Annotated in this window: 364 protein-coding genes, 4 tRNA genes, 1 other RNA gene, 3 pseudogenes and 2 riboswitches (1 of these 374 only partly in view); of the genes and pseudogenes, 141 read left to right on the forward strand and 231 right to left on the reverse strand. The window is 62.7% G+C overall.

What is annotated here, in order from left to right; genetic code table 11:
• The 4 genes in view from ATN37_RS04500 to ATN37_RS04515 are tightly spaced (at most 5 nt apart) and all read left to right on the forward strand, a layout consistent with a single transcriptional unit that may run on beyond the window.
• Positions 1-1194 carry the 3' portion of a branched-chain amino acid ABC transporter permease gene (locus tag ATN37_RS04500; RefSeq protein ID WP_037126618.1) on the forward strand. The gene continues 117 nt to the left of window position 1, outside the view, so the window shows 1194 of its 1311 coding nt (coding positions 118-1311); its start codon lies off the left edge, out of view; its stop codon occupies positions 1192-1194.
• A 5-nt stretch (positions 1195-1199) separates the two neighbouring features.
• Positions 1200-2189, forward strand: a complete 990-nt coding sequence (locus tag ATN37_RS04505) for a branched-chain amino acid ABC transporter permease (RefSeq protein WP_003944088.1) — start codon at positions 1200-1202, stop codon at positions 2187-2189.
• Positions 2182-3210 (forward strand): ABC transporter ATP-binding protein, encoded by a 1029-nt coding sequence (locus tag ATN37_RS04510; RefSeq protein ID WP_029255470.1) that lies wholly within the window; start codon positions 2182-2184, stop codon positions 3208-3210. The genes ATN37_RS04505 and ATN37_RS04510 overlap by 8 nt, the downstream gene beginning before the upstream one ends.
• On the forward strand, positions 3207-4013 hold the full coding sequence (locus ATN37_RS04515; protein WP_007728720.1) for an ABC transporter ATP-binding protein: 807 nt from the start codon (positions 3207-3209) through the stop codon (positions 4011-4013). Before ATN37_RS04510 ends, ATN37_RS04515 begins: the two co-directional genes overlap by 4 nt.
• 71 nt (positions 4014-4084) lie before the next feature.
• Here the strand turns inward: ATN37_RS04515 and ATN37_RS04520 are convergent, their stop codons facing one another.
• Entirely contained in the window at positions 4085-5416 is a 1332-nt protein-coding gene (locus ATN37_RS04520) for an ABC transporter substrate-binding protein (protein ID WP_003944031.1), read from the reverse strand.
• Between the two features lie 208 nt (positions 5417-5624).
• Positions 5625-6242 carry an ANTAR domain-containing response regulator gene (locus ATN37_RS04525; RefSeq protein WP_003944029.1) on the reverse strand — a complete coding sequence of 206 codons (618 nt, stop codon included), beginning with the start codon at positions 6240-6242 and terminating at the stop codon, positions 5625-5627.
• Between the two features lie 107 nt (positions 6243-6349).
• Between ATN37_RS04525 and ATN37_RS04530 the strand changes: the two genes are divergently transcribed.
• Positions 6350-6426, forward strand: a tRNA-Leu gene (locus ATN37_RS04530).
• A 75-nt stretch (positions 6427-6501) separates the two neighbouring features.
• Positions 6502-7134, forward strand: coding sequence for a hypothetical protein (locus ATN37_RS04535; RefSeq protein ID WP_007728715.1), 633 nt, complete (start codon positions 6502-6504; stop codon positions 7132-7134).
• A 111-nt stretch (positions 7135-7245) separates the two neighbouring features.
• Here ATN37_RS04535 and ATN37_RS04540 read toward each other — a convergent pair whose 3' ends face one another.
• On the reverse strand, positions 7246-8217 hold the full coding sequence (locus ATN37_RS04540; RefSeq protein WP_058037523.1) for a bifunctional 5,10-methylenetetrahydrofolate dehydrogenase/5,10-methenyltetrahydrofolate cyclohydrolase: 972 nt from the start codon (positions 8215-8217) through the stop codon (positions 7246-7248).
• Between the two features lie 277 nt (positions 8218-8494).
• Here ATN37_RS04540 and ATN37_RS04545 point away from each other — a divergent pair, with 277 nt between their 5' ends.
• Positions 8495-8998, forward strand: coding sequence for an SRPBCC domain-containing protein (locus ATN37_RS04545; RefSeq protein ID WP_042923025.1), 504 nt, complete (start codon positions 8495-8497; stop codon positions 8996-8998).
• A gap of 33 nt (positions 8999-9031) precedes the next feature.
• Here the strand turns inward: ATN37_RS04545 and ATN37_RS04550 are convergent, their stop codons facing one another.
• From ATN37_RS04550 to ATN37_RS04605, 12 genes are all read right to left on the reverse strand, one after another.
• The gene (locus ATN37_RS04550; protein ID WP_003944096.1) at positions 9032-9913 is read right to left on the reverse strand and encodes an acyl-CoA thioesterase II; all 882 of its coding nucleotides are present in this window, start codon (positions 9911-9913) and stop codon (positions 9032-9034) included.
• Positions 9914-11332 carry a pyruvate kinase gene (gene pyk / locus ATN37_RS04555; protein ID WP_003944038.1) on the reverse strand — a complete coding sequence of 473 codons (1419 nt, stop codon included), beginning with the start codon at positions 11330-11332 and terminating at the stop codon, positions 9914-9916. It lies immediately after the preceding gene.
• An 82-nt stretch (positions 11333-11414) separates the two neighbouring features.
• Positions 11415-12917 carry a glutamate synthase subunit beta gene (locus tag ATN37_RS04560; RefSeq protein ID WP_058037524.1) on the reverse strand — a complete coding sequence of 501 codons (1503 nt, stop codon included), beginning with the start codon at positions 12915-12917 and terminating at the stop codon, positions 11415-11417.
• Positions 12910-17409, reverse strand: a complete 4500-nt coding sequence (gltB, locus tag ATN37_RS04565) for a glutamate synthase large subunit (RefSeq protein WP_218694816.1) — start codon at positions 17407-17409, stop codon at positions 12910-12912. Before gltB ends, ATN37_RS04560 begins: the two co-directional genes overlap by 8 nt.
• Positions 17410-17542: 133 nt before the next feature.
• Positions 17543-18370, reverse strand: a complete 828-nt coding sequence (locus ATN37_RS04570) for a TM2 domain-containing protein (protein WP_007728705.1) — start codon at positions 18368-18370, stop codon at positions 17543-17545.
• Positions 18371-18496: 126 nt separating this feature from the next.
• The gene (locus ATN37_RS04575; protein ID WP_030536756.1) at positions 18497-18922 is read right to left on the reverse strand and encodes a TM2 domain-containing protein; all 426 of its coding nucleotides are present in this window, start codon (positions 18920-18922) and stop codon (positions 18497-18499) included.
• The gene (lgt, locus tag ATN37_RS04580; RefSeq protein WP_218694818.1) at positions 18919-19992 is read right to left on the reverse strand and encodes a prolipoprotein diacylglyceryl transferase; all 1074 of its coding nucleotides are present in this window, start codon (positions 19990-19992) and stop codon (positions 18919-18921) included. The genes ATN37_RS04575 and lgt overlap by 4 nt, the downstream gene beginning before the upstream one ends.
• The gene (gene trpA / locus ATN37_RS04585) at positions 19989-20792 is read right to left on the reverse strand and encodes a tryptophan synthase subunit alpha (RefSeq protein WP_003944010.1); all 804 of its coding nucleotides are present in this window, start codon (positions 20790-20792) and stop codon (positions 19989-19991) included. Before trpA ends, lgt begins: the two co-directional genes overlap by 4 nt.
• Positions 20789-22138 (reverse strand): tryptophan synthase subunit beta, encoded by a 1350-nt coding sequence (gene trpB / locus ATN37_RS04590; RefSeq protein ID WP_007728699.1) that lies wholly within the window; start codon positions 22136-22138, stop codon positions 20789-20791. Before trpB ends, trpA begins: the two co-directional genes overlap by 4 nt.
• 74 nt (positions 22139-22212) lie before the next feature.
• Positions 22213-23022: an indole-3-glycerol phosphate synthase TrpC gene (trpC, locus tag ATN37_RS04595; RefSeq protein ID WP_003944016.1), complete on the reverse strand. Its 810-nt coding sequence runs from the start codon at positions 23020-23022 to the stop codon at positions 22213-22215.
• A gap of 125 nt (positions 23023-23147) precedes the next feature.
• Complete coding sequence (locus tag ATN37_RS04600) at positions 23148-23852, reverse strand: TIGR02234 family membrane protein (protein WP_030536757.1); 705 nt, start codon at positions 23850-23852, stop codon at positions 23148-23150.
• A complete protein-coding gene (locus ATN37_RS04605) occupies positions 23849-25435 on the reverse strand; it encodes an anthranilate synthase component I (RefSeq protein ID WP_007728697.1) in 1587 nt (528 codons plus the stop codon). Before ATN37_RS04605 ends, ATN37_RS04600 begins: the two co-directional genes overlap by 4 nt.
• A gap of 57 nt (positions 25436-25492) precedes the next feature.
• Between ATN37_RS04605 and ATN37_RS04610 the strand changes: the two genes are divergently transcribed.
• Positions 25493-25951: a peroxiredoxin gene (locus ATN37_RS04610; protein ID WP_007728696.1), complete on the forward strand. Its 459-nt coding sequence runs from the start codon at positions 25493-25495 to the stop codon at positions 25949-25951.
• A 40-nt stretch (positions 25952-25991) separates the two neighbouring features.
• Here the strand turns inward: ATN37_RS04610 and ATN37_RS04615 are convergent, their stop codons facing one another.
• The gene (locus ATN37_RS04615) at positions 25992-26774 is read right to left on the reverse strand and encodes a dioxygenase (RefSeq protein WP_003944012.1); all 783 of its coding nucleotides are present in this window, start codon (positions 26772-26774) and stop codon (positions 25992-25994) included.
• A gap of 174 nt (positions 26775-26948) precedes the next feature.
• Here ATN37_RS04615 and ATN37_RS04620 point away from each other — a divergent pair, with 174 nt between their 5' ends.
• On the forward strand, positions 26949-27458 hold the full coding sequence (locus tag ATN37_RS04620) for a MarR family winged helix-turn-helix transcriptional regulator (RefSeq protein WP_030536759.1): 510 nt from the start codon (positions 26949-26951) through the stop codon (positions 27456-27458).
• A 28-nt stretch (positions 27459-27486) separates the two neighbouring features.
• Here ATN37_RS04620 and ATN37_RS04625 read toward each other — a convergent pair whose 3' ends face one another.
• Complete coding sequence (locus ATN37_RS04625; protein ID WP_162114711.1) at positions 27487-29025, reverse strand: FAD-binding protein; 1539 nt, start codon at positions 29023-29025, stop codon at positions 27487-27489.
• 197 nt (positions 29026-29222) lie between these two features.
• Here ATN37_RS04625 and ATN37_RS04630 point away from each other — a divergent pair, with 197 nt between their 5' ends.
• The gene (locus ATN37_RS04630) at positions 29223-29813 is read left to right on the forward strand and encodes a TetR/AcrR family transcriptional regulator (protein WP_003943994.1); all 591 of its coding nucleotides are present in this window, start codon (positions 29223-29225) and stop codon (positions 29811-29813) included.
• Here the strand turns inward: ATN37_RS04630 and ATN37_RS04635 are convergent.
• From ATN37_RS04635 to ATN37_RS04730, 20 genes are all read right to left on the reverse strand, one after another.
• Complete coding sequence (locus tag ATN37_RS04635) at positions 29810-30268, reverse strand: hypothetical protein (protein ID WP_232330054.1); 459 nt, start codon at positions 30266-30268, stop codon at positions 29810-29812. The genes ATN37_RS04630 and ATN37_RS04635 overlap by 4 nt on opposite strands.
• A 5-nt stretch (positions 30269-30273) precedes the next feature.
• Positions 30274-30810, reverse strand: coding sequence for a hypothetical protein (locus ATN37_RS04640; protein WP_231915200.1), 537 nt, complete (start codon positions 30808-30810; stop codon positions 30274-30276).
• Positions 30777-32096, reverse strand: a complete 1320-nt coding sequence (locus ATN37_RS04645) for an MCE family protein (RefSeq protein ID WP_081557936.1) — start codon at positions 32094-32096, stop codon at positions 30777-30779. The genes ATN37_RS04640 and ATN37_RS04645 overlap by 34 nt, the downstream gene beginning before the upstream one ends.
• Entirely contained in the window at positions 32093-33226 is a 1134-nt protein-coding gene (locus ATN37_RS04650; RefSeq protein ID WP_198035648.1) for an MCE family protein, read from the reverse strand. Before ATN37_RS04650 ends, ATN37_RS04645 begins: the two co-directional genes overlap by 4 nt.
• The gene (locus tag ATN37_RS04655; RefSeq protein ID WP_030536765.1) at positions 33223-34485 is read right to left on the reverse strand and encodes an MCE family protein; all 1263 of its coding nucleotides are present in this window, start codon (positions 34483-34485) and stop codon (positions 33223-33225) included. The genes ATN37_RS04650 and ATN37_RS04655 overlap by 4 nt, the downstream gene beginning before the upstream one ends.
• The gene (locus ATN37_RS04660; protein WP_030536766.1) at positions 34485-35507 is read right to left on the reverse strand and encodes an MCE family protein; all 1023 of its coding nucleotides are present in this window, start codon (positions 35505-35507) and stop codon (positions 34485-34487) included. The genes ATN37_RS04655 and ATN37_RS04660 overlap by 1 nt, the downstream gene beginning before the upstream one ends.
• Positions 35504-36526 carry an MCE family protein gene (locus tag ATN37_RS04665; RefSeq protein ID WP_081557938.1) on the reverse strand — a complete coding sequence of 341 codons (1023 nt, stop codon included), beginning with the start codon at positions 36524-36526 and terminating at the stop codon, positions 35504-35506. Before ATN37_RS04665 ends, ATN37_RS04660 begins: the two co-directional genes overlap by 4 nt.
• The gene (locus tag ATN37_RS04670; RefSeq protein ID WP_064689619.1) at positions 36523-37692 is read right to left on the reverse strand and encodes an MCE family protein; all 1170 of its coding nucleotides are present in this window, start codon (positions 37690-37692) and stop codon (positions 36523-36525) included. Before ATN37_RS04670 ends, ATN37_RS04665 begins: the two co-directional genes overlap by 4 nt.
• A gap of 9 nt (positions 37693-37701) precedes the next feature.
• The gene (locus tag ATN37_RS04675) at positions 37702-38574 is read right to left on the reverse strand and encodes an ABC transporter permease (protein ID WP_003944051.1); all 873 of its coding nucleotides are present in this window, start codon (positions 38572-38574) and stop codon (positions 37702-37704) included.
• Positions 38571-39311 carry an ABC transporter permease gene (locus ATN37_RS04680; protein ID WP_030536769.1) on the reverse strand — a complete coding sequence of 247 codons (741 nt, stop codon included), beginning with the start codon at positions 39309-39311 and terminating at the stop codon, positions 38571-38573. Before ATN37_RS04680 ends, ATN37_RS04675 begins: the two co-directional genes overlap by 4 nt.
• 34 nt (positions 39312-39345) lie before the next feature.
• Positions 39346-40599 carry a cytochrome P450 gene (locus ATN37_RS04685; RefSeq protein ID WP_030536770.1) on the reverse strand — a complete coding sequence of 418 codons (1254 nt, stop codon included), beginning with the start codon at positions 40597-40599 and terminating at the stop codon, positions 39346-39348.
• Positions 40600-40652: 53 nt separating this feature from the next.
• Complete coding sequence (locus ATN37_RS04690) at positions 40653-42290, reverse strand: acyl-CoA synthetase (protein ID WP_218694819.1); 1638 nt, start codon at positions 42288-42290, stop codon at positions 40653-40655.
• 26 nt (positions 42291-42316) lie between these two features.
• Positions 42317-43564, reverse strand: a complete 1248-nt coding sequence (locus ATN37_RS04695; RefSeq protein ID WP_081557939.1) for a hypothetical protein — start codon at positions 43562-43564, stop codon at positions 42317-42319.
• 5 nt (positions 43565-43569) lie between these two features.
• Positions 43570-44121: a hypothetical protein gene (locus tag ATN37_RS04700; RefSeq protein ID WP_007728648.1), complete on the reverse strand. Its 552-nt coding sequence runs from the start codon at positions 44119-44121 to the stop codon at positions 43570-43572.
• Between the two features lie 37 nt (positions 44122-44158).
• Positions 44159-44350, reverse strand: a complete 192-nt coding sequence (locus ATN37_RS04705; RefSeq protein WP_020907945.1) for a ferredoxin — start codon at positions 44348-44350, stop codon at positions 44159-44161.
• A 2-nt stretch (positions 44351-44352) separates the two neighbouring features.
• Positions 44353-45747, reverse strand: a complete 1395-nt coding sequence (locus tag ATN37_RS04710) for a cytochrome P450 (RefSeq protein ID WP_007728646.1) — start codon at positions 45745-45747, stop codon at positions 44353-44355.
• Positions 45744-46550 (reverse strand): SDR family oxidoreductase, encoded by an 807-nt coding sequence (locus ATN37_RS04715; protein ID WP_003944110.1) that lies wholly within the window; start codon positions 46548-46550, stop codon positions 45744-45746. Before ATN37_RS04715 ends, ATN37_RS04710 begins: the two co-directional genes overlap by 4 nt.
• Positions 46550-47755 (reverse strand): cytochrome P450, encoded by a 1206-nt coding sequence (locus tag ATN37_RS04720; RefSeq protein WP_218694820.1) that lies wholly within the window; start codon positions 47753-47755, stop codon positions 46550-46552. The genes ATN37_RS04715 and ATN37_RS04720 overlap by 1 nt, the downstream gene beginning before the upstream one ends.
• Entirely contained in the window at positions 47752-48318 is a 567-nt protein-coding gene (locus ATN37_RS04725) for a TetR/AcrR family transcriptional regulator (RefSeq protein WP_024487471.1), read from the reverse strand. Before ATN37_RS04725 ends, ATN37_RS04720 begins: the two co-directional genes overlap by 4 nt.
• A gap of 136 nt (positions 48319-48454) precedes the next feature.
• On the reverse strand, positions 48455-49312 hold the full coding sequence (locus ATN37_RS04730; protein ID WP_007728643.1) for a mycofactocin-coupled SDR family oxidoreductase: 858 nt from the start codon (positions 49310-49312) through the stop codon (positions 48455-48457).
• Positions 49313-49529: 217 nt separating this feature from the next.
• Between ATN37_RS04730 and ATN37_RS04735 the strand changes: the two genes are divergently transcribed.
• The 5 genes from ATN37_RS04735 to ATN37_RS04755 all read left to right on the forward strand — a co-directional run bounded on the left by ATN37_RS04735 (position 49530) and on the right by ATN37_RS04755 (position 54750).
• A complete protein-coding gene (locus tag ATN37_RS04735) occupies positions 49530-50996 on the forward strand; it encodes an aldehyde dehydrogenase (protein ID WP_218694821.1) in 1467 nt (488 codons plus the stop codon).
• Between the two features lie 60 nt (positions 50997-51056).
• Positions 51057-51806 (forward strand): SDR family oxidoreductase, encoded by a 750-nt coding sequence (locus tag ATN37_RS04740; RefSeq protein WP_030536773.1) that lies wholly within the window; start codon positions 51057-51059, stop codon positions 51804-51806.
• Positions 51803-52738 carry an NAD(P)-dependent oxidoreductase gene (locus ATN37_RS04745; protein ID WP_064689614.1) on the forward strand — a complete coding sequence of 312 codons (936 nt, stop codon included), beginning with the start codon at positions 51803-51805 and terminating at the stop codon, positions 52736-52738. The genes ATN37_RS04740 and ATN37_RS04745 overlap by 4 nt, the downstream gene beginning before the upstream one ends.
• Complete coding sequence (locus ATN37_RS04750; RefSeq protein ID WP_082654858.1) at positions 52735-53196, forward strand: carboxymuconolactone decarboxylase family protein; 462 nt, start codon at positions 52735-52737, stop codon at positions 53194-53196. Before ATN37_RS04745 ends, ATN37_RS04750 begins: the two co-directional genes overlap by 4 nt.
• An 87-nt stretch (positions 53197-53283) precedes the next feature.
• Positions 53284-54750 carry an FAD-dependent oxidoreductase gene (locus tag ATN37_RS04755; protein WP_058037534.1) on the forward strand — a complete coding sequence of 489 codons (1467 nt, stop codon included), beginning with the start codon at positions 53284-53286 and terminating at the stop codon, positions 54748-54750.
• Between the two features lie 10 nt (positions 54751-54760).
• Here the strand turns inward: ATN37_RS04755 and ATN37_RS04760 are convergent, their stop codons facing one another.
• The 4 genes and pseudogenes from ATN37_RS04760 to ATN37_RS33110 all read right to left on the reverse strand — a co-directional run.
• The gene (locus tag ATN37_RS04760) at positions 54761-55582 is read right to left on the reverse strand and encodes a GNAT family N-acetyltransferase (protein WP_218694822.1); all 822 of its coding nucleotides are present in this window, start codon (positions 55580-55582) and stop codon (positions 54761-54763) included.
• Positions 55583-55684: 102 nt separating this feature from the next.
• A complete protein-coding gene (locus ATN37_RS04765) occupies positions 55685-56707 on the reverse strand; it encodes an alpha/beta hydrolase family protein (protein WP_218694823.1) in 1023 nt (340 codons plus the stop codon).
• An 86-nt stretch (positions 56708-56793) separates the two neighbouring features.
• Complete coding sequence (locus tag ATN37_RS04770) at positions 56794-71928, reverse strand: amino acid adenylation domain-containing protein (protein WP_374103509.1); 15135 nt, start codon at positions 71926-71928, stop codon at positions 56794-56796.
• Between the two features lie 9 nt (positions 71929-71937).
• Positions 71938-75750: pseudogene (locus ATN37_RS33110) on the reverse strand (amino acid adenylation domain-containing protein); the annotation flags it as partial.
• 260 nt (positions 75751-76010) lie between these two features.
• On the opposite strand from ATN37_RS33110, the gene ATN37_RS04775 reads away from it, so the two are divergent.
• Genes ATN37_RS04775 through ATN37_RS04785 form a run of 3 tightly spaced genes read left to right on the forward strand, consistent with a single transcriptional unit; the run spans position 76011 to position 80493 of the window.
• On the forward strand, positions 76011-76835 hold the full coding sequence (locus ATN37_RS04775; protein ID WP_218694825.1) for a xanthine dehydrogenase family protein subunit M: 825 nt from the start codon (positions 76011-76013) through the stop codon (positions 76833-76835).
• Positions 76832-79525, forward strand: coding sequence for a molybdopterin-dependent oxidoreductase (locus ATN37_RS04780; RefSeq protein WP_218694826.1), 2694 nt, complete (start codon positions 76832-76834; stop codon positions 79523-79525). Before ATN37_RS04775 ends, ATN37_RS04780 begins: the two co-directional genes overlap by 4 nt.
• Positions 79522-80493, forward strand: coding sequence for an antibiotic biosynthesis monooxygenase (locus ATN37_RS04785; RefSeq protein WP_064689198.1), 972 nt, complete (start codon positions 79522-79524; stop codon positions 80491-80493). Before ATN37_RS04780 ends, ATN37_RS04785 begins: the two co-directional genes overlap by 4 nt.
• Positions 80494-80578: 85 nt before the next feature.
• Here ATN37_RS04785 and ATN37_RS04790 read toward each other — a convergent pair whose 3' ends face one another.
• Both ATN37_RS04790 and ATN37_RS04795 read right to left on the reverse strand, forming a co-directional pair.
• Positions 80579-81817, reverse strand: coding sequence for an HNH endonuclease signature motif containing protein (locus ATN37_RS04790; protein ID WP_218694827.1), 1239 nt, complete (start codon positions 81815-81817; stop codon positions 80579-80581).
• A 117-nt stretch (positions 81818-81934) separates the two neighbouring features.
• Entirely contained in the window at positions 81935-85039 is a 3105-nt protein-coding gene (locus ATN37_RS04795; RefSeq protein ID WP_256933157.1) for a multicopper oxidase family protein, read from the reverse strand.
• A 317-nt stretch (positions 85040-85356) separates the two neighbouring features.
• Here ATN37_RS04795 and ATN37_RS04800 point away from each other — a divergent pair, with 317 nt between their 5' ends.
• Positions 85357-85968: a hypothetical protein gene (locus ATN37_RS04800; RefSeq protein ID WP_064689195.1), complete on the forward strand. Its 612-nt coding sequence runs from the start codon at positions 85357-85359 to the stop codon at positions 85966-85968.
• 34 nt (positions 85969-86002) lie between these two features.
• On the opposite strand, the gene ATN37_RS04805 is transcribed toward ATN37_RS04800, so the two are convergent.
• Together ATN37_RS04805 and ATN37_RS04810 are read right to left on the reverse strand one after the other, a co-directional pair.
• The gene (locus ATN37_RS04805; protein ID WP_031331634.1) at positions 86003-87022 is read right to left on the reverse strand and encodes a cation diffusion facilitator family transporter; all 1020 of its coding nucleotides are present in this window, start codon (positions 87020-87022) and stop codon (positions 86003-86005) included.
• Positions 87019-87441, reverse strand: a complete 423-nt coding sequence (locus tag ATN37_RS04810) for a metalloregulator ArsR/SmtB family transcription factor (RefSeq protein WP_003942406.1) — start codon at positions 87439-87441, stop codon at positions 87019-87021. The genes ATN37_RS04805 and ATN37_RS04810 overlap by 4 nt, the downstream gene beginning before the upstream one ends.
• Positions 87442-87550: 109 nt before the next feature.
• On the opposite strand from ATN37_RS04810, the gene ATN37_RS04815 reads away from it, so the two are divergent.
• Positions 87551-87976, forward strand: coding sequence for a nitroreductase/quinone reductase family protein (locus tag ATN37_RS04815; RefSeq protein ID WP_029255500.1), 426 nt, complete (start codon positions 87551-87553; stop codon positions 87974-87976).
• 60 nt (positions 87977-88036) lie between these two features.
• Here the strand turns inward: ATN37_RS04815 and ATN37_RS04820 are convergent, their stop codons facing one another.
• From ATN37_RS04820 to hisI, 4 genes are read right to left on the reverse strand one after another with little or no spacing between them, the layout of a single operon-like run.
• Complete coding sequence (locus ATN37_RS04820; protein WP_030537060.1) at positions 88037-88423, reverse strand: DUF2784 domain-containing protein; 387 nt, start codon at positions 88421-88423, stop codon at positions 88037-88039.
• A gap of 42 nt (positions 88424-88465) precedes the next feature.
• Positions 88466-89122 (reverse strand): SRPBCC family protein, encoded by a 657-nt coding sequence (locus tag ATN37_RS04825; protein ID WP_063316107.1) that lies wholly within the window; start codon positions 89120-89122, stop codon positions 88466-88468.
• A 26-nt stretch (positions 89123-89148) separates the two neighbouring features.
• Positions 89149-89442, reverse strand: coding sequence for a DUF1905 domain-containing protein (locus ATN37_RS04830; protein ID WP_042952044.1), 294 nt, complete (start codon positions 89440-89442; stop codon positions 89149-89151).
• Positions 89443-89448: 6 nt separating this feature from the next.
• The gene (gene hisI, locus ATN37_RS04835) at positions 89449-89796 is read right to left on the reverse strand and encodes a phosphoribosyl-AMP cyclohydrolase (protein ID WP_003942390.1); all 348 of its coding nucleotides are present in this window, start codon (positions 89794-89796) and stop codon (positions 89449-89451) included.
• A gap of 101 nt (positions 89797-89897) precedes the next feature.
• Between hisI and ATN37_RS04840 the strand changes: the two genes are divergently transcribed.
• Positions 89898-90419, forward strand: a complete 522-nt coding sequence (locus ATN37_RS04840; RefSeq protein ID WP_218694831.1) for a universal stress protein — start codon at positions 89898-89900, stop codon at positions 90417-90419.
• A 21-nt stretch (positions 90420-90440) separates the two neighbouring features.
• Here the strand turns inward: ATN37_RS04840 and ATN37_RS04845 are convergent, their stop codons facing one another.
• A complete protein-coding gene (locus tag ATN37_RS04845; protein ID WP_030537063.1) occupies positions 90441-91922 on the reverse strand; it encodes an NAD(P)/FAD-dependent oxidoreductase in 1482 nt (493 codons plus the stop codon).
• Between the two features lie 104 nt (positions 91923-92026).
• Between ATN37_RS04845 and ATN37_RS04850 the strand changes: the two genes are divergently transcribed.
• Entirely contained in the window at positions 92027-92644 is a 618-nt protein-coding gene (locus ATN37_RS04850; protein WP_030537064.1) for a TetR/AcrR family transcriptional regulator, read from the forward strand.
• Here ATN37_RS04850 and hisF read toward each other — a convergent pair.
• The 11 genes from hisF to ATN37_RS04905 all read right to left on the reverse strand — a co-directional run bounded on the left by hisF (position 92641) and on the right by ATN37_RS04905 (position 100969).
• Positions 92641-93414, reverse strand: coding sequence for an imidazole glycerol phosphate synthase subunit HisF (gene hisF / locus ATN37_RS04855; protein ID WP_003942380.1), 774 nt, complete (start codon positions 93412-93414; stop codon positions 92641-92643). The two genes, ATN37_RS04850 and hisF, sit on opposite strands and share 4 nt — an antisense overlap.
• On the reverse strand, positions 93411-94244 hold the full coding sequence (locus ATN37_RS04860; RefSeq protein ID WP_003942414.1) for an inositol monophosphatase family protein: 834 nt from the start codon (positions 94242-94244) through the stop codon (positions 93411-93413). Before ATN37_RS04860 ends, hisF begins: the two co-directional genes overlap by 4 nt.
• 9 nt (positions 94245-94253) lie before the next feature.
• Entirely contained in the window at positions 94254-94988 is a 735-nt protein-coding gene (priA, locus tag ATN37_RS04865) for a bifunctional 1-(5-phosphoribosyl)-5-((5-phosphoribosylamino)methylideneamino)imidazole-4-carboxamide isomerase/phosphoribosylanthranilate isomerase PriA (protein ID WP_003942371.1), read from the reverse strand.
• 19 nt (positions 94989-95007) lie between these two features.
• Entirely contained in the window at positions 95008-95259 is a 252-nt protein-coding gene (locus tag ATN37_RS04870) for a hypothetical protein (protein WP_042449550.1), read from the reverse strand.
• A complete protein-coding gene (hisH, locus tag ATN37_RS04875) occupies positions 95256-95891 on the reverse strand; it encodes an imidazole glycerol phosphate synthase subunit HisH (RefSeq protein ID WP_003942389.1) in 636 nt (211 codons plus the stop codon). The genes ATN37_RS04870 and hisH overlap by 4 nt, the downstream gene beginning before the upstream one ends.
• 9 nt (positions 95892-95900) lie before the next feature.
• Entirely contained in the window at positions 95901-97022 is a 1122-nt protein-coding gene (locus ATN37_RS04880; protein WP_042923080.1) for an MFS transporter, read from the reverse strand.
• A 92-nt stretch (positions 97023-97114) separates the two neighbouring features.
• Entirely contained in the window at positions 97115-97264 is a 150-nt protein-coding gene (locus tag ATN37_RS04885) for a hypothetical protein (RefSeq protein WP_007732248.1), read from the reverse strand.
• The gene (gene hisB, locus ATN37_RS04890; RefSeq protein WP_003942383.1) at positions 97261-97875 is read right to left on the reverse strand and encodes an imidazoleglycerol-phosphate dehydratase HisB; all 615 of its coding nucleotides are present in this window, start codon (positions 97873-97875) and stop codon (positions 97261-97263) included. Before hisB ends, ATN37_RS04885 begins: the two co-directional genes overlap by 4 nt.
• Entirely contained in the window at positions 97872-99014 is a 1143-nt protein-coding gene (locus ATN37_RS04895; protein ID WP_030537067.1) for a histidinol-phosphate transaminase, read from the reverse strand. Before ATN37_RS04895 ends, hisB begins: the two co-directional genes overlap by 4 nt.
• The gene (gene hisD, locus ATN37_RS04900) at positions 99011-100333 is read right to left on the reverse strand and encodes a histidinol dehydrogenase (RefSeq protein ID WP_007732254.1); all 1323 of its coding nucleotides are present in this window, start codon (positions 100331-100333) and stop codon (positions 99011-99013) included. The genes ATN37_RS04895 and hisD overlap by 4 nt, the downstream gene beginning before the upstream one ends.
• A 153-nt stretch (positions 100334-100486) precedes the next feature.
• The gene (locus ATN37_RS04905; protein WP_231915243.1) at positions 100487-100969 is read right to left on the reverse strand and encodes a hypothetical protein; all 483 of its coding nucleotides are present in this window, start codon (positions 100967-100969) and stop codon (positions 100487-100489) included.
• A gap of 117 nt (positions 100970-101086) precedes the next feature.
• Between ATN37_RS04905 and ATN37_RS04910 the strand changes: the two genes are divergently transcribed.
• The 3 genes from ATN37_RS04910 (at position 101087) to ATN37_RS04920 (ending at position 106246) form a co-directional block, all read left to right on the forward strand.
• Positions 101087-104356, forward strand: a complete 3270-nt coding sequence (locus ATN37_RS04910; protein ID WP_371736612.1) for an arabinosyltransferase domain-containing protein — start codon at positions 101087-101089, stop codon at positions 104354-104356.
• Positions 104357-104496: 140 nt separating this feature from the next.
• Positions 104497-105750 carry a glycoside hydrolase family 1 protein gene (locus ATN37_RS04915; protein WP_082920640.1) on the forward strand — a complete coding sequence of 418 codons (1254 nt, stop codon included), beginning with the start codon at positions 104497-104499 and terminating at the stop codon, positions 105748-105750.
• Positions 105751-105796: 46 nt separating this feature from the next.
• Positions 105797-106246 carry a hypothetical protein gene (locus ATN37_RS04920; RefSeq protein WP_007732260.1) on the forward strand — a complete coding sequence of 150 codons (450 nt, stop codon included), beginning with the start codon at positions 105797-105799 and terminating at the stop codon, positions 106244-106246.
• Here ATN37_RS04920 and ATN37_RS32905 read toward each other — a convergent pair.
• Positions 106224-107027, reverse strand: coding sequence for a helix-turn-helix domain-containing protein (locus tag ATN37_RS32905; RefSeq protein WP_064444174.1), 804 nt, complete (start codon positions 107025-107027; stop codon positions 106224-106226). The two genes, ATN37_RS04920 and ATN37_RS32905, sit on opposite strands and share 23 nt — an antisense overlap.
• 92 nt (positions 107028-107119) lie before the next feature.
• On the opposite strand from ATN37_RS32905, the gene ATN37_RS04930 reads away from it, so the two are divergent.
• Entirely contained in the window at positions 107120-107923 is an 804-nt protein-coding gene (locus ATN37_RS04930) for a sulfite exporter TauE/SafE family protein (RefSeq protein ID WP_197492815.1), read from the forward strand.
• Here ATN37_RS04930 and ATN37_RS04935 read toward each other — a convergent pair.
• Together ATN37_RS04935 and ATN37_RS04940 are read right to left on the reverse strand one after the other, a co-directional pair.
• On the reverse strand, positions 107920-108525 hold the full coding sequence (locus ATN37_RS04935; protein WP_030537073.1) for a dihydrofolate reductase family protein: 606 nt from the start codon (positions 108523-108525) through the stop codon (positions 107920-107922). The two genes, ATN37_RS04930 and ATN37_RS04935, sit on opposite strands and share 4 nt — an antisense overlap.
• Positions 108519-109175 carry a nitroreductase family protein gene (locus tag ATN37_RS04940; protein ID WP_003942413.1) on the reverse strand — a complete coding sequence of 219 codons (657 nt, stop codon included), beginning with the start codon at positions 109173-109175 and terminating at the stop codon, positions 108519-108521. Before ATN37_RS04940 ends, ATN37_RS04935 begins: the two co-directional genes overlap by 7 nt.
• 110 nt (positions 109176-109285) lie before the next feature.
• On the opposite strand from ATN37_RS04940, the gene ATN37_RS04945 reads away from it, so the two are divergent.
• Positions 109286-109915 (forward strand): LysE family transporter, encoded by a 630-nt coding sequence (locus ATN37_RS04945; protein ID WP_037130153.1) that lies wholly within the window; start codon positions 109286-109288, stop codon positions 109913-109915.
• A gap of 21 nt (positions 109916-109936) precedes the next feature.
• Here the strand turns inward: ATN37_RS04945 and ATN37_RS04950 are convergent, their stop codons facing one another.
• From ATN37_RS04950 to ATN37_RS04970, 5 genes are all read right to left on the reverse strand, one after another.
• Positions 109937-110608 (reverse strand): DUF1345 domain-containing protein, encoded by a 672-nt coding sequence (locus tag ATN37_RS04950; protein WP_030537075.1) that lies wholly within the window; start codon positions 110606-110608, stop codon positions 109937-109939.
• A 53-nt stretch (positions 110609-110661) separates the two neighbouring features.
• Positions 110662-111981: an alpha/beta fold hydrolase gene (locus tag ATN37_RS04955; RefSeq protein WP_218694833.1), complete on the reverse strand. Its 1320-nt coding sequence runs from the start codon at positions 111979-111981 to the stop codon at positions 110662-110664.
• 20 nt (positions 111982-112001) lie between these two features.
• Positions 112002-113333, reverse strand: a complete 1332-nt coding sequence (locus tag ATN37_RS04960; protein WP_007732273.1) for a cyclopropane-fatty-acyl-phospholipid synthase family protein — start codon at positions 113331-113333, stop codon at positions 112002-112004.
• Between the two features lie 127 nt (positions 113334-113460).
• Positions 113461-115017, reverse strand: a complete 1557-nt coding sequence (locus tag ATN37_RS04965; RefSeq protein ID WP_007732275.1) for an aminotransferase class V-fold PLP-dependent enzyme — start codon at positions 115015-115017, stop codon at positions 113461-113463.
• A 3-nt stretch (positions 115018-115020) separates the two neighbouring features.
• Positions 115021-116412: an MFS transporter gene (locus ATN37_RS04970; protein ID WP_174519496.1), complete on the reverse strand. Its 1392-nt coding sequence runs from the start codon at positions 116410-116412 to the stop codon at positions 115021-115023.
• Between the two features lie 124 nt (positions 116413-116536).
• On the opposite strand from ATN37_RS04970, the gene ATN37_RS04975 reads away from it, so the two are divergent.
• Both ATN37_RS04975 and ATN37_RS04980 read left to right on the forward strand, forming a co-directional pair.
• Positions 116537-117190, forward strand: coding sequence for a GNAT family N-acetyltransferase (locus tag ATN37_RS04975; RefSeq protein ID WP_180279627.1), 654 nt, complete (start codon positions 116537-116539; stop codon positions 117188-117190).
• A gap of 95 nt (positions 117191-117285) precedes the next feature.
• Positions 117286-117855, forward strand: coding sequence for a DUF5655 domain-containing protein (locus ATN37_RS04980; RefSeq protein WP_218694835.1), 570 nt, complete (start codon positions 117286-117288; stop codon positions 117853-117855).
• A gap of 348 nt (positions 117856-118203) precedes the next feature.
• On the opposite strand, the gene ATN37_RS04985 is transcribed toward ATN37_RS04980, so the two are convergent.
• Positions 118204-134430, reverse strand: a complete 16227-nt coding sequence (locus tag ATN37_RS04985) for a non-ribosomal peptide synthetase (RefSeq protein ID WP_218694837.1) — start codon at positions 134428-134430, stop codon at positions 118204-118206.
• A 192-nt stretch (positions 134431-134622) separates the two neighbouring features.
• On the opposite strand from ATN37_RS04985, the gene ATN37_RS04990 reads away from it, so the two are divergent.
• Together ATN37_RS04990 and ATN37_RS04995 are read left to right on the forward strand one after the other, a co-directional pair.
• Entirely contained in the window at positions 134623-136482 is a 1860-nt protein-coding gene (locus ATN37_RS04990) for a DUF4012 domain-containing protein (RefSeq protein ID WP_218694839.1), read from the forward strand.
• A gap of 182 nt (positions 136483-136664) precedes the next feature.
• Complete coding sequence (locus ATN37_RS04995) at positions 136665-137696, forward strand: iron-siderophore ABC transporter substrate-binding protein (protein WP_007732282.1); 1032 nt, start codon at positions 136665-136667, stop codon at positions 137694-137696.
• 36 nt (positions 137697-137732) lie between these two features.
• Here ATN37_RS04995 and ATN37_RS05000 read toward each other — a convergent pair whose 3' ends face one another.
• The 6 genes from ATN37_RS05000 to ATN37_RS05025 form a co-directional block, all read right to left on the reverse strand.
• Positions 137733-138236, reverse strand: coding sequence for a GbsR/MarR family transcriptional regulator (locus tag ATN37_RS05000; protein WP_003942377.1), 504 nt, complete (start codon positions 138234-138236; stop codon positions 137733-137735).
• 61 nt (positions 138237-138297) lie between these two features.
• Positions 138298-139554 (reverse strand): hypothetical protein, encoded by a 1257-nt coding sequence (locus ATN37_RS05005; protein WP_218694841.1) that lies wholly within the window; start codon positions 139552-139554, stop codon positions 138298-138300.
• Between the two features lie 34 nt (positions 139555-139588).
• Positions 139589-141580, reverse strand: coding sequence for a glycosyltransferase family 39 protein (locus ATN37_RS05010; protein ID WP_218694843.1), 1992 nt, complete (start codon positions 141578-141580; stop codon positions 139589-139591).
• Between the two features lie 93 nt (positions 141581-141673).
• On the reverse strand, positions 141674-142186 hold the full coding sequence (locus ATN37_RS05015) for a GNAT family N-acetyltransferase (RefSeq protein WP_047272184.1): 513 nt from the start codon (positions 142184-142186) through the stop codon (positions 141674-141676).
• A gap of 123 nt (positions 142187-142309) precedes the next feature.
• Positions 142310-143614 carry an HNH endonuclease signature motif containing protein gene (locus ATN37_RS05020; RefSeq protein WP_218694845.1) on the reverse strand — a complete coding sequence of 435 codons (1305 nt, stop codon included), beginning with the start codon at positions 143612-143614 and terminating at the stop codon, positions 142310-142312.
• Between the two features lie 48 nt (positions 143615-143662).
• Complete coding sequence (locus ATN37_RS05025) at positions 143663-144556, reverse strand: dihydrodipicolinate synthase family protein (protein ID WP_218694847.1); 894 nt, start codon at positions 144554-144556, stop codon at positions 143663-143665.
• Positions 144557-144627: 71 nt separating this feature from the next.
• On the opposite strand from ATN37_RS05025, the gene ATN37_RS05030 reads away from it, so the two are divergent.
• Positions 144628-145536: a LysR substrate-binding domain-containing protein gene (locus ATN37_RS05030; protein WP_058226964.1), complete on the forward strand. Its 909-nt coding sequence runs from the start codon at positions 144628-144630 to the stop codon at positions 145534-145536.
• A gap of 6 nt (positions 145537-145542) precedes the next feature.
• Here ATN37_RS05030 and nadC read toward each other — a convergent pair whose 3' ends face one another.
• From nadC to nadA, 3 genes are read right to left on the reverse strand one after another with little or no spacing between them, the layout of a single operon-like run.
• A complete protein-coding gene (gene nadC, locus ATN37_RS05035; RefSeq protein WP_003941805.1) occupies positions 145543-146415 on the reverse strand; it encodes a carboxylating nicotinate-nucleotide diphosphorylase in 873 nt (290 codons plus the stop codon).
• A complete protein-coding gene (locus tag ATN37_RS05040) occupies positions 146415-147986 on the reverse strand; it encodes an L-aspartate oxidase (RefSeq protein WP_218694849.1) in 1572 nt (523 codons plus the stop codon). The genes nadC and ATN37_RS05040 overlap by 1 nt, the downstream gene beginning before the upstream one ends.
• Complete coding sequence (nadA, locus tag ATN37_RS05045) at positions 147983-149020, reverse strand: quinolinate synthase NadA (RefSeq protein WP_003941702.1); 1038 nt, start codon at positions 149018-149020, stop codon at positions 147983-147985. Before nadA ends, ATN37_RS05040 begins: the two co-directional genes overlap by 4 nt.
• A gap of 102 nt (positions 149021-149122) precedes the next feature.
• Here nadA and ATN37_RS05050 point away from each other — a divergent pair, with 102 nt between their 5' ends.
• Positions 149123-149851, forward strand: coding sequence for an NUDIX domain-containing protein (locus ATN37_RS05050; protein WP_007733069.1), 729 nt, complete (start codon positions 149123-149125; stop codon positions 149849-149851).
• 14 nt (positions 149852-149865) lie between these two features.
• Here the strand turns inward: ATN37_RS05050 and ATN37_RS05055 are convergent, their stop codons facing one another.
• Both ATN37_RS05055 and ATN37_RS05060 read right to left on the reverse strand, forming a co-directional pair.
• Positions 149866-150198, reverse strand: coding sequence for a short-chain dehydrogenase (locus ATN37_RS05055; RefSeq protein ID WP_030537093.1), 333 nt, complete (start codon positions 150196-150198; stop codon positions 149866-149868).
• Positions 150199-150307: 109 nt separating this feature from the next.
• Positions 150308-150910: a TetR/AcrR family transcriptional regulator gene (locus ATN37_RS05060; RefSeq protein WP_007733070.1), complete on the reverse strand. Its 603-nt coding sequence runs from the start codon at positions 150908-150910 to the stop codon at positions 150308-150310.
• A gap of 83 nt (positions 150911-150993) precedes the next feature.
• Here ATN37_RS05060 and ATN37_RS05065 point away from each other — a divergent pair, with 83 nt between their 5' ends.
• On the forward strand, positions 150994-151824 hold the full coding sequence (locus tag ATN37_RS05065) for an SDR family oxidoreductase (protein ID WP_042925098.1): 831 nt from the start codon (positions 150994-150996) through the stop codon (positions 151822-151824).
• An 11-nt stretch (positions 151825-151835) separates the two neighbouring features.
• Here ATN37_RS05065 and ATN37_RS05070 read toward each other — a convergent pair whose 3' ends face one another.
• The 3 genes from ATN37_RS05070 to bioB are packed head-to-tail and all read right to left on the reverse strand — an operon-like array spanning position 151836 to position 153672.
• Positions 151836-152426 (reverse strand): DUF2567 domain-containing protein, encoded by a 591-nt coding sequence (locus ATN37_RS05070; RefSeq protein WP_218694851.1) that lies wholly within the window; start codon positions 152424-152426, stop codon positions 151836-151838.
• Between the two features lie 11 nt (positions 152427-152437).
• Positions 152438-152662: a hypothetical protein gene (locus ATN37_RS05075; protein ID WP_003941741.1), complete on the reverse strand. Its 225-nt coding sequence runs from the start codon at positions 152660-152662 to the stop codon at positions 152438-152440.
• Positions 152659-153672 (reverse strand): biotin synthase BioB, encoded by a 1014-nt coding sequence (gene bioB / locus ATN37_RS05080; RefSeq protein ID WP_218694920.1) that lies wholly within the window; start codon positions 153670-153672, stop codon positions 152659-152661. The genes ATN37_RS05075 and bioB overlap by 4 nt, the downstream gene beginning before the upstream one ends.
• A 164-nt stretch (positions 153673-153836) precedes the next feature.
• Between bioB and ATN37_RS05085 the strand changes: the two genes are divergently transcribed.
• Positions 153837-154493 carry a TetR/AcrR family transcriptional regulator C-terminal domain-containing protein gene (locus ATN37_RS05085; protein WP_007733086.1) on the forward strand — a complete coding sequence of 219 codons (657 nt, stop codon included), beginning with the start codon at positions 153837-153839 and terminating at the stop codon, positions 154491-154493.
• Here the strand turns inward: ATN37_RS05085 and ATN37_RS05090 are convergent.
• Positions 154479-154799 (reverse strand): AzlD domain-containing protein, encoded by a 321-nt coding sequence (locus ATN37_RS05090; RefSeq protein WP_007733089.1) that lies wholly within the window; start codon positions 154797-154799, stop codon positions 154479-154481. The two genes, ATN37_RS05085 and ATN37_RS05090, sit on opposite strands and share 15 nt — an antisense overlap.
• Positions 154796-155509 carry an AzlC family ABC transporter permease gene (locus ATN37_RS05095; RefSeq protein ID WP_054827946.1) on the reverse strand — a complete coding sequence of 238 codons (714 nt, stop codon included), beginning with the start codon at positions 155507-155509 and terminating at the stop codon, positions 154796-154798. Before ATN37_RS05095 ends, ATN37_RS05090 begins: the two co-directional genes overlap by 4 nt.
• A gap of 64 nt (positions 155510-155573) precedes the next feature.
• On the opposite strand from ATN37_RS05095, the gene ATN37_RS05100 reads away from it, so the two are divergent.
• From ATN37_RS05100 to ATN37_RS05110, 3 genes are all read left to right on the forward strand, one after another.
• Entirely contained in the window at positions 155574-156146 is a 573-nt protein-coding gene (locus ATN37_RS05100; protein WP_030537098.1) for a helix-turn-helix domain-containing protein, read from the forward strand.
• Between the two features lie 101 nt (positions 156147-156247).
• On the forward strand, positions 156248-156661 hold the full coding sequence (locus ATN37_RS05105) for a VOC family protein (RefSeq protein ID WP_030537099.1): 414 nt from the start codon (positions 156248-156250) through the stop codon (positions 156659-156661).
• A gap of 29 nt (positions 156662-156690) precedes the next feature.
• Positions 156691-157065, forward strand: coding sequence for a VOC family protein (locus ATN37_RS05110; protein ID WP_218694853.1), 375 nt, complete (start codon positions 156691-156693; stop codon positions 157063-157065).
• A 5-nt stretch (positions 157066-157070) separates the two neighbouring features.
• Here the strand turns inward: ATN37_RS05110 and ATN37_RS05115 are convergent, their stop codons facing one another.
• Positions 157071-157235: a hypothetical protein gene (locus tag ATN37_RS05115; protein WP_003941708.1), complete on the reverse strand. Its 165-nt coding sequence runs from the start codon at positions 157233-157235 to the stop codon at positions 157071-157073.
• A 288-nt stretch (positions 157236-157523) separates the two neighbouring features.
• On the opposite strand from ATN37_RS05115, the gene ATN37_RS32380 reads away from it, so the two are divergent.
• The 7 genes from ATN37_RS32380 (at position 157524) to ATN37_RS05145 (ending at position 164452) form a co-directional block, all read left to right on the forward strand.
• Positions 157524-157652 (forward strand): hypothetical protein, encoded by a 129-nt coding sequence (locus ATN37_RS32380; RefSeq protein WP_003941742.1) that lies wholly within the window; start codon positions 157524-157526, stop codon positions 157650-157652.
• Entirely contained in the window at positions 157636-158151 is a 516-nt protein-coding gene (locus ATN37_RS05120) for a tail fiber domain-containing protein (RefSeq protein ID WP_030537101.1), read from the forward strand. The genes ATN37_RS32380 and ATN37_RS05120 overlap by 17 nt, the downstream gene beginning before the upstream one ends.
• A 10-nt stretch (positions 158152-158161) precedes the next feature.
• Complete coding sequence (locus tag ATN37_RS05125; RefSeq protein WP_308125194.1) at positions 158162-160135, forward strand: GAF domain-containing protein; 1974 nt, start codon at positions 158162-158164, stop codon at positions 160133-160135.
• A 112-nt stretch (positions 160136-160247) separates the two neighbouring features.
• A complete protein-coding gene (locus tag ATN37_RS05130; RefSeq protein ID WP_064444162.1) occupies positions 160248-161531 on the forward strand; it encodes a hydroxymethylglutaryl-CoA reductase, degradative in 1284 nt (427 codons plus the stop codon).
• 5 nt (positions 161532-161536) lie between these two features.
• Complete coding sequence (locus tag ATN37_RS05135) at positions 161537-162505, forward strand: hydroxymethylglutaryl-CoA lyase (protein ID WP_218694857.1); 969 nt, start codon at positions 161537-161539, stop codon at positions 162503-162505.
• Positions 162506-162581: 76 nt separating this feature from the next.
• A complete protein-coding gene (locus tag ATN37_RS05140; protein ID WP_003941716.1) occupies positions 162582-163073 on the forward strand; it encodes a hypothetical protein in 492 nt (163 codons plus the stop codon).
• The gene (locus ATN37_RS05145; protein WP_003941745.1) at positions 163070-164452 is read left to right on the forward strand and encodes a tripartite tricarboxylate transporter permease; all 1383 of its coding nucleotides are present in this window, start codon (positions 163070-163072) and stop codon (positions 164450-164452) included. The genes ATN37_RS05140 and ATN37_RS05145 overlap by 4 nt, the downstream gene beginning before the upstream one ends.
• Before the next feature lie 61 nt (positions 164453-164513).
• On the opposite strand, the gene ATN37_RS05150 is transcribed toward ATN37_RS05145, so the two are convergent.
• The 3 genes from ATN37_RS05150 to ATN37_RS05160 all read right to left on the reverse strand — a co-directional run bounded on the left by ATN37_RS05150 (position 164514) and on the right by ATN37_RS05160 (position 167939).
• The gene (locus ATN37_RS05150; protein WP_308125195.1) at positions 164514-165926 is read right to left on the reverse strand and encodes a diguanylate cyclase; all 1413 of its coding nucleotides are present in this window, start codon (positions 165924-165926) and stop codon (positions 164514-164516) included.
• Between the two features lie 187 nt (positions 165927-166113).
• The gene (bioD, locus tag ATN37_RS05155; RefSeq protein WP_064113305.1) at positions 166114-166797 is read right to left on the reverse strand and encodes a dethiobiotin synthase; all 684 of its coding nucleotides are present in this window, start codon (positions 166795-166797) and stop codon (positions 166114-166116) included.
• Positions 166794-167939: an 8-amino-7-oxononanoate synthase gene (locus ATN37_RS05160; protein ID WP_054186688.1), complete on the reverse strand. Its 1146-nt coding sequence runs from the start codon at positions 167937-167939 to the stop codon at positions 166794-166796. Before ATN37_RS05160 ends, bioD begins: the two co-directional genes overlap by 4 nt.
• A gap of 38 nt (positions 167940-167977) precedes the next feature.
• On the opposite strand from ATN37_RS05160, the gene ATN37_RS05165 reads away from it, so the two are divergent.
• The 5 genes from ATN37_RS05165 to ATN37_RS05185 all read left to right on the forward strand — a co-directional run bounded on the left by ATN37_RS05165 (position 167978) and on the right by ATN37_RS05185 (position 175950).
• A complete protein-coding gene (locus ATN37_RS05165; RefSeq protein ID WP_218694861.1) occupies positions 167978-169270 on the forward strand; it encodes an adenosylmethionine--8-amino-7-oxononanoate transaminase in 1293 nt (430 codons plus the stop codon).
• Positions 169271-169327: 57 nt separating this feature from the next.
• Entirely contained in the window at positions 169328-171667 is a 2340-nt protein-coding gene (gene glgX, locus ATN37_RS05170; RefSeq protein ID WP_218694863.1) for a glycogen debranching protein GlgX, read from the forward strand.
• A 13-nt stretch (positions 171668-171680) separates the two neighbouring features.
• Positions 171681-174047, forward strand: coding sequence for a malto-oligosyltrehalose synthase (gene treY, locus ATN37_RS05175; RefSeq protein WP_064075428.1), 2367 nt, complete (start codon positions 171681-171683; stop codon positions 174045-174047).
• A 94-nt stretch (positions 174048-174141) separates the two neighbouring features.
• Positions 174142-174954: a mycofactocin-coupled SDR family oxidoreductase gene (locus ATN37_RS05180; RefSeq protein ID WP_047270120.1), complete on the forward strand. Its 813-nt coding sequence runs from the start codon at positions 174142-174144 to the stop codon at positions 174952-174954.
• A 66-nt stretch (positions 174955-175020) separates the two neighbouring features.
• A complete protein-coding gene (locus ATN37_RS05185) occupies positions 175021-175950 on the forward strand; it encodes an NADP-dependent oxidoreductase (RefSeq protein WP_050655323.1) in 930 nt (309 codons plus the stop codon).
• 18 nt (positions 175951-175968) lie between these two features.
• Here ATN37_RS05185 and ATN37_RS05190 read toward each other — a convergent pair whose 3' ends face one another.
• On the reverse strand, positions 175969-176388 hold the full coding sequence (locus ATN37_RS05190; protein ID WP_230587613.1) for a PaaI family thioesterase: 420 nt from the start codon (positions 176386-176388) through the stop codon (positions 175969-175971).
• Positions 176389-176443: 55 nt separating this feature from the next.
• Here ATN37_RS05190 and ATN37_RS05195 point away from each other — a divergent pair, with 55 nt between their 5' ends.
• Positions 176444-177037, forward strand: coding sequence for a TetR/AcrR family transcriptional regulator (locus ATN37_RS05195; RefSeq protein ID WP_003941729.1), 594 nt, complete (start codon positions 176444-176446; stop codon positions 177035-177037).
• A 34-nt stretch (positions 177038-177071) separates the two neighbouring features.
• On the opposite strand, the gene ATN37_RS05200 is transcribed toward ATN37_RS05195, so the two are convergent.
• A complete protein-coding gene (locus tag ATN37_RS05200) occupies positions 177072-177980 on the reverse strand; it encodes a DMT family transporter (RefSeq protein ID WP_047270118.1) in 909 nt (302 codons plus the stop codon).
• A gap of 83 nt (positions 177981-178063) precedes the next feature.
• Between ATN37_RS05200 and ATN37_RS05205 the strand changes: the two genes are divergently transcribed.
• Positions 178064-178954 (forward strand): LysR family transcriptional regulator, encoded by an 891-nt coding sequence (locus ATN37_RS05205; RefSeq protein WP_042921818.1) that lies wholly within the window; start codon positions 178064-178066, stop codon positions 178952-178954.
• A 1-nt stretch (position 178955) separates the two neighbouring features.
• Here ATN37_RS05205 and ATN37_RS05210 read toward each other — a convergent pair whose 3' ends face one another.
• Genes ATN37_RS05210 through ATN37_RS05220 form a run of 3 tightly spaced genes read right to left on the reverse strand, consistent with a single transcriptional unit; the run spans position 178956 to position 180245 of the window.
• Positions 178956-179312, reverse strand: a complete 357-nt coding sequence (locus ATN37_RS05210; protein ID WP_003941757.1) for a PLD nuclease N-terminal domain-containing protein — start codon at positions 179310-179312, stop codon at positions 178956-178958.
• Between the two features lie 57 nt (positions 179313-179369).
• Entirely contained in the window at positions 179370-179993 is a 624-nt protein-coding gene (locus tag ATN37_RS05215; RefSeq protein ID WP_218694864.1) for a TetR/AcrR family transcriptional regulator, read from the reverse strand.
• A gap of 57 nt (positions 179994-180050) precedes the next feature.
• Positions 180051-180245, reverse strand: coding sequence for a DUF1918 domain-containing protein (locus ATN37_RS05220; protein ID WP_003941743.1), 195 nt, complete (start codon positions 180243-180245; stop codon positions 180051-180053).
• Positions 180246-180424: 179 nt separating this feature from the next.
• Between ATN37_RS05220 and ATN37_RS05225 the strand changes: the two genes are divergently transcribed.
• Genes ATN37_RS05225 through ATN37_RS32385 form a run of 3 tightly spaced genes read left to right on the forward strand, consistent with a single transcriptional unit; the run spans position 180425 to position 183214 of the window.
• Complete coding sequence (locus ATN37_RS05225) at positions 180425-182437, forward strand: MFS transporter (protein ID WP_218694866.1); 2013 nt, start codon at positions 180425-180427, stop codon at positions 182435-182437.
• 58 nt (positions 182438-182495) lie between these two features.
• Positions 182496-183086, forward strand: coding sequence for a TetR/AcrR family transcriptional regulator (locus ATN37_RS05230; RefSeq protein WP_003941800.1), 591 nt, complete (start codon positions 182496-182498; stop codon positions 183084-183086).
• Positions 183083-183214 carry a hypothetical protein gene (locus ATN37_RS32385; protein WP_256933145.1) on the forward strand — a complete coding sequence of 44 codons (132 nt, stop codon included), beginning with the start codon at positions 183083-183085 and terminating at the stop codon, positions 183212-183214. The genes ATN37_RS05230 and ATN37_RS32385 overlap by 4 nt, the downstream gene beginning before the upstream one ends.
• Before the next feature lie 21 nt (positions 183215-183235).
• Here the strand turns inward: ATN37_RS32385 and ATN37_RS05235 are convergent, their stop codons facing one another.
• From ATN37_RS05235 to ATN37_RS05250, 4 genes are all read right to left on the reverse strand, one after another.
• Positions 183236-183649, reverse strand: coding sequence for an arsenate reductase ArsC (locus tag ATN37_RS05235; protein ID WP_054781566.1), 414 nt, complete (start codon positions 183647-183649; stop codon positions 183236-183238).
• On the reverse strand, positions 183646-184749 hold the full coding sequence (gene arsB, locus ATN37_RS05240) for an ACR3 family arsenite efflux transporter (RefSeq protein ID WP_003941673.1): 1104 nt from the start codon (positions 184747-184749) through the stop codon (positions 183646-183648). The genes ATN37_RS05235 and arsB overlap by 4 nt, the downstream gene beginning before the upstream one ends.
• Positions 184746-185132 carry a helix-turn-helix transcriptional regulator gene (locus ATN37_RS05245; RefSeq protein ID WP_099697657.1) on the reverse strand — a complete coding sequence of 129 codons (387 nt, stop codon included), beginning with the start codon at positions 185130-185132 and terminating at the stop codon, positions 184746-184748. Before ATN37_RS05245 ends, arsB begins: the two co-directional genes overlap by 4 nt.
• A 64-nt stretch (positions 185133-185196) precedes the next feature.
• Positions 185197-186081 carry a metalloregulator ArsR/SmtB family transcription factor gene (locus ATN37_RS05250; protein WP_218694868.1) on the reverse strand — a complete coding sequence of 295 codons (885 nt, stop codon included), beginning with the start codon at positions 186079-186081 and terminating at the stop codon, positions 185197-185199.
• Between the two features lie 95 nt (positions 186082-186176).
• Here ATN37_RS05250 and ATN37_RS05255 point away from each other — a divergent pair, with 95 nt between their 5' ends.
• Together ATN37_RS05255 and treZ are read left to right on the forward strand one after the other, a co-directional pair.
• On the forward strand, positions 186177-187538 hold the full coding sequence (locus ATN37_RS05255; protein WP_218694870.1) for an NAD(P)-binding domain-containing protein: 1362 nt from the start codon (positions 186177-186179) through the stop codon (positions 187536-187538).
• A 69-nt stretch (positions 187539-187607) separates the two neighbouring features.
• Complete coding sequence (treZ, locus tag ATN37_RS05260) at positions 187608-189329, forward strand: malto-oligosyltrehalose trehalohydrolase (RefSeq protein WP_218694872.1); 1722 nt, start codon at positions 187608-187610, stop codon at positions 189327-189329.
• 21 nt (positions 189330-189350) lie between these two features.
• On the opposite strand, the gene ATN37_RS05265 is transcribed toward treZ, so the two are convergent.
• Complete coding sequence (locus ATN37_RS05265; RefSeq protein ID WP_218694874.1) at positions 189351-190892, reverse strand: MFS transporter; 1542 nt, start codon at positions 190890-190892, stop codon at positions 189351-189353.
• A 128-nt stretch (positions 190893-191020) separates the two neighbouring features.
• Between ATN37_RS05265 and ATN37_RS05270 the strand changes: the two genes are divergently transcribed.
• Positions 191021-191542 (forward strand): TetR/AcrR family transcriptional regulator, encoded by a 522-nt coding sequence (locus tag ATN37_RS05270; protein ID WP_007733148.1) that lies wholly within the window; start codon positions 191021-191023, stop codon positions 191540-191542.
• 14 nt (positions 191543-191556) lie between these two features.
• Here ATN37_RS05270 and ilvA read toward each other — a convergent pair whose 3' ends face one another.
• The 3 genes from ilvA to ATN37_RS05285 form a co-directional block, all read right to left on the reverse strand.
• Positions 191557-192912 (reverse strand): threonine ammonia-lyase IlvA, encoded by a 1356-nt coding sequence (ilvA, locus tag ATN37_RS05275; protein WP_007733150.1) that lies wholly within the window; start codon positions 192910-192912, stop codon positions 191557-191559.
• A gap of 78 nt (positions 192913-192990) precedes the next feature.
• Complete coding sequence (locus tag ATN37_RS05280) at positions 192991-194766, reverse strand: pyruvate dehydrogenase (protein WP_218694876.1); 1776 nt, start codon at positions 194764-194766, stop codon at positions 192991-192993.
• Positions 194767-194863: 97 nt separating this feature from the next.
• On the reverse strand, positions 194864-195298 hold the full coding sequence (locus ATN37_RS05285) for a nitroreductase family deazaflavin-dependent oxidoreductase (protein WP_003941666.1): 435 nt from the start codon (positions 195296-195298) through the stop codon (positions 194864-194866).
• A gap of 186 nt (positions 195299-195484) precedes the next feature.
• On the opposite strand from ATN37_RS05285, the gene ATN37_RS05290 reads away from it, so the two are divergent.
• The gene (locus ATN37_RS05290) at positions 195485-195718 is read left to right on the forward strand and encodes a hypothetical protein (protein WP_003941759.1); all 234 of its coding nucleotides are present in this window, start codon (positions 195485-195487) and stop codon (positions 195716-195718) included.
• A gap of 92 nt (positions 195719-195810) precedes the next feature.
• Here ATN37_RS05290 and dnaE read toward each other — a convergent pair whose 3' ends face one another.
• The 5 genes from dnaE to lspA form a co-directional block, all read right to left on the reverse strand.
• On the reverse strand, positions 195811-199347 hold the full coding sequence (dnaE, locus tag ATN37_RS05295) for a DNA polymerase III subunit alpha (RefSeq protein ID WP_003941755.1): 3537 nt from the start codon (positions 199345-199347) through the stop codon (positions 195811-195813).
• Between the two features lie 99 nt (positions 199348-199446).
• Positions 199447-200400, reverse strand: a complete 954-nt coding sequence (gene rarD / locus ATN37_RS05300) for an EamA family transporter RarD (protein WP_374103508.1) — start codon at positions 200398-200400, stop codon at positions 199447-199449.
• Entirely contained in the window at positions 200397-201080 is a 684-nt protein-coding gene (locus ATN37_RS05305) for a hypothetical protein (RefSeq protein WP_007733159.1), read from the reverse strand. The genes rarD and ATN37_RS05305 overlap by 4 nt, the downstream gene beginning before the upstream one ends.
• Positions 201077-202003: an RluA family pseudouridine synthase gene (locus ATN37_RS05310; RefSeq protein WP_007733161.1), complete on the reverse strand. Its 927-nt coding sequence runs from the start codon at positions 202001-202003 to the stop codon at positions 201077-201079. The genes ATN37_RS05305 and ATN37_RS05310 overlap by 4 nt, the downstream gene beginning before the upstream one ends.
• The gene (gene lspA, locus ATN37_RS05315; RefSeq protein WP_054187270.1) at positions 202000-202686 is read right to left on the reverse strand and encodes a signal peptidase II; all 687 of its coding nucleotides are present in this window, start codon (positions 202684-202686) and stop codon (positions 202000-202002) included. The genes ATN37_RS05310 and lspA overlap by 4 nt, the downstream gene beginning before the upstream one ends.
• 68 nt (positions 202687-202754) lie before the next feature.
• On the opposite strand from lspA, the gene ATN37_RS05320 reads away from it, so the two are divergent.
• Entirely contained in the window at positions 202755-203681 is a 927-nt protein-coding gene (locus tag ATN37_RS05320) for a hypothetical protein (RefSeq protein WP_063316140.1), read from the forward strand.
• A complete protein-coding gene (locus ATN37_RS05325; RefSeq protein ID WP_256082668.1) occupies positions 203678-204445 on the forward strand; it encodes a sensor domain-containing protein in 768 nt (255 codons plus the stop codon). The genes ATN37_RS05320 and ATN37_RS05325 overlap by 4 nt, the downstream gene beginning before the upstream one ends.
• Before the next feature lie 364 nt (positions 204446-204809).
• Here ATN37_RS05325 and ATN37_RS05330 read toward each other — a convergent pair whose 3' ends face one another.
• The 3 genes from ATN37_RS05330 to ATN37_RS05340 all read right to left on the reverse strand — a co-directional run bounded on the left by ATN37_RS05330 (position 204810) and on the right by ATN37_RS05340 (position 208331).
• A complete protein-coding gene (locus ATN37_RS05330; RefSeq protein ID WP_218694877.1) occupies positions 204810-205460 on the reverse strand; it encodes an NAD(P)-binding protein in 651 nt (216 codons plus the stop codon).
• A 228-nt stretch (positions 205461-205688) separates the two neighbouring features.
• Complete coding sequence (locus ATN37_RS05335; protein ID WP_165638805.1) at positions 205689-207104, reverse strand: DUF1254 domain-containing protein; 1416 nt, start codon at positions 207102-207104, stop codon at positions 205689-205691.
• Between the two features lie 285 nt (positions 207105-207389).
• Positions 207390-208331, reverse strand: a complete 942-nt coding sequence (locus ATN37_RS05340) for a helix-turn-helix domain-containing protein (protein ID WP_081557978.1) — start codon at positions 208329-208331, stop codon at positions 207390-207392.
• A gap of 155 nt (positions 208332-208486) precedes the next feature.
• Between ATN37_RS05340 and ATN37_RS05345 the strand changes: the two genes are divergently transcribed.
• From ATN37_RS05345 to ATN37_RS05365, 5 genes are all read left to right on the forward strand, one after another.
• Positions 208487-210085, forward strand: a complete 1599-nt coding sequence (locus ATN37_RS05345; RefSeq protein ID WP_256933147.1) for an MFS transporter — start codon at positions 208487-208489, stop codon at positions 210083-210085.
• Complete coding sequence (locus ATN37_RS05350; RefSeq protein WP_218694881.1) at positions 210069-210902, forward strand: SDR family NAD(P)-dependent oxidoreductase; 834 nt, start codon at positions 210069-210071, stop codon at positions 210900-210902. The genes ATN37_RS05345 and ATN37_RS05350 overlap by 17 nt, the downstream gene beginning before the upstream one ends.
• Entirely contained in the window at positions 210899-211261 is a 363-nt protein-coding gene (locus ATN37_RS05355; RefSeq protein ID WP_054781930.1) for a YidH family protein, read from the forward strand. Before ATN37_RS05350 ends, ATN37_RS05355 begins: the two co-directional genes overlap by 4 nt.
• Positions 211258-211590 carry a DUF202 domain-containing protein gene (locus tag ATN37_RS05360; protein WP_218694883.1) on the forward strand — a complete coding sequence of 111 codons (333 nt, stop codon included), beginning with the start codon at positions 211258-211260 and terminating at the stop codon, positions 211588-211590. The genes ATN37_RS05355 and ATN37_RS05360 overlap by 4 nt, the downstream gene beginning before the upstream one ends.
• A gap of 711 nt (positions 211591-212301) precedes the next feature.
• Positions 212302-213693 carry a glutamate decarboxylase gene (locus ATN37_RS05365; protein ID WP_042921836.1) on the forward strand — a complete coding sequence of 464 codons (1392 nt, stop codon included), beginning with the start codon at positions 212302-212304 and terminating at the stop codon, positions 213691-213693.
• Between the two features lie 83 nt (positions 213694-213776).
• On the opposite strand, the gene ATN37_RS05370 is transcribed toward ATN37_RS05365, so the two are convergent.
• The 26 genes from ATN37_RS05370 to ATN37_RS05495 all read right to left on the reverse strand — a co-directional run bounded on the left by ATN37_RS05370 (position 213777) and on the right by ATN37_RS05495 (position 242120).
• Positions 213777-214271: a hypothetical protein gene (locus ATN37_RS05370; protein WP_223304502.1), complete on the reverse strand. Its 495-nt coding sequence runs from the start codon at positions 214269-214271 to the stop codon at positions 213777-213779.
• A gap of 131 nt (positions 214272-214402) precedes the next feature.
• Positions 214403-215767, reverse strand: coding sequence for a DNA polymerase IV (locus tag ATN37_RS05375; protein WP_042452844.1), 1365 nt, complete (start codon positions 215765-215767; stop codon positions 214403-214405).
• 36 nt (positions 215768-215803) lie between these two features.
• The gene (locus ATN37_RS05380; protein ID WP_003941748.1) at positions 215804-216142 is read right to left on the reverse strand and encodes a TfoX/Sxy family protein; all 339 of its coding nucleotides are present in this window, start codon (positions 216140-216142) and stop codon (positions 215804-215806) included.
• Between the two features lie 68 nt (positions 216143-216210).
• Positions 216211-219324, reverse strand: coding sequence for an isoleucine--tRNA ligase (ileS, locus tag ATN37_RS05385; RefSeq protein WP_218694885.1), 3114 nt, complete (start codon positions 219322-219324; stop codon positions 216211-216213).
• 281 nt (positions 219325-219605) lie between these two features.
• Positions 219606-219920 (reverse strand): hypothetical protein, encoded by a 315-nt coding sequence (locus tag ATN37_RS05390; protein ID WP_075833426.1) that lies wholly within the window; start codon positions 219918-219920, stop codon positions 219606-219608.
• 49 nt (positions 219921-219969) lie between these two features.
• Positions 219970-220797 carry a DivIVA domain-containing protein gene (locus tag ATN37_RS05395; RefSeq protein WP_003941722.1) on the reverse strand — a complete coding sequence of 276 codons (828 nt, stop codon included), beginning with the start codon at positions 220795-220797 and terminating at the stop codon, positions 219970-219972.
• 141 nt (positions 220798-220938) lie between these two features.
• On the reverse strand, positions 220939-221217 hold the full coding sequence (locus ATN37_RS05400; protein ID WP_003941780.1) for a YggT family protein: 279 nt from the start codon (positions 221215-221217) through the stop codon (positions 220939-220941).
• A gap of 189 nt (positions 221218-221406) precedes the next feature.
• A complete protein-coding gene (locus ATN37_RS05405; RefSeq protein ID WP_003941752.1) occupies positions 221407-222057 on the reverse strand; it encodes a cell division protein SepF in 651 nt (216 codons plus the stop codon).
• 85 nt (positions 222058-222142) lie between these two features.
• A complete protein-coding gene (locus ATN37_RS05410) occupies positions 222143-222892 on the reverse strand; it encodes a YggS family pyridoxal phosphate-dependent enzyme (RefSeq protein ID WP_081557980.1) in 750 nt (249 codons plus the stop codon).
• 6 nt (positions 222893-222898) lie between these two features.
• Complete coding sequence (gene pgeF, locus ATN37_RS05415) at positions 222899-223666, reverse strand: peptidoglycan editing factor PgeF (protein ID WP_051649556.1); 768 nt, start codon at positions 223664-223666, stop codon at positions 222899-222901.
• Between the two features lie 108 nt (positions 223667-223774).
• Positions 223775-224962: a cell division protein FtsZ gene (ftsZ, locus tag ATN37_RS05420; RefSeq protein WP_003941788.1), complete on the reverse strand. Its 1188-nt coding sequence runs from the start codon at positions 224960-224962 to the stop codon at positions 223775-223777.
• 239 nt (positions 224963-225201) lie between these two features.
• Positions 225202-225840, reverse strand: a complete 639-nt coding sequence (locus ATN37_RS05425) for a cell division protein FtsQ/DivIB (protein WP_063316280.1) — start codon at positions 225838-225840, stop codon at positions 225202-225204.
• A 164-nt stretch (positions 225841-226004) separates the two neighbouring features.
• Positions 226005-227513, reverse strand: a complete 1509-nt coding sequence (gene murC / locus ATN37_RS05430) for a UDP-N-acetylmuramate--L-alanine ligase (protein WP_218694887.1) — start codon at positions 227511-227513, stop codon at positions 226005-226007.
• Positions 227510-228679, reverse strand: a complete 1170-nt coding sequence (murG, locus tag ATN37_RS05435) for an undecaprenyldiphospho-muramoylpentapeptide beta-N-acetylglucosaminyltransferase (RefSeq protein ID WP_003941767.1) — start codon at positions 228677-228679, stop codon at positions 227510-227512. The genes murC and murG overlap by 4 nt, the downstream gene beginning before the upstream one ends.
• Entirely contained in the window at positions 228676-230154 is a 1479-nt protein-coding gene (gene ftsW / locus ATN37_RS05440; protein ID WP_003941724.1) for a putative lipid II flippase FtsW, read from the reverse strand. Before ftsW ends, murG begins: the two co-directional genes overlap by 4 nt.
• Positions 230151-231674, reverse strand: a complete 1524-nt coding sequence (murD, locus tag ATN37_RS05445; protein ID WP_081557981.1) for a UDP-N-acetylmuramoyl-L-alanine--D-glutamate ligase — start codon at positions 231672-231674, stop codon at positions 230151-230153. Before murD ends, ftsW begins: the two co-directional genes overlap by 4 nt.
• A 5-nt stretch (positions 231675-231679) precedes the next feature.
• The gene (gene mraY / locus ATN37_RS05450) at positions 231680-232762 is read right to left on the reverse strand and encodes a phospho-N-acetylmuramoyl-pentapeptide-transferase (protein WP_003941699.1); all 1083 of its coding nucleotides are present in this window, start codon (positions 232760-232762) and stop codon (positions 231680-231682) included.
• A complete protein-coding gene (murF, locus tag ATN37_RS05455) occupies positions 232759-234327 on the reverse strand; it encodes a UDP-N-acetylmuramoyl-tripeptide--D-alanyl-D-alanine ligase (protein ID WP_218694888.1) in 1569 nt (522 codons plus the stop codon). Before murF ends, mraY begins: the two co-directional genes overlap by 4 nt.
• Positions 234324-235958 carry a UDP-N-acetylmuramoyl-L-alanyl-D-glutamate--2,6-diaminopimelate ligase gene (locus ATN37_RS05460; protein ID WP_042921840.1) on the reverse strand — a complete coding sequence of 545 codons (1635 nt, stop codon included), beginning with the start codon at positions 235956-235958 and terminating at the stop codon, positions 234324-234326. Before ATN37_RS05460 ends, murF begins: the two co-directional genes overlap by 4 nt.
• Before the next feature lie 183 nt (positions 235959-236141).
• Complete coding sequence (locus ATN37_RS05465; protein ID WP_003941764.1) at positions 236142-238016, reverse strand: penicillin-binding protein 2; 1875 nt, start codon at positions 238014-238016, stop codon at positions 236142-236144.
• Positions 238013-238657, reverse strand: coding sequence for a hypothetical protein (locus ATN37_RS05470; protein ID WP_218694889.1), 645 nt, complete (start codon positions 238655-238657; stop codon positions 238013-238015). Before ATN37_RS05470 ends, ATN37_RS05465 begins: the two co-directional genes overlap by 4 nt.
• Positions 238654-239667, reverse strand: coding sequence for a 16S rRNA (cytosine(1402)-N(4))-methyltransferase RsmH (gene rsmH / locus ATN37_RS05475; RefSeq protein WP_007730079.1), 1014 nt, complete (start codon positions 239665-239667; stop codon positions 238654-238656). The genes ATN37_RS05470 and rsmH overlap by 4 nt, the downstream gene beginning before the upstream one ends.
• Positions 239668-239857: 190 nt before the next feature.
• On the reverse strand, positions 239858-240289 hold the full coding sequence (mraZ, locus tag ATN37_RS05480) for a division/cell wall cluster transcriptional repressor MraZ (protein ID WP_003941779.1): 432 nt from the start codon (positions 240287-240289) through the stop codon (positions 239858-239860).
• Positions 240290-240509: 220 nt separating this feature from the next.
• On the reverse strand, positions 240510-240836 hold the full coding sequence (locus tag ATN37_RS05485; protein WP_190287606.1) for a hypothetical protein: 327 nt from the start codon (positions 240834-240836) through the stop codon (positions 240510-240512).
• A gap of 48 nt (positions 240837-240884) precedes the next feature.
• On the reverse strand, positions 240885-241331 hold the full coding sequence (locus ATN37_RS05490) for a DUF3040 domain-containing protein (protein ID WP_003941660.1): 447 nt from the start codon (positions 241329-241331) through the stop codon (positions 240885-240887).
• Positions 241332-241568: 237 nt separating this feature from the next.
• The gene (locus ATN37_RS05495; RefSeq protein ID WP_232329871.1) at positions 241569-242120 is read right to left on the reverse strand and encodes an SAV_6107 family HEPN domain-containing protein; all 552 of its coding nucleotides are present in this window, start codon (positions 242118-242120) and stop codon (positions 241569-241571) included.
• A 147-nt stretch (positions 242121-242267) separates the two neighbouring features.
• Between ATN37_RS05495 and ATN37_RS05500 the strand changes: the two genes are divergently transcribed.
• From ATN37_RS05500 to ATN37_RS05510, 3 genes are all read left to right on the forward strand, one after another.
• The gene (locus ATN37_RS05500) at positions 242268-242873 is read left to right on the forward strand and encodes an N-acetyltransferase (protein WP_003941672.1); all 606 of its coding nucleotides are present in this window, start codon (positions 242268-242270) and stop codon (positions 242871-242873) included.
• Positions 242870-244468, forward strand: coding sequence for an NAD(P)/FAD-dependent oxidoreductase (locus tag ATN37_RS05505; RefSeq protein ID WP_042452826.1), 1599 nt, complete (start codon positions 242870-242872; stop codon positions 244466-244468). Before ATN37_RS05500 ends, ATN37_RS05505 begins: the two co-directional genes overlap by 4 nt.
• A 70-nt stretch (positions 244469-244538) precedes the next feature.
• Positions 244539-245333 carry a hypothetical protein gene (locus ATN37_RS05510; protein WP_064444269.1) on the forward strand — a complete coding sequence of 265 codons (795 nt, stop codon included), beginning with the start codon at positions 244539-244541 and terminating at the stop codon, positions 245331-245333.
• A gap of 48 nt (positions 245334-245381) precedes the next feature.
• Here the strand turns inward: ATN37_RS05510 and ATN37_RS05515 are convergent, their stop codons facing one another.
• Positions 245382-246371 (reverse strand): methylenetetrahydrofolate reductase, encoded by a 990-nt coding sequence (locus ATN37_RS05515; RefSeq protein WP_003941803.1) that lies wholly within the window; start codon positions 246369-246371, stop codon positions 245382-245384.
• A gap of 170 nt (positions 246372-246541) precedes the next feature.
• Here ATN37_RS05515 and ATN37_RS05520 point away from each other — a divergent pair, with 170 nt between their 5' ends.
• From ATN37_RS05520 to ATN37_RS05535, 4 genes are all read left to right on the forward strand, one after another.
• Positions 246542-247681: a polyprenyl synthetase family protein gene (locus ATN37_RS05520; RefSeq protein WP_218694890.1), complete on the forward strand. Its 1140-nt coding sequence runs from the start codon at positions 246542-246544 to the stop codon at positions 247679-247681.
• 2 nt (positions 247682-247683) lie between these two features.
• Positions 247684-249276, forward strand: a complete 1593-nt coding sequence (gene crtI, locus ATN37_RS05525; protein WP_162113842.1) for a phytoene desaturase family protein — start codon at positions 247684-247686, stop codon at positions 249274-249276.
• 98 nt (positions 249277-249374) lie between these two features.
• A complete protein-coding gene (locus ATN37_RS05530) occupies positions 249375-250952 on the forward strand; it encodes an alpha-(1->6)-mannopyranosyltransferase A (protein WP_003941737.1) in 1578 nt (525 codons plus the stop codon).
• A 10-nt stretch (positions 250953-250962) separates the two neighbouring features.
• On the forward strand, positions 250963-251907 hold the full coding sequence (locus ATN37_RS05535) for a phytoene/squalene synthase family protein (protein WP_218694891.1): 945 nt from the start codon (positions 250963-250965) through the stop codon (positions 251905-251907).
• Between the two features lie 20 nt (positions 251908-251927).
• Here the strand turns inward: ATN37_RS05535 and ATN37_RS05540 are convergent, their stop codons facing one another.
• Positions 251928-252296 (reverse strand): Rv2175c family DNA-binding protein, encoded by a 369-nt coding sequence (locus tag ATN37_RS05540; RefSeq protein WP_003941747.1) that lies wholly within the window; start codon positions 252294-252296, stop codon positions 251928-251930.
• A 318-nt stretch (positions 252297-252614) separates the two neighbouring features.
• On the opposite strand from ATN37_RS05540, the gene pknB reads away from it, so the two are divergent.
• Complete coding sequence (gene pknB / locus ATN37_RS05545; RefSeq protein ID WP_003941667.1) at positions 252615-254678, forward strand: Stk1 family PASTA domain-containing Ser/Thr kinase; 2064 nt, start codon at positions 252615-252617, stop codon at positions 254676-254678.
• A gap of 27 nt (positions 254679-254705) precedes the next feature.
• Entirely contained in the window at positions 254706-255134 is a 429-nt protein-coding gene (locus tag ATN37_RS05550; RefSeq protein WP_003941706.1) for a protein-tyrosine phosphatase family protein, read from the forward strand.
• Between the two features lie 84 nt (positions 255135-255218).
• On the opposite strand, the gene ATN37_RS05555 is transcribed toward ATN37_RS05550, so the two are convergent.
• The 8 genes from ATN37_RS05555 to ATN37_RS05590 form a co-directional block, all read right to left on the reverse strand.
• Complete coding sequence (locus ATN37_RS05555; RefSeq protein ID WP_007730070.1) at positions 255219-256604, reverse strand: class II 3-deoxy-7-phosphoheptulonate synthase; 1386 nt, start codon at positions 256602-256604, stop codon at positions 255219-255221.
• A 90-nt stretch (positions 256605-256694) separates the two neighbouring features.
• Positions 256695-257186, reverse strand: a complete 492-nt coding sequence (locus tag ATN37_RS05560) for a polyadenylate-specific 3'-exoribonuclease AS (RefSeq protein ID WP_003941683.1) — start codon at positions 257184-257186, stop codon at positions 256695-256697.
• A 66-nt stretch (positions 257187-257252) separates the two neighbouring features.
• Positions 257253-258059 carry a 1-acyl-sn-glycerol-3-phosphate acyltransferase gene (locus tag ATN37_RS05565; protein WP_218694892.1) on the reverse strand — a complete coding sequence of 269 codons (807 nt, stop codon included), beginning with the start codon at positions 258057-258059 and terminating at the stop codon, positions 257253-257255.
• Positions 258060-258153: 94 nt separating this feature from the next.
• Positions 258154-259194: an ROK family protein gene (locus ATN37_RS05570; protein ID WP_020969875.1), complete on the reverse strand. Its 1041-nt coding sequence runs from the start codon at positions 259192-259194 to the stop codon at positions 258154-258156.
• Positions 259195-259318: 124 nt separating this feature from the next.
• Complete coding sequence (locus ATN37_RS05575) at positions 259319-259714, reverse strand: hypothetical protein (RefSeq protein ID WP_007730069.1); 396 nt, start codon at positions 259712-259714, stop codon at positions 259319-259321.
• A complete protein-coding gene (locus ATN37_RS05580; RefSeq protein WP_218694893.1) occupies positions 259711-260961 on the reverse strand; it encodes an ArsA family ATPase in 1251 nt (416 codons plus the stop codon). Before ATN37_RS05580 ends, ATN37_RS05575 begins: the two co-directional genes overlap by 4 nt.
• A complete protein-coding gene (locus ATN37_RS05585; protein WP_003941701.1) occupies positions 260962-261399 on the reverse strand; it encodes an SRPBCC family protein in 438 nt (145 codons plus the stop codon).
• A 63-nt stretch (positions 261400-261462) separates the two neighbouring features.
• Entirely contained in the window at positions 261463-261849 is a 387-nt protein-coding gene (locus ATN37_RS05590; RefSeq protein ID WP_003941776.1) for a hypothetical protein, read from the reverse strand.
• Between the two features lie 159 nt (positions 261850-262008).
• On the opposite strand from ATN37_RS05590, the gene ATN37_RS05595 reads away from it, so the two are divergent.
• On the forward strand, positions 262009-263820 hold the full coding sequence (locus ATN37_RS05595; protein ID WP_007730067.1) for a long-chain fatty acid--CoA ligase: 1812 nt from the start codon (positions 262009-262011) through the stop codon (positions 263818-263820).
• Between the two features lie 82 nt (positions 263821-263902).
• Here the strand turns inward: ATN37_RS05595 and ATN37_RS05600 are convergent, their stop codons facing one another.
• The 4 genes from ATN37_RS05600 to ATN37_RS05615 form a co-directional block, all read right to left on the reverse strand.
• Positions 263903-265030, reverse strand: a complete 1128-nt coding sequence (locus tag ATN37_RS05600) for a glycosyltransferase family 4 protein (protein ID WP_218694894.1) — start codon at positions 265028-265030, stop codon at positions 263903-263905.
• 78 nt (positions 265031-265108) lie between these two features.
• Entirely contained in the window at positions 265109-266467 is a 1359-nt protein-coding gene (locus ATN37_RS05605) for a peptidase MA family metallohydrolase (protein ID WP_308125196.1), read from the reverse strand.
• A gap of 74 nt (positions 266468-266541) precedes the next feature.
• Positions 266542-267594, reverse strand: a complete 1053-nt coding sequence (locus ATN37_RS05610) for a C40 family peptidase (protein WP_003941704.1) — start codon at positions 267592-267594, stop codon at positions 266542-266544.
• Positions 267595-267918: 324 nt separating this feature from the next.
• Positions 267919-268476, reverse strand: coding sequence for a C40 family peptidase (locus ATN37_RS05615; protein ID WP_003941754.1), 558 nt, complete (start codon positions 268474-268476; stop codon positions 267919-267921).
• A 14-nt stretch (positions 268477-268490) separates the two neighbouring features.
• A riboswitch (cyclic di-AMP (ydaO/yuaA leader) is annotated at positions 268491-268669 on the reverse strand.
• A 521-nt stretch (positions 268670-269190) separates the two neighbouring features.
• On the opposite strand from ATN37_RS05615, the gene ATN37_RS05620 reads away from it, so the two are divergent.
• Positions 269191-270951 (forward strand): DEDD exonuclease domain-containing protein, encoded by a 1761-nt coding sequence (locus ATN37_RS05620; protein WP_176741994.1) that lies wholly within the window; start codon positions 269191-269193, stop codon positions 270949-270951.
• Positions 270952-271029: 78 nt separating this feature from the next.
• Positions 271030-271305: an Lrp/AsnC family transcriptional regulator gene (locus tag ATN37_RS05625; RefSeq protein ID WP_003941677.1), complete on the forward strand. Its 276-nt coding sequence runs from the start codon at positions 271030-271032 to the stop codon at positions 271303-271305.
• Between the two features lie 8 nt (positions 271306-271313).
• Here ATN37_RS05625 and trpD read toward each other — a convergent pair whose 3' ends face one another.
• Positions 271314-272405 (reverse strand): anthranilate phosphoribosyltransferase, encoded by a 1092-nt coding sequence (trpD, locus tag ATN37_RS05630; RefSeq protein WP_003941751.1) that lies wholly within the window; start codon positions 272403-272405, stop codon positions 271314-271316.
• A gap of 101 nt (positions 272406-272506) precedes the next feature.
• Positions 272507-273034 (reverse strand): hypothetical protein, encoded by a 528-nt coding sequence (locus ATN37_RS05635; protein ID WP_218694895.1) that lies wholly within the window; start codon positions 273032-273034, stop codon positions 272507-272509.
• 127 nt (positions 273035-273161) lie between these two features.
• Here ATN37_RS05635 and ATN37_RS05640 point away from each other — a divergent pair, with 127 nt between their 5' ends.
• The 4 genes from ATN37_RS05640 (at position 273162) to ATN37_RS05655 (ending at position 277492) form a co-directional block, all read left to right on the forward strand.
• Positions 273162-273773 (forward strand): heme-copper oxidase subunit III, encoded by a 612-nt coding sequence (locus ATN37_RS05640; protein WP_007730060.1) that lies wholly within the window; start codon positions 273162-273164, stop codon positions 273771-273773.
• A gap of 64 nt (positions 273774-273837) precedes the next feature.
• The gene (locus tag ATN37_RS05645; RefSeq protein WP_003941682.1) at positions 273838-274689 is read left to right on the forward strand and encodes a cytochrome c; all 852 of its coding nucleotides are present in this window, start codon (positions 273838-273840) and stop codon (positions 274687-274689) included.
• Complete coding sequence (locus ATN37_RS05650) at positions 274686-275828, forward strand: ubiquinol-cytochrome c reductase iron-sulfur subunit (RefSeq protein ID WP_007730058.1); 1143 nt, start codon at positions 274686-274688, stop codon at positions 275826-275828. The genes ATN37_RS05645 and ATN37_RS05650 overlap by 4 nt, the downstream gene beginning before the upstream one ends.
• Positions 275829-275887: 59 nt before the next feature.
• The gene (locus ATN37_RS05655; protein WP_007730057.1) at positions 275888-277492 is read left to right on the forward strand and encodes a cytochrome bc complex cytochrome b subunit; all 1605 of its coding nucleotides are present in this window, start codon (positions 275888-275890) and stop codon (positions 277490-277492) included.
• Positions 277493-277641: 149 nt separating this feature from the next.
• Here ATN37_RS05655 and ATN37_RS05660 read toward each other — a convergent pair whose 3' ends face one another.
• Positions 277642-277938 (reverse strand): antibiotic biosynthesis monooxygenase, encoded by a 297-nt coding sequence (locus ATN37_RS05660; RefSeq protein WP_075833449.1) that lies wholly within the window; start codon positions 277936-277938, stop codon positions 277642-277644.
• A 66-nt stretch (positions 277939-278004) separates the two neighbouring features.
• Here ATN37_RS05660 and ATN37_RS05665 point away from each other — a divergent pair, with 66 nt between their 5' ends.
• The gene (locus ATN37_RS05665; RefSeq protein WP_030537047.1) at positions 278005-278394 is read left to right on the forward strand and encodes a DUF3224 domain-containing protein; all 390 of its coding nucleotides are present in this window, start codon (positions 278005-278007) and stop codon (positions 278392-278394) included.
• 109 nt (positions 278395-278503) lie between these two features.
• On the opposite strand, the gene ATN37_RS05670 is transcribed toward ATN37_RS05665, so the two are convergent.
• Positions 278504-278920, reverse strand: a complete 417-nt coding sequence (locus tag ATN37_RS05670; protein WP_003941723.1) for a cytochrome c oxidase subunit 4 — start codon at positions 278918-278920, stop codon at positions 278504-278506.
• A gap of 39 nt (positions 278921-278959) precedes the next feature.
• Entirely contained in the window at positions 278960-280024 is a 1065-nt protein-coding gene (locus ATN37_RS05675) for a cytochrome c oxidase subunit II (protein ID WP_030537048.1), read from the reverse strand.
• Between the two features lie 319 nt (positions 280025-280343).
• Here ATN37_RS05675 and asnB point away from each other — a divergent pair, with 319 nt between their 5' ends.
• Entirely contained in the window at positions 280344-282269 is a 1926-nt protein-coding gene (asnB, locus tag ATN37_RS05680; RefSeq protein ID WP_218694896.1) for an asparagine synthase (glutamine-hydrolyzing), read from the forward strand.
• Between the two features lie 63 nt (positions 282270-282332).
• Here asnB and ATN37_RS05685 read toward each other — a convergent pair whose 3' ends face one another.
• The 3 genes from ATN37_RS05685 to ATN37_RS05695 form a co-directional block, all read right to left on the reverse strand.
• Positions 282333-283310, reverse strand: a complete 978-nt coding sequence (locus tag ATN37_RS05685; RefSeq protein WP_003941700.1) for a carbohydrate kinase family protein — start codon at positions 283308-283310, stop codon at positions 282333-282335.
• A gap of 196 nt (positions 283311-283506) precedes the next feature.
• The gene (locus ATN37_RS05690; protein WP_007730053.1) at positions 283507-283857 is read right to left on the reverse strand and encodes an iron-sulfur cluster assembly accessory protein; all 351 of its coding nucleotides are present in this window, start codon (positions 283855-283857) and stop codon (positions 283507-283509) included.
• 150 nt (positions 283858-284007) lie between these two features.
• A complete protein-coding gene (locus ATN37_RS05695) occupies positions 284008-285075 on the reverse strand; it encodes a glycerate kinase (protein WP_218694897.1) in 1068 nt (355 codons plus the stop codon).
• A 134-nt stretch (positions 285076-285209) separates the two neighbouring features.
• Between ATN37_RS05695 and ATN37_RS05700 the strand changes: the two genes are divergently transcribed.
• The 7 genes and pseudogenes from ATN37_RS05700 (at position 285210) to ATN37_RS05725 (ending at position 290323) form a co-directional block, all read left to right on the forward strand.
• Positions 285210-285866 (forward strand): DUF3043 domain-containing protein, encoded by a 657-nt coding sequence (locus ATN37_RS05700; protein ID WP_007730051.1) that lies wholly within the window; start codon positions 285210-285212, stop codon positions 285864-285866.
• Between the two features lie 2 nt (positions 285867-285868).
• The gene (gene cobU, locus ATN37_RS05705) at positions 285869-286456 is read left to right on the forward strand and encodes a bifunctional adenosylcobinamide kinase/adenosylcobinamide-phosphate guanylyltransferase (protein ID WP_019748913.1); all 588 of its coding nucleotides are present in this window, start codon (positions 285869-285871) and stop codon (positions 286454-286456) included.
• Between the two features lie 23 nt (positions 286457-286479).
• On the forward strand, positions 286480-287625 hold the full coding sequence (cobT, locus tag ATN37_RS05710) for a nicotinate-nucleotide--dimethylbenzimidazole phosphoribosyltransferase (protein ID WP_050793993.1): 1146 nt from the start codon (positions 286480-286482) through the stop codon (positions 287623-287625).
• Between the two features lie 2 nt (positions 287626-287627).
• Positions 287628-288395, forward strand: a complete 768-nt coding sequence (locus ATN37_RS05715) for an adenosylcobinamide-GDP ribazoletransferase (protein WP_080572302.1) — start codon at positions 287628-287630, stop codon at positions 288393-288395.
• A 9-nt stretch (positions 288396-288404) separates the two neighbouring features.
• A pseudogene (locus tag ATN37_RS32390) lies at positions 288405-288875 on the forward strand (DJ-1/PfpI family protein); the annotation flags it as partial.
• Positions 288876-289147: 272 nt separating this feature from the next.
• Complete coding sequence (locus ATN37_RS32395; RefSeq protein WP_256933168.1) at positions 289148-289378, forward strand: helix-turn-helix domain-containing protein; 231 nt, start codon at positions 289148-289150, stop codon at positions 289376-289378.
• A 123-nt stretch (positions 289379-289501) separates the two neighbouring features.
• A complete protein-coding gene (locus ATN37_RS05725; protein ID WP_218694899.1) occupies positions 289502-290323 on the forward strand; it encodes a dienelactone hydrolase family protein in 822 nt (273 codons plus the stop codon).
• Here the strand turns inward: ATN37_RS05725 and ATN37_RS05730 are convergent.
• Together ATN37_RS05730 and gcvT are read right to left on the reverse strand one after the other, a co-directional pair.
• Positions 290317-291420 carry a branched-chain amino acid aminotransferase gene (locus tag ATN37_RS05730; protein ID WP_003941766.1) on the reverse strand — a complete coding sequence of 368 codons (1104 nt, stop codon included), beginning with the start codon at positions 291418-291420 and terminating at the stop codon, positions 290317-290319. The two genes, ATN37_RS05725 and ATN37_RS05730, sit on opposite strands and share 7 nt — an antisense overlap.
• A gap of 32 nt (positions 291421-291452) precedes the next feature.
• Positions 291453-292553: a glycine cleavage system aminomethyltransferase GcvT gene (gene gcvT / locus ATN37_RS05735; RefSeq protein WP_047270091.1), complete on the reverse strand. Its 1101-nt coding sequence runs from the start codon at positions 292551-292553 to the stop codon at positions 291453-291455.
• A 158-nt stretch (positions 292554-292711) separates the two neighbouring features.
• Here gcvT and ATN37_RS05740 point away from each other — a divergent pair, with 158 nt between their 5' ends.
• Positions 292712-294229 carry a leucyl aminopeptidase gene (locus ATN37_RS05740; protein ID WP_019748919.1) on the forward strand — a complete coding sequence of 506 codons (1518 nt, stop codon included), beginning with the start codon at positions 292712-292714 and terminating at the stop codon, positions 294227-294229.
• Positions 294230-294284: 55 nt separating this feature from the next.
• Here the strand turns inward: ATN37_RS05740 and ATN37_RS05745 are convergent, their stop codons facing one another.
• Positions 294285-294635, reverse strand: a complete 351-nt coding sequence (locus tag ATN37_RS05745; RefSeq protein ID WP_003941713.1) for a hypothetical protein — start codon at positions 294633-294635, stop codon at positions 294285-294287.
• Positions 294636-294999: 364 nt separating this feature from the next.
• Here ATN37_RS05745 and sucB point away from each other — a divergent pair, with 364 nt between their 5' ends.
• The 5 genes from sucB (at position 295000) to ATN37_RS05770 (ending at position 300441) form a co-directional block, all read left to right on the forward strand.
• Positions 295000-296748, forward strand: coding sequence for a 2-oxoglutarate dehydrogenase, E2 component, dihydrolipoamide succinyltransferase (sucB, locus tag ATN37_RS05750; RefSeq protein WP_218694901.1), 1749 nt, complete (start codon positions 295000-295002; stop codon positions 296746-296748).
• Between the two features lie 120 nt (positions 296749-296868).
• Positions 296869-297756, forward strand: coding sequence for a TIGR01777 family oxidoreductase (locus tag ATN37_RS05755; RefSeq protein ID WP_218694903.1), 888 nt, complete (start codon positions 296869-296871; stop codon positions 297754-297756).
• A gap of 29 nt (positions 297757-297785) precedes the next feature.
• A complete protein-coding gene (gene lipB / locus ATN37_RS05760; RefSeq protein WP_218694905.1) occupies positions 297786-298547 on the forward strand; it encodes a lipoyl(octanoyl) transferase LipB in 762 nt (253 codons plus the stop codon).
• Between the two features lie 51 nt (positions 298548-298598).
• Complete coding sequence (lipA, locus tag ATN37_RS05765) at positions 298599-299609, forward strand: lipoyl synthase (protein ID WP_003941610.1); 1011 nt, start codon at positions 298599-298601, stop codon at positions 299607-299609.
• 76 nt (positions 299610-299685) lie between these two features.
• Positions 299686-300441: a DUF4191 domain-containing protein gene (locus ATN37_RS05770; protein WP_003941625.1), complete on the forward strand. Its 756-nt coding sequence runs from the start codon at positions 299686-299688 to the stop codon at positions 300439-300441.
• Positions 300442-300512: 71 nt separating this feature from the next.
• Here the strand turns inward: ATN37_RS05770 and ATN37_RS05775 are convergent, their stop codons facing one another.
• On the reverse strand, positions 300513-300986 hold the full coding sequence (locus ATN37_RS05775) for an RDD family protein (RefSeq protein WP_003941579.1): 474 nt from the start codon (positions 300984-300986) through the stop codon (positions 300513-300515).
• Positions 300987-301199: 213 nt separating this feature from the next.
• Here ATN37_RS05775 and glnA point away from each other — a divergent pair, with 213 nt between their 5' ends.
• On the forward strand, positions 301200-302636 hold the full coding sequence (gene glnA, locus ATN37_RS05780) for a type I glutamate--ammonia ligase (protein WP_003941609.1): 1437 nt from the start codon (positions 301200-301202) through the stop codon (positions 302634-302636).
• 144 nt (positions 302637-302780) lie between these two features.
• On the opposite strand, the gene ATN37_RS32985 is transcribed toward glnA, so the two are convergent.
• Both ATN37_RS32985 and ATN37_RS05790 read right to left on the reverse strand, forming a co-directional pair.
• Complete coding sequence (locus tag ATN37_RS32985) at positions 302781-303401, reverse strand: YdeI family protein (protein ID WP_208690514.1); 621 nt, start codon at positions 303399-303401, stop codon at positions 302781-302783.
• 122 nt (positions 303402-303523) lie between these two features.
• Positions 303524-304489: a YafY family protein gene (locus ATN37_RS05790; protein ID WP_209447546.1), complete on the reverse strand. Its 966-nt coding sequence runs from the start codon at positions 304487-304489 to the stop codon at positions 303524-303526.
• A gap of 110 nt (positions 304490-304599) precedes the next feature.
• On the opposite strand from ATN37_RS05790, the gene ATN37_RS05795 reads away from it, so the two are divergent.
• Complete coding sequence (locus ATN37_RS05795) at positions 304600-305541, forward strand: alpha/beta fold hydrolase (protein WP_234551556.1); 942 nt, start codon at positions 304600-304602, stop codon at positions 305539-305541.
• Between the two features lie 42 nt (positions 305542-305583).
• Here the strand turns inward: ATN37_RS05795 and ATN37_RS05800 are convergent, their stop codons facing one another.
• The 3 genes from ATN37_RS05800 to ATN37_RS05810 all read right to left on the reverse strand — a co-directional run bounded on the left by ATN37_RS05800 (position 305584) and on the right by ATN37_RS05810 (position 307172).
• Complete coding sequence (locus ATN37_RS05800) at positions 305584-305901, reverse strand: hypothetical protein (RefSeq protein WP_234551555.1); 318 nt, start codon at positions 305899-305901, stop codon at positions 305584-305586.
• Positions 305902-306221: 320 nt separating this feature from the next.
• The gene (locus ATN37_RS05805; protein WP_042921868.1) at positions 306222-306680 is read right to left on the reverse strand and encodes a DUF5994 family protein; all 459 of its coding nucleotides are present in this window, start codon (positions 306678-306680) and stop codon (positions 306222-306224) included.
• 96 nt (positions 306681-306776) lie between these two features.
• On the reverse strand, positions 306777-307172 hold the full coding sequence (locus ATN37_RS05810) for a PPOX class F420-dependent oxidoreductase (RefSeq protein WP_042445944.1): 396 nt from the start codon (positions 307170-307172) through the stop codon (positions 306777-306779).
• 187 nt (positions 307173-307359) lie between these two features.
• Between ATN37_RS05810 and ATN37_RS05815 the strand changes: the two genes are divergently transcribed.
• From ATN37_RS05815 to ATN37_RS05835, 5 genes are all read left to right on the forward strand, one after another.
• Positions 307360-308547 carry an inorganic phosphate transporter gene (locus tag ATN37_RS05815; protein ID WP_047270833.1) on the forward strand — a complete coding sequence of 396 codons (1188 nt, stop codon included), beginning with the start codon at positions 307360-307362 and terminating at the stop codon, positions 308545-308547.
• A 14-nt stretch (positions 308548-308561) separates the two neighbouring features.
• Positions 308562-308843: a hypothetical protein gene (locus ATN37_RS05820; RefSeq protein ID WP_003941641.1), complete on the forward strand. Its 282-nt coding sequence runs from the start codon at positions 308562-308564 to the stop codon at positions 308841-308843.
• 34 nt (positions 308844-308877) lie between these two features.
• Positions 308878-309204, forward strand: coding sequence for a DUF3349 domain-containing protein (locus ATN37_RS05825; RefSeq protein WP_003941653.1), 327 nt, complete (start codon positions 308878-308880; stop codon positions 309202-309204).
• An 11-nt stretch (positions 309205-309215) separates the two neighbouring features.
• Positions 309216-309554 carry a DUF3349 domain-containing protein gene (locus ATN37_RS05830; protein WP_218694907.1) on the forward strand — a complete coding sequence of 113 codons (339 nt, stop codon included), beginning with the start codon at positions 309216-309218 and terminating at the stop codon, positions 309552-309554.
• A gap of 151 nt (positions 309555-309705) precedes the next feature.
• Entirely contained in the window at positions 309706-310749 is a 1044-nt protein-coding gene (locus tag ATN37_RS05835; RefSeq protein ID WP_218694909.1) for an alpha/beta hydrolase family protein, read from the forward strand.
• Positions 310750-310821: 72 nt separating this feature from the next.
• On the opposite strand, the gene ATN37_RS05840 is transcribed toward ATN37_RS05835, so the two are convergent.
• Complete coding sequence (locus tag ATN37_RS05840; protein ID WP_209447548.1) at positions 310822-311214, reverse strand: VOC family protein; 393 nt, start codon at positions 311212-311214, stop codon at positions 310822-310824.
• Positions 311215-311270: 56 nt separating this feature from the next.
• Here ATN37_RS05840 and ATN37_RS05845 point away from each other — a divergent pair, with 56 nt between their 5' ends.
• Together ATN37_RS05845 and ATN37_RS05850 are read left to right on the forward strand one after the other, a co-directional pair.
• Positions 311271-312050 carry an AraC family transcriptional regulator gene (locus tag ATN37_RS05845; protein ID WP_234551554.1) on the forward strand — a complete coding sequence of 260 codons (780 nt, stop codon included), beginning with the start codon at positions 311271-311273 and terminating at the stop codon, positions 312048-312050.
• A gap of 2 nt (positions 312051-312052) precedes the next feature.
• Positions 312053-312403 (forward strand): inorganic pyrophosphatase, encoded by a 351-nt coding sequence (locus tag ATN37_RS05850; protein ID WP_042921879.1) that lies wholly within the window; start codon positions 312053-312055, stop codon positions 312401-312403.
• Here the strand turns inward: ATN37_RS05850 and ATN37_RS05855 are convergent.
• The 3 genes from ATN37_RS05855 to ATN37_RS05865 are packed head-to-tail and all read right to left on the reverse strand — an operon-like array spanning position 312396 to position 315314.
• Entirely contained in the window at positions 312396-313505 is a 1110-nt protein-coding gene (locus ATN37_RS05855; RefSeq protein ID WP_007735443.1) for an LLM class flavin-dependent oxidoreductase, read from the reverse strand. The genes ATN37_RS05850 and ATN37_RS05855 overlap by 8 nt on opposite strands.
• Positions 313505-314350, reverse strand: a complete 846-nt coding sequence (gene thiM / locus ATN37_RS05860) for a hydroxyethylthiazole kinase (RefSeq protein ID WP_054186673.1) — start codon at positions 314348-314350, stop codon at positions 313505-313507. The genes ATN37_RS05855 and thiM overlap by 1 nt, the downstream gene beginning before the upstream one ends.
• A gap of 43 nt (positions 314351-314393) precedes the next feature.
• Positions 314394-315314, reverse strand: coding sequence for a sulfurtransferase (locus tag ATN37_RS05865; protein WP_083059119.1), 921 nt, complete (start codon positions 315312-315314; stop codon positions 314394-314396).
• A gap of 128 nt (positions 315315-315442) precedes the next feature.
• Here ATN37_RS05865 and ATN37_RS05870 point away from each other — a divergent pair, with 128 nt between their 5' ends.
• Entirely contained in the window at positions 315443-316129 is a 687-nt protein-coding gene (locus ATN37_RS05870) for a GntR family transcriptional regulator (RefSeq protein WP_058039441.1), read from the forward strand.
• 48 nt (positions 316130-316177) lie between these two features.
• Here the strand turns inward: ATN37_RS05870 and ATN37_RS05875 are convergent, their stop codons facing one another.
• The 4 genes from ATN37_RS05875 to ATN37_RS05890 all read right to left on the reverse strand — a co-directional run bounded on the left by ATN37_RS05875 (position 316178) and on the right by ATN37_RS05890 (position 319946).
• Positions 316178-316699 (reverse strand): hypothetical protein, encoded by a 522-nt coding sequence (locus ATN37_RS05875; RefSeq protein ID WP_054186672.1) that lies wholly within the window; start codon positions 316697-316699, stop codon positions 316178-316180.
• Between the two features lie 18 nt (positions 316700-316717).
• Positions 316718-317749 carry a cupin domain-containing protein gene (locus tag ATN37_RS05880; RefSeq protein ID WP_217017211.1) on the reverse strand — a complete coding sequence of 344 codons (1032 nt, stop codon included), beginning with the start codon at positions 317747-317749 and terminating at the stop codon, positions 316718-316720.
• A gap of 59 nt (positions 317750-317808) precedes the next feature.
• The gene (locus ATN37_RS05885; protein ID WP_003941629.1) at positions 317809-318630 is read right to left on the reverse strand and encodes an alpha/beta fold hydrolase; all 822 of its coding nucleotides are present in this window, start codon (positions 318628-318630) and stop codon (positions 317809-317811) included.
• 188 nt (positions 318631-318818) lie between these two features.
• Positions 318819-319946 (reverse strand): NDMA-dependent alcohol dehydrogenase, encoded by a 1128-nt coding sequence (locus ATN37_RS05890; protein ID WP_003941634.1) that lies wholly within the window; start codon positions 319944-319946, stop codon positions 318819-318821.
• Between the two features lie 166 nt (positions 319947-320112).
• On the opposite strand from ATN37_RS05890, the gene ATN37_RS05895 reads away from it, so the two are divergent.
• Complete coding sequence (locus ATN37_RS05895; protein WP_083059123.1) at positions 320113-320973, forward strand: spermidine synthase; 861 nt, start codon at positions 320113-320115, stop codon at positions 320971-320973.
• 9 nt (positions 320974-320982) lie between these two features.
• On the opposite strand, the gene ATN37_RS05900 is transcribed toward ATN37_RS05895, so the two are convergent.
• From ATN37_RS05900 to ATN37_RS05910, 3 genes are all read right to left on the reverse strand, one after another.
• On the reverse strand, positions 320983-323997 hold the full coding sequence (locus ATN37_RS05900; RefSeq protein WP_007735451.1) for a bifunctional [glutamine synthetase] adenylyltransferase/[glutamine synthetase]-adenylyl-L-tyrosine phosphorylase: 3015 nt from the start codon (positions 323995-323997) through the stop codon (positions 320983-320985).
• Positions 323994-325334 carry a glutamine synthetase family protein gene (locus ATN37_RS05905; protein WP_003941637.1) on the reverse strand — a complete coding sequence of 447 codons (1341 nt, stop codon included), beginning with the start codon at positions 325332-325334 and terminating at the stop codon, positions 323994-323996. Before ATN37_RS05905 ends, ATN37_RS05900 begins: the two co-directional genes overlap by 4 nt.
• 107 nt (positions 325335-325441) lie before the next feature.
• Entirely contained in the window at positions 325442-327013 is a 1572-nt protein-coding gene (locus ATN37_RS05910) for an alpha/beta hydrolase (protein WP_007735453.1), read from the reverse strand.
• A 207-nt stretch (positions 327014-327220) separates the two neighbouring features.
• Here ATN37_RS05910 and panB point away from each other — a divergent pair, with 207 nt between their 5' ends.
• Genes panB through pip form a run of 3 tightly spaced genes read left to right on the forward strand, consistent with a single transcriptional unit; the run spans position 327221 to position 329571 of the window.
• Complete coding sequence (gene panB, locus ATN37_RS05915; protein ID WP_007735454.1) at positions 327221-328090, forward strand: 3-methyl-2-oxobutanoate hydroxymethyltransferase; 870 nt, start codon at positions 327221-327223, stop codon at positions 328088-328090.
• Between the two features lie 51 nt (positions 328091-328141).
• The gene (locus ATN37_RS05920; protein WP_007735455.1) at positions 328142-328579 is read left to right on the forward strand and encodes a hypothetical protein; all 438 of its coding nucleotides are present in this window, start codon (positions 328142-328144) and stop codon (positions 328577-328579) included.
• A complete protein-coding gene (pip, locus tag ATN37_RS05925; RefSeq protein ID WP_058039439.1) occupies positions 328579-329571 on the forward strand; it encodes a prolyl aminopeptidase in 993 nt (330 codons plus the stop codon). Before ATN37_RS05920 ends, pip begins: the two co-directional genes overlap by 1 nt.
• A gap of 4 nt (positions 329572-329575) precedes the next feature.
• Here pip and ATN37_RS05930 read toward each other — a convergent pair whose 3' ends face one another.
• The 3 genes from ATN37_RS05930 to rnpB form a co-directional block, all read right to left on the reverse strand.
• Positions 329576-330985, reverse strand: a complete 1410-nt coding sequence (locus tag ATN37_RS05930) for an RNB domain-containing ribonuclease (protein ID WP_058039438.1) — start codon at positions 330983-330985, stop codon at positions 329576-329578.
• Between the two features lie 108 nt (positions 330986-331093).
• Positions 331094-331279 carry a hypothetical protein gene (locus ATN37_RS05935; protein WP_007735457.1) on the reverse strand — a complete coding sequence of 62 codons (186 nt, stop codon included), beginning with the start codon at positions 331277-331279 and terminating at the stop codon, positions 331094-331096.
• Between the two features lie 320 nt (positions 331280-331599).
• Positions 331600-332014: RNase P RNA component class A (gene rnpB, locus ATN37_RS05940), an RNA gene on the reverse strand.
• 54 nt (positions 332015-332068) lie between these two features.
• Between rnpB and ATN37_RS05945 the strand changes: the two genes are divergently transcribed.
• Together ATN37_RS05945 and ATN37_RS05950 are read left to right on the forward strand one after the other, a co-directional pair.
• Positions 332069-332596 (forward strand): DUF1697 domain-containing protein, encoded by a 528-nt coding sequence (locus ATN37_RS05945; RefSeq protein ID WP_058039437.1) that lies wholly within the window; start codon positions 332069-332071, stop codon positions 332594-332596.
• A gap of 28 nt (positions 332597-332624) precedes the next feature.
• Entirely contained in the window at positions 332625-333860 is a 1236-nt protein-coding gene (locus ATN37_RS05950; RefSeq protein ID WP_064444132.1) for an SLC13 family permease, read from the forward strand.
• A 29-nt stretch (positions 333861-333889) separates the two neighbouring features.
• On the opposite strand, the gene ATN37_RS05955 is transcribed toward ATN37_RS05950, so the two are convergent.
• From ATN37_RS05955 to cobC, 4 genes are all read right to left on the reverse strand, one after another.
• Positions 333890-335029, reverse strand: a complete 1140-nt coding sequence (locus ATN37_RS05955) for a bifunctional RNase H/acid phosphatase (RefSeq protein WP_030537561.1) — start codon at positions 335027-335029, stop codon at positions 333890-333892.
• Positions 335026-335763, reverse strand: coding sequence for a zinc ribbon domain-containing protein (locus ATN37_RS05960; RefSeq protein ID WP_003941604.1), 738 nt, complete (start codon positions 335761-335763; stop codon positions 335026-335028). Before ATN37_RS05960 ends, ATN37_RS05955 begins: the two co-directional genes overlap by 4 nt.
• Before the next feature lie 108 nt (positions 335764-335871).
• The gene (locus tag ATN37_RS05965; protein WP_217017216.1) at positions 335872-337005 is read right to left on the reverse strand and encodes a Nif3-like dinuclear metal center hexameric protein; all 1134 of its coding nucleotides are present in this window, start codon (positions 337003-337005) and stop codon (positions 335872-335874) included.
• Complete coding sequence (gene cobC / locus ATN37_RS05970) at positions 337002-338036, reverse strand: Rv2231c family pyridoxal phosphate-dependent protein CobC (protein WP_218694911.1); 1035 nt, start codon at positions 338034-338036, stop codon at positions 337002-337004. Before cobC ends, ATN37_RS05965 begins: the two co-directional genes overlap by 4 nt.
• Positions 338037-338092: 56 nt before the next feature.
• On the opposite strand from cobC, the gene ATN37_RS05975 reads away from it, so the two are divergent.
• The 3 genes from ATN37_RS05975 to ATN37_RS05985 are packed head-to-tail and all read left to right on the forward strand — an operon-like array spanning position 338093 to position 340253.
• A complete protein-coding gene (locus ATN37_RS05975; protein WP_042445748.1) occupies positions 338093-338788 on the forward strand; it encodes an HAD hydrolase-like protein in 696 nt (231 codons plus the stop codon).
• Positions 338775-339266 carry a low molecular weight protein-tyrosine-phosphatase gene (locus ATN37_RS05980; protein WP_007735468.1) on the forward strand — a complete coding sequence of 164 codons (492 nt, stop codon included), beginning with the start codon at positions 338775-338777 and terminating at the stop codon, positions 339264-339266. Before ATN37_RS05975 ends, ATN37_RS05980 begins: the two co-directional genes overlap by 14 nt.
• A gap of 48 nt (positions 339267-339314) precedes the next feature.
• Positions 339315-340253 carry an SURF1 family protein gene (locus ATN37_RS05985; RefSeq protein ID WP_218694912.1) on the forward strand — a complete coding sequence of 313 codons (939 nt, stop codon included), beginning with the start codon at positions 339315-339317 and terminating at the stop codon, positions 340251-340253.
• On the opposite strand, the gene ATN37_RS05990 is transcribed toward ATN37_RS05985, so the two are convergent.
• The 6 genes from ATN37_RS05990 to ATN37_RS06015 all read right to left on the reverse strand — a co-directional run bounded on the left by ATN37_RS05990 (position 340194) and on the right by ATN37_RS06015 (position 343215).
• Positions 340194-341213, reverse strand: a complete 1020-nt coding sequence (locus tag ATN37_RS05990; RefSeq protein ID WP_218694913.1) for a cobalamin biosynthesis protein — start codon at positions 341211-341213, stop codon at positions 340194-340196. The two genes, ATN37_RS05985 and ATN37_RS05990, sit on opposite strands and share 60 nt — an antisense overlap.
• Positions 341214-341278: 65 nt before the next feature.
• Positions 341279-341503, reverse strand: coding sequence for a hypothetical protein (locus tag ATN37_RS05995; RefSeq protein WP_003941648.1), 225 nt, complete (start codon positions 341501-341503; stop codon positions 341279-341281).
• A gap of 91 nt (positions 341504-341594) precedes the next feature.
• Positions 341595-341666: transfer RNA gene (locus tag ATN37_RS06000), tRNA-Val, on the reverse strand.
• A 32-nt stretch (positions 341667-341698) separates the two neighbouring features.
• Positions 341699-342163 carry a peroxiredoxin gene (locus ATN37_RS06005; RefSeq protein ID WP_003941619.1) on the reverse strand — a complete coding sequence of 155 codons (465 nt, stop codon included), beginning with the start codon at positions 342161-342163 and terminating at the stop codon, positions 341699-341701.
• A 35-nt stretch (positions 342164-342198) separates the two neighbouring features.
• Positions 342199-342624, reverse strand: coding sequence for a DUF3052 domain-containing protein (locus ATN37_RS06010; protein ID WP_003941575.1), 426 nt, complete (start codon positions 342622-342624; stop codon positions 342199-342201).
• Between the two features lie 177 nt (positions 342625-342801).
• Complete coding sequence (locus tag ATN37_RS06015) at positions 342802-343215, reverse strand: hypothetical protein (RefSeq protein WP_225320068.1); 414 nt, start codon at positions 343213-343215, stop codon at positions 342802-342804.
• Positions 343216-343595: 380 nt separating this feature from the next.
• On the opposite strand from ATN37_RS06015, the gene aceE reads away from it, so the two are divergent.
• From aceE to ATN37_RS06045, 6 genes are all read left to right on the forward strand, one after another.
• Positions 343596-346451: a pyruvate dehydrogenase (acetyl-transferring), homodimeric type gene (gene aceE, locus ATN37_RS06020; RefSeq protein ID WP_042445740.1), complete on the forward strand. Its 2856-nt coding sequence runs from the start codon at positions 343596-343598 to the stop codon at positions 346449-346451.
• Positions 346452-346550: 99 nt separating this feature from the next.
• Complete coding sequence (locus ATN37_RS06025; RefSeq protein WP_003941635.1) at positions 346551-347879, forward strand: CdaR family transcriptional regulator; 1329 nt, start codon at positions 346551-346553, stop codon at positions 347877-347879.
• Between the two features lie 127 nt (positions 347880-348006).
• Positions 348007-348915: an ACP S-malonyltransferase gene (locus ATN37_RS06030; protein ID WP_064689135.1), complete on the forward strand. Its 909-nt coding sequence runs from the start codon at positions 348007-348009 to the stop codon at positions 348913-348915.
• Positions 348916-348999: 84 nt separating this feature from the next.
• Positions 349000-349275, forward strand: a complete 276-nt coding sequence (acpM, locus tag ATN37_RS06035; RefSeq protein WP_003941649.1) for a meromycolate extension acyl carrier protein AcpM — start codon at positions 349000-349002, stop codon at positions 349273-349275.
• 7 nt (positions 349276-349282) lie between these two features.
• On the forward strand, positions 349283-350533 hold the full coding sequence (locus ATN37_RS06040; RefSeq protein ID WP_003941591.1) for a KasA/KasB family beta-ketoacyl-ACP synthase: 1251 nt from the start codon (positions 349283-349285) through the stop codon (positions 350531-350533).
• 108 nt (positions 350534-350641) lie between these two features.
• Positions 350642-352075, forward strand: a complete 1434-nt coding sequence (locus ATN37_RS06045) for an acyl-CoA carboxylase subunit beta (RefSeq protein WP_003941597.1) — start codon at positions 350642-350644, stop codon at positions 352073-352075.
• Positions 352076-352185: 110 nt separating this feature from the next.
• Here the strand turns inward: ATN37_RS06045 and ATN37_RS06050 are convergent, their stop codons facing one another.
• The 13 genes and pseudogenes from ATN37_RS06050 to ATN37_RS06110 form a co-directional block, all read right to left on the reverse strand.
• Positions 352186-352695: a DUF3145 domain-containing protein gene (locus ATN37_RS06050; RefSeq protein WP_042445731.1), complete on the reverse strand. Its 510-nt coding sequence runs from the start codon at positions 352693-352695 to the stop codon at positions 352186-352188.
• A 128-nt stretch (positions 352696-352823) separates the two neighbouring features.
• Complete coding sequence (locus ATN37_RS06055) at positions 352824-353663, reverse strand: serine hydrolase (protein WP_065352613.1); 840 nt, start codon at positions 353661-353663, stop codon at positions 352824-352826.
• A 36-nt stretch (positions 353664-353699) separates the two neighbouring features.
• A complete protein-coding gene (locus tag ATN37_RS06060) occupies positions 353700-354827 on the reverse strand; it encodes an NDMA-dependent alcohol dehydrogenase (RefSeq protein ID WP_003941638.1) in 1128 nt (375 codons plus the stop codon).
• Positions 354828-355135: 308 nt separating this feature from the next.
• Positions 355136-356433 (reverse strand): annotated as a pseudogene (locus ATN37_RS06065) (DUF222 domain-containing protein).
• A gap of 25 nt (positions 356434-356458) precedes the next feature.
• Positions 356459-357172, reverse strand: a complete 714-nt coding sequence (locus ATN37_RS06070) for a response regulator transcription factor (RefSeq protein WP_217017324.1) — start codon at positions 357170-357172, stop codon at positions 356459-356461.
• Positions 357169-358371, reverse strand: a complete 1203-nt coding sequence (locus ATN37_RS06075) for a sensor histidine kinase (RefSeq protein WP_217017325.1) — start codon at positions 358369-358371, stop codon at positions 357169-357171. The genes ATN37_RS06070 and ATN37_RS06075 overlap by 4 nt, the downstream gene beginning before the upstream one ends.
• Before the next feature lie 18 nt (positions 358372-358389).
• Positions 358390-360606: an MMPL family transporter gene (locus tag ATN37_RS06080; RefSeq protein WP_218694914.1), complete on the reverse strand. Its 2217-nt coding sequence runs from the start codon at positions 360604-360606 to the stop codon at positions 358390-358392.
• Between the two features lie 95 nt (positions 360607-360701).
• Positions 360702-361619, reverse strand: coding sequence for a carbohydrate kinase (locus ATN37_RS06085; protein ID WP_042921922.1), 918 nt, complete (start codon positions 361617-361619; stop codon positions 360702-360704).
• Positions 361620-361714: 95 nt separating this feature from the next.
• Positions 361715-362809, reverse strand: a complete 1095-nt coding sequence (locus ATN37_RS06090; protein ID WP_030536580.1) for an ABC transporter ATP-binding protein — start codon at positions 362807-362809, stop codon at positions 361715-361717.
• A 27-nt stretch (positions 362810-362836) separates the two neighbouring features.
• Positions 362837-363703, reverse strand: coding sequence for a carbohydrate ABC transporter permease (locus tag ATN37_RS06095; protein WP_007731137.1), 867 nt, complete (start codon positions 363701-363703; stop codon positions 362837-362839).
• Positions 363703-364653, reverse strand: coding sequence for a carbohydrate ABC transporter permease (locus ATN37_RS06100; RefSeq protein ID WP_019748978.1), 951 nt, complete (start codon positions 364651-364653; stop codon positions 363703-363705). Before ATN37_RS06100 ends, ATN37_RS06095 begins: the two co-directional genes overlap by 1 nt.
• Positions 364650-366002: a sugar ABC transporter substrate-binding protein gene (locus tag ATN37_RS06105; RefSeq protein WP_003941577.1), complete on the reverse strand. Its 1353-nt coding sequence runs from the start codon at positions 366000-366002 to the stop codon at positions 364650-364652. The genes ATN37_RS06100 and ATN37_RS06105 overlap by 4 nt, the downstream gene beginning before the upstream one ends.
• A gap of 63 nt (positions 366003-366065) precedes the next feature.
• Entirely contained in the window at positions 366066-367064 is a 999-nt protein-coding gene (locus tag ATN37_RS06110; RefSeq protein WP_042921924.1) for a sugar-binding transcriptional regulator, read from the reverse strand.
• Positions 367065-367203: 139 nt separating this feature from the next.
• On the opposite strand from ATN37_RS06110, the gene ATN37_RS06115 reads away from it, so the two are divergent.
• Together ATN37_RS06115 and ATN37_RS06120 are read left to right on the forward strand one after the other, a co-directional pair.
• The gene (locus ATN37_RS06115; RefSeq protein ID WP_217018907.1) at positions 367204-368214 is read left to right on the forward strand and encodes an NAD(P)-dependent alcohol dehydrogenase; all 1011 of its coding nucleotides are present in this window, start codon (positions 367204-367206) and stop codon (positions 368212-368214) included.
• A gap of 7 nt (positions 368215-368221) precedes the next feature.
• Positions 368222-369694: a mannitol dehydrogenase family protein gene (locus ATN37_RS06120; protein WP_217017331.1), complete on the forward strand. Its 1473-nt coding sequence runs from the start codon at positions 368222-368224 to the stop codon at positions 369692-369694.
• On the opposite strand, the gene ATN37_RS06125 is transcribed toward ATN37_RS06120, so the two are convergent.
• Both ATN37_RS06125 and ATN37_RS06130 read right to left on the reverse strand, forming a co-directional pair.
• Positions 369695-370213: a DinB family protein gene (locus ATN37_RS06125; protein ID WP_217017333.1), complete on the reverse strand. Its 519-nt coding sequence runs from the start codon at positions 370211-370213 to the stop codon at positions 369695-369697.
• A 2038-nt stretch (positions 370214-372251) separates the two neighbouring features.
• Positions 372252-372325 (reverse strand) — tRNA-Ile (locus tag ATN37_RS06130).
• A 177-nt stretch (positions 372326-372502) separates the two neighbouring features.
• Between ATN37_RS06130 and ATN37_RS32405 the strand changes: the two genes are divergently transcribed.
• Positions 372503-372700, forward strand: coding sequence for a hypothetical protein (locus ATN37_RS32405; RefSeq protein ID WP_223304512.1), 198 nt, complete (start codon positions 372503-372505; stop codon positions 372698-372700).
• Positions 372701-372832: 132 nt separating this feature from the next.
• Complete coding sequence (locus ATN37_RS06140) at positions 372833-373456, forward strand: HAD-IA family hydrolase (RefSeq protein WP_256933149.1); 624 nt, start codon at positions 372833-372835, stop codon at positions 373454-373456.
• A gap of 72 nt (positions 373457-373528) precedes the next feature.
• On the opposite strand, the gene ATN37_RS06145 is transcribed toward ATN37_RS06140, so the two are convergent.
• Positions 373529-373601: transfer RNA gene (locus ATN37_RS06145), tRNA-Asn, on the reverse strand.
• Positions 373602-373737: 136 nt separating this feature from the next.
• Here ATN37_RS06145 and ATN37_RS06150 point away from each other — a divergent pair.
• Complete coding sequence (locus ATN37_RS06150; protein WP_003941570.1) at positions 373738-373989, forward strand: hypothetical protein; 252 nt, start codon at positions 373738-373740, stop codon at positions 373987-373989.
• Between the two features lies 1 nt (position 373990).
• On the opposite strand, the gene dnaG is transcribed toward ATN37_RS06150, so the two are convergent.
• On the reverse strand, positions 373991-375910 hold the full coding sequence (dnaG, locus tag ATN37_RS06155) for a DNA primase (RefSeq protein WP_030536590.1): 1920 nt from the start codon (positions 375908-375910) through the stop codon (positions 373991-373993).
• A 72-nt stretch (positions 375911-375982) separates the two neighbouring features.
• Here dnaG and ATN37_RS06160 point away from each other — a divergent pair, with 72 nt between their 5' ends.
• Positions 375983-377533, forward strand: a complete 1551-nt coding sequence (locus ATN37_RS06160) for a serine/threonine-protein kinase (RefSeq protein ID WP_217017337.1) — start codon at positions 375983-375985, stop codon at positions 377531-377533.
• Between the two features lie 13 nt (positions 377534-377546).
• Here the strand turns inward: ATN37_RS06160 and ATN37_RS06165 are convergent, their stop codons facing one another.
• A complete protein-coding gene (locus ATN37_RS06165) occupies positions 377547-378845 on the reverse strand; it encodes a deoxyguanosinetriphosphate triphosphohydrolase (protein ID WP_217017339.1) in 1299 nt (432 codons plus the stop codon).
• A gap of 5 nt (positions 378846-378850) precedes the next feature.
• The gene (locus tag ATN37_RS06170) at positions 378851-379429 is read right to left on the reverse strand and encodes a YdcF family protein (protein ID WP_128638009.1); all 579 of its coding nucleotides are present in this window, start codon (positions 379427-379429) and stop codon (positions 378851-378853) included.
• 180 nt (positions 379430-379609) lie between these two features.
• Here ATN37_RS06170 and ATN37_RS06175 point away from each other — a divergent pair, with 180 nt between their 5' ends.
• Together ATN37_RS06175 and ATN37_RS06180 are read left to right on the forward strand one after the other, a co-directional pair.
• Positions 379610-381676, forward strand: a complete 2067-nt coding sequence (locus tag ATN37_RS06175; protein ID WP_064113212.1) for a TPM domain-containing protein — start codon at positions 379610-379612, stop codon at positions 381674-381676.
• Positions 381677-381775: 99 nt separating this feature from the next.
• Positions 381776-382513, forward strand: a complete 738-nt coding sequence (locus tag ATN37_RS06180; protein ID WP_003944487.1) for a polyprenol monophosphomannose synthase — start codon at positions 381776-381778, stop codon at positions 382511-382513.
• Here the strand turns inward: ATN37_RS06180 and ATN37_RS06185 are convergent.
• Positions 382488-383294: a helix-turn-helix domain-containing protein gene (locus ATN37_RS06185; RefSeq protein ID WP_054827649.1), complete on the reverse strand. Its 807-nt coding sequence runs from the start codon at positions 383292-383294 to the stop codon at positions 382488-382490. The genes ATN37_RS06180 and ATN37_RS06185 overlap by 26 nt on opposite strands.
• A gap of 138 nt (positions 383295-383432) precedes the next feature.
• Here ATN37_RS06185 and ATN37_RS06190 point away from each other — a divergent pair, with 138 nt between their 5' ends.
• A complete protein-coding gene (locus ATN37_RS06190) occupies positions 383433-383795 on the forward strand; it encodes a nuclear transport factor 2 family protein (RefSeq protein WP_217017341.1) in 363 nt (120 codons plus the stop codon).
• Between the two features lie 48 nt (positions 383796-383843).
• Positions 383844-384335, forward strand: coding sequence for a MepB family protein (locus ATN37_RS06195; protein ID WP_054781578.1), 492 nt, complete (start codon positions 383844-383846; stop codon positions 384333-384335).
• On the opposite strand, the gene ATN37_RS06200 is transcribed toward ATN37_RS06195, so the two are convergent.
• Positions 384310-384891, reverse strand: a complete 582-nt coding sequence (locus ATN37_RS06200; RefSeq protein ID WP_217017343.1) for a dihydrofolate reductase family protein — start codon at positions 384889-384891, stop codon at positions 384310-384312. The two genes, ATN37_RS06195 and ATN37_RS06200, sit on opposite strands and share 26 nt — an antisense overlap.
• Before the next feature lie 94 nt (positions 384892-384985).
• Positions 384986-386377: a glycine--tRNA ligase gene (locus ATN37_RS06205; RefSeq protein WP_003944491.1), complete on the reverse strand. Its 1392-nt coding sequence runs from the start codon at positions 386375-386377 to the stop codon at positions 384986-384988.
• 198 nt (positions 386378-386575) lie between these two features.
• Between ATN37_RS06205 and ATN37_RS06210 the strand changes: the two genes are divergently transcribed.
• Entirely contained in the window at positions 386576-386959 is a 384-nt protein-coding gene (locus ATN37_RS06210; RefSeq protein WP_003944457.1) for a metalloregulator ArsR/SmtB family transcription factor, read from the forward strand.
• Positions 386960-386970: 11 nt separating this feature from the next.
• Positions 386971-387402, forward strand: a complete 432-nt coding sequence (locus ATN37_RS06215) for a Fur family transcriptional regulator (protein ID WP_003944514.1) — start codon at positions 386971-386973, stop codon at positions 387400-387402.
• A gap of 5 nt (positions 387403-387407) precedes the next feature.
• Here the strand turns inward: ATN37_RS06215 and ATN37_RS06220 are convergent, their stop codons facing one another.
• Genes ATN37_RS06220 through recO form a run of 3 tightly spaced genes read right to left on the reverse strand, consistent with a single transcriptional unit; the run spans position 387408 to position 389417 of the window.
• Complete coding sequence (locus tag ATN37_RS06220) at positions 387408-387830, reverse strand: YbjN domain-containing protein (RefSeq protein ID WP_019749000.1); 423 nt, start codon at positions 387828-387830, stop codon at positions 387408-387410.
• The gene (locus tag ATN37_RS06225) at positions 387827-388645 is read right to left on the reverse strand and encodes an isoprenyl transferase (RefSeq protein ID WP_003944543.1); all 819 of its coding nucleotides are present in this window, start codon (positions 388643-388645) and stop codon (positions 387827-387829) included. Before ATN37_RS06225 ends, ATN37_RS06220 begins: the two co-directional genes overlap by 4 nt.
• Positions 388602-389417: a DNA repair protein RecO gene (gene recO / locus ATN37_RS06230; protein WP_029255636.1), complete on the reverse strand. Its 816-nt coding sequence runs from the start codon at positions 389415-389417 to the stop codon at positions 388602-388604. The genes ATN37_RS06225 and recO overlap by 44 nt, the downstream gene beginning before the upstream one ends.
• A 96-nt stretch (positions 389418-389513) precedes the next feature.
• Here recO and ATN37_RS06235 point away from each other — a divergent pair, with 96 nt between their 5' ends.
• Positions 389514-390263, forward strand: a complete 750-nt coding sequence (locus tag ATN37_RS06235; protein WP_003944575.1) for a TetR/AcrR family transcriptional regulator — start codon at positions 389514-389516, stop codon at positions 390261-390263.
• On the opposite strand, the gene ATN37_RS06240 is transcribed toward ATN37_RS06235, so the two are convergent.
• Both ATN37_RS06240 and ATN37_RS06245 read right to left on the reverse strand, forming a co-directional pair.
• Entirely contained in the window at positions 390260-391249 is a 990-nt protein-coding gene (locus ATN37_RS06240) for a diiron oxygenase (RefSeq protein WP_003944493.1), read from the reverse strand. The genes ATN37_RS06235 and ATN37_RS06240 overlap by 4 nt on opposite strands.
• 103 nt (positions 391250-391352) lie before the next feature.
• Positions 391353-391793: a DoxX family protein gene (locus ATN37_RS06245; RefSeq protein WP_003944516.1), complete on the reverse strand. Its 441-nt coding sequence runs from the start codon at positions 391791-391793 to the stop codon at positions 391353-391355.
• A 138-nt stretch (positions 391794-391931) separates the two neighbouring features.
• A riboswitch (TPP riboswitch) is annotated at positions 391932-392025 on the forward strand.
• Between the two features lie 17 nt (positions 392026-392042).
• On the opposite strand from ATN37_RS06245, the gene ATN37_RS06250 reads away from it, so the two are divergent.
• Complete coding sequence (locus tag ATN37_RS06250) at positions 392043-392807, forward strand: 3-oxoacyl-ACP reductase (protein WP_007731086.1); 765 nt, start codon at positions 392043-392045, stop codon at positions 392805-392807.
• Positions 392807-394087 (forward strand): LLM class flavin-dependent oxidoreductase, encoded by a 1281-nt coding sequence (locus ATN37_RS06255; RefSeq protein WP_007731085.1) that lies wholly within the window; start codon positions 392807-392809, stop codon positions 394085-394087. The genes ATN37_RS06250 and ATN37_RS06255 overlap by 1 nt, the downstream gene beginning before the upstream one ends.
• Here the strand turns inward: ATN37_RS06255 and dinB are convergent.
• Positions 394084-395382 carry a DNA polymerase IV gene (dinB, locus tag ATN37_RS06260; RefSeq protein ID WP_081558025.1) on the reverse strand — a complete coding sequence of 433 codons (1299 nt, stop codon included), beginning with the start codon at positions 395380-395382 and terminating at the stop codon, positions 394084-394086. The genes ATN37_RS06255 and dinB overlap by 4 nt on opposite strands.
• Before the next feature lie 122 nt (positions 395383-395504).
• On the opposite strand from dinB, the gene ATN37_RS06265 reads away from it, so the two are divergent.
• Both ATN37_RS06265 and ATN37_RS06270 read left to right on the forward strand, forming a co-directional pair.
• Positions 395505-395966, forward strand: coding sequence for a MarR family winged helix-turn-helix transcriptional regulator (locus ATN37_RS06265; RefSeq protein ID WP_081558026.1), 462 nt, complete (start codon positions 395505-395507; stop codon positions 395964-395966).
• Positions 395963-396943 (forward strand): zinc-binding alcohol dehydrogenase family protein, encoded by a 981-nt coding sequence (locus ATN37_RS06270; RefSeq protein ID WP_218694915.1) that lies wholly within the window; start codon positions 395963-395965, stop codon positions 396941-396943. The genes ATN37_RS06265 and ATN37_RS06270 overlap by 4 nt, the downstream gene beginning before the upstream one ends.
• Before the next feature lie 9 nt (positions 396944-396952).
• Here ATN37_RS06270 and ATN37_RS06275 read toward each other — a convergent pair whose 3' ends face one another.
• Genes ATN37_RS06275 through kdpF form a run of 6 tightly spaced genes read right to left on the reverse strand, consistent with a single transcriptional unit; the run spans position 396953 to position 404720 of the window.
• On the reverse strand, positions 396953-397633 hold the full coding sequence (locus ATN37_RS06275; RefSeq protein ID WP_003944545.1) for a response regulator: 681 nt from the start codon (positions 397631-397633) through the stop codon (positions 396953-396955).
• Positions 397630-400170 (reverse strand): sensor histidine kinase KdpD, encoded by a 2541-nt coding sequence (locus ATN37_RS06280; protein ID WP_218694916.1) that lies wholly within the window; start codon positions 400168-400170, stop codon positions 397630-397632. The genes ATN37_RS06275 and ATN37_RS06280 overlap by 4 nt, the downstream gene beginning before the upstream one ends.
• 7 nt (positions 400171-400177) lie before the next feature.
• Complete coding sequence (locus tag ATN37_RS06285; protein WP_007731080.1) at positions 400178-400828, reverse strand: potassium-transporting ATPase subunit C; 651 nt, start codon at positions 400826-400828, stop codon at positions 400178-400180.
• Between the two features lie 6 nt (positions 400829-400834).
• A complete protein-coding gene (gene kdpB, locus ATN37_RS06290) occupies positions 400835-402940 on the reverse strand; it encodes a potassium-transporting ATPase subunit KdpB (RefSeq protein ID WP_042450171.1) in 2106 nt (701 codons plus the stop codon).
• Entirely contained in the window at positions 402937-404622 is a 1686-nt protein-coding gene (kdpA, locus tag ATN37_RS06295; RefSeq protein WP_054831424.1) for a potassium-transporting ATPase subunit KdpA, read from the reverse strand. Before kdpA ends, kdpB begins: the two co-directional genes overlap by 4 nt.
• Entirely contained in the window at positions 404622-404720 is a 99-nt protein-coding gene (gene kdpF, locus ATN37_RS06300; protein WP_007731078.1) for a K(+)-transporting ATPase subunit F, read from the reverse strand. Before kdpF ends, kdpA begins: the two co-directional genes overlap by 1 nt.
• A 329-nt stretch (positions 404721-405049) precedes the next feature.
• On the opposite strand from kdpF, the gene ATN37_RS06305 reads away from it, so the two are divergent.
• The gene (locus ATN37_RS06305; RefSeq protein ID WP_218694917.1) at positions 405050-406468 is read left to right on the forward strand and encodes an amidase; all 1419 of its coding nucleotides are present in this window, start codon (positions 405050-405052) and stop codon (positions 406466-406468) included.
• 4 nt (positions 406469-406472) lie between these two features.
• Positions 406473-407024, forward strand: a complete 552-nt coding sequence (locus tag ATN37_RS06310) for a TetR/AcrR family transcriptional regulator (protein WP_003944561.1) — start codon at positions 406473-406475, stop codon at positions 407022-407024.
• Here ATN37_RS06310 and era read toward each other — a convergent pair.
• The 5 genes from era to ATN37_RS06335 form a co-directional block, all read right to left on the reverse strand.
• Positions 407021-407938, reverse strand: a complete 918-nt coding sequence (gene era / locus ATN37_RS06315; protein WP_003944451.1) for a GTPase Era — start codon at positions 407936-407938, stop codon at positions 407021-407023. The genes ATN37_RS06310 and era overlap by 4 nt on opposite strands.
• A gap of 24 nt (positions 407939-407962) precedes the next feature.
• On the reverse strand, positions 407963-409267 hold the full coding sequence (locus ATN37_RS06320; RefSeq protein WP_218694918.1) for a hemolysin family protein: 1305 nt from the start codon (positions 409265-409267) through the stop codon (positions 407963-407965).
• A 21-nt stretch (positions 409268-409288) separates the two neighbouring features.
• Positions 409289-409831: an rRNA maturation RNase YbeY gene (gene ybeY, locus ATN37_RS06325; RefSeq protein WP_165638850.1), complete on the reverse strand. Its 543-nt coding sequence runs from the start codon at positions 409829-409831 to the stop codon at positions 409289-409291.
• Positions 409832-409879: 48 nt separating this feature from the next.
• Positions 409880-410968, reverse strand: a complete 1089-nt coding sequence (locus ATN37_RS06330) for a PhoH family protein (RefSeq protein ID WP_003944580.1) — start codon at positions 410966-410968, stop codon at positions 409880-409882.
• Positions 410969-411394: 426 nt separating this feature from the next.
• Positions 411395-413584 (reverse strand): RNA-binding domain-containing protein, encoded by a 2190-nt coding sequence (locus ATN37_RS06335; RefSeq protein WP_165638851.1) that lies wholly within the window; start codon positions 413582-413584, stop codon positions 411395-411397.
• Between the last annotated feature and the right edge of the window lie 379 nt (positions 413585-413963).

Raw genomic sequence — 413963 nt, forward strand, 5'->3', positions numbered from 1 at the left:
GCACCGGTTCCCGACAACGCTGTCCCCGTCAGCGGCAATCTCAACAACGGCGGCACACGCCTCGAGGGCGTCACCGTCCGTGCACTCGATTCTTCCGGCACGGAAGTCGCCACCGGAGAATCGGCATCGAACGGCCGTTGGGAACTGGCCGTGGCACCGGGCACCTACACCTTCGAGATCGTTGCCGACACACTTCCCGACGGGGTCAGTGTGCAAGCCGCTGTCGAACGCGAGGTGGTGGCCGGCCGCGCGAACACCGTGATCTTCTCGTTCGGCGAGGTACGTACCGCCTCGAATGTCAGCTTCGGCGAGAAGCTGATCCGCACGACGGTCGACGGTCTGCGGTTCGGCCTCGTGATCGCGATCGCCGGTGTGGGTTTGAGCCTGATCTACGGCACCACTGGCCTGACCAACTTCGCTCACGGCGAGATGGTGACGTTGGGAGCCGTTGCTGCCTGGGTGATCAACACGTCCTTCGGCGTTCCGCTGATTCCCGCCACGATCCTCGCGATCTTCGTCGGCATCGGCATCGGCCTGCTGACCAACGGAATCGTCTGGAAACCACTGCGTAAGCGCAAGACCGGGTTGATCGCGCAATTGGTGGTCTCGATCGGTCTCGCGATTTCATTGCGCTACTTGATCCTGATCTTCTTCTCCGACCGCGCCGAACCGTTCGACGACTACCAGGGCCAGGTCGAGAAGAACTGGGGCCCGATCGCACTGACCGACGCCAACGCGATAGTCATGATCGTCAGTCTGGTCGTCCTGGTCGGCGTCGCACTGCTTCTGCAGAAGACTCGCATCGGAAAGGCCATGCGTGCCGTCTCCGACAATCGTGACCTCGCCGCTTCGTCCGGTATCAACGTCGAGCGCGTGATCATGTTCGTCTGGGGTCTCGGCGGCGGATTGGCCGCCCTCGGCGGTGTGCTGTTCGGTATCTCCGAGCTCGGCGGACGCGTCCAGTGGGAAATGGGCTTCAAACTGTTGCTGCTCATGTTCGCCGGAATCACCCTCGGTGGTCTGGGAACCGCGTACGGGGCGCTACTCGGCTGCGTCATCGTCGGACTTCTGGTCCAACTCTCGACGCTCATCATCAACCCAGACCTCAAATACATCGGCGGACTTCTCGTCTTGATCGTGATCCTCGTGGTTCGCCCCCAGGGCATCCTCGGATCCAGACAAAGGATCGGGTGACGAACATGGACATCATGGGAGCTTTCCAGGTTTCCTTCGCCCAGCTGATCGGGCCGTCGGCAATCTTCTACGCACTGTTGGCAATCGGGTTGAACCTGCACTTCGGCTACGCCGGACTGCTCAATTTCGGTCAGATCGGTTTTGCCCTTCTCGGCGGCTACGGCGTCGGCATCATGACCGTGACCTACGACCAGCCGCTCTGGCTCGGCATCCTCGTCGGACTCACCGCAGCCGGGCTCCTCGCGCTCGTGCTCGGTATCCCGACGCTGCGTCTGCGCGCCGACTATCTCGCCATCGTGACCATCGCCGCTTCGGAGATCTTGCGTCTGATCTTCCGCTCGACCGCGTCGGATTCGGTGACCGGTTCCACTAATGGCCTGTTCGGTTTCGCAGACCCGTTCACCGCACTGAGCCCCTTCGACTCGGCCAAGCAGTACTCATTTCTCGGCGTGAAGTTCTACGGAGACGACCTCTGGTCGATGGTCGTGGGGTGGACGCTGGTCTTGATCTTGTGCGGATTTGTCTACCTGTTGACGCATAGTCCGTGGGGGCGCGTCCTCAAGGCGGTTCGCGAAGACGAGGACGCAGCGCGATCGTTGGGCAAGAACGTGTTCGTGTACAAGATGCAGGCGCTGGTTCTCGGCGGCGTGATCGGTGGTCTGGCCGGGGTGTTCAACGCTTTGCAGACCAAGTCCATCAACCCGGACTTCTACTCGACCGCGCAGACGTTCTTCGCGTTCGGCGCACTGATTCTGGGCGGGGCGGCAACGGTATTCGGCCCGGTGGTCGGCGCAATGTTGTTCTGGTTCCTCCTCGCCATCCCTGATGCCTTGCTGCGTCAGGCGATCTCCGGCGAGAATCCGCTGCTCTCGCTGACCGAACAACAGGTCGGGGCCACCAGGTACGTCCTGCTCGGATTGATGATTGCTCTCCTGATGGTCTTCAGACCGCAGGGAATACTGGGTAACAAGCGGGAGGTGCAACTCAATGCTTGACGCCGATACCAGAGCACAGATCTTTGCCGACGTTCCTCACCTTCCCGGATCGGCGAAACCCGACCCGGTGTTGGTCGCTGACAACGTCTCGCGGACGTTCGGCGGTCTCAAGGCCGTCGACGTCGATCACCTCGAGATTCAACGAGGGTGCATCACGGGTCTGATCGGTCCAAACGGTGCCGGAAAAACGACGCTCTTCAACCTCCTTACCGGATTCGACCGGCCGGACACCGGTACGTGGTCGATGGACGGTCAATCGCTGGGCCGCATGTATCCCCACCAGGTAGCCAGGAAAGGAGTGGTACGGACGTTCCAGTTGACCAAGGCGCTCTCCAAACTCACCGTGCTGGACAACGTACGTCTCGGTGCCACCGGCCAACGTGGTGAACGCATTTTTGCATCTCTCGTCCCGTGGATCTGGAAAGGCCAGGAACGCGAGATCACCGAACGCGCCAACGAACTCCTCGCACGATTCAAACTCGACACCAAGGCCGACGACCTCGCCGGTTCACTCTCCGGTGGGCAGCGCAAACTGCTCGAAATGGCTCGCGCACTCATGACCTCGCCCTCGGTGGTGATGCTGGACGAACCGATGGCGGGGGTCAATCCTGCTCTGACGCAAAGCCTGCTCGGACACATCAAGTCATTGCGCGACGACGGAATGACCGTCGTGTTCGTCGAGCACGACATGGACGTGATCCGAGACATCAGCGATTGGGTGGTGGTCATGGCGCAGGGCAGCGTCATCGCCGAATCCACCCCGGACGAACTCTCGTCCAACACAGCCGTCGTCGACGCATATCTGGGCAGCCACCATGACCAGGCCCTCGAGTTCGACGACAACGGAAATCCGGTGGGCGAGACGGCCGTTCTGGCCGCCGCCCTGGCTGAAGCCGAGGTCGAAACCCTCGAGTCGGGCGGGGACCTGTCGGAACCCGACGTCGACAACCTTCCGGCCGATCTCGCCGCGACGCTGGAATCGAGTCCCGAGGAACCGCGCGGAAGGCACGAGAAGCCATGAGCGAGAACCACGCACGTTCACTCACGCCTGCAGAGTTCGCCGCGACGGCCGAGGAGCATCAGCGACTGTCGGCAGGTGCCCTGCTCCGCGCCGACAGCCTCGTCGCGGGCTACATTCCCGGCGTCAACATCCTGCGTGAATGCAACTTCTTCCTGAAGGAAGGGGAAATCGTCGGGATCATCGGACCCAACGGCGCAGGCAAATCGACACTCCTGAAATCACTGTTCGGACTGATACCGGTACGCGAAGGGTCGGTCACCCTACGCGAGGACAACATCACGTCTGCGCCCGCTCACGTCCTCGTTCAGAAGGGAGTCGGGTACGTCCCTCAAACGCAGAACGTCTTTCAGACTCTGACCATCGAAGAAAACCTCGAAATGGGCATTTATCTGCGTCCCAAGGCATTCGCGGAACGATTCGCCTTCGTGAGTGAACTATTCCCTCTTCTGAGTGAACGACGAAAGGTGAAGGCCGGCGCACTCTCGGGTGGCGAACGCCAGATGGTCGCGATGGGCCGGGCCCTGATGATGGATCCGTCGGTGCTGCTGCTCGACGAACCGTCCGCGGGCCTGTCCCCCATGTTCCAGGACGAGGTGTTCATCCGCTGCAAGAAGATCAATGCTGCCGGTGTCTCGGTCATCATGGTCGAGCAGAACGCGCGCCGCTGCCTTCAGATCTGCGACCGCGGTTACGTACTCGATCAGGGTAAGAACGCGTACACCGACACCGGCGCCAATCTGATGAACGACCCCAAGGTGATCGAGTTGTACTTGGGAACGCTCGCTGGAAGCAAAGAGAAGTAGGACAGACACGAGAATGGGCCAGGGTCGCGAGACCCTGGCCCATTCTCGTTGGCTGCTTACCTGCCCACGACTTACTTCCCCACCACCACGAATCCTTCTGTGGTCAGGGTGTTCTCAGGGCCGAACTTGAGCTTTCCGTACGAACCGATGGACGGCTCCCCCGAATCGTTGAAGTCCAACTCACCGGTGATGCCGTCGTAGTCGATGTCGGTTCCCGCCTTCACCAACGGCAGGCACTCGACGTAGGACGTGCACTTGGTGCCGCCTTCGGTGACGCTGTTGATGTTGGCCGCGATGTCGGTACCGGCCGTCGACTTCGCCTGCTCGGCAGCGAGCGCTGAGATCACCACCGCGTCGTATGACTCTCCGGCGTAGTTGAAGTCGATCAGAGAGGGGTTCACAGCCTTCAGACGATCCTGGAAGGCAGCTCCGACGTCCGTCAGGGGCGTCGTTCCCTGCATGGTGTCGAGCAACGGCTTCGCCACGGATTCGCCGAGAGCGTTACCCATGTTGCCGTCGACGCCGTACATCGCCATTCCGTCCGACGGGCCGATGCCCACTTCGTGCATGCGCGTGATGATCTTCGCCGACTCTTCGAAGCCCACCAGTGCCACTGCATCCGGATTGAAGTTCTTGACTTGATCGACTTCGGAGTTGAACGACTGCGCGTTCGGGTCGTAGATGATCTTCTCGATCTGATCGGAGGGGACACCCGAATCGATCAGATTCTTTTCGATGTTGTCCGCCAGACCCGTCCCGTACGGGTCGTTGAGGGCCATGATCGCTACGCGCTGACCACCGTCGTCCGAAATGAGCTGTGCGACGGCCTGAGCCTGCAGTACGTCCGTCGGAGCGGTGCGGAAGTACATGCCCTTGTCTGGGTAGCAGACGAATTGGTCCGAGGTGTTGGCAGGCGAGAACATCACGACGCCTGCGCTGGCGATCTTGTCGATCACCTTGAGCGAGACCGAAGACGACGCGGCGCCGACGATGACCTGAGTGCCTGCAGCCAATTCGCGGTCGACGGTGGTATTGGCGGTGTCCGTTGTGGTGTCACCCGAATCGCCGGGAATCAGCTGGACCGGTTGGCCGAGAACGCCTCCGGCTGCATTGACGTCGTTGACTCCCAGCTGGGTGCCCGCGACCATCGGCGGCCCGAGGAACGACAAGCTGCCTGTATCGGGAAGAAGCGTGCCGATGCGCAGCGCTTCCGTGGACGGGGTGGCGCCGGCCTTGGCCTGCTCCGGGGTGCAATCAGTCGTGACGGATGTCGTCGCGGCAGAAGCGCCGGACGTAGAGCCACTCGAAGACGAGTCATCCGACTTGTCCGAGCTACAGCCTGCAAGTGCCAGTGATGCCGCGCCGAGAACTGCAGCAGTACGCACAAGTGTTCGTCTAGCCATCCCACGCTCCTAAGATCAGCCGGTGCTCGCGCCACCCGAACTGGCGCTCGCTGTGGGATCAGACGCTAGACCTTGGAACCGTTTCGCGATCCTTCAAGAAAGCCCTGTGACCTGACTGTTATCTGAAGGTGCACAGTGTTTACACGGCTGTAGCGCTGCGCGACGTTTCGACGGTCGACGCAGCAACCGGGTAACCCGGACACTTTGCTCAAGCGTCCGGTTCACCGCCCAGAGTTTCCAGTACGACCTGTGCGACCGCCTTCATCGTGGAGCGCCGATCCATCGCGGCGCGCTGAATCCACTTGAACGCCTCAGGTTCGGTGAGCGCTTGGCGAACCATCAGAACACTCTTGGCTCGCTCGATCAGCTTGCGTGCTTCGAGCCGGTCCGAAAGATCAGCGACCTCACGCTCGAGCGCCGTCACCTCGCGGAAACGACTGACCGCCAATTCGACAGCGGGAACGAGGTCACTGATCGAGAACGGCTTGACCAAGTAAGCCATGGCGCCGGCATCGCGTGCGCGCTCGACCAACTCGCGCTGACTGAACGCTGTGAGAATGACAACAGGAGCGATGCGTTTGGCGGCAATCTCCGAAGCGGCGTCGATGCCGTCTCTCCTGGGCATTTTCACGTCCATGATGACCAGATCAGGCTTGAGCGACTCGGCCAACTCCACCGCGACCTGCCCGTCACCCGCCTCACCGACGACGTCGTAGCCCTCTTCGCGGAGCATCTCGACCAGATCCATGCGGATCAACGCCTCGTCTTCAGCGACGACAACACGACGGGGTGCGAGCTGATTGCCTTGCGGCTGCGGCGAATTCATGGCCACCATCCTCCTCCATCGAACCGCCCCGACACGAGACGCGAACGATTAGAGGGTACCGGTGTTTGACATTGAAATCGCATCTTCTAATGTAGTCATCGCAACAAGCCCTCGTATCCCAATTGGCAGAGGAAACGGATTCAAAACCCGTCCAGTGTGAGTTCGAGTCTCACCGAGGGCACCACCTGCCGCAGCTGGCCGCACCGCAAGGTTTCGGCATTCGGCTGTACCCCAGATCGACCGCCGTTAGATTCGATCCATGAACGGTCACCGGCTGATTGCTCTGCTCGGAGCCATATCGATTCTCGCGCTGCTCACCGGGTGTCAAACAGACGGCCAATCCAATACTGCCGGCGAATCCAGCACTGCCGGCGAATCTTCCACCCAGGCCGCGCTCGATGCTGCAACACAGACCGGCACCCTTCAGGTCGGCTCTCCCCCTGTCGATGCCCCATCCACCGAGATCTCCATGCCTCCCCCGTTCCCGAACGACACGGAGGTCCCTTCACCGACTCCGCGCGTCGATGTGACCGAGATCGACGTGATCGATCACGATGGTTTCACCCGCATCACCTATCGCTTCGACGGAAGCGGATCTGTGTTTTGGAAAACCGAATACGTCAGTGAAGCAATCCGAGCGGGTGACAGCACAGTCGTGGACGTCGGAAGTCGATCGATACTTCAAGTCGACCTGATGGGAGTCCAATCGGATTCGTCGCTCAACTCCGTATCTCACGAGGGCGAAAACATCACGCGCATAGACAGTGCAGCCAGGAACAGTGCGATCCTGCAGTCGTTTGTCGGCACGGTCGACATCCGTCCGGCATACACCGTATCGACATCCGATTCACCGTCCCAGTTGACGATCGACATCCCCAAGGCAGACAGCTGACTGTCGAATACCCAATTGCGCGCTCAGCTCAGCCATTCCAGCGCAGCGGTGCTCGACGCGGTAATTCGGTTATCGCGGGGCGGATGAATACTCCGTCTCGAAACCGAGGTCTCACAATCGATCCGAGGCGATTGCGGGGTCCGGTTCAACACGACTGTCATGATTCTCACTGCATGCCCGAACGTCCGCTGCTCGAACTGCTGCTGCCAGTGTTTGTTCCAGCAGGACTGCCACCGTCATGGGGCCGACGCCACCCGGCACCGGTGTGATCGCACCGGCATGTGGGAGCGCAGCGGCGTACTCCACATCTCCGACGTTGCCCTCGTTGTACCCCGCATCGATCACCACTGCCCCAGGCTTGATCCACGTCCCTTTGATCAGTTCCGGAACACCGACGGCCGCGATGACGACGTCTGCCGAGGCGACGTGTGCGGCCAGGTCGACGGTGCGCGAATGGCAGTATGTCACCGTTGCGCCTCGACGCAGGAGGAGCATTCCCATCGGCAATCCGAGTATCGGGCTTCGGCCGACCACGACGGCATGCTTTCCGGAGAGTTCGACGCCTGTGGCGTCGAGGAGGCGCAGGATGCCACTCGGTGTACATGATTCGAATCCCCCACCGGTCAACGCCATTGCCGCGAACGCTGCCGAGGTAACGCCGTCAACGTCTTTGTCGGCCGAGATGGCATCGAACGCGGCCCGTTCGTCGATGTGGCCTGGCACCGGGTGTTGCAGCAGTATGCCGTCGATCGAAGGGTCCGCCGACAACGCTCTCAGCACGTCGACCAGTTCTTCGGTGGTTGTACTCACCGGGAGTTCGACCGTCCGCGACGTCATTCCGACGGCGACAGATCGTTTGGCCTTCATCTGTACATACGCCTTCGAGGCCGGGTCCGCTCCCACGATGACGGCGGCCAGGCAAGGAACGTGCCCCGCCTCATCACGAAACTGCCTGGTGCGCACCGACAGGTCCGCGAGCGCAGCATCGGCAATTGCGCGTCCGTCGATTATTCGAGCGGCCACGTTCTGGCTGGGCAGATTTTCGGTAGACAGATTTTCGGTGGGCCGATTCTCGATAGACATGGATCCCCTTCACACAAGATGTGTGAAGCACCCAGGCGGTCGATGCCTCGCGATGTGCACTCCCCGGTGGTAATTCCCACCCGCGCCAGTCGTGCGTGGTCAGCGTACCGCGCGGTTGCTTCACCGCCACGAAACGCGTCGAGAACGCCACTCACAAAACGAGACAAATCGACATAACCTATCAATAGGTAACGATCTGACCTGCAGTTATTCCATCCTGTGCAATTAGATGGCACGATGGGGGCAACCGCACGGGCACCAAGCATTGGAGGCACCGATGGACAACGGCAAGATAAACCTGACCTATGACGGTCGGGTGTCACTGAGCTTCCAACTGGCGATTCCGCACGCACCGGACAAGGTCTGGAAAGTGATAACGGAACGCGAGTACCTCGACGCCTGGTTTCCGGCGGACGTCGATTTCGATCTCACTCCCGGCGCGGATCTACTGTTCAAGGTGACACCGGAACAAGTCGAGCGTTTCGGACTGCCCGCAGATCACGTGACGCGCGGGACGGTCATCAGCGTCCACCCGCACCGAATTCTCGAATTCCTCTGGGACGCAGACACTCTTCATTGGGAACTGGCACCGGACGGCACCGGCGGCTGTTGGCTGACTCTCACCCACACGATGGAGGACGAGGAGTCCGCGTACGCGCACGCCGCCGGTTGGCACGCGGGCTTGGAAGTTGTTGCGGCCCAACTCGATGGACGCGAAGTCGACTGGTCTCCGTGGGACCGCGCCGACGAACTCTCACCGCAATATCGCAAGTCTGCTTGATTCTGGGCCCGAGTTCGGTCTCGGGCCCGCATCTCATTCCCCTTTACGCGGGAAATGCCTGATCATTCCTTCTTGGACCACCGTCGCCAACAGCAGTCCTTCCACCGAGAAGTACCGTCCGGTTGCCAGACCGCGCGAACCTGCGGCGACCGGCGATTCGGTGGCGTACAGGACCCAGTCGGTGAACCGGAACGGGCGATGGAACCAGATCGAATGATTGACCGTCGCCGCGACGATACGATCATGACCCCAGGACAAACCATGAGTGGTCAGAATCGAATCGAGCACGGTGGTGTCGGACGAATATGCCAGCGTCGCAGCGTGAATGAGCGAATCGTCCGGCAGATCACCGTCGGGGCGCATCCACACCCGATTGTGGTTGAGTTTCTCGCCGGTGCCCTTGAGGATCCACGCCGGATCGTTGGCGTACCGCATGTCGATCGGCTTGAGCGCTGCACTGAAATGCGGCAGTTTTTCCTCGTACCCCACCAGATGATCGCCGATGGGAGGCAACGACTCCGGAAGTGGAACATCCGGGATCTCGACAGCATGGTCGAGCCCCTTGCCGGAGTCCTGGAACGCCGCGAGCATCACGAACAATTCGTTCTCACCCTGATAGGCAGTCACCTGACGGTTGGCGAACGCCCGCCCGTCGCGATGACGATCCACCCGATACTCGATGGGCGCCTTGACATCTCCGCCGCGAATGAAATGGGCATTCACCGCATGGATGGGGCGATCACCGTCGACGGTCCGCCCGGCGGCCATCAGTGCCTGAGACACCAACTGACCGCCGAACGTCCGCGAACCTACCTGTTTCGGGTGGTATCCACGGAACGCGTCTTCACCGATCTGCTCCAGATCCAACAAACCGAGGAGAGTACCGAGGTCGGTGGACGCGTTCGCGTGGGTCACTCAGTGGTCCTCTTCACCGATGCGGTGGACGTGAATGAGGTTGGTGGAACCGACAGTTCCCGGAGGGGACCCGGCAACGATGACCACGAGGTCGCCCTTGACGTACCGCCCGAGGGAGAGCAACGCACTGTCCACCTGACGCACCATCTCGTCGGTGGTGGCCACCGCATCGACCAGGAACGTCTCGGTTCCCCACGTCAGCGTCAGCTGACTGCGCACCGCGGGCAGCGGTGTGAAGGCGAGCAACGGCAGCGGCGTGTGCAGACGAGCCAGTCGACGCACCGTGTCACCGGACTGAGTGAACGCAACCAAGGCCTTGGCGTCGAGACGTTCGCCGATGTCGCGTGCTGCGTACGAGATGACACCGCGCTTGGTGCGCGGGACGTGGGTCAACGGTGGGACACGGGTCGATTCGTTCTCGACGGCCTCGACGATGCGGGCCATGGTGCGAACGGTTTCCATGACGTACTTGCCCACCGAAGTCTCGCCCGAGAGCATGACTGCGTCGGCGCCGTCGAGAACGGCGTTGGCGACATCGGATGCCTCTGCGCGAGTGGGACGTGAGTTCTCGATCATCGACTCGAGCATCTGCGTCGCGACGATGACCGGCTTCGCGTTCTCACGAGCAATCTGGATTGCGCGCTTCTGAACGAGCGGGACCTGCTCGAGCGGCAACTCGACACCGAGGTCACCGCGGGCGACCATGACGGCGTCGAACGCGAGCACGATGGCTTCGAGATTGTCGATGGCCTCGGGCTTCTCGAGCTTCGCGATGACGGGAACGCGGCGCCCGACTCGATCCATGATGGCGTGAACCAATTCGACGTCCGCCGGTGAGCGAACGAAGGAGAGTGCAATGAAGTCGACACCCAGCTTGAGAGCGAACTCGAGGTCGGCGATGTCCTTGCCCGACAGGGCTGGAACGGAGACGTTCATACCGGGCAGTGAGAGGCCCTTGTTGTTGCTGACCGGACCGCCTTCGGTGACCCGACAGACGACGTCGTTGCCGTCGATGGACGTGACGACCAGGCCGACCTTTCCGTCGTCGACCAGCAGTCGATCGCCGGCCTTGGCGTCGCGCGCCAATTCCTTGTACGTGGTCCCGACGCGATCGTGCGTTCCCTCGACGTCGTCGACGGTGATACGAACCTCTTCACCGTTGGCCCAGGTGGTCCGCTCGTCCTTGAATCGGCCGAGGCGAATCTTGGGCCCCTGAAGGTCGGCGAGAACACCGACGGCCTTTCCGGTGGCGTCCGACGCGGCGCGGACGCGAATGTAGTTTTCTTCGTGATCGGCATGCTCGCCGTGGCTGAAGTTGAGGCGCGCCACGTCCATGCCGCTCTCCACGAGCTCACGGATGCGGTCGCCAGAAGCTGTCGCAGGTCCAAGTGTGCATACAATTTTTGTCCGTCGGTTCACGGCTCGAGCCTAGTCGCTACCCCACCGCACTTCTATCCGGCATTTGCGACCTGCACTTTCTGTACTTACTCGATTCAGTTGGTCAGCTCACGAACAGCGGAAATGCCTTTGGATGAACCGGAGCCGGAAGCGCCGACTCGCCTGTGAGAAACATGTCGACGGCACGTGCGGCCGACCGTCCCTCGGCAATCGCCCACACGACCAGCGACGCCCCGCGATGCGCGTCGCCGCAGACGAATACGCCGGGTGTCCGGGTCTGCCACCCGACATCACACTCGATTCTGCCGAGTGGATCGGTGCCGACATCAAGGTCGGTGAGCAGCGGGGCGGTTTCGACGCCGTCGAAACCCAGAGCGAGCAGGACCATCTCGCACACGAGATCGATCGTGTCTCCAGTCTCCACCAAGGTTCGTTGTCCGTTCTTCGCTCGTGACACGGCTACCGGAACCATCCGGATTGCACGGACCGCACCCTTACCGTCGTCGAGAAATTCCTGCGCAGCCCATCGGAACCGTTTGTCACTGCCCTCCTCATCCGCCGGCGAGCTGCGTAGGACCCGCGGCCACAACGGCCATGGGTCGCGATCTCGATCGCGGTGTGCCGGAGGTGGGACGTGGTAATCCAACTCCGTCACTGCGTGCGCACCCTGGCGATGCACCGTGCCGAGGCAGTCGGCGGCCGTGTCGCCGCCACCGATGATCACGACGTTCTTACCTCGCGCCGAGATGCTCGACGCACCATCACCCTCGCATTCGTGGTTGGCCGCACGCAGGTACGTCATCGCACGATGGATTCCGCGAAGACTACGACCCGGTACGTCGGTGTCTCTGGCACGATCAGCCCCGACCGCCAGGACTACCGCCTCGAAATCCGTCGAGAGGTCGTGCGCGCTCACGTTCACTCCGACGGCGCAGTCAGTGACGAATCTGGTCCCCTCGGCGGTCAGTTGGTCCAGCCGCCGGTTGATGAGGGCCTTGGGCAACTTGAATTCCGGAATTCCGTAGCGAAGCAGTCCCCCGATCCGATCGCTCCGCTCGAACACCGTGACACTGTGTCCGGCTCGTGTCAGTTGTTGAGCCGCGGCCAGCCCCGCCGGTCCCGAACCGACAACCGCAACACGGTTTCCGCTGTGAACTACCGGTGCCTGCGGCCCCAACCAACCCGATTCCCAGGCGTTGTCGACGATCGCCTGTTCGATGCGCTTGATGGTGACACCCCCCGACGTGTGCTCGTCGTCGAGTGCGAGAACGCAGGCCGTTTCGCACGGTGCGGGGCACAGATGTCCGGTGAACTCGGGGAAATTGTTGGTGGAATGCAAATTCTCCGAGGCTTCGGACCACCGTCCACGCCGAACCAGGTCGTTCCATTCCGGAATGAGATTGCCGAGCGGACACCCCACGTCGGCCGAATGGCAGTACGGCACAGCGCAGTCCATGCAACGCGAGGCCTGTGCAGATACGTCTCGATTTCGCACGACGGGATCCAGCGACTCGTATACCGACGCCCAGTCGCCGACACGCACATCGGTCGATCTGGTCGGTGAGCCGGATCGTTTCACGTTGAGGAACCCGCGTGCGTCAGGCATGAGCCGGCTCCACCAGTTCGTTCTCTTCCACGACCTTCCGGTAGTCGACAGGCAAAACTTTGGTGAATCTCGGACTCTGGCCAACCCAGTCGTCGAGAAGTTTTGCCGCCACCGGCGAGCCGGTCGCAGCCAAATGCTCGCCGAGAATTTCGACCAGCTGACTGCAGTCTTCCGCCGAAGGCCGCTCCAGAACGACCATGTCGCCGTTGACCTTCTCTGCCTTCACGTCGAGTACGAAGGCAATTCCGCCCGACATTCCCGCAGCAAGGTTCCTACCAGTTGGGCCGATGATGACGACGCGACCCCCGGTCATGTACTCGCACGCATGGTCGCCGACGCCTTCCACCACAGCGACCGCGCCCGAGTTGCGCACCGCGAATCGTTCCCCGACACGCCCCCTGGCATAGAGCGCACCGCTCGTAGCGCCGTACAGCAGCGTATTGCCGGCAATCACCTGATCCTCCGCCACGAAGGGCGCGTCCTCACTCGGCCGAAGCACAATTCGTCCACCGGAGAGCCCCTTCCCCACGTAATCGTTTGCATCGCCGACGACGACCAGCGAGATGCCGGGCGGCAGGAACGCACCGAGTGACTGGCCTGCCGTTCCACGGAGCACGACGTCGATGGTGCCTTGAGGTAGCCCGACGGCGCCGTAGCGTCTGGTCACCTCTGCGCCCAGCCTCGTCCCCACCGCCCGATCCGTATTGTGTACTGGCAGTTCGATATGCACGGGTCGAGCGTCCTCGAGTGAGTTCGCGGCGCACTCGATCAGGGTGCGTTCGAGTTCGCTCGAAACAGGTACACACGGCGGGTAGGCCGCGCCGGTCGGCGCGGCCGGAACGTCGAAGAGTGGTGAGAGGTCCAACGTGCGGCTCTTCCAATGCGCCACCGCCGGAGACATTTCCAATACGTCTGCGTGCCCCAGCGCATCGTCGATACTTCGAAACCCCAGTTCTGCCAACAACCGTCGTACGTCGGCGGCGATGAAGCGAAAGAAGTTCTCGACGTACTCGGGCCGGCCGGTGAATCGCTCGCGCAGTTCGGGATTCTGCGTCGCTACTCCGACGGGGCAGGTGTCGAGGTGACATACCCGCATCATGACGCACCCGGCCGCGATGAGTGGCGCCGTGGAAAACCCGTACTCCTGCGCCCCCAGCAACGCGGCGACGACGACGTCCCGCGCCGTGCGCACACCCCCGTCACACTGGACGACGATCCGATCGCGTAACCCGTTGAGCACCAGGGTCTGCTGAGTTTCGGCCAGCCCGATCTCCCACGGCGTACCCGCGTGGTGGATGGACGAGAGTGCCGCAGCACCCGTCCCGCCGTCGTGACCGGAGATCAGCACCACGTCGGCGTGCGCTTTGGCCACACCTGCCGCAACAGTCCCGACTCCGGCTGCGCTGACCAACTTCACGTGTATCCGCGCGCGATTGTTCGCGCATCTGAGGTCGTAGATCAATTGGGCGAGATCCTCGATCGAATAGATGTCGTGGTGCGGGGGCGGAGAAATGAGCCCGACCCCAGGCGTCGAGTACCGGGTTTCCGCGATCCACGGGTACACCTTGGACCCCGGAAGCTGCCCTCCTTCACCCGGCTTGGCACCTTGGGCCATCTTGATCTGAATGTCGGTGGCATTGACCAGGTAATCGCTGGTCACCCCGAAGCGACCACTCGCGACCTGCTTGACAGCGCTTCGACGCCTGTCGTCACGCAACCGCTCCGGCGACTCTCCGCCCTCACCGGTGTTGGAACGCCCGCCGAGAGCATTCATCGCAACCGCCATCGTCTCGTGCGCCTCCGCAGAGAGGGAACCGTAGCTCATCGCACCGGTGTTGAATCGAGCGAGAATCAACTCGACGGGTTCGACCTGATCGAGCGGAATCGGCGGACGAACCTCACACCGAAATCGAAACAATCCCCGCGGTGTTCCGCCCTGCGCGCTCAGTCGATCGACTTCATCGCTGTAGCGACGAAACATCTCACTTCGCCCGGTCCGGGTCGCATGCTGAAGGAAGAACACGGATTCGGGTGTGAACACATGCAATTCACCATCGCGGCGATACCGGTACTGTCCGCTGTCGGTCAACTGACGATTGTCGAACTGACGATGCTGCACTGCGGACGACGAGAACGCAGCCGTGTGGCGCATCAGAACTTCGCGCGCGACTTCGGTGATACCGATCCCGCCGATCCGGCTCCGTGTGTTGCAGAAGTATTCGTCGACCAACTCTCGACCCAAGCCCACGGCCTCGAATACCTGTGCGCCCGTGTAGGAGTGAACCGTAGCGATTCCCATCTTCGACATCACTTTGAGCACGCCGAAATTTGTTGCTCTCAGGTAGTTGTCCGACGCAGTCTTCGGATCTATCCCGGGAAGTTCGTCCTGCTCGCTGAGGGCTTGGACAGATTCGAGAGCAAGATACGGGTGGACAGCCGCCGCACCGTAGCCGATCAGCAGCGCGATGTGATGAACTTCGCGCGCGTCACCCGAGTCGACGACGAGGGAAACCTTGGTCCGCAGGCCATGACGAACCAGATCGTGGTGCACGGCTGATACTGCGAGCAATGACGGAATGGGAGCCTGCTCAGGGCCTGATCCACGGTCGGAGATCACCAGAATCTCGATTCCGGCTGCGGCGGCTGTTCGGGCGGACTCACGAAGCCTCTCGACGCCTTCGGTGAGACTGCCCCTCGGATCGAAACCTGCGCGAAGGACAGCGCTTCTCGGAGTTCTTGCGCCGCATAGTTCGGCGACCTTCGCCATCTTCCCCGGTCCGATCACCGGTTTGTCGAGAACAATCCTTCGGCACGACAGCGCCGACGCTTCGAACAAGTTCTGCTCAGCGCCGAGGGTGACACCAAGCGTAGTGACGACTTCCTCGCGAATCGCGTCCAAAGGCGGGTTGGTCACCTGAGCAAAGAGCTGAATAAAGTAGTCGTACAACAGCTTCGGCCGATCCGAAAGAACGGCGAGAGGCGTGTCGACACCCATCGATCCCAACGGCTCCGATCCTGAGCTTGCCATCGGGACAAGAATGTCCCGCAGGTCCTCGGCGTGGTATCCGAACAGCAACTGCCGTTGCAACAGCGGAGCCGGATCGCCTCGGGCAGGCGCAGTCTCGGGGATGTCCTCGAGGTCGACCAATCCCCCGTCGACCCAGTCCCGGTAGGGGGCTGTGCTCGCGAGTTCGGACTTGATCTCCGCATCGGAAACGATCCGATGGCGAGCGGTGTCCACGAGAAACATGCGTCCCGGTTCGAGGCGCCCCTTCTCCAACACCTCGGACGTGGGAGCGTCGAACACACCGCTCTCACTGGCCAACACGATACGGTCGTTCTTCATCCGCCACCATCGCCCTGGGCGAAGACCGTTGCGATCCAACACGGCCCCGACAACAATGCCGTCGCTGAACGTCACGGACGCCGGGCCGTCCCACGGTTCCATCAGACAACCGTGAAATTGGTAGAAGGCCTTTATCTCGTCGGGCATCGAAGAATCGTTCTCCCAGGCTCCGGGAATCATCATCGCGATGGCGTGTTGCACACTGCGGCCCCCGAGCGTCAAAAACTCCAGTACTTCGTCGAACGACGAAGAGTCGGATCCTCCCGGGGTGCAGATCGGAAACAGGCGATCGATGTCCCCACCTAAAAGTGTGCTCCGCAGCATCGGCTCGCGAGCGCGCATCCAATTCCTGTTTCCCACAATCGTATTGATCTCGCCGTTGTGGGCGATGCAGCGATACGGCTGAGCGAGTGGCCACGACGGAAATGTGTTCGTGGAGTATCGACTGTGCACGACTGCCAACGCAGTTCGCATTCGGTCGTCGCGTAGGTCGGTGAAGTAACCGGATAACTGCGTCGGCGTCAGCATGCCCTTGTACACGATGGTTCGGGCGGACAACGAGGGAAAATACACTGCAGTGTCGGCCGAGTGAATCCGCTCGGCTTGTCTCCTGAGGGCAAAGACTCGTCGGTCCAAGGCAATTCCGCCCACACTACGATCTCGCGACTCGGCGCACGTCACAAAACACTGACTGATGTACGGAGCGCACTGCGCGGCAACGGTTCCGACGCAGTCGCGGTCGACCGGCACCTCTCGCCACCCGATAATCCGCAGTCCTTCTGCCGCTGCGTACCGGTGTATCCGAACTACCGCGCGCCAACGTGCTTCCTGATCCACCGGGAGAAAGCAGTTTCCGGCCGCGTAGGTGTTCTCACCCATCGCGTTGGGTGGTGGAAGCTCGAACTCGGTCACCGCGTCGAAGAACTCCGTCGGCAGCTGAATCAGAATGCCCGCGCCGTCTCCGCTGTTGGATTCGCGCCCAACTGCGCCGCGATGGGAGAGATTGCCCAGGACCGCGAGCGCATCGTCGACAATGGAATGCAGGTGGCGTCCAGAGGTGTCTGCTACCACGGCTACACCACACGAATCGGTTTCCTGATCGGGGTCGTACAGGCCCCGAGGTTCAGGTATTCGAGAAAACAGCACTCGGCGACCTCCACGCGGACATGCAGCCGACGTGCGCTAGTTTATCAGCCCATAACCGCAGGTCGCGAGAGCAAAACGGTGACCCCCTGATACGGAGGCATCAGGGGGTCACACTTGCCGAGGGTCGTTTCGATCAGCTACGCAAAGGGCGGTTGTACTGATCGCGCACACTGCCGGTCAACATCATGATTCCGTCGATGAGCGGCCAGATGCCACCGATTCCACACGTCAACCAAGTGACCGCGATCTGTGCGACAGCCATGCCGGGCTGGTTGAGATAAAAACGTCCTGCACCGAATCCGCCGAGCAGAATGCCCAGCAATCCGGCAGTCGTCTTCGACTTGTCCGAGTACGGTTCACCGGTCATCGGGTCACGTCCGTATGGTGCGGACGGGTCGACCAGGCCGTAGCCAGGCTGAGGATAACCCTGAGCTTGTGGGTACCCCTGAGGCTGACCGTAACCCGGCTGTGAGTATCCCGGCTGGGGGTAGCCCTGCGGTGGAGCCGCGTAGGGATTCGGAGTCTGATCTGCCGGTGCACCGTAGACGGGACCGTCCGTCGGGGTTTGGGTCGGCCTCGAGTAGTCCGGCGCCGGATAGTCGGTCGCCGGATAGTTCTGAGCGGCGTAGCTTTCCTGCGACGTGTACGGCGCTGTCGGCTGATTCGGGGTGGAATCAGAATCGGCAGCGGGAAACGCTGTGGTCGATTCGGTTCCGGTCGGCGGCGGGTAGATGGGGTGGTTTCCCCACCCCGGACCGTTTCCGACTCCCGAATACGTGTCCCAGCCTGGACCGGTGCCGGTGGTCTCCGTCGACGGCGTCTTTTCGGTGGGTGCCGAGGTTTCCGTCAACGACGCATCCGCCGTCGCGTCGTAGTCGAACGGCGACCCGAACTGCGGTGGAACCGGCGGCTGTGATCCAGACGAGTCCCCCGACTCGGAAGGTTCCGGATTCTTGTTCAAGTTAGGCAACGTACTTTCCTTCGATTCGACGACGGTACGTAATAGCTTTTGTTATCGGACTTCGAGAAGGTTCGACCTTCTCGAGGCCAGTCCCCCACACATGTTTCCTCGGTTCGCGCTCGCGACTCATCCTCGCAATGGCCGGCGAGCACCGTCCCGCGCATTGCCCGAAAGTATCACGATGCCGTCGACGAACGCCCAGATCCAGATTCCGATCGCAAATGGAATTCCGATGAGGAACGCCGACATGAACAGCGCGAAGAACATGCCGAGCAGTTGGCACAATCCGATGCCGACACTTCCGATATAGAGGCGCCCGACTCCACAGATTCCGAAGAAGCCCAGCAAGATCTGCAACAGTCCAGCGGTGGCCTTCGACTTGTCGGAATACGGTTCCCCGGTTACCGGGTGCCGACCGTACGGGGCGTAGGGATCTCCGAACCCGTACATCGATGGAGGCGGCAATGGCTGCTGATATCCGTACGGATTGGGCGCGCCGTAGACCGGTCCCTGATCCTCGGGGAATCCCCCCTGCGAATAGGGACCTGTCACGGCTTGTCTTTCTTCGACAGCTTCACCGCGTCCGACGACTCATCCGACGCTGCCGTGGAGTCGCTTGCCTCACTGGAAGCGGATTCAGCAGCATCGGATTCAGAATCTTCAGCGTCGGCGCCTTTCGCGTCGGCCTTCGCCGAGTCAGTTTCGGTAACTGGCGCCGCGACCCCTGCTTCGCCGACGGCTACCGCAGCGACGTAGTCCTTCGACTTCAAATCAGCCGGATCCTCACGCCCCTTCTTCGCCAGGAAGAAGTAGGCCAGTGCGGCGAAGAACACGATCCCCGAAGTGAATGTGTTGACGCGAATGCCGGCGATCTCGTAGGCGAAATCGTCGCGCATCAGTTCGACGACGAACCGGCCCAGACAATAGCCCGCGACGTACAGAGCAAACAGGCGTCCGTGGCCGATCTTGAATCGGCGGTCGACGAGGACCAGCAGGATCACGATCAGGACGTTCCACACAGCTTCGTAGAGGAACGTCGGGTGAACGACCCGAATGACTTCTCCGTTGGAGACACCTGCCAGTTGATCGAGCTGGCCGGAAGAGTTCACACGCTCGAAGATCTCGAGGCCCCACGGGACGGTGGTCTCGCGACCGTACAACTCCTGGTTGAAGTAGTTGCCGATACGACCGATGGCCTGCGCGAGCAAGATTCCGGGCGCAATCGCATCACCGAGCGCGGACACCGGAATGCCGCGTCGACGGCAGCCGATCCACGCACCGATGCCGCCGAGGAACACTGCTCCCCAGATTCCGAGGCCTCCCTGCCACACCTTGAGTGCGTCGAGTGGCTGACCGTTCTCGCCGAAATAGGCGGGCCAGTCGGTCAAAACGTGGTAGAGCCTGCCACCGATCAGACCGAAGGGAACGGCCCAGATCGCGATGTCGAGAACGGTCCCCTTCTCGCCGCCGCGGGCGACCCAACGACGATCTCCCCACACGATCGCGACGATGATGCCGAGGATGATGAAGAGCGCGTAGGCGCGAAGCGCCACCGGTCCGACGTACCAGACGCCTTGGGGCGGGCTGGGGATATAGGCCAGCAGGTCCACAGTTGAGGTCACGACGCCACGGTAGCCGAGCGGACGCCCTCGGCGAGTTCTTCGGTGAGCGAGCGAACCGCTCCCAGGCCGTTCTCGACCGCGGAGACCAGAGCCGAGCCGACGATGACGGCATCGGCGTATGCCGCGATTTCGGCAGCCTGTGCGCCGGAGCGAACTCCCAATCCGACGCCGACGGGAATGTCGGAATGCGCGCGGATCCGTGCGGTCAGTTCCGGAGCCATCGAAGACACGGCGTCGCGAGCGCCGGTGACACCCATCGTCGAGGCCGCGTAGATGAATCCACTACTCGCATCGAGTGTCATCGCGAGCCGTTCTTCCGTCGAGGACGGGGCGACAAGGAAGATCCGGTCGAGGTGGTGCTCCTCGGATGCTTCCATCCAGGCGCCGGCTTCTTCCGGAATGAGGTTGGGGGTGATCAATCCGAGCCCGCCGGCGGAAGCGAGGTCTCGTGCGAACTTGTCGACGCCGTACTGCAGTACCGGGTTCCAGTAGGTCATCACGACGGCCTTGCCGCCGACCGAACTGATCTGCTCGATCACGGTGAAGATGTCGCGAAGGCGAACGCCGTTGGTGAGTGCGGTTTCGGCTGCACGCTGGATGGTCGGACCGTCCATGACCGGATCGGAATACGCGACACCGACTTCGATGATGTCGCAGCCACCGTCGACCATCGCCTTGAACACGTCGATCGATTCGGGAACGGTCGGGTAACCGGCAGGCAGGTAACCGACGAGGGCGGCACGCTTGTCAGCCTTGCACGCGGCAAAGGTGGGTGCGAGGCGTGATGGTCGTTCGCTCACTTGTCCGAGCCTTCCGTGTTGTCGTTCTCGTCTGCTGCATCATCCGGAGCGGCTGCCTGACCTGAGGCGCCGTCGAAGAGACCGAACCAGCTTGCGGCGGTGTCCATGTCCTTGTCACCGCGACCGGAGAGATTGACGACGATGATCGCGCCCTCGCCGAGTTCCTTGCCCAGTCGGAGCGCGCCGGCAACGGCGTGGGCGGATTCGATGGCCGGGATGATGCCTTCGCGGCGCGAGAGCAGCAGTAGAGCATCCATCGCTTCGCTGTCGGTGACGGGTTCGTAGGTGGCACGCCCGATATCGCTCAGGTAAGCGTGCTCGGGTCCGACGCCCGGGTAGTCCAGACCAGCAGAGATCGAGTGCGATTCGATGGTCTGACCGTCTTCGTCCTGGAGCAGGTAGGAGTAGGCACCCTGGAATGCGCCAGGGGTACCGCCGGCGAACGTTGCTGCATGCCTTCCGGTTTCGACACCGTCGCCGGCTGCTTCGTAGCCAACCAGCCGTACCGACAGATCGTCGATGAACGGGTGGAAGATTCCGATTGCGTTGGAGCCGCCTCCGACGCAGGCTGTGACTGCATCGGGCAGGCGGCCGGTCAGTGCCTGAACCTGGACGCGTGTTTCGAGGCCGACCACTCGCTGGAAGTCCCGAACGATGGTGGGGAACGGGTGCGGGCCTGCCGCGGTACCGAAGCAGTAATAGGTGTTGTCCGCGTGGGAAACCCAGTCGCGCAAGGCTTCGTTGATCGCGTCCTTGAGCGTGCGCGAACCGGTCTCGACCGAAACGACCTCCGCGCCGAGCAGGCGCATGCGTGCGACGTTCAGTGCTTGACGTTCGGTGTCGACAGCACCCATGTAGATGACGCACTCGAGACCGAGCAGCGCACAGGCGGTGGCCGATGCCACACCGTGCTGGCCCGCTCCGGTCTCGGCGATGATGCGGGTCTTGCCCATACGCTTTGCCAGCAGAACCTGACCGAGAACGTTGTTGATCTTGTGAGAACCGGTGTGGTTCAGATCTTCACGCTTGAGAAGGATGCGCGCACCGCCGGCGAACTCGCTCATTCGCGTTGCCTCGAAAATCGGCGACGGGCGCCCGGTGTAATCGCGCTGCAAGCGGTCGAGTTCGTTCAAGAACGTGTCGTCCGCTCGAGCCTTTTCGTACTCCGCAGTGACTTCGTCGATAACCGCCATGAGGGCTTCCGGCACATGCCGTCCGCCGTAGACGCCGAAATGGCCTCCGGCGTCGGGATCGTGGGAGCGCTCGGTGAGTCCCGCGCTGGCCGGCGGCAGATTGCCGCCCTTGAATATTGCACCGGAGCCTGGTTCCTGAGTACGTGAAGTCACCCCACCAGTCTGCCCCAACGGTGTCGCTGGTCACCGCCCGGGTGCATCAAAGCACGCCGGGCGGGTGAAGCGATTTATCGAGACGGTTTGGGGCAGGACGGGTGCGCACCTGCATTGACCAGATCTGCGACGGCCTTGCGAGGGTCGCCGCTGGTCACGAGGCCTTCACCGACGAGCACTGCGTCGGCGCCCGCCCCGGCGTACGCCAACAGATCGGCAGTTCCGCGAACACCGGACTCGGCAATCTTGATCGTCTCGGTCGGAAGACCGGGAGCGATGCGACCGAAGGTGTTCTTGTCCACCTCGAGAGTCTTGAGATTGCGGGCGTTCACACCGATCACCTTGGCGCCGGCTTCGAGCGCGCGGTTGGCTTCTTCCTCGGTGTGCACCTCGACGAGGGCAGTCATTCCCAGAGATTCGGTGCGATCGATCAACGAGGCGAGCGCCTGCTGCTCGAGTGCCGCGACGATCAGCAAGATGACGTCGGCGCCGTGAGCGCGAGCCTCGTGAATCTGGTACGGCCCCACGATGAAGTCCTTGCGGAGCACCGGAATGGTGACCGCTTTACGGACTGCGTCCAGGTCGGCCAACGAGCCGTGAAAACGGCGCTCTTCGGTGAGAACACTGATGATGCGTGCGCCACCGGCTTGGTACGCCGCGGCAAGCTCAGCGGGATCGGCAATGTCGGCCAACGCACCCTTTGACGGGCTCGCTCGCTTGACCTCGGCGATGACGCCGATGCTCGATTCCAGAAGTGCTGCTGCAGCATCGAGTGCAGGCGGTGCAGCGGCCGCAGCAGCCTTGACTGCAGCGAAGTCGAGTACGGCTTCGCGGGCGGCGACGTCAGCGCGCACCCCGTCGAGAATCGAGTCGAGTACGGTCATCGTGGCCCGAATCCTTTCTGGGCAAGAGCCCGATGTGAGATACGTCATCAGGGTGGTCTCAGCCTAGTGGGACGAAATTTTGCTACTCCGTCGGGGTACCCACGCAGGTGAAGGTTCAGTCTTACTCAGTGGGACGACCCCGGTTTCGCGCCGTTGTCTCCCCCAACTCCGTCGTCCCCGTCAGTCGCTGTCGGGTCCTCTCCGGCGTCGAGCGCATCCCACAACATCCGTTGTGTCACAGGCTCGTCCGATGCAGGTTTGTCTCCCTGACCAAGCTTGGCCGCGGCCTCGCGGCGCGCGGCAGGGTTGTCGTATTTCGACGACAACCCGCCTCGCACTGGAGGTTTGCGCATCAGAAGTACTGCCGCGCCAAGCGCCGCCACCGCTCCGACCAACGCAAGCAAGGCAGGCAGTACCGAAACAGTCGTCGAGAGATCTTCCGGGTGACCGGACAACTCGGCCAACTCCACCGCTCGGTCCGCAGAGGCTCCGGACACCAACAACTGCACTGCCGGAACCGCTACCGCGACGGCGACGAGGGCAACCAACAGTCCGACTACCCGAAGTGCCCAACCTCGCACCGCAAACGACGCCGCGATCGCCGCCAGAAGCGCGAGCGCGAGCGGAGTCATCGCCGCCGCCCAGGTGCTGCCGTCGAGATCCGTCGTCCTCTCCAGCGTCTTGCCGTCGCTCGAGGTCAGATGAACCCACGTCATTCGTGAGCTGCCCCACAGAGCTGCTGCCGACAACGCCAGCAGAAGCGTTCTCGGCACGGCGGTGCCACGAGAAACGCTTGTAGGCTCCGCTGCACTCGACTCGTTCTCACTCACTGATCGTCACCTCCGATGGTGCGCAGGGTGTGCGCCGACGCAATCGCGCTCAGCACTGCCATCGCCTTGTTGCGGGCCTCGGTGTCCTCGTAGACCGGATCCGAGTCGGCGACGACGCCGGCGCCCGCCTGGACGTATCCGATCCCGTCCTTGATCAATGCCGTTCGGATCGCGATCGCGGTGTCGGCGTCGCCGGCGAAGTCGAGGTAGCCGACGATGCCGCCGTAGATACCGCGCCTGGTCGGTTCCAGTTCTTCGATCAGCTGCATCGCTCGGACCTTGGGTGCCCCCGAGAGGGTTCCAGCGGGGAAGCATGCGGTGACGGCGTCGAGAGCGTGCTTTCCCTCGGCCAGATGTCCGGTGACCGTCGATACGAGATGCATCACGTGGCTGTACCGCTCGATGTGCCGGTAGTCGTGCACCTTCACCGTGCCCGGGCGACAGACACGACCCAGATCGTTTCGCCCCAGATCGACGAGCATGAGGTGCTCGGAGTTTTCCTTCTCGTCGGCGAGGAGATCTTTCTCGAGCAGGATGTCGTCCTCCTCTGTGGCACCGCGCCATCTGGTTCCAGCGATCGGGTGTGTTGTCGCGACGCCCTCGGCGACGGTTACCAGTGCCTCAGGGCTCGAACCGACGATCGAAAACGCCGTCTCTCCATCACCGTTCGGCACGTTGAGCAGATACATGTACGGGCTGGGGTTCGACGCTCGCAGCATCCGGTACACGTCGATCGGTGCTGCAGTGCAATCGATCTCGAATCGCTGCGAGAGAACTACCTGGAATGCCTCGCCCGCTTCGATGTCGCCGATCAACTTTTCGACATCGACACCGAAGCTCTCGGTGGTGCGCTGACGACGGTAGTTCGGAGTCGCTTTCGAAAATGTCGACACCGTCGATTTCGCCGGCGCCGCGAGAGCACGAGTCATCGCGTCCAACCTTGCGACTGCGTCGTCGTACGCCGTGTCGACGCGCTCGTCCGTGCCGTCCCAGTTGACGGCATTGGCGATGAGGGTGATCGCCCCTTCGTGGTGATCGACTGCGGCGATGTCGGCGGCAAGCAGCATGACCATCTCGGGGATCTGCAGGTCGTCGACCGCGGAGTCACCCAATCTCTCGAGGCGCCGCACCGCGTCGTAGCCGAGGAATCCGACCATTCCGCCGGTCAGCGGGGGCAGGTCGGGCAGCCGCTCCGAACGAAGCAGCTCGAGGGTGGCACCGAGCGCGTCGATCGGGTCGCCGCCGGCCGGAGCGCCGGCCGGAACGTTGCCGTACCAGGCCGCCTCTCCGTCCACGACGGTCAGTGCAGCCGGACTTCCGACGCCGATGAACGACCACCGCGACCACGAACGACCGTTCTCGGCCGACTCGAGCAAGAAGGTGCCTGGACGATTGCCGGCCAACTTCTCGTATGCCGAGAGCGGAGTTTCGGAGTCCGCCAACACTTTCCGAGTGACCGGAACGACCCGGTGCTCAGCTGCGAGGGCACGGAACTGCTCCCGGGTGGTGGTGGAATCGGACGCGTCACCGACGATCGCGGTGTCGGACGACCGTGCGGACATGGAGGTGGGCTCGCCGTGCATGCCTCCATCATCCCAGGCTCCCCCACACGGTCGTCGTGCGCGGGTAACCTCGGCCGAATGAAACCAGGCCAACTCGCTCCCGATTTCTCACTGCCCGACCAGGACGGGACTCCGCGCTCGCTGACGAGCCTGCTCGAGAACGGACCCCTGGTCCTCTTCTTCTACCCGGCAGCCTCGACGCCGGTGTGCACCGCCGAGGCGTGCCACTTCCGTGACCTCGGCAGCGAATTCGCCGCGGTGGGCGCTTCGCGAGCGGGCATCAGCACCGATACGGTCGAAGCTCAGTCCACCTTTGCCACCGCACAATCCTTCGACTACCCCCTACTCGCCGACACCGACGGCAAGGTAGCCGAACAGTTCGGCGTCAAGCGCGGACTCCTGGGCAAGTTGGCTCCGGTCAAACGCTCGACCTTCGTGATCGACACCGACCGCACCGTCCTCAAAGTCATCTCGAGTGAACTACGCGCCAACACCCACGGCGACCAGGCGCTCGAGTTCCTTCGCAATCGAAGCTGACCCACCTGGGCGACCTGATTCTCTGCGCGATTTGAAATCTCTAGGCGACCTGAATCGAGCGCTTCGCAAGCCCCATCCAGAATCCGTCGATCACCTGGGTGGGCACCTGTTCCGGATCGGATGACGCACCGAGCGTGACGAACAACGGGGCGAAGTGCTCGATGGTCGGATGCGCGTACGGCATCCCGGGAGCTTGAGCGCGGAAGTCGATCAAGGAATCGACGTCACCGGCAGCGAACCTCTCCCCTGCCCACGCGTCGAATTCCGCCGACCATCCCGGGGCCTGTGCCTCCGGTGACGGATCGCGCAGGAACGGTAGCCCGTGCGTGGTGAATCCGGATCCCACGATCAGTACACCTTGCTCACGGAGTGGCCGTAGGCGCTGTCCGAGATGGAGCAAACGCTCGGGATCGAGGGTGGGCAGCGAAATTTGCAGTACCGGGATGTCTGCGTCCGGGTACATCACCGTGAGCGGCACGTAGGCACCGTGATCCAGGCCTCGATTCGGCTGCTGAACCACGCGTTCGTTGTCCGGCATCAACGCGGCAACCTGGGCGGCGAGTTCCGGAGCGCCGGGAGAGTTGTACTTCGCGCGGTAGAACCTCTCGGGAAAACCACCGAAGTCGTAGATGAGCGGGGTGCCCGTGGTCGTCGATCCGATCGTCAGCGGTGCTGATTCCCAGTGCGCCGATACGACGAGGATTGCCGTCGGCCGCGGAAGATCGCCGGCCCACGCCCCCAACTGGTCGACCCACAACGCGCTGTCCACCAGCGGCGGAGCACCGTGGCTGAGATACAGCGCAGGCATGGTTGTGGTGGACATACGGACTCCTCGGGATAGACATTCGTCGTAAGTTGAAGGTTCAACCTAATATAGAACTCAACACTTGCGTCCCGCAACTATTCCCCGCAGGATTCTTCTGGACATGCGTCTGAGACGCTGTACACAAGCACGCTCCGTGCACGAAGAATGCTCGACCCGAAGGAGAAGTCACCGATGAGTGAACCGACCGCGCAGCCCGACGCGCAGTCTCAGACGAAGTGGCTCACAGCCGAGCAGCAAGAAGCATGGCTGACACTGATCGCTCTCGTGACACGGTTGCCTGCCGCACTCGACACTCAACTACAACGCGATTCGGCACTCACACACTTCGAATACTTCGTACTCGCGGCACTCTCGGACGCCCCCGACCACAAGCTCCAGTTGTCGGTACTGGCCCAGCGCGCGAACGCGTCCCTGTCCCGCCTCTCGCACGTGATCACGAAGATGGAGAAGGCCGGCTGGGTGAAACGGGAAGTCATTCGTGGCAGCCGCGGCTCCAACGCAGTGCTCACCGACGAGGGAATGGCAAAGGTGGTCGCGGCCGCACCGCCGCACGTCGCCTCAGTTCAAGGTCTCCTCTTCGAGGGCCTCGACGATCGCCAGGTCGCCCAGCTTTCGTCGTTGGGTACAGCAATGCTCACCCAACTGGACAAGGGAATCGCCGCCGGACTCGGCAAGGCCTGACCACATCCCCGAGACGAGCGACTGATGATCAAGACGGCAGCTTCGCGAGGTCGAGAGCAGCCAAGTGACTGAACAGCATGCTCGCTCCGATCGGGTTTCCACCGCCGGGGTACGTAGTCCCGCTGGCCGCTGCCATCGTGTTCCCCGCCGCGTACAACCCGGCAATCGCCGTACCGTCGGCTTTGAGCACCCTCCCGGTCGCGTCGGTCCGTAGACCACCTTTGGTCCCGAGGTCGGAGATGCTGAAAGCGGCAGCGTGAAACGGCCCTTGATCGATCGGTACGAGCGGCGAAGCCCCCTCAGAGAAGGCGCGGTCGTACGCAGTGTCTCCTCGACCGAAGTCCGTGTCGACGCCAGTCGCCGCAAACGCGTTGAATCGCTTCACGGTCTCCACCAGTTCCGCTGTGGGAACATCGATCTGGGCAGCGAGGTCTTCGAGTGTCTGTGCACTCTTCCACAACCCCGCAGCCACATACTGCTCCGTCTGGGCCATGGGTACGTTGGGTGCCTTCACCGGCGGCACTGCGCCTTCTCTGTTGTCGTAGATCATCCAGTACGGCGTGGTTACTTTCCCTGCCCGCATGTGTTCGATGACAGCGCGACCCAAGCGGTCGTACGGCGCTGATTCGTTGACGAATCGACGACCGTCGTCGTCCACGAAGATTCCGCCGGTGAACCACAGCGCAAACGCGGAGCGCCCATCTGGATGGGTGAGTCCCGGCGACCACCAGGCCTCGCCCATCAGGTCGGTGTCGGCACCCGCGGCGACCGCCGCCTGGTGCGCCTTCCCGAGGTTGCCGGGGCAGCCCATCGTGTCGAGAGCGGATCCGGGGACACCGAATTCGGCACGCATGGTCTCGTTCTGCTCGAATCCACCGGCGGCGAGGATCACTCCTCTGCGTGCCTGAATGGTTCGACGCCGACCATCTCGGTCGACGACGGCTCCGACCACCACCCCGTCCTCGACAACCAGTTCCTCGAGAGTGGTCTTCAGGTGCATGGTGGCGTTCGGGAGTTCCGCAAGAGCCAACAGGAATCGACCGATCAACGACTGGCCGCCGACGAGGTACTTCGGCAACTTCTCCCCCAGCCGTTCCGTCGCCAGCGGCGGACGAAGCGAATCACGAAGCGCACCCAGCATGTTCGCGTTCATCGGCTTGGGAACAATGTGCCGTCCACTCGCGCGAGCCTTGGGCTCCTCACCGAAGTAGTCGGGCCACGGCAGTATCTGGAACTCGAAGTTCGAGTCCTCTTCGAGGTAGTCGATCAACCCGGCGCCACCTCGAACGTAGGCTTCCTGAACGTCGGCGGGCGTACGATCACCCACCACTGATCGGTAGTACTCCAGCGCATCCTCGATGGTGTCGACGTCCCCGCCCCGACGAAGAACGGCGTTGCACGGGAACCACATTCCGCCGCCGCCCGAGTACGCCGTTGTTCCGCCGTACTTGTCGGTTGCTTCGATCGCAATGACGTCGAGGCCTTCGCGGGCTGCCGTGTACGCGCCGGTGAGTCCACCACCTGATCCCACAGCGAGTACGTCGCACGTCTCGTCCCACTTCGTCATCGTCAGCCTCTCTGATTCTGGGCACAGTTTCCGAACATGTTCTAGAAATCGTTCTAACACATGGACTTAGCGATCGCGGGGGTTCGAAATTCTGTCCCACCGAGCGGGAGCGAGACATGACGCCGAGCGGGAGCGAGAACGAGCAGCGATAGCGCACACTTTGCTCGCACGGGCCTGATCCCGTAGTGTCTGGACACATGTCTGGTAAGACCAAGTTCGAGTCCACTCGTCGACGGCTCACACAGCAGCAAGCCGAAACCGTCGATCGATTGACCGCGGCAGCGATCACGGTCCTGCGCGACAAAGGGTTTGCCGATCTGACTGTGCGAATGGTGGCAGCGGAAGCCGGTGTCGCCGCAGCCACGGCATACACCTACTTTTCGTCCAAGAGTCACCTTGTGGCAGAACTGTTCTGGCGCCGACTCGACGCGGTACCGCACGAGCCCTCCCCCGAGGCGGAACGAGAAGCGCAGGTCTGCTCGGTCCTTCGAAGCGTCGCACTCCTCGTTTCCGACGAACCGGAGCTGGCCGCGGCCGTGACCACGGCGATGATGGGCAATGATCCCGACGTCGAACACCTTCGGGGACGTATCGGCAAGAACATCCGCGAGCGGCTCATCGAGGCGCTGGGGCCGTCATACGATCCCGACGTACTCGAAGCACTCGAAATCTCCTGGTCCGGAGCGCTTGTTCGAGCCGGCATGGGTTACGAGTCCTATTCGCAGATCGCAGACCGGCTCGAAGTCACTGCCAGGCTGATCATGGCGGGCCGCGACAACCTTCACTAGACGGGGGTCATGGCACTCACCAGCCATGTGCCGTCGACTCGATCGAGTGTCACCTCGACTCGGCTCGACGTCGACGCTGGTGCCGGCCGCGCGGTACTCGTCGTGATCTGATCGACGAACACGAGCACTTCCGCGCGGTCCGCGGCAACGGAGAGCACACCGACATCGACGACTCGGGCTTTCGTGCTGATTCCCTGCTCCTTCGACTGTGGGGCAACTGTTTTCGATCCGAATTCGGTGAAACTGTCCTGAAACGATCCGCCGGCGCCTTCGGCCGCTCGTGCGAGATCGTCGTCGACGGTATCGCTGTTGTAGCTCAGGAGCTTCTCGACGAGCGTGGGCGCCACACCGATCACCTCGGCACGTGCGGTTTCAGCGTCCCCCGAACGGTGGTGACTCCAGATCGCAGTGCCGCCGACTCCCATCAAGACCAACGCTGCAAGCGCTATGACCATGCGCTTCACGGCACGAACTCCACACTCGACATCAGTACCCGCCCGTCGACGTCCTCGACACCGACGCGCAGACGGTAGGTGCGCGCCGAAGACTCTCCCGCTGAATTGCCGACCTGAGCAGATGCCGCGATCAGCACCACCCCCGAGTTACCGGATTCCGATGCCAAGGCTGCGGTGTCGACACGCCCGTCGGAATCGACGGCAAAATCACGGATGGACGCGACGAACGCAGATTCGCCGGACTTCAGTTCGTCGGCAAAGGTTCCCGTACTCAGCGACTGCAGTGTCTCGAGGTCCTCGTCGACTGTGGCGGAGTGAACGTCGATCAGAGCGAGGGCTCCTGCGACCGCACCGTCGACGTACTCTTGACGCTGGGACTCTCGCGCGCGGTCCGATCGAACTGCCAGAGCACCGAAGACCACAACGACGCTCAGAGCCGCGAGTGCAATCCAGACCAGGGCAGTGAGTACACCGCGCTTCCCTCCGACCGGATCCAGCACCTCACCTCTCAGCGATTCGTCGGCGTCAGCAACTGTTGCCACGGCTCACCCTCCCCCGGGCCGGAGTCAGCCGGAGCCAACTCCGTGTGTTGATAGTCGACTCCGTCAGGCCCGGTGTACAACTCGCCGGGCGCATTGGTCCCCGACGGCACGTACGCTTCGGGGCTCCGACAGATCTCCGGGCTCGGTGCTCGTTTGCCCGGTACCTCCATGCAGGGAATGTTCCGGGATCCACGAACTGCGAAGACCGAGTTCTGCGGAACTTTGCAGTACAGATCAGCCGGGGTGTCCGGCACACTCATCTGGGTCGGGTCCCGTCGCTGATCGGCCGGAAGGTAACCGGTCGAGCACGCCGCGGGGTCCTGCGCTTGGAGGTGGAAGTTGACGTTCGCGGCGCCGTCCACCTGCCCGCGTTGGACAACGGTTTCCTGTGCCGCAACCAGTGGCGGCAAGATGACGAGCACCTGCTCCAACCCGGCGTTGTACGTCAAAGCCACCTGAGCGGTGCTGGTGAAATTGGCAAGCAGCACAGGCAAAGTGGGCTTGAGGCCTTGAAACAGCAGGTCGGCTTCAGTCGCGAAGCCCGGTCCGGTCTCGAGGATATTGCGCACGGACCCGTCGGCGACCGCCAACTGTCCACTGAGTTGAGCGACACTGGACGCCCACTGGCGAATCTGATCGCCCGTCACCACCTGTGTCTGCAGGAGCGGATCCAACTGCTGTACGAGCGTCGTAGCCGGCGTTGTGGCAGCGGACATCTGATCGACGAACGAAGTGGTCGAATCCAGCAGACGAGCCAGATCCTCGCCCCTGCCTCCGAAAGCTGCCGCGGACTCGTCGATCGCCGATCGCAACTTGTCCTGCGGTACGGATGCGAGCATCGCCTGCGCCTGATCGAGGACCGGTCCGATCTCGGTCGGGATCGTGACAGCGTCGGGGCCGATCACGTCTCCGTCGGTCAGAAAGGGTCCGTCCGCGGTGCTCGGTTGCATGTCGACGTATTGCTCGCCGATTGCCGACACGCTTCGCACCGCTACTGTGAGCCCGCTGGAGGGAACGGGAACCGCACTCTCCAAAGATAATTCGGCGCGTACCACTCCCGGAGACAGACGCACCGACCTGACCTGACCGATGGTGTCGCCGCGATAGGTCACGTTCGCGTTCCGATACAGGCCGCCGGCGTCCGGCAGTTCGACTGTCACCGAGTAGCGCCCGATGCCGAGCATGGTCGGAACTCTCAGGTACGAGATAGCCGCTGCGCTCATGCCTATCACCGCCAGGATCGCGAAGATCGTCAATTGCCTTCGCACCAACTTCGTGAGAATCATCGTCCACCTCCCTGGGCGGGTTGCGCTGTGCCAGGTGGGCCGGGCTGCCCTGTGCCGAGTGGGGCGGTCAAGGGATCGACCAGTACTCCGTTCTCCACGGGGGTTTGCGGCGCCCCGAACGGAGTGCCGAAGCCGAGCCCCGACTGGAGACGATTACTCGTGAGGTCGATCAGCGCCCACAAATTGGTGTAATCGCCGCGCATTCCGTCGTCAATGGTCGTCTGGGGGAAGGGGAAGGTACTCAGGTTGCCCAAATTGTTGATCAGGTCCGGTCCTGTTTCGACCACCTTCTGCAGCGTCAATTCCAAGGCGCTCAAATTGGCTTTCAAATCGTCGCGGGTCCGGTCGACCAGATCGGTCCCGACGTCCCCGAACCTGCCGACCGCATCGAGGGCGGTGGTCAGGTCGACGCGTTGGGCGCTGAGTTCCGCCAAGGCCGGATCAAGGGTCTCCAACGCCTCACCGAGAACGTCTCGCTGAGCCGTGATCTCGCCGGCGAAGACGTCGAGATTCTCCATGGTCGTGACCATCGCATCACGTTGGCGGTCGAGTGTTTCGGTCACGGTATCCATCTGACTCAGCAGGTCGCGCGCCGCATCCGTCCGTCCGCCGAGCGCCGTGTTCAGCTCCGTGGTGATGCTGTGAATCTGAGCGAGCCCGCCGCCGTTGAGGACCAATGACAGTGCCGTCAACGCTTCCTCGGTGGTGGGATAGACGCCGGCCGACGCGAGGGGGATCACCGATCCCTCCGACAACCGCCCTTCCGGCGCAACATCGGTAGGCGGCGCAAGCGCAACGTGTTTGGACCCGAGCAGGCTGGTTTGGCCGATCTTGGCAGTCGCATTGGCGGGCAGGGACACCGAACCGTCGAGTGCAACCGTCACCCGTGCGTGCCAGTTGTCGGTCTCGATCGCACTGATGCTTCCGACCGTCACGTCGTTGACCATGACCGGAGAGTTGGGACTTATCGACGTGACGTCCGGCATCTCGATCACGACTGCGAAACTCCCCTCACCGCGCCCAGCCGCGCCTGGCAGCGAAACCGAATTCAGCCCGCTCCATTGGCAACCCGCCAGAACCAGCACGGTGCTCGCCCCCACACAGACTGTCACCCACCTCCGGGTAGTCATCGGGGTTCCGTCGACGGCATGAGCAGTCCGGCCAGGTCAGGCGCCGGGGGCATGATCGGAAAGCTCAAGGCGCCAGTCGGTTCCAGATCAGGCTCGCTGTACACCAGTTGGTCCGGAAGAGCCCCGAGCGCCCGGGTCGGATTGATGCTCAGGTCCGGGTAGTTCGCCTTGATCGTGTTGAGCAACGGGCCGAGGTATTCGATGCACAAATCCGCGCCCTTCTTCGAGGTGTCGTTGGCCAGGCCGGCGATTCCGCCGCAGATCAAGTCGATCGGGTTGCCGACGTTCTGGAATGCGGGCACACCCACCATCGCTCCTTGGGCCGGCCGGTAGACGTTGTAGTAGTTCGACAACGCTGTCGGAGCCAGATGCAGTACCTTCTCGAGACCTGCGCGCTTGTCGACCAATACCTGGGACACGTCGGCCAACTTCGCGATCTGCTCCGTCAAGCCGGTTCGGTTCTGTTCGACGAACCGCTGTACGTCGACGACGGCGGCGTCCAGATCGGCGAGAGCCGGAGCCAATTGCGTCCGGCTCTCGGCGAGCACACTCGAGACATTTGCCAGTCGTCCTTGGAACTGAACGATCTGTTCGTCGCTTGCGGCGAGTGCGGTCGTGAAGGTCTGCAGGCCGCGGATGGTGCCGAACAGATCGGCTCCGCCTTCGTCGAGTGTGCTCATAGCCTCCGAGAGTTCGGTCACCGAGCGCCCCAGCGCTTCCCCGTTGCCAGCCAGTGCGGATCCGGCACCGTCGAGGAAGTTGGCGGCGGGACCGCGATCGTCCCCGACGGGGCCCAAAGCGTCGGCAGCCCGGCCCAGCTGTTCCTTGATCTGGTCCCACTCGACCGGGACGGCCGTTCTGTCGAGTGGGATCTCCGCACCGTCATTCAGTGCGTCGGCGCCGTCCGTCACCGCCGGCGTCAACTGCACGAAGCGGGCCGAGACCAGCGACTGGGCAACGATCACCGCTTTCGCGTCCTCGGCGACGGGAACCTCGCGCGCCAATTTCAGTTCGACGCGCATTCGATCTCCCTGTGGGGCGATCGCGGTGACGCGGCCGACGTCGACTCCCACGACACGAACGTCGTCACCGACATACAGACCGGTCGTCGAGGTGAAGTAGGCCGTCACGTTGTAGTAGCGCAGATGTTGCACCGCAAGGTATCCCGACACGACGACGATCGCCGCACCGATGACGCTTCCACCAACGACGGCGATTCGGCGCCAGTTCACCGGTTTGCGAACTCGTAAGGCACCCATCATCGAACCTCCGGAATCGGTAGCGGCGCAGGTGGTAGCCCGAACATCGCGTTGATCAACGGTTGGGTGTATTGCGCCGGCACCAGGTTCTGGACGTAGGCGTAGTAGAAGGGGCCGCTGGCCACGGTGTCACCGAGCGTGCCCACGTACGTACCGAGACCGTCGATTCCCTGAGAAAGGTTGTCCTTGTTGTTCTGCAGAATTCCGACAACCGTGTCGAGTTTGCCGAGGACCGGCTGCAATTGCGCCTCGTTGTCGTGGACGAGTCCGCTCAGCTGGGTCGACAACGCCGAGATGTTCGTGATCACTTCCCCCAGCGCCGCCTGTCGCCGATCCAGTTCTCCCAACAAGGCGTTGCCGTCGACGAGTAGCGCGTTGACCTGTGGTCCACGCTCGGCCAGCGTCCCGGCGACGTCGTTTGCATCGGACAGCAAGGTGCGCAACATGTCGTCGCGTCTATTGACGCTGTCGGAGATCCGTGCGACACCGTCCAGCGCCGGCCTCAGGTTCGGCGCACTGTCGGACATCACCTGCCCCACTGCGTCGAGCGATTCGGAGAGTTGGTCGAGATCGATGTCCTCGACCGTCGTGGTGAGGTCACCGAGCACGTCGGGCAGCGAGTACGCCGATCTTGTTCGCTCGACCGGGATCTCGCCGCCGACCGCGATCCTTCCCGGACCGTCCAGATCGAGCGATACCGCTCGCTTGCCGAGCAACGACATCGTGGTGACGGCCGCCGATGTGCTTTCTCCCAAACCGATCGAGCCTTCCAGTGTGAAATCCACGCGCGCGAGTCCGTGCTCGACCTCGATCCGATCCACCGTTCCGATCTTCACTCCGGCGGCGTTGACTTCGTCTCCCGGCGCGAGACCGCTGGCGTCGGCGAACACCGCGCTGTACCCGACACCCGATTTCAGGAACTGCAGATTCTGATACTGGAGCGATGCCAATACGACGGCGGCCGTGACGACCAATCCCACGACCCCCACGCGTACGGCCTGGCTCTGTGCCATCTCTCTCATCGTGGTGCGCACCTTCCGGTCGTCTGATCCACCAGGTCGACAGTGAGCGGCGTACCGTCGGCACCGTCGACCTTCAGTGCGATTCCGCACAGATAGAAGTTGAAGAACGACCCGTACGAGCCGACTCGGATCAGCTGCTTGTAGTTCGAGGGCATGGACGCGAGAATCCGATCGAGCTCACTTTGTTGCTCGATCAGCGGATTCAGGCTTGCGTCCAGCTTCGACAGGTTTCCCGCGATGTCCGGGCGAACTCCGGCGAGGAGATCGGCGAAGGCGCCTGATGCGGTGTTCACACTCTCGACGGCAGTCCCGATCATCTCCCGGTCCGCCGCGAGCCCGCTGACCAGCTGTTGTAGGTGATCGAGAGTGTCACTGAACTGACCACCGCGGCTGCGCAATTCGCTGAGCACACCGTCGAGGTTGCCGATCACTCGACCGATCAGTTGGTCGCGGTCTGCGAGAGTGTTCGTAATCGATCCGGTGTGCGCCAGCACCGATGCCACAGTTCCGGACTGGCCTTGAAACACCTCGAGCAAGGACATCGACAACGCGTTGACCTGCTCCGGGTCCAGGGCTTGAAACAGCGGCTTGAAACCACCGAGTAGCGCATCGAGGTCGAGTGCCGGTGCGGTGCGATCGACGAGGATGCTCTCGCCCTCCGGTTGCGGTTCCGCGATCCCCGGATCGTCGAGCAGTTCGAGGTATCGATTACCCACCAGATCCTGATATCGAACAGCGGCTCTGGTCGATACGGTCACGGTGTCACCCGTATCCACACTGAAACTCACGTGGGCACGGTGATTCCCACCGAATTCGACGGAGCCGACAGAACCGACCGGCACACCGGCGATGCGCACCTTGTCGCCGGCTCTGAGCCCGGAGGCGTTGACGAACTCCGCCGAGTACGACCTCGCGTCGCCACCTCGCATCTGGCCGAACACGAGGATCAGCCCGGCGTTGACGAGGATCATCACCAGAACAAAAATTCCGAACTTGACGGTGTACCCACGAACTTTCATCGGATCTCCGTCCCGAACAGGTAGCTCATCAGATCCGGGACCGTGTTCATCGGTTGCCCACCGTTCGGCTGACGCTCGGGCGCAAACGGATTCACCCCGGTGTCGGTCACCAGGTACGGCGCATTGACGTTCGGGTCGCGCAGTGGAAGGCCCATACACTGCGGGCCACCGGTTGCCGCGACCTTCGGGAGGTCGTCGGGATATCGGTACGGTTCGGTTCCGGCGATCAGACCGATCGACATCTTGATTCCTGGTTGTCCGTTGTAGGCGCCGTCGCCGATCTTCTTGCTCTCCTGCAGTCCGTGGAACATGCAGGGAATCACCGGGGAGTATTCCTCGAGCAGTGCGGTGGTCGGCCGCAGTAACGACAGAACGGTGTCGATACCGGCGGCGTTGGCTCCCAGTACATCTTCTCCGGTGCGGGCGACCCCGATCACGTTGAGCAAGAGGAGATCAAGATTCTGCTGCTCGTCGAGAACAGTGGTTCCCGTCGTCGTGAGCGAGTCGAGGGTGTCCATCAAGTCGAGAACAGCGTCGCGGTAGGTCTGTGTGACGGCTGGTAAATCCGTCAACACATGATCGAGAGCCTCACGTGCAGTGTTGAATTCGAGCAAGGAGGAATCTGCTTGTTCGAGTGCGACCCCGAGCCGTTCGCCGCGTCCTTGCAGAGCAGTCGAGAGGGCACCCAATGTCGAATCGAGTTTGCCCGGGTCCACCGTCCGGAGCACGGTGGTGAGTTTCTCGAACACCGTGTTCAGCTCGACGGTCACCCGGGATGCGTCGATCGTCGCTCCGGCGGCAAGTCGCGCACTACTCGGCTGCTCCGGCGAGGACAGGCTGACGAACTTCGCGCCGAAGGCCGTGTTCGACGTGATCGCCACATTCACGTTTGACGGAATCGATTCGAGCGCTTCGGGATCGATCGACAACGACAGTTGTGCGGTGGCGTCGTCAGTCGGCGTGATGGACTCCACCGAGCCCACGGTCACCCCGGCCATCTTCACCCGCGCGCCCGGATCCATCACGAGCCCCGCGCGCTCCGCGATCACCGTGATCGGGACGCGAGCGACAAACACCTGGTTGAAAGACGCGACCGACAACGCGATGACCCCGACGATCGCCGCAGCCAAGCCCAGAGCAGCCAACTTGTAGCCGTATCTGTGCACGCAGTCCCCCTAACCGGACAGATTGAAGTTGCCGGAACCGCCGTAGAGCGCGAGTGAGACGAGCAGGGTCACCGCCACGACGCAGATCAGCGAGAGCCGAACCCCGCGGCCCACTGCAGTTCCCACGCCCGACGGTCCCCCGGACGCGTTGTATCCGTAGTACGTGTGGATCAGCATCACCAGTAGTGCCATCACGAGCACTTGAACGAAGGACCATGCGACGTCGACCGGATCGAGGAACGTCGTGAAGTAGTGGTCGTAAAGACCCGAGGACTGACCGAACAGCACGACCGTGGTGAATCGTCCGGCCAGAAATGATCCTACGAGCGCCAGTGAGTACAGCGGCAAGATCGCGATCATCCCTGCGGTGACGCGGGTGCTGACGACGTACGGGACCGAACTGATCGCCATCGATTCGAGGGCGTCGATTTCCTCACTGATGCGCATGGCACCGATCTGCGCGGTCGAACCTGCTCCGATCGTGGCCGACAGGCCGATTCCCGCGATGACCGGCGCAGCGATACGAACGTTGATGAAGGCGGAGAAGAATCCGGTGAGCGCTTCGACTCCGATATTTCCCAGTGAGCTGAAACCTTGGATCGCAATGGTGCCACCCGAGGCGAGAGTCAAAAATCCTACGACCGCAACCGTGCCGCCGATCACTGCCAAAGCTCCGGTGCCCATGCTGATCTCGGCTACCAGCCTCAACACTTCTTTCGGGTGTTTGCGAATTGCCCACGGGATGTGAGCGATGGCGCGCGCGAAGAAGACAGCTTGTCGCCCGACGTCGTCGATCGAGCGTGACGTTCGAGCCACCCGAGCCCGCGTGCGTCCGAACTTGCCGATTTGTGCCAGCGAATCCGAAAGCGTCACCTCGATCACCCCGCCGTCAATCGGATGCCGACCGCGGTGACGATGGTGTTGACGACGAACAACGCCATGAATGCGTACACCACCGTTTCGTTGACGGCCTCCCCCACGCCTTTCGGCCCACCCCGTACCGACAGTCCGCGATAGCAGGCCACCAATCCCGCCAGCATCCCGAACAGTGCAGCTTTGACCATCGACAACGCCACCTCGGGCAGGCCGGTCAGCAACGTGATTCCCTCGACGAAGGCTCCAGGGTTCACGCCCTGGAGAAACACCGAGAAGGCGTAACCGCCGGCGATGCCGATGACGCAGACGAGTCCGTTGAGCAGCAAAGCCACCACGGTCGACGCGACCACCCGCGGAATCACCAGCCGAGTGATCGGATCGATCCCGAGCACCTCCATGGCGTCGATCTCTTCACGAATCGTTCTCGATCCCAGATCGGCGGCGATGGCTGTCGCGCCCGCACCTGCCACGATCAGCACCGTCACCACCGGACCGACCTGAGTCACGGCACCGAGCGCGGCCCCGGCGCCGCTGAGGTCGGCGGCACCGATTTCGCGGAGAAGGATGTTGAGGGTGAAACTCACCAGGACCGTGAACGGCACGGCTACCAACACTGTCGGCACGATCGACACCCGGGCGATCATCCAACTCTGCTCGAGAAACTCCTGCACCTGAAAGCGGGTGCGGAACAAGCCCACTGCGACATCGGCGCCCATCCGGTAGAACTGGCCGAGTTCGCGCATCGGGCCCGCAAGTGCAACTCTTCCGCTGTACACGTCAATGCCCCGAAGGGCATGACGTGGAGTTGCCGTAGTCGACCTTGAATTCCTTGATCCCGTTGAGCCAACCGGACGAGAGCCTGCTCGGATCGCCGAGCTTGCTGATGTCGGGCATGTGATCGGCGATCTTGCCGAAGATCAGATCGACCTCCATTCTGGCCAGGTTGGCGCCGACGCAGTAGTGCGGCCCGGTTCCTCCGAACGCGAGGTGCGGGTTCGGGTCTCGGGTGATGTCGAAGACGTCGGGGTTCCCGAAGACGGTTTCGTCGAAGTTCGCCGAGCCGTAGAGCAGTACGACGCGCTGCCCCTTCGCAATCGCAGTGCCGGCAATCTGTGTGTCCACCACTGCTGTTCGTTGCATCGACGTCAGTGGCGAAGCCCAGCGGATGATCTCGTCCGCGGCGGTGCGCGGACGCTCACGCTTGTACAGTTCCCACTGATCCGGATGCTCGAGAAATGCCATCATGCCGAGTGTCGTTGCGTTTCGCGTCGTTTCGTTGCCCGCGACAGCCAACATGATGACGAAGAAACCGAACTGTTCCGGGGTGAGTTTCTGCCCGTCGATGTCGGCATGCACCAAGCGTGAGATGATGTCGTCGAGCGGTTCCTCCCGTCTCGCCTCAGCCAGTTGATAGGCGTAGCCCAGGATCTGCGCCGACGCCATCCGAGACTCGCCGGCGAGCGACTCGTCGTCGTATCCCGTCATCTGATTCGACCATTCGTACAGCTGACGGCGCCCGTCCTGCGGTACACCGATCAGCTCCGAGATCGCCTGCATGGGTAACTCGCTGGCGACCTGGCTGACAAAATCACCGCTACCTTCCGCCACGGCAGCCGACGCTATGTCTTCTGCCCGCGCTTCCAACCCGGCCCGCATCGCTTCCACCGACCGCGGAGTGAACAAGCGCGCCACCAACTTGCGCAGCTGTGTGTGCTCAGGGGCGTCCTTGTTGATGAGGACGTGTTTTGTCGCCTCCAACTCCTCCGCCGAGATGTTGTCTTCATGCCGCGGAATGCAGCCGTTGACGTTGCTCGAGAACTCCTCGCTGCGCAACGAGACGTCGCGGACGTCTGCGTGGCGGGAGACAACCCAACAACCACCGTCGTGAAATCCGCCGGTACCCGGTTCCTGGGCGTTCCACCAGACCGGAGCGCATCGTCGTAGTTCGGCGAACTCGGCAAGCGGGACGCGCTCGCCGTACAGATGCGGGTCGGTCACGTCGAACCCGTCGGGAAGGTCGATCTCAGGCATTGCAGATGCTCCTTTACGGATGGGTGCCGGGTGCCGGGTGTTGCGTGTGAGCGCTAGTCGATCCGGTGGACCGGGTCGCTGTTCTGTGAGAACTCCTTGGCCCAGCGGTAGTCCGGCTTGCCGCTCGGCGCTCGAACGACCTCGTCGGCGATCCAGAAGGAACGCGGAATCTTGTAGCCGGCGAGGTGACTGCGGGCGTGCTTCTCGATGGATTCGAAATCCGGTTCCACACCGTCGCGGATGCGAAGCACTGCCGCCACCCGATTGCCCCACCGCTCGTCCGGAACACCGATCACTGTCGCGTCGTAGATGTCGGGATGGGCCTTCACCACGGCTTCGACTTCTTCCACGAAGACCTTCTCGCCGCCGGTGTTGACCACCATGTTTCCCCGTCCGAGGAGGGTGACCGAGCCGTCGTCCTCGATCCGCGCCCGGTCTCCGGTCACCACTGCCCGTGCGCCGTTCACCTCGCGGAATATCTCGGCCGACTTCACCGGATCCTTGTAGTAGCCGAGTGGAACGTTTCCGAGTTTCGCCAGCCATCCTTCGGCGCCCGAGCCCGGCTCCAACACACGGTTGTCGTCGTCGACGACGACCGTGAATCTGTTGGCACCCACTTTGGGTCCGCCACGCTGCTCGAGCCCTTTGGTTGCGAATCCGATTCCGCCGAAGCCTGTTTCGGACGATCCAACCGAATCGGAGATCATCAGATTCGGAAAGACGTCGAAGAACGCATCTTTGACCGATCCGGAGAAGAGCGCAGCGCCAGAGGCGAGCACAGCCAGGCTCGACCCATCCGGTTGCAATTCGTGATGGGCTTCGACCAGTGGACGGCCCATGGCGTCGCCGGTGATGACCATGACCTGCGGCCGATACTCGGCGACGACTTTCCAGACCTGTGCCGCATCGAACTTCGGTTCGAAGATGACGGTGTTTCCGGAGAACAGAGCGTTGAACGTCGGCATCAGTGCCGAGGTGTGGATCAGCGGTGGAAGCATGCACCACCGCATCGGTTCGGCTGCCGCGGCGCCACCGCGCGACTGCTGGTACTCGTCGGCGATCGGCTCACCCGAATAGAAGTCGTAACCGCCGGCCAATACGCGCCAGATGTCTTCCTGCCGCCAGACGACGCCTTTCGGTCGTCCGGTTGTTCCGCCGGTGTAGAGAACGTAGACGTCATCGCCGGAACGCTCGGGAAATGCATGTTCACCTGTGCGAAGCGAGGATTGGTTGCCGAGCGCATCCTCGTACGCCACTGCCCCTGGAATCGACGGTTCGTTCCCGAGAGCGAGTTCGTCCGCCGCCTCGATCACGTACTTGACCCGCGGCGCGGCCACCAAGGCCTCGGCGACCCGCTCAGCGAAACCACGATGGAAAACCAACGCCGTGAGATCCGCGTTCTCGTACAGATAAACCAATTCGTCGCTCGTGTAGCGGTAGTTCACCGTGATGGGAACGCCGCGGATCTTGAAGGCCGCGAGGACAGCAACCATCGCCTCGATCGAGTTGTGCAGCTGAATACCGATGTGCGAACCGACACCCAACCCGACGGACTGGAAGTAATGCGCCAATCGGTTGGCCCGCTCGTCGAGCTCACGGTATGTCACCTCCTCGCCGGAAACGATCAGCGCGAGGCGATCGGGCATCACATCGACGGAATGCTCGAACAGGTCTGCAAACGTGTACGCCATAGGTTGAGTCCTTCGGGTTCGGCCGGTCAGACGACGAAGAGAGGCAAGGGGATTCCGCGATCTTCGAATACGAATGCCGCGCCGGTACTGACCTTCGTGATGGCGACTTCGACGCATTCCGGAGCGGGAGCTTCGGTGATGTCGACGGCCAGAAGAAGCCCCGCGGCATCTTCGGCCACCACTCTCACGGTGAAGTGCGGATTCACGCCGCGGACCAAAGCTTGGAGAGGATCGAGGTGCTCGCTGCCGAGCAAGGTCGGCCAACCGCCGTCGCGGTCGACAAGAGCTTCTCGCGAGATCCGCAGCTCCAGAGCACCGCCGTCCTGTCGAATCTCGCTCTCCACATACTGCTTCGGATTCAGCAAGGGATGCACGGACAGGACCAATGCCAACGATTCCAGCGTCGAAGGAAGCCCGAGCGCATCTCGAATACGCTGTGCCGCAACTCCCGCGATTCCGGTCAATTGCTTTCGCGTGATCTCGCGAGCCTTGTCTTCGTCGGCACGGCGGCGAACCGCTGCCAGAAAGCCCAACGCCAACAGATGATGCTGCACGCAGATCTCCTCTGCGATACGAACCAAGGCTGATCGCGAGAAGTCGGAAAACCTCAGGTCGGACAACAACGGACCCGAGTAGTCCGCCCTACCGTCCCCACCGTGATCGATCGGGCTCAGCTCGACCGTCACCGCGGCGGTGCTTCCGATCTGCTCGGTGTGCGCGGTCATCACGGGAGGCGTGTGCGACGGGTCGATGGACACGGTCCAGGCGCAGTGCGGATGTCGGTCGGCGGGCCTGCGCGGTGGTCGGTGAATCGGCCGGATCTGGGCGCGCGGGTTGGTCGCGATAGCCGTTGCATCGAAAGTCGGATCCTCGATGTCGTGACACATCGAGGTCACGAACTCATCGCCCAACGGCTCGACGTCCATGAGTGCTCCGCAATGGTCGAGCCAGAATTCACCGTGCAGCGGATCGTCGACCCGGTATCGGAAGTCCATGAACTGTGGAGGAGCGCCGATGTCGAGTTGTAATCCTTTGAAGATCGTCACGACGTCGTCGCCCTCGTATCCGAGAGCCTTCTGCATGCGGCGGGTGTACCAGGGGCTGGCCGACTCCCACTCCTCGACGGCCACCTGTGCCATACCCTCGCGTCCGAATTCGACGATCAGATGCGCCATGCCCGAGCGATCGATCAGCTGCCCGCACAGGAGCAACTCGGGCACCAGCACGGCAAGGTCGCGCTGCGAGAGTGCCTCGAAGGAATCGCGCACCGACATCGGACTCACCACAGCGAAACCGGCGCGGTGCCCACCGGATACCAGCCCGGTAGCGGGTCGCCCGAGATCGATCGCTGGATCCGGCCCTGCATCCCCTTCGAGAGAGCGTTGTTGCCGATCATCTCCATGAACAGTGCCGACACGTTCCCGAAGTCGAAGAAGTCACGCTGCCACGACCATTGGAAATCCCCGCCGTAGCGGAACCAACTACCACCGATACCGTAGACGGAGTAGTTGCTACCGTCCTCACGCTTGGCATCGGAAATCTGCTTCCACAAGCCGATCACGTTTCCGCTACGGTCGTCGATCACAAAGTCTTGATACGGATACTCCCAGCCTTCGAGGCCCTTCATCTCGAGACCGAGCGCGACTTCGCGAATCTCCTCGCGCCCCACCGCCATGAAATCCTGCTTGGGGCCGTAGTTCCACCCGTACGTGGCGTCCTCGGTATACATGTCCGCCAACGGTTTCCAATCGCCGGCGGCTTCGGCCTTTTTGTTTGCCTCGATCCAGCGTTGGACCATCTCGTCGAGCTCTGCGCGGTCGAAACCCGTCATCTGAACTTCCTCCCTCGAGCACATGAATTCGCTGCAATCAATCGACAATTCTCAGGGCGCCGGTCGGGCAGTACCTGACCGCCATCTCGGCTTCACCGCGGAGCGACTCGGGTGGGTCCGAGTCCAGAAGACTGACCTTCCCCCGCTTCGGGACGACAAAGATCTCCGGTGCCTCCAGCTCGCATGCCGCATGGCCTTGGCACAGGTCGAGGTCGACTTCGACGTGCATGATCACCCCTCACGCCCGGGACGTGTTCGGCGCCGGTACCTCACCGCGCACGGCTGCTGCAACTGGACGACCATCTTGCTGTGGTCGTTTCGGTAGGATTCCGACGGCTGCGCCATCTCGAACTCGAAGTCCCGCAGCAGGATCGAGAAGATCGCTTTGAGCTGCATCTGGGCGAACGCAGCGCCGACGCAGCGATGCCGGCCGGCTCCGAACGGAATCCACGTCCAGCGGTTGACGATGTCCTCTTGATTCGGGTCGATGTACCTCCCGGGATCGAAGGTGTCCGGCCGGGGAAAGTCCTCGGCGATTCGATTGGAGATCGCGGGTGTCGCGGCGACAAGATGGCCCTCTCGGATCTCGAAGCCGCCCACTTCGAAATCTCCACGTGCCACCCGCAAAAGGATGATCAACGGCGGATGCAGTCGAAGGGTTTCCTTGACCACAGCCTCAAGAACCGGAATCTGGCGCAGGGCATGAAAACTGATATCGGCGCCGTCGGAGTACAGATTGTCGAGTTCGTCGACGACGTCCGTCATGGTGTCGGGATGCCGCAACATCTCGATCAGCGACCACGCTGCCGTGCCGGAAGTCGTGTGGTGGCCGGCGAACATCATCGAGATGAAGATTCCGGTGATCTCGTCGGCACTGAACCGGAGGTCGCCGTTCTCGTCCTTGACCGAGACCAACACGTCCAACATGTCGCGGTCATCCTTGCCCTGCGGAGGATTCGCGATGCGCCCGTTCATGATGTCCTGTACCAGAGCGACCAACGCCAACCGGGCCTCGTCGCGGCGGCGGAAACTCTCGATCGGCGCGTACGGATCCACGAAAGCCAATGCATCCGTTCCCTGTTCGAGCTCGTGATACAGCTTGGCGAAGCTATCGTCCAGTTCGTCGCGGAACTTCTTGCCGATCAGGCACGCCGACGAGGTGTAGATGGTCAGCTCGGCGAAGAAGTCGAGCAGATCGATCTCGCCTTCGTCTCCCCACTGCGCGACCATCGCCTCGACTTCGCGGCCGATCGTGGCGGCGTGCCCGCGCATCTGTTCGCCGCGCAGAGCCGAGTTGTGCAGCATCTCTTTACGCCGCTCCGGGCTGGCGTCGAAGACGACGCCTTCACCGAATATCGGCTTCATGAAGGGGTAAGCCGCTTGTTGGTCGAGATCCTCGTCGGTGGAGCGGAAGAAGAACTCGTTTGCCTCGGCTCCGGACAGCAAGATCACTGTGCGGTCGGCAAGTTGAAAGGCGCCGACGTCACCACATTCCTCACGCACCCGGCGCATGAGCGCTATCGGGTCGGTTCGCAGTTCCTCGAGATGCCCGTGCGGGAGGTCCCCGCCGGACACCCGCGGCGGCTCGGGCAGTGTTCGCGACGTCTCTTGCACTCCGTGCGTCATGTCGTCTCCTGTGAGTTCGCAGTGGGAAGTTTGTCCAGTGGCGCCTCGGGCTGAACTTCGACGAGCACGATGTGTGCTCCTCGCGGCGCCGACACAACGGCGACGATGGCATTGGCGATGTCCGAGGCGCGCAGAAAGTAACCATGGCGGGCGAACCCCCACTTGCTCCACGATTCCCCGACCGGTCCGATGATCTCCGGCGTCGTGTCCATCCCCATGCCGGTCAGTGTCGGCCCGGGTCGCACGATCGACGCGCGAATGCCTGTTCCCTCGAGCTCCATTCGCATCTGACGCCCCATTGCCTCGAGCCCGGCCTTCGCTGCGTCGTACGCACCCATGAGTGGACGCTGGCGCTCGGCACAATCCGAGCCGATCAGTACGAAGTCACCGCGCTGTCGTTGCCTCATACCGGGGAGTACGCGATGCGCCAATCGCTGCGCACCGACGAGGTGAACTTGGATCTGCCGTAGAAACGCCTCAGGATTCATCTCGTCCGCAGCCCCGAATTCGAGGTCTCCGGCACCGGAGACGACGATTTCCGCGGGGCCGTGGACTGCCTCTGCGGCCGAGACGAACCCGTCGACCGAATCACCGTCCGTGACGTCGAGGAAGTGGGCGAACGCTTCACCACCGTTGCTGCGGATCTTCTCGGCGATGGCTTCGCATTCGGCGACTCGACGCGCACCGAGTGCAACCGGATGCCCGAGTTCGGCCAGGGCATACGCGGTGGCTGTGCCGATTCCCGACGACGCACCACTGATCAGTGCCGGCCGGCGAACGGGATTGGGTTCGAAACGAGGCATCAGCGCACCTGCACTTTCACCGGCAGGGCCGCAAAGCCCCGGACATTTGTCGAATGAACACGCTCGATTCCGGACTCGACGACTTCGTAGTCGCTGACCCGACGCCCGAACTCCGCCAGGGCGATCTTGGCTTCGAGCTTGGCAAGGTGGGCACCGAGGCAGAAGTGCACGCCACCACCGAAACTCGCGAGTTTGCCCGACGAACTCCGGCCGATCTGGAAGCTGTCGGCATCGTCGAAGACGTCGGCGTCTCGGTTGGCCGATCCGATCAGGAGCAGGACCTTCTCCCCCGCCGGAATGGTGCGCCCGTGGTATTCGAGGTCGACAACCGAAGTCCGAGCCACGATCTGACTCGACGTGTCGTAGCGAAGAGTCTCTTCCACCCATTCCGAGGCTCGTTCGGGATCGTCGAGGACCGGTGCGATCTGCTCCCGGTGGTGCGAACCCCAGTACAGAGCGTTTCCGAGAAGCTTGGTCGTGGTCTCGTTTCCGGCCACGACCATCAGAAACATGAATCCGAGGATCTCCTGGTCCGAAAGCTTGTCTCCGTCGATCTCGGCGTCGAGCAAGGCCGAGGTCAGATCGTCCGTCCGCGATCGGCGACGCTGCGCGATCATCTCCTTGTAGTAGCCCATCAAACTGATCGAAGCCTCCACCGCAGGTTGCGGCACGTCGAGAACACCCGCCTCTCGATGCACCACCAGATCCGCCTTGCGCCGCAGTTCGGCTCGGTCGGGTTCGGGGACACCCATGAGTTCGGAGATGACGTCCATCGGCAGCTTTCCCGCCACCTCCGTAATCCAGTCGAACTCCCCCGCGCCCAGCGCGGGTATCAGATGTTGCTTCGTCAGTTCGAGTATCCGGCCGTCGAGCTCCGCAACACGCCGCGGTGTGAATCCGCGAGAAACCAACTGGCGCAACCGCATATGGCGGGGATCATCCATAGCGAGAAACGACATCACATAATGCGCGTGTGGACCGTATGCAGCGGGGTCGAGTGATACTCCGTTTGCGCTCGACAGACGCTTGTTGTCCTTGAATCCGTCGACCACGTCCGCATATCGCGACAATGCCCAAAAGCCCACGCCCGGATTGTGATACAGGGGTGATTCTTCGCGCAGACGCTTGTACGTCGGATACGGATCGTCGTGAAAGTGGTAGTCGTACGGATTGAAGACCACCGGATCGATCAAAGCTTCTGTCATGATTTCTCCAGGATCAGTAGAGCTGAGGCCTCGAGGCGTCCAGCGATTTGCGCGTAGGTTCCGTAGCCGATTCCTGCGCGCAGAAGCGCCCCGGCATAAAGCATTTCGAGCGCTTCCAACACTTCGGGTTCGCCATTCGGATCCAACGCCGAGGCGAGTCGTTGATGGATCTCGAGTCCGATCCGGCCGCGAAGATGTTCCACTTCAGGATCGGATCCGAGCAGTGCATTGGTCACGGCGGCCGATACCTCCGGTTCGTCCGCGAGAAGCAGCGCGATATTTCGAAGTACAGACAGCACGTGCGCGGTGCGATCCAACCCTGAGCCATCAGGCGCCGACGAGTTCTGAAGTCTTCGCCAGAAAACCTCTGCGACGAGATGCTCCTTGGACGCGAAATACGTGTAGGCGGTCGCAGTTCCTACGCCCGCTTCGGCCGCAACCGAACGGACAGTCAGTCCGGAAAACTCTTGTTTGCGTAGAACTTTCACTGTTGCTTCGGCAAGCCTGGCCACAGTTTCCGCCTGTTTGCCCGTGAGGCGCCTGCGAGTGGATTCGTAGACAATCGATCCCCCGCCACTTGAATCGCCCCGTTTGCTGGACACGTGTCTGGACGTTACTACAGCGTCCTGTCCAGGGCAACGAAATGGGGAAACTTGGAAAATTCACCACGAACAGGCAGCAGCGACACGAAAAGTTCTACTACAGACCGATCTTCATCCCGGCACCAGCGTCCACGCGCAGTTGCTGACCGGTGACGAATCGCGACTCGTCCGAGGACAGGTACACGACTGCATGCGAGATGTCCGCGGGTTCGACCCACGGGGTCGGCATCGCCTGCATGAACGGGAACGTCACAGCCGCATCCTCGGCCGTCGGATTCTCGAGGTCGGGACGGAACGTCCGGTACATCGGCATGCTCTGCAACATGTCGGTGTTCACATTGGTCGGATGAATCGCGTTGACGCGAATGGAACTCGGCCCGAGGGTCAGCGCCAACGAACTGGTATAGGCCTGAATCAGCTTCTTGGCCAAGCCGTATCCGTCGCCACCCGGACCCTGGAGCGCCTGTTGCCCGTTGAATCCGGTCTGCGGCACCAGACCGGCAACAGATCCGATCGCGATGATCGAACCCCCTTCGCCGAGGTATTCCATCGACGCGTGCACTGTATTGACGACACCGAGAAAGTTCACATCGAAGGCGTCGACGAAACCGGCGGTCGACACGTGTTTGCCGAGCGGACAGATACCGGCGTTCGCCACGACGACATGCAATCCGCCCAACTGCCCTACCGCCTCGGCAAGTGCTGTTTCGAGTCCGGCGCGATCACGGACGTCGACACGCGCCGTCACCACCTGCTGCCCGGCCTCTTTCACCAGGCGAGCCGTTTCCTCCAGATCGGCAGGACTGGCGAGCGGGTATTCGTTGCTGGCGATGTCTGCGCACAGATCGAAGGCGATGATGTGCGCGCCCTCCTGCGCGAGACGGACGGCATGACTGCGCCCCTGACCTCGAGCAGCGCCGGTCACCAACACCACTTTTCCGTCAACTCTGTTCATTTCGACCTCTCTCCTGTGGATGTGAAGACGTGGTTGTGAATGTGCGGTGAACCGTAGCGGCGCCGCACCGGACACGAGGCGCTTTTCGTCGAAGCAGATCCGAGACCCTCTCGAGACTGCTGGGCTCTCGAAATCTCTTATGCCCCAAAAACCATTGCCTCAACCACAAGTGTGAACTAGAGTCCAGACACATGTCCAGAAAGAGAAGGTTTGCGCTATGACGCTTCGACCCGCAGACAGTTCTGCACTTCTCGTCGACGGAAAACTGGTTCCCGGATCCGGCGGGACCTTCGAAGTTTTCAACCCGGCGACCGAGGAACTGATCGGCCGTGCGGCCGAAGGCACCGCCGCGGACATGGACGCGGCCATCGCCGCTGCGCGCCGTGCGTTCGACGACACCGAATGGGCACGCGATCACGGGTTTCGCGCTCGCTGCCTGCGCCAACTGTGCGATGCACTCCAGTCCCACATCGAGGAGTTGCGTGAGATCACCGTCGCCGAGGTCGGCGCACCGGTCATGCTGACGAGCGGTCCGCAACTCGAAGGCCCGATCGAAGATCTTCGCTACTGGGCCGATCTGATCGAAACCTATTCGTGGGAACAAGATCTCGGGCACGCGTCACCCATGGGGATTCCGACCCATCGCCGACTGCTCAAGGAAGCCGTCGGCGTCGTCGGCGCAATCACACCGTGGAACTTTCCGCACCAGATCAATTTCGCCAAGCTCGGTCCCGCCCTCGCAGCCGGCAACACCATCGTTCTCAAACCCGCGCCGGACACGCCCTGGTGCGCCGCGCTGGTCGCCAAGGTGATTGCAGAAGAAACCGAGATCCCGGCCGGCGTAGTCAACGTCGTGACGTCGACGGATCACTCCCTAGGCGCGCAGCTGTGCAGCGATCCGCGCGTCGATCTCGTGTCCTTCACCGGTTCCACCGCCACCGGACGCACAGTGATGGCCACGGCCGCGCAAACCCTCAAGAAGGTCTTCCTCGAACTCGGGGGTAAGTCCGCATTCATCGTCCTCGACGATGCGGACATCAAGGGTGCATGCTCGGTTGCCGCGTTCTCCGTCTGCGTTCATGCCGGTCAGGGATGCGCGCTAAGTACCAGACTTCTGGTGCCGCGCTCTCGGTACGACGATGCTCTGGCCGCGGCATCTGCCGCGATGGCGGGTATCCGAGCCGGCGACCCCAGCGCGCGCGGAACGGTGTGTGGCCCGGTCATCTCGGCGCGCCAGCGCGCCAGGGTGGAGAGCTACCTCGCCCTCGCGGTCGAAGAGGGCGGCACGATCGTGACGGGTGGGGGCCGTCCCGACGATCGCGAGAGGGGTTTCTTCGTCGAACCCACTCTCATTGCCGGGCTGGACAACTCGTCTCGCGTAGCGCAGGAGGAGATTTTCGGGCCCGTCCTCGTGATCCTTCCGTACGACAACGACGACGACGCTATCCGGATTTCCAACGATTCCCCCTACGGCCTGTCCGGGTCGGTGTGGGGCACCGATCCCGATCGCGTCGCGCACGTCGTTGCCGGTGTCAGAACCGGAACGCTGAGCGTCAACGGCGGCGTCTGGTATTCGGCCGACGCACCGTTCGGCGGCTACAAACAATCCGGGATCGGCCGCGAAATGGGCCTCGCGGGTTTCGAGGAATACCTCGAAACCAAGCTCGTCGCTTCACCTTCCTGACATTCCACACCCTCACCCCACACCCTCACCACAGAATGATCACCACGAAAGTAGGTCGACATGGGACGTTTCGACGGTCGCACCGCGATAGTCACCGGAGCAGCGCAGGGTATCGGAGAGGCGTATGCCCGCGCTCTGGCCGCGGAGGGGGCCAACGTGGTCGTGGCGGACCTCAATCGCGAACTCGGTGAAGCAGTCGCCAAGCAGATCAACGCGGACGGCGGAAATGCCGTGTTCAAGGACGTCGACGTCGCCGACGGGGAGTCGACTGCGGCACTCGCCGACTTCACGATCGAGCAGTTCGGCAGCATCGAGCACCTGGTGAACAACGCTGCCATCTACGGCGGAATGAAGATCGATTCCCTGTTGACGGTGGACTGGGACTACTACCGAAAGTTCATGAGCGTCAACATGGACGGCGCATTGCACGTGTGCCGGGCGGTAGTACCTCACATGCGAGCGAAGGGCGGTTCGATCGTCAACCAGTCCTCCACAGCAGCCTGGCTGTACTCGAATTACTACGGACTCGCGAAGGCCGGCGTCAACAGCCTGACACAACAACTCGCGACCGAACTCGGCTGGTCGAACATCCGGATCAACGCCATCGCTCCCGGCCCTATCGACACGGAGGCGACTCGAACCGTCACCCCCGGCAACATCGTCAAGGACATGGTGAAACGAATCCCGTTGCAGCGCATGGGAACACCGGACGATCTCGTCGGCATGTGCCTGTTCCTCCTCTCCGACGACGCAGGCTGGGTGACCGGGCAGATCTTCAACGTCGACGGAGGCCAGGTGTACCGGTCATGACGCAATCGGCGCCGAAAGCCAGCGCTTCGAAAACCAGACTGGGATACATCGGCCTAGGCAACATGGGCGCGCCGATGGCGCAGCGCCTCCTGGACTGGCCGGGCGGACTGGTGGTGTGTGATGCCCGCGCAGAAGCGCTCGAACCGTTCACCGCTGCGGGCGCGAGCGCAGCATCGACGCCCGCCGACGTTGCAGCGCAGGCGAGCATCATCTCCGTCACGGTGCTCGACGACGCGCAGGTACGCGAGGTTGTGTGCGGGCCGCACGGGATTCTGTCGACCGCACAGCCAGGCACTGTCGTCGCGATTCACTCCACTATCTCGGACACCACGGCGGTGGAACTCGCTGACATCTGTCAACAGCGTGGTGTTCTGCTGGTCGACGCGCCGATCAGTGGCGGTGCCGGCGGCGCAGCGCAGGGCAGGCTGGCAGTGATGATCGGCGGCTCCGACGAGGCGTTCGAAGCCGTCCGCGAGCCCTTCGGATCCTGGGCCGAGCTGGTGGTTCACGCCGGTGACGTCGGCGCGGGAACGCGAATGAAGCTCGCACGCAACCTTCTTCACTTCGTCTCGTTCACCGCCACGACCGAGGCCGCGCGACTCGCCGAAGCAGCAGGACTCGATCTCCGCACGCTCGGAAAGGTCGTCAGGCACACCGATGCGATCACCGGTGGCGCGGGCGCGATCATGCTCCGCGACACCACCGCACCGGTCTCGGAGGACGACCCGTGGTTCTCGATACTGCGGCATGTTCGCAATCTCGGGGAGAAGGACTTGGCCTTGGCCATCGACCTCGGTGATCGGCTGAATCTCGACCTGCCGCTCGCGCACCTTGCGCTCGCCGGACTCGGTGCCGGTCTGGGCGTCGGGAATGACAGCGAAGTCAGGCCGGCCGAACCTTCAACGGCATCTACTACTCGGGAGCACGCATGACCGACATCACTCACATGACCGATGCCGGTGGAACCGACGAAAGCCGCATCTCCGAGGCCCGTGCTCGTGGCGTCGCGAAGATGAACGAGGTGTACGGCTGGGAGCTTCCCGCCGACGTTCCCGGCGACTTCTTCGCGGTCACCGCCGACCACCTCTTTGCCGACATCTGGACGCGACCGGGACTGTCGGTACGTGATCGACGACTACTCCTGATCGGTGCCATCACCGCCCAGGGGCAGAACGATGTGGCGAAGATCCAGATCAACGCTGCTCTCCACAACGAGGAGTTGACCGAGCAGCAGTTCGAAGAGGCCGCAATCTTCCTGTGCCACTACGTCGGCTGGCCGCTGGCCACCGGGCTCAACAATGCGCTGATCGCCGTGAAGGCCGACAGACGTAAAGCCGCGCGCGCCAAGGAGAAGGCCGCGGCCGATTCCGCGAAAACGGACACCGACTGACTTTCGGTCGAGATACTGCCATCAGGGCATCGATCACACCCACCGATTCCCCCACCAATCAACCAGAAGAGCGAAGGATCCGAATCCATGGCCGAGGCCAGCTCAATCCGTCCGCAGTCCTCCGCAAACATCGAGCAGTGGCACTTCGAGGCTGACGTCGTCGTCGCCGGCTACGGCATTGCCGGAGTGAGTGCTTCGATCGAGGCCGCGCGAGCGGGCGCCGACGTGTTGGTGCTCGAGCGCACGAGCGGCTGGGGCGGCGCTGCGGCGCTGGCAGGCGGATTCATCTATCTGGGCGGCGGGACCCCGTTGCAGCAGGCACTCGGGTTCGAGGACTCCCCCGCCAACATGAAATCGTTCATGATGGCCGCACTCGGTCCCGGCGCCGACGAGGAGAAGATCACCGACTACTGCGAAGGCAGCGTCGAGCACTACAACTGGCTCGTCGACAACGGTGTGCCGTTCAAGGAGAGTTTCTACGGCCAACCCGGCTGGGAAACACCCTTCGACGACGGACTCATGTATTCCGGCGGCGAGAACTCGGCACCGTTCAACACGATCGCGACACCGGCCCCTCGCGGGCACGTTCCACAGATGAGCGGCAAGCGCACCGGGGAGAAGGGCGGTGGTTTCATGTTGATGAAGCCACTGATCGAGACGGCCGAAAGCCTCGGCGTACGAGCAGAATACGACATGCGAGTCCAGCGCCTGGTCGTCGACGGAGATCGAGTGGTCGGCATCATCGCCAAGCAGTACGGCAAGGAAGTGGCAGTTCGAGCACGCACGGGTGTCGTACTGGCGACGGGAAGCTTCGCCTACAACGAAGCGATGATCCAGTCGTACGCCCCACGGCTGATCGGGCGCCCCGGTGCGGCTATCGAAGAGCACGACGGAAAGTCCATCCAGATGGCGCAGGCTCTCGGGGCCGACCTCGCGCACATGGACGCCACCGAGGTCGCATTCTTCGGCGACCCCCAGTTGATGATCCGCGGCATTCTCGTCAACGGACGCGGCCAGCGCTACGTCAACGAGGACACGTACCCGGGACGAATCGGCCAGGAGACGCTGCTGCGCAACGAGAATCAGGCCTACCTGATCATCGACGAAGCTTCCTACGAAGAGGGCTGCGCCGCCGACAGTTCCACACCGTTCTTCAGATTCCAGCCCAAGTGGGTGGCCGAGACCGTCGAGGAACTCGAATCCGACATGGGTCTGCCGGAAGGCACCCTCCAGTCGACCGTAGAGGTCTACAACCGCCACGCCGCGCGTGGTGAGGACCCGGTACTGGGAAAGAAGAAGGAGTGGGTCAAGCCGATCGGCTCACCCGTCGCCGCGCTCGATCTTCGCAATTTCACCGCCGGTTTCACGCTCGGCGGTCTGCGCACGTCGATCAACTCGGAGGTCATGCACGTCTCCGGCGAACCGATCCCGGGTCTGTTTGCCGCTGGACGATGCACCGCCGGTGTCTGCGCTGGAGGGTATGCCTCCGGAACGTCCCTCGGAGACGGCAGCTTCTACGGGCGACGCGCGGGAATCAGCGCTGCCAAGGGCTGAGCGTCTCTTCTCAGATGTCAGCGTCCTCGCTGCGACGTTCGAGGAACAACGTGTCACGCCACCGCCCACCCAGTTGAGCGATACGCGACCGAGTGCCGACGACTCGGAATCCGACGGCCTGATGCAAGGCGACGCTTGCCCGGTTCTCCGGGAAAATCGACGACTGCACTGTCCAGATCTCACTGGCGTCGGCGGCTTGCACCTGTCGGCGAAGCAGCAGCTTGCCCACGCCGCGCCCGCGAGCGCCGCTACCGATGTAGATGGAGTTCTCGGCGACCCCGCGGTAGCAGTCTCGCGAGGACACCGGGCTGAGGCTCGCCCAGCCTTCGACGCGGCCGTCGATCTCGGCCACCCATCGATGATCGGGTAACCATTGCGCGTCGAGCTTCTCGGCGGATGGCACCGAGGTGGTGAACGTCGCGGTTCCGGTGTCGATTCCTTCGCGGTAGATCGAGCGGACGGCATCCCAGTCGCCGGATTCCATGCGGCGCACCACCACGTCATCGGGAAGAACTCCCAGTGTGTCTTCGACCGGACCACGAGCAGCCACGACGGCGGCCGCTGCCATCAGATCGGAGTATGCCGTTCCGGCAACACTGACAACCGAAGTGCCTTCACGCACCGAAGCCTCGACAATACCGACCTCGATCAAGGCCTCGAGGTGGGCACTCAACGCCGACGGCTCGAGTGATGCGGCGTGTGCAATCGTGTCGACGTCGATCGGACCGCCGGCAGCAAGTCGGAGCACTCGCAGCCGCGTCGGATCACCCAGGCACGCAAACCTGCGCGCAAGTACGTCGGTGTCGAGGGGAGCGAGTGTTTCTGAACTCATGAGGCGACTATAACGCCGCTGACCTGCAGTTCGGTCGGCTAGGTTCGGCAAGAGTGTCCCGGAGTGAGAAACAACTCAGCCACCGACCCCAGGGTTCGCCGGCTAACGCGCACCGATCGACGCGGCAATCATCGACCACGAGTTGTGAAGATCGTCCTGCCAGTAACCCCAAGAGTGAGTGCCAGTTGCCCGGAAATCATAGGTGGCCGGGATGCCCAAGGAGTCGAGCCGCTCGGCCAAACGCTGGGTGCACTGGTTCGTCCCGGCCTCGATGACTCCACCCACGATCACCTGGTTCGCCAGAACGCCGAGGTCGCCGTTGACCATCGGTCCGCCCAGATTCTCGTGTGGGCCGGGCAGGCCCGATCCATTGCTGATGTAGAGGTCGACCCCCCGCAATCTCTCGGCGTTGACCACAGGATCGTTGGCTACCCAGCCCGGACCGCCGGGAGGACCCCACATGTTGTCCACGTTGCCGCCGCGGAATCCGACCACGAATCTCACGTAGTCCTGACCGGGTTGAGTACTCGTCTCGGCACACCCGCTGAAAGCACCGACGGCACGGTAAACGGATGGCGCCGCCTCGGCCAGGCTCAGAACCGAGGTACCTGCCATCGACAATCCGGCAACGGCATTCGTACCCGTAGTCCCGAGCGTGGCATCGACGATCGGTGGCAACTCCTGGGTGAGAAATGTGGTCCACTTGTTCAGTCCGAGAACAGGATCGGGCTTCTCCCAGTCGGTGTAGTAGCTGTAGGCACCGCCGATCGGGTTGACGACGTTGACGTTCTTGTCGCCGAAGAAGTCGACGACGTCTGTCCGTGTCTGCCACGTCGCCGTGTCCTCGCCTCCGCCGGCGCCATTGAGTAGATAGAGGGTCGGCCGGGGCGCACTCGTGTCTGCCGGCCGAATCACCTCGAGCGGAATCACCTTGTCCATCGCAGCCGAGTAGACGTACATAGTCAGCTGACGGGCGTTGATCTCCTCGACGTGATCGAGAGCTGAACCGTCTGGAGGGGATGTTCGCGCCTGATCAGCCGAGGCAAGCGCCGCTTCACCGAACAATCCCGTCCATGCGACGAGTGCGACGACAAGCATTGCCCGAGTACGTCCGATTCTTCTCATTGCCGCTCCTCGTGCTCGATTGCGGTGCCCGGCAACAGCTCGGTGGCGCTCGCTTCGCGGGCGTGCGGCTTGGTGGCTTGAAGTTGTCATGCCCGTTCGGAGTAGCCGGAAAACATCGAGAGCACCCGGGCGAGCTCCGGTCCGATGACCGCCATGGCCGGAGGTTCGATCATCTCGTTGTGTTCGCAGCGCACGGGCACCTCCACGATCCGGCCCGTCACGAGTGGGCTCCATTCCTGCGGCGACCTGTCGCGCGGAATCGTGTCGTCTTCTCCGGATGCCAGGAAGATCAGCAGATCTCCTTCGTAGACCTGGGGAACGAACTGGTGCGTGATTCTCTGTGAAGTCTCGTACCCTCGGGCAATCCGTTCGAGGTCCCGACCGTCGACTCCCGTATCGGGCCCGAGCCTCCGGGCCAACACGGCCGCCGCCTCGTCGAAGGTCAGATCTCGGTCGGTCTCGATCCCGAGGCCGAGTCCTCGCAGTAGGTCTCGGACGTCGAGTGCGGCTGACGCAGGGGCATCGCCGTTGTCGGGGTAGCTGTCCATCATCGCCAGTGTGGCGACGTCGCGGCCGGACGATTGCAGTTCGACGGCCATGGCGTGCGCGATGACTCCGCCGAGGGACCACCCGAGTAAGTCGTACGGCCCGTCCGGCGAAACGGCCTCCACCTCTTCGACGTAGCGATGGGCTAACTGTTCGATCGACTGATAGTCACCGTCGTCGCTGAGAGCGGGGAGCTGAAGTCCGTACACGGGTCTGTCCTCGGGCAGATACCGCACCAAGCCGGCATACCCCCAGGACAGGCCGATACCGGGGTGCACACAGAACAGCGGTCGCCCAGTCCCTTTCGTCCGCAGTGGAACAACCACGGCGAGAAGCTCTTCCATACCGGCGTCGGCTGTCGGCATGTCGAGGCGTCGAGCGATTCCAGCGGGTGTCGGGTCGAGGAACATCCACTGAAGCGGGATTCTCCGTCGGAAACGAGAGTGCAGTGCGCTGACGATTCGGGTGGCCACCAGGGAGGACCCGCCCAAGTCGAAGAAGCTGTCGGTAGTGCTCACCCGATCGACACCCAGAACCTCGACGAACGAGTCGACCACGGCACGCTCGGTGTCGGTAACCGGCTCGCGGAACTCGGCTGCAGCCGAACCGAATTCGGGTTCCGGTAAGGCCTTTCGGTCGAGCTTGCCCACCGGCGTCATCGGAATCCGCTCGAGAAGCACCACTGCCGACGGAACCATGTGCGAGGGTAGTCGGTCGGCTGCGTACGCCCGTATCTCGTCGGTGCCGGTGGCGTCAGCAGCTGACGCACGCACGTACGACACCAGGACCGTTTCACCCGACGGTCCCGTGTGGCCGACAGTCGCGGCGAAGTCCACCGACGGATGGCGTGAGAGAACTGCATCGATTTCCCCGAGTTCGATCCGAAAACCACGGACCTTGACCTGGAAGTCGCTGCGCCCGATGTATTCGAGTGTGTGATGCACTCCATCGCCGGACCCAACGATTTTGGCACTGTCACCGCCGGATTCACGCCAACGCACGACATCTCCGGTGCGGTACATCCGGCGCCCCGGCGACCCGTACGAGCAAGCGACAAATCGTTCCGACGTGAGCGACGCCCGATTATGGTACCCACGTGCCATACCTGGGCCGATGATGTACAACTCCCCCGGCACGCCCACCGGGACGGGCTGCAAACGCTCGTCCAGCACCAGGAAGCCGAAGCCCACTGCCGGCGAGCCGATGTTCACTCCCGCACCGGGTTTCATCGAATCGCTGACACTCGCCTGCACGGTGGTTTCAGTCGGGCCGTAGCCGTTGTGCAGCCTCCGACCCGGCGCCCATTGCGCGACGACCTCCGGCGGGCAGGCCTCGCCCACCAGATCGAGAACACGGAGCGCCTCGAAACCGTTGTCACCCAACGCCGCCAGCGCGGTCGGTGTAATGGTGGCATGAGTGACCTGCTCGCGCCGGAAAACATCGGCCAATTCGGCGCCACCGTACACAGCAGGCGGAACGATCACGACTTGCGCCGAGGCGCTGAATGCCATCGTCAACTCGAAGATGGAAGCGTCGAAACTCGGCGATGCCAACTGAGAGACATGAGAGTCGTGAGTGACCTCGAACCTCTCACGAGTTTCGGCCGTGAAGCTCGCCAAACCTCGATGAGTAATGTTCACTCCCTTGGGTTTCCCGGTAGATCCCGAGGTGTAGATCAGGTAGGCCGGATGATCGAGGTTCAGTTCACCGGTTCGATCGTCATCGGTGATCGGTTCCGGCGACAGCGCGGCTACCCGCCGGGCGAAGTGTGGGTCGTCGAGTTCCAGCCAGGGAACAACGTCGGGTAGGTGAGTTCGGCTGGTCTGAACAGTCAAACCGAGCGAGGCTCGGCAATCGGCGAGCATGTATTCGACGCGCTCGCGCGGATAGGCCGGATCGACAGGAACAAAAGCCGCTCCGGCTTTGGTCACCGACCAGATCGCCACCACCGATTCGATCGAGCGAGGCATTCCCAGTGCCACGAAGGTCTCCGGGCCCACACCGCGACCGCACAACTCCCGGGCAACACGATTCGACCACTCGTCCAGGTCGCGATAACTGAGCTGCCGGTTCTCGAGCGACAGGGCCACCGAGTCAGGATCGATCGCCACGGCGTCCGCCAACAACTCAGGCCACAATTTCGGAGGTACTTCGGGGAGCCCATGCGCCGGCGTCAACTCGCGACGTTCGAGATCGCCGAGTAGGTCGATGTCACCGATCGGTACCTGCGGATTCCGGGTCACGGCCTCGAGCACACGAACGAACATGTCGGCAAAACCGCCGACCGTACCGGGGTCGAAGAGATCAGTGGCAAAGTCGACGGCTCCGCTCATCCCTCCCGGTTCACCGCGATCGTCGTACTCCTCGGCCAGAAGGAATTCCAGGTCTACCTTCACTACCTCGAGTTCAGGGTCGATCCCGCGGACATCCAGTCCCGGTAGCTTCAGAATCGGTCGTTTGTTGTTCTGGAATTCCAGCGACACCGAGGAAATCGGTGCATAAGCGCTCGACCGTTTCGGCCCGACCGCGTCCACTACCCGCTCGAAGGGCACGTCGGAATAAGCGAACGCGGCGAGGTCGACTTCGCGGCAATGCTCAACCAACTCGCGGAACGATCGAGCCGGATCCACCTGTGTGCGCAGTGCGAGCGTGCCGACGAACATGCCGACCAGATCATCGAGGGCACGATCTCCCCGGCCGGCGATCGGCGTGCCGATCACGATGTCGTCGGTGCTGCCCAAACGTGCCAGCAAGAGCGCGAGCGCTGCATGCACAGTCATGAATGCAGTGGACTCGTGCTGCCGCGACACGTTCAGAATACGGCGGTGAAGATCACTGCTGATCGAGAAGTGAATCCGCGAGCCGTGAAAACTCTGTTGCGTCGGCCGGTCTCGATCGAGCGGAAGTTCCAAGAGGTCGGGAGCACCTGACAATGCACGTCGCCAGTAAGCCAACTGCTCACTGATCACCGACCCGGGGTCGTCGACTGAGCCCAGAATCTCCCGTTGCCAGAGCGCAAAGTCGGCGTACTGGACTGGAAGCGGCGTCCACTGGGGATCCCCGCCGTACGCGTGGGCCTCGTATGCAATCATCACGTCTCGGGTCAACGGAGACATCGAGAAGCCGTCAGCCGAGATGTGGTGCACCACTACGGCAAGCACGTGTTCGCGCTCATCGATGGTGAACAACGCTGCCCGCAGGGGAATTCGTGCGGCGACGTCGAAACCGGCCGAGACCATCCGAGCAAGCTCGTCACGGAGATGATGTTCGTCGGTCACCGATGTCTCGGTCAGTTGCGGCAGCTCGGCGCTCTCGGTGGGCAGGATGTGCTGGACCGGTCCGTCACCGTGGACCGGGAACATCGTTCGCAGCGATTCGTGGCGGGCGATGACATCGGACATCGCTGATCTCAAGGCCGGTTTGTCGAGTTCACCGCTCAACCGCACCACGAGCGGAATGTTGTATGCAGGAGAACTGGTGTCGAGTTGATTGACGAACCACATCCGCTGCTGAGCAAACGACAAGGGGATGTTGTCGGGTCGGGGGCGCGGTCCCAGTCGCTCCGACCCTTCGGCAACCGAGTGGCCGATCACCGTAGCCAACTCGGCCACCGTCGGCGTCTCGAACAGATCCCGCACGCCTACGGTAGCTCCGAGCACCGCCCGTAGCCTCGCCGCGACCGAAGTGGCGCTCAGAGAATTTCCACCGAGCTCGAAGAAACTGATGTCGGTACCGACTCGTTCGAGGCCGAGCACCTCGCCGAACACGTCCGACACTGCCTGTTCGACCGGGCCGACCGGGGGACGGAAATCCCCTGTGGTCGTCTCGATTTCGGGTCTTGGCAACGCCGAACGGTCGACTTTTCCGACAGCGGTCAACGGAATGTTCTCCAGCACCGTGAGAACGGCAGGCACCATGTGCGAAGGCAAGCGCCGGGCCACGGCGCGACTCAGGATCCTGGTGTCCAGTCGACCCGCCGTGGGCACGACGTACGACACGAGTCGGGTGTCTCCGGTGGGGGCGGAATCGGCAACCGTAACGGCAAAACCGACGCTAGGCTCCGACATGAGCACACTGTCGATCTCACCGAGTTCGACACGGAAGCCTCGAACCTTGACCTGGAAGTCGCTTCGCCCGACGTACTCGACACACATGTCCGCCGTCCATCTCACGATGTCGCCGGTGCGGTACATCCGCGTTCCTGGGTCAGCCGGGTTGGCAACAAAGCGTTCTGCCGTCAACCCCGCCCTTCGGTGATATCCCCGTGCCACGCCTGGTCCGGCCAGGTACAGCTCGCCGGGGACCCCGACGGGAACCGCTTGAAGTCGAGTGTCGAGCACCAGTTCGCTGACGCCCCTGACGGGTCCACCGATGGTGATTGGTTCTCCGGCGGTCATCGGCGGGCTGACGTTGGACATGATCGTTGCTTCGGTCGGTCCGTACGCGTTGTACAGGCGGCGGCCAGGTGCCCAGCGAGCGACGAGGTCGGGCGGGCACGCCTCGCCCCCGAATACGACTTCCGAAAGTTGTTCCAGCCCAGCTGGGTCCACCGATGCCAATGCCGCTGTGGTGACGAACGCGTGCGTGACGGCGTGCTCTGCCAGAAGTTGCGCCAGGTCCTCGCCCCCGTAGATCCCGGGTGGAGCGACAACCATCGTCGCCCCGGCTCCGAAAGCCTGCAGATATTCGAAGAGCGACCCGTCGAAACTCGGAGTGGAGAAGTGCAGCGTGCGTGATTGTGGAGTTGCGCCGTAGCGTTCGAGCTGGTCTCGGGCGAAGTTGTCGAGCCCTCGCTGCGTGACCACGACGCCCTTGGGCACGCCGGTCGACCCCGAGGTGTAGACCACGTAGGCAGCTGAATCCAACCCGATCGGACGGAGTCGGTCGTTGTCGGTCAACGGGCTCCCCGAGAATCCCTCGCACTTCTTAGTGAAATGCGGATCGTCGATAATCAGCCACTCCGCGATATCGGGCAATCGATCTCGGCCCGCGGTGGTGGTCAATCCGAAGCTGACCTTCGAATCGATCAGCATGTGATTGATCCGCTCGTCCGGATAGTCGGGATCGATCGGCACGAACGCAGCGCCTGTCTTGGCGACGGCAAGTATCGACACCACGGACGCGAGAGAACGTGGGACACCGACCGCTACATAGTCCTCGGTTCCCAGGCCGTGCGAGACGAGCATGCGAGCAATGCGATTGGAGAGGATGTCCAGCTCGCCGTAGGTCATGCCGCCGTCCGCCGATTCCACGGCCGGTGCGTTCGGATCACGCTGGGCTGCCTCGTCGAAGATCTCCGGGAAGACGCGCGACGACCCGCCGGCCGTGCCACGGACTGGCACCAATTCAGTATGTTCGGAGGCTGCGAGCACCGACACCACAGCCAAGGGACGATCCGGCTGGGTACACGCTTCGAGTACGCGCCGCAGTCGTCCGGCGATCTCTTCGATGTCGGCGGCACCGAAAACCTCGGGTATGTACTCGAATTTCAGGCGGAGCCTGGTGTCGACCGATGCTACGAGGCTGAGCGGGTAGTGGGCAGCGTCCTTGGCTTCGACATCGGTGATCCGGACCCCCGCAATATCGGTATCGGACGAAAGCCCCTGACGGTCAACGGGATACGATTCGAAGACAGTCAACGTGTCGAATCCGATCTCCGGCCCCGCGCCTACGTGGATCTCGAAAAGCCCGAGACAGTGGTGATCCGACAGCTCTGCTTGCTCGGCCTGGATCCGCGCGAGGAGTGTGCCGATACTTTCACTCGGGCGCAGCGTGATTCGGACCGGAATTGTGTTGATGAACAGCCCGACCATGGTTTCGATCCCGGTCAGCTCGGGAGGTCGACCCGACACCGTCGCTCCGAACACCACATCGTCTCTCCCGGTCAGTGCAGCAAGGACGATCCCCCACGATGCCTGAACAATCGTGTTGATCGTCAGCCCGAGTTCACGCGCCATTCCGCGAAGTGAGGTTGTGAATTCCTCGTCCAGATCGAACACCCACTCGGCCGCCATGGTGGAGAGTCGACGCGATCGAACCGCTGGAGCCAACAGCGTCGGTCCTTCGACTCCGCTCAGCGTCCTCGCCCACACAGCTCGGGAAGCTTGCTGATCGCGGCGGCTCATCCAGGTCAGATAGTCGCGATACGCGCGCGCGTGAGGCAAGGCCGCCACTTGACCGTCGGCGGCATAGAGCGTCGCCAATTCCCGGATCAGCAGGGGCATGGACCAGCCGTCCAGAAGGATGTGATGATTGGTGAGCACGAGCGTGAACTTCTCGGGGGCGAGAGCGATCAGGGTGAATCGGATCAACGGCGCCCGTGCCATGTCGAACGGGCGCGCTCGGTCCTCGGCCAGCGCTCGATCAATTTCCTGATCTGGTGCACCAGTGAGGTCGATTTCCTGCCACGGCGCTGCCACGTTGCTTCGGACCACCTGGACGGCACGGCCGTCGGCGCTGTGAAGGAAGGCGGTACGCAGGTTCTCATGCCGGCCGAGCAGCGCGTCGGCGGCGCGGCGCAGGCGCTCCGAATCGACTGCGCCGGCTAGATCGAGAGCCACTTGTACGAGGTATGCGTCGACCGATCGTTCGGCCAATTCGGCGTGGAACAACAACCCCGCTTGCAGTGGAGAGAGTGGCCAGACATCGCTCAGGTCGGGACACCGACTTTCGAGGTCGTCGATCGCCTCCTGTCTAAGATCGACCAGATCGAAGTCCGAGGGTGTGAATCCGCCGCCGCCCGCCGCGAACTCTCCGAGCCCGGCCAGTGCGTCGAGCCACCACTGCCCCAGTTGCCGAACGTCGTCCGCACCCAGAATGTCCGGTGGGAACGTCCAGCCGGCAACGAGCTGCGGACCGTTCTCGGTATCGCTGTCGACCGTCATCACGTTGACCTCGAGGACGCTGGCGAGTGGGAGATCGACGGCCGCAACCGTCCGCAGGTCCTCGTCACGGATCGGTACCCATCCCGCTGAAGCGTCGGCGTCGGTTCCACCGACGCGTCCGAGGTAGTTGAAGCTGATCTGAGGCACCGGAAGTTGCGAAAGAGTGTGTGCCGTTTCGCGGTTCAGATAGCGCAGCAACCCGAAGCCGATGCCGCGGTCCGGCACCGCCCGGAGTTGTTCCTTGACAGTCTTGGCAGCGACGCCGGCAGCCGGGCCGCCGGCGAAGGCGTCACCCGGATCCACTCCGCTCAGATCGATCCGCACCGGGAAGATCGTCGTGAACCATCCCACCGTGCGAGCAAGATCTGCCCCGGGAACCACCTGTTCCTCGCGTCCGTGCCCCTCGAGACTGATCAATGTCTCCGGATTGTCGATGCCGCGGTCCATGCGCCAGCGGACCATCGCAAGTGCCAAAGCCGTCAACAATCCGTCCTCGACGCTCCCGTGAATCGCCTGCGGAACTGTCGTCGACACGGCCTCGGTCAATCCCGTGGGAACTCGTACTTCGATGTCAATGGTGGCCGAGGCGGTGTCCCTCTTCGTCAGGGCGTGCACACCCAGAGTCGGATCGGGACCCTCGAGCACCTCTCGCCAATAGTCGATCTCAGCCACCCGATCGGGCTCGCACGCGGCGTCGACGAGGCCATGTGCCCATCGACGCATCGAGGTTCCGACCGGAGCAAGTGACGGGTCGACGCCTGACTGCACCTGCGCACAGGCAAGTGCAAGATCGGGGATCAGGATTCGCCAGGAAACACCGTCCGTCACCAGATGGTGCGCTACCAGTAGCAACCGTTTCCGGCTCTGCCGGTCCTTTTGAATCTGCCGGTCCTTTTGAATCTGCCCGTCGGTGTCGAGCAGGACTGCCTGCACCATCACACCTGCCTCCGGGTCGAGCCGCCCCAGAGCTGCGTCGAGTTCTGTCGAGACCGTCTCCGCGGCAGAACCCCCGAGGCTCCCGTGGCGTACGACGGTCTCCGCCCGCACCGTACCTACAGGCGCAACGTCCATCCGCCGAGCGGATTCAGGATGATGCGTCGCCCGGATGCCTGCGCGGAGGATGTCGTGGTGGTCCAGCACAGCCTGCATGGCCAGTGTCAGCGTGACCTCGTCGAGCGTGGCAGGAACCGAGAGCAGAACAGATTGGGAGTACCGGAGAAAATCTCCACCACGGTCAAGCATCCATTCGACGATCGGCGTCAATTCGATCTCACCGACGCCGCCGCCAGGCAATTCGTCGACGACGACACGGTTGCCAGCCGTTCCGGCCGTCTCGGACAGCGCCGCAACAGTTTTGCGTTCGAACACCTCGCGCGGTGTGATCAGAACTCCGGCAGACCTGGCGCGCGTCACCAACTGGATGGACATGATCGAGTCACCGCCTAGAGTGAAGAACGAATCGTCGACCCCCACCTCCTCGAGTCCCAGAACTTCGGCGAACAGACTCGCAAGGATGTTTTCCGTCGCGGACGCGGGGCCACGACTTACGGTTGCCTGTCGCCCGAAGTCAGGTTCAGGCAATGCATTCCGGTCGAGCTTTCCGTTCACCGTCAGCGGCAAACCCTCGAGAACCGTCACGACAGCGGGGACCATGTGGGGCGCCAACCTCTGTGAGACATACTCGAGCAACGCCGCCGGAGAGATAGTGGCACCGGACTCCGGCACCACGTAGCCCACCAACCGGTCTCTGCGGGCTACCACCGCCGACTGAGACACGCCCACTCCGGAGAGCAGTGCAGCCTCCACCTCGCCGAGTTCGATTCGGTACCCCTTCACCTGCACCTGCAGATCGTTTCGTCCGAGGTACTCCAGCTGCCCGCTGTCGTTCCAGCGCCCCAGGTCACCGGATCGATACATACGCGCACCACTGACCGCGAGGTCGGGAATGAACCGCGCGGACGTCAGACCGAACCGGCCGAGGTATCCGCGTGAAACCTGATCACCGGAGACATACAGTTCACCCACCACACCGGGCGGCACCGGGTGCAACCGCTGATCCAACACATACACACGCAATCCGGGTAACGCCCGACCAATCACCGAGGCCGATCGTTGACGCACCAGCACACGATCGAGCGGTAAATGGCTGACGTGCACAGTGGTCTCCGTGATGCCGTACATGTTGACCAGATCTGGTGACGAAGTCCCGCGACGGGCGTACCAGCGCGTCAACTGTCCGAAGTCGAGCGCTTCTCCGCCGAAGATCACGTAGCGCAATGACAGGGCCGCACCCCCGGTAAGCCGGTCGGCTTCCGCCAATTGATAGAAGGCGGTGGGAGTTTGATTGAGCACCGTGACACGTTCGTGCCGTAGCAATTCGAGGAATGCCTCTGGTGAACGGGCCGTGAAGTAGTCGACCAGTACCAGTCGGCCACCGTGTGCGAGTGCGCCCCACATTTCCCAGACCGAGAAGTCGAATGCCTCCGAATGGAACATCGTCCACACATCGCCGCTGCCGAAGCCGAAGAGCGCTCTGGTGTTTGCCAGCAACGTCACTACGCTGCGGTGAGAAACCTGCACCCCCTTCGGGCGCCCGGTGGACCCCGAGGTGTAGATCACGTAGGCCACCGATTCGGGTCGGAGCGGTAGCAGCCGATCTCGGTCGGTCACCGCAAGCGGAGAAAACCTGTGCAGTGCATCGAGAATCACCGGGTCGTCTACCGCAATCACTGGAATCTCGCTGTCTGCGATTGCGTCACTGTCTCGTATGTAGACGCCGTCGGCCCGGGTGGTCAACACACACTTCGGCCGGGCGTCACGCAGCACGAAGTCCACCCGGTTTACCGGAGAAGTCGAGTCCACCGGTACGTATCCGCCACCCGCCTTCACCACCGCCAGCAATGCCACCATCAGGTCGATCGAGCGGGCCATCGCGACTGCCACCAAGGTTTCCGGCCCCACCCCCTGCGCCACCAACAGTCGAGCAAGGCGGTTTGCTCGCTCGTCGAGTTCGCGGTACGTAACCGACAATCCGCCGCAGCGCACCGCCACGGCAGCACCGGACGTCCGCGCCGTGCGATCGAAGAGATCCGACAACGAATCCTCGTCTGTTCCGGCGCCAGAGGGCGTGGGCGCAACCAGCAACCCGCTGAGTTCGCCGGCCAGAATCATGTCGATATCACCGACGACCACCGACTGGTTCTCGGTCACGGCGCCGATCACTCTTTCGAAGCGCGCCGCGATGCGCGCCACCGACATTCGATCGAAAATATCTGTTGCATAACGGAAACCGGCGCTGATACCAGCGGGCTCACCGTGCTCGTCGACGTGCTCCATCACACTCAGTTGCAGATCGAATTTCGCAACCGCGAGATCGACGTCGAGCGAGCGAACCGTCAGTTCCGGCAAGTCGAAGCGCAGTCCCGTATCGGTCTGGAATTCGAGGAGTACCTGAAACAGAGGTGAATGCTCGGTGGAACGGTCGGGCGAGAGGTAATCCACCAACCTCTCGAAGGGGATGTCTGCATGGTCCAGAGCACCGAGATCCGTTGACCGCACCGCGGCCAACACCTCGGCAAAGGTTGCTCCGGATGAGACAGGTGTGCGAAGGACGAGCGTGTTGACGAACATCCCGACCACATCGTCGAACTCCGATGCACCGCGACCTGCGACCGGAGTCCCGATCACTACGTCGTCCGCTGTAGTGAGCCGTGCCAGCAATACCGCCAGAGCCGCATGCATCACCATGAACAGAGACGAACCGTTCTGGTGTGCGAGTTCGTTCAAAGCTCGATGGATCTCGGGCGAGAAGTCCATCGAAACCACCGCGCCCTCGGCAGACCGTTTCGAGGTTCGTGGTCTATCGAGAGGGAGCGGCAAGACGTCCGGAATACCCGACAGCTTCGCTGTCCAATAATCGAATTCGGCCGAGAGCGAAGTTTCCGGACCAACGTCTGCGTCGACGATCTCACGCTGCCAGAGGGTGTAGTCGGCGTACTGAACCGGCAGCGGCGCCCAGTCCGGGCTCCGACCTTGCGTGCGCGCGGTATATGCACTCATCAGGTCGCGTGCCAGTGGTGCCATCGAGAAGCCGTCTGCGGCGATGTGGTGAACAACGATCGCGAGTACATGCTGCTCCGGTCCGGTTCGGAGTAACCTCACGTGCAGCGGGAACCCTTCGGACACATCGAATCCGATGTCGAAGAACGCGTGCAAGTCCGTGAAAAGCCACTCGCCGGGAATCGGCACGGGGTGGATTCGAGGAGCAGCGACCGCGGGTTCGGCGATCACCTGGTAGGGCCCGTCTGCGGACGCAGGAAAGATCGTTCGAAGAGATTCGTGCCGTTCCACCACATCACCCAGCGCGGCTTGGAGCGCACCCGAATCCAGGAACCCGTCCAGTTGTAGTGCGACGGGGATGTTGTAGAGCGGAGACGACGTGTCGAACTGGTTGACGAACCACATCCGCGATTGCGCGAACGACAGCGGAATACGTTCTGGCCGTGCCCTACTCGTGAGGGGCACACGAGTAGCTTCCTCGGGTCCAGGCTCGCCCGGCGCGGAGTCGATTGGATCTATCGAGGCCGCCAGGTCCGCGACCACGGGGGCGTCGAACAGTGCATTGACCCCCATATTGGTGTGCAATGCGGCGTTGATGCGGGCGATGACTCGAGTGGCGCTGAGGGAATCCCCGCCGAGTTCGAAGAAACTGTCGTCGGCACCCACCTGGTCGAGACCGAGAACGTCGGCAACAGCACGGGCGATTCCGATTTCGGCAGGAGTGGCAGGAATCCGATATGCAGCGCTCGCAAAATCGGTGTCCGGGAGGGCTTTACGGTCCAACTTCCCATGCACCGTCACCGGAAACTCCCCCAACACCACCACCACCGACGGCACCATGAACCCCGGAAGAGACCTCCGCACCCCCTCCAACACCACCACCTCATCGACCACCACCCCCACCTCACCCACCACAAACCCCACCAAAAAATCCCCACCCACACCCGACCGCAACACCACCACCGCACCAGCCACCCCCACCTGAGCAGCCAACACCGCCTCCACCTCACCCAACTCCACCCGCTGCCCCCGCACCTTCACCTGAAAATCCGTGCGCCCCACAAACTCCAACACCCCACCACACCCCCACCGCACCACATCACCCGTCCGATACACCCGAGCACCCACCACCCCCGACACCGGATCCGCCACAAACCGACCCACCGTCAAATCCACACGACCCTCATACCCCCGAGCCACCTGCACCCCACCCACATACAACTCCCCCACCACACCCACCGGAACCGGCCGCAACCGCGAATCCAACACCAACACCCGCGTATTCCACACCGGCCGACCAATCGGAACACCCACCCCCACAACACCCTCCACCACATGAAACGTCACATCCACCGACGCCTCCGTCGGCCCGTACAAATTCACCAACTCCGCACCACACACCCCCGCAAACCGCCCCGCCAACACCGACGACAACCCCTCACCCGACACAAACACCCGACGCAAACCCGAACACCCCACCCCCAACTCCCCCACGCTCAACTCCCCCACGAACACCTCCAACATCGACGGCACAAAATGCACCACCGACACCCCCCACCGCTCGATCACACCCACCAAATACACCGGATCACGATGCCCACCCGGATCCGCCACCACCAACCGCGCACCCACCATCAACGGCCAAAACAACTCCCACACCGACACATCGAACGACACCGGCGTCTTCTGCAACACCACATCCCCCACACCCAACGGAAACTCCCCCTGCATCCACAACAACCGATTCACCACCCCCGCATGCGACACCACCACCCCCTTCGGACGACCCGTCGACCCCGACGTGAACATCACATACACCGCATGCTCAGGCAACAACACCCCCAACCGATCCCCCACCCCCACCGGACCACCCGAAAACCCCGAAACATCAACACAACCCACATCAACAAACCCCACCCCCACCGGCAAACACCCACCATCACCAACCCGCGACAACACCACCACCGGATCCACCACCCCCACCACAAACCCCACCCGCTCCACCGGCGCACCCACATCCACCGGAACAAACACCCCACCAGCCCGCACCACCGCAAACACCGCCACCAACAACTCCACCGACCGCGACAACGCCACACACACCCGCGACTCCGGACCCACCCCCAACGAAATCAACAACCGCGCAAAACGATTCACCCGAACATCGAACTCACCCCACGACAACACCACCCCACCACACACCAACCCCCCACCACCCACACCAGCAAACCGCCCATCCAACACATCCACCAACGTCAAACCCCCCACCACAACCCCCACACCATCCCAACCACCCACCACCAACCCACGCTCGGGCACGCCCAAAATTTCCGTATCCCCTACTGGCACTGTTGGATCCGACACGACCGACCGGAGGAGGCGGACGAAACGCTCGCCGAACTCGGCGACTGTGGTGCGCTCGAAGATATCGGAGGCATAGGTGAAGGCGGCATCGAAACCCATGGGGAGGCCGTCTTTGCCACGCTGCTCGGAGAGCGACAGTTGCAAGTCGAATTTGGCGACACCGACGTCGACTGGAACAACATCGACACCCAGTCCGGGTAGTTCGAGGTGGGGATCTGCGGTGTTCTGGAATTCCAACAGAACCTGGAAGAGCGGTGAGCGAGATGACGAACGCTCCGGCGCAACTGCATCGACGACTCGCTCGAACGGCACCTCGGCTTGTCCGAACGCTGCCAGATCGACTTCGCGAGTTCGTGAAAGGATCTCCTCGAAAGTCGCGGCGGTGTCAACGGTGATTCGCAGGACGACCGTGTTGACGAACATCCCGACCAGATCGTCGAGGACTTGCTCGGCGCGCCCTCCTACCGGAGTCCCGATCGCTATGTCCGGCGAGGCGCTCAGCCGTGCCAACAGAACCGCCAGCACTGCGTGCATCACCATGAACGGTGTCGTGTTGTGATTCCGAGCGAGTTCGAGGAGTTCACTGTGCACGTCTGCGGGCACCGAGAATCGGACCGATTCACCGCGCATGGATCGTTCCGCCGGTCTCGGTCGATCCAGCGGAAGGTCGATCACGTCAGGTAGACCGGCCAGGGTGGACGTCCAGTAGTCCAACTGCTTCGCCTCGAGCGTGTCCGGATCGTCGTCACTGCCGAGCAGTTCGATCTGCCATTGGCTGTAGTCGGCGTACTGCACAGGCAAAGGCGACCAGTCCGGTGCCCGTTTCGCAGCCCGCGCCGCGTAGGCGCGGGTCAGGTCGCGGGCCAGCGGCTCGAGGGATGCTCCGTCCGCCGAAATATGGTGAACCACCAGCGCAAGGACATGATCGTCCGGCGTGACCCGAAAAAGGGAGCCGCGCAGGGGCACGTTCGCGCTCACGTCGAACCCCTCGCGAGCGAGATCGGCGATGCGCCTGTCCAAGGCTTCCTCGTCCACGGATACTTCCCACGCGATCTTCGACGTCACGCGTTCCGAAGGCACTACTACCTGATGTGGGCCGTCGACCGACGCCGGGTAGACGGTACGGAGCGATTCATGCCGATCGACAACATCTCCCACCGCGCGCTGCATCGCAGCGACATCCAAGGCACCTGACAGTCGGACGACCATCGGAATGTTGTAGGCCGGGGACGACGTGTCGAACTGATTGACGAACCACAGGCGTCGTTGTGCCACAGACACCGGAATCTTGTCCCTGTACGAATGTGCCTGCAGGATTGGACGCTTCGAACGCGTGCGATCAACGCGGGATGACTTCGCATCCCGCACGTGACGGGCCAATGATTCGATAGTCGGTGCTTCGAACAAAGTCCGCACCCCGAAATCGATTTCTTCAGCGGCATTTACGCGAGCGATCAGCTTCGTGGCAATCAGTGAGTTCCCGCCCAGATCGAAGAAGTCGTCACCCGCACCCACCGTCTCGACGCCTAGAACATCGGCAAAAATCTCGGCGAGCACTAGTTCCTCAGCGCCCTCGGGCGGTCGAAAGTCGTCCGACCGAGCATCGAGCCGAGGTGCCGGTAACGCAGCGCGATCGACCTTTCCCGCCGGAGTTACCGGCAACTCGTCGAGTAGAACAAATGCCGCAGGAACCATGTACGACGGAACACGGCTCGCGACGTACCGCGTCAGCTCGGCCGTCGAGAGCGCACTTCCGCCGGCAGGCACGACGTACGTGGTGATCATCGCTGTCCCGGAGGGAGCCGCACGCGCCACGGTGACTGCATTCTCGACCTGCGGACACGACCGCACGACGCTGTCGATTTCCCCGAGTTCGATACGAAATCCGCGAACTTTCACCTGGAAGTCACTACGACCGACGTACTCGAGTCCACGGCCACGGCGCCACCGCACCAAATCCCCCGTTCGATACATCCGCTGCCCGGGGAGGCCGAAGGGGTCTGCCACGAATCGTTCTGCGGTCAACGCATACTTCCGGTGATATCCACGTGCGAGCGCGTCTCCCGAGATGTACAGTTCGCCCACAACACCGTCGGGGACGGGGTGCAATCGCTGATCGAGCACGATCTCCTCGAAGCCGCGGAGCGGACCGCCCACTGTGATGTTCTCCGACGACACCATCGGCTCGCCGATGTTCGACATGACGGTGGTCTCGGTCGGCCCGTACGCATTGCACAGCCGTCGGCCGGGAGCCCACCGCTGCACGAGATCCGGCGGACAGGCCTCACCACCGACCACCACTTCGCCGAAGTCCGAAAGGCCCTCGGGAGAAACTGTTCCGAGCGCCGCAGTAGTGACAAAACCATGCGTGACACGCTGGGATTCGAGGAAGTGAGACAGCTCGTCACCGCCGTAGATCGTGCTCGGTGCAATCACCATGGTCGCTCCGGCACCGAAAGCCAGCAGGTATTCGAAAATCGAGGCGTCGAAACTCGGGGTCGAGAAGTGCAGCGTTCGCGCATCCTGGGTCGCACCGAACCGCGAACGCTGTTCGGCAGCAAGCGCTTCCAGTCCACGATGCGAGACCGTCACCCCCTTGGGGAGTCCGGTGGATCCGGACGTGTAGATCACGTATGCAGGACTGTCGGGCCGGATCGGGTGCACCCGATCGACATCGGAGATGGAGCGCACGGACAACCGTGCAAGTCGGCCACGGAACTCAGCGTCGTCGATTGCTATCCAGGAAATCGAATCCGGCAAACGATGAAGTTCGGAAACGACCGTGAGCCCCAGTACGGCGCCGGAATCGGTCAGCATGAAGCGAACACGTTCACCCGGATAGGTCGGATCCACCGGCACGAATGCCGCGCCGGCTTTGGTCACCGCCAACATCGCGACAACCGATTCGATCGAACGCGTCAAACCCAGCGCCACACTGTTTTCCGGACCGATGCCGCGGTCGATCAAGACTCGGGCCAACTTCGACGAACGCTCGTCGAGTTCTCGATACGTCAACTCGGCATCGAGATACGACAGGGCCACGCCGTCGGGGTGTGTGCGCGCCGCACCGTCGAACAAATCGGCCAGGGTGCGATGCGAAGCGCGCGGGTCACCGCGGACAGGCCGTATCGCGGATCGCTCGTCGTCGGACAAGATATCGATGTCGCCGACCATGATTGCCGGATCCGCTGTGACGGATTCCAGGACGCACGCGAGCCGCAAACCGAGGCCGCGTACCGTCTCGGCGTCGAATAGATCGGTGGCAAACGCGAGCCTCACCGAGATTCCGGACGGCGTACCCACCTCGTCGAAAGTCTCGACTGCAGACACTCCGAGATCGAAGCGGCCGATGTCGCGAGGGTGCTCGTCAGCGCCGGCGACGGACTCGAACATCACCTGTACAACCGGCGCATAGGCGGGTACATCCTCCACGTGCAATGGCTGAACCAACTGCTCGAGCCGTATCCCACTGTGCGGCAGCGCATTACTTCGGACCTCGACGACACTGCCCAAGAGTGCCGTGAACGGCGTCTCCAGATCGATGCGACTCCGGATGGCGACGATGCTCGCGTCGGATCCCGCGGGCGTACCGATCACAACATCCGAAGCACCGGACAACCGGCTCACCAGGAGAGCAAAGCTCGCATGTAAGACCGCACGAGTGTCCGTCCCGAGATCACTCGCCATCGCCGTGATCCGCGCGTGGGTGTCGGTGGCGATCAGGACCTCAACCTGTGCACTGTCCAGCGATTGCGTTGCAGGCCTGGGTCGATCGAAGGGAAGTTGCAAAAGTTCGGGCGCCCCGGCGAGCTCATGTCTCCAATACTCGAGGTGCCGGACTTCGCGTTGTCGTCGCTCGCCCTCTCGGGCCGTCGGGCCGTGAATGTCTGCGAGTTCGGCACCGGAATCAGACGCGATCAACTCTTCCAGCAAGCCGACAAAGTTCCGGTGGTGCTCGCGTAAACCCGCCTCCTCGTATCGGATCGGGTTTGCCCGGAAGTCGACACGCAGCCTGTCGCCGCTCGGATACACGTTGACCAGAAGGTCTTCCACCGGCCCGGAGGTGACGATGTGATACTCACCAACCACCTCGCCCAACTGCACCTCCTGGCGAAACAGCATGACGTTGACCATGGGCCCGGCATATGAGTCTTCGCCTTCCAGACCGCTCGTCACGCCTGCGTCCCGACGGATGTCGTCGAGGCTGCAGCGCTGGTGCCGCAATGCACCCATGAGCTCATGTTGGACCTGGGCGAACAGTTCACCGACGGTGTCGACCGCTGCGACACGGATGAGCAGTGGCGTGACGTTCACCATCATGCCGCCCGAGTCCCGCAGCACCGCCGTAGTCCGTCCGGACATCGGAACATGAATCTGGACAGTCTCTTTCGCCGTCATCCGCGCGAGGTACAACGCGAGCGCAGCGATGACCGGTGCAGCGTGGTTCTCGGATTCGTAGAGAAGGGCACAACTTCGGTCCGACATCAGTGTGCTTTCGAGTCGGCTCTCGGTTTGCGCGGGCCCAGAAGCCTCCGCCAGGCTGGATCCAGCGAGGGTGGTATTGCGCTCAGCCCAGTACTCCCGGTCGGCGGCAAATCGATCCGACATTCTGTACCGCTCGTCGATGTCGTACAGCGTGCGCAGCGTCGCGGCACGACTCGGCTGCGAGTCCTTTCTCGCCGCCGAGGCCGAGTACCGATGCGCAATGCGGTTCATCATGGTCATGGCACCGAAACCGTCGAGCGCAACATGATGGATGCGGCTGTACCACAGATAGTGCGCGTCCCCGACGCGCAGCACAGCGGTCGCGACGATTCCGTCGACTGCCAGGTCGAGCTGCGTCCGGCAATCTCGGCGCATCCACCCGAGGGCATCCTCGATCGGATCGGGGGACCCACGGAGGTCGACAAGACGGACGGTGATCTCAGATGTCTCGTCCACGTACTGCATCGGTTGACCGTCGATCTCGATCACTTTGAGCAAAGGAGATTGAAACTCGTATGCCACCGCTCGCGTTTCGCGATCCAGCAGTTCGACGTCGAGTTCGCCGCGCAGCTCCACGTAGTGCGCTATCAGAATCGGGACTTCGGGATCGAATTGCTGAGCGAACCAGGTTGCCCGTTGGGCGGCCGAGAGCGGAAAGAGCGTCTCATCAGAAGGGTCGGTCCGACTTACCTCGAAGGGTTTCACAGCGCCCCGCCCCGCATGATCTCCGCGGCCGCCGAGTGCGTAGCCGCGTCCGAATCAACAGCGCGAAAGCAAGAGGCTGATCGCGCCTCTCAAGCAGTCGTACCCAGAATCGGCAAGCGCATGCACCGCCCCACCAGTCGATGTCACGTACGTATCGCTCATGTTTCGCGTGCCCGATATGTACTAAAAGTGTGAATGCGTCTCGTCACCTCGGTAATGTCCCACTCCGAGAAGACACATCCCCCGAGGGGAGCAGGCGCATGGACATCACCACCATTACCGACGTGATACGCCGACCACCGGATCGCCCAGGGGACGTGTGGCGTCCCGGCGACGCCTGGCTCGCGGGAGGAACGTGGCTGTTCTCAGCGGAACAACCCGACACCCGTCGACTCGTCGACCTCAACGCGCTCGGCTGGACATCACTGGAGGTCGGCGCGACTCATTTCGGTGTCGGGGCCACGTGCACCGTTGCCGAACTGTATGCGTTTGTCCCGCCGGACAATTGGCGTGCGAGTCCACTTATTCGCGTCAGCTGCGAGTACTTCCTCTCTTCCTTCAAGGTGTGGAATTCGGCAACCGTAGGCGGCAACATCTGTATGTCGCTTCCGGCCGGACCGATGATCACCCTGGCAGTTGCACTCGAGGCTTCGTTGACACTATGGGCAACCGACGGAACAGTGAGGACCGTCGACGCGTGCGACTTCGTGACCGGTGACCACCAGAATGTCCTGGAGCCGGGCGAAGTCCTTCGGAGCATCGAGTTCCCGGTGCACTCACTCACCAAACGGCACGCCCACCGCCGCTTCAGTCTCACGCACCTCGGCCGTTCGACGATCTTCATGATCGCGACGCAGACTCCTGGCGCCGACGACTTTCACCTCACCATCACCGCCGGCACCACCCATCCGATCCGGCTGACGTTCGACACCATGCCGGACGAGCATTCTCTGCGACGAGCCGTCGACTCCATTTCGGCCGACAGTTGGTTCGACGATCCCAACGGAACCCCCGACCACCGCCTCCACCTCGCCCGCCACTACGCCAACGAGCTCCGAAACGAACTCACGGGGAGCCAGTCATGAGCTACACGGTGAACGACCAGCAGTTCCACGAGGAGCCGTTCCCGGGACAGTGTCTCCGGACGTTTCTTCGGCACCTCGGACACCACGGGGTGAAGAAGGGGTGCGACGGCGGGGATTGCGGGGCGTGCACAGTGTGGCTCGACGGAACACCGATACACAGCTGCATCACGCCCGCCTTTCGCGCCGACGGTCGCGCGGTAACCACGATCGAGGGACTCGGCACGCCCGAAGATCTCCATCCGATTCAGCAGCAGTTCCGGGATGCACCCGGCTTTCAGTGTGGGTTCTGCACCGCCGGGATGATCATGACCTCGGCGGCGCTCACCGACGCGCAGAAAGAAGACTTGCCGCGAGCGCTCAAGGGAAACCTGTGCCGCTGCACCGGTTACCGATCCATCGAAGACGCGGTCAACGGTGTCGGTGCTGTCGAAGTTGCCCTCCCGGGACAGGCCGTCGGAACCAGCGTCGGGGCGCCGGCGGCCACCGACGTGGTGACCGGCCGAGCCGAATACACTATGGACACCGCCATCGACGGCATGCTGCACCTGAAAGTGCTGCACTCGCCGCACGCACATGCACGCATCACTTCCATCGACACCACCGAGGCGCTCGCTGTCCCCGGTGTCCATCGCGTCTACACCTGGAAAGACGTGCCGCGCAAGCTCTTCACCACGGCAATTCATACCGATCACCTTGTCGATCCGGACGACACCTACATTCTCGACAACGTCGTGCGGTTCGTGGGTCAGCGTGTAGTGGCCGTCCTCGCCGACTCCGTCGTCGCTGCGGAAGAAGGCCGTCGGAAGGTGAAGGTCGATTACGAGATCCTGCCTTCCGTGTTCGATCCGGAAGAGGCCATGGCCGACGGCGCTCCAGCCCTGCACGGATCCGACGATCCCTTTGTTCGGGATCCCGAGCACAACATCCTGCTCGAACTTCACGGTCATGTGGGCGACGTCGAGGCCGGGTTCGCCGAGGCCGACGTCATCCACGAAGGCACCTACTTCTCGCCGCGGGTTCAGCATGCGCACCTCGAGACGCACGGTTCGATCTCCTGGATGGAAGACGGACGCCTTCACGTTCGCACAAGTTCGCAGTCCCCCTCCATCGCCAAGGTCAAACTCGCCCATCTCTTCGACCTCCGCCCGGATCAGCTACGCGTGTTCTGCAAACGCGTGGGCGGCGGGTTCGGAGGAAAACAGGAAGTGATCAGCGAGGATCTGGTGGCGCTCGCCACCCTCGACACCGGTCGTCCCGTCTGCCTCGAATTCACCCGAGAAGAAGAGTTCACCACCGCGTCGCCGCGTCATCCGATGAAGCTCACGATCAAGCTCGGTGCCAAGTCTGACGGAACCCTCACGGCATTTCAGTACCGAAACATCTCGAACACCGGTGCGTACGGAAACCACGGTGGAGAGACACTCTTTGCCGGCGGCGCGGCGGTCTCGCTCTACCGCTGCGCCAACAAGAAGTTCGATGCGTATTCCGTGTACACCAACAATGTTCCGAGCGGCGCTCTACGTGGGTACGGCATGACTCAGCCCGCTTTCGCCGTGGAATCGGCCATGACCGAATTGGCCATCGCGCTGGACATGGATCCGCTCGAACTGCGTCGACGCAATATCGTCCGACCGGGCGATTCGCTCGTCGCACTCGAAGACGGCCCAGACGACGTGATCTTCACCGAAGACGGACTGGGGCAATGCATAGATCTGATCGACGCCGCGTTGAAGCGCCAACCGGTTCCCTCGCTCGGAGCGGATTGGCTGATCGGCACCGGCACTGCCAGTTCGCTACACGAGACCGCGCCACCCACCGAGCACATTTCCGAGGCTTGGCTCACCCTCGGCGAAGACTGTGTATACGAACTTGCCATCGGCACAGTCGAATTCGGTGAGGGTACTTCTACCGCCCACGTGCAGATCGCCGCGAATCAGCTGGGCACAACACCGTCACGTGTACGAATCATTCAGTCGGACACCGACCGAACCGGTTTCGACACAGGCGCTTTCGCCAGCGCCGGCCTGTTTGTCGCTGGGAACGCGGTACTTCGCGCGTCGAATGCGCTCCGCGATCGCCTACTTGCCTTCGCCGCGCACCACACCGGCGTGTCGATTGACCAGTGCTCGATGGACGACGACAAGATCGTCTGCGGTAGTACTCGATTAACACTGCAAGAGATACTCGAGGCCGCACGCCCGCGCGGGATCCGATTCACCGAGGCGCGGAAGGCATACGGATCTCCGCGCAGCGTGGTGTCCAACACTCATGGCTTCCGGATTGCCGTCCATCGCATCACAGGCGAGATCCGCATTCTCTACAGCGTCCAAGCCACCGACGCTGGGGTTATCATCAATCCAGCGCAGGTGCGGGGACAGATCGAAGGTGGCGTCGCCCAGGGCATCGGCTTCGCACTCACCGAGAACTTCCACGTAGACGCAAACGGCGCGATGATGAACCCGAATCTACGTAACTACCGGATCCCGACATATGCAGATATCCCACGCACGGAGGTGATCCTCGTCGAGTCATCAGACTCCGTCGGCCCACTCCGCTCCAAGGGCATGGCGGAGTGCTGCATCAATCCGGTTGCCCCTGCATTGGCGAACGCACTGCAGGATGCAACCGGGTCACGATTCCGGTCACTACCGCTCACCCCGGAACGCATCTACTCAGGCTTGAACCGATGACCGCGAACACGTCGGCAGACAGCGTGGCGACGGTCATCATCGGCCAGCGGGTGCGTGCCGGACTGGAGAAAGAATTCGAGGTCTGGCAGAAAGATCTCAACCGAGCCGCCGCAGATTACGCGGGCTTCCTCGGGGCAGAAATCGCGGCTCCGACGCCCACCCAACCCGATTGGGTGATCGTGTACCGCTTCGACTCCATCGCTCATGTTCAAGCGTGGATCAACAGCGCGACGAGGCAGAACTACCTCGACAGCGGGCGTCAGTACTTCGACGGCCCGGCCACGCAGCAGGTAGTGAGCGGTGGGATCAGGCCTCCGGACCCACTGCTGACCGTCGTAGTGACGCACCGAGTCGGTGACGACAGCATCGACGAGTTCCTTGCCTGGCAGGATCGCCTTCGGGAGGTGGAGAGTGCTTTCGACGGATTCCGCGGCACCGAACTGTTTCGCCCAGTCGACGGTGTGCAGGATGAATGGACCCTGCTGTATCGCTTCGACAACGCTGCCCACCTCGATACGTGGCTGACTTCCCCTGAGCGACAACAACTCCTCGCCGAGGGCCGCAAGTTTCACGACTTCGAACTGCGAACCGTGGACAATTCGTTCGGCAGTTGGTTTGCCTTCGACGAGAACGGAAACGAGGCCCCTCCACCTTCGGAGACAAAAACCTCGATCGCGGTCTGGGTCGGTCTCTACCCGACTGTCGTCTTGCTTACTTTGGCGCTGTCACCGCTGAAGCTGCCACTCTGGCTCGGATTGTTGATCGGCAATCTGCTGTCGAGCTTCATCATGAGTTTCTTCACGATGCCGTACTACGTGAATCGACTCCTGCGCCGTTGGCTGCGTCCGCCTCCGGGGATTCCTGTCGCAAAAACCAACGCACAAGGGGTGGCAATCGTCGCCGCTGTGACCTTGTTCTGGGTTATCGTCTTCTACCTCGTGACTACTCAGTTCTGGTCGCTGCCCTGAACTCTCCGGAACACGAAAAGCCAGCGCATGCAACGGGGCATGATTCTTCCCCGGTGCATACGCTGGCATTTTCAGTTATGTCCGTTCACGCGGCCGTTGGTGGGCTGTTCCCGCCGATCGGCTGCTGGAACGGATCGATCGACATCGGTGGATAGAACACCGATTTCCGATCCGGTCCGATCTCGACCCGCCACTCGGTGTGATGCAGCGTCCGATGATGATGACCACACAACAAGACCAGATTATCGAGATCCGTTGGGCCACCATCACCCCAGTGAACAATATGATGGGCATCGCACCACCCCGACGGAGTCCCGCACCCCGGAAACGCACACCCACCATCACGAACCGCAAGAGCCCGCCGCTGCGGAACCGTCGCTGTTCGCGCTTCCTTACCGCAGTCGAGCGGAACACCACTCTCGTCCAACAAGATCCGGGTGACCGTGCAGTCGCACGCCAACATCCGCGCGGTATCGATACTGATCGGGCCCACCCAATCCGCCCACGCGAAACCCAACTCCTCAGTGGACGGCAAGAGGTCTTTCAACGCCTTGAGGTCTGTCATGTCTTTTGCGCTGGCGGTGACCGTGATGTGCGGTTTCACCCCGCCCTCGACCGGACCCAACCCCGCCCGCTCGTACCGGCGCAACAACTCGCAAAACCCATCCGCCCGCCGCAGCGCCGGAGTACGCGTGTCCTTGACGCCGTCCTTCTCCGGCGTCGGCGCAGACAGACTCGACAACAACGTGATCAGACGGGCCCCGTTCACCGCATCCAGATCACCCTTCACGGTCACACGCCCGTACAAACCTTTCGAGGCGTAGAACTCGTTACGCTCCGAATCCTCACCCACCGGAACGCCGTCCTCACGCTTGCCGTACTGCTTCTCGATCCGCCGAATCGCCGCCCGCACCGCATCACAATCGGCAATGTTCTTCGACGCCAACCCCAACAGAATCCCGCGAGCCTTGTCCACATCCGCCAGGGTCATGTTCTTCGGCGGATGCTGACAAAACGACGCCACCTGCCGCGCCTTCAACGCATCCACGTCACCACGGTGAAACGCATCGCCCACAACAGGCTCGAGCATCAACAACCGCGCCAACCCGACCAACAGACTGCACTCACCGATCTCCAAATTCGTCGAACCATGCAACCACTGCGCGATCGCCCGAAAACCTCTCCCGCCGAGAACCTCCCGGGAAAACATCTCCACGATCAACAACACCATCCGCGACTGCAACTCGTGCCGGACACGCACCAGATCCAGAACCTCACCCTTGAGGCCCTCACCATCCAGCTGCCACGCTCCCCGACTGTCCATACCGAAAGTTTAATCGAACACACTTTCGATAACCAGAGACAAAACGGACAACTTCGAGAACAGGAAGGCTCGAGACACGTTGACATGAAACTACTTTCAGCAACTCTCAAAACCGGATCATCGGCCGCCGAGCGGCAGAACTCCCCCGCCGACGGGATAGGGCGGCAGCGTTCCCACAAGCGTCGGTGTCAATGTGGTCGCAGACGGATCGGCACGACCGAGAGTGAATTTCCGAACTTCGGCACCCGTTCCGTTGCTGCCGCTGACGAGGAGATCCGCGCCGGTAGTCGTGCTCGTCGTGGCCACTCCCACACCCGACTCTGGAGCGGTGAACGGGTCGAAAGCTGCAACCTCCCGAAATGCCACGTCCGTCGAATGGTGATCTGGACTCTCGAGGTACATCTCGGGTGCACCGTCGAGCCTGGATCCACTCGAGAAGACGCGGATTGATCCTTCTCCTCCGAGCATGCCTGCCACTATCGACTTTGCGCCGCCCTCGGCGCCGGCCACCCAACCCGTCGACAGAGACACCCCGTCGCGGTAGCCCTGATCGAATGCCAAGAACTGCGACGTCATTACAGGACCAGCCGTATGACCTGCGTGTTCATCGGAGCCGCCCTGCGCAGCCGCCGTCGGTTCGTACAGGTCGTAGCGGAACGTCTTGATCAACGGCTCCTCGCCCGCACCCGGTGCGGTCACGATGCTCGCTCGACCGGAGTGACTGTCAACCATTCCGGTTGCGAACGTGACTCCGCTACTCGATCCCGGGTACGGCGAGAACGAACCGAATTCTGCGGGTGCGGACCTCTTGTCCGCCGGAAGGTCGGTGGAGTAAATCTTGACCTGCGACTCCATCCCTGGGCCCGAGGCAACGATGATGTTGTCCGCCAGTGCGTTTCCGTCGATATCGACGCCGCCGATGTTCACTCCGCCACGAAAACCCACATCGAAGGGGGCAAATCTTGCCAACTCGTCGGTGAACGGCACGCCGCCGACTGCGTTGTACGCCACCACTTCCGGAGCCGAGCCTGCACCTGTTCCAGCGACCAGATCAAGCACCATGTCTCCGTTCACGTCCGCCATCGCAACACTCGGGGTGCCTTCGAACGACGGGAAGGGCGTCACAGCAGTGATCAGTTTGTCGCCGTTGGCATCGAATATCTGCACCTTGGCGGGCACGCCGGCCGAACCAGGTATCGCGACGGCATATGTCGATACCTCGGGAATCACGTTGACAGTCGCCATCAAACCGTTGTCCTCGTGATTGAGTCGGTGGCAGTGAATCACAAAGGTTCCGGTGTACTCGGTGAACTTCGTCCGCAACGTCACCGATGCTGGTTCCAGCGCATTCTCGTTCTCGTCCGTCACCGGCGCCGGCACGTTCACGTTGTCGATTCCCCAGGGCTGAACGCCCGTCGTGGTACCTGCGACGGGATCCACAACTTCCGTTACCTGGAAGTCGTTGACGTGAATATGCATCGGGTGTTCGTCGTTGTTGAGGTTCGTGATCTTCCATTCCTCAACGGAATTCAGTCGCGGTTGAATCAGCGGAATGTTGGGGAACGTGTTGTCGGCGAATTCGTAGGTGAAGGCCTTCGGATCGCTGTTGCTGGCCTTCTCGTTTCCGAACCCACCGGACACTGTGAGATTGCGGGTCACGTCGGGCGTCATCGCTGCGGTATCCACGAACGAGGTGTAGGTATCGAGCTTCTGTCCGAACTCGAAGGGAGTCGTCTTTCCTTCACCCTCGTCTGGCGTCGCACGGATCAACTGCTGAGTCGGGAACGTGAAGAATCCGTCCGCGTAACTGATCACCGACGGGTCGACGGTGACGGTTCCGAGTTCGGCGGGCGGATTGTCGGTACCGTTGTTGGTGTAGAGAATGCCTGGATTGCTCACCGGCTTCGCACCTTCGAGCGGTGGCATCTCCAGCACCAGATCGCCGGACTCCGGCATCGTCACTGCGATTGCGTATCGCGAGGCCGGCGGAATCACCAGCCTGGTTCCGTCCCCGTCCACGGGTGGCCTGACCTCGTCGAACGGGTTTCCGTCCTGCCCTGCGATGGCGAACTTCGGATGGGCGCCGGTTGCGGTTTCCGTCAACGTGACCGGCATGTAGGCAAAGTCGCTGATGTTGGCAAGCACCCAGATCTCGGTCTGCCCCGGCTTCAGTTTCAGCGACGGCTGGAACTGACCGTTCACGGTGTACTGCACATCGCGTTGGTTGTCCGGCAGTGAAGGATCGGCCGGTACAGTCGTCGATTCACCCACGAAGCTCTGCAGATTGCCTGGAACGAATTGATTCTGTCCACGATGATTGGCCGGGGACAACGGTCCGGTGTACCAGTTGGTGAAATACTGCGCGCCCTCGGTGGTGTCCGAGAAATTCACCGGAGCAAGGCTCGGACGGTACGTCCCGTCGGCTAGTTCCGTACCGGCGGGTGGCGTCAACGTACTGACGAATTGGGGCCAGTTCGCGTCGTTGAGCTGTCGGCCCTTTCCTTTGCGGTCGAATACGAAGTTGTACTGCAATGCCATATCGCGAATCGGAACGTCGTTTGCCGTCACGACAGGCAGATTGCCGTCCGGCCGGCCGATTTCCAGTAGCCCGGCCAGGCCCATGTACGTCTGCTGGGCGGTGAGGGTGTGCCGGTGACTGTGATACCAGTACAGACCGTTCGGCATCGTCCCCGGAATCGCGTAGTCGTACACGTTTCCCTGGCCGGCTGGAATGTTGAGCAACACGTTGTCCGCATTGCCGTCCGGACTCACGTGCACTCCGTGCGTGTGCAGATTCAGCGGAGCCGACGTCAGCGCCGGCGGATAGATCGGCACGCCCCCGCCCGCAGGTGTGAATGCCGGATCGTAGAAGTCCTGGATCGTGAGATCCTGCAAATCGTTGTCGTAATGAATGATCAATCGCTCTCCGGGATTGACGCGGAGAGTCGGCGCCGGATAGACGTCACTCGCCGAGGTCGATCCGTCCGACGCCGTACCGCGGATGACCTCGTACCCGAAGAGCAGAAAATTCGACACGGGCGCCGAAGCGGTATCGAGCGGAATCACTCCCTGATGAGCGGACAAGCGCACCTCGAGAACACCATCTCGGCTACTCAGTTTCACCGGCTCCCGGTAGTCGACGGCGGTTCCGTCCGAGCCGTAGTTCGCGCCCACCTCGGGCGCCGATTCAGCGGACGTACACGCGGCCAACGCCATCGTCATGGACACCACTACTGCTGCGGCTAACGACTTTCCTCGCAGTGCGATCACTGGTTTCCCCGTTCCATGGTGGCGTGAGATACGTCCGATCAGCGCTCATCAGCCTATCGAGAAAACATCGGCTGAACAGTACATTCACGACAAATTGCCCACCTAGTGCCCGCTCGAGCGCTTCACCTTGCAAGCAGTCTCAGCAAACCGATCAGAAATCGAGAAGCACAGCCACGGGACCCGCAATTACGTTGAAACACATGAACACACCACAGAAGTCCACTTCCGACCACACGTCGTCAATCCACGCATCAGCAGGGAGCGCCCAGATGACCACCGCGCAATCCGTGATCCTCGACGTACCCGACCTCGTCGCAGCCGAAGCCTTCTACAACGCTCTCGGCGTCGGAGATCGAATCCAGCTACGCGAATCGAACGAACCGACAACCGGGTTTCGTGGGTACACCATTTCGCTCGTCGTCTCCCAACCGAACATCGTCGACGCCTTCGTCGGCGCCGCACTCGCAGCCGGTGCCGCCGTCTTGAAGCCTGTCAAGAAATCCCTCTGGGGATACGGCGGAGTCGTCCAGGCTCCAGACGGTTCGATCTGGAAGATCGCCACGTCGTCGAAGAAGAACGACGGGCCGGCCACCCGCACGATCGACAGCCTCGTGCTGCTGCTCGGCGCCGAAGACGTCAAGGCCAGCAAGCAGTTCTACCTCGACCGCGGACTCGAGGTGTCCAAGAGCTTCGGTCGCAAGTACGTCGAATTCACCAGTGCAGCAAACAATGTGACACTCGCACTGTATGGTCGCCGCGCTTTGGCAAAGGATGCCGGGGTTGCTCCGGAAGGCACCGGATCACACCGTCTGACCGTTGCCGGCGCGTCTGAAACCTTCACAGACCCAGACGGTTTCGCCTGGGAAGCCGCCTGCGCTTGACATCAAGCACAGATCACCGGGAAGGCGGCCGGTATCAGACTTCGGAGTTGGCCGCGTCATGCGCCGGGTACGCATGCACCAAGGCAGTAGCGAGTTTGGGCACCGCGTGAGTGAGCGAATGCTCGGCGCTGTGTGCAATCGCATGAGCTTCGGCAAGTGTTGCCCGGGGATCGATGTCGAGTTCTGCATCGGCATGCAGTCGGTGTCCGATCCACCGCATCTTCAGATCACGAACACCGAGGACTCCAGGTTCGTGCATCAATGCATGCTCTGCGTCGTCCACCAACTCAGGTTCGACGCCGTCCATCAACCTCCGGAAGACGTCTCGCGCTGCAGTCCTGAGCACCGCCACGATGGCAACGGTGATGACAAGGCCGATGATCGGATCTGCCAACGGGAAACCCAGCGCAACTCCCCCCGCCCCCAGAAGGACTGCGAGCGAAGTGAATCCGTCGGTCCGAGCATGCAATCCATCGGCCACCAGGGCCGCTGAACCGATTTGCCTGCCGACCCTGATCCGATACAACGCCACCAATTCGTTTCCGATGAAACCGATCAAACCTGCCGCCGCTACCCAACCGAGGTGCTCGATCTCGACCGGGTTGATCAATCGCCTCACCGCCTCGACACCGGCGATCACTGCCGACAGTGCGATCATGGCGAGCACGAACAGTCCGGCCAAATCCTCCGCACGCCCGAAACCATAGGTATAGCGCCTGGTCGCAGCGCGCCGACCGAGCGCGAAGGCAATCCAGAGTGGGACTGCCGTGAGCGCGTCGGAGAAGTTGTGAATGGTGTCCGCCAGCAGCGCCACCGAACCCGAGATCGCCACGATCGCGACCTGAGCAACTGCGGTGACTCCGAGCGCAACAAGACTGATCTTGACCGCCCGGATGCCGATTACGCTCGATTCCAATGCGTCGTCGACACTGTCGGCAGCGTCGTGACTGTGCGGCGAGAACACTTCGCGGACTGCCGATCGAAATCCCTTCGGCCCGTGGACATGGCGGTGGCCGTGGCCGTGGCCGTGGGACGTCTTGGGTTCGTGCGTCACGACGCACCTTCTTCTTGATCGGTCCGATCGACGTTCGCCGAGCGCTCCGGGTGTATCTCCCGAAGTTCACCTTCACTACGGTGATGCCCCGGCAATCCGGGTCCGGCATGCTCCGCATTGAAGACCGCGTCCGTAACCAGTTGGCGCACATGGTCGTTCTCCAGGCGATAGAACACCGTCGTACCATCGCGGCGCGTTCGTACCAACCTTGCCATGCGCAATTTCGCCAGGTGCTGCGACACCGAGGGCGCCGGCTTGCCGACGCGTTCCGCCAGTTCGTTCACCGAGCACTCGCGGTCTACCAATGCCCACAAAACCTGCACACGGGTTGCGTCGGCCAGCATGCGGAACACCTCGACGACGAGGTCGACTTGATCATCGGGAAGCTTACGGCGACAAACACCACTATCTGCGTTCATACGTAGATAGTAGATCATGCTGGACGCCGAAGATGACCTCTCGTCGATTCACCAGTTGTGCAAAGCTTGGCGGCAGAGCCCTTCGCCACTCGCAGACCGGGAGACAACGATGAGTACCGACGATTGGAACGCAGGAATCATTGCGGAATTTCGGGAGAACGAGGGCAAGGTAGGTGGCCCCTTCGAAGGTGCGCCCATGGTGTTGGTCCACCACACAGGACGCAAATCCGGACGCGATTTCGTGAGTCCCATGATGTATCTGGCAGACGAGCAGGATCCGAAGACCATCTACGTTTTTGCATCCAAGGCCGGTGCCCCGACCAATCCCGACTGGTACTACAACCTCGTTGCCACCGACCAGGCAGAGGTCGAGATCGGCACCGAAACATACCCGGTCTCCGTCAGCGAAGTAACCGGCGAGAAGCGTGACCGCATCTACGACGAGCAGGCCAGTCGATACCCGGGATTTGCCGAATACGCGGAGAAGACCGCTGGGATCCGCACAATCCCGGTGGTAGCCCTGACTCGCGCGTAAATCCTGGTAGCACCTCCCAGTCGTTTCCATTCGGAAACGGCTGGGATCGTTTGTACGGAATCAGGTCGCTGAAGAGGCTTTGACCTCACCCTTCGCATGCCGTCCGAGCAGCACGTATCCTACCCAGGATCCGACAACCACTGTCGCCGCGAGCGCCTGTACAAGGCCTTCGATACTCGCCGGATAGAACACGCCGGTGATGTAGTGCGAGATGAATCCGGTGGACGGCAACTCCGCGATACCGGCCATCCGGCGGGCCCAGTTCTCGAGATTGGTCAGCGGGCAGTCGTATCCGACCGCTATCGAACCGACTCCCCAGACGACTGCAAGAAGGTGGAAACCGATGGTACGACGCCACTTCCACGCCACGAATCCACCCAGCACCACATAGAGGACAAACCCGAAGTGAACGAACACCGTTACTACTTCGATGAGCCGATACACCATCGTCGTCTCCGCTCGTGGCGCGGAAGTCCCGCAACAACCAGACTAATCCGATGTTAGTCCTCGTAGAGGTGATCTACCCGGTGTATCAGCGGTCGTGCGAGCCGCGGCGGCTGCAGCCGCATCCGGGTCGTCGCCCGATGCGATCGCAGCTTCGGCCCACAGTTCACTGCTTCCCGCGATGAATGCCTTGGCCTCGTCGCTCGCCGACCACTCGGGTGTCTCGAGTGGCGTCGCGATCCCCAGTTCCACGTGTCGAGCCAGCCCGAGCAGTCCCATGTCCCACCCGACGCCGACGGCACCTGGACCGTACTCGGCCCACCGATCCGGCTCCACGTCCGCGGCATGTTCGAAATCGAACAGCGTTGCACCACTGCCCTTTTCGGCGAGATTTACAGTCACATAGCTCACATCGCCGCCATATTCCCAGGTGATGCGAAGAGTTCGAGGAGCTTCGCACGCCAAAATCTCGCCGCCGGCGTTGCCCTCGAGCTGATAGTGGCCGCCGATCATGGCTTCTCCCGCGACCGGCATGAACCATTGGCGAATGCGGTCGAACTCGGTGATCGCCGCCCAGACCGTGCCTATTGGTGCCGCGAGAGTCCGCGACATGCGCAGCATGCGCGTTTTCCCCTCGTCTCCGCCGAACGGGCCCAGTTCTCGCGCCACCAACTGCAACGAATCAACTGCTTTGTCGACCATGAGACTCCTCGGTTCGAGCGAAACTTTCAGCTCAGTCGCTGCTGTAGATGTACCGCTACCTCTTCTCCAGCGGCGCTCTTGCCGATCGCCTTGCACAGCGCCACGCGCAGCGGAAGCCAGTGAGGTCCGTCGCCGGAGGGCATCAGCGTCGCCTCGAAGGGATGCTCACCATCGAGGGTTCCGACCACCTTCACAGCGCGTCTGGTTCCCAGAAGTTCCGCCGAGCCGGGCACGGTCAAGAACGTTGCGAACGCACCGTCTTTCTCGATGGGAGCGGTGAACGAGTAATCGAGCGGTTGTGGAGTCTTGTCAGTGGCCATCTCGCGTCACTGCTCAGCAGCGAGCAGGACGTCGGTGTCGAAACACGTGTGAGTGCCGGTGTGGCACGCGGCGCCCTCCTGATCGACGATCAGCAAGACGGAATCGCCGTCACAGTCGAGTCGCACCTCGTGGACGTACTGGGTGTGCCCCGACGTCTCACCCTTGACCCAGTACTGCTGCCGCGAGCGCGAATAGTACGTCCCCTTACGGGTTTCCAGTGTTCGCGCGAGCGCTTCGTCGTCCATCCACGCGACCATCAGCACATCACCGGTCGACTTCTCCTGCGCAACCGCGCTGAACAGTCCGGCGTCGTTTCGCTTCAGCTTCGCCGCGATTGCGGGATCAAGACTCATATGACGTTTATACCTTCCACCTGTGACTTCCGTGGAATTCCCCTGCACGGCCGCCCTAGAATGGAAGTTCCTTCGCTTCTCGCTCTGGAAGAAGATCCGACATGAACCATCAGCATCATGACGGTCCGCACCCGGAGTACATCTGCCATCTCGCGAACCCGAGTACCGATCGCGTCCGAACCCGCCACGTCGTTCTCGGCATCGGCCCAGGTGCTACCAGCAAGAATGTACTCAGCTACGCACTGACGCTTGCCGCCAAGGAGGATTCAGCCCTCCACGTCGTTCACTGCATCACGTCAGAGGACCTACCTGTCGAAACCGACTCACCAGAATTCGAAACGCGTCTGCACGACGAGATGGTGTCGCAACGCGAGCAGACAACCTCGGCACTTGCCTCGCACGCCGACACCTGGACGTACGACTGCACCTATGGAGACCCGGCCGGTGTCATTCTCGCAACCGCGGACAAATACGACGCATTTACCATCGTGATCGGATCTCCGCGAAAAGGCGCTGCCTCCGCGGTGAGCCGACTGATGCACATCTCGGTCACTTCCCGACTGAACCGGCAGAACCGTTATCCCGTGATATCGGTTCCGATCGGAGTCAGCTCGGCAAGATAGCCGAACGCGGGACAAGCCCGCCTAGATGATCGAATAGTCCTCGAGCGGAAAGCGTTTCGCTTCGACGAACGCATTCCGTGTAGACGTGGGCCGCAGAATCGCAGCCTCGCCGTGCTGATTGAAGTAATAGCTTCGTGCAGTCTGGCAACTACCGCCGTAGAAGACGGAGTCCGCCAGGTTCTCGGTCATCCGGTCGAGAAACTCGGCGTTGGCAGTTTCGGTGACCTCGAATGTTTCCGCGCCGCGCCGTTTCACCTCGCCGAACAGTCGATCCATGTGCTGCATCTGGGATTCGATCGTCGTGAAGTAGGACAACCCGCTGTACGAGTACGGACTGGCGAGCGTGAGGAAATTGGGGAAATACGGAACCGCGACCCCTTCGTAGGCCTGGAAACGGTTGTCGCGCCACCACTTACCGAGGTTTCGTCCCTCTCGACCGATAACCTCGATGGCTGGAAAATTCACATCCCAGAGGTTGAATCCCGTTGCCAGCACCAAGGTGTCGATCTCGGTCTTGCGACCGTCGGCGGTGACGATTCCGTCGGCAGCGATGTGGTCGATCGGCGTCGTTTCGAGATGCACGTTGTCCTTGGTGAACGTACGGAAGTAGCTGTTGGAAAATGTGGGACGCTTGCACCCGAAGTCGTAGTCCGGTGTGAGTTGTTTGCGAAGGCTGGCGTCGCTGACCTGGGACCGCAGAAACGCACGTGATGCGGCCGCCGCACCCTTGTTCAACAGTTTGACCTGCTTGTAGTGCAGGACCGCGCTGACCATGATCATTTCTAGGATCGACGAACTGACAGCGCGCGCGATTCGCTGGGTGAGCGGAATACGCGAGAACAGCTTCTGCACTGCATTCGGAATGGGGACGTCGATCTTGGGAACCACCCAGATCGGGGTGCGTTGGTAGACGGTCAACTCTGCGGCCTGACGCGCCACCTCGGGAATCAACTGCACAGCGGTGGCGCCGGTTCCGATGATTGCGGTCTTGGTGCCGGACAGATCGTAGGAATCGTCCCAGGCCGTGGTGTGGATGATCTTGCCGGCGAAGTCGTCGATACCGGAGATGTCGGGCCGATGCGGTTGCGAGAGGAAACCCGTCGCAGTCAGGAGGTACTTGGCAGTGATGTCCGGCGCGCCTTCGACGGATACGACCCAGTGCGAGGAATCCTCGTCCCAGCGGGCTCCGTTGACCACGGCACCGAACGTCATGTGCTTCCGCAGATCGTACTTGTCCGCGACGTGATCGGCGTACTTCTTCAGTTCCGCGCCCGGTGCGAAAAGCCTGGACCAGTTCGGATTGGGCTCGAACGAATACGAGTAGGTGACCGACGCGATGTCGACAGCCAGACCGGGATAGCGGTTGACGTGCCAGGTTCCACCCAGATCGTCCTCGCGCTCGAGGATCGCCAGGTTGTTCAGGCCCAGCCGCTTGAGTTGAATGGCCGCACCCATTCCGCCGAAGCCCGCCCCCACCACAACTGCGTCGTACTGCACTGCCATCGAAGAATCCCTCTCGTGAACTGCACATCAGAAAAACTGCACATCAGAAACTGACACGTCATTCCGTTATTGAGAACGGTATCATTCCTGATGTGACGAAGGCCATGACCAGAGCGGAACGAAAAAAGGCGGAATTGCGCCGCGAGATCATCGACGCATCATTCGAGTGCTTCGCCCAGCGCGGCTATCACGCAACCGGAATTGCCGACATCGCAACAACTCTCGGAATCGGCCACGGGACCTTCTACCGGTACTTCGAGAACAAGCGCGACATCATCGATCACGTCATCGACGACCTCGTCGCAAAGATCATCAGCGCACTGGCCACCGAGAATGCTCCCGACGCCGCCAGCACACTGGACGAGTACCGCGCCCAGGTGGGACGGATCGCCGAGGCGCTCCCCCGCATCTTCTTCGACGACCCCCGCATCCCGCGGGTTCTGCTGTTCGAGACGACGGGCGTCGACGCCGATCTGACGGGCCGGATGCTCGATCTACTCGACCAGTCGGCTTCGTTGACCGCGGCGTACCTGCACCACGGAGTCGAATGCGGCTATCTACGCGCCGACCTCGATGTCGACAACACTGCCCACGCCGTCAACGGCATGATGCTGGCAAGTGCGATTCAAGGATTGCGAGCCGGTTCGTCCGTCGACTGCACGGCGTTGAACCAAGCCATCAGCCGCCTCATGTTCGACGGAATCCGCGCCGAGAACGCCTAGCGAACGACGATTCCCTCGGCACGCATCGCATCCTTGACCTCCGGGATGCTCAGATCGCCGAAGTGGAAGACACTTGCTGCGAGAACTGCGTCCGCGCCCGCTTCGACAGCCGGGGCGAAGTGCTCGACCAGGCCGGCACCGCCACTGGCGATCACCGGTACGTGGACCGCTGCACGGACAGCGCGGATCATCAGAAGGTCGAAGCCCGCTTTGGTGCCGTCGGCATCCATCGAGTTGAGCAGGATCTCCCCCACTCCCAACTCTGCACCACGCTCGGCCCACTCGACAGCGTCGATCCCGGTGCCGCGCTTGCCCCCGTGCGTGGTGACCTCCCACCCCGACGGTGTGTCCGGCTGCCCCTGGGGAACGGTGCGGGCATCGACCGAGAGGACGATGCACTGCGAGCCGAAACGCTCACTCAGTTCCTTCAGCAGTTCCGGGCGCGCAATCGCCGCGGTGTTGACGCTGACCTTGTCGGCACCGGCACGCAGCAGACGATCGACATCCGCGACCGTGCGCACTCCACCGCCGACGGTCAGAGGAATGAAAACCTGCTCGGCAGTGCGACTTACGACGTCGAGCATCGTGCCGCGATCCGACGTGGAGGCGGTCACGTCCAGGAAGGTCAGTTCGTCGGCGCCCTGAGCGTCGTACGCTGCCGCGAGTTCCACCGGATCTCCGGCGTCGCGAAGATTCTCGAAATTGACACCCTTGACCACTCGCCCGGCGTCGACGTCGAGGCACGGAATCACACGAACTGCGAGGGTCATGACTGTGGTCCTCCTGAGGACGAAGCGCGCGGATCACCGAGCGCGTTGAGGATATCGAGAATCTCACCGTGGATGCCCGGAGCGGCAGCGAGCACCGACTCCGATTCTACGGTCCACGGGCGGCCGGCCAGGTCGGTGACCACCCCGCCCGCACCGCGAACGAGCGCGACCCCGGCCGCGTTGTCCCACGCGTTGCGGCCGTAGACGATCGCACCGCCCAGGATGCCGGCCGCGGTGAAGGCCAGATCGACTCCGGTTGAACCGTGTATCCGGATCCGCGAGGACACCTTGCTGATCTCGGCGAGGAGGTCGAGACGGAAACTGCCGGGGATCCGCCCTCGACTGTTGACGTTGAGCGCACCCAAGCCGACGATCGACGACGCCAGATCGGTTGGCTCCAGCGGCGGTACGGCGATTCCATTGACCAACAACGGACCGCCGGCGCGAGTCGCGTACGTGTGACCGATCAATGGAAGCCAGGTCAATCCGAGCACCGGGACACCGTCGTCGAGAAGCGCCAACAGCGTTCCGGCAGTGGGCAATCCGGCCGAGTAGTTGAAAGTTCCGTCAACGGGGTCGAGAACCCAGACGAGCCCGGAACCGACGTCGGGACCACCGAATTCCTCGCCGTGCACCTCGATGCCGGTCTGCTCGAACAACTCCGCGGTCAACCGCTTCTCGAGCGCAAGATCGACCTCGGTGGCAAAATCACCCCAGCCCTTGCGGACCGCACTCGGGGCGCCGACACCGGAGACGAACTGATCGTGGACGCCGTCGAGAAGCCGACCCGCAATCGCGAGAAGTTCGTCGAGGTCACGCGTCGGAGTCATCTGGAAAATCTATCCGGAAACTGCTGCCAGTGCTTCGGGGAGAGTGAAGCGACCGGCATACAATGCCTTGCCCACGATCGCGCCCTCGACACCCTGATCAACCAGGCTGGAAATGGCGAGTAGATCCTCGATGGTCGACACACCACCGGAGGCGACGACGTGCGCGTCGGTGACCGCGCAGACCTGGCTGAGAAGTTCGAGATTGGGACCGGTGAGTGTGCCGTCCTTGGAGACGTCGGTGACGACGTAACGAGTGCAGCCGTCACGGTCCAGACGCGCGAGGGTCTCCCACAGATCGCCGCCGTCGGTGACCCAGCCGCGACCACGGGTGCGGTACTGACCGTCGACGAGACGAACATCGAGGCCGACAGCGATCTTGTCGCCGTACTTGGCCAATGCACGCGCACACCACTCGGGATCCTCGATAGCGGCAGTACCGAGATTCACGCGAGCACAGCCGGTGGCCAGTGCGGCTTCCAGTGAAGCGTCGTCGCGGATTCCACCGGACAGTTCCACCTTGACCGTCAGGTCGCCGATGACGCCGGCCAACAGTTCACTGTTGGACCCACGCCCGAAAGCAGCGTCGAGGTCGACAAGATGCACCCATTCGGCACCGTCGTTCTGCCACGCAAGAGCAGCGTCGCGGGGCGACCCGTAACCGGTCTCACTTCCCGCCTCTCCTTGCACGAGGCGAACAGCTTCACCGTTGACGACATCTACAGCAGGCAAAAGGACCAGGCTCACGTGCGGTAACCCTAGTAGGTCAGGACCTCGAACCGTCTTCCGGGTCACCGAACGCTTTTCGGGTCATCCGCTTGGATACGACACCCATTGCCGCAATCGCAGCGACGACCCCCACGAGACCGATCACGAGGCCGACGCCCGGCGATGGTTTGAGAACAACGATGACGACGGTTGCGACCGCCAGCGCAGCCACAGCGGCGCCGAGCGAGAACAACGCCAGACGGGCGAGAGAGAAATCGTCACCGCGGTTCGGTCCGGATCCCCCGGTCACAAACTCTGCACCCAGTTGCTCAGCAACTCGGCGCCTGCGTCACCGGATTTCTCGGGGTGGAACTGCGTTGCCGACAACGCACCGTTCTCGACGGCAGCGAGAAACTTTCCGCCGTGATCGGCCCATGTCAGCTTCGGGGGTGCAATGTGCTCGGACGGCGCGAGCTCCCAACTCTGCACACCGTAGGAGTGGACGAAGTAGAAGCGGGTATCGGCGTCTATGCCCTTGAACAGGGTGCTGGACTCCGGCGCCTCCACGGTGTTCCAGCCCATGTGCGGCAAAACCTCTGCTTGCAGCCTCTCGACGGTGCCGGGCCATTCGCCACAGCCCTCCGCCTCGACACCGAATTCGACTCCCCGGTCGAACAGAATCTGCATGCCGACGCAGATGCCCAGCACCGGTCGGCCACCGGCCAGGCGTCTGCCGATGATTCGGTCACCCTGCACTGCACGCAGACCTTCCATGCAGGCCGCGAACGCGCCGACGCCGGGCACCACGAGACCGTCGGCCGCCAGTGCAACCTTCATGTCGTTGGTCACCTCCACCTGCGCCCCGGTGCGCGCCAGTGCGCGAGTAGCCGAATGCAGGTTGCCGGAGCCGTAATCGAGTACAGCAATCGTGGAAGCGCTCATGCCCCAACTCTATCGGGCAACCCTGCTGCCGATCACTTTGCCGCCTGCGGCCAGTGCCGGGAGCAGAGCGACAACGACCGCAGAGACCGCGAAGACCCACGCATAGCCGGCAGTCGTGGCCACGAATCCCAACGCCAGTGCACCGATTCCGGTGCCGGCGTCGTAGCCGATGTTCCAGATCGCGCTGGCGGATCCGAGTTGCCTCGGGCCGGCAGCCTGAAACGCCATGACCAAGGACTCGTTCTGCACCGCCCCGAACCCCAGCCCGAAAAGGACCGCCGCGCAGAACAAGACCGGCGTCGACCCGCCGTCGACGTTGATCGCGAACAGCACCAATCCGATGGTCGACGACGCCAATGCCGGCGCGAGTGTCCGACCACTGCCGAGACGATCGGCGATCAGTCCCGCCGAGTACCGGCCGACCAACATCGACCCACTGGCGGTCGCCAACACCACTCCAGCAACGGCCGCACGCTCCGAGATTGCGATCGGCAGTAGAGACGACAATCCGCCGAACGAGGCGGACACACACGCCAGAGCGAGCACCGGAACCAAGACGGCGAACACACTCAGTCGAACGGATTCCCCGGTCGGCTGGGCGAAGATCTTCGGCAACCCGGCAATGGCCACCAGCGCGAGCGCCGGGATCAGCGCACCGAGGACGAACACCGGTGTCGCCGACCACCGTTCCATGATCGCAAGCCCCAGCGGAAGCCCCGCCATTTGTGACGCTGCGATCGCGATTCCCTGAGCACCGGTGGCACGGCCCAGAATTCGTTTGGGCGCCAACTCCGCCACCAGTGCACTGCCGGCCACCGTCAGCATGCCGAAACCGATACCACGCACCGCGGAAACCGCCAGGACAGGGCCGGCGTCGGCCGAGATCAACAGCACCAACGACGGTGGACCGAGGAGCAGACACCCGACCGCCAGCACGCGCCGGTAGCCCTGCGTCCGCAACAACCGAGGCACGAGCAGTTGCGTCAAGACCGTGGCCGCCATGAAGACACCGGTCACCGATCCGGCAAGCGCATCCGATCCGCCGGACTGCGCAACCAGCAACGGCACCACCGGCAACAGCAACGACCAGCCACCGAAAGCTGCTGCCGCCATGATCAGGACACCGATCATGCCCGGTGTGCGAAGCAACCCCGGCGATGGAGCAGGATCTTGCGTCTCAGATACAGTCACTTTTCGCGTCTCAGACACAGTCACTTTTCGCGTCACAGACGCAGTGCGCCCGCTACCGCCGCCAGAACCGCCAACGCCAGAAGGATTCCCGACGCAAGCTTGTTGACCTTGAACATCGAGTAGGCGCCGCCCACGGCAATACCCGCGCCGATGAACAGTAAGTAGGTGAAGAGGACGCTCACAGTGTGCCCTTCGTCGACGGCACGCCGCTCACGCGCGGATCCGGCTCGACAGCCTCACGCAGAGCTCGCGCAACGGCCTTGTACTCGGCTTCGGTGATGTGATGCTGATCGCGGCCGTACAGAACCCGAACGTGCAGTGCGATACGTGCATTCAATGCGATCGACTCGAACACGTGGCGGTTGATCACCGCGTGATACGGAACGCCCGGGTACCCGCCGATGACAGAATGCACCATGTAGTCGGGCTCCCCGGTGTGCACGCAGTAAGGGCGACCGGAGACGTCGACCGACGCGTGCGCCAGCGTTTCGTCCATCGGGATGAAAGCGTCGCCGAAACGACGGATGCCCTTCTTGTCGCCGAGTGCCTGGCCGAGCGCCTGGCCGAAGACGATCGCGGTGTCCTCGACGGTGTGGTGAGCGTCGATCTCGACGTCGCCCTTCGCCTTGACGTCGAGATCGAAGCTGGCGTGAGTACCCAACGCGTTGAGCATGTGGTCGAAGAACGGAACGCCGGTGGAGACGTCGACGATGCCGGTCCCGTCCAGATTCAGTTCGACGACGATGCTTGATTCCCGAGTTGTTCGTTCGATCCGCGCGATGCGATCGCTCATGCCGTCTCTCCTGAATTCGTGTCGACCAGCTGGGTGCCTGCGATTTCGTCACTGGCCTTGATGAACGCGTCGTTCTCGGATTCGAGTCCCACGGTGGCCCGCAGATATCCGGGGATGCCGATGTCGCGGATGAGAACCCCGCGGTCGAGGTATTCCTTCCACGCCTGTGCACTGTCGGTGAACTGACCGAACAAGATGAAGTTCGCGTCACTGGGAATCACTCGGAAACCGTTGTCCGCCAGCGCCTTCGACACTCGATCGCGCTCGGCGGACAAGGCGTGCACACTGCCGAGGGTCTCGTCGGCGTGACGCAGGGCGGCACGTGCCGCCGCTTGCGTGACCACCGAGAGGTGATACGGCAAGCGCACCAACAACAGTGCGTCGATGAACGCGGGAGCGGCGGCGAGGTAGCCGAGTCGGCCACCGGCAAACGCGAAAGCCTTGCTCATGGTGCGGGTCACAACCAGCTTGGCCGGGAACTCGTCGATCAGCGTCATCGCGCTGGGGGCAGCGGAGAACTCCGCGTACGCCTCGTCGACGATCACGATGCCCGGCGCCACGTCGAGGATGCGTCGCAGTTCCGCAATGCCGACGCTGTGTCCGGTCGGGTTGTTGGGGCTGGTCACGAACACGACGTCGGGTCGACGTTCCGCAATCACGGTGACGGCAGCATCCACGTCGAGTGCGAAGTCGTCCCGACGGAAGACCTCGACCCACTCGGTATCGGTACCGTCGGCGATGATCGGGTGCATCGAGTACGAAGGCACAAAACCCATCGCGCTACGTCCCGGACCTGCGAACGCCTGAAGAAGTTGCTGCAGAATCTCGTTCGATCCGTTTGCCGCCCACAGATTGTCGACGGTGACCGGTACACCTGTCTGCTTCGCCAGGTACGCCGCCAGATCCGTCCGCAACGCCACAGCGTCACGGTCGGGGTAGCGGTGCAGTTCCTTCGCGGCTTCGCGCACGGATTCGGCCACATCGTCGATGAGCGCCTGGGTCGGCGGATGCGGGTTCTCGTTCGTGTTGAGCTGAACCGGAACCGTCAACTGCGGTGCGCCGTACGCCGACTTTCCACGCAGGTTCTCGCGAATCGGCAGGGCGTCGACCGAAATCGACTCTCCAGGAGCACTACTCATCGCAGAGCCTCGAATCGCAGACGCACAGCCTCGCCGTGAGCCGGCAGATCCTCCGCATTGGCCAGCGTGATGACATGTCCGGCAACGTCTTTCAGTGCAGACTCGGAGTAGTCGATCACGTGGATTCCACGAAGGAACGTCTGCACACTCAGACCGGAGGAGTGGCGTGCACACCCGGCCGTCGGCAGAACGTGGTTGGAGCCGGCGCAGTAGTCGCCGAGACTGACCGGCGCCCACGGGCCGACGAACACGGCACCAGCGCTGGTGACCTGAGCTGCCACCCCGGTTGCATCCTCGGTCTGGATCTCGAGGTGCTCTGCCGCATACGCATTGACGACGCGCAGACCAGCGGAAACATCAGAAACGAGCACCGTGCCCGACTGGCTGCCGGTCAGTGCCGTGGTGACGCGCTCGCGATGCTTGGTGATCTCGAGCTGCGCAGCCAGAGCCTTGTCGACCGCGTCGGCCAAGTCGACGCTGGTCGTGACAAGAACGCTGGCGGCCATCACGTCGTGCTCGGCCTGGCTGATGAGATCGGCGGCAACGTGGACCGGGTCAGCGGTGTGGTCGGCGAGGATCGCGATCTCGGTGGGACCGGCTTCCGCGTCGATGCCGACCAGTCCGCGGCACAGACGCTTGGCGGCAGTGACGTAGATGTTGCCGGGACCGGTGATGAGGTCGACCGGGACAAGCTCGGTTCCATCGGTGTCGGTTCCGCCGTAGGTAAGGAGGGCGACGCCCTGCCCGCCGCCGACGGCCCACACCTCGTCGACGCCGAGCATGGCTGCTGCGGCAAGGATGGTCGGGTGCGGCAATCCGCCGAAGTCGGCTTGGGGCGGCGAGGCGACAACAAGTGATCCGACGCCGGCCGTCTGAGCCGGCACGACGTTCATGACAACGCTGGACGGGTACACGGCATTGCCGCCGGGCACGTACAGCCCGACGCGCTCGACCGGAACCCAACGCTCGGTGACCGTGCCACCCGGAACGACCTCGGTGACGGTGTCCTTGCGACGCTGATCGGCGTGCACCTTGCGGGTGCGCTCGATCGCAACCTCGAGGGCTTCCTTGACTGCGGGGTCGAGTTCACGAAGTGCGCGCTCGAGCTCGGCCGCGGGTACACGAACCGAAGCCGGACGAACGCCGTCGAACTTCTCGCCGAATTCGAGAGCGGCTTCTGCCCCGCGATCACGGACGGCTTCGACCATCGGGCGAACCTGATGCAGTACCGCGTCCACATCCACTCCACCTCGGGGAAGCGCGGCGCGAAGTTCGGCCGTGGATGGGGTACGACCACGCAGGTCGGTGCGGGCAAGCATGAGAGTTCCTCTCGTACGCAAACGGGGTGCCTGTGCAAGCGGCAGCAAACCGGTCCGGCATCACAGGCCCTGAACAGCGCGCCTGAAACACAGAACTGATGTCAATTATCCAGGATAGGCGCACCCCGTTTTTCACCGGTCCACCTGCAACGCTCACTGCAGGTCCGGCGCCCGCCGCCGGGCGAGTTCGATCAGCTCGTCCCTTCGAGGTGTTGCCACCGAGATTTCACGGCCGTCATGCAGACGAAAGCGGACCCCGTCGCCGGGAGATGCGAGAATTACCCGCATACCTGGGCCGGTCATTCGATAACCGATTCCGGAGCCCATCCCGATATGTACTGCAGTGGCAGACACAACTTCGTCCCACCGAAATACCTGACGCAGCCCCGGAGACAGCGTGATCGACACTCGTTCGACGTCTGTGGTGATGATCACGCGCACCTTCCACATGTACGCGGCCAACCCGAAGGACAGGACCGCGGACAACACGGCGCCGACGTAGCCCGCCGAGTCGCGATCCACGATTGCCGCGAACCCGCAGACAATTACCAGGACAATTCCGAGGACGACGCACAATGCGACCGCCGACCGCCGCAGTAGTGGGCTCAGGGGAATGGACTCGTGAAATTCGCGCACAGCACCCCCGCCTCGATCGCCGACAACCCCACCCCGAGGAATGACACCGGGAACACGACCATCCCATTACTCGCGCTTTTATAACAAACACGTCACGCACAGCTAGGGTCCAAAGTCGTGACAGACAGTGACGTGGCCACGACCGCACCTCCGGCCTTGCCGACCCCTCAGCGATCCAGCGGACCGAACCGAGCACGGATCGTTGCGATTGTCGCATCGATCCTCGGCATAGTTTTGTGCGGATCAGTGCCGTTCCTGCCGATCGAGCAGGACACCGCCGCCGTCAACTGGCCGCAGGCCGGGTCGACGACAAGCGTCGAGGCGCCATTGGTCTCGTACACACCGTTGCGCATGGAGGCATCGATTCCGTGCGCGTCGATCAGTGAGTTGGCTGCCACCGGCGGAACGCTCGTCTCGACTGCTCCCCCGGGTGCCGCCGATGCGCGCCGCTACGGATTTGTTGCCACTGTCTCCCCCGAATCCTCCGACGCTCCCGCTCGGGTCGACGTTGTCCTACGCGATCGAGTGTTGCTCTCGACACCCGTCGCTGATCTGCCGAGTGGATGCGCACTCACGCTCGCCGCCGAACCGACCCGAACCACCTTCAGTGCCACCGGTTCCGAACCGCGCGTCATCGAGGGCGACAGCCGGCCACAGGTAGTCGGCGTCTTCAGCGACCTCGATTCGGCGGCAGCCGGTTTGAACGTCTCGATCGAGGCGGACTCTCGCTTCACGTCGAGCCCGTCGGTGATCAAGACTCTCGCCATGATTCTCGGGGCACTCACGGCTGTCGTGTCCCTCTTCGCGCTGCACCGCCTCGACAACCGCGACGGCCGGGGCACACGCAAATTTCTGCCCGCCCGATGGTGGAAGTTCACCGTCCTCGACGGGGTCGTCGTCGGAACTCTGGTGCTGTGGCACTTCATCGGCGCTACCACCACCGACGACGGCTACCAGTTCACGATGGCAAGAGCCTCCGAGCAATCGGGCTACATGTCCAACTACTTCCGGTGGTTCGCGGTCCCCGAAACCCCGTTCGGAACGCCGTATTACAACATCCTCGGACTCCTGGCCCACGTCAGCACCGCAAGCCCCTGGGTCCGTCTGCCTGCTCTGTTGGCAGGCATCATCACCTGGCTCGTCATCAGCCGGGAGGTTGCGCCTCGGCTGGGCGCCGCCATTCGCGGAAATCGACTCGCCCTCTGGACCGGCGCGCTTGTCTTCCTCGCTTTCTGGCTTCCGTTCAACAACGGACTGCGCCCCGAACCGATCGTTGCCCTCGGCGTGCTGCTGACCTGGTGCTCGATCGAACGCGCCGTCGCGACGAGACGACTTCTGCCGGTCGCAGTCGCGATCCTGATCGCCGGATTCACCTTGACTGCCGGCCCTTCCGGCCTCATCTGCTTTGCCGCACTCATCGCCGGAATACGCCCGATCATGCGCATCATCATCGAACGTGCGCGCACCACCGGTTACGTCGCGGCTGTCGGGCCACTGCTAGCTGCCGGACTCTCGATTCTCATCCCCGCGTTCGGCGATCAAAGTCTGGCCGCCGTCATCGAGATGCAACGCGTCCACTCGATCTCACCGAATCAGCCCTGGTTCGACGAGTACCTCCGCTATCAGTACCTCTTCAACATCTCCGTCGACGGTTCCCTGACTCGCAGATTCGGTGTGTTCGTCATGGTTCTGTGCCTTGGCGTCTGCACCGCGATGATGCTGCGCAAGGGGGGCCGTATTCCCGGTTTGGCCGCCGGCCCGTCACGCCGCGTCGTGGGGCTGACGATCGGCGCACTGCCACTGCTGATGTTCTCGCCGACCAAGTGGACGCACCACTTCGGAATCTTTGCCGGACTCACCGCCGTTCTGGCGATGATGACGGCCGTCGCCGTGGGAACAAAACTCCTGCGCTCGCCGCGCAATCGGGCCCTCTTCGCGGCGGCCGTCCTGTTCCTCCTCGCGGTGGCATTCACCGGCAGCAACAGCTACTACTACGTGTCCAGCTACAGCGTTCCGTGGTGGGACAAGCCTGTGTCCATCAGCGGACTCGGCGCGAGCACCGTCCTCCTCGGGCTGACGGTGCTGATGCTCGGCGTCGCCGCGTGGTACTTCTTCCGTGAGCCGTACACCGCGGGGAAGGAACCGTCCGCGAAGCACGCTCGACTGCTTGCCATCTCGCCACTGACGGTTGCCGCAGGTGCCATGGTCCTCTTCGAGGTGCTGTCCATGGCCAAGGGCGCGGTCACCCAGTACCCAGCCTATTCGGTGGGCCGTGCAAACGTCGACGCCGTTCTCGGCCAACACTGCGGACTCGCCAACGACGTTCTGCTCGAGACCGATCCGAACGCCTCGATGCTGACGCCCCTCTCGGGCAGCGTCGCCACAGGACTGTCCGCCGGTGGGGCTACGGGATTCGATCCGAATGGCGTCGCCTCCGACCTTCGAGCAGACAAGGAAGCCACGGCTACCGGCGGCGCGAACACCGTCGACACCTCCGAGGACACCGCCGGCAACTCGGCCGGAACCGGCGGTGGCGCCGGACAGACCGGAGTCAACGGCAGTTCGGTCGCGTTGCCGTTCGGTCTCGACCCGGCGACAACACCCGTCATGGGTAGTTACGGTCAGCCCTCCCCCGGCACTCTGACCAGTGACTGGTACCAACTCCCCGACGTGGGCGAGAACGCCACACGTGGCGACATCATCTCGATTGCCGCGGCTGGTCGTGTTCGGTCCGTCGACAAGGACGGAATCGTCACCTACGGCCAGAACGTCGAGGTCGAGTACGGCACAGCGCGTGGCGTCGACGATGCCGAAACAGACGCTGTCGAAACACTCGGAAAGATCGCGCCCCTCGACATCGGCCCGGCGCCGTCATGGCGGAACCTGCGTGTGCCGTTGGATCAGATTCCCGTCGAAGCCAACAGCATTCGACTGGTCGTCAGCGACTACGACAGCAAGCCCGACCAATGGGTGGCCGTCACCCCGCCGCGGGTTCCGAAGACCCAGAAGCTCAACGACGTCGTCGGTTCACAGGCGCCCGTCATGCTGGATTGGGCTGTCGGACTGGCATTCCCATGCCAACGCCCCTTCGATCATCGGGTCGGTGTCGCCGAGGTCCCCGAGTATCGGATCCTTCCCGACCATTCCGGCGCGCTCGTGACCAGTGCCTGGCAGGACCACTACGGTGGTGGACCGTTGGGGTGGATCGATCTGCTCCTGACCGCTCAGACCATTCCGTCGTATCTCGACAACGACTGGGCTCGCGACTGGGGTTCGATCGAGAAGTACACACCGATCGATCCGAGTGCAGTACCTGCCCAGGTCGACGAAACGACCGTTCAGCGCTCCGGGACGTGGAACCCGGGATCGATGACCATGGTTTTCTGAGCGGAATTTCTGAGCGGCTGGGTCACTGAGTGACACGGTCCTGCCGCGGGCGGATCGGACGAAACGCCTGCGACTGGACACTTGTATGACTTAGTCTCCCAGGCATGGGAGCCCTGTCACGGTCTATTGCGCCTGCGCTGATGGCACTGACGTGCCTGTTCGGGGTGCTGGCCCTTCCCGCTCACGCCTCGGCTGAGGTACCGGATGACTTCCTCTGGGGCGTTGCCACCTCCGGGTTCCAATCGGAAGGTTCGTCGCCGGACAGCAACTGGTCTCGATACTCCGATTCCGGACGAACCCACGACAAGATCGGTGACTCGGTCGACTTCCGTCATCGCTACGCCGAGGACATCGACCGGGCGGCCGATCTGGGATCGAAGGTTTTCCGATTCGGCGTCGAGTGGGCGCGAGTTCAGCCCGCCGCCGGGAGCTGGAACGAGACCGAATTCGCCTACTACGACGACGTGGTAGCTCACATCCGCGCGCGGGGCATGACTCCGATGATCACACTCGACCACTGGGTGTATCCGGGATGGGTTGTCGATCAAGGCGGCTGGACAAATCCGAAGACGGAAGCCGATTGGCTGGTCAACGCAGAGAAGGTAGTCGAGCGGTACTCCGGAATCGGGGCGCTCTGGATCACGATCAACGAGCCGACTGTGTACGTTCAGCGCGAATTGACCTACGGCGGAATCGCACTCACCCAGGCGCCGTCGATGTTCGACTCATTGGTCCGAGTCCACCGGGCGATCTACGACCGCATCCATGTTCTCGATCCCGGTGCCCGCGTAAGCAGTAATTTCTCCTTCATTCCCGGCGTGTCCGAGGCGATCGATTCGGTATTCACGGATCGAGTGCGCGACAAGCTCGACTTTCTCGGCATCGACTACTACTACGGTGTGGCCCTGAACAATCCGACTGCCGCGTACGCCGCACTCGACGAGTTCTACAACGTCACGCCGCAGCCCGAAGGCCTGTACGACGCATTGATGCGGTACTCGGGCAAGTATCCGGAACTCCCCCTCTACATCGTCGAGAACGGCATGCCCACCGACAACGGAGCGCCGCGCGCCGACGGATACACACGCGCGAATCACTTACGCGATCACATCTATTGGATGGAACGCGCCCGAGAAGACGGTGCCGACGTGATCGGCTACAACTACTGGTCCATCACCGACAACTACGAATGGGGTTCGTACCGACCTCGATTCGGCCTCTACACGGTCGATGTTCTCGGCGATCCCACTGCGGCCCGAATCCCGACCGACGGCGTCGACGCCTACCGCCGGATCATTCACGAGAACGGCGTCGGGGCCGACTACGTGCCCGTCATGGCCCCGGCTTTCTGCTCGCTCGTCGATCCTCCCCGCAGCTGTACGGCTACTCGATGAGGGCCGTTTTCCGAATTTCCTCCACTCCTCGTCGTTAGGATGTCCCATGCGAACACTGCGAAATATCGCCGGAACTGCCGCTGCCACCGCTGTCCTGATCCTGGTTGCCGGAGGCGCTGCGACGGCAGCCCCGAACCCGGCCGATTCACCCCGTGAGGCGCAAGCACGCGCCTACATCGACGCCCTCGTCTCCCATGACGTCTCCGATGTTCATTTCGCCCCGGATGCGACCCGCGTCGAAGCCGGACTCAAGACGGGGTTCTCCGGACCACAGATGTCCGCCGACCTCGAAAACGGCATCCAATACCGCGTTATCCAGGGCGTCCGAGACCTAGAGATGTCGGAGGCCGGGGACATCGTCTCGACCACCTACCTGCTGGACGCGGGAATCGGCGGCACTCGCCTCATGACCGTGGAGATTCGTGAAACCTTCGAAGTCCGTGACGGTCTCATCCACGACGTCGTCGCCGACATCATCCCGGTGTCTGTGTCGTGACGCGCGCCCGATAGCTACTGGGCGGTGCACCCGAGACTCGGGTGCACATCGCCGCGAAGGCAGCCGGCGTCGAGTATCCGAGTTCAGACGCAACGGCCGTCACACTGGCCCCGGCAGAAAGTTTCGGAAGCGCGTGAAGAATGCAGGCACGCTGCATCCACGACGACGCGCTCATCCCCGTTTCCGAGATCAGCAAGCGGTGCAGTGTCCGTTCACTGACGTGGAGTCGGTCGGCCCACCGCGTGGGCGAGTCATGGATCGACGGGGCTGCGAGATACTGCGCGCACAACGCCCGCAATCCCGGGTGCCGAGGCAGCGGGAGTTCCACAGGTAGGGGCGCAAGATCGCGAAGTTCGTGCAGGATCAGCTGAAATACCGCGGCGCTGCGTCCGTGTGCGGGTAAGTCGTCCTCCACATTCAGCTCGACATCCATGTCGACTGCAGCGACAAGTAACTCACGCAGGAGCGACGATACTGCGACGACTCGGCACCTGACCGGGAACCACGGCGCTGCGGACGGTTCGATGTAGAGGCTTCGCGTGCTGACGCCGTCCATTGTCACGGCATGAGCGACACCGGCGGGAATCATGACCGCATTGGACGGCAGAACAGTCCACTCACCGTCTTCGGTTTCGACGTTCATCGCACCGTTCACAGCGAAGAGAAACTGGGCTCGTCGATGTTCGTGGGCGGCCAGCACGTGACCGGGTGGGTAGTCGGTTCCGATTGCGAGAACACCGCGGGGTGAGTGATCGACGTCGTTGATCGAGATGTTGCGCACCGGAGGAACCTACCGAGTCCGTGTCTGATTGACAATGGAACCTGGCGAACCTTCGAATGTGCGCCAGCGGAGAAATCGCTACCGTTCATCGAGTGCTTCACTACGCCCTCATCCTTCTCGCTTTCGGCGCCTTGACCGGAGTCACCACCGTTCTGTTCGGATTCGGTGGCGGGTTTGTCACTGTCCCAGTCGTTTACGCTGCATCGACGCTGAGGCCGGACGTCATCGATCCGATGCATGTCGCCGTAGCATCCTCGGCGGCCGTGATGGTGGTCAATTCACTCGGTGCCACAGTCGCATTCAGGAAGTCAGGACGGCTTCGGACGGAGTACATCAGACCTCTGATCGGCCCCGTCGCACTCGGAGCCGGGCTCGGAGCGGTTGCGGCGGGCCACGTAGACGACGGCGTCGTCCGGATTCTGTTTGTGCTCTACCTGCTGGTGACAATCTTGGACAGTCTTCTGCGACAAGGGTTTCTGACACCATCTGAACCTCGCGAACATCTTGACCGTCACGGCGTCCGCGCTGTCGGGATAGGCATCGGTGCCGTCGCAAGTTTCCTCGGAGTCGGCGGGAGCGTCATGACGGTTCCGATGATGCGACGCCGCGGAGTTCCGATGGCCGACGCCGCCGCGAGCGCCAACCCGTTGAGCTTGCCTGTCGCCGTCGTCGCGACTGCGGTGTATGCGGTTTCATCAGGGCACAGTTCAGCCTCGGATCTGTCGGCGGGCAGAGTCGGCGCTGTCGACCTTCTGGCCGTCTGTGCACTACTCGCCGGTTCCCTACCGGCGATCGCGCTGAGCCGACGAATCGTCGGTGCCATACCGGACCGAGTCCATGCCGCCGCCTACATCGCTCTACTCGGCGTCGTCACGGCAGTGATGGTGATTGCTTAGCGAACGGCGTATCGCAGATAGATGACGCCGCCGTCGAAGGTTTTCTCCTCGAGCAGTTGCAGATCAAGCCGGCTTTCCGGGAGAGCTCGCAATCCGCCACCGATATTGACCGGACACAGGAACAGTCTGACTTCATCGACCAAACCCGCCGCGAAAGCACTAACCGCAACCGTCGGTCCACCGATCGAGATATCTTGTACCGCTTCACTCTCGAGCAAACGGATGAAGTCTTCATCGAAGCTCGGGACAATCCTGGTACGTGCGGTCGACACCTCGTTCAGCGTCGTGGAGTACACGATCTTGTCGATTCCACGCCAGATCTGAGCGAACTCGGCGGTCGCCGCCTCGATACCGGCAAACTCGCCCGGAGCCGAAGGTCCTCCTGCCACCGAAGAACGCTCGAGATCCTCGGACGCCATTGTTTCCCAGGGAATCATCGTCTCGTACATCCGGCGCCCGAGCAGGTACGTGCCGACTCCCCTCTCTAGCTCGTTGACGAACGCGTGGACCTGCGCGTCGGGAACCGCCCAGTCGAAGTTCCCCTGCTCATCGGCCACATACCCGTCGATCGAGCAGATCGCCGAGTAGATCAGGCTCACCATCGGTCCACGTGCAGCACGTTGTCGACCGGTTCACGGGCGGCGGGTTTGAACGTCTCGCCGGTGAAGTACGCCGTCGGGATGAGCGCAGCCTGATGGAATCCGGCCGGAATGCCCAGCAGCTCCGCAACTTCCGCTTCACGCTGCAAATGCAATGTCGTCCACGCCGTACCGAGCCCACGTGCCCGCGCGGCCAGCGCGTAACTCCACGCAGCCGGGAGTAGCGAACCCCACAGGCCGGCTTGGTTCCCCTCCGGCAGCGTCTTGCCCGCCTTGATACACGGAATGAGAAGGACCGGCACCTCACCCATGTGCTCACCGAGCCACGCGACGCTGGTGCCCACGCGTTGTTGAATCGGCGCGCGATCGGGATCATCGGCGAAGAGTTTTGCCGCCGAACCGTGAGAGGCAAGGTACTCGTCGGTGACTTCCTTGTAGATCTGCCCGACTGCTGCACGCAGTGCCGGATCGGTCACCACCATCCACTGCCAGCCCTGGCGATTCGAACCGGAGGGCGCTTGCAGGGCGATCTGGAGGCATTCCTTCACCAGGTCCAACGGCACGGGACGGGTCAGATCCAGACGCTTTCGAACGGTCCGCGTTGTGGTCAGCAATTCGTCGGGTGTCAGGTCGAGTACGGGATACGACGTCATCTCCCGATCATTGCACTGTCGCGAGCAGTGAGCAGGACTGTCCGTCTACACTTTTCTGATCCCGTGCGTGCTCGTTGTCGGGAGTATTTCCCGATCAAAGGACTTTCGACATGAGTTGGCACGTCTGGTTGGCGTTCTTCGGAGCAAGTTGGGTGATCAGCCTGTCGCCGGGGGCCGGCGCCATTGCGTCGATGTCGTCGGGACTTGCCTACGGCTTGCGACGCGGATACTGGAACATCTTCGGGCTGCAGTTGGGATTGTTGCTGCAGATCGGAATTGTCGCGGCGGGGGTCGGTGCAATTCTCGCCAGTTCGACCGTGGCCTTTTCCTTGATCAAGTGGTTCGGTGTCGCATACCTCGTCTACCTGGGGATCAGGCAGTGGCGATCGGCGCCCACCGAGGTGGAGACCGACGAGGCAGCCGCGAGCAGCTCCGGTCCGATGATGATGCTTCGCGGATTTCTCGTGAACGCGAGCAATCCGAAGGCCGTCGTTTTCATGCTCGCAGTGCTCCCGCAGTTCCTGGACCCGTCGGCGCCGCTGCTGCCGCAGTATCTGATCATCGCCGCCACGATGTGCGCAGTCGACGTGATCGTGATGACCGGATACACCGGCCTGGCCGCCCGGGTACTCACCTTGATGCGCTCCCCCAAACAGCAGCGAACCACCAATCGAGTGTTCGCCGGTCTGTTCTTCGGAGCCGCCGGCTTCCTCTCGAGCATCGGGCGTGCAGCGGCTTGATCGGTAACACGGCTCGAGAGATCACAGGCCCGCAATCAAGTTGACGACGGACGCCACGATCACCGAACCGAACAGGTACGACAGCAATGCGTGGCCGAGTGCCATCGCGCGCATGTCCGACGACTTCAAGTTGGTGTCGGAAATCGCGAAGCTCATCCCGACCGTGTACGCCACGTAGGCGAAATCGCTGTACCTCGGCGGTTCTTCCTGATTGAAATCGATTCCGCCGTCGGGGCCGGAGTAGTACAGCCGTGCATATCCGAGGGCGAAGAGCGTGTGTACCGCCAGCCACGAGATCACGACGCTGCCGACTGCAACCGATGCCGCCACTACTTGGTAGTGATGTCCGTCGGGTGCCGCCAGGAGCAGGAACGCGATACCGACCAGGCTCGCGACGGCGGCACCGAGAATCAGCAGGTGCGCGACGTTTCGGGCCGGCTCTTCGCGCGTTGCGTGGCTTGCGGTGAGCGTCGCGTCGAAGGGCCAGACCAGAATCCACGTCCACACCGTGAACACCATCGCCGCCACATCCCAGCCGATCAGAAACGCGAATCGGGGGTAGCCGACCAACGCCGTGACGACACCGGCGGCCACACCGAGCAGCAGACCCGTCGACACTCTCAGCGCCGGCCCGGCACCCAGGGCGCTCCGTGGAACCGGGTTGATCGGAAGGTCGTGCGGTCGATCGTTCACGGGCTCAGTCAACCACTGTTAGAAGTGAGACGGTGGTTACGTGACACGGCGACTCAGGCGTTGCACGCACCGACTATCGGCTTGCCGTTGAATCTGTCCAGCACATACTGCAATCCGACGCCGAAATCCGCTACGGCCGGCGCGAGGTGGTTGTTGCCGCTCCCCGGATTCACCGCAGGCAGGGTGTCGGTGAACAACGTCGCCTCGGCCCCGCGCGCGCACCAGTCCTGAACCAGGCGCCGGGTTTGCTCGTACGGGATGAAATCGTCGTTGAGCGCTCCGTTGACCAGAATCGGCGAGGCCGGGGTTCGCCACCCGATGCGTTGTTCCTCGATCACCTTTTGGATCTCCGGTACCGATTCCACCACGTCGGCGAGTGGTCGTCCGTCTGTGGTCCACGACGCCGTCGACTGCTTCCCGTACTTGGTTCGGGAATCGATGAGGCATTGCCCGGCGACGTCGGCGAGCACGGACCGGCCGTAGTCGTTGAGTCGAGATTCGATTGGCTCTCGGGCGGCAGGATAGCGGTCGAGGACGCCGTTGATCGTGTAACCGATCGCGGCCATCAGGCCGGTACCGTCGATATGACGCAGAACGCTTGCCAGGTCTGCCGGGGGCGCGCTCGCGTAACTCCCGACCAGATTCAACTCAGGCGCGTATTCGGGTGCCAGTTCGGTTGCAGCGGCAGTGGTGCCGCCGCCCTGCGAATGGCCCCACAGCGCTATCGGATCGTCCTCTCCTGCCTGCGCGAGGGCTCGGGCAGCGCGTGCACCGTCCAACATCGCATGGGCTTCCTCGGCGCGATTGACGTAGGTATGGACGCCGGGTGTTCCGAGTCCGATGTAGTCGGTGACGAATACACGAACGCCCTGGGCGAGGAAAGCGAAAGCAAAAGCTGACTCGTAGTTGACACCGACACTGTCCACACCGGCACCGTAGTTCGACGGATTCCCGGGTTCCGCCAGGCGGAGCTGACCGGCAGTGGGAAACATCCTCGACGGCGCGCACTGATCACCTTGGCCCTGCGTACCCGGACCGATCACCACTGTCGGGCGGGGGCCCGCTCCTGACCACGGGGCAGCCGGCTCCAGGTACGAGCCCGACACAGCAACCTTGGATCCGTGGGTGTCGGTACTCGAATACAGGATCCGGGTCCCCACACCAGGCACTCCGCCGACGGCACCGGCCAGAGCCAGCGGTTCCGTCCGAATCACCGAACCCGGATCACCGACGTCGCCCGGAATCGCATCGTAGAAATCGTTCACAGGTTCGGCGTTCGACATCGGTGTGAACAGCAGCGAGGTCGGCAACAGCGCTGATACCGCAACGGCCGAAATCTTCAGTGCCGCGAGGACAACCTTCCGGGTGCTCATGGAAATCCAACGTATAGGCCTCAGTCGACGCGCGGACCGGTTTCGATCTGCGGGACTTCAATCGATCGATACCAACTGTCACGCGAGCGGGCCATGCCGCTGGCCCCCCGATCCCCTGGTTTCACGGCCAGAACCTGATGAATCGTAAGCCTGTGCGGCTCCTCGAAACCCAGGGCACTGGCAGCGAGATACAGCAACCAGGTACGCACCCGGGGAGCACCGACCTGTAAGACCGATGCGTCCCAGTTCTCGCGAAGGTTCTGCACCCATGCGCGCAGTGTCAGTGCGTAATGCTCGCGCAACGCTTCGCTGTCACGCGTCTCGAAACCCGAAAGTTCCAGCGCATCAATGGTTTTACTCAACGGAAGGATCTCACCGTCCGGGAAGATGTACCTGTCGATGAAGCTGGGACCGTCATCGACGTTGTCCGACAACGACTTCACCGCGGCGATGGCATGATTGAGCAGACGACCCCGCGGCACGAGCAGGTCGTAGAGTTTTGCCGTGTACACCGGCAAATTGACCAGGCCCACGTGCTCGGACATGCCGATGCTCGAAATCGCGTCGTAAGGGCCGTCGTCGACGTCGCGGTAGTCCTGCACCCGAATCTCGATGCGATCGGTCAAACCCGCGTCGGCAACTCGCCCCTTGGCGTATTCGACCTGCTCGTTGCTCAGCGAGACTCCGACGACGTCGACGCCGTAGTTCTGGGCGGCGTGTAATGCCATCGATCCCCAACCGCAGCCGACGTCGAGCAGTCGCATTCCCGGCTTCAGATCGAGCTTGCGGCAAATCAAGTCCAGCTTCGCGTACTGAGCAGCTTCGAGGGATTCGACACCTTCCGGCCAGTATCCGCACGAATAAACCATGCTCGGCCCGAGGAACAGTTCGTAGAAGCGATTCCCGACGTCGTAGTGATGGGAGACAGTCGCCGAATCGCGTGATCTACTGTGCCGCTTGCCTCGCTTACTACGCATCTCGATCGCCGGGGGTGACGGTGGTGGACCCACCGCTCCCAAGCCGGCGAAAGTACCGGCGGCGCGAACAATCGAGCGCAGCGGCAACGTCGACAAACGATTCTCACCGAGCCGCGTGACCAGTTCCGGGACGTCGAGGAGCGCGAAGATATCGCCGTCTACGTCCAGATCGCCGGAAACGTACGCCCTCGCCAGCCCTAATTCGTTGGGAGAGTAGAGGACCCGCCGTAGGGCACGCCGATTCCGGAAGTGAACCTGCGCAGCGGCGTCCGGTGGCCCTGCCTCCGAACCGTCCCAACATCGCACGCGAACCGGAAGCGGAACCCCGATCACTTCCTCGAACACCGTCAAAATCTTGGCCGCGGCACCAGTCACTGATCAACCCTCCGACAAAAGATGGTTAGCCGATGACAGAAAACTTACGCCCGATTCGCGAATCTTTCGCGCCATTTGTCCGAGTTTTGGACAGTGTTCATCGCGGTTTCGGTATTCATCGCCGAGTTCAGGGCTCCACCATTCCGGCGAGGAATTCCACCAGCAGTCTCTTCGTGACCTCACGTGGCAGCGATTCCACTGCCGCGAGGACGGCCGCCATGTCCAAGGGAGAATCGGAAGAGCCCCGAGGATCCAGCCCCGCCGACGTCAACGCTGCCGCGACGGCGTCACTGGGCAACGCAAGAACATCGGCGACGGTGACATCGCCACGTTCGAATGCTCCGGCCAACTCTGCCAGGGCCGGCGGCGCCTCGGCTGCCGCCGAGCCGCGAACGTCGTCGGCACCGAGGACGAGTGCGCTGGTCAACTCGCCGAGCACAGATTCCGTCACCGGGGTGACGGTGAGGTGGGTTGTTCGAGGCAACGTCGTCCCGTCAGGTTGCGTCGACGCCGGCTGCCCTTGAAGGACGAAGCCGCGAGCACCGACAGCGCTCACCCAGCGATGCGGATCCACTCGCCGTTCGAGCGGCACGGAATCGTCGGTAGCGACCGCGAACAGTGGTCCCACCGGCGAGCCCACGACGCGAAGACCTTCGATTGCCTCGACCGTGCCGATCAGTGCACGAGTGGCCCGCTGCGCCCGGGACACCAATTCGGCGTACCCGGATTGCCCGAGGACTTGCGAAATCGCCCAAGCACCGGCAAGAGCAGCAACGGATTTGGAACCGAGAAGCGTGGGATTGACCACCGGGTACCCCGGCCAGTCCGTGAGTCCGAAATACTGCTTGCGATGCAGATCTCGCCCTCGGTGCAGCAGGACCGAAACGCCTTTGGGCGAGTATCCGTACTTGTGGAAGTCGACGGACATGCTGGTGACCCCGGGCACCCGGAAATCCCAGGGTGGCAGATCACCCCACCACGGCAACGCAAGCCCACCGATGCAGGCGTCGACATGCAGTGGAATCGAATGTGCACGAGCAACTTCCGCGACATCGGCGATCGGGTCGAGCGCCGCGAACGGGTAGCTGGGCGCGGAGACGACGATCAAGACCGTGTCTTTCCGAACTGCCGTCGCAATATCTTGTGCGCCGACGCGCCCCGACGTGGGATCTACTGGTACCAGGATCAGTTCCAGTCCGAGCAGGTGAGCTGCCTTGTGGAAAGCGGCATGCGCGGTGGTCGGAAGAACCAGCGAACCCTCACCCGGCGGGAGCCCACGGAAGTCGCGAGCTGCCTTGACGGCCAACACACAACTCTCCGTTCCGCCGCTGGTGACATTGCCGACGACTACGCCTCCGGCGTCTGTATCTGAGGCTGGGTCTGAAGCTCCATGGAGGAACTCGCGTGCGAACGCAACCAACTCACGCTCCATCACCGCGGTGGACGGGAACACCGTCGGGTCGAGACCGTTGACCGGCTGAACCAATCGAGCTGCGTCCGCTGCCAACTCGTCGAGCGCTGCGAGGCCGCTGTCGTACACGTACGACAGAACCCGGCCTCCGTGCGTCGGAGCGTCCTGCTCGCGAAGCGAACGCAACCGACTCAAGATGTCGGCCGCCCTCTTCTCGAGGTTTGCGCTCTCGACGATCTTGCCCTGAAGTTCCTCGGCCCGAGTGGAACTCATCGTTCACCTTTCGTTCTCGTGAGTGGATTCTTGTTCGGTGCGGTAATTCCGCAATACGACCAGGCTGATCGCAACCAGGATCGCCGGCACGACCGAGAAGCCGAGGGCAATTCCGGTCAGCGCCGATTCCGGTTGCACGACAGTCTCGCCCGCAGTTTTCGAAACGAAGCCGGTCACCGCGAGTACACCCAAGAACACCGCGGGTCCCAGGGCAAGGCCTGCGGTTTCCGCGGCGGTCCAGATACCACTGAGCGAACCACCGCGTTGGCGCCCACCGATTCGCGCGTCGTCCTCGATGACGTCCGGAAGCATCGCCAGCGGGAACACCTGCATGCCGGCGTAGCCGACGCCGGCAAGCGCGACGGCACCGTAGATCCACGAACCCGCGTCGACAGCCGCAAGCGTCAACAACGCCGTGGCGACGACGAACAGAACCGAAGACACCACGTAACCGCGAAGCTTTCCGTACCGATGCGAGAACCGGTACCACAGCGGCATGACGACGAGAGCTGGTCCGACGAGTGCAACGAACAGACCGGTGAGCGCACCTTCGTTGCCCATCACATAGCTCGCCAGATATTGCGCACCCGCCAACATCACGGCGGTGGCAAGAGCTTGGAGCACGAAGACGCTGACCAGCAATCGGAACGCGCGGGTACGTCGTATCGCGTCGAACCCGTCCCGGTACTGCGAGAGCAACGAGCCGACCGGCGCGTCCGCGTGAGTCACCGTGTGGCGCGCGGCTCCGCGAACTGCCCAGATCATTGCCCCGCACATCAGCGCCGACACCCCGATCGCCATGACCAGATAACCGCGTGCTCCGCCCCCGGCAGCGTCGCGTAGCTCGGGTCCGCCGGCGCCGATGACCAGAATTGTCAGGGCCAACACCGCAATTCGAACCGATACCAACCGGGTGCGCTCGTGGTAATCGCCGGTCAACTCGGTCGGCAACGCGATGTACGGCACCTGAAAGAGGCTGTAGGCACTCGCCGCGAGCAGGAAGAAGACGAGCACCCACATCGCCCCGACTCCGGGGCCGGCCGACACCGGGGCCGAGAACGTGAGAATGAAGAGCAACGGCAGTCCCAGAGCGCCTGCGAGCATGAGTGGCACTCGCGTACCAGTTCGATGAGAGCTTCGGTCGCTGATCGACCCGATCAGCGGATCGATCAGGACGTCGGCGATTTTCGGGACAATGACCACAAGCGACGCGAGCGCCGCGGCAACGCCGAGCGTGTCGGTCAGGTAGTACGCCAGTACCAGACCTGGCAGAACACCGAATCCACCCGTACCGACACTTCCCGCTGCGTATCCGGCCACCACACCACGCGAAAGCCTGTCAGGCGATCTACCTTCACGAAGACGTACCGGTTTGTCTGTAGTCACCGTCCACACACTAATGTCACGACTCCGTACCGCGAGGGCAAAAGAATCCCGATGACCAGAAGTCGCTCACTCGGACGTGCCTGGCATGCCAGACTGTGACCCGATTCGCACACGAAACGAAGGTCTGAAGACGATGGTTGACCCACTGCGAGAGATCTGGCCTCCGTACGGAGTCACGATCACGTGTGGGCCCATCACCTTGCTCCCTGTGCGCGACGATCATTTCCCCGAACTCACTGCGCTGGTCCGAGCCGGCATTCACCCTGCCGAACAGATGCCGTTTCTCGTCCCCTGGACGGTGGGCACTCCCGACGAAGTGTCGCGAAGATTCATCCAATACCACTGGTCGGTCCGCGGAGCGATGACCATGACCGACTGGAAATTCGAAACAGCCATTGTCGTCGACGGAGAAATCGTCGGCTGCCAGGCGTTCGCCGCGACGGACTTTCCTACCAGTCGTACCGGTGAAACCGGCTCGTGGATCGGACGCGGGTTCCAAGGCCGGGGTGTCGGCACTCTCGCCCGACAGGCAATCTGCGCATTCGCATTCGACTCTTTGGGTGCACGAAGCGTCGTGTCGTCGGCATTCACGGACAACCCCGCCTCGATCACGGTGTCCACCAAAGTCGGGTACCGCGCAGACGGCACAGTAGAGGAGTTGGCTGCCGACGGTCGCATGACCGTGCGTCGTCTCTTCACCCTCAGCCGCGAAGATTTTGTCGCACCGCCGTATCCCGTCGAAGTGACCGGCGTGCGCGCGTTCAAGACGATGCTCGGCATCGACTGAGCGAGCTACCCGTGCACCGTGAGAACCGAGAGAGCAGCGACAACCGGAAGACCAGCGACAACCGGTAGAACAGCGACAACCGGTAGAACAGACACATGGAACCCTCCGACATGATGGCCGCAGTCACCTCGTCCATGCGCGACCGTACCGGGCGCACCCTCGAAGAATGGGTTGAGGCCGTACGGACGTCCGGGGTCGACCCGCTCGATCAGAACGAAGTGCGCAAGTGGCTGAAAGCAGAGCACGGTGTGCCGCAGAATTCGCAGTGGGCAATTGCATTCGAGACTGCCGAACAGTCCGGATGGGTGGAGCCGACCGTCGAGCAATACATCGACCAGCAGTACAGCGGCCCGAAGGCGGCACTGCGGCCGATCTTCGATGCAGCCCGACGTCTGATCGAAGAACTCGGAACCGATGTTCGGGTCGAAGGCCGCGGAACCTACACACCCTTCGTTCGCGCTCGCCAATTCGCCGCCATCGCAGCGGCCACCAAGGCCCGAGTCGACCTCGGACTACGTTTTGTCGAGGCCCCCGAATCCGAACTTCTTGTGCCGGCCAAGGCTCCCGGGCAGTCGACCCACAAGATCGGGCTCACCAGCACCGCAGACGTGAACGACGAAGTCGGATCGCTGACAGCGATCGCGTATCAACAGAACGGCCGGTAGGTCACCCACTCACCGCCACGCAAACGCACCTGCAGGCTGCACGAAAGTCCCTGTCCTCCTTGTCGGAGAACAGGGACTTTCTTCACCGCGGGGGAAGGTCGCTGCGACGTGTCAGCTCAGGCCGAAGAGCGCGCCGATGATGGTCCGAGCAGCCTCGAAGAGCGCGTCGACGGACGGAACACCGATTTCAGAGCTGATGGAAAAAAGGGAACCCAACATACGATCCTCCGGAGATAGTTTCTGAATGGCTTACTGCCACAAGGGAAATGCTACCGATTCCACTTGCGGAACTGAAGCAAGGGGACCACGGGAGTGACAATTCCGGACCAAAGTCCCGGCCCGTTAGATCTACTGCACCCCAGTATGATTGCGATCCTTCGAATCCGAATCGACACCTTCGAGATAGCCGACGAGAACTTGGGCGACCTCCGCCAACACCTCAGTGCTCGACATTTCCGAGTGGGAGCAGTCGACCAGGTACGCCCGCAACGGCCCCACCAGTTCGGACCACCTTTCGACCAGGTGACGATGTTCAGGCAGATCATGCTGCGCCACAAACAGTTCCACTGACCCGAAATAGTGCCGCGGCGTGTGGTCCCGAACGATTCGCGACAGTTTTTCCACCCGACCCACTACGGATTCGAGTACCGTATCGGAAAGGAAATCCATACCGGTCTGCCTTCGGATCTCTGTCGCAACGTCTGTGAAAGTCAGTGCTGCAGTTTCAGTTTCAACCTCGGATAGCCCGATCTGCGCGAATAGTTCGGAAGGTTTCGGAGCCGCTTGTACCGATGGCATCATCTCCGGTAACAGCGCGTCGAGCATGACAACCGAACCGACCAGATCGCCGGCCTCCTCGAGTTGGCTCGCCATCTCGAGCGCGATCGTTCCGCCGGCAGACCAACCGAGTAGATGGTATTCACCCGACGGCTGCACCGTCCGTACGGCATCGACGTACCCCGACGCCAACTCCGCCACCGTGCCTGGCAATTCACCTGCTCCCGTTGCCTGGATGCCGTACACCCGTCGACCCCGCAGCTGACCGACGAGTCCGGCGTAGCACCAGGCAATTCCGCTGACCGGATGCACACAGAACAACGGCGGCCGTTGGTCATCGGGGTCGCCTCCGAGCATGACGACCGTGTCCAGCGGATCCGAACGAAGCGAATCACCCTCGAAGACATCGGCATGAACGAGATCCATCCGAGAGGCAAGCTCCGCCACAGTTCGGTCGGTGAAAATCCATTGAACCGGGAATTCCCTGTTCAGGCTCTCACGCAAGCGCGTCGCCACTCGAACTGCACCCATCGATGTCCCGCCGAGCTCGAAGAAGTCGTCGTAGCGGCCGACCGATTTCGCGCCGGTCACGCCCTCGAATGCCTGTGCCACGTGACGTTCGGTATCCGAGATGGGTCGATCCACACTCGACCCTGGCTGCGGTGAAGGAGCAGGAAGTGCCGCTGCGTCTATCTTCCCCGAAGCGAGCAACGGTACCTCGCCCACTATCGTCACCGACGAAGGCAGCAGGTGCTTCGGCAGCAGGCCGGAGACGAACCCGCGAAGCTCCGATTCCGTCGCCGAACCGTTTTCCGCCAACGTCACATACGAACGGAGTTCAGCGGATCCGTGCCCGTCGTCACAGACAACGGTTACCGAGAAGGCCACTGCTCCATGGCTTGACAGAGCCGCGTCGACCTCCGCCGGTTCCACGCGGACACCCCGCACCTTCACCTGCGCGTCGTTGCGACCCAGGTACTCGAGCGCTCGGTCGTGACGCCTACGACGCACGAGGTCACCCGTGCGATACATCCGGGTCCCCACCGCATGAGGATTGGCAACAAAGCGCTCGGACGTCAGAGCCGGGGAAGCGACGTACCCCCGCGCCACATTCTCACCGGCGAGGAACAGTTCTCCCGCAACGCCATCCGGAACCGGTCGGAGCCTCTGATCGAGAACAAATGCTGTCGTACCAGGGACTGGAGTGCCGACAGTGACGTCCGCGTCAGTGATCCGTGCGGAAATCGATGCCGCGATCGTTGATTCGGTCGGTCCGTATCCGTTGACGATGCGATGTCGGGGTGACCACGCCGACGCAAGGCGCGCAGAGAGCGGCTCCCCCATCGATTCGACGATCAACGGTTGCACTGCATCCGGATCGACTGTCGCCAGGACCGTCGGCGTCACGATCAGATGTGTTACGTCGGCGGCTATCAGCAGATTCGTGAGTTCTTCTCCCCCGTAGACGAAGTCGGGAGTCAGAATCAGCGTTCCACACCCTGCAGCCGCGAGAAGGATCTCGATCACCGACGCGTCGAAGGTCGACGACGCCAATTGCAGGACTCGGGGGCCACGCTCGAGCTCGGCGATCTCGGCGTGTGCGGTGCAGACGTTCATGATTCCGCGGTGTGAAACCTCCACGCCCTTGGGTCTTCCCGTGGAACCCGACGTGTAGATGACGTAGGCGAGGTTGTCGGGGTGAGCCGGCGTTGCCGATACCTCGGCAGCGCCACCAGCAGTGCGGGATTCGTCCATCGCCACCCACTCGACGCACTCGGGCAAACTCTCGGATGCACCTCCCGCTTTCAAACCGACAACCGAACCGCATTCCTCGACCATCGTCTGCCGGCGCGCTGTCGGCAGCGCCGGATCGAGCGACAGCCACGCTGCGCCTGCACGCGCTACTGCCCACAACGCAACGATCCACAGATGCCCGCGCCCGAGCGCAACGGCCACCACGTCGTCGGGTCCGATTCCTCGGACCACCAACTCGCGTGTCCAGTGCGACGACTCCTCGTGCAGGTCGCGGTAAGTCCAGCGTCTGCCGTTCTCTTCCAGCGCGACGCCGTCGGGCGCCTGACGCAGAGCGCGTTCGAAAATGTCGGCAATCGTCAGAGGTTCGACGTGGCGAGGATTCGCAGCAGTCAGCGCCGAGCGTTCGAGTCCGGACAGCAGTTCGATCTCCCCGATCACAATCTCGGGTTCCGCGGTCACTGATTCGGCGATACGTCTCACCCGCTGCATGAACAGTTCCGCGGTCGACTCGCGGAACTTCTCCGTCGCATACAGCAATCGAATAGTCAGACTGTCACCGGTGTCGACCAGGTCCCACGTCAAGTCGTAACCGGTCGACGCCCCTGAATTGTCGATGTCGAAGACGGTAATGCCGTCGATCTGCGGCAACTCCAGCGCTCGCCGGTACGCCAGCATGACCGTGAACAGCGGATGCTCGTTCATCCTGCGCGGCGGATCGACCTTCGCAACGACGTCGTCGAACGAGACGTCCGCGTTCGCCATTGCTTCCAGATCGACACGGCGAACCTCGTCCAGAACAGCAGCGAAGCGATCGGTGGAGTTGATCCTCGTGCGCAATGCAACAGTACCCACCATCATTCCGGCGACGCTCAGCAGCGCCGGATCGTTCCGCAGACTCACAGCTGCTCCCACCACGACGTCGTCCGTGACGCACTCGCGAGCGAGCAGCACGGCAATCACGCTGTGGACGACCATGAATACCGTGACGCCATGCGAACGAGCCAACGCCGACAACGCGTCGTAGGTGGCGCCGTCGAGGACTTCCGTCACCATCTCCTCGGATCGTGAAGACACGGGACTCCGGGGGTTGTCGACGGGTAGAGCCAACACATCCTCGACGCCACAAAGTGCGTCCGACCAATAGTCGAGTTGCCGGTGAGCCATGCTGAGAGAATCCTCGGGGTCACCCAAGCTCTCTCTCGCCCAGAAACTGTAGTCGCCGTAGCTGATCTCCCCCGACGAGCGATCCCAGGGAAGACCTGCCGACCTGGCCTCGAAGGCTGCCACGAAATCGGTCAGGATCGGGCCCATCGACGCTCCGTCGATCGCGATGTGGTGAACAACGATGACCAGGACCGTCAGTCCTGCAGAGTCGACTCCTGCCTTTTCGGCGAACACACGCACACGGAACGGAACATCTCGTTCGAGATCGAACGGCACAGTCGCGAATGCCGAAGCGCTCGCACGGATATCGCCGACGTGTACCGCAGTGAGATCGAATGCAACAGAGTCCATTTCAAGTTGTTGCGGACCGAATTCACCCGGAACACAGACAGTTCGCAATACGGCATGGTGATCGACGACGTCGCCGAGCGCGCTGCTCAAGACCGAACGATCGACGTCGTCTGCCAGGACCGCTGCAAACGTCAGGTTGTACGCAGTCGATTCCGGCTGAAGCTGATTGATCAGCCAGAGTCGTTGTTGCGAGGGCGCCAGCGGGGCTGGCTTGCCGGGATCACGTCGAGTCAGTTCGCGGCGTTTGCCATCGGACGCGCTCGCCGACAGCCACTGAGACATCGCTCGCGGCGACGGATTGTCGAAGACGGCGCGAACAGGCACATCTCGCGCGAAGATCGAGGCGAGTCGACCTGCCACCGCTGCCGCGGCCAACGAATCACCACCTGATTCGAACAGGTTGTGCAGAGCGCCGAAACTTCCGGACACGTGTTCCGACATGACAGCGGTGACGAGTTCCTCCGAAACCGTCACTGCTGCATCGGGCGCCTGGCTCTCGAACACATGGCGCCGCAACGCATCTGCGTCCAGTTTTCCGTTCGTCGTGAGCGGGATCGACTCCAATACGACCACGCGGCCGGGCATCAGATACGCAGGCAACATCGCGGCCAACTCGATTGTCAGCTGATCCGCCTCCACACCATCGCCGACCGCGCACGCAACGGCGATGTCGTCGACGAGGACAACCGCCGCAGCCTCGACGCCCGTGCACCGACGCAGAGCTGATTCGATTTCGGCGGGCTCGACGCGGATTCCTCGCACGCTCATCTGACGGTCGGAGCGTCCGACGAATCCGAGCCTGTCATCCGTGCGGCGATGAACCAGATCACCGGTCCGATAACGGCGGTGCCCACCGGGTGCTGCGATGAACGACGTGGCGGTGCCGGCAGGATCTCCGGCATAGCCCATCGCAAGCCCGGGCCCGCTGACGTACAACTCACCGATCCCGGCCCACGGCACCGGACGCAGTCGCGTATCGAGCACCTCTGCACCGATTCCGGCGAGCGGGACTCCGATGGTGACCCGATGATCCACCTCGGCGACAGTGGTGACCACCGTGCATTCCGTCGGTCCGTACGCATTGAGCATTCGCGCGCGGCGACTCCACGCACGCGCGGTGGAAGGTGAGAGCACATCGCCACCGACTGCCACCACCTCGAGCGAATCGAACCGCTCCGGAGCCATCGTGTCGAGTACGGCTGGAGTGGACAACATGTGAGTGACGCCGCGTTCTGCGACGAATTCTTCGAGTGCCCTTCCGCCGAAAGCCTCCCGAGGAGCGACCGCCAAGGTAGCCCCGGCGCCGATCGCCAACATCATCTCGAGGATTGCTGCATCGAACGTCGGTTTGTAACCGTGCAGCACAACCGATTCCGAAGTCACGCCGTACTTGCGGACAGCATCGTCGGTCAGCAGGCCCAGTCCTCGGTGTGTGACTGCAACGCCTTTCGGTTCACCGGTCGACCCGGACGTGTGAACAACGTACGCGACTGAATCCGGATACTGCCGACCGGGAACAGGGCTGCGATCGGAGAGGACGGTGCGCAGCTGCTTCAGACGTGCCGGCGGCAGGTCGGGGTCGATCGGTACGAATGCCGCGCCCGTCTTCGAGATCGCCAACATTCGGACCAGGTACGCGATAGTCCGTACCGCCGGAATCTCGTACACGGCACCCGGTCCTGCTCCCCGAGCCACCAGTTCCCAGGCTTGGGCATCCGAGGCAGAGTCGAGTTCGGCATACGTCACCATGCGGTGTCCGTCGTCGAGAGCAATGTTGTTCGGGAATCGCGCCGCGGTGGCGGCGAAGATCTCGGTCAGCGTGCGGGACGAATCGACCTCGGCAGCAGTCCAACTGGGCGCCGCGCCCACCACGAGATCCGAAACGAGTACTGGCACATCCTCGGCAATCGAGGTGAGCACTCTCGACAGCTGTCGGGTAACCGCGTCGGCGCTCGAAGGATCGAAAACGCTCGCGGCATAGATGAGCGCTCCGGTCAATGAACCGTCGTCAGCGGGTGCGAGCGAGACATGCATGGGGAACTTCGTTGTCGCGGTCTCGATTTCGCGAGCCTCGATCGTGAGGCCGGAAACCTCCACGGCAGGGATCGCGAAGTTCTGCAGACCCAGCGCAATCTGGGGAGTTCGTCCACCGAGCAGCTCACCAACCAACTCGGCAGGAACAGAGCTGTTTTCGAACGCTGCCACATCAGCATCGAAAGCTGCACCCAACAGAAGATCGATCGGCACGTCCCCGTCGATCCGAAGGCGAAGAGGCACCGTATCCACGAACATGCCGACCACGCCGTCGAGCTGAGGCGCCCGCCGTCCGTCGACAGCTGTCGCGATCACGACATCGGGATTTCCACTCAGCTTGGCAAGCACCACCGACAACGCCGCATGAACCACCGCGAACAGCGAGACCTTCAATCGGTCGGCTCGCGCCTGCAGTGCCGAGGTGATGACGGCTGGTATCACGAAGTTCACTCGCTGCGCTAAGGTATCCGGCCCGCCATCGGAGTGATCCACCGTCAGCGGAGACACAGATGTCACACCGTCGAGGGTTCGGCGCCAGAACTGCTCGACGACAGGGGAAACGTCACGTGCTGCCTCCCACGCGGCAAAATCCCCGTACTGGATCGGCAACGGAGACCATTGCGAATCCAGTCCAGCTCGTCGCTTGCCGTACGCGGTCAGCAGGTCGCCGACCACCGTTCGCATCGACACCCCGTCGACTGCGATGTGATGAAAGCTCACTGCCAGAACGTGCCTGACCGGTGACACCTGGAGCAGCATCCAGCGCACCGGCAGGTCTGCCGCTACATCGAAACCGCGCGAGCCGAACTCTCGCAGCAGCACCTCGACCTCGATGTCGGCGACCAACCGCGTTTCCATTGTCACGGAGGTCGGAGGATCCACGACCTGAACCGGTGGAGTGCCCGGATACCGGGTTCTGAGGACATCATGACGACCGACAAGATCCGTTGCTGCCTGACGCAGCGCGGCCGCGTCGAGTTCACCGTCGATCTCGATGCAGATCGGCAGGTTGTACGCACCGCTCGCTGTGTTCCGCTGATTCAGTACCCACATCGCACGCTGGTTTCGTGACAGGGGTGCGGGCGTGGGGTCGCGGCGCGGTTCCAGTCGGACAAGATCGGTCACCGAGTCGTTCTGCTCGAGCGAATCGAGCCGGGCTGCCAACGCCGCAACTGTTGGATGCTCGAATACGGTCCTGAGCGGAACAACCAGCCCCAGAGAACTACTCAGGAGCGAGGTAACCTCCGCGGCCGACAGCGAGTTGCCCCCGAGCGAGAAGAAGTCTGCGTCGCGGTCGTCCTCATTCCCACCGAGGACGGAACCAAAAGCTCCGGCTACAAGACGTTCGGTGGCGGTGGCCGGTCCCTCTGCACGGGAAGCATCCAGTGTCGGCGACGGGAGACGGGCGAAGTCGACCTTGCCGTTCCGCATCGGAAGCTCGCCCTCGATGTCGACGATGACATGCGGAACCATGTACGTCGGAAGGACTTCTGAGACGGCAGCGCGAAGTTGACCAGTGTCAACTCTTTCGGCACCTGAACTTCTCACGTAGGCGACCAACAGAGGACTTCCACCTTCGGCCGACCGAACCCCGACGACACAGAAGTCGACGTTCGCGACAGACTGAATGACTGCCTCGATCTCACCCGGTTCGATCCGGACACCGTTGACCTTCACCTGCACGTCGGTTCGCCCGAGATAATGCAGGCGATACGTATTTCCCTCGGATTTGGGGCTTTCCGGCTTCCACATCACCAGATCGCCCGTCCGGTACATCCGGGCGCCTGAACCGGTTGCCACGAATCGTTCCGCAGTTCGGGCCGGTTGGCCGGCGTAACCGCGAGCGAGCATTCGACCTGAGAGATACAGTTCGCCGGCGACTCCCGGCGGCACCGGTTCGAGTCGATCATCGAGCACGACGGCGTCGACCCCGGCCAGTGGATACCCGATCGATCCGTCGTGAGTGTCACCCGACAGTTGTTCGATCGACAGTGGTTCGGTAGCAAGCGAATACATCGTCGACTCGGCAGGTCCGTATCCGTTGATGACTCGGCGTCCGGCTTGCCAGCGCTTCGCCAACGCGCCGCCGAGTCGCTCGCCCCCGAACATCACCGTGGAAAGGTCCGGCAGCGAAGGATCGCCGATCGAGGCGACGACAGTAGGTGTGGCGCACAGATGAGTAATTCGCTCGCGCCTCAGTGCTGATGCGAGTCCCGAGCCGAACAGTTCTTCGTTCTTCGCCAGAACGAGCGTGGCCCCGGACGCACTCGCGATGAGCACCTCGAGCAACGTCATGTCGAATCCTGGCGCTCCGCGATGGAATACGCGAGAACCTGGCCCAGCCGAGAATCGACCGGGCAGGTCTTCGGCGATCACACCGAGCCCGCCGTTGGTCACGACCACAGCCTTGGGGGTTCCGGTCGTTCCTGACGTGAAAACTACGTAGGCCGCCAGGTTCTCGGAATATTCGCGCACCGAGTCGGTGACTTTCTCACCACCAGCGTCTTCACCACCAGCGTCTTCACCACCAGCGTCTTCACCACCAGCGTTGCGGCCGCCGATCGCTCCGGTGCCCAGTGTTTCGAGGACATCGCGTACTCGCGCCTGCGGCTGTTCCGGGTCCGTCAATGCCGGAGCTGCACCGACCTTCGCGATTGCCCACAGTTGCACGATCGACGCAATCGACCGATCTGCAGTCCAAGCAGCGACCTGGTCGGCTCTTAATCCCCGGGAGCGCAACTCGTCGGCTGCGACATCCGACTGGGCATCGAGTTCCCGGTAAGTCAGTGTGTTGCCCTCACCCTCGACCGCCACAGCGTCCGGGGCGGATTCGACGCCGAAGCGCAGCATGGAGGCAAGTGTCGTACCGGAAAGTCGAGATCGATCAGGCCGGTCGACCGCGCCGTGTGCGGGGACGAGAAGAGCTCGTTCCGCACTGTCCAACAGGTCGATTTGCCCTACGGCGACATTCGGGTCGACAGACACTTGATTCAGGAAGCGCTCGAACCGGCCCGCAAAGCTCGATACCGTCAGATCATCGAATAGATCAGCGTTGTAGACGAATTCGAGACCGAGTTCGCCCCCGACCCCCTCGTCCGTGACGTTGACCTGCAGATCGAAATTTGCGTGCCTGACTTCAGGAGCAATCTGTGTGATGTCCAGCCCTGGTATCGACCACGCGGCGGTCTCAGCAGTTCGGAACGAGAGCGCCACCTGGAACAACGGATGTCGCGAACGCGATCGCGGTGGGTCGATCAGATCGACCAGCGATTCGAAGGGCATCTCTGCGTGCGCGAACGCCGCTACGTCACGCTGACGAACCTGCTCGACCAACCGGCCGAACGAGTTCGACGGATCGACTTCGGTTCGAAGAACAATCGTGCCGGCAAACATGCCGACCAGCTCGTCGAGTTCAGGTGTGACGCGTCCGGACACAACAGTGCCGACAGCTACGTCATCGCTACCGTTGTACCTCGCCAACAGCGCCGCGAGAGCGGCGTGTACAACCATGAACATGGTCGCGTTGTTCGATCGTGCGAGTGTCTGAAGGCCCGTTCGTACCGAACCTGAGATCTCCACCCGATAGCTCGACGCACGGGCGAACGTCGAACGTGGACGATCGAGGGGAAGCGTCACCTGCTCGGGAAGTCCTTCGAGAGCCTGCATCCAGTAGCTGCGTACCGTCTCGGGAATCCCCGATTCCCTTTGCCATGCGATGTAATCGGAGTATTCGAGCGCGAGCGGCGACCACTGCGGAGCGTGCTGCGCCGAGCGGGCGATGTACGCCGCAGTGAAGTCGCGGACCAACAATTCGAGTGATCGAGCGTCGGCGGCAATGTGATGGACGACGACAGCCAGGATGTGCTCGACAGGTGAAACCTGGAGAAGTGCCGCACGTACGGGCGGATCAACGGTGACATCGAAGCCCGAACCCACCAGTTCTGCTACACAATTCTCGGCGTCGCCGCCGTCGAGTGCCTCGAGCTGAAAGGCCGGAAGCGCATCCTCGGCGTCGAGCACCGTCTGAACCGGGCCGCCGCCGACAACCGGGTACACGGTCCGCAGAGTGCGATGGCGATTGATCACGTCACGAATTGCCAGTTCGGCCGCAACCACGTCCAGCTCGCCTGCCAAGCGCAGCACGATCGGGATGTTGTATCCGGCGGAGTCTGTATCCAACTGATTCAGAATCCACATTCGATGCTGGGAAGCTGACAGGTGCACTTCCGTGTTGTCCGAACGAGGCCCCAAGGACACGTCAGACGCGTGCTCCGCGCCGGTTCGCCCTACACCTATCCGCGCAGCAGCGATGTCTGCGAGCTGATCGACGGATGGGTGCTCGAACACATCGCGGACGTCGAGGTTACAGCCCAGGGCGGAGTTCAGACGCGACGAAAGACGAGTGGCGATCAAGGAATTGGCGCCTTGATCGAAGAGGTTCCGGACCGGATCGACATGCGGAACTTCCATCAAATCGCTCAGAATGGCTGCGACTGTCTGCTCGAAGAAGTCTCGCGACTGCCGAGTCGGCTGCGTGAGAGACACCGGGGTCGGCAACGATGCTCGGTCGATTTTGCCGTTGATCGTGACCGGTAATGACGCGAGCGCCATCAAAGCCGACGGAACCATGTGCGCGGGCAGCAACGAACGAGCAGTCCGCAAGACGCCGTCGAGGTCGTGTCCGCTCCCCGGGGTGATGTAACCGACCAAAGTCGGCCCGCTGTCGAGTTCTCTCACCACTACCGCGGCCTGCTCCACCGACGTGTGAGCCAACAGCGCGGATTCGACCTCGCCCGGTTCGATGCGGTAACCGCGCAGTGCCATCTGACCGTCGGCGCGGCGAACATATTCGAGTCGGCCGGCTCGCCAACGGACCAGATCGCCGCTGCGGTACATCCGTGATCCATCGAATCCGGGTTCAGGCACGAATCGCGAAGACGTCATCGCGGGTCGACCCAAGTAGCCTTCGGCCACCTGCGGACCCGCAACATACAGTTCGCCGACAGATCCCGGAGGGACGGGGTTCAACGACGCGTCCAGTACGTAGCTGCGCAACCCTGGTAGTGGGGACCCGATCGGCGAGACAGTCTCGTCACCGGGGACAAGATCGAAACTGGTGACATGGACTGTGGTTTCGGTGATTCCGAACATGTTGACGCCCCGCACGTCCGGGTGCCGATCGAACCAAGCCTCCACGCGCCCGGCGTCGAGGCGATCACCGCCGAAAACAATCGTCCGGAGCGGAAGCAGCATTTCCTGCGTGACTTCCGCCAACGCATAGAAGGCGGCCGGGGTCTGATTGAGAACGGTCACTCGTTCCCGCACAATCAGATCCGCGAATCTTTCGGGTGAGCGCGCGACATCACCGTCCACGATCACGAGGGATCCGCCAGTGGTCAACGAACCCCACATCTCCCAGACCGAGAAGTCGAATGCGTACGAATGAAACATCGTCCATACATCTTCGGCGTTGAAGTCGAAGATCTCTCGGGTCGAGGCGAGCAGCGCCAACACGTTGTCCTGAGACACCACTACGCCTTTGGGTGCTCCAGTTGATCCGGAAGTGTAGATCACGTAGGCGGCGGACTCCGACTGTGCAACGGGCCAGTCGGCCGTAGCGTCAGTCGTCTCGTCCACGAAGATGACAAGTTGCTCGTACCCAACGAACCGCCCAGCAGATTCGTCCGTCGACAGAATCGCTTTCGGGCCTGCATCGGCAAGTACGTAGTGGATACGAGCGTCGGGATACTGCAAGTCGATCGGTACGTACGTCGCGCCCGCGCGAACGACAGCGATGATGGCTACGACGAGGTCGACCGATCGAGGCAGGGCGACCGCCACGCGATCACCGACTCGAATTCCTCGATCGATCAAGACAGCGGCAAGGCCCTCCGAACGAACTCGCACCTCTTCATAGGTGAAACGAGTATCGCCACTCGACACCGCGATTGCATTCGGATGCCGGGCTGCGACGGCCCCGAAGAGGTCAGGCAGCGACTGCGCGACAATCGACGGCGCCGGCACCCGAGCCGACAATTCTTCGCGTTCCGCAACACTGAGAACATCGATGTCACGCAGCATGATTGACGAGTTCTCGGTAATCGAGTCACATACTCGACGAAGCCGCTCGACCCAGCTCTGCACGGTGCCTGCATCGAACAGATCGGCGGCATATCGGAAAGTGCCGCGAATACCGCTCGCGTCGCCGTCAATCGTACGATCCTCGCGCACCGTCACTTCGAGGTCGAAGCGAGGGTGCACGGGGGGTAGCGGAGTGCCGTGCGCCGTCAGAGTTCCCATCGCGATCTCGGAGTCGGGCGCTACCGGATCGACAGCGAGAACAACTCGGAGGAAGGAATTCTTCTCACCTACGCCCCCACCGACCGCACGGTCGACCACCCAGTCGAACGGAACGTCGGCATTGGACAGGGCCGCCACATCAACCTCGCGCACCCGAGTCAAGAACTCACCGAACGTGTCTCCGCCGCGAAGGAGCGTTCGCAGCGCGACGGTCCCGACGAACATACCGACGACACCGTCGAACGAAGGATGCGTTCGTCCGGAGGTCGGGGTCCCGATGACCACATCGGACGCACCGGTGATCTTGCTCAGTGCGATCGCAAGGCAGGCGTGCAACACCATGAAGGTTGTGCAGTCGTGCGCGCGAGCGATCTCGTTCAGCGCCGCATGGATAGGTGAGGGCAACTCGAACGCCACGTCCCGCGCCGACGACGGTTGGTCCGGCCGGCGGGATCTGTCCACGGGAAGCGCCAGAGTCGGATCAACACCGGCGAGTGTGTCGGACCAGAATTCCAGCTGGCGTCCTGCCAAGCTCTGTGGATCCGCGGGATCACCGAGAATGGTTCTGTGCCAAGCGGAATAGTCGCGGTAGTCGAGAGCGGGCGAAGGCCAGATCGGCGACCGTCCGTCGGCGCGAGCGTCGTACGCCGCGATGAGGTCCGAGACGATCGTCGCGAACGAAAGGCCGTCCAGGGCGATGTGATGGGCAACCACGGTCATGCGGTGGTCGGCATCGCTGCCGGAGGCGAGGATCAAGCGAAGAGGCGCATCGGTCGCCAGGTCGAAACCCGCCGCAACCAAATCCGCTGACGCAGCCTCGTAATCCTCGGACGCAACCTCGATCAGAGTCACCGGAGTCGCGGTCGCAACCTGGATCGGCCACGCGTCGTGATTCTGGTCGAACGAGAAAACAGTACGCAAGACGAGATGGCGATCGGTCAGGTCACCTACCGCCACCCTCATCGCCTCGATATCCAGAGCACCACTGAACGCGACCTCGAACGCAATGTTGTACGCCGACGACTGGGGATCCAAACGGTTCAGTAACCATAGGCGTTGTTGCGCCGGTGCGATTTCCACGACGAGGTCGTCCGAAATGCGCTGGGGTTCCTCCACCCACTCCGCCCGCCCCGCACGGATCACCCGGGCCAGGCGCGCCGGCGTCGGGGCACCGAACACATCCCTCACACCAACCCGTCTTCCGAGGGCGGAACTCACTCGCGCGGCGACATACACGGCGTCGAGTGAACTACCGCCCCAGGCGAACAAGTCGGAGTGCGGTCCGAGAACTCCGACGCCGAGGACCTCGGCCATCACCGAGGCAATCAATTCCTCGTCGTACCCGATCGGGTGGTTGACCGCCGCGCGCTGCTCGGCCGGCGCGGACGACGCCGGTTCGGGGAGCGCCGAACGGTCAGTCTTTCCATGGCTCGTGACGGGCAATGCTGCCAAAATAGTCACCGAACTCGGCAGCATGGAACGAGGAAGTCGGGAAGCCAGATGATCGAGCACCATCGTCTGGCTCAACGGATGAGCTGCACCTTCGGCCACGGTCACATACGCCGCAAGCGACCCGGATCGCTCGACCACCGCTGCTTGCGCAACGCCGGGAGTCGACAGGAGCACAGCCTCGATCTCGCCCAGTTCGACGCGTACTCCACGGATCTTCACTTGTTGGTCAGAGCGGCCCAAGAACTCGAGTTGACCGGCAGCGTTCCATCGCACCATGTCCCCGGTGCGGTACATACGCTCACCAGCGCCGGCAGCACCGAAGGGCGCAGCGACAAAACGCTCCGCGGTGAGCGTCGGAGAAAGGTACCCTCGCGCCAGTCCGTGTCCCATCACGTACAGCTCCCCCGCGGCGCCGACCGGAGTGGGCAGCAACGACGAATCCAACACCACAGCGGAAACGCCGTCGATCGGGCGCCCGATCGGAGTATCACCACCAGGCGCGAGCGGCTCGCTCATGAATGCCGCGACGGTTGCTTCACTGGGCCCGTACGAATTCACGATGTCGACGTGACTCGACCACGCATCCACGAGCGCTCCCGGCGGTCGCTCGCCGCCGACGTTCAGGACTCGAAGTTCCGGCAAAGCCCGAGGATCCATCGTCAACGGAACCGATGGCGTCGAGTTCAGGTGCGTGACACCTTCGAGCCGCAAATAGTCTTCGAGGTCCACTCCGCCGATCAATCCGGGAGGAACGATCACTGCGGTCGCGCCGCAGCCGTGTGCAAGCAGAATCTCGAGGATCGCCACGTCGAACGATGTGTTTGCAAGGAGCGCGACGCGGGAGGAACTATCGATGTTCAGACGCCGTGCGTGAGAACGCAGCAACGGCACAATGCCTCGGTGCGTGACCGCGACACCCTTCGGTCGCCCGGTAGAACCAGAGGTGTAGACCACGTAGGCGGTGTCGTCCAGAGACAGGTCGGCGATAGATGAACCCGCCCCCACGCGTCGATCCACCGGCCCTTCGACGGTCTCGTCGCCACTGGGATCAACGACGCACACCCAAGCCGGCACGTCCACGAGTTCGCCACCGACCACAACCGACACGTCGGCGTCGTCGAGAATGAAAGCGACACGCTCGGAGGGTGTTTGAGGATCCACGTAAAGAAGGACAGCACCAGCCCGCACTACCGCGTGGAATGCAACTACGGAATCGGTCGAGCGCTCGGTGAGGATCCCGACGACGTCACCTCGTCCGACTCCGTTCTCCACGAGCAAGGCGCAGAGTGCATCCGCGCGAGCGCCGAGCTGGTCGTAAGTGACGTCCACACCTTGCTCGCGGATCGCGACAGCACTCCCCTGCCCTGCGCCGCCTCTGATGACCGAATCGAGCGTCGCGAATCCGTCCGTCCGCGGACCCAGCGCGGGGACCAGATCCTTCACTTCATCCGTCGAGAGGATGCGGAGGTCACCGAGCGCACAAGTCGCCGAGTCGAGGAACCCCTCGAGTAGCCGAACGAACTGACGATGATGCATCGCCAGGTCACGTTCGCTATAGAGGTGCGGATTGGCTTCGAAGGAAAGGCGAACGTTCTCCCCCGCGATCGACGGATAGATGCTGAAGAACAGGTCTTCGGTGGGGCCGGATGTGAGGACGTGAAACTCGCCGACGACGTCGCCGAGCCGAATGGCTTCGTGAAACATCATGACGTTCACGGCCGGGCCCGCCGCCTCACGGGATCCGCCCTGACCCTCCTGGAAGCCCATGTCCTCGTAGCGGAATCGCTGGTGGCGTAGTGCACCGGTCATCTGAACCGAGATCTGACGCACCAGTTCTCGTGGGGACAGATCCCGTTCGAGTTGCGCACGAACAGGCACGATGTTGGACAGCATCCCACCTGAACGTCTCGACGTCGCCGTGGTGCGGCCGGACACCGGCAAGCTGAGGACTACGTCACCGGAATCCGTCATGCGACCCAGATAGGACGCGAATGCACCGACGAGGACCGCCACCTCGGACGTAGTCCACTCGGTCGCGACATCCGAAAGTTGTTTTGCAAGAGTTGGATTCAGTGTCCGAACCATCATGCGCTGCGGCATGGATGTCAGCCCGGCGCCGTCGGCGAGGCGAACCGGGCGGGGCAGGCCTTCGGACATCTCCGTCCAGTACTGCTCGTCCGATCGATACCGCGACGAGGATCGGTAGTCGACGTCGAGGTCATGCAGTGCACGTACCCCGAGACCACCGAAAGGAGTCAGCGTCTTGCCATGAACCAGATGCGAATAGCGCTCGGCCACCCGAGCGGTGAGTGTCATCGCCGCATGTCCGTCGAGCACGAGGTGATGGGCGTGCGAGTACCAGTAGTAGTGCTCATCTGCCAGGTGAAGCAAGGTTGCCGAGATCAGGCGGTCAGACATCACGTCAAGTGGCCGTGAGTATTCCGCTGTCATCCACTCGTTCGCGCGCCGAACCGGGTCGCGGTCGCTGCGTAAGTCGAGGTATGCGAGATCGTCGACGATCGAATGATCGACGACCTGTGCCGGCTCGGCATCGGTAGCGACGAGGCGAACGAACGGCGACTCCAATTCATGACATGCCGTATTCGTTGCCTCGATCAGCGCGTCGACGTCAACCGGTCCGCGTAGTTCCACGTACTGAGCCACCACGAACGGAGTTGACGGACTCAATTGCTGCGCGAACCACAGCGCGAGCTGAGCCCGAGACAACGGAAAAGCACTCAACCCGTCACCTCACATTTCACCAGCCTTGTTTTTCACGAACGTTCGGTGGCTGATCACGTGAATCCATGGGAGCGAACACCACGAACGGCCGAACCGAACCCTACTGTCTCGTCTAAGTTTTCACCACTGGGCCAACACTGCTAGACATGTCGACGCAGCTTTCACGCACTCAAACGTCAGGAGCTTCAGCGGATGAACAACGACACGGTGGGACCAAAGTCCGACGACGATTCCGGGGCTGAGCCGATGGGCTCGGACAACATCCCACCGAGCGGTCCGAAGCGCGAAACCAAGGGGGCGGCCGCATTTCTCCGAAGCCGTAGAACGGCAGTCGCGATCACCGCAACGACGCTGGTAGTGGGCGGTTTCGTGGCATGGCTCGGGTACACGGCATACGAGGCGAAAGACAACCTGGAGGCGGCTCGCGACCACGCACAGTCGGCGAAGAGCGCTCTCCTGGCCGGAGATACGGGAGTAGCAGAGTCTGCCGCGGCGGAAGCCGATCGCGCAGCATCGGCCGCATACGACAACACCCATTCACTCCCCTGGAACATCACCGCCGCAATTCCCGTCATCGGGTCGCCGTTCGAGTCGACGCGCCAGATGACCGAGGTCGTTCAGGGGCTTACGCGTGACGTTCTCGGCCCTGCCGTGACTACCGGAACTTCACTCGCACCAACGGAATTGGTGCAGCCCGGTGGGCGCTTGGCACTCGCACCGTTACGCGAAGCGGAACCGAAACTGGCCGAAACAGCTATCGCCGCGGAATTGCTGTCGTCGCAGGCACAGGAAGTTCCCGAATCGAAGTACCTGGGCCGAGTTAACGATGCCAGAGCAGAATTACAGTCGCAGACAAGCGAACTGGCTACCCTCCTGACGAACACCGCCACCGCGGCGCGCATCGCACCGGCAATGCTCGGCACCGACGGACCGCGCAACTACTTCATCGGTTTCCAGACCAATGCGGAAGCGCGAGGAACCGGCGGCCTGTTGGGTGGATACGGCATCGTCCGAGTCGACGACGGCGCCGCTCGGGTGGACACACTCTCCCCCAACTCCGAACTAACACTGGACAATCAACCGATAGACCTTGGTCCTGACTTCAACCAGCTGTACGGAAACAGTCGCCCGACCACCGATTCTCGCAACAGCAACCTCAGCTCGCACTTTCCCTACGCAGCGCAGATCTGGCAGTCCCTGTGGTCACAGGAGTCCGGGGGTGAGATGGTCGACGGTGCGATAGCGACCGATCCGATCGCCCTGAGTTACATCCTCGAAGCGGTAGGACCGATCAAGATGCCCGACGGAGAGTCGGTCACCGCCGACAACGTCGTGGAACTGACCGAGTCGACTGCGTACGCTCGCTTCCCTTCCGACAACGAGGCACGAAAGCAGTATCTGCAGACAATCGCAGCTCGTGTCGTGGAGAAGATGACCGGGAACATCAAGTCGCCGAGCGCACTGCTGGAAGCTCTGGGCAGAGGTGTCAGCGAGGGCAGAATCGCCGTGTGGAGCTCTCACCCCGACGAACAATCGGTTCTCGCCGACACCGTCCTCGGGCACACCATTCCCGATGATGCGGCGCCGTACGCCGGTGTGGTGATCAACAACCAAGCCGGCAACAAGCTCGACTACTACCTCACACGAGAAATCGACTACACAGCCCAGACGTGCACCGGCGACACCCGAAAGACAACGGTCACTGTTCGACTGACAAACAACGCGCCCGACGCCGACCTGACCGAATATGTCAGCGGGATCGTCGACAACCCCGGACGACTACCCAAGGGCACCAACGTGGCTGCAGTCACACTACTGGCAACGACCGGCGCCAAACTCGACGCAGTCTCCGTGGGCGGGCAGATTTCGTTTGCCGTCAACGGAACCGAACAGGGCCACCCGGCATTCATGACCAGGGCCGTCATTCCGCGAGGCCAGACCGTTGAGCTGAAGTTCGATCTGACCGAGCCCACAGCCGAGGGTGAAGCACGCGTACCGGTCCAGCCGCTTGTCGACGACCCGAAGATTACCGTCGACGTTCCTAGCTGCTGAGCTTGACCGGCAAACGTCGACGAGGCCCCTGGCATGTCGCCGTTTGTCGGGCTCGTGAACTTTCAGCAGATTTGAAACTTTGGCGAAGGCTAGCCTATGCTTCCTGACGCGCCTGGAACCGGCCGTCGGCTGCGATCCGTCGGAGTCTCACTCCTCGGCGCATCGACAACGGAAGGTTCCCCATGCGATACGCCCGTGTGCGCTCACTTCGCCGAACTGTGGCGCTGAGTGGATTGGTCATTGCCGCCCTGGTAATCGGCGGATGCAGTAACAACGACACCGCAACCGAATCGAGCAGCAGCGACTTCGAAACCGTCACCATCGAAAGTGCGCTCGGAAACGCCGTCATCACCGAAAAGCCCGAGCGAATCGTGACTCTCGGCATGGGGTCGGCGGAGACCGTAATCGCGCTCGGCACGATCCCCGTCGGCGTCGAAAAGTACGCATGGGGCAGCGACGACACCGGGTATCTGCCGTGGGTCCACGAAGCGGTCACGAAGCAAGGTGGCGAACTGCCAGAGCAGTTCACCGGCGGAACCGATCTCAACATCGAGGCGATCATCGCTCTCGAACCCGACCTGATCCTCGCCCCCTGGTCCGGCATCACACAGCAGCAGTTCGACTCACTCAACGCGTTCGCGCCGACCGTCGCCTACGCCGAGAGCCCCTGGACCATCACGTGGGAAGACCAGATCAACGTCATCGGCAAAGCCATGGGCGAATCCGAGAAGGCGACAGCCGAAATCGACAAGATCAAATCGCAGTTCGCGGAATCGACTGCAGCACATCCGAACTACGCCGACGTCAGCTTCTCCTTCATCTACAACACGGGCCCAGGAACCCTCGGCGTCTTTTTCGCCGAAGAGCAGCGTGTGGCCATGGTCCGCGCACTTGGCCTGCAGGTGGATCCCGTCGTCTACACCTTGACGGAATCTGAAGGAACAGACTCCGCCGTCATCGGCCTCGAGAACGCAAACCTCCTCGACAAGTCCGACCTGCTCTTCACCTTCTACTCGGACCCGGCCAACCGGGCCGAGATCGAAGCGCAGCCCGCTTACCAGGCAATCCCCGCTGTGGCTCGGGGAACTGTCATCGCTCCGACCGAACAGCCCTTCGTCACCGGTTCCTCGATGATCAACCCTCTGACCGTGCCCTGGTCGCTCGAGCGCTACGTGCCGATGATCGACGAGGCAATCGCGAAGCTGAACAAGTGATGTAGATCAGCATCGTGCGATCGAGAAACCCGCGTCCTATTCGGACGCGGGTTTCTTGCCGTCGCGTTCAGCTTTGAATCGCATCCACTCACTGCTCAGCATGCGATTGTCGATGATCCACCCCATGTAATCGCGCATGTTGAGCACACGAATGTACGCGGGACCGTTGGGATTTGCGTACTGCAGGGCCTCGGTCGCAAGCTTGCGTTGATTCTCGAGATACACGTGCTCTGTTTCGAGGAATCCGCCCCACACGTCGGAATCCATGACGTAGTAGTGAGTCCGATCCCGAGGCTTGCGCGTGAGCTTGACGAACCCCCGGTCGATCAATCGACGAATGTAGGTGGACACCGATCCGCGACTTGCTCCGAGTGCCTGCGCCAACTCTTCGGCGCTGACCCCTGGCGACTCGCTGATCAACAGATAGCCCGCAATACGTCCTTCGATGCGGGCCCCACCGCCGGACTGCCAGTACACGGAGAACTGGTCGATGAACCAGGTGGAGAAATCGTCACCGCGAGCAGGGCTGGCATCGCCCATTCGTTGAGCCTCCGACGTCTCTGGGTACGAACAATTCGCCACTATTGTGCCAGCACCACCGTCACCGAGCCGAAATCACCAGCCCTGGAGTGGTTGCGATGAACTCGAGTTGTTCGATCGTCAAAGGCGACGCCGATGTGGAGTCCGCCGATGTCACGAACTGGGTCACCACTACTGTTTCGCCGGAGGGGTGAACAACCCGGACCGTGTCATCGCCCGAGCCACCGGGATCGACCAGGCGAGTCACGGTGGTGGAGCCTGGCAACGTCAGTGTCTCACCCGGTTCCGGCACAGCGGTACCAACTGATATTTCGACATCGCTGCTGCCGTCCGCTGTCGAGGCGACGATCCGCTCGCACACTCCTCCCTGTCCGTAATCATCTGGAACCAACGAACCGAGCGGGCGCTCCAAAGTGACGCCTGCCGCGCCGAGATCCTTCCAACGTGCATCGAGCAACTGATTCAGTCGGTCGATATCCATGCGCGACGCAGGTGGACCGGCATTCACAGAATCGGTGTAGCAGGATGCCATCGGCGGCGGCGTCGAGTCTGGAACCGGCGCAGTCACCGCAAGCCCCGGCGCGGTCGCTAACGCGATCAGTTCGTCCATCGTCAAGAGCGGGGAAGCATCCGACGAAGTTCCGGTCGACGTGTCGACGCTGGCAACAACCCGGGATCCATCACCGAGATACGCGACGACTCCGCGCTCGCCCCCGACTTCCGAACCGTCCGTGTCTTCGAAATCGGCTCTGTCCTCGAAATCGGCGATGTCGAGCACTGTTCCGTTTTCGAGATGCTCCCGCCGATCCACCAGACCCTCCAAGCACGGCGGCACCGGCTGATCCCATGCACGCACCTGAACCGAGATATCCGCAGTCCGCCCGACGCGAGTCAAGGTTCCCTTCGCCGACGTAGAACCGCTGAACTCGATCGGGTCGACCCCGTCAGGAAACGAGGCACCCCGGTAATTCTGGATCGGCGCAAACTCGAGCGCTTTCGATGGACTCGCAAATGCAACGTCGACATCGGAAGGCAGCGATTCGAGTAGTGCGTCGCTCATGGCGGTGGCCTTCGGTCCCGAGAACCATGGATAGTCCGGGTCGTCATAGCCGGGCTCACCGGCAAAACCGTAGTTGATACGCACCGGCGGCCCCGGCGATGCCACCGAATCGCAGCCGGGAATCGACGTGCCCGTGTCTTCGTTCGTCACCGCCGCGACAACAGTTCCCAAGGCGACGATCGAGACGATCACCAGCCCGTCACGCCAGGTCCATTGCTCGCGGCGACGGTTCGACTCGTGTGCGGTGCGCCCAGACATTTCTCGATCATTGCCTACCACAACAACTACGTCGCTATCCGACATACCCGCTGAGGTCGTAGATCGTGGAATTTCCCACCGTTGTCGACGTGAAATTCGCTTCGACCCATTCCTGGATGACACTCGAGGTGCTGCCCCCGCTTTGGCCCTCTCTCTGGCTTCCGCCCTGGCCACCGGCAATGTAGTAGTGAATTTTTCCGTCTGCCACGTACTGGATGAATTGATCCAATGTCGGTGCGGGATCGGAACTCCAACCGCCGATCGCCATCACCGCGGCATTGCTGGCCAACTCGTAGGTTGCTGCGCTTTGCGAGCCGTTGGTCGCGGCCGACCACGTGGTGCCCGCATTGACCAGCATTGCCGTCAACTCGGAAGTACTTTCGCTGCCGCTACTCAGTTCTTGCCCGTTCGACGCCGGATTTACAGTCGCGTCAGAAGAATTCGGCGGAGCGTCACCGTTTTGCAGCCCTGGGCCCCCACCCATACCTCCTCCCCCGCCCATTCCGGAGTCGGACACGGCGCCGGTTGGTCCGGCCGTCGGGATGGATCCGCCGTGCGCTGTTGCGGCAGTGGCAATCGCGTAAGACGCAGAACCGGTTATCCCTGCCAACGATCCAAGAATCAATCCAGCGACAGCGAGCTTGCGGAATCGATCCTTGGCTCCCACGAGAACCAGGATCGCGCCGACGACAGTGCCCGCCAACAGAATCCACTTCAGCATCGGCAGCCAGTCGGCATTGCGGTGCAACAACACCCAACTCCAGATTCCTGCGGCCAGCATCGTCGCAGCCAAGCCGCAACGTCCGATCCAACGGGCACGGACCAACCACAGAGCGTATCCACCGGTCCCGATCATCGCCGCGACGGCGGGCGCCAGCGCAACTGTGTAATAGGGGTGGATCATGCCGGACATGTAGCTGAAGATCAGGCCGGTAACGAGAAACCAACCACCCCAAAGGATCAACGACGCACGGACAAGATCTGTGCGCGGTGCGCGCCCACAGGCGAGCAGGCCGAACACCAGCGCAATCAAAGCCGCAGGAATAAGCCAGGAAATCTGGATACCCATCTCGCTGCCGAACAGCCGTTCGAGTCCGGCACTTCCCCCGAAGCTCGAACCTGCACTGCCACCGGCCATTCCGCCACCGCCACCGGTGCTCCCGAAAAGTCGACCCAATCCGTTGTATCCCACTACCAAGTCCATGACGCTGTTGTTGGTCGATCCGCCGATGTACGGGCGAGAATCAGCGGGCCACAGCCACACTGCCAACACCCACCACCCAGCCGATATGACAACGGACGCAGCACCGATCACCAGGTGGACCAGGCGAGTCCGCAAGCGCACCTGTCCGGCGATCAAATACGCGGCACCAAATGCAGGCAACACCATCAGCCCTTGCAGCATCTTGGTGAGAAAGGCAAACCCCAGCGCTACTCCTGCGAGCGCCACCCACATCGCGGCTCGACGACCGATCGCCGTGCACATGGCGCGAATAACGAAGTAGCCGGCGAGAGTCATGAGCAGAACCAACAGTGCATCAGGATTGTCGAACTTGAACATCAGGGCGGCAGCGGGCGTAGCTGCCAAAACAGCTCCCGCCACCAAACCCGCAGCGGGCGACGCCACTCGTTTGACGGCCGCGTATACGAGCGCTACTGATCCGACGCCCATCAATGCCTGCGGAACTAGAAGACTGGCACTCGAGAATCCGAAGATTCGTCCGGACACACCCATGACCCACAATGAAGCGGGCGGTTTGTCGACAGTGATGAAATTCGAGGTATCGAGGGAACCGAAGAACCACGCTTTCCAATTCTGGGAGCCGGCCTGCGCCGCTGCAGCGTAGAAGGTGTTGGCGTAGCCACTCGCGGTCAGATTCCACAAATACAGGACTGCCGTTGCTGCCAACAGGATCGTCAGCGCCAATCCTGTACTGCGCGTGCGGAACCACGACGGCGAGGGCTCCGCGCGATGGGCAGTTGGTGCCGGCCGCTGACGCGGGGCCGGATGCAGAACGGCGGTCATCAGGAAGTCCCTTCACGAGTTACTGTCCTGCCAACGATCGCGTCTCCAACCCTGGCGGCACTGGGAGCCGGCTGGAAAGTTGCTGTGAATGGCTCAGGTCAGGGAGCGCTCGAACAGCACGACGCTGAACCAACCGGTGTCGGCATCGTCTCCGAAGTCACGACGCCCTACCTCGGTAAAACCGGCGTCCAAGTAGTAGCGGCGCAACCGCACGTTGGTTTCTACACAATCGAGCCGCAGGTACTGCGCGTTCTCGTCCGCGGACCGTCGATGGGCCCAGACGAGTAAGCGTTCGCCCATCGAGGTTCCCGAGAATTCTCGATCGATAACCAATCCGTGCACGTAGCCGGCAGGCTCGTTCGAATCGGGCCAGACCACAGGGTCCGACCAGATCAACCGCAGGGCACCGACAATCCTCGACTGCTCCCGGTCTCGCGCAACAAAGAACTCCCCTCTCGAAATCTGCTGCTCGACCTGCTCGACGGACACTTCACGCGGGCGCCACTGGATGATTCCGCGTTCTGCCAACCAGTCTTCTGCCGCGTGCCGCAGCGCCAGAATCTCCGGCCCATCGGTCTCGACCGCTTGCACAACGTCCACAACCATATGACCTCCCCCATATCTGCAGCCGTTCACAACAACACGGCCTCCAGGCCCCAACCCGGGTGTATCTCCGAGTTGAAGCCTATCGGCGTGAAGTTGTGCGCCTAAACGGGTGTCACCACTCAGTCAGGTTTTGAATGTGGTGTTCGCCGGCCGTGGGTGCTGCTGCGGGTCGATCGAGGGCGGCGGAATGAACCAGGGCTTGTTGTCGACACCGATCCGAATCGCCCACTTCCCGACGAACCCGGCTTTCCGGTGCATCAACCGATGATGTGAACGGCACAGCAGCACCAGGTTGTTCATCACCGTCGGCCCACCGTTCGCCCAGTGCCGGATATGGTGCGCATCCGTCCAGGCCGGTACACATGTGCAACCCGGGAACGCGCAGCCCTTGTCCCGGGCGATCAACGCCACTCGCTGTTCGGCGGTGACCAACCGTTTCCCGGGTTTCGCATCCAACGGCGCGCCGTGATCGTCGAGCAGAACCGTGGACAGGAAACAGTCACACCCGAGAAGCCTGGTCTGCGACACCGACAGCGGTCCGAGCCAGGGCATGTGCCCGACATCAAGATCAGACACAGCCACTCCACCATCAGCCATGGAGGGTGTTGCGGCGCAGTCCCGATGCTCAGCGAGATCACGCGCGTTGATGTGCACGTTCACGTGCGGGCGTTGGCCACCATCGGTACCGGTTTTCGCGCAGTCCAGATACCGGCGGATCAGTTCCGTGAACCCGTCCGCCGTGCGCTTCGCCGCCGACCGAGCATCCGGGCTTCCATCGGGTGCCGGGGTGGGCATCGTCAGATTCGACAACGCCGACAGCAGCATTTCACCGGTCAGGGCGTCGAAATCACCACGCACCACCACCCGACCATTGAGCGTCGACGCGATCCGCAACTCGTTGAGATCGACATCCTCGGCGGGCGGGATCTCATCGGATTCGAACAACCGCTCCAACGTCGCGATCACGTTCCGCACCTTCGTCGTCGTCGCCTCCACACCCGACGCAGCAGCCAACAACAAATCGATGCACTTCGGGAGCGCCTCCTCCGGCATGCCTTTCGGCGGTGACTCGCAGAACGCCACGATCAACACGGCATGATCGAACGAGCAGTCCCCGCAATCGAACCGAGCAGCCACCGCAGGAAACGGCCGCAAAGCCGCACCCAGCGCGGCGATCTTCTTCCCGTCCCGAACCTGCAGCATCGTGTTCGCCGCCAACCACGCACCCGCCCCGCGGCTGGCGATCACCTGATCATCCGGGCGCAACGACAACTCGTCCACCACAGCCACACGCACAGCTTCCAGGCGCAGAATCTCCGCACTCGCCTCGACAGCAGCAGCGCGCAACTCAGAAGCAGACAACCGCCACAACCGTCCGCGCAACCCCACCGCAGAACCAGACACCACGTCCGACAACAAGACGCTCATTGAATCCCCCGATCCCCTCCCCAAATCATACTCGAACACGTGTTCGAGTCAAGAGTGGTAGACCTCGAGCGCCCGCGCTACCGATTCGTCACCCGGAGGTAGCAACGGCAGTCGCACATCGGGAGTCGGAATCTGTCCCAACGCATGCAATACGCCCTTGATCACAGTCGGGTTCGGTTCGGAAAACAGAGATCCGGACAGCTTCGACAAACTCCGCCCGAGGTCACGGGCGCCGTCCACATCGCCACTGTCCCAAGCTTTTACCAAGCGGACGAACTCAGCGGTCGACACATGAGCGGACGCCAAGATGCCACCGGCCGCACCCAAGGCCAGAAGAGGCGCGAGAAACAGATCATCCCCCGCCAGTACGGCGAAGTCGCCTGGAAGATCCGCGAAGAGTTCGACGGCAGCTGCGTCGATACCGCCCGCGGCATACTTCACACCAACAACCCCGGGCAAAGTACCCACCTCCTGCATAGTGCCGCTGTCCAGATCGCACGCAGTTCGGTACGGCACGTGATAGACGATCAGCGGCACTGGGCTCGACGACTGCAGATGCGCGAAATGCGCCACCACACCGGCTTTCGACGGCCTCGTAAAGGAGGGAACCGGCACCAAGGCCGCCGAGACCTCAGGCCACCGAGCCAGCCTCCCGAGCGCCTGCGCACTGCCCGCCGTGTCGTTACTGCCCGCGCCGACCATCAACGTCGCACCTCTCGCACGGCACACATTCGCACAGATATCCAGAACGGTCACTCTCTCCTGTTCGGTGAGTGTTGCGGCTTCCGCTGTAGTCCCAAGCGCAACGAGTCCGACCGCACCCTCGGAGAGGACCTGGTGCGCAAGCTGTTCGAGTGCATCGGTTGCAATACGACCGTCGCTCTCGAAGGGCGTGATCAGTGGAACATGGATTCCGGCCAGGTCAACTCGAGTCGTAGTCATAGAACTCAGCCTCACCGAACAAACCTTGTAGGTCTAGTTCGCATTTCCATCGTCGAGCGTAAGCTGAGCTGATGCTCGATGTTCGCCGACTGAAGCTCTTGCGCGAACTAGCGCTGCGCGGAACCATCGTTGCCGTTGCCGAGGCGCTGTCGTTCAGTCCCTCCGCGGTGTCGCAGCAGTTGGCCGTCCTCGAACGTGAAGCCGGCGTGCCGCTGCTGGAACGAACAGGCCGTCGCGTCCGACTCACACCCGCCGGTGAGAACCTCGCACGTCATGCCGAAGCCATCCTGCAACGCCTGGAGCAGGCGTCAGGTGAATTGGTCGACGCACGTCGTGGACTGGCGGGGCCGCTGCGCATCGGAACGTTCCCGACCGCGGCACGGGCGATCCTCCCGGCGGCATTGATCGCCCTGTCTCGCGAGCATCCCGGGTTGGAACCGATGGTTTCGGAGATCGACCCGGCGGACGTCGCCGACGACCTACGAGCTGGGACTCTGGACTTGGCGTTGATTCACGACTACGACTTCGTCCCTCGCCCCACCGAACCGGGCCTGACGACATTGCCGCTCTGCAGCGAAGCCGTGTACCTCGCATCGAGTGACATCGAGTCAGATCCCCACGACGCTGTCGCATCGCTGACCGACTGCGTAGAACGTCCCTGGATTACCGCAATTCCCGGAACTGCTTGTCATGCAATGACTATTCGCGCATGCCGGGCAGCTGGATTCACCCCGAAAGTGCGACACCACATCGACGAGTTCGCCACCGTTCTCGCCCTCGTCGCTGCGGGACAGGGTGTTTCGCTGGTTCCTGAACTCGGAGCAATCCATCCGCCGCTAGGTGTGCGCCTGACGCCGATGCCCATTCGACGAAGGACCAAGATTGCACACCGAGCGGGCTCCGACGCTCACCCGGCGGTCGCAACCGTGACAAACGCGCTTCGCTCGGCCGTCCCGCAACTGCTGGACGCCGAGCAATAGCGACACCTACATGTCGAGCCCGAGGTCGAGGACCGTCACCGAGTGCGTCAAGGCACCTACAGCGAGGTAGTCGACGCCGGTTCGGGCGTACTCTGCGGCAACGTCGATGGTGAGACCACCGGATGACTCGAGTTTGGTTTCTGGAGCAACAGCGTCTCGGCGCTGGACCGCGATCTGCGTCTGCCACAGCGGGAAGTTGTCCAGCAGAACAAGTTCCACGTTCTCCGCCAGCACCTGATCGAGCTGAGTGAGGTTGTCGACCTCAACTTCGCACTCGATGTCCGGGGCGAGCTCACGGACCGCACGAAGTGCTGCGACCACCGAACCGGCAGCAGCAACATGGTTGTCCTTGATCAACGCCGCGTCGCCCAATCCCATACGGTGGTTGACGCCTCCGCCCACGTGGACTGCATATTTCTGCAGAGAACGCAGTCCGGGCAGCGTCTTTCGGCTGTCCCGCACTTTGGCATGAGTGCCGGCAATGGCGTCGACCCACTGTGATGTCGCCGTGGCGATTCCCGAGAGATGGCAGACGAGGTTGAGCATCGTGCGCTCTGCCGTGAGAAGTCCGCGGGTGGGCGCGACAACGGTGAGCACCGATTGACCTGGCGCAACCCGAGTTCCGTCGGCCACCCGATCAACGACCTCGTAGTTACCCGCGCCGATCACCTCGTCGAGAACAAGCAGTCCGACGTCGATGCCGGCGACAGTACCCGAGGAGCGTGAGACGACCGACGCCTTCGCGACCGCATCGGCGGGAACCGTTGCGGTAGAAGTGATGTCGGGTCCATAGCGCAGATCCTCGTCCAGAGCGAGCCTGACCAATGTGAGCAGCTCGTCACGGTCGAGCGGCGCGGGCAGGATCTTCTGCTCGGTCATCAATGAACTCCTGTCAACAACATGTCGGGTATTTCGAGCGCTCCATCGGCACCCATCTTGATCCGAGTGCTGCGACGCTGATTCGGATCTGTTTCAGGATAGTCGGTGCGGGTATGGCAGCCACGGCTCTCGGTTCGCGCCACGGCCACGTCGACCAATGCAGTCGCGGTCAACGTGAGCGCCGCGTCTTCGAGGTCCGGAGCAGCCACCGCCACTGTCTGTTCGGCGTCGGCAAGCGCGGCTCGCGCAATCTGGAGACCGCCTCCGTCGCGAACCACCGACGCGTGTGCCGTCATGACGGACTGCACGGTCTCTCGCGGCAGGATCGGCATCGGCTTGCGCACCACGTTGACCACTTCGGCATGAACCTCGCGACGCTCGGCAGCTGCGATTCCTGCACGCTCCCCGACTACCAAACCCTCGAGAAGGCTGTTGGACGCAAGACGATTCGCGCCGTGCAATCCCGTGCGAGCCACTTCGCCTGCTGCGTAGAGACCAGGCACTCCCGTTCGTCCATGGACGTCGGTGGCGACTCCGCCGCACGAATAGTGCGCGGCCGGAGCGACCGGAATTAATTGGGTGCGTGGATCGATGCCCGCTTCGAGGCAGGACGCCGTGATGGTCGGGAATCTCGAATCGAAACCGTCGAGCTTGCGAGCGTCGAGATAGACGTGATCAGTGCCGAGATCGCGTAGGCGTGCTGCGATTGCCCTCGAGACCACGTCACGCGGGGCGAGATCACCCAGCGGATGAACACCTGCGGTGACCGAATCACCGTTGGTGTCGACAAGAATCGCGCCCTCGCCGCGGACCGCCTCACTGATCAGGGGTCGGCGGCCTACCCCGCCCGGAGTGAAGAGCACCGTCGGATGGAACTGAACGAACTCCAGGTCCGCAATCGCCGCACCGGCTTCGAGTGCCAACGCGATTCCGTCGGCAGTCGCTCCGGGCGGATTTGTGCTGCAGGCATACAGCTGACCGAGTCCGCCGGTAGCGAGCAGCACCGCGGGCGCATGGATCACTCCGAGGCCTTCCGGCGAGGAGACGATGAGTCCGCACACCCCACGCCGGTTGGTCACCACCTGGACTGCCGCTGCACCGAACAGAACGGGGAGCCCGGCAGCATTGAGAGCCCGCTGCACTTCCGCGCCAGTGGCGTCGCCGCCGGCATGGATGATCCGACGCGTGCTGTGCCCACCCTCGCGGGTGCGCGACACCTCGCCGTCTCGCCCGCGATCGAAGACCGCTCCCAACTCGGCCAGCGCAGCAACAGCGTCGTGACCAGCTTCGACGATGGAATAGACAGCTTCCTCGTCGCACAAACCGACGCCGGCCTCACACGTATCCGAAACGTGCGACTCGACGGAATCGGTATTCAGATCGTCGACGACCGCGATGCCGCCCTGCGCGTACTGAGTCGCGGTGTCCGTCGGACCGCCCTTGCTGACCGTGAGTACTTTCAGTCCCCGCAGAGAAGCGGTGCGCGCAGCGGTGAGGCCCGCGACACCGCCTCCCACGACGACCAGGTCGGCATGAGCCTCCCAGGCGAAACGCCCGGCAGGGCTCGTCACTCGCCGCCGCCCGGATTACCGATCTCGATCATGCGCTGCACCGACTTCTGTGCACGCTTGGCCATCTCGAGATCGACGTGGACCTCGTCCTTGCCCTCGAGAAGGCAACGAAGCAACGCGGCAGGCGTGATCATCTTCATGTACGGGCACGACGCGCGGTCGTTGACGGCCTGGAAATCAACGTCGGGCGCTGCCTTGCGCAACTGGTGCAGCATCCCGATCTCGGTCGCGACCAGAACCTGCTTGCTCTTGGTGACGCGGGCAGCGTCGAGCATTCCGCCGGTGGAAAGAATCTTGACCTTGTCCGCGGGGACCGCGCCTTCACCGGCTAGGTACAGAGCCGAAGTAGCGCAACCACATTCAGGGTGCACGAACAGCTCGGCGTCCGGGTGCGACTTGGACTTGGCCGTCAGCTCGTCACCGTTGATGCCGGCGTGCACGTGGCACTCACCAGCCCAGATCTGCATGTTGGTACGGCCCGTCACGCGCTTGACGTGAGCTCCCAGGAACTGGTCCGGCAGGAACAGAACCTCGCGGTCGGGATCGATCGAGTTGACCACGTCGACGGCATTGGACGAGGTGCAGCAGATGTCGGTGAGACCCTTCACCTCTGCGGTTGTGTTCACGTACGACACCACCAGGGCGTTCGGGTTGTCGGCCTTCCACTCACGAAGCTGCTCGGCATTGATCGAGTCGGCCAGAGAGCAGCCGGCTCGCTCGTCCGGGATCAGCACGGTCTTGGACGGCGACAGGATCTTCGCGGTCTCGGCCATGAAGTGCACACCGCAGAAGACAATCGTGTCCTCGGGCGCCTCGGCAGCGATTCGCGACAGCGCCAGGGAGTCACCGACATGATCGGCGACGTCCTGAATCGCAGGCAGCTGGTAGTTGTGCGCAAGAATCGTCGCGCCGCGTTCGCGAGCCAGACGTTTGATCTCAGCGGCCCACTCGGGGGTCGCTTCGACTCCGTTGTATCCGCCGGGGCCGTCGTGAATCTGCGAGGCCGATCCCTCCCATAACGTCGTGGTCGTCATGGCGTTCTCCTTCACCGTGAACCCGGGCTCGTCACCCAGTTCAAATCCGGACGGGCTGGCCCGGATTTCCGTATTCGAGGTTTTCGACTTAGGATCGAAAACGTGCCCAATAGTAACACCACCCACGAAGTGCTTGCAGCGGTGTTCCAAGTTCGCACCTTCCCCGCAAGCATCGCCGCAGGTGACGGCGATCACTGCCCGCAAGGTCGTGAAGAGTTGGCCGTGCTGCTGTGGCAGCGTGCACTCAACCCACAGAAGGGCACGTGGTCCCTGCCCGGGGGCACTCTGCGCGACGACGAGGACCTGACGACCTCCGCTCGACGACTCCTCGCCGAGAAGGTCGACCTACGAAAGGTCGCCCACCTCGAACAGCTCTCCGTCTTCAGTGATCCACAGCGCGTGCCGGGTCCGCGCCGCATCGCGTCGACCTTCCTCGGACTCGTTCCCCTCAGCGCCGACCCACAACTGCCACCGGACACGGCCTGGCACCCCGTTTCGAAGTTGCCGGAGATGTCGTTCGACCACGGAACCGTCGTACGGCACGCGCGCAATCGACTTGCCGCGAAACTCTCGTACACCAACATCGCATTCGGGCTGGCCCCGGAAGAGTTCGCGATGTCGACACTGCGCGAAATCTACTGCGCTGCCCTCGGTTACCAGGTCGATGCCACCAATTTGCAACGCGTGCTGGGGCGTCGAGGCGTTCTGACTCCCACCGGCAACACCGCACCGTCCGGCAAGTCGGGTGGACGTCCACCCGCCCTGTACCGTTTCACCGACTCCACCTTGCGGGTCACCGACGAATTCGCCGCACTACGGCCGCCAAGCTGACACCGATCGCACTGTCAGGCAACAGCTTCGAGACTTCCGCGCTGCAACCACACCGAGGTCACGGCGCCGGCCGGATCGATGACCCGGTTGATTACACCGAACCGAGTCGTCACCCGATCGAGAATCCGATCGGCCTGCCAACGATCCGTCGGATCGGCGACAATCGCAAAGAAGCGATGGGCAGGTTTTCCCGCCATGACGCGAACCAATTCGGTGACCGTCCGCGCCGTGACTGCCACGCTCCAACCAGCGTCGAGAAACTCGGCGGCCGTGCGCGCACCGTGCTCGAATCCGATGTCCGTGACAAGTACAACTCCCCTGTTGGCGGCGTTCTCTGAAACACTCATTGCCGAACCTCCACTCGGAATCAATCTTCTTGACTCCTATGTAAGTCCGCAATCTTGTGCTTCCCTTGTGCTGGTTCTGTGAGAACTCTGGGGAATTGCGCGCCCCACCTCAGACAGCCCTGGAAAGGCCCGCCCAGAAGACCGTCGAGGCCGCGTTCACCACCTCGCCCACCGGCACGTCGCCCAACATTCCGCCCGCAGCAAGCGTCGCGACGCCGTGGAACGTCGCAAAGGCAACCAGCGCAATACTTTCCGGATCACCGGCGGCAATGTCACCTGCGGCCTGAGCTTCCGAAACGAGCCGGACGGTCAGGTCCATCGTCGCGTGCCCCGCGTTGACGACAGTTTCGGCGGCGCCCGGCGCATGCTTGTTGCTGTACATCAGAGAGAGCAGGCCCGGATGCTCCAGCGCAAAATCCACGTAGGCATTGGCGAGCGAGGAGAACCGGGCCCTCGCGGTCGGTGGAGCATCCGCGACTGCCCGCTCGAGCGCACCGGTCATCCGATGGAATCCACTTTCGGCCAAGGCATCGAGCAAAGCCTGGCGATCACGAAAGTGCTTGCCCGGAGCCGCGTGGCTCACGCCCGCCTCACGCGCGAGTTGCCTCAGCGACAACTTGTCGACGCCATCTCGTTCGAGTGTTGCTTCGGCCGACGCCAGGAGTTCCTGTCGCAGGCTGCCGTGATGATACGGCTGTTCGTGGGCGGGCATGGTGGCACCATATCAAAATGTTGTCATTGACAACTATGGTGTCAGTGCCTACATTTGGGATCACCCGAACCGAAGGAGCCACCATGGCCATCGACGTAGCCGGAACCACCGTCCTCATCACCGGAGCCAGCGCTGGGCTCGGAGTGGAATTCGCTCATCGCTTTGCCGCTCGCGGCGCAAACCTGGTTCTGGTCGCCAGGCGGGCCGACCGCCTCGAGGCACTCGCCACCGAACTCCGTGGCGCCCACGGCATCATCGTGACAGTCCTGCCCGCCGACCTGGCCGCACCCGGCGTCGGTGCATCGCTGCACCAGGAGCTGACAAACCGTGGCATCACCGTCGACTCGCTGATCAACAACGCCGGATTCGGAACACACGGGGCATTCGTGGACGAAGATCTCGAGCGCGTCACGTCCGAGATTCAGCTCAACATCGCCACGCTGGTCGAGCTGACACACACATTCCTGCCCGACCTTCTCACCGGCCGCGGAGCACTGGTCAACATCGCCAGCACAGCGTCGTTCCAGCCGACACCGGGCATGGCCGTCTACGGCGCGTCCAAGGCGTTCGTACTCAACTTCACCGAAGCACTCTGGGCCGAAGCTCGCGGCAGCGGATTGACTGTATTGGCGGTGTGCCCCGGTCCGACGCGCACCGAGTTCTTCGACGTAGTCGGCTCCGAAGACGCGGCGGTCGGGCGAATGCAGACGGCAACTCAGGTGGTGGACACCGCTTTCCGAGCACTGGATCGACGCTACGCGCCGCCGACCGTCGTATCGGGACTGCCGAACTGGGTGTCCTCGATCAGCACTCGCTTCGCAACCCGCCGGTTGGGCGCGCTGATTTCCGGGCGACTGTTGGGTGACGTGCGAATGAAAGCCGAAACCAAGCGCTCGTCGACCTCGCCGGCCTAGCGACGCAACAGTTACGGAAGTTTCGGCTGGCTCTCGACTTCGGTCTGTTCGGTGTCGGTGGCCGGATCCCCAGATTCCGGATCCCCGGATTCCGGGTGGTCCCCCACCCCGAGGTCGTCGTACGGATTGAGCACTGCAAGAACCAATGTCACGACGCACGCCGCGAGCGGCTGAAACAGAAGCACGAGCAAAGTTCCGACGTTCGGGGCCCGCGCGATGATCTCCCCGACCGCCGGATTGTCGGCCGTAGGGAAACGCAGTTTTGTCACGCCCGAACCCACGAGTGCCATCAGTCCGGCACCTGCCACTGAACCGACTATCAACCCGCCCAGGGCATAAGGACCTCGACTCAGGCGTGCCAACCAGGCCGCCACAGCCGACAGCACACCGACGATCAGTGCCAGCCAGATGAACACGGCGCTCGCGTCGAACTGATGAAGGCTCTCACCCGTCAACGCGACGCCGCGCCCCTCGGACACCACCAACAGGTGCTCGGCCGGAGCCAAGAACGCCCACAGCACACCGACGAGCACGCTCACGCCCGCAATGGTTGCGGCGATCACGATCGCGGTGCGCAGACGAATCTGCCGAAGAGAGATCACACAGAGTGACGCTACCTGCGGGCGACGTCGATCGAGTCGACGACACCGTGTCGGGAGCATTTCGCCCACCATCCGTCAGGGCTGACCTGAACGATCATGCGGCGCCCGCACTGCTCGCAGAAGCGAGGAGGCTCGAGCCCCATCGACGCCGCAGTCGGCGTCGGATCGTCGACGCCGTCGACGATCCGACGCCCGGTGAACGGGTTGTACCGCTCCTCGGTCACCGGAGTGCTCACAGAGTGTCGTTCAGTGCTTTGATCGGCATCTGCAGATCCACCAACAAATCCAGATCCTTCTCGGTGGGACGTCCGAGGGTCGTCAGATAGTTGCCGACGATCACGGCGTTGATTCCGCCGAGGATGCCCTGCTTGGCACCCAGGTCGCCGAGAGTGATCTCGCGTCCACCCGCGAAGCGCAAGATCGTGCGAGGTAGTGCGAGACGGAATGCCGCCACGGACTTGAGCGCCTCGCTGGCGGGCAGCACGTCCAGATCACCGAACGGCGTACCCGGACGCGGGTTGAGGAAGTTGAGCGGGACCTCGTCCGGCTCCAGTTCAGCCAGGTTGGCCGCGAATTCTGCGCGCTGCTCCAGGGATTCGCCCATGCCGAGGATTCCGCCGCAGCACACTTCCATGCCTGCTTCACGAACCATCCGAAGCGTGTTCCACCGCTCTTCCCACGAGTGCGTGGTCACGACGTTCGGGAAATGCGACTTCGAAGTTTCCAAGTTGTGGTTGTACCGGTGCACACCCATGGCGGCCAGTTGGTCGACCTGCTCCTGGGTGAGCATGCCGAGCGAGCAGGCGATCTGGATGTCGACCTCGTTGCGGATCGCCTCGATGCCTGCGGCAACCTGAGCGAGCAACCGGGCGTCGGGTCCGCGGACGGCGGCCACGATGCAGAACTCGGTAGCGCCCGACTTCGCAGTCTGCTTGGCAGCTTCCACCAAGCTCGGGATGTCCAACCACGCCGCGCGAACCGGCGACTGGAAGAGTCCGGACTGCGAGCAGAAATGGCAGTCCTCAGGGCAGCCGCCCGTCTTCAGGCTGATGATGCCCTCGACCTCGACCTCCGGTCCACACCACTTCATACGCACATCGTGGGCGAGAGCCAGCAGGTCTTCGAGCCTGTCGTCGTCGAGTCGGAGTACGTCGAGCACCTGGCTTTCGGTCAGGCCAACTCCTCTTTCGAGAACTTGCTCGCGCGCCTGGTCGAGGATGTCGACCGTCGCAGGGGCCGTGCTAATCGGGGGCGGGGTCACAGACGTCTCCTTCGAAACCAGCAAAATTGAACACCGTACAAGTTGAACGGTGTTCACGTTAGAGACGTGGTGGAATACTGTCAAAGGCGGGTCCGATCGACATTCGATCGAAAGCGCTCCACAGCGGGACGAAACGAGGGGAGCAACAAGTGCAGTTGCGACGCGGCGACGTGCTGGACGGCGCCATGGCGATACTCGACGAGTTCGGACTTGCCGACCTCACGATGCGCAGGCTCGCGACCTCACTAGGTGTCCAACCCGGCGCTCTCTACTGGCATTTCCCGAACAAACAGACCTTGCTCGGCGCGGTCGTCGACAAGATCCTCGAAGACCTCGACGCCCCCGTTGACGCGGACACGTGGCAAGAGGCGTATTCCGAACTGGCACACAGACTTCGGTCTGCCCTACTGGCGCACCGCGATGGCGCCGAGTTGGTCAGCGCCACCTTCGCTTCGCGGATGACGAACAGCAAGGTGCGCGAGCATTTCGTACAAGCCGGGCAAGAATCCGGTCTCTCACGCGAGCACGCCCAACTCGCGGCGTACGCCCTGCTGTATTACGTACTCGGCCATACCGTGGACGAGCAGTCCCGAGCGCAGATGGAAGAAATGGGGGCACTTACCCGAGCACCCATTTCCCCCGACTCCCCCGAGGTGATCGGCGGCGGTTCCGACGAGGACCTCCTCGACGGCGATCCGACAGTGCGCTTCCAGTTCGGCCTGGACCTGTTCATCGACGGCATTCGCACTCGCCTGAATTCGATCCCCGATTCAACGCCCATCGAATCGGCTCTACGACACTCCTGACAGTCGGAGTACTGCAGTAGTGCCGGCCGCGACAATCACCACGACCACCAACGGCGCCTTGAACCAGGCGCAGATGCCTCCGGCCACCACGCCGAGCATCCGCGCCGGCCCCGCAACGTCATGCCCGGTGAAGACCGTCGATGTCACAACCACTGCGAGCAGCAGCACCACGACAGCACGATCGAGGGTTTTCTCGGCGAAGCCGGAGAGCTTCACCCGAGCGCGGAGCAGAACGCCACTTGCCCGCAAAGCGTAAGAACCGCAAGCGAACACGACGATACCGATCCAGACCGACGCGGTATTCATCGAACCTTCTCCCGGAACGGTATCGTCACCGCGATACTCAGCAGCGCAACGAGCGGAGCGGTACCCGACGGCAGGAACGGCGACGTGGCCACCGCGACTGCTGCACCGATCAGGGCGGCAAGCAGCGTCACCTTCTCCTTCAGCGCAGGAAAGACAAGGGCCAGAATGACAACCGGAAACGCGGCATCCAATCCCAACGCGCCGGGGTCTCGGACGACGCTGCCGAGCAGCCCGCCCAGGAGAGCTCCGATCGGCCACGACACCGCGATCCCGATTCCACAGAACCAAAAAGCCGCACGCTTGCGCTCCACCGATTCCTGCGCCATGGCGACCGCGACGCTTTCGTCGTTGACCAGGTGCGCGCCGACCAACTTGCGCCAGCCCGAGCCCCTGCGCCAGCCTGAATCTTTGTAGCGATCCCTGCCGAGGAATGATCCTGCCGACATCCCATAGGCGAAGTTACGGGAGTTGATCAACAAGCCCGCCACAACAGCAGCGGTGGCACTGCCTCCGGCTGCGATGATTCCGATGAACAAGAACTCCGAAGACGCTCCCAGAACGAGTACAGCCAACGCCAAAAGCTGCCACAACGAGAATCCAGCCGATCCTGCCGTCACACCGTAGGACACACCGACGATGGCCACGGAGAGACAGATCAGCACGCTCACCCGAACCGTGTCTCGATCAACTGTTCGCCATAAAGAACGCATGTATTCTATGTTGAACGAAGTGACACCGTTCGTCAAGTAGAACGATCGATCGGAGAATCGAACGATGCCCAGTAATGAAACGGATACAGCGGAGACTCCTCAGAAACTGGTCGCCGTCGCACTCAAACGCGAACGTGCCCGAGCAGGCTTGAGCCTTTCGGAGGTCGCCAGGCGCGCCGATATCGCCAAGTCCACACTCTCCCAACTCGAATCCGGACTCGGAAATCCGAGCCTCGAAACTCTGTGGGCACTCGGAAACGCATTGGGCGTGCCGTTCTCACAACTCGTCGACTCTCAGGCACAGACCGTTCAGTTGATTCGAGCCGGAGAAGGTCCCGCGATTGCGTCGGCAAACGCGTCGTACATCGCGACACTCTTGGCGCCGAGCCCACCGAACGCACGACGCGATCTGTATCGGATAGTCGCCGAACCGGGCGAGCCGCGTATTTCGACTCCGCATGCACGCGGCACCACCGAACACGTCGTGATCGGCACCGGACGGGCGGAGGTCGGGCCCACTGCAAATCCGATCGAACTCGGACCGGGCGATTATCTTGCTTATCCCGGCGACGAGGAGCACATCTTTCGGGCGCTCGAGCCCGGGACGACAGCGATCTTGGTGTCGGAACACACCTGAGCCGCGATGAGTTTCGCCGCTGCGGGAAGTCTGTATCTGGGAGGTGATGTGGCCAGAGCCTCGATTGCCGAAGACAGTAACGACCGACAGCAGGAGGACCCATGTCCGGATCCAGCATCAGCAGCATTTTGCTCTCGAGCACCGACCCCGAACGCTTGCGCGACTGGTACGCCGAGGCGTTCGCCCCGAAGGTCGACCGGACTCCCGGCGAACCCGGCTACGACGTGCTCGACTTCAACGGTTTCTACGTGATGCTCGACAGACGCGACGACGTCGGCGAGACCAACCCCCAGCCGGGTCGCATGTTCCTCAACGTCGAAACCGACGACGCCCGGTCGATCGCACAGCGCATCGATGCGCTCGGCGGAAAATGGCACGCTCCACTCGAAGACCGCGGGGGCAGTTTGTTCGCCACTGCGATCGACCCCGACGGAAACTACGTTCAGATCATCGAGTTCAGCGAGGAAGCCAGGGCCGAGATGGAATCCGGAATGACGGATTCCCAAACCACCTAGTCCGGCAACCGCTGGGAACGGAGATAGTCATGCTTACAGACACGAAAGCATTCAGCGGATTTTCGGTGACAGACATCGACTCTGCAAAGAAGTTCTACGGCGAAACACTCGGGTTGAAGGTAACCGACGGAGACATGGGACTGATTCGCCTACATCTTGCCGGCGGAACCGAGATCCTCGTTTATCCGAAGCCGAATCACGAAGCGGCGACCTACACGATTCTCAACTTCGTCGTCGACGACATCGACACAACCGTCGACCAACTGACCGCACGTGGCGTGGAGTTTCTCAAATACGACGGATTCCCCCAGGATGAGCGAGGCATCATGCGTGGCAACGGCCCCGACATCGCGTGGTTCACCGATCCCTCCGGCAATGTTCTGTCGGTGATCAAGGAGTCCTGACGCGCTTAACCGCTGAACAGCTGCGACTGCCGCTGTTCAGCGGTGTCGGTGTTGGAGCGTTCTGCTGCCGCAGTTTCACGCTCGGCAGCCAGTTGCTCGGCGCTTTTTGCGTCGACAACGGGCTCCGACGCGCTGAGGTCGGAAAACAAGCCACTGCTCGATTCGTTCACATGCCACCCTTTTGCCTGGTCATCGTTGCCGCGCGCAGATAAACCTGCGTTAGAGATCGGTCGATGGCTACTCAATTACTGCCGCCCGTACGGCGCCGACAAGACGCCGATGACTCAGCAGTTCTTCACCCAGTGTTGCACGCCTGTGTTTTCCACGAGAAATTCGGTCCAGACGGGTTGTCATCGCCCGCACGGCGGAGCAATGTGAAAGATGAGCGCGGAGCAGGTCGGCAGCACTTTCGTCGGACACCTGGCCCCTCAATTCACCGCACAATTTTTGGAGGAATCATGTTGGGAATTGCTTTGGGCCTCGGCAGCGCCGCTGTCGGAATCGGCCTCGGACTGCTCGGCGCAGGAGCGGGAATTCTGCTGAGCGACAAGACCGTCAAAACCGCACGACGTGAACTCACCGCCTGACGAGGGCGAGCGCACTGAATTTTTGGGCACTCGGGTCGGTATTCGGGTGAACGCCGCGATGCGACACCCCGCGCAGTGGGTGTTCGCACGGGCCGCGCATCGACGTGGCGTGCATACCGGCGTAGATGTTCCGACGAGCGCGCAGGACGTGCTCGACCGGTTGACGGCACTCCGAATAAGTACGTGGAGTTACGGATTCGACCACAAGTCGGTCCGTCACCTGGGTCCGATGGCGCAAGACTTTGCGGCGATTTTCGGCTTGGGATCCAACGCCCGCCGGATCTCCGCCGTCGACGCGAACGGCGTCTGCATGGCGAGCATCCAAGCGTTGAACCGCAAAATCAGTGCCCTCGAGACAGAAGTCAGCGCGCTCGAGAAGGACGTGAACAGACTGAGACGGGAAACGGGAGACACGAGCACGACTCGGAATGCATTGGAAACAAACAACAATCACATATCCACACCGCTCGACGAATTCGGTGGATCCACCGGTCTGTAGTTTGTTCGGTGTGACCGCCCCTGATTCAGACTCCGACTCAGCGCCCAACGTGATTGCCGCGCTGTTCGACGTGACGTCCGATGCAGTCGGCGACGAACATGTCGAACAGGTACTTGCCGAATTCGGCTTTGGCGCAACGGAGGTCGCGGAGACCGCGGCCCGCATCCGGGCCAGTCGGTCGGAATTTCGGCGACTTCGCCGTCGCGAGAACGAATTGGCGGTTCTCTATTCGAGTGCACGTGAGCTCGCGCAGGTTCGCGACGTGGACACACTGCTGCAGAGGCTGGTCAACCGCGCACACGACATCATGGGCACCGACGTCACGTACCTGTCCGAGTTCGACGTGATCACTCGTGACCTGAATGTTCGAAAGACGGCCGGCGCGGTCTCGCCGGAACTCCAGCATCTGCAAGTTCCTGCCGGCGCGGGACTGGTCAGCGCGATTGCCGAATCTCGAGCAGCCCAATGGGTTCAGAACTACAGCGACTACACGCAGTCGCGCCATGACGAAGTGGTCGATGCCGCGATCGTCGCCGAGGGTCTGGTGGCGATTCTCGGCGTGCCGATGCTCTCCGACGGCCAGATCCTCGGAGTCCTGTTTGCCGCCGACCGCCGGGAACGACGATTTACCGCAGATCAGATCGCCCTGCTCTCTGCGCTGGCTGATCACGCCTCGGTAGTCCTGCAAACCGCACGGGCGCTGGACCGCGCCGAGGAATCCGCCGCCGAGACCGGGCGAGCACTCGACGAGCTGCGCGAGCACGTGTCCGCGCGGGACAAATCGAACATCGTCCACCAGGATCTGATCCACGCCGTTCTCCGCGGCGGTGGCTACGCCCAGGTTGCACGAACCCTCAGCAGCGCACTCGAACGCAGCACCGTCGTCGTCGACAATGAGCTACGCCCTCTCGTCACATCGTCGGGTGAGCAGATCACGACGGTGCCGTTGTCGCTACCTCGCGCCGTGTCCGATGCCATCGACCAGAGTCGCCGCAGTGGCCGATGCACGTTTGTCGCCGATAACAGCGAGACCGTGATCCAACTCGTCAGCGCCGTCACCGCCGGAGAATCGTTCCTCGGGGCCATCTTGCTGAATCGTTCGGACGCGCCGATCGGCCCCGTCGAACTCCGGACCGTGGAACGGGCAGCTCAGGTCACTGCCATCCTCGTGTTGCAACACTCGGCGGCGGCAGCAGCGGACCGGCGTGCACGTGACGAACTGGTCGCCGACTTGCTGAGCACTGCGCCCGAGCGCAGGCGCGATCTCGAACGTAGGACCCGAAACCTCGGCATCTCCGTCGGCGAACTGGACACCGTCCTCGTGGTGTCGGTCGCTCCGGAACTCCGCACCGCCGCGCTCCGCGCAATCGGGCAGTCTCTGCCGGTAGCGGGGTTGGCGGCGCAGCATGCCGGATTGATCGCGGTGGTCTCGCGCTCGGGAAACCCGGCAGCCGCGGCGACGGTCATTCACCGTCAGATCACCGGTTCGGTAGGACCGCACGCAGTAGTCATTGCGCCGGCGACGGCGGAACGCCCCGAAGAGCTCCCGGCGCGCTTCACCTCGGCGCTGCGCACGGCCCGCCTACTCACGGCATTGGGCAAGACCGACGGCGCGGTCACGACGGCGTCATATCTGCCGTACACCGTTCTGTTCGGCGAAAATCCGGAATCACTTCATCAGTTCATCGACGAAGTAATCGGCCCGGTACTCGCGTACGACCGCGACAAGGACACCGATCTCACCGCGACCCTTCGTGCCCTGGTACGCAACGACGGGAGCCCGACCAAGGCTGCCCGCGCACTCAACTATCACCCCAACACCGTCGTTCAGCGTCTCGACCGCATCCGTACGCTCCTCGGTCAATCGTGGCGGGAAGACGAGAACTTTTTCCGGGTGTCCATGGCGACGAGGCTCGACGAACTTCGGGACGTGGGAACCGAAGAGGCCGGAAGCGGCATCACCGACAGCGCCGATGGTGCATGACACTACAATTTCGACCGATCGATGTGTCGTGAGCACGTGGCCTGGCAAGCATCGACCTCCCTACTGTGAAGCGGAGCACAGAACCACTTCAGGAGGACGACCCCACGTGTCTATGAACAACCGGTCCATCAACAGCCGCATCGCCGATTTCCGGTCCTACGACGTCGCCGCACGACGCGCCGAGATCGTCCGCCAGACCGACCTGACCGAAGCAGACATCGCGGTCTACGACGCCGCCGACGGCCTCACCATCGACCAGGCCGATCGCATGGTCGAGAACGTCCTCGGCGTCATCGGCATCCCGGTCGGCGTGGCCACCAACTTCACGATCAACGGCACGGACTACCTGATCCCGCTCGCCACCGAGGAGCCGTCGGTAGTCGCAGCCGCAAGCAACGCTGCTCGCATCGCACGCGGACTCGGCGGCTTTCACGTCTCGAGTACCCCGCCGATCATGCAGGCCCAGATACAACTCGTCGACGTCGTGGATCCGGCGGCCGCCCGTATCCGACTCCTCGAGGCACGTGAAGAAATCATTGCACTCGCCAACGAACAGGACCCGAAACTGGTCAGCGTCGGCGGTGGCGTGAAGGACGTTTCGGTACGCATCGTTTCTTCGGACAAGGCCACCTACGTCGTCCTTCACCTTCACGTCGACGTACGAGATGCGATGGGCGCCAACGCCGTCAACACGATGGCCGAGGCAATCGCGGATCGAGTCGCCGAGATCGGCGGCGGACACGTCGTCCTGCGCATCCTCACCAACAAGGCCGATCTGCGGCTGACACGCGTTCGCGCCGTGTTCGACGCCGAATTGATCGGCGGCGCAGAGGTTGTGGACAACCTGATCCATGCCGCACGCTTGGCGGAGCTGGATCCCTACCGCGCCGCGACGCACAACAAGGGCATCATGAACGGCATCAGCGCCGTGGTGCTGGCGACCGGAAATGACACGCGCGCAGTCGAAGCCGGGTGCCACTCCCATGCAGTCAACGCCGACGGAATCTACTCGTCGCTCTCGCATTTCGAGAAGAATGCCGACGGAAACATCGTCGGCACCCTCGAGCTACCCATGCCGGTCGGCCTCGTCGGCGGGGCCACCAAAGTGCACCCCGTAGCGCAGGCCGCAATCAAGATGCTCGGCGTCGAGAGCGCCGAGGAACTCGCCGGCATCATCCTGGCAGTCGGCCTGGCGCAGAACCTGGCTGCGGTCCGCGTTCTGGCCAGTGAGGGTGTCCAGCGCGGACACATGGGGCTGCACGCCCGCAACATCGCTGCCACCGCCGGAGCGCAGAAGAGCGAGATCGACGCCGTGGTGGCACGCCTGATCGCGGACAAGAGCATTCGCGTCGAGCATGCCGAGAAGGTTCTCGCCGAGATCCGCGGCGGAAACTGACGACAATGACCGAAACAGTTGCAGGATCACCGGTGTGGAAGCCGGCGCCTCATCGAGTGCCGGCGCCGGGGCTGCCGACCTCGGTCCAGATCTACGAAGTCGGGCCACGCGACGGACTTCAAGCGGAAACAGCGGTGATCCCGACCGAGACGAAAGCCCAGTTCATCGAACGCCTGGTCGCGGCCGGCTCCCGCACTGTCGAATTGACGAGTTTCGTCTCACCTCGATGGATCCCGCAACTTGCGGACGCGGAAGAATTGATGGGTCGGCTGCACCTGCCGGACTCGGTACGTACGGTCGTTCTTGTCCCGAACCGCAAGGGTCTCGAGCGGGCCGTCGCCGCCGGAGCAAGCGAGGTTGCAGTATTCGTCAGCGCCACAAAGGAATTCGCGAAACGCAACCTCAATTCCACGGTGGACGGCGCGATCGCCGCGGCTGCCGAGGTCACTACGGCCGCCCGAGCCCTGGGACTTCCCGTCCGCGGCTACATCTCCATGTGCTTCGGCGACCCCTGGGAAGGCTCCGTGCCCGTCGAGCGTGTCGCCGACATCGCAAAGACCCTGATCGACAGCGGTGTCACGTCACTCTCACTCGGCGACACCATCGGCGTCGGCACACCTGGCCATGTGCTCGCTTTGCTCGGCGCCCTCCGAGAACGTGGCATCCCCACATCGCAGATCGCCATGCACTTTCACGACACCTACGGCCAGGCGCTGTCGAACGTCTATGCGTCGTTGACCGCTGGGGTATCCGAATTCGACAGTTCCGCAGGTGGTCTCGGACGGTGCCCATATGCCAAGGGCGCGACCGGAAATCTCGCGACCGAGGATCTGGTGTGGATGCTCCACGGCCTCGGGATCGACACCGGCATCGACCTGGATTCGCTCACCGATACAAGCATCTGGATGGCCGAACAGATCGGCCACTCGAGCCCGTCCCGAGTTGTCACCGCCCTCCGCGCAGCACGCACCTGACACCCGCAACGCAAGCCCCTCATCTCGCAAGCCCCTCCCTGTACGACCCCGCCATGCATGACACTGGAGAAGACTGATGTCACCACCGCAGCCGGCAACGACGCCGACCACCACAACCGAGCCGACCGAGCAGCAGACATACCTCGAGGTCTGGGGCGACACCGTCAACGGTCGACACCTCGCGATCTCCGTTGCAGTCGGCAGTGTCGTCGGCGCCTCGGCCCTTCTCGCGGCCCAGGCACTGTTCGAACGGGTCGTCAGCGAACCGTCGTTGGCCCAGGCGTACAGCCTTCTGGTCGGCATCGCGGCCTGCCTGCTCGCCGGCGTGGTCTGCGGAATCTTCATCAAGCCGAAGCGGATAGTCGCCTTGGCCGCCGCCGACGCGGAGTCGATCGACGGTGTCATCACGACGATGAGTGAACAGCGCCAGGGTCTGGGCACTCTCGCCGACATTCCGGAGCAGAGCCGACAGGAACTTCGCGAGCTGGGTCTGTACGACCACTTCGCCGCTGCCGAGGCCGAGCACGCACGGGTCTCGAACACACCGAAGGACGGTGGGCGCGCATGAGTTCGGTTCTGACCAACGAAATTCTGATTGCCGTTCTCTTCGGCATCATCGGCGCGGTCGCATTCACGTTCATCGGATTGATCTCCGGCACGGACGAGACCGCCACGATCGCACCACTGACTCTGCTCGTGATTCTGCTCGGCGCTCCCCCGGCGGCGGTCTTCACGTTCTTTCTCTCCGGTGCGATCGCCAAACACATGACACACGCGGTGCCGACGATGCTGCTGGGCATTCCCGGCGACACGATGGCGATTCCACTCTTGCCGGAAGCGCAGATGATGCGCTCACTCGGCATCCCGCACATCGCACTCCGCAAGGCGATCTCGGGAGCAGTGATCTCGGCGTTCGTCGCTGTGCCGGTTGCCGTTTTGTTCGCGACCATCCTCGCGCCGTTCGCGGACACCGTTCAGTCGATAGCACCGTGGCTGTTCCTGGTCGCCGCCATCGGCATCGCCTACGCCTCACCAGGCCGCTGGGCCGGGGTTGTCGCCCTCGTTCCCTTCGTCATCTTGATCCTCGGCGCCCGCGCGTTGACGTCGAATTACGATGTGTCGCTGAACATCAGCTACTTCCTTGCGATCGCAGTCGGGCCGCTGATCGCGGACCTCGCATTGACCTTGGGCCCGTCGAGCCGTAAGGACATGGAACGCAGTGAACCCAAAACCGTTGCATTGGCCCCGGACATCAAAGGATGGAAGGGATACTTCCCCAATCCTCTGAAGGTCCTCGATCGCAAGCAGATCGGTTACACCGCCGCCGCTTCCACGGTGTCGAGCGCAACCTTCGTCTTCAGCCCGGTCGCCATGACTGTTCTGATGGGTGAGCTGGTAGGTGCGCGGATCAAGAACGGCTATCACCGACTGACCACAATGGTCTCGGCGAAGAACGGTACGACGGAATCCACCTACATCGCGGAAACCCTCATCCCACTCGTCGCTTTCGGCCTTCCGCTCAGCCCGCTCGCGGCAGGCCCCGCAGCCCCTCTGTTCAACGCTCCACCGGTGTTCGAGACCAATCAGGAAACCGGAGTGATCAACAATCTCTCCACGTACCTGACGCAGTGGGAGTTCCTGCTCTACGGACTGCTCGCAGTGGTCACGGCAACGGTCATCGCATACCCGTTTGCCATGAACTACGCGTACCGCGCTGCGTCAGCGGTGGTCAAGCACATCAGTCACGAAGCTGTGATCGCGGTGTTCACGGGACTCGTCGTCGTCATCAGCATCTGGGAGGGCGGCATCCTCGGGCTTCTGATCACCGTGACGGTCGGCCTGGTCGGTGGTCTTCTCGGGCGCCTGTTCAAGATTCACGGCGGAGTTCTGTTCATGGGTTACTACGTAGCGCTGTTCAGTGTTCCTGCGCTGATCAATCTGTTCTGAATCGGTCGACTCCACCACCACGTGCGGACCCGCAACAAACTGCGGGTCCGCACGTATTTCTTCAGCTACCGACCGTGAGCGCCACGGTTCGATTGCGGTCCAACTTCTTCGCTCGATACAACGCCTCGTCAGCGCAATCGACCAATTGCGTCAGGTCTGCGTCGCCGTGGGGTGAACACGCGACACCGATGCTGACGGTCGGCCCGAATTCACCCAATACTGCCGACGAATTCTCCGCTTGCGCGCGTCGAATCATCTCGGCTGTTTCGGTCGCACCCTCGAGATCGACACCGGCCATCAGTACGACGAACTCCTCGCCGCCCAATCGGGCGAAGAGATGCTTGTCATCGAGGTGCCGCCGCACCTGATCGGCAAAACTCACCAACGCTGTATCGCCGGCACGATGACCGAGGTTGTCGTTCACCATCTTGAAGTGATCCAGATCCATCATCAGGACGCTGACCGGACGTCCAGAGGGGCGACGCGGATCGGTCGCACCCGTCACGCTGCCGCCTCGCCGCAGGAATTCGTCCCGGCGCAACGCACCGGTGAGATCGTCGTGGGTGACGGCCTGGGTGAGTGCCTCGAGCGCGCGGCGACGCTCGAGGATCACACAGGCCACCGCGATCGGCGCTACCGCCAGCAGCGACAATCCGATCTGGACCGACGCGCTGACCGGCGAGACGCCCTCGCTGGACAATCCGAGATGGCCGTCGGCCGTCAGTACCAACGTCCAGGCAGTTGACACAGCGGTGAGCACCGACGTGACAAATACATTGGTGAGCAAGGCTGCAGTCACCAGCGCCGGCATGGCAAACGCGATCGCTCCGGCACCACCTATCACCCACTCCAAGATGATGCAGACGGCCAGCAGCGCCGTCGGAACGACTGATCGACGCACAAGCGTGGCAACAGCTTTCGGTTCTCGATCCACTCGTCGAAGCGAAGGGAATGTCAGCACCAAGGGGACGATGGTCATGTAGTTGACGAACTCACTCGAGAACCAGAGCAACCAGCCGTCCCACCACTGCCCGCCGAACAGCACGCGGTTCGCGATTCCGCCCACGAGCGCCGCCATCGACGCGGCGGCGACAGTCACCGACACGAGATAGCCGACGGACTGAATACTGGTCAGTCGACGGTCCTCACTGTCGACCCAGCGAAAGGCGAAGAAGCCGCTCGCAACCCCGACGATGTTGGCCGCGTTGAGCCACACCGTGGACTCCCATGCCCCACCGGTGATCAGGTCGGCTCCGACATAACCGACTACGACGCAGATCCAGGTGAGCAGTGTGGCGGAACGCGGCGACCGAAAGAGGATCCCGAGTAGCAGCGCGTTGGCCGGCCAGAAGACTGCAAGCGTGCCCGGCAGACGGCTCAGAATTCCGACCAGGCACGAGACGAAGACGACTACGCCGATAAGCAGTGCGCGACGTACGGCCGATGACGACAACGACTTTTCGACCGTGCTCACCACCTACATTCGACTGACCTACTCACAATTCGACAACCACTGTCGGTGACCAAGGCGCCCCGGATGCAGGGTCGCCGCAAGACACCCGTCGAAATATACCGACCGGAATCGTACGCGAGGGACGTCGAAACCCAAGGCGCCCCACTGTGGCTTGGCTATCGATGCGGACAAATCGGATGTTACGTCGTCAGTTGGTCAAATGAAGTTCACCGAGCGTGATCGAAGCGGTGCGAGCAAACTCTCGGACACTCGCGCCTCCACTTCCGGCAGGCATTACCCCGAGAAGGGGAACACCGCTGACCGAGACCAGATCCTCGCGATTGCATTTCTCGGCGAGGTCCGGTTCCTGCGGCCACGAACCGATCACCAATCCGGCGCAGTCCACGCCGGATGCACGTAGGGCTTCCACGGTCAGTGCCGTGTGATTGAGCGTGCCCAGGCCGGACGCAACCACCAGCACCACTGGCGCTGCCAGAGCCGCGGCAAGATCGCGAGCGGTGAACCCGTCGACGCCCAAGCGGACCAGCAAGCCGCCGGCGCCTTCGATCAGGGTCAGGTCGTGGGTGGTGTCCAGGTCGCGAGCAACTCGGACTACTTCGTCGAGCGCCAACAACGGCAGACCACTTCGACGGGCAGCAGTATCCGGCGCCAAAGGTTCGGGATACCGCGCCAACTCGACCAGCGTCACGCCGCCGCCGGTCAGACGCTCGATCTCGGCCAGATCACCCGCACCGTCCACGTCGACGCCGGTCTGGGCCGGTTTGAGCACTGCAACCGACTTGCCCGACTGCAAGGCCACCGATGCCAATGCGGCTGTCACCACTGTTTTTCCGACGTCGGTCGACGTTCCGGTCACCAGGAAAATGCTCATGCTCGGGCTCCGGCCAATACTTCGCGCAGTACGAGAGCGATCTGCTCCATCTCGGATGCGGACAGCGTCGCTCGTGCGGTCAGACGCAGCCGTGACGTTCCTTCCGGAACCGACGGCGGGCGGAAGCAACCGACATGCAACCCCTGATCCCGGCACGCCGACGCGGCATCGAACGCCCGCTGCGGATCACCGAGAACGACTGAGACGACAGCAGATTCAGGCGACGGAGCACCGGTGACGTCCGCCAGCTCGGATGCCCGGGCCAGGACGTCGAGCGCTCGCGTCGGCTCACGCTGGAGTACGGCGAGTGCAGCCCTGGCCGCGCCTACGGCGGCCGGTGCGAGCCCGGTGTCGAAGATGAACGTTCTTGCCGCGTCGATGAGATGCGCGCGGATCTTGTTGTCACCGAGCACAACTCCGCCCTGGCTGGCGAGCGACTTGGACAGTGTTGCCGTCACGACGACGTCGGGTTCACCGGCCAGGCCCGACTCGTGGACGAGTCCACGTCCACCGGCACCGCGCACACCGATGCCATGCGCCTCGTCGACCAACAGGATCGCCCCGTACGCGCGGCACACCTGATGCATCTGCCGCAGTGGCGCGAGGTCTCCGTCGGCACTGAAGACCGAATCGGTGACGACCAGCGCTCGCTCTTCCACTCTGCTGCGCAACGTGTCGGCGAGAAAGCCCACGTCCGAATGCGGAGCAACGGCAACCCGAGCACGTGACAGGCGGCAGGCATCCACCAGCGAGGCATGCGATCCCGCATCGGAGACGATCAACGACCCTGGACCCGAGAGCGCCGTCACCGCGCCGAGATTGGCTGTGTAACCGGAGGAGAAGACAAGTCCGGAGTCCGCCCCGACGAACTCGGCCAGTTCGACTTCGAGCAGTTCGTGTTCGGTGGTGGTGCCGGTGACCAGACGCGAGCCCGTGGCGCCCGCGCCCCAACGGCGCAGAGCCGCCGCGGCACCCTCGATCACATCGGGGTGCCGCACGAGTCCGAGGTAATCGTTCGACGCCAGGTCGATCAACGGGGAGTCGACCGTGCGAGGACGGAGTTCGCGACGCAGTCCGGCGGCCCTGCGGTCCGCTTCGACGGCCGTCAGCCAATTCAGCGAGGTGTTCACTTTTCCGACCATACTTGAACACCGTTCAACTCAATGGTTAGGGTGCATCCGTGCTCACAACCGGACTTGATTCCCATGACGTCTCCGCCATCGATGCCGATGTCCTCTGGCATCCGTACGGATCGTTTCCCGCGTCGACTCGTCCGCTGATCGTCGACTCTGCGCAGGGGGCTACCCTGACGCTCTCCGACGGCCGCCGATTGGTCGACGGGATGAGCTCGTGGTGGGCCGCCATTCACGGCTACCGCAATCCCGTGCTCGACACCGCCGCCGCACGGCAGCTCGGCAAGATGAGCCATGTCATGTTCGGCGGACTGACGCACGAACCCGCCGCTCGCCTCGGGCGACTGCTCGTCGACATCACACCACCTCACCTCGACAAGGTGTTCCTCTCCGACTCCGGTTCGGTGGCCGTCGAAGTCGCAGTGAAGATGTGCCTGCAGTACTGGCGGAGCCTCGGAAAGCCGTCGAAGAATCGTTTGATGACCTGGCGCGGCGGATACCACGGTGACACCTTCACCCCCATGAGCGTCTGCGATCCCGACGGCGGCATGCATACTCTCTGGACCGACGTCCTGCGCCCTCAGGTCTTCGCGCAGGCTCCCCCGGCGGGCTATCTCCCCGAATACGTGCAGGAGTTGGAATCGCTCTTGGCCGAGCATCACGAGCACCTCGCAGCGGTGATCGTGGAACCAGTGGTCCAAGGTGCCGGCGGAATGCGTTTCCACGATCCCGCGTACCTGATCGACCTGCGTAACCTCTGCGACAAGTACCAAGTCCTCCTGGTCTTCGACGAAATCGCGACCGGATTCGGACGCACCGGAGAATTGTTCGCCGCCGATCACGCCGGCGTCAGTCCCGACGTCATGTGCGTCGGCAAGGCACTGACCGGCGGGTACATGAGTCTGGCGGCAACGCTGTGCACCACGGAGATCGCGGAGACCATCACTGCCGGTGAGGGCGGCGGGCTGATGCACGGCCCCACCTTCATGGGCAATCCACTCGCGTGCGCCGTCGCGGTGGCGTCGACCGAACTTCTGCTTGCGATGGACTGGCGGCGTGACGTCGCAACCCTCGAACGTGGCCTCGCTCGAGGCCTCGCCGAAGCCGTCACAATTCCCGGGGTCGTCGACGTCCGCGTCAAAGGCGGAATCGGAGTGATCGAACTCGAACAGCCGGTCGACATGCAGAGCGCGACCGATGCAGCCGTCGACGCCGGCGTCTGGCTCCGGCCGTTCCGCAACCTCGTGTACGCGATGCCTCCGTACCTGTGTTCGGAGGCAGAGGTGGAACAGATCACAGCCGGAATGCTTGCAACCGCCCGCAGCCAGGCGAAACGGTGATCGGCACCGTAGACAGTCGACGAGATTCGATCGGCTGCACCCGATAGGGTCTGATTCATGGATCAACCGCCGAGCGAGACCTCAGCCACTCCCATCCCGGTATGGCCTGGCAGTGCGTACCCACTCGGTGCCACCTACGACGGCGCGGGGACCAATTTCTCGCTCTTCTCCGAGGTCGCCGAGGCCGTCGAGCTGTGCCTGATCGCCAAGGACGGAACCGAAACCCGCATTCGGATGGACGAGGTCGACGGTTACGTCTGGCATGCGTACCTTCCGTCGGTATCCCCCGGCCAGCGATACGGCTACCGCGTACACGGGCCGTACGATCCGGCTGCAGGTCTGCGATGCGATCCGAGCAAGCTCCTGCTGGACCCGTACGGAAAAGCGTTCGACGGAGACTTCGACGGAGACCGTTCGCTGTTCTCGTACGACGTCGAATCGGCGGCGGACCCCGAACCTTCAGCAGACGACGAATCTCCCGCCGTGGGGCCGCAAGAGGCTACCGACGAAACGAGTTCGGAAGCCGAATCGGACGAGGTGGGCCTCGAAGACGACTCGCCCACGGGCGATCAGGAATCGGACGAGATCCTCGAGCCCGAACCCTTCGAGCCGGAACCACTCGTCGACGAACCCGCCACCATCCCTTTCCCCCAACATGATTCGCTCGGCCATACGATGTCGACCGTCGTCATCAACCCGTTCTTCGATTGGGCGTCCGACCACTCGCCGAAGCGTCCGTATCACGAGACGGTCATCTACGAAGCGCACGTCAAGGGTATGACCGCGACGCATCCCGGAGTTCCGGAGGAATTGCGCGGCACGTACGCGGGGCTCGCTCATCCGGTGATCATCGAGCACCTCACCGATCTGGGTGTCACGGCGATCGAACTGATGCCGGTCCACCAGTTCATGCACGATCAGGTGCTTCTCGACCAAGGTCTGCGAAACTACTGGGGTTACAACACCTTCGGCTTTCTCGCTCCGCACACCGACTACTCCTCGGCCACGAAACCCGATGCGGCCGTAGCGGAATTCAAAGCCATGGTGCGCAGCTTCCACCAGGCGGGTATCGAAGTGATCCTCGACGTGGTCTACAACCACACCGCCGAGGGCAATCACATGGGGCCGACCATCAGCTTCCGCGGAATCGACAATGCCGCCTACTACCGCCTGGTCGACGGCGACGAAGAGCACTACATGGACTACACCGGAACGGGCAACAGCCTCAACGCCCGTCATCCGCATACGCTGCAATTGATCATGGACTCTCTGCGGTACTGGGTCACGGAGATGCACGTCGACGGTTTCCGCTTCGACCTCGCCTCGACACTCGCCCGTGAACTGCACGACGTGGACCGCCTTTCGGCCTTCTTCGATCTCGTGCAACAGGATCCGATCGTCAGTCAGGTGAAGCTGATCGCCGAACCGTGGGACGTCGGCGAAGGCGGTTACCAGGTCGGCAACTTCCCCGGCCTGTGGACCGAATGGAACGGCAAATACCGCGACACCGTCCGCGACTACTGGCGTGGTGAGCCGGCAACGCTGGGGGAGTTCGCCTCCCGTCTCACCGGATCCTCTGATCTCTACGAGGCCACCGGACGTCGCCCTGGCGCGAGCATCAACTTCGTCATCGCTCACGACGGTTTCACCCTGCACGACCTCGTCTCGTACAACGAGAAGCACAACGAAGCCAACGGCGAGAACAACAACGACGGCGAATCGCACAACCGATCTTGGAACTGCGGGGTCGAAGGCCCCACCGACGACCCGGAAATCCTCGAACTGCGTGGCCGTCAGAGCCGGAACATACTGGCTACGCTGATGCTCAGCCAGGGCACCCCGATGCTTGCTCACGGCGACGAGATGGGCCGAACTCAGCAGGGTAACAACAACGTTTACTGCCAGGATTCGGAACTGTCATGGATGGATTGGACTCTCGCGGAAACCAACGCCGACCTCGTCGAGTTCACCAAGCGCGCAATTGCCTTGCGCGCCAAGAACCCGGTCTTCCGGCGTCGTCGATTCTTCGAGGGGCGACCTATTCGAAGCGGCGATCAGAGTCGCGACATCGCCTGGCTCACGCCGTCTGGCGAAGAGATGACTCCGGCCGACTGGGACAGCGGTTTCGGCAAGTCGTTGGCTGTCTTTCTCAACGGTGACGCGATCCCGGAACCGAACTACCGTGGCGAGCGCGTCACCGGAGATTCGTTCCTTCTCTGCTTCAACGCCCACTACGAAGATCTCGAATTCTCCACCCCCAACGCGGACTACGCGTCGGAGTGGACCGTCGTACTCGACACCTCGGTCCCCACCGGTGAGAGCGATACCGTGATCAAAGCCGGAACAACATTGGATGTAAAAGCGCGAGCATTGACGGTACTTCGCAGAACCGCTTGAGGGAGACGTGCACATGGCCCCGATAACCAGCACCTACCGACTGCAGTTGCGACCGGATGCATTCACTCTTCGTGATGCGGCCGCACAGGTGGACTACTTCGAGGCATTGGGGGTCTCACATCTCTATCTCTCCCCCATCCTCACGGCAACGTCCGGATCGACGCACGGCTACGACGTCACCGATCCGACAACCGTGTCCGAAGGACTTGGTGGCCGCGAGGCCCTGGTGGAGCTCTCGCGCGCCGTTCGATCACGTGGGATGGGCCTGATCGTCGATCTGGTCCCCAACCATGTCGGTGTCGCCAAACCTCGCGAAAATGCTTGGTGGTGGGACGTTCTCACGCACGGGCAGTCGTCGGAGTACGCGCATTTCTTCGACATCGATTGGGCCGAGGACAACGGAGCCAACGGCGCCGACGGCAAACTCTCACTCCCGGTACTGGGCAGCCCGGACGATCTCGACGCACTGACTGTCGAGAAAGATGGCGAGGAAACACTTCTCGCGTTCTACGAGCACCGCTTCCCCATCGCTGCCGGTACTGAATTCGGATCTCCACAGGAGGTGCACTCCAGGCAGTCGTACCGACTCGTACCGTGGAACGCCGGGATCGTCAACTACCGACGGTTCTTTGCCGTCAACGAACTCGCTGCGCTGCGCCAGGAGGACCCCCAAGTCTTCGAACTCTGCCATCGGCAAGTGAAGTCGTGGGTCGACGAAGGACTGATCGACGGCGTTCGCATCGATCATCCGGACGGACTCGCGAATCCGGCGGAATATCTCGGGCGCCTGCGAGAACTGATCGGACCAGATCAGTGGCTCGTGATCGAAAAGATCCTCGGCCATACGGAACCACTCGATCCGATGCTCCCGATCGACGGCACCACCGGATACGACGCCCTCAATCAGCTGGGCGGCATTTTCGTCGATCCCGCCGCCGAACTCGAATTGACCGAACTCTCGGCAGATCTGACCGGCGACGACGGGGACAGTACGTGGTTGCATCACACCGAACGTCAGTTCAAACGCGACACCGGGCGCGGTGACCTGGCACCGGAGGTTCGCAGGCTCGTACGTGCAATCCGACGCGAAACCGGAAGTCGTTGCAGTGAGACCGAACTGAACGACGCAGTTGTCGTCGCGATCGCTCGGATGCCGGTGTACCGATCCGACTACAGTCCCCTCGCCGGTTTGGCCGCTCGGATCGTCGGCGACATGCACGAATTGGCTCCCGGACATGAACCATCGTTCAACGTGTTGGCGCAATCCCTGGTGAACAGCGGTGAAGCCTCAGTTCGCTTCCAGCAGGTGTGTGGCGCTGTCATGGCCAAGTCCGTCGAAGATCGACTCTTCTATCGGACGGCGCGCCTGGTCTCACGTCAGGAAGTCGGCGGCAACCCGGCATCGCTTGCCGTCTCCGTCGCCGAATTCCATCTCCACAACGCGGACCGAGCGAAGCGGTGGCCGCGCGCGATGACGAGTCTGTCCACTCACGACACCAAACGCGGCGAGGACGTGCGGGCACGGATCGGTGTTGTGTCTCAGGTGCCGACGCTGTGGGCCCGGCTGATTCGCGAGTGGGAAGACGTGTGCCCCAGCCCTGATCCGCTTACCGGATTGTTCTTGTGGCAGAACATCATCGGTGTGTGGCCGGCGGACGGCCGCTCGGCAGCCTCGGTTCCAGAGCTGCGCGAGCGTTTGCACGCCTATGCGGAGAAAGCCGTCCGCGAGTCCGGCGCCAGAACTTCCTGGAACGATCCGGACGTCGACTTCGAGTCGGCAGTGCACCGCTGGATCGACGAGGTGATCGACGGCCCGGTCGGTGATTCGGTCAGCGAATTCGTCGGCAGGATCGCGCGTCACGGCTGGTCGGACTCTCTGGGCCAAAAGCTGCTCCAACTTCTCGGGCCCGGCGTTCCCGACGTCTACCAGGGCACTGAGCTGTGGGAGGACTCGTTGGTCGATCCGGACAACCGGCGGCTTGTCGACTACGGAACGAGGCGATCACTGCTCGATTCCGGCGCCGCGCCGATCGACGCAACAGGAACCGCAAAGTTGCACCTCGTTCGCACGGCACTGACACTGCGGCGGGAGAACCCCTCGTGGTTCGATCACGGTGAGTACCGGCCGGTCTTCGCTTCAGGTTCCGGATCCGGTCATCTGGTCGGCTTCTCGCGCGGCCCGGCAGGTGATCCGCCTATGGTCGTTGCTCTGGCGACGCGACATTCGCTCAGACTCTCGTCGCACGGTTGGAGAGATACGCGAGTGGACCTGCCAGATGGCGAATGGGTCGACGCACTGAGCGGACAACCCGTCTTGTCTTCGGATGCGCGGGACATCTTCGCTGCCGGGCCATGTGCCCTGTTGACCAGGGTGCGCTGAGCGGTTTCCGCTGACTGGGCATTCACCCCCGAAAAGAACTTCGTCGCGCTAACTTCCGAAGAGCAGATCATCACCACTAGTCGGAGGTTTGAGCATGGCCGCCAGTCGATTCACCGGAAAAGTTGCCTTCATCACCGGAGCCGCCCGTGGTCAGGGGCGCGCCGAAGCTGTCCGGCTGGCAGAAGAGGGCGCAGACATCATCGCCGTCGACGCGTGTGTTCAATTCGAATCCACCTCGTATGCCGGCGCCACCGACGACGACCTGGCCGAGACAGTCGAAATGGTCAAGGCCCTGGACCGTCGAATTGTCGCTACCAAGACCGACGTTCGCGACTTCTCTGCGCTGTCCGCGGCGCTCGCGGCCGGCATCGACGAATTGGGGCGACTTGACGTCGTCGTCGCGAACGCCGGAATCTGTTCTGCCAACATGTCCTGGGAAATCACGCCCGAGCAGTGGCAGGAAACGCTCGACGTCAACCTGACCGGCGTCTTCCACACCGCCAAGGCAGCGATCCCGCACCTGATCAAGCAAGGCACCGGTGGCTCGATCATCTTCACCAGCTCCGTCGCCGGCCTGCGCGGCCTCCCCTTCCTCGGCCATTACGTCGCGAGCAAACACGGCATCACCGGTCTGGCCAAGACGATGGCCTCGGAGTTGGGGCAGTACAACATTCGGGTCAACACCATCCACCCACACGGCGTGGAAACCGGAATGCAGATGACGGACATGCGGCCGCTCATCGACGCCAACGCCCACACACTCGGTCCGATCTTCATGCAGACCTTGCCCGACCCGGTCAGCCAGCCGGAGGACATCGCCGCCGCCGTCGCGTTCCTCGGTTCCGACGAGGCCCATCACATCACCGGCATCGCGATGCCGCTCGATCTGGGCACCCTGATCCGCTGATCGAATCTTCTCGAGTTTTTCCCGTCCTCGGGGAATATCGCTTCCCCGAGGACGGTTGCGCGAGACATGACCAAAACTGTTGTAGCGCAGACGTACGGCACGCCCGAGGTCCTGAAGCTGGTGGACGTCGATTTACCGGCACCGAAATCAGGTGAAGTCCTGGTCGACGTGAAGGCGATCGGCGTCAATCCCTTCGACTTCAAGCTCTACAGCGGCGCTTTCGGCACCGACCCCGAGAAACTTCCCATCCGCCTCGGCGGCGAGGCAGCGGGCGTCGTCTCGGCTGTCGGCGACGGCGTCACAAATGTGAACGTCGGCGACGAAGTGATCGTCAGCCCCGGCAACGGCCTCTACTCCGAACAAGTAGTCGTGCCGGTCTCCTCTGTCACCGCGAAGCCCGCAGGCATCAGCTGGGAACAGGCAGCCGGCCTCCTTCTGGTCGGCGGAACTGCAGTCGACGCCCTCGACACCATTCGGGTCGGTTCCGGCGACACCGTTCTCATCCACGGCGCGTCCGGCGGCGTCGGCGCGATCGCTGTTCAGCTGGCAGTTGGTCGCGGAGCTACGGTGATCGGCACTGCGGGAGCCTCGAATCAGGATTACGTGCGCTCGCTCGGCGCGACGCCTGTGCTCTACGGCCACGGCCTCGAAGCGCGTGTCCGTGAACTCGCGCCGAACGGCGTCGATGCGGCGTTCGACACCGCCGGAACGGACGAAGCCGTCGATGCATCTCTGGCTTTGGTCACCGACAAGAGTCGCATCGTCACCATCGTCGCGTTCGGACGCGCCCAGACCGACGGCTTCGCGTCCGTCGGCGGAGGCAATCCGGCAAGTGCGGAAGCGCGTTTGAAGGCTCGATCCGAACTGGTCGAACAAGCCGGTTCCGGACATCTCACCGTGAAGATCGCCAAGACTTTCCCACTAACGGACGTCGCGCTCGCTCACACCGAGTTGCAGAGTTCGCACCCCGCGGGAAAGTTCATCCTCGTTCCGTGACCTTCAGCTCTGTCTTGCCTAGGCCTTAGGGGCGAGTGGAACCAACAGGGTGGTGCCGAACGCGACGAGCACCGATTCGCCTTCGCGTTCGGCATGTACCTCGGCAGTGACGAACACCTGCTTGCGCCCGGCCTTGACCGAGCGCGCCGTAGCGACAAATGCGGTTCCGACGCCCGGACTCACGAAATTGACCGCGCAGTTGGACGCCGCCACGACACCTACCTGGGTGAAGGCAGCAAATCCGCACGCGGTGTCGACGAGTCCCGCCACGAGCGCAGCGTGCAGGTGTCCCGAGTACTGGCCCAGATCCTCACGCCATTCGAGCCGCAGACAAACGCGACCCGGTTCGGCCTCCGTGACTTCGAATCCGGCCCACCGGTTGAAGGCCGCCGAGGCGTTGACCGCGCGCAACTGTTCGAGCATTTCAGAATTTCCCATGTAGACCAGTCTACATAGATTGTGGTGGATCGCTGGGGTGTTTAAGCTCCAACTCGTGGCGACTCCCCCGAAACACCGCGAAGCACTCGTACGAGCTGCGGCCGATCTGTTTCGCCGCCAGGGGTATGCGGCAACGGGCCTCAACGAGATCCTCAAGTCGAGCGGGGCGCCGAAAGGTTCGCTCTACCACTACTTTCCCGGCGGCAAAGAGCAGATCGGCGAAGAGGTCGTCCGCGTCGGCGGGCAGTTGGTCACCGACACCCTGACCGAACTCGCCGACAGCCAATCGGACGCCGGGTCGCTGCTGCGCGAGTACGCGCGGTTGCTCGCCGGATGGGTGAGCGATTCGGATTTCCACGAAGGCTCGCCGATCACGACGGTGTTGTTGGAACTTGCCCCCGATTCGGAGAGCGTGACAGCCGCCGGACAGGCGGTGTATCGACAGTGGACTTCGCTACTGCGCGACACACTGATCGCGTCCGGGGTCGGACGTGCGCGAGCGGAACGGCTTGCCGTCCTGGCAGTGTCCGCGCTCGAGGGCTCGCTGGTGCGGGCTCGCGTCGAACGATCCGGTCAGCCGATTCTCGATTCCCTCGGCGAGGTCGCCGACGTGTTCGACGGAGCAATCGCCGCGGCGCACTCTCACTGAGCGAACGCGACCTGAGCGAACGGCACTCTCGGTCTCATGAAGGCGCCGAAAGGTACGTTCGCTCGGAATCGGAGGGTGGCTCAGTCGGCTTCCGGGCGCCATCCCGAGCACCACCTCGAGCACCACCGCGGGCCGCGCCGATCCCTGCGACGACGACGCACGCGATACCTGCCACGGCCAGAACACTCGGAACCTGTTGCAGCACAACCAGACCGATAAGCTGCGCGAAAGCAGGCTCGAGACTCATCAGCGTGCCGAACGCCGCCGTGGACAGCCTTCGCAACGAGACCATCTCCAGAACGAACGGCACGACGGGCAGCAAGATCGCGAGTCCGAGGCCCACGAGAATCAGATGCGGAGTCAGCCGCCCGATAGCCGAGTGGCCTACGGCAATTGTCGCGGCCAACCCGGCTACCGCCATCGACACCGCCAGCCCGTTGATACCGGCAACCTCGTCGCCGACGCGCTGGGTGAGCAAAATGTACATCGCCCAGCAGAGCGCCGCACCGAGTGCGTACGCCACACCGACCAGATCGACTGTCCCGGCCCATGGTTCGGTGAGAAGCACGACGCCCACGCCTGCCAGAACCGGCCACAGAACACGGCCACGCCCCCGGAGCAATGCAACCGTCAGCGGACCCAAGAATTCCAATGCGCTTGCTGTTCCCAGCGGAAGGCGCTCCACCGCTGCCATGAACAGGAGCGTCATGCCTGCGGTGACCACACCCAGAACCACGCAAGCCAGAAACGCCTTGCGAGTGAACGCCGAAGGGCGGGGCCTGACGATGATCAGAAGAATGATGCCTGCCCAGGCGAGTCGTAGCCACGCCGCTCCGTCTGCGCCGAGCTGATCGATCAGGCCCACCGACACGGCGAGCCCGAGCTGCACGCACAACATCGCCAAAACAGCCAGGCCCACTCCGGCCCGCGCTTTCGTATCCATAGCTGAATTGAACGGGAGGCCAACCGTTCGTGTCCACGCGATTTTAACCTACATTATGTTCACGATTAGTGAATGATCGAAGGATGGAAACCCGTCGACTCCATCTCCTCCTCGAACTCTCCCGCTTGGGTTCGATGCGTGCGGTCGCCGAAGCGCACAACCTCACGACGTCGACCGTGTCCCAACAACTCGCGGCCTTGACCGCGGAGACTGGTACCGCACTGATCGAGCCCGACGGTCGCCGGGTGCGGCTGACGCCGGCCGGTCAACGACTGGCCGATCATGCCGTCACCATCCTGGCAGCCGTCGATGCAGCTCGCCTGGACCTCGATCCGGACGCGGAACCGGTGGGGACCCTGCGAGTCGGCGGATTCGCAACTGCGATCAGAACCGCGATGCTCCCCGTCGCTCGAAGCCTGCAACGCAGTCACCCGCAGGTGGACGTGATGATCTACGAATACGAACCCGTCGAGGCTTTTGCACTCCTCGAACGCGACGATCTAGACCTCGCACTGACGTACGACTACAACCTTGCCCCCGCGTCGCCGAGCCCACTACTCGAAGCAATTCCGCTCTGGTCGACGCCATGGGGACTGTGTGTTCCCGACGACGCCAAAGCTCCCGACAAGTCCACAGAATCCGGAATCGATCTCCGCGCCTTCGCCGACACGTCATGGATAGTGAACTCACGCAACACGGCAGACGAGCGCGCTGTGCGAACCCTCGCGTCGCTGGCCGGGTTCACCCCTCGGATCACTCACCAGATCGACAGTCTCGACTTGGTCGAACTCTTGATCCTCAGTGGTTACGGCGTGGGGCTGATGCCGCTCGAACGCAAGACTCGCGAAGGCGTGCGCGTCGAACCACTCGTCGATCCGCCCGTCATCCTCACTGCCTATGCGGTGACGCGTCGCGGCCGATCGTCGTGGCCGCCGCTTCGGCTCGTGTTGGACCGACTCACGGCCTACCGATAACTCACATCCGATCAGCGTCGCCGTCGCGGCGCTGCTGCTTGGCAATTCGACGCTGCTCTTCCGCCCGTTCGCGGCACTGACGCAAGAAGGCTTCGTCCGCCGCCGGATCCTGCGCAACGGCACGTCCCGGGCGCTCGTATTCGCCGTACCCGGTTGGGCCGACGTATCCGCGGGGCGCGTTCTGTCCGCGCCCGACCACCAGCCACAGAACCGATCCCAAAGTAGGAAGGAAGATGATGATCAGAATCCAGACGACCTTGGGTAGGTACTGGATGTAGGCGTCATCTCTCGTGATGGCGTCGACGATGCAGAAAATCCACAGCAACATCGTGATGAGGCCGAACAAGGCATAGGGCACGCTGGCGATTCCTCCCGAGAATAAAAAACCCTCGCCATGCTAACGAAAACAGACCAATTAGTACATTAGATTCTGGCGAATGTTGAACTCGAGCCATCCTCGGTACGCATCGACGTCCCATCCACTGACCCGACGCAATTGCTGATGAAGCTGCGGCGAGACGAAAGCGGCAAGTATGCCCGCGGCTTTCTCGAGCGAAATCTCAGGCCTCAACAAGCCATGCTCGGAGAGACCCTCGGCTATCGACATCGCATTGACGGCCGACTGATCCGACGACTCCTCGGATAGTCGACGCATGTCGGCATCCGCACCCGAGGATTCGACCGCGACCATCATCAGAGCGCCGGCACGTTCGAGCAGTCCGATGCCCTGAGCCACGATCTGGGAGACGATCCGGCGAACGTCATCGGGGTCCGAGGCCAGGTTCGGCGCGCCGAGTGGAACCTCTTCGGCATCGAGCGCCGCAGCGAGGGCCGCTTCGAAGATCTCGAGTTTCCCGCCAGGGAAGGCTGTGAACACCGTCCGATCGGCGACGCCGGCCGTGGCGGCAATCTGCTTGACGGTGGCACTGACATACCCGTCTCGAATAAACAAGGCCGTCGCCGCATCACGAATGAGTTCACGCGTTCGCTGCGCGGAAGCTTCACGCACGCGGGAGTGGTACTGGCGTCTGCCCTCCATTGCGCACACTTTAGCCGCATTCGATGCAACGACCATGCATGGAAAGAATCGTGCAGCTCAGGAGCCTTTTCCGGGGTGATCTATCCAGCCGTCGCTACCGGGAAACACCAACGCCTCGTGGCCGTTGTCGTACCTGACCAGATAGGGAGGACCGCCGTCCTCGCCGTGCACCTCGAGAACCTCGGCAGTTACCTCCGCCTGCCCCACAACGCGCCCCTGGACGTGGAGACGGTCACCCACTTCGGCATGCATCACTCCTCCTCGCTGCCCGCTCGCGCAGGCGCAGACCAACCACTGACGTTGTTCCCGCCATGCCGACTCGGAAACCCTGGGGCGAGTTGCCGTCGTGAGAAATCGCATATTCACCGAAGGTGACAGTGACGGGTGAACAGTGGTTCACTCATGGGTGAATTCCCGTTCACCATCGCCGCGTGAAGGACCGTCTCTTGGCATTGCACTCGTCTCCGACCACTCGCCGTTCAAGTCGGCTCATTACCGCAATTCTCTGTCTTTCCGGCACCGTGGTCGCGCTGCAACAAACGATGGTCATTCCGTTGTTGCCCGATTTCCCGAAGATCCTCGGCGTCAGCGCTGACGACGCCTCCTGGCTCGTCACCGTCACGCTCCTCACGAGTGCCGTCGCCACTGCGATCGTCTCCCGCCTGGCAGACATGTTCGGAAAACGACGCATGATGCTGATCTCGATGACGATGATCGTGGTCGGATCACTGGTGGCGGCGATCGGCGGCAACTTTGTCGCCCTGCTGATCGGACGTGGTCTCCAGGGCTTCGCGATCTCGATGATCCCCGTCGGAATCAGCATCATGCGCGACGAACTGCCCAAGGAGAAGGTGGCGTCGGCAACAGCGTTGATGAGTGCCACTCTCGGAATCGGCAGCGCACTCGGGCTCCCGCTGTCCGGGTTGATCTTCGAGCATCTGGGCTGGCCCGCCATCTTCTGGCTCTCGGCGATCGTGGGCGTCCTGCTGATCATCGCGGTAGCCGTCGTCGTCCCGGAATCAAGTGTTCGTACCCGCGGCAAATTCGACTTCCTGGGCGCGGTCATGCTCTCGACAGCACTCACGGCGATCCTCCTCGCCATCTCCAAGGGCGCCCGTTGGGGATGGACGAGCGAACTGACATTGCTGATGTTCGTCATCGGAATCGTGACTCTCGCATTGTGGTTCCCTTACGAACTTCGCGTCACCCAGCCGATGGTCGATCTACGAACGTCGGCCAAGCGGCCTGTTCTGCTGACCAACGTCGCCTCGATCCTCGTCGGCTTCTCGATGTACGCGAACAACCTCTCCACCACCCAACAACTTCAGATGCCGAAGATCTCCGGCTACGGCTTCGAACTGGGCGTGATGGCGGCCGGACTGTGCATGATTCCGGCAGGCCTCGCGATGGTCTTCTTCGCGCCCGTCTCCGCGAACATCACGAAGCGATTCGGAGCCAAGATCACCCTGATCGTCGGCGGCACGGTGCTCGCGCTCGCCTACATCGCGCGAGTGTTCCTGACCGGTTCGATAGCACTGATCATCATCAGCGCGGCGGTGGTCAGCATCGGAACCGCAATCGCCTACTCCGCGATGCCGATGCTGATCATGCGATCGGTTCCGATTACCGAAACCGCGTCGGCAAACGGCCTCAATTCGCTGCTCCGCTCAGTCGGTACTTCCACGTCCAGCGCGGTGGTTGCCGCCATGCTCACTTCGATGGTCATCCCGTCCGGGCCGGGCGAGGGCCTTCCGTCGATCGACGCCTTCAAGAACATCTTCTGGCTGGCCGCCCTCGCCGCCGTGGCTGCTGCCGCTGCCGCTGCGTTCATTCCTCGCCGCGGCGCAAAACCGGAAGCGGCACTTCGCCCGGTGACCCCGGAAGGGTTCGAGCTTCCCGACGCCGCCGTGTCCGAAACGGAAATTGTGGTTGCCGGTCATGTGGTCCGGGCCGACAGCCGACCGATCCGGCAGGCCGTTGTCACCGTGATGGACATGGAGGGGCGACCGATCGACTGGAGTCGCGCCGACAACGAGGGCAACTTCTCCCTCGCCCTACCCCGGCCCGGCCGGTACCTGGTGGTCACGAGCGCCGACGGTTGGTCCCCGAGATCACAGGTAATCAGCTTCGACAGCGCGCAATCGACGCACACCGTCGAACTCGGTGACCGCCTCACCATCTCCGGCAAGGTCGGAGTCGGCGGCCGAACAACCTCGGGAACCGTCGTCACGCTCACGAAACCGACCGGCGAATTCGTCGCATCCACGGTCACCGACGGAACCGGGCACTACGGAATCGCACTTCCCACATCCGGCCGGTACATCCTGACCGCGCTGACCGAGAGCGGACACGGCACATTGGCTCGTCAGATAGCGGTCATCGCGCAGTCCACCGTCGTCGATTTCGACGTACCCGTCGATGCCGAGCCGTTGACGACAGTATGAACGCCAGTACAAGCAACCGAACGCATGGCGATCGGGTATCGAGGCGGAGGCGAGCGACATGAGCAGCGGCGAAGCCAGCATCCTCACAGCAGCGAAAGCCTTGTTCGCGGAACGAGGTTACGCATCGACGACCATCAAGGACATCGCGGTCGCAGCCGGCTACTCCCCTGCCCTGGTCATGAAGATCTACGGCAGCAAAGCTCGGCTGTACTCGGCTGCGATCCCGTCCGCACCTCCGATGGACGAGGATCCGAATGCCGACGCCACCGGAGACATCGGCTGTCAACTGGTCGAGAAACTTGTCGCTCGTAGAGAATCCGACGAAACCGATCCGTGGGCAATGCTCGCAGTACACGTTCACGAGGCGCCAGATCCGGCCGCCGCTCGGGCCGAGATCAAGCAACGATACGTTCACGGGATCGCGCGCCGCATCGGCGACACGGAGCCCGGTTTGGTACGCAGCCAGATCGTCGTCTCACTGCTGCTCGGACTGGCCACCGGCATGCGGACGCTCGAACTCCTCGGTGAGGATTCACTGTCGTCGGAGGATCTGATCCGGCGCTACGGAAGGCTGATTCAAATAGCCGTCGACGAAATCGAACCGGTATCCGAGCACGAATCGTTCATCAGTGACACGGTGGAGGAATGACTGCTTACCGATACCTCGACGCCGACCGGAATCTCCTCGAAGAGAAAGATTTCGAAACCGAGCAGGACGCACAGGAATACCGACTCTCCGTCCTCGGTGCCGAACACATCGAGCCCGCGGGCGAATGATCCTGTCGAGTCCCCGATCGGTCAGGAAGACTTCGCGGCAGTGGTGAGTTCGTCGATCAGAGCTTGAACGCGCCGCTCGATTTCGTCACGGATCGGGCGAACTGCTTCAAGGCCCTGTCCGGCCGGGTCGTCGAGAACCCAGTCTCGGTAACTCTTGCCGGGGAAGATCGGGCACGTGTCGCCGCAGCCCATGGTGATGACGACATCCGAATCCTGGACGGCGTCGACAGTGAGGATCTTCGGAGACTGCGCTGAGATGTCGATACCGCGCTCTGCCATCGCCTCGACCGCTGCCGAATTGACGGTCTCGGCGGGTGCGGATCCGGCGGAACGGACCTCGATGGCGTCGCCTGCGAGATGGCTCAGGAATCCCGCGGCCATCTGAGATCGACCGGCATTGTGGACGCAGACGAACAACACCGATGGTTTGCTCATGACCTCGCTCTTTCTCGACTGGATGAAACCTCTTCGACTGCAAAGCGTTTGCGTAGAGCAAGGGAGACATAGACCAGCCCGACGAGCACCGGTACCTCGATCAGCGGGCCGACGACACCGGCAAGAGCTTGCCCCGAGGTGGCGCCGTAGGTGGCGATTGCTACCGCGATCGCGAGTTCGAAGTTGTTGCCCGCGGCGGTGAACGCCAGGGTCGTGGTGCGTTCATAGCCCAATCCGATTGCGGCGCCGAGGATGTAGCCTCCGCCCCACATGAGCGCGAAGTACGCGAGCAGGGGCAGCGCGATCCGGACGACATCCCAAGGCTGGGAGGTGATCTGTTCGCCCTGCATCGAGAAGAGCACGACGATGGTGAACAGCAGACCGTAGAGCGCCCAGGGGCTGATCTTGGGGATGAACTTGTTGTCGTACCAGTCGCGGCCTTTGGCGCGTTCGCCGAAGAAGCGGGACAGAAAACCTGCCAGCAGCGGGATACCGAGGAAGATCAGGACCGATTTCGCAATCTGCCAGGGCGAGGTGTCGATGGTGGTCTGTTCGAGGCCGAGCCACCCGGGCAGGACCGAGAGGTAGAACCAACCGAGCACGGCGAACATGATCACCTGGAACACCGAATTGATGGCGACCAGCACCGCGGCGGCTTCGCGGTCTCCGCAGGCCAGGTCGTTCCAGATGATCACCATCGCGATGCAGCGAGCGAGACCGACGATGATCAAACCGGTTCGGTATTCCGGCAGGTCAGGCAGAAACAGCCAGGCGAGGGCGAACATCAGCGCCGGGCCGAGAACCCAGTTCAGGAACAGGGAGCCGGCGAGGAGTTTCTTGTCCCCGGTGACTGTGTCGAGGCGGTCGTAGCGGACCTTCGCCAGGACCGGGTACATCATGATCAGCAGACCGAGGGCGATCGGTAGCGAGATGCCGTCGATCTGCACCTTGTCCAGGGCAGTGTTCACACCGGGGATCCAGCGTCCAACCAGCAGGCCGACGACCATGGCCACGCCGATCCAGACCGCCAGATAGCGGTCGAGGGTGGAGAGTTTTCCGACGACTTCGGGGTGTTCGGTGGTGGCAGCGGTGTTGCTCATGCGGTGACCTCAGCGCAAGTGTCCGCGGCACTCACGCTCGCACCTTCTACCAGCAGAACGGCGGAAAGCTGTTGCAGCGCAGCCGGAATAACCCAGTAGTACACCCAGGTCCCGCGTCGTTCACAATCGAGCAGCCCTGCCTGGCGCAACACCTTCAGGTGATGCGAGATAGTCGGCTGAGACAAGTCGAACGAGTCGGAGATGTCGCAGACGCAGGCTTCACCACCCTCGTGACTTGCCACCAAGCTGAGCAAGCGGAGACGAACCGGATCGCCGAGGGCCTTGAACATCCGAGACAAGTCGCCGGCCCAATCCTCGGTCAACGGTTCACGAACGAGCGGGGTGCAGCAAGCCTCGGAGTCCGGCAGCTCTTGATTCGACATTCTTCGATATTGACAGATATCGAATCAACGCGCAATCGGGCATCCGGTCAGCCGGATCCCGGACTCATCCCTCGGCGATCGCCGTTCGACGCTCGAGCAGAACAGTGTCGCGCCACACGCCGTCGAGTTCGGCGATCTTCTCGCGAAGGCCGACCGTTCGAAACCCGGCCGAATGATGGAGCGAGATGGAGGCACGGTTCTCCGGGAACATCGACGTCTGCAGAGTCCAGAGTCCGTCGGCGTCGGCGGCCATGACTTGCTTGCGCAACAACGCCTTTCCGACGCCACGACCACGCATGCCGTCCGCAACGTACACGGAGTTCTCGGCAACCCCGCGGTAGCAGTCACGCTCGGAAACCGGACTCAACGCAGCCCATCCGACAACAACACCCCCGATAGTCGCCACCCATCGATGCTGCGGCAGCCACCGTTCGTGGAGATGCTCACGCGAGGGGACCTCAGCGGCAAAGGTGGCATTTCGGGTGTCGATACCCTCGCCGTAAATACGGCGAACCGCATCCCAGTCGTCGTCGATCATGGCCCGGACAGAGACATCGTCGGGCAGATCACTCGGGCAGCACGGACGCGGAGCAAGGACTCCCATCACCACATCCGCCGCCTGCGGCAAGGCAACGCAACACGTCGGACTCATCGCGACGACCGTGCTCGTCCCTTCCTTACGCATGGTCACAAAACCCACATCGGCGAGCTTGCGCAGGTGGTGCGACACCGTCGGTTGCCCGATCCCCAACGCCTCGGCGAGCGCTCCGACGGTAATACCACCGACCGCGCTCGCAACCCGGTGAAGCAATCGGACGCGCATCGACTCGGCAAGGCAGGCGAACCACTGCGCGTAGGTATCGGCATCGCCCTGCGCGAGGACGGAAGAACGGATCTGATCCGAGTCCGAATCGCCGACTCGCACCGTCGGAGTCTGCAGCGAAGTCATCTCTCCACTATATCGACAGCTGTCGATGGTTGCCTACATTGATGATCGTCGATACAGTCCCCGTAGATCGATAATCGTCGATGAAAGGCACGAAAATGAACCCCCTACCCGTTGTCGTGATCGGGGCCGGCCCGATCGGCCTGGCAGCCGCAGCAGAACTGCGCGAGCGCGGACTCACACCCCTTGTATTCGAGCGCGGAACCACAGCCGGTGCTGCGATCTCCGAGTGGAATCACGTTCGACTGTTCTCCCGGTGGTCCGAACTCGTCGCCCCCGCCGCGCGGCGACTCCTCGACCAGAATGGATGGAGCTCACCCGACGGGCAGACCTATCCGTCCGGCCGGCAATGGCGCGAGCTCTACCTCGAACCACTCGCCTCGGCCCTCGCCGACCTGGTCCAGTTCGACACCGAGGTGATCGGCGTAGCTCGACGCGGACGTGACCTGGTCGTCGACGCCGGACGCGACAGCGAACCCCTCTCGATTCACCTGCGGCGCCGTGACGGAACCGAGGATCGGATGTTCGCCCAGGCCGTTGTGGATGCGTCCGGCACCTGGGGCACCCCCAACCCGCTCGGTGGTGAAGGTCTTCCTGCACTCGGCGAAGGCGCTGTGGGTACTGCGATCCGGTACCGGGTTCCTGATCTCGACGATCCCGCTGTGCGGGCACAGTTCGCCGGAAAACACACGGTCATCGCAGGTAGTGGCCACTCCGCGCTGACGGCGATCGTTGCGCTGTCAGGGTTGGCGGAGCAGGCTCCGAGCACCCGCATCACCTGGGCGGTCCGCCGAGGAAACATCGGCTCTGCATTCGGAGGCGGCGACGCTGACGAACTGCCCGCGCGCGGCGCCCTGGGATTGCGCGCAAAGAAGGCCGTCGAGGATGGCCTGTTGAGAGTCGTCACCGGCTTCCGCACCGCAGAGGTGACAACTACCCCTTCGGGACAACTCATACTTGCCTCCGATGCGGGTGATCGCATCGAGAACGTGGACAACGTCATAGCGCTGACCGGCTTCCGCCCCGATCTGTCCTGGCTCTCGGAAATTCGACTCGGCCTCGACCCGGTCTTACAAGCACCGGTCGAGCTTGCTCCGCTGATCGATCCGAACGTCCACTCGTGCGGCACCGTTTACCCGCATGGCGCGAAGGAGCTTCGCCATCCGGAGCCGGGGGTGTACTTGGCAGGAATGAAAAGCTACGGCCGAGCACCCACCTTCCTGGCGATGACCGGCTACGAGCAGGTTCGCAGCATCGCAGCCGAGCTCGCCGGCGATCACGAAGCAGCGGCCCGCGTCGAGTTGATCCTTCCGGAGACCGGAGTCTGCGGCGGCGCAGGTATTTTCGACGAACCTGACACAGCAGAAACCGACACAGGGAAAGCCGAGGGCGGATGCTGCAGCGGCCCCGCTCCGAAACTGATCACGCTGTCTGCACCGTCCGGCAACACCTGCGGATAGAAACAGTCCTTGACGACGGAACCAGCCCGCCGGGCTGCCACATCCGGCCGAACAAGGCATGCTGATCGTGTGCATACATTCGAAGTCTGGGCGCCAACACCGGAATCGGTCCGGGTCGAAGTCGACGGCATCACGCACGAGATGGACCGGACCGACGACGGGTGGTGGCGCGCCGAGGTCGACTGCGACAACCGCGCTCGCTACGGCTTTGTCGTCGACGGTGAAACACTCCCGGATCCGCGTTCACCACGCCAGCCCGAAGGCGTGCATCTCCGCTCCCAACTGCACCAACTCGACGAGGCGTCCTGGACCGACTCTCAGTGGACCGGACGACAACTCCCAGGATCATCGGTCTACGAACTGCACATCGGAACGTTCACCCCCGAAGGAACATTCGACGCCGCGATCGAACGTCTCGATCACCTGGTAGACCTCGGCGTCGGCTTCGTGGAAATCATGCCGGTCAACGGCTTCAACGGAACTCACAACTGGGGCTACGACGGTGTGCTCTGGTACACGGTCCACGAGATCTACGGTGGCCCGGACGGATTGCAACGCTTGGTGAATGCGGCCCACGAACGCGGACTCGGCGTGATTCTTGACGTGGTCTACAACCACCTGGGCCCGTCGGGCAACTACCTCGAAAAGTTCGGCCCCTACATTGCCGATGGAGCGAACACCTGGGGCCGAACGATCAACATCGGAGGCCCGCAGTCGGGCGAGGTTCGCGAGTACATCATCGGCAATGCCCTGCGATGGATGCGTGATTTCCACATCGACGGTCTACGCCTCGACGCCGTCCACGCGTTGGTCGATCACACCGGAACGCACATCCTCGAGGAACTCGCCGTCCGAACGGAAACACTGTCGGCTCATCTCGGTCGACCGCTCACGTTGATCGCCGAAAGCGATCTCAACGACGCCACTCTGATCACGCCACGAGCGGCCGGCGGGTTCGGCTTGGACGCGCAGTGGGACGACGACATCCACCACACCATTCACACGGCCGTGTCCGGCGAACGCCAGGGTTATTACGCCGACTTCGGATCCTTGGAATCCCTTGCAAATACATTGCGGCGCGGTTTCTTCCACGCCGGAACGTATTCCTCGTTCCGTGGACGGGTTCACGGCCGGCCGATCGACATCACGCATCAGCCCGCCAGCGCCCTGCTCGCATACACGTGCACCCACGATCAGATCGGCAACCGCGCGATCGGGGACCGCCCGAGCGCCTATCTGACGCCAGGACAATTGGCGATCAAGGCGGCGCTGGTCCTGCTATCGCCGTACACGCCGATGCTGTTCATGGGCGAGGAATGGGGAGCGACCACTCCGTTCCAGTTCTTCACCTCGCATCCGGAACCGGAACTCGGCGAGGCCACTGCCAAAGGCCGCAAAGCGGAGTTCGCGGCGCACGGCTGGAACAGTGACGACATTCCGGATCCGCAAGACCCACAGACATTTCTGCGATCGAAACTGGACTGGGACGAGCGAGACGAAGAGACACGCGCTCGCGTCCTGGCGTGCTATCGCGATCTACTTGCCCTGCGCAGGAAGCGAATCGAGATCACCGACCCTTGGCTGGGGCACCTGCACGTCGACTATGATGAGGACGACCAGTGGATCACCTTGCGCCGCGGCGCATTACAGATCGTGTGCAATCTGGGAACGGACACGGCCTCGGTCCCGGCCGGTGGAACCCCCATCCTCTGGTGGGATCCGCCGACACAGGACGAGACCGCGTCCGCAACAGTGGTGCCGGGGCACTCGTTCGTCGTACTCGAAAGCTGACTAACTCTCGAGATTCCGGTATTAACGCTTCGCGTTCTCTGGTGTACTCCGCAGCATTCGCAACACCAATGCGGCACTGACGAACAGAACCAAAGCTGTTGCACCGGCAGCAACGTGCATACCGTCGACAAAAGCCGACTTCGCGGAATCGGCAAGCACGGAACCGAGTTCACCAGGTAGGTACGTTGCTTCCTGCAGGGCACCGCCGAGCGTGCCCTGTGCAGCGTGCGCCTGATCTGCTTCGAGCATCGAGGTGTCGATTCCCTTGCGGAAGATCGCCATCACCACGCTGCCCAGGATCGCCACGCCGAGCGCGATGCCGAGTTCGTACGCGGTCTCCGACACAGCGGACGCAGCGCCGGCGCGTTCGGGTTCCACCGAACTGACCACGAGATCCGATGTCAACGTCAACGCGACACCGACACCAGCACCGGCCAGACCGAAGCCGAGCACGAACATCAACGGGCCGCTGTCGACGCCGAGCGCGAGCAGCATCGCAGCACCGATACCGGCAACCGCGAGGCCCGCGCTGAGCACGTGAGACACCGACCACCGGCGAATCAACCAGGCTGCCGCAACCGCAGTGAATGCGCTGAGCAACATACCCGGGAGCATCAGCAGGCCGGCGTCGAGCGCCGAGTTACCGAGCACCAACTGCAGGTACTGCGAGCCGAAGAACAGGACACCTGCCAGCGCGAAGATCGAGAGCAGGTTGGTGATGACGGCGGTGGAGAACGACGCGTTGGCAAACAGCTTCAGATCCAACATCGGATCCTTCAGCATCCGCTGACGACGCACGAACACGTAACCCGCCGCGAGACCAACGAGGCCGATCACCAGCAACGTGATGCTGACGCCGTGCACCACGGATTCCTTGACCGCGTACACCAGCGGCAACATGGTCGCCATCGACAGACCAGCGCTGATGAGGTCGAATCGACCCGGATTGGGGTCCTTCGACTCCGGGATCAGGATCGGGCCGAGTACAACCAGCGCGATCATGACCGGAATGTTGATCAAGAAGACCGAACCCCACCAGAAGTGCTCGAGCAACCAACCACCGACCAAAGGGCCTGCCGCGGTACCGCCACCGGCCATCGCGCCCCAGACACCGATCGCCTCGGTGCGCTGACGCGGGTTGACGAAGATCGTGCGGATCAGACCGAGGGTGGCCGGCATCAGCGTTGCACCGGAAATACCCTGCAGCACGCGGGCGGCAATGAGCATCTCGGGACTGACAGCGAGAGCGGCGATGATCGAGGCGAGACCGAAGCCGACTGCGCCGATCAGGAGCAGTTTTCGCCTACCGATCCGGTCGCCGAGCGTACCCATGGTGATGAGCAGACCGGCGAGCACGAACGAATAGACGTCGATGATCCACAGCAACTGCGTGCTGCTCGGTTCGAGGTCGGCGCTGATGAACGGAAGCGCAAGATCGAGCACCGTGCCGTCGACTGCGATGAGCAACACAGCAAAGGCAAGGACTATCAAGCCCGCCCAGTCACGCTTTGTCGCCCGAACCTCGTCGGGATTGATTGCAGACGTATCTGCCGACACTGACATTGCTCCCCTGCGACTTTCTCTGAGTTCTTTCGAAAAGACTTCACTGCACCGTCCAGCCGGTACAGTAGGTCTACGGTAACAGTGAACCGTCCGAGCGGTAAAGTTATTTCCGGGTAGGGTCACATCACATGGCTGCCGACACTCGCGATCGAATTCTCGACGCACTGGAGAAGCTGCTGCTGGTCAGCGGCGTCGCCCAAGTCACGCTCGAAGGCGTTGCCGCCGAAGCCGGGGTTTCCAAGGGCGGACTTCTCTATCACTTCCCCAGCAAGGAAGCACTGCTCGCGGCGATGGTCCGCAGACTCGGAGAACGCTCGGATCAGCAACTCGAAGACGCCGTAGCAGGCGGTACGACGGTCACCGAGTTCTATCTGCAGATCCCCGATGCGAACGAAAGCGAAGAACTCTCACTCTTCCGGTCGATCATCGCGGCACTGAGAACAGTCGACGGACAACACGACGAAATCCAGAAGGCCGTCACACATGTGATGCGGAGCTGGGACAAGGGCCTTCAGACCGAGATCGCCGACCCTGTGCAGGCCGAGATCATCCGACTCGTCGGCGACGGCCTGTATCTGGCGGCCATGCTCGGACTCCCCCAGCCGGATCCCGAACTGCATCGACAGGTAGTCGAGCGACTGCGGCCCTGACCGGGGGGCGTCCCTTACGTCAGATAGCGGTACGCCGGGCTTCCCGGCTCGAGCCTCTCGGACTGCATCGGCGCGCGCTCCATCCGCTCGAGTAACGCCGCCAACCCGTCGGCGGAACCGAGTTCGATACCCACCAACGCGGCACCCGTCTCGCGATTGTTTCGCTTGACGTACTCGAACAGCGCGATGTCGTCGTCCGGCCCGAGCACGTCCGAGAGGAAGCGACGGAGCGCTCCCGGTTCCTGCGGAAAGTCGACCAGGAAGTAGTGCTTGAGCCCGAGGTGAACGAGCGAACGCTCGAGGATTTCGCCGTAACGAGAGACGTCGTTGTTGCCACCGGAGATCAGGCACACGACGGTCGAACCCGGCTCGAACGTCAAATTCTGAAGTGCCGCAACGGAAAGCGCTCCCGCGGGTTCGGCGATGATGCCCTCGCTCTGATACAGCTCGAGCATCGCCGTGCAGATAGCGCCCTCGTCGATCTGATTGACGACAAACGATCCCGAACCGGACCGTGTCTGAAGTTGACGAGCCACGAGCGGCAACGACGCGTGCGACACCACGGCGGCACCCAGACGTGAGACGACCTCGTAGGGAACATCGCCGATCCTCTTGACCGCTGCGCCGTCGACAAATGGATCGACGTCGGGAAGAGTCACCGGGCCCCCGGCAACAAGAGCGGCCGTCATTGACGCCGCACCGGACGGCTCGATCCCGACGATCGACGTCTTGGGCGACCGTTCGTGCAGGTAGGTGGCGATGCCCGCAATGCAACCGCCGCCGCCGACCGGCACGACGATCGTGTCGAGAGGGGCGTCCAATTGCGTGAGAATCTCCGCTGCGATGGTTCCTTGCCCCGCAGCGGTGCGCACGTCGTCGAACGGGGGAACCATGGTTGCGCCGGTTTCGGCTACGTCCTCGGCGGCCGCAGCAGCTGCGGCGTCATAGGTCTCACCGATCATGAACAGTTCGACAAACGCTCCACCGTGCGCGCGGATGCGATCACGCTTCTGCTTGGGGGTATTGGCCGGAACGTAGATCCGACCCTTGATCTGCATCGTTCGGCACGCGAAAGCAACACCCTGCGCATGGTTACCGGCACTGGCAGTCACTACGCCGGCACCGCGTTCGGCCTCGTTGAGCTGAGCGATCAGGTTGTACGCGCCACGAATCTTGTACGAACGAACGCCCTGGAGGTCCTCACGCTTGAGATACACGTGTGCCCCGGTCAACGCCGAAAGACGATCGCTGTACTGCAGGGGCGTCGCCGCAATGACGTGCTGAATTCGCTCGATGGCCGCGTCGATCTCCTGCGCGTCGAGCGCGGGGACGGTGGACTTCGTTACTACGACATCGGGCGAGTTAGACACCCCGCCATTTTCGCACGTCGGAGATCAACCTTCCCACCACCCCGCCCCGCATGGTCTGCGAGGCAGGGTGGCGGTAGGTCAGCCGCGCGGATCCAACTGTGAGGGACGTGGCACGTTCCGCAGATTCGACTTGGCCATCTGTACTGCCTCGCCGACGCCGCCGTTCATCACCATCTTCGACATCGCCAAAGCGAAGCCCTTCATCTGACCACCGGTGATGGTGGGCGGCAACGACAATGCCAGCGGATCGGTCACCAGATCAACCAAGGCCGGACCGTCGTGATCGAGCGCGGCGCGTAGGCCCGCTTCGATATCCGCGGGATTCTCGATTCGGCGCGAAAAGATACCGAGCGCAGCAGCAACCGCCGCGTAGTCGACCGCGGGCACGTCGACCCCGAAATCCGGAAGGCCGTCGACCAGCATCTCGAGCTTGACCATTCCGAGCGTCGAGTTGTTGAACACCACGATCTTGACCGGCAACTTGTACATCGCGACGGTGACCAACTCACCGAGCAGCATCGACAATCCACCGTCGCCCGACACCGAGATGACCTGACGCCCCGGACTCGACCATGCAGCACCCATCGCGTGTGGGAGCGCATTGGACATCGATCCGTGCAGCGCCGAGGAGATGAAGCGTCTCGATCCGTTCGGATTGAGATAGCGCGCCGTCCACACGTTGCACATCCCGGTGTCGGCGGTGAAGATTGCGTCGTCGGCTGCCAGATCGTCCAAGATCGAGGCCGCATACTCGGGGTGAATCGGCGTGCGCTGCTTGACCGGATCCGTGTATGCACCAACCACTTTGGTCATCAGAGTGTTGTGCTTGGCGAGCGTGTCCTCCAGGAACCCGCGGTCGGTCTTTCGATCGAGCTGCGGAATCAGTGCGCTCAAGGTGCTCGCGACGTCGCCGTGCACAGCCAGGTCCAGGCTGGTTCGACGCCCCAACCGCTCGGCCGCGATGTCGATCTGAGCGGTACGAACGTCGTCGGGCAAGAACTGATCGTAGGGAAAGTCCGTACCGATCAGGAGCAGGAGATCGGCGCCGTGGATACCGTCGTGCGCCGCACCGTAACCGAGCAATCCGGTCATCCCGACGTCGTATGGATTGTCGTACTGGATCCATTCCTTGCCACGCAGTGAATGCCCGATGGGAGCGACGACGGTTTCGGCCAACGCCAGAACCTCCGCGCGCGCATCTCGCACGCCCGCGCCGGCGAAGATCGCAACCTTACGCGAGCGGTTGATCACATCTGCCAACGCCTTGACGTCACCGGCATCCGGAACGACTGTCGGCCTTCGGGTTTCGACGAGCGTCGGCGGGGTGCCTTCTGCCGGACAATCGGCGATGTCCCCGGGAAGCACGATCACCGAGACGCCGTTTCGAGCCACCGAATGCTGAATCGCCGACTGCACCACGCGTGGTGATTGGACTGCCGTGCTGACGAGTTCGGTGTAACTCGAACATTCGATGAAGATCCGCTCGGGATGCGTTTCCTGAAAGTAGCCCATTCCGATCTGGGCGCTGGGGATGTGTGAGGCGATCGCGAGGACCGGCGCGCCCGAACGATGAGCGTCGTACAGGCCGTTGATCAGGTGAAGGTTTCCGGGACCGCAGGATCCGGCACACACTGCGAGTTTTCCGGTGATCTGGGCATCCGCTGCGGCCGCAAAGGCGGCTGCTTCCTCATGCCGGACGTGTATCCAATCGATTCCGCCCTTCTCGGAACCACCGGTGCGACGAACCGCATCGACGATGGGATTGAGACTGTCACCGACAATGCCGTAGATCCGACTGACACCCGCGTCAACGAGCTGCTGAACCAATTGATCTGCAACGGTTTTCGGACTCATCAGACCTCCATGACACACTCCCGGGAGTCGGGATCGCCGACCCCCGGGAGTGACGATTTACTTGTGATTGATGCAGCGCTTCTTGTGAAATGCGGGGTTACTTGGGTTCGAGCACGAACACCGGAATCTCACGATCGGTCTTCGTCTGATAATCGGCGTAGTCGGGGTACGCAGCGACAGCGCGCTCCCACCAGACCGCCTTCTCGTCGCCGGTGACTTCCCGAGCAACCAGGTCGAAGACCTGCGTCGCGTCACGCAGCGTGACGTGCGGGTCGGCTTTGACGTTGTAGTACCAGACCGGATTCTTCGGGGCGCCACCGAGCGAAGCCACAACGGCATACGAACCGTCGTGCTCGACCCGCATCAGCGGCGTCTTCCTGACCTTTCCGGACTTTGCCCCGATGGTCGTGAGAACGACGACGGGCATGCCGTTCATGTCGTTTCCCTCGGTGCCACCGGAGTTCTCGATGCGTGCGACCTGATCGGCGGCCCACGACGCTGGACTGGGTTCGTACTCACCTGTGATTGGCATGTATACCAGTGAACACCCACTCGAGCACCTTGGCCACCGAACCACGCCGACCAGGCCTGTCGCCCGCGCACTCCCCTGGTTGATCGATTAAGTGAGCTGCCGATCAATAAAGTTCGCTTGCCCGAACTCTCATCTCTGGCTACTCTGAAACCACAGCTTCGAACAGCCGTATCAGAAGGGGACGAGATGACCACCGCAGATATCTCCACTCGCGAATCACGCCCCTCCCCCGACTATTGCGTCGATCTGGCCGGAACTCGGTGGCCGCTGTACAAGATCGAAGCTCTCGTGGTCGGGTTCGTGCTGTTCGTCGTCGCCGGTGCCGTCACGCAGTCGATGCAGGTGGCCGTACTGACTGCCGCAACGGCCGCTGTAGTCACGTGGTGGGTACGGCGCGTGCACTACTCACGCACCACCTGATCACCGCACTCCCCCGAACTCCCGCGAACCACGAAGGGACCTTGCTGCATCAGCAGCAAGGTCCCTTCGTTCGGTTCAGGTCCGCTCGGCGGTCAGACCGTCAGGCAACTCGGTCCGAGCAATGCCTTCAGGTCGCCCATCAGTGCCGAGGACGGTTCGACCCGAAGGACGTCGTCGACCTTCCACAAGCTGATTTCGGTTCCGCCGATCAGTCGGACATGGACATCGGACGTCCCCGGATGCCTGGTCAACACCTGCTTGAGAGCACTGAGCTTGTCCTTGGTGCATTGCCGAAGCGGCAGCGAGACCGACAGCGGACGCGCAACCCCGATCGCCGAAATATCAGGTACCGCAAGGTCGTTGCCGATCAGTGACATCCGATCGTCTCGGATCGAAACGCGAGCCTTGACCAACACGATGGCATCCTCGGCGATGTCCATTCCGTACACGGCGTACGCCTGCGGGAAGAACAGCACCTCGATTCCACCCACGAGATCTTCGAGCTGCACGATGCACCAGGTCAGACCGTTCTTGTTGACCCGGCGGTCCACCGAGGCGATGATGCCGCCGAGAGTTACCTGGGCACCGTCCTGGACGCCGCCTTCCAAAATCGCGGCGATGGACGTGTCGGACTGCTGGCGAAGAATGTGCTCGACGCCGTTGAGCGGGTGACCGGAGACATACAGCCCCAGCATCTCTCGTTCGAGCGCCAGGCGATGCTTGGAATCCCACTCTTCGTCAGGAATCTTGACGTCGAACACCGAGGTGATCGACTCGTCCGCCTCGGCACCGCCGAAGAGGTCGAACTGTCCGATCGCCTCCGCCTTCTTGGTGCTCATCACGGAATCGATGGCGTCGGCATGGACCAACATCAGGCCCTTGCGCGGATGACCCAACGAGTCGAAAGCACCGGCCTTGATGAGCGATTCGGTGACCTTCTTGTTGCAAGCCATCGCGTCGATCTTGCCGAGATAGTCGGAGAAATCTGTGAACTTCGACTTCTCGGTGCGCGCCTTGATGATCGAGGCGACGACGTTGGCGCCGACGTTGCGCACCGACCCCATACCGAAACGGATGTCGTCGCCGACGGTCGCGAAGTCGACGCGTGACTCGTTGACGTCCGGCGGGAGAACGGTGATGCCCAACTTGCGGCAGTCGGCGAGGTAGATCGCGGACTTGTCCTTGTCGTCACCGACGGAGGTCAGCAGACCCGCCATGTACTCGGCCGGGTAGTTCGCCTTGAGGTACGCAGTCCAGTACGACACGAGTCCGTAGCCGGCGGAGTGCGACTTGTTGAACGCGTAGCCGGCGAAGGGAAGGACCGTGTCCCACAGCGCCTTGATGGCGGCTTCGCTGAAGTTGTTGTCCAACATGCCCTGCCGGAAGCCGGCGTAGGCCTTTTCCAGCTCGGACAGCTTCTTCTTACCCATGGCGCGACGCAGCAAGTCGGCCTGACCCAGGGTGTACCCGGCCACCTTCTGCGCCAGTTGCATGATCTGCTCCTGGTAGATGATCAGGCCGTAGGTCTCGGAGAGGATCTCCGCGAGCGGCTCCTCCAGTTCGGGGTGAATCGGCTTGACGTCTTCCAAGGCGTTCTTGCGCTTGGCGTACGAGATGTGGGCGTCCACACCCATCGGTCCCGGTCGATACAGCGCCAAGGCGGCGACGATATCGCCGAATCCGGTGGGCTGCATCAATTTCAGCAACTCGCGCATACCGCCGCCGTCGAGCTGGAACACACCGAGAGTGTCACCGCGGGCGAGCAGTTCGTATGTTGCCGCATCGTCCATCGGCAAAGTGTCGAGGTCGAGGTCGATGCCGCGGTTGGCTTTGATGTTCTCGAGCGTGTCGCCGATGACCGTGAGGTTTCGCAGACCGAGGAAGTCCATCTTGAGCAGGCCGATGGCTTCACACGAGGGGTAGTCCCACCCGGTGATGATGGCGCCGTCCTGGGCGCGCTTCCAGACCGGGATTGCGTCGGTGAGCGGTTCGGACGACATGATGACCGCGCAGGCGTGCACACCGGCGTTACGGATCAGCCCTTCCAGACCCACCGCGGTCTTGTAGATCTTCGCGACGTCCGGGCTGGAGTCGATGAGTGCTCGAACCTCGACGGCCTCCTTGTACCGCTCGTGCTTCGGATCGGTGATACCGGAGACAGAGATGTCCTTGGCCATGATGGGCGGCGGGAGTGCCTTGGTGATCTGATCGGCGATGGCGAAGCCCGGCTTGCCGAACTGGACGCGAGCCGAGTCCTTGATGGCAGCCTTGGTCTTGATGGTGCCGAAGGTGATGACCTGGGCGACCTTGTCGTTGCCCCACTTGTCCGTCGCGTAGCGAACCATCTCGCCGCGACGGCGATCATCGAAGTCGATATCGATATCGGGCATGGACACACGCTCGGGGTTGAGGAATCGCTCGAACAGCAACCCGTACGGGATGGGGTCGATGTTGGTGATACCCATCGCGTAGGCCACCAACGAACCGGCAGCCGATCCACGGCCGGGCCCGACACGGATCCCGACGTCCTTGGCGTGGTTGATCAGGTCGCCGACCACGAGGAAGTAGGCCGGGAAGCCCATTTCGTTGATGACGCCGATCTCGTAGTCGGCGCGGGCGAGGTACTCCTGCGGCGGTCCGCTCGGGAAGCGGCGATCGAGTCCGCGCATCACCTCGGCGCGCAGGAAGGTCTGCTGCGTGTGTCCCTCCGGGACCGGGAAGATCGGCATGCGGTCGTGGAATGCCCAGACGTCCTCGTACGACTGCACACGCTCGCCGATGGCAACGGTGTTGTCGCATGCCCCCGGTACCTCGTTGTCCCAGATGGCGCGCATCTCGGCAGCGGACTTGAGGTAGTAGCCGTCGCCGTCGAACTTGAAGCGAGTGGGGTCGGAGAGCGTCTTGCCGGTCTGAATGCAGAGCAGCGCCTCGTGATTCTCGGCGGCGTCCTTGGTGACGTAATGGCAGTCGTTGGTGGCAAGTGGCGGAATACCGAGTTGCTTGCCGATGTCGAGCAGACCCTCTCGCACACGGCGCTCGATCGAGAGACCGTGATCCATCAGTTCGAGGAAGAAGTTGTCCGGCCCCCAGATCTCCTGCCACTTCGCGGCAGCTTCGAGAGCCTCGCGATCGTGGCCGAGACGAAGGCGCGTCTGGATCTCACCGGACGGGCAACCCGTGGTCGCGATGATGCCCTCGGCGTGCGCGGCGATGAGCTCCTCGTCCATCCGTGGCCATTTACCGAGCTGGCCCTCGATGGACGCGAGCGACGACAGCTTGAAGAGGTTGCGGAGTCCGGTCGCGTTCTCGGCCACCATCGTCATGTGGGTGTACGCACCGCTACCGGAGACGTCGTCGGACTTCTGGCTGCGATCGCCCCACAGAACTCGCTTGGTGTTGAAGCGAGACTCGGGTGCGATGTAGGCCTCGATGCCGATGATCGGCTTGATGCCGGCGCTCTTTGCCTCGTTGTAGAACTGGCTGGCGCCGTACATGTTTCCGTGGTCGGTCATGCCGACTGCGGTCATTTCGAGACGAGCGGCCTCCTCGAACATGGCGCCGACCTTGGCCGCACCGTCGAGCATCGAGTACTCGGTGTGATTGTGAAGATGTACGAACGAGTCAGCCACGTGCGCCTCTCTGAAGGTCTGGGAGCGAGATCGAGTGTATGCCGCGCTGCCGACACGACCGGCGACCGACGTAGCGGAGTCGCCGTGCGCCGCCTCCGGTCACGTGACCGGAACCTCGGGTTCGGCGCTCGACCTCACCGAACGCCGCGAACGTCGACTGGCGACGAAGGTGTCTGTCGTGAAGATCACCAGTGCAGCCCAGATCAGAACGAAGCCGATCCACCGTGACGCCGGCATGTCCTCGTGCATGACGGCCACACCCCACGCCATCTGGAGCGCCGGGGTGAGGTACTGCAGCATGCCCATCGTCGCCAACGGAACTCTCTGAGCGGCGACGCCGAACAGGAGCAGCGGCAGCGCGGTGACCGGGCCGGCGGCAAGCAGCAACAGGCTGTGACCGGAACCGCTGCTGATGAATGCACCGGCCCCGGTCAGGCCGAGAAACACGAGGTAGCCGACCGCGAACGGTGCGGCAACGACTCCCTCGGCAGTCAAACTGGTTCGAGGATCGAGCGGAACCACCTTCTTGACCAACCCATAGGTGGCAAACGAGCCGGCGAGCAGCAAAGCGACGATCGGAGGTTTCCCGAAGTCGACCGTGATCACGACAACTGCCATGGCAGCGAGAACGAGTGCGGCGATCTGAGCGCGGCGCAATCGTTCGCGGAAGATCACGACGCCGAGCAGAACGGTGACCAGCGGGTTGATGAAGTACCCGAGAGCCGCCTCCACGACGCGGCCTGACACCACGGCATAGATGTACGTCCCCCAGTTCACGGCGATCGCCGCTGACGCCGCGGTCACCAGCAGCCAGGTGCGTGCGCTGATTCCGCGAAGCGATCCGAGGCGGCCGGCAAAGGCCAACACGATCAGCATCAACAGAAGGGTCCACACCACCCGGTGCGCCAGGATCTCGACCGGATCGGCGAAGTCGAGTAATCCGAAGAAGGCCGGGAACGTTCCCCACAACAGGAAAGCCGCCACACCGTAGAAGATCCCCGAGGACGAACGGGACTCAGCGCGTTCGTCCTTGTTCACAGAACCGGAGTTCACGGGACCGGACCATCGTCGGGGCCGGGAGCAACGACGTCCACGTACTCCGGCAGCAAGGGACGGACGGCTGCCAACCACGGCGAGGCGTCGGACGGCAACGCTTCCACTGCACGGACGTTCGAGTCATGTTCGATCGCTTCGAGTCCTTCGGGAGTCGCTCGCACCAGCACGCCCACCGCGCAGGCGCACCCGGCGGACAATTGCTTCGCCGACGCGAGCGCCACCTGTTGCTGACGATCGGTGTCGCCGCCGAGCGAGACCAGTCGCGTGGCTGCAACACCGGGCGATCTGCGTACTGCTTCGTCGTTGTCGGGAACGGGCACCGACATGAGCGGCGTCTGGACGCGCTCGATCGGAACTCGGAACATGACCCTGGACACGCGAACGCCCGAGACCTCAGCGCCCGGCACCTGAACACTGCTGGTCGACGTGATGACCTCGTCGACGGTGAGTGCCTTCGTGAACGAGACCAACGCCCATACCGGCCCATCGACCGACGCGACGGAATCTCGCGCTCGGTCGAGGTAGTCCGGGACAGCTTCCCCACTGTCCGGACCCAGGGTGTCCGTCCGGATCGGCGGGGTCGGCACGGGATTCGCGAACCCCACGCCCACCACCGCCGCCACACCGACCACCACCGCGACGACGGCCGGCGCGGGGGTAAGCCCGCGCGGTGTCATGAGGACCGGAGAACTTCGAGTGCGTGTTCGAGATCCTTCGGGTACTTGCTCTTGATCTCGACCCAGCGACCGTCCGCCGGATGTGCGAATCCAAGAGACACGGCGTGCAACCACTGGCGCTCGAGGCCGAGCCTTTCGGCAAGTCGAGGGTCCGCGCCGTAAGTCAGGTCACCGCAGCACGGATGGCGCAACGCCGAAAAGTGGACACGGATCTGGTGTGTGCGACCGGTTTCGAGGTGCACGTCCAGCAGACTCGCTGCCTGGAACGCCTCGATGGTGTCGTAGTGCGTGACGCTGGGCTTGCCGTCGGCCGTGACCGTGAATCGCCAGTCGTTCCCGTGATGGCGTCCGATGGGCGCGTCGATCGTTCCGCTGCTCGGGTCGGGATGTCCCTGCACGAGAGCGTGGTAGCGCTTGTCGATGGTCCGCTGCTTGAAAGCGCGCTTGAGCAACGTGTACGCGCGCTCGGATGTGGCAACCACCATGACACCCGACGTTCCGACGTCCAGGCGGTGGACGATGCCCTGACGCTCGTGGGCACCGGACGTCGAGATGCGGAAACCGGCCGCGGCAAGTCCGCCGATGACGGTCGGTCCCGTCCACCCGACGCTGGCGTGCGCGGCAACTCCGACGGGCTTGTCGACTGCCACGACGTCGTCGTCGGCGTAGAGGATCTCCATTCCCTCGACCGGTGTCGCTTCGATGGTCAGGGGCCGCGGCGGTTCGGGCAGGACTACCTCGAGCCACGACCCTGCGGTCAGACGATCGGACTTGCCGACGGCCACACCGTCGACGAGTACCGAGCCTTCTTCCGCGAGTGTCGCGACCACGGTGCGCGAGAGTCCGAGAAGGCGCGCGAGGCCGGCATCGACGCGCATGGCATCGAGACCGTCGGGCACTGGCATCGAACGGGATTCCCTCACTTGGTTTCTCCCTCGGCTGCAGCCTTCGATTCGGTGAGCTTCTTGTCGTCCGCCTTGTGATCACGCAGGCGTTCACCGTTGGGTTCGAAGCCGAACAGTGTCAGGACGACGAGCAGAATCGCGCCACAGACGATCGCGGAATCCGCGATGTTGAACACCGGCCACCAGCCGACGGAGACGAAATCCACCACATGTCCGCGCATGATTCCGGGAGAGCGGAAGAATCGGTCGACGAGGTTACCCAGCGCGCCGCCGAGAACGAGGCCGAGACCGAGCGCCCACCACGGTGATCGGAGCGTGCGACCGATCTTGATCACACCGATGACCACACCGATTGCGACGAGAGTGAGGATCCACGTCATCGACGTCGCCATCGAGAACGCTGCCCCCGGATTGCGCACCATCGTGAATGTGACCACGTCACCGATGATTTCGATCGGCTGCCCCGGTTTGACCGCGGCGACTGCCCACACCTTCGTGAGAATGTCCGAGAGCAGGATGACAGCGGCGATGGCAATGAGCATGGTCAGCCGGCGGGGCTTTTCGACCGGCGCAACCGCCAGGTCACCGTCTTCCGATTTCACGGCTTCCGGTTTCACGGTTTCGGACTCGTCGGCCTTCGAGATTTCGGTAATCGGCTGATCCTCCGCGTTGACATCTCGGTCTGGGTGGTCTGTACTCACGCAACCATCATCCCTCATGTTCACCGCACCGGGTCACGCACTCTGCAACTGCGGCTAGCCTGGAGCGCGTGCCACTGCTGTCCACGACCGGCCGACGCGTTCCGTTCGCCCTCGCTGCCCTCGCTCTCACCACCGTTCTCACCGCTTGCGGCGGTTCGGATCAACCTCCGAACACCCCGACCTCCTCGCCGAGTGAGGTGACTGTTCCGGTGACCGCCGCGACGGTCGAAGTTCTCGAGGCGGGAAGCGAGCCGCGCGAGGTTTTGCGTACGAACTTGCCTGTCGGCACCACGCAGACGGCGACGCTCGTCACCCAGGCCGTCGTGAGTCAGCAGATCGATCAACAACCGGCGCAGGATTTCTCTTCGCCGGAGATCACGATCCCGCTCTCGGCAAACGTGACCGCTGACGATCCCACCGCAGTCGTTGACCTCACGCTGTCGTCGATGACCTCGCCCGATGCAACGCTGCAGGCTGCGCTGAGCGGGGCCGACGGGTCTGCGGCCGGATTGTCGGTCACGGATTCGGGCGCCATCACCGCCCTACGGTTGAAGCCCTCCGCCAACTCGGCCAATGCTGCCCGCGCTGCAATCGAACAAGCGCTGGGCCAAGCGGTCTACCGGACCGTCGCACTCCCCGACGCTCCGGTCGGTGTCGGCGCACGTTGGGTGGTTCGGCAGCAAGTCAGCAGCGAAATCCTGCTCGATCAGACAACCACCGTCACGCTCACCGCGCGCGAGGGCAATCGGCTTTCGCTCGCGGTGGACGTATCGCAGACCCCGCAGAGCCCGGTCTGGAACCTGGCCGGTGACGCCGGAACGCTGAACATCGATCAGTACGTCATGGCCGGCTCCGGAAACCTCACCGTCGACCTCTCACTCCCCTTGCCGATCGACGGACAGATGACCGTCGGCGGCGACCAGGCATACGGCGACCCGGACAGCTCCTCGGTGATCCGGCAGACCATCTCCAACAGCATTCGGTGGGAATCGTGACACGCCGGTCGCTTCTCGCACTTGGTCTGACCGCAACGGCGGCACTGTTCGTCGTGACCGGTTGCGGCTCGGACGACTCGCCTGGTGCCGACACGACTACGCAGGTTTCCGCCCCACAGGTCGGCTTGGCGCCGTTCACGGCTGCTCCGGCCGCACCGCTGAGCGGGGCGCCTCTCGACCGTGACGGCCTGCAACGAGCCGCGCTCACCCTGTCCGAGCTACCTGCGGACTTCGACATAGTTCCCGACCCGGTCGACGACCTCGGCCTCGCACCGGCGCCGGAGAGTTCGGAGGCGGACAAGTCGAGCACCGACCCCGCCGTCTGCGCCCAGGTTCTGGCGCCGATAGCCACCCAGGCTCCCGGATCGGTCGCCGACCTCTCCGACATGTTCACCGGCCCCGATTTCACGAGCATCGATCAGGACTCTGCTTCGTACGCCGACGGCACCGCGGCAGCAGCAGCTTTCGAGAAACTTCAGACCACGCTGGCCGGGTGCGCGGAATATTCAGGAACCGATGCCGACGGAACGACAATCACCTATCGCGTGGGCGGAGCGTCGGACCCGAACGTTGGCGACGCGTCTTTCGCTTTCCGAATCATCACGGAGAGTGGCGGTTTCACCTTGGTTGCCGACGCGATCGTGGCCGCAGTCGGGACGACGTTGACTCAGCTGTCCGCGACGGCGCCGAGTCCGATCGCCCCCGATGTTCTCCACTCGATGGCATCGGCCGCCGCCGATCGCCTGCGCGCCCAGTCACCGTAAACAGTTCGGCCGGAAACACTCTCGCGAACCTCCGGACTATGTTCTTGTGAATGGAATTGCCTCGCTGACGCTTCTGTGGTCTGTCAGCGCTCGGAAGATCGCTGTCTTCGGCCTTGGAACACGAAAAGGACGGCGGCGTTCGCAGAGCGCCGACAGCCCTCGATTCCGTTCCGTTCACCGGCACCCTGGCGAGCGTGCGAATGCATCTACGACCGCAGTGAACAGCACCGTCTCGAACATCTACGCCGAGCAGGGAATGTCAATTGGTGACGGCCACCGCGCCCGCGTCGACCGACTGGCCGTTAAGGCTCGCAAAATATCGGCTCGATGTCCGCACGCGCCGGCGTATCGAGATCAGGGTGCCTCATTCGGCAGGCGTCATTATGCACACGTGCTCACGCTCGGCGAATCCGCGGCCGGCGGCGTACAGCTCGCCAACCTGGGTACGGGCCCATGCCTCGGCCTGTTCCGTCTCCGGCTCGTGTACCCAGTAGATCGCAAGGTACGAACCGTCCGCGATCTCGGCCGCGACCGGTCCGCTCGCCGGGAAGCGCAGGTCTTTGAGTCGCATCGGCGCCACCCAACGGCGACCTGCGAACCAGCCTGGACCGATCATGCAGCCCGAGTAGATATGCTCAGTCGGGATGTAACCGGTCTCTTCCAGGTAAGGCAGGTAGACGTACGACTCGACGTCACAGCGCACACCCGGGTACCGATTCCAATACCAGGTGCCGCCGAAGTCCGTTGCGACATCAAGAATCTTGAAGTTGGTGACACCGACTTTCTTCAGTTCGACGCCAGCACTGATACCCATGAAGCCGGCGCCGACGATGAGCACGTCGAGATCGGCGGTCAACGGCGGTGCGGTGCGAGAATCGCTCGCATTCGGATCGCTGTCGAACGATGCGAAAGTACCTTCGAAATCAATCGCCTGAACGGTGTCGGCCCCGGTATTCGGCAGACGTTTGTCGCGCTCGGCCGCGTACTTCTCCCGAAACGATTCGAGATCTTCCACCTTCCGTTGTGATACCCAGAGGTGCGGATCTTCTCGCACAGGTTGCCTTCGACAGTCGCGGAACCGATACGGTCCGGCAGATTTCTACTACTGCCGGACCGCCTCGGCACTGGGTCCGGCTCGCATCATGGATCCGACTCAACTTGTACACCAACTCAATTCATACACAGACAGTCGATGAAAGAGTGGCCATTCGCGCCTACGAAGGCGGGGACCGGAACCCGAGGGTCATGCCCCCGCGCGCACCACCGGGGGCATCGGATAGGTGCCGTCGATCAGCTGCGCCAGGGGGCCGTAGAAGCGAGCCGCAATCTGGAAGCCATCCGTCGCGGAGACAGGAAGCCAATTCCTGGCAAGATCAGAATCAGAGGGTCGCTCAGCCTGGAGGTAGAACGTCAACTTCCCGTCCCGAACGGCGTATTCTCCGGCTCGCGCGAGGTAACTCGTTGCGCTGTAACGGTTCTCAGAGTTTTCGATAAAGTAGCCCTGAGAGTCGTATACCGGGAGCTCCCAGAACTCGGTGACCGGCGGCAAATCCTCCACGTCGAATGTAATGGTGTAGCAGTTCGCACCATCGAGAGGGAAACCCTCGGCGTCGTCGAACAGGTAACCAATTGTGTGGGACTGAAAAGGCACTGGGGTGCCCCACGCCACGTCGTTAGCACCAGCTTTGGCACGGTAGTCGAGATCGTCGTAGAAAAGGCTGGATTGCAACTTCCACCCGCTCATATCCACCTGCGTCTTCTCGAATGCCTGCCTGGCATCGGTCCGCGCCCGCGCGAATCCGCGATCGATCACCTCGCGCTGTTCATCGGTGATCTGCGAGGGGTCGAAGCAAGTCCCCGGACGCAACCCGAGCCGAGCGAGATTCGCGAGGGCTTCCCGCTCCTTTACCGAATCCGACCGGCGAGTCATGGAAGGATCGTTGATTACCAAACTCAGGAGCTGTAGATAGTCGATCGCGGTCATCGACTTTCCGATGTCGGCAATCAGGTCCATCCGCGGAAACGTGGCGTAGTCGGACTTGACAATTGGCTGATCCGCGAGGTCCGGAACGCGGCCACCGCCGGCGTGCCACAGCGAAAGTGGAGCCGCGCGGACGCCCGTCACCGCGGCCCGTGCACCGGCCAGGTCCTGCTCAGTTCGACTCGTCACTGCCACGCGAACAGTGAGCACGAATGCATCGGACGGTGATCGCACGACCTCAGTGCCAGCGAACCCGGCCGGTAGGAGGCCTCTCCACCTCGGACCAACGATCACGTATCGCTGCGGCCCATTTCCGGTGAATTGCGATCCGGCCATGAAGAACCAGTCAATGTTCGGGCCAAGTGCCTGAATACTCCAGTACCGACCGTCAGCTACGCCCGGAGCTTCGATGACGACCGGATCGTTCGACAAGTCGAACATCCCACCGGAATAGAGCGTCGAGGCATTTACTGTCGTGGCGATGCGAACCTTGGCGTCGAACAAATCGAGGATCGGCTGGAGACGATTGAGCCCGCGATATGCCGGCTGCCCCTCCAAACCCGTGTAGACGTGCCGCAATTCGTAAAACCCGGCAAGATGTATGCCCCAGTCGAAGGCATCGGCGATCAGATCGCTGACATCGTCGACACTCAAAGACTGGTCGATCATGGTGGTCATCAAGGAACTCCTCGGGAGTCGTTACGTGTCAGTGAGATTCGCTCGACGCAAAGCCCTACACATCGCCGAAGAGGCGTCGGCGACAGCCTCCTCGCACGGCCGCAGCCTTAGCGTCGATACGCCTCACACAAATTGCGTCCCAGAACTGAACGACCCGGGCAGTGCGGCGACCGCGAGCAATCGGACTCGGGCGCCGCAACTTCCATTGACGGTCTAAATATCGACCAGCACGGTCGGATATGGGAACGGATTGAGGTTACAAGCCAATTCCTGACCAGTCAACGGTCAATTTCCGCGGCCGGCAAAGGGATTGCGGCCACCGACGTCGGATGTCACCGCGTCGGCCACCTGTTTCAGTGCCAACGCTCGGTTGGCGATTTCAAGGTTGCTGATCTCGCCGCCGACGTAGACGGTCAAAACGAGAGACTGGTGACCGTCCGCGTCGAAGGTCGGGGCCGCTACCAGGCTGACTGGGTGTTTTCCAGCGGAAGCGCGAACCGCTTCCCCGAGGAATCTCCGCTCGCCCAGACTCGACACCAGGTCACCGACAAGCTCGAGTACGGCAGGCGGCACGTCGTGCGCAGCAACCCCGGCCATCAGCCGGTGCAACCGCTGAACGGTCGGCGAGAGGTTCTCAACCAGATATCCTTCCGCCCGGCACTCGGCGGCCATCAGCCGGATGTGTTCGAAGTCTGTCCCGACAGCCAGCGCGGACTCACTCCGCAGCCAACGTTCCAGCTCCTCGTCCGGTTCCCACAGCATGAACATGAGCCCCAGCGGCGGCGCGAACGGATACACGTCGCCGACACTGGCCGGCGGCTCGACGCCCGGGGGCGCGACCATCTCGAGAACCATGACATTGTCGCCAACCACGGCCGATGCCATACAGATAGCGCTGAACTGCTCACTCAGGCCCTCGAGACGGTCGCGCACCATCGAGCCCAGCGCAAAATCGCGCTGGGCCGCCCGCCCGGCCGAGACCAATGCTGGCCCAAGCCCGTAAGACTTGGTCTGTGTGTCACGAATGAGATATCCGCACGCGGTCAGTTCGGTCACGATGCCGAGACAGGTCGGTTTGGTGATTTCGCATCGTCGCGCAAGCTCTGAAAGACCGAAACGCTTCCCCTGGTTACGCACCAAAAAGTCGATAACCTGCACTACGCGCGCAGTGGGCGGCGACACGACCTCCCTGCCTGCCGAGCGGTCCGCCACTTCGGAATCAACCATTGACCAATCCTTCCCAAGGCACCTACAGTAACGCGCATCACCTTACCGCATCGGTCGATATTTCGACCAATTGCGACACAACCTTGATACGCGCACTCCGTGCTCCCAAAGTCCCTCACGGCCGACATCGCCGAATGTTCCGGGTCCGCGGACTCATGGATCGACGTTCGAATCGCCACGAAACCACAACTCAAGGAAACGAGACTGTCGTGACTCGACCTACCCCCCTACCGCCGCAACAACGCCGAGCGCCTGAACGATCAACCAAATACTATGTGGGCCTGTTGATCTCGATCGTTCTACTGTTCGAAGTCGCCCCCCTCGAATACAGCATGATGTACCCATCACTGCGATACATGGCGGCCGAATTCAACACTCCTGACATCGGCTGGGTGGTGACCATCCTCGGTCTTGTCGGGGTCGTCAGCTTGCCGATCATCGGCAAGCTCGGAGACATCTACGGCAAGAAGCGCATGCTGATGGTCGTCGCCGGCATATTCAGCATCGGAACGCTGACCTGCGCCCTCGCCCCGACCTTTCCGATTCTGCTGCTCGGGCGCGCCCTCGAGGCCGCGAGCGTCGGCATGACCCCGCTCGCTTACGGCCTCATCCGCGATGTCTTCCCACGACGCATGATCCCCGTGGCCCTGTCGGCAGTGTCCACCGGCATCGGATTCAACGGTATCGCCGGCCCGCTCATCGGCGGCTACCTCTCGACCGAGTTCGGTTACCGCGCAATCTTCTGGTTCCTCCTCGCCTATGTCGCCGTCATCGCCCCGGCGGTCTATTTCACCGCGCCGGAATCGCCGCTGCGCCTGTCCCACCAGCTCGACTGGGTAGGCGCGGGCCTGCTGGGCGGCGGATCATTGCTGCTGATGCTCTCCATCAACCAGGGTCGCTCTTGGGGATGGGACTCACCAAAGACGCTGATTGCGTTCGCGGTCTCTGCGGTCCTGAGCGCGGTGTTCGTCCTCTACGAATTGCACACCACGCAACCTCTGATCGACATGCGGGTGCTGTGGGCGCGTGCCATGCGCAGCACGATGCTCGCAAGCTTACTCGGCTCATTCGCTATCGGTGGATACGCGTTCGCGTTGCCACTGATGCTCATGACGCCACGGGTTGACGGCATCTCTTACGGGTTCGGGCTCACTGCCTTCGCCTTCGCGCTGTGGACTCTCCCACATGGCATCCTCGCCATGGCGAGCGGCCCCCTGGCCGGACTGCTCGCGCGCAGCAGTGGCCCCCGGGCGAGCCTCATCGTCGCCATGACCGCGATCATGATCAGCCTGAGCCTGCTGGCCTTTGTGCACGACCAACAGTGGCAGATCATCACACTGGTCGCCATCTTCGGCGTCGGCCAGGGATTCTTCTACGCAGCCAGCGCCAACCTTGTCGTCGAAGCGGTACCGCCATCTCAGACGGGGGCGAACGCCGGCGTACTCGGCTCCAGCAACAGCCTCGGCGCTGCATTCGGCGTCACCATCCTCAGCGCGATCCTCTCCGCGCACATTTGGTCCTTCGACCAAGGCACACGCCAGATCATTTACACGGATGCGGGATTCACCTACGTCTTCCTACTACTCGGTGCACTCGGCGCCATCGGTCTCATAGTGGCGTTCACGATGAGTCACGGACGCGCCCCCGCCTCCGGCGGAGCAACGATTGGCGCGAATACTGCACGTCCTGCCGCCGCGACAATACCGGTCAAGCAACAGTCCCCCACGGAGGCCACAAGTGACTATCACGCATGACAAGTTCTCCGGCGGCACCGCCGTCATCACCGGCGCGGCATCCGGAATCGGCGAGGGGCTCGCACGACACGCGGCCTCCATCGGAATGAACGTGGTGTTAGCGGACATCGACATGCCCCGGGCCGAACAACTCGCGGCCGAACTGTCAACGGCAGCCACCGAGGCCACTGCGGTCCAGACGGACGTCAGTGACCCGTCGTCGGTGGAGGGGCTGGCCCGGGCCGCGTACGAGCGGTTCGGCTCTGTCCGATTGCTCGTCAACAACGCCGGGATCGAGGCCTCTGGCCTATTTTGGGAGGTTCCGATAGACCGCTGGCAGCGGTTGCTGTCGATAAATGTGGGCGGTGTGCTCAACGGGGTCCACGCATTCCTCCCACGAATGATCGCGTCTGGCGAGGAGGCATACGTGCTCAATCTCAGCTCTATCGGTGGCCTCAGCGCGGGCGCACTGCAATCGCCATATCTCACGAGTAAGCACGCGGTGCTAGCCCTGACCGAGACGCTCTACCTGGACGTGAAGACCGTCGGCGCTCCCATTCAGGTATCGGCAGTGCTCCCGGGCGCGGTACGGACCCAGATCTATTCAGGTGCGTCAGCCAGCGGCCTGGCCGGTGAAGCGCTTCGCGAGCAACTCGACCGGTACCTCGGCCAGGGCCTGACACCCGAGCAGGCTGCAGAGAGCATCTTCGCTCAGCTCGCGAAAGGCGCATTCTGGATCGGCACACAGCCGGAGGTCCTCGAGGCCTTCGCCGCATATCACGCGGATCATCTCACGAAGCTCACCCCGCCGGCCCCCTTCGTCGCCGTCGCCAAATGAGACCGTTCTGGTGCCCCGGTGCGTTCCGGGTCGGCGAAGACCCGGACCCTCGATTCACCCTGGCCAACGAACGCACATTCCTCGCCTGGATCCGGACCGCCCTGGCTTTGGTTGCCGCCGCCGTCGGCTTCGAGGCATTCGGCTCCGAGATGGTTGGCCCCACCGTTCACGCCACCCTGGTAGTTGGCGTGTTGACTGGGTCAACCATGCTGTCTGTCAGTGCATTTCATCGATGGATCGCGGTCGAACGCGCTTTGCGGTTGGGGCGAAGCCTCCCAGTCCCTACGTTCGCAGGCATCGCCGCGGGGCTTGTACTGGGATCCGCGCTGACGTTGTTGATGGTCGAGGTGACGCGGTGACACCCCTTCAACCCACACATGCCGACCGAGGGCTACAGCCAGAACGGACCACGATGGCATGGGTTCGGACTGGTACCTCCTTGGCTACGGCGGCGCTGATCTACCTGCGCTATGTCCCCGGCCCAACAGTCGCAATCGGTATTCTCGGGGGAAGCACGCTGATCGGTGCAGTCGGCATTATTGCAATCAGTCACCGAGGGCACCGCCGCAGATCCGACGATTTCGGGATCGGCCGCAGCTTCCCGGGGCCAACACGAAATTCAGCGCTGGTGTTGCTGGTCGCCACCTTGGCCATCAGCGCCGGGATCTTGGTGCTCGCCAGCCTGTGAATCGATGATGCTCCACGACCAAGCACGGCGCCCTGAACGCAATTTCACCAAAGGAGCCGAGCGCCGAGGCCAGGCGCCCCCGACACCCGAATCACCAAACCTCCAAAGTTCGACGGTTTTCGAAGATGTGGAATCCGCTGGCGGACAGGCTCACCGGCGATCAGGTCGCCGCGGGACAGACATGCGAACTCGCTCGCTGCACTGACGAGCGATGGGCAGGATCCTGTCGGCCGAAGGGTGTTTGCCGACAGGATCCGGCCCGAAGCTTCACTCGCGCTGTCGCAACTCGCGTTCGATCGTGCCTGCGTACCTCCAGCCACGAAATCTCCCGGGTGACGCTACTAAGACCGTCGGAGTCGCGGTGACTCTGCGAATTCATGTCAACCGGCGGATCGCTCCAGGAGGCAAGCCATCTGCGATCCGGCCCTTTCGTCGCAGTTGCGATCAGCGAAACAGAAGTCCGTCCTCGATTGCGGCGCGGCGGGCGCAGGGCCTCTGATTCTCGCCTGTCCTTGCCTCGCATCGTAGGCCCACTCATGATTGTCACCACCGTGTGTTCTTTCGCCGCTTTCTACGATGTGTGCAGACTAGGACTTCAGACCGGATACTTGATTGATCATGGACCCTTTGACAACTGCCCGTCCACACTGAACGGTGAGAGTAGGTACGAAACAGACCAACGCGACACACTGATGTGAGGAGCCAGAGTTCATGCCGGAACCCAGAAGGTCAGATCACACCGATTACGTAGCCGTCAATCCGATCTTCTCGAGGCCTGGCGAGGATTCGGTTGCATCGAAGTACACACTCGAACCCGACGGCATGCTTCCCGAGACCGCGTATCAGATCGTCCACGACGAAACGATGCTCGACGGCAATGCGCGGCTCAATCTCGCGACGTTCGTCAGCACGTGGATGGACGATCACGCCACCAAACTGTATGCCGAGTCGTTCGACAAGAACATGATCGACAAGGACGAGTATCCGCAGACCGCCGCGATCGAAACCTATTGCTGGCGCATCCTTGCCGACCTCTGGCACTCGCCCTCCCCCAAGGACGCAATCGGCACCTCGACGATCGGTTCGTCCGAAGCCTGCATGCTCGGCGGCCTGGCGATGAAACGACGCTGGCAGCACGCACGAAAAGCCGCGGGCAAGTCCACCGAAAAGCCAAATCTCATCATGAGTTCCGCGGTCCAGGTGTGCTGGGAGAAGTTCTGCAACTACTGGGACGTCGAAGCGCGTTACGTGCCGATCAGCGAGGAACACCGCACCCTCGACGGTCACGATCTGGACAAGTATGTCGACGAGAACACCATCGGCGTCGTCGCGATCATGGGCGTCACGTACACCGGGATGTACGAGCCGGTCCTGGAAATCTCGAAGGCACTCGATGCGATCCAGGCGAAGACGGGACTCGACGTCCCCATCCACGTCGACGGCGCTTCCGGTGCGATGATCGCACCGTTCCTTCAGCCCGAACTCGAATGGGATTTCCGGCTCCCGCGCGTCCACTCCATCAACACCTCGGCGCACAAGTACGGGCTCGTCTACCCCGGCCTCGGCTGGGTGGTCTGGCGATCGCAGGATCTACTTCCCGACGACCTCGTCTTCAAGGTGAGCTACCTCGGCGGCAGTATGCCGACCTTCGCACTGAACTTCTCGCGCCCCGGCGCTCAGGTGATCCTGCAGTTCTACTTGTTCCTGCGTCTCGGCCACGACGGCTATCGCGCGATCCAGCAGTCCTCCCAGGACGTGGCGAAATTTCTCGCCGAAGGGATCGGGAAACTCGACGCGTTCGAACTGTGGAACGACGGTTCCGACATCCCGGTCTTCGCGTGGCGCCTCGCCGAGGGGCACACGTCCAACTGGACGCTGTACGACCTCTCGGACCGGTTGCGAGGCAAGGGCTGGTTGGTGCCGGCCTACCCCATGCCGGACGATCTCGCGGATCTGACAGTGCAGCGCATCGTGGTTCGTAACGGACTGAGCATGGACCTGGCGGCCAATCTGCTGCGCATCATCGAAGAGGAAACCGCGTTCCTCGACGAACTGGACAGCCCGATGCCGCGGCCGCGCGTCACCGAGGGATTCCATCACTGACGTCGCTTACCACGTGAAGAGCGGCCGCCCACTCCCCTTCGGGAGTCGGCGGCCGCTCTGGTGTTTCAGGTGTTACCGAGAGATCAAGCAGCGCAAGCCGGCGAGGTCAGACCTGCAACGCCGACGATCTGGCAAGCGGTGGTCTTCGAGAGCTTCCAGACGCCGTCTTCGTAGACGAACGAAGCCTGCAGGCCCTGCTGCAGCGGCTGGCCGTTGACGACGATGTTCAGCGAAGCTGCTGCCGTCTCGCTGCCCGTGTCGGTGACCGGGTCGAGGATCTCGACCTGCGCGCCGGCAGCCTTGGCGGCAGCGGCGACCTGGTTGATCAGCTCGGGATCAGCCTCGGCGCCCTGGACGAGGTTGACCTTGTCTGCGGCCGGAACGGTTTCGTCGAGTGCCTGGGCGACCTTGGCGTTGAGCTCAGGGGCGGTCGGCAACGCGACCGGCGCATCTGTCGAGTCCGAGGCCGTCGTGGTCGTCGTGGTCTTCGACGTCGTGGTGGGCGAGTCGGTCTTGTCATCCGAGCCACAAGCGGTCATCGTCAGGGCTGCTGCGATCGCCACGGCTGCAACGGTCATCTTCTGAAGCTTCAACTTCTCAGTCCTATCCATTCGGGTGTTCACATTCGAGCGTCAGTCGAACATCGTGCTTGCTCGAGGATCGTCGACAACATTACCCAACGGTAAGCGGAAAAAGTCTAAGGACATCCTCAGAGAAGGCTGTCGACCGCATCTGCTACCTCGAGCACCTCATCGGATTCGGCAAAGGTTTTGGCGATTCCCGTTCCGCTGGAACGGGTTTCGAAGCGAACGGTGACCACGCCGTGCCCGGCGCCCTGCACCCAACCGTGTCCGTATTCTGGATGCTTCACGTCCAAACCGGGGTGCCAGTAGCGCTGAGGGACACGTGCTGCCACCGGAACGTCGAGTTCGGCCTCATCGAGGGCGCCCGTGAGAGTCTCGACCGGATAGCCGGGAACATCCTGATCCAACTCGGGAAAAAGTGATCCTTGCCGAACGGTGGACAAACCGGCGAATCCCACACCGACCAGGCGAATCGGCCCCAATTCCTGTGGATCGATGACCTGTTTCTGCGCAGTCGCGATGAGGATTTGGCGGTCGATGGTGGCAAACGGCAGCGTCACGGATCGAGTCAAGATACTCATATCGGACTTCTTGAGCTTCAGTACGACGGTGCGAGCAGCTCTTCCGTCCTTCTCCAGCCTGGAAAATGCTGCACGACCACTACTTTCGACGGCGGCGCGCAGTTGCGCCATCGTGACGATGTCTGCGGCGAAAGTGGATTCCGCGCTGATCTGCTTGGATTCGGCACGCTCGGCGACCGGCCGATCGTCGATCCCCTGCGCAAGCCGATGCAACCCCGGACCGACAGTGGTTCCGAGTATCGACGCCACCTCCGCTATGGGAGTGCGGGCAAACCCACCGATGGTTTCGATGCCGAGACGCTTGAGCTTTTCCTCGGCGACGGGACCGATCCCCCAGAGCTTTCGCACCGGCAGTGGATCGAGCAACTCGTGCTGCATCCCGGGAGGAATCACTGCGACGCCGTCGGGCTTTGCCAGTCCCGACGCGATCTTGGCGACCTGCTTACCTGCGCCGGCCCCGATCGAAGCGACCAACCCGGTCTCGGCTTTGATCAACGCCCGCAGGTCCTCGCAAAACGCGCGGACCTCGTCAGCTCCGACACCGGCCAACTCCACCGGTTCCCCGAAAGCCTCGTCCACCGACAGTTGCTCGAGGATCGGCATACGAAGGCGCAACGCGTCGAAGGTGCGTTTACTCAGAACCGAATACAACGACATCCGCGGTGGCAATACCACCGCTCCACCACCGACCATCCGGCGTGCTTGATGCATCGGCATTGCCGAACGCGCACCGAAAACTCTCGCTTCGTAACTTGCCCCGGCCACCACCCCGCGCCCGCCCAAGCCGCCGACCAGCACCGGGCGACCTCGCAGAGTGGGACGCGTCAACTGCTCGGCGGAAGCGAAAAACGCATCCATGTCGAGATGCAGCACCCACCTACGACTTCGTGTGGGATCACCTTGATTCATCGGGCGTTACGGTTCTCTCAAAAGTAGGTGCAGAATTTACGTCCGCGCCTTCTTCTTCGGCGACTTCTTCTTCGGCAGGGGCAATACGTCGGCAGTCCGTTGAATGAAGGCGTGCAGGTGATCGAGGTCCTGCAACCGTTCCTCCGTCACCCGGTAATAATCCTTCGCTCCCGGGTACGGCGGAGCCAGATCGGCCTCTGATCCGAACTCCGTACTGACCTCGGTGGGTTTGACGAACAGAACGTCTCCGCAGATCAAGCCCACGATCTTCTCGTCGCAATACAGTCCGTACTCGCCGAACATCGCCCTTGCCCGCACGTCGAGCGGTTCCAACTGCTCGAGAATGCGCGCCACGGTTTCCTTGCTCGTGCTCATGAGAGCAAACTACTCCGGCACCCCGACATACAGACATTCATCGGGGAGCCGGAGTAGCTATGGCGGTATTAGACCTTCGTGATCGCGGCGCGGATACCGTCACCGAGATCGACGGCGTCGTCTCCCGCTTCACCCACCGAGAAGGAGGTGGCCAGAACCTCACCGGCGATCAATTCGCGATGACGCTCCGCCCACTCCTTGCAGTCCTGCGGAACCTCGAGCACGACGTTGATCCGGTCCGAGACGTCGAAACCGGCGGCGCGGCGCGCATCCTGCAACTGACGGATACGGTCCTTCGCCCATCCCTCGGCTTCGAGTTCCTCCGTCACCGCGGAATCGAGTACGACCAGTCCCGCACCGTCCGGCAGTGCAGCCGTCGAATCCGGCTCGGCCGCAACCAGTTTCTGCGTGTACTCCTCGGGCAGCAGTTCGATGCCCGCCGCAACCACGACGCCGTCCGCGTTCTCGGTCCAGTCGCCCGCCTTGACCGCCTTGATGACAGTCTGAACGGCCTTGCCCAGACGCGGTCCTGCAGCACGCGCATTGACCGCGATCTCGAAGCGCCCGTGCACGTCGACGTCATCGGTCAGATCAACCTTCTTGACGTTGACCTCGTCGGCGATCAGTCCGAGGAACGGACGCAGACGCTCGGCATCCGGCGCCGCAACCGTGACCTCGGGCAGCGGAAGACGAACACGCAGATTCTGCGCCTTGCGCAGGCTCAGCACCGTGGAGCACACGGTCCGGACGTCGTCCATCGCCGCTACCAGCTCGGGGTTCGCGGGGAGCTCCGACGCCTCGGGCCAATCAGCCAGGTGAACCGAGCGCTCCCCGGTCAGCCCGCGCCAGATCACCTCGGACACCAGCGGCAACAGCGGCGCAGCGAGACGCGTCACGACCTCGAGCACGGTGTGCAGGGTGTCGATCGCGTCGCGATCCTCGTCCCAGAACCGCGAACGAGACCGTCGCACATACCAGTTGGTGAGCGCATCACAGAACAACCGAAGCTCGTCGCACGCGCCGGCGATGTCGTTGACCTCGAGGGCCTCGGTGATCACGTCGCGGGTGGTAGCGAGCTTGGCCAGGATGTACTGATCGAGGATGTTCTCCGAGTCGGTACGCCACACACCGGATTCCGGGGCGTACAACTGCAGGAAGCTCCAGGCGTTCCACAGCGGGAGCAATGCCTGACGCACACCTTCGCGGATGCCCTGCTCGGTCACGATGAGGTTTCCGCCGCGCAAGATCGGCGAAGACATCAGGAACCATCGCATCGCATCGCTGCCGTCGCGGTTGAACACCTCCTTCACGTCCGGGTAGTTGCCCTTGGACTTGCTCATCTTGAGTCCGTCGTCGCCGAGCACGATGCCGTGCGCAGCAACGGTTTTGAACGCCGGACGATCGAAGAGTGCGGTGGCCAGCACGTGCAGCGTGTAGAACCAGCCGCGAGTCTGCCCGTTGTACTCGACGATGAAATCGCCCGGGAAATGACCCTCGAACCATTCACGGTTCTCGAATGGGTAGTGCACCTGCGCGTACGGCATCGAACCGGATTCGAACCAGCAGTCGAGCACCTCGGGAACGCGGCGCATCATCGACTTCCCGGTCGGGTCGTCGGGGTTCGGGCGGACCAGGTCGTCGATCATCGGGCGATGCAGATCGGTCGGACGCACACCGAAGTCTGCCTCCAACTGATCGAGCGATCCGTAGACGTCCGTACGCGGGTACTGCGGATCGTCCGACACCCACACCGGGATCGGGCTGCCCCAGTAGCGGTTTCGGCTGATGTTCCAGTCGCGTGCACCTTCGAGCCACTTGCCGAACTGGCCGTCACGGATGTGCTCGGGCACCCACGTGATGTCCTTGTTCAGCTCGACCATGCGATCGCGGAACTTGGTGACCGCGACGAACCACGAGGGAACCGCCATGTAGATGAGCGGCTGCCCACTGCGCCAACTGTGCGGGTACGAGTGCTCGATCGTCTCGTGCCGCAGCAGCTTTCCAGCGGCCTTGAGGTCCTTGATGATGACCGGGTTGGCGTCGAAGACCATCAAGCCCTCGTACGGCGGAACCATCGAGGTGAACTTTCCACCCGGATCGAGCGGCTGCACGACCTCGATACCGTTGGCCGTGGCGACATCCATATCCTCCTCACCGAAAGCCGGTGCGAGGTGGACGATTCCGGTTCCGGAATCGGTTGTCACGTAGTCGGCCGAAAGCACGACGTGCGCGTTCGGATGTCCGAGGAAGAAGTCGAACGGCGGTGTGTACGACAGTCCGACCAGCTCGGCGCCCTTGTGACGGGAAACGACCTCGGGGTCCTCCCCCAGCTCACGTGCGTAATGAGCAACCCGTGCTTCCGCGAGCACGTACCGCTTTCCGTCCTCGCCGAGCACCTGGACGTAGTCGACCTCGGGATGAACCGCAGTGGCCAAGTTGGACGGCAGTGTCCACGGAGTCGTGGTCCAGATGATCGCGTTTGCGCCGTCCAATGGTGAACCCGGAGCGACCAGCGGCATGTCGACCGTGACTGCAGGATCCTGACGCATCTTGTACGCGTCGTCGAGACGAGTCTCTTGATTGGACAGCGGAGTCTGCTCGTACCAGCTGTAGGGCAGCACGCGGAAGCCCTGATAGATCAGGCCCTTGTCGTGCAGCTCCTTGAAGGCCCACATGACGGACTCCATGAAGTCGACGTCCAGGGTCTTGTAGTCGTTGTCGAAGTCGACCCAACGTGCCTGGCGGGTGACGTAGTCGCGCCACTCGTCGGTGTACTTGAGCACCGAGGCCTTGCAGTACTCGTTGAACTTGGCCAGACCCATGACTTCGATCTCGGCCTTGTCCTTGATGCCGAGTTGCTTCTCCGCTTCGAGTTCTGCGGGCAGGCCATGGCAGTCCCAGCCGAAGCGTCGCTCGACCTTGCGTCCACGCATGGTCTGGAAGCGCGGCACCAGGTCCTTGACGTACCCCGTCAGCAGGTGACCGTAATGCGGCAAGCCGTTTGCGAAAGGCGGTCCGTCGTAGAAAACGAACTCTTCGCTGCCGTCCCGATTGGAAACCGACGCACGGAAGGTGTCGTCGTCGTCCCACTGTTTCAGGACTTTCTGTTCCAGTTCGGGGAACTTGACTCCGGTGTCGGCGGGGACACCGTAGTCGACTTTGGGATACCCGTTACTCGCCATGGCGATCTCCTCGTGCCAGTCGGACTCGGCACGGGGACGACGTGGCGCTTGTGCGCCGACACCGCGGTACCACCCCGTTTGCACCCCGTAGATCCGCGCTTGGATCCCGAGGTGCCACTCGATCGAGCTGTGACGGGCTCACCCGTTCGGTTCTACTGAGTTCTGGGCGCCTGAAGCGACAAGAACCGTTCTTCCGAAAGCTCCCCGGTGATTGCCGGATCACAGCCTGGTATTCGTGTTGGACAGTCTAATACTCGTCCTGGACCTTGTCGGAACTCGCCCTAGGACTTGTCGGGGCCACCCGGCGACTCGCCATCATTTCTCTGATTGTCATCGTTGGCGGTGGCTGCATCGTCGATCGACGAATTCGAGGAACTCTCGACTCGACCGTAAGGCGACGACATTCCGCTGCCCGATGCCGGGTCATCCAACGAAGGAACCGCCTTCCTGCTGGTCAGCGCACTGACCAGCAGGAGGACGGCACCTGCTACACAAATCGCGATACATGCCCACGCCCAGATCAACGACCCTGTGGTCAGGGCGACGATCAGGAGAGCGAAACCAACTCCCGCGAGAACCAACGTCACGACCAGCACGTATCAACCTTTGTCCGGTCCGATAGCTGAGCCGACGGGGCGCTCTCGGTCAGCTGTTTCCCTTGGCGAAGGACGGGCTGTAGGAATCCTGTCCACCGTCGACCGGAACGGCCGAGCCGCGCTGTTCGAGCTCTTCGAGCTGCGATTCCAGGTAGGACTTCAGGCGCACCCGGTACTCGCGTTCGAACGTCTTGAGCTGCTCGATACGGCCCTCGAGGACCGAACGCTGCTGGTTGATGGTCGCCATGATTTCGGTGTGCTTCTTCTCGGCGTCCGCCTTGAGAGCGTCTGCCTTCTCCTGAGCCTGGCGAAGCTGGGTCTCGGAGCGAGTCTGAGCGTCGGTGAGCATCGCCTCCGACTTGTTGCGCGCATCCGCGATCATGCCGTCAGCCTTGCTGCGAGCCTCGCTCATGAGCTGCTCGGAGTTGGTGCGGGCACTGCCGAGCAGCTGCTCGGACTCGGTCTTGGCATCGTTGGTGAGGCGATCCGCCATCTCCTGAGCCAGTCCGAGGACCTTTGCGGCCTGCATGTGGGTGTCGCCGCTCTGCGGCGCTGCAACGGCAGCGGCGGCGGGAACCGGCGCTGCAACAGGTGCAGGCTTGGGCGGTTCGACGACCCGAGCGGGCTCCGGCTTGGGCTGCGCTGCGACGGGTGCTGCCTGCTGAGCAGGTGCCGGCGACTTCTTGGCAGCCGCGAGCTCCTGATCCAGCTCACCTACGCGCTGGCGCAGGTCCGCATTCTCTTCGATGAGCTGCGACAGCGCCTGCTCGACGAGGTCGAGGAATGCGTCGACCTCGTCCTCGTTGTAGCCACGCTTGCCGATAGGCGGCTTGCTGAACGCAACGTTGTGCACGTCAGCTGGAGTCAGTTGCGGCATGGAAGGATCCCTTCACGCGTCATTTGGCGGTCTAGCAAGCATTCAGTTGCAACACAGTCTACGTAGTGGCGAACTACGTAGTGGCGAACCACTGGATGAGTTATGGCATCCATTCTGGCATACCACTCACTCGGACTGCGCTCAGCGAACAACCGACATCAGGATGATGACGATGAAAAGCAAGACCATGATGGATAGATCCAAGCGAACTCCACCGAGGTTGATCGGGGGGATCAACCTGCGGAGCAGTTTCACCGGAGGATCGGTGATCGTAAAAATGGTTTCGAGAATGACTGCGACCAATCCGGTCGGTCGCCAATCTCTGGCAAACGAACGAACGAACTCGACGATCACTCTGCCGATCAGCAACAGCCAGAAGACAACCAGCACCAGATAGATCACAGAGAGAAGCGCGTCCACACCCTCACTCTGCCTGACTTCTGCGGTGTGTCCAAAACAGACACACCGCAGCAATTCCGGAACCGGTCCGCATCGAGTCCGTCTTGTAACGGCCGGCGATGGGTCCGAATGCGGCGTCCGCCGAGGCGGGCCGCCGTTCGAATGTGCTCACGTCACCCCTGCTCAGGGGCCGGACTGCGGTCGAGACCATCATTTCTGGCTGTAGAAACCCGTCTCGGCGATCCGACGGCGCTCCTCGGCGGAAACGTCGATGTCCGCCGGTGAGAGAAGAAACACTTTGGTGGCTACCTTGTCGAAAGAACCACGCAATGCGAATGCCAGGCCGGCCGCGAAATCGACCAGACGCTTCGCGTCGGCGTTGCTCATGTCGACCAGATCCATGATGACGGGAGTGCCGTCCCGGAACCGCTCACCGATGGTGCGGGCCTCTGCGTAGCTCTGCGGACGCAGTGTCGTGATCTTGGCGAGCGGGCCGCCGTCGTCGACAACCGGCGCACGTCGCGCTTCGGGTCGCTCTGCGCGCGCGTCGACCGCGAGGTTGCCACGGCTTGCCGGGCGCGGCGCCATCGCCGGGCGGCTGCTGCGGCTGGGAACGGTGTCGACGCGGGGCCGGGAATCGTAGCGATCGAACTCCGCGTCCTCTTCGTCACGACGACTGGGCGCGTAGCTCGCCTTCGAGAAGGCAGGTTCGACGAACTCGCGGTCGTCGCGCTCGGCATAGCCGTCGTGACTACGACGGGGTGCGCGGCGAGCCTGATCGGGCTCCTCCACGTATTCGTCCTCGTAGTCATCGAGGGGAACCATGCCGAAGTAAGCCTTGAACTTATGCAGGTTGCTCATTGATCGACCTTCCTTGGCGCGGCGGAATCAATCCGACTGCGACCGGTCGCAGCGGTGTGGACGGGTTGGGCGATCACCTGAGCGATCACCTCGAGATTACTGGTCGTGAGCCGAGCAGTGCGGTTCCGACACGCACGCAGGTTGATCCGTGGCGCACTGCAGCCTCCAGATCGCCGGTCATACCGGCCGAGAGTTCGGTTGCCCGGGGATGCGATTCGAGGATCAAAAGATGTGCCCTGCGGAGGATTTCGAACTGCTCGTCCGGATCTGATCCAAGCGGCGGGACGGCCATCAGTCCCGCGAATTCGAGACCTTCGGCTGATTCGATCCGCTCGGCGAGAGGCGTTAGCTCGCCCGTCGGAACTCCGCCACGCGCGGGGTCTCCGTCGAGACTTACCTGGATGAGCGCCCGGAGCGGCTCCGTGCGCTCACCGTCCGACAAAGCACTCAGCGCAGCCCGATCGAGTGCATCGGCCAGTCGCGCACTGCCTACCGAGTGAATTGCATAGGCCCACTTCGCTACCGACCGAGCTTTGTTGCGCTGCAACTGTCCGATCATGTGCCAGCGAACCGGATCATCGATCGCGCCCGTCTGTGCAGCGCCGTCGAAGTCCGCGACCTTCTCCACTGCTTCCTGCTCACGAGACTCACCGAATTCACGGCAACCCAGTTCGTACAGGATTCGAGCGTCGGACGCCGGAAAGAATTTGGTCACCGGCAGCAGTGCTACGTCGGAAACCTCGCGACCGGCGGCAAGGCAGGCGGCCGCCAATCGCGCCCTCACCGAGTCGAGTGCCGTCGATATTTCTGTCAGCCGCATTTCCGTCTCGCGCATTTCTGCCTAGACGGTTTCCTGCGCTGCGGGCGCTTCCATCCAGATCACTGCAGCTTGACGCCCGGTCAGAGATTCTCGGCGATGACTGAACAACGCGCGATCCTCGATCGTGCACCGCGGGTCCTCGGCGACACCGGACACACCCGCGGCGAGCAACTGCTTACGCAGTCCCGCACGCAGATCGAGCCCCGGCGTGCCCTTCTCGGTGCGAGTTGCGCTGCCCGGCAAGTGCTTTTCCACGTCCGCGCGCATCGCAGCGGGAACCTCGTACTGGCGTCCGCTCGCAGCCGGACCGAGGAAGGCGCCGATACGCGAAACGTCCGCGCCCTGACGCACCATCTCCGCGAGGACGCGCGGGACGATACCGATGCGGGCACCGATCCGTCCGGCATGAACGGCCGCGATCACACCGGCCTCCTCGTCGGAGAGCAGAACGGGAACACAATCTGCACTGAGGGTGGCGAGCGCCAGGCCGGGAACAGTGGTGACCAGAGCATCCGTCGCCGGAATCACTTCGTCGGTCGGTTCCGTCACGACAGTGACGTTGCGCGAATGGATTTGTTCCATCCACACGAGATGGTCAGGCTCGACGCCTATTTCGCGTGCCAGACGTCGGCGATTCGCATCGACGGCTGCCGGATCGTCTCCGACGTGATCGCCCAGATTGAACGACTCGTACGGTGACGCGGAAACACCACCGGCTCGGCTGGTCACGACGCGGCGAATGCGGGTGCGGGTGGTCGACTTCTCGGTACTCAAGATAAGTGTGCTCACAAACGTCGAAAGTTGTCGTCCGGCTCAGACGTGACCGGACATCCAGTCAAGAACAGGGTACCCAGAAATTCCGGGCACCCTGTTCTCGAAACTGTTTGTAGCCCTACGTCAGCGACGCATGAAGACCGGCACGTCGACGTCGTCGTCGCCCTCGTCTTCCTGGACCGGCGCATGGCGGGGGCCACCGATCGGAGGCAAGCTGCCCGAACCGGTGGTCTCGCGCGCTGCGGAAATCGGCTGCTCGCCAGCAGGTTCGGCGGCCACCGGCGACCGGCCGACCTCACCCGCGCGCCCGGCGCCGATAGCTCCACGTCCCTGCGCGGTCGACTCCACGGGACGACGAGCCGGAGCTCCTCCGTCGAATCCCGCAGCGATGACCGTCACACGAACCTCGTCACCGAGTGAATCGTCGATGACCGTTCCGAAGATGATGTTGGCGTCGATGTGGGCAGCTTCCTGCACCAGCGAAGCCGCCTCGTTGATCTCGAACAGACCCAGATCGCTACCGCCGGCGATCGACAGGAGCACGCCGCGGGCGCCTTCCATCGAAGCTTCGAGGAGCGGGGAATTGATCGCGGATTCCGCCGCCTTGATCGCGCGTCCCTCACCCCGCGAGGAACCGATTCCCATCAACGCACTACCGGCACCGGACATGACACCCTTGACGTCCGCGAAGTCGACGTTGATCAGACCCGGAGTGGTGATGAGGTCGGTGATGCCCTGGACGCCGTTGAGGAGAACCTCGTCCGCGCTGCGGAACGCGTCCATCAGGCTGACGGCCGCGTCACCGAGCTGGAGCAGGCGATCGTTGGGAATGACGATGAGCGTGTCGCAGGACTCGCGGAGCGCCTGGATTCCGGTATCCGCCTGTCCCCCACGACGCTTGCCCTCGAAAGAGAACGGTCGCGTCACGACACCGACGGTGAGTGCGCCCAGCTTCCGGGCGATGCTTGCCACGACAGGGGCACCACCGGTTCCGGTGCCACCGCCCTCGCCTGCGGTCACGAACACCATGTCGGCGCCCTTGATGACCTCTTCGATCTCGTCCTTGTGATCTTCGGCTGCCTTGCGACCCACTTCCGGGTCGGCACCGGCGCCGAGGCCACGGGTCAATTCACGACCGACGTCGAGCTTGACGTCGGCGTCACTCATCAGAAGGGCTTGCGCGTCCGTGTTGACCGCGATGAACTCGACTCCCTTGAGTCCCTGTTCGATCATGCGGTTGACTGCGTTCACGCCGCCGCCGCCGATGCCGACGACCTTGATTACGGCGAGGTAGTTGTGCGGGGGCGTCATCGGCTCTCGCCTTCCGTGTCGTGTTTCACGCTGCTTGTCAGTGCTGCTGTCTTTGTTACTGCTGTTTTTGTAGCTTCATGCTTTTCGAGAACAACCCTAAACCTCAACCACAGGGTTAGAGTTATGTCAAGTATTCGATCTGAAACGAAACGCTATGCACCGTCGTCGCGTTCCGCCATTAGGCGCGCCGAGACACACCGAAGTATTTGCTGCGCACTGACGCACGGCTGCACCGGGCGCTATCGCACCGTCGGCAGATCAGGACTGGACACGTCGTACGTCTGCCCCGGTTGGGTCAACAGCGGAAGCGTCACAGCAGCCTTACGATCCGAGTGCTCGACACCGCCCCAGTTTACGACGCGACCGTCGAGCAGAGTCAGCGTGACACTCGAAATCGACCGAGCGGCAACCTCTCCCACCTGAAATCTCAGATCCGGCGGCAACACCGACAACACCTCGAGCGCGGCAAGCGTCGGCTCGTCGTTCCACCCGGGCGTCGGTGTCACCAGACGCGGAACCCCGGGCGGCGGGACGCCCATCTCGAAGTCGACGCCCTTCTCGTCCAGCAGGTGTGCACCCTCAGGTGAGTCGACGAAGACGACCGGTACCCGTTCGGTGACGGTGACGCGGATAGTCGACGGATACATCCGCTGCACACGAGCCGAGGCCACCTTCGGAATCGTCGCCACACGTGCGGCGGCGGCGCCGGTGTCTACCCGCATCAACGGCTGACCGGTCGGTACGGCCAGGAGCGAAAGGATCTGTTCCTCACTGACGGTCGTCGCACCGAGAATTTCGGTGCCCCGGACCGAGAGCACCGGAGACAACCAAGCCGTCAACGCAATTCCCACCACCAGCACGATTGCCAGCGGTGCCACGATCAGCGGTCGCTTGAACCACTTACGAGTCGGTGTGGGTTCGGGAGCCGGCTCCGTCGACCGCGTCGAGTATCGCGATTCGGTGCGAGTACTGCGCCGACGCGTACTGGTGGCTTGTCTGGCTCGAGGATCTCGACGCCCGCGCCGACTTCGTGCGTCGGGTGTCATCGCGGCGCGGGATGCGGCGCCGAACGCAAAGCATCGAGGATCTGTTTGCCGAGCATGGTCACGTCACCGGCACCCATCGTGATGACGATGTCGCCGGGGTGAGCCAACGCCGCCACCTGCTTCGGCGCCTGTGACAGATCCGGTTGATAGTGAACAGGTTTCGTGACCGACTGAGCGACCAGCGCACCACTGACGCCCGGCATCGGCGCTTCGCGAGCGCCGTAGACATCGAGAACGACAACCTCGTCGGCCAAGTCCAGCGCCTGCGCGAACTCCTCGGCAAACGCGGCGGTGCGTGAATAGAGATGAGGTTGGAAGACCACGATCACGCGTCCGGCTGCCGAATTGGTCGACGACGAATCGTCCTCCGGTCGAACCAGATCCGCCGCCGCGCCGAGAACCGCACGAACTTCGGTCGGATGGTGGGCGTAGTCGTCGAACACCCGGACACCACGCTCGCGGCCGGTGAACTGGAACCGGCGGTGTACGCCACCGAATCCGGCGAGCCCCTCGACGATCTCCTCCGTCTCGGCGCCGGCGTCACGGGCAGCCAGTAGAGCCGCAAGTGCGTTGAGCGCCATGTGACGACCCGGCACTGCCATCCGCACGGTTCGCGCGGCGCTCTCGCCCGCCAGGTGGAACTGCAGGACTCCCCCGACATCGTGCGCATGGAAGCCCAGTAGTCGGACTCCGACCTCGACACCGTCGACAGGCTCGAAGGCGGTGCCCGCCTCCACTTCCTGCGCGTCTGCCGATCCGTAACCGAGTACCCGGATGTCCGAACGGCCCGAGGCCACGATTCGCTTCGCGAGATCCGCCGATCCCGGGTCGTCGAGGCAAGCAATCAAGAGCCCACCCGGACGCAACTTGTCGACAAAATCGTCGAACACCTTCACATACGCTTCGACACTCCCGAAATAGTCGAGGTGATCGGCCTCGATGTTGGTCACGACGATCACGTTGGGGTCGTACTGCAACAGCGACCCGTCACTCTCGTCCGCCTCCGCGACAAAGACGTCACCGCTGCCGTGATGGGCATTCGTTCCCGCTTCGTTGAGTTCGCCGCCAACGGCGAACGAAGGGTCGAAACCACAGTGCTGCAGGGCGACCACGAGCATCGACGTTGTCGACGTCTTGCCGTGTGTACCCGAAACCAGGAACGTGCGATTGCCCTGCATCAGTGATGCAAGGACAGCCGGACGAAGAATCACCGGGATTCCGCGGCGAGCGGCCTCGACGAGTTCCGGGTTGTCCTTCGGGATAGCCGCGTGCGTCGTGACGACGACGGTCGGACCACCCGGCAGCAGGTCGAGAGCATCGGCGTCGTGGCCGATGCGGACCTGCGCCCCGCGTGCACGGAGCGCCAGGACTCCTCGGCTCTCCTTGGCGTCCGAACCCGAGACGAGGCCCCCGCGGGAAAGCAGAATTCGAGCGATGCCGGACATACCGGCACCGCCGATTCCGACCATGTGTACTCGCTCGAGGTGGGCGGGCAGCGCGGTCATCGGTTTCCCCTTGCGTTTTCCTGGACGGCGTTTTCCTTTGCCGCGATGTCGAGCACGATCCGTGCGATCTCGGTTGCCGCGGTGCGGTGCCCGACGTTGGCAGCGCCACTGCTCATCTTGTCGAGGCGCGCGCTGTCGCTCAGCATCGGGACGACGGTACCGGCGACGAACGTCGGCGTGAGCTCGTTGTCGGAGACGATGATCGCACCGCCCGCTGCGACAACGGGTTTCGCGTTGAGTTCCTGCTCACCATTGCCGTGCGGCAACGGAACGTAGACGGCCGGAAGCCCGACCGCCGAGACCTCGGCGACCGTCATCGCGCCCGAACGACAGATAGTCGCGTCGGCTGCGGCATACGCGAGATCCATCCGCGAAAGATAAGGAACAGCCACATACGGTGCCGTCTCCGAGTACTGCGTGACTTCGAGGGAGTTCTTGGGTCCGTGTGCGTGAAGGACCGAGATCCCGGCCTTCGCCAGTTCTTCCGCTGCTCCGGACACCGCGTCGTTGAGCGACTTCGCGCCTTGCGATCCGCCGAAGACGAGCAGAACGGGACCGTCCTGAGGTAGTCCGAAGTACTCGCGAGCTTGCGAGCGGAGTCCAGCTCGATCGAAATTGGCGATCGACGCGCGAACCGGGATGCCGACGATCTCGGCGTCCTGATCGCCGCGGTTCTTCACTCCGGAACCCGGAACAGCAGCAAGCACCCGCGTCGCCAGGCGAGCACCGATCTTGTTCGCGATGCCGGCACTGGCGTTCGCCTCGTGGATGACGATCGGAATCTTGCGGCGGCGCCGAAGAACACCGCCACGTGCGGCAAGATACGCCGGAAGCGCGACGTAACCACCGAAACCGACGATCACGTCGGCGTCGACGGAATCGAGTACCTCACGGGTCTTGCGCACCGAGGCGAGGATGCGTGTCGGCAGTTTGACGAGATCCATCGTGGGCTTACGAGGAAGCGGAACCGGGGGAATGAGCTCGAGCGTGTACCCGCGAGCCGGCACCAAGGTGGTTTCGAGACCACGCGCCGTCCCGAGCGCAGTGATTCTGGTGTCGGGCGCAGCGGCCTTGACCGCGTCCGCGACAGCAAGTGCGGGTTCGATGTGACCAGCCGTGCCTCCCCCTGCCACCACTACCGACAGAGCCGATTTGTTGCCGCTCACCTACGAATTCCTCGCTCTCGAACTTCTCGTGGATCTTGTGCCCTACGTGTCGGCGCCTGCCGACGCTGACCATTCTGCCCTCCCGCGGTGCGCTTCCGTGACCCAGCGGCCGCACCTCGGTTGGAATCCGAGGAAGGGCGAGCACCTTGATCTGCCCGCTTGCGTCGATCGCCCGTCTCGATCGCGCGCCGGCCGTCGCGTCCGCGTGCCGGTTCGATCTGCCGTGCGGGCTTCGGTCGACGGATCGGCCGGCCCCCTGACGGCGGGTGGTACAGCACGGGCTTCGGCAGTCTGAGCAACTTCGAGATCTTGCCGTCCTGCCCGGAGTTCAGAGCGGCAACTGCTTCGGGCTCGTGGCGCGCTGCATTGGCGATGACACCGAACATGAACAATGTGATCGCCAAGGACGAACCGCCGGCGGAGACCAGGGGCAACTGGAGTCCGGTCACCGGCAGCAGTCCGATGACGTAACCGATGTTGATCATTGCCTGGCCGACGATCCAGGTAGTTGCAGTGGCCGACAGGAGCCGCCAGAACGGATCGATGCTGCGGGCTGCGATCCGCAATCCCGTGTAGACGAATACAGCGAACAAACCGATCACCACTGCGCAGCCGACAAATCCCAACTCTTCGCCGATGATCGCGAAGATGAAGTCGTTGTGCGCGTTGGGTAGGTAGTTCCACTTGGCGACGCTCTGACCGAGTCCGCGTCCGAAAACGCCCCCGTCGGCGAGCGAATACAAAGCCTGCTTGGCCTGATAGTTGTTGCCCTGCAGGTCGTCGCTCTTGTTGAAGAAGGCTTGAACTCGATCGGAACGATAACCGGCCGTCATCGCCAGCACGCCCGCCACGACGACGCCCGTCACCGCGATCGAGCCGAAGAGCTTCAGTGGCAGCCCACCGAACCACAGCAGGGCCCCGACGATGATTCCCAATGCGATGGTCGTACTGAGGTTCGGCTGCGCGACGACCAAGGCGAAGACCAGCATTGCTGCGGGCACGAGCGGAATCAGGATCGACTTCACGGATCGGTCGTCCGGACGCCTCGAGGCCAACAGATGCGCGCCCCAGATCGCCAAGGCGACCTTCATGATTTCCGAGGGCTGCACCGAGAACCCGCCGACGTTGAACCAGCGACGCGCGCCCTGCGCTTCTGTGCCGATTCCCGGAATCAGGACGAGTACCAGCATGATCAGCACGACGACGAACAGCGGAAACGAATACTGCCGGAGCACTCTCGCCGGGATCCGGAGCGCGACGTAGAAGAGCACAGCTCCGAGAATCGCGAAGATCAACTGCTGGGTGAACAACGAATACGCCGAGCCACCGGACACGTACTGCTCGACGCTCGACGCCGACAGAACCATCACGAGCCCCAAGACAGTCAACATCGTGGCAATCGTCACCACCAGGTGGAACGACGCCAACGGCCGCGCCAACCAGGCACCGATTCGGGTCTTGGGACCCTTGGTCATCGCAAGTTCCCGGCTTGGCCAGGCGAATCCGTGAACGGATCGGGTAATGCGGCGACGGCGGCGGCGAAGCTGTCACCACGATGTCCGTAGCTGGCGAACATGTCCAAGGACGCGGCGGCCGGGGCGAGTACAACTGCATCACCGGGGGACGCCAACTCGGCAGCTTCGACTACCACTGCGGCCATGACGGCATCCGCGTCGGCACCCGACGGCAGCCGGATGGTGAGAGTCGAGTTGCTGCTGTTTTCGCTCACCACTGCATCGTCCCCCGACATCACGTGCACCACGGGAACATCGGGTGCGTGTCGCGCGAGCGCGTCCTCGATCACACCAGCGTCACGCCCGAGAAGGACAGCGCCGGAGAGTCGAGGGCCGACTTCGCTCACCAATTGGTCGACGCTGGCTCCCTTGAGCAGACCGCCTGCAACCCAGACGACGCGATCGTGCGCGAGTATCGACGGTCTGGCTGCGTGCGGATTGGTGGCCTTGGAGTCGTCGATGTACACAACGGACCCGACACGGCCGACCAGCGCCCCTCGGTGTGGGCCGACCTTGTGTGCGGCCAGACCGCGTTCGACGACGTCTGCCTCGAATCCGAGTGCCCGCGCCAAGGCGGCGGCGGCCAGCGCGTCCATGACGCCTGCCGGGCCGGCGGGATCTATCGACGCTGCTTCGGCCAAGCGGACGTGATCGCCGAATGCGTTGTCCACGAGGTGTCCCGCTTCGACACCCAGTTCTCCTTCGCCCGGTTCACCCAATCTGAACCCGGTGACAATGTCTGCAGTTGCGCGAGTTCCCAGTTCGGAAGCGATCGCGTCATCGAGGCCGACCACCGCGACCTTTCCGCTCAGCGCCCGTGACTTGGCCTCGGCGTACGCGCTCATTCCGCCGTGCCAGTCGAGGTGATCCTCGGCGACGTTGAGGACCACGCCGGCATCCGGACGCACCGAAGGCGCCCAGTGCAATTGGAAGGACGACAGTTCGACAGCGAGGTACTCCACGCGCGGCGACGTCTCGGCGAGTGCGTCGAGTATCGGTAGCCCGATGTTTCCGCAGGCTCGGCCGACAACTCCAGCGGCGTCGAGAATCGAGGCCAGCATCGACGTCGTCGTGGTCTTTCCGTTCGTCCCCGTCACGACGAGCCATTTACGGGGTGTGCCGAAGTGCCCGCTGTGGTCGACGCGCCAGGAAAACTCGACGTCTCCCCAGATGGGAATCCCGTGACCGGCGGCGGCTGCAAGGATCGGTGCATCCGGCCGAAAGCCCGGACTGGTGACTACGAGCCCGTACTCGGTGATCGAATCCGGGGCATCCTCGATCGAGGTGGTGGTCACCATGTCCGCGCCGAGCTCCGCGCAGCGCTCCGCGAAGTCCAAGGTCGAATCGGCAACCGTCACGACAGCACCGAGGGCGACGAGAGGTTCGATGGTCGCTTGACCGGACACCCGCCCACCGGCGACCAGCACTCGCGTACCGCGGAGCCAGGACAGGTCGTTCTCGGAATCCGCTGAGCTGGTCATGGTTTTCAGCCTCCGAGCGCTGCGAGGTATTCGCTGTAGAAGAGTGCCAATCCGATAGCCGACGCAATAGCCGCCAACAACCAGAATCTGATGATCACCGTGGTTTCAGCCCACCCGGCGAGTTCGAAGTGGTGATGGAACGGCGCCATTCGGAACACCCGCCGTCGGCTGGACCGGAACACCGCTACCTGGATCACCACCGACGCGGCCTCCGCGACGAACAGTGCACCGATGACCACCATCAACAGTTCCGTGCTGGTGGTGATCGACAATCCGGCGAGCATGCCGCCGAGGGCAAGTGAACCGGTGTCGCCCATGAAGATCTTGGCGGGTGCGGCATTCCACCAGAGGAAACCGATGCACGCGCCGGCGCCTGCCGCGCAGAGCACCGCGAGGTCGAGCGGGTCTCGGACGTCGTAGCAACCCTTACCGGGATTCGTCTCGCACGAGTAGCGGAACTGCCAGAACGTGATGATGACGTAGGCGCCGAGAACGAAACTCATCGCTCCGGCGGCCAATCCGTCGAGGCCGTCGGTCAGGTTGACGGCATTGGACCAGGCGCTTACCAGTAGGTAGCAGAAGGCGATGAAGACCACGGAACCGAGTGAGACGGTGGCGATGTCGCGGACGTACGACAGATGAACACTGCCCGGAGTCAGCCCGTCGTCACCGCGGAACTGAAGGGCCAAAATTCCGAAGGCAATGGCAGCGACGAACTGGCCGACCAGCTTCGCTGTCTTGTTCAGTCCCAGATTGCGCTGCTTGCGGATCTTGATGAAGTCGTCGAGGAAACCGACTCCACCGAGCGCGGTGGTCAGACCGAGAACGAGTAGGCCGGACGCCGACGGTCCCTCCGCGTTGTCCATGCCGAGACCGATGAGGTGTGAGCCGAGATAGCCGGCCCAGATTCCGGTCAGGATCGCGACGCCGCCCATCGTGGGAGTGCCGCGCTTGGCCTGGTGACTGGCTGGACCTTCGGTTCGGATCTCCTGCCCGAAACCTTGTTTCGAGAACGCCTTGATCAGGATCGGCGTGAGCATGATGGAGACCGCCAGCGCGATGCCTGCGGCGAGAAGAATCTGGATCACTGCGAATCCCCGCCGTTCTCGCCATCGGTGTTCTCGCTGTCGGTGTTCTCGCTGTCGGTGTTGGGCGTTGCAGCCAGTATCGCTTCGGCGACCGTCCACAGTTCCACCGACTTGGACGCCTTCACCAGGACGAGATCGCCCGGTTCGAGTTCCGCTTCGAGAATGGCGATTGCCGCAGCTGCGTCGGGCACGACGACGGACTCGTCACCCCACGACCCCTCCATCACTGCTCCTTGATGCATTGCACGCGAGGTGCGGCCCGTCCCGACGACGATCAACTTGCTGACATCGAGTCTGACGGCCAGGCGACCGATCGCGTCGTGCTCGACAACTGATTCCGGTCCGAGCTCACCCATCTCTCCGAGCACAGCCCAGCTACGGCGACCGAAGTGCCGATCCGATCGCGCCATGGACACCAACGCTTTGAGCGCAGCGCGCATGGAATCGGGATTGGCGTTGTAACTGTCGTTGACGACGGTGACGCCGTCGGCGCGCTCGGTGACTTCCATCCGCCTCGCGGACGCTGCCTTCGTGCCCTCGAGGACACGTGCGATGTCTGTAACCGCGAGGCCGTTCTCGAGTGCGACGGCCGCCGCGGCCAGGGCGTTGCTCACGTGGTGTTCGCCGTGAACGGCCAGGCGAATACGTGCAGAACCCTGTGAACAGTTCAGTGTGAAGGAAGCCCTGGCCTGGTCGTCGACAACCACGTCGGTCGCCCGAACGTCGCAGTCTTCCGACTGGCCGACGAATACGATCCGGGCCTTGGTTCGACTCGCCATTGCGGCGACCATGCGGTCGTCGGCGTTGAGGACCGCAACTCCGCCGTCGGCTGCCGACGGGAGTGCTTCCACCAGTTCACCTTTGGCGACCGCGATCGCTTCACGCGAACCGAACTCACCGAGATGGGCAGTGCCCACATTGAGAACTACGCCGATCTTCGGCGGCGCGATCTTCGTCAGTTCGCCGACATGACCGACCCCACGGGCCGACATCTCGAGAACGAGGAAGCGGGTCTTCTCGTCGGCGCGGAGCACTGTCCACGGCAGACCCAATTCGTTGTTGAACGACCCGGGGGGCGCAACCACCTCGCCGCACTCGCGCAGCAGCGCTGCTATCAGATCCTTGGTCGAGGTCTTGCCGGCAGAACCAGTGACACCGACCAGCGTCAGTCCACCATCGGCCGGTGTGCCATCAGTTGCCAGTTCGTCGACGACTGCTCGGGCCAGAAGGCCGAGGGCATGCAGGACCGCGGCTCCGGACCCGTCGGTGTCGTGTTCGAGCAGCATCACTGCACTGGGACCGTCGTTCGGCACCGATGGAACGACAATTGCCGGAACTCCGACCGGCCGCGCCGCGAGCACCGCCACAGCGCCCGCTGCCACCGCCGCTTCCGCGTGATCATGACCGTCGACACGCGCTCCGGGTAGGGCGAGGAAGAGCCCACCTGGAGATACTTTGCGCGAATCGAATTCGACGGTTCCAGTCACCTGCGTCGACGAATCGTCGACGTCGTGCAGGGTTCCTCCGACGATCTCGGCGATCCGAGAGAGCGTCATCGGGATCATTGCTTGCCTCCATGTGCTGTGTTGATCGCGAATCGGCCGATCATTTCGCCCAACACCTCGCGGTCGTCAAACGGGTGTTTGACCCCGTCGATTTCTTGACCTACTTCGTGGCCTTTGCCTGCCACCAGGACGACATCTCCTGGCTGTGCCCACCGGACTGCTTGCTCGATCGCGGCGGCCCGGTCCCCCACTTCGCGAACCTCGCCGCGTTCGGATTCGGGCACGTCCATGGCGCCTTGCATCACCGAAGCGCGAATCTTCGCCGGATCCTCGGTGCGTGGGTTGTCGTCGGTGACGATCAGCAGGTCTGCGCCTCGCGCACCCGCTTCACCCATGAGTGCCCGTTTGCCGGCGTCGCGGTCACCGCCCGCACCGACCACCACGGCCACTCGGCCGGGAACCTGGTTGCGCAGCGTGGCGATCACGGCTTCGAGCGCTGCCGGCTTGTGGGCGTAGTCGACCACGGCGAGAAAGCTCTGCCCCCGGTCGATCCGCTGAACTCGCCCCGGGACGTCCACGGTCCCGAGCGCTCGAACAGCCGCGTCCGGGTCGAGTCCCGCAGCAAAACTGACGGTCAACGCCAGCGCAGCGTTGGCCACGTTGTATCGCCCGGGGAGACGAAGTGAGACTGGCCACGACTGTCCGTCCGGCCCGACCAACTCGAAGGTCTGCGAGCCGTCCTCGGCAACCTCGACTGCGCCGACCGTCCACTCGGCCTCGGCCGTCGAGGTCGAGACCGTGGTCACCGCGTCGCTCTCGTCGGTCGCGGCCAACTCGGCCATCCGTCGACCCCACACGTCGTCGACGCAGACGACGGCATGCTCGGCTCGCACCGTCGACTCAGGATCGAACAACCGAGCCTTGGCCTGGAAGTACTCCTCGAAGTCCCGATGGAAATCCAGGTGGTCCTGCGAAAGATTGGTGAACGCGCCGATGTCGAAGCGGATGCCGTCGACGCGTCCGAGAGCAAGAGCGTGACTGGAGACCTCCATGACGACGGTATCGATCCCCTGCTCTGCCATCACGGCGAACAGAGCATGCAGTTGCGGAGCTTCCGGCGTGGTCAGAGCGCTGGGCACCCGGCGGCCGTCGATTCGAGTCTCGATGGTCCCGACCAGGCCGGGCTTGCGGCCGGCTCCGGCAATCGCAGCTTCGAGCAAGTACGACGTCGTGGTCTTGCCTGATGTACCGGTAATGCCGACGACCTGCATCTTCTCCGAGGGCCGGCCGTAGATTTCCGCGGAGATCTCACCGAGCACATCCCGCGGGTTCGGATGAACGAGAACTGGGACGGACCGGTCAGGCGCCTTGTCCGCGGCCTCGATCAGTTCGAGGCCGGCCTCGTCGGTCAAGATCGCGGTCGCACCGCGCCCCAGAGCGTCGACGGCGAACTGAGCGCCATGGGTCCGTGCACCGGGCAGAGCGGCGAAGAGGTCATCGGTCACGATTCCCTGCGCACGCAGGTCGACGCCCTTGACGACGACCTCCGAGGACTGTGATCCCGGTTGCCCCACCCATTCGAGGCGAGCCCCGGACAGTTCGGAGAGCGCCGTGATCGCGGTAGCAACCGGTTGTGTCGGACGCGTCCCGGGAGCGCCGTCCGAGTTCGACGATTGCAAACGATTCGGCACTGTCACTCGACTCCTGGCAATTGTCGTTGTTCTATCGCGGTCGTTGTCTATGGCGGTCGTTGTCTATGGCGGTCGCAACGCAAGCAAAGTTCGGCGCACTGCGATGAATGAGGTTACTGCGACGTTTGAGATTACCGTGTCCGGGATTCACCCGAAGACCGTGTCGAAACCGACACACCGCAATCAGTCCGCCTGCAACACCAACTTGCGACCGGGGTCCGGCGACATCGGGACACTGTCACGCTGGAGCATCCACGACGCGATGTTGTGGAACAACGGTGCCGCCGACTGACCGCCGCCGCCGTCCACGCCGCGAACCGGTGCGTCGAGCATGATTCCGATCACGAATCGAGGATTGTCCGCAGGCGCGATTCCCGCGAAGGTGATCCAGTAGTTGGAGTTGGAGTAGCACTTGCACGCGGGATCCACCTGCTGCGCGGTCCCGGTCTTTCCACTGACCTGGTATCCCTCGACGCCCGCGGCAACACCGGTTCCTCGTTGGTTGCCGGTGTCTTCCTGAGTGACCGACCGGAACATGTCCCGAACGGTCGCCGCTGTCTGGGCGCTGACCACCTCGACGCCCTCGGGCTGCGGCGTCTCGGTCCGCGTGCCGGAAGAGTCGACAGTCGACTTCACGATCCGCGGAGGAATTCGCACGCCGTCGTTGGCAATGGCCTGGTACATCCCGGTCATCTGCAGGGTTGTCATCGAGAGACCCTGCCCGATCGGCAGGTTCGCGAAGGTTCCGCCGGACCACTGGTCGCGACTCGGAACGCTGCCCGCGCTCTCGCCGGGAAGTCCGACGTCGGTGCGTTGTCCGAGGCCGAACCTGTTCAGCATGTCTGCGTAGCGATCCTCGCCCACTCGCTGAGCGAGCATCAAGGTGCCGACGTTCGAGGACTTTCCGAACACACCGGTAGAGGTGTACGGGGCCACACCGTGATCCCACGCGTCCTTGACTGTGGCACCGGACATCGTGATGCTGCCCGGGACCTGCAGAACTTCGTCCGGAGTTGTCTTACCGTCCTCGATGGCCGCTGCTGCGGTGACGATCTTGTTCACCGATCCGGGCTCGAACGGCGTACTGACCGACGGATTGCCCATTTCGGCTGTCGGCGCGTTCTTGTCGATGCCGATTGCGGGGTTGAAGGTGCTGTCGTTGGACATGGCCAACACCTGTCCTGTCTTGGAGTCCATGACCACAACCGAAGCGTTCTTTGCGCCCGACTTGTCCTTGGCGATCTGGACCTGCTGCTGAACGTAGAACTGGAGGTCCGAATCGATGGTCAGCTCGACACCCGAACCGTTGACTGCCGGTTGCTTGTCACGCCAGCTACCGGGGATCACAGCGCCGTCGGAACCGCGGTCGTACGTTTCGGATCCATCGGTTCCGGCGAGCGTGGAGTCCATCGAATCTTCGAGACCGAGCAAACCGTGCCCGTCCCAGCCGGTCGCGCCGACGAGATTCGCGGCCAGAGAGCCACCGGGGTACTCGCGGATGTCCTGACGCTCGAGGCCGACCTCCCGGAACTTGTCCGAGATCTCGGCAGCAACCGCCGGATCCACGCTGCGCGCGAGGTACGTGAAAGTCTCGTTGCTGTTCATCTTCTGAAGCAGATCTTTTTCCGGAACGGTATCGCCGAGCTTGGCGTGGATTCCGGCGGCGATCTCGGCGAGGCGATCGCTCACTTCCGGCGCCTGCTTGTCACCCTCGGCGCCCTGCTCGATGCTCTTGGCGCGCGCTTCCTCGAGTTCCTTGCGTACCCGCACCGGCTGGAAAGTCAGCGCCTTGGCTTCCATGGTGAAGGCGAGGGGGTTTCCGTTGCGATCGGTTATCGAGCCACGTACAGCCGGATCGACCTGGGTCGTGGTTCGTTGATTGGCAGATTCCGCAGCCAGACTCGGCGCGTCGATTCCCTGAATCCACAAGAGCTGCAATGCCGCAACGGCGAGCGCACCACACATGGTGATACGACCGACTCGCTGACGAAACGGAAATGAGGCGGTGGCCGAGCGGCGCGGACGCCGACCGGGGTTGTTACGGGAGTTCTGACTCACCGACGTTCCTCAGGCGGAGCAGGCACCGCCGTCGTGGTGGCGGGTGCTGTCGTCGTGGGGATCACAGGAACCAATTGTTCACTCTGCGCGAGGTTTCGCGTGTTATTCGGAACGCTCGGCGTGGCTCCGGGAGCAACCGGCGTTGTGGTGCGCGGGGGTGTCGCAGTCGGTGCGGGCACCGATGCGGGCGCATCGAGCGGAGGCATAGCTCCGGCAGTCGCGGGAGTCGGCGTTCCGACGATCTCGACCGAACCGTCCGGATGAACTACCAGTCGTGCAGGGTCCTTGGCGGGGACCATGCCGAGAGCGCTTGCCTGATTTGCCAACTCCGGAGCCGAGTTACGCGACTGGAAGTCACGTTCGAGCGCTGCTTTCTGCTCGACCAAAGACTGGTTGTATGCACGTGCATCACTGAGTTGGTACGAATCCTCGGCAGCGCGAGTGGTCAGCAGCAGAGTCACCGCGAGACCGATGGACAGAAGTCCGATGACGGAGGCCACGAACGGCACTCTCCCCTTGAGCATCGCCCGAGGAGAGATAGACGGGCCGGCAGCAGCGACAGTTCCGGTCCGGCCTGCCGCCCGTGCGGTGCGCTTGTCGTATGCACGTTGCGCTGCACCGGATTTGCCCTGACGACTCATGCCCGCCTCCTGGAAATGCGTTCTGCGGCACGCAAACGCACCGGAGCTGATCGTGGGTTCTCTTCGATTTCCTGCTCTGACGCACGTTCTGCGCCACGGGTGAGAATGCGGAACTCCGGTCCCATACCCGGCAACTCGACCGGTAGTCCTTCAGGACTGGTGGACTTCGAGCGGGGAACCAACTCCGCCTTCACAACTCGATCCTCGAGCGACTGGTAGGACATGAACACCACTCGCCCACCGACTGCCAGTGCGTCGAGCCCGGCAGGAACGGCTGCACGAAGCGAATCCAACTCGGCATTGACTTCGATCCGCAGCGCTTGGAAGGTGCGCTTGGCCGGGTGTCCCCCCGTACGCCGCGTGGCTGCCGGGATTGTTCGGTACAGCAATTCGACCAGAGCTGCACTGGTGGTGAAGGGTTCACGCTCACGCTGCCGAAGGATCTCGGACGCAATCTTTCCCGCGAACCGTTCTTCGCCGTACGTGCTCAGAATGCGAGCAAGGTCGCCGTGACTGTAGGTGTTCAGGACCTCTGCCGCGGTCAGCCCGACCGTCTGATCCATCCGCATGTCGAGAGGAGCGTCGATCGAGTACGCAAAACCTCGGTCGGCTTCGTCCAACTGCATCGACGACACACCCAGATCGAAAAGGATCGCGTGAACCGACTCCGTCGACGGCAGACCTGCCTGTTCGAGCGCGTCCTCGATCCCGTCGTACGTGGTGTGCACGAACGTCGTTCGGTCCGCGAATGGCGCCAGACGCTCGGAAGCGATCCGGAGTGCGTTGGTGTCGCGATCGAGACCGATGAGGTGAAGGCCCGGGTACTTGCCCAGGAAGAATTCGGAGTGGCCACCGAGCCCCAACGTCGCATCGATCATGTATGCGCCCGCTCCACCGTCACCGACGGCGGTGATGGCAGGGCCGAGAAGATCGTCGGCGCGGTGCAGAAGTACAGGGACGTGCGCGAAGCCATCGGCATCCGAGGGTTCGTTCACCTCGTGATCCACCATGATTGCTCCGGCTCCTACTTTCATGATTTCCGATGACTTTTCGAAAAGGTGCTGACTTTCCGAGAAGGCGATGACTGTTCGAGAAGGCGAATGCTTCGAGGTCCCTGCCCGAAGGAGAACCTGGCGCTGGGGAAGTGCGTCAGGGTCTTTCCGGGCAGAGGCCTCGCGGCATTCGCCGGGGGCTCTTCGCCTAGACGATCTCGCTGAGAGATTCGCCTGTTGCCTGCGAATAGTCCTCTTCGTTGTCTCCGAGATACCTCTCCCAGGCTGCTAGATCCCAGATCTCGAGGTAATCGACGGAGCCGGTCACTACGCATTCCTTGGACAGGTTTGCGTAACGCCGATGATCAGCCGAGAGGGTGATTCGCCCCTGGGCATCGGCGTGCTGTTCATCTGTGCCGGCGGCCAGAGCACGGACATACGCCCGAGCTGCCGGATCATTGCGTGGAGCTGCCGCTGCCTTTCGAGCAAGCTTGACGAACTCGTCCCGGGGGTAGATGGCGAGGCTGTGATCCTGACTCTTGGTGATCATCAATCCTCCTGCCAGTTCGTCTCGGAACTTTGCCGGCAACGTGAGCCGACCTTTGTCGTCGAGCTTCGGCGTGAAGGTACCGAGGAACACTCGACACCTCCTGCGAGCTTGCGCTGAAACCCTCCCTATCGAGCGGATCGTGCTTCAGCTCTCCGCCCGAACCCACAGTACCCCACTTTCCCCCACAAACAAGGAGCACATGGTCCCTATTCAGCATCATTTGCTGATAAATAGCAGGTCAGCGTAGGTGGGGAGACGTGGGGGAAATTTGTAACCGTGTCCCGGCCCACACCGCCGTCAGATCGACCCTTTACGCCACGATCTGTTGCTCCCCCACACAAAATCGCAGTACAAGCGCGGTTTTCGAATAGACGTGAGCGGGACGAGGTCTGGTCGTGCGTTGCAGTTCGACCAGGGTGGAGGAAAGTGGAGGGCCGAGTGGAGCGAAGTGGAGGAAGCCCGCGGGCATGCCCTGAGGCAGCAGGGAGTGGCGAGTGATTCGCTCGCACGTCACTGATTCACTCGATGGATTGCCGGCGCACACGTACAACACCCACAGCAACGGCGTGTGGCGGTCGGCAACCTTGGTTGCCGACCGCCACACGTGTGGTCGTCCGTGCCCTGAAGAGGGCGTCACGTCCGAACTGCATCACTCTCGAAGTACGCCCGAAGAAGGGCGGGAGAGCTAGTCCTGCTCGAACCTGCGTTTGAATCGATCTTCCATCCGCGACGAGAATCCACCGCCGGACTTCCGGCCGCGTCCCCGCCCGGATCCGCCGGCACTACCCCTACCCGGCGGACCGGAGGGATGATTGCCACCTTCGGAAGCGGAGTCGGCGGCCGGCGCAGACTTACGTCCACCACCCCAGAGGAACAACACCCCTGCGCCGAACATGAACAAGAAACCGAACAGGCTGATGATCGGAAAACCGCCCGGCTTGAGCGGGAGTGCAACCCCCGCGATCAGCAGGACCAGACCCAGCACGAATAGAGCCGCTGCTTGGAACCGCCGTCTACTCGACGGCGCCCGCATACGGCCGCCCCTCACATTGGAGGCGAACTTGGGGTCTTCGGCATAGAGAGCGCTCTCGATCTGATCGAGCATGCGCTGCTCGTGCTCGGAGAGTGGCACGGTACCTCCCCCGGCACTGGAAGTTTGGCAACCACCCCACGGTGTGAGGCGGCGGGTAATCAAGTTGGACGATTACCTGTTTTCATAATACGAGCAGTTTAGGTCTCGGACCACCAACTCCGGGTACGAGTTCCGCCACAAGCGTACGTATTCGTGCCGAAGGGCCCCGATTCGGCTCCATTTGCCTGTGCGGACCAGGAAATTCCCCGGAAACAACTGCCGACACGGACCATTTGTTCACGACGCTCGCAAATGCTCGGACGCGTCCTGACCGATGAAATCTTCGACCGCCGTGAGAAAACGGCCGACCTCGGCGAAGAATGCGTCGGAATCGGAGTCCGTGATCACGATCGACACGCCGGTTTCCACGGCCGCACGCGTAGAGGACCACCCTGCGAAGAACTTCGACCACGCTCCGAACGCGGGCGCTGCGGCGTCCATCAGAACCCACGCGTTTCCGCTTCGCTTGCGCCTCGAGCCGGCACCGGCAGGAGCTGCGGCCAACACTGCCCCGGCACCACGTAGGGCCGCCAGGTAGGCACACCGGAACCGGTCGGCAGGATCGCCCGCCCCAATCGCTTCCTCGAGAAGCGCATCCGCCTTCCGGAGCAGCCCCCACGCCACACCGGACTTTCCCACTCGAGCAGTGCGGTCGCTGGCGTCCCTCGCGCCGAAGGACCGCCTCGCCGACATCGGCAATCGAGAAATTGCGGCATCCGACGGACTCGACAACTCGGCAGGAAGAGTTCGTTGGCACTTCACACGTTCAGGCTTCACACGCTCGGACATCGGGGCACCTCCTGCACCGTGAGGATCCAAGACCAGGTGGGCCGGAGATGCCCGCTTCCCTTCGGGCATCTCCGGATCACCCACATCGAACATCTGTTCGACCTATTCAATATAACTGCACCCACCGACACGCCGTCAAGAGAAGAGGTGAGACCGGTCGACCCGCAGATCGCCTGGACACCACATACGGTCGACCTCGATCGCGCAGAATTCGCGAGTCGACTCCACGAGGCACTGGCCGTGTACGTCACCGCGATGGACTATCCGCGAGGAACCGAGTTCCATCGCGCACCGATGTGGCAGGAGCACGCGAACCGGCCTGGCTGGAAGGCCGTCGGCGCATTGGCGGTTCCTCAGCAACCGTCACACGAAAATCTGCCGCTGGTGGGGATCGCTTACGGGTATCGCGGGAGCCCGGACCAGTGGTGGCATCAACAGGTACTGCACGGGCTTCGGCGCTCGGGTCGTCCCCAGAGCGAGATCGACGCGATTCTGAGCGACTACTTCGAACTCACCGAACTCCACGTGCATCCGAACGGACAAGGTCACCGGTTGGGCGAATCGCTCTTGCGTCACCTCCTCGTCGATCGACCCGAACGCAGTGTTCTGTTGTCGACACCCGAGGTGTACGACGAGGACAACCGAGCCTGGCGGCTGTACCGTCGCCTCGGCTTTCGTGACGTGCTCCGCAGATTTCGTTTTGCCGGCGACAACCGGCCGTTCGCAGTCCTCGGCCGTGGACTGCCGCTGTGAGCGCGCTTCTCGACGCCGTCGTCGTCGGCTCCGGACACAACGCGCTCGTATCGGCCGCCTACCTCGCACGCGAGGGTTGGTCGGTCGAGGTTCTGGAGAAGGACACGGTTCTCGGCGGCGCCGTCTCGACCGTCGAGCGATTTCCCGGATACAAGGTGGACCGGGGGTCGTCGGCACACCTCATGATCCGACACAGCGGCATCATCGAGGAACTCGGACTCGGCGCGCACGGACTGCGCTACATCGACTGTGACCCGTGGGCGTTCGCGCCGCCCGCCCCGGGCACCGACGGGCCGGGCATCGTGTTTCACCGCGACCTCGACGCAACCTGCTGGTCCATCGAACGAGCATGCGGGACAAAGGACGCCGACTCCTACCGGCGATTCGTCGCGGTCTGGTCGGAGCGCAGTCGACATGTCATGAAAGCGTTTTCCGCACCGCCCACCGGATCGAACCTGATCGGTGCGTTCGGAGGTCTCGCCACCGCACGCGGCAACAGCGAACTGTCTCGGCAGTTCCTCGCGCCTGGCGACGCACTGCTCGACGAGTATTTCGACAGTGAGGCACTCAAAGCAGCGCTTGCGTGGTTCGGCGCCCAGTCCGGGCCTGCGATGTCGGAACCGGGAACCGCTCCGATGGTCGGCTTCGCGGCCCTCATGCACGTCTTGCCGCCAGGGCGAGCAGTCGGTGGAAGCGGCGCACTGAGTGCTGCGTTGGCCTCCCGGATGGCTGTCGACGGCGCCACGGTCGCGCTCGGTGACGGCGTGACGTCGATCCGTCGAAACTCGAGTCACTGGACCGCCACAACCGAGAGCGGTCGAGAAGTTCACGCTCGCAAGGTAATCGCCGGGTGCCACATCCTGACCACGCTCGACCTCCTGGGCCGAGGGGGCTTCGACCGAACCACGCTCGATCACTGGCGGCGGAAAATCAGGGTCGGCCCCGGCATCGGCGCGGTACTTCGACTGGCGACATCCGCGCTTCCGTCGTACCGCGGCGACGCCACGACACGGGAAAGTACCTCGGGATTGCAATTACTCGTCTCCGATCGCGCACACTTGCGCACTGCACACGGCGCAGCACTGGCGGGGGAACTTCCTCCTCGCCCTGCGGTTCTCGGAATGAGTTTCAGCGGAATCGATCCCACGATCGCCCCGGCCGGGCGGCATCAGGTGACACTGTGGTCGCAGTGGCAGCCGTATCGCCTCAGCGGACATCGCGATTGGGCATCGGTCGCCGAGGCGGAGGCCGACCGGATCGTCGGCGAGATGGAGGCTTTCGCACCCGGGTTCGCCGATTCCGTCCTCGACCGATTCATTCAGACTCCCCGGGACATCGAGTCGGAATTGGGGATGATCGGCGGAAATGTCATGCACGTCGAGATGTCACTCGATCAGATGATGTTGTGGCGACCGCTTCCGGAACTGTCCGGCCATCGCGTTCCGGGAGCAGACGGGTTGTATCTGACCGGAGCATCGACTCATCCCGGTGGCGGTGTGTCCGGAGCCAGCGGTCGCAGTGCGGCTCGAATCGCACTGTCGGACAGCCGCCGGGGCGCGACTCGTCGTTGGATGCGTCGTTCGAGCAGGTCGTGAAGGTCACCCGCCGAACTTCACCCGCCGACACGCCCCCGCCTCGATGACTGGCTACGCCACGGCTGGCACGATGACCACTGTGCAACAGTCCACCGATCCCGCCGCCAAGCCGACCAGTCGGAAACGTTTCCTGACGGTTGCCGCGCTCGCCCTCATGCTTGTTCCCTTGCTTGCCGGGTGCATCCGCGTGCAGGTGTCGATGGGAGTGTCCGCGAACGATCGTGTGACCGGACAGGTGGTAGCTGCCGCTATTCCGGCGAACGAGGCGGACAAGGGTCCGCAGCTGACCCCACCTTCGTCGCTGGAGGACAAGATACGGGTTCAGGAGTACAAGAAGGACGGGTACGTCGGCAGCCAGGCGTTCTTCAGCGACTTGTCCTTCGGTGACGTCGCCCAACTGGGCTCCATGTACGCCGAGGGGTCCGGGTCGTTCCAGATCACCCTCAAGCGATCCGGGGACACCGTCACGCTCGACGGCAAGGCAGACCTGAAGACGGTTCCAACTCAGGGCGCCGACGTCCAGGTCAGCATCGCCTTCCCGGCACGGGTCGGCACGACCAACGGAACACGAGACGGCGATTCCCGGGTGTCGTGGACCTTGCCCGCCGGCGAGGTGTCCACGATGCGCGCCGAGGTCAACTACGCGGACCCAAGCACCCGAAGCTTCGCCGGGTGGGCAGGAATCATGGCCGGGCTGGCGCTCGGTGTCGCGATTGTCGTCGGTGCGATGGCCTGGATGGCGCGCAATCGAGCACCGATCAAGCGCGCGCCCGCCGCGAAAGCACCGGTCATGAAGACGCCTGTCACGAAATCACCTGCCAGCAAGCAAGCTGACAACAAGAATCCGAAAAACACCACGAAGTAGCGCCTGGCGATTGCCCCCCTCGATTGGTGTCGAGCGGGGCAACCGGGATCAGACGGCTTGTGCTGTCCCGACAGAGGTGTCGGGGGTGAGACCGAGTCGCTCGAGGACCTCACTGGTGGCGCGCGCGAAGTTCAACGTGATGAAGTGCAGGCACGGAGCGCCTTCGGCGATCAACCGCTCACCCATCTCGGTGGCCAAATCGATGCCGAGTTCGCGGACCGCTGCACGGTTCTCGTCCGGACCGCTTCCGGCCGCGGCGTCGAATCGACGCTCGAGAGCGGGGGGCAATGACGAGCCCGAGAGCTCGAGCATGCGCCGCACCGAGCGTAGCGACGTCACCGGCATGATCTCCGGGATGATCGGCTTGGCGCCCTGTTCTGCGTCGTACGCACTCACCCGGTCACGAAGACGCAGGTAGTCCTCCACGTCGAAGAACATCTGTGTGATCGAGTACTCGGCGCCGGCACGCAACTTCGACACCAGGTACTTCGTGTCGTATGCCAAGTCCGGAGCACGGTAGTGCCCCTCGGGGAACGATGCGACGCCGACGTGGAAGTCGCCCAGGTCACGGACCATCCGCACGAGTTCCTCGGCGTACTCGACGCCTTCGGGATGCTTCTTCCACTCGCCGAGCGGATCGCCGGGCGGATCGCCGCGCAATACGAGGATGTTGCTGATCCCACGATCGGCGTAGGCACCGACCATGGCGCGAAGCTCTTCGGTGCTGTGTGAGACAGCAGTCAGGTGAGCAACCGGCAGCAGGGTCGTCTCTTCGGCAAGTTCGCCGGTGACACGCACCGTACGATCGCGCGTCGAGCCACCTGCGCCGTAGGTCATCGAGACGAACGCCGGTCCGAGCCGCTCGAAGGTACGCACCGCACGCCACAGGCGCGCTTCGGCGTCCGCGTCACGCGGCGGCGAAAACTCGACCGAGAACGGAATACGGCTACCTGTCGAGGAAGCGATCCGATCGACGATCGACGGTGTTCGGGTGGCCCACCCCTCGCTGGAGCGGCCCCTGACTGGATCGAATGTCACCGGTCAAGCATATGTTTTCCAGCTGCAAACAAGCTCATCGCCCAGTACTGCGTATCCCGAATGTCAGGATCGCGCAGTTCACGGCCCGACCCGCCGTTGATTCCAACCCCTACTAAGCTGAGCCCCAAGCTCGCTTCCGTGTAACCATCCGGCGCGAGAACATACCGATCTTGGAGGCCACCCTGTCCGCAGGAACCGCGCGCGTTGGACAGAGTTCGACCAACACCGCACCGCATCCGACCTCACTCGAACTGCCAGGTCTGTTCGAAGCAGCGCTCCGCGACTTCTTCGCTTCACGCCGCGAACTCGTCTCGAACATCGGCGGTGGATACGAGGAGGCCGTCAGCACCCTCGAGGCCTTCGTCCTGCGCGGAGGAAAGCGCGTCCGACCGTCGTTCGCCTGGACGGGATGGCTCGGCGCCGGAGGCGACCCGAACGGTAAGGGCGCAGACGCGGTGATTCGTGCGTGCGCCGCCCTCGAACTGGTGCAGGCCTGCGCGCTCGTCCACGACGACATCATCGACGCATCCACGACCAGGCGCGGCTTCCCGACCGTTCACGTCGAATTCGAGGACCAGCACCGAGGCGAGGAGTGGAGCGGCGACTCCGCGCACTTCGGCGAGGCCGTCGCCATTCTCCTCGGCGACCTGGCCTTGGCCTGGGCGGACGACATGATCCGAGAATCCGGGATCAGCCCCGAGGCGGCCGCACGTGTCAGCCCGGTCTGGTCGGCAATGCGCACCGAGGTGCTCGGTGGCCAATTCCTCGACATCAGCAATGAAGCCCGAGGCGACGAGACCGTCGAGGCAGCCATGCGGGTCAACCGCTACAAGACCGCCGCGTACACGATCGAACGCCCACTGCACCTCGGCGCCGCGCTGTTCGGTGCGGACGCCGAGTTGGTCGATGCCTACCGGACCTTCGGCACGGACATCGGTATCGCCTTCCAACTTCGCGACGACCTGCTCGGTGTCTTCGGAGATCCGTCCGTCACGGGCAAACCGTCGGGCGACGATCTCATCGCCGGTAAGCGAACTGTCCTGTTCGCGATGGCGCTTGCCCGCGCCGACGCCGCAGATCCGGCGGCAGCAGAACTGCTCCGCAACGGAATCGGCACCCAGCTGACCGACACCGAGGTCGACACTCTGCGCCAGGTGATCACCGATCTGGGCGCCGTCACCGACGTCGAAACGCAGATCGACACCCTCGTCGAGGCAGCTGCGAACGCTCTCGACTCGAGCACGGCAACGGCAGAGTCCAAGGCTCGCCTGACCGACATGGCGATCGCGGCCACGAAGCGAAGCTACTGACCGTGGCACACGTGCACCGCACTCGAACCGTCAGCTCACCGACCGATCGAGTCGTGATCGTCGGCGCGGGACTTGCCGGACTGTCTGCGGGGTTGTATCTGCGTGGCGCCGGCCGCGACGTCACGATTCTCGAGAGCAACAGCTCGGTCGGTGGGCGAGTCGGTGTCTACCAGGGCAATGACTACAGCATCGACAACGGCGCAACGGTGCTCACGATGCCCGAACTCGTCGAAGACGCGCTTGCCGCCGTCGGTGCCGACCCAGCCTCGACAAACCCCAAATTCGTTGTGCACAAGCTCGATCCGACGTACCACGCGCGATTCGCAGACGGCACCGCTCTCGATGTCCACGCCGATCCAGAAGACATGGCTGCCGAGGTCTCCCGTGTCTGCGGGCCGGAAGAAGCGCAGCGATACCGTGCGTTGCGGCGATGGCTGAACCGGATCTTCGACGCGGAATTCGACCGCTTCATGGACGCCGACTTCGATTCTCCCCTCGGACTGGTCAATTCGCGTGACGCAGTCAAAGATCTGAGCCGGCTCGTCGCACTGGGAGGATTCGGGAAACTGGGCGGGCAGGTGGATCGCAAGATCCGCGACCCTCGCCTCCGGCGGATCTTCACCTTCCAAGCGCTGTATGCGGGCGTTGCTCCGTCTCGGGCCCTCGCGGTGTACGGGGCGATCGCTCACATGGACACCTCACTCGGCGTCTACTTCCCCGAGGGCGGGATGCGCACGATCGCCGAGTCGATGGCCGACGCCTTCACCGAGGCCGGCGGAATTCTGCATCTCGGCCGCACTGTCGAACGCCTCGAGGTGAGCGGACGGCGCGTGCACACCGTTCACACACGCGACGGCGAGCGCTTCGACTGTGACGCCGCCGTCCTCACTCCCGACATGGCCGTCACGGACTCGCTCTTGCGCCCACATACGCGATTGCGTCCGCGCCCGGTGCGTACATCGCCGTCCGCTGTCGTGATTCACGGCACTGTTTCCTCCGCGGTCGCCGACGAATGGCCCGCGCAGCGACACCACATGATCGACTTCGGCGAGGCGTGGAAGCGTACCTTCGCCGAGATCACGGCACGCCGCGGCCGCGGGCGACTGATGAGTGATCCGTCACTGCTCGTCACCCGACCGGCACAGACCGATCCGAGCCTGGCCTTCTCGCGAGACGGCCGAATCCGTGAACCGCTGTCAGTCCTCGCGCCGTGTCCGAATCTGGACAGTGCAAGTCTCGACTGGTCGACTCTCGGCCCGCCCTACGTGCGCGAAATCATCCTCACGCTGCAAGAACGTGGCTACACGGGACTGGTCGAAGGGTTCGAGATCGATCACGTCGACACCCCGCAGACCTGGCTCGAGAAGGGCATGGCCGCGGGTAGCCCGTTCGCAGCGGCACACACCTTCACCCAGACGGGGCCGTTCCGACGCAAGAACCTCGCCCGCGGCTTCGACAACGTCGTTCTCGCCGGATCGGGAACCGTTCCGGGGGTGGGAGTACCGACCGTTCTGCTGTCCGGACGGCTCGCCGCCGAACGTATTACCGGTACACGCGAGCGAGCCAGCGCGGTGGGCACTCGTGCGAGCAACTAAACTGGCCCCTCGTAACCGACCATTCATCCACGATTCACCGACTCGGGCGCTGCACGCGCCGATCGACACCGATCTCCTCGGGGGAGGAACCTGCACCGATGACGTCCTCTGCCGCAGCCACTGAAAGACCGTGGCACCTAAGGGCCGCCAATTTCCTTCGGACTCCCGAAGGTCACAGTGCACTGCTCGGTTTCTTCGGCGCAGTCATGATCACTTTCGGCGGATTCGGTGCCGGTAGCGTCCGGCGCCAAGATCCGCTGCTCGAGTCGATGCATCTGTCCTGGCTCCGTTTCGGCCACGGATCGATTCTGTCGGCGGCCATCGTCTGGATCGGTGTCCTGTGCATGATCGCCGCCTGGGTTCGACTGGGCCGCTCGACTCTGCGCGGTGACGTCTCGTTGCGCGGATTGCGCTACGTCGTCCCGGTCTGGACGTTTCCGCTGCTGTTCGCGGTGCCCATGTTCAGCCGTGACGCCTACTCCTACCTGGCGCAAGGCGCGTTGTTGCGCAACGGCTTCGACCCGTATGCCGTCGGCCCCGTCGTCAATCCGGGAATCCTGCTCGACAACGTCTCCAACGTGTGGACGACGACAACTACCCCGTACGGTCCGGTTCACCTTCTCCTTGCCGACGCCATCGTTCGGCTGACCGGTGAGAACGTCATCGCCGGCACGATGCTGTTGCGGATCACGATGCTCCCCGGACTCGCCCTGATGATGTGGGCCGTTCCCCATCTCGCGACGAAGCTCGGCGGAAACACCTCGATCGCCCTGTGGCTCGCAGTACTCAATCCCCTCGTCCTGATCCACCTGATCGGCGGCGTTCACAACGAGATGCTCATGGTCGGCCTCATGGCCGCAGGCATTGCGCTCGCTCTCGAACGCAAGCACCTCTTCGGGATCGGGCTGATCGCGCTCGCCGTCGCGATCAAGGCAACCGCGGGCGTCGCACTTCCCTTCATAGTCTGGATCTGGATGATCCACGAGCGGGAGGACGCCGCAGCGGCCGGGCGAGAACCGGCGTCACCGATCCGATCGTTCGTCAAAACGGCCGGCGCAGGTTTCGCGGTGTTCGTGGCGGTACTCGGATCCACCTCACTGATCGCCGGAGTCGGCCTCGGCTGGACGACGGCACTCTCCGGTTCGGCAAAGATCATCAACTGGCTCTCGCTGCCCACGATCGTGGCGCACATCGGAACCATGGCAACCTCCTGGTTCGCCGGCGACCATTTCAACGACATCCTCGAAGTCTCCCGGACCATCTCGGCGGTTGTGTTGATCGCGATCATCGCCGTCGTGTGGTGGCGCTACCGCAAGACCGAGCGCGACGCCGTCATGGGCATCGTGATCGTGATGGTCGCCATCGTCGTTCTGTCCCCCGCAGCACTCCCCTGGTACTACTCCTGGCCACTGGCAGTAGCTGCCGGTTTCGCAATGTCGCCGACGACTCTCGCCGTACTGACCGGGCTGTCCACCTGGCTGATGCTGGTGTTCCAGCCGGACGGATCGATCGGCCTGTACACCTTCCCGCACGTGGCTCTGGCCATCGTCGCTGCCGTGATCGCGGCGATGTCCTTGCAGACGGAAGACCCACTGCGACTTCGTGGACGCAAACACGAGAAACCGATCGAAATGACGTCAGCCGCCTCGGCGCCCTCGACGTCAGGATCTGCGTGATCCGCGTGTCATGAACGCACTGCCTGCGTCCTATGAATTCTGCGAGGACGTGACGAGGGAACACGGCCGAACGTACTTTCTGGCCACCCGGTTGTTGCCCGTACCTCGACGCCGCGCAGTTCACGCGCTCTACGCATTTGCTCGCGTCGTCGACGACATCGTGGACGAACCCTCGGGTCCGCATGAACGAGGCACGGTGCTCGCCGACGTCGAACGTGCAGCCGTCAACGCACTCGACAACCCCACTGCGACAGGTGGCTTCCCGTCGACGGTTCCCCTCGACCTGACACGCGTACTCCCGGCCTTCGCGGATGCTGTGAAGACGTTCGACATCCCGCGCGCATATTTCGACGCCTTCTTCGAGTCCATGCGGATGGACGCCCCCGACACGGCGAAGTTTCGACCCGTTTACAACACGATGGACGAACTCAGCGAGTACATGTACGGCTCTGCCGTCGTCATCGGTTTGCAGATGCTCCCGATTCTCGGAGTGAGCGTTCCGCAGCAGGAAGCGGTAGTGCCCGCGTCGGATCTCGGTGAGGCGTTTCAGCTGACCAACTTCATCCGCGACGTCGGTGAAGACCTCGACCGGGGACGTCTGTATCTACCGGCGGGCGAGTTCGCCGCATTCGGGGTCGACATCGAGATGCTCGAGCACGGGCGCAGAACCGGAACGGTGGACGTTCGGGTCAAGCGCGCGCTGGCGCACTTCATTGCCGTGACGCGGGGGCGGTATCGGTCTGCCGAATCTGGCATCCCGATGCTCGATCGGCGGGTCCAGCCGTCGATCCGCACGGCTTTCGTGTTGTACGGAGCAATTCTCGACCAGGTCGAGCGCGCCGACTTCCGGATACTGCATCGACGTGTGTCCGTTCCCGGACGCACGCGACTTCGAGTCGCTGCGCCGGGTCTGGTCCGGTCGGCAACCTACGCGGCGAAAAACCGCATGCGGTGAGTTGTCAGAAGGCCGGCAGCTCAGAAAGCCATGGCCTGTGCGCGGCGGATGACCTCACGCGCGAGATCACCATGCAGTGCGTCCACCGGGCGCCCCGGCAGGGAATCGTCGGCCAGGAACAACCAGCGGAGGATTTCGACATCGGTGTAGCCGCCGTCGTGCAGCACCGCCAGCAGACCGGGCAGCCACTTGACGATCTGGCCGTCCTCGCCGAAGAACACTTCGGGGACACCGAGAACGCCATGCCGCTTGACTGCGATGATCTTGTGATCGCGAAGCAACTGGTGAACCTTGCTCACCGGCAACCCGACGTTCTTCGCCACATCCACAAGCTGGAACAGGGAAACCGAAGAATCCAGGACATCATCACAATAAGGAATCGCGCTCACCGCGAGAAGTTTATCCGGTCCGGCGAGCCCGCTGTGTACCGCCCGGTGCAGTGCTCGAAACTGCCGCTCCGCTCAGGTCACAGCGCTCTGTGACGTTGTCGAGACTTCCGCGTCGGTATCGCTGGCTACGATGGACGGGATGCGGCGTATCAGTAACCGGGATTTCGCGGTGGATGTAAATGGGTGCCCTCACTGCGGGAGCCAGTACGCGGTAAACAACCACCCACATGCCGACAGCTACCACCTAGACCGCAAGCAGACAGATCACAAGCACGCAGATCGCAAGCACGGAGGAACAGTCATTACGGAGGTCGAGGGTTGATCGGCGAAATGCTCGAGCGCCGCTATCGAGTGGACGCACCGATCGCGCGCGGCGGTATGTCGACCGTGTATCGAGGCCTCGATACACGGTTGGATCGGCCTGTCGCGATCAAGGTGATGGACCCGCAATTCGCCGGCGATCCAGCGTTCCTGACTCGTTTCGAGTTCGAGGCCCGGGCCGTGGCCCGACTCAAGCATCCGGCCCTTGTGGCCGTCTACGACCAAGGCAGCGATCGCAATCACGTGTTCCTCGTGATGGAACTCGTCGACGGTGGAACCTTGCGTGAACTCCTTCGTGAGCGCGGACCGATGCCGCCACACGCAGTCGCTGCAGTCGTGGCACCTGTCCTGGACGCGTTGGCGGTGGCGCATCGAGCGGGACTGGTTCACCGTGATGTCAAACCCGAGAACATCTTGATCTCGGACACCGGCGAAGTGAAGATCGCCGACTTCGGATTGGTGCGTGCAGCTGCGGCAGCAACCACCACCTCCAACAGCGTGATCCTCGGCACCGCGGCCTATCTGTCGCCGGAACAGGTGACGTCAGGAATTGCCGACACTCGAAGCGACGTCTATTCCACCGGCGTGTTGATGTTCGAACTTCTCACCGGTACAACACCGTTCACCGGCGATACGTCACTCTCCATCGCCTACCAACGCATCCACGACGATGTCCCGCGCCCAGGTTCACGTATCCCCGGTGTACCGGCGCAGTTCGATCGTCTGGTTGCCGAAGCCACTCACCGCGAGCCCGCACATCGTTTCGCCGACGCCGGTGAGATGGCAGCTGCACTTCGCAGTGTGAGCGAGCAACTGGAACTTCCGTCATACCGCGTTCCCGCTCCGCGTCGAAGCGCCCAGCACCAGAGCGCGCAAGTTGCCCCGGCCCGGCCACAACCGGCGCCTGCGCCTCCCACGGAGGTACACCCGAACTCTGCTGCGCGCCCGAACCCTGCTGCCACGACGGTATTGGCGTCCGGCGTGGCCCCGGCTGTGGCAGCCACCACGGCGCTCGGCACGGGCTCTCCTCCCCCTGGCGGTATCCAGCACACTCGCGCGGTCACCGCACAAACTGCTCGTCCGGCGACGGTCGACGGCGACTCGGATTTCGACGACGGTTCCGATTTCGGCGACGACCACCCGGGGCACGACGATCCGCATGCTCATTTTGTCGAGGCACGTCGTAAATCGCGACGAGCCACCCTGATCTGGCTGCTCGTCATCGCGGTCCTCGCGCTCGCGTTGGGCTTCGGCGGATGGTGGATGGGCTCGGGCCGCTATACAGCTGTTCCCTCGATCGACGGGCTGACCAAGGACACTGCGGTCACCGCTCTGCAGGACGCCGGGCTCTCCCCCGACGTCCAGGGTCAGTACTCCGACGCCCAACCCATCGACACGGTGATCGGGACGGACCCGGCCTCCGGCTCGAGGGTTACCAAAGGCTCGACCGTCGCGCTGCTGACTTCGCTCGGGCGTCCGACTGTCCCGCCCATTCCGGCCGGCGGCGACGTCTCGGCCCTGGGCGCACAACTCGCCGACCGCACTCTCGTCGCGGTCGACGGCGGGGACACATTCAGCTCCAAGATCCCGATCGGCGGCGTGGCCGCGCTCGACCCGGCACCGGGAACCGAAGTTGCCGTGGGCTCCTCGGTCAAGGTCATCACATCCAAAGGGTCACCGCCCGTGGACATTCCCGATGTGAAGGGCATGTCCGAGAACGCTGCGCGCGCCGCCCTCGACAAGGTAGGCATCTCAGTCAGCACCACCAGAACAACGTTCGACGACGCCGTCGAGGGCGGTAGCGTGATCGGCACCGATCCCGCAGTCGGGTCCTCCGTCAACGCCGGCACCTCCGTGGTTCTGCTCATCTCCGATTCCGTCAAGGTTCCCTCGCTGATCGGCCGCTCCGTCTCTTCAGCACGCGAAGAACTCGGCCGCCTCGGCCTCGAGATCACCGTGCGTCAGCTCACCCAGAACGACAGCTCGGTCATCATCAGCCAGAGCGTCAAGAACGACCTCGTTGCCAAGGGCACCGACATCAGCGTCGTCGCAATTCCCTGACAGTCCGCTTCGGCCTAATCTGAATTCATGGCCACGTGGGAACCCGAGAGCATTGGGATACTCGACTTGCCGTCGGGGAGATCGATTCGGGGTCGAGGACTCCGCAATCCACTTCCTTCGGGACCTCTCCCCACCTTCGGCGTCTATCTGACCGGTAAAGAACCTCCCGACACCGAGTGGGAGTCGGAGTGGGTCCGCTGGCGAGATTTCTGGTTGCCTAGCGATCCCGATGCGCTGCGCAGGGCCTTGCACGAAGTGTGGGTGCGCTCGGAAACCGAAAGAGTCGAGATCGCGTGCGGTGGTGGATACGGCCGCACCGGAACAGCGTTGGCCGCTCTTGCCGTCATGGACGGAGTGCCCAGTAAGGACGCCACCGCGTACGTTCGCGCACGTTACTCACCTCGCGCCGTCGAAATGCCCTGGCAGCGCCGATTCGTCACACGATTCACGCAATAGCGAACGCCCCCACCTGCGCGAGCGGGTGAGGGCGTTTGCCGAAAATCAATGCCGGGCGCGAATCAGCTTCGGCGAAGCAAGGTTTCAGCCTCGCAGCATCTCGGCCACGAGGAACGCGAGCTCCAACGACTGTTGGGTGTTCAATCGGGGGTCGCACGCCGTCTCGTAGCGACCGCCGAGATCGAGGTCGGAGATGTCCTGCGCGCCGCCGAGGCACTCGGTGACGTTCTCACCGGTCAGCTCGACGTGGATGCCACCCGGATGCGTGCCGAGACCGTTGTGGACCTCGAAGAATCCCTGAACCTCGTCGACGATGCGGTCGAAGTGGCGCGTCTTGTACCCGGTGGAGGCTTCGTGGGTGTTGCCGTGCATCGGATCGCACTGCCAGATGACCTGGTGACCGGTGGCTTGAACCTTCTCGATGATCGCCGGCAGCAGGTCGCGGACCTTGCCGTTGCCCATGCGCGAGATCAGAGTCAGACGACCCGGCTTGTTGGTGGGGTCGAGACGCTCGACGTATTCCACCGCCATTTCCGGCGTCGTGCTCGGGCCGATCTTGAGGCCGATCGGGTTGGACACCAACTCGGCGAAGGCGATGTGCGCGCCGTCGAGCTGACGAGTGCGGTCACCGATCCAGAGGAAGTGAGCCGACAGGTCGTAGAGCTTGGGGTGATCGCTGTCGTTGTCGAGACGCAGCATCGCGCGCTCGTAGTCGAGAACCAGGGCCTCGTGGCTGGCAAAGATCTGTGCCTGGTGCAGGCTCGGATCGGTGACGCCACACGCGTTCATGAACTGCAGGCCGCGGTCGATCTCGGCTGCCAGTTGCTCGTAGCGTGCGCCCGCGGGCGACGCTGCGACGAATTCGCGGTTCCAATCGTGCACCTTGTGCAGGTCGGCCATGCCGGCGCCGGTGAGTGCGCGAACCAGGTTCATCGCGGCGCTGGCGTTGGCGTATGCACGCACCAGTCGCGAAGGATCGTGGGCGCGGACTGCCTCGTCGGCGACGAGCGAGTTGATCATGTCGCCGCGGTAGGACTTCAGACCCAACGAGTCGATGTCGGCCGAGCGCGGTTTGGCGTACTGGCCGGCGATGCGAGCGACCTTGACGACCGGCATCGAGGAACCGTAGGTGAGCACGACGGCCATCTGCAGCAACGTGCGGATGTTTCCCTTGATGTGCGGCTCGGTGTTGTCCGCGAAGGTCTCGGCGCAGTCACCGCCCTGGAGCAGAAATGCCTCACCACGCGCGACCTGCGCGAGACGCTCTTGCAGCGCCTCGACTTCGCTGGCCACCGTGATGGGAGGCACGCTCTCGAGCACAGTCCGCATGGCGGCCGCCTGGTCAGCGGGCCACGAGGGCTGCTGAGCAGCGGGCTTCGCGAGCGCCTCGTCGAGCTGCTTACGCAGTCCGGCAGGCAGCGGCGGGAGTTCGGGCAAGCGGTCGATCGGCACGTCGACAGTCCAGTTCACCTCTACAGGATATTCGCTCGCTCGTCGGCGCGTCACACAGGCTCTCGATCGCAGCCCAATCGGAACACTTCCCGCGCACCGAAACCTGGGTCAGCGAAGTGACCGTGCAGCCGAAATGGCGTCGAACTTCACGAGGTTGTGCCTGGCGTCGGCAAGTGCGTCGTGTGCGTCGGCGGGCGCCGACGGGAGGGCAGGACTGCCGTTGTCTTCCCAGAACTGTCGGAGTTCGCGGGTGTACCGCGGCATCGACTGCGGTAGTTCCGTCATGTCGCCCCACAACTGGCACAGCGCGACGTGGTCGTAGGCGGCGACCCACGCCCAGAGCTCCGGAACCACCATCGGCCGCGGAACGAAGAATTTCAGAAGATCGTCGCGGATCTTCTCGCGTGATTTCCACAGCGGCGACGAAGGCTGCGGCAACTTCGGCAGCACGTTCTTGCGCACCCAACTACCTGCACGGGCGGGATCGAACTCCGTCGAAACCGCGTAGTACTCTCGGCCGTCCTCACAGACAACGCCGATGGACACGAGATCGATGGTTCGACCGTCTTCGATGAATTCACAGTCGTAGAAGTAGCGCACGTCCGAAAACTATGCCGCACGCGCAGGCTCTGGAGCCAATGCGCGTGCGGCCGGTGTGGGAAATCTCTAGCTGGCTTGTGCGTCCGGGAGCGAATCCTTGTCGGTCTTCGCGGATTCCTTCGACTCGGCCGAGGCCACGAGATCGACAACCGACTCGCTGCCTTCCGCCGGAACGTCGACGGCAGCTTCGGGTTTCGTGAGCGCCTGGTTCTTGAGGCTCGCCGCGTAGATGTCCACGTACTCCTGGCCGGAGAGTTTCATCAACTTGTACATCACCTCGTCGGTCACAGCGCGCTCGACGAAGCGGTTTCCGCCCATGCCTTCAAAGCGGGAGAAATCGATGGGTTCGCCGACGATCACGGTGACCTTGGCGGGACGCCACATCCGTGAGCCGATCGGATTCATCTTGTCGGTGCCGACCATCGCTACCGGGATCACCTTGACGCCCGATTCAAGTGCGAGGCGCGCCATTCCGGTCTTGCCTTTGTAGAGGCGACCGTCAGGCGAGCGCGTCCCCTCGGGGTAGATACCCAGCAGGCTGCCCGAACCGAGGACCTTGAGACCGGCGTTGAGTGCATCCTGCGCCGCGTCTGCACCGGTTCGGTCGATGGGGACCTGACCGACCGCGGTGAAGAACCACTTCTGGAAAGCGCCCTTCAGACCGGAACCGGTGAAGTACTCACTCTTGGCAAGGAACGTGATGCGGCGGTTGACGCGAAGCGGAAGGTAGAACGAGTCCAGAACCGCCTGGTGATTGCTGGCCAGAATGGCCGCCCCGTCAGTCGGAATGTTCTCGTGACCCTTGACCGTCGGACGCCCGAGCAGCCAGAGAATCGGCCCCAGCAACACATACTTGAAGAGCCAATACCACACGGCGTCCCTCCCATTCACAGCTGAATTTCGCTGAGTACGACCTTACTGCCGACCGGTAACCCCCGCTACACACGCCCCTGCAGGATCGACCCGATCACAGTCCGGCAGACGTGGTTCCAGCGCCGTCGACCCCACCGAGATCCTGAGGCACTACCGATCGGGCCAATGCGGCGGCGCCGACCATGCCCGCAGCTTCGCCCAGCTGAGCGGAACGGATGCGGGCCAGTGGGCGGTGCTTCGCCCCGGTCAACAATGTCGCGTACTGCTCGCGGGCGTCGTCGAGAAACAGTGGGGCAGAACTCGCGACGCCGCCGGCGATCACGACCAGATCGGGATCGTAGACGTCACCGACCATGGCCAGACCCACGGCCAGCCAACGGGTGAACTCGGCGATCGTTGCCAGCGCGAGTGGGTCACCGTCCTGCGCGGCGTTGGCGATCCGGCGACCGGTGAGCGAACCAGGATCCACCGCAACCTCACGCGCCAGGACCGTCGACGCGGCCGGGTCGGCGGCAAGCAGTTCGATTGCCGTGTCGACGAGCGCCGTTCCGCTGCAATAGCGCTCCCAACACCCACGTTTGCCACACGCGCACTGACGCCCGCCCGGAACGACCTGGATGTGGCCCAGTTCGGGGGCGACGCCGTGACTCCCCCGGTACAGCTCACCGTTGATCAGCAGCGCACCACCGATGCCGGTCCCGATTGCCACCATCACGACATTGCGGCCACCTGCGGCCGCGCCGAATCGATGCTCCGCGAAAGCCGCTGCATTGGCGTCGTGTTCGAGAACGACCGGCAAGCCGAGCCGCTTGCTCAAGTCACTTCCGACCGGCGCGTCCACCCACGGCAAGTGCGGAGCGAACCGAACCGAGCTTCGATCGGAGGTGATGAAGCCGGCGACCGCCAACCCCACGGCCGATACCTCGTGCCTGGTGACCAATTCGCGCACGACGCGATCGAGACCGTCTTCGAGTGCCCTGGCCGACTGCGGGGTCGGGGCTTGAATCATCTCGAGCACTTGTCCGTCGACGTCCACGACGGAGGCCCTGATACTCGTCCCGCCGACGTCGATGCCGACCGTCAAGATGTCGTCCATGGTGGAGTCGGAGACCGCTTTCAAGCGGCGCGCGCTCATCGCGACGATTCCCGCGCGAGCGGCGTCCGCTGGAGTGCGCACCCTGAATCGGTGCCTCGTGCGTCGGTGACCATTGTGTCGATTGTGCTCATCTCGGGCCGTTCGCTCTACCCGGGGTACTGAGTCAGTCCTTGACCGTCACGTTGATCGGGACAAATGCCGCCGTCCGAGTTCGCTCCGCACCTGGCGTCGTCGGACCGCCTTCGGGTCCACGATCGGGACCTGACGGCCCCCCGAGAAACTCGTCGAGAATCTCACGAAGCAACGCAAGGAATGCTGCTGCTTGACCCGCGAGGAATGCCAACAGTTCGTGGTGCTCACCGCGAACCAGTGCGGCGAGGGCGCACACCGGGCACCAGCTGCAGCCGGTGAACACCGGCTGCGTGTCCGTGGACGCCGAGTCACTCGCAACGTCGGCCGTCGCTGCTGCGGCCTTCTGCAGCACCGGTTCCAGGCGCGTCAGAACGGTTTCCGCCAGCGCGCGAAACTCCGCGACGAGGCGCTCGTGCTCTTCGCTCATACCGGCCACACCGCGGGATCCGGGCTGAACCGGATGATCAGGTAACTGCCGTCCAACTCCGCCCCGTTCACGACACAACGACGCAGCACCGACGCCAAACGAACTCTGCGTCGTACGCCGTCTGCTCCCACCAGCACATCGTCCTCCACCCGGCCCAACGACAACGACGACGGATCCACGAGCGGAAGGTACATCCGCATCACGTACACCGAATCGACTCCGGTCCCGGACTCCAACGACACCACGATGTTGTCCGCGGTACCGACGGTGCCCGAATCCGTGCCCGTTCCACCCTCGAACGTGGCCGCGATCTCGCCCAGAGCGGCCAACCCTACCGGTTCGGCGCAAGCGCGTTCGACCGTTGTGACGGACATTCCATCGGTTGATCCACGCAGTTCGTCCACGACGAGTGCCTGAGCCGCCCGGATCGACGCGAGCCACTGCGCCGCCGGTGAATCGTCGACACCCTTCCCGGCGGACGAGTTGAACTGCGGGACAAGGTTGTTGACCACAATCCCGTCAACTCGCAACCCGGCCAGAGCCAGCCCGGACAACGTCCGACGAGTCGCCGCGACCGACACGCCGTCGGCCGACGTCACCACACGCACGCCGGTGTTCTCCCGATCCGAGAGGTGAACCGCGATCCGATCCACCGACGCGAGCACGCGTTCGACGACGGACACGAGCAGGAGCAGCCGCATGTCCGTACCTGTCACAGCGACCATCCGCCTGTGCCGCGGCCACAATCGCTCGAGATACTCCGACACCATCGACGGCGAGCCGAGTATCCGCAGCGCTTCGGCGGCGGCCGGACAGTCCACGATCACGAGGTCGTAGTCGCCGCTGTCCGAGAGGTCGACGATCTCGGCGAGCCCGAGCATGTCTTGGATGCCCAGGGATCCCGTCAACTCTTCCGGTTCCAAGCCCTCGAACGACGAACCGTGTTCGTGATCTCCCGCTCCGAAAGTTCCTGCAGCGTCGATCAACCCCGACAATCCTCGGAACTTGTCCTCGAGGAGCGCTGACGTGTCGAGTTGCCGGACGTCGAGACGCTCGGTGAGAGATGTGGTCGTTCGCGGATTCGGCACGGCCAGGACGTCTGCAAGAGAACCTGCCTGATCGATCGACACGAGCAGCACTCTCGCCCCATCGGTCGCAGCCGACACAGCAGTCGCTGCGGCAAGCGTCGTCGTGCCTACTCCGCCTTTACCGACGAACAGTTGGACGCGCGATCGTTGCTCCGGCACTCAGCCCTCGACTCGCTTCTTCAGTTCCTTCAGAGCTGTGTCGGTGATGATCTTCTCGGCCTTGCGCTTGAACAGTCCGATCATCGGAATCGTCAGGTCGACCGTCAACTCGTATGTGACCGACGTGGTGCCGTTCGGGCCGGGCTCGAGTGTGTACGAACCGAATTGGGACTTCTGAATCTCGCCCGAGATCAGCTCCCAACTCACCGCCATACCGTCCGGTGCCCACGAATACTGCAGTTCGTAGGTGTCCTTCACCATCCCCGCGTCGAGGACGAAACGTACTCGGTCCGCGCGGCCGCCCTGTCCCGGCGCCGTCACCTCGACGGACTTCGCCGCGGCCACCCACTCGGGGTACCGCTCGAAATCGGCGATGACGTCCATCACGGCGTCGGCAGGAGCGTCGATGCTGATCAACCCCTTGGTCTTCTCGGCCATACGACTGCGCTACCTTCCTTCGTCAAAAGTCCAGAACCTGCACAACGTGCAGTGCTTCGATTATCAGTCCGGTGCTACTCCGGCGGCACGTCCCGCTTCGAGTTCGCGTTTGAGCTGGAACGACATGACCTTGCCATCGACCCGACGCTTGCGGTTCATCCCGGCGAGGTCGAGGGTCGCCAGATCGGACGGCGATACGCCGACCGGCTCACAGTGCAGGAAGTAGTGCGCGATCGTCCCGTCCATGACCGGTTCGAGCCACACCTCCATGGTGCCGACCAGCTGACCTGACACTCCCCAACGGAATCCTGCGGGACCGCGATCTTCCCGGACTTCGAGCTCGAGATCACTGAACCAGCGACGCCACTGCGCGCGCGAGGACAACAGTTCGGCGACCCGCTCGGGCGGGGCGGCGATGAAAGTCTGGTCTGCGACCTGAATGCTGCTCACCGAAGTAGCTTCACATATCGCGTCCGCGAAGCGTCGAGGGGTGTCGCAACACTACATACCGGACAGACTGTAAGCCTGGCCACAACTGCGTCGGACATGCGACTACAGTAGGAGACGAAAACCCTACTCGTCAGTATTTCGCAGTGTCGGAGGTATTTCGTGCCTGAGTTCAGCGCACCCCAGACGTTCACCATTCCCGAGGATGCCTCCGCGGTCGACTCGGTCTTCGCCTTCGCGAAGACGAAGCCGGCGGCGGTTGTCTACAAGCGCAAAGTCGGAAATGCATGGGTCGATGTCACTGCAGGCGATTTCGCCGCTCAGGTGACTGCCGTCGCCAAGGGCCTCATCGCGATCGGAGTCGAGCAGGGCGACCGCGTCGGCCTCATGTCGGCGACGCGTTTCGAATGGCCGCTCGTCGACTACGCCATCTGGGCAGCCGGTGGCGTGACGGTTCCGATCTACGAAACCTCCGCAGCCGAGCAGGTTCGTTGGATTCTCGAGGACTCCGAAGCAATCGACCTCATCGTCGAGAACGACACTCACGCCGCGACCGTGAAGGACGTCGCTGCAGCCGCACCCGCGCTGCGCACGGTCTACCAGATCGATGCCGCGGCGGGCGGTAAGGGTGTCGTCGAGGAATTGACCGCACTGGGCGCCGACATCTCCGACGACGACGTCCACGCCCGCGTCGCGGCACTGAAGGCATCCGATCCCGCGACCCTGATCTACACGTCGGGCACCACGGGCCGACCCAAGGGCTGCCAGCTGACGCACTCCAACCTGATTGCCGAGTCGAAGGGCATCCTCGACTCCAACCTCGGCACGCTGCTCAAGACTCCTGGCGTCCGCACGCTGATGTTCTTGCCGCTCGCGCACGTTCTCGCTCGCGCAGTCAGCATCGCGTCGTTCGACGCCGGTGCAGCGCTGGGGCACACGAGTGACATCCCGAACCTCGTTCCGACGTTCGGCGAGTTCAAGCCCGACTTCATCCTCTCGGTGCCGCGCGTGTTCGAGAAGGTCTACAACAGCGCACGCGCCAAGGCGCACGGCGACGGCAAGGGAAAGATCTTCGACGCGGCCGCAGACACCGCCGTCGCGTGGAGCGAGGCGCAGGACAAGGGCGGCGCCGGCATCGTTCTCAAGGCCAAGCACGCTCTCTTCGACAAGCTCGTGTACTCGAAGCTGCGCGCAGCGCTCGGCGGGCAGTGCCAGCTGGCCATTTCCGGTGGTGCACCTCTGGGCGCTCGACTCGGCCACTTCTTCCGCGGTATCGGCGTCACGATCTACGAGGGCTACGGACTGACCGAAACCACCGCGGCCTTCGCCGTCAACACCATCGGCGCACAGAAGGTCGGTTCTGTCGGAAAGCCGTTGGCCGGCAACTCCGTTCGTATCGCAGAAGACGGCGAAATCCTCCTCTCGGGACCGGTGGTCTTCACCGGCTACTGGCGCAACGAGAAGGCCACCGCCGAGTCGATCGAGAACGGCTGGTTCCACACCGGCGACCTCGGCACCGTCGACAAGGACGGCTACATCACCATCACCGGCCGCAAGAAGGAAATCATCGTCACGGCAGGCGGCAAGAACGTCTCCCCCGCTCAGCTCGAAGATTCCCTTCGCGCGCACCCGCTGATCAGCCAGGCCATCGTGGTCGGCGACCAGAAGCCTTTCATCGGCGCCCTCATCACCATCGACGCCGAAGCTCTTCCCGCCTGGAACGAGCGCAACAACAAGGCCGCAGGAACCACAGCGGCCGACCTGGTTTCGGACGGCGAACTGGTCGGCGAAATCCAGGACGCCATCGACGAGGCCAACAAGCTCGTCTCACACGCCGAGGCGATCAAGAAGTTCCGCATTCTTCCGGTCGACTTCTCCGAGGACACAGGCGAACTCACGCCCACGATGAAGCTCAAGCGCAACGTCGTGCACGAGAGCTTTGCCGCCGACATCGAAAAGATCTACGCCAAGTAGGTTTTCGGCAAGCAGCTTCTCGCAGCAACGAACGGCCCGCACCGAATTCGGTGCGGGCCGTTTGCGTTCGAGTCCCGGTAGCTCAGCCGAGGAGATTACGCAGCTTCGAAGCGAGCGTGTCCCACTTCCAGTCTTCGGCAACCCATGCCCGGCCGGCTGCTCCCATCGCGGCCGCGCGATCACGATCGGACAGCACCTCGATCACGGATTCGGCGACGTCGCGAACAGAGGTGCCGTCGACCACGAGCCCGGTCTTGTTCTGCTGCACCGTTTCCGGAGCGCCACCACTGCGCCCGGCGATGACCGGCACACCGGTAGCCGAGGCCTCGAGGTAGACGATTCCCAGTCCTTCGACGTCCAATCCGGCGCCTCGGGTACGGCACGGCATGGCGAACACGTCGGCGATCGTGTGGTGCGCCGCCAACTCTGCGGCGGGCACCGTGCCCGTGAAGACGACGTGATCGTCCATCCCGGTCTTACGCGCCAATTGGCGGAGATGGTCCTCGTACGGCCCACCTCCGACGATCACCAGTACCGCCCCGTCAATGCTCTTGCGTACGGTCGGCAGCGCCTTGATGAGCATGTCCTGCCCCTTGCGTGGCACGAGCCGCGACAGGCACAGGATCGTGGGCCGCTCGCCCAGCCCGTATCGCTTACGCAGTTCCGCGCGGGCGACCGAGTCCGGGTGGAACACTGACGTGTCCACTCCGGAAGGAAGGTGCTCGAGCGCCGCTTGCGGGCCGAAGGCCGCCGAGAACCGCCCACGGGTGTATTTGCTGACGAACGTCACCGCATCGGTGTGGTCACCGATCACACGCAACGACTGCCGCGCACCGGGAATCATCGACCATCCGACCTCGTGGCCGTGAGTACTCGCGATCACTCGGCTCGCTCCGGCGCGTCGAACAACCGGTGCCAACAACGCCAACGGCGCTGCCGCACCGAACCAGACCGACTCGCAGTCGTGCTTCTTGACCAACTTCGCGGCTCGACGAGCGACAAAAGGCGACGGCAGCATCAGCGTCGTCGGGTGCCGAACGACCTCGAAAGGCTGTGCCGCATCGAACTTCTTGTGCGAGTCGCCCCGCCACCGCGGTGCGTACACCACCAACTCGTCCGGCGGCAGATGCCCGGCGAACGTGTGGAGATAGGACTGGATACCTCCGGGGCGAGGAGGAAAATCGTTGGTCACCAAGAGGGTCCGGCGCATCCGTCCACCGTAGGGCACTCGGTGCTTCAAACGTGCGAAGGGCACCTCGCCGCTGCAATCGACCCAGCCGCGAACTACTCAGCCCAGATGGCTGTTGGTCCAGTCGACCCATCCGGCTCGCAGTTCCTCGGTTCCGACGCCAACGACCGCTCGGATCCGCGAATCGAGGTCTTCGGCCGTCATCTTTCCGGAGGCGAGAGCGCGAAAGAGGTCGGTCAGCTTTGCTTCTCCGAATCGATCGGCGATATACGCGTTGATCGACCACGCCGATTCGTACGCCAGTGAACTCACGACCGGTACACCGCTGAACTGCGTGTCGTCCGGAAACTCGGTCGGAGTATCGCCGGAGCGTACCGCTGCCGCCAGAGTCGGCGCGATCTCACCCCAGGCCCGCGAGGATCCACGGTTTCCCGCGTATTCGGCAAACCCTTCCAATACCCACATCGGCGACCCGTCACGGGTTTTCGATCGGGCGGCTATGTGCATCAGTTCGTGGCGCAACACCGTTCGCCTGGTGATGTCGGTCAACCTCGAAGCCGCGGCAGGCGAGAAGACCACCCGCTGGCCGCTCACGTCGGAAGACCCGTCCGCCGTCGCATCCGCGACCGACACTGCGGCAATCGAAGCGCCGTCGTGATGGGAGCCGACCAGTGCGGTGAATTCCTCAGCGGACCCCGCCACCATGAGCACCGCGCGCTCGGACCACCACGGCCCCCACAACTGCGTCGTGTTCTCGATGGCTGAGTCCACATCGGCAGCCAAAGCGTCGACGAACGCCTGCTGACCCGGGTGGCCGATCACCAGCGCGTTACCCGCAGAATTCTCGGCGACGGCAAGCGGGCCGAAGTCCCAGGGGCCGTTCCAGGATTCGCCCGCCGTTCGGGCGCCGTCCAGTCCGACGATCGACCCGTCCGCAAGAACCGACCACTGATCGCCGCGTTTGGCCAGCGTCATGGACACTGCCTTGCGCGTGGGCAATGTGTCGACGCCGTCGAGGGCGTACCGCAACAGAACTTGCGCATTCCATACTTCGACGTCTCCGCCCGGCGCACCGGTTCGCGGCGCCGGAGTCAGGCCGCCGCTGGGAATCTCGTATCCCCAGTCGGAGAATTCGAGCGCTCCCGCAGCAGTGGCTCGTCGAACTTCCGCCTCGAGCACACCGGGTGCGGCGGAACTGTCGACGAACTTCGCCAGCCCCGACGGATCGTCGGACATCTGAGCCGCGGCCCATGCATCGAGAAAGCTCTGGACTTGAGCGCTGCGTTGCGCGTCCTGTTCGGCGGCGGCGTTTTCGTCGGAATCGGACCTGTTCGTCAGGAAGATCGTCAGGCCCAGAACGAGCACCACGGCTACACCGAGCGCCACGAGGGCCGGATACTCCCAACGGCGTGGTCGATCTGCGCCGACGTCGGGCGTCGTCATCGGTTCAGTCGGCACGGTGCCGAGTGTAGGAGAACTCGACTCGACGCTTCACGGCGGCTGGCCACACGCCGCTCGGGCGCAGCAAGCCGTCAGTAACGACGCGCAGTGGAGAACTCCATGCCTGCCATCGACTGGACCTTCACCGGTACGCCGAACGTCGACGCATGCAGAATGTTTCCGTCGCCGGCGTAGATGCCGACATGCGAGTTGTCGCTGTAGAACGTCACGACGTCGCCGGGCTGTAGTTGGTCCCTCGACACCGGTACACCGCCCTGCGCCTGCGCTTGGCTCGATCGCGGCAGAGTCTTTCCGATCTGCTTGTAGGCCCATACCACCAGACCTGAGCAGTCGAACTCGTTCGGGCCGGTCGCGCCCCAGACGTACGGGTCACCGATCCGCGTGAGGCCTGCCTGCAGAGCAGCAGCACCCGAGCCAGGGGTCAAGTTAGCCAGAATTTTGCTGAGATCGACGTCCGGTGGGAAAGGCGTACCGCTCAGTTGGTTACGTTCGTCGTCGGTGAGATTCTGGAAGGCTTTGGTCACGTCGGCGATCTGCGTCTGCAGTTCACTCTGCTTGCGCTGCAAATCGTCACTGAGCGCGCGGGCTTGATCGGCGGCGGTTCGCGCTTCTTCGGCCGATCGCTTCGACGCTTCCGAGGCGGCACGCGCATCGGCAGTGGCTTGGTTGAACTGAGAGACCTGTACTGCCGCGTCGTTGGAAATCACGTCGAGCGCAGACATCTGGTCGAGCAACTGCTGCGGCGAGTCGCTCACCATCAACGCAAAGAGGCGATTGGTTCGCGCACCCTGGTAATTCGCTGTGGCAATACGGTTTACCGCCGGAGCGAACTCGGCGACGCGCGCCGAAGCCGCGTCGAGAAGACCCTGATCGGCTGCCGATCGCACGTCCGCATCATTCGCGACTGCCAGCTTCGCGTCGAGGTCGATCTGCGCGTTGTGCAGCGCTTCGTTGGTCTGCTCGGAAACCCGGGAGAGTTCACCGAGCTTGTCGAGCGCCTCGGTGGGGTTGGTGATGACGGGGTCGGCACCGGCCTGCATCGAAGGCCCTGCAACGAGTCCGAACGCCAGCACTCCCACTGTCAATGCGGCCCGTACTCGACTGTTGTTTTTCGATGAAACCACGGAATGCAACTCTCCGTCTCGGTGAAGCGACGCCGACCGGGACCGGTCGACGATCTGTTAGCTGGCTGTCAACTATCCACAGTACCTGTCTCGGCCGCGCAATGTCTCGATAAGGTTACGGAACGGCATACGTTTGTGTCTACTCGCCGGTAGGCGTGTCGGGGTGAAGTACCGGGCGAATTGTCGCGAAACGAAAATGTGGGCCCCGAATCGAAGATTCGAGGCCCACATTCGAAGATCCGGAGCTCCCCCGAGCTCCGCCGCATCACAGCGGCGGATCGTTCCGACTGCCTACCGGAGACAGCCGTCGAGCGTGTTCAGAAATCAGTAACGGCGAGCGCCGTCGTACGGCATCGAGGACACCGGAGCGAGCTTCACGGGCTGACCAGCGGTCGACGCGTGGATGACATTGCCGTTACCGGCGTAGATGCCCGAATGCGATCCGCCGTAGAAGGAGATCACATCGCCGACCTGAAGATCGGACTGTGCGACGGCAACGCCGGCTGCAGCCTGGTCGTAGCTCGTGCGAGGCAGGTTGAGACCGGCCTGCTTGTATGCCCACTGAACGAGACCGGAGCAGTCGAATGCGTCCGGGCCGGCTGCGCCGTACACGTACGGGGAGCCCAGCTTGCTCTCTGCGGCGCGAACTGCCTGCTCACCAACACTGGAGATGGGAGCGGCCGGTGCAGCCGGTGCGATGTCGGTGATGCCCGGAATGACCGGCAACTGAGGAATAGAAACGCCCGGAACCTCGAACGTGCCGACGCCGGGGATGGTGATGGGGTCTGCCGAGGCAGGTGCAGCGGTTGCAGCGAATGCTCCGACTGCGAGCGCGCCGGCTACTGCCAACTGCGCTGAACGCTTGAAACTCTGTGACGCCACTTAAGGGGTGCTCCATTTCTTCCATTCATCCGCCGACCGAGTTAGCTGACGGGTTCGGGCTGGGAAGATCAGCCCTACCCGCGTGGTCTGCAGCGATCCTGCGTGCTGCACCCCAGGCGGGATTCACCCCAGTGGAAACTTGGGTTCCCGGTTCGGGTTCCTCGCGGAGATCCCGATTAGGCGGTTCCTGACGATGCCGGTCCTGTTTGGTCCGGCAAGACTTCGTTAGGTCTCAGGAAGGTTACGAAATGATCGCGACGATGTCGACCGCTTCGTGACAATCGCGCCCGATTCGCCGGAAATCGTGGTGCCGCGCCCGCGATACGCCCGGCGGGTCACGGGGAGATAACAACAGGTCGGTTCGGCGACCCACTCCAGGCCGTCAAACCCGCGCCCGCTACCCACTGCCAAGGCTCACCAAACCCGACAATCCGATCTTCCATGCAGTTCAACGATGATTACTTGAAACTAGAACCTGTTCCGGTCACGGACGCGGTTTCAGCCATCGACAGACGCGCCAACGACCCCTCGACTCGCCCTACTCACAAGTAGGCGCGCGTCCACATTCGCGAGTTCCCACCGCAAGTGTGATCCTCGTCTCTCCTACTTTTGTCGGGCGTTCATCCACCGATTTCGCAATGGAAGTCCGTGCGGGTCGGATTCCGTGTCTGCACTCTCGAATTCGTGTCGGGGGGTACTTCTACTGTCTGCGGTGTGAGTCCCGCCTCGGCCCGAGAATTTCCGTCTCCGCCCCCGTTCTCCGACGGGGAGAAGTTCGACGTCGGGCGGCAACTGAGCTTCGACGAACTGGACACACCGCTGAGCGAGACAACATTTGTCGTCGTCGACCTCGAGACCACAGGGGGCAGCGCCGACCAGGACTCCATCACCGAGATCGGCGCCGTCAAGATCCGCGGCGGCGAGGTACTGGGCGAAATGGCAACACTCGTCGACCCCGGCCGGTCGATTCCGCCCTACATAGTCGAACTGACCGGAATCACCACAGCGATGCTGATCGGCGCACCTCCCATCGAACGTGTCCTGCCTGCATTTCTCGAGTTCGCCGAGGGCGCGGTGCTGGTGGCACACAACGCGCCGTTCGACATCGGTTTCCTCAAAGCAGCGGCGTCACGCAGCGCGCGCCCGTGGCCTGCGTTCCGTGTCCTGTGCACCGTCAAACTCGCCCGGCGCGTACTCACACGCGACGAAGCACCTTCGGTGAAGCTCTCCGCACTCGCCCATCTCTTCCAAGTGACCACCCAGCCGACGCACCGGGCTCTCGACGACGCGCGTGCGACCGTCGACGTCCTCCACGGACTGATCGACAGGGTCGGAAACCAGGGTGTCCACAGTTACAGCGAACTAGTCGACTACCTGCCCAACATTTCCTCGCATCAACGGGCCAAACGGTCCTTCGCCGCAAACCTGCCGCGAAGCCCCGGTGTCTACCTCTTCCGCGGTCCTTCCGACGAAGCCCTCTACATTGGAACTGCTACCGACCTTCGACGCCGCGTCCGCAACTACTTCACCGGTTCGGAGACCCGCGGCCGGATGAAGGAAATGGTCGCGCTGGCCACCCGCGTGGACCATGTCGAGTGCGCGCACGCTCTCGAAGCCGGGGTGCGTGAACTACGACTGCTGAGCGCGCATGCGCCGCCGTACAACCGTCGCTCCAAGTTTCCCAAGCGAGGTTGGTGGATCACCCTCACCGACGAAGCGTTTCCGAGACTGTCCGTGGTTCGCACGCCCACGGCCGATTCGATCGGCCCGTTCACCTCTCGCGGCGACGCAGTCGACGTCGCCGACACCGTCGCAGAGTTCAGTCGTCTGCGCACGTGTACCAAGCGTCTCGGACGCGGCGCCGTTCACGGCCCTGACTGCCCCGCTCGCGAACTGGGGGCGTGTCCAGCCTCCTGGACCCCGGAAATCAACGCAGAGGACTACGCGGCCGCCCCTGAGGCCGTGCGTGGATTCTTCCGAGGAACCAACGACGCTCCCCTCCAACAGATGCAGGCCCGGATCGACGAGCTGTCCGCACACGCGTTGTTCGAGAATGCTGCTCGTCTGCGTGACCGAACGGTCGCAGTCGCCACCGCAGTGCGGCGCACTCAGCGACTCGCTGCAGTCGCGGCGATCGAACAACTCGTTCTCGCCCGCCCCACCGGAGACGGCGGCTGGGAGCTGTCGGTGATCCGGTCCGGGCGTCTCGCGTCCGCCGGGCTCGCCAGACGTGGGACTCACCCGATGCCCGTCGTCGACGCCATCACCGCGGCGGCCGAAACCGTCCTACCGGACGACGCCCCGTTCCGCGGCGCGTCACCCGAAGAACTTGGACTGATCGCAAGGTGGCTCTCGTCGGACGGTGTCCGAATCGTGTCGGCGACATCCGGATACGTCGAACCTGTGAGCGGCGCCGGCAAGTGGGAAGCCTGGTGCCGACTCGCCCGAGCCGGAACCGAATCCGAACATCGATGACGTAACGGCGGGGCGGCACCCCTAAGCTCGATCGAAACCACCGGGTCATCACAACCCGCAGGGAAATCGAGGAGAGAAATGATCAACGCCATCGTCATGATTCACGCCGAGTCCGCTCGGATCCCGGAAACCGCGCAGGCCGTCGCCGACCTGTCCGGAGTGACCGAGGTCTACTCGTGCGCAGGTGACGTCGATTTGATCGCCATCGTGAAAGTGCGTGACCACGCCCAGATCGCCGACGTGGTCACCGGAGGAATCAACAAGGTGCCCGGCGTTCTCCGAACCGCCACACACATTGCGTTCCAGTCATTCTCCAGCGCAGACGTCGAGGCCGGTTTCTCGCTGGGTGAATAGCCCCTCGATCAGGCTTGGTCGGCCAGCTCGGCGGTGAGCGCCGCCCACTTGTGAAGCAGTTCAGCGCCCGCGCCGCTGTCGATCGCGGCAGCGGCTGCAGTCATCCCGGCAGAGATCGCACTCTCGAGATCGTCGCCGACACCGTTGAATGCCGCGATGGCTGCTCCCGCGTTCAGCAGGACCGCGTCCCGGACCGGCCCCTTCTGCCCGGAAAGCAGCGTTCTGGCGACGGTGGCGTTGATTTCGGCGTCGCCTCCACGCAACTCTTCGAGAGGAACGCGGTCGATTCCGAGGTCACGCGGATCCAGCGTGACAGTTCGCACACTTCCACCGCCGACGATGTGAACCGTCGACGTCGTCGATGTGGTCAGTTCGTCCAGTCCGTCGTCTCCCCGTACCACCAACGCCGAATTGCCGCGCTGCGCAAGGACTCCCGCGACGACCGAGATCAGTTTCGGAAATGCGCACCCGATCAGCCCGGCACGCGGACGAGCCGGATTGGTCAGTGGACCGAGCACGTTGAATGCCGTCGGAATGCCGATTTCCTTGCGAGGCACCGCCGCAAAGCGCAGTGCGGGATGGAAGACCGGCGCGAAACAAAAGCCGATGCCGACCTCTTCGACGCACCTCGCAACCTGCTCCGGCCCGAGGTTGATGCGAACGCCGAGCGCCTCGAGCACGTCGGCGCCACCGCTCTTGGACGAAGCAGCGCGGTTGCCGTGCTTGACAACTCGCACACCGGACGCGGCAACCACGATCGAGGCCATCGTCGAGATGTTCACCGTGTTGGAGCGGTCACCACCCGTGCCGACGATGTCGACGACGTCGGAATCGACCGGCACGCGCCTGGAGTGTTCGAGCATCGCGGCGGCGAGCCCTTCCAACTCCGCGGGGGTTTCTCCCTTCATCTTCAGACCGACCCCGAAAGCAGCGATCTGAGCGGAGGTGGCGTTGTCCGACATGATCTCGCCCATAGCCCAGCGACTGTCGGCTTCCGACAAGTCACTGCCGTCCGTGAGCAAACCGAGAATCATCGGCCAGGACCGCACCACTGCACTCGAATCGACGTTCACGGCGTTGGATGCGTCGGTGCCGGCCATAGTGCCTTGGTCCCCTGTCGTTCAAGTGGGCTGGATTTCGAGCTGTCGTTTCGAGCTGTCGTTTCGCGCTGCCATTTTGTGCTGCCGATGACCCTCGCAGCCTAGTCAGTGAGGTAACGAGGAAACCGAATAGGGCCGCTCAGGACTTTCTGCGACCGCGTTTGGGCGGCGCCTCCGCAAGTATCGGGGGGCTGGAGCGCGTCCCACCCGGCGACCGAACCACCGAGTCGCTGCGCCAGACCAGCCATTCGTGACCGCTCCTGGGAGCAATGCAGGGCGTCAAGCACCTGGACACGCTCGAAGACGACGCGAACCAAATTCTCGGCCACCGGAGTCACGTCCTCGGGCCGACTCGAGCCTCGCACATATCCGTCCTGGGCGACGATGCTCTCGGCATCGGCTACCGAGCCCTCCGGGAGGTCGAGATGATGCCGCAGAACCACTTCGGACTCCGCCCTGAACTCCGGCTCGGTGGAGGCGGCACGTTCGAGAGCCGTCGAGCTCGCCTCGGCGTCGTCGAAGCCTTCGGCAACGACGACCAGATCCGACCGCCCTGCATCGAGCGGTGTCGGAATCTTCGTGCCGAAAATTCTCAGGAACCACGGTCTACTCTTGTGTGTAGCTGCCATCGCGCCAGCATATTCCGACCACGCCACCAGCGCGTTCGCCGCCCGATCCCGCGAACTCGAGCCGAGCGACGCGCCGATGGTGGACCCGAGTGGTCGTCTCTTACGACGAAGCGTCATACTTCTGTCTGTGACGAGCGCAGTAGGGACTTCAGGATCGGCAATCACCCAACGCGTGCACTCGCTGAACCGGCCGAATATGGTCAGCGTTGGCACCATCGTGTGGTTGTCAAGTGAGCTCATGTTCTTCGCAGGGCTCTTTGCCATGTACTTCGTGGCACGAGCTCAGGCGAACGGAAATTGGCCGCCGGAGCCAACCGAATTGAACCTTTATCTGGCCGTGCCGGTGACCTTGGTGCTTATCGCATCTTCGTTCACCTGCCAGATGGGTGTCTTCGCGGCTGAGCGTGGCGACGTCTTCGGACTTCGTCGCTGGTACACCATCACCTTGGTCATGGGGGCGTTCTTCGTCGCCGGCCAGGGTTACGAGTACTACCACCTCGTGCACGAGGGCACCACGATTTCGAGCAGCGTGTACGGCTCGGTGTTCTACATGACCACCGGCTTCCACGGTCTGCACGTCATCGGCGGTCTCATCGCCTTCGTCTTCTTGATCGCACGTACCCGGGTCAGCAAGTTCACGCCCGCCCAGGCCACCGCCGCGATCGTTGTTTCGTACTACTGGCACTTTGTCGACATCGTGTGGATCGCGCTGTTTGCCACGATTTATTTCATCCGTTAATCAGCTGTACGCCCCAGGCAGCCCCTGACGTCCAGTTCCGTCCCGACATACCAAAGGGATACAGATGAGTTCATCCCCCCCTCCCGCATCCGATAACTCAGCGAATGCCGCGAAGTCGCGTCGCCAGCGGAAAATCCGCCGGCGCGTCACTGGCGCGCTCGTATTGATGATGGGATTGATCAGCGCAGGTTTCCTCGCTTCGGCGTTGACACCAGCTCCGCAGGTTGCGACCGCCAGTGACGATTCAGCAGCCCTGATTCGTGAAGGCAAGCAGCTGTACGACACGTCATGCATCACGTGCCACGGCGCGAACTTGCAGGGCGTGCAGGACCGCGGTCCCAGCCTCATCGGCGTCGGCGAAGCAGCCGTGTACTTCCAGGTCTCCTCTGGTCGTATGCCGGCAGCTCGCAACGAGGCCCAGGCTGCACGCAAGGACCCCAAGTTCGATGCTGCGCAGACCGACGCCCTCGGCGCTTTCATCCAGGCCAACGGCGGCGGCCCGACGCTCATCCGCGACGAGAACGGCGAAATCGCCCAGTCCTCGCTGCGCGGTGGCGACGTCGGACGCGGCAGTGAGCTCTTCCGGCTCAACTGCGCGTCGTGCCACAACTTCACCGGCCGCGGTGGCGCACTGTCCTCGGGCAAGTACGCCCCGGTCCTGGATCCGGCCAGCGAGCAGCAGATCTACGCTGCCATGGTTACCGGTCCCCAGAACATGCCGAAGTTCTCGGATCGTCAGCTGACGATCGAGGAGAAGAAGGACATCATCGCCTACGTCAAGTCGTCGGGCGAGTCGAAGGACCCCGGTGGGTACGGGCTCGGTGGCCTCGGTCCGGCCTCTGAGGGTCTCGCCATGTGGGCCGTCGGAATCATCGCTGTCGTCGGTGCAGCATTGTGGATCGGAGCAAGGTCATGAGCGACGCTGGCCAGCATGGCGGCGATACGCCTAAGAAGTACACAGATGAAGAGCTCGACGCGATGTCACGCGACGACCTGGTCAAGCTGGGTACCAATCTCGATGGCGTCGATGTCGTCTACCGCCGTGATCGTTGGTCGGTAAAGGGCACCAGGGCGGAAAAGCGCGCCGAGCGCAACGTCGCCTTCTGGTTCGGCCTCGCCGGCGTTTCGGCGATCGCGTTCATCGCGATCTACCTGTTCTGGCCCTGGGAGTACGCAGGCGCCGGTGACGAGAACTACGGCAAGTACAGCCTGTACACCCCGCTGATCGGCTTGACCATGGGTCTGGCGATCCTCGGCGTCGGCATCGGTGCCGTTCAGTTCACGAAGAAGTTCATCCCCGAAGAGGTCTCGATCCAGGACCGCCACGACGGTGGTTCCACCGAGGTCGATCGTCGCACGATCGTCGCCGAGCTCGGCGACACCCTCGAGACGTCCACCCTCCCCCGCCGCAAGGCCATCAAGCGCAGCTTGATGTTCGGCGGCGGCGCACTCGGCGTCATGATGGTCATGCCCCTCGGCGGACTCATCAAGAACCCGTGGGCCAAGGGCGACGACTCACCTCTGTGGGTGTCCGGCTGGACCCCGAACTACCCGGGCGAGACCATCTACCTGCGTCGTGACACCGGCCGTCCCGAGGACATCGTCCTCGTTCGCCCGGAAGATCTCGATGCCGGTTCGATGGAAACGGTCTTCCCGTTCCGCGAGTCCGACCGTGGCGACGAGCACGCTCTGCTCGCAGCACTGCGCGGCATTCGTAACTCGGTGATGCTCATCCGCCTCCGCACGGAAGACACCGCGCGTGTCACCAAGCGTAAGGGCCAGGAAAGCTTCAACTACGGCGATTACTTCGCCTACTCGAAGATCTGCACCCACCTGGGTTGCCCCACCTCGCTCTACGAACAGCAGAGCAACCGTATTCTGTGCCCCTGCCACCAGTCGCAGTTCGACGCACTGACCTACGGCAAGCCGATCTTCGGTCCCGCTGCTCGCGCACTTCCGCAGTTGCCTATTACAGTGAACGAAGAGGGCTTCCTGGTCGCCGACGGTGACTTCATCGAAGCACTCGGCCCGGCATTTTGGGAGCGTCGACCGTGACCACAACAACAACCAAACCGTCCAAGATCAGCGCGGCAGCGGCTGGACAAGCGGAGGCTATGGACTCCCGCTACCACCTCGCCGCAGGCATGCGCCGGCAGATCAACAAGGTCTTCCCGACGCACTGGTCCTTCATGCTCGGCGAGATCGCGCTCTACAGCTTCGTGATCCTGCTGATCTCCGGTGTGTTCCTGACGCTGTTCTTCGATCCGTCGATGGCACACGTCGTCTACCAGGGCGCATACCAGCCGCTTCGCGGTGTCACGATGTCTCGCGCCTACGAGACGACCCTGAACATCTCCTTCGAGGTGCGCGGCGGTCTCTTCGTTCGCCAGATTCACCACTGGGCTGCACTGATGTTCGCGGCGTCGATCATCGTTCACCTCGCTCGCATCTTCTTCACCGGCGCCTTCCGTCGCCCACGTGAAGCGAACTGGGTCATCGGCTGCCTGCTGCTCATCCTGGCGATGTTCGAAGGCTTCTTCGGTTACACCATCCCCGACGACCTGCTCTCGGGCACCGGCCTCCGCGCCGCCTTCGGTGGTATCACGATGAGTATCCCGATCGTCGGTACCTGGATGCACTGGCTGATCTTCGACGGCGACTTCCCCGGCGACCTCATCATCCCGCGTCTCTACGTCGCTCACGTGCTGCTGTTCCCGGGCATCATCCTGGCTCTGATCGCCGGCCACCTCGCGTTGGTCTGGTACCAGAAGCACACGCAGTTCCCCGGCCCCGGCCGTACGGAACAGAACGTCGTCGGCGTGCGCATCCTCCCGGTCTTCGCGATGAAGGGTGGCGCGTTCTTCGCCATGACCTTCGGCGTGCTCGCACTGCTCGGTGGTCTGTTCCAGATCAACCCCGTGTGGAACATCGGTCCGTACAACCCGTCACAGGTCTCGGCAGGTTCCCAGCCCGATATCTACATGATGTGGACGGACGGCCTTGCTCGACTGTGGCCGGCGTGGGAGATCTACCTGTTCAACCGGTACACGATCCCTGCAGTGTTCGCCGTCGCCCTGATCATGGGCCTCGTCTTCGCACTGTTGATCGCGTACCCGTGGATCGAGAAGCGTCTCACCGGAGACGACGCTCACCACAACATCCTGCAGCGCCCGCGCGACGTGCCGGTCCGTACCGCTATCGGTGCGATGTCCATCGCGTTCTACCTGGTGCTCACGATCTCCTGCATCAACGACATCATCGCGTACCACCTGCACATCTCGCTGAACGCAATGACGTGGATCGGCCGTATCGGCATGGTCATCCTTCCGCCCATCGCGTACTTCGTGACGTACCGGTTCTGCATCGGCCTGCAGCGCAGTGACCGTGCAGTCCTCGAACACGGCATCGAGACCGGCATCATCAAGCGGATGCCGAACGGCCAGTACATCGAGATCCACCAGCCGCTCGGCCCCGTCGACGAGCACGGACACCCGATCCCGCTCGAGTACCAGGGTGCTGCTGTCCCGAAGAAGATGAACAAGCTCGGCCTCGCCGGCAAGCCCGGTAGCGGTAGCCTGATCACCGCTGACCCAGTCGAGGAGAGCGAGGCTCTCGAAGCCGCTCATCACGAAGCTGAGCACGAGCAGCTTCAGATCCTTCTGGACTACCAGAACCGAACCAACGGCAAGTCCGATGGTTCCAGTGGAGAACTCCACTAAGAACGTCAGTTGACCAGTGAGGCCCCGAACCGGATTCCGGTTCGGGGCCTCACTCGTTCTCTGAGCGATTCAGTATGGACAACCTCCAAGTGGGCACCACTCCCCCGGTTCGTTGTCCGAGCGCCGACAACAGCGGGCACTACGCCTTACTAGTCCTCGAACAGAGTTGAATAGTGCTCCACCGTCGGGAACGGCTCGTAGAAGTGATGGAGAAGTTCTCGCCACTTCTCGTATCCCGTGGACTGACGGAAGCCGATGGTGTGTGACTCCACGTCTTCCCACTCGACCAGCAGGAGATATCGCTCCGGTGATTCCAGGCAGTGCGAGAGCCGCAGCCTGATGAATCCGGGAACCTCGGAGATGATGGTTCGGGCCACGTCGAATGCGGCCTCGAAACGCGCTGACTGCGACGGATCGACCTGCAGGACGGCATGTTCGAGAATCATCTACGGAGTGTTGCACGTTCTCGGGAGTCCCCTCGAGGCGTTGTCGCTCGGTGAGATACTCGGACCATGACATCCCATGCACGCGGCACCTTCGAGATCGATCTTCGCCCCGCCGATCCTGAGCTCTCCGGACGCGTCGGACGCTTCGAGTTCGACAAGACGTTCATCGGCGGCGTCGAAGGCACGTCGTCCGGCCTGATGCTGTCCGCGGGCGATCCGACAGCCGGTGCAGCGGGCTATGTCGCTTTGGAGTTTGTCACGGGGCAGGTCGACGAAGCTGTGGGATCGTTCGCCCTGCAGCAGTTCGGTCAGATGATCGACGGAACGCAGAAGCTTCTGTACGAGATCGTGCCGGGGTCCGGAACCGGCGAGTTGAAGGGCATCGCAGGCACTCTCGAGCTGGAGGTCGTCGACGGTCTGCACCGCTACGACCTCGAATACTCGCTCCACGATTGACAGAGAGCGGTTGTTGACAGGCACCCTCCTACCACCGAAACGTACATAAACGACAACAGAGGCGCCGTACCCGGGTGGGTGCGGCGCCTCTGTTCGAGTGCGGGTGAAACTAGTGCTTCTCGGGTCCGGTGTAATACTCGAACACCAGGCCTGCGGCTGCGGCGAGCACACAGACAACTGCGACTGCGATGAGCCACGGCTGGAAGTACGCCAGCGACACTGCCGCGAGTGCAGCAGCAGCGGCAAGCAGGATCGGCCAGAAGCTACCCGGGCTGAAGAAGCCCAGTTCTCCTGCACCATCCGAGATTTCAGCGTCGTCGTAGTCCTCGGGACGGGTGTCCAGACGACGGGCGACGAAGCGGAAGTAGGTACCCACGATGAGCGTCAGACCTGCAGACAGGACGATGGCCGTCAGTCCGGCCCACTCGATACCTGTGCGTGACAGAGCGGTGAACACTCCGTAGATGATCGCGACGAGAATGAAGAACATCGTCAGGATCTCGAAGAGCTTGGCTTCGATCTTCATATCAGCACTTGTCCTTGTTCAGTGAAGAGGCTGGCCGGCTCAGTTGCCTGCAGTGGCGACGGTTGCCTGACGGTACTCGCGGTCGGTGTTGAACGGCGTGGTCGACGTAGCCACCGGCGACTGACCGATTGCCTGCAGAGCCTCGGCGGTCGTCAGACCACCCTTGCCCTCCGCGTCACCCTTGCGCAGTTCGATGTACTTGGCGAAGTCCTCGGGCGAAACCGCACGAACCTCGAAGTTCATCATCGCGTGGAACGTGCCACACATTTCTGCACAACGCCCGACGAACGCGCCTTCCTTCTCGATCTCACTGATCTGGAAGATGTTGTCCGAGTGGTTCTCCTTGGGGTTCGGGAGAACGTCGCGCTTGAACAGGAACTCAGGCACCCAGAAAGCGTGAATGACGTCCGAGGAAGCAAGTTCGAACTGGATCCGCTTGCCGGTGGGCAGAACGAGGATCGGGATCTCCTGGCTGGAGCCGACGGTCTCGATCTTGTCGTAGTGCAGGTAGCTCAGGTCCTCGGTGCTGTTGCCGTGGATCGGGCCGGGAACTTCTTCCCCGTGTTCGTTCACGGTGGAGCCCTCGGTCTTGGCAGCCTCTTCGGCCTCGACGTCGATTCCGTTGTACTTGGCGGAACCGTCACCGAACTCGATGGAGCGGTAGCCGAACTTCCAGTTCCACTGGAAGGCCGTGACGTCTACAACGACGTCAGGGTTGTCCGTCTTGTCCAGAACATGGTTCTGAACGATGACGGTGAAGTAGAAGAGAACCGCGATGATGACGAAGGGAACTGCCGTGTAACCGAGTTCGAGCGGCACGTTGTATGCCGTCTGACGCGGGAATTCCGGCGAGTCCTTCTTCTTACGGTGGAAGATGACGGCCCAGAAGACCAACCCCCACACCAGCACACCCATGACAAGGGCGGCTACAACCGACCACGTCCACAGCTCACGCATGCGCGTCGCCTCCGGGGTGATGCCCGAAGGCCACCCGAAACGAAGCACTTCGTTGTCGATGGAGCAACCCGACAGCAGCAAGGCAGCAATGCCCAGAGATACTGCCAGCCCCGCTCGCCGAAGGATCCGACCTTGCGCCACGTTCACGCCTTCCTGATCGCCACAAAATTCAACTAGGGCATGCCCGGAGGGAAGGCCCAATTACTACGCAGCGTAGACCAAAGCCGGGCGCTATCCATCCTCGGGTCCTCGCCCGTGTCGCGGCGGACGTCACACAGCTCTCTCAGGTGCTGCTCAGGAACGGCTCAGGTCGTTTCGGCGACGCACATCACGTCGATTCGTTCCGCCGCGATCGGCAGGGACGTCGATCTGCGGCATACTTTCGTCAAGAGTTCGTTGACCTCTCCCCGACACTCGTGTCCGGGAGCCTTCTGTACAAAAATTCTGAATCGAGGAACCGGACGCTGTGTGTGGACTGCTCGGGCTACTGACATCTGGCGGAACCAGCGAGGACGCCGTCTCGCGGGTCGACCAGGCGATGCATTGCCTTCGTCACCGCGGGCCGGACGAACACGGGACGTGGAACGACGATCACCTCGTCTTCGGGTTCAACCGCCTGGCGATCATCGACATCGCTCATTCCCACCAGCCGCTGCGTTGGGGCCCACCGGAGAACCCGGAGCGTTATGCGCTCACGTTCAACGGCGAGATCTACAACTACTTGGAGATCCGCGCCGAACTGGTCAAGGACCACGACGCCAAGTTCTTCACCGAGGGCGACTCCGAGGCCATCGTCGCTGCATTCCACTACTGGGGTGAGGACGCGGTCCGGCGCCTGCGCGGAATGTTCGCGTTCGCGATCTGGGACACCGACACACGCGAGCTGTTCATCGCGCGCGATCCGTTCGGGATCAAGCCGCTGTTCATCGCGACCGGCGCCGGCGGCACCGCGTTCGGCAGCGAGAAGAAGAGCCTGCTCGAACTCACCGATCTGATCGGCATCGGTACCGAGCTGGATCCGCGTGCCATCGAGCACTACACCGTTCTGCAGTACGTACCGGAGCCGGAAACACTGCACAAGCAGATCCGACGCCTGGAGTCGGGCAGCTTCGCCCGGGTGCGTCCGGGCGAGGAGCCCACGTTCACGCGGTATTTCACGCCGAAGTTCCCGGCCAAGCCTTTTGCACCTGGCACCGAGAAGGCGCGCTACCAGGAAATCGCCGAGGCACTCGAGGATTCGGTCGCCAAGCACATGCGCGCCGACGTCACCGTCGGTTCGTTCTTGTCCGGTGGTATCGACTCCACGGCGATCGCGGCGCTGGCGATGCGCCACAACCCCAACCTGATCACCTTCACGACCGGTTTCGAACGTGAGGGCTATTCCGAGGTCGACGTCGCTGCAGAATCTGCCGCAGCGATCGGCGCGAAGCACGTCGTCAAGGTGGTCTCCCCCGCCGAGTTCGCCGCTGCCATTCCCGAGATCGTCTGGTACCTCGACGACCCGGTAGCCGATCCGGCATTGATTCCGCTGTGGTTCATCGCGAAGGAAGCGCGCAAGCACGTCAAGGTCGTGCTGTCCGGCGAGGGTGCCGACGAGCTGTTCGGCGGCTACACGATCTACCGTGAGCCGTTGTCGCTCAAGCCTTTCGAGTACCTCCCCAATGGACTGCGTCGGGCTGCCGGCAAGTTGTCCGAACGCATCCCGGACGGCACTCGCGGCAAGAGTCTGCTCAACCGCGGTTCCTTGACGCTCGAGGAGCGCTACTACGGAAATGCTCGTAGCTTCAACGACGCTCAGCTCCGCGCCGTCCTGCGCGATTTCCGCCCCGAGTGGACTCACCAGGACGTCACTGCGCCGATCTACGCGCAGTCACGGGACTGGGATCCGGTTGCGCGGATGCAGCATCTCGACCTGTTCACCTGGCTGCGCGGCGACATCCTCGTCAAGGCAGACAAGATGACGATGGCCAACTCGCTGGAACTGCGTGTGCCGTTCCTCGATCCCGAGGTCTTCGACGTCGCGTCACGCGTACCGCTCGATCAGAAGATCACGAAGGACACGACCAAGTACGCACTGCGCCAGGCCCTGGAAGGCATTGTGCCGCACCATGTTCTGCACCGCGCGAAGCTCGGATTCCCGGTTCCCCTGCGCCACTGGCTGCGCGGCACCGAACTCTTCGACTGGGCACATCTGCAGATCGAGGAGTCGGGAACCGACCACATCTTCGACAAGCAGGCCGTCGTGAAGATGCTCAACGATCACCGCGAGGGCGTGTCCGACCACAGCCGACGCCTCTGGACCGTCCTGACCTTCATGGTCTGGCACGGAATCTTCGTGGAGAAGCGCATCGTGCCGCAGATCCAGGAGCCGGTGTACCCGGTCAATATCTAGGCCTTCGGCCCCGTGAGCGGTTAGGGAGTCTCCGAACTCCTCAACCACTCACGGGGCGGAGCCCTACTTCGGCAGGATCGTCGCGATCTCGTCCGCTGCCGCGCTGCCGTATGCGTCGGTAAGGCGCTTGAGTGCCTCGTCGCGATTGAACACCCACTCCTGCGTTCCCACGGTCTCGAGAATCAACACAGCGACCAAAGATCCCAACTGTGCAGCACGCTCGAAGCTCAGACCGGCGCCGTGTGCGAGCAGGAACCCGGCGCGGAAGCCGTCGCCAACGCCCGTCGGATCCACCTTGCCGGTCTCGGGCACTACGTCGACGCGCACCCAATTACCTTCGGCGTCAACAATTTCCACACCCTTGGAGCCGAGGGTGGTGACACGGATGCCGACCTGCGCGCGGATCTCTTCCTCGCTCAGACCAGTCTTCTGCTGAAGCAGACCCCACTCGTACTCGTTGGTGAACAAGTACTTCGCGCCGTGAATGAGCGCCTTGGCCTCGTCACCGGACAGGCGGGCAAGCTGCTGCGACGGATCCGCTGCAAACGGAATCCCGAGCAGACGGCATTCGTCGGTATGGCGAACCATGGCCTCGGGGTCGTTGGCGCCGATCAGCACCAACTCGACTGCGCCTGCAGTCTTGGCCACTGCCGCGAGTTCGATCTCGCGAGCCTCGCTCATCGCACCGGGGTAGAACGACGCGATCTGCGCCATGTCCTCGTCGGTGGTGCACACGAAACGCGCCGTATGTGCCTTGTCCGAGATACGGACCGCGCTGCAGTCGACGCCGTTGTCCTCGAGCCACGTGCGGTACTCGGCGAAGTCGGCACCGACTGCGCCGACGAGTAGCGGGGACCCACCGAGCACGCCCATGGCGTAAGCGATGTTGCCGCCGACACCACCGCGACGAATCACGAGATCGTCGACCAGGAAACTCAGCGAAACGTGGGCGAGCTGATCGGCGAGGAGCTGATCGGCGAAGCGGCCGGGGAAGCGCATCAAGTGGTCGGTGGCGATGGAACCGGTTACCGCAATAGTCACGGATCGTGGCCTTTCAGCGAAGTGAGTACAAGAATGAAAGAGGAGCAAAAGTTCACGTTACCGCCCGTAGCGCCGTCATCGGCGCCCGAGCTGTCGGATCGGAACGGTCTACGTACGAGTCACCACAAACAACTGACGCGAAACCGAATGTCGGTTCCGCGTCAGTTGTTCGTGAATTGAGTTGTGATCGACAGACTCAGTTGAACGAGTCACCGCAGGCGCAGGAGCCTGTTGCATTGGGGTTGTCGATCGAGAAGCCCTGCTGCTCGATGGTGTCGAGGAAGTCGATGGACGCACCTTCGACGTACGGCGCGCTCATCCGGTCGACAACCAGGTTGACGCCGTTGAAGTCGACAGTGAGGTCACCGTCGAGCGTGCGGTCGTCGAAGAACAGCTGGTACTTCAGTCCGGCACAGCCGCCGGGCTGCACTGCAATACGCAGCGCGAGGTCGTCGCGACCCTCCTGATCGAAGAGTGCCTTCGCCTTGGCGGACGCGGCCTCGGTCATCTTGACGCCGTGGGTGGCGGTCTCGTTCTGCACAGTCATGGGCTCTCCCTAATGTTCGTACCAACCCGTGAACGCTTCAACGGTACGCCGCTGCCGACTTATTCCCGCCAGTCCTTTACCGGGTGCGATTCGTCTTCATCCTATCCGGTCTTCCCGACACGGCAACGGCGCGTCGACGCTTGTGGATCCTCAGCTCCGGACGCCGCGCCAGAAGTTCCACTCGCGCGCCGTGTGTTCGGCGAGTCCCTCGAGACACGCCGACGCTTCCTCCATCGCACGTTCCACCGACCCGGCGAAATCCGTCACCGACTTCGCCGCGACTATCGAGGTCGACGCATAGTCCGCCTCGTCGAGCGTCACCTGGCCGGCAAAGACGAGCGTCGGAACGCCGTGCGCTGCCCCCGCCGAAGCGAGCGTTGTGACGAGTTTGCCGCGCAGAGATTGGTGGTCGAACTTGCCTTCGCCTGTGATCACCAGGTCAGCGGAAGCCAGTAGCGCGGCCTGTCCGGTGCGATCCGCGACGACGTCGGCCCCGGATCGCCGCTGTGCACCGAGCGCAAAGAGCGCGGCACCGATACCACCCGCGGCGCCGGCACCCGGAAAATCCGACACTCGTTTTCCGGTGACGGACTCCAACTGTTCGGCCCATCTCGCGTTCCGCGCTTCGAGGACAGCGACGGCTTCGGCGTCGGCGCCCTTTTGCGGGCCGAACACCGCTGCCGCACCGTGCTCGCCGAGAAGTACGTGTTCTACGTCGGTGGCGGCGACCAACTGAATGCCTGCCGTAGCCGCCGCTGCAACCTCCAGGCCGCCCAGCGCCTCCACCAGTCCACGTCCCCCGTCGGTGCAGCAACTCCCACCGAGTCCGACGACAACCGTCTTCACGCCTGCCTCGAGCGCGACAGCGATCAGCTCTCCCACACCGAGACTGTGCGCGGCGAGTGCAGTGTCCCGCGTCGGCGGACCTCCGAGCAGGCCGAGCCCGACGGCCTCGGCGGACTCGATGTATGCCGTGTCCGAATCGAACAGCCACGTGGCGTCGACGGCGGCGGCCAAAGGCCCGGACACCCGTGCAGTCCGGATGTCGCCCCCGGCCGTGGCCAAGACGTCGACGAATCCCGGACCACCGTCGGATTGTGGCGCGGTGACGACGTCGTCGCCGGGTCGACCGCGCCGCCAACCGGCAGAAATGGATTCGGCCGCTTCGACGGCCGTCAACGTCTCACCGAACGAATCTGGAGCAACTATTACCCGCATAGCCGAAGTCTAAGAGTCGCGAATGACCCCGATGTTTCACGATCTCGCGCGTTTCAGTGCCTCGGGCGATCGGGTTTTTCAGAAAGACCGAGGTCGGTTTCCCAGACCGTGCACTTATCCAATAGCCTGGAGGTGTGAAATTGCTACGCCGCGGTGACTCAGACAACTCCGACAAACGTGACGTCGAGGGCACTGAGGCATCCTCGGCCTCCGAAGAGGCGCCCATCGAGCAGGTGGGCAAGGGCCGCCCCACACCCAAGCGTCGTGACGCCGAGGCGAAGAGGCGTGGCCCCGTTGCCCCTGCCCCGCTGACCGCGAAGGAAGCCCGCGCCCGCCGTAAGGCGACCCGCGGCTCCAAGGAGGACCGCAAGGCCGAAGCCGCCGAGCGTCGCGCATCGTCGGCAGACCGCCGCGCCCGCATGCTCGCCGGCGAGGACAAGTACCTGCTCCCCCGCGACAAGGGACCGGTTCGCGCCTACGTCCGTGATTTCATCGACGCTCGCCGCAACCTCGTCGGGCTGTTCATGCCGCTCGCATTGATCCTCATCATGACGATGTTCGTCACGCCCGCGCTCCAGCAGATCGTCACGCTGGCAATGCTCGTGATGATGCTCTTCATGGTCGGTGAAGGCATCTGGCTCGGTCGCATGATCAACAACCGCGTCGCCGAGCGCTTCCCCGACAGCACCGACGGCGGATTCAAGCTCGGCTGGTACGCGTTCGTTCGCGCGTCGCAGATCCGTAAGCTGCGCGCACCGAAGCCTCGTGTGGGGCCGGGCGACGCAATCTGAGCGTGACGAACACGTATAGAACTTTAGTCCTCGGCGGCGCGCGGTCTGGTAAGTCCGCGCACGCCGAGGATTTGGTTTGTGCAGGCCACCTACCCGAAAGTTCGGCACCGATCCGGTACCTGGCGACAGCCAGACGTGATGTCTCCGACGCAGACTGGGAAAGCCGGATCGACCAGCACCGCAACAGACGGCCTTCTCATTGGTCGACTGTCGAAACCGCAGCTGCCGGTGACCTCGCGGCGCAGCTCGAAAGCGATTCACACACAGCGACGTTGGTCGACGATCTGGGAACGTGGCTGACCGCGGAACTCGATCGGCAAGGCGCCTGGGACGCACCGCGCGGCACCGTCACGCCCGCGGCGGACAGCCTGGTCGCCAGTGTCGAGAACTACCGCGGACACCTGGTGCTGGTCAGCCCCGAAGTGGGTTTGGCCGTCATCCCCGAGACGCGGTCCGGACGATTGTTCCGCGACGAGATCGGCACTCTCAACGCTCGTATCGCCGCGGTGTGCGATCGTGTCGTACTAGTGGTTGCAGGGTTACCGCTCATCTTGAAAGATACTGCTGCACAACCGGAAGGCACGATGTGAGTACCGAGGCCAATCCAGGGGCCATTTCAGGGGCGAATCCAGATGCCAACCCTGACGTCGCGCCAGTCAGTAGCGCCGACTTCGAACCCGTCACCCCGCCCGACCGCGAGGTGCGAGCGCAGGCCGATGCGCGTCAGCGTGATCTGACCAAGCCGGCCGGTTCGCTGGGCCGACTGGAGGCTCTCGCCGGCTGGGCATCAGCCTGCCAAGGAGTTTGTCCCCCACACGCTTTCGCTCGGCCTCGCGTCGTCGTGTTCGCGGGTGATCACGGAATCGCCCGCAACGGCGTCTCCGCCTATCCGCCGGAAGTGACCGCACAGATGGTCGCCAACTTCCTCGGGGGCGGCGCGGCGGTCAACGTCCTCGCCGAGGTTGCCGGCGCCACGGTACGCGTCGTCGACATCGCAGTGGACGGCGATACCGATCCGTCCGTCTCGAACCACAAGGTACGCAGGTCTTCCGGGTCCATCGACCGCGAAGACGCCATGTCGAACGAGGAAACCCTTCAGGCCATCGCCGCCGGCCGAGCGATCGCGGACGAGGAAATCGACGGGGGCGCAGATCTTCTCATCGCCGGCGACATGGGCATCGGCAATACGACGCCCGCAACCGTACTCATCGCCGCACTCACGGACAGTGAACCCGTCGCGGTCGTGGGTCGAGGTACCGGTATCGACGACGCCGGATGGATCCGCAAGACCGCAGCGATTCGCGACGCTCTCCGGCGTGCCCGTCCGCACGTTCGCGACACAGTCGCGCTGCTGCGCACGTCTTCGGGTGCCGACCTCGCCGCGATGGCCGGCTTTCTGGCCCAGGCAGCTTCGCGTCGTACGCCGGTGATCCTCGACGGCGTAGTGGTCACCGCAGCCGCCATGGTTGCCGACGAACTGGCTTTCGGCGCACGTGAATGGTGGGTCGCCGGACACCGCTCCACCGAACCTGCCCACACCATCGCATTGACCCGAATGGGTCTCGACCCGATCGTCGAGTTCGACATGCGTCTCGGTGAAGGTTCAGGTGCAGTCACAGCTCTCCCGATTCTTCAGGGCGCAGTGGCAATCCTGGGCAAGATGGCGACATTCTCCGAAGCCGGTGTCAGCACTCAGGGCAGCGCACCTGCCGACGAACCCGAGTCGATCGACCTGACCAAGACCGATACGGCGGAGTGAGCGTGGCGGGCCCGCTGTCCGGAGTGCCACTGGCCTTCTCGTGGCTGACGGTCCTTCCGGTTCGTGGTCCCTCCGACATCGACCGAACTGCCGGCCGTCGCGCCATCGCGGCAGCTCCGCTCACCGGGATCGCTCTCGGCATTGCCGCGACGTTTCTGCTCTGGGGCACAACCAGTGTCGGCCTGAATCCCTATCTCGCAGGCTTGCTGACGGTAGGTGCGCTCGCTCTCGGGACACGCGGGATGCACGTGGACGGACTGGCAGACTCCGTCGACGGACTGGGTTGTTACGGTCCACCGGAGCGCGCCCGCGAGGTCATGCACAGCGGCGGTGCCGGACCGTTCGGGGTCGCGGCGCTGTTCATCTTCCTTGGGCTGCAATCGGTCTCCTTCGGCGTCCTCGCTGTTGCCGACTCCCCCACGCAGTGGATCGCCGTTCTCGTATCTGTCGCTGCGGGTCGTGTGGCCGTCGTTTTTGCCTGCCGCCGAGGTATTCTCGCGTCTGGCCCGAGCGGATTCGGTGCGCTCGTCGCCGATTCACAACCGTTGTGGGCCGCAATCGTGTGGTCGGTTCCGCTGATCGCAGCTTCCGGCTTTGCCACCGACCGGTGGTGGCTCGGCCCTCTCGTGACCGCGTCGGCGCTGGTGATCAGTGTGCTGTGCGTGCGTCACTGCGTCCGTAGATTCGGCGGACTCAACGGAGACGTTCTCGGATTCGCACTCGAACTCACTGTGACGCTTACGGCCGTCGGCCTCACTCTCGGACTGTGATCCGACGTCGTGCGAGTAGGTGTCCTTGCGTACGAAGGTTGCCTCGCGGCCGAGATCTTCGTTTTCACCGACCTTCTCCTGATCGCCAATCGCGTCGCTGATGGAGCGCCCGCCGACCCCTTCGAGGTATCGGTCATCGCAGCGTCCGGCACGCCCGTCGTTGCGGCAGGTGGATTTTCGCTCGGCGTGCAGGAGGGGCATCACGACATCGATCACCTGGTTGTGCCGGGGTTCGAACTCGTGCCGTCCGAAGACCCTGCGACGCGTTTGTCGCTGTGGGACAGAGAAATCGAGTTCATCCGTGCGTGCGAGGCGCGCGGCGTCCGGGTGTCGTCGGTCTGCGTCGGCGCGTATCTGCTGGGCGAGGCGGGACTGCTCGACGGACGCCGATGTACGACGTCGTGGCTGTACGGTGCGGACCTCGCGAGTCGTTACCCCGGTGCGACGGTTCGAACCGACTCGTTGATCGTCCAGGACGACGGCGTCACCACCACTGCTGCGTTCACCGCCGCGCTCGACCTCGCAACAGCACTCGTGCGCGAGCATCTCGGCGACAAGATTGCGCGTACGACCGCAAGAATTACGCTGGCGCCCGAAAACCGAACCAGTCAAGCTCCGTACATCCTCGACTCGATGCTGCCCGCCAAACACACACAGTTTGCCGACGACGTCGGAAGGTGGCTGGTCGAACGGATGGCGGAACCTTACGACTTGGATCTGCGTCGAGTGCTTTTCACCTCAGCACCCGAACCATGCTTCGGAAGTTCAAGGACGAGACCGGGGAATCGCCGCGCAGTTATCTGCAGCGTGCACGGATCCGAAAAGCGAAACGGTTGTTGGAATCGACCGACTGGCCTCTCGGAAAGATCCTGGGGCACATCGGCTATCAGGATCCTGGAACCTTCCGTCGCCTGTTCACCGACCGCGTCGGCATCAGCCCGGCCGACTACCGAAAGCGATTCCGCAACGGCGGCGCCGGATAGGTGCGAGGCGAGCCCGCCCGAAAACATGGCGAACCGCCCTCTTCTGTAGTCGATCCCGCGCCGAAAGACTGTGCAGAGGAATTGTTTCGACTACTGAGAGGGCTCACCGTGCCGAACCGGAGCATGACCGAAGACGATCCGCTCGAAGACTTCGACCGTCGAACGATCACCATCGACGCAGTGGCGAAGTCCGTGTACGTGGTCGGCACCGGTCCCGCAGTAATCGTCATGCCGGAGATGCCGGGCATCAGCCCGCATGTAGCGCGATTCGCCCGCTGGGTGCGCGACGCCGGTTTCACTGTCTTCGTTCCGTCACTGTTCGGGCACGACGGCGCGGTCCCCACAGTGAACGAGGGGCTGACGGTATTCAAGAGAGCCTGCGTCAGTGCAGAATTCCGCGCCCTCGCTGCCGATGAACCGAGTCCGGCGGTCCGTTGGCTGCGTTCACTCGCCGCTTCCGCCCATGAGGAGAGCGGCGGACCTGGCGTCGGCGTGATCGGAATGTGCTTCACCGGTAACTTCGCGTTGTCGATGATGCTCGAACCCTCGGTCATCGCGCCGGTTCTCGCCCAACCGTCGTTACCGCTCGATCGACCGGACGAAACCGACAGCGGGCCCGAAGAACTCGAAGCCGTGCGCTCGAGACTCGAGGCCGAAGACCTCACGGTGCTTGCATACCGCTTTCGAGGTGACTCGTTCTGCCGCGCACAACGATTCGCCGCCTATTCGAAGGCCTTGGGCGAGCGCTTCGTCGGGAAGGTACTACCCGACGAAGCGGCCAACGCGACAACGTCGCCGTTCTTCGAACACGTCATTGCCAATCCACACAGCGTGGTGACGGCTCATCTCGTCGACGAGGCGGGATCGCCCACCACCGTCGCACGAGACGAGATTCTGCAGTTCTTCCGGGAGCGATTGCTCGCGGAACGAACCAGCGATCAGTGAAGTTTCGTCATCCAGCCGTGGGTGTCGGCGAAGGTTCCGCGCTGGATACCCGTGAGGGTGTCGCGCAGTGCCATCGTCACCTCACCCGGCTCGCCGTCGGCGATGGTGAACTCGCCCTCGGCGGACTTGACGCGTCCGACGGGGGTGATGACTGCTGCTGTGCCGCAAGCGAAGACCTCGGTGATTTCACCGCTCTTGCACTTGGTGCGCCATTCGTCGGTGCTGATCTTGCGCTCCTCGACGGCGAAACCGGAATCGGCGGCAAGGGCGAGCAACGAGTTGCGCGTGATGCCTGGCAACAACGAACCGGACAGCGACGGCGTCACGAGGCGAGCGTCGGGGCCCGAGCCGAAGACGAAGAACAGGTTCATTCCACCCATTTCCTCGACGTACGTGCGCTCGATGGCGTCGAGCCAGACCACCTGGTCGCAACCCTCGTCGGCGGCTTGCGCCTGGGCGAGGAGTGAAGCGGCGTAGTTGCCGGCGAACTTGGCCGCGCCGGTACCACCGGGGGCCGCGCGAACGTATTCGGTGGACAGCCACACACTGACCGGCTTGACGCCGCGCGGGAAGTACGCACCGGCAGGCGAGGCGATCAGCAGGTAGCGGTACTCGTCGGCGGGACGGACACCGAGTCCGGCTTCGGTGGAGAACATGAACGGACGGAGGTAGAGCGCGTCCTCGCCACCGGCTGCGGGAACCCAGTCGAGATCGACGTCGATCAGTTCGGTGATGGAATCGATGAACATCTGCGACGGGAGCTCCGGCATGGCCAGACGGCGCGCAGATGCCGCGAAACGCTCGGCGTTGGCCTCGACGCGGAACGAGCTGATCTCGCCACCCGGCTGACGGTATGCCTTGAGGCCCTCGAAGATGGCCTGTCCGTAGTGCAAAACCATTGCGGCCGGATCGAGCTCGATGTTTCCGTACGGCAACACCTGGGCGTCGTGCCAGCCCTTGCCCGCGGTGTAGTCGATCGAGACCATGTGGTCGGTGAAGTGCCGCCCGAAGCCGGGCGCCGCCAAAATGTCACGGCGCTCGGCGTCGGACTTCGGGGACGAGCTCTGAACACGAACGAAATCGGCGGCACCTGTCATGGGCGCAATCCTATCGAACGTGAAAAAGCTCTCTACTTGGTGTTGGTCTCCACGAACGGAGGAGACACCACGACGCACCGAAGAGCACGACCACGGACGTCGACTTCGATCTCGTCGCCGGCCGAGACATTGGCACCGGAATCGAGGAGCGCCAACGCAATTCCCACTTTGAGCGAGGGCGAAAACGTCCCCGAGGTGGTCTCGCCGATTGCCTCGCCGTCACGCAGAACACCGAGGCCGGCACGAAGCACGCCGCGATCGAGAGCCTTGATCCCCCAGAGTTTGCGAGCCGGGCCGGCAGCCTTCTCGTCGGTCAAGGTCTCTTTGCCCCAGAATGTCGGCTTCTTCCAACCGATCGCCCATCCGCAGCGCGCTTCGAGCGGAGAAATCTCGAGCGAAAGCTCATGCCCGTGCAGCGGATACCCCATCTCGGTACGAAGAGTGTCACGGGCGCCGAGTCCGGCGGCCTGCCCACCCTCGGCGCGCACTGCCTCGAGAAGCGCGCGGAACAACGGCTCGCTGTCGTCCCACCGCGGCAGGAGTTCGTAGCCGACCTCACCGGTGTAACCGCTGCGGCACACACGAACAGGCACGCCGTTCCATTCCGCATCTTCGTACGCCATGTACTCGATCTCGGTGGGAAGTCCCAGAGCGGTCAGAACCGCCACCGATTTCGGACCCTGCACAGCCAGCACACCGTAGGCACGATGCTGATCCTCGACGGTGATTCCGTCCGGTGCGAGGGCGACCAGAGCCGCAACGACGTCCGCGGTATTGGCTGCGTTCGGGACGAGGAAGATCTCGTCGTCGCTGACGTAGTACGCAATGAGGTCGTCGATGACACCACCGGACTCGTTGCAGCACAACGTGTACTGAGCCTTACCCGGCCCGATCTTGTTCAAATCGTTGGTCAGTGCGGAGTTCACGAATTCCGCGGCGCCCGCGCCACGCACGACGGCCTTGCCGAGGTGACTGACGTCGAAGAGTCCGACATTCTCACGCACAGAGGTGTGTTCGGCCACGACGCCGGCGTACGAAACCGGCATCTGCCACCCCCCGAACGGCGCGAACGTCGCGCCGAGTTCGACGTGGACGGGGTGGATCGGGCCCTGCAACAGTTGTTCGTCGGTCATGGCCCACAACCTATCGGACTTCGCCGATCGAAACATGTCCGCAGCGAGAGCTCACCCGGCCGTGACGATCGCCCGTCCGCAAACTGCAAAGGGCCTAACATCGACTCAGGCATCCGCCAGAACCGGACGCATCGCACACTCACCTCACAGGAGACACCTTGAGCACTCGCACAGCCCGATCGTTGGGACCCGACCTCGTTCTCGCCGGCACAGTCGCCAAGCGCGCAGAGATACTGGTCGTCGGTCTGACGTCGGGTCCGGACGGCCCCGAAATCGCACTCAGCGAAGGCATCGTCGCCGAAGACGTACTCGCCGAGATCCTCGACAGCCTCATCGCCGTCGGCGCCACCGGCAAGCCCGAGCAGCTCACTCGTGTCCCGGCACCGAGCGAACTGTCGGTCACCAGCGTTCTCGCCGTCGGACTCGGCTCTGCCGACAAGCTCGGCAGCGAGCAGATCCGTAAGTCCGCCGGCGCCGCAGCTCGCTCGTTGTCCGGCATCGACACCGTCGCAACCACGCTCTCGATCCTCGACCTCGGTGCAGCCGCCGAGGGATTTGCGTTGGGCGCGTACAGCTTCACCGAATTCAAGTCGTCCATGACGGCTCCCGGTCCCGATTCGCAGCCACTGGCCCGCGTCGAACTTCTGGTGCCGTCGCCGCGCACGAAGGAGACCAAAGCGACGCTGGCACGGTCGGCTGCCATCGCCGAGGCCGTCGCCACCGCACGCGAGTTCGTCAACACTCCCCCGAGCCACCTCTACCCCGCCGAGTTCGCCGCGCGCGCGAAGGCACTGGGCGTCGAGGCCGGGCTCACCGTCCAGGTTCTCGACGAGAAGGCACTCGAGAAGGGTGGCTACGGCGGAATCATCGGCGTCGGCAAGGGCTCGTCACGCCAGCCGCGTCTCGTCCGCCTCGAATACGCGTCGAAGAAGCGTGGTGCCCGCAAGGTCGCACTGGTGGGTAAGGGCATCACCTTCGACACCGGCGGAATCTCCATCAAGCCCGCCGCCGGTATGGAGAACATGACCTCGGACATGGGCGGCGCCGCAGCCGTCATCTCCACCGTCGTGCTTGCCGCCAAGCTCGGCCTGCCCGTCAACGTCGTCGCATACGTACCGATGGCCGAGAACATGCCGTCCGCGACCGCCCAGCGCCCCGGCGACGTGCTGACCCAGTACGGCGGAATCACCATCGAGGTCGTCAACACCGACGCCGAGGGCCGTTTGATTCTTGCCGACGCGATGGTTCGCGCGGGTGAGGACGATCCCGACTACATGATCGACACCGCCACCCTGACCGGTGCGCAGATGGTCGCGCTCGGCAACCGCACCCCCGGAGTCATGGGCACCGACGAGTTCCGTGACCGCGTCGCCTCCATCTCGCAGAGCGTCGGCGAGAACGGCTGGGCCATGCCGCTGCCGGAGGAATTGCGCGGAGATCTCGACTCCAAGGTCGCCGACATGGCCAATGTCACCCCACACCGCTGGGGCGGCATGCTGGTCGCAGCTCACTACCTCAAGGAATTCGTTCCCGAGGGTGTCCAGTGGGCGCACATCGACGTCGCGGGTCCGGCCTACAACACGTCAGGGCCGTGGGGTTACACCGGCAAGGGCGGTACCGGCGTTCCCGTTCGCACGATGATCTCGGTCCTGGAGGACATCGCGGTCAACGGCTGACCCCTTGCTGTGCGCCTTTATTAACCCCCCGCGGTTAATAAAGGCGCACAGCAGTTCAGGCGCCGTCGCGTAATTCCTGCTCTCGGGCTCGCTTGCGTTCGATTCGCTTACGTTCGTCGTGATCGCGCATACGCTGCGGATATCCCGTCTTGCGGACGTCGTAGACCGGGATCTTCAGGTCTTGTCCCAATTTGCGGGCGCCACGTTCGCCGCCGACACGACGACGAGTCCACTCCCCGTCCTTCGCAACCAGGACGACGGTCACCTCGGTCACCGTCGTCTGCGGTTCCACATAGGCTTCGACGCCTTCGTGCGAGTGCGCCCAATTCGCCAGATGATCCGCATCACTCTGCGCTGCGGCCTGAGCCGCACTCGGCGGACGCTTGAAACGATCGAACAGTCCCACGGTCGTACCCTCCTCGGTACCGACGCCGCGGATGCACCCCGGCGATATGTCAAGTTTGCCAGGCGATGTCCGTTGTGCCTGCGCACGACATACCGTTTGGTCCGCTTACGACGTTACAGCCGGACGCCCGACGCATACCTACTCGCCAGTAGCCGACACACCCGAAACGGACGGCATCCCCCTCATCGGACACGCCCGGCGTATCAATGGAAAGATGAACGACGGTGACGCCGCGCCCGCGCGTCGACATCGGCAAAATAGCTACAAGTAGCCGCACGTCGCGCGCCACTCGAGCACAATGCATTACGACCACAAGTCGACAAAATTCAACAACCCGAACACAACTGTCGAGGAGTCAAAAGACATGGCCTTCTCCGTCCAGATGCCAGCCCTAGGTGAGAGCGTCACCGAGGGAACTGTCACACGGTGGCTCAAGCAGGAAGGAGACACGGTCGAAGTCGACGAACCCTTGCTCGAAGTCTCCACGGACAAGGTCGACACCGAGATTCCGTCTCCCGTCGCCGGCGTCCTGACCAAGATCGTCGCGCAGGAAGACGACACCGTGGAAATCGGTGGCGAGCTCGCCCAGATCGGTGAAGCCGGCGAAGCCGCAGCACCCGCGGCAGAGGCACCCGCCCCCGCCGCCGAGGAAGCTCCCGCCGAGGAAGCGCCGGCTGCCGAAGCTCCCGCTGAAGAAGCTCCCGCTGCCGAGGCACCCGCCGCTTCGAGCGGTTCCGCTGAAGGTACCGCCGTGACGATGCCCGCCCTCGGCGAGTCCGTCACCGAAGGCACCGTCACCCGTTGGCTCAAGGCTGTCGGCGACGAGGTTGCCGTCGACGAGGCGCTGCTCGAAGTCTCGACCGACAAGGTCGACACAGAGATCCCGTCCCCCGTCGCCGGAATCCTGCTCGAGATCAATGCGCAGGAAGACGACACCGTCGAGATCGGTGGCCAGCTGGCCGTCGTCGGATCCGGCGCACCCGCCGCGGCTCCGGCACCCAAGGCCGCTCCCGCAGTACCGGCCGCACCCCCTGCCCCCAAGGCTGAGGCACCGAAGGCTGAGGCACCCAAGGCCGAGGCACCCAAGCCTGCTGCCGCACCGGCCGCACCCGCTCCGAAGCCTGCTGCGGCTCCCGCACCGGCGGCCGCACCCGCAGCGTCCGGCGACAGCAGCCCGTACGTCACCCCGCTCGTGCGCAAGCTCGCAACGGACAACGGCGTCGACCTCGCGACCGTCACCGGCACCGGCGTCGGCGGCCGCATCCGCAAGCAGGATGTGCTCGCCGCTGCGGAGGCCAAGAAGGCTCCCGCCGCCGCTGCTCCTGCTGCAGCACCTGCGGCCGCACCGGCCGCCACCGCAGCCGCAGGCGTCCGACCCGAACTGGCACACCTGCGTGGAACCACGCAGAAGGCCAACCGTATTCGGCAGATCACGGCCACCAAGACACGTGAGTCGCTGCAGAACACCGCTCAGCTCACGCAGACCTTCGAGGTGGACGTCACCAAGATCGTCGCCCTGCGGGCCCGTGCCAAGGCCGGCTTCATCGAGCGCGAAGGCGTCAACCTGACGTTCCTTCCGTTCTTCGCCAAGGCAGTCGTCGAGGCGCTGAAGTCGCACCCGAACATCAACGCAAGCTACGACGAGGCTGCCAAGCAGATCACCTACTACGACGCTGAGCACCTCGGCATCGCAGTGGACACCGATCAGGGCTTGCTCTCCCCCGTCATCCACAACGCCGGCGATCTCGGCCTGGCCGGCTTGGCCCGCGCCATCGCCGACATCGCCAAGCGTGCACGCTCGGGTGGCCTGAAGCCGGACGAGCTCTCGGGTGGCACCTTCACCATCACCAACATCGGCAGCCAGGGCGCGCTGTTCGACACCCCGATCCTGGTACCGCCGCAGGCGGCCATGCTCGGAACCGGCGCGATCGTCAAGCGCCCGATGGTGGTCACCGACGAGAACGGCAACGAGTCCATCGGCGTTCGCTCGATGATCTACTTGCCGCTGACCTACGATCACCGGCTGGTCGACGGCGCCGACGCCGGCCGATTCCTCACCACTGTGAAGCAGCGGTTGGAAGAAGCCTCGTTCGAAGCTGATCTGGGCCTGTAAGCAACTGCTCGGCCGGCCGGGGCGTCATCTCCATCAGGAGGTGGCGCCCCGGCTTTTTCAGTACGGTCGGAGATATACGTTCGGATATCGAAGCACGCTGAATCGAAGGAGGCTTTCCGAATGCGAGTAGTCATCGCCGGCTCGTCCGGTTTGATCGGAACGGCCTTGGTGTCATCGTTGCGCTCCGACAACCACGACGTGGTGCGTCTGGTGCGACGCTCGACCGCCGGCCCCGACGAATCGCGTTGGGACCCGGACCACGACCGTCTGGACCTCTCCGTCCTGCAGGGCGCCGACGCCGTCGTGAACCTCTGCGGCGTCGGCATCGGCGACAAACGGTGGTCGGGTTCCTACAAGCAAGCGATCCGTGACAGCCGCATCGTCGCGACCGACATCTTGGCCGAAGCGGTCGCGAGTGAGAAGGTTCCCGTCCTCGCCAACGCGAGCGCCGTCGGCTATTACGGCGACACCGGCGACAAGATCGTCGACGAGGATTCGCCGGCAGGCACAGACTTTCTCGCCGCGACGTGTCGCGATTGGGAACTTGCCACCGAACCGGCGCGTGCGGCGGGTGCCCGCGTCGTCAATCTGCGGTCCGGCGTCGTGATTTCACCTCATGGGGGCATGCTCGGTCGGCTTCGGCGCCTTTATTCGTTCGGCCTCGGCGGGCGACTGGGCAACGGTCGCCAGTACTTTCCGTGGATCTCACTCGAGGACGAGTGCGACGCGATCAAGTTCGCGCTCACGAATTCCGAACTCTCCGGTCCCGTCAACCTGACCGGTCCGGCCCCTGTCACCAATGCCCAGTTCAATGACGCCATGTCCCGTGCGGTCCACCGACCGGCTCCCTGGATCGTTCCCGGGTTCGCACTCGAAGCGTTGATCGGAGAATTCGCCAAGAGCGGCATCCTCGGTGGCCAGCGCGCCATTCCCGCAGCTTTGGAAAGGGCGGGATTCTCTTTCCGCCACAACACGATCGGCGAAGCGCTGGCGGCCGCACTCGGTTGATTCCGAAGTCGGGCGTAATCTCTACGTCCATGAGCAGCGCTGCCGTTTCCGCCCGGTTCTCGAAACTGCCGATCGCCGTCGAGCAACTCGGTTCGATCGACTACAACGCCGCGTGGGACCGCCAGCGTGAGCTCGCGGCTGCGCGGGCGGACGACATCGGACCGGACACGCTACTGCTCCTCGAACACCCGCCGGTGTACACGGCAGGACGACGCACGGAACCCGAAGATCGTCCCGTCGACGGCACGCCTGTCATCGACGTCGACCGCGGCGGGAAGATCACCTGGCACGGCCCCGGCCAGCTGGTGGGATATCCGATCGTGAAACTGGCCGAGCCCATCGACGTGGTGCGGTATGTCCGACGCATCGAGGAAGCACTGATCACGGTGTGCACGGACCTCGGCCTGAACTGCGGGCGCATCGACGGCCGCTCCGGCGTCTGGCTGCCCGCCGAACTCGCAAACGGGCAATGGAAGCCCGAGCGCAAGGTTTCTGCCATCGGCGTGCGCGTGCAACGGGGCGTGGCACTGCACGGCTTCTCCCTGAACTGCAATTCGGTCCTGGCCGGATTCGACAACATCATTCCCTGCGGCATCCGTGACGCCGGGGTCACGACGCTGTCGCATGAACTCGGTCGCGACGTCACCGTGGACGAAGTCACTCCCGCTGTGACCGAGGCAGTGATCGCTGCTCTCGACGGAACCATGCCCGTCACCGAACGGAACGTAGAGCGCGTCACCTTCGAAAGCGCCTCGCCTACTCCGACTTTAACTACCGTTCAGTACAGCTGACGGGCTCGCCCGAACCCCGTTGCAGTAATCACCGGGCGTAGGATCACTGTCGTGACTATCGCCCCAGAAGGACGTAAGCTGCTCCGTCTCGAGATCCGAAACGCGGAGACGCCCATCGAACGCAAACCCAACTGGATCAAGACCCGAGCAAAGATGGGCCCCGAGTACACGGAGCTCAAGGGCCTGGTCAAGCGTGAAGGTTTGCACACCGTCTGCGAAGAAGCGGGCTGCCCCAACATCTACGAATGCTGGGAAGACCGCGAAGCCACCTTCCTGATCGGCGGCGAGCAGTGCACACGCCGCTGCGACTTCTGCCAGATCGACACCGGCAAGCCCGAAGCCCTCGACCGCGACGAGCCCCGTCGCGTCGCGGAAAGCGTTCAGGCCATGGGCCTTCGGTACTCCACGATCACCGGCGTCGCCCGCGACGACCTCCCCGACGGCGGCGCCTGGCTCTACGCCGAGACCGTCCGCAAGATCCACGAACTCAACCCTGGCACCGGCGTCGAGAACCTGGTTCCGGACTTCAACGGCAAGCCCGAACTGCTCGACGAGGTCTTCGCCTCACGCCCCGAGGTACTCGCACACAACCTCGAGACCGTCCCCCGCATCTTCAAGCGGATCCGTCCCGCATTCCGGTACCAGCGCAGCCTCGACGTCATCACCGCAGCACGCGACTACGGACTGGTCACCAAGTCCAACCTGATCCTCGGCATGGGCGAAACCCCTGAGGAGGTCACCGAGGCGATGGCAGATCTCCACGCCGCCGGTTGCGACATCCTCACCATCACCCAGTACCTGCGCCCCTCGCCCCGGCACCACCCCGTCGAGCGGTGGGTCAAGCCCGAGGAGTTCGTCGCACACTCGAAGGCTGCAGAAGAGATGGGCTTCGCCGGCGTCATGGCCGGTCCGTTGGTTCGCTCGTCGTACCGCGCCGGCCGCCTGTATGCGCAGGCCATGGCACATCATGGCCGTGAACTTCCCGAGGCGCAGCGTCATCTGACCGAGGGCGGCGACGCTTCCCAGGAAGCCAGCTCACTCATGGCGCGCCTGAATCGCTGATCCACTTTTTGCTGTGCGCCTTTATTAACCGCGGGCGGTTAGTAAAGGCGCACAGCAATGGACGTATCCTGGGTACATGGCGAACGGCAGCAAATCCGGTAAGGGCAAACCCACCAAAGAGGCAAAGGCTGCAGCGAAGGCTGCCCGCAAGCAGGCTTCCAAGGAACGTAGAACTCAGCTCTGGCAGGCATTCCAGATGCAGCGCAAGGACGACAAGCTCCTCCTGCCGCTGATGATCGGCACCCTCGTCGGTGCGGCTCTGGTCTTCTTCCTGGTCGGCCTCATCTGGGGCCTTCAGTGGTTCCTGCTGCCGATCGGCATCGTTCTCGGTCTCCTCGGCGCCTTCATCATCTTCGGTCGTCGCGTCCAGAAATCGGTGTACAAGAAGGCTGAAGGTCAGGCCGGTGCCGCTGCGTGGGCGCTCGACAACATGCAGGGTGCGTGGCGCGTCACGAATGCCGTCGCCGGCACTACCCAACTCGATGCCGTTCACCGCGTCGTCGGACGGCCGGGTGTCATCCTCGTCGCCGAGGGTTCGCCGCAACGCGTCAAGGGCCTCCTCGCGCAGGAGAAGAAGAAGACTGCCCGCCTCATCGGCGACACCCCGATCTACGACATCATCATCGGAAACGACGAGGGCCAGGTTCCGCTCTCGCAGCTCCAGCGCTACTTGAACAAGTTGCCCCGCAACATCGACACCAAGCGCATGGACAACATCGAGGGTCGCCTCGCTGCACTGAGCGCACGCGGCGGCGGAGCAGCGCTTCCCAAGGGCCCGATGCCCGGAGGCGCGAAGATGAAGGGAATGCAGCGAACCATTCGTCGTCGCTGACACTCCCCCACAGCAAACGAAAGACCCGGGCCCATACGGACCCGGGTCTTTCTTCGTTCGAGAAGTTTGTGTCAGCGCGATTTCACGAGCAAAGTGCCGGTCGCGCGGTCCTGCATACCGCGACCGTCGATGTCGGTGATGGTCGCGGGAATCACGAACACAAGCAGTGCCTGACGTCCGAGCGCGCGCACGAAGCCCACTCGGATCGGGCCTTCGATACGCGCAACCTGAAGTCCGAGGACGAACTGCCCCGGGGTGAAGTTGAACAGAGCCACGGTGACGACACCGACGGCGAACCACACCATCAGCGTGACAGTCGAGGTCATACCGTCGAAGAAGTCGCCGGTGATGAGCGAGGCCACTCCCACAGCCATCACCCAATCCACCAACAGTGCCGCGATACGACGGCCCGAACCGACCAGCGAACCCGGACCCTCCTGAGGGAAACCGAGGAGCTCGCCACGGTACGACTGCTCACGGCCGTCCGCGCTCTTCGGCAAAGCTGCTTGCGGCCCAGAGAGCCAAGTTCCGGTGATACGTGCCATGCTGTCCAGGATAGGCGTCGCAGCACCGTAGTCCAGATTTGCCGGGTTTTAACTGTGTGGCCGGTCACATGGACTTCGGAAATCCCCAGGATGCTGCGACGCGTAACACTGCCGAAACAAAGGGTTGACGAGCGGGCAACACCAGCTCCCTACCGTCTGCCTCGACGGATTCAACCGACATCACTTGGCTGAAGCGACTTAAGGAGCACAAGCGTGGCGTTCACCACGGCCGAAGAGGTCATCAAGTACATCGCGGACGAGAACATCGAGTACGTCGACATTCGGTTCAGCGACCTGCCCGGCGTCCAGCAGCACTTCTCGATCCCGGCGTCTGCTTTCAACCAGGACGTGTTCGAGGACGGCCTCGCATTCGACGGATCTTCGGTCCGCGGATTCCAGTCGATCCACGAGTCCGACATGATGTTGCTTCCCGACGTCACCACGGCGCAGATCGACCCCTTCCGCAAGGCGAAGACCCTCAACATCAACTTCTTCGTGCACGACCCGTTCACCCGTGAGTCCTACAGCCGCGACCCGCGCAACGTTGCCCGCAAGGCCGAGGAGTACTTGGTCAGCACCGGCATCGCGGACACCGCATTCTTCGGCGCCGAGGCCGAGTTCTACATCTTCGACTCGGTTCGCTACGACTCCGGCATGAACTCCGCGTTCTACGAGCTGGATTCCATCTCCGGTTCCTGGAACACCGGCGCAGAGACCAACGCCGACGGCTCCCCGAACCTCGGCTACAAGGTTCGCGCCAAGGGCGGCTACTTCCCCGTCGCTCCGTACGACCACTACGTGGACCTGCGCGACGAAATCTCCACCAACCTGACCAACGCGGGCTTCGAGCTCGAGCGCGGCCACCACGAGGTCGGTACCGGCGGACAGCAGGAGATCAACTACAAGTTCAACACGCTGCTCGCAGCTGCTGACGACCTGCAGCTGTTCAAGTACATCGTCAAGAACACCTGCTGGCAGCACGGCAAGTCCGCGACCTTCATGCCGAAGCCGCTCTTCGGTGACAACGGCTCGGGCATGCACGTCCACCAGTCCCTGTGGAAGGACGGCAAGCCCCTCTTCCACGACGAGTCCGGCTACGCGGGCCTCTCGGACATGGCTCGCCACTACATCGGCGGCATCCTGCACCACGCTCCGTCGCTGTTGGCCTTCACCAACCCGACGATCAACTCGTACCACCGTCTGGTGCCGGGCTACGAAGCCCCCATCAACCTCGTGTACAGCCAGCGCAACCGCTCGGCAGCTGTCCGTATCCCGATCACGGGCAACAACCCGAAGGCAAAGCGTCTCGAGTTCCGCGCACCCGACTCCTCGGGTAACCCGTACCTCAACTTCGCTGCACAGATGATGGCCGGCCTGGACGGCATCAAGAACAAGATCGAGCCGATGGCTCCGGTCGACAAGGACCTCTACGAGCTTCCCCCGGAGGAGGCTCGCAACATCCCGCAGGCTCCGACCAGCCTCGAGACGGTCATCAACCGCCTCGAAGCCGATCACGAGTACCTGACCGAGGGTGGCGTCTTCACCACCGACCTGATCGAGACCTGGATCTCGCTCAAGCGCGAGCAGGAAATCGCTCCGGTCAACCTGCGTCCGCACCCGTACGAGTTCGAGCTCTACTACGACGTGTGATCCGCATCCTGACGTAAGTCAGACCTGCGAGTACCGAGTCCACCCGTCCCGCTTCTGCGGGGCGGGTGGACTTGTTTCGGTCCGAGGGAAACCCCTCGGACCGATGATGACCGGCCTTCATACCGGACGCGGTCGAATCGCGGATCAGCCGCGGGCACGTTGACCGATGGCCGCATTGTTGACGATATGGGCGATTCGACCTGCCCGTGTTGCGTCTCGAGCGGCACTGACGATCCACCACAGCATCTGTTTGCGGGCGCTGGGCGGAAAACTGTCCCAGTTGCTTCGCGCTTGCGTGTCCAGGTCCAGCGCCGCCTGCAAGTCAGATGGTTCCTCGAGGTCTTCGACTTGGTCGAGAATCGTCCACCAACCAATGGATTTCGCGGCAGCAATGGCACCACGACCAGCAGCGGTCATGAGGCCACGCGCCTCCATATCAGCTGCGCGTTCGCGGTTGAGTCGGGTCCAGGAACTCTTGCGTCTCCGCGGTGTGAACAGTTGCAAATTGCGCTCTTCGTCGAAGACGGTGTTGGTGGAATCGATCCACCCAAAGCAGATCGCTTCCTCAACGGCCTGAGGGTAGGGGCAGCGTGGTCGGCTGGTGGTGGTGCGCCAGGAGCACAACCACACTCCGCGGCCTGACGTGTGATTGTCCGTCAACCAAGTTCGCCACTGTTCGCGAGTCTCGGCGTGGATGATCGGGTAGTCGAACTTCCACGTCTGGGGGTGGACGGAAGCCGGCGGCGATGATTTCGAATCGGTCACTTACTCTCCAAGCCTAGAGGGAATCGGATACGTGTCTCGATAGACGAGGGGCCTGCGCAGGGAACACGTCCCCGCGGCAACTTGGACGTGAATGGTCTTGTCGCGCAATCCTCTTCTGACTGTCATGGTGGCGAGACCCTGAGGTGAAGGGCGAGCCGACTGACGGTGTCGGCAAGCTCGGTTGGTTCGATGACGACCACTGGGGCGGTGAGCGCAATGCGCGCAACCGTCATGGCGAGCCTGCCGAGATCTTCGCTGCGGATCTCGACAAGGCAGCGGTCCGCTGCCACCTCGATCGGTGTGTGGTCAATCCATCTGAGTACGCCCTCGAGGTCGGCGAACGTAGCTTCGATGGCGAGTTTTGCATCGTGGTGACGGGGTGGCGAGCCAACTGATCTCGCGACGAAGCCTGCCGCGTCACCGCCCGGGATCTCGCGTGGCGTGAAATGACTGCCTGCCAGCCAGGGCTCCGAGAGCCGGTCCAGTCGAAATGTTCGCCAATCCGAACGATGGTGGTCCCATGCTACGAGATACCAACGACGCCCCGCCGTGACAAGGCGGTGCGACTCGACGAGTCGTCTGCTGCTCTCGCCATCACCTCGCCGGTAGTCGAAACGAACGTGCTCGTGGTCACGACATGCCGCAGCGAGCACACTGAGCGCTTCGGGATCGACGATGTCGTCATCTGCCCGCCGTATGGAACTGACGCTCGAATGCAATGCCGACACACGTCGGCGAAGTCGATGGGGCAGGAGTGTTTCGATCTTCGTCAGCGCGCGCAGCGCCGTTTCTTCGATGCCTCCGATGGCGGCCTCGGCGGCGTAGCGCAGTCCGACGGCTACCGCCACGGACTCGTCATCGTCGAGGATCAGGGGCGGCACGTGCGCCCCCGTTGCAAGTCGGTAGCCCCCGTATTTTCCGGACGTGGAATCGACCGGATAGCCGAGGTCGCGTAGGCGATCGATGTCGCGGCGCACCGTCCGCTGCGTGACATCGAGTCGTGCGGCAAGTTCGGCACAGTGCCAGAAGCGATGAGTCTGAAGGAGCGAGAGCAGTTGCAGTGCTCGGCCTGTGGGATCGTTCCGCATTTCTTCAGATTGCCAGCGATCTAGGACTTTATGTGTCCACGATGCTCCCTATCGTCGGAGCAACCGGTCGATCCAGACACGAGATCGGTACTCGACTCAAAGGAGCATCCGTGAATCCATCCGACTTCCCCAGGCCCGTCCTCATCCCAGTGAACGGCGTGGAACTCGAAGTCTTCGAAGCAGGGCGACACAATGCCGGGAAACCCATCGTGTTGTGTCACGGATGGCCAGAGCACGCCTATTCCTGGCGATACCAGGTGCCCGCCCTTGTCGAGGCGGGCTACCACGTCATCGTCCCGAACCAACGCGGCTACGGCAATTCGTCACGTCCGACCGAAGTGACGGACTATGACATCGAACATTTGGCGGGTGATCTCATCGCTCTTCTCGATCACTACGGCTACGAAGATGCCACCTTTGTCGGTCACGATTGGGGCGCCTTTGTCGTGTGGGGCCTGACCCTGTTGCACCCGGACCGGGTAAACAAAGTGATCAACCTGAGCCTGCCCTACCAGGATCGCGGAGAGCAGCCGTGGATTGAGTTCATGGAAGCCGTGCTTGGCGGTGATTTCTACTTCGTCCATTTCAATCGACAGCCGGGCGTTGCGGACGCGGTGTTCGAAGACAACACCTTCCGGTTCCTCCGCAACCTGTACCGGAAGAACGAACCCCTCAGGGAACCTCAGCCGGGTATGGCGCTGATCGATCTCGCCAAAGCAGAGACACCACTCGGTGAGCCCCTGATGAGCGATAGAGAATTGGCCGTTTTCGTCTCCGCCTTCGAATCGACAGGATTCACGGGCAGTGTGAACTGGTACAGGAACCTTGACCGCAACTGGCATCTGCTGGCGGAGGTGGACCCGATCATCCAACAGCCCACACTCATGATCTACGGCGACCGTGACGCGATCGCGAGAGCTGAGAACCTGACAGAGTTCGTGCCCAATGTGGAAGTAGTCAATCTCGATTGCGGTCACTGGATCCAACAAGAAAGACCCGAAGAGACCAACCAAGCGATCTTGAACTGGCTGGAACGGCAGGATGCCACATAGTTTCAAGGCTAGGTGCGGTCTCAGTGAAAATGTCAGTCTCATTCAAGTCCAGTAGGGGGCTTGATCCGGACCGACCTTCTTCGAGATTTGGCGAGAGCGTCGGTAAACAAACCATGCACTCAACCCGACGATGGGCACAAGCCAAATCCCGACAGAGAAGGCGACAGCGCGCCACACACCGACTCGCCCGGACACAGAAACCACATCGGCCGTTCCGACAAGACACAGGGAAAGCCAAATCAAGGCGAGAATGAATCCGCCGCCGTACAGAAGAAAGAATGCTTCGAATCCGTCCATGCAGTCCATTCCACTGTCGGCGCAGTCCTGAAGCCCAGCCGCGCCGAGTAGGGAAATGTTCACGGTGGCGATGCTACGGGCCAGGGCGTCCCGAACTGCCGAACAAGCGGGCGGATTCGGCGATGCGAACGCCGCTCAGCCCGAACAGAGTAGAAGCCCCACCCCCGTGGGGAGGGCGGGGCTTCCTCTGGTCCGGCGCTCACGCACAGTGGGAGGGTGGTGGACATGCCGGACCGACGACACGGCAGGGAGTCAAGCTGCCGCGCCCAAGCGCTGACCTGAAGGAATGCGCCTGAGATCGTGGTTACGAGAACCATCAAACCAGACAAACTGGACGCATGTTCAGGAATCGCGAGATTCGACCCCCGCACGTCAGAAAGATCTCACTGCACCCGATAGGTTTCGCTGCGGACAGGATCCACCAACCGCCGCATGACCTCGTACGCGCGGTCCGGATCCGTGTACGGCGGAATCATCATCAAAACGAGTTGACGACCATAGATGTCGTCGAGATACATCAAATCGTGGGGCTGGCCAGGGTACGGACCCCGCACTTCCAGTCCGTCGACCTCGTCGATACGACGCTGCGCGCTGCTGATCGTGTTCCAGTCGAACGCAACCCGCGCGATCGGCCCCAACCTCAGCGAAAGTGCGGATATCAGATCGTGAAGCTCCGCCGTGACGTTCGTGGTCCACGGGAACCACGCGCCGTCAACCGATGCCTTGACGGCACCTTGCCCACGAAGCAGGAATCGCGGAGTCCGCGTCGGCGACGGGAAAGGTTGCCCGACATGGCGCTGCGGCGCTTCCATTGCATAGTCGAGAGTGCTGATGTGCGCCATGACGAGGCTCCTTGACGGAGGATTCGTGGAACCGTCAGGCAGAGGTGCCCGGTCGTGGGTTCCATACCTTCAGACTACTCCGCTACGCAATCCCGACTACGCATCGACGGAAATGATCACGCCGGTGTCGCCGTACGGGAACGGACCATTACCGATGTGACCGAGGGTGTTGAAGAATTTCGAAATAGGCACCATCACACCGTATTTCGCTTTGACTTTGCTGCGGATCTCGTCGAATTCAGCTCCACCGCTCACCAACTGAGCGGTCCCGGTGACCGGCGACGCACCGTCGGCAACCTTTCCGCGGTTGTTGCACGGCACCACGGTGACGCGTGGGTTGTTCCGCAGACGCTTGGCCTTACCCGACTTCGAGGAAGTCCAGAAGCCGATACGTCCGTCAGGCAGAGGCACGACCCACGTCGGCGTGGCTACGCCGTCACCGCTCTTACGGAATGTGGTGACCGAGATCGTCTTCTCTTCGCCCAGGGACATGAAACGAGCGTATGCCTCCACAACCTCCACGACCATGCACGCGAATGAATTTTCTCTACCCCAGGAGTTTCAAAACGGACAATTATCCGGACGAAGGTGAACAACAGGTGCCGAGTGGTGGAAATGTCGCGGAACGACCACGTCTGAGGTCGATTTGAGGCCCGGAGGTGTTGGAACATGACTTCTCGTGAATGCGGAACTCATCGTTCTCCTCGTCGTCGTCGTAACCGCTCTGGGGTTCGACTTCACCAACGGTTTTCATGACACTGGCAACGCTATGGCCACGTCGATTGCAACCGGCGCCCTCAAGCCCAAGGTGGCAGTCGCTCTGTCTGCTTCCTTGAACCTGGTCGGAGCTTTCCTCTCGGTAGAGGTTGCTGCCACCGTGGCCAAGGGCGTGGTGAACCTCGGAAATGTGGGTGGCCAAGCGCTGCTCACCATCGTCTTCGCCGGCCTTGTCGGCGGCATCATCTGGAACCTGGCAACGTGGTTGCTCGGCATCCCCTCGAGTTCCTCACACGCGCTGTTCGGCGGACTGATCGGCGCCGCCATCGCGTCCCTCGGAATGAGCGGTGTCGCCTGGAGCGGCGTCCTCAGCAAGGTTGTCATCCCCGCAGTTCTCGCGCCCGTCGTGGCCGGCTTGGTTGCCGCGGCCGGCACCTGGCTCATCTACCGCATCACCTCCAACGTCGGAGAAGAAACCAAGGACAAAGGTTTCCGACTCGGCCAGATCGGTTCGGCTTCACTCGTTTCCCTCGCCCACGGCACCAACGACGCACAGAAGACCATGGGCGTCATCTTCCTCGCCCTGGTCGCCCACGGAACCATCTCCGCCGACGCGGACATGCCGTTCTGGGTCAAGCTCACCTGTGCGCTCGCGATCGCTGCCGGAACCTACCTCGGCGGTTGGCGAGTCATCCGCACTCTCGGCAAGGGACTTGTCGAGATTGCCGCACCACAAGGCATGGCAGCCGAAGCATCCTCTGCTGCAATCATTCTCACCTCCAGCCACCTCGGCCTTCCGCTCTCCACCACTCATGTGGCGACGGGTTCCATCATGGGAACCGGTCTGGGACGCAAGGGCGCCGAGGTTCGTTGGGGCGTCGCCGGACGTATGGCGGTCGCCTGGTTGATCACTCTCCCGTCCGCTGCGATCGTCGGCGCTCTGTGCTGGGGACTGGCCGACATCGTCGGCGGCCTGCCCGGTGTCCTGGTCGTCTTCGCCGTGCTCATCGCGTTGGCCGGCTGGATGTACCTGCGCTCCCGCAAGGAGCCCATCGATCCGAGCAACGTCAACGCCGAGTGGGACGGCGGCCTGGTACCCGCAGAGGTCCCCGGTCCGGACGCCCGCGTCACCACCGACGTCAAAGCCTGAAAGAGGGAATCGACATGGATATCTTGAAAAACACCGTCGACTCGCTCTGGCAGGTCGTACTGGTCGGCCTCCTGCTGGGCGCCGGACTACCGGCGATCTTCGCAATCGGCCTGAAGTCGCTCGACGCCGGACAACGTGGCAGTGGCGGCGGGAGCACTGCCGTCGCGGCTCGCAGTCCGTTGGCCGTGGCAGGCGCAGTGGTGTGCTTCGCGGTCGTGCTCATCGCGATCGTCACCGGAATCCTCTTCATCATGCAGGGCTTCCTCAGCCACACATTCGGCATCGAGATCTTCTGATCCCGTGCGCCCTCACGAGCGGAAAGACATCACCGTGACTGCACCGACTCCATCCCTTCCTCAATCCATTCTTGACTGGCTTCGCGCCGGCTACCCCGAAGGCATACCGCCCAAGGACCGCATTCCGCTGGTCGCATTGCTACGACGCAAACTCTCGGACGCGCAAATTCGAGACATTGCCATCGGCGCTGCACTCGCAGAACTGAGCGACGTCAACAGCGACCAGGTGATCTCGAGCGACGAGATCAGCGCTCAGATCGCCGATCTGACGAGCCAGACTCCCTCGGACGAGGACATCGCGCGCGTTGCCTCCGTCCTTGCTGCCGCCGGGTGGCCCCTCGCTGATCTCGACAACCACTGAAGCTCGATTCGTTGAGTCTTCCACCACTTCTGGCTTCGGTACTCGGCTGGCTGCGTGCCGGGTATCCGAACGGTGTGCCGGAGCAGGACTACGTCCCTTTGATGGCCCTGCTCCGGCGACAACTGTCCGACGACGAGATCGCCGTTCTTGCTGACGATCTCGTCGCCGGCTTTCCGCTTCCGGTCGATCCGATCGACTTTCCCGGTTCGGTCGATCCGATCGACATCGGCGTCCTCATCACCAAGGTCACCGACGATATTCCGCACGAATCGGACGTCGCTCGGGTGCGTGAACACTTGATTCGTGGAGGTTGGCAAATCGAGGCGCAACCTCCGGTCGACGACGCCTGACGGCATTACGGTAAATCAGACCAGTTTGATAACGAACCGGTAACGGTGCCGTCGAGGTCAATACAGACCACTTAGTGTCATAAGGAATTCCGCGCCTCGGGGGGCTCGGTCGGATTTCGGTGTGCAAGCACCTTTGGGGCGGGAGTGATACATGCACGAGGCTCAAACAGATTTGGCGAAGAACCCAGATATTTCGAACCCGGATCTTTCGAGAAACCGTATTTCGAAACGAATCAAGCGTCGGATCCTGGGCCTCGCAGCGACAGCACTCGCACTCCCCCTGACCGCAGGCCTGATCAGCGGATCGGTAGCGACCGCAGCGCCCGCGCGTACCGCCCCGGCCGGTGGCTACGAGGAAGTGTTCGTAGACTCGTCGATGGGACCGATCAAGGTTCAGATCCAGTGGGCTTCGCGCGGCGGCAACGCGGCACTCTATCTTCTCGATGGCCTACGAGCACGCGACGACCGAAACGCATGGAGTTTCGAGACCAACGCTCTCGAGCAGTATCGCGGCGACAACGTCACCCTGGTCATGCCGGTCGGCGGGCAGTCCAGCTTTTACTCCGACTGGTATGCGAACAGCAATTTGAATCGCCAGCCGGTCACGTACAAATGGGAAACCTTCCTCACCCAGGAACTTCCCGCCTGTCTGGAATCGCGCGGCGTCTCCCGAACCAACAACGGCGTGCTCGGACTGTCCATGGGTGGCAGCGCGGCACTGACGCTAGCCGCCTACCACCGCGATCAGTTCAAGTTCGCCGGTTCGCTCTCGGGATACCTCAACATCTCAGCTCCAGGCATGCGTGAGGCGATCCGGGTGGCCATGGTCAGCGCCGGGTCCTTCAATGTCGATGCAATGTGGGGACCGCCGTGGAACCCCGCTTGGCTCCGCAACGATCCCTTCGTGTTTGCACCCGAACTGGCTGGGCTCTCGCTGTACATATCCGCTGCGAGCGGCCTGCCCGGGCAGTTCGATCAACCGCGTCGGCCCGTCGACTTCGTGAATACCGGAAGTGCCATCGGGCTCGAGGCCCTTGCCTTGATGAACTCACGGGCATTCCAACTGCGCATGAACTCCCTGGGAATTCCGGCAACGTACAGCTTCCCGGCCAACGGCACTCATTCGTGGCCGTACTGGGGTGCAGAACTGTGGAAGGCCCGAGGCCAGATCCTCGACACCCTGAACGCTTGGTGAACTGACAACGACTCGATCACCGACAACCGCAGGCCCCGACCGATATTCGTTCGGGGCCTGCGTCGTTCGAATTCAGAGCGCGGCAAAGAGATCCACGGTATTGCCGTCGGGATCGAGAAGAACGGCGTAACGCTGCCCCCATACGGCGTCGAAGGGCGCCTTGTGCCCGGGGAAGTCGGCTGTCATGCGCTGATACGCCTCGTCTACTGCGGCGGGAGTCCCGAAATCGAAGGCCAAAGCGACGGGGTGTCGACCTTCCCCGACAGCGAAGTCCGGATCGAAGCTCGTGATGGTGGACAGCGCGTCCCAGGCCAGCCGAAGCCCACTGTCGAAAGTGAACTCCACGTGTGGAGCGTCAGCGGGTGTTTCCGGAATGTCGAGCCCGAGGGTTCGGTAGAACGCGAGGGAACGCGCGAGATCGTTGGTGACGATTCCGACGAGATCGAGTCTCGGAGAGACGGACACGGTATTTCTCCTGTTTCGGGTCGAGAAGTGATCGGCGAGTGTGTGACGATGATCTGATGACCGGCACTGACACCCTCGCTCTTGACGGTAGTCGGACGGTAGCGTCGAGTCTTGAACAAAACGGCCACACCTATGTCGAGACTTGGATCACCGGTTCGGCCGGCCTCTTCAGTTGCACGTGGAAAAGCACTACCGACCCCCATGCGCCCACGGAAGCAAAGCGGATTCTTCCCGATCTCTGCGCAGACTTCATCGTCGACAGCACCGGAAAGTCGTGGCTCGTCGGACCTGCCACCGGTGCCGATCTGGTTTCGGTCGCCGCCGGTACAACCATGTGGGGCATCCGGATCAATCCACCGGCTCTGCGGAGCCTGCTCGGCACAGCTGCCGACGCGGTGCAGGATTCGAAGATCGCCATCGACGACATCCTCACTTCCAGACAAGCGCGGGTACTTGCCGACGCCCTGCGCCACGAGGCAGTCGACGCACACCTACTGGGCCAGTTGTGGCGCGGACTGGAACCCGACCACGGAATCGAGCGTGGTTACTCCGCGCTCATCTCCTCCCCTTCCACGCCGATACGAGAGATTGCTGCAGACCTCGGTGTTTCCGAACGTCATTTCAGACGATCGATCACGTCAGCGGTCGGGCTGTCCCCCAAACTGATTCAGAAGGTGCAACGAATGCAGGACGTGTTGACTCTCAGCCGCGGCGCAAAACTCACGCTGTCGTCGCTGGCCGGTCGCGCCGGCTACGCCGACCAAGCCCACCTCGCACGCGATACGCGTGCACTGGCAGGTCTGACACCGACTCAGCTACTGCGCGAGCACCGGTAACGATGAGCGAAGATCTGTTCGCCGCCCTCGATCACCTGGCTGCCACGTCAGCTGTCGTGATCGATCGCCCCCGAGGGTCGGCACACCCGCGGTACCCCGATGCGATCTATCCGCTCGACTACGGCTATCTCGACGGCACGGTCAGCGCGGACGGCGACGGGATCGATCTGTTCCGAGGCTCGGCCGTCGGCAACGGTGTTGTCGCCGTGGCCGTTGTTGCCGACATCGTCAAGAAGGACGTGGAAGTCAAGATCCTTCTCGAATGTACTGCGTCTGAAATCGACACTGCCACAGCATTTCTCCGCGACGTTCTAGGTCTCGGTGCCACTGTCTTGCGGCGCGCCGTCAGCTGAGTTCGTCGAATCGCGGAACAAGATGCTCCGCAACCCACTTCGCTTCCTCGATCAGAGGCCAACCTGCCAGGATCAGTGCAGTCAAACCGGTTCGGCTGCGAAGCGTCCGTACCGAGTCCGTGATCGAATCCGGATCGCCGACGTAGTACACGGCCGATGACCCGGTGCCGAAGATGTCGAGGGGTGACCACGCCGTGATACCCGCGTACAGCCCGTCACCGACGTACAACTCCTCCGGTTCCGGAAGTCGGCCGGAGGCAATCTTGTCCGCCCAACCCTGCCGCTGAGCGTCGCGGGCGGTGAAGGTCTTGAGGTCTTGCTTCCCCTGAGTACGACGACGCACTGCGTTGTCCAAGACATGAGCGATCTGCTCGACGCCCGTCTTCTCGAACAACGAACGGAACCGGTCGTGCGCCTGCGCCTTGGTGGGGCGAACGATCACACCGGTGAGCGCACCGAAGTCGGTGAACTCGCGCCCGGCTGCCTCCGCCGCCGCCCGTGCGGCAGAGAATTTGTCTTCGATGAACGAAGTCTCGCGCAACATCGCCAAGTAGGTGTCGAGCACCTTGCCTGAATTCGCCAGGCCTGCAGGCGAATCACCGGTACCCCACAGCGGAACCTGATGCCCAGCGGGCGCATCGATACGCAGTGGCGTGTTGGGAAAGTTCGACTCCGTGCCTTCGGCGTAGATGCGGCGGAAGTCCGCCCAGTACTGCTCCCCCAACTCGTAACGCTCGTCGTGGGGCACGTTCATGTCGTACTTGGTCAGGATGTTCTCGCGTCCGTTGACCGAGTTGATCAACAGTCGGCCGCCGCTGAAGGCGTCGAAAGTCAATGCCTTCTCCGCCAGCAGTCGCGCCGGCGTCATGTTCGCGTAGACGGCGACGAGGAACTTCATGCGCGTGGTGTGCGCTGCCGCCCACGTCGCCGAGATGAACGGATCGTTCGGCCAGGTGGCAACAAGCGCACCTTCGAATCCGCCGTCGTCGATGGTCTTCGCGAGCTCGATCTGCCTGGCCCCGTCCACGGGGAACAGCCCACCGGGGCTCCACGGGTAGTCCCCGTCGGCCTGGGTGAGATACCAGAATGTCTTGATGCCCATCAGTTCTGAACTCCAGCCGGCAGGTCGAACGATTCGATTCGGGCACGCGAACGGATGGTGTCCGCATTCACGCTGTAGAGCGCGTCGAGGTATGCGACCGCGAAAGAACCGGGGCCCGAGGCATTTTCCTCGGCGATCTCCGATGCCACGGCAACATGCGTATGCGCGGCAACCAATCCGTCCAGCGCGGTCGACGTGACGGCGAGGTAGGCGGCGACGAGACCGCCCAGAGAGCAACCGGTACTGGTCACGCGCGGCAACAGTGCGCTGCCACCGGAGACTCGGATGCCCTGGGTGTCACCGCCCGCATCGCGGCCGACGATGTAGTCGACCGGTCCGGATGCCGACACGGCATCCGCATGCTTCAAGAGTGACAGAGCGGCGGGCACTGCGTCGGCGGAATCGGAGGCACTGTCGACGCCGCGGGTGTCACCGCCGAGTCCGGCCAGAGCGATGATCTCCGATGCGTTCCCGCGGATGGCGCTGGGGTGAAAGCGCAGCAGATCCACAGCGATACCGCTCCGCCAGGGTAGTCCGCCGACACCGACGGGATCCAAAACCCATGGCGTACCGGCAGTTCGGGCCGCTTCTGCTGCTATCAGGAAAGCTTCGGCTGTCCCGTCGTCCGGCGTTCCGAGGTTGACGAGCACTCCCCCGGCGATGGCAGCGAACCCACCCGCTTCGTGGACGTTGTCGATGTGAGCGTTGCTTGCGCCGGCGGCGAGCAGAACATTGGTCAAGAAGTTCGCAGAAACGATGTTGGTCAGCGACTGGACGAGCGGTACCTGATCGCGGAGTGCGTCGATCGCCGACGCGACGGTTTCGACAGAGACAGTGTCAGACATGAGAATTCCTTCAGGACGGGAGGTAATTGAGGACTGCGGCGATTCAGGACCGCGGACATCGAACATCCGCAAGCGCGCCGCCGGGCTCACCGCCGACAACCATCGGCAAAGTCGGATCTGCAGTCCATTCCTCCAACGAACCGTCATAGACCTTGACGTCCTCATAGCCGCCGCGGATCAGTGCGAGTGCTGTCAGGCACGCCGAAACTCCACCGCCGCAATAGATCACGACAGGTTCAGCGACGGCTGGTAGAACGTCAGCAGATTTCGACCGAACATCGTCCGCCGGAAGCATCCGGGCATCGGCGTCGAGAAGACCCTTCGCAGACAGATTCACACTTGACGGAATATGTCCGCGTCGCGAATATCGCGTCTTCTCCGTTCCCTCGTACTGCTCAGGCGCCAGCGCGCACACCAGCGTTCCGGCTTCTCCTCCTGAGGACAGTGAGGCAACGCGAGGTAGATCGACCCACAGGCCAAGGTCCGTCACACTCCAACGCTTCGAAGCCGACGTGTAGGTGACGTCGTCGCCGCTCACGAGGGCGAAGCCGCATCGAGTCCATTCGGCGAGGCCACCGTCGAGGACTCTTGCTTCGATGCCGGCGTTGCGAAACACCCACCAGAGCCGTGATGCCCAGGTGGTCGAACCCTGGTCGTAGATCACGATTGTCGCACCCGGTTCGATACCACTGGATTGGAGATCGGAAATCAACTGCTCCGTTGACGGGCGTGTGAAATGCAGCGCCGCTTCCCTTTCGGAAAAGACGTCCATGAGGTCGACGTGTCGGGAACCCGGGATGTGCGAGGAAACCCAGCCGTCGTACCCGGACTCCGGGCGATAGTCGCCGTCAAATCGCGCGGGAGGAAAATGAACCGTCGCGTCGAGCACGGCGACGCCTCCCTCACGCAGCATCGCGTCGAGTTCAACGGCACTCACCAGCGGCGACGCGGTCTCTCCAGCCACTTCGGACCCTCTCCCTCGGAAACGAACAAGCACGAACCTAAATGAGTACTAGCGTATACGCAAGTACTCACTCGTCGTCGATGGCATAATCGAACGCGCTCTACTTGCATGCACAGGAATGGGGACACATGGATCTCGACGCCGATACGAGCACCACCGATCTGCTGGTGCCGGAGGCTGCGCTCGGCCGGTCCGATCAGACCTCGCGGCAGTACCTGCGCCTGCGAGCCGACATCCTGGCCGGCAAGTTCCCCCAGGGCGCTCCGCTGCACGAGACTCAATTGTGCGAATCGTACGGCGCATCGCGTACCCCGATCCGCGAGGCACTCAACTGGCTCGCGCACGACGGTCTACTCGAACGAGCCGCCCGCGGTTTTCGTGTCCGCTCCGGCACTCCCGAAGACGTCATCGAAATCTACGCAGCGCGGGTTGCCCTCGAATCGGAAGCCGCCGGCGCCGCCGCACTCCGCCACAGCGATCTCGACCTTGCCCGCCTGGACGGATTGCACGAGTTCTGCTGCACTGCAACAGAAGGCACCGAGGTTCGTGCCGGAAACTTCAAGTTTCACGAGGCCCTCTGGCAGGCCGCCCACAATTCCACGATCACCTCATTGCTGATCCGCCTCACCACCCAACTGCGAATCTACGACAGCGGCCCGCCGTCGAACTACGGCGAACCTGACCTGCTCAATTCGGAGCATCAAGAGATCCTGAACGCCATCCGCGCCCGGGACGAATCGTCCGCACGTGGTCACATGCGCAACCATCTCGAGCGCAGCCGCGACCAACGAATAAGGATGTTCGCCAGCCGCTGACTTCAGACAGCCCAGATTTCTGCACGCCGACGCCTGCGCCGCCGTCGCTCAGACGGGGAGCGTGCCGGTCTCGACGTCGTACACGCTCTCGGCCGGGCTCGACATCACTCGATCCGCCATCTCCTGCTTGAGCTCTGTCAGCCGTGACTCGTCTTCGGCCGTCCGGTCGGACTTACGGGACAGAGTGATGAACTCGTCGACGACGAACCCCTCCCGAACAGTCAGCGTGACGCTCGCGCCGCGATAGGTGATCCGAAATACGTACAGCGCGAGCGTGTTTCCACGTTCACGCCTGGCCAAGGAACTGTCAACGGTGTACCGCCCTTCGGTCACCGCGCGCGTGACCAACTCGAACGAATCGCGCACTCCTGGTCCGCCGTGTGCGGTGGTGACGACCAGCTCGCGACGCTCGACGGAGCCTTCCCCGCCGAGCACACCGAGAGCGCGCTCGAGAACCTTGTAGGCATGCGCCACGCCGCCCGGGGCCTGCGGACCGTGATAGCGGAGGGCGTCCTCGTACGTGAAGTCGAGCGTCGTCCCGTGATCGGTCACGGTGAGCGTGGTGGTCATGATGGGCGTCCTTGCCGATCAGTGCTGGCGGTCGATCGGATTGATCCGCGAGACGATGAGCGGATCGATCGGGGTGAAAGGAAAGTGCGGCAGATCCCGTTCCGGAACACCGAACGAGGCCGAGAGAACGCCGCGTGAGAACGCGGAAGCCGTTGCACGGTAGCCTATGTCGCCCGGCGTCGGCTGGTCGAAGAAGATGAGGAAGTTGATGTCCTCGTCACCTAGAACCTCGATGTGATGGGGATAGGCACGCGGAACGAAATACACCTGACCAGGCTCCAGTAGGTAGGTGTCGAGCGAACCGTCCGGATCGAGGACCGTCATCCGCCCGTGACCACGATGCACGTATCCCATTTCGGCAGTGACGGGATGCCATTGTGGCTCACGCATCCCACTCTCGCGAATAGTCAACGAGTACATCGAAAGATCCTCCAGCGCCGCCCAATACTGCTTGCGCGCCACTTTCGCCTGTCCGTACGGATATGCGAGAGGCGCGATCTGGCCTTCGAGATCGAAGAGATGCGCGTTGGGAAGGCCGGCGGTATCGGGAACGACGGCGGCGCCGTCCCGCCGAACTATCTGGGACGCATCGGCTCTACCGAAGACGTCGAAGGCCGATGCGGCGAGATCGTACGTGTTGCCGAGCACCGCGTTCGACATTGCGCTGACGCTACTCTGCAACGAAAAGTGCTGCGGGAGTGAAGTACGCAGGGCAGCGATGATCTCCACCTCCTCCTCTCCGACATTCTCGATGTGATAAATCGCGCCGGATTCGACGTGATACATCTGCCCCGCTCGCACCACGAAGCTGGCGAACTCGTCAGCATTGCCCAGCATCGAGACGAGCACGGTTCCGCTGGTGACGTAGGCGATCTGGTTCGCGTTGACGTTCCATTGTGGTTCACGGATCGCGCCGGGACCGAGAACAATTCGTTTGATCGACAGACCGGACAGGATCGGCAACGAACTCGTGTCGAGTTGCGAGATCGACCCAAGTTCGTTCTCGAAGACACTGGGGCCATTGCATAGTGAGGCAACGTGTGTAGACATGGCAATTTTATCCTTCCCACTCTGGTCCTTTCGACTCCGGTCCTTCCGCCTCGCTGACGTCAGTCCTCGATGAACGCGAGAATGTCCTGGTCCAGTGTCTTCTGATATGAGCCGTAGATGCCGTGAGGTGCGCCCGGATACACCTTCAGCGTGCCCTTCTTCACCAGCTTGATCGCCTTCTCGGCCGCTGCGCCGATCGGCACGATCTGATCGTCGTCGCCCTGAGCGATGAGGAACGGAACGTCGATGGCTTCGAGATCGGAGGTCTGGTCCGTCTCCGAGAATGCCTTGACGCAGTCGTAGGCCGCGGCGAGATTGACCAACATACCTTGCCGCCAGAAGTCGTCCTTCGCCCCTTGCGAGACGTCGGCACCTTCGCGGTTCGCGCCGTAAAAGCTCTCGCTGAGATCCTTGTAGAACTGCGATCGGTCTCGCAGAACTCCCTCACGGATGCCGTCGAAGACCTCGATCGGTGTGCCTTCGGGGTTGCCGTCCGACTTGACCATGATCGGCGGTACGGCGCCGGCGGTGATCACCTTGGCCACGCGCCCTTTGCCGTGCTGCGCCGCGTACCGGACCACTTCCCCGCCGCCGGTCGAATGGCCAACCAGGACCAGGTCTTTCAGGTCGAGTGTGTCGATCAGCTCAGCCAGGTCCTTGGCATATGTATCCATGTCGTTGCCGGTGTACGTCTTCGACGAGCGACCGTGTCCTCGACGATCGTGCGCGATGGTCCGGTATCCGGCGTCGGCGAACAACTTCATCTCGACCTGCCACGCGTCAGAACTCAGCGGCCACCCGTGGCTGAGGACGATCGGCCGGCCGACGCCGTGCTCGGTGTAGTATATCTCGGTTCCGTCGGAGGTGGTGATGTAGGGCATGCTCTGCTCTTCTCTGTCGAGTCGTGGACTGAGATCCGGACACGGTGCCCGGTTTCCTCACTCTGCGAGTGCCCACTACGGGGGCAGTCGACTCATCGATCGACAGAAATGTGCGTGGGGGCAGAAGACTCCGGCCCGACACCACGAAGCGTGGTGCCGGGCCGGAGCCTTCAGTCAAAGGGAAACGATCAGTAATCGTCCTCCGTGTAGACGATCATCCCCCGCAGATTCTTTCCTTCGAGCATGTCGGCGTACCCCTCGTTGATCTCCTCGAGCTTGTAAGTCTTGGTCACCAACTCGTCGAGTTTGAGCGCGCCGCTTCGGTAGTGATCGAGCAACTTGGGAATCTGGGACCGTGGCCCTACCCCGCCGAAGATGGCTCCCTGCAAACGCTTCTGCAGAAGGGTCAGCTCGAAGAGGCTGAGCGTCACCTGCGAATCTGCGTAATGCCCCATTCCGACGACCACGACCTGGCCACCCTTGCCCGTCGCGCTGAGCGCGGGCTGAATGATGTCGCCGTGAATCTCGCCCACGGTGATCACGGTGACGTCGGCCATCTTGCCCCAGGTGATCTCGCCGATCACCGGTAGCGCTTCCTCGAGGGAGGCAAAAGTGTGTGTGGCGCCGAATTCCTTTGCTTTGTCGCGCTTGAACTCGACGGGATCGATCGCGATCACAAATCGTGCTCCGGCGGACGCCGCACCCTGCACCGAGTTGATTCCGACGCCGCCGACGCCGACGACCACCACCGTGTCGCCGACCTTGGCTCCACCGATCGCGGTGGCCGATCCCCAACCGGTGGCAACACCGCAGCCGAGCAAGGCCGCCTTGTCGAGCGGGATGTCCTTCTCGATCTTGATCACCGACGCCTCGTTGACGGTCACGTACGGCGAAAATGTTCCGAGCAGGCACATCTGGATGACCGGCTCGTCGTCGAGGGTGACGCGGTACGTCTTGTCGGAGATCGCCTGCCCGGTCAACAGGCCGGCTCCTTCGTCGCAGATGTTCTGCAGACCCTTCGCACAGGACGGACAACGTCCGCACGCCGGGATGAAGGCGAGAACCACGTGGTCGCCTTCTTCGACGCTCGCGACACCCGGGCCGACCTTCGTCACCACTCCGGCGCCTTCGTGCCCGCCCAGGGCCGGGTAGAAGGGCAGCGGGCTGGCGCCCGTACGCAAATGTTCGTCCGAATGGCACAGCCCCGATGCGGCGAGTCGGACCTGCACCTCACCCGAGACCGGGTCCCCCAGCTCGACCTCTTCGATCTCCCACGCCTGACCCGGCGCCTTGACTACCGCTGCCTTGACCTTCACCTGCACTCCTCGAAATTCTTCGTGATGCACGGACGACGAAAGAACGCGCCGGCATTTGTGTCGCCGATCACACTCCATGTACGAGTGTGCCTGAAGTAGCCCGAGAATACCGTCGGTCCGTGTGCCTTTTTGGTAGCCGCCTCTACCAGAAAGGCACACGGCTAACATGGACACAGTGGCCAAGGGAACTCGCAAGACCAGAACTCGCAGCAGTACTCCCGAGCGAGGCGAGTCCGGTCCCGTCGCCGGCACTTTTCCGATCGATACCGGGACGTGCGAACTAGTCCGCGATCAGTACTCCGATGACAGTTGGATCATCCAGATCAACGGAGTGCCCAGTTCCCACGTGAACGTCGCGGATCCCACGGTGCTCGATTTCGAGTACATGCGGTGGATCGCGCATCTGGTCGATTCCGAACGTGACAAGGCCGAGCGCCTGCGGGTGCTTCATCTCGGCGGTGGCGCCTGCTCCATGGCCAGATACTTCGCCGCCACGTACCCTGACGCGCGTCAAGTGGTGGTCGAAATCGACGGTGCTCTGGCGGAACTCGTACGCGATTGGTTCGACCTCCCGCGCGCGCCTCTTCTGCGCATCCGCGTCGGAGAAGCCCGCGCCGTCACCGAAACTCTCACCGAGTCCACCCGGGACATCGTGATTCGAGATGTCTTCGCCGGCAGCACAACTCCGACACCACTGACGACGGCGCAATTCACCACCCACGTACGACGCGTGCTCGCACCGGGCGGCATCTACATCGTCAACTGCGGCGACACCCCGGATCTCCAGGGCGCGCGCAGCGAGGCCGCAACCATCGGCGCACAGTTCGAACACATGGCGATCATCGCCGATCCCGCGATGCTCAAGGGCCGCCGCTACGGCAACATGATCATCGCCGGCAGCGACGTACCGATCGGCGGGCAACCTGCGCTCGCACGCGAGCTACTCGGCGGCGGCGTTCCCGCCCACGTGTGGCAGAACGCCGAAGTCCGCAGGTTTGCCGCGAACGCGGCGATTCGGCAGGACTGACCGAGAGCGCTACTCGCCGCCGAAGACCCTCTCCACCACAGCTTTTGCCCGACGCGTGATGCGCAGGTAGTTGTCGAGGAACTCCCCTGCGTCGTCGCCGTATCCAGCGACCTGCGCCACCGCCGCGAGAACACGGCCCGGGCCGGGAAGCTGATCGGTCGGCTTCCCCCGCACCAGAACGAGGCAGTTGCGTGCCTTCGTTGCGGTGATCCAGGCGTCACGCAGCAGTTCGACGTCACCTTCGCTGAGCAGTTCCGCGGCGCCGATGGCGTCGAGAGTCTCGAGGGTCGACGTGTTGTGCAGCGACTCGATCTTGTCGGCGTGGCGCAGCTGCAGCAATTGCACAGTCCACTCGATGTCGGCCAAGCCGCCGCGACCCAGTTTCGTGTGCGTCGCCGGATCGGCTCCGCGCGGGAGCCTTTCGGAATCGACTCGCGCCTTGATGCGCCGGATCTCGCGCACCGCCGCATCACTGACGCCGCCTTCGGGGTAGCGGGTCTTGTCGATCATGTGCAGGAACCGCAGTCCCAATTCAGGATCACCGGCAACCGGGTGCGCACGAAGCAGCGCTTGAATCTCCCACGCCTGAGCCCACTTCGCGTAGTACGCGTCGTAAGACTCGAGAGTGCGCACCATCGGACCGTTACGGCCTTCCGGACGTAGTCCGGTATCGACTTCGAGCGGCGGATCGGTACTCGGTGCCCCGAGGAGCTTGCGGACCTTGTCGGCAATGCTGTTGGCCCACTTGACCGCAACGGTCTCATCGGCGCCCTCACGAGGTTCGCACACGAACAGCACGTCCGCATCGGATCCATAGCCGAGTTCGCCGCCGCCGAGTCGGCCCATGCCGATGACGGAGAAACTGGCCGGCGCCTCGGTCCCGAGTTCGGTGACGCTGGCCTTGATCACCGCGGAGAGCGATGCATTGAGCACCGCGGCCCACACCGAGGACAGCGCCTTGCAGACTGCAGGAACATCGAGCATGCCGAGGATGTCGGCCGAAGCGATGCGCGCAAGTTCGTGTCGCCGCAGCGAGCGGGCCGCGGCAACAGCACGATTGGGATCACTGTGTCGGCCGGAGGCGGTGAGTATTCCGCGAGCGACGTCCTCGGGCTTCGGCTCGACCAGGCGCGGTCCACTCGGCGAATCCGCGAACAAGCGAATCACGTCGGGAGCCTTGATGAGCAGGTCGGGTAGGTACGCCGACGAGCCCAGCACGGTCATCAGACGCTCGGCCACCGCAGCCTCGTCGCGGAGCAGGCGCAGGAACCACGTCTGGTCGACGAGCGCGTCCGAGAGCCTGCGGTAGGCGAGCAGACCGGCATCGGGATCCGGTGTGTCCGCGAGTGATTCGAGCAGAGTCGGCAACAGGAGCGCTTGAATGCGACCCTTGCGTGAAGCGCCACTCGTCAGTGCAGTCAGATGCCCGAGAGCATGCTCGGGTGCCGTGTAACCGAGAGCGGCCAACTGGCGAACCGCGGCTTCTGGCCCCAGGACCAGTGCTTCCTTGTCCATCCGCGCCACCGATTCGAGAAGCGGGCGGTAGAACAACTTGGCGTGCAGGCGGCGAATCCGATGCGAATTCCGCTTGATCTCGGCGCGCAGGACTCCCAGGGAATCCAGACGACCGTCGGGTCGCATGTGCGCGGCGCGGGCCAGCCAACGCAGCGCTTCCTCGTCGTCCGGCGGCGGCAGGGTGTGTGTGCGCTTGAGCTTCTGCAACTGCAGACGGTGCTCGAGCAGACGCAGGAATTCGTACGACGCGGTCAGGTTGGCGGCGTCGTCGCGGCCGACGTATCCACCCGCCGCCAATGCAGTCAGTGCGTCGACGGTGCTCTGGACATGCAACGAACTGTCGGCGCGCCCGTGCACCAATTGCAGGAGTTGGACGGCGAATTCGACGTCGCGCAAACTTCCGCGGCCGAGTTTGAGTTCACGCTCACGCAGTTCGGGGGGAACCATTTCCTCGACGCGTCGACGCATGGCCTGGACTTCGGGGACGAAGTCCTCGCGCTCGGAGGCGATCCACACCATCGGGCTCATCGCCTCGGAGTACTGGCGACCGAGCTCCATGTCGCCGGTCATCGGACGAGCCTTGAGCAGTGCCTGGAACTCCCAGGTCTTGGCCCAGCGCTTGTAGTACGTGATGTGGGATTCGAGGGAGCGAACCAGTTCTCCGCGCTTGCCTTCGGGCCGCAGCGCAGCATCGACCTCGAAGAATGCGGAGGTACCGATACGCATCATCTCACCGGCAACGCGACTGGCCGTCGCATCGGCCGGTTCGGCGACGAACACCACGTCGACGTCGGAGACATAGTTCAGCTCGCGCGCACCACATTTGCCCATGGCGATCACGGCGAGCCGGATCGGACAGCTGCCCTCGGGACACACCGTTGCGATGGCCACCGCAAGTGCAGCGGTCAGCGCGGCGTCGGCCAGATCGGAAAGCTGGTGCCCCACAGTCTGATACGGAACTACGGGTTCGTTCTCGACGGTCGCCGCAAGATCAGCCGCAGCCAGCAGCATCAGCTGGTCCTTGTAGCTCTTACGCAGAGCAACAACAGCTTCCGGCCCGGTCACCGTGGCGCGGTAGGTCAGGGAACCTTCGGTGGCACCCTCGTCGACAGTTGCACCCACGACCTCCAGCAAGGCTGCAGTCGCCTCGTCCTTGGTCGGCAGAGCGGTGCCGTCGAGCAGTTTCCAGCCGATCGGATCCGCGGCCAGGTGGTCGCCGAAGGCCGACGACGCACCCACCAGTGCGAACAAACGGCCGCGCAGGCTCTTGTCCTTGCGCAGGACCTGATCGAGTTCGCGCCACCCGTCGCCGAGCCCGTCCTTGATCCGCACAAGGGTGCGCAGAGCGAGGTCGGCGTTCGCGGCACGCGACAGCGACCACAAGAGTTCGATGCTCTCGGCGTCGACCCAACCGAGCTGACGCAACTCGTCGGCAGCGGTGGGCTCGACCAGCCCGAGTCGACCCGGTCCTGGAACTGCTGATCTCGCAGCGGGCGGTTTCACCGTCACAGACCGAGGTAGGTCTTGAGCTCGAACGGCGTCACGTGGCTGCGGTATTCCTCCCACTCACGACGCTTGTTGCGCAGGAAGAAATCGAAGACGTGCTCGCCGAGTGCTTCGGCCACGAGCTCCGACTTCTCCATCTCGCGCAGAGCGCTGTCCAAGTTGCTCGGCAGTTCCTTGTAACCCATGGCGCGGCGCTCGGCGGAGGTCAACGACCACACGTCGTCTTCTGCCTCGGGCGGCAAGGTGTAGCCCTTCTCGATGCCGCGAAGACCGGCAGCAAGCAGGACCGCGAAAGTCAGGTACGGGTTGCAAGCCGAGTCTGGGCTACGGATCTCGACGCGGCGCGAGGACGCCTTGTTGGGCGTGTACATCGGGACGCGAATGAGAGCCGATCGGTTGGACGGGCCCCACGACGCAGCAGTGGGTGCCTCTCCCCCGTGGACGAGTCGCTTGTACGAATTGACCCACTGGTTCGTGACCGCACTGATCTCGTTGGCGTGCTCGAGGATGCCGGCGATGAACGCCTTGCCGGTCTCGGAGAGCTGCATCGGATCGTCCGGATTGTGGAAGGCGTTGGTGTCGCCCTCGAACAGGCTCATGTGGGTGTGCATCGCGGAGCCGGCCTGATCGCTGAACGGCTTGGGCATGAAGCTCGCCCGGACGCCTTCACCGATCGCGACCTCCTTGACGACGTACCGGAACGTCATCACGTTGTCGGCCATCGAGAGTGCGTCGGCGTAGCGCAGATCGATCTCCTGCTGACCCGGCGCGGCCTCGTGGTGGCTGAACTCGACCGAGATGCCCATCGACTCGAGTGCGTCGATGGCGTGGCGGCGGAAATTCGGAGCCGAATCGTGCACAGCCTGGTCGAAGTATCCGCCCGAGTCCGCCGGGATCGGTGGAGTGCCGTCGATCGGGCCGTTCTCCAGAAGGAAGAACTCGATTTCCGGGTGGACGTAGCAGCTGAAGCCCAAGTCGCTGGCCTTGCTCAACTGGCGACGCAGTACGTGGCGCGGATCGGCCCACGACGGCGAACCGTCGGGCATCGTGATGTCACAGAACATGCGAGCGGAATGCTGCGCACCGTCCTTGTGGGCCCACGGCAGGATCTGGAATGTCGAGGCGTCGGGCCGAGCGACGGTGTCGGCTTCGGAGACTCGAGAGAATCCCTCGATGGCGGAACCGTCGAATCCGATTCCCTCCTCGAAGGCGCCTTCGAGTTCGGCGGGGGCGATCGCCACCGATTTGAGGTACCCGAGAACATCGGTGAACCACAAGCGGACAAACCGAATGTCGCGCTCTTCCAGGGTACGAAGCACGAATTCTTTTTGGCGATCCATGCACGCGAGACTAAGCAAGCCACGTTAAATCTGTGTTACATCAGTGGTCCCGGTTAACAGAGTGATTGGTCACCATCGAATAGGCGCAGCGTACGGCGTCGCGCCGGCTAACATGTCAGACCCTCTTCCGGAGCCTTCAAGTAAACGAAGTAGTCGACGACGGCATCGTCGACGCAGGAGTTTCCGTCCAGAACCACCGTGTGTTGGGTTCCGTCGAACGTGATCAGAGCAGCGCCCAACTGCTTCGCGAGATCCACTCCGGCCTGATACGGGGTCGCCGGATCCTGCGTCGTGGACACGACGACCAGCTGCGGCAGACCGGCGTCAGCGAGTGCCTGGGGGTCGAGCGCGTGAGGGCTGCCGGTAGCCGGAACGGGCCAGAACGCGCACAGGTCCAGCGGCGCTTGACCCGTCCCGCGGCCGTCGTCGAGGAACGGCGCCGCCTCGCGGTACCGAGTGTCGGATTCGCCGGCCTCGGCGCGGTCGGTGGTTGCCGGATCGTCCACGCAGCGAATGGCGTTGAACGCGTCGTTGATGTTGGAGTAGCTGCCGTCATCCTCACGGCCTTCGTACATGTCGGCGAGATTGAGCAGCGAGTCGCCGCGTCCGTCGGCCAGACTCGACAGACCCCCACGCAGCGGCGTCCACAACTGTGGCGAGTACAGAGCTTGCTGCACGCCCGTGATCGCGTCGGAATAACTCAGCCCGCGCGGATCGGTGGTCTGTGCCGGCTTCTCGATCAACGGATCGACGAGTGCCTGAAAGCGTGCCTGCGCCTGCGCCGGATCATCACCCAGCGGGCAATCCGTTCGCGAGACACAGTCGGCGACAAAGGCGTCGAACGCGCCTTGGAAGCCCTGCCCCTGCAAGACCACTTCGTCGACCGGATCCTGCTCGGGGTCGAGCGCGCCGTCGAGGACCATCGCTCGGACGTTCTGCGGAAAGGTTTCCGCGTACGTGGATCCGAGCCGGGTCCCGTACGAGAACCCGAGGTAGTTCATCTTCGGATCGCCGAGAACGCCCCGAATGACGTCCATATCTCGCACCACCTCGTAGGTACCGACATGAGCGAGGAACTCCGTACCGGTCCGCTCAGCGCACTTGGCGGCGTAGTCCTTGCTGTCCGCCTCGGCGAGAGCGATGCCCTCCGGCGTCATGTCGACGTTGACCTCCGCACGCTCCGCGTCGGTCTCCTCCGGCGTCAAACACCGAACCTGCGGGGTCGACGCCCCGATCCCCCGCGGATCGAAGCCGATCATGTCGAAACGTTCCTGCAATTCGGTGCCCGAACCCGAGGTCGCCATCGACAGCCCGGACCCACCCGGCCCGCCGGGGTTCAGCAACAGTGAGCCGATGCGGTCGCCGGTTGCCTTCGAACGCGAGATCACCACCTTCGCGGTGTCGCCGTTCGGATTCGCGTAGTCGACGGGAACGCTCACCTCGGCGCAGTCGATCCCACGCCCCAGCGGCGCAGTTCCTTCTTCGACAAATTGGTCGCACGAACCCCAGTCGAGCGTCTGCTCGTAGAATTTCTCGAGGCCGGACGGCACCGCGGACGCGGCAGAACCAGCAGGTTCCACTGATTCGGGCGTGCCTTCCGAACTGGTGCAACCGACAACCAACACGAGCACTGCTGCGCTTCCGGCGAGGGCACCGGAGAGGCGAACGAACTTCGACATGCCATCGATGGTGCCAGGAAACCGCGATAGCCAGCGGTTCGCCTCGTCTCGGCACCTACCTGATACGCGCGCGGTGATGTGACCCATTGCACCCCGTCAACTATTCGTGTCGGCGATGTCCGGTGGCAGACTGAACACGTCATCACCCACACCCGGGGACCCGAAGGCGATCAACGCTCAGGGCCTCGAGGCCAGAAAGGGACAACGATGTCCGAAACACCTCTCTACGGTTCTGTACCCAGTGCAGTTTCTGTACCCACTGCAAGCTCTACCGATGCACCGAAGCGTAAGACGCGCATTCACCACCTCGCCGAGATGAAGCAGAACGGCGAACGCTGGTCGATGCTCACCGCTTACGACTACTCCACGGCACGCATCTTCGAAGACGCAGGCATCCCGGTGCTGCTCGTCGGCGACTCTGCCGCCAACGTCGTCTACGGCTACGACACCACCGTGCCGATCACCGTCGACGAACTGCTCCCGCTCGTGCGTGGCGTGGTTCGCGGCGCGCCGCACGCACTCGTCGTCGCCGACCTCCCCTTCGGCACCTACGAGGGTTCCGCCGAGCAGGCCCTTGCGACTGCGACACGGTTCATGAAGGAAGGCCTCGCGCACGCCGTCAAACTCGAGGGCGGTGAGCGGATGAGTAAGCAGATCGCGGCTATCACCTCGGCCGGCATCCCCGTCATGGCTCACGTCGGATTCACCCCGCAGAGCGTGAACTCGCTCGGCGGATTCCGCGTCCAGGGTCGTGGCGACGCGGCCGAGCAACTTGTGGCGGACGCCATTGCAGTCCAGGAAGCCGGGGCGTTCTCCGTCGTCATGGAAATGGTTCCGGCCGAGATTGCGGGCCAGGTCAGCCGCAAACTCACCATCCCCACCGTCGGCATCGGGGCCGGTTCCGAATGCGACGCTCAGGTACTCGTCTGGCAGGACATGGCGGGTTACACGAGCGGTAAGACAGCCAAGTTCGTCAAGCGTTTCGGTAACGTCGGTGACGAACTGCGTTCCGCAGCCGCAGCCTATGCATCAGAAGTTCGCACTGGCGCTTTCCCGGCCGCAGAACACAGTTTCTGATCCGAGACCGGCGAACGCCGCCTGTCTCTCAACCAGCCAGGGGTGCGTTCAATGATCGGTAACCGTCGAAGTTCTACTGCCGCAGCTGTAGTCGGTGCGGCAGCTCTCGTCACGGTGCTGAGCGGATGCGCGGGAGGGTCCACCAACTCTCCCGCGCCCAGCAGCACTACGCCCGCGAGTTCCACCACGACGGCGCCGGCAACAACCGCGTCCGGTTCGACGTTCACCGACGCTCAGGTCCAGCAGTTGTGCTCGGATATGGAAGGGCAGCTGCAGAACTGGCGGACCGTCACCCCGACGCTCGGCAAGGGCGGACTGAACACGATCGTCATCACGTGGGCGACGCAGAACGGCATCAACCTGCTCGATCTCGCTCAGAACCGCGAAAGCATCGACGCGGCAACCTCAGCCGCGTGCCCCGACGTCCGGAGCGGCGCGATTTCCGCACTCGAGATCCCCGATCTCGCCTCCGGCCTGGTGGGCTTCTGATGACCGACACGTCAGCCACTTCAGGGCAGCCGTCGACTCTCCGGAGTCTGTATCCCCCGATCGAGCCTTTCGTCACCGGCTTCCTCGATGTCGGTGACGGCCAGAGCATGTACTGGGAAGTCAGCGGAAATCCGGACGGCAAGCCGGTGGTGTTCCTGCACGGTGGCCCCGGCGGTGGTGCGCAACCGGCGGTACGCCAGTTCTTCGATCCGGCCGCATACCGCATCGTTCTACTCGACCAGCGCGGCTGCGGGCGGTCCACCCCTCACGTTGCCGACGGCGCCGACCTGTCGGTGAACACGACGGACAAGCTGCTGGCCGACATCGAAGCCCTGCGCGAACATCTTTCGATCGACAAGTGGATGGTTTTCGGCGGGTCCTGGGGTTCCACACTGTCCATCGCCTACGCCGAAACGTTTCCTACGCGCGTCACTGAGCTGGTCCTGCGCGGGATCTTCCTCCTGCGTCGTAGCGAGATCGACTGGTACTACAACGGCGGCGCGGGAAACATCTTCCCGGAGCGCTGGGACAAATTCCTCGAACCGGTACCCGAGGCGCAGCGCGGCGAAGACCTCGTCGCGGTCTATCACCAACTGCTCCATTCCGAAGACCCCGACGTCGCGGCCCGCGCAGCCATCGCCTGGTCGGCTTGGGAAGGATCGACGAGCTACCTGTACCCACAGGCGGACAAGATCGAACAGAACTCCGAGACCCGGTTCGCCTTGGCTTTCGCCCGTATCGAGAACCACTACTTCGTCAACGGCGGGTTCTTCGACGAGAACCAACTCCTACGCAAAAGCTCCGCACTGCACGGCATTCCGGGGACGATCGTCCAGGGCCGCTACGACGTCGTCTGCCCCGCCACCAGCGCGTGGGCGCTGCACAAGGCGTGGCCCGAATCCAAGCTCGTGATCGTCGACGACGCCGGACACTCCGCCATGGAGCCCGGCATCGCACATCACTTGGTGGAAGCCACCGATTCTTACCGGTAGCTCCCTACGCCGGGAACGTGAATTCCACCGTCCGTTCGACGGTGTCGACGGCGGTGAGTCGCACCTTTGCGCGCTCACCGTCGTCGGGCGTTCCGACGCATTTCGCAATCACCGCGACCGACGGGACAAACACTTCCGCCGAGCGCTTTCCGTCCTTGGCGCGCATCACCACTGCGTCGAAGACCTCGCCGACCCGGCCGTCGAGCAGCGTGGACTCGGTCAGATCGATGCACGCACGGTCGACCTTGTTCGCCAGCGAGTCGGACCCACTCATGATGTCGGGCAGCTCGGGAAGTGCAGTGCGCGCCCATTCCGGTACCGGCGTACCAGCTGTGATCGCCAGACACACCTCGGTGCTGAAACGATCGGACAGTCGGCGCAGCGGAGCAGTCACGTGAGCGTAGGGCGCTCCGATCCCCGCATGCACCGTCAACTCCGGTAGTCGGCCGTCGAAGGCCGCGTAGTCTGCGCCGCGCAGCAACGACGGTGCAACCGACATCAGCGCCATCGTCGACGGCTCGTTGGAATCGAGTCCGGCAAGAATCTGCCCGACGCTTTGCCCCTCCGGCCACGTGATACCCAGCGCCACTGCAGTTCTCCGCAAGGTCCGAACCGCGGACTCCTCGGCCGGCGGCAGCGTGCGAAGCAACCCGATACCTGCGTCGATCATCATGCGGCCGGCACACATTCCGGTCAGCAGCGACACTTCCGCGTTCCAGTCGTCCGCTTCGGTGCGTGGCTCCAGTTCGATCCGCCAGCGAGCCGAGGACTCGTCCTCCGGCTGATCCCGAACCACTGACTGCTCGGGCAGTTTCAGCTCGATGGCACCCCTGGCAACCGCCGAGACACTGCGCAATCGTCCGAACTCCGGTAGTGCGGCGATGGACGGATGCAAGGTTCCCGCGTCGGCATCGCGCTGCACGGTCGAATAGTCCAGACGTGCCACCGATTTCACCAGAGCGCGTCTCACCTGCCACGACGTCGGCTCGGCCTGCGCGTCGAGTTCGATCCGCCACAGCGCGGCGGGACGAACCACGTCCGGCAGCAGACTCGCCGATCCCTCCGACAACGCTCGGGGATGCAGCGGGACGGAACCGTCCGGGAGATAGAAGGTTTGGCCCCGCTTGCGGGTTTCGATGTCGAGAGCGCCACCCGGCGTCACCACCGCCGCGACGTCGGCGATCGCGTAGTGCACGACGTACCCGGTCGAGATCTTCTCGATGTGCACTGCCTGGTCGAGGTCCATCGATCCGGGAGGGTCGATGGTCACGAAGGCGATACCCGTTTCGTCGACACGCCCGGCACCGAAACGATCCACGGCATTCTCGGCCTCGGCCTGCGCCGCAGCCGAGAATGCTCCTGGCAAGTCGAACTCCGCCCGAACCACTCCGAAGTCGATTCCCTGCACCATCATTCGACTTGCGGGCACGCATCCTCCATGATCGGTTCGGGCCGGTGTAGCAGCAGTACCGGTCCCAGTTGTTCGAGTCCCGGCTGTTCCAAGTCTCAGTTATTCCAAGTCTCAGTTGTTCCAGTCTTCGTCTGCCCGATCGGCGGCTTTGTTGCGTTCGGCAGCGATCTTCAATGCATGCTCGGCAGAGTCCCGATCAGGGTACGGCCCCATCCTCGTCAGCGAGGACGCACCCTTTCCCTGCGTGACGGAACCGTCGGACACGTCGAAGTACCAGAGTCGATCTTCATCAGTCATATCCACAGTGTGACATCAGAGTGAGATAGAAGCTTGTAGATCGCTGTGAGACTGATATTCTTTCTACTTGGCCTGGCAGGTGAGAACCGGACATTCGAACGGTGAGTTCTGCTTGAATGCCCAACACAAGCTACGAACAGAAAATGGAGTGCGCATGTCCGCAATTCTTTACGATTACCTCCTCCCGCTCATGGGCCATGACGCGGCAACGTACTGGGCTACGCTGCTGGTCATCAAGCCTGTCTGACAGCTTTCGACCATAAAGAAGACCCCCACCGATCCGGTGGGGGTCTTCTTTGTGCTCTCTTGCAGATCGCGGGCGGACGAGTCGGCGTGTAAGCCGGATCCTGTCCTGCGGCACCGAAGTGCCGAGTGGCGACCATCCATCTGGGCACACCGTCGCCGGGTGCCTCGAGCGGTTCACCCGCAGGCTCGGGCGAGCAGCCCTCGAACACCTGCGCAGCCGCACCGCGAGCGATGCGACCTTCAACCTTGCTCCGGGCGGGGTTTACCTAGCCACCCCGGTCACCCGAGGTGCTGGTGCGCTCTTACCGCACCGTTTCACCCTTACCTGCCTCGAAAGGCAGGCGGTCTGTTTTCTGTGGCACTGTCCCGCGAGTTGCCTCGGGTTGCCGTTAACAACCGCCCTGCTCTGTGGAGTCCGGACTTTCCTCGGCCCCAGGCCTGTGCGCGATACGCGCTGGTTCCAGAAGCCGCGGCCGCCCGGCCAACTCGTCCGCCCCCGTATGCTACCGGGCGCCTGTCGGTGGCCGGCACTATGGTCACCGTATGACTCGGTACGTGGCCCTGCTACGCGGTATCAACGTGGGCGGCATCAACATCAAGATGGCGGACCTGGCGAGAGTCTTCGGTGACCTCGGATTCCAAGGGGTGAAAACCGTGTTGGCCTCAGGCAACGTTCTGTTCGACAGTCCGAACACCGACATCCCGACGCTGAAGAAACAGATCGAATCCGCCCTTGTCCGCGAGTTCGGCTACGAGGCTTGGGTGTTCGTCCTCGACCTTCCGACACTGCAGGCGATCGTGGACAACTACCCGTTCGAGCGCGAACGCGAGGGTTGGCATGCTTATGCGATGGTTGCCTCCGAGCCGGAAATCCTGGAGGAATTGAGCACTGCGGCAGCGCAACTCGATGCCTCGGTCGAGCGTGTGGCGGCAGGCGACGGAGTCCTGTACTGGGAGGTCGAGAAGGGGCAGACCGTCAAGAGCGCGTTCGGCAGGAACACCGGAAAACCGAAGTTCAAGGCGTTCACCACAACCCGAAACCTGAACACGCTCTACAAACTGCTCAAATGACGCTCGCCCCGACACGGAGCACCATCGCGTGACTCTTCTACCGATCCTGCTCGTCGCCCTCGTCCTCGTCTTCGCGATAGTGCGTCCACGCGGGCTTCCCGAGATCGTCATCGCCGGGCCGGCAACTGTCGTCGTTCTCCTGACCGGCGTCGTAACTCTCGACGAAGCCCGCGACGAACTGGCGAGCATGGCACCCACCGTCGTCTTCCTGGTTGCCGTGCTGGTTCTCGCTCATGCCGCCGATGCTCTCGGCGTCTTTCGCTGGGTCAGCCAGATCCTGCAGCAAAAATCCCTCGCCGATCCACACCGGTTGCTGATTTACGTATTCGGCGCCGCTGCCCTGACCACGGCGGTCCTGAGCCTCGACGCCACCGTCGTACTTCTGACACCCGCAGTGATCGCGGCCGCACGATCCATCGGAGCAAGTACGCGGCCCCATTCCTATGCCAGTGCGCACCTGTCGAACTCGGCGTCGACGCTCCTGCCGGTGTCGAATCTGACCAACCTCATCGCGTTTGCTGCAACAGGTTTGACGTTCTTGCACTTCACCGCGTTGATGGCGTTGCCGTGGGTTGTGACGATCGCTGTCGAGTACCTGATTTTTCGACTGTTCTTCCGTTCGGAACTCGCGCGGGGCGACAGCGCCGAACCGCCGGTGGCAGCCAGATCTGCGCCTGCGCCGATTCTGCCGCTGACGGTGATCGGAATGACGCTGCTCGGTTTCGCGGTTTCGGGTTTCTTCGGGATCGAGCCCGCCTGGATCGCGGTGGTGGGTGCGAGTGTCCTGGGAGCGATCGCTCTGGCTCGGCACCGTACGACCGCCGCCAAGATGCTCTACGCTGCCGACCTCTGGTTCTGCGCGTTCGTCCTGGTTCTCGGAATCATCGTCGCCGGAGTCGCGAACGGGCCGGTGGGCGAATGGATTGCGCAGATCCTGCCAGGCGACACCAGCTACGGCTCACTGCTCTTTGTCGCCGCGGTAGCGGCGGTTGCGTCCAATCTCGTCAACAACCTGCCGGCAACCTTGCTGATGATCGCAGCGCTCGGAACGGCGGCACCTCCAGCGCTGGTGCTTGCGATGTTGATCGGCGTCAACCTCGGCCCCAACCTCACCTACGTGGGCTCACTGGCAACGATGCTCTGGCGACGAGTCGCCACCAGCGCGGGCGCACCGCCCACGCTGGCGACATTCACTCTGCTCGGGGTCATCACGACGCCACTGACGCTGCTCGCCGCCGTGAGCGCCCTGTGGTTGGTGATCTGATCAGAGGCTGATCAGCCGTCGGGGCTCTTTCAGCGAAGGTGTGACGTGTCGTTGACCAACCGGACCGAGGCTCCCCCGTCGGGATAGAACTCGGTGATACTCAGCGACGCCAGATCCAGATGCAACCGGTACAGCAACGACGGCCCGGCATCGAGGGCCAGCTGCACCAAAGTCTTGATCGGGGTGACGTGAGAGACGACCAACAGCGTCGCGCCGCCGTAGGTCGAGATCAGGTCGTCACGCGCGGCGACGACTCGTTCGCGTACCTCGTCGAAACTCTCGCCGCCCGGTGGACGCACCGAAGTGTCCGAGAGCCATTCGCGATGCAGGTCCGGGTCACGCTCGGCTGCCTCGCGGAACGTGAGTCCGTCCCAGTCGCCGAAATCGGTTTCGATCAAACCCTTGTGCTCGACGACGGGTAAGCCGAGCACGCGGGCCGATGCCTCTGCCGTCTCACGGGTTCTGCCGAGGGGTGAGCAGACGATGGCGTCGATACCGCCTCGGTTCCCGAAGCGTCCGGCTGCGCCGGCAGCCTGCGCGCGGCCCAGTTCCGTGAGCTCCGGATTCCCACGTCCGGAGTACCGGCGATCGACCGACATCGCTGTCTGTCCGTGACGTAGCAACAACATTCGTGTCGGCTTGCCGGTGGTGGCGATCCATCCCGGAGAGCCGGCGATCTGCGGCTCCGACGTCTCTTCGGACGGCGCGGCAGGTGCAGCAGGTGCGGGGGCCGAAGGTGCGACTGGGCCGGTTTCGATGCCGGCAGCCGCGTCCATCGCCTCGTTGGCAAGGCGATCGGCATGAGAGTTCTCGCCGCGAGGAATCCACGTGTAGGTCACTCGCGAGAACTGCGTCGCCAGCTCGGCAGCGCGCCGCTGCAGCGGAATCATGTCCGGGTGCTTGACCTTCCAGCGCCCGGACATCTGCTCGACGACCAACTTGGAATCCATGCGGACGTCGACCGTCGACGCGCCGAGTTCACCGGCAGCGGTCAACCCGGCGATCAGTCCGCGGTACTCGGCGACGTTGTTGGTCGCGATACCGATGCTTTCCTTGCGTTCGGCCAACACCGAGCGCGAGGCGTCGAACACCACCGCTCCGTAGCCGGCCGGACCGGGGTTGCCCCGCGATCCACCGTCGGCCTCGACGATGACTTGCGAGAGAGTCACAGACCGGACTCCTTGGTACGCACCATGATTGCATTGCACTCTGGGCAACGAACTACGACGTCGGCCGGTGTCGCGGCGATTCGGGAGATCTCGCCGCGGTCGATCTCGATCCGGCAAGCGCCGCATCGGCGTGCCTGCAGAAGCGCCGCGCCCGGTCCGCCCAGGCTGCGCTGCTTCTCGTAGACAGCAAGGAAATCGGCGGGAAATTCACCGACGAGTCGTTCACGATCGGCGGCGCAACGCTCCTGCGCCTTGTCCAGATCAGCGACGGCATCGTCGCGGCGACGCTTGGCGTCGATCAGCTCTTCTTCGGCCTGGGACAGCTGGGCACCGGCGTGATCGTGATCGGCCTGCAACGCCTCACGCTGCTCCATCACTTCGAGCAACTCGTCTTCAAGGAGCCCCTGACGCCGGACCAGGCTGCCGAGTTCGTGTTCGAGTTCGGTGAGCTGCTTCGCCCCGACCGACCCGCTCTGCAGGAGTGTGCGGTCACGATCCTCGCGCTGACGAACCGCGTCGACCTCGCCTTCGAGCTTGCGAATGTCGCGATCGATGTCGTCGATCTGGATTTCGACGGCTACGGACGCGTCTTTACGGCTGATTCGCTCGGCCTCGAGACGTTCGACTTCCTGCTGCTCGGGAAGCGCTCCGCGTCGGTGGGTGATCCGAGTGAGCTCAGCATCCACCCCGGCGAGGTCGAGAAGCTTGGATTGCACCTGTGGTTCGACGTTCACGCTGTATAACTCCTGCTGTAAGTCCGATGTCGGCAGTGCTCGCGAAGGACGGCTCTCGAAGAACTGCTCTTGAATTGTTCGTGCAACCGTACCTTGCAGAGCGCTGCACTAATGCGCACTCAAACACCACGGATCGGTGCGAATTGTCGAAACCCGGCTTTCCCACTCCGGATTGTGGGCAAACGCGGCGTCGAGCACCGATTTCGCCTGTGCGCACCACGGGTATTCACTCGCCCAGTGCGCGACGTCGACCAAAGCCGGGCCACCGGCGCGTAGATGCTCGTCCGCGGGATGATGCCGCAGGTCCGCAGTGACGTAGACGTCGGCACCCAGTGCCGCCACCACGTCGAGATACGAGTCGCCGGAACCGCCGCACACCGCCACGGTACGAACGGTCGTGTCTGGATCTCCGGCCGCGCGAACACCCCACTCGGTCGAGGGCAGTGAGCGCGCCACTCGCGCGGTGAATTCCCGCAAGGTTTCGGGGTGGTCGAGCTCACCCAACCGCCCCAGTCCGAGTGAACTGGGGAACGCTGCGAGTTCGAAGACATCGAAGGCCGGTTCCTCGTACGGATGGGAGGCACGCAATGCGCCCAGCACTGCGCTTCGCTTTCCGCGAGGGGCAATCACTTCCACACGATTCTCGCGAACCTGCTCCACAGCGCCGACGGTCCCGATCGTCGGATTCGCTCCGTCGGCGGGCAGGAACTGACCCGTGCCGGTGACGGTCCAACTGCACTGGCGATAGTCACCGATCCGCCCAGCCCCGGCCTCGAAAAGTGCATCCTGCACGGCCGATGCATTCTCCACCGGAACCATGACGACCCACTTGTCGAGCGGCTGCGTCGGCTTGGGTTCGATCGGGCGAAGCACGGTCAGGCCCAGAGCCTGCGCCAACGCGTCGGACACTCCGGGGTCGGCCGAGTCCGCATTGGTGTGCGCCGAGAACAGTGCGCACCCCGCCTTGATGAGCTTGTGAACCAACGCACCTTTGGGTGTGTGAGCACCGACGGTGTCCACCCCACGCAGCAGAAGTGGATGGTGAACGACCAGAAGGTCGGCACCGGAGGTGATGGCGTCGTCGACCACTGCCTCGGTCGGATCCACCGCGAAAACCACTCTCGTCACAGCGTCGGCCGGATCGCCGCAGACCAGGCCGACCGAGTCCCACGATTCCGCCAGGGCCGGCGGATAAGCGGATTCCAGCACGGCTATGACGTCCGCAAGGGTTGGGCCACTCACAAGATCTCCTTCATCGCTTCGATCAGTACCGCAACCTGCTCGGCTGGACGGACGGCCACGCGCAGCCGATCCGGGCCGAGTCCGGGAAAGGTGTCGCACCTGCGGACGGCGATTCCGCGGGCACGCAGGTGCTCTCGCATCGAGGCGCCGTCGCGGACGTCGATGAGCACGAACGGCCCCGCAGCGGGTTGGTGCACGGCAATCCCGATCTCGGTCAGTCGCCGGGACATGTCTCGGCGGTCTGCGGCAATCGCGTCGGCTTTGATCCTCGACTGCTCGACGGCAAACGGTTCGCAGCACGCCGTGATGGCCTCGATCTGCAGACTGCCCAATGGCCAGTGGGCTCGGCCGTGACTGAGTCGAGCCAGAAGATCGGGAGAGCCGATCGCGTATCCACACCGCAATCCGGCGAGCGCCCACGTCTTGGTCAGGCTCCGAAGGACCAGTACATCCGCCGACTCGACACCGGCGATGCTCTCCGTTTCGCCGGGGACCGCGTCGCCGAAGGCCTCGTCCACCACCAGGATCCGGCCCGGCTGACGCAATGCCAACACATCGGCCTTGGGGTGAAGCACGGACGTCGGGTTGGTCGGATTGCCCAGAACGACAAGGTCCGCGGATTCGGGTACCTGCGCGGTCCGAAGCTCGAAAGGCGGCTCCAGAATCACTTGAGTCACCGGCACACCGGCCTCTCGCAGTGCCAGTTCCGGTTCGGTGAACGACGGATGGATCAGCGCTGCCGAACGAGTGCCCAGACGCGGCAGCATCGCGAATCCCTCGGCACCGCCCGAGAGCAACAACACCTCTTCGGGCCGGCGCCCGTGCCGCTGCGCGACCGTTTCGCGTGCCTTCAGTTCCGCTGCGGCCGACGGGTACGAACCGAGCGTCGCCAGCCCTGCGGCCAGCCGATCCCGCAACCACTTCGGCGGGCCGGAGCCTTGAACGTTGACGGCAAAATCGAGTAACCCGGGCTCCGCTTCGACATCGCCGTGATGTCGCAAGCTCTCCAGGTCAACCGTTCCGGTACTCACCCGGTCAGCCTACGGTCGAGCGCCGTGCGCGGACATCACCCCTGCCGTCCGGGACAATGAGTGCCGTGACGACACCACCGCTCGACCGTTTTCCGGTAGTTCTGTTCGATCTGGACGGAACCATCACCGATTCCGCTCCCGGCATTCACGGCGGCTTCCGACATGCGTTGGCAACTGTCGGCCATCCGGAGCCGACGGAAGCGATGTTGGCATCGGTGATCGGCCCGCCGATGGTCGACACCTTCAGGTCACTCGGTATGGCCCCGGCGGACGTGGATCGGGCGATCGCCGCGTACATCGAGCGTTACGACGCGACCGGGTGGCAGGAGAACTCGGTGTACGAAGGCATGGACGTCGTCCTGGGTAAGGCTCGCGCGAGCGGCACCCGACTGGCCGTCGCCACCTCCAAGTCGGAGCGATTCGCCATTCGAATCCTCGAGCATTTCGGCCTGGCCGAGCACTTCGAGTTCATCGGCGGCGCGAGTGACGACGGAACTCGTCGGGCTAAACCCGATGTGATCGCGCATTCGCTGACCTCACTCGGGATCACTCCCGTCCTCGCATCCGACGGCGGAACCCCCGACGTTCTCATGATCGGCGACCGTGATCACGACGTGCTCGGCGCCGCAAAGTACGGCATCCCCACCGTCGTCGTCGAATGGGGCTACGGTTCCGCCGAGGAAGCGCGGCAAGCGTTTCGCTCCGTATCGTCGGCATCCGAACTGGGAGGACTTCTCGATGGCCGCCACTGAACCACTCCACGTGACTGAACCACTTCATGTGACGTTTGTGTGCACCGGCAATATCTGCCGGTCACCGATGGCCGAAAAGATCTTGCTCGCGCATCTGGACCGTGAAGGCCTCGCCGACCGAGTCCGTGTCAGCAGTGCAGGTACCGAGGGGTTTCACACCGGTAGCGAGGCCGACGAGCGGACCAACGTCGTGCTCCGAGCGGCCGGATATCCGACGGGCCACAGTGCCGCGCAGGTCAATGCAGATCATCTCGCGGCCGATCTGGTCGTCGCCCTCGACACCGGCCATGAACGTGAGCTTGCTCATCTCGGCGTGCCCACCGAGCGTCGGCGCCTACTGCGATCGTTCGACCCCGAGGCTGACGGAGAATCGGTTCCGGACCCGTACTACGGGGATCAGGAGGACTTCGAACTGGTGCGAGACCAGATCGAAGCAGCCATTCCCGACATACTCGACTGGATCCGCGAGCGGGCCTGAACCCGGAGCAAAATTCACTCCCGTTCGGGCAACGGATACCGTGGACGTGTGCGAAGACTGAAATTCCTGTTGCGGCCCGGTTGGTTGGTACTGGCAGCTGTGGTCGGGCTCTTCGCCTACCTGTGCTTCACCGTGCTCGCTCCATGGCAACTCGGCAAGAACACCAAGACCGAGCACCGCAATGATCTGATCTCGAACTCGATCAACGCGGAGACCGTGCCGATCGGTGACGTCATCGCCGATTCGACGATCGCACCGGACGACGAATGGCGAAACATCACCGCGGCAGGCACCTATCTGCCGGACGCCGACATCCTCGTTCGACTGCAGTCCATCGAGGGCGCACCGTCGTACGAGATCCTGACGCCTTTCCGCCTGGACGACGGTCGCACGATCCTCGTCAATCGCGGATACGTTCGGCCGATCAACGGCGCCGAGGCACCGCCCATCGCCGCGCCGCCGACCGATCCGGTCACTCTCAACGGTCGCGTGCGTCTGTCGGAAGGCACCGCGCCCGGCCGAGTTCCGATGTTCGAGGACGGCGCGAAACAGGTCTACTCGATCGACGCACAACCTATCGGCGAGTTCATCGGAACGGACCTGATCGACGCGTACATCCAACTCGAACCCGACCAGCCCGGCGGCCTGGGGACGATCCCTCTCCCCCAACTCGATGCAGGTCCCTATCTCTCGTACGGGTTCCAGTGGCTGGCGTTCGGCATCATGGCGCCGCTCGGACTGGCCTACTTCATTCGCGCGGAGTGGCGCGAACGTCGCAAGGAGAAGGCAGCTCAAGCAGCTGTGGACGGTCTCGCAGCCGACGACGCCGCTGCCGAGACGACCCCGGAAGCGGCAGTGTCCGCGCCTGCCGCTTCCCCCGCCGAACCGGCTCGTACCTTCAGCCGTCGCAAGAAGCCGGAGCCGGAATCAGTGCCGCTCACGGCGCAGGAAGCCAAACTTGCCGATCGATACGGCAATACCCGCTGAAATACCCGCTGACACCACAGCTGCACTGATCTGCACCGCCGACGAAAGCCTCGCCGCGAGGCGCAGATCGTTCGGCGTCGGCACAGGCCCGCGGCCGAGGACGGGACGCATCTCCACCCCGTGCGCGTACTCGGTCCGACCACCCAACGAAATGCCCAACGCCCCTGCCGCCGACGCTTCCGCGACGCCCGCATTGGGGCTTGGATGAGCCGCTGCGTCGCGTTTCCACGCTGCCAGTGATTCCTGAACCGAGCCGCCCACCACCGGTGCACACGCAGCCGTCAGCGCACCGGTCAGCCGAGCGGGGACGATGTTGACCAGGTCGTCGAACCTCGCCGCAGCCCACCCGAATCTGCGGTATTTCTCGGAGCGGTAGCCGATCATCGCGTCGAGGGTGTTGGCGGCGCGGTAGACGAACAGACCCGGCACGCCCGCAATTGCACCCCAGAACATTGCACCGACGCTTGCATCCGAGGTGTTTTCGGCGACCGACTCCAGCGCTGCACGCGTGAGGCCCTCCTCGCTCAGTACCGATGGATCGCGTCCACACAGTGAAGGGAGAAGCTCGCGCGCTTTCGTCAGGTCGCGATCGACCTGTGACGCCTCCAATCGAGCGGCCATGTCGATGCCGGTGCGTGCAAGCGACGTCCCGCCGAGCACAGCCCAGGTAGCCATCGCTGTCGTACCCGTGACGGCCACCCAACCGGCCCGGCGCGACACTTTTTCGGCTGCGAGCCCAAGTCCTGCGGTGCCGGCCAAGAGCACGGCAACATGAAGTGTTCCGGCCGCGCGCGAGTCCCGGTAGGACATCTTCTGCAGCGCGATAGCCGCGGTTCCGAAGCCGGCAACCGGATGGAACCGCCCCGGATCGGCGAAGACCCGATCCGCGACGAAGCCGAGGAGAAGCCCGGCAGCTCGCGCATTGAATCGAGACTGGGACGAACGAACCGAAATCTGCACGAGCGTAGTTGTAGCAGCGACGCTCGTTCTCTGGCCAACCGTCACGTGTCTGCACGAGCCGATCTCTACCCGTCCCAGTCGATCGTCAGGTAGATCAAGCGGTGCATTCGGTTGATTTCCCAGACACGGGCAATCCCGGTCGCCAGTGCGTCGCTTTGGGAACGAACCCGGATCGTCTGCCCCGGGAACAACGCAACACTGAGACTGGGCATCTCGGCGATGTGTATGTGCGGACGGGTGGGATGCACGCGCGTCGGGTCGACGGCTACTTCGATCACAGAACTGGACATGCGTCCAGAATGGCGTATTGCGGACAATTCGTTGCCGAAAATGAAAAAACCCCGATCTGCGTCGACGCAGATCGGGGCTTGAATTCTTCGGTGGGCGCGGAGGGTTTCGAACCCCCGACCGCTGGTGTGTAAAACCAGAGCTCTACCACTGAGCTACACGCCCGAACTCCCGGTGAGACCCTCACCGGGAGTGCTCTAAGACTCTAGCGCGGCAAGCGCGTTTGCCCAAAGTCCGTGGTCACGGGCTTCTCCGGGGCCGTTCATCTCGGCAAAACGAATGATTCCGTCTTTGTCGATGACAAAGGTGCCACGATTCGCGAAGCCCAACTTGTCGTTGAACACCTCGTACTTCTGAGCGACCTCACCGTGCGGCCAGAAGTCCGACAGCAAGGGAAATGTGTATCCCTGCTCAGCTGACCAGATCTTGTGAGTCGGCGAAGCACCGACAGAAATCGCGAGAATGGCGGTGTCGTCGTTCTCGAACTTCGGAAGCTCGTCACGGACCTTGCAGAGTTCCCCCTGACAAGTCCCGGTGAAGGCCAACGGATAGAAGACCAGCAGAACGTTCTTCTTACCGCGGAAATCTGCTAGCGAGACTTCCTGGTTGTTCTGGTCCTTCAAGGTGAAATCCGGTGCCTGGGCACCAACTTCGAGAGGCATGTGCGATTCCTTGGGAAAGTGCGGAAAGGACCGGGTCAGCGCTTGTTGGCCGGACGAGCCTTCGGCTGAACCAGTCGACTTCCCGACCAGTCACCGAGGTTGGCTGCCGATGTCTGCGTCAGGCCGGCAGTCGGCGCCGATTCGGCGATCTCGCTGGGCTCGACGTGTCCGTCGAGACCGGTCTTGGGAGTGAGAACCCACACGAAGCCTTCGTCGGCGAGGGGCCCGATGGCATCCATCAAGGCATCTACCAGGTCACCGTCCTCGTCGCGCCACCACAGCAGCACGACGTCGATGACCTCGTCGGAATCCTCGTCGAGCATTTCCCCGCCGATGGTTTCCTCAACCGCGGCACGAATGCCGTCGTCGGTATCCTCATCCCAGCCCAGTTCCTGCACCACCATGTCAGTGGTAATCCCGAGTTTCTGAGCGTAGTTCTGGGCATCCGCCGCGGCGACCACGGTGGGGTCCTCCTTTTGTTGATGGTGTGTGGCGACCCCGCACACCTACCGTTTGACGATCAATTAGGGAAAGCGAACATGGTCTGAGGCGTTAGCGCAAGCCGACCACGCCGAAAACTTTCACCAAAGATCGTCTTCTGACACACGGCGAACCTTACGCCTGCGGATTACCGCAGGTCACAGGGATCCACATTCATCGAAGATCGACTTGCGAATCGAATTGCTCGTATCGCTGATCGAATTGATTTCATCGGCCGAATGATCACTCTCGATCACGACAGCAGATGAACGTAGGTTCGCGGCCAATTCGGCGAACAGTCCGGAAAGTTGCGTCGGAAGTTCACTCGAGACCGAGTCGAACCACGAGGCCGTCTCCCTTGCCGAGGAAGCAGCAGCGCTTGCTTCGGCTCTCAGGTCGGTCTCACCATGATTTCCGGCGTCGACGTAGGCATTGAACGCAACCACGTCGTTTTTCGATCGAGAGACCGCTTCCTCACAGATCGCGAACGCCGCATCTGCCGCATCTGCCGCCGCTTTCGACGAGGACGCGGCGGCCATCGAAATACTCACCTCGGATTGGTATGCAGCCACGTGCGCTTCATTGGGTACTGCCGATCCGGTCACCGCCGCCGAACATCCCACGATCACCGACAGTCCCACTGCGATCGATCCGACCGAGACCCACGCCCCGACCCTGCCGTAATTGATTTCTTTGTTTATTTTTTCCCACCCCTTCATACGTTCCGATCGATCCCCCAAGCCTGTGACTACGGGGAACCATCACACCCCTGCGTCACGCCGAAAAACGCTACCCGAGAGTAACCAGAGGCGAGGTGTGCCGGACCGACCGGGATGGTGAAAGATGAGGTACGCGCCATATTCACGATGGAAGTGCGTCGGACCTAACAAGGCCTCGATCACCTATGTAAGGACGCCCCACCACGCGTCCCCAAACCAATGAGGAGCACACGTTGTCTGACCTGATCCAGGGTCCCGCGTCCGGGCAGAACGCCGATTCCGGCGCCGCCGGCGAGTCGGGTTCGCCCGCGTCGAATACGCCGGGGGGAACCGACGGTCGCGTTCGCGTCATTCGCGAAGGTGTTGCGTCGTACCTGCCGGACATCGATCCGGACGAGACCACCGAATGGCTCGAATCATTCGACGGACTTCTGGATCGATCCGGACCCACGCGTGCCCGCTACCTCATGCTCCGCATGCTCGAACGCGCCGGCGAGAAGCACGTCGCACTCCCCGCGCTCACTTCGACCGACTACGTCAACACGATTCCGACCGAAAACGAGCCGTGGTTCCCCGGTGACGAAGAGGTCGAGCGCCGCTATCGCGCCTGGATCCGTTGGAACGCCGCGATCATGGTCCACCGCGCTCAGCGACCGGGCGTCGGCGTCGGCGGTCACATCTCCACCTACGCATCCTCGGCAGCGTTGTACGAGGTCGGCTTCAACCACTTCTTCCGCGGCAAGGACCACCCGGGCGGTGGCGACCACATCTTCATCCAGGGTCACGCCTCCCCCGGCATCTACGCACGCGCCTTCCTCGAGGGCCGCATCCCCGCGGAACAGCTCGACGGATTCCGCCAGGAGAAGTCCCACGCCGACTTCGGCGGCGCACTGCCGTCCTACCCGCACCCGCGGCTGCTTCCCGACTTCTGGGAGTTCCCGACGGTCTCGATGGGCCTCGGCCCGATGAACGCCATCTACCAGGCCCGGTTCAACCACTACCTCAACGACCGCGGCATCAAGGACACCACCGATCAGCACGTGTGGGCGTTCCTCGGCGACGGCGAAATGGACGAGCCCGAGTCACGCGGCCTCGCTCACGTCGCGGCAACCGAAGGCCTCGACAACCTCACGTTCGTGGTGAACTGCAACCTCCAACGCCTCGACGGCCCGGTCCGCGGCAACGGAAAGATCATCCAGGAACTGGAATCGTTCTTCCGCGGTGCCGGCTGGAACGTCATCAAGGTCGTCTGGGGTCGCGAGTGGGATGCGCTGCTGCACGCCGATCGCGACGGCGCACTGGTCAACCTGATGAACGTGACGCCGGACGGTGACTACCAGACGTACAAGGCCAACGACGGCGCGTTCGTACGCGATCACTTCTTCGGACGTGACCCCCGCACCAAGGAACTGGTCAAGGACCTCACAGACCAGGAAATCTGGAACCTCAAGCGCGGTGGCCACGACTACCGCAAGGTCCACGCCGCCTACGCAGCGGCCATGGCACACAAGGGCCAGCCGACGGTCATCCTGGCGCACACCATCAAGGGCTACACCCTCGGTAAGCACTTCGAGGGCCGCAACGCCACGCACCAGATGAAGAAGCTGACGCTGGACGATCTCAAGGCGTTCCGCGACATGCAGCACATCCCGATCTCGGACGCCGAGCTCGAGAAGGATCCGTACCTGCCTCCGTACTACCACCCGGGCGCCGACGCACCCGAGATCAAGTACATGCTCGACCGTCGTAAAGCACTGGGCGGGTTCCTGCCTTCCCGCAACACCGACGCTGCTCCGCTCAAGCTCCCCGAGGACAAGACGTACGACGTCATCCGCAAGGGTTCGGGCAAGCAGGAAGTCGCCACCACCATGGCGATCGTGCGCATCCTCAAGGAACTGTTGCGCGACAAGGAAATCGGCAAGCGCATCGTGCCGATCATCCCGGACGAGGCTCGCACGTTCGGTATGGACTCGTGGTTCCCGTCGCTGAAGATCTACAACCGCAACGGGCAGCTCTACACGTCCGTCGACGCCGAACTCATGCTCGCCTACAAGGAGAGCCCGATCGGCCAGATCCTGCACGAGGGCATCAACGAGGCCGGTTCGACGGCTTCGTTCACCGCAGTCGGCACGTCGTACGCCACCCACGGTGAACCGATGATTCCGCTGTACATCTTCTACTCGATGTTCGGTTTCCAGCGCACCGGCGACGGCCTGTGGGCGGCTGCCGACCAGATGGCTCGGGGATTCGTTCTCGGCGCCACCGCCGGTCGTACAACTCTGACCGGTGAAGGTCTTCAGCACGCCGACGGACACTCGCTGCTCCTGGCATCCACCAACCCCGCAGCTGTCACGTACGACGCCGCGTTCTCGTACGAGTTGGCGCACATCGTCAAGGACGGCTTGCGCCGCATGTACGGCGGCACCGAGGGCGTCGACGGTTTCGGTGGCGAGAACATCTTCTACTACCTGACCATCTACAACGAGCCGTACGTTCAGCCGGCCGAGCCCGAAGGTCTCGACGTCGAGGGCTTGCTCAAGGGCATCTACCTCTACAAGACGTCCGAAGCATCGGGCCCGAAGGCACAGATCCTCGTCTCCGGTGTCGCTATGCCCGAGGGGCTGCGCGCGCAGAAGCTGCTCGCCGACGAATGGGGCGTCTCGGCCGACGTCTGGTCGGTCACGTCCTGGGGTGAGCTGCGCCGCGAAGGCGTCGAATGCGAACGTCAGGCGCTGCTCAATCCGTCCGAGGATGCTCCGGTTCCCTTCGTCACCACGGCGTTGTCGTCGGCCCAAGGCCCTGTCGTCGCGGCTTCGGACTGGATGCGGGCGGTCTCGGACCAGATCCGTCAGTGGGTTCCCGGCGACTACACCACGCTCGGTACGGACGGGTTCGGGTTCTCCGACACACGCACTGCAGCGCGTCGCTACTTCAACGTCGATGCCGAGTCCATCGTCGTTGCCGTGTTGATCGGTTTGGCGAAGGAAGGATCGATCGAGCGGTCGAAGGCCGTCGAAGCAGCGAGCCGATACCGCATCGACGACGTGAATGCTGCTCCCGAGCAGACCGGGGACACCGGTAGCGCCTAAGTCGTAGGGCAACAGTCCCAGCGATCGAAAACAGACCTACGCCCATCGCCGCGGGTGTCATCTCGACATCCGCTGCGGTGATGGGCGTAGGTTTTTCTCATGCCCGAACCTGATCCCGAGAAACCCGAAGAGGGCGTACGCCGCACTCGACCTCAGTCGTCCGGGTTGCAGGCTGTACTCGCCCGCCGTCGTCAGGTTCGCGATCCACTTCCAGAAGCCTTGCTCCGCCGCGTCAAACAGTTCTCCGGCCGGCTCTCCACCGAGGCCGTGACCGTGATGGAGGAGCAGCTTCCGTTCTTCGACAGTCTCGACGCTTCGCAACGCGCCGACGTTCAACTGTTGGTGCAGACGTCGGTGGTGAATTTCCTGGAATGGCTGCGGCAACTCGACTCGGAGATCAGCTTCGGATACGAGTCGTTTCCGGTCATCCCTCAGGATCTTGCTCGACAGCTCACGCTGCGCCAGACCGTCGACATGGTCCGGGTGGCGATGGAGTTCTTCGAGAAATGGCTGCCGGCTCTCGCCCGCAACGATCAGCAGCTGATCGCGCTGACAGAAGCCGTCCTGCGCTACGGGCGTGAACTCGGTTTCGCAGCAGCGACGGTGTACGCAAGCGCTGCCGAGTCGCGGGGTGCCCTGGACACGCGACTGGAAGCGCTCGTCGTCGACGCCGTCGTGCAGGGAGACACCGGCTCGGACATGCTCTCTCGCGCCGCCACCTTGAACTGGGATGCCACGGCTCCGGCCACCGTCATCGTCGGGTCTCCCCCGCCGGACGAGCGGGTCTCGGTTGCCGGCACCGTCCACGCGACTGCCGCCGCGCACGGGCGCGCTGTTCTCGCCGTGGTGCAGGGTCCGCGACTGGTGATGATCGTCAGCGGGGAACTGAGTAGCAAGACGGAAGGCAGCCAATTCCTTCAAGACCTGCTCATGAGTTTCGCCGACGAGCCGGTGGTGATCGGCCCGACGACACCCTCGTTGAGCGCAGCGCACTTCAGTGCGTCCGAAGCGCTGGCGGGAATCAAGGCTGTTGCCGGGTGGCGCGGCGCACCTCGTCCCGTTTTCGCGACTGAACTGCTCCCGGAACGGGCACTACTGGGAGACGCCGCTGCCGTGAAGGCTCTTCGCGATTTCCTCGTCGCACCTTTAGCTGAATCCGGCACAGTCTTGACCGATACTTTAGACAGTTATCTCGACTGTGGAGGTGCGGTTGAGACTTGTGCACGTCTTCTGTTTGTTCATCCAAATACCGTTCGGTACCGCTTGAAGCGAATCGCCGAAGTTACCGGCCGGGATCCAACGAATCCACGCGACGCGTATGTACTACGGATCGCCGCTACCGTGGGCCGATTGACACAAATCGATCTCAAATCGAACAATTCGGTTACTTCAGTCACATCTTTAACATCCGGACAAACAAACCTGTAACCCCTGAGCGTCCAATTTCGATGGCCGGGCGCGACGTGGGATTTTGTGGGAACCCTACAAAACACTTCGCCAGAGTTCATCGCGACCGACATCTCGCAGGTCGCTCGCGGCGGTGTTCTCTTAATAAGTGATTTCGTTGCTCGCCCCGGGACAGGGCTCTCAGACACCCGGCATGCTCAGCCCCTGGCTGGCACTGCCCGGAGCACAAGACCGCCTCGAAGTGTGGTCGAAGGCAGCCGGCCTGGACCTCGTCCGACTCGGCACGACCGCGACCGCCGAAGAAATCACCGACACCTCGGTAACCCAGCCCCTCGTCGTTGCCGCTGCTCTGCTGGCATACGAGGAAATCGAATCACGTGGGCTCCTCGGCGCCGACGTCATCGCTGCCGGCCATTCGGTGGGTGAACTTGCCGCTGCTGCGGTCGCCGGTGTTATCTCCGCTGACGACGCGGTCGCGCTTGCCGCCCTCCGTGGCGCCGAGATGGCCAAGGCTTGTGCGCTCGAGCCCACGGGCATGTCAGCCGTTCTCGGTGGAGACGAAGCCGAAGTGCTCGCACGAATCGAAGAACTCGGGCTGGAAGCAGCCAACCGCAATGCGGCCGGCCAGATCGTGGCGGCCGGACTGCTCACCGCGCTCGAAGAACTCGCAGCAAACGCACCCGAAAAGGCCCGAGTCCGCGCACTACCCGTCGCCGGAGCTTTCCACACCCGCTTCATGGCGCCGGCGCAGGACGCCGTCGCAGCTGCTGCCGCCAAGATCACCCCTTCCGATCCGACGCGCACGCTGCTTTCCAACTCGGATGGCGCACCCGTCTCCTCGGGCGCCGACGCCCTCACCAAGCTTGCCGCGCAGGTAACCCGCCCCGTTCGTTGGGACCTCTGCTCCGCGTCGTTGCGGACAGCAGAAGTCAGCGCGATCGTGGAACTCCCGCCGGCCGGAACCCTCGTCGGAATTGCCAAGCGTGAAATGCGTGGCACACCGACGGTGGCCCTCAAGAACCCGGAGGATATCTCCGCACTGTCCGAGCTGACCTAGCTCGGACGCCCACCCGGCCGATCAGCCCGAACGGCGGCCGGACGTTTCACCCCACCTCAATCGATCAAGAAGGGAGCCACACCAGTGGCCCACACTCAGGAAGAAATCATCGCGGAACTCGGCCAGATCGTGGAGGAGGTCACCGGTATCGAGCCTTCCGAGGTCACCGTTGACAAGTCCTTCGTGGACGACCTCGATATCGACTCCCTGTCCATGGTCGAGATCGCCGTTCAGACCGAAGACAAGTACGGCGTGAAGGTCCCCGACGAGGATCTCGCAGGCCTGCGCACCGTCGGCGACATCGTCGCGTACATCCAGAAGCTCGAAGCCGAAGGCGCCGAAGCCAAGAACGCAGAGTGAGCCGACCGTGACTTCCGCTTCTACCCGCAAAGGGAAATTCCCCGACATCGTCGTCACGAGCCTCGCGACGTCGACCTCGGTGGCTGGTGATGTGGATGGCACGTGGAAGGCGCTACTCGCCGGCGAAAGCGGCATCGGAATCCTCGATGACCCGTTCATCGACGAGTTCGACCTTCCCATTCGCATCGGCGGGCACCTGAAGGTTTCACCGGACGAGGGCTTGTCCCGCGTCGAAATTCGACGGATGAGCTGGGTGGAACGCCTTGCCCTCACGTTGAGTCGCACGGTCTGGAGCAACGCCGGCAGCCCTGAAGTCGATCAGGACCGCCTGGCCGTTGTCATCGGCACCGGACTCGGCGGCGGCGACACGCTCATCGACGCCGTCGACAAGCTCCGTGGCGGCGGATACCGCAAGGTGTCCCCGTTCTCGGTGCAGATGGTCATGCCCAACGGACCGGCCGCAACGGTCGGACTCGAACTCGGGGCCCGCGGTGGCGTCATCACTCCGGTGTCGGCATGTTCATCAGGTTCCGAGGCAATTGCTCACGCTCACCGCATGCTTGTCATGGGTGACGCGGACATGGTTGTGGCTGGTGGAGTCGAGAGCTTCATCGACGCCGTTCCGATCGCGAGCTTCGCCATGATGCGTGCGATGAGCACCAACAACGACAATCCGGCCGCAGCTTCACGTCCTTTCGACAAGGACCGCGACGGATTTGTCTTCGGCGAAGCCGGCGCCTTGATGATCCTCGAAACCGAGGAGCACGCAAAGGCACGCGGGGCAACGATTCACGCCCGCCTGCTTGGTTCCGGAATCACTTCGGACGGGTACCACATCGTGGCACCGCATCCGGAAGGCCTGGGCGCGGCGCGAGCCATGACCCGAGCAATCGAGATGGCCGGACTGACGAAGTCCGACATCAAGCACATCAACGCCCACGCCACTGCGACGCCGATCGGTGACATCGCAGAGGCAAAGGCAATCAACGCAGCGGTCGGCAATCACGCTGCGGTGTACGGCCCGAAATCCGCGCTGGGACACTCGATCGGCGCTGTCGGCGCCCTCGAATCAGTCCTCACGGTTCTGGCAGTGCGTGACGGGATCATCCCGCCCACGCTCAACGTTGACAGCCAGGATCCAGAAATCGATCTCGATGTCGTCAAGGGTGAACCCCGAACCGGCTCTTTCGATTTCGCACTGAACAACTCGTTCGGTTTCGGTGGGCACAATGTCGCGCTCGCCTTCGGTCGGGCCTAGCCCGAACCGCGGTTTGCACCTGTCCGCGGGTGTCGTTGCAACACAACGTCACCCGCGGACAACACCGACCTTTCGTTCCACCCAAGGCTCGTACTGAAGGAGGACGCGATGACCATCCTGGCCCCCGTGACAAAGTCCGAATCATCGACAGACCCGCGCGATCCTCTTGCGCGCCTGGAAAATCTGTTCGACCCCGGCACAACAGTGCCGCTCCACGCCCGTGACAAGTCCGGTGTGCTCGCCGCGTCCGGAAACATCGACGGCGTCCGCACCATCGCATACTGCTCCGACGCCACTGTCATGGGTGGCGCCATGGGCGTCGACGGTTGCAAACACCTCGTCAAAGCCATCGATACCGCTATCGAGGAAGAGTCCCCCATCGTGGGCCTCTGGCACTCCGGTGGCGCGCGTCTGGCTGAAGGCGTCGAGGCGCTCCACGCCGTCGGACTGGTCTTCGAGGCCATGGTCCGCGCGTCGGGTCTCATACCTCAAATTTCCGTCGTGCTCGGCTTTGCCGCTGGCGGAGCCGCGTATGGTCCAGCCCTCACCGATGTCGTGATCATGGCGCCGGAAGGCCGAGTGTTCGTCACCGGGCCAGACGTAGTTCGTAGTGTCACCGGCGAACAGGTCGACATGGTGTCACTCGGCGGTCCGGACACACACACCAAGAAGTCGGGTGTCGCGCACATCGCCGCACACGACGAGGCCGACGCATTGCACCGCGCGCGCCGCCTGGTCTCGATGATGTGCGAGCAGGGCGAATTCGATCAGCGGGCAGCGGAACTCGGCGACAGCGATCTGCGCGCCATGATGCCTGCCTCCGCGAAACGCGCGTACGACGTTCGTCCGATCGTTCACGAAATGCTCGACAACGTCGAAGGCGAGTCGAGTTTCGAAGAACTGCAAGGCAATTACGCTCGGAGCATCGTCACCGGTTTCGGCCGGATGGCCGGACGCACCGTTGGAGTCATCGCGAACAACCCACTGCGACTCGGGGGGTGCCTGAACTCCGAAAGTGCAGAGAAGGCCGCTCGATTCGTGCGACTGTGCAACGCATTCGGCGTGCCGCTCGTGGTCGTCGTCGATGTTCCCGGGTATCTGCCTGGGGTGTCGATGGAGTGGGAAGGCGTTGTCCGGCGCGGCGCGAAGTTACTTCACGCCTTCGCCGAGGCAACGGTCCCCCGCGTCACCGTCGTCACTCGAAAGATCTACGGCGGCGCATACATCGCGATGAACTCGCGAGCACTGGGAGCCACGGCCGTATTCGCTTGGCCCAACTCCGAAGTAGCCGTGATGGGTGCGAAGGCTGCTGTCGGCATCCTGCACAAGCGGGCCCTCGCAGCTGCACCGGACGACGAGCGTGAAGCATTGCACGACCGACTCGCTGCCGAGCACGAGGCAATCGCGGGCGGCGTCGACCGCGCGGTCGAAATCGGCGTCGTCGACGAGGAAATCGACCCGGCGAAGACTCGCAGCATCGTGACCGCTGCCCTCGCGTCTGCACCATCTGTCCGCGCGCGGCACAAGAACATTCCGCTCTGACAACCCTGGACAGCAAGGTGGGCCTCGCCGATACGGCGGGGCCCACCTTTGTCATTCAAGTCTTTGTCGTTCAAGCCGCGAGAGCACTCCGGGTTCAGGATGGACCTCGGTCAGCTGACACGCCTTCGCAGCCATGTCACTTCGGCACCTTCGCCTGAACTCCGGAAGGGTTCGAGTTCCTCGTCCCACGGTGTACCTATCGCCCGATCGATTTCCGCGGCGATGTCTCCACCGGAATTCATGATGGACCGCAGTTTCATCTCCCCTACGACGACATCACCGTTCGCACTGGTGGATCCGCGCCACAGGCCCAGACCGGGCACATGGCTGTACCGTTCGCCGTCGACGCCGTGACTCGGGTCCTCGGTGACCTCGAACCGCAACATCGGCCACGCGCGTAGCGAGTCGACCAGGCGGGCACAGGTTCCGACGGGACCCGTCCAGTCCGTCGTCGCACGCAGAAGCCCGTCGTAGGCAGGCTGTGAGGTCCATCTGAGCTTGGCAGGGCTGTCCAACGTGGCGGACAAAGCCCAATCCACGTGCGGGCACAGCGCCGCGGGCGACGAGTGGATGTAAACCACACCAGTCGTCACGTCCGCGAATTGATTCATTTCGCGCACTCGAGCCTCCTGCTTCGACGAGGGACGTCTTCCCCAACGACCTCTGTCGAGTTCGTGCAGCACGCTCGATTGAACAGTGTGCCTTGTGTTACCCGTGTTGCGCCAGTGGAAGGAGAGAAATTTGTGCTCTACCGCGAAACTTCACCGACCACGCCATCCGACAATTCGGTCCACAAAGGCTTGGCCCAATCACCGAAATCGCGATCGGTAAGCACGACGCACGCAGTACCGATCGTGGGATCGACCCACAGAAACGTCCCGGACTGGCCGAAATGACCGAAGGTAGCGGCCGAGTTCTCGAGACCCGTCCAATGCGGACGCTTGTCGCCCCGAATTTCGAATCCGAGGCCCCAGTCGTTGGGGCGCTGAGAGCCATAGCCCGGAAGAATTCCGTTGAGCCCCGGGAACTGCACAGTTGTCGCCTCTGCGAACGTCTGCGCCGAGACCAGAGTCGGCGAGAGCAGTTCAGCCGCGAACTTGGCCAAGTCGTCTGCCGATGCCTGCGCACCGTGACCGGCCGGACCGACAAGAGCCGCGCTGGTCATCGCCAATGGCGCGAACACCGCCTCGGCCAGATAGTCGGCAAATTCGATCTCGGTCTCCCGGGAAACCAACTCGGCAAGCACCTCGAACCCCGCACTCGAGTAGATCCGCTTCGACGCCACCGGAGCCTGAACAACACGTTCGGCGAATGCCAATCCCGAAGCATGTGCGAGGAGATGACGAACGGTCGACCCCTCAGGCCCGGCCGGCCCATCCAACTCGACCGCCCCCTCCTCCACTGCCACGAGAATCGCGTAGGCGCACAACAGTTTTGTCACCGAAGCCAGGGGGAAAACATGCGCCTGGTCGCCACTGAAACCACGAATGCGGTCGCCCTCACCGGGATTCTTTCCGGAGAGGACGACCGCTGCCGCATTGTCGACCGGCCACTGCTGGATTACGTCGAGACTGTGAGTACTGGGCACCCGATCAGACTACTGGCACAAGGGTTGCGCTTCCGATCACCAGTCAGCTTCGGTGTAGCGGATGACGCCGCGGATGTTCTTGCCATCCAACATGTCCTGGTAGCCGTCGTTCACGCCTTCGAGCGTGTAGGTCCGAGTGACCATGTCGTCGAGGTTCAGCTTGCCTGCCTTGTACATCGCGAGGAGGTTCGGCACGTCCTGGCGAGCGTTGCCACCGCCGAAAATGTTGCCCTGAAGGTCCTTCTGAAGCATCGCCATCAGGAACAGGTTCAGCTTCACATCCATGTCCGTCAGGTGCCCCATTGCGGTGACGACACAACGGCCGGCCTTTGCCGTCAGAATCATCGCTTCTTCGACGTACTCACCCTTCATTTCGCCGACGGTGATGATCGTCTTCTGCGCCATGCGGCCATACGTAGCGTCGATGATCGGCTGAATGGCAGCGGCAGCGCTTTCGAAAGCGTGCGTTGCGCCGAACTTCAGAGCCTGCTCACGCTTCCACGGCACGGGGTCGATGGCAAAGATGTACCGGGCGCCCGATGCAACTGCACCCTGTAGCGCACTGATACCGACGCCGCCGACACCCATGATCACAACGTCTTCGCCGGGCTTCACATCGGCGATGTGGGTTGCCGATCCCCAACCGGTCGGAACGCCGCAACCGACGAGTGCGGCAACCTCGAACGGAATGTCCTTGTCGATCTTCACCACTGACGACTGGTTCACGACCATGTAGGGCGAGAACGTCCCTAGCAGGCACATCGGGATCACGTTTTCGCCGCGAGCCTGGATCCGGTAAGTGCCGTCACTGATGGCCTGGCCGCTGAGGAGGCCCATCCCGAGGTCACACAGGTTCTGATGACCGGCCGAACACGCCGGACAGGTTCCACAAGCCGGAATGAAGGACAGAACGACGTGGTCGCCGACCTCCAGACCCTTGACCTCCGGGCCGAGCTTGGTGATGACGCCCGAACCCTCGTGCCCACCCATGACGGGGAACGACGGCATCGGGGTCGCGCCGGTGACGATGTGGTGATCGGAGTGGCACATTCCGGCCGCTTCCATGCGAATCTGAACTTCGCCGGCTACCGGCTCACCGATCTCGATCTCCTCGACGGACCACTTTTCATTGAGGCCCCACAGGATTGCACCCTTGGTCTTCACGTCACTTCACCCTTTCATTCGCACACCCGCATCTATCTCTGTGACCATAGCCACAAATCTGCGAAATTGGAACGTGTTCTAACGAAAGATTTTGCACTGCAGGTCAGACGTCCAAATGACCTGGCACAACCGGCGCGGCAACGACGGAATAATGACCCACTGAATGGGACAGGCCACACGGGCACCCGAAAGTAGAGCCGCCCCGAAAGCACGCAACCATTCGACTCCACCTCCCACCAATCGATCGGACACAGAGCAGCGGGTCTGAAACAGACCTGGGCATGTTCTGGTGCATCTGAGGTTCGTCCTCAGGTTTTGAATGTGCTGTTCGCCGGCCTGGGGTGCTGCCCGGGGTCGATCGAGGGCGGCGGGATGAACCACGGTTTGTTGTCGACGCCGATCCGGATTTCCCATTTTCCGACGAACCCGGATTTACGGTGCATCAACCGGTGATGCGAGCGGCACAGCAGGACAAGGTTGTTCATCACCGTCGGGCCGCCGTTCGCCCAGTGCTTAATGTGGTGCGCATCGGTCCACGCCGGTACGCATGTGCAGCCGGGGAAGGCGCAGCCTTTGTCTCGGGCGTCAGGGCCACTCTCTGTTCGGCGTTGACCAGACGTTTTCCGGGTCTCGCATCGAGCGGTGCGCCGTGAGCGTCGAGTAGGACGGTGGACAGGAAGCAGTCGCACCCGAGAAGCCTCGTCTGCGACACCGACAGCGGTCCGAGCCATGGCATGTGCCCGACATCGAGATCCGACGGGGACTCTTCACCATTCGAGGGCGCGGCGGCGCAGTCCCGATGCTCAGCGAGATCGCGCGCGTTGATGTGCACGTTCACGTGTGGGCGTTGGCCGCCGTCGGTTCCGGTTTTTGCGCAGTCGAGGTAGCGGCGGATCAGTTCGGTGAACCCGTCCGCGGTCCGCTTTGCCGCCGACCGTGCGTCGGGGGTTCCGTCGGGTGCCGGGGTGGGCATCGTCAAATTCGACAGGGCCGAGAGCAGCATTTCGCCGGTGAGGGCGTCGAATTCCCCACGAACCACCACCCGACCGTTCAAGGTCGAGGCGATCCGCAGTTCGTTCCGATCGACATCTTCGGCGGGCGGAATCTCATCGGATTCGAAAACGCGCTCCAAGGTCGCGATAACGTGCCGCACCTTAGTCGTCGTCGCCTCCACCCCCGAGGCTGCCGCAAGCAGCAGGTCGATACAGCGAGGTAACGCCTCGTCCGGCATCCCCTTCGGCGGGGATTCGCAGAACGCCACGATCAACACTGCGTGATCGAACGAGCAATCCCCACAATCGAATCTCGCTGCTACCGCGGGAAACGGCCGCAGCGCTGCGCCCAGGGCGGCGATCTTCTTCCCGTCCCGAACCTGCAGCATCGTGTTCGCCGCCAACCATGACCAGACTCCACGGCTGGCAATCACCTGATCATCCGGACGCATCGACAGTTCGTCCACCACCGCCACCCGCACCGCTTCCAGGCGCAGAATCTCCGCACTCGACGACACCGCAGCCTCACGCAACTCGGCAGAAGACAACCGCCACAGGCGTCCGCGTAACCCCACCGCAGAACCAGACACCACATCCGACGACAAGACACTCATTGAATCCCCCGATCCCCTCCCCAAATCATACTCGAACTCCCGTTCGAGTCAAGAGTTTCTCGAGTAAATCCACCGAGCGTCCCGGAATCACCACACCGCATTGATAGGCGAGAACCACCAGTTGCGCGCGGTCGCGGACATCCAGTTTTGTCATCGCCCGGTTCACGTGCGTTTTTGCCGTGACCGCGCTGATCACCAATTCCGCAGCGATTTCGTCGTTGGACATCCCGAGGGCAACGAGGGTTACCACTTCGAGTTCGCGTGGGGTCAACTGACCGAAAATCCCAGAAGTCGAGTCGGCCCGCGACGGAGTGGAAAGGAACCGAGAAATCAACGCGCTGGTCGCAATCGGCGACAGCAAAGAGTTCCCACCTGCGACCGTCCGAACAGCATCGAGTAGATCCTCGGCTCGGATTCCTTTGCCGATGAAGCCGCTGGCTCCCGCCCGGATCGCCTGTGCCACATGCTCATCCACTTCGAAGGTGGTAAGAATCATCACGTGCACGTCGGTCAAATCCGGATGATCGGCAATCATGGCGGTCGCTTCGACTCCGCTGGTGCCTGGCATTCGAATGTCCATCAATACAACGTCGGGTCGGTGCTCGAGCGCCGCCTGGAATGCCTGCTCTCCGTCTGCCGCCTCGGCGACCACCTCCATGTCCTCTTCCGAACCTATCAGCAGCGCAAGCGTTTGACGGAAGAGCGCCTGATCGTCTGCCACTACTACCCGAATACTCACGACTCCTCACGCTCCGAACCCCTGGACACCGAGACAAGCGGTAGTTGGGCGTCCACACGAAATCCCCCGTCGGCGCGGAATCCTGCTGAGACCTCGCCTCCCATCGCCTGTGCCCTCTCCTTCATTCCCAGCAGTCCGTACCCGGGTGGTGACGTCGAAGGCACTGCCGTTCCGGAGTTTTCGACCGACAGCATCAGAACCTCGGCTTCGTATGACAACGACACGGTGACGGCTCCTGGCAGCGCATGCTTGCTCGCATTCACGAGTGCCTCCTGGATAATTCGGTACGCTGTGAGATCTACTGCGGGCCCGAGTGGGCGCAGCGAACCCACAGCGCGCACATCGATTTCCATTCCTGCACTGACGAATTGATCCACCAGTGCCGGTAGATCCGAAAGCCCCGGAGCCGGCTTCATCGAGCGATCACCGTCCTGAGCATCACGGAGAACTCCGACCGTGGCCCGAATTTCATCGAGTGCCGCCTTGGACGTTTCCTCCACTCCGCGTAGTGCAGTCGTCGCCTTCTCCGGGTCTTTCCCGATCAAGTGCGACGCGACCCCGACTTGCAGGTTGACCAAGGCAATGTGGTGCGCGACAACGTCGTGCAGGTCTCGCGCAATCCGCATCCTTTCTTCGACGACGCGGTGTCGGGCCTCGTCCTCGCGCATTCTTTCCGCTTGCACCGCACGCTCTTCGACGGACTCCAGATATGCACGGCGAGAACGGACCTCAGCGCCGGCGAAGCTCGCCATCAGCAACCAAGACAACAACCCCAGCGCTTCCTGTAGGAGGTTGTTTCCTACTCCGAGGAAAATCGTGACAAGCATCAGCGATCCGACTGTGATTGCCGCTGCGAAAAAGGTCTTCCGGCGGTCACTCGTGCTGGCAATGTAATAGAGGCATACCATCGCCGCCGAACCTGTGCCGGCATTCGGCGGCGCCGACAGCGCAATCATCAAAACGCCGAGAAATACTGCCACCGCGAGTGCCAAGAACGGATAGCGCCTTCGGAACACGATGGTTGCGGCTGCAATAGCTGTCACGACAACTCCCACAACCGTGACCTCGCGGGTCTCATTGCCGTCGAGCGCGATGCGGTGCGCCGTCCACGTGGCAAGGAGCACGAGGATGGTCAGTGCCAGGTCGATGGTGCGCGGGTGTTCCGCACACCATCGACCCCACGTCGATGTCGAGGTCATCGATCTACCGTATCCGGGTCACACCGACAACTTGTCGCTCGTGGGTTCACTGGATTCCTTCGAATCTGCGAGCAGCGCAGTCAACTGCTCCCCCTCGACATCGACGTTCGGGACCAACCGGTCCAGCCATGAGGGGAACCACCATGCCTTCGAGCCCAACAGGGACATGACGGCCGGTACGACGGTCATACGAATCACGAAGGCGTCGAACAGAACCGCGAACGAGAGTCCGAGTCCGATCTGCATGATGAAGGCGTCGCCGCCGAAGATGAAGCCCGCGAAAACGGCGATCATGATCAGCGCCGCGGCCGTGACGACTCGCGCGCCCTGGTCGAAGCCCTTCACGACTGCTTCATCCGGTCCGTCACCGTGGACGAACGCTTCACGCATTCTGGTCACCAGGAACACCTGGTAGTCCATCGCCAACCCGAAGACGATGCCGATCATGAAGATGGGCAACATCGCCACAACTGATCCGGTTTGGCCTTCGATTCCGAGAATGCCTGCGAACCAACCCCACTGGAAGATCGCGACCAGCACACCGAACGTCGCGCCGATCGAGAGCAGAAATCCGAGAGTTGCCTTGAGCGGTACCAAGATCGAGCGGAACACCAGCATCAAAAGGATGAAGGCGAGGCCGACGACCAATGCGAGGTAGGGAACCAGGGCGTCGGCCAGGCGATCCGAAACGTCGATCGTCAACGCTGTCTGACCGGTGACCGACATCGTGGCTCCGGTCTCGTCGGTCAGTGATCCGGCGACCTCACGTATATCTGCGACGAGCGCCTTTGTTGCCTCGGTTTCCGGGCCACTCGAGGGAACCACCGTGATGACTGCTGTATCGCCGGCCTGATTGAGTGCTGGCGGCGTCACTGCCGCTACGTCGGGCAGAGCACCGAGCTTTTCCTGGGCGCCGCTCAATGCCGCTGCCGGATCTGCGGCGTCGGCAACGTCGACGACCACCATGAGCGGACCGCTGAACCCGGCACCGAACCCCTCGGATAGTCGGTCGGTAGCCCTGGCGGCAGTTGTGTCGGGCACTGCTGGGCTCGCCAAACTCAGGTTGATTCCGAATGTGGGGATCGCCAGCAATCCCAGCCCGAGGACTGACGCGAGCAAAACCGGAACTCGACGCCGGATCACGAACTTGGCCCATCGCGAGCCCGCCCCCTCCGACTGTTTCCGGTGTGTCAGTTCACCGCCGGACGCCAGCAGTCGACGATCAGACCGACTCATGACGCGCGACCCTGCAAATCCGAGTGTGGCGGGCAGCAGCGTCAGTGAAATCACCACTGCAACAGCAACTGCGAATGCTGCAGCCAGACCCATGCTCGTCAGGAACGGGATGTTCACGACGAACAGTCCTGCCAATGCGATGAGCACCGTCAACCCCGCGAACACTACGGCCGAACCCGCAGTCCCCGCTGCGCGGCCCGCAGCAATTTCTGGATCATGTCCGTCACGTAGTTCGGAGCGGTAGCGCGAGACGATGAAGAGCGAATAGTCGATCGCCACGGCGAGCCCCAGCATCATTGCCAGGACGGTTGTGCTCGAACCTAATTCGATGAAACCAGTTGCGATTGTGATCGTGCAGATCGCGATGCCGATGCCGATCAACGCGCTGATCAAGGGAAGCCCCGCCGCAACCAAGGAACCGAAGGTGACGGTCAGCACCACCGCGGCGATCGCGACTCCGATCACCTCTCCCATCGATTCGGCGCTGCTTTCCATCAGCACGTTGCCGGCAACATCGACTGCCAGCCCTGAATCCGCGGCGTCGTGGACGGCGGACTCGAGCAGTTCTTTCGAACTGTCCGGTAAGTCCATCGAGTCGGCGGTATAGGAGACCTGCATGTATCCGATCGTCCCAGTCGGCGACACTCCGCCGGAGGCATACGGATCCGATACCGCTGCAATCTCAGGATCCTTCCCGAGCGCAGAGACCAAGTCACTGACGGATTGTCGAATCGCCGGATCGGTGAGCGTCGTGCCCGCCGGAGATTCGAAGACGATGCGAGCACTGGCTCCGTCGGTGGACGATTGCGGAAATCTTTCAGCCAGAAGATCTTGCGCCGCTTGTGATTCGGTGCCCGGAATCGACAACGTATTGACGGTCGGACCGGACAGCGTTGCTGCGCCTACTCCGCCCGCCACCAGCAGGACGACCCAGAAGCCCACCATTGCCCAACGGCGCCGAAACGCGAGTCGCGAGAGTTTGTACAGGAATATCGACATGCGTGTCACTGTGCCGATACACGACCCCGTCGCACATCGTGCACAGGTAGGCAGTTCGACGTACTGCGCTCGCAGTAGGGCGGTGGTCCCCAGTGCTAGACGGGCAGGCCCAACTCCCTTGACCACGGCGGATCCGCCCCGGGACGTGACACGGTGACGGCTGCCGCGCGTGCGGCAAAGGTCAACGCGGCCGACCAATCTGCCTCGGTGAACGCACGCACAACAGCGACGTCGAGTGCGTCGTGACGATCAAGGTAGGCCAACAGGGCTCCGTGAACGGTATCGCCCGCACCGATCGTGTCCGCGACGTCGACCGCGGGCGCCGGCACCGAAACATCGAGTTCCTCGGTGATCAACCGCAACCCGTCACCACCACGGGTGAGCAGGACGGCGCCGACGCCTTCGTGGAGCCACTCGGCGCCGTCGACCGAACCCAACCACTTCGCGTCGTCGTCGCTCACTTTGAGAATATCGATGGCGGGCAACCACGAACGAAACCGTCGTCGATACGCGTCCGGGTCGGAGATCACCGCCGGACGAATGTTGGGGTCGACCATGGTGAGTCGACCGCGGGCGTGTGCTTCGTGCAGCAAAGCTTCGTAGGCCGAGGCCCCGGGCTCGAGCACCAGCGACAGCGTTCCGAACGAGAATGCCCGGGCAGAGGGAAGTTTCGGCAGCGCGAACTGTCGATCTGCCGTTCCCTCGAGGTAGAAGGAATACCGCGCACCTCCGTCCGCTGCAAGGTTCACGACGGCCAGAGTTGTCGGCTCGGGCCCACGTTCGACCCCAGTTGTGTCGACATTGGACGCGGCCAGCGAGTCGATCATCCGATCTCCGAAGGCGTCGGTGGACAAGCGAGAGACGAATCCCACGTCGGATCCGAGTCGACCCAGTGCAACCGCAACGTTGAACGGTCCACCGCCCAACTTGGGTGAGAAGTTCTCCCCCACCGGAACCAGATCAACCAGTCCCTCACCACACACCACGACGGATCGTTCGCGTGTATCACTCATCGGTAGACCCTAACCTTCTCACCGGTCGAAGATGGATGTGACCTGCTCGGCACGAACGTGTTCGGGTGCCGAGCAGGTCACGATTATGGTGGGATTCAGCTACCCACGCGCTCACCCGTAGTCGGGTCGAAGAGGTGAACGAGGCCGTCCACCCGCTCGAAGCCCAGCGTCTGGCCGTACTGCAGCTTCGATCGACCGCCGGTGCGTGCAACGAGCGAGATCGGGTCGGCTTCGGTACCAGGCACGTGTGCGTAGATGTACGACTCGTTGCCCAGTTCCTCTACCAGGTCGATCTGAGCTGCGATTCCGTCTCCGGCAGCAACCACCTGGAATTGCTCGGGCCGAATTCCCACTGTGACCGAAGCCAGACCGGCCGCGGCGATTGCCGCCATCTGCTCGCGGTCCAGCGGAACCTCGACGTCACCGAAACGCACCCCACCCGAACTGACCGGCGCCGTTACCAAGTTCATACCTGGAGATCCGATGAAACCGGCAACAAACGCATTGGCCGGCCGATCGTAAAGTTCGGTCGGAGAAGCGAATTGTTGCAACTTGCCGCCCTTGAGCACTGCCACGCGATCACCCATCGTCATCGCTTCCACCTGATCGTGCGTGACGTAGACGGTGGTGGTTCCGAGACGACGCTGCAACGCCGCGATCTGCGTGCGGGTCTGGACGCGTAGCTTTGCGTCGAGGTTGGAGAGCGGCTCGTCCATGCAGAACACTTGCGGTTCACGAACGATAGCTCGGCCCATGGCAACTCGCTGCCGTTGACCACCGGAAAGCTTGGCCGGTTTGCGGTCGAGATAGTCAGTCAGGTCAAGCAGTTTGGCCGCTTCGGCCACTTTCTTCTTACGCTCCTCGACGGGCACACCGCGCATCTTCAACGCGAACCCCATATTTTCGCCGACGGTTTTATTGGGGTACAGCGCGTAATTCTGGAAGACCATTGCGATGTCGCGATCCTTCGACGGGACATCGGTCATGTCCTTGCCGTTGATGGTGATCGCACCGGAATCGATGTCCTCGAGCCCTGCCAACATGCGCAGGGCCGTGGACTTTCCGGAACCTGACGGACCGACGAGCACGATGAACTCCCCGTCCTTGATGTCAAGATCGAGTGAATCTACAGCGAGGGTCCCAGCACCTTCGTAGATGCAAGACGCTTTCTGGTAAGAGATTTCAGCCATGACGAACTCCTGAGAGGGTGAGGAGAATTATTTGATTGCACCGAAGGACAGGCCGCGCACCAGTTTGTTCTGGGCGAACCAACCGGCCAGGATGACGGGCAATGCCGCCATGGTCGCTGCCGCGGAGAGCCGAGCCCAGTACAGTCCCTCGCCGGTGATGAACCCGACCAGAAAGACCGGAATCGTCTGCGCTTGAACAGCTGTCAGGTTGACTGCGAAGAAGAATTCGTTCCACGAGAAGATCACGCAGATCAGCGCAGTCGCAGCAATTCCGGGCGAGATCAGCGGGAGGATCACCTCGCGAACCGAGGTCCACAAACTCGCGCCGTCCATGCTGGCAGCTTCGAGAAGTTCGCCGGGGACTTCGAGAAAGAACGAACGCATCATCCACACTGCGATCGGCAGATTCATCGATGTGTACAAGATGACCAGCGCCCAGATATTGTCGAGCAATCCGATGTCGTTGACGATCACGTACAGCGGCACGATTGCAGCGACGACTGGGAGCATCTTGGTACTGATGAAGAAGAACAGCACATCCTGAGTCTTCTTCACCGGGCGAAGCGAGAGCGCAAAAGCCGCCGGAACACCCAGTAGCAGAACAAGAATCGTCGACATTCCTGTGGCAAATGCCGAGTTCGCCAGCGTCGTGCCGAGACCGGAATCGAGAACGGCACGAAACTGCTCGAGCGTCGGGGTGAAGAACAACTTCGGCGGATCCGTGTAGGCGTCTGCCTCGGTCTTGAATGCGGTCAGGACCATCCAGAAGACCGGGAAGAAGAATCCCAGAGCGGCGATCCACGCCACGACCGACCACGGACTGAACTTACTGCTCTTCTTTTTCTTGACGACGGGTTTGTCGGTCGTCACGCTTGTCGTCTCTACGGCAGTCATCACGCCGCCTCCTCGTTGCCGGTGAAGCTCTTGAAGATCAATCGGAGCGCAAGTGTCGACACGATGATGGTCGCGATCACTGTCACGACACCCATCGCCGCAGCTTGACCTACGTCGAAGCCGAGGAACGCGCGCTGGTAGATGTAGAACGGCAGGTTCGAACTGGCCACGCCTGGCCCGCCCGACGTCATCATGTACACCGCGTCAAAGGTGTTCACGAGGTAGATCGCACCCAGAACTGCACCGAGTTCGATGAAACGGCGCAGGTGCGGCAGTGTCAGTTCGCGGAACATCGCAAACGGCTTGGCTCCGTCCACCCGTGCGGCTTCGAGGATGTCTCGGGGCATGGACTGCAAGCCGGCCAGAATGAGCAGCATCATGAAAGGCGTCCATTGCCAGATCAGATTGATCATGACGGCGGCGAGCGGAAACTTGCTGACCCAGTCGACCTGGCCGACACCGAAAGGCTGGAGGACGAAGTTCACGATACCGAACACCGGGTCGAACATTGTTGTCTTCCAGAGCAATGCGCCAGCGACGGGGGTGATGAGAAACGGCGTGATCAGCAGTGTCCGCACGATCCCGCGACCGAGGAAGGCTCTGTCGAGTAGCAGTGCCAACGCGAGTCCGAGGATCACCGAAACGATGACCGTCCCCACGATCATGATGACCGTGTTGACCGCGACTTCCCGAAACTGACTGTCCTTGAAAACCTCGATGTAGTTGTCGAACCCGTTGAAGTGCCGCGATCCCGGCCGGACAAGGTTCCACGACTGCGTCGAGTAGTAGAGGGTGAACAGAAACGGAATCTGGGTGACGACGATCGAAAAGATCAACGCCGGCAACAGGGGACCTCTACGACGCCAACCCTCGGCGCGGGAGATCTTCTTTTCGACACGGACCGGTGGCGCGTCGTCCACCGTAGTTCTGGGCTCGGCAACCGTAGTCATCGGTTCTCCTGATAGGTCTTGCCGACCACCTCGGCATACTGCTGGGATTGTTCGAGTGCTTCTTTCACGCTCTTCTGACCCGCGATGGCCGCACTGATCTGCTGGCTGACGCGAGTGCCCAGGTCCTGAAACTCAGGGATGGTGAGGAACTGGACGCCGGTGTACGGAACCGGTTGCACTGTAGGGTTTTTCGGATCTGCATTGTTGATCGATTCGAGGGTGATCGGACCGAATGCCTGTGCGGCCTCTTGATATTCCGGAATCTCGTAGGTCGATAGGCGACTTCCCGGAGGAACTCTCGACCAGCCGAGTTCGGTTCCGACCTTCTGGATGTAGTCCTTGTTCGTCATCCAGGAAATGAACTTCCAGGCATCATCTTTGTTCTTTGCCGACTCCGGGATTCCGAGCGCCCACGTGTAGAGCCAACCAGGATCGGACTTCTCGACCTTCGGGGCCTTCGCATATCCGATGTTGCCGACTACCTTCGACGACGCAGGGTCCTCGAGAACCGACACAGCCGACGTCGCGTCGTACCACATCGCCGTGTTGCCTTGCGCGAATTGTGTTGCACATTCACCGAATCCGCTTGTGGCAGGACCCGGCTGACCGTGCTCCTTGACCGTGTCCACGTAGAACTGAACCGCATCCTCGACCTGCGGACTGGTCAGCTGCGCATTCCAATTCTCGTCGTACCAGCGTCCACCGAAGGTGTTGATCACTGTGTTCAGCGGTGCGAGTACCTCACCCCAGCCAGGCTTTCCGCGCAAGCAGATTCCCGCCATCTTGGCATCCGGGTTGTCGAACTGCGCTGCCCAACCTGCGACTTCTTGCCACGTCGGGTCTTCGGGAACTGTTATCCCCGCCTGATCGAACAGATCCTTGCGGTACATCAGGAACGACGACTCCCCGTAGAACGGAACCGCGTACATACTGTCCTCGTATGACAGAGAAGTCTTGATCGACGGTACGAAGTCGTCCTCGTCATAACCGGGCGTCTTGTCTGCATACTCGGACAGGTTCGTGAGCCAACCGTTGGCGGCCCACTGAGGTGTCTCGTAGTTGCTGATCATCACGACGTCGAACTCACCGCCGCCGGTTGCCGTCGAGGCCGTGATCTTGGCGCGCGCCTGGTTCTCGGAAAGGCTGACGAATTTGAGGTCGATGCCAGGGTTCTCGGCTTCGAAAGCCGGCGCCAGTTTGATGGCGTCCTGCATCTGCGAGTTCGACACCATCGCGATGGTGACTGTTCGTTCGCCGGAACCACCGAGCGCACCAGCGCCCGCACATCCCGACACCAGGAGGCAGAGCGCCGCCGCGGCAGCGCCCCACACTCGTCTTCCTGTTTTCACGGATTACCTTCCTTCACACTTGCGTGTCAGTCGCGCGCTCGGACCGCGAAACTCGTGAGATCGCTAGCCTTCGAGCAGCCACTGGGCGCACTCGACGTCGGTGACGAGTACGTTTGCCAAACCTCCGCGCAATGCGCCCAGAACGGCCTGGCGTTTGTGTGTTCCCCCCGAAATCAGAATCGTCTGATCGCAGGATTTCACTGCGTCGAGCGATACGGAGACCGTTCGCTCAGGCAGTGGCCCCTCCACTGGATTGCCGTCGATCGTGTAGAAACGGCCGCCGATTTCACCGACAGCGCCTCGACTTTCCAACTCGTCCAGCATGGTCGAGTCGACGAAGCTACCGGCAAACAAGGTCGTGGCAGTCGAGACGGCACCAACTCCGAAAACCATGATGTCGGAATCAGTTCCGGCATGCAGCGCCTTCGAGATCACCGAGTCGTTTCGCATCGACTCCACAGTCGCCGGGTCGGCATACAGCGGAGCGTTGAGACGAATAGGATTGGCCTGCAACTGTTGTGCACATCGGCCGATGGTGAAGTCGACACCGGTTTGGTAGTCGGTCACCGTCATGGAGCCGTCAAGTTGTACCACAGCCGAGCACTTCGCGGCCTTGTCTGGCAAAGATCCTGCTACCGCAACGGTTTCCGGACCCCAGGTAAACCCGAGAACGCTCGACGGCTGCAGACGACGAACCAGAACTTCGGCTGCTCTTCGACCGAGTGCGTCGAAGTCCGGGTCGTCCGCATCCGAAATCGCTTCGGGGACGATCAACACTTCGGCCAACCCGAAGTGCTTCTCCAGCTTCGATTCCAACTCCGTGTTCACCGAACCTTCGAGCTCCGGCGGTACCAAAATCTCGACCCTGACCAAACCTTGCGTCCGCGCCCTGGCCAACAGTCGCCCGGCTGTCGGCCGCGAGACGCCCAACTTCGCTGCAATCTCCGCCTGAGTGGCACCTTCGAGGTGATACATGGTCGCTGCCCGCAAGGCGAGCCGCACATCTTCGGAAGCGGGCAACTTCGACGTCTTGAGTCCTGTGGGCTGAGCCGACTGGTTCACGCGGTCTCCTTGTGCATCAGGTTCAAAGTTTCTTGATCGTGAGCAAATGCTCACTAGATGTTCTTATGCTCATTAAGCTAACATCTACGTTGTGACCCACACAACAGTTTCCGGAGAATCCGTCGATCTACCTGCGACAATTCGGGCAAATGTCCTCGTCGAGACCGGAAAGATGCAGATGGTCGAGAGACCACGACCGTCCCCGAAGGCGGGTGAAGTCCTCGTTCGCATCCATGCCGTGGGCGTGTGCGGGTCGGACGCGCACTACTTTCACGAAGGTCGCATCGGCCCTTACGTAGTCAACTCACCGCTCGTTCTCGGACACGAAGCATCGGGACGCATCGCTGCGGTCGGTGACGGCGTCGACCCAAGACGCATCGGGCAGCGTGTCTCCATCGAGCCTCAGAAGCCCGATCCGACAAGTCCCGAATCCAAGGCAGGCAGATACAACCTCTGCCCTCATATGGAGTTCTTCGCGACGCCGCCGATCGACGGTGCGCTGACCGACTACGTCACGATCGGTGCCGACTTCGCCCATCCCATCGCAGATTCCGTGTCCTACGAGGCAGCTGCGCTGTTCGAGCCACTTTCCGTAGGGATCGCCTCAGCCCAGAAGGCGGGGATCACTGCCGGCTCTCGGGTGTTGATCGCCGGCGCCGGCCCGGTAGGAATCGTGACGACGCAGGTGGCCAAGGCATTCGGCGCGACGGAAGTCATCGTCTCGGACATCGACGCGGCCCGGCGTGATGTGGCACTGAAATTCGGCGCAACAACCGTCGTTGATCCCCATGTAAGCGACGCACGCTCGCTGGCCGTCGACGCATTCATCGACGCGTCGGGTGCCACGGCCGCAGTGATCGACGGGATTCACGCAGTTCGGCCCGCTGGGACCGTCGTTCTGGTCGGAATGGGTGCCGACGAGATACCGTTGCCGGTCCCGATCATTCAGAATCGCGAACTGATGCTCACCGGAGTGTTCCGATACGCCAACACGTGGCCGATCGCCGCCGCACTGGTCGCTGCCGGGCGCGTCGATCTGGACTCGATGGTCACAGCACGCTTTTCACTCGAACAGTCGCAAGAGGCCCTGGTGGCCGATCGCATTCCCGGCAGCATCAAAGCCGTAGTCATTGTCGCCGAAGGAGACTAGTACTTTCATGGAACTCAATACGAAGACCCTGCTCGACTTCGATGCTGCACTCGAAGTGCCGACCTACGACCGGAGCAAAGTTACTACCGGCATAGTGCATTTCGGTGTCGGAGGCTTTCACCGTGCACACCAGGCCATGTACATCGATGCTCTCCTGCGACGCGGTGAGGGTTTCGACTGGGGAATCTGCGGAGTGGGAGTGATGCCGTCGGACAAGCGAATGAAAGACGCTCTCCGCGCGCAGGACTGCCTCTACACGCTGGCGCTCAAGCATTCTGACGGAACCCTTGAGGCCCGGGTCATCGGGTCGATCGTCGAGTACCTGTTCGCTCCGGAGGATCCGGAGGCGGTGATCGAAAAGATGGCATCCGAATCGACGAAAATCGTATCTCTCACCATCACCGAGGGCGGATACAACATCTCGCACACTACGGGTGAGTTCGACGCGTCCGATCCCGATGTAATGCACGATCTCGAGCCGGGAACACTCCCCCGCACCACCTTCGGTCTGATTTGTGCGGCACTCGCACTCCGTCGCGACCGGGGCCTCGCCCCGTTCACGATCATGAGTTGCGACAACATCGAAGGCAACGGATCGGTCGCCAAGACGGCTGTCGGAGCCTTCGCCGCTCTGAAGGATCCCGAACTTGCGGAATGGATCGACGAGAACGGCGCCTTCCCCAACTCCATGGTCGACCGGATCACACCCGTCACGACAGCCGAGGTGACCACCGAGATCGCCGAGACGTTTGGCGTGGAAGATCAGTGGCCGGTCGCGGCTGAGCCGTTCACCGCGTGGTTCCTCGAGGACGAGTTCACCTCAGGCAGGCCACCTCTGGAGAATGCCGGCGTCAATCTCGTGCCGGATGTTCGCCCGTACGAACTGATGAAACTGCGCCTTCTCAATGCCGGCCATCAAGGCATCGCGTACTTCGGCTACCTTGCCGGATACCGCCTGGTCCACGAGGCATGCCAGGACGAACTCTTGTCGGGGTTCCTGCTCGACTACATGAATCTCGAAGCGACGCCGACCCTTGACCCGGTACCCGGCGTCGACCTCGATCAGTACAAGAAGACCCTCATCGAAAGATTCTCGAACCCCCAGATCCGCGACACGATTGCACGTCTGTGTGCCGAGTCGTCCGATCGAATTCCCAAGTGGCTGTTGCCCGTCATCCGGAACCAACTCGACACCGGTGGGTCGATCAACCTGTCCACCGCAATTGTCGCTAGCTGGGCCCGCTACGCCGAGGGCACAGACGAGAACGGAGATCCCATCACCGTCGTCGATCAGCTGTCGGACACTCTGGTGCCGCTCGCCCAGAAACAGTCGAGCGACCCGTTGGCCTTCATCGGGTACCGCCAAGTGTTCGGCGATCTCGTGGACGATCGCCGATTTGTCGCTAGCTTCCGAAAGACCCTCGACTCATTGCACTCCGTCGGAGCCAGAAGAACCCTCGAGGAGGTGCGCGGGCTCTGACTACACCGAGACGTCGTGCAGGTGATGGATCGGATCGTGAATGAAGTAGGCCGCCAACGATTCGACGGTGAACGCCGATCCGTCACTGCGGAGACCCCGTCGTTGGCGGCTACCCTCTGGCACGGTTTCGAAGGCATTCGCGACCTCCGCCGCGGCGTCGGACAATTCCGATGCCACCTTTGCCGGATCTTGGTCGTTGTACCGCTCGGCCTCGGCTGTTGCGTCCTGATCCCAGTTCTCGAATCGCGGATCGTCGAATTCGAGCATCTGTTCCAACCGCACCTTGAAGATCCGGAACACGTCGCGTACGTGGGCGGAATACTCCAGCGCTGACCATGTTTCGCTGTCCGGTCGCTCCGTCACATTCTCGCGCTCCAGTACCTCGGCCCACGAGACGGCATTGCTACGCACAAGATCTGGAACATCCGCGAACGCCACAGCGGACGAATCAAACCCGCACTCGCCGCATGGGCGTTCGAGGACCCAGGTCCAGTTCTTTGTATCCGGGGTGATCGGCATGGATCGAGAATAGTCCGCCAGGGCGGGGTCAGTCTGCTTCGATCGGCCGATGAAGCGAATCGTGCTCGGTATTGCGATTCCATTCGTGCTGACGCTCTCCGTGTGACGGGGACGTGGGCGACGCCGAACCCCACGAACTCGCCTTCACATGCGACGACGCACATGCGTACCTCGAAGTTTTCGGGACGGTCGAGGCGGCGTTGGCCCGGCTACAGAGCCCTGGATGGAACGATGTCCTTGAACTCGTGGGTTCCGCCAGCGCCTGGGCAACGTTCACACCACAACAGCAGACTGCGATAGTCAATTCACTTCATGCGGCTTCCCGAGGTGAATGTTGATCCGTATTTCGGTGCCGGCATCTGACTCCGTCGACAAGATTTGCCGGTCGCTACTCGGATCGGCCGAAGAACTGGACATACTCCGACTGATTCCACGTAGCCGATCGATCGAGTCCGCGATGACATGAGCGGACCGCACGACGACTGGAGAGGATTCGACGCTGAGGCGCGTGAGCGCACCAAGAAGCCTTCGAAGCAGCGGAATCGGGATCGTGCGACCGAGCAACGCCGGAGGCCTGATTCGCCGGTCGCACAACAGAATTACAAACGACGACGTAACTACGTCATTCCGTTCGTGACAAAATACTCGTTCGTCGGCGACGGACCGATCACTTCGATTTCCTCGACGGGTCTCGTCGCCCCTCACGTGAAGGGCGTCGAGTCGACATGTACCCCTTCCGAACGCAGTAAATGCTCGGCCGCACAAATCAACAGGGAAAGGGATTCGTACGAGAGTCCCTCGATCGCATGCATCAGCCTGTCAGGCGCCGGAATCGACCGGTCGCCCGGCGAACCCTCGGATCTCCGCACAGAAAGCACGGTCGAGAGTTCTCGTTGATTCACCACCTGACCTGCGCTGTTCGCTCGCTCGAACATGGCATTCAGCCGCTGGACCAGTTCCTCACCTTCAGCTGATCGAATAGTGTTGCCGAACAGCCTGTTTCCATGATCGGCTTCGACACCAGGCCCGATCGAGTTCTTGATTGTCACAGTATGTTCTCCGTTACGTTGGTCTGTCAGGTTGATCAGGGGTGCGACCCGGCGCAATTCGCAGAGCCTTTATCCGTGCCGCCCAACGGGGTCGCGTCCATCGACAGCAGACGAATCTCCCCCGGTGCCCATCGGCTTCCGGTAGCGAGACCTTGAAGTTGCTGTTCACTTGCAGTTCGTCGTTACACTTTAACAATAGTTGTAACGCATCAACAAGTGTTTTGTTCCGATTGCCCGGTTTTGCACCCGATCGAGGCAACTACTGAGCTCTCGCGGGCTGCGGATTCTGCAATTCACGAAGCTCGGCAAAATGGATCCGACGCAGACAAGGACGGCGAGACAGCCCTCGTTGGCTCTCATTTCCAGTGATCGAGGTCGAAGTCCTCAATGGTGATGACCCAAGTCCGACAGCGCTTTTCAGACAGGGAAAGGGCCCCGCAGTTGCGGGGCCCACTATCGTTGCCGTTCCTTGCGTAGAGTCGTTTCCGACAGTCGGCTGCCGGTCAGCGCGTCAACATTTGGGTGCAGCCGAGCCGCGGGGGGGACGGCTCGACTGCCTTGTACCTACACCGGTAGGCACGTCTAAAGCGTGACACTTCTGTACGTCGAGCACATACGCTGAAATACCCGGATAGGTACCTACTTTTCCTTCACGTCCGGCACGTCGCTCGCTCGGTTGCGCCCAATTGCACTGCGCTCCCGATACTTGTCGAGGATTGGGTATCCGGATCCGAGACTTTCACCTCGTCCGAGATCGACGATCGCGGTACGACATTTACTTGTGTAGCCACGAAGGATCAACTCAGCCGTACCCGCATGCGCGTTGCGTGCGATTCAATACCAACTACGTGTGGGCAACTGCACCAACTACCTGTGGGCAACTGCCCTGTTGATTGCACTCTGCGCACTTGTCGCCGTTGCGATCGTCGGCAGCATGACTTTCGACAAAAGGCATTGGGTCTGACCTGCGGGCTCACGGCAACTGAACGTGGGGCGGGCGGGGCTCGAACCCGCGACCAATGGATTATGAGTCCACGGCTCTAACCGACTGAGCTACCGCCCCATCCGGATGCGATGCATCGCGGCGAATCCGAATGTTACCGGCACATCCGACGCGGATCACAATCGGGCAGGCGGTGACGCGTTGCACTCTTTCGAGTCGAGTCTTCCAAGGTTGGTCGGCACAGGCGCGATGAGCCGATACCGTGGGAGTGCACACCCCACGGAACAGGATCACCACATGAAGCTTGCACTGACCGAATTCAAGAACTCGAAGGCCACGATCCGGATCATCATGTCCGACGGCGCGAAGCTGAACGGCACCGTCACCGATTTCACCGAAGACACTCTCGTTCTCAATTCTCCGAATGGTGTCTACTACATCAACCCCAGCCACATCGTCCGACTGTTCGAGCCTTCGGATCGCGCAGCGAAGTAAGCGCACCGGCCGAACAGTTCGACGGTTCCGCCGAAAGCCCGACGCAGAGTATTGCGTCGGGCTTTTCGCATCTCCGCCGCCATCATCTTCGCTTCGCGTTCACTGATGCTGATGCCGCCTATCCTCTGCGACATGGCGGACGACAGCGGACCACCTGAACTCGTGTTGTTCGACTTGGGTGGCGTGCTGTGTCGATTCGAGCCTGACCGTCGCGCCGCAGAACTGGCTGCGGCCATCGGCGTCACGAAAGACGAGATTCATGCCCTCGTGTTCGCGTCCGGGTTCGACCAGGAATGCGATCTCGGCATTCACTCCGAAACAGCGATCCTGGAACGCTTTCGACGACTCGGGTTTCCTGGTGACCGCGACGAGCTACGCCGAGCCTGGGCCAAGGCCTTCATCCCGGACCGCGCGGTCATCGATCTCGCAATCGCGCTTCGAAGCGAGGGGGTCGTGGTCGCCACACTCTCCGACAACGGACCTGTTCTCTTGGCCGCCATCGAGAGTGTCGTAACTCCATCGGCAATCGACGAGCATGTTTTCTCCTGCATGCTCGGAGCTACCAAACCCGAACCTGCGGCCTTCCTGGCTGCGCTGGAGTTGCTCGATGCGCGTCCACAGCAGACCTTCTTCGTCGACGACAACCCGGTGAACGTCCTCAGCGCTCGACGGCTGGGAATTCGCGGCGAACAAGCAAACAAGGCGGCAGACGTCGAATCGGCACTTCGATCGGTGGGTCTGCTGCGAGCGCACTAGGTCAGACAAAAACAAGGTCAGACCACAACAAGAAAGCCCCCCACCCGATTTCTCAGGTGAGGGGCTTTGCTGCTCCCCCGGCTGGACTCGAACCAGCAACCGTCCGATTAACAGTCGGAAGCTCTGCCAATTGAGCTACAGGGGATTGTCTTGCTCGCTTCGCCCGTTCCGGCGTTGCCTGAGAAACTGTAGCGAATCCTTCACCGAAGTACCAAATCGCCTGCCCAGCGAGTCATCAGGCAGGATGGAGTCAGGACGATCGGTGCTGGAGGGAAGCAGGAATGATGCGTTTGTTGATCGGTGTTGCAGCTGGGTACGTCCTGGGAACCAAAGCGGGCCGCGCACGATACGAGCAGATCAGCCGGGCCGCGAAGGCGGTGGCCACCAGTCCGGCCACCAAGAAGGTGTTGGACGCGTCACGGCAGAAGCTGGCCGACTCACTGAGTACTCAGCCCAAGCTCGAGCCGATGAAGCCGATCAACGAGGAGACTACGATTCTGGTCCCCCACGACCAGTTGAAGAAAAACCGTTAGGTCAGACGCTTTGGTCGCCGACAGCCTGCTCACGCAGCTGTCGGCGATACTGCTCCAGCGCCACGAGGTCGCCGAACAGTGAGTTGTACTCCTCGGGGGCTGCAGCAGGTGAAACGCGCTGAAGCTTGGATTTGAGGTCGGCAACCTGCTCGCCCACCCACGCTTCCTGCAGTCGTGCGAGCACTCCGTTGATGTAGCGCGGAACCGTGTCTTCGTCACACGGCATCGGTTCGACGGCCAGCTCAGATACAACCGAGGCCACCGTCATGTCTTCGACGCCCTTGGTGACGACTTCGATCCACTCGGCGCCGCCGAGTCCCTTGCTCGTTCCACCGGCGTCAGCCATTGCCTGTCTGATGACAACGTAGGCGGGGTGGGTGAATGTCTCGGGCGGCAACGAGTCGAAGACACTGCCGGCGATGCCAGGGTGCTGCAATGCGGCCTTGAGGACAGCTCGCTGCGTCGAGAGCGCGGGATCGTTGGGCCGGGGCCTGGAGATTCCGATCGGCAGCGCAAGCGCATCGGCAGCAGGTTGGTCGACAACCTGACGACGCTTGGGCGCCGGTGACGATCCGCGCGTCGACGCCCGTTTGCGAGCTTCGTCACGCACGCGTCGTCGAACCGACGGAAGATCGTCCCAACCGACCCATCCGCACAACAGATTCGCGTAGCTGTCGCGCAGAGTTGATTCCTTGATCTGCGCAACGACGGGCACGGTACGACGCAGTGCCTCGACACGACCTTCAGCGGTCTCCAGATCGTGTTCGGTGAGGATGGACTTCACCACGAACTCGAACATCGGAGTGCGCCGTGCCACGAGGTCGCGAACGGCGGCGTCACCAGACTTCAGTCGCAGATCGCACGGGTCCATTCCGTCGGGCGCGACGGCGACGAACGTCTGCCCGGCCATCTTTTGATCACCCTCGAACGCCTTCATCGCAGCGGCCTGCCCCGCGGCATCACCGTCGAAGGTGTAGATGATCTCACCGCGAAAGTAGCTGTCGTCCATCAGGAGTCGACGGAGCATCGCAAGGTGCTCCTCACCGAAGGCGGTTCCGCACGAAGCGACGGCGGTCTTGACGCCGGCCAAATGCATCGCCATGACGTCGGTGTAACCCTCTACGACTACCGCCTGGTGCCCCTTGGCGATGTCGCGCTTGGCGAGGTCCAAGCCGAACAAGACCTGAGACTTCTTGTAGAGAATCGTTTCCGGCGTGTTGACGTACTTACCCGGCATGGTGTCGTCGTCGAAGAGCTTGCGGGCACCGAAGCCGATGACGTCACCGGCGACGCTGCGGATCGGCCACAGAAGTCGGCGATGGAACCGGTCGATCGGACCTCGCCGGCCCTCTTTGGACAGCCCGGCTGCTTCTAGTTCTTTGAACTCGAAACCTTTGGACATCAAGTGTTTTGTGAGAGTGTCCCAACCTTCTGGCGCGTATCCACACCCGAACTGCAGGGCCGCTGCACCGTCGAAGTTTCGCTCGGTGAGGTAGTCGCGAGCCGCCTGGGCATCGGGTTCGCGCAGACGAGCGGCGTAGAACTCCTGAGCCGCCGCGTTTGCTGCGATCAAGCGTGCACGGGTGCCGCGATCGCGCTGAACGGACGGTCCGCCGCCCTCGTACGAAATCGTGTAGCTGAGTCGATCCGCCAACTGCTCGACGGCCTCGACGAAGCTGATGTGATCCATCTTCTGCAGGAACGAGTACACGTCACCACCCTCACCGCAGCCGAAGCAGTGGTAGAGGCCGTGGTTGGGTCGCACGTGGAACGACGGCGACTTCTCGTCGTGAAAGGGACACAGACCTTTGATCGAATCGCCACCGGCACGCTTGAGTGAAACGTATTCACCGACGATGTCCTCGATGCGAGTGCGTTCGCGAATGGCCGCGATGTCTCTGTCAGAAATTCGGCCCGCCACGTACATCAGTCTAGGCGGTCCCCCGGCACCTCCTGACAACGATATGTTGATGGCCGACTCTGCACCGCAGCGATGGGACCGACGATGACTGAAAACGCCTCGAGCTCGCACGAAGGGCGATCAGGAACCCGATTCGGCGTGTACGAGTTGCGTAGCCTCCTCGGCCGAGGCGGAATGGGTGAAGTGTACGAGGCGTACGACACCTCGAAGGATCGCCTGGTCGCTCTCAAGTTGCTCCATCGAGAGCTTGCGGCCGACCCGTCATTCCAAGCTCGTTTCCGCCGAGAATCTCGCACCACCGCCGCCCTGAACGAACCGCACGTGATCCCGGTGCACGACTGGGGCGAGATCGACGGAGTTCTCTTCATCGACATGCGATTGGTCGAAGGTCATACGTTGCGAGCCGAGTTGACCGAATTCGGCCGACTCACGCCTGTACGAGCCGTCGACATCGTCTCGCAAATCGCGTCGGCGTTGGACGCCGCCCATGCCCGCGGGCTCATCCATCGTGACGTCAAACCAGACAACATCATTCTCACGAACAACGGCTTCGCCTACCTCGTCGACTTCGGAATCGCATACTCACAGACGGACACGAAGATCACCACCGAGGGAAGCGCAGTCGGTTCGTATGCATACATGGCGCCGGAGCGGTTCGGAATCGAAACGCCGACGGCCGCAGCGGATGTCTATTCCCTGGCTTGTGTCCTCTACCAATCACTCACCGGAACAACACCTTTCAACACCACAAGCATCGAGCATCTGGTCAATTCGCACCTGAACGCTCCGCCGCCACGCCCCACACTGGCGGTTCCGTCGCTCCCGCAAGGCCTTGACGCCATCGTGGCTCGCGGCATGGCAAAGGATCCCGCACACCGCTATCCGACTACGGGAGCGCTCGCACTCCAAGCGCGGCAGGCCCTCTCGACGACCCACACCCCCGGTGCCGCCGGCGGATTGCAACCCACGATCGTCGGGCAGCCCACCTACACCACGGCGAATCCCGCTCACGGGAACTACACGCACATCGTGACAAAGACCAAGCGAAACCGAGCACCGATCGCGATCGGTGCGGCTGGAGTTGCACTCGTTCTGGCCGCAGGAGGCACGGCGGCCTGGGTGACGCTGGGGAATTCGGGCCCCGAATCACCAACCGCTGTAGCAGCTTCCACCGCCACGTCGGCACTGGCACCCATTCAGGATCCGGTCAGAACGCCGAAGCTCGAGGCGCTACCCACCGCCGGACAGCAGGCAACCACCACCACGCGGGCGCCGAACCCCGCCACGAAGAACGGCGATCTCGGGGTGAGCAAGCCGATCACCGTCCCCTCATGCAAAGGAACCGGAATCGTGGTGTTGGCCAATGCCACCGATCCGGCAACGTACGCCAGCGAGATCCAGAACTACCTCGACGCGTTCCCCGGCTCGAAATACCTACGCACAGACCAGTCCTGCCCGTCACTGCGTCAAGTCTCGGATTCCGGGACGGCGATCTACACGGTGTATCGCGAATCCGGGAACACCGAGTCGAAGATCTGCAAGGACGTTCGCGCAGCAGGTGGCGACGCTTACGGCAAGTGGCTCGATACCACTACCGACCCGTCGACGCGGATGACTTGCTGAGGGCGTAAGTGGCTCAGCCCCAGCTGGCCTGCGCGCCCAGGCTCGCTTTGTCCACCCGTTCGAGCCGACTCTCCGTGTACGACGCGATCTGATCCACCACCACCCGGACCCGAGCACCGTCGTCTGCGGCGCGTTCCCACGCGGGCAGCAGGATCGGATCGAGCCCGGCCGGCGCAGTTGCCAGCAGCCATTCCGCGACGCGATGAACACGATCACGCTGCCGATCCTGACGCGCTTTGTGTCCGGCGTCGGACATCACGTAGTAGAGCGCCACGGTCTTGAGCAACGCGACCTCGGATGCGACGGCCTCAGGTATGTCGAGGTCGGCTTGATAGCGCGAGAGGGGTCGGTTGCCGTTTGTGAGCCGAGTGCTGGCGATCGCGGCCGTGGCGAAGCGTCCCACCAATTCACTTGTCAGGTTCTTCAACGCGACGGAACTTCCCAGCGTCCCGTCGAAACTTCCGACTCCGCGTACGACGGGGAGTTCGGACAACCGCTGAGCGGCTTCGATCAGATCGTCGACTACCAAGCCGCGGAACTCGGAGGCCCCCAGTTCTGCCAGTGCGCGCTGCTCGGACGGATCAGCAAGCGAGCGAAGGTCGATCCGGCCTGCGATCACCCCGTCCTCCACGTCGTGCACGGAATAGGCGATGTCGTCGGCCCAGTCCATGACCTGAGCTTCCAGGCATTGCCGTCGCTCGGGCGCTCCCTCGCGAACCCAGGCGAGCACCTCTGCGTCGTCGTCGTATGCCCCGAACTTCGCGCCGGGCTGCGGCCGGGTCCAGGGATACTTGATGGCTGCGTCGAGTGACGCCCTGGTGAGATTGAGGCCTGCGCTCAGACCGTCGGGGCGCAGGATCTTGGGTTCGAGGCTGGTCAAGATCCGCAGATTCTGCGCATTGCCCTCGAAACCTCCGCAGTCCTTGGCGACTTCGTCGAGGGCCTTCTCGCCGTTGTGACCGTACGGTGGGTGCCCGATGTCGTGCGCGAGACCGGCGAGGTCCACCAGGTCCGGATCGCAACCGAGTCCGTCGGCGATCCCTCGCCCGATCTGTGCGACCTCCATCGAGTGCGTCAACCGCGTGCGAGGTGTGTCACCGTCGCGCGGGCCGACAACCTGGGTCTTGTCGGCCAAGCGCCGCAAAGCCGCGGAGTGTTGGACACGCGCCCGATCTCGCGAGAAGTCCGAACGATGCTGCGCCGCTGCGATCTGCGAACCCGGCAACCCCGCTCGCTTCGGCGCCTCGACGACACGACGTTCGAGGTCGTGTTCGGAGTAGGTGCCGCCTCCGTAGGTGGTGTGAGCTGTCATGGTCTCTATTGCCCTGCCGTGTAGGGGAAGTCTGCCGAGAAGTGCGTGAGCTGATACCAGAGCAGCGCGCCGGTTTCGCGAGCGATTCCGTGCAACTGGGATTCGCGGGTGAAGACAGCCGGGCCCTGACGAGTAGGTGCGGTCCACGCCTGGAGTCCTGTGTCGCGGGCCATCGTCCGCGTTCGCAAGGAGTGCCACGGGTCACTGACCAGGACAGCGGAATTGATTCCCTGCGAGGACATCTCGGCGCTCACCGCGTCGATACTGAGCAGTGTGTCCGAACCGGTCTCCACCGCGGTGATCGCACTCGAAGGAATTCCGCGATCGGTCAGATACATCTTTCCCGACGCCGCTTCGGTGTACTCGTCACCTTCTTGTTTGCCGCCGACAGTGATGATCTGCGGCGCCACTCCGCGCTTGTACAGCTTGTACGCCTGCTCGAGTCGGGCCTCGAAGACGGACGACGGAGTGCCGGAATACTGAGCCGCGCCCAGAACGACTATCGCGTCGGCCGGCCGCGTGTCGTCGATGCGCGCCACCTGCCACACCCGGAACGCAGTACCCCCGACCAGAACCACGGCCATCAACACGGCACCGGCGATCAGTCGGCGCGTCCAGCGAGCCAATCCTGCCCCGAAGCCGCCCGCCCGTGAGGGTGATGGGTCGTGGGGGCGGTTACCGAAAGCAGGTTTCACTCCCGCAATTCTGCCAGTTCGCGGCGATCACCTCCGATGCCGACGCGCCACAACGGATAGATTTGCGTCATGGCCCTCGCACCACACTTCGCGCAGTTGTCCTCGGTAGAGCAGAGTCGGACAACCACCCGACCCGTTCGGCGTCGGGGAAGCGCCGCCGCCGTCGCTGCGATTTTCGCTTTGCTGGCGCTCGTCTTCAGTCCTGCGCTCGCCTCGGCGGACGCACCGATGGTGTTGCCGAATCACATCACCGACACCTCCGGGGTCCTCGATTCCGGGCAACGCAGCGATATACAAGCCGCGATCGATCAACTCGGCGAGGACCACCAGATCGATCTGTGGGTCGCGTTCGTCCCCGATTTCAACAACCTGGGTGGCCAGGCGTGGGCACAGCAGACAGCCACGAAGTCGACGCTGAGCACGAAGTCCGTCCTGCTTGCAGTTGCCACGGCGGAGCGTGCTTACTACCTCGATGTGCCCGCTGAGCTGAGCAACATCACGGATTCCGACATCGAATCGATCAATACCGACGCGGTGGAACCGGCTCTTGCCGAGGATGATTGGACCGGCGCGGCAATTGCCGCAGCCGGCGCACTCGGCGACGCGAACAACACGAGCGGCGGAATGGGAGTCGGAACACTCCTCATCGCGGGCGGCGCTGTGGTGGTCGGGACGGGCGGTGTGGTCCTGTACTCACGTAAGCGCAAGAACGACAAGAACAAGGCAAGCGTCGAAGCCGCGAAGAACATCTCCCCCGACGACATCGCCAGCCTCAACGCACTCCCGCTGCCGACGCTCGACGAACGCGCGAAGGAGATCCTCGTCGAGACGGACAATGCGATCGCCGGCAGCCAGGAGGAGCTCGATCTGGCCCGCAGCGAGTTCGGAGATTCCGCCGTCGCACCCTTCTCGGCAGCATTCGACAAGGCCAAGGCCACCCTCGCCGAAGCCTTCGCGATCAGGCAGCGACTCGACGACGCCATCCCGGAAACTCCCGATCAACGCCGACAGATGCTGATCGACATCATTTCCTCGTGCGGTCGAGCCGACCAAGAACTCGAAGCTCGCGTCGAGGAGTTCGACGGGCTTCGCGACCTTCTCATCAACGCCCCCGCACGTCTCGATGCGTTGACGCAGAGTGTTGTTTCTCTCAGCGTGCGCTTGCCCGAATCCGAGGCGATTCTGACCAAATTGAAGGATCAATTCCCCGCGCCGACGCTGGCATCTGTCGTGAACAACGTCACGATGGCCAGTGAACGCCTGACGCTCGCCGAGAAGTCGATCGAGGAAGGCCGCGATGCCACCGCGCTGCCGGCCGGTAAGCAAGGCGCTGCCGTCACTGCGATTCGCACGGCCGAAGCCGCCCTCGATCAGGCACGCAAGCTACTCGACGGCGTCGATCACGCCGCCGACGACATCCGAAACGCCATCGCGACACTTCCGTCCGCGATGGACGACGTCCAGCAGGGCATCACCGCTGCGGACGCTTACCTGGCGCAAGGCGGGCAGAAGTTGGCGGACGCGAAGGCCGCAGCCCAGGCAGCGTTGGCGAATGCTCAGACGTCGAAGGACAGCGATCCGCTGACAGCCTTCAACCAGATCGTCGCAGCCGACGCCCAACTCGACGCGCTTCTTGCCGACGCTCAGGAGCAGAAGCAGCAGCTCGAACGTGCACAGCAGCGCCTCGCCCAGGACATTCTGGCCGCACAGGCTCAGGTGACCGCTGCAGGCGACTTCCTCGGAACCAGGCGCGGCGCGATCGGAGCGGAGGCGCGCACTCGCTACGCCGAGGCTCAGCGGCACCTGCAGGCGGCCCAGCAATTGCAGGCCTCGGATCCGTCGAAGGCGCTGCAACACGCCCAGGCCGCGACCACCTTGGCGACGCACTCACTTCGCGCCGCGCAAAACGACGTCAACACCTGGGAAGCAAACCAACGACCCCGTGGCGGCGGTGGCGATGCGACAGGAGCGATCCTCGGCGGCATCCTGATCAACAGCATTCTGCGAGGTGGCGGCGGGCCCCGTTCGTACGGCGGACCGAGCAGCAGCGGACGCTCCGGTCGCGGTGGCGGCGGCGGTGGTTTCGGCGGCGGGGGCGGCGGCCGAACCAGTCGAGGCGGCGGCGGCCGGTTCTGACGGATCCCGTCGAGGTAGTAAAATCCCTACTTTGTTCACGACCGCACTCGTCGTACGCTTCATCCGGCAAGTCGGGATCACAGATCATACGAAGGTGTTATGGAAAGCGTCGCCCCGCAGATAACCGTCGTTGTACCTACATACAACGAGCGTGAGAACCTGCCAAAGCTCGTCGATCGCCTCGCCGCGTTGAAGATCCCGAACCTGCACGTCCTCGTGGTGGATGACAACTCCCCCGACGGAACGGGCGAGGTTGCGGACAAGTTGGGTATCGATGGTCCCATCCCGGTCGGAGTGCTTCACCGCACGGTCAAGGACGGACTCGGCCGTGCTTACGTCGCGGGCATGAGCCGGGCTCTGGCGGAGAACGCAGACATCGTCATTCAGATGGACGCTGATCTCTCGCACCCGTCCGAAGCGATCCCCGCCATGATCGAGATCCTCACCACTACCGATGCGGCAGTCGTTCTCGGCTCCCGCTATGTCGAAGGCGGCGCAGTCGCCGGCGACTGGCCGTGGCACCGCAAGGCTTTGTCCGCCTGGGCGAACTTTTATGTCAACGCCATTCTGCGACTGCACGTCAAGGATGCGACCGCCGGCTTCAAGGCGTGGCATGCAAAGACCTTGCGCGACATCGACGTCGAATCGGTGCAGAGCAACGGCTACGCGTTCCAGGTCGAGATGAACTACCGAGTTGTTCAGCGCGGCATGAAGATCGCCGAAACGCCCATCCGCTTCGAGGAGCGCACCGAAGGCGTCTCCAAGATGAGTCTCTCGGTTCAGTTGGAGTCTGCACTGGTGCCGTGGAAGCTCAAGTTCGGCAAGAAGTCCCTGTGACCTCGGCGGCCGATCGAAAGTAGTCGGCCGTCTGGGTGTCCGACGGGTAGAACGATTCGATCGCAATCTCTGCGAGCGTGACGTCGCGCGGCGTACCGAACACGGTGGTGGTGCTGAACATCGCCAGTTCGGTATCGCCGACGCGTACACGCAACGGAACCAGCAGGGAATTCGCGCGGTCGTCGTGCCAGTCTCCGCCGCTCGGATAGGCGCGCAGCTCGTCGAGCAACGACGACAGCTGCGCATCCGCACTGACCTCCACTTCCCGAGCCAGCCTTGTGAGCAGGTGGGCCCGCCACTGCGCGAGGTTCACGATCCGCGGCGCCATGCCCTCGGGATGCAAGCTCAGACGCAATACGTTCACCGGTGGTTCCAGGAGGAAATCAGCGGCGCCCGCGGTCAAAATTCCCACGGCCTGGTTCCCGGCGACCATCTCCCACTGCTGATCGACCACCACGGCCGGATACGGGTCATGCGCGTCGATGATGCGATCGATAGCCTCACTCACCGCTGACATCGGCGCTTCTGCCAACGACTTCTGCGAGTACTCCGGCGCGTGGCCACTTGCCAGCAGAAGCGTGTTCTGTTGTCGTAGAGGAACATCCAGACATTCGGACAGGTGAAGGATCATGTCCCGGCTTGGTTTGGAGCGGCCGGTTTCGATGAAGCTCAGATGCCTGGTCGACACTCCTGCCGCCGCCGAGAGTCCCAACTGAGTGAGCCTTCGCCGCTCCCGCCACCGCTTGAGTTCGGAGCCCACGTCCATCGTCTCGAAGGTCATTCTTTCAAGTTAGCGACCCGAGGTAGCCGAGGCCATGACCTCAGAGGTAATCGACCCGACGCAGTTTCGGAGGAACAGTGGTCTCAGCCGGCGAGGCCGCCGGACATTCACCACCGGAAACTGATCAAGGGAGCGACCATGAGCGACTTCGACGCAATCGCCGACGCCTACATCGACATGTGGAACGAAACCGATACCACCGCCCGTAAAGCACGGGTCGAGCAATTGTTCGCACCCGGCGGTCGCTACACCGATCCGCTCGCGGACGTCACAGGACACGATCAGATCGACGCGATGATCAACGCTGTGCAGCAACAATTTCCGGGCATGCACTTCACCCTCGTCGGACCTGTGGACGCGCATCACCGACAGGCCCGATTCGGTTGGGCTCTCGGCCCGTCGGGGGCCGAGTCACTGATCGACGGATTCGACGTACTCGAACGCGACGACGGCCGGGTGACGCTTGTCCTCGGGTTTCTCGACAAGGTGCCTTCGGCCTGAATCGGGACTACCACCGACAGCGTTCGTCACGAAGGTTGTCGGTGGTTCGTGGCATCATCGGTGCCGATGAACGCCGACGGATTTACCTGGTCCACACCGATTCCCGAGTCCGAGGGTGCTGAGTACGACGCTCACACGCTGACCGTCAACGGCCTTCCCACCGTCTATCGAACCGCCAAGACGACGCCGACCAAGCTCGGTCAGTTCGTCACACTGTGGCGCCGTTCAGAGGCCGGGCCCATCCGCCCATTCGACGCCAGCGACCGCGTGATGCTGTTCGTGGTGAAGGTATACGACGAAGAGCATTCGGGGCACTTCGTCTTTCCCGTCGAAACCCTCGTCGAACACGACATCGTCTCGACGAACTTCTCCGGCGGTAAGCGCGCTGTCCGGGTCTATGCACCCTGGGTTACGCCGACCAGCGCGCAAGCAGTCAGAACTCAGCGCTGGCAGATCCGGCATTTCGGCGAGTTCCCTGATGTACTCAGCTCGACTGTGTTCAGCTCAACTGTGTTCAGCTCAACTGATACGTCGCGATGATGACGCCTGTTGTCGTGGGGACGCTGTCGGTGAGGGTGAACTGAGCGAGCGCAGCTCCGTCGGGGAACAATCTGCGCCCGGTTCCGAGAACCAGCGGATGTATCAGCAGAGTGTAGGTGTCGACGAGACGTCGCTCGGCCAAGGACGTGATCAAGTCGCCGCTGCCCAGAATCACCAGATCCGGGCCCTCACTTTCCTTGAGCGTGGCGACCGCGTCGGCGGCATCACCTTTCAACAAGGTCGAGTTCTTCCACGGCAGCGGTTCACCCAAAGTCCTTGACGCTACGTACTTCTGCGTGTTGTCGAGCACCTCGGTGAACGGATTGTCGGTCTGAAACGGCCAGTACGAGGCGAAGTTTTCGTAAGTTCTGCGACCGAACAGCAACGCCGATTTCTTCGCCATCCCCTCCCCCATCTTCTGCGCCATGACGGAATCGTTGAAGGGTGCTGCCCACCCACCGTGCTCGAATCCGCCACGACGGTCCTCGTCCGGCCCACCAGGTGCCTGCATGACACCGTCGAGAGTCACGCTGTTGGTCACGCTGAGTTTTCTCATAACTTCGATCCTGCGCCTGAAGGACCATCGGGAAAAGAGAAAACGGGCGGTCCTTCTCGATTGAGAAGGACCGCCCGTCAGCTTCGAACGAGAATCAGGAGCCGATCAGCCGTGCGGCCAGGTAGCTTTCCACCTGATCGAGGGCGACGCGTTCCTGCGCCATGGAGTCACGCTCACGCACCGTCACAGCCTGGTCTTCGAGAGTGTCGAAGTCGACCGTGATGCAGAACGGTGTGCCGATCTCGTCCTGGCGACGGTAACGACGACCGATGGCGCCGGCGTCGTCGAACTCGACGTTCCAATTCTGACGCAGCTGCGCTGCAAGATCTTTGGCCTTCGGCGTCAGGTCCGCGTTACGCGAGAGCGGCAGAACGGCAGCCTTGACGGGAGCGAGTCGACGATCCAGGCGGAGCACTGTGCGCTTGTCGACGCCGCCCTTGGAGTTGGGCGCCTCGTCCTCGGTGTAGGCGTCGACCAGGAAGGCCATCAGCGAACGCGTGAGACCGGCCGCCGGCTCGATGACGTACGGCGTGTACCGCTCGCCCGTCGTCTGGTCGTAGTAGTTCAGCTCGGTGCCCGAATGCTTGGAGTGCGTCGAGAGATCGAAGTCGGTACGGTTCGCGATGCCCTCGAGCTCGCCCCATTCGCTGCCCTGGAAGTGGAAGCGGTACTCGATGTCGGTCGTGCCCTTCGAGTAGTGCGAAAGCTTTTCCGGCGCATGCTCGTACAGACGCAGGTTGTCCTTGTTGATACCGAGGCCGGTGTACCAGTCAAGGCGGTAGTCGATCCAGTACTGATGCCACTGCTCGTCCTCGCCCGGCTTGACGAAGAATTCCATCTCCATCTGCTCGAACTCACGGGTGCGGAAGATGAAGTTGCCGGGGGTGATCTCGTTGCGGAAGCTCTTGCCGATCTGGCCGATGCCGAACGGCGGCTTCTTACGCGAGGTGGTCAGCACGTTGGCGAAGTTCACGAAGATGCCCTGAGCGGTCTCGGGGCGAAGGTAGTGCATACCCTCTTCGCTCTCGACGGGGCCGAGGTACGTCTTGAGCATCATGTTGAAGTCGCGCGGCTCGGTCCACTGGCCGACGGTGCCGCAGTCGGGGCAACCGATGACATCCATCGAGACGTCGTCCGGGTTGTCGAGCTTCTTCTTCTCCGCGTACGCCTCCTGCAGGTGATCCTGACGGTGACGCTTGTGACAGTTGAGGCACTCGACGAGCGGGTCGTTGAAGACACCGACGTGACCGGACGCGACCCACACCTCGCGGGGCAGGATCACCGACGAGTCGAGGCCGACGACGTCCTCGCGGCTGGTGACCATGTTGCGCCACCACTGGCGCTTGATGTTCTCCTTGAGCTCGACACCCAATGGGCCGTAGTCCCATGCGGACTTGGTACCGCCGTAGATCTCACCGCACGGGTAGACCAGGCCTCGCCGCTTGGCGAGATTGACAACGGCTTCGATCTTGGACTTGGGTGCCACTCGATTGCTCTCCATCTGGGTAATAGATGCATGATTTTCGTGCGCTTTTCGCACCATCAGCCTATCTGGCGGCTGCCACGCACTTCCGTCCAAGGTTGACATGCATACTTGTGCATATCAAAATGAAAGTGATTTGCAATAATGTGGTGAGATGGCTATGCCCGGACATCATGATCTACCCCTCGAAGGAGCCTCGCTGTGAGCATTGCGGATACCGGCGATCTCCACAAAAGCCATGATCATTCCGACCTCGGACACACGCACGACCCGTTCGAAGCCGCACCGCCCGCGCCCGTGCCGCCCAAGGAGACCCTGGCGGCCGCCGGCGAAATTCTGCGGGCGCTCGCTGCACCCGTTCGGATCGCGATCGTGCTTCAGTTGCACGAGTCGGAGCGTTGCGTTCACGAACTCGTCGGAGCTCTCGGTGTCACTCAGCCACTCATCAGCCAGCATCTGCGCGTACTCAAAGCAGCGGGCGTCGTCCGCGGCGAGCGCAACGGACGAGAAGTTCTCTATCGACTCGTCGACGATCACCTTGCACACATCGTCGTCGACGCTGTCGCCCACGCCGAAGAAGGATGAGATTCCACCGCATGAACACCCCGGGCAGTACGACCTCGAAACGTGGACCGGCCACAGTCGGCGTTCGTTCCACGAAACAGCGCAGCGCCATCTCCGCCCTGCTCGACGACATCGACGAATTCAAGTCGGCACAGGAATTGCACGACGAACTGCGCAAGCGAGGTGAAGGCATCGGCCTGACCACCGTCTACCGCACGCTGCAGGCACTCTCCGACGCCGGAACCATCGACGTCCTACGCACCGACACAGGTGAGTCCGTCTACCGACGCTGCTCCTCCGGGCACCACCATCACCTGGTGTGCCGCAACTGCGGATTCACCGTCGAGGTCGAGGGCCCGACGGTCGAGCAGTGGTCACAGACCATCGCCGAGGACAACGGTTTCACCGAAGTGAGTCACACCGTCGAGATCTTCGGCACCTGCCGCGACTGCGCCGCCGCCTGAGAGCGTCAGGGAATCAAACCCTGCCGGGCGGTATCGGCACCGGTGAGCGCCAGTAGCAACATCGTGGTCAGTGCCTCGTCGTCCAGTCCGGCGGCAGGGAACGTGTAACGCAGGATGACGTCCGCCAGACTGCCGTGGCCGAACACCGCGATGGAGCCGAATTGGATGGTGCGATTTCGCTCGGCCACCTTGCGATGCAGTGCCGCGCTGACCGGTCGGTCCCATGCGAGAACGCACGTCATGGACAGCACGTCCAGACCCTCGGACAGATTCATCGCCTGGATGGAACACAGCGCGCCGGAGTACTGGAAACCCAGTGATCCGTCGGCAGCCACATCGACCGTCACGAAATGCGCCAGCGAGGCGGCCGCGCGTTCTTGTAGGCGGGCTGCTTCGTCGGTGGTGTCGGTCATGTTCTCCCCTGTCATTTGACGCCACCGAATCTACGGTCGCGTGAGGCGTACTCGACGCAGGCGGCCCAAAGGTCGCGGCGGTCGAAATCGGGAAACAGCTTCTCCTGGTACACCATTTCGGCGTAGGCGGATTGCCAGATCAAGAAATTGGACGTCCGCTGTTCCCCCGACGGACGCAGGAAGAGGTCGACGTCGGGCATGTCGGGTTCGTCGAGGTACTTGGCAACCGTCGCCTCGGTGATCTTGTCCGGATTGATCTCACCGGCCGCGACACGCTTCGCGATTTCCTTTACCGCATCGGCAATTTCGGCCCGGCCGCCGTAGTTCACACACATGGTCAAGTTCATGACGGTGTTGTTCTTGGTCAGTTCTTCGGCGATCTCGAGTTCCTTGATCACGCTGGCCCACAGGCGCGGCTTACGACCGGCCCAGCGAACACGCACACCCATTTCGTTCATCTCGTCGCGTCGGCGGCGGATGACATCACGGTTGAAGCCCATCAGGAATCGAACCTCGTCGGGACTGCGCTTCCAGTTCTCGGTGGAGAAGGCGTAAGCGGAGAGCCACTCGACACCCATCTCGATGCACCCGCAGACGGTGTCCATCAGGACAGCTTCGCCGCGTTCGTGCCCGGCGGTTCGGGGCAGACCGCGCTCCTGCGCCCATCGTCCGTTGCCGTCCATCACCAAAGCGACGTGGCGCGGGATCAGTTCGGTTTGCAGAATCGGCGGGGTCGCCCCGGACGGATGTGGGTCCGGTGGTCGGATCACCCGGTCAGCAGCAGAATCAAGCGGAGTTCGCGGTTCGCGTCGTCGAATCACGTGTTCCATCCTGCCTCACGGGCAAGTCGACCTCGACGGCTGCATGCGGCCTCGAACGCTCGATCAGCGGCAACGTCCGCAATTGGCGCTCGAGATGCCACTGCAGGTGTGCCGCGACCAGTCCGCTGGCTTGCGTCCGCAGCGTCGCGGGCGCCGAATCGGTACCCTCCCACTCCCCTCGGAGCAGGGCTTCCATCAAGTCGAGCACTCCGGGCGATGGCGTCGCAGCACCCGCCGGGCGGCAATAGGTACACACGGCTCCGCCTGCGGCGACATGAAAGGCCCGGTGCGGTCCAGGAGCACTGCAGCGGGCGCACTCTTCGAGGGCAGGCGCCCAACCCGCATAGCCCATGGCTCTCAACAAGAACGCGTCGAGCACGAACTCGACCGGTCGTGCCTGCTCGGCGATCGCACGCAGTGCTCCCACCGTCAATCGCTGAAGCTGCGGGGCCGGCGCGCGTTCCTCGCCGGCCAACCGCTCGGCAGTTTCGAGTACGGCGCAGGCCGTGGTGTACCGGCTGTAGTCGTCGACGATGTCGGTGGCGAATGCGTCGACCGTCTGCACCTGAGTGATGATGTCGAGATTCTTGCCCGGAAGTAGTTGCACGTCGATGTGAGCAAACGGTTCGAGTCTGGCACCGAATTTGGAGGTGGTTCGGCGGACACCTTTGGCCACGGCACGTACCAACCCGAACTGACGGGTGAGCAACGTGACGATGTGGTCGGCTTCGCCCAGTTTGTGCAGGCGCAGCACCACCGCCGTGTCTCGATACAACCTCACTCGACCAGTGTCCCACGTTGTACCGACGACCGATCCCGATGCCGCGCCCGATGACAAGTCGGAAACACGGCAGGTCCGTCCGGATAGACTGGCGCGATGCCGAGCGACGCAATTGTGCAACCTGTCACTGCAGAGTTGACCGGTCGCGAAGCGCGGTGGGAGCGACACAACTCCGAGCGTCAGAAACGGATACTCACCTCGGCGGTCGAACTGATCGAAGAGCGTGCGGCAGGTGCCGAGGTGTCCGTCCAGCAGATCGCCGATCGTGCCGGCCTCGCCAAGTCGGTGGTGTACCGCCAATTCAGCGGCCGAGACGACCTCGATCGACGAGTGCGAGCGTTTGTGCTCGGCCAATTTGCGGCGGCCCTGGATGCTTCGATGAGCATTTCGGTAGGCACTCTCGACCAGATCCTGACCCGAACCATCAGCGCCGTCGCCGAGTGGATCACCGAGCATCCGCGGATTCACGAGTTCATGGGTACCGGCCCCACCGACTACGACGACGAGAGCATCGACGCGATCAGCAGTCTGAAGGCCACAATCGCCGACTCCGCCCGCACCACTATCACCGAAGTCGGTCGATCCGTGGGGATCGACTCCTCACCCTTCGATTCACTACCGTTCGCAGTGGTGACAATGGTCGAGGGCACGCTCACCCACTGGGTCCGAAGCACCGATCCGAAACCGAGCCGCGAAGAGATCGTCGCCGACCTCGCGAAATACACCTGGTACATGTTCGACGGCGTTGCCCGCTCGAGCGGACTACAGATCGATCCCCATGTCGAATTGTCCACGCTCATAGCCGAGCTGGTGTCCTCCGACGGAGGAACTTCGCGGCCGGACTAGATCCGGGTCTTGTCGGAACGCTTCGGCTCGCCGCGGTAGCGGGCGTAGTCGCCGTCGATGCGCAGCTTTCGCCACGCACGCTTCGACACCGGATTCATCAATCCGAGTTCGTCTGCCAGGGCTCGCATTTCGCCGAAGTAGTTACCCAGGATGCGGCGTGAATGCGGGCTCCCCCAGAAGGCGCTCTTCATCACCTCGTCCGGGATTCCGAATTCTTCGGCGAATTCCTTTGGCGGTGACATGATTTCACCCGCAAGCCAACGCATCGCGCCGGGGAAGGCGACCGATGTGATGGCTCGACTCGTACGACTGAGTCTGGGGACGTGATTGCGCAGGAACTCGTGAGCAAACGAGATGTGTCTCGCTTCTTCGGCGATGTGGATCTCCATGGTGCGGAGCATCGCCGGCGGCGTGTCCTTACCCTCACGGATGAGATCCTTCTGGAAGTGGTCGATCGGTTCTTCACCAGCCAGAATGCCGATGAAGAAGATGACCGGGAACTTTGCTCCCAGCACTCCGATGATCGGCGACAGTCGCCGGAACATCGGACGCATACCCGGCACGTCGATGTCCATGCGATTGACGAGTTCCTGGAACATCTGGATGTGATTGCACTCTTCGGTCATCTCGTGCAGGCAGTACCGGAACTCAGGCGACTGGTTGGGTAGCGCCATGATGTATTGCAGCATTCCCCGGATCAAGATGCTCTCGAAGGCCGAACCCACCTTGGTCACGTTCGCCTGACGCCACATTCCCATGGCGATTCGACGCTCCAACGACTGATCCTGGTACCACTGCGTCGCCCCGAGGGGGTCCGACACGGACGAGAGCACCCATCTCGGATCATGCGGATCGATCGCGAACTCTGGTGAATCCCAGTCGATGTCGAGATAGGGATCGAAACTGCGGGCAACTGAGCCCTCGGACAAAGTCTGCAGTACCTGGTGGTACGGCTTTTCCACTTCGATCGACGCTGACCGAGCCATCGGTGTCTCCTCACGGCCAGTCCGTCGATTGCAGTCGACGGACTTGAATGAGGTCAAACATAATGGGACACCGCGTCCCACGCAACCCCCTCGGGGGCCTATTTCAGGCCCGACGCAGCGGGATGATCTCGCGAACCTTCTCGTCCCGGAGATACAGTCCCGCCCACATGACGATTCCGGTGTAAACGGCAAACAGGGTCGTGCTCAGCAGAGGCTGTTCAGCTCGAAGGTTGGTCAACACCGCTCCCCCCAGGTAACCGGTGAGCAGAATCGCGCCGAGTATCGACGTTCGCGGAATTACGTACAGCGCAAGGCAGATCAGTTGCACCACCCCAGCCGTCAATGCCAGCGAGTCCGGCAACCCAAGTTCAGCCGACGCATCCTTGACTGTCTGAAGGTTGAGAATGTGGATGATGCCGTCGAAGAGCATGAAAACGACGAACAGCCCACTCAGGACGTATCCGAGCTTGCGAGCCGTGGCCGAAGGTGTCGTCGTCGTGGCGTTACCGGAAACAGTTTCGTTGTGGACGGGCTGGGTGGTCATCGGAATCTCCTGGGGCGAAGGCGAGCGGCCGGTTGCCACTTCGCTTGCAATTACGACTCCCGCGCGATCGAAAACTCATCGCGCCGGCCGTTACAACGCACCCGGCGTTCAGGACGATTCACCTCACGTGGTCTGATGGACGGTGACACGGGGTGCCGAAAAAGTCGGCTGAGATCAGACCCGATGAACCTGACCAGTTAGCACTGGCGGAGGGATGTCGACGTGACCGAACAGCAATTTCAGCGCGCATTGAACCTCGACGAGCAGATCGTTCTGATCACCGGTGGCGCCCGCGGGCTAGGCGCCGCACTGAGCCGAGCATTCTCCCGCTCGGGCGCCCGCGTAATCGTGAACTACAACAAGAGCCGCGATGCCGCCGAGGCCCTGGTCGCCGAACTGGGTGAGGATCGCACCTTCGCAGTCCAGGCGGACGTGACGGACCGCAGTTCCGTCGACCAGTTGTTCTCCGCTGCACGCGAGAGATTCGACGCACCGATCTCGACCGTGGTCGACAATGCACTGGTCGACTTCTCGTTCAACGGCGATGCACGGCCGAACGCGGACACGATCACCTGGGCCGACTTCGAGTCTCAACTACGCGGAGCTGTTGCCGGAACACTCAATACCACCCAGGCAGCGCTACCAGGCATGCGCGAACTCGGCTTCGGCCGAATCATCACTGTCGGAACCAATCTGGTCCAGAATCCGGTAGTTCCGTACCACGACTACACCGCTGCCAAGGCCGCACTGTTGGCACTGACACGGACGCTGTCCGCCGACCTCGGTCCGGACGGGATCACAGTCAACATGGTCTCCGGCGGCTTGCTCCGCACCACCGATGCGAGTGCCGCGACACCGGAAGCCGTGTTCGACATGATCGCGGCAAGCACTCCCCTGCGCCGAGTCACGACGCCGGACGAATTTGCCGACGCTGCACTCTTTTTCGCCTCACCATGGTCACGGGCCGTGACCGGCCAGAACCTGGTTGTCGACGGCGGACTCGTCAAGAACTGATGGGCGCACAGCTGCGGATAGGTGCGTTCCTGCTCGGTTGCGGACATCACAGTGCGGCATGGCGTCATCGCGACTCACCGGTCGAAAGTCTCGGCGACATCACGTATTACGAGTCGCTCGCCCAGATCGCCGAACGCGGCAAGCTGGACGCCGTCTTCTTCGCTGACGGTCACAGTGTTCGCGAACCCGAGTCGGGTGCGTCGTGGTTTCTCGAGCCGATCACCGCATTGACTGCCATGGCACGAGCGACAGCGGACATCGGCCTGGTGACCACCATTTCCACCACTTTCTACACGCCGTTTCACGCGGCGCGACTGTTGGCCTCGCTCGACCACATCAGCGGCGGACGGGCCGGCTGGAACGTCGTGACCTCGATGTTCGACCAGGAGGCGCGCAACCACGGACTCGAGGCGATGCCCGATCACGCATCCCGATACGAACGAGCCGACGAATTTGTCGAAGTGGCCCTCGCATTGTGGGATTCATGGTCGGAAGACGCGCTGATTCTCGACCGGTCGGGGCGTTTTGCCGACGCAAACAGGATTTCTCGAATCGATCACGACGGCAAACATTTTCGGGTGGACGGGCCGTTGACGGTTCCGCGCTCCCCGCAAGGCCGGCCGGTGTTGTTCCAGGCCGGGGCGTCCGAGCAGGGCCGCGATCTGGCGGCGCGTCGCGCCGAGGCAATCTATTCGGTTGCCTACGACTTACCCAGCGCACAGGCCTACTACGCGGACGTGAAATCGAGAATCGAGCGAGCCGGCCGGGATTCGAACTCTGTCGCCGTGATGCCGGGACTGGTCACCTACGTCGGCAGCACCGTCGCCGAGGCCAGGGCGAAGAAGGCCGAACTCGATCTCCTGCTGCCCACCGAACAGTCGATACGCCAACTCTCGTTGTTCACCGGACAGGATTGCGAGAACTGGGATCTCGACGGGCCCGTGCCCCCGTTGCCTCCACTCGAAGCGTTCACCGGGCCGCAGGGACGCTACGCCACTATTTTGCGGATCGTCGAGAAGGACGCACCGACTGTGCGGGAGCTCCTCGGGACGCTCGCTGCGGGTGGTGGTCACGCAACGATGATCGGAACACCGGAGTCGATTGCCGACGAGATGGGATCCTGGTTGAACGGCCGCGGTGCCGACGGTTTCAATCTGATGCCGCCGACCTATCCGCAGGGTCTGGAAGATTTTGTCGATCACGTGATTCCGGTGCTGCAGGCGCGTGGGTTGTTCCGTCGCGAATACGAGGGAGCGACTCTGCGAGAAAACCTCACCTAGTCCGGCAGTAGCGGCACCGACAGGTCCGGATCGCGTCCCAGGAGCACTCCCCTCGTGAGGGCCGCGGAGCCGAACTTCTTCCGGACACTGTCCATTGCCGAGTCGAGGGCGGCAGTGTCCGGACCCGCGAATCCTCGACCGTCGAAGGGCAATTCGAGTTGTTCGGCGCCGTCCCGATCCAGGTTGGAGACAGCGACACCGATCAACGTGATGCCCTTGTCCGCGATCATCGGTATCGCTTCGTCCAGCAGCACCATCGAGGCGCTCAGCAATTCCGCTGTGTCGGCGGTGGACCGGCGCAGCGTGTGAGATCGAGTTGCCCGCGTGAAATCCGCGAAGCGGAGCCGGAGCGTGACCGTGCGCCCCGTCCGCTGCGCCGAACGCATGCGTCGACTGACACGGTCGACAAGGGACATCAACGACGCATCGAGTTCTGCGCGGGGATGGGATCCGCGACCCAGCGCATGCTGAGCACCCATCGAACTGCGGCCACGATAGGCGCGGACGGGGCGCGGATCTCGATTGTGTGAGAGTGCGTAGAGATGGCGACCGGCGCCGCCCCCGAGAATCGAGACGATCGAGGATTCGTCGTGCCGAGCGATGTCACCCACCGTCACGATGTCGAAGTTTCGCAGCTTCTGGGCCGTGATCTTGCCGACGCCCCACAGCTTCTCGACCGGCAAGGGATGCAGGAACTCGGTCTCGCCCTCCGGCGGCACTCGCAGCAATCCGTCGGGTTTCGCGAATGCACTGGCGACCTTGGCCAGGAACTTGGTGCGTGCGATTCCGACCGTGATCGGTAGTCCGACCTGCTCGGCCACATCGCGTCTGAGGTTGGCTCCGATCTGCAGCGGGTTTCCCACGATCTTGGCGAGCCCGCCGACCTCGAGAAAGGCCTCGTCTATGGAGATTCCTTCGACCAGCGGCGACGTGTCGTGAAAGACGTCGAACACGTCTTTGCTCGCCTGCGAGTACGCCGACATTCGCGGAGGGACAACTATCGCCTGAGGACACAGTGATCGAGCCTGACCACCGCTCATGGCTGTGCGAACCCCGAACGCCTTGGCCTCGTAGCTTGCCGCCAAAACCACCCCACCGCCGACGATGACCGGCCTGCCGGCCAGAGTCGGGTCGTCGCGTTGCTCGACTGATGCGTAGAACGAATCGAGGTCCGCATGCAGGATCGTTGCGTCACCCGTGGGCCGACTACTGCCAGAACAGTTCCCGCCAGAACGAGTATCGCCGGGGTGCTCACCTGGCGTTTCTTGGTCCAGCGGTTCATATGACACGAACATATGTTCCCATGCCCCACCGACACTGCGTAAGGTTCGGAAATAGATTCCATGGAATTAATCACGAATCGGGCGTACGGTGAGAAAATGATTCCACGGAATGCATATCGGTTCGGAGTCTGCTCGTGACCAGATCAGCCCTGAGCAGGCACTTCGACAACCTCATCCGCTTCGAAACCGAACTGTGGACGGCCGTCGACCAGCGACTCCGAATCGAGCACGACCTGCCACTGAGTCGATTCGAGCCGATGCAGATCATCGACAGGCTCGGCTCCTGCCGGGTCTTCGACATCGCCGAGGCCCTCGCGATCACCGTCGGTGGCACGAGCAAGCTGGTGGATCGAATCGAAGCGGCTGGGCACTGCCGTCGAAAATCCAATCCCACCGACAAACGATCCTCACTCATCGAGTTGACACCCGAGGGCAATGAGCTGTTGCGGCGGGCGAAGGCAACGTTCGACGACGAATTGGAGCGCCGTCTCGGTTCCGTGCTGACGCCCGACGCTCTCGATCGGTTCGGCGCCACACTGGCCACGCTGCGTGAAGCCAACCGAATCCTGACACCGACCACGAAGGAAAAAGCATGACCGACACAATGCGCGCAATCGTGCTCGACGCCCCCGGCCCGCCAGAAGCATTGACTATCAGAGTGATTCCGATACCCGTGCCGATTGCGGGCTGGGTACTGGTCCGGGTGAAGGCTTTCGGCCTCAATCGATCCGAACTTCACACCCGCCTCGGCCTCGCCGAAGGCGTGACATTCCCGAGGGTGCTGGGCATCGAGGCCGTCGGCGAAGTGGTGAACTGCCCCGGCGGGGAGCTCACCGAAGGCCGGCAAGTCGCCGCCATGATGGGTGGGATGGGGAGGACGTTCGACGGCGGTTATGCCGAGTACACGTGCGTTCCCGTCAGTCAGGTCGTTCCCTTCTCGAGCGAACTGGACTGGTCGACAGTGGGAGCTGTTCCCGAGATGCTGCAGACGTCCTACGGCTCGCTGACGGTAGGACTGGACGCGAAATCCGGTCAATCCCTGTTGATCCGGGGAGGAACCTCCTCGGTCGGGATGGCAACCGCAGTCCTGGCGAAGCAGTGGGGACTCACTGTCCTTGCGACCACCCGAGATGCGAACAAAGCGTCGTCGTTGACCGCGATCGGGGTTGACCACGTTATCGTCGACGACGGTGCTGTGGCCGGCCAGGTTCGAGACATCCTCCCGGGCGGTGTTGATCTGGCCCTCGAATTGGTCGGAACACCAACACTTCCCGACACGTTGCGCGCGACCCGCGTTCACGGCACCGTGTGTTTCACGGGAATGCTGTCCAACGAGTGGACAGTCAAAGACTTTTATCCGATCGACTACATTCCACGCGGAGTGCGATTGACCTCGTACGGTGGGGACGCGTCCGACCTGCCTGCCGACGTACTGCAAGACTTCCTCTCCGCTGTGGCGTCAGGCGAGGCGGTGGTACCGATCGACGAGGTGTTCGCGTTCGAGGACATCGCGCGAGCACATGCCAAGATGGAAGCCGGTACGGCACGTGGCAAATTGGTAGTTGTGCTCTGACCTGGCTTCTCACACCACGAATCGATAACCCATTCCTGCCTCGGTGATCAGATGTTTGGGGTTCGCCGGGTCATCCTCGAGCTTCCGACGAAGTTGAGCCAGGTAGACACGTAGATAGTGGGTCTCGGTGTCGTACGCCGGTCCCCACACTTCCCGAAGCAACTCCTTCTGCCCGACCAGCTTTCCGCGGTTGCGCACAAGCATCTCGAGCATGCCCCACTCGGTCGGAGTCAGATGCACCTGTTCACCGCGCCGACTCACTGTTTTCGCAGCCAAGTCCACCGTGAAGGACGCGGTCTCGACCGACGGTTCCGAAGTGTCCGCCGCGGAGGTTCCCCGCCTCGCCGCAGCGCGCACGCGGGCCAGAAACTCGTCCATCCCGAAGGGCTTGGTGACGTAGTCGTCCGCACCGGCGTCGAGAGCCTCGACCTTGTCCGCGGAATCCGTGCGCGCCGACAGCACGATGACCGGCGCCGTGCACCAGCCACGCAGGCCGGCAAGCACTTCGGTGCCGTCCATGTCGGGCAGTCCGAGATCGAGTACCACGACGTCCGGTGGACGCTCGGCAGCAGCCCGCAAGGCACCGGCGCCCGTCGACGCGGTCACCACCTCGTACCCGCGCACCGAAAGATTGATACGCAGAGCTCGCAGAATCTGCGGTTCGTCGTCCACTACCAGGATTCGACTCATGATCCATTCCCATTCGTACCGGCCGCAGCCAACTCCACGATCATCGTCAATCCCCCACCAGGTGTGTCTGTGGCGCTGACCGTTCCGCCCATCGCATCGACAAATCCGCGCACCACGGAAAGTCCGAGGCCCACTCCGCCGGTGTTGTCGCGATCTCCCATCCGTTGGAACGGCTGGAACATCGTTTCGGCCTCACCTCGCGGAACACCTGGGCCCGTATCGGCAACACTGATCACCACACGATCACCGAGTTGCGCCGCCCCGACGCGCACCGGGGTTTCTCCCCCGTAGCGCAGAGCGTTGTCGACGATGTTCGCAATCACCCGCTCGAGCAGACCTTGATCTGCTTGCACTGCAACGGTACCCACGTCGACGACTACACTTCGAGCCCGCGAATCCGAGCGTCCACCGATGCCGAGGCCCAGCAACGCGCGGTGAACCACCTCGTCCAGATACACCGGCCGCAGCGTGGGTTTCACCACCCCGGCGGCAAGTCGGGACGAGTCGAGCAAGTTCCCGACCAGCGCCGTCAACTGATCCGCCGACTCCTCGATGGTTGCCAACAATTCAGCGGTGTCTTCGGCCGAGAACTCGATGTCGTCGCTGCGCAGACTCGACACCGCCGCCTTCACTCCGGCGAGAGGCGTTCGCAGGTCATGGCTTACCGCTGACAGCAGGGCTCGACGCAGTTGATCAGCCTCGGTGAGCGCGGCAGCCTTGCTCGCCTCGACTGTCAGTTTCTCCTGGCGGATCATCCCAACTGCTTGGTGAGCCACCACCGTCAGCACTCGTCGATCCCGCGCACTCAGGTCGGGCCCAGCCAACAACAGCGCGTATTCCCCGTCGTTGACCTCACAGACCGTATCCGCTTCGTCGTCCGTGGTCGGCGGCTGCGTACCCACGGCGGCGATGACTCCGTCGTCGTGATGAATGACGGAAACCCCTCGCTGGCGATAGATTTCGAGTGCCTTCGCCAGAAGTGTCGACAGATCCGCTCCGCGGAGAACTGATCCCGCGAACAGTGTGAGCAGTTCGGCTTCCTCGGATGCGCGCTTCGCCTCGCGGGCGCGCTTTGCTGCGGCGTCGACCAGAACGGCAACTGCCACAGCCACGATCAACAGCACGACAGTGGTGATGAAGTTGTCAGGTTCGGCGATGGTGAAGCTGTACCGCGGATCGGTGAAGAAGTAATTGAGCAGCAGTCCCGAGATCAGGGCCGACAATATCGCCGGGCCGACGCCGCCGAGGAGGGCGACCAGAACGACCACGACGAAGAACAGCGCGTTCTCGCCGTTGACCCCGGAGATTCGGTCGACGAGACCCATGATCGCGGCCGCGAGCGAAGGCACGACGATCGCCGCAATCCACGACAGGACCCGGCGCTCCGAGCGCCCCAGCACCGAAATGCGTCGTCGCGCCGTCGCTTCCTCGTGCGTGACCATGTGAACGTCGATACCACCGGACTGCTGAACCACCGCAGCGCCGATCCCCTCGTCGAGGATGCGAGCCAGGCGGGAACGCCGCGACGTTCCCAGCACCAACTGTGTGGCGTTCTCCTCACGCGCGAACTCGAGGAGCGCCGACGGTACGTCGTCACCGACAACAGTGTGAAGCGTGGCGCCGACTCCGACAGCCAACGCGCGCACCTTGCCCATCTCGGGGGCCGAGACACCGGTGAGTCCGTCACCGCGTACGACGTGGACCACCATCAGCTCGGCGCTCGACTTCGACGCGATTCGAGATGCGCGTCGTACCAGGGTTTCCGACTCCGGTCCCCCGGTCACGGCAACGACGACACGCTCGCGCGCTTCCCAGGTATCGGTGATCTTGTTCTCGGCCCGGTATTTCGCCAGTGCGGCGTCCACCTGATCGGCCACCCACAGCAGAGCCAGTTCGCGTAGCGCCGTGAGGTTTCCGCGTCTGAAGTAATTGCCCAAGGCCGCATCGACCCGTTCCGGTGAATACACGTTTCCGTGAGAAAGTCTGCGGCGCAGCGCCTCCGGGGTGATGTCGACCAGCTCGACCTGCGCCGCACTACGCACTACCGCATCCGGAACCGTCTCCTGCTGAACCACGCCGGTGATGTGCGCGACAACGTCGTTGAGGCTTTCGAGGTGTTGCACGTTGACCGTGGACAGAACGTCGATCCCGGCTTCGAGCAGTTCCTGTACGTCCTGCCAGCGCTTGTGATTCTTGCTCCCTGGCGTGTTGGTATGTGCCAACTCGTCCACCAGGACAAGGGCCGGACGCCGAGCCAACACGGCCTCGACGTCCAGTTCCGGCATCCGTGTTCCGCGATAATCCACCAGCTTGGGCGGCACTATTTCGAGGTCTCCGATCTGCGCCGCGGTGCGGGCGCGGCCGTGTGTCTCCACGACGGCCGCGACCACGTCACAGCCACGATCTCGACGCCGATGAGCCTCACCGAGCATCGCGAAGGTCTTTCCGACGCCGGGCGCAGCGCCGAGGTAGATACGCAATTCACCACGTTTGCGTGCCCTACCGAAAGATTGACCGACCTTCTCCGAAGAACTCACGTGACAATCATCCACCAGTCGTCGGCGCAGCACACGTAGGTGCCGTCAATCCGAGTGCCAGGTTCAATTCCAGTACGTTGACTCGCTCGGCTCCGAGAAATCCGAGTTGCCGACCGTCGGTGTGCTCGGCCACCAAGTCCCGCACCTGGTCTTCCGAGATGCCGTTGTTGGCCGCCACCCTCGCGACCTGCAGTTCGGCGTACGCCGGACTGATGTGGGGATCGATACCCGAGCCCGAACCGGTGACTGCGTCGACGGGAACCGATGCCGGGTCGACGCCCTCACGTGCCGCGATGGCTGCCCGGCGCTCGATGACGAATCCGGCCAGAATCTCGCTGCTCGGCCCCTGGTTGGACGGCAGTGCCGCCGCGGGATCACCGGTGGCAAACGGATCCTCGTCCGAAACGGATCCGACAACACGATTGTGGAAGAACGGGTCCTGCTGCCCTTCGGCGACCTGCGGATCGACACCCACCCAGGCACTGCCGACCACGCAACCGGCGGCATCGGTGACCGGTGAGCCTTCGGCAGATCCGGAACTGATCCGGCTGACACCCCACACCGCGGCGGGATAGACCACACCGAGAACGACGGTGAGCGCGAGCAATACGAGCAAACCCGCCCACACCTGTTTGGCAAAACCGATAGTGAAACGCATGTCAGGTCACCCAATTCCAGGAATCAAACGTACGACGAGATCGATCAACCAGATACCGACGAACGGTGTGATCACACCGCCGAGACCGTAGACGAGCAGGTTGCGTCCGAGCAACTGCGATGCCGTCGACGGTCGGTATCGAACACCCTTGAGTGCCAACGGAATCAAACCGATGATCACCAAGGCGTTGAAGATCACGGCCGAGACGATCGCCGATTCGGGGGTGGCGAGACGCATGATGTTCAACGCGTCCAGCTGCGGGTAGATGCCGCTGAACAAGGCCGGCAGGATTGCGAAATACTTCGCCAGGTCGTTCGCCAACGAGAATGTGGTCAACGCGCCGCGGGTGATCAGCAATTGCTTGCCGATTTCCACCACCTCGATCAGCTTGGTGGGATCGGAATCGAGATCGACCATGTTGCCGGCCTCTTTGGCTGCCGAGGTTCCCGTGTTCATCGCGACCCCGACATCCGCCTGGGCAAGGGCGGGAGCATCATTGGTCCCGTCACCTGTCATCGCGACGAGACGTCCGCCTTCCTGTTCCTTCCGGATCAGGGCCAGTTTGTCTTCCGGGGTGGCCTCCGCCATGAAGTCGTCGACGCCCGCCTCGTCGGCAATCGCCTTCGCGGTCAACGGATTGTCGCCGGTGATCATGATCGTGCGAATACCCATCGCCCGGAGTTCGGCGAACCTGTCAGCCATTCCCGGCTTGACGACGTCGGACAACGCGATCACGCCGAGGATCGAGGTACTCTCACCTTGCTTGACGGCAACTACCAGCGGCGTTCCGCCGGCTTGGGCGATGTCGCCCACGGTGTCGGTCACCGCGGTCTCCGCGTGTCCACCACCACTGACGACCCAGTTCATCACCGCATCCGCTGCACCCTTTCGGATTTGGCGTCCGGAGTGGTCGAGTCCGCTCATCCGGGTTTGTGCCGTGAACGGAACGAACTCGGCGCGTTCCTCGTCCAGCGTCGGCTCGGCAGCGAGACCGAAATCCGCTGCGCACAGCTCGACGATGCTCCGTCCCTCGGGAGTTCCGTCGGCCAGGCTCGACAAGCGAGCTGCCGCAGCAAGATCGTCGGCGGATACACCGGGCGCCGGATGGAGTGCGGTGGCCCGGCGGTTACCGAAAGTGATGGTTCCGGTCTTGTCCATCAACAGGGTGTCGATGTCGCCCGCAGCTTCCACCGCGCGTCCCGACATCGCGAGAACATTGCGCTGGACGAGGCGGTCCATGCCCGCGATACCGATCGCCGAGAGCAGCGCTCCGATGGTCGTCGGGATCAGGCAGACGAGAAGTGCGATCAGCTTGATCGGATCCTGCTCGTGCCCCGCGTACAAGCCCATCGGGCCGATGGCTACGACGGCGAGGAGGAAGATGACGGTCAACGACGCGAGCAGGATGTTGAGCGCAATCTCGTTGGGTGTCTTCTGACGTGAAGCACCCTCGACGAGCGCGATCATCCGGTCCACGAACGAACTGCCCGGTGCTGCGGTGATTTCCACGACGATGCGGTCCGAGAGAACCGTCGTACCACCGGTGACGGCGCACCGGTCACCACCGGATTCACGGACCACCGGCGCGGATTCACCGGTGATCGCCGATTCGTCTACGGAGGCAATACCTTCGACCACGTCGCCGTCGCCGGGGATGACCTCGCCGGCAACCACTATCACCCGATCGCCGACCACCAGTTCGGTGCCGGAAACCGATTCGATCGCACCGCTCATCGTGATCCGATGTGCTGTGGTGTCCTGCTTCACCTTTCGCAGGCTCGCCGCCTGCGCCTTGCCGCGCCCTTCGGCCACGGATTCGGCGAGGTTCGCGAAGATCACCGTGAACCAGAGCCACAGGGTGATCACCCAGGAGAACACCGAGGGATCGGCGATCGCCATGACAGTGGTGATGACGGAACCGACGAACACCACGAACATGACCGGGTTTCGGGCGAGGTGGCGTGGGTCGAGTTTGCGCACGGCCCCCGGCAACGCGGTGATCATCTGCCGCGGGTTGAAAACGCCTGCGTGTACTTGACGGGACTGCCCTGGATCAACCTTGTCGGCAGCGTCTTGCGCTACCACGGGTTTCTCACTGATACGCACGGTCATTGAAGAGCCTCCGCTAGCGGGCCCAGCGCGAGGGCCGGGAAGAATGTAAGTGCAGCAACAAGAACGACGGTGCCGGTCAACAAACCGGTGAACATCGGTCCGGACGTCGGGAGGGTGCCGGCCGTCGGCGACACCTTCTTCTGCGAGGCAAGAGCACCGGCCAAAGCGAGAACGAAGATGATCGGCAGGAAACGGCCGAGAAGCATGCAGATTCCGAGAGACGACTGGAACCAGTCGCTGGTGACCGTCAGACCGCCGAAGGCGCTGCCGTTGTTGTTGGAGGCGGAGGCGAAGGCGTAAAGCACCTCACTGAACCCGTGGATCGATCCCGGCGTGCCCGGATCTCCCCCGTTGCCTTGATAACCGGTGGTCGAACCGAGGATGACGGTGATGGCGGTACCGATCAAGACCAGCGCGGGCATGACCAGAATCGACAGCGCCGCAAGGGTGATCTCGCGTCGACCCAACTTCTTGCCGAGATATTCGGGCGTGCGACCGACCAGCAGTCCGCCGACGAACACTGCGATCAATGCCAGCACAAGAATCCCGTAGAGGCCGGTTCCGACTCCACCTGGCGCAATTTCGCCGAGCAACATGTTGAGCAGGACCGCGCCGCCGCCGAGGGGTGACATGCTGTCGTGGGCCGAGTTCACCGCGCCCGTCGACGTTCCCGTGGTCGCCACCGCGAACAACGCCGATCCGGGGATTCCGAAGCGAACTTCCTTGCCCTCCATCATCGAACCAGCTGCTGTGGCGGCAACACCGCGTGCGCCGGATTCGGCAGCGAGCGTGACTGCGAGCAGCCCGCTCCACAGGATTCCCATCACTGCCAGCAGGGTGAGGCCTTGCCTACGATCCCCGACGAGAGTTCCGAACGTTCGGGTGAGGCAGACCGGAATCAACAGAATCGCCAGGATCTCGACGACATTGCTCAACGGGGTGGGGTTCTCGAACGGGTGCGCCGAGTTGGCAGCCAAGATCCCGCCACCGTTGGTGCCGAGTTCCTTGATCGCTTCCTGGGACGCGACGGGGGCCAGTGCATTGGTGACCGCATTGCCGTCGAGGCCGGTGGAGGCGAAACCGCTGTGGAACGACTGGATCACTCCCTGGCTCAACAGGATCAGGGCGATCACGAAGGAGAACGGGAGGAGGATGCGCAGAGAACCACGCGTCAGATCGACCCAGAAGTTGCCGATCTCGCCGCCCCTGGCCACCCGAATGAAGCCGCGAACCAATGCGATGGCCACCGCCATGCCGACCGCTGCCGAGACGAAGTTCTGCACCGCCAGACCGACGGGCTGAACGAAGTTGCTCATCGTCGTTTCCGGCGTGTACGACTGCCAGTTGGTGTTCGCCACAAACGAAATCGCGGTGTTGAACGCAACGGCAGGACTGACCCCGGACAGACCGTCACTCAGCGGCAGTACTCCCTGAATCCGTTGCAGGAAGTACAGGAACAATGCGCTGGCCAGCGAGAATCCGAGAACGCTTGCGGCGTAGCCGTACCACGTCTGCTCGGCCCTGGAGTCGATCCGACCGACGCGGTAGATCACACTCTCGACCCGAAGATCTCGCGTCGACGAGTAAACACGCGCCATGTAGTCGCCCACCGGGACGTAGGCGATTGCCAGAACGACGAGGACAAAAGCGATCTGCAGGCCGGCTGCAAGAGCGGGCGACATCAGAACCTCTCAGGATCTACGAGTGCAACGAGCAGGTAAATGACCAATGCCGCGGCGACGGCGATCAGAACCACGCTGACCACACCGGCAACCGTCATTTGGGAGCGCTCGCCTGTAGGGCGCGCAGTACCAGCGCGCACACGAGAAAACCGCCGAGAATCAGAGCAACGTAGGCCAGATCGGCCATGAGCTTCCCTCTTCGAAATCTTTTGCCGTGCTGCTGTGCATCGCAGCCATGACGCGCGGTCGCCCTCGACCGGATGCGCTCTCTCAGCTTCGACCTCCGGAAAGGCCGATTCCGCGTCTCTGACGATCCGCTTACGCACTGACCTGGCGTCTTGACGCGATCTTGACGCGAAACCGAAGTTCACTAATACTGAAACAAGTTACTGTTCGTTCGAACGAACAGTTTTGCGAAGGGAACCTGATGACTTCTCGAACCGACCACGATCTCGCCCCCGGTCTTGTCGACCAGGTTGCGAGTCTGGCCTCGGGCGCCACCTCGTCCGTCGCGGCCACCGAGGCAACGCTGAGCCGGATCGAGGCCACTCAGCCTCACCTCAATGCGTTCAAGATCGTGCGGGGAGAGAAGGCACTCGAGGAAGCTGCCGAGGCCGACAGACGTCTCGCACGCGGCGAGCGTCTGCCGCTGCTCGGTGTGCCGATCGCAGTGAAGGACGACGTCGACATCACCGGCGAACCCACGGCCTTCGGTTGCCCTGGCGATTTCCCGGCCAAGACCGAGGACTCGGAGATGATTCGACGCCTCCGCGACGCCGGCGCAGTGATCGTGGGCAAGACCAACAGTCCGGAATTGGGCCAGTGGCCGCTCACGAGCGGTTCAGCCTTCGGTTACACGCGCAATCCGTGGTCGCGTCACCACACTCCAGGCGGATCGTCGGGCGGCACCGCCGCGGCCGTCGCCGCCGGATTGGTCAGCGCCGGAATCGGTTCCGACGGTGCCGGTTCCATCCGAATCCCTGCGGCCTGGACCAACCTCGTCGGAATCAAACCGCAGCGCGGGCGCATCTCAACCTGGCCCGACGCCGAAGCGTTCTACGGCCTGACGGTCAACGGACCGCTCGCTCGCACCGTCGCCGACGCGGCACTGCTGCTCGACGTCGCTGCCGGCAACCATGACGGCGACCTCCACAAGCCGACACCGGTCACCGTCAGCGACGCGGTGGGACGCGACCCCGGAAAACTGAAAATCGCGCTTTCCCTTCGCAATCCGTTCACCGCCACTCCCGTGAAGCTGGACCCGGAAGTGCGCCTGGCCGTGCATTCGATCGCCGACACGCTGCGGGAACTCGGACACCACGTCGTCGTCGACGATCCCGCATACGGCCTGATCTTCGGCCTGAACTTTCTGCCCCGCTCACTCGTCGGGGTCCACGACTGGCTCGGACGCGTTCCCGACCCGAAACTGGTCGATGCCAGAACACGCGGAAATGCCCAGAACGGCAAGCTACTTCGCGGCGCACCTCTGCGCGCGGCCCGCGCGGCCGAGCCACGGATGCGAAAGCGGATCGGAGCGATCTTCGACACCTACGACGTCGTCCTGGCACCCACGACTGCAACTCCACCGATCATGGCGACCGCGATCGACGGCATCGGTGGCTGGGACACAGACAAGGTCATGACCGGCGCCTGCCCGTACGCGTGGCCGTGGAACGTCCTCGGCTGGCCCTCGGTCAACGTACCGGCCGGATTCAGCAACACCGGCCTTCCCATCGGTGCGCAGTTGATGGGCAACGAGAACACCGAACCTCTGTTGGTCTCCCTCGCTTCACAATTGGAATCGGTCCTGCGTTGGGATCAGGTCCGCCCCGAGCCGTGGTGGTGACTCGATGAGTAACCGGGACGTCCGCGCGCGAATACTCGACGCCGTTCTGCACGTCGTCGGTACCGACGGCATCCCGGGTGTGAGCAACCGGCGCATCGCCGCGCAGGCCGGCGTCTCACTCGGATCGATCACGTATCACTTCGCCAGCCAGTCGGACATGCTGCGGGCCGCGCTGTCTCGTTTCGTGACCGACGAGACGACGCGCCTGCGCGCCTTGGCCGAGGAGTACCGCGACAAAGGTCTGAGCGTCGAGGACGCCGCGGCAATAGCCGAAAAGGTGACGCGAGATCTTTCGTTCTCGGCCGAGCGGATCGCGCCGTTCGAGATGTACATCGCCGCCGGGCGCGACCACGAACTCCACGAAGTCGCCGTCGAATGCTTCGCCGCCTACGACGATTTGACCGTCACGATTCTGACGGCACTCGGTGTACCTGATCCGGAGTCGATTGCATCGACGCTCGTCGCCGTCATCACCGGCCTCCAACTCCGACGCCTGGCCACCGGCGTCGACGAGCAGGACATCGGCGCGGCGATCCTCAGGGTCCTCCGGCCCTAGAAGCCCAGCCGGCCGAGCTGCTTCGGGTCGCGCTGCCAGTCCTTGGCGACCTTGACGTGCAGCTCCAGGAAGATCCGCACACCGAGCAGCTTCTCGATCTGCAGGCGCGCACTGGTACCGACTTCCCGCAGACGCGCTCCGCCCTTACCGATGACGATGCCCTTCTGACTGGGCCGCTCGACGTAGAGCAGTGCATGCACGTCGAGCATCTCGCCCTGCTTCTCGGTGCGTCCCTCGCGCGGGATGACCTCCTCGATCACCACAGCCAGGGAGTGCGGCAATTCTTCGCCGAGCCCCTCGAGCGCAGCCTCACGGATCAGTTCGGCCATGAGCACCTCTTCGGGCTCGTCCGTCAGTTCCCCGTCCGGGTAGAAGGCCGGGCCCTCGTCCATCAGACCGGCGAGGACGTCGACCAGGATCTCGACCTGTTCACCCGACTTCGCGGACACCGGAACGACCTCGGATTCGGGGCCGAGCAGGGTGGACAGCGCGAGCAACTGCTTTCCGACGGCGTCGCGGCTGACCTTGTCGATCTTGGTCACGATGCCGACAAGCTTGGTCTTGGGCGCCATCTGACGGACCTGCTGCACGATCCAGCGGTCTCCGGGCCCGATGGCCTCGTCGGCCGGGATGCACAGGCAGATGACGTCGACCTCGGAGTACGTGTCGCGAACCAGGTCATTGAGGCGCTGCCCGAGCAAAGTGCGGGGCTTGTGCAGTCCAGGGGTGTCCACCAGGATCAGCTGCGCATGCTCGCGGTGAACGATGCCGCGAATCGTGTGGCGCGTCGTCTGCGGGCGCGAGGACGTGATCGCGATCTTGCTGCCGACCAACGCGTTGGTCAGCGTGGACTTGCCCGTATTGGGTCGACCCACGAAACACACGAAGCCTGACCGGAATTCGTTCTTGCTCATAACTGCTCCTCGCTGAACTCTCGCTCAGTCATCGGTGTCTTCTGTCTCTTCGTCTTCGGACGGCGGGATGCGCTGCACGAACACCGTGCTGATGCGTACCCGGCCTCGGCCCGTATTGGTTCCCTCGCCGCGCAGGATCAAACCGTCGTACTCCACTTCGGAACCGGGAAGTGGCACTCGGCCGAGTACGTATCCGATCAGCCCGCCGACGGTCTCCACCTCGTCGAGTTCGAGTTCGAGATCGAACAATTCACCGAGGTCTTCGATGGGAAGTCTCGCGGATACGCGGAACATTCCGTCACCGAGATCCTCGATGGGCGGCGTCTCGTCCTCGTCGTACTCGTCGGCGATCTCACCGACGATCTCTTCGATGACGTCCTCGATCGTGACGAGCCCGGCGATTCCGCCGTACTCGTCGACGAGTATCGCCATGTGGTTGCGGTCGCGCTGCATCTCGGCCAGCAAGCTGTCGAGCGGCTTCGAGTCGGGAACGAAGACGGCGGGCCGCATGACGTCGCAGACGTTGACGTTCCGGCCGCCGTCGGGCAGGTGGTAGGTCTGCTTGACCAGATCCTTCAGGTAGACGACACCGAGCACGTCGTCGACGTTCTCCCCGATGACCGGCAGGCGCGAGTGACCACTGCGGACGGCCAACGACGTTGCCTGCCCGGCATTCTTGTCGTTCTCGATCCACACCATGTCGGTGCGGGGCACCATCACCTCGCGCGCCGACGTGTCTCCGAGTTCGAAGACGGACTGGATCATTCGGCGTTCTTCGTCGGCCACGACGCCACGTTCCTGCGCCATGTCCACGAGTTCACGCAACTCGATTTCCGACGCGAACGGGCCGTTGCGGAAGCCCTTACCCGGGGTCAATGCGTTACCCACGAGGATCAGGACGCGACTGATCGGCCCGAGCAGAACCCCGATCCACAGCAGTGGCAGCGACGCGGCCATCGCGATGGAGTACGCATGTTGGCGCCCAAGCGTTCTCGGTCCGACGCCGATGACCACGTACGAGACGAGAACCATGATCACCGCGGTGACGGTCAGTGCCCAGCCCAGCGAGAGGACGTCGATCAGGCCGCCCACGAGTACGACGGTGGCCGTGATCTCGCACAAAATGCGAAGCAGGACCATCAGATTCACGTATCGCGGACGATCGGTCAGGATGCGTTGCACTCGCGCGGCGCCGGCTCGCTCTTCCTTTGCCATCTCGTCGATCCGCGCCGACGAAATGGTGTTGAGCGCCGAGTCGACGGCCGCGAGCACACCACCGACCGGGACAAGAGCAATCGCCAGAACAAAGAGCGCTATGGCGCTACTCACTACAGAACCCCCGGATAACTGTTATTGGTCCACTCCGTCGACGAAACCGGTCTTGCCGAGCAGCTTCTGATCGCGTTCGGCCAGTGCTGCTTCGCGGTCGATACGGCGAAGGTCTTCGTACCACTCTTCGAGGAGGCTGTTCTGCAAGCCGAACATCTCCTTCTCCTCTTCCGGCTCCGCGTGGTCGTAGCCGAGAAGGTGCAACACACCGTGGACGGTCAGGAGGGCAAGTTCGTGAGCCAGTGAATGCCCGGCCTTGTCAGCCTGATCCGCGGCAAAAGACGGACACAGCACGATGTCGCCGAGCATCGACGGCCCCGGCTCGGGGGAATCGGGACGGCCACCCGGCTCGAGTTCGTCCATCGGGAACGACATGACGTCGGTCGGACCCGGCAGGTCCATCCAGCGAACGTGCAGATCCGCCATCGTCGCAGAGTCGACGAGAACCATCGACAGCTCGGCCGCCGGATGGACATCCATCCGAGCGATCACGAAACGGGCAACGCTGATCAACTCCGGTTCGGAGATGTCCATGCCCGATTCGTTCGAGACCTCGATGCTCATGTGCGACGCTCTTTCCTGGGAAAAGTAGGGGTTGATGCGTCGCTCAGCCTACCGTCGCGGTGAATGAGCATGTGCAGCGCGGCGCTGCGCCCGGTTTCCGACCGCCAACTCGCCGGACCGATCCGATTCGTGACGCTCGTAAGCGTCGACGATGTGAGAGACCAGCCGATGACGTACGACGTCGCTGCTGTCGAGAGTGGCGAAATGAATATCGTCGATCCCGGTGAGGATTTCGGATGCCGCGCGCAGACCCGAACGGGCCCCGCCCGGCAGATCGACCTGGGTCACGTCTCCGGTGACCACGATTTTGGAACCGAACCCGAGGCGGGTCAGGAACATCTTCATCTGCTCGGCCGTGGTGTTCTGCGCTTCGTCCAAGATGATGAAGGCGTCGTTGAGCGTCCGGCCACGCATGTAGGCGAGCGGAGCGACCTCGATGACTCCGGCCTGCATCAACTTCGGAATCGCCTCGGGATCCATCATGTCGTGCAATGCGTCGTGCAGCGGGCGGAGATACGGATCGATCTTCTCGTGCAGCGTGCCGGGCAGAAAGCCCAGTCGCTCCCCGGCCTCGACTGCCGGCCTGGTCAAGATGATCCGAGAGACCTGCTTGGCCTGCAACGCCTGAACGGCCTTGGCCATGGCGAGGTAGGTCTTGCCGGTACCGGCCGGGCCGACTCCGAACACGATGGTGTTCTCGTCGATGGCGTCGACGTAGCGTTTCTGGTTGAGGGTCTTCGGCCGAATCGTCTTGCCCCGACGCGAAAGAATGTCGAGGGAGAGCACCTCGGCCGGAGACTCGCCGACCTCGTTGGTGAGCATGCCGATGGTTCGTCGAACAGCGTCCGGGGCAATGGGCTGCCCCCGACCGGCCAGCGACGCCAATTCACTGAACACACGTTCTGCCAGCGCCACGTCTGCAGCCGTCCCCGACAAGGAGATGGTTCCGCCACGTACATGAATGTCGGCACGAAGCTCACGTTCGATCGCGGTGAGATTCTCGTCCGTCGCCCCCAGGATTTGACGCACGGTCTCCGGCGCCAGATCCATACTCGAACGGACGGTGCGCTCTGCGGGCAGAGCGCGCTCGGTGATGGTGGTTACACGGTTCCCGTCGAGTTCACTGTGTTCACTCACGTGGTGAATATGGCCTGCTTTCTGGTCCGATCAGCCCACTCGACTCGTGAGCCTCGATACTTCGAAGTCTAGCGCCAGAGTCGGACACAGCCCACTTGTTAAACCTGCGAGTCACGGATCGCGCCGCCCTCAAGCCCGACCCGGAAGATAGTCCGCGGAGTCCGATTCACCCCGCAGACGAGCACTACCCAGGTCAGACGATCAACACTCAGCGCCGCCGAAGTGCGCGTACACCCGGTTCGAGACGTATGCTTTTCCACAATTTGATATTGCAAACCGGATGTACCTACATGACATGAAGGTTCACAAGATGACAAAACCATTCGCCAAAACCGAAAATCGACTAGACCATTGCGATAAGCGAGCCTAAGTTGCGCCACTGAAATCACTTGACATCAAGATTCGAATCGTTTACTTGAGCAAAAATCAACTCCTCGAAAAACGGTATTTAATATAGTCGGCGGTTTCCCTCGCATTAAGCGCCTGCGTATTAGCGCTTTGCCGGACAAACAATACGTCATTCTTGCCAGCAATACTAGTCATGGGCCAGACTGGGTCACTTGCGGCGGGGACCACGCAACGAATTATAAAAACCCCATTCACCTGAGGGAAACTGATCGAAACCCTCGATCCCAAACTCGACCCAATCGCCGAATTCAACTTACTTTGAATAGCAAGAGTCAGGCGGTCCAGCGATTGCCCATGGGCGGCTAGGTCCGGACCGATACCTAAAATAATGCCATCGTCATCAACTCCGCCTAGTATTGTCCCACCATTTGAATTGAAGAATGAGATAATAACTTTAATAAAGGAATCCACAACATCTCTTACATTCCCGCTAGACCCAATGACCGCCGAGAATGATGATTTGAATTCCAAGTTTATCGATTCACCTAGCGAGACCAGAGCTACGATTTCTCGCGATTCGTCATTCTTCGTCTTTGCTTCCAGTAATTTCGCCGGACCAGTATTCCAGCCAAGTTTCAACAATTGAGTGGCGTGCCACTCACCACTCGACAGTTCTAAAATTCCAAGGTTCTCCAACCTGTTAACCTCAGCCGGGTAGCATTCAACATATTCGAAAAAGGGTTGGTCGGCATTGTCCATCAACAACTCAATCAACGACCATTCAGTATTGTAGTATTTCTTGATATGCTGCAATATCTGCTCGATCTGTGCTGCAACTACACGCCGATATTTGGGTAGACAATCAATTACATCCGATTCCAAGATCCTTACGATGTCGAGATTTTCACCGGAAGATCGATTTACCGTGAGGGACGCAAGCTCTCGGACAAGCACCACATGCCCCCCGGTCTCGGCCTGAACCATATCCACCGCGCGATTATCCCACTCTACACCTTGACGTCGACCAAGAACCCGCAACAAATCGTCAGTTTCTCCTTTGTCAAACGGGCTGACGTAGTACGGTTTTGCAAAATTGAATAGAGGATTTTCGCGTCCGTATAACTCGCGAGACTCGACCGACGCGCTTGCCAACCCGGCAAGAACCAAGCTGAGCGCCCCTGTTGACTGCACATTCTCTGTGGGACGAGTTTCTTGCACTAATTTTCTGAGCACACCGAAAAATTGTGGAATCAGCGTCGATGTGCTTGTTGCGCCTGCCGTATCTGCACCTGGTGGACAAAGGTGCTCAATTTCATCGAGAATTAAAACCAAGTGCAAATCTCGACTCGACGGATGGGACAGTATTTTTTGCAATGCACGTTTAAAATCAAGAAGATCACAAGAATCATTTAATTCGGCGAGTTCTTGCGTGCGAAATCCATTCTCGTGAAGTCTCGATCGAATCTTCTCCGCGAAATCCGGAAGCAATGACGTAACTGGATTGCCGAACTCGATCTCTGGCACATCCTCTAAGTCCTGATATACATAGACAAATCGAGTCGCCCCCTCTCTCGACCGTTTTTTATTTTGGCGCTCCAGTTCTTTTAATATGGATGTCTTTCCGGTTTTTCGCATACCGAACAATGCGGGTATTTGTTGCATCCTAATATTGGATTCAATCGAGTTTAGCAACATCTTCCTGCCGAAAAATTGATCGCCAGTCACAGATCCATGCTGGGCATACAAGTCCTTGGAATGAATCCTCTTCGCGATATCTTTAATCAAATTCTCGTCAGCTCCAGGCGAATCCAACTTTGAGAGCGGGAGGTAGATCATCGCGGTGGAACTGAAGTCCTCCAGTTTCGTATCGAGCCTCACATCGGGGGCCCATAGATATCGAATCCATTTCGTTACGTTCTTTCGATCTTCGGGCAGATATGTGAGTATATCGTCACATAAAGCAGGTGTGCGGATCTGCAAATCATGATGCGGAGTGTAAACAATTAGCACTTCGGCGCTAATTCCAAATCTATCTTCAATACTACGCGAAAATCGAAGCAGTACAATCCACGTCTTTCTATAAACCTCTTCACCCATCAACTGACGTGCATAGACGTATTCCGACCCCAGCTTTTGAAAAGCCTTTCGGTGATCGAGACTAACAGGGTATTCCCTCGCTAGTATTTCCAGCTTGTTTAAGATATCCGGATGCCGCTGAGGAGAGACCGCGCCGTCTGCGTAACGAGGATGTGGGGCTGATGTGGACATCAGCACAATCTACTACATCACCGTTCTCTCCACCCTAAAACGCTGGTCCGACTTGGCAGATGTTTTCGAGTTGCCGCCAGTTCCTCGACGGCCGACAAGCAGATGCCATCACCGCGCTTGGTCATCATCGATTCAGCAGTCGCGACACGTGACAGCGAGCCATTAAAGAATGATACGGGCCGTCCGACGTCAATACGATAACGTCGACCGAAAGCTTGATATCAACAAGAATCAACCTGATCGGAAGGTCTAGATGTTGCGGGTACGGACGTTGCTGACGCGGGACTGAAGTAGACGGGCTGGTCCTCGGCGCGAGAATGGGAATTGCGAAATAGCCGTTCTCGACCAAGAAGGACCAACCCTGTGACACACCGTAATG

It is taken from the genome of Rhodococcus sp. MH15 (assembly GCF_019266045.1).
Classification (GTDB): domain Bacteria; phylum Actinomycetota; class Actinomycetes; order Mycobacteriales; family Mycobacteriaceae; genus Rhodococcus_F; species Rhodococcus_F qingshengii.

Excerpts from the sequence above, each read along its gene's own strand:
- ATN37_RS06160 (WP_217017337.1), top strand. The coding sequence starts at position 375,983 with ATGGGACCGACGATGACTGAAAACGCCTCGAGCTCGCACGAAGGGCGA.
- ATN37_RS04630 (WP_003943994.1), top strand. The coding sequence starts at position 29,223 with ATGTCTGGTAAGACCAAGTTCGAGTCCACTCGTCGACGGCTCACACAG.
- ATN37_RS05200 (WP_047270118.1), bottom strand. The coding sequence starts at position 177,980 with ATGGATACGAAAGCGCGGGCCGGAGTGGGCCTGGCTGTTTTGGCGATG.
- ATN37_RS05755 (WP_218694903.1), top strand. The coding sequence starts at position 296,869 with ATGCGAGTAGTCATCGCCGGCTCGTCCGGTTTGATCGGAACGGCCTTG.
- ATN37_RS06045 (WP_003941597.1), top strand. The coding sequence starts at position 350,642 with ATGACCATCCTGGCCCCCGTGACAAAGTCCGAATCATCGACAGACCCG.
- lipB (WP_218694905.1), top strand. The coding sequence starts at position 297,786 with ATGAGCAGCGCTGCCGTTTCCGCCCGGTTCTCGAAACTGCCGATCGCC.
- ATN37_RS32405 (WP_223304512.1), top strand. The coding sequence starts at position 372,503 with ATGAAGCTTGCACTGACCGAATTCAAGAACTCGAAGGCCACGATCCGG.
- gcvT (WP_047270091.1), bottom strand. The coding sequence starts at position 292,553 with ATGACCGACGAACAACTGTTGCAGGGCCCGATCCACCCCGTCCACGTC.
- ATN37_RS05820 (WP_003941641.1), top strand. The coding sequence starts at position 308,562 with ATGGATATCTTGAAAAACACCGTCGACTCGCTCTGGCAGGTCGTACTG.
- ATN37_RS05585 (WP_003941701.1), bottom strand. The coding sequence starts at position 261,399 with ATGGCCGAGAAGACCAAGGGGTTGATCAGCATCGACGCTCCTGCCGAC.
- ATN37_RS05005 (WP_218694841.1), bottom strand. The coding sequence starts at position 139,554 with ATGTCTGGGCGCACCGCACACGAGTCGAACCGTCGCCGCGAGCAATGG.
- ATN37_RS04720 (WP_218694820.1), bottom strand. The coding sequence starts at position 47,755 with ATGACAGAAGCTTTGATCGATCCGGTGGTCTTCAATCCGTACGACTAC.
- ATN37_RS04830 (WP_042952044.1), bottom strand. The coding sequence starts at position 89,442 with ATGGCCACTGACAAGACTCCACAACCGCTCGATTACTCGTTCACCGCT.
- ATN37_RS05995 (WP_003941648.1), bottom strand. The coding sequence starts at position 341,503 with ATGTCCAGTTCTGTGATCGAAGTAGCCGTCGACCCGACGCGCGTGCAT.
- ATN37_RS05220 (WP_003941743.1), bottom strand. The coding sequence starts at position 180,245 with ATGCATGCCGAAGTGGGTGACCGTCTCCACGTCCAGGGGCGCGTTGTG.
- ATN37_RS04510 (WP_029255470.1), top strand. The coding sequence starts at position 2,182 with ATGCTTGACGCCGATACCAGAGCACAGATCTTTGCCGACGTTCCTCAC.
- pip (WP_058039439.1), top strand. The coding sequence starts at position 328,579 with ATGACCGACACGTCAGCCACTTCAGGGCAGCCGTCGACTCTCCGGAGT.
- ATN37_RS05265 (WP_218694874.1), bottom strand. The coding sequence starts at position 190,892 with ATGTCAGTGTCGGCAGATACGTCTGCAATCAATCCCGACGAGGTTCGG.
- ATN37_RS06090 (WP_030536580.1), bottom strand. The coding sequence starts at position 362,809 with ATGGCTGAAATCTCTTACCAGAAAGCGTCTTGCATCTACGAAGGTGCT.
- ATN37_RS04605 (WP_007728697.1), bottom strand. The coding sequence starts at position 25,435 with ATGCACGGCGAGCCCACCTCCATGTCCGCACGGTCGTCCGACACCGCG.
- ATN37_RS05980 (WP_007735468.1), top strand. The coding sequence starts at position 338,775 with ATGGCCGCCACTGAACCACTCCACGTGACTGAACCACTTCATGTGACG.
- ATN37_RS05905 (WP_003941637.1), bottom strand. The coding sequence starts at position 325,334 with ATGGATCGCCAAAAAGAATTCGTGCTTCGTACCCTGGAAGAGCGCGAC.
- ATN37_RS05945 (WP_058039437.1), top strand. The coding sequence starts at position 332,069 with ATGACTCGGTACGTGGCCCTGCTACGCGGTATCAACGTGGGCGGCATC.
- ATN37_RS04825 (WP_063316107.1), bottom strand. The coding sequence starts at position 89,122 with ATGGTCGACAAAGCAGTTGATTCGTTGCAGTTGGTGGCGCGAGAACTG.
- ATN37_RS04730 (WP_007728643.1), bottom strand. The coding sequence starts at position 49,312 with ATGAACAGAGTTGACGGAAAAGTGGTGTTGGTGACCGGCGCTGCTCGA.
- ATN37_RS05065 (WP_042925098.1), top strand. The coding sequence starts at position 150,994 with ATGGCCATCGACGTAGCCGGAACCACCGTCCTCATCACCGGAGCCAGC.
- ATN37_RS06225 (WP_003944543.1), bottom strand. The coding sequence starts at position 388,645 with ATGGAACACGTGATTCGACGACGCGAACCGCGAACTCCGCTTGATTCT.
- ATN37_RS04515 (WP_007728720.1), top strand. The coding sequence starts at position 3,207 with ATGAGCGAGAACCACGCACGTTCACTCACGCCTGCAGAGTTCGCCGCG.
- ATN37_RS05230 (WP_003941800.1), top strand. The coding sequence starts at position 182,496 with ATGAGCAGCGGCGAAGCCAGCATCCTCACAGCAGCGAAAGCCTTGTTC.
- ATN37_RS05030 (WP_058226964.1), top strand. The coding sequence starts at position 144,628 with ATGCTCGATGTTCGCCGACTGAAGCTCTTGCGCGAACTAGCGCTGCGC.
- ATN37_RS05245 (WP_099697657.1), bottom strand. The coding sequence starts at position 185,132 with ATGTCGAATCAAGAGCTGCCGGACTCCGAGGCTTGCTGCACCCCGCTC.
- nadC (WP_003941805.1), bottom strand. The coding sequence starts at position 146,415 with ATGACCGAGCAGAAGATCCTGCCCGCGCCGCTCGACCGTGACGAGCTG.
- ATN37_RS05190 (WP_230587613.1), bottom strand. The coding sequence starts at position 176,388 with ATGGGAAATTCTGAAATGCTCGAACAGTTGCGCGCGGTCAACGCCTCG.
- ATN37_RS05405 (WP_003941752.1), bottom strand. The coding sequence starts at position 222,057 with ATGAGCAACCTGCATAAGTTCAAGGCTTACTTCGGCATGGTTCCCCTC.
- ybeY (WP_165638850.1), bottom strand. The coding sequence starts at position 409,831 with ATGAGCATCGAGGTCTCGAACGAATCGGGCATGGACATCTCCGAACCG.
- ATN37_RS04650 (WP_198035648.1), bottom strand. The coding sequence starts at position 33,226 with ATGACTACCCGGAGGTGGGTGACAGTCTGTGTGGGGGCGAGCACCGTG.
- ATN37_RS06100 (WP_019748978.1), bottom strand. The coding sequence starts at position 364,653 with ATGACTACGGTTGCCGAGCCCAGAACTACGGTGGACGACGCGCCACCG.
- ATN37_RS05845 (WP_234551554.1), top strand. The coding sequence starts at position 311,271 with ATGACCGGCACTGACACCCTCGCTCTTGACGGTAGTCGGACGGTAGCG.
- ATN37_RS04615 (WP_003944012.1), bottom strand. The coding sequence starts at position 26,774 with ATGTCCACCACAACCATGCCTGCGCTGTATCTCAGCCACGGTGCTCCG.
- ileS (WP_218694885.1), bottom strand. The coding sequence starts at position 219,324 with ATGGCGAGTAACGGGTATCCCAAAGTCGACTACGGTGTCCCCGCCGAC.
- ATN37_RS05550 (WP_003941706.1), top strand. The coding sequence starts at position 254,706 with ATGGCCACGTGGGAACCCGAGAGCATTGGGATACTCGACTTGCCGTCG.
- ATN37_RS04625 (WP_162114711.1), bottom strand. The coding sequence starts at position 29,025 with ATGACGAAGTGGGACGAGACGTGCGACGTACTCGCTGTGGGATCAGGT.
- ATN37_RS04505 (WP_003944088.1), top strand. The coding sequence starts at position 1,200 with ATGGACATCATGGGAGCTTTCCAGGTTTCCTTCGCCCAGCTGATCGGG.
- ATN37_RS05205 (WP_042921818.1), top strand. The coding sequence starts at position 178,064 with ATGGAAACCCGTCGACTCCATCTCCTCCTCGAACTCTCCCGCTTGGGT.
- ATN37_RS05470 (WP_218694889.1), bottom strand. The coding sequence starts at position 238,657 with ATGAGTCGTCAGGGCAAATCCGGTGCAGCGCAACGTGCATACGACAAG.
- ATN37_RS04750 (WP_082654858.1), top strand. The coding sequence starts at position 52,735 with ATGACCGACATCACTCACATGACCGATGCCGGTGGAACCGACGAAAGC.
- ATN37_RS05600 (WP_218694894.1), bottom strand. The coding sequence starts at position 265,030 with ATGCGCCGGACCCTCTTGGTGACCAACGATTTTCCTCCTCGCCCCGGA.
- ATN37_RS04560 (WP_058037524.1), bottom strand. The coding sequence starts at position 12,917 with ATGCCTGACGCACGCGGGTTCCTCAACGTGAAACGATCCGGCTCACCG.
- ATN37_RS05095 (WP_054827946.1), bottom strand. The coding sequence starts at position 155,509 with ATGCGTTCTTTATGGCGAACAGTTGATCGAGACACGGTTCGGGTGAGC.
- ATN37_RS04540 (WP_058037523.1), bottom strand. The coding sequence starts at position 8,217 with ATGTCTATCGAGAATCGGCCCACCGAAAATCTGTCTACCGAAAATCTG.
- ATN37_RS04775 (WP_218694825.1), top strand. The coding sequence starts at position 76,011 with ATGGACATCACCACCATTACCGACGTGATACGCCGACCACCGGATCGC.
- ATN37_RS05020 (WP_218694845.1), bottom strand. The coding sequence starts at position 143,614 with ATGAGCGTCTTGTTGTCGGACGTGGTGTCTGGTTCTGCGGTGGGGTTG.
- ATN37_RS04995 (WP_007732282.1), top strand. The coding sequence starts at position 136,665 with ATGCGATACGCCCGTGTGCGCTCACTTCGCCGAACTGTGGCGCTGAGT.
- ATN37_RS06200 (WP_217017343.1), bottom strand. The coding sequence starts at position 384,891 with ATGAGAAAACTCAGCGTGACCAACAGCGTGACTCTCGACGGTGTCATG.
- ATN37_RS05645 (WP_003941682.1), top strand. The coding sequence starts at position 273,838 with ATGAGTTCATCCCCCCCTCCCGCATCCGATAACTCAGCGAATGCCGCG.
- ATN37_RS05345 (WP_256933147.1), top strand. The coding sequence starts at position 208,487 with ATGGATCGACGTTCGAATCGCCACGAAACCACAACTCAAGGAAACGAG.
- ATN37_RS05215 (WP_218694864.1), bottom strand. The coding sequence starts at position 179,993 with ATGGAGGGCAGACGCCAGTACCACTCCCGCGTGCGTGAAGCTTCCGCG.
- ATN37_RS05670 (WP_003941723.1), bottom strand. The coding sequence starts at position 278,920 with ATGAAGATCGAAGCCAAGCTCTTCGAGATCCTGACGATGTTCTTCATT.
- ATN37_RS05650 (WP_007730058.1), top strand. The coding sequence starts at position 274,686 with ATGAGCGACGCTGGCCAGCATGGCGGCGATACGCCTAAGAAGTACACA.
- ATN37_RS06150 (WP_003941570.1), top strand. The coding sequence starts at position 373,738 with ATGATGCGTTTGTTGATCGGTGTTGCAGCTGGGTACGTCCTGGGAACC.
- ATN37_RS05510 (WP_064444269.1), top strand. The coding sequence starts at position 244,539 with ATGACCACTGTGCAACAGTCCACCGATCCCGCCGCCAAGCCGACCAGT.
- ATN37_RS05340 (WP_081557978.1), bottom strand. The coding sequence starts at position 208,331 with ATGGTTGATTCCGAAGTGGCGGACCGCTCGGCAGGCAGGGAGGTCGTG.
- ATN37_RS05575 (WP_007730069.1), bottom strand. The coding sequence starts at position 259,714 with ATGAGCGAAGAGCACGAGCGCCTCGTCGCGGAGTTTCGCGCGCTGGCG.
- ATN37_RS05655 (WP_007730057.1), top strand. The coding sequence starts at position 275,888 with ATGGACTCCCGCTACCACCTCGCCGCAGGCATGCGCCGGCAGATCAAC.
- ATN37_RS06285 (WP_007731080.1), bottom strand. The coding sequence starts at position 400,828 with ATGCGTTTCACTATCGGTTTTGCCAAACAGGTGTGGGCGGGTTTGCTC.
- ATN37_RS05880 (WP_217017211.1), bottom strand. The coding sequence starts at position 317,749 with ATGTCTACACACGTTGCCTCACTATGCAATGGCCCCAGTGTCTTCGAG.
- rsmH (WP_007730079.1), bottom strand. The coding sequence starts at position 239,667 with ATGGTGGATCACGAGGTGAACGAACCCTCGGATGCCGATGGCTTCGCG.
- ATN37_RS04715 (WP_003944110.1), bottom strand. The coding sequence starts at position 46,550 with ATGCCTCGTTTCGAACCCAATCCCGTTCGCCGGCCGGCACTGATCAGT.
- ATN37_RS05570 (WP_020969875.1), bottom strand. The coding sequence starts at position 259,194 with ATGAGCGCGCGCCGCTTGAAAGCGGTCTCCGACTCCACCATGGACGAC.
- ATN37_RS04975 (WP_180279627.1), top strand. The coding sequence starts at position 116,537 with ATGGTTGACCCACTGCGAGAGATCTGGCCTCCGTACGGAGTCACGATC.
- ATN37_RS04705 (WP_020907945.1), bottom strand. The coding sequence starts at position 44,350 with ATGCACGTCGAAGTCGACCTCGACCTGTGCCAAGGCCATGCGGCATGC.
- murD (WP_081557981.1), bottom strand. The coding sequence starts at position 231,674 with ATGACCAGCTCAGCGGATTCCGAGAACGACCTGTCCTGGCTCCGCGGT.
- ATN37_RS05535 (WP_218694891.1), top strand. The coding sequence starts at position 250,963 with ATGAACGCACTGCCTGCGTCCTATGAATTCTGCGAGGACGTGACGAGG.
- ATN37_RS05660 (WP_075833449.1), bottom strand. The coding sequence starts at position 277,938 with ATGATTCTCGAACATGCCGTCCTGCAGGTCGATCCGTCGCAGTCAGCG.
- ATN37_RS05395 (WP_003941722.1), bottom strand. The coding sequence starts at position 220,797 with ATGCCGCAACTGACTCCAGCTGACGTGCACAACGTTGCGTTCAGCAAG.
- ATN37_RS05380 (WP_003941748.1), bottom strand. The coding sequence starts at position 216,142 with ATGAGCACGAGCAAGGAAACCGTGGCGCGCATTCTCGAGCAGTTGGAA.
- ftsW (WP_003941724.1), bottom strand. The coding sequence starts at position 230,154 with ATGACCAAGGGTCCCAAGACCCGAATCGGTGCCTGGTTGGCGCGGCCG.
- glgX (WP_218694863.1), top strand. The coding sequence starts at position 169,328 with ATGGATCAACCGCCGAGCGAGACCTCAGCCACTCCCATCCCGGTATGG.
- ATN37_RS05160 (WP_054186688.1), bottom strand. The coding sequence starts at position 167,939 with ATGGTCGGAAAAGTGAACACCTCGCTGAATTGGCTGACGGCCGTCGAA.
- ATN37_RS04845 (WP_030537063.1), bottom strand. The coding sequence starts at position 91,922 with ATGGCAGTGCAGTACGACGCAGTTGTGGTGGGGGCGGGCTTCGGCGGA.
- ATN37_RS04765 (WP_218694823.1), bottom strand. The coding sequence starts at position 56,707 with ATGAGAAGAATCGGACGTACTCGGGCAATGCTTGTCGTCGCACTCGTC.
- ATN37_RS05375 (WP_042452844.1), bottom strand. The coding sequence starts at position 215,767 with ATGAATCAAGGTGATCCCACACGAAGTCGTAGGTGGGTGCTGCATCTC.
- ATN37_RS06190 (WP_217017341.1), top strand. The coding sequence starts at position 383,433 with ATGAGCGACTTCGACGCAATCGCCGACGCCTACATCGACATGTGGAAC.
- ATN37_RS04780 (WP_218694826.1), top strand. The coding sequence starts at position 76,832 with ATGAGCTACACGGTGAACGACCAGCAGTTCCACGAGGAGCCGTTCCCG.
- ATN37_RS06170 (WP_128638009.1), bottom strand. The coding sequence starts at position 379,429 with ATGGCCGTGGTTCTGGTCGGGGGTACTGCGTTCCGGGTGTGGCAGGTG.
- ATN37_RS05250 (WP_218694868.1), bottom strand. The coding sequence starts at position 186,081 with ATGACTTCGCTGCAGACTCCGACGGTGCGAGTCGGCGATTCGGACTCG.
- ftsZ (WP_003941788.1), bottom strand. The coding sequence starts at position 224,962 with ATGACGCCCCCGCACAACTACCTCGCCGTAATCAAGGTCGTCGGCATC.
- ATN37_RS04710 (WP_007728646.1), bottom strand. The coding sequence starts at position 45,747 with ATGACGCACGGAGTGCAAGAGACGTCGCGAACACTGCCCGAGCCGCCG.
- ATN37_RS04840 (WP_218694831.1), top strand. The coding sequence starts at position 89,898 with ATGAACCATCAGCATCATGACGGTCCGCACCCGGAGTACATCTGCCAT.
- ATN37_RS06165 (WP_217017339.1), bottom strand. The coding sequence starts at position 378,845 with ATGACAGCTCACACCACCTACGGAGGCGGCACCTACTCCGAACACGAC.
- murC (WP_218694887.1), bottom strand. The coding sequence starts at position 227,513 with ATGACCGCGCTGCCCGCCCACCTCGAGCGAGTACACATGGTCGGAATC.
- ATN37_RS05855 (WP_007735443.1), bottom strand. The coding sequence starts at position 313,505 with ATGGGCATCAAGACATTCTGGTATCTCACCCAGGCCGACGGGGACTAC.
- ATN37_RS05280 (WP_218694876.1), bottom strand. The coding sequence starts at position 194,766 with ATGAGTCCGAAAACCGTTGCAGATCAATTGGTTCAGCAGCTCGTTGAC.
- ATN37_RS04755 (WP_058037534.1), top strand. The coding sequence starts at position 53,284 with ATGGCCGAGGCCAGCTCAATCCGTCCGCAGTCCTCCGCAAACATCGAG.
- ATN37_RS04680 (WP_030536769.1), bottom strand. The coding sequence starts at position 39,311 with ATGCGCGAACTCGGCCAGTTCTACCGGATGGGCGCCGATGTCGCAGTG.
- ATN37_RS04635 (WP_232330054.1), bottom strand. The coding sequence starts at position 30,268 with ATGGTCATAGCGCTTGCAGCGTTGGTCTTGATGGGAGTCGGCGGCACT.
- ATN37_RS05365 (WP_042921836.1), top strand. The coding sequence starts at position 212,302 with ATGCCGGAACCCAGAAGGTCAGATCACACCGATTACGTAGCCGTCAAT.
- ATN37_RS05105 (WP_030537099.1), top strand. The coding sequence starts at position 156,248 with ATGTCCGGATCCAGCATCAGCAGCATTTTGCTCTCGAGCACCGACCCC.
- ATN37_RS04915 (WP_082920640.1), top strand. The coding sequence starts at position 104,497 with ATGGCACTGACGTGCCTGTTCGGGGTGCTGGCCCTTCCCGCTCACGCC.
- ATN37_RS06180 (WP_003944487.1), top strand. The coding sequence starts at position 381,776 with ATGGAAAGCGTCGCCCCGCAGATAACCGTCGTTGTACCTACATACAAC.
- ATN37_RS06335 (WP_165638851.1), bottom strand. The coding sequence starts at position 413,584 with ATGTCCACATCAGCCCCACATCCTCGTTACGCAGACGGCGCGGTCTCT.
- panB (WP_007735454.1), top strand. The coding sequence starts at position 327,221 with ATGTCCGAAACACCTCTCTACGGTTCTGTACCCAGTGCAGTTTCTGTA.
- arsB (WP_003941673.1), bottom strand. The coding sequence starts at position 184,749 with ATGAGCAACACCGCTGCCACCACCGAACACCCCGAAGTCGTCGGAAAA.
- ATN37_RS04685 (WP_030536770.1), bottom strand. The coding sequence starts at position 40,599 with ATGCCTGAGATCGACCTTCCCGACGGGTTCGACGTGACCGACCCGCAT.
- thiM (WP_054186673.1), bottom strand. The coding sequence starts at position 314,350 with ATGTCTGACACTGTCTCTGTCGAAACCGTCGCGTCGGCGATCGACGCA.
- ATN37_RS06245 (WP_003944516.1), bottom strand. The coding sequence starts at position 391,793 with ATGACCACCCAGCCCGTCCACAACGAAACTGTTTCCGGTAACGCCACG.
- ATN37_RS05180 (WP_047270120.1), top strand. The coding sequence starts at position 174,142 with ATGGCCGCCAGTCGATTCACCGGAAAAGTTGCCTTCATCACCGGAGCC.
- ATN37_RS04660 (WP_030536766.1), bottom strand. The coding sequence starts at position 35,507 with ATGAGAGAGATGGCACAGAGCCAGGCCGTACGCGTGGGGGTCGTGGGA.
- kdpB (WP_042450171.1), bottom strand. The coding sequence starts at position 402,940 with ATGACCGTGCGTATCAGTGAGAAACCCGTGGTAGCGCAAGACGCTGCC.
- ATN37_RS05285 (WP_003941666.1), bottom strand. The coding sequence starts at position 195,298 with ATGCCAATCACAGGTGAGTACGAACCCAGTCCAGCGTCGTGGGCCGCC.
- ATN37_RS04810 (WP_003942406.1), bottom strand. The coding sequence starts at position 87,441 with ATGAACGCAGATAGTGGTGTTTGTCGCCGTAAGCTTCCCGATGATCAA.
- treY (WP_064075428.1), top strand. The coding sequence starts at position 171,681 with ATGGCCCCGATAACCAGCACCTACCGACTGCAGTTGCGACCGGATGCA.
- ATN37_RS05100 (WP_030537098.1), top strand. The coding sequence starts at position 155,574 with ATGCCCAGTAATGAAACGGATACAGCGGAGACTCCTCAGAAACTGGTC.
- ATN37_RS05235 (WP_054781566.1), bottom strand. The coding sequence starts at position 183,649 with ATGAGCAAACCATCGGTGTTGTTCGTCTGCGTCCACAATGCCGGTCGA.
- ATN37_RS06305 (WP_218694917.1), top strand. The coding sequence starts at position 405,050 with ATGACTTCTCGAACCGACCACGATCTCGCCCCCGGTCTTGTCGACCAG.
- ATN37_RS04895 (WP_030537067.1), bottom strand. The coding sequence starts at position 99,014 with ATGAGTAGTGCTCCTGGAGAGTCGATTTCGGTCGACGCCCTGCCGATT.
- ATN37_RS04990 (WP_218694839.1), top strand. The coding sequence starts at position 134,623 with ATGAACAACGACACGGTGGGACCAAAGTCCGACGACGATTCCGGGGCT.
- ATN37_RS04645 (WP_081557936.1), bottom strand. The coding sequence starts at position 32,096 with ATGATTCTCACGAAGTTGGTGCGAAGGCAATTGACGATCTTCGCGATC.
- ATN37_RS05930 (WP_058039438.1), bottom strand. The coding sequence starts at position 330,985 with ATGATGGTGCAGGGAATCGACTTCGGAGTGGTTCGGGCGGAGTTCGAC.
- ATN37_RS05870 (WP_058039441.1), top strand. The coding sequence starts at position 315,443 with ATGGATCTCGACGCCGATACGAGCACCACCGATCTGCTGGTGCCGGAG.
- ATN37_RS06005 (WP_003941619.1), bottom strand. The coding sequence starts at position 342,163 with ATGCCTCTCGAAGTTGGTGCCCAGGCACCGGATTTCACCTTGAAGGAC.
- ATN37_RS04745 (WP_064689614.1), top strand. The coding sequence starts at position 51,803 with ATGACGCAATCGGCGCCGAAAGCCAGCGCTTCGAAAACCAGACTGGGA.
- ATN37_RS04700 (WP_007728648.1), bottom strand. The coding sequence starts at position 44,121 with ATGACGGGTTTCGACCGCGCAGAGCTCGACGAGATGGTCCAACGCTGG.
- ATN37_RS05690 (WP_007730053.1), bottom strand. The coding sequence starts at position 283,857 with ATGACTGTGCAGAACGAGACCGCCACCCACGGCGTCAAGATGACCGAG.
- ATN37_RS05850 (WP_042921879.1), top strand. The coding sequence starts at position 312,053 with ATGAGCGAAGATCTGTTCGCCGCCCTCGATCACCTGGCTGCCACGTCA.
- ATN37_RS06270 (WP_218694915.1), top strand. The coding sequence starts at position 395,963 with ATGACCGACACAATGCGCGCAATCGTGCTCGACGCCCCCGGCCCGCCA.
- ATN37_RS05010 (WP_218694843.1), bottom strand. The coding sequence starts at position 141,580 with ATGACCGCCGTTCTGCATCCGGCCCCGCGTCAGCGGCCGGCACCAACT.
- ATN37_RS06185 (WP_054827649.1), bottom strand. The coding sequence starts at position 383,294 with ATGACCTTCGAGACGATGGACGTGGGCTCCGAACTCAAGCGGTGGCGG.
- ATN37_RS04795 (WP_256933157.1), bottom strand. The coding sequence starts at position 85,039 with ATGACGATGGCGTTGGCCGCGTGTACGTCCGCTGAATCGGCGCCCGAG.
- ATN37_RS05290 (WP_003941759.1), top strand. The coding sequence starts at position 195,485 with ATGACCACCGCAGATATCTCCACTCGCGAATCACGCCCCTCCCCCGAC.
- ATN37_RS32380 (WP_003941742.1), top strand. The coding sequence starts at position 157,524 with ATGTTGGGAATTGCTTTGGGCCTCGGCAGCGCCGCTGTCGGAATCGGC.
- ATN37_RS05370 (WP_223304502.1), bottom strand. The coding sequence starts at position 214,271 with ATGACCGTTGCAGCCGTGGCGATCGCAGCAGCCCTGACGATGACCGCT.
- ATN37_RS05140 (WP_003941716.1), top strand. The coding sequence starts at position 162,582 with ATGTCACCACCGCAGCCGGCAACGACGCCGACCACCACAACCGAGCCG.
- ATN37_RS05025 (WP_218694847.1), bottom strand. The coding sequence starts at position 144,556 with ATGACTACGACTCGAGTTGACCTGGCCGGAATCCATGTTCCACTGATC.
- ATN37_RS05775 (WP_003941579.1), bottom strand. The coding sequence starts at position 300,986 with ATGGCACGTATCACCGGAACTTGGCTCTCTGGGCCGCAAGCAGCTTTG.
- ATN37_RS05410 (WP_081557980.1), bottom strand. The coding sequence starts at position 222,892 with ATGCGCGAGACGGAAATGCGGCTGACAGAAATATCGACGGCACTCGAC.
- trpC (WP_003944016.1), bottom strand. The coding sequence starts at position 23,022 with ATGACCGTACTCGACTCGATTCTCGACGGGGTGCGCGCTGACGTCGCC.
- ATN37_RS04695 (WP_081557939.1), bottom strand. The coding sequence starts at position 43,564 with ATGTCGGTGCGCGATTCCTTCGAGGCACTCTCGCAGCGCGACCTTGCC.
- ATN37_RS05335 (WP_165638805.1), bottom strand. The coding sequence starts at position 207,104 with ATGACCACCATGATCGACCAGTCTTTGAGTGTCGACGATGTCAGCGAT.
- ATN37_RS04740 (WP_030536773.1), top strand. The coding sequence starts at position 51,057 with ATGGGACGTTTCGACGGTCGCACCGCGATAGTCACCGGAGCAGCGCAG.
- ATN37_RS05530 (WP_003941737.1), top strand. The coding sequence starts at position 249,375 with ATGACGTCCTCTGCCGCAGCCACTGAAAGACCGTGGCACCTAAGGGCC.
- ATN37_RS06175 (WP_064113212.1), top strand. The coding sequence starts at position 379,610 with ATGGCCCTCGCACCACACTTCGCGCAGTTGTCCTCGGTAGAGCAGAGT.
- ATN37_RS04535 (WP_007728715.1), top strand. The coding sequence starts at position 6,502 with ATGAACGGTCACCGGCTGATTGCTCTGCTCGGAGCCATATCGATTCTC.
- ATN37_RS06235 (WP_003944575.1), top strand. The coding sequence starts at position 389,514 with ATGCCGAGCGACGCAATTGTGCAACCTGTCACTGCAGAGTTGACCGGT.
- ATN37_RS05060 (WP_007733070.1), bottom strand. The coding sequence starts at position 150,910 with ATGCCCGCCCACGAACAGCCGTATCATCACGGCAGCCTGCGACAGGAA.
- ATN37_RS05305 (WP_007733159.1), bottom strand. The coding sequence starts at position 201,080 with ATGACACCGCGCGGGCTTACCCCCGCGCCGGCCGTCGTCGCGGTGGTG.
- ATN37_RS05935 (WP_007735457.1), bottom strand. The coding sequence starts at position 331,279 with ATGACTGATGAAGATCGACTCTGGTACTTCGACGTGTCCGACGGTTCC.
- dinB (WP_081558025.1), bottom strand. The coding sequence starts at position 395,382 with ATGTTCGTGTCATATGAACCGCTGGACCAAGAAACGCCAGGTGAGCAC.
- ATN37_RS05130 (WP_064444162.1), top strand. The coding sequence starts at position 160,248 with ATGAACAACCGGTCCATCAACAGCCGCATCGCCGATTTCCGGTCCTAC.
- ATN37_RS05055 (WP_030537093.1), bottom strand. The coding sequence starts at position 150,198 with ATGAGTGTTTCAGAGAACGCCGCCAACAGGGGAGTTGTACTTGTCACG.
- ATN37_RS04520 (WP_003944031.1), bottom strand. The coding sequence starts at position 5,416 with ATGGCTAGACGAACACTTGTGCGTACTGCTGCAGTTCTCGGCGCGGCA.
- ATN37_RS05270 (WP_007733148.1), top strand. The coding sequence starts at position 191,021 with ATGGCTGCCGACACTCGCGATCGAATTCTCGACGCACTGGAGAAGCTG.
- ATN37_RS05770 (WP_003941625.1), top strand. The coding sequence starts at position 299,686 with ATGGCGAACGGCAGCAAATCCGGTAAGGGCAAACCCACCAAAGAGGCA.
- ATN37_RS05015 (WP_047272184.1), bottom strand. The coding sequence starts at position 142,186 with ATGGTTGTGGACGTTGTGCAAGCGGTCGAGACCGATGGGCCGGAGATT.
- kdpA (WP_054831424.1), bottom strand. The coding sequence starts at position 404,622 with ATGTCGCCCGCTCTTGCAGCCGGCCTGCAGATCGCTTTTGTCCTCGTC.
- nadA (WP_003941702.1), bottom strand. The coding sequence starts at position 149,020 with ATGACGACCACGACGTTATGGGAGGGATCGGCCTCGCAGATTCACGAC.
- ATN37_RS04940 (WP_003942413.1), bottom strand. The coding sequence starts at position 109,175 with ATGACGTCGTATCCCGTACTCGACCTGACACCCGACGAATTGCTGACC.
- ATN37_RS06240 (WP_003944493.1), bottom strand. The coding sequence starts at position 391,249 with ATGGCTCGGTCAGCGTCGATCGAAGTGGAAAAGCCGTACCACCAGGTA.
- ATN37_RS05810 (WP_042445944.1), bottom strand. The coding sequence starts at position 307,172 with ATGTCCCTGGGCGAAGAGAAGACGATCTCGGTCACCACATTCCGTAAG.
- ATN37_RS05110 (WP_218694853.1), top strand. The coding sequence starts at position 156,691 with ATGCTTACAGACACGAAAGCATTCAGCGGATTTTCGGTGACAGACATC.
- ATN37_RS04935 (WP_030537073.1), bottom strand. The coding sequence starts at position 108,525 with ATGGTGAGCCTGATCTACTCGGCGATCTGCTCGATCGACGGGTATGTG.
- kdpF (WP_007731078.1), bottom strand. The coding sequence starts at position 404,720 with ATGACGGTTGCCGGTGTGGTCAGCGTGGTTCTGATCGCCGTCGCCGCG.
- ATN37_RS32395 (WP_256933168.1), top strand. The coding sequence starts at position 289,148 with ATGCTTCGGAAGTTCAAGGACGAGACCGGGGAATCGCCGCGCAGTTAT.
- hisB (WP_003942383.1), bottom strand. The coding sequence starts at position 97,875 with ATGAGCGATCGCATCGCGCGGATCGAACGAACAACTCGGGAATCAAGC.
- ATN37_RS05695 (WP_218694897.1), bottom strand. The coding sequence starts at position 285,075 with ATGCGGGTAATAGTTGCTCCAGATTCGTTCGGTGAGACGTTGACGGCC.
- ATN37_RS05185 (WP_050655323.1), top strand. The coding sequence starts at position 175,021 with ATGACCAAAACTGTTGTAGCGCAGACGTACGGCACGCCCGAGGTCCTG.
- ATN37_RS06140 (WP_256933149.1), top strand. The coding sequence starts at position 372,833 with ATGGCGGACGACAGCGGACCACCTGAACTCGTGTTGTTCGACTTGGGT.
- ATN37_RS05255 (WP_218694870.1), top strand. The coding sequence starts at position 186,177 with ATGAACCCCCTACCCGTTGTCGTGATCGGGGCCGGCCCGATCGGCCTG.
- ATN37_RS04850 (WP_030537064.1), top strand. The coding sequence starts at position 92,027 with ATGACCAGAGCGGAACGAAAAAAGGCGGAATTGCGCCGCGAGATCATC.
- bioD (WP_064113305.1), bottom strand. The coding sequence starts at position 166,797 with ATGAGCATTTTCCTGGTGACCGGAACGTCGACCGACGTCGGAAAAACA.
- ATN37_RS04965 (WP_007732275.1), bottom strand. The coding sequence starts at position 115,017 with ATGAGTTCCACTCGGGCCGAGGAACTTCAGGGCAAGATCGTCGAGAGC.
- ATN37_RS04525 (WP_003944029.1), bottom strand. The coding sequence starts at position 6,242 with ATGAATTCGCCGCAGCCGCAAGGCAATCAGCTCGCACCCCGTCGTGTT.
- ATN37_RS05625 (WP_003941677.1), top strand. The coding sequence starts at position 271,030 with ATGATCAACGCCATCGTCATGATTCACGCCGAGTCCGCTCGGATCCCG.
- ATN37_RS06125 (WP_217017333.1), bottom strand. The coding sequence starts at position 370,213 with ATGCCGATCACCCCGGATACAAAGAACTGGACCTGGGTCCTCGAACGC.
- ATN37_RS05495 (WP_232329871.1), bottom strand. The coding sequence starts at position 242,120 with ATGTCCGAGCGTGTGAAGCCTGAACGTGTGAAGTGCCAACGAACTCTT.
- ATN37_RS05835 (WP_218694909.1), top strand. The coding sequence starts at position 309,706 with ATGCACGAGGCTCAAACAGATTTGGCGAAGAACCCAGATATTTCGAAC.
- ATN37_RS04815 (WP_029255500.1), top strand. The coding sequence starts at position 87,551 with ATGAGTACCGACGATTGGAACGCAGGAATCATTGCGGAATTTCGGGAG.
- ATN37_RS05355 (WP_054781930.1), top strand. The coding sequence starts at position 210,899 with ATGAGACCGTTCTGGTGCCCCGGTGCGTTCCGGGTCGGCGAAGACCCG.
- ATN37_RS04545 (WP_042923025.1), top strand. The coding sequence starts at position 8,495 with ATGGACAACGGCAAGATAAACCTGACCTATGACGGTCGGGTGTCACTG.
- hisI (WP_003942390.1), bottom strand. The coding sequence starts at position 89,796 with ATGAGTCTTGATCCCGCAATCGCGGCGAAGCTGAAGCGAAACGACGCC.
- ATN37_RS04820 (WP_030537060.1), bottom strand. The coding sequence starts at position 88,423 with ATGGTGTATCGGCTCATCGAAGTAGTAACGGTGTTCGTTCACTTCGGG.
- trpD (WP_003941751.1), bottom strand. The coding sequence starts at position 272,405 with ATGGCCGGCACCGACGCATCCAACGCCGTGAACGTCGATTCGAGTGCA.
- ATN37_RS06215 (WP_003944514.1), top strand. The coding sequence starts at position 386,971 with ATGAACACCCCGGGCAGTACGACCTCGAAACGTGGACCGGCCACAGTC.
- ATN37_RS04860 (WP_003942414.1), bottom strand. The coding sequence starts at position 94,244 with ATGACTCCGACGCGTGACCTCGACGAACTTCTCGCGATTGCGGGTCGG.
- hisH (WP_003942389.1), bottom strand. The coding sequence starts at position 95,891 with ATGAGCGCTTCCACGATTGCTGTACTCGATTACGGCTCCGGCAACCTG.
- ATN37_RS05725 (WP_218694899.1), top strand. The coding sequence starts at position 289,502 with ATGACCGAAGACGATCCGCTCGAAGACTTCGACCGTCGAACGATCACC.
- ATN37_RS05145 (WP_003941745.1), top strand. The coding sequence starts at position 163,070 with ATGAGTTCGGTTCTGACCAACGAAATTCTGATTGCCGTTCTCTTCGGC.
- ATN37_RS05090 (WP_007733089.1), bottom strand. The coding sequence starts at position 154,799 with ATGAATACCGCGTCGGTCTGGATCGGTATCGTCGTGTTCGCTTGCGGT.
- ATN37_RS06255 (WP_007731085.1), top strand. The coding sequence starts at position 392,807 with ATGGGCGCACAGCTGCGGATAGGTGCGTTCCTGCTCGGTTGCGGACAT.
- ATN37_RS04665 (WP_081557938.1), bottom strand. The coding sequence starts at position 36,526 with ATGAAAGTTCGTGGGTACACCGTCAAGTTCGGAATTTTTGTTCTGGTG.
- ATN37_RS05635 (WP_218694895.1), bottom strand. The coding sequence starts at position 273,034 with ATGGCAGCTACACACAAGAGTAGACCGTGGTTCCTGAGAATTTTCGGC.
- hisF (WP_003942380.1), bottom strand. The coding sequence starts at position 93,414 with ATGACCCTCGCAGTTCGTGTGATTCCGTGCCTCGACGTCGACGCCGGG.
- ATN37_RS05920 (WP_007735455.1), top strand. The coding sequence starts at position 328,142 with ATGATCGGTAACCGTCGAAGTTCTACTGCCGCAGCTGTAGTCGGTGCG.
- ATN37_RS05790 (WP_209447546.1), bottom strand. The coding sequence starts at position 304,489 with ATGCGGAACGATCCCACAGGCCGAGCACTGCAACTGCTCTCGCTCCTT.
- ATN37_RS04760 (WP_218694822.1), bottom strand. The coding sequence starts at position 55,582 with ATGAGTTCAGAAACACTCGCTCCCCTCGACACCGACGTACTTGCGCGC.
- ATN37_RS06120 (WP_217017331.1), top strand. The coding sequence starts at position 368,222 with ATGGAACTCAATACGAAGACCCTGCTCGACTTCGATGCTGCACTCGAA.
- ATN37_RS05665 (WP_030537047.1), top strand. The coding sequence starts at position 278,005 with ATGACATCCCATGCACGCGGCACCTTCGAGATCGATCTTCGCCCCGCC.
- ATN37_RS04790 (WP_218694827.1), bottom strand. The coding sequence starts at position 81,817 with ATGGACAGTCGGGGAGCGTGGCAGCTGGATGGTGAGGGCCTCAAGGGT.
- ATN37_RS04785 (WP_064689198.1), top strand. The coding sequence starts at position 79,522 with ATGACCGCGAACACGTCGGCAGACAGCGTGGCGACGGTCATCATCGGC.
- ATN37_RS06085 (WP_042921922.1), bottom strand. The coding sequence starts at position 361,619 with ATGAGTGATACACGCGAACGATCCGTCGTGGTGTGTGGTGAGGGACTG.
- ATN37_RS04610 (WP_007728696.1), top strand. The coding sequence starts at position 25,493 with ATGAAACCAGGCCAACTCGCTCCCGATTTCTCACTGCCCGACCAGGAC.
- ATN37_RS06310 (WP_003944561.1), top strand. The coding sequence starts at position 406,473 with ATGAGTAACCGGGACGTCCGCGCGCGAATACTCGACGCCGTTCTGCAC.
- ATN37_RS04945 (WP_037130153.1), top strand. The coding sequence starts at position 109,286 with ATGAGTTGGCACGTCTGGTTGGCGTTCTTCGGAGCAAGTTGGGTGATC.
- ATN37_RS04920 (WP_007732260.1), top strand. The coding sequence starts at position 105,797 with ATGCGAACACTGCGAAATATCGCCGGAACTGCCGCTGCCACCGCTGTC.
- ATN37_RS06095 (WP_007731137.1), bottom strand. The coding sequence starts at position 363,703 with ATGACTGCCGTAGAGACGACAAGCGTGACGACCGACAAACCCGTCGTC.
- ATN37_RS32385 (WP_256933145.1), top strand. The coding sequence starts at position 183,083 with ATGACTGCTTACCGATACCTCGACGCCGACCGGAATCTCCTCGAAGAG.
- ATN37_RS06220 (WP_019749000.1), bottom strand. The coding sequence starts at position 387,830 with ATGACAGGGGAGAACATGACCGACACCACCGACGAAGCAGCCCGCCTA.
- ATN37_RS05975 (WP_042445748.1), top strand. The coding sequence starts at position 338,093 with ATGAGTGCCGTGACGACACCACCGCTCGACCGTTTTCCGGTAGTTCTG.
- ATN37_RS04980 (WP_218694835.1), top strand. The coding sequence starts at position 117,286 with ATGGAACCCTCCGACATGATGGCCGCAGTCACCTCGTCCATGCGCGAC.
- ATN37_RS05910 (WP_007735453.1), bottom strand. The coding sequence starts at position 327,013 with ATGTCGAAGTTCGTTCGCCTCTCCGGTGCCCTCGCCGGAAGCGCAGCA.
- ATN37_RS04620 (WP_030536759.1), top strand. The coding sequence starts at position 26,949 with ATGAGTGAACCGACCGCGCAGCCCGACGCGCAGTCTCAGACGAAGTGG.
- ATN37_RS05895 (WP_083059123.1), top strand. The coding sequence starts at position 320,113 with ATGGACACAGTGGCCAAGGGAACTCGCAAGACCAGAACTCGCAGCAGT.
- ATN37_RS04655 (WP_030536765.1), bottom strand. The coding sequence starts at position 34,485 with ATGGGTGCCTTACGAGTTCGCAAACCGGTGAACTGGCGCCGAATCGCC.
- ATN37_RS04735 (WP_218694821.1), top strand. The coding sequence starts at position 49,530 with ATGACGCTTCGACCCGCAGACAGTTCTGCACTTCTCGTCGACGGAAAA.
- murF (WP_218694888.1), bottom strand. The coding sequence starts at position 234,327 with ATGATCCCGATGACGCTCTCTCGGATCGCCGAGATCGTCGGAGGAACC.
- era (WP_003944451.1), bottom strand. The coding sequence starts at position 407,938 with ATGAGCAAGAACGAATTCCGGTCAGGCTTCGTGTGTTTCGTGGGTCGA.
- ATN37_RS04800 (WP_064689195.1), top strand. The coding sequence starts at position 85,357 with ATGACCACCGCGCAATCCGTGATCCTCGACGTACCCGACCTCGTCGCA.
- hisD (WP_007732254.1), bottom strand. The coding sequence starts at position 100,333 with ATGCTTGCCCGCACCGACCTGCGTGGTCGTACCCCATCCACGGCCGAA.
- ATN37_RS05135 (WP_218694857.1), top strand. The coding sequence starts at position 161,537 with ATGACCGAAACAGTTGCAGGATCACCGGTGTGGAAGCCGGCGCCTCAT.
- ATN37_RS05805 (WP_042921868.1), bottom strand. The coding sequence starts at position 306,680 with ATGGCGCACATCAGCACTCTCGACTATGCAATGGAAGCGCCGCAGCGC.
- ATN37_RS04690 (WP_218694819.1), bottom strand. The coding sequence starts at position 42,290 with ATGGCGTACACGTTTGCAGACCTGTTCGAGCATTCCGTCGATGTGATG.
- ATN37_RS05730 (WP_003941766.1), bottom strand. The coding sequence starts at position 291,420 with ATGACAGGTGCCGCCGATTTCGTTCGTGTTCAGAGCTCGTCCCCGAAG.
- ATN37_RS06275 (WP_003944545.1), bottom strand. The coding sequence starts at position 397,633 with ATGAGTCGAATCCTGGTAGTGGACGACGAACCGCAGATTCTGCGAGCT.
- ATN37_RS05000 (WP_003942377.1), bottom strand. The coding sequence starts at position 138,236 with ATGGGCGATGCCAGCCCTGCTCGCGGTGACGATTTCTCCACCTGGTTC.
- ATN37_RS04955 (WP_218694833.1), bottom strand. The coding sequence starts at position 111,981 with ATGAGCACCCGGAAGGTTGTCCTCGCGGCACTGAAGATTTCGGCCGTT.
- ATN37_RS05885 (WP_003941629.1), bottom strand. The coding sequence starts at position 318,630 with ATGCCCTACATCACCACCTCCGACGGAACCGAGATATACTACACCGAG.
- ATN37_RS06025 (WP_003941635.1), top strand. The coding sequence starts at position 346,551 with ATGCCCGAACCTGATCCCGAGAAACCCGAAGAGGGCGTACGCCGCACT.
- sucB (WP_218694901.1), top strand. The coding sequence starts at position 295,000 with ATGGCCTTCTCCGTCCAGATGCCAGCCCTAGGTGAGAGCGTCACCGAG.
- ATN37_RS06075 (WP_217017325.1), bottom strand. The coding sequence starts at position 358,371 with ATGACCTCGACATCGACGTGGGGTCGATGGTGTGCGGAACACCCGCGC.
- ATN37_RS05875 (WP_054186672.1), bottom strand. The coding sequence starts at position 316,699 with ATGACCACCACGCTCACCGTGACCGATCACGGGACGACGCTCGACTTC.
- ATN37_RS04880 (WP_042923080.1), bottom strand. The coding sequence starts at position 97,022 with ATGATCGGTGTCCTGATCATGGCGGCAGCAGCTTTCGGTGGCTGGTCG.
- ATN37_RS06080 (WP_218694914.1), bottom strand. The coding sequence starts at position 360,606 with ATGTCGATATTCCTGTACAAACTCTCGCGACTCGCGTTTCGGCGCCGT.